The organism is Algibacter sp. AS12, from assembly GCF_046736315.1.
Classification (GTDB): Bacteria; Bacteroidota; Bacteroidia; order Flavobacteriales; family Flavobacteriaceae; genus Algibacter_B; species Algibacter_B amylolyticus.
This window is the reverse complement of the sequence record NZ_CP151841.1, coordinates 3,013,059-3,474,431: the sequence shown is the minus strand read 5'-3', so window position 1 is coordinate 3,474,431 and position 461,373 is coordinate 3,013,059. Positions and strand designations below refer to the sequence as shown.

General features: G+C 32.8%; 323 protein-coding genes, 4 tRNA genes, 1 other RNA gene, 2 pseudogenes and 1 riboswitch (2 of these 331 running past the window's edge). Of the genes and pseudogenes, 117 read left to right on the top strand and 213 right to left on the bottom strand.

Annotation, left to right across the window (positions count from 1 at the left end; genetic code table 11):
• A protein-coding gene (ribB, locus tag AAFN75_RS14190; protein ID WP_411806951.1) for a 3,4-dihydroxy-2-butanone-4-phosphate synthase crosses the window boundary here: on the top strand, window positions 1-1,018 show its 3' portion. It extends 128 nt beyond the left edge of the window; 1,018 of the gene's 1,146 nt are visible here — the last part of the coding sequence; its start codon lies beyond the left edge, outside the window; the stop codon is at window positions 1,016-1,018.
• A gap of 82 nt (window positions 1,019-1,100) precedes the next feature.
• On the opposite strand, the gene AAFN75_RS14185 is transcribed toward ribB, so the two are convergent.
• The 8 genes from AAFN75_RS14185 to AAFN75_RS14150 form a co-directional block, all read right to left on the bottom strand.
• Window positions 1,101-1,619, bottom strand: a complete 519-nt coding sequence (locus AAFN75_RS14185) for a hypothetical protein (protein WP_411806950.1) — start codon at window positions 1,617-1,619, stop codon at window positions 1,101-1,103.
• Window positions 1,620-1,688: 69 nt separating this feature from the next.
• Window positions 1,689-2,150, bottom strand: a complete 462-nt coding sequence (locus tag AAFN75_RS14180) for a T9SS type A sorting domain-containing protein (protein ID WP_411806949.1) — start codon at window positions 2,148-2,150, stop codon at window positions 1,689-1,691.
• Between the two features lie 30 nt (window positions 2,151-2,180).
• Window positions 2,181-2,999 (bottom strand): hypothetical protein, encoded by an 819-nt coding sequence (locus tag AAFN75_RS14175; protein WP_411806948.1) that lies wholly within the window; start codon window positions 2,997-2,999, stop codon window positions 2,181-2,183.
• A 17-nt stretch (window positions 3,000-3,016) separates the two neighbouring features.
• Window positions 3,017-3,622, bottom strand: coding sequence for a hypothetical protein (locus AAFN75_RS14170; protein WP_144117328.1), 606 nt, complete (start codon window positions 3,620-3,622; stop codon window positions 3,017-3,019).
• 91 nt (window positions 3,623-3,713) lie between these two features.
• Window positions 3,714-4,610 carry a hypothetical protein gene (locus AAFN75_RS14165; RefSeq protein WP_144117326.1) on the bottom strand — a complete coding sequence of 299 codons (897 nt, stop codon included), beginning with the start codon at window positions 4,608-4,610 and terminating at the stop codon, window positions 3,714-3,716.
• Window positions 4,611-4,626: 16 nt separating this feature from the next.
• Complete coding sequence (locus AAFN75_RS14160) at window positions 4,627-5,868, bottom strand: T9SS type A sorting domain-containing protein (protein WP_411806947.1); 1,242 nt, start codon at window positions 5,866-5,868, stop codon at window positions 4,627-4,629.
• Between the two features lie 531 nt (window positions 5,869-6,399).
• Window positions 6,400-7,593 (bottom strand): DegT/DnrJ/EryC1/StrS family aminotransferase, encoded by a 1,194-nt coding sequence (locus AAFN75_RS14155; RefSeq protein ID WP_411806946.1) that lies wholly within the window; start codon window positions 7,591-7,593, stop codon window positions 6,400-6,402.
• A 135-nt stretch (window positions 7,594-7,728) separates the two neighbouring features.
• On the bottom strand, window positions 7,729-8,358 hold the full coding sequence (locus tag AAFN75_RS14150; protein ID WP_411806945.1) for an NAD(P)H-dependent oxidoreductase: 630 nt from the start codon (window positions 8,356-8,358) through the stop codon (window positions 7,729-7,731).
• A 188-nt stretch (window positions 8,359-8,546) separates the two neighbouring features.
• Here AAFN75_RS14150 and AAFN75_RS14145 point away from each other — a divergent pair.
• Together AAFN75_RS14145 and AAFN75_RS14140 are read left to right on the top strand one after the other, a co-directional pair.
• A tRNA-Ser gene (locus tag AAFN75_RS14145) sits at window positions 8,547-8,631 on the top strand.
• Between the two features lie 237 nt (window positions 8,632-8,868).
• The gene (locus tag AAFN75_RS14140) at window positions 8,869-10,116 is read left to right on the top strand and encodes a site-specific integrase (RefSeq protein WP_411806944.1); all 1,248 of its coding nucleotides are present in this window, start codon (window positions 8,869-8,871) and stop codon (window positions 10,114-10,116) included.
• Window positions 10,117-10,138: 22 nt separating this feature from the next.
• Here the strand turns inward: AAFN75_RS14140 and AAFN75_RS14135 are convergent, their stop codons facing one another.
• The 46 genes from AAFN75_RS14135 to AAFN75_RS13910 form a co-directional block, all read right to left on the bottom strand.
• Complete coding sequence (locus AAFN75_RS14135) at window positions 10,139-10,924, bottom strand: HlyD family secretion protein (protein ID WP_411806943.1); 786 nt, start codon at window positions 10,922-10,924, stop codon at window positions 10,139-10,141.
• A gap of 103 nt (window positions 10,925-11,027) precedes the next feature.
• Window positions 11,028-12,593 carry a sulfatase family protein gene (locus AAFN75_RS14130; protein WP_411806942.1) on the bottom strand — a complete coding sequence of 522 codons (1,566 nt, stop codon included), beginning with the start codon at window positions 12,591-12,593 and terminating at the stop codon, window positions 11,028-11,030.
• Window positions 12,594-12,687: 94 nt separating this feature from the next.
• Window positions 12,688-14,361 (bottom strand): SwmB domain-containing protein, encoded by a 1,674-nt coding sequence (locus AAFN75_RS14125; RefSeq protein ID WP_411806941.1) that lies wholly within the window; start codon window positions 14,359-14,361, stop codon window positions 12,688-12,690.
• A gap of 15 nt (window positions 14,362-14,376) precedes the next feature.
• Window positions 14,377-16,128: a RagB/SusD family nutrient uptake outer membrane protein gene (locus AAFN75_RS14120; protein WP_411806940.1), complete on the bottom strand. Its 1,752-nt coding sequence runs from the start codon at window positions 16,126-16,128 to the stop codon at window positions 14,377-14,379.
• A gap of 11 nt (window positions 16,129-16,139) precedes the next feature.
• Entirely contained in the window at window positions 16,140-19,262 is a 3,123-nt protein-coding gene (locus AAFN75_RS14115; RefSeq protein WP_411806939.1) for a SusC/RagA family TonB-linked outer membrane protein, read from the bottom strand.
• A 95-nt stretch (window positions 19,263-19,357) separates the two neighbouring features.
• Window positions 19,358-21,268 carry a right-handed parallel beta-helix repeat-containing protein gene (locus tag AAFN75_RS14110; protein WP_411806938.1) on the bottom strand — a complete coding sequence of 637 codons (1,911 nt, stop codon included), beginning with the start codon at window positions 21,266-21,268 and terminating at the stop codon, window positions 19,358-19,360.
• 385 nt (window positions 21,269-21,653) lie between these two features.
• On the bottom strand, window positions 21,654-23,165 hold the full coding sequence (locus AAFN75_RS14105; RefSeq protein ID WP_411806937.1) for a sulfatase: 1,512 nt from the start codon (window positions 23,163-23,165) through the stop codon (window positions 21,654-21,656).
• Between the two features lie 7 nt (window positions 23,166-23,172).
• Entirely contained in the window at window positions 23,173-24,561 is a 1,389-nt protein-coding gene (locus AAFN75_RS14100) for an arylsulfatase (protein ID WP_411806936.1), read from the bottom strand.
• Window positions 24,562-24,599: 38 nt separating this feature from the next.
• The gene (locus AAFN75_RS14095) at window positions 24,600-25,847 is read right to left on the bottom strand and encodes a hypothetical protein (RefSeq protein ID WP_411806935.1); all 1,248 of its coding nucleotides are present in this window, start codon (window positions 25,845-25,847) and stop codon (window positions 24,600-24,602) included.
• Between the two features lie 10 nt (window positions 25,848-25,857).
• Window positions 25,858-27,237, bottom strand: a complete 1,380-nt coding sequence (locus AAFN75_RS14090) for a sulfatase (RefSeq protein ID WP_411806934.1) — start codon at window positions 27,235-27,237, stop codon at window positions 25,858-25,860.
• Window positions 27,238-27,667: 430 nt separating this feature from the next.
• Window positions 27,668-29,119: a sulfatase gene (locus tag AAFN75_RS14085; protein ID WP_411806933.1), complete on the bottom strand. Its 1,452-nt coding sequence runs from the start codon at window positions 29,117-29,119 to the stop codon at window positions 27,668-27,670.
• A gap of 121 nt (window positions 29,120-29,240) precedes the next feature.
• Window positions 29,241-30,860: a T9SS type A sorting domain-containing protein gene (locus AAFN75_RS14080; RefSeq protein WP_411806932.1), complete on the bottom strand. Its 1,620-nt coding sequence runs from the start codon at window positions 30,858-30,860 to the stop codon at window positions 29,241-29,243.
• Window positions 30,861-30,917: 57 nt separating this feature from the next.
• Complete coding sequence (locus AAFN75_RS14075) at window positions 30,918-32,918, bottom strand: glycoside hydrolase family 127 protein (protein ID WP_411806931.1); 2,001 nt, start codon at window positions 32,916-32,918, stop codon at window positions 30,918-30,920.
• A gap of 4 nt (window positions 32,919-32,922) precedes the next feature.
• Window positions 32,923-36,168 (bottom strand): glycoside hydrolase family 2 TIM barrel-domain containing protein, encoded by a 3,246-nt coding sequence (locus AAFN75_RS14070; RefSeq protein ID WP_411806930.1) that lies wholly within the window; start codon window positions 36,166-36,168, stop codon window positions 32,923-32,925.
• A 647-nt stretch (window positions 36,169-36,815) separates the two neighbouring features.
• Window positions 36,816-39,458, bottom strand: coding sequence for a hypothetical protein (locus tag AAFN75_RS14065; RefSeq protein ID WP_411806929.1), 2,643 nt, complete (start codon window positions 39,456-39,458; stop codon window positions 36,816-36,818).
• A gap of 52 nt (window positions 39,459-39,510) precedes the next feature.
• Window positions 39,511-41,046 carry a sulfatase gene (locus AAFN75_RS14060; protein WP_411806928.1) on the bottom strand — a complete coding sequence of 512 codons (1,536 nt, stop codon included), beginning with the start codon at window positions 41,044-41,046 and terminating at the stop codon, window positions 39,511-39,513.
• A gap of 176 nt (window positions 41,047-41,222) precedes the next feature.
• Window positions 41,223-43,505: an alpha-amylase family protein gene (locus AAFN75_RS14055; protein WP_411806927.1), complete on the bottom strand. Its 2,283-nt coding sequence runs from the start codon at window positions 43,503-43,505 to the stop codon at window positions 41,223-41,225.
• 25 nt (window positions 43,506-43,530) lie between these two features.
• Complete coding sequence (locus tag AAFN75_RS14050; protein ID WP_411806926.1) at window positions 43,531-44,973, bottom strand: sulfatase; 1,443 nt, start codon at window positions 44,971-44,973, stop codon at window positions 43,531-43,533.
• Window positions 44,974-45,170: 197 nt separating this feature from the next.
• Window positions 45,171-46,139 carry a hypothetical protein gene (locus tag AAFN75_RS14045; protein ID WP_411806925.1) on the bottom strand — a complete coding sequence of 323 codons (969 nt, stop codon included), beginning with the start codon at window positions 46,137-46,139 and terminating at the stop codon, window positions 45,171-45,173.
• Window positions 46,140-46,303: 164 nt separating this feature from the next.
• Window positions 46,304-48,232: an FAD-dependent oxidoreductase gene (locus tag AAFN75_RS14040; protein WP_411806924.1), complete on the bottom strand. Its 1,929-nt coding sequence runs from the start codon at window positions 48,230-48,232 to the stop codon at window positions 46,304-46,306.
• 57 nt (window positions 48,233-48,289) lie between these two features.
• Window positions 48,290-49,849 (bottom strand): sulfatase family protein, encoded by a 1,560-nt coding sequence (locus AAFN75_RS14035; RefSeq protein WP_411806923.1) that lies wholly within the window; start codon window positions 49,847-49,849, stop codon window positions 48,290-48,292.
• 73 nt (window positions 49,850-49,922) lie between these two features.
• Window positions 49,923-52,364, bottom strand: coding sequence for a glycoside hydrolase family 2 TIM barrel-domain containing protein (locus AAFN75_RS14030; protein WP_411806922.1), 2,442 nt, complete (start codon window positions 52,362-52,364; stop codon window positions 49,923-49,925).
• Window positions 52,365-52,396: 32 nt separating this feature from the next.
• Window positions 52,397-53,860 (bottom strand): arylsulfatase, encoded by a 1,464-nt coding sequence (locus AAFN75_RS14025; protein WP_411806921.1) that lies wholly within the window; start codon window positions 53,858-53,860, stop codon window positions 52,397-52,399.
• A 29-nt stretch (window positions 53,861-53,889) separates the two neighbouring features.
• Window positions 53,890-55,263 (bottom strand): sialate O-acetylesterase, encoded by a 1,374-nt coding sequence (locus AAFN75_RS14020; RefSeq protein WP_411806920.1) that lies wholly within the window; start codon window positions 55,261-55,263, stop codon window positions 53,890-53,892.
• A 1-nt stretch (window position 55,264) separates the two neighbouring features.
• On the bottom strand, window positions 55,265-56,155 hold the full coding sequence (locus AAFN75_RS14015; RefSeq protein ID WP_411806919.1) for a sialate O-acetylesterase: 891 nt from the start codon (window positions 56,153-56,155) through the stop codon (window positions 55,265-55,267).
• 2 nt (window positions 56,156-56,157) lie between these two features.
• Window positions 56,158-57,987 carry a right-handed parallel beta-helix repeat-containing protein gene (locus AAFN75_RS14010; RefSeq protein ID WP_411806918.1) on the bottom strand — a complete coding sequence of 610 codons (1,830 nt, stop codon included), beginning with the start codon at window positions 57,985-57,987 and terminating at the stop codon, window positions 56,158-56,160.
• Between the two features lie 12 nt (window positions 57,988-57,999).
• On the bottom strand, window positions 58,000-59,454 hold the full coding sequence (locus AAFN75_RS14005) for a sulfatase (protein WP_411806917.1): 1,455 nt from the start codon (window positions 59,452-59,454) through the stop codon (window positions 58,000-58,002).
• A gap of 195 nt (window positions 59,455-59,649) precedes the next feature.
• A complete protein-coding gene (locus AAFN75_RS14000; protein WP_411806916.1) occupies window positions 59,650-62,514 on the bottom strand; it encodes a hypothetical protein in 2,865 nt (954 codons plus the stop codon).
• 195 nt (window positions 62,515-62,709) lie between these two features.
• Window positions 62,710-64,020, bottom strand: coding sequence for a T9SS type A sorting domain-containing protein (locus AAFN75_RS13995; RefSeq protein ID WP_411806915.1), 1,311 nt, complete (start codon window positions 64,018-64,020; stop codon window positions 62,710-62,712).
• Between the two features lie 284 nt (window positions 64,021-64,304).
• Window positions 64,305-68,459: an ATP-binding protein gene (locus tag AAFN75_RS13990; RefSeq protein ID WP_411806914.1), complete on the bottom strand. Its 4,155-nt coding sequence runs from the start codon at window positions 68,457-68,459 to the stop codon at window positions 64,305-64,307.
• A 336-nt stretch (window positions 68,460-68,795) separates the two neighbouring features.
• Window positions 68,796-69,830, bottom strand: a complete 1,035-nt coding sequence (locus AAFN75_RS13985; RefSeq protein ID WP_411806913.1) for an XdhC family protein — start codon at window positions 69,828-69,830, stop codon at window positions 68,796-68,798.
• A gap of 25 nt (window positions 69,831-69,855) precedes the next feature.
• Complete coding sequence (locus tag AAFN75_RS13980; RefSeq protein WP_411806912.1) at window positions 69,856-71,349, bottom strand: sulfatase; 1,494 nt, start codon at window positions 71,347-71,349, stop codon at window positions 69,856-69,858.
• Between the two features lie 223 nt (window positions 71,350-71,572).
• Complete coding sequence (locus AAFN75_RS13975; RefSeq protein WP_411806911.1) at window positions 71,573-73,495, bottom strand: FAD-dependent oxidoreductase; 1,923 nt, start codon at window positions 73,493-73,495, stop codon at window positions 71,573-71,575.
• Between the two features lie 14 nt (window positions 73,496-73,509).
• Window positions 73,510-75,150: a sulfatase gene (locus AAFN75_RS13970; protein ID WP_411806910.1), complete on the bottom strand. Its 1,641-nt coding sequence runs from the start codon at window positions 75,148-75,150 to the stop codon at window positions 73,510-73,512.
• Window positions 75,151-75,202: 52 nt separating this feature from the next.
• Window positions 75,203-76,120, bottom strand: coding sequence for a family 16 glycosylhydrolase (locus tag AAFN75_RS13965; protein ID WP_411806909.1), 918 nt, complete (start codon window positions 76,118-76,120; stop codon window positions 75,203-75,205).
• A gap of 11 nt (window positions 76,121-76,131) precedes the next feature.
• The gene (locus AAFN75_RS13960) at window positions 76,132-78,516 is read right to left on the bottom strand and encodes a beta-galactosidase (RefSeq protein WP_411806907.1); all 2,385 of its coding nucleotides are present in this window, start codon (window positions 78,514-78,516) and stop codon (window positions 76,132-76,134) included.
• A gap of 26 nt (window positions 78,517-78,542) precedes the next feature.
• On the bottom strand, window positions 78,543-80,420 hold the full coding sequence (locus tag AAFN75_RS13955) for a CRTAC1 family protein (protein ID WP_411806906.1): 1,878 nt from the start codon (window positions 80,418-80,420) through the stop codon (window positions 78,543-78,545).
• A gap of 26 nt (window positions 80,421-80,446) precedes the next feature.
• On the bottom strand, window positions 80,447-82,102 hold the full coding sequence (locus AAFN75_RS13950; protein ID WP_411806905.1) for a sulfatase: 1,656 nt from the start codon (window positions 82,100-82,102) through the stop codon (window positions 80,447-80,449).
• A 156-nt stretch (window positions 82,103-82,258) separates the two neighbouring features.
• The gene (locus tag AAFN75_RS13945; protein WP_411806904.1) at window positions 82,259-84,820 is read right to left on the bottom strand and encodes a beta-galactosidase; all 2,562 of its coding nucleotides are present in this window, start codon (window positions 84,818-84,820) and stop codon (window positions 82,259-82,261) included.
• 38 nt (window positions 84,821-84,858) lie between these two features.
• Complete coding sequence (locus AAFN75_RS13940) at window positions 84,859-86,628, bottom strand: arylsulfatase (RefSeq protein WP_411806903.1); 1,770 nt, start codon at window positions 86,626-86,628, stop codon at window positions 84,859-84,861.
• A 19-nt stretch (window positions 86,629-86,647) separates the two neighbouring features.
• Window positions 86,648-87,808: a mandelate racemase/muconate lactonizing enzyme family protein gene (locus AAFN75_RS13935; RefSeq protein ID WP_411806902.1), complete on the bottom strand. Its 1,161-nt coding sequence runs from the start codon at window positions 87,806-87,808 to the stop codon at window positions 86,648-86,650.
• On the bottom strand, window positions 87,805-89,127 hold the full coding sequence (locus AAFN75_RS13930) for an MFS transporter (protein ID WP_411806901.1): 1,323 nt from the start codon (window positions 89,125-89,127) through the stop codon (window positions 87,805-87,807). Before AAFN75_RS13930 ends, AAFN75_RS13935 begins: the two co-directional genes overlap by 4 nt.
• Before the next feature lie 36 nt (window positions 89,128-89,163).
• Window positions 89,164-91,026: a CRTAC1 family protein gene (locus AAFN75_RS13925; RefSeq protein WP_411806900.1), complete on the bottom strand. Its 1,863-nt coding sequence runs from the start codon at window positions 91,024-91,026 to the stop codon at window positions 89,164-89,166.
• 154 nt (window positions 91,027-91,180) lie between these two features.
• Window positions 91,181-91,351 carry a hypothetical protein gene (locus AAFN75_RS13920; RefSeq protein WP_411806899.1) on the bottom strand — a complete coding sequence of 57 codons (171 nt, stop codon included), beginning with the start codon at window positions 91,349-91,351 and terminating at the stop codon, window positions 91,181-91,183.
• A gap of 147 nt (window positions 91,352-91,498) precedes the next feature.
• On the bottom strand, window positions 91,499-93,070 hold the full coding sequence (locus AAFN75_RS13915) for an alpha-L-fucosidase (protein WP_411806898.1): 1,572 nt from the start codon (window positions 93,068-93,070) through the stop codon (window positions 91,499-91,501).
• Between the two features lie 72 nt (window positions 93,071-93,142).
• Window positions 93,143-94,978: a metallophosphoesterase family protein gene (locus AAFN75_RS13910; protein ID WP_411806897.1), complete on the bottom strand. Its 1,836-nt coding sequence runs from the start codon at window positions 94,976-94,978 to the stop codon at window positions 93,143-93,145.
• Between the two features lie 306 nt (window positions 94,979-95,284).
• On the opposite strand from AAFN75_RS13910, the gene AAFN75_RS13905 reads away from it, so the two are divergent.
• Window positions 95,285-95,743, top strand: coding sequence for a (2Fe-2S)-binding protein (locus AAFN75_RS13905; protein WP_411806896.1), 459 nt, complete (start codon window positions 95,285-95,287; stop codon window positions 95,741-95,743).
• A 2-nt stretch (window positions 95,744-95,745) separates the two neighbouring features.
• The gene (locus AAFN75_RS13900; protein WP_411806895.1) at window positions 95,746-97,932 is read left to right on the top strand and encodes a molybdopterin cofactor-binding domain-containing protein; all 2,187 of its coding nucleotides are present in this window, start codon (window positions 95,746-95,748) and stop codon (window positions 97,930-97,932) included.
• Window positions 97,933-98,043: 111 nt separating this feature from the next.
• Here the strand turns inward: AAFN75_RS13900 and AAFN75_RS13895 are convergent, their stop codons facing one another.
• The 17 genes from AAFN75_RS13895 to AAFN75_RS13815 all read right to left on the bottom strand — a co-directional run bounded on the left by AAFN75_RS13895 (window position 98,044) and on the right by AAFN75_RS13815 (window position 122,120).
• Complete coding sequence (locus AAFN75_RS13895) at window positions 98,044-98,442, bottom strand: c-type cytochrome (protein ID WP_411806894.1); 399 nt, start codon at window positions 98,440-98,442, stop codon at window positions 98,044-98,046.
• Window positions 98,443-98,507: 65 nt separating this feature from the next.
• Window positions 98,508-100,484, bottom strand: a complete 1,977-nt coding sequence (locus tag AAFN75_RS13890) for a glycoside hydrolase family 127 protein (protein WP_411806893.1) — start codon at window positions 100,482-100,484, stop codon at window positions 98,508-98,510.
• Between the two features lie 49 nt (window positions 100,485-100,533).
• The gene (locus AAFN75_RS13885) at window positions 100,534-102,021 is read right to left on the bottom strand and encodes a family 16 glycosylhydrolase (RefSeq protein WP_411806892.1); all 1,488 of its coding nucleotides are present in this window, start codon (window positions 102,019-102,021) and stop codon (window positions 100,534-100,536) included.
• 24 nt (window positions 102,022-102,045) lie between these two features.
• Complete coding sequence (locus AAFN75_RS13880; protein ID WP_411806891.1) at window positions 102,046-103,530, bottom strand: family 16 glycosylhydrolase; 1,485 nt, start codon at window positions 103,528-103,530, stop codon at window positions 102,046-102,048.
• Window positions 103,531-103,534: 4 nt separating this feature from the next.
• The gene (locus AAFN75_RS13875; protein ID WP_411806890.1) at window positions 103,535-104,989 is read right to left on the bottom strand and encodes a sulfatase-like hydrolase/transferase; all 1,455 of its coding nucleotides are present in this window, start codon (window positions 104,987-104,989) and stop codon (window positions 103,535-103,537) included.
• Window positions 104,990-105,217: 228 nt separating this feature from the next.
• Window positions 105,218-106,783 (bottom strand): MFS transporter, encoded by a 1,566-nt coding sequence (locus AAFN75_RS13870; protein ID WP_411806889.1) that lies wholly within the window; start codon window positions 106,781-106,783, stop codon window positions 105,218-105,220.
• 49 nt (window positions 106,784-106,832) lie between these two features.
• Complete coding sequence (locus AAFN75_RS13865; RefSeq protein WP_411806888.1) at window positions 106,833-107,597, bottom strand: HpcH/HpaI aldolase family protein; 765 nt, start codon at window positions 107,595-107,597, stop codon at window positions 106,833-106,835.
• A gap of 2 nt (window positions 107,598-107,599) precedes the next feature.
• Entirely contained in the window at window positions 107,600-109,054 is a 1,455-nt protein-coding gene (locus AAFN75_RS13860) for an NAD-dependent succinate-semialdehyde dehydrogenase (protein ID WP_411806887.1), read from the bottom strand.
• Window positions 109,055-109,155: 101 nt separating this feature from the next.
• Window positions 109,156-110,322, bottom strand: coding sequence for a mandelate racemase/muconate lactonizing enzyme family protein (locus AAFN75_RS13855; protein ID WP_411806886.1), 1,167 nt, complete (start codon window positions 110,320-110,322; stop codon window positions 109,156-109,158).
• 307 nt (window positions 110,323-110,629) lie between these two features.
• The gene (locus tag AAFN75_RS13850) at window positions 110,630-112,384 is read right to left on the bottom strand and encodes a RagB/SusD family nutrient uptake outer membrane protein (protein WP_411806885.1); all 1,755 of its coding nucleotides are present in this window, start codon (window positions 112,382-112,384) and stop codon (window positions 110,630-110,632) included.
• 36 nt (window positions 112,385-112,420) lie between these two features.
• Window positions 112,421-115,633 (bottom strand): SusC/RagA family TonB-linked outer membrane protein, encoded by a 3,213-nt coding sequence (locus tag AAFN75_RS13845; protein WP_411806884.1) that lies wholly within the window; start codon window positions 115,631-115,633, stop codon window positions 112,421-112,423.
• Between the two features lie 674 nt (window positions 115,634-116,307).
• Window positions 116,308-116,658 (bottom strand): hypothetical protein, encoded by a 351-nt coding sequence (locus AAFN75_RS13840; protein WP_411806883.1) that lies wholly within the window; start codon window positions 116,656-116,658, stop codon window positions 116,308-116,310.
• Window positions 116,659-116,724: 66 nt separating this feature from the next.
• Entirely contained in the window at window positions 116,725-117,738 is a 1,014-nt protein-coding gene (locus tag AAFN75_RS13835; RefSeq protein WP_411806882.1) for a family 16 glycosylhydrolase, read from the bottom strand.
• Window positions 117,739-117,771: 33 nt separating this feature from the next.
• Window positions 117,772-118,758, bottom strand: a complete 987-nt coding sequence (locus tag AAFN75_RS13830; protein ID WP_411806881.1) for a family 16 glycosylhydrolase — start codon at window positions 118,756-118,758, stop codon at window positions 117,772-117,774.
• 14 nt (window positions 118,759-118,772) lie between these two features.
• Window positions 118,773-119,861, bottom strand: coding sequence for a sugar kinase (locus tag AAFN75_RS13825; RefSeq protein WP_411806880.1), 1,089 nt, complete (start codon window positions 119,859-119,861; stop codon window positions 118,773-118,775).
• A gap of 4 nt (window positions 119,862-119,865) precedes the next feature.
• A complete protein-coding gene (locus AAFN75_RS13820) occupies window positions 119,866-120,543 on the bottom strand; it encodes a bifunctional 4-hydroxy-2-oxoglutarate aldolase/2-dehydro-3-deoxy-phosphogluconate aldolase (RefSeq protein ID WP_411806879.1) in 678 nt (225 codons plus the stop codon).
• A gap of 713 nt (window positions 120,544-121,256) precedes the next feature.
• A complete protein-coding gene (locus AAFN75_RS13815; RefSeq protein ID WP_411806878.1) occupies window positions 121,257-122,120 on the bottom strand; it encodes an AraC family transcriptional regulator in 864 nt (287 codons plus the stop codon).
• 596 nt (window positions 122,121-122,716) lie between these two features.
• Between AAFN75_RS13815 and AAFN75_RS13810 the strand changes: the two genes are divergently transcribed.
• Entirely contained in the window at window positions 122,717-123,757 is a 1,041-nt protein-coding gene (locus AAFN75_RS13810; RefSeq protein ID WP_411806877.1) for a T9SS type A sorting domain-containing protein, read from the top strand.
• A 278-nt stretch (window positions 123,758-124,035) separates the two neighbouring features.
• On the opposite strand, the gene AAFN75_RS13805 is transcribed toward AAFN75_RS13810, so the two are convergent.
• The 29 genes from AAFN75_RS13805 to AAFN75_RS13665 all read right to left on the bottom strand — a co-directional run bounded on the left by AAFN75_RS13805 (window position 124,036) and on the right by AAFN75_RS13665 (window position 187,487).
• Complete coding sequence (locus AAFN75_RS13805; RefSeq protein ID WP_411809285.1) at window positions 124,036-124,278, bottom strand: T9SS type B sorting domain-containing protein; 243 nt, start codon at window positions 124,276-124,278, stop codon at window positions 124,036-124,038.
• A gap of 328 nt (window positions 124,279-124,606) precedes the next feature.
• Window positions 124,607-126,337, bottom strand: a complete 1,731-nt coding sequence (locus AAFN75_RS13800) for a PKD domain-containing protein (RefSeq protein ID WP_411806876.1) — start codon at window positions 126,335-126,337, stop codon at window positions 124,607-124,609.
• Between the two features lie 11 nt (window positions 126,338-126,348).
• Window positions 126,349-128,232 (bottom strand): RagB/SusD family nutrient uptake outer membrane protein, encoded by a 1,884-nt coding sequence (locus AAFN75_RS13795; RefSeq protein WP_411806875.1) that lies wholly within the window; start codon window positions 128,230-128,232, stop codon window positions 126,349-126,351.
• 11 nt (window positions 128,233-128,243) lie between these two features.
• Complete coding sequence (locus tag AAFN75_RS13790; protein ID WP_411806874.1) at window positions 128,244-131,375, bottom strand: SusC/RagA family TonB-linked outer membrane protein; 3,132 nt, start codon at window positions 131,373-131,375, stop codon at window positions 128,244-128,246.
• 168 nt (window positions 131,376-131,543) lie between these two features.
• Window positions 131,544-134,612, bottom strand: a complete 3,069-nt coding sequence (locus AAFN75_RS13785) for a sulfatase-like hydrolase/transferase (protein ID WP_411806873.1) — start codon at window positions 134,610-134,612, stop codon at window positions 131,544-131,546.
• 10 nt (window positions 134,613-134,622) lie between these two features.
• Window positions 134,623-136,833 (bottom strand): T9SS type A sorting domain-containing protein, encoded by a 2,211-nt coding sequence (locus tag AAFN75_RS13780; protein ID WP_411806872.1) that lies wholly within the window; start codon window positions 136,831-136,833, stop codon window positions 134,623-134,625.
• A 359-nt stretch (window positions 136,834-137,192) separates the two neighbouring features.
• Window positions 137,193-138,395 (bottom strand): tyrosine-type recombinase/integrase, encoded by a 1,203-nt coding sequence (locus AAFN75_RS13775; protein ID WP_411806871.1) that lies wholly within the window; start codon window positions 138,393-138,395, stop codon window positions 137,193-137,195.
• A 998-nt stretch (window positions 138,396-139,393) separates the two neighbouring features.
• The gene (locus AAFN75_RS13770) at window positions 139,394-141,532 is read right to left on the bottom strand and encodes a beta-glucosidase family protein (RefSeq protein WP_411806870.1); all 2,139 of its coding nucleotides are present in this window, start codon (window positions 141,530-141,532) and stop codon (window positions 139,394-139,396) included.
• A 53-nt stretch (window positions 141,533-141,585) separates the two neighbouring features.
• Entirely contained in the window at window positions 141,586-142,818 is a 1,233-nt protein-coding gene (locus tag AAFN75_RS13765; protein WP_411806869.1) for a hypothetical protein, read from the bottom strand.
• 106 nt (window positions 142,819-142,924) lie between these two features.
• Window positions 142,925-145,189, bottom strand: a complete 2,265-nt coding sequence (locus AAFN75_RS13760; RefSeq protein WP_411806868.1) for a WD40/YVTN/BNR-like repeat-containing protein — start codon at window positions 145,187-145,189, stop codon at window positions 142,925-142,927.
• A 279-nt stretch (window positions 145,190-145,468) separates the two neighbouring features.
• Window positions 145,469-147,724: a hypothetical protein gene (locus AAFN75_RS13755; protein ID WP_411806867.1), complete on the bottom strand. Its 2,256-nt coding sequence runs from the start codon at window positions 147,722-147,724 to the stop codon at window positions 145,469-145,471.
• Window positions 147,725-147,769: 45 nt separating this feature from the next.
• A complete protein-coding gene (locus tag AAFN75_RS13750; protein WP_411806866.1) occupies window positions 147,770-149,299 on the bottom strand; it encodes a sulfatase-like hydrolase/transferase in 1,530 nt (509 codons plus the stop codon).
• Window positions 149,300-149,511: 212 nt separating this feature from the next.
• Window positions 149,512-150,393 (bottom strand): hypothetical protein, encoded by an 882-nt coding sequence (locus AAFN75_RS13745; protein ID WP_411806865.1) that lies wholly within the window; start codon window positions 150,391-150,393, stop codon window positions 149,512-149,514.
• An 11-nt stretch (window positions 150,394-150,404) separates the two neighbouring features.
• Window positions 150,405-152,294: a RagB/SusD family nutrient uptake outer membrane protein gene (locus tag AAFN75_RS13740; protein ID WP_411806864.1), complete on the bottom strand. Its 1,890-nt coding sequence runs from the start codon at window positions 152,292-152,294 to the stop codon at window positions 150,405-150,407.
• A 43-nt stretch (window positions 152,295-152,337) separates the two neighbouring features.
• Window positions 152,338-155,532: a SusC/RagA family TonB-linked outer membrane protein gene (locus tag AAFN75_RS13735; protein ID WP_411806863.1), complete on the bottom strand. Its 3,195-nt coding sequence runs from the start codon at window positions 155,530-155,532 to the stop codon at window positions 152,338-152,340.
• A gap of 462 nt (window positions 155,533-155,994) precedes the next feature.
• On the bottom strand, window positions 155,995-157,077 hold the full coding sequence (locus tag AAFN75_RS13730; RefSeq protein WP_411806862.1) for a T9SS type A sorting domain-containing protein: 1,083 nt from the start codon (window positions 157,075-157,077) through the stop codon (window positions 155,995-155,997).
• A 510-nt stretch (window positions 157,078-157,587) separates the two neighbouring features.
• Window positions 157,588-159,048, bottom strand: coding sequence for a sulfatase (locus AAFN75_RS13725; RefSeq protein ID WP_411806861.1), 1,461 nt, complete (start codon window positions 159,046-159,048; stop codon window positions 157,588-157,590).
• 298 nt (window positions 159,049-159,346) lie between these two features.
• Entirely contained in the window at window positions 159,347-163,351 is a 4,005-nt protein-coding gene (locus AAFN75_RS13720; protein ID WP_411806860.1) for a response regulator, read from the bottom strand.
• 151 nt (window positions 163,352-163,502) lie between these two features.
• Window positions 163,503-165,344: a prenyltransferase/squalene oxidase repeat-containing protein gene (locus AAFN75_RS13715; RefSeq protein ID WP_411806859.1), complete on the bottom strand. Its 1,842-nt coding sequence runs from the start codon at window positions 165,342-165,344 to the stop codon at window positions 163,503-163,505.
• A 19-nt stretch (window positions 165,345-165,363) separates the two neighbouring features.
• On the bottom strand, window positions 165,364-166,785 hold the full coding sequence (locus AAFN75_RS13710) for an arylsulfatase (RefSeq protein WP_144116342.1): 1,422 nt from the start codon (window positions 166,783-166,785) through the stop codon (window positions 165,364-165,366).
• 53 nt (window positions 166,786-166,838) lie between these two features.
• Window positions 166,839-168,314 (bottom strand): sulfatase, encoded by a 1,476-nt coding sequence (locus AAFN75_RS13705; protein ID WP_411806858.1) that lies wholly within the window; start codon window positions 168,312-168,314, stop codon window positions 166,839-166,841.
• Between the two features lie 27 nt (window positions 168,315-168,341).
• A complete protein-coding gene (locus tag AAFN75_RS13700) occupies window positions 168,342-171,491 on the bottom strand; it encodes a glycoside hydrolase family 2 TIM barrel-domain containing protein (protein ID WP_411806857.1) in 3,150 nt (1,049 codons plus the stop codon).
• A 124-nt stretch (window positions 171,492-171,615) separates the two neighbouring features.
• A complete protein-coding gene (locus AAFN75_RS13695; RefSeq protein ID WP_411806856.1) occupies window positions 171,616-172,917 on the bottom strand; it encodes a T9SS type A sorting domain-containing protein in 1,302 nt (433 codons plus the stop codon).
• 523 nt (window positions 172,918-173,440) lie between these two features.
• Entirely contained in the window at window positions 173,441-174,997 is a 1,557-nt protein-coding gene (locus AAFN75_RS13690) for a sulfatase family protein (protein ID WP_411806855.1), read from the bottom strand.
• 18 nt (window positions 174,998-175,015) lie between these two features.
• Window positions 175,016-176,773, bottom strand: coding sequence for a DUF4955 domain-containing protein (locus AAFN75_RS13685; protein WP_411806854.1), 1,758 nt, complete (start codon window positions 176,771-176,773; stop codon window positions 175,016-175,018).
• Between the two features lie 30 nt (window positions 176,774-176,803).
• Window positions 176,804-181,741, bottom strand: coding sequence for a DNRLRE domain-containing protein (locus AAFN75_RS13680; protein ID WP_411806853.1), 4,938 nt, complete (start codon window positions 181,739-181,741; stop codon window positions 176,804-176,806).
• 89 nt (window positions 181,742-181,830) lie between these two features.
• Window positions 181,831-183,345, bottom strand: a complete 1,515-nt coding sequence (locus AAFN75_RS13675; protein ID WP_411806852.1) for a RagB/SusD family nutrient uptake outer membrane protein — start codon at window positions 183,343-183,345, stop codon at window positions 181,831-181,833.
• Between the two features lie 18 nt (window positions 183,346-183,363).
• Complete coding sequence (locus AAFN75_RS13670) at window positions 183,364-186,363, bottom strand: SusC/RagA family TonB-linked outer membrane protein (RefSeq protein WP_411806851.1); 3,000 nt, start codon at window positions 186,361-186,363, stop codon at window positions 183,364-183,366.
• Window positions 186,364-186,401: 38 nt separating this feature from the next.
• Entirely contained in the window at window positions 186,402-187,487 is a 1,086-nt protein-coding gene (locus AAFN75_RS13665; RefSeq protein WP_411806850.1) for a glycoside hydrolase family 105 protein, read from the bottom strand.
• A gap of 313 nt (window positions 187,488-187,800) precedes the next feature.
• Here AAFN75_RS13665 and AAFN75_RS13660 point away from each other — a divergent pair, with 313 nt between their 5' ends.
• From AAFN75_RS13660 to AAFN75_RS13650, 3 genes are all read left to right on the top strand, one after another.
• Complete coding sequence (locus AAFN75_RS13660) at window positions 187,801-191,838, top strand: two-component regulator propeller domain-containing protein (RefSeq protein ID WP_411806849.1); 4,038 nt, start codon at window positions 187,801-187,803, stop codon at window positions 191,836-191,838.
• 870 nt (window positions 191,839-192,708) lie between these two features.
• Window positions 192,709-198,783, top strand: coding sequence for a leucine-rich repeat domain-containing protein (locus tag AAFN75_RS13655; protein WP_411806848.1), 6,075 nt, complete (start codon window positions 192,709-192,711; stop codon window positions 198,781-198,783).
• Between the two features lie 12 nt (window positions 198,784-198,795).
• Complete coding sequence (locus tag AAFN75_RS13650; RefSeq protein WP_411806847.1) at window positions 198,796-207,129, top strand: CARDB domain-containing protein; 8,334 nt, start codon at window positions 198,796-198,798, stop codon at window positions 207,127-207,129.
• A gap of 351 nt (window positions 207,130-207,480) precedes the next feature.
• Here AAFN75_RS13650 and AAFN75_RS13645 read toward each other — a convergent pair whose 3' ends face one another.
• From AAFN75_RS13645 to AAFN75_RS13610, 8 genes are all read right to left on the bottom strand, one after another.
• Complete coding sequence (locus AAFN75_RS13645) at window positions 207,481-208,995, bottom strand: hypothetical protein (protein WP_411806846.1); 1,515 nt, start codon at window positions 208,993-208,995, stop codon at window positions 207,481-207,483.
• Window positions 208,996-209,018: 23 nt separating this feature from the next.
• Window positions 209,019-211,241 (bottom strand): alpha-L-rhamnosidase C-terminal domain-containing protein, encoded by a 2,223-nt coding sequence (locus AAFN75_RS13640; RefSeq protein WP_411806845.1) that lies wholly within the window; start codon window positions 211,239-211,241, stop codon window positions 209,019-209,021.
• Window positions 211,242-211,291: 50 nt separating this feature from the next.
• Entirely contained in the window at window positions 211,292-212,635 is a 1,344-nt protein-coding gene (locus tag AAFN75_RS13635; protein WP_411806844.1) for a Gfo/Idh/MocA family oxidoreductase, read from the bottom strand.
• Between the two features lie 10 nt (window positions 212,636-212,645).
• A complete protein-coding gene (locus AAFN75_RS13630; RefSeq protein WP_411806843.1) occupies window positions 212,646-214,016 on the bottom strand; it encodes a DUF1080 domain-containing protein in 1,371 nt (456 codons plus the stop codon).
• 285 nt (window positions 214,017-214,301) lie between these two features.
• Window positions 214,302-216,254 (bottom strand): serine/threonine protein kinase related protein, encoded by a 1,953-nt coding sequence (locus AAFN75_RS13625; RefSeq protein WP_411806842.1) that lies wholly within the window; start codon window positions 216,252-216,254, stop codon window positions 214,302-214,304.
• Complete coding sequence (gene fucP, locus AAFN75_RS13620; RefSeq protein WP_411806841.1) at window positions 216,247-217,572, bottom strand: L-fucose:H+ symporter permease; 1,326 nt, start codon at window positions 217,570-217,572, stop codon at window positions 216,247-216,249. Before fucP ends, AAFN75_RS13625 begins: the two co-directional genes overlap by 8 nt.
• Before the next feature lie 23 nt (window positions 217,573-217,595).
• On the bottom strand, window positions 217,596-218,939 hold the full coding sequence (locus AAFN75_RS13615; RefSeq protein ID WP_411806840.1) for a DUF1552 domain-containing protein: 1,344 nt from the start codon (window positions 218,937-218,939) through the stop codon (window positions 217,596-217,598).
• Entirely contained in the window at window positions 218,936-222,565 is a 3,630-nt protein-coding gene (locus AAFN75_RS13610) for a DUF1592 domain-containing protein (protein ID WP_411806839.1), read from the bottom strand. The genes AAFN75_RS13615 and AAFN75_RS13610 overlap by 4 nt, the downstream gene beginning before the upstream one ends.
• A 534-nt stretch (window positions 222,566-223,099) precedes the next feature.
• Here AAFN75_RS13610 and AAFN75_RS13605 point away from each other — a divergent pair.
• From AAFN75_RS13605 to AAFN75_RS13585, 5 genes and pseudogenes are all read left to right on the top strand, one after another.
• Window positions 223,100-224,593, top strand: coding sequence for an ankyrin repeat domain-containing protein (locus tag AAFN75_RS13605; protein WP_411806838.1), 1,494 nt, complete (start codon window positions 223,100-223,102; stop codon window positions 224,591-224,593).
• Between the two features lie 6 nt (window positions 224,594-224,599).
• Window positions 224,600-225,094 carry a DUF2271 domain-containing protein gene (locus AAFN75_RS13600; protein WP_411806837.1) on the top strand — a complete coding sequence of 165 codons (495 nt, stop codon included), beginning with the start codon at window positions 224,600-224,602 and terminating at the stop codon, window positions 225,092-225,094.
• A gap of 127 nt (window positions 225,095-225,221) precedes the next feature.
• On the top strand, window positions 225,222-227,408 hold the full coding sequence (locus tag AAFN75_RS13595) for a PepSY domain-containing protein (protein WP_411806836.1): 2,187 nt from the start codon (window positions 225,222-225,224) through the stop codon (window positions 227,406-227,408).
• An 11-nt stretch (window positions 227,409-227,419) separates the two neighbouring features.
• Window positions 227,420-227,776: pseudogene (locus AAFN75_RS13590) on the top strand (DUF6686 family protein).
• A 2-nt stretch (window positions 227,777-227,778) separates the two neighbouring features.
• Window positions 227,779-228,153 (top strand): hypothetical protein, encoded by a 375-nt coding sequence (locus tag AAFN75_RS13585; RefSeq protein WP_411806835.1) that lies wholly within the window; start codon window positions 227,779-227,781, stop codon window positions 228,151-228,153.
• Between the two features lie 109 nt (window positions 228,154-228,262).
• Here AAFN75_RS13585 and AAFN75_RS13580 read toward each other — a convergent pair whose 3' ends face one another.
• Complete coding sequence (locus AAFN75_RS13580) at window positions 228,263-229,828, bottom strand: solute:sodium symporter family transporter (protein WP_411806834.1); 1,566 nt, start codon at window positions 229,826-229,828, stop codon at window positions 228,263-228,265.
• A gap of 362 nt (window positions 229,829-230,190) precedes the next feature.
• Here AAFN75_RS13580 and AAFN75_RS13575 point away from each other — a divergent pair, with 362 nt between their 5' ends.
• Window positions 230,191-230,901, top strand: a complete 711-nt coding sequence (locus AAFN75_RS13575; RefSeq protein WP_411806833.1) for an alpha/beta hydrolase — start codon at window positions 230,191-230,193, stop codon at window positions 230,899-230,901.
• A 703-nt stretch (window positions 230,902-231,604) separates the two neighbouring features.
• Here AAFN75_RS13575 and AAFN75_RS13570 read toward each other — a convergent pair.
• Both AAFN75_RS13570 and AAFN75_RS13565 read right to left on the bottom strand, forming a co-directional pair.
• A complete protein-coding gene (locus tag AAFN75_RS13570) occupies window positions 231,605-232,165 on the bottom strand; it encodes a BfmA/BtgA family mobilization protein (protein ID WP_411806832.1) in 561 nt (186 codons plus the stop codon).
• Window positions 232,166-232,861: 696 nt separating this feature from the next.
• Entirely contained in the window at window positions 232,862-233,725 is an 864-nt protein-coding gene (locus AAFN75_RS13565; protein ID WP_411809284.1) for an AraC family transcriptional regulator, read from the bottom strand.
• Between the two features lie 260 nt (window positions 233,726-233,985).
• On the opposite strand from AAFN75_RS13565, the gene nqrF reads away from it, so the two are divergent.
• Genes nqrF through AAFN75_RS13550 form a run of 3 tightly spaced genes read left to right on the top strand, consistent with a single transcriptional unit; the run spans window position 233,986 to window position 238,010 of the window.
• Window positions 233,986-236,307 (top strand): NADH:ubiquinone reductase (Na(+)-transporting) subunit F, encoded by a 2,322-nt coding sequence (gene nqrF, locus AAFN75_RS13560; protein ID WP_411806831.1) that lies wholly within the window; start codon window positions 233,986-233,988, stop codon window positions 236,305-236,307.
• A gap of 12 nt (window positions 236,308-236,319) precedes the next feature.
• Window positions 236,320-237,051: a creatininase family protein gene (locus AAFN75_RS13555; protein ID WP_411806830.1), complete on the top strand. Its 732-nt coding sequence runs from the start codon at window positions 236,320-236,322 to the stop codon at window positions 237,049-237,051.
• On the top strand, window positions 237,048-238,010 hold the full coding sequence (locus AAFN75_RS13550) for an aldo/keto reductase (protein ID WP_411806829.1): 963 nt from the start codon (window positions 237,048-237,050) through the stop codon (window positions 238,008-238,010). The genes AAFN75_RS13555 and AAFN75_RS13550 overlap by 4 nt, the downstream gene beginning before the upstream one ends.
• A 112-nt stretch (window positions 238,011-238,122) precedes the next feature.
• On the opposite strand, the gene AAFN75_RS13545 is transcribed toward AAFN75_RS13550, so the two are convergent.
• The 22 genes from AAFN75_RS13545 to AAFN75_RS13440 form a co-directional block, all read right to left on the bottom strand.
• Complete coding sequence (locus AAFN75_RS13545; RefSeq protein ID WP_411806828.1) at window positions 238,123-239,850, bottom strand: hypothetical protein; 1,728 nt, start codon at window positions 239,848-239,850, stop codon at window positions 238,123-238,125.
• A 15-nt stretch (window positions 239,851-239,865) separates the two neighbouring features.
• On the bottom strand, window positions 239,866-241,536 hold the full coding sequence (locus AAFN75_RS13540; protein WP_411806827.1) for a SusD/RagB family nutrient-binding outer membrane lipoprotein: 1,671 nt from the start codon (window positions 241,534-241,536) through the stop codon (window positions 239,866-239,868).
• Window positions 241,537-241,539: 3 nt separating this feature from the next.
• Window positions 241,540-244,725 carry a SusC/RagA family TonB-linked outer membrane protein gene (locus tag AAFN75_RS13535; protein ID WP_411806826.1) on the bottom strand — a complete coding sequence of 1,062 codons (3,186 nt, stop codon included), beginning with the start codon at window positions 244,723-244,725 and terminating at the stop codon, window positions 241,540-241,542.
• A gap of 419 nt (window positions 244,726-245,144) precedes the next feature.
• Window positions 245,145-246,371 carry a glycoside hydrolase family 88 protein gene (locus AAFN75_RS13530; protein WP_411806825.1) on the bottom strand — a complete coding sequence of 409 codons (1,227 nt, stop codon included), beginning with the start codon at window positions 246,369-246,371 and terminating at the stop codon, window positions 245,145-245,147.
• A 26-nt stretch (window positions 246,372-246,397) separates the two neighbouring features.
• Window positions 246,398-248,050: an MFS transporter gene (locus tag AAFN75_RS13525; RefSeq protein ID WP_411806824.1), complete on the bottom strand. Its 1,653-nt coding sequence runs from the start codon at window positions 248,048-248,050 to the stop codon at window positions 246,398-246,400.
• A 5-nt stretch (window positions 248,051-248,055) separates the two neighbouring features.
• Window positions 248,056-250,356, bottom strand: coding sequence for a GH36-type glycosyl hydrolase domain-containing protein (locus AAFN75_RS13520; protein WP_411806823.1), 2,301 nt, complete (start codon window positions 250,354-250,356; stop codon window positions 248,056-248,058).
• A gap of 18 nt (window positions 250,357-250,374) precedes the next feature.
• Window positions 250,375-252,759 carry an alpha-L-rhamnosidase N-terminal domain-containing protein gene (locus AAFN75_RS13515; RefSeq protein WP_411806822.1) on the bottom strand — a complete coding sequence of 795 codons (2,385 nt, stop codon included), beginning with the start codon at window positions 252,757-252,759 and terminating at the stop codon, window positions 250,375-250,377.
• 19 nt (window positions 252,760-252,778) lie between these two features.
• Window positions 252,779-254,281 carry a sialate O-acetylesterase gene (locus AAFN75_RS13510; RefSeq protein WP_411806821.1) on the bottom strand — a complete coding sequence of 501 codons (1,503 nt, stop codon included), beginning with the start codon at window positions 254,279-254,281 and terminating at the stop codon, window positions 252,779-252,781.
• Between the two features lie 20 nt (window positions 254,282-254,301).
• Entirely contained in the window at window positions 254,302-255,138 is an 837-nt protein-coding gene (locus AAFN75_RS13505) for a polysaccharide lyase (protein ID WP_411806820.1), read from the bottom strand.
• Between the two features lie 6 nt (window positions 255,139-255,144).
• On the bottom strand, window positions 255,145-256,212 hold the full coding sequence (locus tag AAFN75_RS13500; RefSeq protein ID WP_411806819.1) for an alpha/beta hydrolase: 1,068 nt from the start codon (window positions 256,210-256,212) through the stop codon (window positions 255,145-255,147).
• Entirely contained in the window at window positions 256,209-262,103 is a 5,895-nt protein-coding gene (locus AAFN75_RS13495) for an Ig-like domain-containing protein (protein ID WP_411806818.1), read from the bottom strand. Before AAFN75_RS13495 ends, AAFN75_RS13500 begins: the two co-directional genes overlap by 4 nt.
• 386 nt (window positions 262,104-262,489) lie before the next feature.
• Complete coding sequence (locus AAFN75_RS13490) at window positions 262,490-264,775, bottom strand: T9SS type A sorting domain-containing protein (protein WP_411806817.1); 2,286 nt, start codon at window positions 264,773-264,775, stop codon at window positions 262,490-262,492.
• A gap of 72 nt (window positions 264,776-264,847) precedes the next feature.
• Window positions 264,848-266,470 carry a T9SS type A sorting domain-containing protein gene (locus AAFN75_RS13485; protein ID WP_411806816.1) on the bottom strand — a complete coding sequence of 541 codons (1,623 nt, stop codon included), beginning with the start codon at window positions 266,468-266,470 and terminating at the stop codon, window positions 264,848-264,850.
• Between the two features lie 35 nt (window positions 266,471-266,505).
• A complete protein-coding gene (locus tag AAFN75_RS13480; protein WP_411806815.1) occupies window positions 266,506-268,791 on the bottom strand; it encodes a T9SS type A sorting domain-containing protein in 2,286 nt (761 codons plus the stop codon).
• Between the two features lie 363 nt (window positions 268,792-269,154).
• Complete coding sequence (locus AAFN75_RS13475) at window positions 269,155-271,299, bottom strand: hypothetical protein (protein ID WP_411806814.1); 2,145 nt, start codon at window positions 271,297-271,299, stop codon at window positions 269,155-269,157.
• Window positions 271,289-272,680, bottom strand: coding sequence for an FGGY-family carbohydrate kinase (locus AAFN75_RS13470; protein WP_411806813.1), 1,392 nt, complete (start codon window positions 272,678-272,680; stop codon window positions 271,289-271,291). The genes AAFN75_RS13475 and AAFN75_RS13470 overlap by 11 nt, the downstream gene beginning before the upstream one ends.
• A gap of 3 nt (window positions 272,681-272,683) precedes the next feature.
• Window positions 272,684-273,955, bottom strand: coding sequence for a TIM barrel protein (locus tag AAFN75_RS13465; protein WP_411806812.1), 1,272 nt, complete (start codon window positions 273,953-273,955; stop codon window positions 272,684-272,686).
• A gap of 22 nt (window positions 273,956-273,977) precedes the next feature.
• Entirely contained in the window at window positions 273,978-276,077 is a 2,100-nt protein-coding gene (locus AAFN75_RS13460) for a bifunctional aldolase/short-chain dehydrogenase (protein WP_411806811.1), read from the bottom strand.
• Between the two features lie 699 nt (window positions 276,078-276,776).
• Window positions 276,777-278,036 (bottom strand): site-specific integrase, encoded by a 1,260-nt coding sequence (locus AAFN75_RS13455; RefSeq protein WP_411806810.1) that lies wholly within the window; start codon window positions 278,034-278,036, stop codon window positions 276,777-276,779.
• Between the two features lie 250 nt (window positions 278,037-278,286).
• Window positions 278,287-278,361, bottom strand: a tRNA-Pro gene (locus tag AAFN75_RS13450).
• Between the two features lie 33 nt (window positions 278,362-278,394).
• Window positions 278,395-278,482 (bottom strand) — tRNA-Ser (locus AAFN75_RS13445).
• A 100-nt stretch (window positions 278,483-278,582) separates the two neighbouring features.
• Window positions 278,583-280,637 (bottom strand): HD family phosphohydrolase, encoded by a 2,055-nt coding sequence (locus tag AAFN75_RS13440; protein WP_411806809.1) that lies wholly within the window; start codon window positions 280,635-280,637, stop codon window positions 278,583-278,585.
• Between the two features lie 368 nt (window positions 280,638-281,005).
• Between AAFN75_RS13440 and AAFN75_RS13435 the strand changes: the two genes are divergently transcribed.
• The gene (locus AAFN75_RS13435) at window positions 281,006-282,184 is read left to right on the top strand and encodes an acetyl-CoA C-acyltransferase (RefSeq protein WP_411806808.1); all 1,179 of its coding nucleotides are present in this window, start codon (window positions 281,006-281,008) and stop codon (window positions 282,182-282,184) included.
• A gap of 92 nt (window positions 282,185-282,276) precedes the next feature.
• Window positions 282,277-283,026, top strand: coding sequence for an NlpC/P60 family protein (locus AAFN75_RS13430; protein ID WP_411806807.1), 750 nt, complete (start codon window positions 282,277-282,279; stop codon window positions 283,024-283,026).
• 53 nt (window positions 283,027-283,079) lie between these two features.
• Here the strand turns inward: AAFN75_RS13430 and AAFN75_RS13425 are convergent, their stop codons facing one another.
• Both AAFN75_RS13425 and gyrA read right to left on the bottom strand, forming a co-directional pair.
• A complete protein-coding gene (locus AAFN75_RS13425; RefSeq protein ID WP_411806806.1) occupies window positions 283,080-284,330 on the bottom strand; it encodes a tetratricopeptide repeat protein in 1,251 nt (416 codons plus the stop codon).
• A 17-nt stretch (window positions 284,331-284,347) separates the two neighbouring features.
• A complete protein-coding gene (gene gyrA / locus AAFN75_RS13420; RefSeq protein WP_411806804.1) occupies window positions 284,348-286,912 on the bottom strand; it encodes a DNA gyrase subunit A in 2,565 nt (854 codons plus the stop codon).
• Between the two features lie 422 nt (window positions 286,913-287,334).
• Between gyrA and AAFN75_RS13415 the strand changes: the two genes are divergently transcribed.
• Complete coding sequence (locus tag AAFN75_RS13415; protein WP_411806802.1) at window positions 287,335-289,881, top strand: ATP-dependent Clp protease ATP-binding subunit; 2,547 nt, start codon at window positions 287,335-287,337, stop codon at window positions 289,879-289,881.
• 154 nt (window positions 289,882-290,035) lie between these two features.
• On the opposite strand, the gene AAFN75_RS13410 is transcribed toward AAFN75_RS13415, so the two are convergent.
• The 3 genes from AAFN75_RS13410 to AAFN75_RS13400 form a co-directional block, all read right to left on the bottom strand.
• Window positions 290,036-290,929 (bottom strand): YihY/virulence factor BrkB family protein, encoded by an 894-nt coding sequence (locus AAFN75_RS13410; RefSeq protein WP_411806801.1) that lies wholly within the window; start codon window positions 290,927-290,929, stop codon window positions 290,036-290,038.
• A 10-nt stretch (window positions 290,930-290,939) separates the two neighbouring features.
• Window positions 290,940-292,295: an MFS transporter gene (locus AAFN75_RS13405; RefSeq protein WP_411806799.1), complete on the bottom strand. Its 1,356-nt coding sequence runs from the start codon at window positions 292,293-292,295 to the stop codon at window positions 290,940-290,942.
• Window positions 292,296-292,362: 67 nt separating this feature from the next.
• A complete protein-coding gene (locus AAFN75_RS13400; RefSeq protein ID WP_411806798.1) occupies window positions 292,363-293,181 on the bottom strand; it encodes a M48 family metallopeptidase in 819 nt (272 codons plus the stop codon).
• 164 nt (window positions 293,182-293,345) lie between these two features.
• On the opposite strand from AAFN75_RS13400, the gene msrB reads away from it, so the two are divergent.
• Both msrB and AAFN75_RS13390 read left to right on the top strand, forming a co-directional pair.
• The gene (gene msrB, locus AAFN75_RS13395; protein WP_411806797.1) at window positions 293,346-293,828 is read left to right on the top strand and encodes a peptide-methionine (R)-S-oxide reductase MsrB; all 483 of its coding nucleotides are present in this window, start codon (window positions 293,346-293,348) and stop codon (window positions 293,826-293,828) included.
• 89 nt (window positions 293,829-293,917) lie between these two features.
• A complete protein-coding gene (locus tag AAFN75_RS13390) occupies window positions 293,918-294,469 on the top strand; it encodes a DUF1572 family protein (RefSeq protein WP_411806796.1) in 552 nt (183 codons plus the stop codon).
• Window positions 294,470-294,883: 414 nt separating this feature from the next.
• Here AAFN75_RS13390 and AAFN75_RS13385 read toward each other — a convergent pair whose 3' ends face one another.
• Window positions 294,884-296,167: an NAD(P)/FAD-dependent oxidoreductase gene (locus tag AAFN75_RS13385; RefSeq protein ID WP_411806795.1), complete on the bottom strand. Its 1,284-nt coding sequence runs from the start codon at window positions 296,165-296,167 to the stop codon at window positions 294,884-294,886.
• Between the two features lie 178 nt (window positions 296,168-296,345).
• Between AAFN75_RS13385 and lpdA the strand changes: the two genes are divergently transcribed.
• The gene (gene lpdA / locus AAFN75_RS13380) at window positions 296,346-297,722 is read left to right on the top strand and encodes a dihydrolipoyl dehydrogenase (protein ID WP_411806794.1); all 1,377 of its coding nucleotides are present in this window, start codon (window positions 296,346-296,348) and stop codon (window positions 297,720-297,722) included.
• Window positions 297,723-297,779: 57 nt separating this feature from the next.
• On the opposite strand, the gene AAFN75_RS13375 is transcribed toward lpdA, so the two are convergent.
• The 4 genes from AAFN75_RS13375 to AAFN75_RS13360 all read right to left on the bottom strand — a co-directional run bounded on the left by AAFN75_RS13375 (window position 297,780) and on the right by AAFN75_RS13360 (window position 300,306).
• On the bottom strand, window positions 297,780-298,277 hold the full coding sequence (locus AAFN75_RS13375) for a hypothetical protein (RefSeq protein WP_411806793.1): 498 nt from the start codon (window positions 298,275-298,277) through the stop codon (window positions 297,780-297,782).
• 164 nt (window positions 298,278-298,441) lie between these two features.
• Window positions 298,442-298,855: a type II 3-dehydroquinate dehydratase gene (aroQ, locus tag AAFN75_RS13370; protein ID WP_144117133.1), complete on the bottom strand. Its 414-nt coding sequence runs from the start codon at window positions 298,853-298,855 to the stop codon at window positions 298,442-298,444.
• An 82-nt stretch (window positions 298,856-298,937) separates the two neighbouring features.
• A complete protein-coding gene (locus tag AAFN75_RS13365) occupies window positions 298,938-299,558 on the bottom strand; it encodes an outer membrane beta-barrel protein (RefSeq protein WP_411806792.1) in 621 nt (206 codons plus the stop codon).
• A gap of 241 nt (window positions 299,559-299,799) precedes the next feature.
• Window positions 299,800-300,306, bottom strand: a complete 507-nt coding sequence (locus tag AAFN75_RS13360) for a porin family protein (RefSeq protein WP_144117131.1) — start codon at window positions 300,304-300,306, stop codon at window positions 299,800-299,802.
• Window positions 300,307-300,526: 220 nt separating this feature from the next.
• Here AAFN75_RS13360 and xerD point away from each other — a divergent pair, with 220 nt between their 5' ends.
• Window positions 300,527-301,423, top strand: a complete 897-nt coding sequence (xerD, locus tag AAFN75_RS13355) for a site-specific tyrosine recombinase XerD (protein ID WP_411806791.1) — start codon at window positions 300,527-300,529, stop codon at window positions 301,421-301,423.
• Between the two features lie 123 nt (window positions 301,424-301,546).
• Window positions 301,547-302,719 carry a sensor histidine kinase gene (locus tag AAFN75_RS13350; protein WP_411806790.1) on the top strand — a complete coding sequence of 391 codons (1,173 nt, stop codon included), beginning with the start codon at window positions 301,547-301,549 and terminating at the stop codon, window positions 302,717-302,719.
• Window positions 302,720-302,760: 41 nt separating this feature from the next.
• On the opposite strand, the gene rny is transcribed toward AAFN75_RS13350, so the two are convergent.
• From rny to AAFN75_RS13330, 4 genes are all read right to left on the bottom strand, one after another.
• Window positions 302,761-304,335 carry a ribonuclease Y gene (gene rny / locus AAFN75_RS13345; protein WP_411806789.1) on the bottom strand — a complete coding sequence of 525 codons (1,575 nt, stop codon included), beginning with the start codon at window positions 304,333-304,335 and terminating at the stop codon, window positions 302,761-302,763.
• Window positions 304,336-304,437: 102 nt separating this feature from the next.
• Window positions 304,438-304,568: non-coding RNA, 6S RNA (gene ssrS / locus AAFN75_RS13340), on the bottom strand.
• A 64-nt stretch (window positions 304,569-304,632) separates the two neighbouring features.
• Entirely contained in the window at window positions 304,633-304,920 is a 288-nt protein-coding gene (locus AAFN75_RS13335) for a cell division protein ZapA (protein ID WP_411806788.1), read from the bottom strand.
• A gap of 15 nt (window positions 304,921-304,935) precedes the next feature.
• Window positions 304,936-305,226, bottom strand: a complete 291-nt coding sequence (locus AAFN75_RS13330) for a hypothetical protein (RefSeq protein WP_411806787.1) — start codon at window positions 305,224-305,226, stop codon at window positions 304,936-304,938.
• A gap of 177 nt (window positions 305,227-305,403) precedes the next feature.
• On the opposite strand from AAFN75_RS13330, the gene AAFN75_RS13325 reads away from it, so the two are divergent.
• Together AAFN75_RS13325 and AAFN75_RS13320 are read left to right on the top strand one after the other, a co-directional pair.
• Window positions 305,404-307,089 carry a M23 family metallopeptidase gene (locus AAFN75_RS13325; RefSeq protein WP_411806786.1) on the top strand — a complete coding sequence of 562 codons (1,686 nt, stop codon included), beginning with the start codon at window positions 305,404-305,406 and terminating at the stop codon, window positions 307,087-307,089.
• Between the two features lie 11 nt (window positions 307,090-307,100).
• Window positions 307,101-309,560, top strand: a complete 2,460-nt coding sequence (locus AAFN75_RS13320) for a carboxypeptidase-like regulatory domain-containing protein (protein WP_411806785.1) — start codon at window positions 307,101-307,103, stop codon at window positions 309,558-309,560.
• A gap of 4 nt (window positions 309,561-309,564) precedes the next feature.
• Here the strand turns inward: AAFN75_RS13320 and AAFN75_RS13315 are convergent, their stop codons facing one another.
• Window positions 309,565-310,995, bottom strand: coding sequence for a cell wall anchor protein (locus AAFN75_RS13315; protein WP_411806784.1), 1,431 nt, complete (start codon window positions 310,993-310,995; stop codon window positions 309,565-309,567).
• Window positions 310,996-311,121: 126 nt separating this feature from the next.
• Entirely contained in the window at window positions 311,122-312,267 is a 1,146-nt protein-coding gene (locus tag AAFN75_RS13310; RefSeq protein WP_411806783.1) for a cysteine desulfurase family protein, read from the bottom strand.
• A gap of 264 nt (window positions 312,268-312,531) precedes the next feature.
• On the opposite strand from AAFN75_RS13310, the gene AAFN75_RS13305 reads away from it, so the two are divergent.
• A complete protein-coding gene (locus AAFN75_RS13305) occupies window positions 312,532-313,449 on the top strand; it encodes a hypothetical protein (protein WP_411806782.1) in 918 nt (305 codons plus the stop codon).
• Here AAFN75_RS13305 and AAFN75_RS13300 read toward each other — a convergent pair whose 3' ends face one another.
• Both AAFN75_RS13300 and AAFN75_RS13295 read right to left on the bottom strand, forming a co-directional pair.
• Window positions 313,450-314,010 carry a Smr/MutS family protein gene (locus AAFN75_RS13300; protein ID WP_411806781.1) on the bottom strand — a complete coding sequence of 187 codons (561 nt, stop codon included), beginning with the start codon at window positions 314,008-314,010 and terminating at the stop codon, window positions 313,450-313,452.
• 2 nt (window positions 314,011-314,012) lie between these two features.
• A complete protein-coding gene (locus AAFN75_RS13295) occupies window positions 314,013-314,201 on the bottom strand; it encodes a hypothetical protein (RefSeq protein WP_411806780.1) in 189 nt (62 codons plus the stop codon).
• A 165-nt stretch (window positions 314,202-314,366) separates the two neighbouring features.
• Between AAFN75_RS13295 and AAFN75_RS13290 the strand changes: the two genes are divergently transcribed.
• The 3 genes from AAFN75_RS13290 (at window position 314,367) to AAFN75_RS13280 (ending at window position 316,915) form a co-directional block, all read left to right on the top strand.
• Window positions 314,367-316,241, top strand: a complete 1,875-nt coding sequence (locus AAFN75_RS13290; RefSeq protein WP_411806779.1) for a T9SS type A sorting domain-containing protein — start codon at window positions 314,367-314,369, stop codon at window positions 316,239-316,241.
• A 62-nt stretch (window positions 316,242-316,303) separates the two neighbouring features.
• On the top strand, window positions 316,304-316,579 hold the full coding sequence (locus tag AAFN75_RS13285) for a DUF2752 domain-containing protein (protein WP_144117118.1): 276 nt from the start codon (window positions 316,304-316,306) through the stop codon (window positions 316,577-316,579).
• Between the two features lie 9 nt (window positions 316,580-316,588).
• On the top strand, window positions 316,589-316,915 hold the full coding sequence (locus AAFN75_RS13280) for a CCC motif membrane protein (RefSeq protein WP_411806778.1): 327 nt from the start codon (window positions 316,589-316,591) through the stop codon (window positions 316,913-316,915).
• Window positions 316,916-316,989: 74 nt separating this feature from the next.
• Here the strand turns inward: AAFN75_RS13280 and AAFN75_RS13275 are convergent, their stop codons facing one another.
• The 5 genes from AAFN75_RS13275 to AAFN75_RS13255 all read right to left on the bottom strand — a co-directional run bounded on the left by AAFN75_RS13275 (window position 316,990) and on the right by AAFN75_RS13255 (window position 320,536).
• On the bottom strand, window positions 316,990-317,439 hold the full coding sequence (locus AAFN75_RS13275; RefSeq protein ID WP_411806777.1) for a DUF5362 family protein: 450 nt from the start codon (window positions 317,437-317,439) through the stop codon (window positions 316,990-316,992).
• A gap of 10 nt (window positions 317,440-317,449) precedes the next feature.
• The gene (gene rocD, locus AAFN75_RS13270; RefSeq protein WP_411806776.1) at window positions 317,450-318,730 is read right to left on the bottom strand and encodes an ornithine--oxo-acid transaminase; all 1,281 of its coding nucleotides are present in this window, start codon (window positions 318,728-318,730) and stop codon (window positions 317,450-317,452) included.
• 419 nt (window positions 318,731-319,149) lie between these two features.
• On the bottom strand, window positions 319,150-319,536 hold the full coding sequence (locus AAFN75_RS13265; protein ID WP_411806775.1) for a DUF6768 family protein: 387 nt from the start codon (window positions 319,534-319,536) through the stop codon (window positions 319,150-319,152).
• Between the two features lie 5 nt (window positions 319,537-319,541).
• Window positions 319,542-320,078 carry an RNA polymerase sigma factor gene (locus AAFN75_RS13260; RefSeq protein WP_411806774.1) on the bottom strand — a complete coding sequence of 179 codons (537 nt, stop codon included), beginning with the start codon at window positions 320,076-320,078 and terminating at the stop codon, window positions 319,542-319,544.
• Window positions 320,075-320,536: a hypothetical protein gene (locus AAFN75_RS13255; protein ID WP_411806773.1), complete on the bottom strand. Its 462-nt coding sequence runs from the start codon at window positions 320,534-320,536 to the stop codon at window positions 320,075-320,077. Before AAFN75_RS13255 ends, AAFN75_RS13260 begins: the two co-directional genes overlap by 4 nt.
• A 150-nt stretch (window positions 320,537-320,686) precedes the next feature.
• Here AAFN75_RS13255 and rlmD point away from each other — a divergent pair, with 150 nt between their 5' ends.
• Genes rlmD through AAFN75_RS13240 form a run of 3 tightly spaced genes read left to right on the top strand, consistent with a single transcriptional unit; the run spans window position 320,687 to window position 323,423 of the window.
• A complete protein-coding gene (gene rlmD / locus AAFN75_RS13250; protein WP_411806772.1) occupies window positions 320,687-322,102 on the top strand; it encodes a 23S rRNA (uracil(1939)-C(5))-methyltransferase RlmD in 1,416 nt (471 codons plus the stop codon).
• Window positions 322,103-322,108: 6 nt separating this feature from the next.
• Complete coding sequence (locus AAFN75_RS13245) at window positions 322,109-322,657, top strand: DUF6452 family protein (RefSeq protein WP_144117113.1); 549 nt, start codon at window positions 322,109-322,111, stop codon at window positions 322,655-322,657.
• Window positions 322,623-323,423 carry a DUF6048 family protein gene (locus AAFN75_RS13240; RefSeq protein ID WP_411806771.1) on the top strand — a complete coding sequence of 267 codons (801 nt, stop codon included), beginning with the start codon at window positions 322,623-322,625 and terminating at the stop codon, window positions 323,421-323,423. Before AAFN75_RS13245 ends, AAFN75_RS13240 begins: the two co-directional genes overlap by 35 nt.
• Before the next feature lie 7 nt (window positions 323,424-323,430).
• On the opposite strand, the pseudogene AAFN75_RS13235 reads toward AAFN75_RS13240, so the two are convergent.
• Window positions 323,431-323,757: pseudogene (locus AAFN75_RS13235) on the bottom strand (OsmC family protein); the annotation flags it as partial.
• Between the two features lie 334 nt (window positions 323,758-324,091).
• Between AAFN75_RS13235 and AAFN75_RS13230 the strand changes: the two are divergent.
• On the top strand, window positions 324,092-324,388 hold the full coding sequence (locus tag AAFN75_RS13230; protein ID WP_411806770.1) for a Bor family protein: 297 nt from the start codon (window positions 324,092-324,094) through the stop codon (window positions 324,386-324,388).
• Window positions 324,389-324,646: 258 nt separating this feature from the next.
• Here AAFN75_RS13230 and AAFN75_RS13225 read toward each other — a convergent pair whose 3' ends face one another.
• Both AAFN75_RS13225 and AAFN75_RS13220 read right to left on the bottom strand, forming a co-directional pair.
• Window positions 324,647-325,126, bottom strand: a complete 480-nt coding sequence (locus AAFN75_RS13225) for an OsmC family protein (RefSeq protein ID WP_411806769.1) — start codon at window positions 325,124-325,126, stop codon at window positions 324,647-324,649.
• A gap of 31 nt (window positions 325,127-325,157) precedes the next feature.
• Window positions 325,158-325,433: a winged helix-turn-helix transcriptional regulator gene (locus AAFN75_RS13220; protein WP_144117383.1), complete on the bottom strand. Its 276-nt coding sequence runs from the start codon at window positions 325,431-325,433 to the stop codon at window positions 325,158-325,160.
• Between the two features lie 158 nt (window positions 325,434-325,591).
• Between AAFN75_RS13220 and AAFN75_RS13215 the strand changes: the two genes are divergently transcribed.
• The gene (locus AAFN75_RS13215) at window positions 325,592-326,104 is read left to right on the top strand and encodes a VOC family protein (RefSeq protein ID WP_411806768.1); all 513 of its coding nucleotides are present in this window, start codon (window positions 325,592-325,594) and stop codon (window positions 326,102-326,104) included.
• 156 nt (window positions 326,105-326,260) lie between these two features.
• On the opposite strand, the gene AAFN75_RS13210 is transcribed toward AAFN75_RS13215, so the two are convergent.
• Complete coding sequence (locus AAFN75_RS13210) at window positions 326,261-327,424, bottom strand: THUMP domain-containing class I SAM-dependent RNA methyltransferase (protein ID WP_411806767.1); 1,164 nt, start codon at window positions 327,422-327,424, stop codon at window positions 326,261-326,263.
• A 335-nt stretch (window positions 327,425-327,759) separates the two neighbouring features.
• On the opposite strand from AAFN75_RS13210, the gene AAFN75_RS13205 reads away from it, so the two are divergent.
• The 3 genes from AAFN75_RS13205 to AAFN75_RS13195 all read left to right on the top strand — a co-directional run bounded on the left by AAFN75_RS13205 (window position 327,760) and on the right by AAFN75_RS13195 (window position 329,811).
• A complete protein-coding gene (locus AAFN75_RS13205; protein WP_411806766.1) occupies window positions 327,760-328,491 on the top strand; it encodes a class I SAM-dependent methyltransferase in 732 nt (243 codons plus the stop codon).
• Between the two features lie 85 nt (window positions 328,492-328,576).
• Complete coding sequence (locus AAFN75_RS13200) at window positions 328,577-329,251, top strand: ZIP family metal transporter (protein ID WP_411806765.1); 675 nt, start codon at window positions 328,577-328,579, stop codon at window positions 329,249-329,251.
• Window positions 329,252-329,382: 131 nt separating this feature from the next.
• The gene (locus AAFN75_RS13195; RefSeq protein WP_411806764.1) at window positions 329,383-329,811 is read left to right on the top strand and encodes a DUF4268 domain-containing protein; all 429 of its coding nucleotides are present in this window, start codon (window positions 329,383-329,385) and stop codon (window positions 329,809-329,811) included.
• 94 nt (window positions 329,812-329,905) lie between these two features.
• Here the strand turns inward: AAFN75_RS13195 and AAFN75_RS13190 are convergent, their stop codons facing one another.
• From AAFN75_RS13190 to AAFN75_RS13180, 3 genes are read right to left on the bottom strand one after another with little or no spacing between them, the layout of a single operon-like run.
• Entirely contained in the window at window positions 329,906-330,415 is a 510-nt protein-coding gene (locus AAFN75_RS13190; protein ID WP_411806763.1) for a GNAT family N-acetyltransferase, read from the bottom strand.
• Window positions 330,405-331,031, bottom strand: a complete 627-nt coding sequence (gene trhA, locus AAFN75_RS13185; protein ID WP_411806762.1) for a PAQR family membrane homeostasis protein TrhA — start codon at window positions 331,029-331,031, stop codon at window positions 330,405-330,407. The genes AAFN75_RS13190 and trhA overlap by 11 nt, the downstream gene beginning before the upstream one ends.
• The gene (locus AAFN75_RS13180) at window positions 331,032-331,709 is read right to left on the bottom strand and encodes a DUF4294 domain-containing protein (RefSeq protein ID WP_411806760.1); all 678 of its coding nucleotides are present in this window, start codon (window positions 331,707-331,709) and stop codon (window positions 331,032-331,034) included.
• Window positions 331,710-331,886: 177 nt separating this feature from the next.
• Between AAFN75_RS13180 and AAFN75_RS13175 the strand changes: the two genes are divergently transcribed.
• The 5 genes from AAFN75_RS13175 (at window position 331,887) to AAFN75_RS13155 (ending at window position 337,244) form a co-directional block, all read left to right on the top strand.
• Window positions 331,887-332,975: a polysaccharide lyase family 7 protein gene (locus AAFN75_RS13175; protein ID WP_411806758.1), complete on the top strand. Its 1,089-nt coding sequence runs from the start codon at window positions 331,887-331,889 to the stop codon at window positions 332,973-332,975.
• 116 nt (window positions 332,976-333,091) lie between these two features.
• On the top strand, window positions 333,092-334,693 hold the full coding sequence (locus tag AAFN75_RS13170; protein WP_411806757.1) for a T9SS type A sorting domain-containing protein: 1,602 nt from the start codon (window positions 333,092-333,094) through the stop codon (window positions 334,691-334,693).
• A gap of 200 nt (window positions 334,694-334,893) precedes the next feature.
• A complete protein-coding gene (locus AAFN75_RS13165; protein ID WP_411806756.1) occupies window positions 334,894-335,982 on the top strand; it encodes a M42 family metallopeptidase in 1,089 nt (362 codons plus the stop codon).
• A 36-nt stretch (window positions 335,983-336,018) separates the two neighbouring features.
• A complete protein-coding gene (locus AAFN75_RS13160) occupies window positions 336,019-336,573 on the top strand; it encodes an NUDIX hydrolase (RefSeq protein WP_411806755.1) in 555 nt (184 codons plus the stop codon).
• Window positions 336,570-337,244 carry a PrsW family intramembrane metalloprotease gene (locus tag AAFN75_RS13155; protein ID WP_411806754.1) on the top strand — a complete coding sequence of 225 codons (675 nt, stop codon included), beginning with the start codon at window positions 336,570-336,572 and terminating at the stop codon, window positions 337,242-337,244. The genes AAFN75_RS13160 and AAFN75_RS13155 overlap by 4 nt, the downstream gene beginning before the upstream one ends.
• A 6-nt stretch (window positions 337,245-337,250) precedes the next feature.
• On the opposite strand, the gene AAFN75_RS13150 is transcribed toward AAFN75_RS13155, so the two are convergent.
• A complete protein-coding gene (locus AAFN75_RS13150; protein WP_411806753.1) occupies window positions 337,251-338,726 on the bottom strand; it encodes a T9SS type A sorting domain-containing protein in 1,476 nt (491 codons plus the stop codon).
• A 180-nt stretch (window positions 338,727-338,906) separates the two neighbouring features.
• On the opposite strand from AAFN75_RS13150, the gene AAFN75_RS13145 reads away from it, so the two are divergent.
• The 3 genes from AAFN75_RS13145 to AAFN75_RS13135 all read left to right on the top strand — a co-directional run bounded on the left by AAFN75_RS13145 (window position 338,907) and on the right by AAFN75_RS13135 (window position 342,565).
• Window positions 338,907-339,395 carry an acetyl-CoA carboxylase biotin carboxyl carrier protein subunit gene (locus AAFN75_RS13145; protein WP_411806752.1) on the top strand — a complete coding sequence of 163 codons (489 nt, stop codon included), beginning with the start codon at window positions 338,907-338,909 and terminating at the stop codon, window positions 339,393-339,395.
• Between the two features lie 115 nt (window positions 339,396-339,510).
• Window positions 339,511-340,953: an acetyl-CoA carboxylase biotin carboxylase subunit gene (accC, locus tag AAFN75_RS13140; RefSeq protein ID WP_411806751.1), complete on the top strand. Its 1,443-nt coding sequence runs from the start codon at window positions 339,511-339,513 to the stop codon at window positions 340,951-340,953.
• Window positions 340,954-341,014: 61 nt separating this feature from the next.
• Complete coding sequence (locus AAFN75_RS13135) at window positions 341,015-342,565, top strand: acyl-CoA carboxylase subunit beta (RefSeq protein ID WP_411806750.1); 1,551 nt, start codon at window positions 341,015-341,017, stop codon at window positions 342,563-342,565.
• A gap of 273 nt (window positions 342,566-342,838) precedes the next feature.
• Here the strand turns inward: AAFN75_RS13135 and AAFN75_RS13130 are convergent, their stop codons facing one another.
• The 3 genes from AAFN75_RS13130 to AAFN75_RS13120 all read right to left on the bottom strand — a co-directional run bounded on the left by AAFN75_RS13130 (window position 342,839) and on the right by AAFN75_RS13120 (window position 345,802).
• On the bottom strand, window positions 342,839-344,452 hold the full coding sequence (locus tag AAFN75_RS13130; protein WP_411806749.1) for a helix-turn-helix transcriptional regulator: 1,614 nt from the start codon (window positions 344,450-344,452) through the stop codon (window positions 342,839-342,841).
• An 89-nt stretch (window positions 344,453-344,541) separates the two neighbouring features.
• Window positions 344,542-345,180: an acyloxyacyl hydrolase gene (locus AAFN75_RS13125; RefSeq protein WP_411806748.1), complete on the bottom strand. Its 639-nt coding sequence runs from the start codon at window positions 345,178-345,180 to the stop codon at window positions 344,542-344,544.
• A 7-nt stretch (window positions 345,181-345,187) separates the two neighbouring features.
• Window positions 345,188-345,802: a DEAD/DEAH box helicase gene (locus AAFN75_RS13120; protein ID WP_411806747.1), complete on the bottom strand. Its 615-nt coding sequence runs from the start codon at window positions 345,800-345,802 to the stop codon at window positions 345,188-345,190.
• A 186-nt stretch (window positions 345,803-345,988) separates the two neighbouring features.
• On the opposite strand from AAFN75_RS13120, the gene AAFN75_RS13115 reads away from it, so the two are divergent.
• Complete coding sequence (locus tag AAFN75_RS13115) at window positions 345,989-347,194, top strand: multidrug effflux MFS transporter (protein WP_411806746.1); 1,206 nt, start codon at window positions 345,989-345,991, stop codon at window positions 347,192-347,194.
• Here AAFN75_RS13115 and AAFN75_RS13110 read toward each other — a convergent pair.
• Window positions 347,191-347,718 carry a DinB family protein gene (locus AAFN75_RS13110; RefSeq protein WP_411806745.1) on the bottom strand — a complete coding sequence of 176 codons (528 nt, stop codon included), beginning with the start codon at window positions 347,716-347,718 and terminating at the stop codon, window positions 347,191-347,193. The two genes, AAFN75_RS13115 and AAFN75_RS13110, sit on opposite strands and share 4 nt — an antisense overlap.
• A gap of 5 nt (window positions 347,719-347,723) precedes the next feature.
• Window positions 347,724-349,496, bottom strand: coding sequence for an ABC transporter ATP-binding protein (locus AAFN75_RS13105; protein WP_411806744.1), 1,773 nt, complete (start codon window positions 349,494-349,496; stop codon window positions 347,724-347,726).
• A gap of 423 nt (window positions 349,497-349,919) precedes the next feature.
• Between AAFN75_RS13105 and AAFN75_RS13100 the strand changes: the two genes are divergently transcribed.
• The 3 genes from AAFN75_RS13100 to AAFN75_RS13090 are packed head-to-tail and all read left to right on the top strand — an operon-like array spanning window position 349,920 to window position 353,120.
• Window positions 349,920-350,534 (top strand): fumarylacetoacetate hydrolase family protein, encoded by a 615-nt coding sequence (locus tag AAFN75_RS13100; protein WP_411806743.1) that lies wholly within the window; start codon window positions 349,920-349,922, stop codon window positions 350,532-350,534.
• A gap of 10 nt (window positions 350,535-350,544) precedes the next feature.
• Window positions 350,545-352,461, top strand: coding sequence for a DUF294 nucleotidyltransferase-like domain-containing protein (locus tag AAFN75_RS13095; protein ID WP_411806742.1), 1,917 nt, complete (start codon window positions 350,545-350,547; stop codon window positions 352,459-352,461).
• On the top strand, window positions 352,458-353,120 hold the full coding sequence (locus tag AAFN75_RS13090; RefSeq protein WP_411806741.1) for a PolC-type DNA polymerase III: 663 nt from the start codon (window positions 352,458-352,460) through the stop codon (window positions 353,118-353,120). Before AAFN75_RS13095 ends, AAFN75_RS13090 begins: the two co-directional genes overlap by 4 nt.
• A gap of 85 nt (window positions 353,121-353,205) precedes the next feature.
• Here AAFN75_RS13090 and acs read toward each other — a convergent pair whose 3' ends face one another.
• From acs to AAFN75_RS13070, 4 genes are all read right to left on the bottom strand, one after another.
• On the bottom strand, window positions 353,206-355,113 hold the full coding sequence (acs, locus tag AAFN75_RS13085; RefSeq protein ID WP_411806740.1) for an acetate--CoA ligase: 1,908 nt from the start codon (window positions 355,111-355,113) through the stop codon (window positions 353,206-353,208).
• 238 nt (window positions 355,114-355,351) lie between these two features.
• Window positions 355,352-357,070 carry a sodium:solute symporter family protein gene (locus AAFN75_RS13080; protein WP_411806739.1) on the bottom strand — a complete coding sequence of 573 codons (1,719 nt, stop codon included), beginning with the start codon at window positions 357,068-357,070 and terminating at the stop codon, window positions 355,352-355,354.
• Window positions 357,060-357,317 (bottom strand): DUF4212 domain-containing protein, encoded by a 258-nt coding sequence (locus AAFN75_RS13075; protein WP_144117078.1) that lies wholly within the window; start codon window positions 357,315-357,317, stop codon window positions 357,060-357,062. Before AAFN75_RS13075 ends, AAFN75_RS13080 begins: the two co-directional genes overlap by 11 nt.
• Before the next feature lie 111 nt (window positions 357,318-357,428).
• Entirely contained in the window at window positions 357,429-358,784 is a 1,356-nt protein-coding gene (locus AAFN75_RS13070) for an alanine/glycine:cation symporter family protein (protein WP_411806737.1), read from the bottom strand.
• Between the two features lie 87 nt (window positions 358,785-358,871).
• Between AAFN75_RS13070 and AAFN75_RS13065 the strand changes: the two genes are divergently transcribed.
• The 11 genes from AAFN75_RS13065 (at window position 358,872) to arsB (ending at window position 369,718) form a co-directional block, all read left to right on the top strand.
• Entirely contained in the window at window positions 358,872-359,981 is a 1,110-nt protein-coding gene (locus tag AAFN75_RS13065) for a heparan-alpha-glucosaminide N-acetyltransferase domain-containing protein (RefSeq protein WP_411806736.1), read from the top strand.
• The gene (locus tag AAFN75_RS13060; protein ID WP_411806735.1) at window positions 359,968-360,342 is read left to right on the top strand and encodes a TfoX/Sxy family protein; all 375 of its coding nucleotides are present in this window, start codon (window positions 359,968-359,970) and stop codon (window positions 360,340-360,342) included. The genes AAFN75_RS13065 and AAFN75_RS13060 overlap by 14 nt, the downstream gene beginning before the upstream one ends.
• A gap of 85 nt (window positions 360,343-360,427) precedes the next feature.
• The gene (locus tag AAFN75_RS13055) at window positions 360,428-362,302 is read left to right on the top strand and encodes a M1 family metallopeptidase (protein WP_411806733.1); all 1,875 of its coding nucleotides are present in this window, start codon (window positions 360,428-360,430) and stop codon (window positions 362,300-362,302) included.
• A 62-nt stretch (window positions 362,303-362,364) separates the two neighbouring features.
• Window positions 362,365-364,722 (top strand): TonB-dependent receptor domain-containing protein, encoded by a 2,358-nt coding sequence (locus AAFN75_RS13050; protein WP_411806732.1) that lies wholly within the window; start codon window positions 362,365-362,367, stop codon window positions 364,720-364,722.
• A 164-nt stretch (window positions 364,723-364,886) separates the two neighbouring features.
• A complete protein-coding gene (locus AAFN75_RS13045; protein ID WP_411809283.1) occupies window positions 364,887-365,636 on the top strand; it encodes a carbonic anhydrase in 750 nt (249 codons plus the stop codon).
• A gap of 12 nt (window positions 365,637-365,648) precedes the next feature.
• Window positions 365,649-366,296: an HAD family hydrolase gene (locus AAFN75_RS13040; RefSeq protein ID WP_411806731.1), complete on the top strand. Its 648-nt coding sequence runs from the start codon at window positions 365,649-365,651 to the stop codon at window positions 366,294-366,296.
• A gap of 125 nt (window positions 366,297-366,421) precedes the next feature.
• A complete protein-coding gene (locus tag AAFN75_RS13035) occupies window positions 366,422-367,075 on the top strand; it encodes a hypothetical protein (RefSeq protein WP_411806730.1) in 654 nt (217 codons plus the stop codon).
• Between the two features lie 83 nt (window positions 367,076-367,158).
• Complete coding sequence (locus tag AAFN75_RS13030; protein ID WP_411806729.1) at window positions 367,159-367,488, top strand: ArsR/SmtB family transcription factor; 330 nt, start codon at window positions 367,159-367,161, stop codon at window positions 367,486-367,488.
• A 48-nt stretch (window positions 367,489-367,536) separates the two neighbouring features.
• On the top strand, window positions 367,537-368,004 hold the full coding sequence (locus AAFN75_RS13025; protein WP_411806728.1) for a DUF6428 family protein: 468 nt from the start codon (window positions 367,537-367,539) through the stop codon (window positions 368,002-368,004).
• A 30-nt stretch (window positions 368,005-368,034) separates the two neighbouring features.
• Window positions 368,035-368,667 carry a low molecular weight phosphatase family protein gene (locus tag AAFN75_RS13020; protein WP_411806727.1) on the top strand — a complete coding sequence of 211 codons (633 nt, stop codon included), beginning with the start codon at window positions 368,035-368,037 and terminating at the stop codon, window positions 368,665-368,667.
• A gap of 4 nt (window positions 368,668-368,671) precedes the next feature.
• On the top strand, window positions 368,672-369,718 hold the full coding sequence (gene arsB / locus AAFN75_RS13015; RefSeq protein WP_411806726.1) for an ACR3 family arsenite efflux transporter: 1,047 nt from the start codon (window positions 368,672-368,674) through the stop codon (window positions 369,716-369,718).
• A gap of 116 nt (window positions 369,719-369,834) precedes the next feature.
• Here arsB and AAFN75_RS13010 read toward each other — a convergent pair whose 3' ends face one another.
• The 3 genes from AAFN75_RS13010 to AAFN75_RS13000 all read right to left on the bottom strand — a co-directional run bounded on the left by AAFN75_RS13010 (window position 369,835) and on the right by AAFN75_RS13000 (window position 372,745).
• Window positions 369,835-370,779, bottom strand: a complete 945-nt coding sequence (locus AAFN75_RS13010) for a phosphoribosylaminoimidazolesuccinocarboxamide synthase (RefSeq protein ID WP_411806725.1) — start codon at window positions 370,777-370,779, stop codon at window positions 369,835-369,837.
• 126 nt (window positions 370,780-370,905) lie between these two features.
• Window positions 370,906-371,418, bottom strand: a complete 513-nt coding sequence (locus tag AAFN75_RS13005) for a hypothetical protein (RefSeq protein WP_411806724.1) — start codon at window positions 371,416-371,418, stop codon at window positions 370,906-370,908.
• Between the two features lie 373 nt (window positions 371,419-371,791).
• Window positions 371,792-372,745, bottom strand: coding sequence for a PhoH family protein (locus tag AAFN75_RS13000; protein ID WP_411806723.1), 954 nt, complete (start codon window positions 372,743-372,745; stop codon window positions 371,792-371,794).
• Window positions 372,746-372,990: 245 nt separating this feature from the next.
• Between AAFN75_RS13000 and AAFN75_RS12995 the strand changes: the two genes are divergently transcribed.
• From AAFN75_RS12995 to dnaN, 6 genes are all read left to right on the top strand, one after another.
• The gene (locus tag AAFN75_RS12995; RefSeq protein WP_411806722.1) at window positions 372,991-373,881 is read left to right on the top strand and encodes an S-adenosyl-l-methionine hydroxide adenosyltransferase family protein; all 891 of its coding nucleotides are present in this window, start codon (window positions 372,991-372,993) and stop codon (window positions 373,879-373,881) included.
• A gap of 15 nt (window positions 373,882-373,896) precedes the next feature.
• Complete coding sequence (locus AAFN75_RS12990) at window positions 373,897-374,193, top strand: putative quinol monooxygenase (RefSeq protein WP_411806721.1); 297 nt, start codon at window positions 373,897-373,899, stop codon at window positions 374,191-374,193.
• Window positions 374,194-374,219: 26 nt separating this feature from the next.
• Window positions 374,220-374,936 (top strand): gliding motility-associated ABC transporter permease subunit GldF, encoded by a 717-nt coding sequence (gene gldF, locus AAFN75_RS12985; protein WP_411806720.1) that lies wholly within the window; start codon window positions 374,220-374,222, stop codon window positions 374,934-374,936.
• Complete coding sequence (locus AAFN75_RS12980) at window positions 374,937-375,422, top strand: hypothetical protein (RefSeq protein ID WP_411806719.1); 486 nt, start codon at window positions 374,937-374,939, stop codon at window positions 375,420-375,422.
• Complete coding sequence (gldG, locus tag AAFN75_RS12975) at window positions 375,415-377,082, top strand: gliding motility-associated ABC transporter substrate-binding protein GldG (RefSeq protein WP_411806718.1); 1,668 nt, start codon at window positions 375,415-375,417, stop codon at window positions 377,080-377,082. The genes AAFN75_RS12980 and gldG overlap by 8 nt, the downstream gene beginning before the upstream one ends.
• 172 nt (window positions 377,083-377,254) lie before the next feature.
• Complete coding sequence (gene dnaN / locus AAFN75_RS12970) at window positions 377,255-378,373, top strand: DNA polymerase III subunit beta (protein WP_144117058.1); 1,119 nt, start codon at window positions 377,255-377,257, stop codon at window positions 378,371-378,373.
• Window positions 378,374-378,672: 299 nt separating this feature from the next.
• Here dnaN and AAFN75_RS12965 read toward each other — a convergent pair whose 3' ends face one another.
• Window positions 378,673-379,011, bottom strand: a complete 339-nt coding sequence (locus AAFN75_RS12965; protein ID WP_411806717.1) for a DUF4870 domain-containing protein — start codon at window positions 379,009-379,011, stop codon at window positions 378,673-378,675.
• A gap of 99 nt (window positions 379,012-379,110) precedes the next feature.
• The gene (locus AAFN75_RS12960; protein WP_411806716.1) at window positions 379,111-379,953 is read right to left on the bottom strand and encodes a universal stress protein; all 843 of its coding nucleotides are present in this window, start codon (window positions 379,951-379,953) and stop codon (window positions 379,111-379,113) included.
• Between the two features lie 167 nt (window positions 379,954-380,120).
• Here AAFN75_RS12960 and AAFN75_RS12955 point away from each other — a divergent pair, with 167 nt between their 5' ends.
• The 4 genes from AAFN75_RS12955 to AAFN75_RS12940 all read left to right on the top strand — a co-directional run bounded on the left by AAFN75_RS12955 (window position 380,121) and on the right by AAFN75_RS12940 (window position 383,508).
• Window positions 380,121-380,876, top strand: coding sequence for a DUF3108 domain-containing protein (locus tag AAFN75_RS12955; RefSeq protein ID WP_411806715.1), 756 nt, complete (start codon window positions 380,121-380,123; stop codon window positions 380,874-380,876).
• Window positions 380,877-380,886: 10 nt separating this feature from the next.
• Window positions 380,887-381,249, top strand: a complete 363-nt coding sequence (locus AAFN75_RS12950) for a DUF3810 domain-containing protein (protein ID WP_144117052.1) — start codon at window positions 380,887-380,889, stop codon at window positions 381,247-381,249.
• Between the two features lie 129 nt (window positions 381,250-381,378).
• Window positions 381,379-382,431: a M28 family peptidase gene (locus AAFN75_RS12945; protein ID WP_411806714.1), complete on the top strand. Its 1,053-nt coding sequence runs from the start codon at window positions 381,379-381,381 to the stop codon at window positions 382,429-382,431.
• A gap of 63 nt (window positions 382,432-382,494) precedes the next feature.
• The gene (locus AAFN75_RS12940; RefSeq protein ID WP_411806713.1) at window positions 382,495-383,508 is read left to right on the top strand and encodes a M28 family metallopeptidase; all 1,014 of its coding nucleotides are present in this window, start codon (window positions 382,495-382,497) and stop codon (window positions 383,506-383,508) included.
• A gap of 58 nt (window positions 383,509-383,566) precedes the next feature.
• Here AAFN75_RS12940 and AAFN75_RS12935 read toward each other — a convergent pair.
• Window positions 383,567-383,642 (bottom strand) — tRNA-His (locus AAFN75_RS12935).
• Between the two features lie 186 nt (window positions 383,643-383,828).
• The gene (gene bshB1 / locus AAFN75_RS12930) at window positions 383,829-384,545 is read right to left on the bottom strand and encodes a bacillithiol biosynthesis deacetylase BshB1 (RefSeq protein ID WP_411806712.1); all 717 of its coding nucleotides are present in this window, start codon (window positions 384,543-384,545) and stop codon (window positions 383,829-383,831) included.
• 371 nt (window positions 384,546-384,916) lie between these two features.
• Between bshB1 and AAFN75_RS12925 the strand changes: the two genes are divergently transcribed.
• From AAFN75_RS12925 to AAFN75_RS12915, 3 genes are all read left to right on the top strand, one after another.
• Complete coding sequence (locus AAFN75_RS12925) at window positions 384,917-386,746, top strand: SLC13 family permease (RefSeq protein ID WP_411806711.1); 1,830 nt, start codon at window positions 384,917-384,919, stop codon at window positions 386,744-386,746.
• Between the two features lie 35 nt (window positions 386,747-386,781).
• Window positions 386,782-388,407, top strand: coding sequence for a phosphoenolpyruvate carboxykinase (ATP) (gene pckA, locus AAFN75_RS12920; RefSeq protein ID WP_144117047.1), 1,626 nt, complete (start codon window positions 386,782-386,784; stop codon window positions 388,405-388,407).
• Window positions 388,408-388,503: 96 nt separating this feature from the next.
• Window positions 388,504-389,178, top strand: a complete 675-nt coding sequence (locus AAFN75_RS12915; protein ID WP_411806710.1) for a DUF2490 domain-containing protein — start codon at window positions 388,504-388,506, stop codon at window positions 389,176-389,178.
• Between the two features lie 47 nt (window positions 389,179-389,225).
• On the opposite strand, the gene rlmF is transcribed toward AAFN75_RS12915, so the two are convergent.
• The 4 genes from rlmF to AAFN75_RS12895 all read right to left on the bottom strand — a co-directional run bounded on the left by rlmF (window position 389,226) and on the right by AAFN75_RS12895 (window position 392,926).
• Window positions 389,226-390,152 carry a 23S rRNA (adenine(1618)-N(6))-methyltransferase RlmF gene (gene rlmF / locus AAFN75_RS12910; RefSeq protein WP_411806709.1) on the bottom strand — a complete coding sequence of 309 codons (927 nt, stop codon included), beginning with the start codon at window positions 390,150-390,152 and terminating at the stop codon, window positions 389,226-389,228.
• A 61-nt stretch (window positions 390,153-390,213) separates the two neighbouring features.
• On the bottom strand, window positions 390,214-392,010 hold the full coding sequence (locus tag AAFN75_RS12905; RefSeq protein ID WP_411806708.1) for a YfiR/HmsC family protein: 1,797 nt from the start codon (window positions 392,008-392,010) through the stop codon (window positions 390,214-390,216).
• A gap of 113 nt (window positions 392,011-392,123) precedes the next feature.
• Window positions 392,124-392,498, bottom strand: coding sequence for a response regulator (locus AAFN75_RS12900; RefSeq protein ID WP_411806707.1), 375 nt, complete (start codon window positions 392,496-392,498; stop codon window positions 392,124-392,126).
• Between the two features lie 23 nt (window positions 392,499-392,521).
• On the bottom strand, window positions 392,522-392,926 hold the full coding sequence (locus AAFN75_RS12895; protein WP_411806706.1) for a response regulator: 405 nt from the start codon (window positions 392,924-392,926) through the stop codon (window positions 392,522-392,524).
• Window positions 392,927-393,121: 195 nt separating this feature from the next.
• On the opposite strand from AAFN75_RS12895, the gene AAFN75_RS12890 reads away from it, so the two are divergent.
• Complete coding sequence (locus tag AAFN75_RS12890; RefSeq protein WP_411806705.1) at window positions 393,122-393,781, top strand: HAD family hydrolase; 660 nt, start codon at window positions 393,122-393,124, stop codon at window positions 393,779-393,781.
• 51 nt (window positions 393,782-393,832) lie between these two features.
• On the opposite strand, the gene AAFN75_RS12885 is transcribed toward AAFN75_RS12890, so the two are convergent.
• From AAFN75_RS12885 to mscL, 3 genes are read right to left on the bottom strand one after another with little or no spacing between them, the layout of a single operon-like run.
• A complete protein-coding gene (locus tag AAFN75_RS12885; RefSeq protein WP_411806704.1) occupies window positions 393,833-394,726 on the bottom strand; it encodes a DUF2167 domain-containing protein in 894 nt (297 codons plus the stop codon).
• Window positions 394,727-394,768: 42 nt separating this feature from the next.
• Window positions 394,769-394,930: a hypothetical protein gene (locus tag AAFN75_RS12880; protein WP_411806703.1), complete on the bottom strand. Its 162-nt coding sequence runs from the start codon at window positions 394,928-394,930 to the stop codon at window positions 394,769-394,771.
• Between the two features lie 46 nt (window positions 394,931-394,976).
• Window positions 394,977-395,429, bottom strand: coding sequence for a large conductance mechanosensitive channel protein MscL (mscL, locus tag AAFN75_RS12875; protein WP_411806702.1), 453 nt, complete (start codon window positions 395,427-395,429; stop codon window positions 394,977-394,979).
• Between the two features lie 283 nt (window positions 395,430-395,712).
• Here mscL and AAFN75_RS12870 point away from each other — a divergent pair, with 283 nt between their 5' ends.
• Window positions 395,713-396,315 carry a SatD family protein gene (locus AAFN75_RS12870; RefSeq protein ID WP_411806701.1) on the top strand — a complete coding sequence of 201 codons (603 nt, stop codon included), beginning with the start codon at window positions 395,713-395,715 and terminating at the stop codon, window positions 396,313-396,315.
• Window positions 396,309-397,031 carry a DUF3307 domain-containing protein gene (locus AAFN75_RS12865; protein ID WP_411806700.1) on the top strand — a complete coding sequence of 241 codons (723 nt, stop codon included), beginning with the start codon at window positions 396,309-396,311 and terminating at the stop codon, window positions 397,029-397,031. Before AAFN75_RS12870 ends, AAFN75_RS12865 begins: the two co-directional genes overlap by 7 nt.
• Before the next feature lie 198 nt (window positions 397,032-397,229).
• Here the strand turns inward: AAFN75_RS12865 and ccsA are convergent, their stop codons facing one another.
• Both ccsA and AAFN75_RS12855 read right to left on the bottom strand, forming a co-directional pair.
• Complete coding sequence (ccsA, locus tag AAFN75_RS12860) at window positions 397,230-400,499, bottom strand: cytochrome c biogenesis protein CcsA (protein ID WP_411806699.1); 3,270 nt, start codon at window positions 400,497-400,499, stop codon at window positions 397,230-397,232.
• A gap of 265 nt (window positions 400,500-400,764) precedes the next feature.
• Entirely contained in the window at window positions 400,765-401,163 is a 399-nt protein-coding gene (locus AAFN75_RS12855; RefSeq protein ID WP_411806698.1) for a group III truncated hemoglobin, read from the bottom strand.
• A 258-nt stretch (window positions 401,164-401,421) separates the two neighbouring features.
• Between AAFN75_RS12855 and AAFN75_RS12850 the strand changes: the two genes are divergently transcribed.
• The 16 genes from AAFN75_RS12850 to AAFN75_RS12775 all read left to right on the top strand — a co-directional run bounded on the left by AAFN75_RS12850 (window position 401,422) and on the right by AAFN75_RS12775 (window position 416,325).
• Window positions 401,422-402,189 (top strand): Rossmann-like and DUF2520 domain-containing protein, encoded by a 768-nt coding sequence (locus AAFN75_RS12850; protein WP_411806697.1) that lies wholly within the window; start codon window positions 401,422-401,424, stop codon window positions 402,187-402,189.
• Entirely contained in the window at window positions 402,170-402,700 is a 531-nt protein-coding gene (locus AAFN75_RS12845; RefSeq protein WP_411806696.1) for a KdsC family phosphatase, read from the top strand. The genes AAFN75_RS12850 and AAFN75_RS12845 overlap by 20 nt, the downstream gene beginning before the upstream one ends.
• An 8-nt stretch (window positions 402,701-402,708) precedes the next feature.
• Window positions 402,709-403,026, top strand: coding sequence for a hypothetical protein (locus tag AAFN75_RS12840; RefSeq protein WP_411806695.1), 318 nt, complete (start codon window positions 402,709-402,711; stop codon window positions 403,024-403,026).
• Between the two features lie 3 nt (window positions 403,027-403,029).
• Entirely contained in the window at window positions 403,030-403,941 is a 912-nt protein-coding gene (locus AAFN75_RS12835; protein WP_411806694.1) for a geranylgeranylglycerol-phosphate geranylgeranyltransferase, read from the top strand.
• A 151-nt stretch (window positions 403,942-404,092) separates the two neighbouring features.
• On the top strand, window positions 404,093-404,686 hold the full coding sequence (locus tag AAFN75_RS12830) for a Maf-like protein (RefSeq protein ID WP_411806693.1): 594 nt from the start codon (window positions 404,093-404,095) through the stop codon (window positions 404,684-404,686).
• An 18-nt stretch (window positions 404,687-404,704) separates the two neighbouring features.
• Window positions 404,705-405,664: a septum formation inhibitor Maf gene (locus tag AAFN75_RS12825; protein WP_411806692.1), complete on the top strand. Its 960-nt coding sequence runs from the start codon at window positions 404,705-404,707 to the stop codon at window positions 405,662-405,664.
• Between the two features lie 97 nt (window positions 405,665-405,761).
• On the top strand, window positions 405,762-406,310 hold the full coding sequence (locus AAFN75_RS12820) for a mechanosensitive ion channel domain-containing protein (RefSeq protein WP_411806691.1): 549 nt from the start codon (window positions 405,762-405,764) through the stop codon (window positions 406,308-406,310).
• Window positions 406,311-406,327: 17 nt separating this feature from the next.
• On the top strand, window positions 406,328-407,407 hold the full coding sequence (gene corA / locus AAFN75_RS12815) for a magnesium/cobalt transporter CorA (RefSeq protein ID WP_411806690.1): 1,080 nt from the start codon (window positions 406,328-406,330) through the stop codon (window positions 407,405-407,407).
• A 135-nt stretch (window positions 407,408-407,542) separates the two neighbouring features.
• Window positions 407,543-408,124, top strand: a complete 582-nt coding sequence (locus AAFN75_RS12810) for a Crp/Fnr family transcriptional regulator (protein WP_411806689.1) — start codon at window positions 407,543-407,545, stop codon at window positions 408,122-408,124.
• Between the two features lie 82 nt (window positions 408,125-408,206).
• The gene (locus AAFN75_RS12805) at window positions 408,207-408,827 is read left to right on the top strand and encodes a hypothetical protein (RefSeq protein WP_411806688.1); all 621 of its coding nucleotides are present in this window, start codon (window positions 408,207-408,209) and stop codon (window positions 408,825-408,827) included.
• A 3-nt stretch (window positions 408,828-408,830) separates the two neighbouring features.
• Window positions 408,831-409,250 carry a DUF6326 family protein gene (locus AAFN75_RS12800; RefSeq protein WP_411806687.1) on the top strand — a complete coding sequence of 140 codons (420 nt, stop codon included), beginning with the start codon at window positions 408,831-408,833 and terminating at the stop codon, window positions 409,248-409,250.
• 96 nt (window positions 409,251-409,346) lie between these two features.
• Window positions 409,347-410,444: a serine hydrolase domain-containing protein gene (locus AAFN75_RS12795; protein WP_411806686.1), complete on the top strand. Its 1,098-nt coding sequence runs from the start codon at window positions 409,347-409,349 to the stop codon at window positions 410,442-410,444.
• Between the two features lie 421 nt (window positions 410,445-410,865).
• Window positions 410,866-412,500 carry a serine hydrolase domain-containing protein gene (locus tag AAFN75_RS12790; protein ID WP_411806685.1) on the top strand — a complete coding sequence of 545 codons (1,635 nt, stop codon included), beginning with the start codon at window positions 410,866-410,868 and terminating at the stop codon, window positions 412,498-412,500.
• Window positions 412,501-412,650: 150 nt separating this feature from the next.
• Window positions 412,651-413,016 carry a hypothetical protein gene (locus AAFN75_RS12785; RefSeq protein ID WP_411806684.1) on the top strand — a complete coding sequence of 122 codons (366 nt, stop codon included), beginning with the start codon at window positions 412,651-412,653 and terminating at the stop codon, window positions 413,014-413,016.
• A gap of 543 nt (window positions 413,017-413,559) precedes the next feature.
• Window positions 413,560-415,392 (top strand): DEAD/DEAH box helicase, encoded by a 1,833-nt coding sequence (locus AAFN75_RS12780; RefSeq protein ID WP_411806683.1) that lies wholly within the window; start codon window positions 413,560-413,562, stop codon window positions 415,390-415,392.
• Window positions 415,393-415,548: 156 nt separating this feature from the next.
• Window positions 415,549-416,325, top strand: a complete 777-nt coding sequence (locus AAFN75_RS12775; RefSeq protein ID WP_411806682.1) for a carboxypeptidase-like regulatory domain-containing protein — start codon at window positions 415,549-415,551, stop codon at window positions 416,323-416,325.
• Between the two features lie 122 nt (window positions 416,326-416,447).
• On the opposite strand, the gene AAFN75_RS12770 is transcribed toward AAFN75_RS12775, so the two are convergent.
• Together AAFN75_RS12770 and AAFN75_RS12765 are read right to left on the bottom strand one after the other, a co-directional pair.
• Window positions 416,448-416,822, bottom strand: coding sequence for a VOC family protein (locus AAFN75_RS12770; RefSeq protein WP_411806681.1), 375 nt, complete (start codon window positions 416,820-416,822; stop codon window positions 416,448-416,450).
• 38 nt (window positions 416,823-416,860) lie between these two features.
• Window positions 416,861-417,520 (bottom strand): TrmH family RNA methyltransferase, encoded by a 660-nt coding sequence (locus AAFN75_RS12765; protein WP_411806680.1) that lies wholly within the window; start codon window positions 417,518-417,520, stop codon window positions 416,861-416,863.
• A 99-nt stretch (window positions 417,521-417,619) separates the two neighbouring features.
• Between AAFN75_RS12765 and AAFN75_RS12760 the strand changes: the two genes are divergently transcribed.
• The 3 genes from AAFN75_RS12760 to AAFN75_RS12750 all read left to right on the top strand — a co-directional run bounded on the left by AAFN75_RS12760 (window position 417,620) and on the right by AAFN75_RS12750 (window position 419,809).
• A complete protein-coding gene (locus AAFN75_RS12760; RefSeq protein WP_411806679.1) occupies window positions 417,620-418,303 on the top strand; it encodes an SIR2 family NAD-dependent protein deacylase in 684 nt (227 codons plus the stop codon).
• 142 nt (window positions 418,304-418,445) lie between these two features.
• Complete coding sequence (locus AAFN75_RS12755; protein ID WP_411806678.1) at window positions 418,446-419,234, top strand: transglutaminase family protein; 789 nt, start codon at window positions 418,446-418,448, stop codon at window positions 419,232-419,234.
• Window positions 419,235-419,362: 128 nt separating this feature from the next.
• A complete protein-coding gene (locus AAFN75_RS12750) occupies window positions 419,363-419,809 on the top strand; it encodes a KTSC domain-containing protein (RefSeq protein WP_411806677.1) in 447 nt (148 codons plus the stop codon).
• Here AAFN75_RS12750 and AAFN75_RS12745 read toward each other — a convergent pair.
• Window positions 419,806-421,041 (bottom strand): glycosyltransferase, encoded by a 1,236-nt coding sequence (locus tag AAFN75_RS12745; RefSeq protein ID WP_411806676.1) that lies wholly within the window; start codon window positions 421,039-421,041, stop codon window positions 419,806-419,808. The two genes, AAFN75_RS12750 and AAFN75_RS12745, sit on opposite strands and share 4 nt — an antisense overlap.
• A 94-nt stretch (window positions 421,042-421,135) precedes the next feature.
• Window positions 421,136-421,609: a heme-binding domain-containing protein gene (locus tag AAFN75_RS12740; RefSeq protein WP_411806675.1), complete on the bottom strand. Its 474-nt coding sequence runs from the start codon at window positions 421,607-421,609 to the stop codon at window positions 421,136-421,138.
• 37 nt (window positions 421,610-421,646) lie between these two features.
• On the opposite strand from AAFN75_RS12740, the gene AAFN75_RS12735 reads away from it, so the two are divergent.
• From AAFN75_RS12735 to AAFN75_RS12725, 3 genes are all read left to right on the top strand, one after another.
• Window positions 421,647-422,219, top strand: coding sequence for an adenylosuccinate lyase (locus AAFN75_RS12735; RefSeq protein WP_411806674.1), 573 nt, complete (start codon window positions 421,647-421,649; stop codon window positions 422,217-422,219).
• A 256-nt stretch (window positions 422,220-422,475) separates the two neighbouring features.
• A complete protein-coding gene (purB, locus tag AAFN75_RS12730) occupies window positions 422,476-423,819 on the top strand; it encodes an adenylosuccinate lyase (protein ID WP_411806673.1) in 1,344 nt (447 codons plus the stop codon).
• Between the two features lie 10 nt (window positions 423,820-423,829).
• Window positions 423,830-424,006: a hypothetical protein gene (locus AAFN75_RS12725; protein ID WP_411806672.1), complete on the top strand. Its 177-nt coding sequence runs from the start codon at window positions 423,830-423,832 to the stop codon at window positions 424,004-424,006.
• Between the two features lie 81 nt (window positions 424,007-424,087).
• Here AAFN75_RS12725 and AAFN75_RS12720 read toward each other — a convergent pair whose 3' ends face one another.
• Genes AAFN75_RS12720 through AAFN75_RS12705 form a run of 4 tightly spaced genes read right to left on the bottom strand, consistent with a single transcriptional unit; the run spans window position 424,088 to window position 426,216 of the window.
• Window positions 424,088-424,630, bottom strand: coding sequence for a DUF4252 domain-containing protein (locus tag AAFN75_RS12720; RefSeq protein WP_411806671.1), 543 nt, complete (start codon window positions 424,628-424,630; stop codon window positions 424,088-424,090).
• 18 nt (window positions 424,631-424,648) lie between these two features.
• Window positions 424,649-425,209, bottom strand: a complete 561-nt coding sequence (locus AAFN75_RS12715) for a DUF4252 domain-containing protein (protein ID WP_411806670.1) — start codon at window positions 425,207-425,209, stop codon at window positions 424,649-424,651.
• Between the two features lie 34 nt (window positions 425,210-425,243).
• Window positions 425,244-425,720, bottom strand: coding sequence for a hypothetical protein (locus AAFN75_RS12710; RefSeq protein WP_411806669.1), 477 nt, complete (start codon window positions 425,718-425,720; stop codon window positions 425,244-425,246).
• Window positions 425,707-426,216 carry an RNA polymerase sigma factor gene (locus tag AAFN75_RS12705; protein ID WP_411806668.1) on the bottom strand — a complete coding sequence of 170 codons (510 nt, stop codon included), beginning with the start codon at window positions 426,214-426,216 and terminating at the stop codon, window positions 425,707-425,709. The genes AAFN75_RS12710 and AAFN75_RS12705 overlap by 14 nt, the downstream gene beginning before the upstream one ends.
• 406 nt (window positions 426,217-426,622) lie before the next feature.
• Between AAFN75_RS12705 and AAFN75_RS12700 the strand changes: the two genes are divergently transcribed.
• Together AAFN75_RS12700 and AAFN75_RS12695 are read left to right on the top strand one after the other, a co-directional pair.
• Window positions 426,623-428,056, top strand: coding sequence for a S41 family peptidase (locus AAFN75_RS12700; protein ID WP_411806667.1), 1,434 nt, complete (start codon window positions 426,623-426,625; stop codon window positions 428,054-428,056).
• 11 nt (window positions 428,057-428,067) lie between these two features.
• Window positions 428,068-428,784, top strand: coding sequence for a diphthine--ammonia ligase (locus tag AAFN75_RS12695; protein WP_411806666.1), 717 nt, complete (start codon window positions 428,068-428,070; stop codon window positions 428,782-428,784).
• Window positions 428,785-428,797: 13 nt separating this feature from the next.
• On the opposite strand, the gene AAFN75_RS12690 is transcribed toward AAFN75_RS12695, so the two are convergent.
• The 4 genes from AAFN75_RS12690 to AAFN75_RS12675 form a co-directional block, all read right to left on the bottom strand.
• Window positions 428,798-428,956, bottom strand: a complete 159-nt coding sequence (locus tag AAFN75_RS12690; protein ID WP_411806665.1) for a hypothetical protein — start codon at window positions 428,954-428,956, stop codon at window positions 428,798-428,800.
• A gap of 325 nt (window positions 428,957-429,281) precedes the next feature.
• Window positions 429,282-430,247, bottom strand: coding sequence for a T9SS type A sorting domain-containing protein (locus AAFN75_RS12685; protein WP_411806664.1), 966 nt, complete (start codon window positions 430,245-430,247; stop codon window positions 429,282-429,284).
• Between the two features lie 144 nt (window positions 430,248-430,391).
• Window positions 430,392-431,462, bottom strand: a complete 1,071-nt coding sequence (locus tag AAFN75_RS12680) for a YncE family protein (RefSeq protein ID WP_411806663.1) — start codon at window positions 431,460-431,462, stop codon at window positions 430,392-430,394.
• A 2-nt stretch (window positions 431,463-431,464) separates the two neighbouring features.
• Window positions 431,465-433,291 (bottom strand): TonB-dependent receptor plug domain-containing protein, encoded by a 1,827-nt coding sequence (locus AAFN75_RS12675; RefSeq protein ID WP_411806662.1) that lies wholly within the window; start codon window positions 433,289-433,291, stop codon window positions 431,465-431,467.
• Window positions 433,292-433,320: 29 nt separating this feature from the next.
• A riboswitch (cobalamin riboswitch) is annotated at window positions 433,321-433,551 on the bottom strand.
• 209 nt (window positions 433,552-433,760) lie between these two features.
• Between AAFN75_RS12675 and AAFN75_RS12670 the strand changes: the two genes are divergently transcribed.
• From AAFN75_RS12670 to AAFN75_RS12620, 11 genes are all read left to right on the top strand, one after another.
• Window positions 433,761-434,906 (top strand): ABC transporter substrate-binding protein, encoded by a 1,146-nt coding sequence (locus tag AAFN75_RS12670; RefSeq protein ID WP_411806661.1) that lies wholly within the window; start codon window positions 433,761-433,763, stop codon window positions 434,904-434,906.
• 50 nt (window positions 434,907-434,956) lie between these two features.
• Entirely contained in the window at window positions 434,957-435,982 is a 1,026-nt protein-coding gene (locus AAFN75_RS12665) for a FecCD family ABC transporter permease (protein ID WP_411806660.1), read from the top strand.
• Between the two features lies 1 nt (window position 435,983).
• Window positions 435,984-436,775: an ABC transporter ATP-binding protein gene (locus tag AAFN75_RS12660; RefSeq protein ID WP_411806659.1), complete on the top strand. Its 792-nt coding sequence runs from the start codon at window positions 435,984-435,986 to the stop codon at window positions 436,773-436,775.
• 13 nt (window positions 436,776-436,788) lie between these two features.
• Window positions 436,789-437,433, top strand: a complete 645-nt coding sequence (locus AAFN75_RS12655; protein ID WP_411806658.1) for a glycosyltransferase family 2 protein — start codon at window positions 436,789-436,791, stop codon at window positions 437,431-437,433.
• Between the two features lie 74 nt (window positions 437,434-437,507).
• Entirely contained in the window at window positions 437,508-437,885 is a 378-nt protein-coding gene (locus tag AAFN75_RS12650) for a hypothetical protein (protein WP_411806657.1), read from the top strand.
• Window positions 437,882-439,231, top strand: a complete 1,350-nt coding sequence (locus tag AAFN75_RS12645) for a hypothetical protein (protein ID WP_411806656.1) — start codon at window positions 437,882-437,884, stop codon at window positions 439,229-439,231. Before AAFN75_RS12650 ends, AAFN75_RS12645 begins: the two co-directional genes overlap by 4 nt.
• A gap of 359 nt (window positions 439,232-439,590) precedes the next feature.
• Window positions 439,591-439,908, top strand: a complete 318-nt coding sequence (locus tag AAFN75_RS12640; protein ID WP_411806655.1) for an SCO family protein — start codon at window positions 439,591-439,593, stop codon at window positions 439,906-439,908.
• A 39-nt stretch (window positions 439,909-439,947) separates the two neighbouring features.
• Entirely contained in the window at window positions 439,948-441,003 is a 1,056-nt protein-coding gene (locus tag AAFN75_RS12635) for a class I SAM-dependent methyltransferase (protein ID WP_411806654.1), read from the top strand.
• 130 nt (window positions 441,004-441,133) lie between these two features.
• A complete protein-coding gene (locus tag AAFN75_RS12630) occupies window positions 441,134-442,525 on the top strand; it encodes a DNA recombination protein RmuC (protein WP_411806653.1) in 1,392 nt (463 codons plus the stop codon).
• 9 nt (window positions 442,526-442,534) lie between these two features.
• Entirely contained in the window at window positions 442,535-442,882 is a 348-nt protein-coding gene (locus tag AAFN75_RS12625; RefSeq protein ID WP_411806652.1) for a 6-phosphogluconate dehydrogenase, read from the top strand.
• Window positions 442,883-442,896: 14 nt separating this feature from the next.
• On the top strand, window positions 442,897-443,442 hold the full coding sequence (locus AAFN75_RS12620; RefSeq protein ID WP_144117000.1) for an acyl-CoA thioesterase: 546 nt from the start codon (window positions 442,897-442,899) through the stop codon (window positions 443,440-443,442).
• A 270-nt stretch (window positions 443,443-443,712) separates the two neighbouring features.
• On the opposite strand, the gene carB is transcribed toward AAFN75_RS12620, so the two are convergent.
• Window positions 443,713-446,565, bottom strand: a complete 2,853-nt coding sequence (gene carB / locus AAFN75_RS12615; RefSeq protein WP_411806651.1) for a carbamoyl-phosphate synthase large subunit — start codon at window positions 446,563-446,565, stop codon at window positions 443,713-443,715.
• 113 nt (window positions 446,566-446,678) lie between these two features.
• Window positions 446,679-446,840, bottom strand: coding sequence for a 50S ribosomal protein L34 (rpmH, locus tag AAFN75_RS12610; RefSeq protein ID WP_034059443.1), 162 nt, complete (start codon window positions 446,838-446,840; stop codon window positions 446,679-446,681).
• A 294-nt stretch (window positions 446,841-447,134) separates the two neighbouring features.
• Here rpmH and AAFN75_RS12605 point away from each other — a divergent pair, with 294 nt between their 5' ends.
• The gene (locus tag AAFN75_RS12605; RefSeq protein ID WP_144116998.1) at window positions 447,135-447,713 is read left to right on the top strand and encodes a DUF2892 domain-containing protein; all 579 of its coding nucleotides are present in this window, start codon (window positions 447,135-447,137) and stop codon (window positions 447,711-447,713) included.
• A gap of 8 nt (window positions 447,714-447,721) precedes the next feature.
• Here AAFN75_RS12605 and cls read toward each other — a convergent pair whose 3' ends face one another.
• Genes cls through AAFN75_RS12590 form a run of 3 tightly spaced genes read right to left on the bottom strand, consistent with a single transcriptional unit; the run spans window position 447,722 to window position 450,801 of the window.
• On the bottom strand, window positions 447,722-449,173 hold the full coding sequence (cls, locus tag AAFN75_RS12600) for a cardiolipin synthase (protein ID WP_411806650.1): 1,452 nt from the start codon (window positions 449,171-449,173) through the stop codon (window positions 447,722-447,724).
• Window positions 449,174-449,179: 6 nt separating this feature from the next.
• A complete protein-coding gene (locus tag AAFN75_RS12595) occupies window positions 449,180-450,100 on the bottom strand; it encodes a lytic transglycosylase domain-containing protein (protein ID WP_411806649.1) in 921 nt (306 codons plus the stop codon).
• A gap of 35 nt (window positions 450,101-450,135) precedes the next feature.
• Complete coding sequence (locus AAFN75_RS12590) at window positions 450,136-450,801, bottom strand: alpha/beta hydrolase (protein ID WP_411806648.1); 666 nt, start codon at window positions 450,799-450,801, stop codon at window positions 450,136-450,138.
• Between the two features lie 115 nt (window positions 450,802-450,916).
• Here AAFN75_RS12590 and AAFN75_RS12585 point away from each other — a divergent pair, with 115 nt between their 5' ends.
• A complete protein-coding gene (locus AAFN75_RS12585; RefSeq protein ID WP_092852019.1) occupies window positions 450,917-451,213 on the top strand; it encodes an N-acetyltransferase in 297 nt (98 codons plus the stop codon).
• Window positions 451,214-451,267: 54 nt separating this feature from the next.
• Here AAFN75_RS12585 and AAFN75_RS12580 read toward each other — a convergent pair whose 3' ends face one another.
• Window positions 451,268-451,657 (bottom strand): hypothetical protein, encoded by a 390-nt coding sequence (locus tag AAFN75_RS12580; RefSeq protein ID WP_411806647.1) that lies wholly within the window; start codon window positions 451,655-451,657, stop codon window positions 451,268-451,270.
• Between the two features lie 113 nt (window positions 451,658-451,770).
• Window positions 451,771-453,102, bottom strand: a complete 1,332-nt coding sequence (mtaB, locus tag AAFN75_RS12575) for a tRNA (N(6)-L-threonylcarbamoyladenosine(37)-C(2))-methylthiotransferase MtaB (protein WP_411806646.1) — start codon at window positions 453,100-453,102, stop codon at window positions 451,771-451,773.
• An 88-nt stretch (window positions 453,103-453,190) separates the two neighbouring features.
• On the opposite strand from mtaB, the gene AAFN75_RS12570 reads away from it, so the two are divergent.
• Window positions 453,191-454,810, top strand: a complete 1,620-nt coding sequence (locus tag AAFN75_RS12570; RefSeq protein WP_411806645.1) for an ABC transporter substrate-binding protein — start codon at window positions 453,191-453,193, stop codon at window positions 454,808-454,810.
• On the opposite strand, the gene AAFN75_RS12565 is transcribed toward AAFN75_RS12570, so the two are convergent.
• The 5 genes from AAFN75_RS12565 to AAFN75_RS12545 form a co-directional block, all read right to left on the bottom strand.
• Complete coding sequence (locus AAFN75_RS12565) at window positions 454,807-455,142, bottom strand: hypothetical protein (protein ID WP_411806644.1); 336 nt, start codon at window positions 455,140-455,142, stop codon at window positions 454,807-454,809. The two genes, AAFN75_RS12570 and AAFN75_RS12565, sit on opposite strands and share 4 nt — an antisense overlap.
• Window positions 455,143-455,251: 109 nt before the next feature.
• On the bottom strand, window positions 455,252-458,029 hold the full coding sequence (locus AAFN75_RS12560; protein WP_411809282.1) for a bifunctional aconitate hydratase 2/2-methylisocitrate dehydratase: 2,778 nt from the start codon (window positions 458,027-458,029) through the stop codon (window positions 455,252-455,254).
• A gap of 234 nt (window positions 458,030-458,263) precedes the next feature.
• A complete protein-coding gene (locus tag AAFN75_RS12555; RefSeq protein ID WP_411806643.1) occupies window positions 458,264-459,403 on the bottom strand; it encodes an acyltransferase family protein in 1,140 nt (379 codons plus the stop codon).
• A 24-nt stretch (window positions 459,404-459,427) separates the two neighbouring features.
• A complete protein-coding gene (locus AAFN75_RS12550) occupies window positions 459,428-460,381 on the bottom strand; it encodes an AAA family ATPase (RefSeq protein WP_411806642.1) in 954 nt (317 codons plus the stop codon).
• 6 nt (window positions 460,382-460,387) lie between these two features.
• Window positions 460,388-461,373: the 3' portion of a peptidylprolyl isomerase gene (locus AAFN75_RS12545; protein ID WP_411806641.1), read on the bottom strand. 469 nt of this gene lie beyond the right edge of the window; the window shows 986 of its 1,455 coding nt (coding positions 470-1,455); the start codon falls outside the window, past its right edge; it ends in the stop codon at window positions 460,388-460,390.

Below are 461,373 nucleotides of genomic sequence, written 5' to 3'. Positions count from 1 at the left end.
TGCTGCCGATAAAGTAACACCGGAAATGATAAACTTTATGGCCACTCATGGTAGAGGTCTTATTTGTGCACCTTTAACCGAAAACAGGTGTAAAGAGCTTGAACTAGGCATGATGGTTCGTAACAATACGGATCCTATGGAAACTGCTTTTACAGTATCGGTAGATTTAAGAGGAAATGGTGTTACAACTGGTATATCTGCTAGCGATCGTGCAAAAACCGTACAAGCCTTAATTAACGATGATACTAAACCTTTTGAATTGGCTAGACCAGGTCATATTTTTCCTTTAGTAGCTAAAGAAGGTGGTGTTTTAAGACGTACAGGACATACCGAAGCTGCGATAGATTTTGCTAGACTAGCGGGTTTAAATCCAGCAGGTGTAATTGTAGAAATCATGAATGATGATGGTTCTATGGCTCGTTTACCAGAACTATTTAAAGTTGCTAAAAAGTTAGATTTAAAAATAGTTTCTATTGAAGATTTAGTAGCTTATAGAATGCAACATGATTCTTTAATTGATAAAAAAGAAGACTTTCAAATTGAAACTCGCTTTGGAAGTTTTAGATTAAGAGCATACAAGCAAACTACTAATAATCAAGTTCATATAGCTTTAACAAAAGGCCAATGGAGGGATAATGAAGAGGTGCTTACTAGAATTAACTCCACCTTATTTAATAATGATATTTTAGGCACATTAACCAACAATGCCGACCAGCAGTTGGACGATATGTTTAAGGTTATTAATGATGCAGGTAAAGGCGCTATACTGTTTATTAATCAAGAAATTCAATCGATGAATATATTGAGTCGATTATCCTTTTTAAAGGAACATCAAACACCAAATGAGGTAGCTAGAGCTCCAAAAATTAATATGGACAATAGAGATTTTGGTATTGGTGCCCAAATACTGCACGACTTAAACATACATAAACTTAAATTAATCTCGAACACCAAACAAACTAAACGTGTTGGTTTAATTGGTTATGGTTTGGAGATTGTGGATTATGTAAATTACTAGACCCTATAAGGTTTTAACTTAGACTTAAAATAAAAAGGAGCATAAAGTTAAATACTTTGTGCTCCTTTTACTTTTTTTAAACTTATTGTAAATCATAAACAAATCTAATACCTTCGTAATATTCAATAGAATCCCCGGAGTCATCTGAATACACGGGTAATTCAGAATTATAAATTAGTTGAGAACCTGAAATAGTTCCAACAATACTTTCTCCATTTATTAATAATGTTCTATTACTTTCTGTTTCTGACCATGTGAGATCTGCATTAAAACTTTCTCCTTGAATACAAGCAGCTTCAACCGTATTTCCATCTGCTCCAACATAAAGTGCTAAAGTACTTGCCGCTGAAAAAAGCCCAGTTTTATCACTTTTAAATGTCAGGGTTTGATTAAATGTACAATCCAATTCCGAAAACAAATCATTCGATTCAGTTCCGTCTTTGTTAAAATCATAAACATTTTCTGTAGTTATTGAAGTCACTTTCCACACCTCAACGGTAGTTACTTTCTCATCTTCATCATCACTGCAATTAAACGCTAGTAATGCGAGAAAAATTATAGTTAAACTTCTTAATTTGATGTTGATTGTTTTTGTTTTCATAATACTGATTATTTTAAATTTATTTAAGACTACTTTTAATTTTTATTCTATTTTACATTCAGATTTATATTATTTTATAATAACTTTTTCTGTAATCATCGCATTGTTATATTGTACATTTATCAAATAGATACCTACAGGTAAACCATCTAGCGCTACCCTATTTGTATTATTAACAGAGAGCACTTTTTTTCCTAATAAGTTATACATATTAATTTTATCTATTGGGTGCGAGGATTCTATATTAATAACATCTGATGTAGGGTTTGGGTATATTTTAAAACCCGATTCAAACTCTAAATTATTTGAAGATAAAGTGATTTGCTCCATATCACCATTAATAAAACCTTCGGAAAGAAGCATACTATTAACACGCAATTCTTGCACATTAACTTCACCAATTGTGTAAACCATTTGGATGCCATCAGCACTTGCTAATCCTCCTCCAGAATCTATACTATATTTGTCTATGGCTTGAGAATTTCCCAAATAGGAAATTAATAGACTTAATATTATAATTTTTGTTTTCATGATTTTATTTTTTTAGTCTGTTTTTAATTATTAATACGTGTATACAATTTTTACACCTTTAATTTTCTTTGCCCCAAAAGCGTCCCAATTTCTACAATATACTCGAACAAAATACCCGCCATTATTGTTATCTACAACATGATCGAGTGCTACCGTTTCTTCGATAATATCAGTCGAATTTCCAGTCGTTTCAATAATATCTGAAACTAAAGCAAAACCAGGTTCAAAACTTTCTTTAATTAATTGTATTGCTAGTTGAGCCTCCGAATTATCAATGTAATACACTGTAAAAGTATCTATATGTGCGCCATGAGGCAATTGTACTGAAGCCTGTAATACGCATACTGATGTAGACCCATTGGTATTAGTTATTTCTGCTCCACCCGGACCTATTGAATTGAAAAAAGAACACACCTCATTATTGGGATAAAACACAGCTGCTGGAACACTTAGTACATGCTGCTTTTTAGCAACATTTAAAGCATAAGGCACAGCCTTAAACTCAGTTGTTCCCATATCAACTAAACCATCTCCTTTATCAATTAAAACATTTAGAAAATGAGTGTCTATGCCCCACTCTATACTTGTAAAATCTGGACTTCCAGTATTTAATGTTCCTTCTCCAATATTGATAACTATAATGCCTTTATCATCGGTAGTTGGTTCGTGAATTTCAGAATACACATTGGTTTGCGCAGCACTTTTTAATATATTAAACTGCACCTCTATTTTTGTGTTGGCTATTAAATTACCACTTCCGTCTGTTATAATAGCCTTATAATTAATACCTTTTTGAGCAAAAGCCATGGTTGTTAAAAACATGATGAATAGCGTCATTTTTGTTTTCATAATTAAATCGTTTTAAATTATTTAGTTTGAAATAGTTTTTCTGCATCTGAGTAACCTACACCACTAAAACTAATTGGTGTAAAGGACAGTGTTCCCATGGCTTCATCTGCTAATTTATCTTCTTCAAAACGAATTTTCATGTGTGATACCTCCGCAGTTCCTGAAGCATTTAGGTTCGATAAATCTAAGGTGCCGCTAATTTTACTTTCTGGAACACGCTTGCCTCCTTTTACTTTAAGTTGATACATGGCACTCATAGTTCCGCCACCTTTTTTTGGTGTTTTAAGAATGGCTGTAGCTTCTTCTAATAAATCAGTATCGCCATCATAAAAAAGCTGCACACTTTCCTTACCTTTTTCTAATTGTTTTGTGAACGTAATAATAGCTGTGCGCTTTTGCGTTTTTTTATGCCGGCTTACAATACCCGAGGCTTTGGTATAATTCCAAGCTTCACCGTTTATGTTACAGAGAAATGTACCTTCCTGTTTTTTAATGGTTTCACGCGGCGTTTCTTTTTTAACGACCTCTGCCTCTGGCGTTTTATTTTCAACCGTTGTTTTTGTGTCATTTTTACAAGACAAAACAAGTATGGAGAGTAGTAAAATGACTTTGAATGCTTTCATGGGTTTAGATTAAAGTTTGTATACCATTAAATTTATAACTAACTTAAATTAAGATTTTCGCAGTAATATCTATATAAATTCAAGACCGAAATTATTTATATGTACCACACATACATGGATAATTAAAATTTGGACCAATCCCATTAAACACTTTTAAATACGTTTTAAAAGGATTACTCCCGTTTTCTATAAAAGTTGAATCTTCGATACGTATTTCTCCTATTGTTCCTCGACCACTATCTCCAGCGTTAATATTGAGCCCTTGAGCATTATTTTCATGAGCACTTGGAAAATAGGTATTATTTACATTGTAGGTAATTGGTGTAATTGCCCAAAATCGTACTTGATCAATACTACTTAAATTAGCTTCATCATAGTTTCCTAAAACTATGGCTTGGGTTATTTGCTCTAAAGTAAAAGCACGTACATTAGGATCTCCAGGATAGGTTGCTTCACACATTTTTTGTGCAGCCTGCCATCCGTGTTTTCCATTATATTGAAATCTTGCATTAGAGCTTATTGAACTTCTTCCTAAAATATAAGGTTCAGGAAGTGTAATAATTCTTTCTGCAATTTGAGAATGTTTAGCATAAGGCACTGCCATAAACTCGGTGGCATCAAAATTAATAGTGCCACCGCTATAAGTAATGCTTGTTTGTAAAAAATGAGGGTATTTACCCCATTCAATAGTGCTAAAGTCACCTATACTTGGAGTGGTGTCTGTACCTATGTTTAGTATTACTAGTCCGTTAGCATCGGTGGTGTAATTATGGTCTTCTTGATATACTACAGCCCCCGATGCTGTGTTTTGATGAATGCTAAATTGTACCGTCATGTAAGTATTGCTTAGCACATTGTCATCGGCATCTTTTAAAATGGCTTTATAGTTAAAGCCTTGTTGGGCACTTACTAATTGAGTAATTGCTACAAAACATAGCATGATTAATCCTTTTACAATGGTTTTGATTTTTAGCTTAATCGTAAACATAATTTTTTCTATTTTTTTAATTAATAATTACCTTTTTTGTAATTGTATTACTCCCATATTCTATTTTAGCCAAATACAAACCTGACTCTAATTGGCTTACATCAATTTTTGTTTGGTTTTTGCTTAAAAACAGTCGTTTTCCTTGAAGATTAAAAAACGTTACATAATTTACTGGCGAAGTACTATTAATAGTTATAAAATTTGAAGTTGGATTTGGATATACCGAAATAGCATACTCCATATCTTTGGGTTTATTAGTAGTAAGTGTAACATCAAAAGCTTCAGAAGCACTCCAAAAAGAATCTATACGTGTGAAACCTTGCCAGGATTCGATATCGCTTTTCCATGATTGGTATATTAATGATGTTTCATTATTATTAGCATCGAAAGTGCGTAGTATTCTGGATGCATTTTTCCATATGCTATTAGTATTATCCCATTCTTGCCTTATAAATTCTGTTTGGTTTCCTAACTCGTAAACAAAAAGATATTGTTCTTGATTTCTATAACCTTCATTTATATGAATTTGATAAACTTGACTTTCCAATTGTTGTAAAACATTGTAGTTGAAAAATGTTTGCAACGTTGCAAAATCATTAAAAGCACCGTCTTGTTGATTGAAACCGATGTCCTCTACCTTTTCAATTTCATTAAAGTCTGTATAGGTATACTTTATTTTCCCTACATTTTGCCAAACATAAACATCGGCATAATAGATTTGTTCTATCTCCTCTTGAAGGGTGTAAGAAGTAAGTCCGTAATCGTATAAAAATCTTTTTTCTGACACCAAATCATTACCACCATTTCTATTCTCAAAGGTTTTAGAGCTTAGTGTATTGCCGTTGTAAGTACTAATTTCTCTTCTAAAAACAGTCCATACTCCATCAATTTTTATGGCATACTGGAATCGAATTTCATTGCCCATACCATCGTAAACATAGGTATCTCTTGATGCATCAACCCAAGCTCCATCTCTCCAATTTTGTTGAATACTTTCTGTAATATTATTTGATGCATCATAATCCTTATTACGCTGATAATAATTAACCCAATTACTGCCACTAGCATGTAACCGCAATACATGTGTTTCTTTATTCCCCTCGTACCCAAACGCATAAAGTTCTCGGGTTTGGTGCAACCAATCCCCATTAAACCATGAGTAAATATGTGTTGAATCTTTTCTAAATTCGGTTTGCGAATTACTGTTTAGAAAACCTAACATAAATGCCAATACAAAAAATGTGTAATATTGTTTCATAGCGTTATTTTATAGCTGTTAATTTTAATTGTAAACACCTTTTCTAAATGATTAGTATTTAGAAAACTATTTGCTTTAGGAGAGATTGATTATTACCTAGTAAAGTCTAATTTTATTAAGCACTTTTAATTTAGGTAAATAGTTACGCTATTAATTATTCCAAATGTAAAACTCCGTTATATAAAGGAATATCACATATGTAACAATTGATGCAATATATGTAACAGGCTATTGATAACAAGGAACTCAAGCGGTTTTTATTTAGTTAAATAAAGAACCCAAGACCATTTTTTGGATTTTTTGAATTTGCATTTAAGGGAAATAATATGATGTATTGAAATGCTAATTAGATACAGTTATTTTTAACCTAATTAATTGGCTTGTATTTTTTATTAAGTATTCAACACACTTACAAGCATAAAAAAACCCTATTAAAAACTTTAGTGATTAAAGTTTTTAATAGGGTTTTTACAAGTTTAAATGATTAAAGTATTTATAGATAACTTTGTTCTATAACTAATTTATAAAGCACTAAATATTTTCTTTTATTGCTTTAACCATTTTAGAAGCACGCTCCTTAACCTCTGCCTCGGTCCATGATAATTTTATTAAACACGATATATTTCTGCCAATATAATGATCGGATTTTGGGAAAGTTTTTGTTTTAAGGTAACTTAAACCTTCTTTAACCTCTTTAGAGATTGGAAATAGCGATTTTAAGTCTTTTAAATGGTTCCATTCGCGAATGTAATGCCAGTTATTATCGTAATAATTCCAACATACATCGACACCTTCTGTCTTAAAAGCTTGAATAACTTTTCTGGTGGTTTCTAGATCTGGTAAGAAGAAGTTTAAGAAGGCACAACTTTCTACGCCGCCTTCTGGTACGGTTCTAAAAGTAACTTCTGGAATTTGAGATAAAGCGTCTCTTAATATATTGAAATTCTTTTTTTGCAGTTCTAAAAATTCTGGTAAGCGTTTTACTTGAGCTAACCCTACTGCTGCATGAAGCTCTGAAATACGAAAGTTATAGCCTAAAAAGGGGTGTGTTTCGGCTCCTCTATCATTTCCTACATGATCGTGACCATGATCGCTATAATGGTCGGCATTTAAGTAATAGTCTTTATTGTTGGTTATTACGGCTCCGCCTTCGCCGCAGGTTATGGTTTTTACAAAATCGAATGAGAAACAGCCTAAATCGCCTATGCTTCCTAGTGGCTTGCCATTATAGGTTCCGCCAATGGCTTGACATGCATCTTCGACTAGTAATATATTATGTTTTTCTGCAATGGTTTGCAATGCGTCCATATTTGCCATACTACCACACATTTGTACCACCATAATGGCTTTTGTATTTGGTGTTATGGCTTGCTCTACAGCTTCTGGGTTTAATCCTAGAGTATCGTCTATATCGACCAAAACGGGTATTGCTCCAAGCATCATTATAGCCTCGAAACTGGCTACGAAGGTGAAAGTTGGCATGATTACCTCGTCTCCCGCTCCTACTCCTGCTGATGCTAAGGCTACCGATACGGCTGCTGTACCCGATGATACTAATTGTACGTGTTTGGACTGAAATGTGTTTTGAAGTTCGGTTTCTAGTTCTTTTGCTTTCCAGTGGCCATTACGCATACCATCGAAACCGTAGCGCATAAGTACGCCGTTATCTAATACATCGTTTACTTGTTTTCTTTCTAAATCTCCAAATAATTCAAATCCTGGCATATTCTATTTTGTTTTATGTTGATTGGGACCTTGCCTTTGCGTTAGGGATTGTAGCGGCATCCTTTTTTTTGCTGCCATATATGGCAAAAAAAGATATAGCGTAAAGCCCGACCCTTGTGGTAACGCCCAAATTATTTATATGTTTATTACGGCTTCTTCGATTGGTTTTCTAACTTTTTTTAGAGTTGAAAACATGTCGTCTTCTGCGCGATAACCTATGGGTAAAAGTAATACGGATTTTAGTCCTTTTTGGTTTAATTTAAGGATTTCGTCGTATTTGGCTGGTATAAATCCTTCCATGGGGCAGGAATCGATGGCTTCGATAGCACAGACGGTTAGCAGGTTGCCTAAAGCAATGTATGCTTGGTTTTTGGACCACTCTTGACGTTCTTGCTGCGATTTACCTTGCATCATGCTTACTAAACCTTCGCGGTAGGGTTTTAATATGTTTTCTGGGGTGTTACGCGTGTTTTTTATGTTTTGGTAATAGGCCGAAACATCGATTTCCTCTATATTATCTTGTATGCAGATTACCAATAAATGCGACGCATCTAACACTTGTTTTTGGTTGTATGAGTGAACTACTAATGGCTCTCTAACTGTTTTATTTTCGATTACAACCAGTTTTATGGTTTGCAAACCAAATGATGTTGCGGTTAAATTAAAGGCTTCTGTTATGATATTTAATTTGGCCTTGGTTAGTTTTTTGGTGGCGTCGAATTTTTTTGTTGCATAACGCCACTTTAGCTGTTGTATGGTATCCATTAATATGTAATCTATTTTTGCAAAAATAAGGTTTGCTTTTATATTTATTATAATATTGCCATGCAAAATATGCAGATTTTGAAGCACTTAAAATTTATTATAAAAAAAGTTTAGTTTTTATTTGAATACAAGGAAAAAGGCTCTTATATTTGCACCCGCATTCAGGGAATACCTGATGAGGCACTCAAGGAGAATTGGCAGAGTGGTCGAATGCGGCAGTCTTGAAAACTGTTGAGGGTCACACCTCCGGGGGTTCGAATCCCTCATTCTCCGCTAGGAATTAACTATATTCCATCAAAACCCTATAAACATTATGTTTATGGGGTTTTTTAATTTTATTCAATAGCAAACAAAATGATTTAATATTAAATAAAAGGTGCGGGATTCGGTGCGTAAATTTTCAATAGAAATTACGCACCGAATTTCTATTAAACACTACTAAACAACACTTTACATGTAATTCGTGTTTGAATATTTTGTATCTTAAAAGAGATTACAAGCTACGCACCGATGCAAACTACATTTTCAGTCTTATTCTATCCTAGAGGAAACGATATTGATAAAAATAATAATGTTCCGATTTACTTAAGAATTACTGTAAATGGTAAACGCAGTGAATTTAGCATAAAACGAAAAGTGCTCTTGACTAAATGGAATTCAGAAGCTGGAAAGGTTAGAGGGACTACTGCTGATGTTCGTGAACTTAATAGATATATGGATGCTATTAAAGTTAAAGTTTATAAAATCCAAGAAACTCTTTCTGAAAACAAACAATTAATTTCCTCAGAAATTATCAAAAATATCTATCTAGGAAAAAATATAAAACACAAGATGCTATTGGAAATCTTTCAAGATCATAATGATAAAATTGCGAGACTTGTGGGTAAAGAATTTGCTTCTGGTACTATCGAACGCTACAAAACTGCAAAAAAACACGTTTCGGATTACATCAACTTAGAGTATAATTTAAATGATATACCTGTTAAAGAGGTTAACCATAAATTTATTAGTGGTTTTGAATACTACCTTAAGACAAAAAGAAAATGTGCTCATAATACTGCAATAAAATACGTGACGAATTTTAAGAAAATAATAAGAATAGCATTTGCAAATGATTGGATTAGTAAAGACCCTTTTTTACATTGGAAAGGAAAATTGAAAATTGTGGACAGGGAATTTTTAACTAAAGATGAATTACAGTCAATAACGGAAAAGGAATTACATACGGAAAGATTAGATTATGTAAAGGATATTTTTATATTTTGTTGCTTTACTGGTTTGGCTTATGCGGATGTAAAAAAGCTTTCTGACAACGATATTGTTATTGGAATCGACGGAGATAAATGGATTAAAATAAAAAGAGCAAAAACTGACACACGGAGCAACATACCCCTTTTACCAACGGCCATTGCTATTTTAAAAAAATATCGAAAATATCCGAATTTATTAAAAAATGACAAATTACTTCCAGTTTTAAGCAATCAAAAAATGAATGCTTATCTAAGAGAAATTGCAGACTTGTGTGGAATCTCCAAAAACTTAACTTTTCATCTTGCTCGCCATACATTTGCAACTACTGTCACTCTTACAAACGGAGTACCTATAGAATCAGTTAGTAAGATGCTAGGACATAAATCATTAAGAACCACACAACATTATGCAAAAATATTAGATAGAAAAGTAAGTGATGATATGAAAGCTCTAAGAGATAAACTAAATGTAAATAAAAGTTTAGACAGTCCGTTGTATAATAACTAAAATCCTTTTTCTTACACCTTGATTAACGGTTATAAAGCCCCTTAAACTGATATATAAATCGTTCCAAAAGTCTCAAATCTTCAGTAATTATATCAGCCTCACCTTTCATTTCTTGTTTAAATTCAATACTATTTCCAAAGGAAGTAACCAATTCTTTTTGTACAATAACATCAATACTGTAAGTACCAGCTGCATCTGAAATTGCTGATATACTTTTTATCTTACCTCGGATTACCCCGAACTCATATTCCGGATAATCATAAAGTTTAATATTAACCTTCTGCCCCACTTGGATTTTACCTGAATTGGTCTTGGGTGTTCTTAATCTCGCTATATAGTATGGGTTGTGCATTGGGGAAATGGTAAAAACCAAATCTCCAGCAGTCACGGTTTGACCGGAATGCCAATGCTTTGAAAAAGCGACTTTGCCTTTGTCATTAGATTTTAATACATAAACCTGTTCCCATGTATTAATAGCTATTTTTAGCTGATTATATGAATGAAACACGCTTTTCAATAATTGAGTTTCTTCTCTGGTTCGTTTATAATCAATGGTTTTTGATGCTTGTTCGGTCGCTCTTAAAGCCTCTTTGAGTTGTGATATCAAAACATCCATATTTTGGTGGGTTTTTAAAAAGTTCAAATACTCTAACTGTTTGCTTTCATAATTTTGTTCTGAAATAATTCCTTTTCGAAGGAGCTGTTCGTGACGTTCCAGATCCTTCTTTTTTATATCAAGTTCGAATCGACTGGTTTTCTTCTGCTCGATAAGACTATTAAGCCTTTTTGCTAATTCTGATATCGACATGGTATTGGTCATGGCATCATTAGAGAAAGGTTGTAAAAATTATAGTCAAAAAAAAAAGTCGCTATGAAAAGGATAATCAAACGACTTTTCGAACTAAATCATACTATTTAAATTGTACTTCTTTTACGCCTTTTGTATAATCTTCCCCTCTTAAGTTTTTAAAAGTGCTTAACATTTCAGCAAGCTTTTCAGGATTGGATCTAGCTAAGTTTTTTTGTTGACCAACGTCATCCTTTAGATTGTATAATTGAAAATCGGGAGAATTACCTACTTCAATACCTACTTTCTCTCTAAAGTTTTTTCCTGCATAAGCTGGAATCATTAACCAATCTCCTTCTCGTAAAGCCGTTTTACCGGTCGCCTCAATGATTAAACTTTCTCTTCCTGTTTTTGATTTTCCTAATAAAGCATCTAATAAATCATCACTATCTGTACTTTTTTCTTTTGTACCAACTAAATTTGCTAAAGAGGCTAATATGTCCATTTGACAAACTATGGCGTCAGACGTTGCAGGTTGAATCGTTCCTTTCCAATACGTAATAAATGGTACACGGGTTCCTGCTTCAAATATGCTATACTTTCCACCTCTAAGTCCGCCTTTTGGATCATGCTTTCCTATTTTTTCAACAGCATCATCATAATAGCCGTCATTAAGAACAGGGCCATTATCACTTGAAAAAACGACTAAAGTATTTTCTAATATACCTTCGGCTTCTAAAGTTTTCATAAATTCACCTATACACCAATCGGCTTCCAAAATAACATCGCCTCTTGGTCCTAAACCAGATTTACCAACAAAACGTGGGTGTGGTGTACGTGGTACATGAGGTTGTTGCATAGCATAGTATAAAAAGAATGGTTTGTCCTTATGATCTTTTACATAAGTTTGCGCTTTTTCTAAAAAATGATCAGCCATATCTACATCGCTCCATTTAGCAGATTGACCACCTTTCATAAAGCCTATTCTTGGGATACCATTAACAATACTGTTATTATGACCATGATGCCATTTCATTGTTAATAGTTCTGGATTAGTAATTGCCGTTTTCTCACCTTCAAAATTATTTTTGTAATCTACAGAAATTGGGTCACTTTTATCTAATCCTACAACATGTCCGTTTTCAATATAAACGGTTGGAACTCTATCTTGAGTTGCAGCAAGTATATAAGACTCATCAAAGCCAACTTCATTTGGTCCTGGAGAAACACGTTCATTCCAATTTACAATTCCAGTTCCTAAACCTAAATGCCATTTACCAACAATAGCAGTTTGATAGCCTTGTTTTTTAAGCATTTTAGGCAGTGTTTGCTGCTCTGTGCTTATTAACAATGGAGCCGTACCTGGTAAAATCTTTGCATCTTTATTTCTCCAAGGATACATACCTGTAAGTAATGCATATCTACTTGGTGTACAAGTTGCTGACGAAGCATAGCCATTAGTAAACTTAATACCTCCACTAGCTAATGCATCAATATTTGGCGTTTGTAATTCTGTTGCTCCATAGGCACTTAAATCTCCGTAACCTAAATCATCTAAATAGATGGCAATAATGTTGGGTTTAGATTCCTCATTATCAATTACAGCTTTAGTTTCTTCTTTTTTTTCTGATTTACAACTATTTAAAGAAAATAGCACAATCAATAAAAGAGCTTGAAAAACATTCTTCATAAAATTCATTTTTAAAATTTTTATACTTCAAAACATATAAAGGACTAATTATTTTATTGTCCTTTATATGTTTATTTGCTATTAACTTTTTCTATTAGATTCTTGGTTCAACAATTAGCAAATCAAAAGCATCTACCCAAAGCTTTTGAACTACTGCATCGTCTTGACCTGGATTAGTTATGTTTAAATCGAATCTTCCTGTGTCTAAGTCAGGAAAAGCCATTTCTGGGAGTCGCAATTCAATCCATTTATCTTTTGGTGTATTAGAAATATCAAATACCATCGAAGGTCCAACCGTAAAATTAAACTGAATATTATTCATGGTATTTGAAGGATCCAAGTAAATCCAAACACTAGGTATATAATTACCTGCAGTTACAGGGCTTAAAGTTCTATAACCAGCACCTTGTAACCTAGCTATGTCAGGAATACCAGCATCTGTAGTTTCAAATTTCATAGAGCTGTTACCAAATTTCTTTTTAGACTCATCACGCCAATAATAAAGTGGACCATTTTCATTGTTTGCGTTGTGTTGCCCAAAATATCCTTCGGTATTTGCTTTTTTATAAAGATTACCACTACCACCCCAAATGTCCTCATAACTGGTATAGCCTTCTACATTCATAGCGCCTTCAAAAAACATATTTACATTGATATCAGTAAAATCTTCAAGAGCTCTTTCGTCAACAGACAAAATTCTTTCTGCGTCAACAGCTCCTCCAGTGTATGATAACGTAACAGCATCAGAACTATAAATTGGACTTTCTAGTTTTAAATCTATCTTTGTAGCATCACTAGCATTTACGGTTACAGAAGTAACAGCAATATCTTGATCAAAACCAATATTTGTAACGTTGACTTTAAATTTACCTAGTTGATTTATAACAGAAGCGACTTCTCCACTAACAGAAAAAGAAAGCACTTCATCAGCATCAAAAGAAGGTGTTCCTACAATTACAAAAGGCTGGCTAGATTTAATAACTTCTACATTTAATGGAATTAGTTTCGTGGCTTCTCCTGCTGGGGCTGTATCAGTATTACTTCTTACAGATTTAATAGATCCAGCTTTAAAAGTTCCAAGACCAAAATAAGGCACATTAATGGTTTGATTCCCACTAGTTTCAACTTTACCTCCATTAAAAGTCCATGTTCTCTTATCTGGCTCCCCTACGGTTGTCATATCCATATATGTTAATTGCTCTCCCGCCTCAATAGTAACTGTTTTCCACGAATTTGAGTTAGCGGCTGTTGGCAAATCGGTTTCAGAAATACTTAAAACCTCTTCTATCCCCTTCATCACTATAAATGCAGGCTTAATATCATCAAAAACCTTTATTGTAAATGTTTCTGTAATTTGCCAAACACCATCTATCAATGTCGAATTTGTTACCTCATCTTTAAATGTATTTGTAAGCGTAATTTCTTTTATACCAGGTGAGTTAAAAAGTACATTTATTTGTTCTTGACTAGTATTTAGTGGCCCTGTTGCCGTTATAAATGGAGAAAGGTCTTGAGCCGCGTTTTTAAAATCCTTACTTAACAAACTCGTTCCTTCGGGAATACTCCAAGTATGACTTAAAGGATTTTGAGAAACATCAAGTAACCCTATAAAGTCATTTAAAGGAACTACATAGTCAGTACTTAAAGCATCTACACTACTTACCCATGTAAAACTAGAGAAACCTCCGTATGGCGCTTCATATTCATCATTGTCACAACCAAAGATAGCAACAAGTATGAAAGCTGTTAATATTATTATTTTTTTCATCTTTTCTTTTTTTATTTAGTTTGAAACATTTGGATTATTAATGGTCTCACTTGCTGGGTAAGGTAAATAACCATCTGAGTAAAATTGTGCAGCACCTGAAAATTCTGGTACAATCTGAAAATCTCCAGCATTTGGACCTACACCCTCTCTAACTAAACTAGCATTTCTAGTTGCAGTTCCAGTAGCATCTTCATTTAAATAATCATAATCTGTTGCATAAAATTCTTTTTGACTTAACTCAGTGTACCTTGCTTTAGCAATACCCCATCTTCGTAAATCAATGTTTCTAGTTGAAAAGCCTTCTACACATAATTCCATAGGGTATTCGAATAATTGCAAACGGGTTCTTATTTCAGCTTTTTCATCATAATCTGAGCCTTCTAGTTGCTTAAGTCCCCAACGCTTACGTATCTCATTAATATAAAACAATGCACCATCAATATCATCATTTTCATTTAAGCATTCTGCCATCATTAAATAAACACCAGATAAACGATTTAGAATAACATTTTTACCAGATTGCCAGCTATTAACACCTATATTCTGCTCGCTGTTTGTAAAATCATGATTCGTGTATTTTTTAAAATAACCAAACTTTCCTTGAGATTGAAAATTTTGCAATATCGCTGCAGATGGTGATTGGTAGTATTCTGTATCCTCATCATTTACTACGGCTAGCATAGCAGAGTTTCTTAAAGATACTTTTCTTAGTCTTGTAACACCTGAGCGGTCGGTTACTGTATTTCTTGGGTCGTTTTCATCCAACTCATCACTAGAATATGCATGAACTAACCATGCTGCCGCAGTAAAAGTTTCTAAAACACTTGAACCTCCACCATCTCTAGGAGCAGAATATCTTGCATTTCTAGTAAGAAAATCATCTTCATTAAAATTAGTTATTTCTGGTCTATGGAGGCTATAGTTTATTTCTAAAATAGATTCTGAATTAAATTCTCCTGCTTTAGTAAACATAAGGTCCATATCTTGAACCAAAGTATAGCCATAGTCTTTATTTATATTATTAATAATATCATCAAAGTATCCTTGAGCAGTTAAAAAATCATTTTGATACAGGTACGACATACCTAAAATAGTTCCGGCGGCTCCAGCATCTGCTCTAGTTTTTGGTTCCATTTGCCCAGGTAAATTATTGTAGGCATATAATAAATCCGATCTAAAAAATTCAATAACGTCTTCAGAATTTGAAGGAGCTTTAGTTATATCTGTTATTGTTACAGGGTTTACATCTCTAATAATAATATTACCACCTTTATAGACTGAATGTAAATAAAAATGTGCTAAACCTCTAAAAAAGCGAGCTTGTCCCATTTGGATAGTCCATAAAGGTTGACTTTTTAAATCATCAGACATGCCATTTAAGCCTTGAATAACTTGATTAGCTCTAAATATAACTTGGTATAAAGCATTCCATCGTAACTGTACTTCGTTGGTGTCTTCATCTATTAAATGATTTGACCAATTTACAGCAAACTCAGCAGCTTCTTGCCCATCAGGATTTCTATCGTTAAAACGGCTCCCTGGATAACCTTCATCAGATCTCCATGACTCAACACGAGCATTTACTAAAAACTCATTAAGCATAGCTCCATAAACAGAAACTAAATTGGATTCAGACTCCTCTAAATTCGACCAATAGATATCTGCAGATATTTCATTTGGATTTGTTTCTTCCAAATAATCTTCACATGACAGTATGCTTCCAAAAAGTACTGTCAAAGTCATTGTTATAATTATATATTTTTTCATGTTCTTTTTTTTTAAAAATCAATTTTAACACCTAAAGTATATATCGCTGCTAGAGGATATCTTGAATTATCTACACCCCTTCTAGCCACATTATTCCCTCCAACTTCTGGATCATAGCCAGAATATTTTGTAAAAGTCAATGCATTTTGTGCAGAAAAAGATAATCTAAATCTATCCAAACCAATCTTTTCTGAAACATCTTTAGGTAAAGAATACCCTAATGTAATTTGCTTTAACCTTAAATAATCTCCATTTTCTAACCATTGGTCTGTTAAACCTGAATAGTTAAAATGGTCTCCAGCATCTCCTCTAAAGATAGGGGTTTGAGATATTGGATTATCTGGCGTCCACATATTTACTAAATCTAGGTGGCGTTGAAAATTAAAAGCAGCCGCTTTATTACCATTTAAAACTTCGGCTCCAACTGTTCCATACCAGTTCATGGATAAATCAAAATTACCTAGACTCCAATTTAAATTTAAACCATATTCAAAATCTGGAAGTCCACTACCCTTATAAACTCTGTCATCATTGTTTATCTTGCCGTCGTTATTTGTATCTACATAAATTAAATCCCCAAAATCTGCATTTGCACGACCATCTAAAGCTTGATATGCAGCTAATTGTTGTGCAGTTTGTATTACTCCATTTGTTTCGTAAAGAAAGAAAGCACCAGCCTCATAGCCTTCTGCAATAAAACTTACAGTAGCATTAGGCCCTTCATTTACAAGTGTTACATTAGGATTTGGTGTTTGGGTAACCCCGTCTTGCATTTTGGTAATTTCATTATCATTGGTAGTAAAAGTAGCCCCCATTCTAAGTCTACTTTTTCCTATTTTCCCTCTGTAGTTAGCAGCAAGCTCTAACCCCTTATTTTGCATATCTCCAATATTCAAGAACAAGATATCATCATAGTATGCTCCTGCTGAACCTGGAAGTGTTACTGGAAATATCATATCCCTTTTATTAGTAACATAATAATCAGCAGTCAAGGATAGTTTATTCTTTAAAAATGCAATATCTATACCTATATTGTTAGAGACCGAAGTTTCCCACTTTATATCTTCATTTGAATAAGATATTATAGAAGTACCTATCGTTTCTCCACTATCAGCCGGATCAAAAATATAATCACCTTCTGAAGCTATTGTACTTGCAAATGCATAATCTGGAAATCCATCGTAACCAATTGTACCATGACTTAATCTTAATTTGAATCTGTTTACTTTAGACTTTAATGATTGCCAAAACGGTTCATCAGAAATATTCCAAGCGGCAGAAATAGAAGGAAATGTTCCCCATCTAAAGTCCTTTCCGAATCGTGAAGATGCATCTCGTCTAACTAAACCAGATAATAAATATTTCTCTTTATAATTATATTGAACTCTACCTAACAAACCAACTCTGTGTGTCGTATAATCATTGATTGCTCCTGGCGCATTTGTACCTGCACCACTATTTACATCATCTAGAGATTCATTACCAATATCTAAAACAGTAATATTGTTATTTATAACCCCTTGAATAGATGCATCAAAAGATTTACTGTTATCCTCTTCTAAAGTGACACTTCCCGTTGCAGCTATAGAGTGGTCTCCTAGTTGCTTTTTAAAATTCAAAATAGCATCCCAGTTAAATTTAGTTTCTCTAGATGAAAGTTCTGTAACTCCACTCCTAGTTTCATCAATAATTGGTTCTTCGTTTTCTATATCGTAAAGAATAAAATTTGGTCTAAAAATACTTCGCGTCTCATTTGTAACATTGGCACCAACTCTAGTCACAAAATTAAATGATTCTGAAAGTTTTCTTGTAATACTTAAACTTGCATTAATACGATCTCTATTAGCATCATCTAATCTTCTAAGTAAACTATTTAAAGCAATAGACGGTGTTCTTACTCCTCCTACTTCACTACTCTCGCTAATTTCATTACTAGGGTCTATAACAGGAAAAAAAGGACTATAACGACCTGCTTGAACAATTAATCCTGTACTAGATCGTCTTCTATTCTCTACAGTAAAGGCTAAACTTCCATCTATTTTCCAATTATCGGTATTATATGTTGTTGAAGCTCTCCCATTGTAACGTTTAAAATTAGAATTGATTATAGAACCATCTTGATCAAATAAACTAGTCACAATATTATAGGTTAATTTATCTGTACCACCAGATACACTTAAATTATACGTTTTTACTTCTGCATTTCTATTTAATACATAATCATCAAAAGTATTATCATTGTTAATCCATTCAGGGAAACGCTCAATGAGTGATGGAAAACTAATTTGGGTATTATTATTACGTGTTATTTCGTAAAACAACTGATCTGGAGTATTCATTAATGGTGTTGCCTCACTACCTAAAGATTGAATACCATAAGTATAGTTAAAATCAATACTCATTTGTCCAGATTTACCTTGTTTTGTAGTTATTAAAATAACACCAGCGGCACCTCTTGCTCCATAAACTGCGGTAGAAGCGGCATCTTTTAGTATATCTATGGTTTCAATTTCGCTAGGCGCAAGCCCTGGGTCTCCTATTTGAGGAATACCATTAACAACAAATAATGGTGTATTTGTTCCACTTAATGAAGTTACCCCTCTAATTTGTATATTAGAAGCTTCACCAGGTTCTCCTGAAGCAGCAGTTACATTAACACCTGCTACTTGTCCTTGAAGTGCGCTTGCAACATCGGATGTTACAAATTGTTCAATAGCCTCTGCTTTTACTTGACTTACAGCACCTGTTAGTTCTTTCTTCTTAACAGCACCATAGCCTATTACGACTACTTCTTCCAAATCTTCTAAATCGGAATCCATAGTCACATTCATTTTAGCACCAGTAACAATAACGTTTTTAGTAGTCATACCTAAGTAACTAAATACTAAAACATCTTTTAAGTTGGCTTGGATGTTATATAGACCATCAAAATCGGTAACAGCCCCTATTGCTGTCCCACTTATAACAATAGCAACACCTGGTATAGGCATATTATCATCAGAACTTGTTACAATACCAGAGACAGTGATTTGTTGCGCTTGTACTGTAGTTAAACAGCCTAACGCAAAAATTAAAGTATAAAGCAAAACCTTACTCCAACTTTTCTTGGTTTTTAATTTCTTGTTTAATTTCATATAATTTAGTTTAGTTAATTGAACTTAGATTAGAGTCAAATTGATTCTTATTTTTAATTTAATTGGTTTTTAGTTATAATTATGTTGATTTATGATTATTCAAATTTTAAGTTAGGCGAAGCATTATCTGTTTTTAATATATTGTCAGGAGCTACATTACCCGTATAGTTATTTTCTTTAAAAATTATATTTTTTGACGATTTAATTTTAATAGCTGGATTATCAGGATGTAATTTTGGAAATGTACCAGAATTGGTAATGGTGTTACCAGTAAATTTTAAACCATCAGTATTAGAAATTTCAAGGATGAGATTATCAAATTGATTAAATGTATTATTTGAAATTTCTATGTTTTTAAAAGCAATATTTTCATTATCATCATCTGTAACAAATCGAATAACACCCCTGTTATGCCCACCGTATTGACAATCATTAAAAACATTATTTCGAATAATTACGTTTGCTGCATTACCAGACTCATACCAATAACCACTTTCTACAGGCACTAAAATGGCTTCCATTTCTGTACTGAACACATTGTTTTCTATAACTGTATTTGCTGGATTAGAAATCAATAAACCTCTAGCTCTATTATTACTAATAATACAATTTTGCACCAAAAGCTCTGGATAGCCATCTAAGTTTTCAATTAAATCACCTGGTTTTAAGTCTTTAGGCAATTTATTATTAAATGTTATTTTTTGATATCTACTATTTAAGTATTCCTTATTCTTTATAGTATTTTTTGCATAAGGGAAGAAAGATTCGCTAAGTCTCACAAAACCTATATTATCTTTTTCACCACCAATAACAAATCCTAATTGTTGGTGATGCATCATTCTAACACCAATAGTATAGTCATCTATAACATCTATAATTTTCTGATACGTACCATGAATATTCGAAGCATCATCTAATTGATTGTTGAATGTACAGTTTTTCAATACTACTTTCCCTCGACACCCAACAAAATGTGTAGCATCAGCAGCAGTAGAAACCATACGCCCTTTTGATGGTGTGATATTAAAATTATCTAAAATTAAATCTGAAGAGTTTTCAGCAATAATTCCCATACCTCCAGCATGGTGTACATTTACATTGGTAGCTTTAAACCCATTAGTATGCGTTACTCTAAACGCTGGAGATACTCTATTGAAACCTTGTTCGCCCTTCATGGTTAAAATCATACCAATTGGTGGCATACTTTTTTTATGCCCATGCACACGTACTAATCCAGGTTTTAATTGCTCAACCTTTATTCTAGATTCTACACCAATATCCATAAATTCTGGTGCTCGATCATCATGGTCATACTTATAATTAATTTTTCCTAAATTATGTTTTTTAGTAGTACGCGATTTTGTAGTTATACCTGTATATTCTTGAGTATTATAAGTTACAGCCTTTCTTTCAGGATCAAATAAAATAGATTGCCCAAGAGTATGCTCGTAATATTCTTTTATAAAATAGATTTCGCCATTACGTATTTCATACGGATACTCATCTGATATTTGCATATCAAACGTTTTATTTTTTTCATCATTAGCTACGATTAATCCTTCACTATGAAAGGGCTCATGCCAATCAATTGATAAATCCTTTACCGTTATGTTACTACTTTCATTTACTAAAAACGGAATGATAACACCATGAAAAATAAACGAAGAACCTTGACCATCAATAATTAAGTTTTTTAAACCTTGAATTGGAAAAGGCGTTTTTACCATTAAATCACCATGATTGGATATGTAGCAAAATTTTTCAAATCCTTTATCAGGATAAAAATGATACGTCCCTTTTTCAAATTTGATTTCTGAAATGGGTTTATCTTTAGATTGAAGTATTCTGGACACTACAGCTAACGTAGCATCTTCTTTTATATCTAAAGTGAACAATACCGATTCCCCTTCTGCATTCCTAACTTGAGAATCACAACTCAAAGTTGAAAGTAAAAGAACAAAAGCAATAGCTTTTATAAATGGTCTTGAAATAATATTGAACTTCATTAATGGTTTAGTTTAGTGTAAATATTGAAACTTTGTCACCTAATAGTGTAGGTACTAGTAAATAAATTGTATTTAATAGTAAATTAACATTCAAAAATCTGAGATAAACAAAGCCATACCTTAAGTTAAGAGCGGAGTTCTATCAAAAAATCATCATTTAATATTAAGAGGAAAAATTTATTCTTTTAAATTTTCAGAATTTACTTTTAGGCTCAATTTACCTTTATAATTTTGGCTTTTAGTATGACCAAATACTTCAGATAATTACTTATTTATTTAGATTTTTCTTCACTAAAATCAATTACAAATTGTTGTATATCAAATTAAAAATAAAAAGGTTAATATTTCGAATTGAATCATTTTTCATAATTTGAAATATCATATATTATTTTTGATTCTTCTTATGAGCTTTATAAGCTTGTCCCATTGTTTTAAAACCAATTTCTACACCGCTCTTCATATCTTGATACAACTTTGGTTCTTCAGACTTAACATAATTTAATACATCAACTGCACCCGGATGAACAGGATTATAAACTGTACTTACTGGTCGATATGCTTCATCATAAGTACGGGTTTTTTCTCGTAAATCCTTTAAAATTGATGCGTATTTTGGATTGCTTGCTAGATTAACTAATTCTTGTGGATCACTTTTTAAATTGTATAATTCTTCTGCTGGTTTAGAATCTTCAAAAAAGAATTTTTGAACATCGTTTAACTTTCCTTCATTTTTCAATCTTCGCATCACATGAACTGCAGGACGATAAAACTCTAAATAGGCTTGATGCGCATCAAATGGAATTTCTGGTTTATCGTTTCTAATGTATTTCCATTCTTCAGAGGTTATTGCTCTTGATTTTTCCTCTATTTCATCCCATAAATCGCGAGCAGCATATACATAATCACGTTTAAAATCATCAGCAAACATGGCTTTTCCTGTCATGTAATCCGGAATATCAATCCCTGCAAAATCTAATATAGAGGCTGTGATATCTGTAGCACTTACCACATCTTTTCTTACCTCACCTCCTTTAAAAGACTTTGGATAATGAATGATGTAAGGAATTTTTAACCCTGGATCGTGCAGATATCCTTTTCCGCGAAGGTTACAACGACCGTTATCTCCTATAAATATAACAATTGTATTATCTGCCATTCCTTTGGCTTCCAATTCTTTAAAAATCATACCGACTTCGTTATCCATATATTCAACTTGGTCTAAATATTTAGCCCAATCTAAACGAATGGTAGGATCGTCTGCATAATACTCTGGTAAAACCACATCATCAGGACTTACAGGATGTTCAGATAGCTCTCTAACTTCATTCCACCAATCACCACGGTGAGTCACCGCCAATTGAATTTGTGCAAAAAATGGTTCATCTACTTTTTCAAAATTATCGTATTTATCAAACAACCCAAATTTTGTTTCACCATCCCATTCACCAATAGCGTCGTGTTTAAAATTCACGTCTATTTTACGCCCTTTTTTCATTACTGCATGATTTCCTAAAATGGTTGTATAACCTACTTCTCTCAATTTTTGAGTTACTGGAGTAAACTGTTTATCCAAAGGAATATCTCTATTACTACGATGGTTATGTGTGTTTGTTTTTACCTGGTGCGTACCAATCATCATAGCTGACCGACTTGGAGAACAAATAGAATTAGTTACAAACGCATTATCAAAACGAATGCCTTCATTTGCCATTTTATCAAGGCATGGCGTTTTTACAGCTGCCATACCATAACAAGCTAAATCTACACTCATGTCTTCTGCCATTATCCAAATAATGTTTGGTTTTATAGCTTCAGGTTCTTTTTTTTTTGACTTACAACTGGATAAGCTTAAGTAAACAGTTATTAAAGCAAAAAAAACTATTGCAATTTTCTTCATAATATTTTTATTTAAAGATGCCTCCTGAATTTGGATAATGTTCAATCTTCACGCTTTCTTTTTTCAAAATGGCGTTCATTTTTTCTAATATTTCTGGGTATTTTGATGATATATCGTTGGTTTCGTTAATATCATTATCTAAATCGTACAATTCCGTTTTATAAGAATCTCCGTAACGTACGGCTTTCCATTTTCCTTTTCTTGTGGCTTGTCTAAAACCTTTTTCATTTCTGCCTTCTTGAATTTCCCAATATAAATGATTGTGCTTGGCTTGTTTTTTATTCAACAATTCTGGCAAGAAAGAAATACCATCTGTTTGCTTAGGTGCTTCAACACCTGCTATTTCAGCAAATGTTGGCATTACGTCATAAAACGTTGAAGGATGATCTGTAGTAGTTCCGGCGTTTATTTTACCTTTCCAGTAAGCAAACATAGGTTCTCGAATTCCACCTTCATATAAATCTCTTTTATGTCCTTTTAAACCTCCTGAACTTTCAAAAAATAATGGATCATGATTTTCTTTTTGAGGGCCATTATCACTTGAAAAAAGAATAATAGTATTTTCTAATTCGCCTTTAGTTTTTAATAAATTAAATAGCCTTCTTACTTGTCCATCGAACATAGTAATTCGAGCCGCATGATTTCTTTCTTCCTCTGGCCAACCCTTTTCTGCATATAAGGTGTTGTGTTTTATAAAATATTCATGAGCATGTGGTATTCTATAAGACATGTACATGAAGAATGGCTTATCATCTTCTTTTTTGTTTTCTAAATAATCTAATGCGAAATTGGTTCTAAATTCATCTAAACAAGAATACTTCGTATAATCATACAAAATAGAGTCTTGATTATTATTAACCCAATGTACTCTTTCATCTATTTCATTACCTTTTGCCGATATACCCCATTGTTCTTGTACTGCATAATCAAAACCACGCCCTTTTGCCCATGTACTCATATCTTCTGGAACACCTAAGTGCCATTTGCCAATCATAGCTGATTGATAGCCTGCTCCTTTCAACATTTCGGCAAGTGTAACTTCTGTTTTACGTAGAGGCACACGCCCCCATTTTTTTTCAAACTTTCCTTTATTACCTCTAATACTTACGTGCCCCGTGTGTATTCCTGTCATTAAAACGGCACGAGATGGAGAGCAAACTGAGGTGCCAGCATAAAAATCTGTAAATCGCATGCCTTGAGACGCTAAAGAATCTAGAAATGGTGTTTTAATTTCTTTTTGTCCGTACGAACCTAATTCACCATATCCCATATCGTCAGCAAGCAACAGTACTATATTTGGTTTTTTAATTGGTATATTTTGTTGTTGTTCTGTCTCTTTGTTTTTACATGACACAAAAAGAAAACTTAAACACAAACTATAGATAACTGTTTTCATATTTAATACTTTTAATACTTAAAATTAATACAAATTATTTACGGACAATCTGAATCTTTAATAGCGTCTTCATTTGTAACAACTACCTGATTATCTTGAAATCCTTCAGCAAGTACAACTTCTTTTTTTGAAAAATTAATTTTATAATTTGAATTATAAACAACCGCTGCAATTGAAGGCCCATTGTAACTATCTCCATGTGGGAATGGCGTAATAGGCTTTTCTGAAATCAGTTCTCTTAAATTACAAGGCATAAATTTGTAATGCTTTGGTTTTATTTGTGCTTCACTAGAAGCAAAAGTTGCTTTTACATTGCTAACAACAGATTCTGGACTAAAGTAACCAGGTTTTAAGCCTAATACTTTTTCATCTTTATTAGCAAACCCAGTTTCTATTCTTACTGCAAATCCACAACCAATTCCACTTATATCTCTAATATCTACAAGCCCATTATGGATATAGTGAGGCGATAACATGAGTGCAGAGTTTCCTTTCTCGCAACGTATACCTCTTCCAATAATATGCTCCATATTGTCTTTACCGCCAAAAGCCCTTAATATTTTTAAGTGACCTTCTAGCCGTAAAGTTGTACCGCCAATACCGCTAAGATTTTTGAACAACATATTTTTACCCGTTCTAACTTGTACTAAACCATAACCATAATCTGCGATTCCTAATCCATCAATATTTTTTATTAATGCGTTTTTAGAACTGTATAATTTATCGCCATTTTTTATTTCCAATGGAAGAAATTCTAAAGATGCAAAAAGTGTATAATTATCAATTATTTTAAAGTTTGATAATTTAAAATTATGAACATTTCTAATTGAGAAACAGCGAACTTTTTTATGTTCAGTATGTGATAAATCAATAGTAAATTGACCATTTACACCTACAACACTAGCATTTTCAATAGGTTCTTTGGTATCACTTGATAATAAAAAGATAAAATAGTTTTTATTATTAGACCTTTTAAAAGGCCTTATGACTGCATCTGAATCTATTTCTATATGAACGTTTGATTTCAAAACAATATCAGTAAATGAATAATTTCCTTTCGGTATTATTAATTTTCCTCCTCCTTTTTCTGAAATACAATCAATTGCTTTTTGTAGTTCTTTACTATCATCTGTTTCAAAAAGAGCATCAACTTTAAAATCTGTTTTTAAGTTTTTAGTCACTTTAAAACTTATAGGTTCTGTATAAAAATTAGACTCTTTATCAATTTGACCAAAGCCTAGAAAAGGAATAAATACTAATAAAAATACTATCTGTTTAATTTTCATATTATTCTTTTTAATATGCAGGCACTGCTTCTTTTTCCCAATTAGCAATGTCAGAAATTAATTTGTTTTCAATTTCTAAACCAGTTCCTATTAAATCGTCTTGTTCGCTAATATCTTTTTCAACATTAAATAATTCAAATTTTCCGCTGTGGTATTTAACCAATTTCCAATCTCCGGAAATTACTGCTGCATACTGATCTTCATAACTTCTAAAGAAATAAAGATTACGTTTTTCAATATCTCCTCCTTTAATTAAAGGCAACAAACTAACGCCTTGAATTTGTTTATCTTCAAATTTAGCTCCTGAAGCTATCTCAACTAATGTTGGATAAACGTCAACAGATTGAACTGGTATGTTGGTTTCTGTATTTGGTTTAGTTAAACCTGGATAGTTTATTAAAAATGGCACTCTTGCACCGCCTTCTCCTAAAGTATTACCCCCTTTTTTACCTCCACTTAACGGCGCATTTGTGTAAGCTCCACCTTGGTCTGATAAAACAATAACAACTGTGTTGTCTGCGATTCCTTTTTCTTCTAATGCCTTTCTAACACGACCAACGGATTCATCCATGGCTTCTACCATAGCCGCATGATGTGCATATTTCCCTTTTAATCCTGCCTGTTGGTATTTTTTCAATAAATCTTTTCTTCCTACTGATGGCCCATGCACTGAATAGTACCAAAAGGACATCATAAATGGTTGATCTTTATCATAACCTTCTATAAAATCGACTGCGCCATCCGTTAAAACATCTGTTAAGTAATCGCCTTCTTTATAATTTTTCATGAAGCCATTTGGGTCTCCACCTTTAAAGAATGGAAAATAATAACTTTTTGGGTGTCCATGATTGGTTGTACCAAATTCAGCATCAAAACCTTGATCGGTAGGGTATTTACCTTTATGCCCAAGGTGCCATTTACCAATAAACATATTGTAATAGCCATATTCTTTTAATCGTTCAGCGTAGGTTACTTCTTCTAAAGGCAAATAATTTATAGAAGGTCTTTTCATTGGGTCTTTTGGCCAAATATTATATTTCGGGCTTATAAAATGTTCTTCTTCAGGAATGTGTCTAGACATTTCTAATCTTACTGCTTCTTTTCCTGTTAACAATGACAACCTACTTGGACTGCATGTGGGTGTTGGAATATAAGCTCTTGTAAAATCTAAGCTTTCTTTTTTGAATTGATCTAAGTTTGGTGTATTGAAAGTAGGGTTACGATAGCCAATATCTGACCACCCATAATCGTCTATAAATAATAAAACGATGTTAGGTTTAGAATAAGATACTTTCTCTTGATTAGTGCTTTTGGTTTTTTTTACATCTGAATTCTTACAAGAAAAACAGATGAATAAAACAATGAGTAAATTGATTAGTTTGAAATTCATTTAATGATTTAAAAAAGTTAGAATTTATATATATTAATTACACTCTCCTCGTCCAGGAGATGTAACATTTGGGCAACCTGCAATTGCACTTTTGGGTCATCCTCTTGAAAATCATCATTATTAGATTCTGAAGAACATGCAACGAGAAGCAAAATAGTTAAAACTAAGGAACTGTTTTTGATAACACCAATCATAAAATTTAATTTTATATTTACAAATATTGAATGATACTGCTAAATATTTGTTCTCTTTAGTTTAGAAAATGTATTTGAGAGTAAAAAATTTATCATATCTACTGATTTTGTCAGCTCAATATTATTCGCACGTCTTTACATCTTCAGACCTCACAACAATCTAATAATCTCTAAATCTTTTTTAAGAAGTAACATCACTATCGTCAAATGGAATCTTCAAGCATTCTTTCCCAAACTTACATCCGTTTCTTTCTCCTCTTTTCTTCGGCTTTTATTGGATCATAATTAGAATTTTTATCCATCATTTGAGCTCCTACATTAGCTCTCCAATTTTTCAACTCTGAAAGTAATTCTTCACCTAATACAAGATTGGCTTTAATAATATTTTGAGTTTCATTTGGATCTATTGACAAATCATATAATTCTAATGCGCCGTCTTCAAAAAACTCAATCAGTTTAAAATCACCTTTTCGAATAGCTCCATAAGGTTTTGTTCTGTGATAATGTGGATAATGCCAATAGACCGCATCGCGTTCTAAACTTTCTGAAGTTCCATTCAGTAATGACACTATGCTTAACCCATCTAAATGTTCATCAGGTTTTAAAGGCAAATTTGCCATTTCTAGGATTGTTGGATAGAAATCTGTCCCGATAACGACTTCATCGCTTTTAGCTCCTGCTTTAGTGATTCCTGGCCATTTTACAATGAAAGGTTCTCTAACGCCACCTTCGTGCGAAAATCCTTTATAGCCTTTAAGTCCTCCAGTAGTTTTATCAAAATTCCCTCCGTTATCTGCCGTTAAAATAATAATTGTATTATCTGATATTCCAAGTTCATCTAATTTTTCGATAATTCTTCCAACACTTGTATCCAAAGATTCAACCATGCCTGCTCTTTTTGGATTGAGATACTCGTTCTTTAAATTTTCAAATCCAAAAGCTTTTTTTTTATATTTTTCTTCCAAATCCTTTGGAGACATAATTGGGCCATGCAATGTATAATAGGAAAAGTATAATAAAAATGGTTTTTCTTTACTTATAGTATCTAAGTGTGTTATTGCCGCGTCTGTTAACTTGTCTGTTAGGAAATCTCCAGGATTACCATCATCAAGGTTAGGCATTTCAAAAGGAGAGAAATATTTCCCCTTTCCTTTTGGCATTCCCCATTGATTGCCGCCAATATTAATATCAAAACCGTGGTCTGTGGGGTAATGTTGTTCAAAATCATCTTGATTTTCTGGCATTAAATGCCATTTTCCGAAGAAAGAGGTATTGTAACCTCCTGCTTTTAAAGCTTCAGGAAATGTAGTTCGGTTATGTTCAATTCTCATATTCCATTTAGGAACAGAAAGCTTTGCGTTCGGAAAATCATGACCAGAAATCCAATCTGTTAAATGTGTTCTAGCAGGATATCTTCCGGTTAACAAAGCAGCTCTCGAAGGCGAACAAACCGTACTACACGCATAAGCATTACTAAACAGCATGCCTTGACTAGCCAATTTATCAATATTTGGTGTTTCATTAAATTTTGCGCCATAACATCCAAAATCTCCCCAACCCAAATCATCTACAAGTAAAAAAACAATATTTGGCTTTTTAGTATCTGAATCACTTTTAGTTTTTAATCCTGAACAAGACACTAAAAGCAAAACTAAAAGTAAATATGATTTGTTGATGAATTTGAACATTGAATAGCACATTAGCTTTTTGAGTTGATTTTTGCTCTTGAATTTATTTATGTTACGCACAATTTATGGTAAAAGGTAATGCGAGAACGAAATAGAAAACTATTTTTTTAGACATCTAATTTTAATAATTGAGAACTATTTTTTTAGAAATATTTGCGTTTTCAGATTTATAATTAATTATATATAAGCTGGTTGGCAAAAAAGAAACATCTATAACTGTTGTTTTTTCTTGAATATTGAACGACTTGATAAGCATTCCTAAAGCATTATATATTTTTATTTCAGCAGATGTATTAGAGATTACCATCAAGTTCTTTGAAATAATATTTTGGAATATTTTAAGCTCTAAAGCTACTTCATACTCTTCAGAACCCAAAGGTACTGCTGTAGTAGAAGTTTGTAATGGGTTTGGCGTATTTCTATCTTCTGCTTTAATAAAAATTGGAGATCCATCAATATCACAACCTTCAAAATCATTTTCTCCTCCATCAGTAATTAAACCATCTGATCTTACTTCTGAAGAAAAACCTGTGTGATTAACATTATCTAAAACTATTTGATAACGCCCTTCTGGATTACCTAATGAAACGTAATCTTCTAAAGCCAAATAATATACAGGTGCTAAAGATGGCGCTTCATAAGATTCTTCATCTAAGTTTTTTGTCATGCTTATATACCCTCTTAAAGCACAAGGGATGTGTCTTAAACGTGCCCCTCTAACTTGTGCTTCTGTACCAAAAGCGGCTATAACATTAGCAATAACAGAATCTTCAGAAAAAGTGCCTGGACTATGACCATTTATTGCATTTCCATTTGAATCTGATTGCCCTTTACTTTCTGATAAAAATCCAAAACCAATAGAAACCACAGCTTCACAACTAACGCCTGAAACATCTCTTACATCTACTGTTCCTTGAGTAATTGTGTGAGGAGATAACATAACTGCATGAGCACCGTTTGAACAAGAGATATTTCGTGCGTATATATTATTAAGAATTGGTGTTTGATCTGTTAGATATAAATCGGCTAACCCTTGAAATCCAGATTCCAAACGTAAAGTAACACCTCCTTCTCCAGATAAGTTTCTGAATAAAATATCTTGAGCAACCTGGTTTTGAGTTAAACCATAACCATAATGTGCTTTTTTTATATCAAGATTTTCAATAATTCCAAATGTTGGAAATTTTGAAGGGGAACTACCTACTGCTCCTGAAGAAACTGCGTTGAACTTTGTATAATTATCTAGAACCAAAAAATCTGCCAATTTAAAATTGGTTGTGTTTCCTAATTGAAAAGCTCTAATATCTTTAGTAGGTTGTAGGTCTGAAAAATCGAAAGTAAATTTTTCTCCATTTGTACTTTGAAAACTCCAATTGCTTACATTTTCAAAATTATTATCATAACCTGCTCTAAATAATGCGTTTCTTGGAATAGACTTAAAAACAACATCTGGATGAATACGAATATGCACACCCGTTTTCATATGTATTTGTTCTAATATATAGATCCCAGCATTAATTGTTAAAACACCACCACCAGAACTTGATAAATTATCAATTAACGTTTGTAATGCTGATGTTGAACTAGAACCACTCGGGAAAGTTGCTTGATTTACTGTGTTTATTGTTGGATTATAAAAATAATCATCAGCAGGTAAAACTCTATCTATTGGATTTTGACCAAGGCAAACACATGTTACTAAAAAAAATATGGCTTTTGAAATTAAAATTGACTTTTTCATATTACTTAATTATTCTTTTTAACTCGGTTCTAAACATTTTTAAAACTTCTTTGTGTTTTATTTCCAAAGTACTGGCATAAAAACCGTCATTTCGCTAACACCTCTATTACTCCAAGCATAATAAGGTATAAAAGTAGCATCAAAAGTTTTCCAAGTTGGTTTTTCCAATGTTTTATACATTTTATCTCCTCTATCTTCAGTTAACATTACTGTTCCTTTTAAGGTTGATAAACCTCCTAAAAAGTTAACTTCTTTTTGTGGAGTCAATTCAATATCAGAAGGAATATATACATCTAAAATATTGGTGTTTTTAGGTAAATCTGGTGTTTCTATACAATATACAACTGGACCTCTTTTAATAGCTGCTTGATTTCTTACTTCTTCAATGTTTCTATGTCCAACCACTAATTCTGGTTTCATAGGCATATGTAAAGAAATTATATCCCCTTTTTTCCACTTTCTATTCATTGTAAAATAAGTTCCTGCTGTTGCTTTTTCCTCTTTTCCGTTTACAGAAACTGTACTTCCTTTTGCCCATTCTGGAATGCGTAGCATAATATCAAAAGCTTCTTTTTTACTTTCTGATACTTCAATAGAAACTGCTCCATCCCAAGGATAATCTGTTTTTTGAACTAATTTAATTTTGGATTCATCCAACAAATTTGTTTCCAATTTATTTCCTCCATATAAATTAACTGCAATTCCATTTTTTGTTAAACTATATGCCCAAGCTGAAAGTTTTGCAATAGTTCGTACTAAGTTTGGCGGACAACAAAAACAAGGAATATACGGCACTCTGTTTGGATAATCTGTTCCTCCCATTTTATGGTCAAAACCTCTTCTTAAAGGATTTGTATAGAAAAAATTTGTTCCTCCAATATCAATTCCAGATAATGCACTATTGTACATTACTGTTTCTATTACGTCTGCATATTTTGCTTCGCCTTTAACACCTAACATTCTATAATTAAACATGGCATTACAAAGGTTTGCACAGGTTTCATTATAAGAATGTGCGTTGTGCATTTCATAATCTACCGTAAACGCTTCGTGTACAAAATCTCTTTGAGAAGAACCACCATCGTGTTTTTGCCCACAAGCTCCTGTGATAAACATTTTCTTGTCTACAATATTTCCCCAAATTCTATCTAATGCATCAATCAAAGCTTGTTCACCAGTTTCTGCATAAATATCAGAAGCACCAGCATAATAATACAATGCTAAAACAGCGTGACCAACTGCTTCATCTTCATCTCTTAAAGCTGTTCTTTCTTGCGTCATATCACCAATATTTCTAAATCTTACTGAATCATCTGAGGTTACTTTAGACTTACCACGCATATTCACAAAAATTTCTGCGAGCTCTAAATATTTTTTATCTTTTGTAGTTCTATACAATTCTACCAAGCCCATAATTTGAACCTGATTAAAGCCAAAACGCGCTAATTCTTTTGGTTGGGGTTGAAAAACACTATATAAATTGTTTGCGTGTTTAATGGCGATGTCTAAAAAGTTACGTTTACCTGTTATTCTATGATGAATAATGGCGCTTATGTATAAATGACCAGCATTATACATTTCATGATGCTTTCTTTCTGAAAAAGGTTTTTTACCCGGAATAGAAACTTGTGTTTGCAAATACCCATTTTCTAATTGAGCTTTGCCAATAATCTCGATATATTCATCGATTTCTTTTACAATTTTAGAATCTTTATTTATTGCATAAATATATAATGCAGCTTCCATCCATTTATAGAAATCTCCATCGTGCCAGAACATGCCTTGGTGCTTCCCTTCTTTAAGGCCTGCGGCAATTTTAAAATTATTTAAAGCATGTCCTGTATCACTTGCCAACAATTTACCCATAGATGGCATCATAGAGTTTTCAGCAATTTCGAACTTATCTGCCCAAAATCCATCTGTCCAGACGCAATCGCCTATATCAACACTTTTAAACTTTACAAATTTGCTATCTGCATTATTGATAACTCCCTTTTCTTGTGAATTTAAACTCCCAAGATATAAGACTGTAAAAAGTATAATTCCAAATTTTTTCATTGTTCTAATTTTGTGCATTTAGTATAAATTCGAAGCTGTATTTCCCTGAAGGAATTACATACTTGGGTAAGGTTTCAGATAAAGTTCCATTTACACTCATTTGAATTAAATGTAAATTCAAGGTATAAAAACCTTGTTTTTCTAAATCGAAAGGATGTTTTGCAGTTTGAATATTTTCCGCTGTATATGGCCAGATTGAAAAACCAAAAGTTGGCGAACCTTCAATTTTAAAACTACTTTTTTCGGTTCCCGATAGTTGTAACCATCTTACGTCTGAGCGATTTCCGTTTTCTTGTGGAAACACATAATTGGTAAATAAGTCATCAGTTTTAAAGGTAAATTCATCTACTTCTGTTCCTCTTTTTCTATCAATATAATTTTCCCAAGGACCTTTCCCATAAAATGTTGTGTTTTGATGTGCTTTTGAAACGCCTAATGTCATTCCGAATTTCACCAAACTTGGTAAATTTTCTTTGGCATCCATTTCCATTTTAACAACAATACTTCCATCACTTAAAACTGTGTATAGAATATTTAATTTCACTTCGTCTTTGTGAAATTTTTCAACTAAAATAATCGCTTCATTTTTCTTTTTTGAAATTACCTTTACAGATTTTATTTCTAATTTCTCATTTAATAACTCCCAATAATCTCTTGATTTTCTAAAATCACGACTGCTTGCTCCTCTTAAATCGTTATCGATTGGTGGTCTAAAAAAATTAGGCTTTAACGGTGATAAAATGTGCTCTTTCCCTTTTGTAGATAATGAAGTTAAGTTTCCGTTTTCTTTAGATATTTTTATGGTAACACCATTTCTTGTAATAGTAATTTTATTATCAACTTCAACAATTAAAGCCTCTGAATCGCTATTCTTTTTAAAATTATTTAATTCAGTTTTCTCTTTTAATAAAATCTGATCTTTTGCAATTTCAAAACCTTTTTCTGCCCAAAATGTTTCTTGTTTTTCGTGAACAGAAATTTTTAACCAATATTCGTTTTCATCTTTAAAACGAACCTTTTTATATGGAATATTTATTTCTGATGATGATTTTGCTTTTACATCAACATTTTCTAAAACGCCAGATTGAATTTCTTTTCCGTTTTCAGAAACAGACCATTTTACATCATAGTTATTTAAATTGGTTTCATTTAAATGATTAATTGCTAAAACTGTTCCGCTCTTCACATTCGCTTTAAAATTAAATGGTTGATGAATATATTTTACTTCCCAAGCGTGTGGATTTGGTTTTCTATCCGAAGAAAAAACGCCATTAATACAAAAATTCTTATCATTTGGGTAATCATCAAAATCGCCTCCGTATGCATAAAAATCATTCCCATTTTTATCTTTTTTGACTAAACCTTGGTCTATCATATCCCAAATAAAACCACCAATTAAATTCTTTTTAGAGTTGATTACATCCCAATACTCACCTAAACCACCAATAGAATTTCCCATTGCATGAGCATATTCACACATAATAATGGGTCTGTCTATATATTTACTTTCAGACATCGCTTCCAATTGATACATCTCTGGATACATTCTGCTTAAAACATCTACATATTTTGGGTCATCAGGATTTGCGTGTGCTTTTCCTCTAAATACTTTTTGTCCTTCTTCTCCTTCTTTGTATTCAGGATGATTTGGATTTCCTTGAGCTCCTTCATAATGAATAAAACGTGAAGCATCATAATCTTTAGCCCAACTTGCAGCTGCTGCAAAAGCGGGTCCTGTTCCTGCTTCATTACCCAAAGACCAAGAAATGATAGATGGATGATTTTTATCTCTATCAATCATTCGCATTACTCTACTTAAAATAGGGATTGCTAAACTTGGTTGCTGTGGTGCATAACTTCCTAAATGATGCGTTTCTATGTTTGCTTCATCCATTACATAAATTCCGTATTTATCACATAAATCATAGAAATAGGGATCGTTAGGATAATGTGAAGTTCTAACTGCATTAAAATTGAATTTCTTTAACAACTTTACATCGTCTTCTAAATCTTTTCTTGTCAACGCTTTTCCTCTAATTGGATGATGATCATGACGATTTACACCTTTAATTTTTACTGCTTTTCCATTGATTAACAACTCATTTTCATCTGAAAAACCAACTTGTCTAAAACCAACTTTTTGACTACGAGATTCTACAATGTTTCCTGATGCATCTTTAACATCAAAAACCAGGGTATATAAATATGGGTTTTCAACAGACCATTTTTTTGGATTTTTAATGTTCGCTTCTAAAAAAGCAAATTTTGTTATATCTCTTTGTGGCCATCTTTCAAAAAACACATCTTCAATATTGTAAGACATTGGTTTTTCTAGAACTTTTTGATTATTAGCATCGTATAAATCTGCAGTAATTTTCCAATCTTTTAGGTTGTTTTCATCTCCTTTCATCCATAAATGAGGACGAATTTCTAATTTGGCATTTTCTAACTTTTCATCAAATTTTGTTCTTATAAAAAAGTCATTTAAAGAAATTTTTGGTTGCGCCAACAGAAGAACTTCTCTGTGAATTCCGCTTAAACGCCACATATCTTGATCTTCTAAATAACTACCATCACTCCATCTAAAAACTTGAACTGCAACTTTGTTTTTTCCTTCTTGTAAATGTTCTGTAACATCAAATTCTGCAGCCAATCTACTTCCTTGACTATAGCCAACTTTTTTACCATTTACCCAAACATAAAAAGCGGAAGACACACCTCCAAAATGTAAAATTACAGATTGATTTTTCCAATTTTTTGGAATTGTAAAATCTCTATAATAGCTTCCAACAGGATTATCTCTATATTTTTCTATAAATGGAAATTGAGGTGGATGTGGCCCCATATAATTGAAATTTCTTTTTCCTCCATTTTTAATATCTGGTGTAAAAGGATAAATGATATTAGAATAAATGGGTTGCCCAAAACCTTGTAATTCCCAATTAGATGGAACCGAAATATCGCTCCAATTTTCATCACTTTTAAAATCGTTTGGAATGAAATCTTTAGGTCTGCTTTGAGATTTTTCAACATAATTAAATTTCCAAGTTCCGTTTAAAGATTGGACTCTAGAATTCTCTCTATTGCCTTCTAAAGCATCAGAATGATTTGTATAGGAATAACTTGGTACTCTTGAACGCAACTTGTTTTGCTCGAACATCAATTCGTTTTCCCAATCGTTTTGAGAGAAAGCATTTAATGTTAGCAATAAAAGGAACAACAAACTATTTTTAGAACCTATACTCTTCATAAATCTTATTTAAACTTTTTTAAATATCGGAAGAGTTTTTCTTAATATCCAAAAGTAGTTTACCTTATTCTATGCAACTTTTACCTTTTTTAAAGGAATTTTACACTTACAAATCAAAAATAATAGATGCAAATACTTAAGTTGTCTTTACTGGTTTAATAAATGTTTCTATGCGTAATTAGTTTAACAATTAAACCTCACTAATTACTTTACCATACCTGAAAGCAAAAAATATAAACTCACGTGTACATTTGACTATATTTAAAAGTAGAAATTTGAGTTATTAATTATTAAATAAAAAAGAGATGAAAATTATTAAATTAAGTATTTTACTTATTGCTTTAGGTGTTTTTACTCAAACGAATGCTCAAGATGATGCCAAGAAAGAAAAAAGAAACAATTTAGTAAAATAGATGCAGATAGTAATGGTTCTGTAAGCGCTGATGAAATGACTACTTTTTATAAAGGTAAAGAAAATAAAAAAGGAGATGCAATCGATGGTGCTAAAATCTTTAAACGTAAAGATGCTGATATAGATTGAAAAGTAACTTTTGTAGAATTTATTGCTCTTCCTAAAAAATGGAATAAGAAAAAAAAGTAACTTTTTGATTTAAAACTTACACAGTTTATGAGATACTGCCTAAAAATTAGTACGCTACATCAATAAAACGCAATGAACCTGCAGGTACTGTTAGCTTGATTGACTCGCCAGATAGAATTAGTTCCTCATTATTTAAAACATCTTTAACCCATTTTGGTTCTTTATTCTGAAAAATTATGGTTGTTTCACAATCTCTAGGATTAATATAATTAGGATCTATCAAAATAATTCTTGAATGGTTTTCATCTAATTTAATAACACTCCAAGAAGCACCTTTCACAATGATTGGCAAACTTTTTTCGCCTTCTTTAACCGTATTTTTAATGGTTTCTCCAAATCGATTGGCAGGTATTTCTTCTTCGTTTTTAATTCCTACTTTTCCGTTAGAAACAAAATATGGTTTACCTTGTTTTTTAACCATGGATTTTGATTCAATTGGAGCAACAGGAACCATTCCATGTGGCATTTCTGGCATATAGTTTAACCAACGATATTTTACACCTAATGCGGCATTCGAATAGTCGTATTCAGGAACATCAGTTCCTGCCCAATGCATTTGTCCTACAGAAAGAACAGCATGGTCATCATCCTTTTTATATTGTTTTAAATCATGATGGTTATCTACTGAATGAATTAAATGTTCGTCAACATCTTCAATTAAATGCCATGAACCAATTGAAAGTATATCTTCTTTATCAACAATAGGAAGAAGACCTGATTTCATTAATGCAAAAAGTACATTTAGTCCAGGTTCTTCAGTAAAATTGTTGTTTGCTACAATTCCGTAACGCGCACCATAAGCTGCCATAATAACACCTTGTCTTAAATAAGGAGATATTGAATTTTGTCCTCCAGGAGATAATGGTCTCCAACTTGTTGGGTTGTCATCAATTAAGCGTATAGCAAAATCATTTACATACCCTCCAGAATGCATTCCAACTCGTCCTGCTAAATTTAAATCTTGAATACGATTACTTGTATCTTCGGATGCTGGAACCAAAATATCACTATATTTCCCAGAGAAAAACATATCTTTCCATAAAGGTAAATGCGAAGTTGCAGCCCAAAACATATTTTTATATCTGAAATAGAGTTTTGCTTTATTGTTTTTTCTGATGGCTTTCGCTAATCGAGGTAAATACTCTTTTACATAGTGAATAACTCTTGGGTCTTCAACATTATCCATTTCTGCATATACAAATCCGTAGCAGGTATTTGGTGCGACTTCTAATATTTGTTCTAATGTTTCAATTTGAATATAAAATGGGTCGTTACCATGTCCAGCCCAAAAAGTAAACGGTTGACCTTGAGCTTCGTAATTTCTAGCCATTTGCACAATGTCTTCTCTAGAATCTTGATATTTACCTCGCTTATCTTTTTTTAGAGCAATATCTCCAATTTTAGCAACTATATGTGAACGATCTGTACTTTCTTTTGGCGATTTTTGAATGACGAATTTAATATCTTGTCCATTCAGTTTTTCAACCTTTGAATCGATTTTTTTCGAAGTTATCATCACCCAATCCTTATCGGATTTCTTTTGATAACTTGGAGGAGTGAAATTAAGAGTTTGCTCATACAACGTATTCAAGTTTTGTTCTACTTCAAGCATTCTACCTTGCTTTTTATGAGTTGTTTTCCACCAATTGTTTTTGCTTACATCATAAAAATATAAAGCGTTTCCACCATCAACTTCACCAGCTGCAATTAATTGATTGGATTTTGAATCATAAGCAAAATCACTATGAACCATATTTCCATATTTTGATCCTGATTTATCAATCAATTTTCCTTTTGAATCCAATACAAATAATATTCCACCATGTTGGAACATAATTTCATTTCTATTTGTTAAAAATGTTCCTTGTGAGTGTCCATAACGTTGTGCTTCTTTTTTTGTGGCGTTAAACTTGCCTAATACATTAAAATCTGAATCCAAAGCAGCCATAAAAGGTGTAAAAGAAATATCTGCAAAAAACAAAATATCGTCTTTTTTATCGTTGTTGATATCAGAAATAGTAATATCAGTAACCATTGCTTTTCTTAATTCTTTTAGCCTTTTATCATTAATAGACACATCTTTAATTACTTCTTTGCTTTCAGCATCTAGAAAACCCATAAATTCCCAACGAAATTTATCATGATTATAAGTCATTAAAAAGAGTGATTTTTTATCTGTATCAATGAAATTACCTCCTTCAATTTTTCTAACAACACCTTCAATTACAGTTTCTGAAACTAATTGTCCTTCAGCATTTAATTCGTATAATTTGTAATCATTTCCACCTGCAAAAATTTGAATTTTTTCATTATTTACAACAGCAATTTCTGAAAAACGAACCTTATGTCCTGGATTAAATTTCCAAAGAAGTTCTCCTTTATGATTCCAACAATAAATATTTCCATCCGCACTTGCGGCTAATAAATCGTCTTTTTTATCACCATTTACATCTATAGCATTTATTTCGAACATAACTGCTTTTAATGTAGACGCGTTTCTCCATAATTTTTCGCCTTCCATTGTATAGGCTGAAACACTTCCATCTAATTCTGATAAATAGAGAACAGTTTTCCCTTTTACATTGGCAGTAATACTGTTTCTAATGCCATTTCCATCTGTAGAGAAATTTTGTGATTTACTCGTAAAAGAAATTAATGCAATAAGTACGAAGCTCAAATATTTAATCATGTGCTTTTAGATTTAAAATGATAAATTCAAATAGTGTTCCAATATTATTGAATTACTCTTTTATTTTAAATTGATCATATTCTGGATTTACTTTAGCATCTCTAAAACGTGGACGATCTTTCCACATATCATATGTAGCTTTTAATTGTGCTGAATCTTCAGGATATTGCCCTTTATCGTCTGTTTCCTTTATCCAATTTTCTAAATAATTTCTATGTTCTTTAAGAATTGATGTGAACTCTGGATTTGACGCCAAATTATTCATTTGATGAGGATCTGCTTTTAAGTCATATAATTCTTCTTCAGGACGAATTCCAAACCAATGCTTGTCTTGATAAGGAGTTAACTTACCTTCTTTATGCAACCTCTTAAAATCTTTAACAATTGGTTTATTATCTCTATAACCTGCTTGAAGCATTGGTCTGTCTGGGAAAAAATTTCTAATGTATCTGTAATCTTTAGAAACAACTGTTCTAATTCTATCAATAGTGTAATCACATCTATCTCTTGCACCTACAACGTATTTTGGTTCTTCGTATGTTTTTGAAAATAAATCTTGTCCATCTAAATAATCGGGTAAATTAACACCACCTAATGCCAATGTTGAGGCAGAAACATCTAGTAAGGATACTAAATCATTTCTAACTGATCCTGAATTTAAAACTGAATGATTTCCTTTTACAATGAGTGGCACTAACATACCACCTTCATAACAAAATTGTTTATGACGCAAAGACGTATTGCTTCCATGATCTGAAAAGAAAAATATGATGGTGTTTTCTAACTCACCATCAGCTTCCAGTTGCTTTAATATCTTTTCTACGGTAACATCGGATCCACGATTTGCATTATAATGATCTGTCCAAGCTTTTCGCTGCGATGGAATGTTCGGAAAATATGGAGGTAATGGTACATCGTTCGTTTCTAACTTTTCACCTTCACGAACGTATTTAGAATCTTTTTTTCCACCCATAATTTGTACTTGACCAAACCAAGGTTGATTTTTATCTTTTCTGGCATTCCATACATAATTATCTACAGTCATATAATCGATGGCAAAATTACCTTGCCAACCGTTCATACCTGCTTTATAACCCTCTTCGGTTCCAACATCGTAAAGTGCTCTTCTGTCGTAATGAAAATTATAATCGTCTTTTCCACTATTAAAGGTAAAATAACCTGCTTCTTTCATTAATTCAGGTATGGTTTTTACATCTTCTGGAAATGAAATTCTTAATGCTTCAGGCACAATTTCATCATTTGTAAATCTATTTGATCTGTGATTATGAGTTCCAGTAGTGGTTTGCATAATGCCAGATATTAGTGCTGAACGACTTGCAGAACAAACTGGAGCAGTTGCATAGGCTCTTGTGAAAAGCACGCCATTTGAGGCTAATTTATCTATTACTGGTGTGTGTCCCTGATTGATAGAATCGCCATAACACCCCATGAAAGGCGAAAGATCTTCGGCAATAACCCAAAGAATATTAGGCTTTTTAGTCTGCGATTTGCTGTTGCATGAGGCAGAGAAACAAGCTAGAATTAATACTATAAAGATTTTCGAAAAGAGATTGTTTATTTTAATCATTATGACTGTTTATTATTGATAAAATTAGTGTTGACTGGTTAAGAAATTGTAGCTACAAGTAAAAACAATGTACTTGATAGTTATTAATTGCTAGATACACCTCTTAACCATAACACATAAAAATATGAATATCTTCAATTGAAAACATGATTATGTGCAAAAAAATCGAAATGATATTATTCTGATTTTGTTACTTCTACAAAGAAAACTTCGTTGGGTTTTAATGTTGGATTTTTATCTACAAAAATTCCTTTTAGTAAATCTTTACACTTAATATTCGAGCTTCCCCTTAAAGTAATATGTAACGAAGCATCAGATTTACCAACATTAACTACAGATAGTACATGATTCCCATATTCATTTTTAACCACTTTCCAAATACACCCTTTCTTACCTATGCTATTGGTTTCTTCAACTTTAATGTCTGGCAGTAAATTTTCATTCTTTAAAATGGTTAATGCCTTGTTTTTCATATCTAAAATTGAAGCAGCTTGAATTAACATTCCTCCATCACTATTTAATTTCGGTAAAACCCCGTTATATTCATTTTTTAGTAAACTATTAGCATCAACAATAACAGTTCCACCCTTGTTTATATACGATTGAATAGCTTGCAGTTCCACATCTGTAACAAAAGGTGTATCATGAATTAAAACAACATCCCAATTCGTATTCTCTTGCTTATTTATAATATCTTTTGTAACAAAACCAAGAGGTGTGCCTTCAAAATGTAATGCTTCATACAGTTTAAAAAGATCATCCATATGCCGATCTTTATTTATAGCAGACGTTTTTGAATAAAAAACACGTAATGGTTTTCTTTGTCTTTGCATTGCCATGATTTCCTCTGAATAGGTATTTAGATCAATCAATGTGGTTGCTACCGTATTAGTCACGCGAGGTTGCTGGTTGTTTGAGCCCGCATAACCTTTATCATTTTTTGCTTTCTTTGATACTGAACCGTCTGCATTTCGAGGCCAATACCATATTTGACTTGCCGTCATTCCATAACTATGAGCCAACCAAAATGTAGCTTTAGCATAATTGGGATCTAAATACAAATCTCTTGACCGAACTGTAGATAAATAATGCAATTCTGAATTGAAATTTATTTTTTCAGGACTAACCGATTTCATGAAATCAAATCCCATACATAATTCGCGCCATTCAAAAGCATAATTTTTTTCCCAGCTATGAGGTTTTCCCCAAATACGTTTATGAGCTGCTCCTGAGTCGTTACCAACAATATCACTCATGCTAGTTAGCGCCTCCAAATCTATACCATGATTTCGTTTATTATCTGTCCATAAATTTGGCATAATTTTGAGGTGTACTTTAGCTTCAGTATCATGTTTTTTAATTTCAGATTTTAAAAAAGTATACCAGTCTGTAACTCTATCCATGTTGAAAGATGCCCAATCAAACCATTTAGGAGTACCTTTTAAGCTAATATCAATGGGGATTTCAATGGAAACTTCGCTGAAATTTTTAAAATTTGAATTCCATAAACCATTTAGAGTTGCAATGTTTTTATGCTTTTTTTCTAACCAATCTTTGAATTTTGTAATGGTAAATTGAGAAACGGAACCAGATGCCCAAGGTAATTTTTTCTTTCTGCTATCATAATAAGTGTAAAAATGAGGTTCGTTACATAACATATAACCAAGCTTTGAATAATTTTTTCCTGCTACTTTAGGCACAACATAACTCAATAATTTCTTTTGAAGTTCTCTTGCTCCAGGATTATCAATATCATAAGCCGTATAAGTATCTTCACGCATTTTAAAATTTGGACCATAATTTTCCTCAGCCCAATTCGGTACGTTTTTATGATTCATAAAAATGAATCCTAAAGAACCATCAGGCTTGTCGTTTAACTCACTTACTACTCTTGGGTTAATACTACCATCTTCTTTTGTAACCTGTGTAGGTGTTAGAAAAAACCCATCTAGATTACCGTGAAATTCATTATACGCTTTGGTATTTGGCTTCCAAGTATAATCTGCCAAAAATACAGGGCGATTATTAAATGTTAATTGATCGTCTTCTACTTTAACTTTTGTCCAATCTACATTTGGACTGGTTTTTCTGAATGTTTTACCATCAATGAGTGATTTTAAATCAGCTATGGCTTCATCAAGCATAAGAATAACATCTTTTCTTTCGAAATTAGCCAATTCCTCAGCCATTTTTGAGGCTTCCTGTTCATAAGAATCAACTAACTTAAACGACACGGTGTTTTCTTCAATATGCTTTTCATCCCATTTGGCAAATTTTAAAAAAAGTTCAGCTGTTCGAATGGTTGTTTTTTCTTTTAAAACATCAATACTTTTTTTTTCAGCCTTCTTTATCAATTTACCAAGAGAAGTTATTTTGGTTTCAGCTACATCTTCTAGTGTTTGAGCACCAATTAACGTTGAAAATACTATTGTAACGAAAAGATATAAGGTATTTTTCATAAGTGTTTTTTTTATATTATTAGCTCTATTGAGTTACGTAAGGTTTTTTATTTTTTAATCCAGGCTCATCATACTTTACAAGCTGTCTAAATAATTCCGTTTGAAGCATTTTCGCTATAGCTTTGTAATCTTCATCATAATAGAAATTAATCAACTCATCTGGATCTTTTTTTAGGTCGAATAAATAAGGTTTCTCACTTTTATCTATAACAAGTTTGTATCTATTATTTACTGCAGAAACCCACCAACCGCCAGATTTGGCGAAATACGTAATTCTATCTGAAGTTAATTCTTTGGTTTTGTTCACAAAATCTTTTGAAGTATCTAAACCATGAAATTTGGCATTTGTATTAACATCCATAATACTTAAAATAGTTGGAGCAAAATCTACATTAGTGTAAGCTGTATTTATGATTTTTCCTTGTTTTATTTTATTAGGATAGCGAATTACAAATGGTATTCTTGATGAGGCTTCATAAGGCACGCCTTTGTTTCTTCTGTTATGCTCAAAGAACATATCACCATGATCTGAAGTGAAGATTATAATTGTATTATCAGTTAAATTATTATCATCTAAAAAAGTTAAAATACGTCCAACGCTGTCATCAATATGTTTTACTTGTCCGAAGTATTGTTTTAAAGCTACTTTATCAAATCCTTTCCCTTCATTTTTATCTTTTGGACCTCCTTTTGCCCATGATGGTTTGATGGCTGTATATTCTGCTGCCATGGTTTTAGGAGCTTGAACTTCCATATCATCATACATTGTTCTGTAAGGTGGTCGTGCATAATCTGGCGTATGAGGATCTGGAATAGACAACATTAAAGCAAATGGTTTATTCTTATCACGCTCTAAAATATCAAGTGTTTTATCCGTAAAATAATCTGTTTGGGTAATGACTTCTTCTTTTGGTAGTTTAGCGGCTGCTTTATCTCCAAGACCATCAACTACTTTACCGTCTTTAATATGAAAATAGGGTGCATGACCACCGCGCATCATATATCTATTATCATCAAATCCAGCTTTATATTTAATTCCGAACGTATATTTTTCATGACCAGCTAAATGCCATTTACCTACATAAGACGTGGCATAACCTTGATCTCTTAAAATGGTAGCAAATGTTGGAATATCTTCACTAATGTGCAATCCGTTTTTTGGAGCGCCAGTAGCTTGTGGATATAAACCAGTAACTAAAGATGCTCTTGATGGTGTACAAACTGGAGAGGAAGCGTAGTAACTTGTGCAAATTGCACCTTCATTGGCTATTTTATCGATGTTTGGGGTGTTAACATTGTTTCCTTTACCCCAGATAAAAGCTTGATCTTCGGATAATAAATTTTGATAACAACTTAAAGTTCTAAAGTTGTGTTCATCAGTATGAATTATTATTAAATTAGGTTTTTTTTGAGCTAAACAACTAAACGTTAATAGCAAACTTGTTATTATACTTATCGATTTTATCATACTGTTTTAAATTAAGTGTTATATAATATTTGGACTAATAAATTGGCTTTTGGTTTAAATAAATATATTGCTGGCATTTCAGGGTTTTTATCTGCGCCAAACCTTCTTTCTATATAATTTCCATAAACAAAATAACTAACTACTAGAATCGCAATAGAAATTAAAAAAATAATCATAATTAATACTTGTTAAGTTGGTTACAGTCTATTTTTGTTGTTCTTATAGAACTTTTTCACAAGACGTTCTTGTTTTTTATCGAGTTTTTGATCTTTTAAAAACCAATAGATACGTCTTGCAATTAAAAACTCATTGTTAAGCATTGGCAATGCGTGTTTTATGACTTCTTGAGAATCTGGATTCTTATTTTCCATGAGTCTCAAAAGCAAGGAGACTTCTTGGTATGAATTTGATTTAGGTAAATATTTACTTAAATCATCTAAGTACGCTTTTGTAATAGTCTTTTTGGTATTTAGTAATGAACTTAGGCTGGCTATTTTTTGATTTTGGCTTCCTGAATAAAAGAGTTCTTTTAAGGCATTAGCATACGCTTTTTCAGAAGCACCTTCAATATATTCAATAGCTGGTCTTAATAAAACGTTATTATCAGTTGTTTGAGTCACTACTGATGAAAGCAAGGTGTCACTATATATTTGCTTTGATAATAAAGTCTCTAAACTAAATAACTTATAGTCATCATTACCATCATCTAAAAATGTATTTAACTTTTTTAACTTGCAAGAAGCTTTCGTTTTTTCACGAATAATTGATATAATGTCGCCATTGGCATAATGCCATAAGGTGTAACAACATAAGGCAGCACCAGGTACGGTATCTTTTTCATCTAATTGAATTGCTGTTGCTCCCGAAACCGCATCTACATCATTATCAGATCCGTCTAAAATTGTTATAATCTCGTTAGGTTCAACATCTTTGAATGGCGATTTTGAATTGGCTAAAATAGACTGTAATTTAATATAGTCTTTAGTATCAAATACATCGGCTTCATATTTTTCTAAAGTAACACCATCCTCTAATTCATACTTTTGAAATTGACCAATACTATTCCAAAAAAGTTTAACGGATACAATTTTACATACCTGTTCATAACAAATTACAGATTCCACATTCATATAATATACTTCAGGAAACCCGTTTTTATTTCGCATTTCTACGAGTATTTGTGGCTCAAGATTTTCTTCTCCTTTGCTTGGATGATATAAATTAATTTCATGCTTTATTTCAGTATAATTTGAAACCTGCCCATCCTTTGTGTTATAACACAAAAGAAAATAGACAGACAGAAAAAAAACTTTATAGAGGTTCATACTTATTAATAACAACGAATCTCAAACATTTTTACATTTGGCTCACCATAAGTATCATTTAACTTAACACGAACCGCAGTTGTTTTAATTTCATCAAATTTAACTTTTACTAATCGAGAAAGGTTATTCTGTATATCCCCAATTTTCACCCAATTACCCTTTACTCTGGCTTCAACACTAAAATTCTTAATCAACTCTTTTGGAATTTCCATCGGTTGTGTTAAATGCTTTTTAGGTTGTTTATGCATGTTGATTTTACGTTGAAGATTGGTATCAAACTTTATTTCAACACTTGTTAAATTTTGCGTTTTCTCCCATTCCAATTGCAACTCAGCATTCAAACCATCAGATTGCCAATGGTGTATTTTATCTACCTCATCACGAGACACACCGTCTACAAGGTTTTTTACATCGCCAGATAATGTTGAAGAGGCGAATATTAAACTTGCTTTTTTAGCTTTATCATTCGGATCATTAGCTGGACGATTAGGAAAATAAGAATCGTCTCTTAATAATTGTTCCTGTAATTCATTGATATGATTTTTATATAAACCTCTTGGATTCACCCCTTTTTGTGAACACATAGCTGCAGCTGTTCCTACCGCTTGCCCCATCATAGCACAAGTGCCTATAATTCTTGTTGAAGATAATGCCATATGCGATACGCTTACGTTACGTCCTGCAAACAATAAATTGGAAACATCTTTAGAATAAAGACAACGGAATGGCACTTCGTATATATTATCAAATCTAGAATGGAAAAAGCTTGCTGGTTGACTTAAATCTTCAATTCCTCCAGGATTATGTTCATCTAAACTCCAACCACCAAATGCTACGGCATCATCAAAATGACGAAGCCCCAGCATATCATTTTGAGTTAAAATAAAATCACCCATAAAACGACGAGATTCTCTTCTTCCAGGAATAGAGCCAATCCAATCTAAAACCACATTATCCGCCTCTGGATGATGACCCGAATTTTTTACATAATCCCAAACACCATAGAGATATGCCATTAACTTATGCCTAATAGCATCGCGTTCTCCAATGATATCAACATTGCTTCCAATTTCCACCCACCAAAAGCCATCTTTTACTTGTTTTATTTTTCTATGCCCCGTTCTTTCTGCTTCTTTTCCATCAAAAGGAATAGCATATTCTGGAGGATAAAACGGCACAGGTTTATCCATTTTTTTGGTTGTCAACATAATGCAATCTCCCATTACCCAACCATCAGGTTCATCGGGTGCAAACGATTCATCAAACTCAGATTTTCCTTCACGACCCATTCTAAATTCTGCACCTGCAGTTGCAGCTACCAAACCATCTCCAGAACAATCACAAAACATATTAGCTTGTAAAGTAAATTCAGTTTCTGTAGTTAATTGCCAACACACTACAGATTTTATGGTATTGCCATCCATGTTTACATCCATAGCAGCTGTATTCATTAAAAGGGTTATGTTTTTTTCTCTAACCACATAATTATACAGCACATGATCCCAAACATGATAAGATGCTTGCGGATTATAATGCCAATTTTCTATTAGTAATTCTTCTATAATACCAGTTTCTCGTTCTATTTTATGCTTGTTCTTTAAACTTTGAACACCATTAACGGTTACACGCATTTCACTAGAGGCATTACCTCCTAAAACTGGTCTATCTTGAACTAAAACAACTTTAGAGCCATTTCTAGCAGCCGAAACAGCGGCCGAAATACCTGCCATACCTGCACCAGTAACAGCAACATCAAAACTCAACGTTTTTCTTCTTTTGGGATCTGTTTTTTTTGAACCTTTTGGATCATTGAAATGAATTAATTTACTTTCACCAGTTTCTAAATTTTGGGCAGCTATACTACCCGATAATGGCAATAAACTTGCTGCCAAGGCGCCTTTTGCTCCTGTTTTGAAAAAGTTTCTACGTTTCATTTCTTTGATTTAATCTGATGCTACATTATAAAATTCGTTTACTTTATCCTTCTTAATTTATGATTTCAAAATCTGTTGAAGTTGCAGATCTAGAGATTTAGCCTTTTCTGGATTTTCATCAATAATATTATCTTGCTCACTTGGGTCTTTGCTCAAATTATAAAGCTGTGGCTTTCCAGTTGAGTTTTTCTCTTTTCTGTTTTTACCAATAATATATTTCCACTCTCCAACTCTAATAGCTCTTTGATGTCTGGTTTCTTCCAACATATAAGGCAAACCTTTTGCATCTTCTCCTAATAATGCTTTCAAGTTATTCTGACTATCTGGAGCTTCATTCTCAGAAATATTAACATCTAGTAATTCACCAAAAGATGCTATTAAATCTATTTGATTTACCAAAGCATCAGATATTCCAGGTTTGATTTTTTTAGGCCATCTAACAATAAAAGGAACTCGTGTACCACCTTCAAAAATTTGATATTTTCCACCTGTATAGATACCAGAAGCATCGTGACCTCTGTCAACTTCTCCATAAGATTGTTCAATAGTTGTGCCATCATCATAGCCATCATCATATACTGGTCCATTATCACTTGAAAAAATAACGATTGTATTTTCTGTTAATCCATGTTCTTCAAGTGTTTTCATTATTTCTCCGGTAGCCCAATCAAACTGAACCATAGCATCACCTCTATACCCTAATTCTGTTGCGCCTTTAAAACGAGGATGCGGTCTTCGTGGTACATGAATATCTTGTGCTGCATAATATAAAAAGAATGGTTTTTCTTTATTATTAGCTATAAAATCTTTGGTTTGTTCTACAAAAACATCTGTAATGGTTTCATCATCCCAAAGCGCTTTTTTTCCTCCAGACATGTAACCAATTCGACCAATACCACCGATAACACTATTATCATGTCCGTGTGTACTTTTATAAACGGTCATAGCCTCTGGATTCGTTTTAGCATCAGGATATTGCGTGTTATTTTTTCCTTGCACATTTACTAACTTTCTACTGACGTATATGGGGTCATTAGGATCTAAGTTAACCACTTTGTGATTATCTAAATACACACAAGGCACTCTATCGTTTGTTGATGGCAATAAAAAAGAACTATCAAAACCTATTTCTAAAGGTCCTGGTTTTACATCTCCATTCCAATTTACATCCACACCTTTCTCTCCAATACCTAAATGCCATTTACCTATAACTCCTGTGGCATATCCTGCTTTTTTCAACATTTTTGGAAGCGTTAAAATATCCGTAGGAATTGCTAATGGTGCGTTGGGTGGTAAAATATTTACGCCATTTCTAAAACCATAAATACCTGTAAGCATTGAATATCTTGATGGCGTACAGGTTGAAGCTGAACAGTGTCCATCTGTAAAACGCAATCCTTGAGATGCTAATTTATCAATATTTGGTGTAGGTATCATTTTAGAACCATAAGCACCTACATCTCCATAACCCACATCATCTCCATAAATGATTACAATATTTGGTTGAGTTGGATTTTCTTCTTCTGAAATGTTTTCGGTTAGTTTTTTATTTTCTTTACAACCAACAAATACAACTAATGTTAAAAAGACAAGTTTTACTAATTTTTGATAATTCATGAATGTTTTTTTAATATTTAGTTTGATTAATGAAGTACTGGGTTTGATGATTCTAGAGCTTTAATCACTATTTCTATTCCACCACGTCAATTTCAATTTCAGAACTTTTTAATCCTTCGGAAGACGCTTTTACAACAATCTTTCCTGGTTTTCCTGTGGAACGAATAATAGCCAAACATTTACCGTTGAACGCTTTTCTTTGATTACTTTGAAATGATGTTATATCTGTTGAGTTTCCATTTCCTGAAGCTTCAAATACACCCTCACCTTCAACTGTGAACGTTATATTTGAATCTGCTAAAGGACAAAAATTACCATCTTTATCAATAATATCTACTTCAACAAAGGTTAAGCTTTCTCCATCTGCTTTAATTTCAGAATAGTTATTAGTAAGTTTTATATTAAAAGGTTCCAAAGCTGTTTTTATACTATTCTCCATGGCTGGTTTTCCGTTGGCATTTAAAGCAATAACTTTTACTTCTCCAGCTTCATAAGGCACATCATTCCAAACTAAACGATAACGCTCATATACTTCTTTAGGGTTTTTAGTTCTTATCCCTTGGCTTTTTCCGTTTACAAATAATTCCGCAGAATCAAAATTGGTAAACACATGTACTGGCAACGTTTTAACTTCGTTTGCATCCCAATTCCAATGTGGTAAAATATGAAGCACATCTTCATCCGTCCAACGAGCTTTGTACATATAATACATGCTTTTAGGAAATCCTGCTAAATCTACAATACCGAAATATGAATTTTTGGTTGGCCATTCTATATTATAAGGAGATGGTTCTCCTAAATAATCAAAACCTGTCCATACAAACTCTCCTGCAACATGCGGGTTATCATCTAACATGGCAAAACCAACATCGGGTGTGTTGGACCAATTGCAATAATCTAATGCATAATCTGAACATTGCATATTGTCTCTTCTATAATGTTTTGTTGGCTTAGTATCTAAATCGAAATACCCTCGACTTGCGACTGTAGATTGAGTTTCACTTGCAATAAATTTCCAGTCTGGATGTTTTTCTTTTAACCATGGATATAAATGCGTGTGATAGTTCCAACCTTTTACATCAAATTGTGCAGCAAAATTATTTTCTGCTGGCGCCTCTTTATTCATCCCTATAGTAACAGGTCTTGTACTATCCTCTCGATGTGCGATATCAACCAAGAATTTAGCCTTTTCCCAACCTTCATCTGTAAATTGTTCTAGAATTTCGTTACCAACACTCCACATAAAAATGGAAGGATGATTGCGATCTCTGTGAATTAAAGACACTAAATCTTTTTCAGCCCACTCATCCCAAAGGTGCATGTAGCCATTTTTGTTTTTCCCTTTTTTCCATTCATCAAAAGCTTCATCCATAACAATGAAACCCATTTCATCACACAATTTTAAAAGTTCTGGTGCTGGCGAGTTATGTGATGTTCTAATGGCATTACAACCCATGCCTTTTAAAATATCTAGTTGTCTTTTTAATGCAGAAACATTTATTGCTGTACCTAGAGGACCTAAATCGTGATGCATACAAACCCCTTGAATTTGAACGCGTTTTCCATTTAAATGAAAACCATCTTCAATAGTAAATTCAAAATTTCTAATACCGAAAGTAGATTTGTAAACATCTACCTCTTTTTCATTTTTTATAACTTTTGAAAGCACTTTGTAGTTTAATGGTGTTTCAATAGACCACATGTCTGGATTGTCAATTTTGAATGTTTGGGCTATTTCTGATTCACCTGAAACAATTTGAGTCATCTTATGTTTCGTTATTAATTCATTTTTAGAATTATAAATTTCAGTTAGCAGCGTTAAATCTCCTTGTCCTAAAACGGAAGTTTTAATATGTACCTCTGCATTTGCGTTAGTAACTTTTGGTGTTGTAATGTATGTTCCCCAATGTTTTACATGTGCTTTATCTGTATATACCAAACGTACATTTCTATAGATTCCAGCACCAGGATACCAGCGCGAACTTTGTTCTTTGTTTTCTAACCGAACTGCCAAAGTGTTTTCGCCTTTGGTTATAAACCTGGAAATATCAAAATGAAATGAGGAATATCCGTAAGGCCACTCTCCAACAAATTCGCCATTAACGTATACTTGAGCATGACTCATAGCACCATCAAACTCCACAAAAAGTTTTTTATCTTTTATGTTATCTGGAGTTTTAAAGGTTTTGCGGTACCAGCCAATACCAATGTGTGGCAAACCTGCCGTTCTACCTAATCTTAGTTTTTTCTTTTTTTCACCATCGGCATGTACTTTAACGCCTTGTGCATCATTTTTTTTATCAAAAGGGCCATAAATTGCCCAATCGTGCGGTACTCGCACGGTTTCCCAATTGGCATCATCAAAGTTTAATGTTTCAGCTTTTTCAACATCGCCCTTCGTAAATTTCCAATCTGTTTTTAACGTTTCCACTAAACGTCCTTCAATACTTTGAGACTTAGAACAGCTCGTTAAAAAAATGATACTTAATATTAAATATACGTGATACTTTTTCATGTTCTTTTGATTTCCTGTTGAAAAATAAATTCTTAAATACTTCTTCTAGCTTCTTCTAAATAGGGAGTAAACTCTTTCACTAAATCTGAATATTCGCTAACTATGTTATTGGTTTCAGACACATCTGTATCCAAATTATATAACTCGTAATAGGATGCTTTGTTTTTATCTAAAGGTGTAATTTTATAAAATTTCCAGTTTTGAACTCTTAAAGCTTCAAAGTGTGGTTGCTTTCTTGTTTGCCATTCCCAATACAAATATTTATGTGCTTTTTGTTCGTTGCTATTCCCTAAAATAGTTGGCATCAAGCTAATTCCATCTGTATTCTCAGGTGTATTTACACCTGCCAAATCACATACGGTTGGCAAAAAATCCCAGAAAGCACTTGGTAAGTCAGATTCCACTCCTTCTTTAACGACGCCTTTCCATTTTACTATAAAAGGAACTCTTATGCCTCCTTCATAAACATCTCTCTTTTTACCCCTTAAGTCTTTTGCACTTTCAAAAAACGAGATGCTTTGACCGCCTTCATCTGAAGGTCCATTGTCACTAGCAAACATAACTATGGTATTTTCTGCAATATGTAATGTTTCCAATAAGTTCATGATACGACCTATATTTTCGTCCATTTTGGTAATCATAGCCGCATAAGTAATATTGGGTTCGTCTTGTGCGCAATAACCATTTACATATTGACTACCATACCCTTGATCTTTTCCATTTATTTTTAATTTCTTTGGTGTTTCTGGCCAATTCAAACCTCTATATTGGGCTTTTGCTTCTTCTTGAATTGTTAATTCAGCATGTGGGATTGTAAAAGGCAAATACAAGAAAAATGGTTCTGATTTATTATCATTAATAAACTGTAATGCTTCTTTGGCAAATTCATCATGACTATAAGTTCCTTTACCTTTTATATATCGCCCTTCGCTATCGCGAATATTTAAATTCTCTGGATATTCTACTTTTGTATGGTTACGCCATAGATATTCAGGATAATAAAAATGTGCAAATCCTTGATTTTCAAATCCAAAATAATGATCAAAACCTTGTTGATTTGGGCTATTTGGAGATGTTGCCCCAACTGAAAGCCCCCATTTTCCAATAATTCCTGTTTTATAACCTGCGGTTTTTAATAACTCTGCAACCGTTACATCATCTGGATTTATAAGTTGGCCATTACGAGTAACTGATGCATTTCCCATATGCATACCCGTCATTAATGCACATCTAGAAGGAGAACAAACTGTTTGACCTGAATAATGATTGGTAAATTTTATACCATCAATAGCCATTTTATCTATATTTGGCGTTTTAATTTTCGTTTGTCCATATGCACCAACATCCCCATAACCCATATCATCCGCTAGGATGTAAATGATATTTGGTTTTGTTTGCGATTTATCCTGAATCTTAGTTTCTGATTTTTTTTGTGTGCAACTTACTACTCCAAAAAAGACAACTAAAAGGATTGTAATTATTAATTTAAACTTCATTTTATTGATTAAATTTTTATTTATTATTCTTACCAATCATCTGTTCTAAATGATGATGCTGGTAATTTTGAAGTATTAAACAACGCCCCATCAACCCAAGCTTCCCAACCGTATCTTACAGCTACTGGTTCCTGAACCTTATCACTCCAAACTTCTAGTTTTCCATTTGCTATTTTTGCTTCAGCTTTATGAAATACTTTATCGGCTCCTGCCACTTTAAAACTATTCATTTCCTTACCAAAATTAAACACGCCTGAAGGTGCATAATCAAATTGTAGCGTCACTACATTTTCTTTAGTAGTCATAGATTTATATACTGGACCACTATATTGAATATCTTCGAATCCATAATTTTTTGCTAAAGCCCAAAGCGCTAACCGTTCTCCTACTTTTTGCTTTTCGGCAGGATGAATACATTCTTTTTCACCAATATCCAAGGTTACTGCCATTCCTGTGTTTGGAACTGAAAGCATCGTGTTTAGTTGAGCTTCTCTCAGGTTAGCTTGATTATTCCCCCAACCTAAAGGTGCAATTTGAACAAAATAAAACGGAAAATCTCCCTGGTCCCATTCTGTTCTCCAGCTTTTTATCATAGATGAAAATAATTGGGTATAATTCTGGTAATAGTTTTTGTTAGCTTCTCCTTGATACCAAATAACACCTTTAAAAGTAAATGGTTTTAGTGGATGAATCATGCCGTTATATAATACTGAAGGATGCTTTTGTGGTTTTGAACTGTCGTTATTAAAACCTTTCAAACCTTTAAATTCTGAATCAATTATATTTTTGGGAGTCCAAGACTCAGCTGGTGTTCCGCCCCAACTGCTTGTAATGAGTCCAATAGGAACCTTTAATTTTTCTTGAAGCATTTTTCCGAAGAAATAAGCAGTTGCACTAAAATTCTTAACCGTTGAAGGTTGCGCTAATTTCCATGTACCTTCACATGAATCCAAAGGCGTTTGAGCCGTAACTTTTCCAACTTTAAATAAACGTATTTGAGAATTTTCACTATTTAAAATTGCTAAATTACTTCCGTTAATGGGTTGCCCTATATTGCCTTTTATCGGCATTTCCATATTGGATTGTCCTGAACATAGCCAAACTTCACCAACAAGCACATCGGATAAAACAATAGTATTCTTCCCTTTTATTATTAAATCAAAAGGTCCTCCAGCTTCAGATTCATCTAAAAATAATTTCCAATATCCGTCTTTAACTTTTGTAGCATATGTTTTCCCTTTAAACGTAACTTCAATACTTTTCTCAGAATCTGCATTTCCAAACACCGCTATTGGTTGATTTCGTTGTAAAACCATATGATTTTGAAACAATGTATTTGGCGTTACTTCTGCAGAAACAAATTGAAGTGCCAAAAGTGATATTAAAAAAAACAGATTTTTCATTTTAATTTTCAATTAAGTTCATCAACTTTTTTCCAAACGCTATACCGAAACGTTTTTGACCTTCAGCATTATAATGCACATTATCACTATGCTTTGGGAAATCGTTCCAAGTGGTATCAGTTGTTGTTTTAATAATATCAACATGCTCAACAGATTTAGCGACTTTTTCCATAGCTTTTCTAACTATTGCTGCACCTCCTTTTATTCCATATCTAGAATTGGTTTGTCCGATTACAAAAGGCATTTTAGGGATATTAAACTCACTTCTGTAAGCATTGATTAATTTGGTTAAATTTTCGTCATAACTATCAGCCGCCACTTTTTTTACAGCATCGTTTTCACCTTGAAACCAAGCCATTCCAATAATTTTACAACTTTTTCCTTTTTTTTCTAACAGCTCCAAGTTTTCTTTAATATCAGCGATATGCATACTGTAAAGCTTTATTTTTTGTTTATGCACTTTCTCAACTTCTTTAGCTTTTTCTTCCGTCCACTCAGGATTCCATGCTCCATAAAGAGCAGTTCCACCTTGCGATCTTTTGATTAATAAATAGTGTTTATTTGGGTTTGCTTCTGCTAACTCTAAACCTATAAAAATCTCCGGTCCAAAACGTTTTAAAAAATGATACTTTTCGGATGGTTTATTCTTATAATACGACAGTGGTTTAGCAGGTTTACCATTAAAACTTAACGATACTCTAGCTGATATTTTTTCAATTCTTTTGATTTCAGAATCCTCTAATTCATCAAAATCTCCAGCTCCAGCCATATTAGATTGACCAGCTAAAAGCACCACTTGAATTGAGGACTCTTCTATTTGTTGTGCCTTACAAGATGTGGTAAACAACATTAATACACTAAAAAAAACAAGTAATAAATTTGATTTTATCACGACTATAAATTTTTGAAACCTGTATTCTTTTTAACATCTAAAGTTGCTTTAGAAGCCTCATCTGCTTTTAATGTTTTTTCACAATTTCCATCGTAAGTGTTGTTTGTAATTTCTACATCTTTACAATTAATCAAATCAAACATATAAGCATCTGGATATTGTTGTTTTTCGGTTGTTGTTTGCTTAATGGTATTGCCTTTTATAATTAATCCATCAACTCGATCTGCCCACACAATTCTGTTATCAAAAGTTTCGATTGTGTTATTTATAAATTGAATATTTCTATCGTAAGTCATCGTATCATCAAAAGTTTTTGCAAGTCTTGGAGATACTTTTAAAACAGCATGTTCTGCACCTCCGTAAGCACAATGCACAAAGCGATTGTTACGAATTATAACATCTTCTACATTGCCAGATTCAAACCAATAAAAAGTTTCACCTCGTAACATGATAGAAGACATCATAGATGATAAATCGTTATCTTCAATGATTATCTTTTTAGGTGTTTTTATAATAATATTTCTTGCTCTGTGGTCACGAATGATGTTCCCTCGCATTGTAAAATTAGGGTTCCATGTTTTGTTTTCAAGAATATCGCCTTCTTTTAAATCTGAAGGTAGCTCATTTTCAAATGTCAATTCAGTATAAATGTCATTAATAACCATTACAGAAGACACTTTATTTTCTTCAGCACGTTGTGGATTAGGGTTTTTAATAAACCAAATCGCATCACCAACACCTGCAAATTCAAAGCCCATTTGTTGATCATGTCTAAGTGCAACTCGTAGCTTTTTATTGTCTAAAATCTTATCAACCTGAACATATGTTCCGTGCACATTTGTACCATCGTCATACATCCCTTCAAGACGGCAGTTTTCGATTAAAATATCTCCTTTACAATTTGCAAAATGTGTGGCATCAGCAATGATAGAAATCACTCTATCTGAACCTTCGCGAACGTAAATTCCGCTATTTAGAATATTTATATCCTCAGAGCGTTCAAATAAAAACCCCATTCCTAAAGCATGATGAATTACTACTTTATCAAATACAATGTTTTTAGAATTTCTAACTAAAAACGCAGGTGCATAGCGATTGTTGATCTTATCCCCTTTTGACTGTAAAACGCTTCCAACTCTTGGATATTTTTTAATATTCTTATCATGAAAACGCAAATTTCCGTTAGGTAATTTTTCAATATAATTTGGATTTAAAGACATGTCCCACGCACCATAGTCTATGGCTTTAGTTTCTTTATTATGAGATAATGTGCTTCCTAGAGCCGTAAAATTAAAATGATTGATACCTGGAAATTCAATTTGACCTTTTCTAAGTTTCCAAGAGAATCCTTTGGTGTAAGGTTTTAAATCAAAATAATCTTCTTCTTCATTTACAGCTATAACATCACCTTGAAAAGAAAAAGGAATATCCCAATCTAAAGTTAGATTACGCACATTGATTTTGTTACATCCTTTAAAAATAAAAGGTGCTGCTTGACCTCTGAAAATAAACTCTGAACCATTCCCTTCAATTTCTACCGAATTAAAGCCTTCAAAATTAAAAATGATTTTTTTAAATCCATTGCCATGATTCGTAACATACAAATATTTTCCGATGGCATAATCTGTATGAAACGTATAATTTCCTTTTTCAAAAACGAGTTTAATATCTTTTGATTTTGAAGTTTCAATGGCATTACGAACAACAGATGTCATATCGCCTTCGGCATACTTTATTTCAATGATTTCGGTAGTCGCTTTTGTGCTGCATGAAGCTAATAAAGTTAAACTTAAAATAAATCCTAAAATGGTACTCTTTAATTTCTTGGTCATCTATATCTTGATTTATAAGTTAACACCACTTCCTTGTAATGAAGCATCATGGCTCCACATGATATTCCAAGGATCAGATGTTTTTGTTTGAAATGATTTCATTTTTGTTTTCATTGATTCTAAAACCAATTCAAACGTTTTATGGTTTGCTAAGTTGTTTAATTCATTTGGATCTTTTGACAAATCATAAAGTTCAAATTCTGGTCTGAATAAGTAATCTTGAACCTTTTTAGGCCCGAAATATTCCTCTTTTTGCCTATAAACACCTTGCCAAGTTGAAGCCGCCCAAAGATCAGATGCAAATGGATATTCTAATTGATAGGCTATGTTCCAAATCAATTTATAATTATCACTTCTTACGACACGCATTGGGTAATACATGGTAATTTCATGAAACGTATGAGATGCATAAATTTCATTCCACCCCTCTGGATTTGTTTCATTTACAATATTTTTAAATGATTTTCCATGAAATGCCCCAGCTTCAAAATCAACTTTAGCCATATCTAAAATGGTTGGGGTTAAATCTACCCAAGAAATCAAAGCATTACTTGTTATTCCTTTAGAATTATTTGTTGGATCCTTTATAATACATGGCAATTTAATTCCAGGCTCATGAACTGTTGTTTTTGCACCTGGGAATGCCATTCCGTTATCAGAAATATAGAAAACAATGGTGTTTTCTGCTTTACCAGTTTCTTGTAACATATTCATAAGTTTACCGAAACCTTGATCGATTCGCGAAATACTTTCATAATATTGAGCAATTTCCTCACGACTTTGTTTTGTGTCTGGCAAAAAATTTGGAACTAAAACATCTTCTGGGTTATAAGTGACTGTTTCAACATCTTTATAACCTTCCTTTTTGTTGCCAAAACTATTTGGTGCATCCCAAGGATCGGGAGTAAAAGGTTGACCTCTATGCGGATCGTCTGTACAGAAATACAAGAAAAATGGTTTTTCGGATTTCAAAACAGCATCGCATTTTTTAGCCATTTCTACTGTATTTCTTGGGTCTGCTTCTAAAACGGTATTAAAATGATACACTTTTTCTGGTGCTACATGGTACTTACCAATTCTTGCAGTTTCATAGCCTGCATTCTCCAATAAAACAGGTAACGTTTTTACATCATCATAAGTACTAAAATGATGGTAATCGTGTACATGACCGTAAGATCCAGTAGCATGTCCAAATTGACCAGAAAGAATAACAGATCTACTTGCAGCACAACTAGCACTTGTACAATATGCGTTATTAAACTTGGTGCCTTCAGCAGCTAATTTATCAAGATTTGGTGTTTTTATAATTGAATTACCATACGCTCCTAAGGCATCTATTCCATGATCGTCGGAAACAAATAAAATAATATTTGGCTTATCACTTTGAGCAGTTATAACTTCTTTTTTCTTGTTGGAGCAACTGAATGAAGTCAAAGCTAAAATAATAAGCAATGTTTTGAAACTCATGTTTTTCATTTATCTCTTTCGATTTATTTGTAGTGACTTAAAAGTATTAAGCTATAAAATTATTTAACCCCCCCTCAAAAACTGTCTTTATAAATACATAAAATGTATCTGTGAATATTTTAAAGCTAGTTTAAGGTATTTGCATTACTCCAAAAACTATAAAACAGAACGTTAATAGTGATTATATTTTTATATTTATAATTTTTCTTTCAATTCAATATCTATAAATCTGAACCCACCTAAAGGAATTTGTATGTCGAACGATGAATCTTCGTCAACTTTAAATTCTTCATTATTTAATAAATCAGATATTTTAAGCGGTTTAATGGCGTTTAATTTTACACGAGCTGTTGCTTCATTTGGATTTATATAACCATTTTCGACCAATGTTAATCGTAAATGCGTTGGAGATGTTTGGGCAACAACCCAACCTACATTTCCTGATACAGTTATAGGTAATAATGAAGCGCTCTTTTCAATATCAGCTTTAATAACTTTACAATATTCACTTGCTTTGTAGGTTTCTTTACCATCTGCCGACATATAGCTTTTTCCATCGGTATGGTACTCTTTCATAATGTTTTTGTACCAAGGGTGGATGTTATCTACTAATGGCTTTCTAACGGCATCTTTATCAACAAATGCTCCGTTTTGAGGTGGTGTTATCAAAACCATTCCGTTGCTATACTTTGGTATAAAATTTAGACGTCTTTCTTCTGCACCTGCTGCATATCTTGAAAAATCCCATTCTGTTAATGGTGCCCCTGGCCACGTTCCATTTAATCTACTAAATGCAAACTCGTCAAGATTGTCTTCATCTTTCCTAAAAAAGGTTAACCATTTTACGTTACTAGAAGTTTTTAAATAATCTTCATTTGGGTTATTAATACTTAAATGCACAGGGGAAAAACTTAAAATATCTGAACGCTTAGGCACATATAAAACACCCTCTGCTATTAACTCCCATAACAAACTCATATAGTCTTGATCTACTGAGAAGTTATTAATGTATTGTGCGCCACTAGAAATACTGTAAACCATTGTTCTTAAAAAATGGTTAGGTAATGTTTGGTTAGAATGTTGGCGCAGACGATCAAAACTAGGATTGTCTCTTGCACAACGTGCTCCCCAACTATCTACAGAACCACTTGCCCAAAGTCCTAGTCTAGATGTAAAGCTCAGTTCCATTGATTTGTCTGTAGTTTCTTCCATAGATGGTACAAATACATTAGCAAAACGTCCTGAAACCAATGGTTGCCACATATCCGTATAAACATCGGCTTGCCAAAATAAATGCTTATTACGCATAAATAAGTTACCGTTTTTATCTTTAGCATAATTTGCTAATGGTAATAATAAATCATTCATTACAAATTTGAATTCGTCTGAACTATCTACAACCTCTGGATAGACCAGTACTGTTTTTTTGCCATTAGCAATATCCATACCCTTCATTGTGGTTGAAACTTGATACATGTATGGATCATTACCATGTCCTCCCCAATATGAAATTCCTTTTCCGAAAGACTGATTGTGTTGTTTTGTTATTTTTTCTAAAACCTCTTCTTGAGTTAAGACATATTTCATGCGTCCATCACGCTTTTTCTTATAGATTTCGCTAGTCATTGCAGAGCGATCCCAATTTTCCTTATCAAAATTGCCTCCATTTAAGAAAATTGGATTATCGTATTTGGCTTCAATACTATTAATTACAGTTGCAGCCGATTCATCTTTTCTGCTCTCTGTCATAAAATAGACTGGAGCAGATTTATATTGATCGGATGGTTTTTTGAAGTTTTTAAGATTCTTCCTTATCTCTTTTGTATTTGTTATGATAGCTTGAATTTTTCCTGGTGGATCTAACTTTTCAAACTCTTTTTTCCACGAATTTTTATTAAAATCTATAATATGAATTGCACTACCTCCACTTTGAGCACTCGCTAGAATAACGGTATTAGAATATGAATCTTTGAACATATCGTTAAAAGAAAATCGTGTAGCAGCTACATCTGCATCTGCTATATCAGAATCTACATCTGAAATGATAATGTTACTACCTAACAATATCATGTAGGCAGGTTTGCCATTATTACTAATAACTTCAGGTTGCATTACTCTATACATACCTCTGTTAAGCCCTTTATGTTTTACTTTTTTAGTATCTAAATAGCCCTGTTCTGAAGTTTTGGCATCAATTATAATAACGCCATTTCCTTTAGCTCTTGCTCCAACACGACCTAGAAGAACTTCACTATTTCCATCGGCATCTATATCTACAACTCTAACATCTCCATAAGGCCCTTTTTTATTAACTTTTATAGTTTCGAAAGGCATGATTTCTAAAGGATTGAAAAAATACACGGATCCATTTCCATTCATACTATTTTGCACACCATGCACTACTAGGATATCTTTTCCGTCTTTTTTAGCTGGTCTTATAAAGTTAGTTACATGTAGCCCATTAGGCGGCAATACTTTATGTGTGGCTTTACCAAATGGTTTTTCTATAGAGTAAGTTTTTGAAGCCACTTCACTAACCAACTTCCCTTCATTAGACACATAGTAAAAACTATTGTCGTATCCCCCACAAACCACATAGGCTTTGTTGTTTTTTTTAACAACAGTTACTGAATACATGGGTGCATTATTCTGCTTAAATTGCCAAAGTAATTTACCATTGTTGCTTAAACAATACACACTTCCATCTGCATTCGCTGCAAAAACTTCATCTACACCATCGTTATTAATATCGCCTGCCCAGATATCATGATTCATAAAACCAGAGAGTTTATTTTTCCATAAAATTGAACCATCGTATGAAACTCCTAAAACAGTTCCTTCATAACTACTAGCAACTATATATACTTCTTTATTATTTTTTGCAGTTCGAACTTTAGAAATTGTATAACCAGTTTCTATGCTATACACGCCAGCATCATTATCTTTTTTAAATGTTACAGAAGATGAATTATTTAAATTTTGCTGTGCACATGATTGTTGTAACCCAAACATTATCAAAAGGACTACAAGTTGCATTGAAGGAAACAATAGTTTTTTCATTAGAGTGTATTTAATTTAATACCAAAATAACAACCTATATTAAAAAAAAATGTTCCCAAAGGTATATTTAGTGTATGCTGCAGTAAATAAACTATTAATTATAGCGCTTTACCTGTGTTTTAAAAGATGTTTATAAAAAGAAAAGGGTTCCATATAAAAATATGGAACCCTTTTACTAAAAAACTAAAACTAAACTTAATTTTTTATAATCTTATTTTGGAAAACTTTTCCGTCGTTTATAACCTTTACAAAATATAAACCACTTTTTAAATTTGAAACTGATACTTTTTGTAAAGCATTTGCTTTATTAATGGTTTTAACTGTCGCTCCTAAAACATTGTAAATTGAAATATCACTTCCAGCAGGACTGTTAATACTTAGAGTCTCTTTTACTGGGTTAGGGTATACACTTACACCTTGTAAAGTATTTTGTTTTATACTTAATGTTGGTGCTCCTATTGAAGCTGACATATTATCAAAATAGAATGTATCTCCATTTTTTGGGTCATTTGGATCCGTACCGTCTACCACATTAACTGCAAACCAAAAGTTAATTTGCTCAACATCAATAGTTGGAAGAATAGTAAATGTTAATTCTTGCCATGTGTTATTACCAATAAGAGATTGAGTGTCGTCAATAAGTTCTTCATTACCTCCGATACCCGGCGCTCCATCATCATTATTTTTTAACCTTACTATGATATCAGCATCGTGTGCTGACTTCACCCATACTTTTACTGTAAACTGTGTATCATCAGCCACAAGATTTGGCGTATATGTTTTAGCAAAATTACTAAATGTAAATTGTGTTGATGTTGGGTCTGTATTAAACGTTAATTGCATATTACGATCACCATTTTGAGAATCAGTTTCTATTATGCTTCTATCATAATTAGCACCTCCAGACATGTGACCAAGACCTGTTATATCTTCAAAATTAGGATTTGCAATAAACTCTGAAAACTCAGCAGGAGGTAAAGGAGTTACATTTACTAATTCAATTGAACTAACAAATATATCGCCTTCAGCACCAAGACTACCAGGATTACCTCTGATAGCAATCCAGAAATTTGATAAAGTTCCATTCCAGAAAGCTGCTCCTGACATAGGAAGGTCATATGTTACATATACAGATGAATTTGCAGCAAGTACACCATTAATGTTTATATTACCTGCTGTAGCATCTCCTCCTGTAGCACCTACTCTAAAACTATTAGCATCTGATCCATTTTTAATTTTGATTCTAACAGTGTTAAATGCATCAGCATCAATACCACCTCCTTTATTAGGTACATTAGGACCAAAATTAGCGTTACCAGTTATTCTTGTCATTTTTAAGGCTCCTTCACCACCATCAGCGTCCCAAACAATTGTTTGACCAGTACCAAAATTTGCAGCAAAGTTTTCTAGGTCAGCATCAAATGTCCATGGACCTTGAGCAGATAAAGTTGCAACTGCAAAAAGTGCAAATGCAAAAGTTAATTTTTTAAGTAATTGTGTTTTCATAATAAATATTAGTTTTTATTAGTTCATGAATTAATCGTTTTGCTAAACTATCTTGTTAATACATTTTTACTGTACGTATCAGTAAATTATTTGTATCTGAGAGTAATACTTTAATTTTCACATAGATAAAGCAAAAACCTTGATGTAAAACTAATAATAGAAACACTCATAGCGTAAAATAATATTACCCCATAATATTACTAAATTACCTTTTTAGTGTTTTTAAATGTCTTTTATATTAAATGGGAAGGTTGATTTTAACTAAGGTTTCTAAGTTAAAAAAACTATTCTGAAGTATATTTTTTTCTAGTTTCAGCTGCATATTTACCTGGAGTAATATTATAGCGCTCCTTAAAAAGTTTGCTAAAATGTGTTCTACTCTTAAACCCCGTCATAGCATAAACCTCATTTACGGACACTCTTTTATGCACTAAAAACTCTGCTGCTTTTTTAAGTCTATAATCTTTTAAAACTTCAAACGGTGTTAAATTGGTAAGTGCTTTTACCTTTTGATAAAAATGAGTACGGTTTAAATACAACTCTTTAGTAAAACTGTTTAAATCTAAATTTTGATTATCTAGATTTTCTTCAATTAAATTGTATAATTTCTCTAGAAAGGCATTATCATTTCGGTTGTTTAAGTTGTTCTCTTTAGTTAAAGGAATTCCAATTTGAAAACGCTCTCGCAACTGCTGTCTGTTTCTTAATAAAGATTCTGTTCTAGTAATAAGGTGTTGTACATTAAATGGCTTTTGAATATATGCATCGGCACCATCACGTATACCTTGAATTTTATCCTCAACATTTGTAAGCGCAGTTAGTAAAATAACAGGGATGTGACTTGTTTTAATATCAGATTTTATGGCTCTGCACAAATCTAAACCGTTAAGTTGAGGCATATGTACATCACTAATTACTAAATCTGGCCACTCATCTTCCATAGCATCTAAACACTCTTGACCATCACTAAAAGTCTTTAATTTAAAAAACTTAGTAAGCGAATTAGAGACAAACATTCTCATGTCTAAATTATCTTCAACATAAAAGATTAAAGCTTCAGAAAAACTTCCATCTGCTATAATCTCTTTAGGATTATTACTTGCAATTAATTGGCTACTAAATTTAAATCCAGCCTCGGCAGATAGAATATCCTTTTCTACCTTTTCTTGATCTTTTGCTGTTTCCTTTTTTACAATAGGTAAACGAATGTTTATTGTGGTTCCTTTACCAAGTTCGCTTTCTGCATTAATATAACCATAATGCATTTCTACCAATAATTTTGTAAACGACAAACCAATACCAGAACCGCTGGAGTGGATATCTTGATGGTTATGAGATTGATAAAAACGCTCAAAAACATGCGCTAAATCAGCTTTATCAATACCTTTTCCTGTATCGGTTATAGAGACTATTAAGTCTTTCTCTTCGCTTTCAAAATCAACTTTTATAGTATCGTTTGGCTTTGTGTACTTAAACGAATTACTAAGAATATTATAAAAAACTTTTTCTAATTTATCTCTGTCTGCTGACACAATTATATTTGCATCACTATCCTCAAACACTAACTTTTTTTGATCGTTTTCAGCCATAAACGAAAAATCTGTTATAAGTTCTTTAATAAAAGCATTAAATGAAAACCTTGAATAGTTCATCTTTAAGGCATTTGCTTCTGCCTTTTGAAAATCATGAACCTGGTTGACTAAATGTGATATTTTGTTCGATTGACGCTCAACAATCTGAAGTTTTCCTTTTATTTCTTCATTATTTTTAAATTGATTGAATAACGCATTTATTGGCCCACTAATTAAAGTAAGAGGTGTTTTCAATTCGTGTGATATATTTGAAAAGAACCTAAGTTTAGCCTGATTAATTTCCTTGACCTTATCTTTTTCTAATTGTTCAATTTCTAAATTATGATTTAGTTTTTGTATTCTTAATACAATCTTAACTCCCAAATAAATAATTAAAACGCTCAATAAAGCGTACAATAAATATGCTTTCATCGTTCTCCAAAATGGAGGCGTTATTGTTATTTTTAGCTTTTGGGGTGCAGTCCAATCGTCTAATGCGTTTGAAGCCATGACTTCTAAATTGTATTCTCCAGGTTGAAGTCCATTATAGTATATGGTTTGTTGGCTTGATGGGATTTCAACCCAATCTTCACTTACTGGCAATAACCTATATTTCAAATTATGATTATCTGGGTTAGAAAAGTGCAGAGAGGTTAACTTGATGGAAAAAACATTCTCATCATAATTTAAAATCAGTTCATCCTGATTTTTTAATCGCCTATTGAATAATACTCGGTTTCCTAACTTATCTCCCGGTAGAATAGATTTATTAAACACTTTTAAATCATCAAACTCTAACCTTGGAAGATCTTCAGAACTTTGTAAAGCTTTTGGATTGAAATAACAAAAGCCATCTAATCCTGAAAACAAAAAATAACCATTATCTAGTTTTTCTGAAGAAAACCAAAAATCTTCAAATGGTAAACCATCAGAAACACCAAACCTTCTGAACCTTTGTTCTATGGTGTTAAATTTATTTAATCCTACGTTTGTTGCCACCCACAAGTTATTCTCATCATCATACATTATGCTTTTTACAACATTATTAGACAAACCATGTTTTTCAGAAAATGAAATAAATTCAGGTTCTGTATCACTCTTAACCACCTTACAAATCCCACCTCCCTCTGTACCTATCCATAATTCATCATTTGGCAATCTTATAACAGAAGTAACAAAATTACTTGAAATAGAACGCTTATTATTTTTGTCGTTAACAAACTGATTAACTTTGTAATCTTTAACAGACCCTTTATTTTTAATATCTACACGAAATAGTCCATCAGAATCGGCTCCTAACCAAATAAAATCATAGATTGGATCTTTATATACGTATCTAACAAGAGATAAATTATTAGTCTTAAAAAAAGGATTACTATTTAAATTCTCTATATAATCAACCTCATTATTTCTGTCAATTGTGATTTTATAAATATCATCTAAACAACCAATCCAAATATTTCCATCATTATCTTCTGTGAATGATCTTGGTTTGATTTTATCAAAATCTGATATTTTATTGTTGGTTATTTTTTCAAGATTTTTTAACCCTTCTCGAACTCTAAAAAGGCCTTTGTTTTCAATTTTAATCCAAACATTTTTTCTTGAATCTGCATAAACAGCACCAACATTTTCTACATCTAGATTTGAAATATTAAAAGGTAGTTTTTCGAAAGATTTAGTTTTGGTATTAAATAGATCTAAACCACCATTATTAGATCCAAAAATACGGTTGGCTAAATAAACTTTGTCACTATCTATAGCTGAGATATAGCCGATATGATTGGTTTGAAGCCCAAAATCATTCTCCATCTCAACACCATAGCTATTAAAGGGGTTTTCTTTAATATCAAACTTAAAAACACCTTCGTTGAAGGTGCCATACCAACAGCTACCATTAGTCGCAATACTAAAACAACTAGATCTTAATATACCAGTATTAGGTTTATAACTTAAAATTTTTAAAGGGTTTTTGAAATCCTGAGTTTTTATATTTTCTAAATGTATTAAACCATCGTTCAAGGTCCCTAACCATAAATTGCCTAAATCATCAATTAATGACGTATTAAACTGATAAGATTTTAGAGTTTCACGAGTTAAATTAAACGCATAAACACCATTTTTTTTAGTAAAATCACAAATAGCTATACCATTAGTTAATGTTACAAGTAACTTGCTCCCATCAATTTTTAAAATGGAAGTACTTTCTGAAACACGTGAATCTAAAACAGAGTTAAATTGCCCTGTTCGAACATTAAAAATTAAGATTCCGACAGATGAAGAAAAAATGTAAAAATCATTATCTAATTGAACCGATTTATAAAACAAGACATCTTTTCCGAATTCGTTTGGATTTGGTATATACTGACCTAAAAGTGTTTGATCACTTTTAAAAACTAAAACCCCTTCACTTTCCGTACTACAAACAATAAGGCCAGAGCCTTTGTTCAAATTTATATCTCTAACAACTGGTCCTCTTTCTCCTTTGTTATTATTTTTATTTGTGTAGACATTATGGTATTCCTCTTTTAAATAATTGTAAGTCGAAATCCCTTCGTCTGTGCCTATCCAAATATTATTTTTATCATCTTCTATTAAATTCCTGATTCTATTACTTACTAAAATATCTTTATCTAATGTGTTTTTATATGTTTTAAGTTCATAACCATCATACCTATTCAATCCATCATAGGTACCTATCCATAAAAACCCATTAGAATCTTCTAAAATTGTAGTTACTCCATTATGCGCTAACCCATCAGAAATAGTCAAGTTTTGCTTTGGCTCTAAAGTTTTTGATTGAGAAGACATCTCAAAACTCAAAAAAGAAAGCATTAAAGCAATTATATAGATTATTTTTTTAGACATAAATACTACAGAAGATTTTTTAATACCAACTCATAATTTGATTGTTAAAATTACAAAATTAAATAAATCTCTAAGTTTATTGAGAACTATATTTTAACATCTTATCATGATAAGAAAGCCAATTTACAATTTATTCATCTAATTAGTTTACTATAATCCTCTAGTATATCAATATCTAATAAATTATTTGCATTCTTTGACGCAAGTGTCATAGTATCAACCTCTTTACTATTTAAAAATACTTTAGCACCTTAATCGCCTTATAAGTTTGAGAAGTTCCTGATTATAATGTTGAAGAAAAATTGCGGGTACACCTTTTATATTATTATGGCTATTTTACTCAGATTTTACATGTATTTTCCCTGTGATGGTGTTTAAAGAATAAGGCTCCTTGTTTCTATTTATGACTAAAATTTCAGAAAGAATAGACAATGCAATTTCTTCAGGTGTTATTGCCCCAATATTTAACCCGGCAGGACTATGTATCTTATCTAAAAAATCATCTTCCAAATCAGAAGTATATTCAAATAAATCATTATAAAGTTGTTCTCGTCTTCTAGCGGAACCTAAAACACCAATATAAGTTAGTTTGCTATTTTTTAACCTTAATAAATATCTAAGATCTTGCGCATAATTATGAGTCATCAATACTACAGCGCATTCAGAATCTAAACCATCAACAAGAAACGTTTCTGGACTATATGAAACTACTGTTTTTGCACCAGGAAAATCTTGAAGTTGTTTTGGGTCTTTCATTGAAGTCACCACATCAACTTCCCAACCTAAAAGGCTTCCTATTTTACAAAGTTTCACAGCATCATGCTCGCCACCAATGATAAGTAATTTAAAACAGGGTGAAAGGGTTTGAGAATATGTTTTTAAATCTTCTTTTAATAGCCTGTCTAAATTATCATCTTTTGAAAAAGTAATTCTTCTATGGTTATCAAAGGTCACTTCAGAATAAAATGCACCAACACATTCATCTTCTTTCTTATAGTAAGATTTAACAGTAAGCTGTTTTCTTAACTCTAAATTCTGAAAGAAAAACGATTTAAATTCATCTGAAACATAAAAAGACTCTAACAAAATATACAAAACGCCTTCACAACCTAATCTGTATCGTCCATCATAAGTTATGATTTTAGATTTACCGTTTTGAAAAACAGACTGAGCACGTCTTAAAACTTCCTTTTCTACACAACCACCACTGACAGCACCTACCATAGAACCATCATCAGAAAGTAACATGCGAACACCTGGTTGCCTATAGGATGAACCATCCAAATGAACTACGGTAGCAAGTACATTCTTGATACCTGAGTTTTGATTAAGAATAGCTGTCTCTACAATTTGTTTTACTTCATGTATCATGCAACCAAATTAGAAAATCTTTATATTAATTGATGATAAAAGTATCTTTGAATTCACCCATTTTCTGTTCGTCCCATATTTCACTCAGGTTTTCCGGATCAAACCAACGCGGTTTTGTATGGGTTTTACTCCATATTTCTGCTGCTTCAACAAGTAATTTAAGTTTTTCTGGATTCTGACTACCCAAGTCTTTTTCTTCTCCAATATCATTAGTAATATTATAAAGTTTCCAACCACCTTTGTATGCTTTAGTTGCTTTCCAATCATCTTGTCTCACTGAAACATCTGAAAATCCATTACGATGACGCATAGAAAAAATCATTTCGCCTTTTCTTGCTGTTGTTCCAGAAGAAAAATCGTTCCAAATGTTTTTACCATCTAGTTTATTACCTGCCGGTAGCGTCGCTCCTGCTAAATCTGCGAATGTTGGGTAAAAATCTAAAGCCGAAACTGGATGATCATAATGATTTCCAGCAGCTACGTGATTTGGCCAATGAAAAAACATAGGCACTCTAAATCCACCTTCCCACGTATCACCTTTTCTTCCTCTTAATGGAGCATTATCCGCTCCTTTATCTGGTCTACCACCATTATCACTTAAGAAAACAATGAGTGTGTTTTCATATTGATTTGTAGCTTTTAAAGCTTCTACTAATTTACCAACACCACGATCTACCGCGTATACCATACCTGCATAAGTACGTCTATCTTTATCCTTAATGTTCTCAAAAACCTTCATATCTTCTTCTTTTGCTTCTAAAGGCGTATGAGGCGCATTATAAGATAAATACAGAAAGAAAGGTTTATCTTCTTTTGAAGCATCATTTACAAAACGTACCGCTTCACGAGATAAAGCATCTGTAATATATTCGGTTTCGGTAACTTCCTTCCCATTGTGCTCTAATGGAGTAAGGTAATCCCAAATATTTTTCACACCAGCTGCCTTTTGTTTTTCATATTTAGGTATAAACTCCCTAGGAAAATACTCATGCCCGCCACCAAGGAAACCATAAAAATCATCAAAACCTCTATCATTAGGATGATAACCTGGAACTGCACCTAAGTGCCATTTTCCCATAGCTCCTGTATGATAACCAGATTCTTGAAGCATTTTAGACATAAACTTTTCACTTAAAGGAATCCCTTCCCCAACACTTACCTCACTATTTTTTGGTAAATTAAACTGAGATCCAAACGTGTGCGGGTACCGTCCTGTAAGTAAGCCAGCTCTACTAGGTCCGCAAAATGGATGTGTAACATAAGCTGAAGTTAAAATGGTACCGCCATTAGCTAACTTATCAAGCTCTGGAGTTAATATATCTTTTGAACCATTAAAACCAACATCTGCATAACCCAAATCGTCACAAAGCACAAATAAAATATTTGGTTTTGAAGCTTTTGCTGAAGCAACTGAAGTTGGAACATTTCCTTTTAAGGATTTATCTTTAACTCCCGAGCATGCTACAAGAATCATTAATATTGAAAAAACAAATAAACTTTTAATGTTATTTTTAATCATTTTTCTAATTATTTAGAGTTATTTTTAATGAAGAAGCTAATCTAGTTAACGCCCCAAATCTTTAATGATAAAATTAATGGTAAATGAAGGTAAACCACAGTATTAATTTATCTTATATAAATTCAAAATTACCCTTTTAAAAAACACATATTGTTATGAAGGTTTAGCTAAGAGAGGCTATAAACAAAAAAAATCTTAATGTTTTTATAATATGAATCTTGTATTAAGCATAACAGCGTACTTCAAACAACTTTACATTTTTTGCTCCATAGGTTTCGGTCATATTAATTTTGACAGCTGAAACTTTAATGGATTTAAAATTAAATTTAATCAAACGGGTTCTATTCTCTTCAACTTTACCTAAATCAACCCATTGTCCGTTTACACGTCCTTGTAAAGTTAATGCTTTCAACATTTCCTTAGGTATAGCATTTCCGTATAAATCATCGTTTCTACTATCCTTTCGCATCATAATGTTGCGTTTTACATTGGTGTCACATTTTAATTCAATTTTAGATAATGAAACAGGAGATTCCCATTCTAGCTGAATAGCAGCAGATAATCCATCTGATTGCCAATGATTAATTTCACCATCAATATCTCTTGACATACCATTAATGAGATTTTTAGCATCCCCTGATGACGTTGTAGATCCAAAAATTAAATTGGCTTTTTTTGCTAAATCATTTGAATCGTTTGCTGGCCTTTTCGGAATGAAAACATCATCTCTTAATAATTGCTCTTGCAACTCATTAATATGTGTTTTACCAACTTCTCTTGGAAGTATATTTCTTTTATTACATATGCTTGCTGCTGTTCCAACAGCTTGCCCTTGTAACGCACAAGTTGCCATAATTCTACTAGATGATAATGCAATGTGTGTTTGACTCACATTTCTGCCAGCAAACATTAAATTAGAAACGTTTTTAGAATACAAACTTCTAAACGGAAATTGATACACTTCTTTAAAATGATAATGGAAAAAGCTTGGGCGTTCTTTAATATCTAATATACCTCCAGGGTTGTGTTCATCTAAAGACCAACCACCAAAAGCTACAGCGTCATAAAAATGTTTGTGCTCCGTCATATCTTTTTCAGAAACAATATAATCGCCTATAAAACGACGCGACTCTCTTCGTCCTGGTAAAGACCCTACCCAATCCAAAGCTAGGTTTTCTGCTTCAGGGAATTTTCCAGAGTTTTTAATATAATCCCATACACCATGCAAATAGGCCATTAATACATGTCTATTCTTTTCTGCATCACCAATAATATCATCATCACTACCAATCTCTATCCACCAAATTCCATCTTGAAAACCTGCAAATTTTCGTCTTTCATGACCACCTTCATGTGTATATTTTATTGCATAAGAAGGTGGATTATATGTCATAGGTTTCCCCATATCTTTTGAGGACATTAAAAGCGTTGCTCCCATTTGCCAACCATCTGGTTCATCGGGTGCATAAGTTTCATCAAACTCAGCTTTTCCTTCTCGACCCGTTCTATATTCTGCTCCCGAAGTTGCTGCTAGTAAGCCATCGCCCGAACAATCAATAAATATTGGTGCGTTAATAGTATATAGCATTTCTGTAGTGGCCTGCCAACACAAAGCTGATTTTATTTTACCCCCATCCATAACAGCTTCAATAGCTTGTGTATTTAGCATGAGTTCTAAATTAGGTTCTCTGACCACAAAATCATATAAAACATGGTCAAAAACAGGAAAAGACTCTTGCTCATTTTCAAAGCGATTGTGCAACAAAATCTCTTCAATAATACCAGTTTCGCGTTCTGCTTTACCATTAATATTATTTACACCATTCAAATGAACACGGATTTCGCTTGACGCATTTCCTCCCAATACTGGTCTGTCTTGAATTAAAACTGTTTTAGATCCGTTTCTTGCAGCAGAAACTGCAGCGCAAATACCAGCAGCTCCACCACCAATAACTGCAACATCATAATTAATAGTTTTTTTTCTATTTGGTGTTCCAGATTTCCCTGTTCCTAAGTGATACCATTTGTCTTCTATTTTATCATAAACCATGTCTTTGGATCCTGCACATGATGCAGTAACCATTGGAATAACACCTGTAGCAACTGCGGCTATTGTTCCTTTTTTGAAAAACGCTCTTCTTTTCATGTCTTGATATTAATTTAGTGTTTTGATAAATTCCCTTTCCATCCTTTATTAAATTGAATCAAAAGCTCAGTAACTAATTCTGGGCTTTTATCAGCAATATTCATGGTTTCTAAAGGATCTGTTTTATGATCGTATAGCTCAATAAATATAGGTTTACTTTCTCGTTGTGTCTTGTCTTTCCAAACAATCAAACGATAATCTTGAGTTCGCATCGCATAGCCCATTAAGTTATTTTCAAAAAGCTTTCTATCCCATTTATCGCCTTGTTGTTTTATGATGCGTTCTTCAACTTCTGCTAGTAGTGGTCCAAAATAAGTTTCTCGCATTGCAGGTCTTATTGGGAAAGCTCCCCATTCTCTTAAAGCTGGCGAAGGAAACTGACTAAATGCAGCAGTTTTCCAATCGGCTTTCGGGTTTTCTAATAAAGGTTTAAAACTAGTTCCTTCAACATGATTTGGTATTCCCAACCCTGCTAAATCAGCCAATGTTGGATATATGTCTACCAATTCAACTAAGGCCTCTGTGGTTTTACCTTGACTTCCTTTTGGCATATCGGGTGTCCAAATCATCATGGGTACTCTTGTCGCAATTTCATAATTGGTTGCTTTTCCCCAAATACCCATATCGCCTAAGTGCCATCCGTGGTCACTCCAAACAATAATGATGGTATTGTCTCTAACTCCTGCCTCTTCTAAGGCAGTTATCATTTTACCTATTTGAGCATCTACGTAGCTTACACAAGCTAAATATGCATGTTTTAAAGTGATAGCTAATTCATCATCAATAGCTCCTTTTTTTGGAATCCCGCTTCTTACTCGTAATTCAAATGAAGGGTGTAATCCCATTTCTGCCCCGTTTTCTGGAATCGTATCTTGAGAAGTTATTTTTATCTTGTCTCTATCATATAAATCCCAATATTTTTTTGGCGCCACCCAATTAAGATGTGGTTTATTGAATCCTAAGCCTAAGAAAAAAGGTTTGTCTTTTTTAGCAAGCATTTCTTTCATGGTCGCTATAGCCAGTTCGGTGTTGTAGCCATCGCTATAAGTATTGTCTGAAACATCTGCAGATTCATAGGCCATACCAGATGCTAATCCGTATTTAGCAATGTCGCCATATTTTTCAACCATTTCTTTTCTAGTTTCAGCGCGCTCCTTGTTATTTTTTTCTAAAGCAAAACCAACTGGGTTTTTAATGCCTTTTGAAGACATACTGTCAAGTGCTGGTAATCTGCTCCATGATTTTTCTTCATCTAAATCGCCATGATGAAATATTTTTCCTGTATAAACGGTTTCATAACCATTATTTTTAAAATGCTGAGGAAGTGTTATGACATCAGGATTAGCTTCTCTAAATTTTATATAATTATGAAAAACACCACTAATTTCTGGTCTAATCCCTGTGAGTAAACTAGCTCTTGAAGGCCCACAAATAGCTTGTTGACAATAGGCATTATTAAAAAGTAATCCTTGACTTGCTAGCTTATCTAGGTTTGGACTTATGGCGATATCTGAACCATAACAACCTAATTCTGGGCGTAAATCATCAATACCAATAAATAGGATGTTTGGTTTTTTATTGGTAATTATTTTTGCCTCTTTTTTGTCACATCCAAGAATAATAAGTAAAAGATATATTAAGCTAAAAAACTTCATAATAATTTCAAAATTAAGTTGTCATCTCAAAAAAACAACATTATTTTTAATACTACCGCTTTTCCCAAACACGAATATAGTCAACATACATAGTAGTTGGCATTCCTTTAAGTTGCTCTTTAGCTTCAGAGTTAATTAAAGGATCAACAGCACGATTGGCATTATTTGAAAATTGAACAAAAGGTCTGCGTAAGCCTAAAGAGACCGTTACATTCATTGGTCTATACCAATCAGTATTTGGTTTCCGAGCAATTTCTACACCATCAACATACCAAATAATTTCTTCTTCATTAACCTCACAACCGTAAACATGATAATTTCGACTAGGATCATCAGGGATTCTATATTTATTCATTTGAGTTTCTATATGTTGTTTTGGACGAAACCAAACACCCTTACCATTTATCTTTTTTACCAAATGTAAATTATGATCTGAATCTTGAATATCATCTTGATGTCCTTTAAACCAGTCAAACTGTTGTAATTCTACAACATCGATTTCACAGTAGATTGTCTTACCATCTTCAGCTTCTCTATCAAAATCGCTATACAACCAAAATGAAGGACAAACACCCCAACCATTTTTAGTTCCAGGAACATCAATAACAGCACCTTTTATCCTAGCTTCAACATAACCTGTCGTAAAAGTTTCTTTAGATTTCAGTATTCCAGATTTAAAAAAAGTACCATCATCTGGAAAATTATCAGTATTATGTTGCATGGTTAATTCTGCTACACCATTAGCAATTTTAACATTGGCATCATTATTCCATTTCCAGCCTGTTGTATTTGGCAACTCCGCTTTTCTGTACCATTTTTTCCAATCTACCTCAGAGTCATCAAATTCATCGGATAAGCTTTTAACCAACTTCCATGAACTCAGAGAATCCGAAGTTTTGGTAGGAGTTTGTGCAATAACCTGCTTAAAGGTAAAAAGCACTAACAACGAAAAAAGACCAATTTGTTTCATTTAAAACTCTATTATTTAGTAATCTCTAATAACAATACTTCTTCTGATGCTAAATCAAATTCAGAATCAACAGGGTTAGACGTCATCAAATCTTTAATTTTTATTGGAGCACCAGATTTTAAGGATAATTTAATCTTTGTAGTATCATGACCTACGTTAAGTAAATTAAGCAAGTATGAACCATTATCTTGCTTCACCACTCTTGAAATTGTTGTTTTAAAGTCTTTACCATTATCTGATTCTACAACAACATCTGGCATATGGTCTGCAATTTCTGCTAATGCTTTACTCTTAATGTTAGAAATATCAGTGTCATTTAATATAATCAGGTTTCCTTTACTAGCAGATAACTTCTTATTTCGTTTCTGTCCATATTCATTCATTGATAAACTTTCTGAAGAATCAAGAATTACCGTACCACCATTATTCAAATAAGATTGCAACGCATTAAATTCAGCATCGGTTACATATTTTGTATTATAAACTACTACTGTGTTCCAAGTGCTATTATCTTGTTTCTCAATGATATTTTTAGTGACGAAACCTAACGGCAAGCCTTCAAAAAACATGGACTTATATAACTTTCCGTTTTTCGTCATATAATTTGATGTATTAATGGCAGATGTTTCAGAATAGAATAATCGTAACGGACGAGGTTGTTCTCGAAGCTTTACTATTTCTTCAGAAAAGGTATTTAAATCGTACATAACCTGTGTTACCTCATTAGCTATATGAGGTTGCATGTTGTTGGAGCCGGCATAAGCACCACCTAAGCCTGGATCAAAAAAGTTAAGTTCTCCTTCTAATCTATCTTCTGGAGAACCATCAGGATCTCTTGCCCAAAACCATCCCATATTGGCATCCATACCCATTAAGGTTGATAGCCAATATACATTACGAACGTAACTTGTACGTGCTTCCATATCTCTCCACATACCCGATGAAAGAAAATGAGATTCAGAATTTACATTTATTTTATTTGGGGCAACAGACTCAAGAAAATCATGTAAAATAGCCATCCCATCCCACTTATAGGCATATTGCTCTACCCAATCAGAATTTATGTGCGCCCTAATACTTGGACTTCCGAGTGCTTTGGCATCATGACCAATCATTGTGGTTAATTCAGTAAGCGCTTCAAAATCCATTCCATGTGAACGTGAATCTTCATAAAATGTTCTAGGGAATAATTTAATATGGGTATCTGCATCTGGATTAACGGCATGCAATTCATCTTGATTAAATTTGAACCAGTCTGTAACTCTATCCATATTATAACGATTCCAATCAAACCATATTGGTTTCCCAGTTAATGCTTTATCAATTGGAATTTCTATTTCAACATTTTTGAAACTAGCAAACGATGTTTCCCAGTTTGTATTTAGTGTTTTAATATTACCATTATATTTATTTTTTAACCAAGACCTGAAATTATTTAGAGTATATGATGATATATCGTTCATCTCCTTATAATTAGACGTCCAATGATTTTTTTCTGAAAACCAGTGTGGTTCGTTTGCGAAAATATATCCTAACTCGGTTACTTTTTTTCCTTTAGTCAATTCTCCAGTATGACGAATAATTTTCCCCCATACATCTCTAGCTAAAGGGTTATCTATATCAAAACCAGTAAATAAAGAGCGTCCTTTTCTAATTTCAGGTTCTTTTGCTTCTACCCATTCTGGAATACCCATAGACCAATAAATCAAGAATCCGATATTGGTATCTGGAATACTTGTAAGTTCCTTCATAAGTTCATCATCAAAAGTTCCATCTTCCTTTACTAAGAAAGAATTAATCGCACGATCATGATCTACAGGATAAAGATTTTCTCCACCGTGATAAATCGCACCTAAGTGGTCGTTATAAACCTGATCATTAGTTAGTGGCTGACCAACGGTTTTTGAAAAGTAATCATATGGGAAAGATGGTTTACCATTACTTACAAACATATTGTCTCCAGCTTTGGTGTTTTGCCAATCCACTTTATTCACAGGACGACGCGTGATTTCTCCACTGATGGCTTTATTTAAATCATCAATACCTTTATCTAATATTTGAACCACTTTTTTGCGTTCAAAATCTGGTAAATCTAATGCAAGTTGTGCTTTGTTCTCAGCATAATAACGCTCATAACCAAATAGCTTTTCAACGGCATCTTTATTGGTCTCATCCCAATCGGCAAATTTTAAAAACTCTTTCGAGAACCATAAGACGGTTTCTTCCCTAGTAACATCAATTGATTTTGAACGGGCTTCATTCATTAGAGATTCAAGAACCTCAACTTTTTCAAAAGCTTGCTCTTCTAGTGTTAATTCCTTTTTTACTCCATTACAACCTACAACCAGAAGTAGTAGAACTAGAAGTGAAAAATATTTTGCAATAAATGATTTCATGATATGTATTTATTTAGTTAGAAATTCTATTTCCCAATAGAATAAGTTGTGTTTAATGTTTTAATATTTAATTGTTGTTTTTCGCCGTTGCTCCATACAACCTCTGCTTTATCGACTTTATTACTAGTGCCCAAACCAATATGTAAATAGGTATCTAAACCTTGAGAATATGAGGATGAAGTTGCTCCAACCACACGCTTGTATGTTTGCCCATTTGCAGTAAGCGTTAATACAGCCCCTACTGGAGACGCTTTACCTGATGGCGAATACCCAACATTAACTTTTACAAAATTATTTGGAGTTTGGCTATTGTTGGTAAATAAATGCCATTGACCGCGTTCGTTACAGTAGATGATATCTAAATCACCATCATTATCATAATCAAATACATCCGCACCCATGCCAGTTGCACCGAGCTCTTTTCTTATAATGCCATGACTTTTAACTTTTATGAATTTTTCACCTTTTTGATTGAGGTATAAAAATTGTTCAATTTGTGAAGCAGAATTTCCGTAGCGTACCACAAAAATATCTGAATACCCATCATTATTGAAATCCCCAATAGCAGAACTGGTAGTTTGTTCAGTAATATCGATACCGTATTTTGAAGTAACATCAACAAACTTACCCCCTACGTTTTCTAATAACTTGGCAGGTAACTCTTTTAACCTTATAGTTTCAGGTTTTTCAATCACATTATGAATTACTCCTGATGTTGGCGAATTGGTTTCTCCAGCAAAACGCCATAGATTATCACCTAAATAACCAATATATAATCCTTTTTTTGAAGTGTCTTTTGGCCAACCTTTTGCTTCTTTTTGAGTGATTGTTAAATCATGATGTCCATGTTCATCATCTTTTCGTTCGAATAGATTTTTTTCACTTCCAATAAATACATCAAAATGAGGAAACGCCATTTGTAAATTCTCCAATTTTAAATCGCCTTCAATTTTTACTTCATGATGAAATGCTTTTCTTCTATCAAAAAAAAAATAAGTTTTTGTAGTTTCATCATAGTCACTTTCAGAATCAAAAGGATGTTTTGATCGTGTTAAGAATAAGTCAAAATCACCATCATTATCAAAATCTATTTCAGAAATGCTATTAACTAAATTGGTGTTTTTTAAATCACCTAAAACATCCTTAGAAACATCTTTAAAACCAAGTCCATCTTCACCTTGTACAGCTATAACTTTACTGCCTCCATAAAACAAAAAATCTTTGATATTATCATTATTGAAATCTGTTATCGTGGTGCGCATATTAAAACGATCGGCATGAGGCAATAAATCCATAAACGAAAACTCCTGATCTTTGTCACTATTATATAAGAAATGCGCTCGCTCAATTTTTTTGTTTGGAGGAAATGCAGATAAAATTAAATCGAGTTCACTATTATTATCAGCATCAAAAAACTTAACCGCTCTACCTCTACTCGCTTCAAAATGTTTGAACTCATTTTCTTTTGAAACGGATCTATCTTTCCCTATGGTATAAGCTCTCAACTTTCTTGGGTTTTTACCATCACCACCTCCTGGTTGTACTAAAACATCAATTAGTCCATCGTTATTATAATCGGCAACTGAAATGCCGTGTGTATCTCCAAATATAAAGGGTTCTCCTTGTGAAAAGACACCTTTATTATTCCAAAATAATTCTACTCTTCTGGAATGTTCAGTCAACAATAAATCTAAATAACCATCCTGATCTAGATCTGCAATAACAGCGTTATCAAATTTACGTCGATTTCGATTTTCTAATGGAATTATTTCTGAATCCTCAAAAAAAGTAGGTTCTGAACTCGATATTAAATTTGATTGTGCTCCACAGCTAGTTATTAAAAGGCAAAAAAAAAGAATTGCTCCTGTAAACACAGCTGTCTTTGATATTATTTTATTAATCATTACGGGAATTTATTAACTAATTAAACTTACTGTTTTGCAAGATTACCTTTCCAACCTTTGTTAAATTGAGCAATTAACGCTTTAACAACTTCAGGGTTTTTATCAGCTATATTTTTAGTTTCTTTAGGATCGTTTATATGGTCATACAATTCTACAAAAAGAGGCTCATTTTCTGGTTTTTTATAATCCTTCCAAATAATAATTCTGTATTTAGCAGTTCGCATCGCATAACCCATTACATTATTTTCAAATAAATCTCTGTTCCATTTATCCCCCATTTGTGCTTTTATACGCTTTTCTTGTATTTCAATTAAAGGCCCGAAATACGTTTCGCGCATCCCTTGCGATAATGGATTTGCTGCCCACTCTCTTAATGCTGGATTTGGAAATTGGCTAAATGCAGCCTTTTTCCATGGTTTGTTTGGGTTACTTAATAAAGGGACAAAACTTTGCCCCTCTAAATGACTTGGTTTATCAAGACCTGCTAACTCACAAAGCGTAGGATACATATCTACCAATTCAACAAGCGCATCAGATTTTGCACCACGTGTTGAATTTGGCATATTCGGTGTTGAGATTATTAATGGTACGCGTGTTGCTATTTCGTAGTTTGTTGCTTTTCCCCAAATCCCCATATCTCCTAAGTGCCAACCGTGATCACTCCAAAGAATAATAACGGTATTCTCACGAACTCCAGCTTCATCTAAAGCATCAATCATTCTACCAATTTGCGCATCAACATAACTTACACAAGCTAAGTAAGCGTGTTTTAAAGTTCTAGCCATCTCATCATCAATAGATCCTTTTTTAGGAATCCCATATCTTGCTCGTAATTCAAATGAAGGATGTAATCCCATTGCTGCTCCACCATCTGGACCTTCAGTTTGTGTTGCTAATTTTATTTTAGTAGGATCATATAAATCCCAGTATTTTTTTGGTGCTAACCAATCTAAATGTGGCTTTTTCATTCCCATACCTAAAAAGAAAGGTTTGTCGGGATTTTTTTCTAACATGTCCTTTAATGTTACAATAGCTAGTTCTGCATTGTAACCATCATCATAAAACGTATCTGGAACATCCGCATTTTCATAAGCAGGACCTTTTCCTAAACCATTTCTAGGGGCATCCTTGCCATATTTTGCGATCATATCAGCCTGATTCTTCTTGAACATTTCTTGACTTTCTGGATTAGCAAATCCACCTGGTGTCTTGCTTTTTTCTACGGTCATTTTATCATAAGCTGGCTCTCTACTCCAAGATAATTCTGCATCGCCAAATCTGGTATTATGATAAATCTTTCCAGTACTGGTAGTTTCATAACCATTAGCCCTAAAGTGTTGCGGTAATGTTAATATGTCTGGATTAGCATCTCTAAAATACGTGAAGTTTTCTATAACATTTATAGTTTCAGGTCTTGCTCCTGTCATTAAACTTGCTCTAGATGGACTACAAATTGGTTCTTGACAATAAGCTCTGTTAAATAATAAACCATTAGCAGCCAATTTATCCATATTAGGAGTTATGGCAATATCTGAGCCGTAAGCACCAATTTCTGGACGCAAATCGTCAATGGCAAGAAATAAAACATTAAGCTTTTTCTTTGGTTCTTCTACTCTTTGTTCTGTTTTAGATTTACAACTGACTACAATTGCTAATAGAAAAATAATTTTTAGTAATCTCATTACTTTTTTAGTTTAATTAGTTATCAAATAAATAAATAAAAATTAAATTTTTCTATTACTAACTTACCCCATGATTGCAATATTTTAACATGTTTTGACTTTATGATACCGTTCCTGTTTTTAAAAGTGAAGTAATCTTATAAAGTTACTTGTTTATTATGCCTTAATAAGCTTAAAGTTTTTACTTAAACCTTCACTAGAAACCTTAATAATATAAATACCTGAAGAAGCAAAACCTAAGTCTAAATTTAATTGTTTAGTATTACTGTGTTTTGAATTATAAATATTTTTACCATCTAAACTAATAACCTCAATCTTAATTGAGCCCATAATTTTTTTAAAATGTAAACTGACCAAGCCCAAAGATGGATTGGGAAATAAACGAATATCGTTTTCAATATTTAAATCATTTAAACCAAGATTATTATCTTCATCTCTGAGTTCCACAAAAAGTAATTCGTAAGGTTTCAAAGTTTTAATGTTAGTAATATCAACTCCTTTTAAAAGATCTTTTACTGTAGTTCCATTAACAGGATTCTTTAAGTTTATTTCGATTTGCGCGTCTACTTTTCCTGTATTTATAATGGACATGATTTGATTACCTGAGCTATTTTCAACAGATTTCCATAAGCAAATTGGATGACCAGCACTACTCGTTTCTGTTAATTCTACATTTGGAGTATTTCCAAAACCATCAACAATAGATAGCGCTGCATTTTTAATGTTTTCCGCACCAGAAGTATACGTTATACTTCCTGTTAAGCTACTGGTATTTCTATTATATTCGTCCTTTTTAAAACTAACATTATCCATGATCACTTTACCTCCAGCATTAATGTAAGCCTGTAATGCATCTTTATCTTCTTGGGTAACAAACTGCGTTTTATGAACTAGTACAACATCCCAATCACTAGGACTTTCGTTTAATAAAATATCTTTAGTAACAAAGCCAAGTGGTACACCTTCAAATGAAAGTGATTCATATAACTCCAAAACATCATCCATGTGTTTAGGCTTATTTACTGAAGATGCTTTTGTATAAAAAATCCTGATTGGTTTTCGTTGCTTTTGAAATGCTGCAATATCCTCGGAATGTGCATTTAAATCCATTAAAGTGGCATGCAACTCATTGACTACTCTTGGTTGATGATTATTTGAACCTGCATAACCTGGGTCGTTTTCATTCCTTGGGCTACCATCTTCTCGTCTAGACCAAAACCATGTCTGGCTTGCATTTAAACCTTGTGTATGTGCTAACCAATAAGTAGCTCTTGAATGTAACGGATTCAAATATAAATTAATGGATGCTTTTGTAGATAAGAAATGAGATTCTGTATTAATCATCATTTTATTTGGGCTAATAGATTTAAAGAAATCATGTGCCATAGACATTTCACTCCATTCAAAAATATAATCAGCCTCCCAAGGTTCGGTATTCCAAGGTGCACTTCTATGAACTGCTCCTGTATCATTTCCAATAAAACCAGACATGCGTGTAAGCGCTTCGACATCTATGCCTCTGGTTCTTTCATTATTAGTCCAAAATTTTGGAATTATTTTTAGATGCACTTTAGCGTTTGGGTCAGCAGCAATAATTTCATCTTTCATAAATTGATACCAATTGGTTACCCTGTCCATATTAAAAGACATCCAATCGTACCATTTTGCTGTACCTTGAAGCGTTACCGATATTGGAATAGTAATGGTTACTGCATCAAAATCTGCAAAGCTAGTTCCCCAAAGTGTATTAAGATTAGCAATGGTTGTATGCTTATTTTGTAACCAAACTTTAAATGCTTCAATAGTATAATTTGAAACACCACTACTCGCCCAACTCAAATTTCCGTTGGCTTCTACAGTATTAATAAAATGCGGTTCATTACACATCATATAGCCTAATTTGCTATAATTTTTTCCAGACATTTGTGGTATCATCCCTTGGATTAAAAAACCCATCATTTCTTTTGCTCCAGGGTGGTCTATATCATACTCTGTGTACCTAACATTCTTTTCATCTTTTATAACAAAATCGGCACCATACTTATCAATTGCCCATTGTGGCACATTTCTATTGTTGATGAAAATGAAACCTGCTTTACCTGAAGGTTTACTGTTTATTTCATTAAGCTTGTTAACTCTTATAGTTCCTGTATCATCAGTAATATAATTTGGTGTCATAAAATATCCGTCTAATTGACCGTGATACTCCTGAAAAAGACTTGTTTCTGGTTTCCATGTCCAATCTGCTAAAAAAACTGGTTTCCCTTCGTGTAATAATTTATTACCGCTAATAGTAATATTTGCCCAATCTACATTAGGTGTTGGCTTTCTAATAATATCATCATTTATGATTTTATTCAACTCTACTAATGATGAATCCAACATGGTTATGATATCTTGTCTTTCAAAATCCGGAAGTAAATTTGCCATTTGAGAAGCATTGTCTTTATAATGCCAAGTCACTCCAAAATAGTCTGTATTTTTAGTAATATTTGCTTCATCCCAATTGGCATAATCTAAAAAAACCTCAGCTGTTCTTACCGTTAGTTTTTCCCTTAAAGCTTCTTTTCCTGAAGTTTCAGCTGTTACAATAAGTGCATTGAGTTCATTAATTTTCTGTAGTGCAGTTGCTTCTAACGTTTGTGCGAGAACATTGTAAGAGTTAAAAACTATGGCAAACAATAATAAAACGACTATCTTATTTGAGAAAATTTTCATATTAATGGCTTTATTATTAAAATTCATAATATTAAATACTAATTCAATTTTATAACATCCACAAAAACTGGCCCTATAGGCAATCTATCCATTTTTATATAAGCATGGAAGTTCCCTTCTCCAGCCTGTAATTTAACGGTCTCAAAATTAACTTGTTTTTGTCCAGCTAGAATGGGCTTAGATATATGCAAATTATTGTACTTTAAATGTGCGATACCATCTGATTCTATTTCAGGCAAATCAAAAGATACTTTATAAGTTCCTGCTTCAGTTTTCACACCCCAAAAACCTAATTGATTATCTTCAATAACACGTGGCCCACCGTAATCAAATCGAGAAATTACACGAGGTCCCCCCCAATCAAATCGAGATAAAGTAACATGTGGTTGTGCCTTAGTGCCTAAATGAATTTTTTCAATGCCTTTTGCATCTCGTTCTTCTGTAACCTCATCAAACCAATTTTCGTAACGCGATAACATCTCGTCTACAATTTCCGGATGATTTTTTGCGATATTGATACGTTCACTTGGATCATTTTCAACATCATAAAGCTCCAAATTTTTCAATACATTTTTTAATTCAAAATCTGTTGGCTGATGCACTATTCCATGAGGAAAATTATGTGGACTTACCAATTTGTATTTTGGTGTTCTCAATGAAAAATGCATGTATTTAAATGGTGTTGGTCCATAATGCATCTGTACAACAAAATCTCGATTTTTTAGGTTATCAGATTTATTTTTTGTCCAAAGTGGCAATAGAGATTCGCCATCTATATGAATATTTTTTGGTGCGTTTACTTTAGCAACTTCCAATAAGGTTGGAAATATATCTATAATGGCTCCCATATCCGAAGTTTGCCTTTCAGGATTTATTTTCCCAGGCCACTTTACATAAAAAGGCACACGAATACCAGCATCATAAACACTTGTTTTGGTGCCTCTTAAATTAGCAACCCACCTTCCTGGGTAACTATCATTTTTTGTTCTTCTGTGACGAGGACCATTATCTGAAAGAAAAATAACTATCGTATTATCTTCAATACCTAAGGCTTTTAATTTATCAAGAACTCTTCCCACGTTGTAATCAATATTATCAATCATTCCGTAGGTAAGTGCATTGTCTTCATGTAAACCCATTTTTCTAAAAGGCTCTGCTCGACTCTCTGGAACTTGTAAAGGAAAATGTGGTAAGTTAGTTGCTAAATAGGTAAAAAATGGTTTTCCGTCTTTTTGACTCATAAAATCTAATGCAGCTTCGGTAAAGATATCATCGCAATAGCCTTCATACTTTTTTTGTTTGCCATTATGTTCCAAAACGGGATCAAAATATGTGTTTCCAGCAGGTCCTGCTGCTTGCCCAATACCGCCTCCTCTATGTACTAAAGTTTCTTGAAAACCTTGATCTATAGGACGCATTGGTGTATTATCTCCTAAATGCCATTTTCCAAATATGCCTGTTCTGTAACCGTTATCTCTAAGAACTTCCGCAATAGTAACTTCGGAAGTATTCATGAAATGATCGACCTGAGTAACCGCAGTTACACCTGTTCTGTAAGGATATCTTCCTGTTAATAATGCAGCTCTTGAAGCTGAACAATTTGGGTAACTAAAAAAGTGAGTCATTTCAATACCTTCTTCTCCAATAGATTCCATGTGAGGTGTTTTTAAATATGGATTTCCATGTGCACCAATATCTCCATAACCTTGATCGTCTGTCATCATAATGATGATGTTAGGTCTTTCTTGAGCTTGGACATAAATGACACTAAATGCGAAAGTAAAAAGTATTGAAAAAAATAATTTCATTGTATTTTTATTTATTGATTTACCAGTTCGTAAAAGAACCATCTTTTCTTTTTAAACGTGGCGTTTCAACAGGTTTGAAACCTTCTTTAAGCGCTAACTCTTCATTAAACTCAATCCCTAAACCTGGAGCGTCTGTAACTTTATAACGATTTCCCTCTAATTTGGGTTGCACAGGATAATAATTAATATCATCTAATCCTGGATTTTCCACTGGTGTGTTCATTTCTTCTAACCAAGTAAAGTTTGGACAAGCAGCAGCTAAATGAATTGTTGCAGCCGTACAGATGGGTCCAATAGGATTATGTGGCAATAAATCTATATAATGCGCCTCAGCCATGTTTGCCACTTTTATAGCTTCTGTAATACCTCCAACATTACAAACATCTATTCTTGCAAATTGTGTAATATTCTTTTCTATATATGGTAAAAACTGCCATTTACTTGCAAATTCTTCGCCAATAGCAAAAGGAACATTTATCATTTTTCTTAATTCTTGATAAACCTCTGGGGACTCATCTCTTATAGGTTCTTCAATAAAATCAAGAGTTCCAACAGGCATTTTTTGAATAAATGACACGGTTTCTGGAACTGATAATCTGTGATGATAATCTATACCGATAGTTACTTTATTACCTACTTCTTTTCTTAATGCAGAAACCCAATCGGCAATAATTGCGATAGAATCTCTAGGTTCAAATTCTGAAGCATATTTTCCTTCTTCATATTCAGCTGGAGCTAATCGTAGCATCCGCCAACCTTCTTTAATTAAAACTTTAGCACGTTCAATTAATTCTTCTTTACTACTAAATCGTAATGAAGCAAAACACTCAACATAATCGCGTTGTTTTCCTCCTAAAAGTTCATAAACTGGAACACCTAAGGCTTTTCCTTTTAAATCATGAAGTGCTATATCTATTGCTGAAATTGCAGCAGTTAATACACGTCCACCTTCAAAATATTGTCCGCGATATAAATCTTGCCAAATGGCACCAATTTGTCTTGGATCTCTACCAACTAATAATGGTCTGTAATGATTTATCGCTCCAATAACTGCTAACTCTCTTCCTGTTATTCCAGAAGCGCCCCAACCATAAATACCTTGATTGGTTTCTACTTTTACATTAAGTTGGCTTCTACCTGCAATATTTACAGGGAATACTTTTATATCTGTTATTTTCATAATCCTATATCTTCAATTTCATCATCAGCATCTTTCAACTCTATGCGCTTAACTTTTCCAACGACCAATAAAATTGATAGAAAACCAATGACTGTTATTGCTCCAATGAAAAATAATGCAGGACTAAAATCTCCATCCTGAACTAGTACTCCAATAACAAAAGGTACAACAACCGCAGACAAACCACCTATTAAATTAAACACACCACCTACCAGTCCGATAATTCGTTTTGGTGCTATTAAAGAAACAAATACCCACATGATTGATGCTAACCCATTTCCAAAAAAAGCAATCGTTAAAAATAAAATAATTAAGAATGTACTATCGGTAAAGTTTGCACCAATAATTAATGTTGATAAAGATAAACCTATCAATACAGGCATTTTTCTTGCAAATTCTGGTGTTTTTCCTTTTTTCACTAAATAATCTGATGAAAAACCAGCTAAAAGCACACCACAGAATGCAGCTAAAAAAGGAATAGATGCTAAAAATCCTGATTTTATAAAATCAAGTCCACGATATTCCACTAGATATGTTGGAAACCATGTTAAGAAAAATATTGACATAGAGCCCATACAGAATTGACCTAAGTAAACGCCCCACAACTTTCTGTGTTTAAAAGCTTCAAAGAAATCGTCCCAATTAAACTTTTCCTTTTTTTCTGAAGCCGTTCTTATTTTTTTTGAAAATCCTCCACCCTCTTTTATCAATTTTAATTCTTCTTCACTTACTGATTTGTGCTGATCCGGATCACGATAAAAAGCATACCAAACACCGGCCCAAAGAATCCCAATTATACCAGAAATTATTAATAAACCTCTCCAGCCCACTTTATCTTGAATTAAAGTTAGTGCAGGAAATAAAAAGGCTAAACCAATAAATTGACCAGATGTATAAATGGCTATTGCCGAAGCGCGTTCCGTTTCTGGAAACCATTTAGTTACTATGGCATTATTTGCTGGATAAGATGGTGCTTCAAATACACCAATACTTGCTCTAAGCCCTAGTAAAAGTTTAAATGAACTCACAAAACCTTGAAATAGTGTTGCTATAGACCATAGAAGAAGCATAAACGCATATAAAAATCGTAAACGTACTTTATCAACTATAATACCTCCTGGGATTTGTAATGCAGCATAAGCGATACCAAATATTGAGAAAAGCGATCCCATTTGAACGGTAGTTAAATCTAAAGATTCACTTATTGCAGATGCTGCTACAGAAATATTAGTTCTGTCTAAATAGTTGATGACTACTGTACCAAAAATAAGCGCTAAAATATTATAACGCTTTTTAGTGATTTTAGATTTTATTCCCAAAATAAATGATATTAGAAATAGTTAGTTGATATTCTTTTATTTACCAATAAAGGTAGTTGTGTTAAAACTGGTAATCGTTTTTTCTAATGTTTCCCCATTAGTCCAAGTAACTTTAACTTTCACAGGTTGATTACTAGAACCTAAACCAAAATGAACAAGATCATTAAAACTTAAGGAATACTGTGCTCCTGTAGAACCTACTCGCCTTTGTTGAATGTTTTTACCAGACTTAACTGTAACTATTGCGCCTAAAGCTGTTGCCTTTTTTGAAGGAGAATTTCCAACCTCAACAACAATAAAGTTATTCTTTTTAGCAATATTAAATTCATTTTTAAACAAATGCCATTTACCACGTTCGTTACCTAAAACAACATCTACATTACCATCGTTATTATAATCTAAACTCTCAACAGCCATTCCTATAGCTCCTAATTCTGTAGATATCATGTTATGACCTTTCAGTCTTTCAAACTGATAGCCACCTTTATTTAAAAATAAGATAGTTTGATTTTCGTTAACTAAGTTTCCTCTTGGAACAACTAAAATGTCACTAAAACCATTGTTATCAAAATCAGCAATTGTAGTAGCACAAGAATGTTCTTTAAATAAAAGATTCGTTTTGTTTGTAGCATCTTGAAACTTCTTTCCTTTGTTTTCTAATAAAACATCTTCAAGACCTTCAGGGTTCTCATACTTTGGATAATCTTTCACACCATGAACAATACCTGTAGCAGGCGCAAAAAGAAATCCAGCAATTCTCCATTTTTGATTACCTACATAACCTATGTACCAACCCTTTTTTTCTTTATAATTGGCATTGTCTGGAAAACCAAGTGCATCACTCATTACTAATTTTATGTTTTTCCCTGAATGTGTTTCTCCAGAGAATTCATAATCATAAGATGCTTCACCAATAAAATAAGTATCATTATTTGGCCATTGCGATTGGAAATTTTCCATTTGTAGAATGTCTCCTGTTTCTAAATCATCAAATTGAAATTCACCTCTTTTAGTGTAAAACCCAAAGGTTTCAGTTTCCTTATCAAAAAAAGTTTCACCAATTTTAAATTCTAGACCTCTAGAAAAGTATAAATCAAAATCGCCATCATTATCAAAGTCGATTTCAGAAACCCCATTTACTTCATCTATATCATTTGGTAATACTTTTTTTGTAACATCTTCAAAAGTAAAACCTTCTCCACCTTGGTACATAATAACATTTTTATTACCATACATTACAATATCAAAAATATTGTCGCCATTAAAATCTGTAACCAATACTTTTTGACCATCAAATTTACTAGCTGGTAAAGTGGAATTAAGAATTAGTTCTCCATTTCCATTATTTTCATAAATATAGTTCTCCGTTTCCCCTTTTTTAGCTCCATCTGGGAATGCTAAATTTAACAAATCTAAGTGTCCATCATTATTAATATCAATAAAATCAACGGTTCTACCACGCATCATAACTAATGGTTCTTTAAAATCTTTTAAAGGCACAAATTCTCTACCTATAACACGATACATTTTTGAGTTTCTGGCATTACTTCCAGACCCTCCTCCACGAGACATAATCACTTCTAAATTCCCATCAAAATCTATGTCTCCAACGGAAACACCATGTAAATCGCCCATTATAATATCATAAGGTTTAGCAAATTTACCTTTGTTATTCCAGCATACTTGAATACCATAACCATGATCGTTTATTAATAAATCCAAATAACCATCTTGATCTAAATCTACAACTACTGGAGCATCCCATTTTCTTAGATTTTTTTCTTGTCTTGGAAATTCTTTAAAAACTTCTTTAAAAGCTACTTGAGCGTTTATAGCAGCCGGTGTAGAGAAAAATATAAAACAAATTAAAAGGATAAAAGTGAATTTATTGTTTGTCATAAAGATGTATTTTATTGTTATTTTTTATTTGATATATTAAGTTTCTAACTTAAAACAAGACTTAACTCTGCAAAGAAAAAAATAATAAAGAATTGTTTTTATACAAATCTTAACTGATACTTCCTTTATCTTACCTTTAAAAAAGTTTAGAATCCTAAAAAACTAAAACCACAAATAAAATGACACCAATCATTGCAAATGTGGCAACTATTAAGTTAATCATAAAAAGTCTGCCCATTTCTACGCCCAATAAAGATGCTACGGCTAAAGGCCCTGGAGTTTGTGGTATTATTGTGTGTGTGTGTGTTAATCCTTCTAAAAACAACAGAAACAGTATTTTTACCTCCTAATATTAAAGTGACATCTCATGCAATTGCTGTTAAAATTAATGCTATAAATGGATGAATTTTCCATTTAGAAATACACAATATTAGTATTAATAAAAAAGTAAGTATTACTAATAAATCAAAAATCATCTTTCATTTTTATGAAGAATTCTATTTAATTTTCCTTTTATGTTAATCTTAAAAACCAAAGCCACATCATTAGGCAAATCACTTGGTAATGTAATTTCTAAATTTTCTTCTGTTCTTTTAAATTCTAATTCTCCATTGCCAATTAAAGATATACTTTCTATACTTTTTATAGATTTAGGTGTTTTATTTAAACCTAAAGATTTTATAGTGGTAATTCCATTTTCAGGAATAGCCAACTGAATAGCATATAGTGTATCACCTTTGGTGGTAAAACGAATATCTGTTTCGTCAAAAATAGACACATCAGGTTTTGCCCATCTTGTCATATTTCTATTCCATTGAAATCGTAACTCTTCTTCTCCTAAATGTCCTTCGCCTTGAATTTCCCAAGGTCTCGACCCATGAATTGATTCTTCATTTTGTTTTAACCACTTGCCAATATCCTTTAGCATTTCTATCATTTCTGGATCAAAAGAACCATCTGGTCTAGGATTCAGAGATAACAACAATCCTCCATTATGAGAGACTAAATGAATTAATCTTAAAATTAAATCGCTAGACTTTTTATAAGTTATTCCATGCCACCAAGCCCAACTACCACTATTAGAAGCTGTCGTATCATCTTCCCATGGCCAAGGAATAAACTCTGGTCTTTTATATCCTCTTTCAAAAGAATATAATCCAATTTTTTTACCAAATTGACTATCTTTATTATGTACAGAAACTTCTTTATTTGCATCTATACCCATATTAAAAAAGGTTGCTAAAGTTTGTTCTTGCGTTTCTTTTACACCTCCCGAATCGAACCAAATACAATCTGGTTTATATTTTTGAACAAACTCTTTTGTAATATCAAAGCGTTTTTTAGAAAAGGTTTTTTTGTCCAAAAACCAATAATACTCTTCATTTTCTTTTTGTAATAAATCTACATTTTTATATGCTGGATTTTTTCTTAAAGTTGGTATCCATTTATTGTACATTTCCAAACTTCTGGCATGATGAAACGTTGCCATTGTTTTAATATTCCTCTTTTTAAATTCTGCAAATAATTCTTCAGTAACATCTCTTTTTGGCCCCATGTTACCAGCATTAAAAGGTGTTTCTTTACTGTCCCACATTAAAAATCCATCATGATGTACTACTGCTAAACCTGCATATTTTGCTCCAGATTCTTGCACTAAATCTGCCCATGCAACAGGATCAAATTTACTGGCTGTAAAATTTTCAGCTAAAGTTTTATAACCAAAACCATCTTTAACAGCACCATATCGTTTTTCGAAAGCAACTCTTCTTGGATCTATTTTTTTTCCTAATTGATACAAACCTCTGTAACCTACTGTGTGATAATTCCCGGATTTTGGGTAAGTTGGGTCATCTGGCCAATCTCCAGTCATTGTATAAGGTCCCCAATGAGCATAAATTCCGAATTTTGCATCTAAAGCCCAATCTGGAATTTCATGAGTATTTAGCGACTCGTAATTTGGACTGTAATATTCTTTTTTTTCTTGAGCACAACCAGTTAAGGCATAACAGGCTATTAATGAGAAAATTTTTAATTTTTTTATCATTTTTTAATCTTTTAATCTAAAAAAAATCAATTATTTATTATATCAAATAGAAATTAGCATACATTTTGAAATTTAGATTTTTATCTCTAATTTTTTCTTGTTTTCTAATTTTCCTTCAACATTAAAAATTTTAAATGGTGTATTTCCTTCTCCAATTTCAATAGTGTAAGAGCCTAATGCTAAAACTTTAGGTTGATATTTAAACCCTTTTATTCTAACTGAAGAAACCACTTCTCTTGTACTACTTTTAAGTACAGTTACTACTTGGTTTTCTTTTGATAACTGTAATGTTGGAAGTTCGAAATATTCTCTTGGGCTGTAATTATCGAATTGCGAAATGGTAATTGGCCAACCTTTGTATTGTTTTTGATTTGGGTCTGTAATATCTACATTTCTTTCCCAACATTCAAAAGTGATGGTTCTTTTTGGTTTGTTGTATTTAATAACTCCAAAACCTGCAACTCTGGTAGATAATTTTCCGCCTTCTTTTATTTGTTCTGCGGATGGATTTCCAACAGCCTCAACAGTTATTTTATTTTGAAAACCGTCTAAAAAATCGCCTGTATAATAGGGTGCATTCTTTGCTCTATTTGCTCCTGGTTTTTTAGGGTCCCACCAACGCATCCAATAATTTGCAATTGCTGGAGTTACAAAAGAATAACCTGCATCTCCAAAATTATCTACTCCGTGTTTTACAAAGGTTGCTAGATGTTGGTCTCCACCAATCATAAGAGAAAAACTTTTTCTTATAACTGCTAAAGCTTTGTTTCTTCCTGTTTGCGGCCATCCATTTGTGTCAAAATCTGCAATAATTTCTCTGTCGTGTTTGCCTGTATAATTATTTACCATTGCAAAAACAGTTTGTGTTAATACTGTTTTCATTTCTGCATTTTCCCAATCTGTTGTCCAATCTTCTAAAAACTTTAATTGTCTATCTCCTAATAATTTTGCATTCGGAATGTCTAATTTTCTGGTGTCAACAGTTGCATCAAAAATGGCATCTTTTGTTCCATTAGGAAAAATATCTGGTGCATATTTAGGTAAATCTAATAATCCCGATTTAAACTTTCTATCTTCTAAAATGGCAAAACTAATGCCTCCCCACTTTAAATCTGTATAATACACACCGATACCTTGTTCTATTGGAGTAGGATCGTACGGGTCTGGTAAATGGCTTGTCTGTGCTCTTTCTACTTCTTTTACATAATCTACTGGCATATAATAACCTCCCGAAATGCCACTTCTTGTTTCGGTTTGCTTACCATCTGCACCCCAAATATTACCTTGTCCCACATCATGATCATCTACAATACAAATGGTAGGCGTGTTTCTAATTATCGCTTCAAAATCTTTACCAAACTTTAACCAATACAGATAGTGTTGACTATGATCGTATACCTGATCTCCAGAGAAAAACAATAAATCTGGTTGTATTTTTTTAAGATTTTCTACAATATCCGTTCTTGGGATATCACCACCATGTTGGGGATAAATTGAATTACAGGTTAATGCCGCTAAAACAAAATTATCTTTATGAGTTGGGTTTTTACGAATAATGCCTTCATAAAAAGCTTTATTGTTATGAACCACTCTGTATTTTACTTCTTTAGTGTCATCCCAATTTTCAATTCTAAAAAGTGACGTATAGCCTGGGTATTGAATTCTTGCATCTGCTCTTTTTACCCATTTTCCGTTTTCCTGAATTTCAAGAGAAGCTTCAAAAGGTTCAAAGTTTTTAATTGGGTAAAATTGGGCATTTAGTTTTACCGTTTTTTCATGCACGGTGTACATTGCAAAACATATTCTATCCTCAGGTGCTATATTTGGAGGTAATGAAATTAAATTTTGTGCTCTAATTGCGGTAGTTAAGAATATGAAAAGTAAAAATACTAATAACTTTATTTTCATTTTATTAAATATTAATTAACCAAAATCGCAGATATAAATACCGTCATTTTAAGTTTAATAATGCGCTATTTATAGCTTCCAAGAACGGAATAGTTTTTTAATAACACATACTTTATAATACCTCATCATATAACAATATTATCTTAATTATAAAATCATAATGCTTCATACAAAAATTAAGGTAATTTTTGACTAATTAAGGGTAACTAGAGCTAATCAATTTAAAGGAAAATAGATACATTTATAATCTATCTATAACATGCTATATCAATTACTTATTAAAACATATAATACAACGAATTAATTATGATAACACTAAAAATTAATGGAAAAGAACATACCGTAGATGCGGATGCTACCATGCCACTACTATGGGTAATACGAGACATTATTGGTTTTACAGGCACAAAATTTGGATGCGGAAAAGGTTTATGTGGTGCTTGTATGGTGTTAATGGATGGTAACGCTATAAATTCTTGCCTAATGCCAGTTTCTGCAATGCAAGGAAAAGAAATAATTACTATTGAAGGAGAAACAAAAAACCTTCAAGATCTTCAAAAATCTTGGGCAGAATTAAATGTACCTCAGTGCGGATTTTGTCAATCGGGTCAATTAATTACAGCCACCGCCATGTTAAACAATAACCCAAACCCTACTGAAGCAGAGATAAACGGTAATATGGCTCGTAATATTTGTCGATGCGGAACTTATCCTAGAATTAAAGGTGCTATTAATCATTGTGTTGAACAAAAAAACAAAAATTAATTATGGAGCCAATTAAAAATATAAGCAGAAGAGGGTTTATCAAAGGTATTGGTTTAGCTTCAGGAGGGCTAGTTTTAGCTTCAACAGTTTATTCATTTACTGGTTTAGATTCTGAAACAGCTGAATTTTCGGAGTTCAATCCAAATTTATTTGTTCAACTAAATACTGACGGAAGTTTAATTTTAGTTGCATCTCGCTCAGAAATGGGACAAGGCGTAAGAACATCAATGACTTCTATTATTGCAGATGAAATGGATGCTGATTGGAACAGAGTTATTGTAAAACAAGCTACTGGAGATTCAAAATATGGCAACCAAAACACAGATGGTTCTAGAAGTATAAGAACACTTTTTGAAAAAATGCGTCAAATGGGAGCTACTGTAAAATCCGTTCTTATTTCAGCCGCAGCTAATACATGGAATGTTCCTGAATCTGAATGTAGGGCAGAAAATCATTTCATTATTCATTCTAGTGGCAAAAAAATTGGTTATGGAGATTTAGTTGAAACTGCTAAAACACTTGAAATACCCAAAAAAGTAAAATTAAAGGATCCAAAAGATTTTAAATATATAGGTAAAACATTACCAAGTATAGATGTTGAAAATTTATCAAATGGTAGTGCCGTATTCGGATTAGATAAACGTTTACCAAATATGAAATTTGCAGCGGTAAAACGCTGTCCTGTTGCATTTGGAACTGTAAAATCTTTGGATAAAACTGAAGCTTTAAAGATAAAGGGCGTGTTAGATGTTGTAGAAATACCACTAATAAGAAAACCTTTTGGTTCATTAGGTGGTATTGCCGTAATTGCTACAAATACTTGGGCTGCTTTTAAAGGGAGAGACGCTCTAAATGTAGAATGGAATAACGGCGATAATGCAAATTATGATTCTGAAACTTTTATGAACAGTATGACTGCAAATATTCAAAAAGCAGGACATGTTGAAAAAAGTGTTGGTAGTATTGCGGATGCATTCAAAACATCTTCAAAAGTGATTGAAAGCACATATCAACTCCCTCACTTGGTACACGCTCCTATGGAAGTCCCTAATGCGGTTGTTTGGGTAAAAGATAACTCATGTGAAGTTTGGGCACCTATACAAGCACCGCAAGCCGCACGTAAAGAAGTTGCTAATTTCTTGGATACTGATGAAGCTAATGTGACTATTAACGTAACGTTTTTAGGAGGTGGTTTTGGTAGAAAATCTAAACCAGATTTTATAGTTGAAGCCACTGCAATTTCTAAAGCTGTAAACGGTCCAATTCAAGTGGTTTGGTCTCGTGAAGATGATATTCAACATAGTTATTATCATACTGTTTCATCTCAATATTTAAAAGGCGCATTAGACTCTAAAGGTAATGTAACGGGTTGGTTACATAGATTTGCATTACCAACTATAGCTTCAACATTTTCGCCTGGAAAAAATTCACCTCAGCCCTGGGAATCAAGTAGTGCTACAGAATTACCTTATGATATTCCTAATATACAAGTAGAAACGGGAAAGGCCGATGCTCATGTTAGAATTGGATGGTTACGTTCTGTAATAAATATTCCTCATGGTTTCGCTATAAATGTTTTTGCAGATGAATTAGCACATGAAGCTGGTATAGACCCCCTAGAATTTAGATTAAATTTGATTGGTAAAGACCGGATTCAAGACACTAAAGACCAGTATAAATATGATACAGCCAAATTAAAAAACGTTTTAAAAACAGCTGCTAAAAATGCTGGATATGGTAAATCTTTACCTGAAGGACATGCTATTGGGTTAGCAGTTCACTATAGTTTTTATTCTTATGTGGCAGCGGCTGTAGAAGTTTCAGTTGAAAATGACAGATTGAAAGTTCATCAAGTGACTTTAGCAGTAGATTGTGGTATGGCTATTAACAAAGACACCATTAAGGCTCAAATGGAAGGTGCTGCAGTCTTCGGAATGTCTTTAGCTTTCTATGGAAAAATTACTGCTAAAAATGGCGCTATAGAGCAAAGTAATTTTCATGATTACCAAATGCTAAGAATGCCTGATGTTCCAAAAATACACGTGGATATTATTGAGAGTAACGATAAACCAACAGGTGTTGGAGAACCTGGTGTTCCAGTTATTGCTCCCGCTATAATAAATGCCATTTTTAAAGCAACAGGTAAACGATACAAAAGTTTACCGCTTTCCGATCATGGTTTAGTTTAAATTAATATTACTCTTTTGGTAAAGCCTTAAAGAAGTATATTGAATAAAAAAAGAGGTGGATTATAATAATCCGACCTCTTTTTTTATTCTAAAATGACTAATTAAATATTCTTAATTTCTAACTTTTTTCACCTTTTCTGCATCAACAATCTCCGCTTCATTACCCCAACTATTCTGAATATAATTCATTACATCTGCAACTTGTTGATCGGTTAACATGCTATACCCAACCATGGCTCCGTAATAACTTTTACCATTTACTTTCATTTCGCCGCTGGCACCATTTAAAATGACTTCGATAGTTTTTTCTGTATCCTCTAAATAATCTGACTTAGCAAGTGGTGGAAAAGCTCCTGTCATTCCTTCTCCATTCGCCATGTGACAAGACACACAATTAGATAAATATATTCTTTTACCTTTATTCTTGCTTTGTTCAAGACTACTCTGTCCAAAAGCACAAACCGAAAATGTAATAATGGTTAATAAAGTAAATATATTTCGGTATTTCATTCTGATCATAATTTAATTTTTAAAATAGATTTTTTTGTGAATTAATTAAACAACAATCATACCAACTATTGCCAAACAACTGGCATAAATACCGTCATTTCAGCTTGTCCTCTATTACTCCATGCGTAATATGGTACTAGTTGTGTTTCATATGGTTTAAAAACAGACTTGGTAATAGGTTGATACATATCGTCTGTTTTACCTTCTCTTAATAAAAGCTCGGTATTTATAACGGTAACACCACCTAAGAAATCTGGTTTATGAACCGCTTCTAATTTAGATTCTTCTTTTAAATACACATCTAAAATAGCAGTACCATTTGGAATGTCTGGAGTTTCTATACAATATACAATTGGTCCTCTTTTAACTGCCAATTGGTTTCTAACTTCTTCAATTCTGTTGTGACCTTCTATGAATGTAGGCTCCATTGGCATATCCAAAACAATGGTATCTCCAACTTTCCAAGTTCTATTAATCGTTGCAAAATTGCCCGGATTAACTTCAACGCCGGCGTCTTGGTTGTTTACTTTCAATGTACTGCCTAATGCCCATTTTGGAATTCTAACTTGAATATCAAAAGCTGAATCTTTACATGCATCAACTGTAATTTTAACAAGGCCTTTCCAAGGGTATTCTGTGTCTTGAGACAATTTTAAAGAAGAACCGTCTAACATTGTAGTATCTAAATTATTCCCTCCGAATAAAACAACAGCCACACCATTTTCGGATAAATTATATGCCCATCCTGAACTTTTACAAATTGTTCTAACTAAGTTTGGCGGACAACAAAAACACTCTAAATAAGGCTGTCTAACAGGACTTTCAGTAACATCATCATGCAAGTCGTAATTTCTAGAATTGTTTACCATTCTTAGAGGATTAGAATAGAAATAATCTTTTCCTTCTATACTAATACCAGATAATCCACTGTTGTACAATACTAATTCTATAATATCTGCATATCTAGATTCTCCGTTAATCCCCATCATTCTGCTACTAAACATAGCATTACAAAGGTTTGCACAAGTTTCATTATAGGCCGTCATATTTGGCATCATATACGCATCTATAAAACCTTCTTCAATCATATCTAAATTAGTCGAAGCACCATAATGTGCTTGTCCTACAGCACCTGTAACATACATTTTTTTTCCTGTTACGTTTTCCCATAACTTATCTAATGCATCTAATAATGCTTTTTCTCCAGTTTCAGCATATACATCTGCAGCACCGGCATAATAATATAAAGCTAACACAGCGTGACCAACAGCTTCTGTAGATTCTCGTAGTGGTGTTCTTTCTTGAACCATATCTCCAATAGGATAACCTACCGTTGTATCATCATGTTTTATTTCGTAAGTTCCTCTTCTATTGATAAACTTTTCGGCTAATTTTAAATACCGCTTATCTTTTGTAGTTCTATACAATTCTACCAAGCCCATAATTTGAGTTTGATTAAAACCAAAACGTTGGTAATGTTTGGTATCTGGCATAAAATAAGCATATAATAAATCTGCCATTTTAACAGCGATATCCAGAAAATTTGTTTGCCCTGTAATCCTATAATGAACAGATCCTGCAATGAATAAATGTCCGAAATTGTACATTTCGTGGTATTTTCTATTCTCAAATCTGTCTACACCTTTTGTAATTTGAACGTGAGTATGAATATATCCATCATCTTCTTGCGCTCTTCCAATAACAGCTATATATTCATCTAATTCTTTTAAAATAGATTCATTTTTGGTCAAACCATAAATATACATTTTAGCCTCCATAAACTTGAAGAAATCTCCATCATGCCAGTAAAAACCTTTATGCTCTCCTTCTTTTTCTCCTGCAGCAATTTTAAAATTATTTAGACCATGACCGATATCTCCACATAAAACGTCTCCCATATAAGGAAGCATTTTATCTGCTGCGTCTTTTACTTTATCCGCCCAAAAACCAGAATTCCATTTACAATCACCAAAATTGATACTTTTTAGTTTTACGTATGGACTTTCCGAAGTGTTTGTTATTGCTTTGTTATGAGTGCTCATTATATTGTATATTTAGGTTTGTTTTTGTTGTTTTTTTTAATCTGAAATTTTAGTTTTTGATAGTTATATCATCAATAAAAAACTTAGCAGCCCTGGTTTTAGGTAAATCTTCTTTTCTAATTTCAATAGAAATAGCATCATCTATTGCTGAAGCTTCTGTTCTTGTTATTTTAGATTCAATAGTGACCCATTCTCTTCTTGGTAAACTTCTAATATCATCAAAAGTTACTTCTAATTTTGGGTTTTGTAAAACGATATGAATTTTATCTGCAACAACGCCTTGATCTAGCCAAACTTTTGCTGATAATTTATAGTCTCCAGATTCTAAAGATAAAGAACCTGCTGGCGCCATAGCAACAGCTTTATCTACTTCTAAATTTTCTGTTTTACTAAAACCTGCGAATTTTAAACTGTTTACACCTTTATAGTAATCTCCATAAGCAATTGATAAATATTTTGCAGAACCTTCATCAATTGTCCAAAACTTTTGATAATCATCAGGAACTGAACTTTCTGGTAATAATGTTAAAGGTCTTCCATTTTCTTCAAATAAAATTGGGCCTTCAAAACCATAAAAAGCAGCATCACTAGCTAATAAATTATCTGATGGTTTTTGCCATACACGCATATATTCTATTTCAAAATCTACAGGTAATTCTTCAGCATGAGGTAAACCTAACCAGAAGAAAATTTCTGAATCTAACCAAATTTCCATAGGATTATTTAACACAAAAGAAGTTCCTAATTGATCTTGTGTAAAATGACGAACCATTTTTCCATCAATAAACAACTTTAAATAATCTACACCCCATTCAGCTCCATATACATGAAAATCGTCTGCGGTTCTGAAACCTAAATCTAATTCGTGATTAAAAATTTTGGTTGGTCTTTGCGCTGGTGGGCTCCAATCATGTGCAGTTGCTAAATAAGAATCTTCTCTAATATTTCCTTTTTTATTCTTAGGGTTCCCCATCAACTCATAAACATCTAATTCTTGTTCATGGCCAATAGCCCAAAAAGCACCAGTAATTGCGGCATTACCAACTTTAGATTTCACTTCCATGTAACCATACAAGAAACGTTTGTGAGTTAACACACCTGCAGTAGTCACTGGCATTGGAGATCCATCTTTGTAAATACCATATTGAGAAGTACCCATATTACCATCTCCATAGGTTTCTTTTACAAACCCATAGTCTGGCTCCCAAGCTGTTCTTAGCTTCAATTTATCATCTTCTACAATAACATTATGAGGTACAAATTGAGAAGGTGCTCTTCCTTTCCAAATGTAATATCTATCATTTAAACCTTCTACAAACCACTTTGTAGTATCTATTTCTGTGCCTTTAAACTCATCACTTAATTCTTCATTAAGTACCCAACCACCTTCATTGTTTTGGTCTGAATAAGGAAGTGGTCCTATTTGTTCTCTTGATTCTTGTTTAGCTTTTTCTATGACTTTTTGTGCACAACTAAAATTACTAAATGCAAATACTATAAGTAATATAAAAAGTGGATAATTTGTGTATCTCTTCATTTTATTCTCTCTATTAGCTTTTGTTTAGTTTTCTTTTTTAATTTCTATATCATCTATAAAAAGTTTTGCTGCCTTGGTTTCTGGCAAATCTTCTTTACGGATTTCTATAATTATCCCATCATCTTTTGCTGATGCTTCTGTTCTTGAAAACGTGGTTTCTACAATTAACCATTCAAGTCTTGGCATTTCTTTTAATCCATTAAATTGTAAATCTAATTTAGGATTCATTAACGACATATGAATGGTATCAGTAATTCGACCTTGATCTAACCAAACTTTTGCAGACAATTTATAGTTTCCAGCAGGTAAATTTAAAGATCCTACAGGTGTTTTTGCTGAAACTTTTTCTACGTTAAGTGAATCATTTTTTCCATATCCAAAAAATTGAAGTGCTTCAACACCACTTGCATAATGCCCTTCAGTAATTTTTAAGTATTTTTCTGAGCCTTCACTAAAAAGCCAAAATTTTTGATAGTCATTTGCATTTGAATCTTCAGGCACCATAGTTAAAGGTCTTTCATTTTCTTCAAACAAAATTGGGCCTTCAAAACCATAAAATGCTCTATCTTTTGCTAATAAATTATCTGATTGTTTTTGCCAAACCCTCACATACTCTGCTTCAAAAGTTGCTGGTAATTCTTCTTTATGAGGGACTCCTAACCATTTAAAAATTTCTGAATCTACCCAAATTTCCATAGGATTGTTTAAAACCCAGTCTGTACCTAATTCATCTTGTGTAAACCCGTGAATGAATTTTCCATTTCTGTAAATCTTTAAATAATCTTCTCCCCATTCAACTCCATAAACGTGAAAATCTTCAGAAGTTACATAAGGTAGCATTTCATCATAACCAAAAGCTTTTGTTGGTCTTGTAGAAGGAGGACTCCAATCATGAATGGCAGTCCTATTCATATTATTAGTTATAGAACCTTCTTTAGCTATTTTTGGAACAGCTAATTGTTCGTACATATCTAATTCTTGTTCAAAACCAATTGCCCAAAATGCGGCGGTCATTGCTGCATGTGGTGCTTTTGATTTTATTTCCATATAACCATTTAAAAATCGTTTTTTACTAACAATAGCTGCTGTTGTTACAGGTAAAGGTTTGCCCTCGTGTAAGCCATAAGTATCTTTGTGAGCACCATCCGCATAACTTTCTTTTGCAAATGCGTAATCTGGTTCCCATTGTGTTTTTAATATTAATTTACCGTCTGTAACAACAACGTTGTGAGGAGCATATTGAGAAGGTGCTCGTCCTTTCCAGATGTAATAATCGCCATTTTGCCCTTCTACAAACCATTTGGTTGTATCTATTGAAATACCTTCAAACTCATCACTAATTTCTTCATTTAATACCCAACCTTCTTTGTTTTCTAAATCTGAAGCTGGATAAAATTTTGATACAGGAACTTCTAATTTAGTACTTTCTTTCTTTTCTGAAGTTGTGTCTGCACAATTATACCCAAGGAATAAAGTAACTACAAAAAGTATTTTATATAATCTTTTCATTATGTTAATTTTTTATAGTTGTTGTATTCTGTTCACTTTTTTGATATTTTTCCATCTCTTTTTTTACCAATTCGGGAGTTCTATAACGATCCATTCTGTCGATATCATATTTCTCAAATTGTTGTTTTAACATCCAAAGTGGACGTTCTTGAGTCAATTCCCAATCAAACAATTTTTTAAACATTTCTTTAGTACGTTCAAGTTCTTGAAATGCTAAATTGTTTTGTTCTGTAATATCTTTCGATAAATCATACAATTCTGCAGGTCTATCAGCAAAACGAATTAATTTCCAATCATTATCTCTACATACTGCTCGTGCTTCTTTTTTCCAAAATAGATATTTATGAGGTCGTGCTTCGTTTGATCCATCAACAAAAGGGATTAAATTAACACCATCAACATCTTCTAAATCTTTTACATCTCCACCTCCCGCTGCATAAAATGTTGGTAATAAATCGAAAGTACTTACAGGATAATTGTAAACTGTACCTGCTTTAAATTTCTTTGGCCATTTAATTAAATATGGCACTCTTAAACCACCTTCCAAATGATTTGATTTTGTTCCACTTAACGGTAAGTTTAATGATGCATTTTTATCTGTTGGACCTCCATTATCATTAGAAAAAACAATAATCGTATTATCATCTATACCTAGTTCTTTCAACTTATCTAATACTTTACCACAAGCTCTATCAAGAGCCAATGTCATAGCTGCAACCTCTTTACGTTTTCCTATTAGATTAGGGAATTTTTCTAAATCTTCATCCAGAGCATCCATAGGTGTATGAACTGCATTAAAGGCTAAATAAATAAAGAAAGGATTATTTTTGTTTTTCTCAATAAATGATATTGCTTCATCAGCAAGAACATCTGTAGCATACCCTTTAGGTTCTTCAAAGTTCCCAAAGTTTCTTTCCATTTTGTTATCATGATGGACGCCATTGAAGTTTTTGTAAGGAAAGTAGCTTCTTGCTCCACCTCTAAAACCATAAAACTCATCAAATCCTCTTTTTAAGGGATGAAAACGATCGGCATTACCCAAATGCCATTTTCCATAAACAGCATTTTTATAGCCTAGTTTTTTTAAATAATCTGCAATTGTTTTTTGATCTAATGGCAAGCCCATATCATCTCCAAGATACTTTGAGTTTTCACTCATATAACCTGGAACATTAATTTCTTGATACCCAAAACGTTGTTGGTATTTTCCTGTTATTAAACCTGCTCTAGAAGGACCGCAGGTTGCATCGGTAACGTAACCCTGTGTAAATTTCACTCCCTCACGAGAAAGCTTGTCTAAATTAGGCGTTATCATAACCTTGCTGCCTTGAAACCCAAAATCGGCATAACCAGCATCATCACAGAATAAGAAAATAATATTTGGCTTTTGTTGTGCTACGCTAGTAGGTAGACAAGAAACTACTAGTAAAAAAACAATTAGGCATCTTAGCTTTTCCATAAATACTTAATAAAAATTTAAAATTAAACCAACTAATTAAATTAGTATAAATCATGGTAAAAATAGTAGGTTTTTAGGGTAAAGAGTAAGCTATAAATAACACATTATAAAACATATTTACCCTTCTCATAACTATTACATGTTTTATATATAAACATGTAATAGTTTAAGCTCAGTATTAAAAGATGATACTTCCATATATCTATAAATAAGTATATATAATGAAAATTATTTTTTACTAAGTTTTGCTTGGATTTCTTCGATTGTTAAATTTTTAGTTTCAGGTAGAAATTTATAAAGTATTATCAAACCTATAAAAACGATTCCTCCATAGAACAAAAATATAGTACTTGCTCCCATGTTGGCAAGTTGCCACGGAAATAAAAACTGAGTTAATGCACTAATTACACTTGAAAGTAGCGCAAAAAATGGAATGGCTATACCTCTAACAGAAATTGGAAAAATTTCAGAAAGCAACACCCACATAATTGGTCCTACAGAAAAATGAAATGCTGCAATGAAACTTAAAATACCTATCAAGATTAGTGTTGCATTTAGTACTGCAGATTTCTGTAAAAATACGCTGGAATTATCTCTAGCAGAAATATCTCCCATAACACCTTTAACGGCTTCTTTAAACTCAATATCTGTTGCAAATTGCTTACCTACTAAGGTTGTTAACTTATTAACTTCTGGAATATCTTGCATTTCTGCAATAGCCTCATTGGTTACTTCATATTTTGCAGAACCAAAACCATAAGCACAAATTCCTAGACTTAAAATTACCCAAATCAAACCAGAAATCATCATTGGACGTCTTCCTAACTTGTCTATTAACACTAATGATAATACAGTAAAAATAATACTTACTAATCCAACCCAAATGGCTTGTTGAAATGCTGCTTGTTCTCCTAAGCCTAACTGCTCCATTACTGTTGGTGCATAGGTTAAAACGGCGTTTATACCTGTAGATTGTTGTACAATAGCCATTGTAAAAGCCACAATTGTAACGATAGTCATCTTTTTACTAAAGATCTCTTTCATTTGAGTTCCAACAGATCTGTCTTGATTACTTTCTTCAACACTTAGTTGCATTTCTGAAATTTGGTCGCCAATTTCACTTTCTGGAACAACTTTCGCTAATGTACGTTTGGCTTCTTCATACTTTCCTTGATAAATCAACCAAGCTGGACTTCGAGGAACAATATATAATAATCCAAACCATATTAAAGCGGGTACAATTTCAATACCTAGCATCCATCTCCAAGTATATTCTTTTAATCCTAAAGTATTAACCCATTCCGCATCAGAATTTGTAGTTTGAAGGAGCCAATAATTAATGAAATATGCAGCTGTAAGACCAACTACAATATTAATTTGAGTCATAGACACTAACTTTCCTCGATATTCGGCAGGTGCAATTTCTCCAATATACATGGCTGCTAAGGTGATTGAACTAAATGCTAACCCACCCAAAAGGCGAGCAAAAAATAATGTTATAAAGGAAGGTGCAAAAGCAGAACCAAGGGCTGAAATTAAATACATTGCTGCAATTACTTTCAAGGTTGCTTTTCTACCATATTTATTACTCGACCAAGCTGCTAATGGCAAAGCTATTAAAACACCTATTCCTGGTCCAAACCCAAGAGATCCGACTTGCCACTCATTTAAATCAAATTCTGCAGTTATAAATTTAAAAGCCCCTGAAATTAATGCTGCGTCAAGACCAAATACAAATCCTCCTAAAGCTACTATGGTAGAATATTTGAAGGCGTTTTTTTTAAAATTGCTCATGTTAGTTTAGTTAGTTGTTAGTATAGTTTATCATGAAAAAACAAACCAATTAGCTATGTAATTGGTTTGTTATATCTTTAAAAGTATTCATTATTAATCCTACGTCTACTGCATAAGAAATATATTGTACGCCTATATCTTTCCACATTTTGGCGTTTTCTGGAGACTCCGTAAATGTTCCAACGTATTTACCATACTTTTTAGCAGTTTCAACTGCTCCTTTCATTGCTTTTACCACTTTAGGATCATTAACTTGTCCGGGAACACCGCATGATTGAGATAAATCATAGGGGCCTAAAAAGATAACATCAATACCATCAACCTGAACAATTTCTTCCAAGTTTTCGATACCTTCCATTCCTTCTATATGAATAATAGTAGTTATACTATCATTTGCTTTTCCAAAATGATCAGCAGGACCAATATTTGTATATTCAGCTGCACGCACATAACGACACATGCCTCTTTGCCCTTTTGGATAAAACTTTGTAGATTTCACCAATCTATCAGCATCTGCTTTAGTACATATTTGAGGTACTTGAATGCATTTAGCTCCAATATCTAAAGTTCTTAAAATTAAAGTTTCTGAATTTTCAGTAACTCGGACTACAGGAGTTATTCCTCTTGCTTCAGCAGCTCTAATCATATTTTGAGCAGATTCGATGCTATAAGAACCGTGTTCCATATCAATAATTACGAAATCGAAACCACTTAAAGCTGCTATTTCAACAATTGCTGGGTCTTGTACTTTACTAAAAGGACCGTAAAGTGTTTTTCCTTCTTTAAGACTGTCCTGTAATTTATTTTCAACCATAATCATAGTGCCGTTGACACTCGTTTTTTAACTAAATAATCATCGAGTGCTAAATGAGAACAATCATGCCCAATACCGCTATTTTTAAAACCTCCATGAGGTAAATAAATCGCATATTTTACACCATTAATTTGAATTTCTCCAAACTCTAAGTCTTCTGTAAATCGCTCTATTCTTTTATGATTATTTGTAAAAATATAAGACGCCAATCCGAACTCCGTATCATTTGCTAATTCTAAAACTTCATCATCTGTTTCAAAAGGCATAACACCAGCAACTGGTCCGAAAGTTTCTTCTCTAAATAATTTCATATCTGGTGTTGTACCAGAAACAATTGTTGGTTGCATCCAGTGTCCACCTTCCGGAAATCCTTCAGGAATCTTTCCACCATATTCTAATTTAGCACCTTTGCTTACAGCATCTTCTACTAATTCGAACATCCTATCTCTTGATCCTCTAGAAGCTAATGGGCCCATAAAAACATCTGGATTTTCTTTAGTTCCAAATCCGATTTTTAGTTCTGAAGCTCTTTTCACATAAGCTTTTAAGAATTTATCATAAATATTTTTATGAACAAAAATTCTATTAGCAGCGACACAAATTTGACCTGTATTACCAAATTTTAATCCAATGGCTAAATCTAAAGCTGTATCAAAATCTGCATCTTCAAAAACAATAAATGGTGCGTTTCCACCTAGTTCCATTCCTAGTTTTTTAATAGATGTAGTACTATCTGCAATTATTTTTTGACCAGTTTGTGTAGAACCTATCATGGTTATTACAGCTGGTATTTTACTTGTAGTCATTGGCGTTGCAACATCTCTACTAGAACCTGCTAAAATATTAACAACACCAGAAGGGAAATTGATGCTTTGTAAAATTTCACCAACCATATATGTAGATAATGGCGATAATGTTGATGGTTTAATAATTAAAGAACAACCCGAAGCTAATGCCGGTCCAATTTTATAACCGACGTTTAACAAAGGAAAATTCCATGCTAAATAAGCAACTGCAACTCCTGCAGGTTGAGAAATCATTCTGTGAGTATGCGTGTTATCATGATCTGGAATTTGCTCTTCCCTTAAATTTTGCATGGCGTTTGGATACCATTCTAACGCCTCGGTAAGTCTATCGATATCTTCTTGAGAGCCTGCATAAGTTTTACCCATTTCATGAACCATAGCGGTTCTTAATTCATGAGATTTTTCTAAAATAGCATCGCGCAATTTAAGCATCCACTTTGTTCTTTCTGCCAAAGACAGTTTAGACCAATATTTAAAACCTTTTTGAGATGAAAGTAAAGCCTTTTCAGCATCTGCTTTTCCAGCTTTAGCTATTTGCGCAATTACTTCTCCTGTTGCAGGACAAATAACATCTTCTCGTTCTCCACTTTCTGCATCAACTAATTTACCGTCTATGTATAACTTTTTATATCCGAAATTTTCTGTTTTCATTTTTAATATTTTGATTTCAATAATTAGCTATAGCAGACTATTAATAATTCAATAATCTACTTGCCATTTTAAAGTCTATGATTAGGGATTTTATTTTACTTTTATAATTTCTTAATGAGATCTTTTTTTTCAATATCAGAAGAAACTGAATATTTTCTAAGAACATCTTCATCTATATCAATACCAAGACCTGGTCTATTTGGAACTTCAATCATCCCATCTTTCATTTCAATGGAAGGGTAAGATAATTTATCTCGTAGTGCATTTTCTGTTTGATCGTATTCCATTAAAAAATCCGGTTGATACATTCTTCCAGGAATAGATTCAATGTTTGATATAAAATGTAAAGCTACGTGCAAACCAATTGAAGTACCCCAAGTGTGAGGAATAAAATCTACACCATTTGCACTTGCTAAGGCAGCAATTCTTTTTGCTTCAGTTAAACCACCACTTGCACAAATGTCTGGTTGAATAATATCTACAGATTTATTTTTGATTAACTGATTAAATCCAAACCTTAAATATTCACATTCACCACCGGCAATAGGAATGGTTGTTCGCTGTCTAAGCTCACTATATTGCTCATAAAACTCAGGAGATATAGGCTCTTCGAACCATTTGATATCATACTTTTCTATTTTTTGACAAAGCTCAACTGCTTCTCTTAAAGTATATGCATGGTTTGAATCTATCATTAAATCAATATCATCACCAATGGCTTCACGAATTAGCTTAACATTCTTAACATCTTCCTTAATACCTAAACCAACTTTCATTTTCATGGCTTTGAAACCTTGAGAAACATATTTCTGAGCTTCCTCAACAAAACCGTCTGAAAAATTATTATGGTTCGTAAAATACAAACCTGTAGCATAAGGTTTTACTTTGGTTCTATGCGCTCCTCCCAATAAAGTAGATATTGGTAATCCTAAAATTTTACCTTTTAGATCCCAAATTGCAATATCAATGGCACTTAATGATGCCATTAAAACGCCTTTCCTCGCAAAATCGAGCGTTTTACGATACATTTTATTCCAAATAACCTCATTTTCTAGTGGGTTTTCTCCAATTACAATAGGCTCTATTAATTTAATCCCTGCTTCTAATACTGTTGCTGGTCCATAACCTTCTCCCCAGCCATATTCACCATTTGATGCAGTTACTTTCACAACACATATACATCTCTCTGCATATTCCCATTGAGAAAAGAAAAAACTTTGGGAAAGCTTATCTTTAAGTATAAATGTTTCAATTTTTTCAATTACCATAGTATGCATTTTAAAAAAGACTTTTGTTTAAATGTAGATATATTAATCATTTAGAGTCAATGACTATGTGTATCTAACATTTTACTAAAATAGGTTATAAATATTTTTAAGCTTGATTCTAAATTACCCTAGAGATAATCTATATTACCTTATTATATTTTTTTTTGCAACCATTAAAAAACCCAATATAAACAGGTTTTATCTTACTTACATCTTTTCAAACCCATATGGAATTTATAAATATTAAAATACCGAAGGCACAACCTTCGGTATTTAAAAAACAACTAACTACTAAATATTAAACAAATTAATTATTATATCCATCATTCTGATCCAAAGTAGGCACTATTTCTGAATCGCCTTCTGGTATAGGTAGATAGTATTGTCTATCAAACCATATTCTGCCTTGGGTAGGATCTTCGAAAAGAGAATACTCTTCAAAAGTTAAATCTCCATTTGTTTCTTTCGTCCATCTCAATCCTTTAATATCAAACCCTAAATGATCTTCATTTAACCAACGTCTCTCATCAAAAAAGTTATGTCCTTCAAAACAAAGTTCAATACGTCTTTCCCTTTTTATAGCATCTTTAAGCGCATCACCCGTTAAATTAATAACTGGTTGTTTTCCTCTAACAGATACCTTACTAAGGTAGGTGCTCGCTAAACCATCTTTACCCTGTTCAGCCAGTGCTTCTGCATAATTTAAATACATTTCAGCTACTCTATATAAAATATATGGACGATTAGCAGAGATTCCATTAGTAGCGCTTAAAGATTCATCTTGAAACTTTCTAATATTATACCCTGTTTTTGAAGAATGTAATACATTACCAAGTCCATTTGGAGAATCTAAACCATCAGGAGTCGCAGCACTAGGAGTTACAGCTAATGCATAATCAACAGGGCGTCCTCTGAATTCAGCACCTTGAAAATTAAGATTTGCATAATATCTCATTTCTCTGTTATCATTTGGGTTAGTTGGCGTAACACCTCCTGTAGAAGTACCATCGTCAAAATTAAACTCTAAAGCAAAGTTATGTGTTGGAGAGCATAATCCCCAACCACCATAACCACTAGGAGATTGCGCTTGATCTGGAAGCGAGTTTGCTGCATTAAACCCTCCTGTACCAACTTCATAAAAACCAGCTGCATAAGGTCTTGCAAATATTATATTATCATTAGGCGATAAGAACAAATCTTGATATCCTTTAGCATCTGCCACTTGAATTAAGGCATCTTCTCCTACTATGTCAATTACGGCTTTAGCAGCATTTTCAGCATCTTCCCATTTACTCGCAACGGGATAAGAATAAAGCTCGGTATTAGTTGTTTGTGGTAAAAGATTAGGATCATGTAAATCACTAGCAGCATACAATAACGTACGAGATTTTACTGCCAAAGCCGCTATTCTTGTAGCTCTACCAAATTCTGACGCTGAACGTGTTGGTGGTAATACAGCTGCTGCTGCATCTAATTCCTCTACAATAAATTTAACACAATCTTCATAACTATCTCTAGTATATTCAAAGCTATCTGAAATTTTCGCAGGCTCTGTTATTATTGGTACACCACCAAAATACTTAATTAACTTAGTGTACAGATTAGCTCTTAAAAAACGTACTTCTGCCTTCAAAACTTCTGCTTTTACTGGATCTGACGCCATAGCAGGACTCTCATCTATTTTGCTTAAAAACTCATTGGTAGATTGTACATAAGACCAGTAATTTTGCCATTTTCCAGCAAATGCTAGTCCAACATTAGATTTAGACCATCCACCAGCTCTTAATTGGTATATATTATTTAAGTCTCTAAAATTAAATTTAGCTTCAAAAGAGGCGCCTTCAATATTAATCCTTTGTCCCCAAAATTCATTTCTACTTGTAGCCCAACCTTCTGTACTATTGTACATTGGGTAAACTAAGGCCTCTACCTGCTCAATATCGGCATAAACAGCTAATTCTGTAACCCTATCTTGAGGCTCTACATCTATTACATCTTCACAACCAAAGATTGTAAAAAAAGCAATTAGAAAAGTTATTGATACAATTTTTATATTTTTCATTTGTTGTCTTTTTAAATTATCTACTATCATAACTAATTAAAAATTTATATTTAATCCGAGAGTATAACTCTTTAATGACGGGTATGTACTATTTCTAAAGTTGTTATAACCTGTTGCTTCTGGATCTAAACCTAAATCATATATATCGGAGAACATGGTAAGTACATTAAACCCTCTAAGCGATATTTTAATATCAGCAAATTTTGTAACATCTTTTGTAAGTGTATAACCAATTTCAATTTCTTTCAGCCTTAAAAAAGAAGCATCTTTTAAATATAAATCTGCACCTTCAAAACCACTATTAACCGCCGAAGCTGCTATTTGGTTTTGCACGCCACTATAGGTATCTCCTTGAGCAAATGCTCTTGGATAAGATGCATCACGGTTATTAGGAGTCCATCTATCATTAAAGACAAAATCTGGTTTAGCTCCCGATTGGTCAAAAAACACTAACACATCTGCTTGTGCCTGACCTTGAAAAAGAAAATTAAAATTCCAATTGTTATAATTCATTCCACCATAAATACCATATTGTATTTCTGGAATAGCCGACGTATCAACTCTTATTCTATCATCAGCACTTATCACACCATCTTCGTTAGTATCAAGATAAATAGGCTCTCCTTCTACGGTGCCATCTTTTTTTACTGCCGTAGCATCTACTTGTGCTTGATCTCTAAAAATACCCGCTGTAGGGAAAACTATATAAGAGTTTACAGATTTACCTTCTCTTTTTCTATAATCAGGAACATTATCTGATTCTCCAAGAGTTACTACCTCATTTTGAGCATTAGTAAAATTAAAACCAAGATTGTAATCTACTTCTCCAATTTTATCTTTCCAACCTAATTCAAATTCCCATCCAAAATTATTCACTTCACCTATATTTTCATCTGGTAAAGCACTTCCTGTTAACCCCGAAATATCCGGAACACCGCTACTTCCAACTAATATATCTGTTCTCTTTTGGTAGAAATAATTAAAATCTCCTGATAACCTGCTATCAAATAAAGAAAAACTCAATCCAACATTCATCATGTCTGCTGTTTCCCAAGTCACTTGTTCATTTGGAACTACACTTCTACCAAAACCACCTAAAGCTACTCCAGGCGTACCAAATACATAGCCATTAGGTTGATACCATCCATTACCCTGAGCATTTGTAGGATAACCTAGGGCATAACTATTTAAATATTGAAATTGGTCAATTCTATCATTACCCATTCTTGAAAAGGATGATCTTATTTTTAGAGCATTAATCCAGTCTACATTTTCCATGAATGATTCTTTATCTATTGCCCATGATAGTGCTACACCAGGGAAAGTACCAAACTTGTTTCCAGGAGCAAACCTACTAGAACCATCACGACGGACTGTTAAATCAATAAAATACTTTTTCTGAAAATCATAGGATAATGAACCAAAATAACTAACAAATCCAAAATCTTGAGAAGTCCCCCCATTTGTTTGATTATCACCAGACCCAAGATCTAACTCTGCAATTGATTCTACGTTAAAACCAGTTCTTTGAGCAAAAAAAGAACGGTTTTTAGTTGAAGAATTCTCATATCCAACAAAGGCGCTTAAATTATGATCTTCACCTAAGGTTTTTGAGTAATGAATAGTAGTGTTCAATAACGTTTGGTTACTTTTATTAAAAGTATCTTGTAGCACTCTATCTGGACTAACTTGATATCCTTGAGATTCTTCATATTCACCATTAACCAGTTGATAATATGACCATGGCTTATCCCAAGATCTATTTTCATAACTAACTTGACCAAGGCCAGCAAATCCTCTTATACTTAATCCTTCAACATATTGATCTAATTTCCAATTATAAGAAATTCTAGCTCTATAATTATGAGTAATTCTATTAGTAAACCCAGATGCATTACTAGCCATTAGGTATGGGTTTTGTCCGTTTTCACCACCAAAACCAGGTAATCCATTAGGATATATGCCAACCTGTGTTGGTAAATTTGTATATATATGTTTATATATGTTTGCTCTATCAACACCAGGCTCATTTGTCTCACCTATTCTACCCGATAAATCAACACCTAATTTAAATCCTTCAAACAAATTAATATCTATATTAGAACGTAATTGGTATTGTTTAAAATTTAAATCGCCAGATCTATAAATACCTTTTTGATTAAGTGCATCTCCACTTACAAAATAACTAACGTTTTCACTTCCTCCAGATATAGACAATGAATTTCTTGTTTCTGGCGAAGTACTAGCAAATGTTAAATCTGCCCAATCCGTATTAGGGAAATTTATAGGATCACTGCCATTAGCATATGTATCAATATCTGTTTGTGAAAAAGGCAATGCTGATCCATTTCTATCTGCTATTTCGTTTTCATAAATGGCATACTGCTCCGATGTCATTTGTGATGGAAAATTAGAAAATTGAGAAACTGAATATTGGGTTGAGAAATTAAATTTAGGCTTACCAGATTTACCTCTTTTAGTAGTAATTAAAATTACTCCATTTGCCGCTCTAGTACCATAAATAGCAGCGGCGCCATCTTTTAAAACAGATAAAGACTCAATATCTTGCGGTGCCAATTGTTGAAAAGAACCTGAAGGAATACCGTCTATTAATATTAACGGAGAATTGTTTCCTAATGTTGAAACACCACGAATTAGTAAGGTTAAATCTTCACTACTTGTAGAACCGGGATAACCACCTCTATCTGCAACAATAAGACCAGAAACTTTACCGGATAAAGATTTAGCAACATCCTTATTTGCTGAATTTTGAATCTCAGCGGCATTCACAGTACTTACAGAGCCTGTAATATCTCCTCGCTTTCTTGTAGTATAACCAACTACAACTATTTCATCAAGTTTTGCTGCGTCTTCTAATAAGGTTATATTTAACGTTGTATTATTTCCTACAACAACTTCTTGAGTTGCATAACCAACATAAGAAACCACAAGTACGACACTGGCATTATCAACAGATATGCTATAATTACCATCAAAATCGGTTTGTGCACCGTTTGTGGTTCCTTTAACAAGAATGTTTACACCTGGTAATGGACCGTTTGCATCTGAAACTGTTCCTGTGACTGTAATCTGTTGAGTCGATTCAACTTCTAATTTTTCTATTTCAGAAAAGGTATTTGCATGTATTTGAAAAAGTGAACATACAATTAAACAAATTGTAATTTTCAACTTTAAATCAAACTTTAATGAATAAAGGGTATTTCCCTTTAAATTAAGGTGATTTTTCATATTTTTGTTTTTAGTTTAATGGTTTAATTAAGTTTGAATCATTTTATGTTATCGGGAAATGTTCCAGCATTTGCCGATTTTTTTTATATAAAATGAGTTTTGTTTAGTTAATTGTAGTAGAGTTTATGTCATATATTTTTGTATTGGTTTAAATATTTAACTATTCTTTTCTTAAGGCTTTAAGAAAACATCAAAATAGTTTAACTCAAAATTAACATTATAACATAGTGAAAACCTATTCTAAATTACCCTACATCATAAATAATTTACCTTGCATATAGTTTTTGTAAAATAATTCTTACATAAGTTAACTTTCATTCAAAATTTAAAGGAAGAAAAACAGTACTAAGGGAAAGCTCTAATAAAATTGAAAGACGTACAAAAAAAAACCCCAAGAATTTGACCTTGAGGATTTTTCAATTATAAATTATTTTTTAAGCTAAAGATTTTTAAGTTCCTTCCGTATTCTATTCAAAAAAGGAGCATACTCATTATACGCTTTTCCTATTATTTTGGTTAAAGTCTAATGAAAACTTTGAGCAATTTATTTTCGCATTCTTTCCAAAAATGGTTTTAATTAATTGTAAGTGTTTTTTGTATTTTTAGTTTAAAAAACAATTAAAAACCGGATATATATTAACTATATACCCGGTTTATTTATTTTAAAAAATCAATTATTTTTTAAGTGCCTCTCGCATTTTATCTAAAAAAGGCTTTAGCTCTTTATAAGATTTACCAGTTAATTTAACCATAGTACTGTTAAAAGCTTTACTAGAATTACTTGTGATTTCATTTTTCTCTTCTTTAGTTATTTTTCCAGATTTAAAGTCTTGGTTAGCACTAATATAAGTTTTAACCATATCCATTCTAGATTCACGAAGTGTTTCTTGTTGATCTTCATCTAAATTATATTCAGTTGCTGCAGCTGCAACAAACTTATCGTTTTGACCTACATGCCACTTATTCTGTCCAAAAGTTACAGAAACCGTCATAACTAATACTAGTACTAAAAGAATTTTTTTCATAATAATAAATTTAATGTTAATAATTAATGTTTGTATATAATCTACTTTATTCAATAATCGAACCATTTACTGTTTTTTTTGCCAAATGCGCACATATTCAATTTCAAAATCTACAACGCCATCATCTTTTTTTCCATCAGGGCTATTTAACTCTAAATCTTCTTTGCTATCTGGAACACCGTGCCATGGAAATGTTTCTTGATCCAACCAAATATGAATTGGACCATCCATAACCCACCCGTTAGGTAAGTTTTTTTCTTTAGCATAAGCATCTACTTGCTCTTTAGTGGCTTGTGTAAATAGTTTGCCATCAACATAAAGTTTTAGCCCGTTTTCATTCCATTCTATACCATAAACATGAAAATCATCAGCGACTCTAAACCCATAATCTAAACGCTCTGTATAAACTGTTTTACCTTTTCCTTCTTTACTCCAATCATGAATAGACCACCATAGTTCTCTGTCTTTCCATTCTTTTCCTTTTTGACGATGATCTCCGAACTGTTCAAATATATCAAGTTCTGTTTGACTTCCTGTTGCCCAAAATGCGCTAGTAATTTCTGCATCAGCAGCTTTACTTTTTATTTCCATGTAACCATATTTGAAATTCTTTCGACCAATAAAACAGGCTGTCGTTAAGTTTTCAAATTTTTCAACTTTTTTATCTGGACCCCAGGTTTGTTTATTATCATCAGCGAAAGGAAAATCTGGTTCCCACCGGGTTTCAAGAATTAATTTACCGTTTTCTAAACGATAATTTCTACCTGAAAACTGAGAAGGGGCACGTCCCTTCCAAACTCTTTTATTAGGGTAATCTGGATCTTTATAAACAGGTTTTCCGTTTTCAAATTTACCAACAATATACCATCGATCTTCATCAATTTTTGAGGCTTCAAATTCATCACTAGCTTCTGTATTTAGCACCCAATTACCCGTATTAGTTGGATCTGAAAATGGATATACTGCATTATTAACTAGTGTTGTCTTCTTTGCAGTATCTTGGCTTTTACAACCAACAAAAACAAAAGTCCCTACTAATAGAGCTATAAAATAAAAATTATTCTTCATTCTTTTTTTCATACTTACTTTGTTAATTTTTGCACTTAGTCTCATTTACTGTTTTTGCCACACTCTTAAATATTCTATTTGATATTCAGCTGGTAAATCTGCTTCCGTAGGCAACCCTAACCATGGAAAGGTTTCAGAATCAAACCATACCCAATAATTTACATCTGTGACCCATCTTTCTGGATTGGCCCCATTATTTGTAAGTTCCGATTTCAATATCGTTCCATTTGGATGCAAAATGCCATCAATATATACTTTAATATATTCTGGAGTCCAATCAAATCCATAGACGTGAAAATCATCCGCAGTATTAGTATCGGCTTGAATGTTTCTAGTATGAACTGGCCCATTAAAAACTGGCTGATAAAATGGACTGTTTGGATCCCAACTAATAATATTAAATTTCAACCTTTTTTTCCATGCCTCATTGGTTTTATGGCCTCCAAACATTTCAAACATATCTAATTCTGATGTGTTAGCCCCAGTAGTCCAAAAAGAACTGGTTAATGGTGCTTTAGCCGACTTACTTTTAATTTCCATATAACCATATTTAAACTGCTTTTTACTTATAACAGCTGCTGTAGTTATATTTTTGTATTTGTAAACGACCCCATTTACTGTTTGAGTTCTATCTTGATTAAAAGGATAAGTAGGTTCCCATTTGCTTACTATTTTTAATTTACCCGATTCTACTACAGCATTATTTACAGAAAACTCAGAAGGCGCTCTTCCTATAAAATTTGACTTATACACGCCACCTTTTCCTTGGATTTGCCATTTAGACTCATCTAAATTAGAGGTTTCAAATTCATCACTAACTTCAGAATTTAAAACCCAATTCCCTGTATTAGACTGATCTGACAATGGATAATTACTATTTGGTGTATTATCAACAGGAGGTACTATTATTATTTCTTTTTCTTCTTCCTCTTCATCAGTTGGTGAATCACTACCAGAACAGCTAGATTGTAGAGTCATTAAAGCAATGAGTCCTATGATAAAAATGCAATTGCATTTTTTTTTTGGAATCATAAACATATCATTCATTATCGTACAACCCTTCCTGAACCAGAACCACCCATTAATGTTTCTACTTCCGAACGCGTAGAAAAGTTAAAATCTCCTTTTATAGAATGTTTCAAACAAGATGCCGCCACAGCGTATTTTACCGCAGTTTGAGGTTCGGATAAATCTGCAGTTGTTAACGCAAATATTAAACCTCCAGCAAAAGAATCTCCACCACCTACTCTATCAACTATGTTTTTAATTTCATAAGATTGGTAATTCCCATTCCCATCTAATGGCGCAAAAAAGGCCTTATCTGAAGCTACATCATATAACATAGCACCCCAATTATTGTGAGATGCAGAATAGCTTTCACGTAACGTGATTGCTACCTTACTTACATTTGGAAATTGCTTGGATACTTGACGAGCCACATCTGGATAACGAGACGTATCTAATTTCCCTTTGTGAACATCTGTATCACCGGCTTTAATCCCTAATACATCATGACAGTCTTCTTCATTTCCTATAACGACATCAATGAAAGGCAAAATTTTACGCATAGTGTCTTGTGCTAATTCACGAGCAGATTTTGACGCATCCCAATCCCAAAGTTTTCCTCTAAAATTTAAATCTATTGAAACAGAAGCTCCAGCTGCTTTGGCATTTTTTGCTGCCACTAAAGTTGCTTCTGCTGCATTTTTTGACAGTGCAGGTGTAATGCCACTTAAATGCAACCAACTGGCACCATTAAAAATAGCATCCCAATTGTATGCGTCTGGAGGTGTAATAGCAATTGCAGAATCTGCACGATCATATATCACATTACTTGGTCTTTGATTTGCACCAGTTTCTAAGAAATACAAGCCTAAACGCCCTTTATTTGTTCGTAATACATATTGAGTATCTACCCCAACGGCACGAACAGAATCAATGGTTGCTTCGGCTAAAGCATGTTTAGGAAGGGCGGTAACATAACGAGCTACACCACCAAAATTACAAATGGATGCTGCTACACTAGCTTCTGCACCGGCATACGTCATATCAAATTGACGTGTTTGTCTTAATCTTAAATTATCAGGTGCAGCAATTCTACCCATGATTTCTCCAAATGTTACTACTGTATTCATAATATTATTTATTAGTTCTAATCTTTTTTATTAACGTTCTAATTTCCATGGCATTTTTTGTGATTTCTGTCCAATTTTCAGATTGAATTAATGGACGTTTAGCCACCCATGAACCACCTATTGCTGTTATTAATGAAGATTCTAAATACGAACCTGCATTTTCTAAATTACATCCTCCAAGAGGAATAAATTTTGGGTTTAAATATTGATAAGGCGCCACCATGTTTGTTAAGTGATCCATTCCTCCAGATGATTCTGCAGGGAAATATTTTAAAATCCTACACCCTTCTTCAAGTGCCATTTCAATATCTGTTGGCGTCATAATTCCAGGCGCAAAAGACAACCCTTGTTTTCTTGCTTCGGCAATAATTCTTGGATTACAACCAGGTGACACTGCGAAATCTGCTCCAACATCCACTACTGCTTTTACTTGATCGACTGTTAAAACCGTACCAAAGCCTAAACAAATTTCAGGAACTTCTTTTTTAATTAAACGAGCAGCATCAAGTGCTACGGGTGTACGAAGTGTTAACTCAATAGCATCAACGCCTCCTTTTAAAAGTGCTTTAGCTAAAGGTACCGCATGTTTTAATTCATCAACAATAAGTACTGCTATAATACCAGCTTCATCTATTTTTTTTATTATTTCAGGCGCCATTGCCTGTTGTGCTATTGGATACATTTTCTTTAATTAAAGTGATTATATTGTTTGTATTATGTTTATTCAGAAATTTCTAAAAATTCTACAGGAGATCCTAAATGTTCTATATAAGATGCACGTACTCCTTTAGCTGGAGAAAATATATCTACGAAAATTTCCACGTTCGCAATAACCATCCCATTTTTTTTCTTCTGTTGTTGATATTTCAATGTGCCTAAACTGATATTCCATTTTGATTTTAATTTAATTCTCTAATTAATTTATATTGTTATCAAGCGGTTGATTCTACAAAACAAGAAGAAAATAGTGAGCAAAAATTGATAAAACTTACCCTGTTCATATCTTATTTTACCAATATGCAACTTTTTAACACTTATAAGCAAGAATCCCAAAAAAATAAGCTAGCTTGGGGCAAGCCTACGAAGTATTAAAATTCCAAAAATCAAATACTAAATTCTAAAAAAAGGAAAACGAAGTAAGCCTCGAGGTATTAATCCCTAAACCAATTAAGACCATGAAAACATTTGAAAAGCAGAAAAACAAAAGAATAGAAAGGTTCAAAAATCTCTAATTATTATTATTTTAATAATTCAAAGATAATTTCAACTATACTTTTGAACATTTATATCAAATATTACAAATGCAAAATAATATGAAAATTAGAAATGAAGTTTATCACTAATTACCCAATAATAAAATTAAATTACCTGAAAAATGGTATTTAAAATAAATACTCACAATTTATATCTATAAGACTTGGGAGTATCGCCTATGATATTCTTAAATTGTTTGTTGAAATTAGGGATTGATTTATAACCAACCATATAGCATATTTCTGAAATAGGATAGTTTTCTTGCACAAGCATACGCGCTGCATTTCTAACACGAATTTCGTTTAAAAACTCAGTAAATGATTTGTTAGTCATTTTTTTGAAAAAGCGACAAAAAGAGTTTGTTGTCATACAAGCAATTCCAGCAACATCTCCTAAACTAATTTCACTTTTATAATTATCAGAGATATACCTTATTACGTTATCTAAACGATCAGGATTATCCTTTGAAAACTGACGCATATCTGTTGAAGACAATACCGTTTTATATTTTTCATCACATAATGATAATTTATATAAAATATGCAGAAGTTTTATGGATTGTTCGCCTTTAGATAAGTCGCTCAATTCAATAATTTCATCATGTAATTGCTTGCTTATCTTTTTATCAAAGGATACTCCAAACTTAGATTGCTCTAGTAACCTTTTTATTTTAACAAATTCAGAGTTATCAAATGTACCTTCTCCCATGAAATTGGGCAAAAACTTCATAACCATGGTTTTGACTATCAAGTCTCCATCATTTTGATAATAAGATTCATCATTCCTCCAAAGATGCGGTAAATACGATCCAACTAAAACTAAATCGCCTACAGAAAAGTGAGAAACATTATCACCTACAAATCTAATGCCGCTACTTTTTGAAATATAAAGAAGCTCATATTCAGGATGGTAATGCCATGCGGTATCTAAACAAGGGACTTCCTTCTTGTATATATTGATTCGTTTGTTAACAAAGTTTTCTGTATTTTTTAAAACTAGCTTCATGAATATTATCGTCCTAAGTTTTCTTTATAAAATTAATAATTCAAAAATTATTTGCCTGTACTTTTTATTCAAATGAAAAAATCGACAATTTCCACTTAAACACTTTCACTAATATAATGATTTTGTGACAGTATTATAATTAATTCGACAAATTAATGATAATTTCTTAGTGTTTTTAACACTCCAAATTAATATAACCTCATCTAAATAATTTATTATTTTTCCAAAAACATGCATAAGTCATTATTTATCAATTATTTATAATAAAATTCAAAAAACCTAACCTCATGAATATATTGATTTGATTCTTAATACATTTTACCTCTTAAAAGTTTAGTATTATTCTTAACGAGAGATAAATATCATAGCTATTTATTCGAAATTTCAAAAAATTGTATTTGACTTCTATTTAAAACCACATAAATAAAAAGATACTACCAAAATAGCTTTATTAAAACTATCTAGAAACCAAACATATAACAGTCAATTTAAGATAAAATAAGAGAAGTAGAGGGTAATATTTAACCATTCTACAGCCCTTATGTTTAATAACTTTATATCAAACAAATTTATTAATTGCTAAACTATTTTTAATCATGAAAAAACTTTACTCTTCTATTTTATTAATTTTTGCATTTACAATTTTCACAAGTGGACAAACTATCTTTTCATCAGATTTTACTACTACCGATTACACTACTGGTCTTCCTCAAACAAACTTGAACGATCATCCAGACTGGAAAGCTGGACATTTTGGCAATGCTAATACATGGGTAGCTTTTACAACTGCTAATCCAAAAGATGTTATTAGAACTCAAGCTGCATTTACTTATGCGATTGTAGATAGTAAGCCTATAATTGCTGTCAATACAGATGTTATAACTATAAAAATCTCTGTAGATTTAGGTTTTAATGGTCAAACTTATGGTACAACTGCTGGAGAAAACTTATGTTTCTTAGGGTTACTTAATCAAAATAACCCAACGGCGGGTAGTGAAGCCAATGTAAGAGATGGTGTTATGATAGCTAATCAAGCTGCTGCTGGTAAGCTTGCCTTAACAAATAATAATCAGGGCAATGGTAGTGCTTTTGATGTAGCTTCAGGAATTTTAAACAATGAATTAAATGCCAGAACTTATGAAGTGATTATTGAGTATACTATTGGCTCTGATGCGGCTTCATCTTCTAAAAAAGCTAAAATAGAGAGCCTTTTAGGAACAGAAGGTTCATCAACAACAACAGTTTCAACAGCAATGAATCCAGCTGTTTATACTGCATTAACTGGGACTGGTGCTTATTTTATGGATTGGGCCTTGAATTTTGCCAGGGATGACAGTGCAATAAACACGATGCAAATTAATAATCTTGAAATTACTAAAAACTCACCATTGTTATCCACAAGAGATCTTAATGCTTTTGAATTTAACATGTATCCAAACCCTGTTAAAAATCTATTACATATTAACACTTTAGAGCCTTTACAAAAAATTGAAATATTTGATTTATTAGGTAAATCTGTATTAACAACTACGAATGTTAGATCAAGTATTGATGTTTCAAGCCTCAATAGATCTCTTTATATTATTAAATTGACTTCTGACAATGGAGTTGCAACAAAAAAATTCATTAAAAAATAGTTTAGTTTAGTTTTTATTTAGTTTAGACGTCTCTTTAATTATAAAGAGACGTTTTTTATATAAACTAACCGTCGTAAGGCACACACTAAATTGGATATTACCAATTGTTAATTTAAGTATATTGGTACGTGTTTGTATTTTTTACCTGTAGTAAACTTATTTTATCAAATTAACTTCAGTTGATTATAGAAAGTATAACAAGAATCTAGCTTTTGCGTAACTAATAGCCAAGTATTATTAGTTTAAATTTGGTATATATATTCACCAAAATTACCTTTTTAATGCGACATGCCCAGTAAATATCTGATTATCAATAATAATAATAACATACCAATAGTCGTCGGTAAGTAATTCAAAACCATTAAAGGTACCATCCATGAAAATGCTTTATTTACAGCGTGTTTTAAAAGTTTTCCGTAACGATTAAAAATAGAAACTTGAGAACTCCCAAAATATTCAAGACCGCCCAAATCAAAAGTATCATTGTTACCATCATTATTAAGTGTAAAATACTTAGGAATATAAAAATGTAAATGTTGCTCAGTTTTGGTATCATTACAATTTTGCCCTTTTATGTAAACCGTATATAAGCCACCTTTTACATGATAAAAAATATTACTAGATTGAAATATATTTCCAACTAATGAGTATAAAAAATCTCCTGTATTAAAGGTTTTTATTATTATTATTATTATTATTATTATATCATTTCCATCCGACTCAACGGTGTCTTTATTTGGGGATTCAATTTGTTCTATGATATAAGTCTTCTTAACAATTATACTTACAAGAAAAAGAGACTGCCTTTTCAGACAGCCTCACTCTTATTATTTTTAATAGTTAAGGAATTTAAGGTCTTTTCTCTACACCTATAATTTGTAAATTATCTAGATAAAAAACCTGTCTCCCAGAAATACTAGGGTTATCTGAGTCTCTAAAGTTAAAAATTAAATTACCTCCTAATGCACTTCCAGCTGTAAATTCACGTTTTACAGTGAACCATTCATCTGTATTTGGTGCATTTATAGAAACTGTTTGCGTTCTTGGTTCTCCTTGCTGAATAACTTGAAAAATTCCTTCAAAATCTGATCCATTTTCTATATACATATCAAATGTTAGCATATAATCTCCAGCAGGAATATTAGAGTTTGACAATAGCGTATTTGATAGACTTAAAAAGCCTATACCGTTATCAAAAGGCATATTTGCATTAAATTTTAAAGAAGCATTACCGTCGCTAGAACGTTCGGTACTCCTATCTATAAATAAACTACCATCAGTATTTTTGGCATTATCTAAATTATTACCACCACCAACAAACAAACCATAGCCAAGTGTGTTTGCATTTCTCTCGTTAGCAACAGACGTTTCCATGCTTGGATTAGCAACATCTGTTAGAAAATTTGTAAACAAATTATCTACAGACACATTTGTAAATGCCTCTAGTGTTCTTTGATCAATAGACTCTATAGACGTACCGTTATAACTTATAGTTACAGTATCAGAATTATATATTGGCTCAGAAAGCACCAATTCAACAACAGATCCATTACTTGAACTTATACGAACAGCACTAGGACTACTAGAAGTAGTAAAGGAACCATTAGTAATATCTACAGTAAAATTGGCACTACTATTGCCAACAGTCTCAACTATACCATTTACAGGAAAAGACAAAATATTAGTCCCAAGTGTTGGATTATTATCGTCTACAGCCATTCCGTTATTACTAATAACAAATGGTTGTGTAGAAGGTATAATTTTAACTATTACAGGTAACGTTTTTGTTTGTTCAGCAAAAAACAACCCTTTTCCTTTTTTATTTCTATTTACTGTAATGGTGGCGGAATATTCTCCAGGTCTGTTATACAAAACATCAATCTCTTGGTCTTCACTGGTTTCTGGAGTTCCGCTTTCAAAATTCCAAACTCGACCATCAGGTCTGCCTATGGTAGACAAATCTTTAAAATTTAAAGTTGTACCAGCTTCTAATGTTAAAGTTGTGAAACCACTTGTATCAGTAGCACTTGGATTTTGTCCAGCTGTTAATAAAACTTCTTCACTAGTTGTTGTGTTAGTAATTGAAGCTTCAGCATTTAATCTAGCGTATACATCGTAAGTAAGTGAATTGGACAATCTCCATAAATCTTCAACTTGCACGGCATCTTTACCCAAATAACTTACAGGTTGTGGGAAAAAACTATTTAAAGTCACTATTTTTTCACCTGGCTCTTGAAATAACACATGAACGGTTGGCCTCCAGTTAGAAGAATTTAATTCAGGATCTATAAATGCTTCTAAATTTAAAGAGTCCTTTCTTTGGAAAGTATCTTTTAAAAACCGGGTACCTGGGCTAATTGACCAAGACCTAGAAACCACTCCTTGAGATAAATCTGCTAGAGAACTAAAATCGTTTACAGAAATAGGTATTATATTATTAATTGTTGTCTCATCAACTCTATTCAAGCTTGGTGTAAATAAATCCGCAACAACTAAATCTGAAAGCGGTTCAAAATCGTCTTTAGGCCCACAATTAAATAAGGCTAAAAAAGCTATTAAAATGATATTATATTTTTTCATAATGTTATTTTTTAAAGTTCTTCATTAAAGTTAGTCTCTTCTGTTGGAATAGGTAAATATCCATTCTTTCCAACTGAGACATCACTATAATCATGAACATAATTAGTTGCCGCATTTTCAAATTCTTTAAAAACATTGTTTCCTGTACCATCAATAACCTCTATAACATCACCTAAAAGATTGGTGCCAACATTTGCGCCTCTTGCCAAATCTGGTGTAATAGGAGGGTCTGAACTATGCTTAGCATTTGGAAAAGTAACACCTTGGTAATACTGTGAACTTAAACTTGTAAAGCGTTCTTTTGCTACTCCCCAACGTCTTAAATCTATAACGCGTATGGCGTGTCCTTCTGCAGCAAGCTCTAAAGGTTTTTCAAAATACATAAGACGATCCATAAGTGAAGCGTCGTCATATGCCATACTTGGATCATCTACACGAGCTGCTAAATCTAAGGGTTCTAACGCCCAACGATTTCTTATTTCGTTTATAGAACTTATGGCATCACCCAATCTTCCCATATAAATATAACATTCTGCTAAATTTAAATACACTTCAGATAATCGGTTAATTATGACATTTTTACCCGATAAAAATGCATTACCATCTACTCCCGCATCTTCTTCAGTCTTTACACCCATATCATGATTTGTATATTTCTTAAAAGCCGTAAATATTAAACTATTACTTCTTAAACCAATAGGATTATCTCCATTTCCAAATGAGGATTGTAATACGTTTGGCACATTGTAAACTGGCGTATCTAAATCATTATTCATGAAAAGCATATTAGAGGCTCTTAAAGACTCTCTTCTAAAACCAGGCGTATTATTACCTCGCTCTACTATATTCATCGCATTTGCAGGATTTATAACTTCATTTTCATAGGCTATAAATAACCATGATGCTGGTTGTAAAAAATCATTTCCAAAGAAATTAAAATGAGCCGTTTCTTTAGCTAATCTACTATGTGGACTTTTTTCATTGTATTGATCTAACTCAAGCCCAAATTCATTAGTATAAGGGATTTCAAAAATTGATTCTTTATTAAATTCACCATTATGAGTAAACATGTAAGAACCTTCTAGTGTTCTAGTATCAACTCGTGTTTCTAATGCGTAGCCGTAATCATTTATTAAATCTTCATAAAGATCTTTAGCTTTTTCTATAAGTGCCATATCAGGGTTTAGTAATGGTTTACCTTCTGTGGCTTCATATAAATATGAATTAGCCAAAATCATGGTTGCCGCACCTTTTGTAACCCTACCTAAATCTGATGCTCCCCAAGATTCTGGTAAAAACTCAATGGCATCTGCTAAGTCTTTTCTGAAAAACGCAATAACATCTGCTGATGAAGAAACATCTTTATTTCTTTTTGCTAAATCAGTTTCATATTTATCACGAATAATAATCTTACCATTATTAAAAACAGAATGCGCATAAGAATGATATAAGCCTCTAAAAAAAAGCGCTTGAGATCTTTGTATATTCCATTCTTCAAGTTCTCCGGCGCTTAAATTCCCTTTAACTTTATCGAGAACTGCAAGCACTTGATTAGAAACAAAAATACCACGATACAACGCACTCCAGCGTTGAGCAATTCTGGCCGTTTGTCCATTTACATCTTGAGCATAGAAATCTGTATGTCCTTGAGCGTTTGTAGAAAGTTCAATACGTCTTTTTAGAGCTCCAATATCAGACCAAACGTTATCTTCCTGAATACTCATTACATATTGATTAAATAAAGTATTATAAAGACCATTAAGAACTCTATCTGAATCTTCCAATGAATTGGCATTATCCAGTAAATCTGGAGCATTGGGATTGGGTTCGTTTAAATACTCTTCGCAAGAAGAGAACATCATAAAACCAATTAAAATTATAATTATATTTTTCATTTTTATGTTTTTTAGAAGTTTAATCTTAATCCTAGGTTAACACTAGCACTTACTGGTATAAGGCCTCTATCAACTCCTTTAAATTCAATACTATTACCTCCTACTTCTGGGTCTAGCCCTGTGTAATCTGTTATCGTTAAAACATTCTGTGCATTGGCAAAAATATTTAATCTAGAAAAACCGATTTTTTCAGATACTTCTTTTGGCAAAGTATAAGCAATAACCACATTACGAAGTCTTAAAAACGAACCATCTTCAATAAAAACGTCTGATAAACTAGAGAAATTAGTATTTACAGAGTTGTCAAAAGTAGAAGGAAAACTAGGAATTGAAGTATTTTCATTAACACCTTCAATATATTGGTAAAGCAAGTCCTTATGTCGACCGGACCTATATGCGAATGCTTTTGTACCATTTATCACTTCGTTTCCTAAAGAAGCATACCAGTTAGCTGCAAAATACCAATTTTTATAAGTTGCACTTAAGTTAAGACCAATCTCATAATCTGGAAGCCCACTCCCTTTATATACTCTATCTTTATCACTAAATAAAACACCATCTCCATCAGAATCAACAAATTTTCTATCTCCTAAAGACTTATTTTCACTATAAAGTGCGTTGTATGCGTCTACATCAGCTTGTTCTTTAAAGATACCATCTGTTTCATAAACTAAAAAGGCACCAGCCTCACGACCTTCTTCTAATCCAATAAGTTGCGAGTTAGGATCTGAAAACACTAGGTTGTTAGGAAAGTAAAACCTTCCAGATTCAGAATTTAACTTAGTAACCACATTTTTATTTGTAGAAAACGTTCCTAAAATATTCCAACGTACATTACCCGTTTTTGGACGATATCTAATTGAAGTTTCAAAACCTTTATTAGTCATACTCCCCACATTTACAACTGTAGTTCGAGAACCCGTTTGGTTTCTATCAAAAAGGACAGTAGCACCAAAACTAGCAGGAATTTGAATTTCAGCAAGTAAATCATTTTTATCAGTTTCATAATAATCAGCAGTAACTGTAATTTTGTTTTTCAAAAAACTCATATCTAAACCTATGTTTTTTTGAATTGTAACCTCCCACTTAACTCCTGCATTACCAAAAGAATCTTGAATAAGTCCAGGTTGTTGTGCACCACCTATATTGGCATCATATTGAGGAACAAGTTGATTAAATCTTGTGTTGGGTTCAAATCTATCATTCCCTGTAGTACCAATACTAGCTCTAAATTTTAAACTGTTAATCGTATTTATATTCCAAAATTTTTCATCAGAGATGTTCCAACCAACAGAAGCAGATGGAAAAAATGCATAAAGATTATCCGAAGAAAATTGATTAGAAGCATCAACTCGTCCACTTAAACTTAATAAATAACGCTCATCATAATTATATTGTATCCGGCCTACTGTACCTATTCTTTTGATACGATAATCTGGATTGTTAGCGTTTTGTGGAACACCACGTAAACTAAAGGTGCCTTGTGAGCCAACAGTTGGAAGAATTGAACCTGAGGATAACGTAGGTGTGCTAGGGAATAACAATCCTCTATTTACAGCTCCTATTGACGTATAATAATCCTGTTCTAAATTGAAAAGTGCTAATGCTTCGACACTATGCTTATTAAATTCTTTTGAGTAATTTAGACCAGCATTAAAATTCAATAAGACATTTCGAGATCTTGCCTCAAAAACAAAACTTTCAGAAGCTGGTCTTAAATTAGCTCCATTAGCATCAAACAATGCAAAAGGAGGTTGAACAATTTTATTGAACTCATTAGTAAAGGTTCCTGCTATTAACGTTGAAAACTCTAAATTTTTATTTATTTTAAACTTAATATTAGAATTAGCTTCAAACCTATAACGACCAGCATCATTTGTTTGTGTTAATGCTTCAAGAACACGTTGAAAAGCACTTCCTGTTTGAGAATCATCAGTATCATTACTAGCAGATTGAGTATTAGCACTAACTTGATCTAAATAAGGTGCTGCTTGTTGTCCAAAAAACAGAAGCAAAAAACTAGGTCGCTTCCTTTCATCTATTGTAAAACCAAAACCGTTATTGAATGACCATTTATTCTTTTCTAAAGCTACATTTGCTCTCATATTATAACGTTTCAAACTAGAATTCACAACAGTTGCTTCTTGGTCAAAGAAACCAGCAACAAGACTATAATTTATATCGTCTTGTCCTCCTGATATATTAAAGTTGTAACGATTAACTTCTGCTAAATCATTATTAGTGAAATCTCTTAAATCGTTGTCGTTAAGTAAACTGAAACGATCTCCAGAAGCTGGAACATTATTATTTCTTGGATTTCTAATATCGAAAAATATCTGTTCATTGGTATTCATTAAAGGTGTTTGCCTTGTGATTATTTGAAAACCGTTTGACATATCTAAACCAACCTTAGTGTTTCCTGGTTTACCTTTTTTAGTTGTAATCAAAATAACACCTCCGGCGGCCCTAGTTCCATATATTGATGCAGAAGCTGCATCCTTCAAAACATCTATGGTTTCAATTTCATTAGGGTTTAATCCAGGATCACCATTAGATTGCGGCACACCATCAACAACATATAACGGGGAATTAGAACCTGTTAATGAAGAAACCCCTCTAATAAGGATACCTGCACTTTCTCCCGGCTCTCCACTAGTTGCAGTAACATTTACACCTGCAATTTGACCTTGTAAAGCATTACTTATATCACTCGTGATAACTTGTTCTATATCTTCTGCCTTTACCTGAGCTACAGCTCCAGTAATTTCCTTTTTCTTTTGAGTACCATAACCAATTACAACAACTTCTTCTAATTCGGAAACATCTTCCTTTAATGTCACGTTTAATTGTTTATCTGAAACTTTAAGAGACACCCCTTGCATTCCAACATAACTGAATATTAATGTATCACCCATGTTTGCAATAATGGCATAATTCCCATCAAAGTCAGTTACAGCACCTCTAGTTGTGCCTTGTACTAAAACAGTAGCACCCGGAATAGGCATACCATCTTCACCGTTTACGACACCTTGTACAGTGACCTCTTGTGCTTGGGCTGTAAACCCATAACTTAATACCAAAAACAATATGAGTAACCTCTTAACCCATAAATTTTTAGCAAATAATCCTTTTTTTACTTTCATTTGTTTTAGTTTAATTAGCTATTTAATTTGTTTCATAAGTTTATAGTATGTAAAGTTAGAAACTTTAAAAAGTTACATTGTAATAATTTTTACCCCTTACATACTATATATTACCTATGTGAATTTAGTTTAGGCATTTATTGTAAAAAAAATATTTTATAGACTTATTTACTTTGAGAGCTTAATTATTTTTCGTGTTATTGAAAAATCATCAGATTTAACTCTTAAAAAGTACATACCACCAGACATACTAGACGTATCAATATTGAAATTAGATAAATTTGGGCTTAACTTTTTTATTATTTTCCCGGTGAGTGACAAAACTTCAACTTGTACTTTATCATAGTTTTTATTAAGTTTTACACTAAAGCTATCTGAAAATGGATTTGGATACACTTTTAAATCAAAATTTGATTTATCGGTACTATTTGATGATAACGTTATTTGTCCTAAAAATATGTCTCCTATATTAGAGGCAACAGTTTCAGAACTACTCCATAAAAAATAAGCATTTGATTCATCTAAGTCCCAATTTTGATAATTATTAATATTAGCTCTTATTGTAGCAATACTTCCCGTTGCTCCACCAGTATATACGCCATGGTTTACATCCCAAAGGTTTAAAGTTTCGTCACCACCTGTAACATCAATATCAAACCCTACTAGAGCAGTTGGTAACTCACAATATGCATTACCACCACCTGCGGCCCAACCTGCAGCAGATACTATACCATTAGTGTTTAATCCAGTAATCCAATTACTACTGCCATCAGCTGGGTGTGTTGAAGAATCTCCGTTATAGATTAAAACACTATCTCCTGCTGGTGAAAGATCCCAATCGCCATCAGTACCAAATGTTTGTACTGTATTACCAACTTCGGTTTCAGCTCCTGCTATAACAGTTGTTACTTTTCCATTATTTCCAAGTTTAAAAATAGTCCCGATAGCATGAGCATCAGTTGCTGTCCATGAGTAAACATCATCAATACCAAAAGGGCTACCTCCGCCACCTGTATTAAATGAGCCATCAGATTTCCATCCACGGTTTGAAAAGCTCAAATTAGTTCCAGCATTTATATCTTTAAGGATCACAAAAGCTACCTCTCCACTATTACCACTCGCAGCTTTAAAACCAGCTATAGCAACATCACCTGCCGTTAAAACAGTAGGTGTAATTGGATCAAAAAGAGTAATACTTGCAGGCGTAGTATTTACACTTCCTACACTTGTAGATTGTAATGTAATAATAACCGTTTCACTAATTTCTTCAAGAGCATCAGTACCAGCTACAATCGTAATATCAGAACTATTAGTTCCGTTCAAAATAGTTACTGTACCAGATAAAGCTGTATAATCTGTTCCTTCTGTTGCCTCTCCACTTAATGTATAGGTTACATCTATATCTTCACCAGCTAAAATGCCATCTGGTAAACTTACTGTAAAAACACCATCAATCTCTCCTTCAATAGCGTCAGTTTCACCTGTAATACTGATTTCACTAATTTCACTTTCAAGTAATAATAATTGACTTTCAAGAAGTAAATTATAACCAGGCAATGTACCATTATTCCATTCAGAACTGTGGGGATGTCCTGCGCCTCCTCCATCGTTATCAAACCAAGCTGGTTTTACATCTTTAAATTCAGCAACTAAAGCAATAGCTTGATCTAAAATATCTTGAATAATTTGTTCTGCACTAGGTTCAGACCCTCTTAAATCTGTTGTTTCTCCAGGATCGGTTAAAATATTATATAATTTCCATGTACCATTTCCTCCAGTCTTTACTATTTTCCATTGTCCCATAGCAATACCTCCATTATGAAAGCCATTATAAGGTCTCATAATTAATAAAGATTCATTTGCTCTAGCATCATTACCTGCTATTAAATCATCCATGAAATCTACACCATCAATAGTTTTACTTACAGGTACTGTTGTTCCAGCTAAACCTACTAATGTTGGATATAAATCTAAAGAACTTAATTGATGATTATAAACAGCTGGTGAAGTGATTTGAGCTGGCCAATGTACAAACATCGGTACTTTATGCCCACCTTCTTTTACACTTCCTTTTAATGCATCAAGCGGGTAATTTACAGCGCCTTTACTGTACGTATAACCTCCATTATCACTTAAAAATATGATTACAGTATTATTAAACTCAACGGTATTATTATCTAACTCATCAACAAGTCTACCTATATTAGCATCCATGTTAGAAACCATAGTAGCATAGGTAATACGATTCTGAGTAAATTCTTCAATTTTTGCTTCTCTTGCTGCTAAAATAGCATCGTCTTTTTCTTGTTGGGTCATGGCATCATAGGCTGCATCTCCAATATCATCACGAACATCATCTTCCATGTTACTATCACTTACTTGATTTGCATTATACATATACGAACTATTTCTTACCAAGTTGTAAAAATTTGGATTATCTGATAAAAATTGAGCCCTTTCAGCATCAGGTGCCTCTAAAGGTGTATGTGGTGCATTGTATGCTAAATACATGAAAAATGGATCATCAGAAGGTGCATTTGTGTTTATATAAGCTATAGCTTCATCTGTAAGCACATCTGTTAAATAATCTTCATTTGGAGCATCACTAAATTCGCTTTCAGTGACATATCCTCTTTGTCTCCATAATGGATCTTGATACTCATTAGTTACTGGATTACTTCCTCCTAATCTATTATAAAAATTATCTTCATAACCTTCTTCAAAATATCCTTTTCCTCCTCCAAGAAATCCAAAGAAATAATCGAAACCTCTATCTAATGGCTGATAAGAATTTTCCTCAAACCCTAAGTGCCATTTACCAAAAGCAGATGTATTATAACCTGAATCCTGAAGTAACGTAGAAAAATAAGTTTCGTTTGTTGGAATCCCTAAAGTTGTAGTAATATCGTTTGGCAAATTATATTGTGCTCCAATTCTATGTGGTAACATACCGGTTAGAATTGCTACTCTACTTGGCCCACAAAAGGGATGTGCCACGTGAGCATTTTTACAAATTATACCATTGTTAGCTAAAACATCTAAATTTGGTGTTGGAATCACTCCTTGATCAGCGGGAAAACTTGCATCTCGGTTAAACCCAACATCTGCATACCCCAAATCATCAGCTAAAATTACTATTACATTTGGACGCGTTTGTTGAGCTTCCAAAAAAAAGGTATTTGCTATCATGGAAATAAAAGCAATAAATACAATTTTTGTGAGCGTAAAATTTTTCATTTTTTTAAGTTTATTTAATAACAATTTTATTTGTTTCTGATTTTGTATTGAAAATTATAGAGATAAAATATACGCCGCTTTTTAAGTTTTCAATTGGCAACTTATAAGGTTCTGTGTTTTTATCAACTGATAATAATTGCGTACCCAAAATATCGTATAGTACAATTCGTTTAGCCCCAGAAGCGGAAACATTTATGTTCTGTAAAGTTGAAGCACTTATTGGATTTGGATAGATTGAAACACCTTTTGCTCTATCAAAATTTGAAATACTTAATGTGCCAGCACTTCCAATGTTGCCAAAATTAGCACCTACACTTTCGGCATAACTCCATAAATTATAAATTACATCTTCATCTGTAATCCAGTTAGCACTATTATTAATACTAGCCCTAAGAGAAGATACATTACCTAATAACTCACTGGTATAAAAACCGTTATCTTGATCTGAACCAACGGCATTGGCAGTTAATCCGTTAGCTAATATTGTTGGTAAGGCGCAAAAGGTATTTCCTCCTCCTGTTCCCCAGCCACCGTTAGTATTAATACCTGTTATCCAAGCTGATGACATTGGATCTATTGGTTCTGAAAAAGCACCATATACTTGATAAACTAATACAGAATCTCCACCACTAGAAAGGTCAAAGCTTGAATCATCATCTGATGAATCAATTTTCCCTAAAACATCATGAGTCATACTACCTACAATTGATTCAGTTCCTCCAGTAGCTCTTTTTACTAAACCGTCTGAATCTAATTTAAAAATAGTTCCAACGCTATAAGAAGTACCAGCTGTCCATGTCCAAACATCATCAACACTGTAATCTCCTGTCCATCCATCTTGTGATCCTTTCCAACTTCTGTTTGAGAATGATATTTTGGTGTTTGCTACAATATCTTTTAAAAGCATAAATGCAACGGCACCGTTGTTGCTACCTTCTGCTTTCCATCCTACAATGGCTACATCCCCAGCAGATAAAGTGGTTCCCGATAATGCTGTGTCTATAATATTAATCTCTGCAGGAGTTGTATTTATGGTTCCTACACTTGTAGATGACAAAGTAATTATTATGGTTTCGCTACCTTCTGTATCACTATCATCTATCACATTAATTGGAATTAAAGCACTGTTATTTCCGTTTAAAATTGTTACTGTTCCAGATAAGTTTGAATAATCTGTTCCTTCTGTTGCAGTTCCTCCTACCGTGTAATTCACTAAAATATCTTCACCTGCCAGAACTCCACTAGGTAAACTTACAGTAAATTCCCCATTGGAATCTGGTTCTGCTGCGTCTGTAGTTCCAGTTACTGAAACCTCATCTATAGCAGGATTTGTTTGCCAAACTCGAATATATTCAATTTCATAATCTACTGGTGTTGCTAAGTCATTTTGATCTGGTATGCCTAACCAAGGAAACGTTTCCGAATCAAACCAAATCCAATAAGATACGTCTGTTACCCATCTTTCATTATCAGCACCATTATTAGTGATTACAGATTTTAAAATTGTGCCATTAGGATGTAAAACACCGTCTATATAAACTTTTATATATTCTGAAGTCCATTCAAACCCATAAACATGAAAAGCATCAGCTGTGTTATTGTCTGCTTGAATATTACGCGTATGCGCTGGCCCATTACCATCTGGAAGATAATATGTATTGTTAGGGTCCCAACTAATCATATTAAATTTAAGTCGTTTTCTCCACGCTAAATTAACGTCCTTTGGGTCTCCAAACATTTCAAACATATCCAATTCTGACTGAAAACCTGTGGTCCAAAAAGAACTTGTAATTTCAGCTTTTGCAGCTTTAGACATTATTTCCATGTAGCCATATTGAAATTGCTGCTTACTTATAAGAGCAGCTGTCGTTATATTCTCATAAGCAACACCGTTTTGTGGCGTTGATGAAAAGGGGAAACTTGGTTCCCATTTTGTTCTTATTTTGAGTTTATCATTTTCTACTAAAACATTATTTGGATTAAATTGAGACGGTGCTCTACCAATAAAGTTAGACTTATAAATACCATCCTTTCCTTGAATTTGCCATTTCACTTCATCTAAGGCACCTCCATCAAACTCATCACTAATATCAGTATTCAAAACCCAATTACCATTATTCGAAGGATCGGAAACTGGGTAAACCTGAGCCATAACTTCTTGAAAACTGAATAGCGCAACAACAGCTATTAAAATCAAATTTTTCAAATTCAAATTAATCATAAAAGAGTTTCTTTTTAATTTAACACTCAAAATTACTTTAATCCTTAACTATGAATGCTTATAATATTACCCTAGAATTAATCTAAATTATCTAAGACGCTTAAAAAGATCTTTAAATTGAATATGAAGTAAAAGAAATGGAACCAATATTGGTTATAAAATGATTAGCTTTTTAAATCATTTGAATGATTCATTAGCAAAGCAGAAAAGTGTTCCACTTTGCAAAAACACCTTTTTTAACAAAAAAAAACCAAAGATTACTCTTCGGCTTTTATACAGGTTGGAAGACTCGAACTCCCAAATATTACTGCGGTAGACCCTAATTCTAGCGTGTCTACCAATTCCACCACGCCTGAATTTTAAAAATTAATAACTTTATCTAATGCCTCATCCGTATCTTTTTGAACAAAATTTGACTGATACATTATGGTAGTTGTCACCGAAGAATGTCTATATAATTTTTGTAACATTTGAATAGGTATTTTATCTCCAGAGATATTACCAAAACTATGACGTGCAATATGCATGCTTAATTTCTTATCTATTCCTGCTTTTTCTGCAACTATCTCTAATCGTCTATTAAAATTCCTTGTTGCTGTTTTTATCCTAGTTCTTATTAATTTTTCGTCTTTAACTTCAACACCTTCCAATTCTTTAAATAAATATATTGAGTTAACATTCCTATCAAGTTTATTTAGAATATTTAAAACTTTACTTGGAACTTTTAAAGAGACTAACTTGTTATTCTTCCCCATTGTATAATGTAGTCGATCATCTAAAAAATCCTTCCATTTCAACTTCAACACATCACTAACTCTTATACCTGCAAAATAGAAACTAATTAACCACACATCTAAAGCATACTGTTGTTCTTTTGTAAGCCCATTTATGTTTTCAAGAATTCTGATTTCATCAATATTCAACCCTATCTTTCTAGTTTCTGGAAATCTAATTTGATATTTTCCTTTTCCAAATGGATAAAACTGAGTATTAGCTACAGATTTAGTTATTGATATATTAAAAATTGTTCTAATGGTAATCATATAATTAACTGCTGTCCGCTTTGATAGATTGCGTTCGTTAAGTAGGAAATTCTCAAATTTTATGAGTAACTCAATATTTAATTCATCAAAAAAAAGTTTATCCTTATTAAGGAACTCTTTAAAAACTTCAATGCGCTTAATTTCAATATCTAACTGATGGAATTTCTTTCTGTCTTCAATTTTTTTTAGATAGACTTTTGCTACTTCAAAAAATTCATTAGTCTTCTTAGAAATTACTGATCTTTTAACATTTTTTGAAGATAAATATTTATTATTCGTTTCTGCATCCAATAATCCCCTATTGACCTTTGAAAGTTTTTTTAAAATTAATTGATTAATATTTAATGCATCAGGATGAGATTTTTTTACTTGTCCTTTATTATTATCCCACTGATTCTTCTTAATATATTGACCAGTATATAAAAAAGAAGTTTTCCTATCCTTTGTTATTCGAATTACAATGGGAAATAAGTTTTGAGAATTGGGTTTTGTCCTTATAACTGCTCTAACTGATGACATAAATGATGAAAATTAGTGTGTAAAGTAAATATACAAAACTAAGGTACAACATAGGTACAACATTTATTGATATTATTTGAAATAATACAATAACAAATAAAACTAAAACTCTGTAAATCAGTATAATTTAATATGCATTGAGTAGTTTTAATGCTAAACGGTTAGAGTTCATAACTCGGAGGTCGAAAAAAATGTTATTGATAAAGAATTAAGCCAAATCTGAAAAATATTAATGATCATTCTTATAATATACTGAATCAAAGGTTTTAAAATAGATGCAAAACATTAAAATTTGTAATTGTTCAGTCCCCATAAAAATACTATCAGTTTTATCAAAGGCTAGATTTAATTTATAGGGATAACTTGACTCCAGCTAATGACATTCGGGTTATAAACCCGATTATTTAAATGGAATGACAATTGATAAAATTAAATTTTAATTAGAACAATAGTAAAAAATGTAGGAATTTAAATTTCAGTTGACCAAATTCATCAAAAATTATCCATTTTTAATTTAGATTAACAATAAATTAGGAAGTGGTGCGTAATTCGGTGCGTAATTAATTTATCAATGCTGTTAAGCCCTATGAATTCTTAAAAAATGAAATTTTGGATAGTTCCTCATTCTCCGCTAGGAATTGTTTAAATTCCACAAAAAAATCCCATAAACATTTTGTTTATGGGATTTTTACATTTTACTTAAGATAGAAATTAACTCAAATGCCGTATATATTTTCCTGCAATAAGTCAATCAAAGGTTGAAAAATTTGATTAAAACTCAGAAAACCAGCATTTACATTGAGCAAATTTAAAATAGAATTCTTCTTTTTATCTAATAAGATTTTTCTTATCTATTTACAAGTAAAAAAAATACACCTATATCATATTGAAAACCATTGTTTTTAATATTTCTGCTACTATTACCAACAGAACAAATACCAGTAAATAGCTGAAATTTGAAATACAATTTCAGTTATTTACTAGCGTAACAGATAAGATTAGTCTAATCTTATAATTTCTTGATTAGTTATTTGGCGTGAAGATGTTCCAACAGATATTATAAACTTTCCTTCCTCAAGTTTCCAATCATGAGTTTGTACATCCCAAAAGGCAAACGCTTCTTTTGTTAAATTAAAAGAAAAAGTTTCGCTTTCATTAGGCGCAAGCTTAATTTTATCGAAAGCTTTCAACTCTTTAGTAGGTCTATTTACAGAGCTTTGAGGATCTCCTACATACACTTGAATAACCTCACTTCCTGCAACAGAACCTGTATTGGTAATTGTTCCTTTAATATGAACTTCTGGCTCTTCGTTATTTGTATTGGTCACTTCAATTTCAAAATCTGACATTTTAAATGTTGTATAACTTAATCCAAATCCAAACTCATAAGCTGGCTTAATGCCTTTTGTATCGAACCATCTATATCCTAAAAGAACGCCTTCTTTATATTCCATATCGTAACCATGTACTGCAGAACGTTCTTCTGGTATAAAAGAAGCTTTAAGCGGTGCTGGATCTATAACTGCTTTTGGCGGCCAAGTCCCTAACGCATGTGGCGCATAATCGTTTAATTTTTTAGCCATTGTAAAACTTAGTTTCCCTCCAGGGTTTGTTTGTCCGCTTAAAATACTTGCTATAGCATCGCCTGTAGATTGGCCAGCATACCAAGCGCTTAAAATGGCCTTTGTATTGTTTTCCCATGAACTTGTTTCAAAAGCACTAGCAGATTGTACAATTACCGCAGTTGAAAATTTATTACTCCATTTATTAATAGTCTCACTTTGATTACCACGTAATGCTAAAGTTGTCATATCGTGACCTTCACCTCCTTGTTGCCCTTCGGCAAAGTATAAAACTGGATATTTTGAATTTACATATTGTTTTAACTTAGCATCGTCAATATCGTTAATGTCTTTTATTTCTATTAATTTATCTTTTCCATAAACATTAATTAAACCTGCCAATGGTGTTGTAGAAAACTCAGAGTCTACTTTACTTGATCCTCTTCCTGATGCTACATAATTTAAAGCTGGTCCAGTAACAATAATTTTACTAATATCATTTGCTTTTAATGGCAAAAATGTATTGTTGTTTTTTAATAAAACCATGCCTTCTGCCGCTGTTTCTAATGCTATTTTTTTATGTTCTGGTGTATTGACTTTAAATGCACTCTTGGTCTTTTCCTTATCTAAAAGTCCTGTGCGTTGGTAGAGTTTTAAAATACGGTAAACGCGATCGTTCAAGTCTTTGTCTTTTATTGTTCCATTTTTTACAAGCTCTAATAAATCTCCATTTCCGTAAACATAAGCACAGAATCCCATACTCATATCTAAACCTCCTGTAAAACTTGCTAGTGGTGTATAGGCTGCTCTCCAATCACTAACAACAACACCGTCGTAATTTAATTCGTCTCTTAAAATAGAGTTAAGTATATTTTTGTTTTCTGCAACATGAACACCATTTACAAGATTATTACCAGCCATTATTGTCCAAACATTAGCATCTTTTACAACGTTTTCAAAAGGTAAAAGGTGTAACTCTCTTAATGTTCTTTCATCTACTTTAGAACTAATAAAATGGCGTAAACCATCAATATCATTAGCCACAATGTGTTTTGCACAACCAGCAATATTATGTTTCTGTAACTCCTCTATATAAATATTTGCAAGTGTTCCTGTTAAATAAGGATCTTCGCCCATATACTCAAAATTTCTTCCAGCTAAAGGTGAGCGCATTAAATTAATTCCAGGCCCAAACAATACTTGTTTATCAAATGAAACCATTTCGTTAGCTAACACATTTGCATATTTTCTAACTGCTGTTGAATCCCAAGAACAGGATAAAGAAAGTGTAGATGACAACGCTGTAGAAGGTTGATCGCTGTCAAAATCACGTAAACCTACTGGTCCATCTAGCATTTTTATTGGAGAAATATTTAATCTTGGAATACCACCACTTTCAAATCGTTTTGGAATACTATCGGAAATAAATCCATGAAGCAGACTTACTTTTTCTTCTACAGTTAATTGACTAATAATACTATTTAAATCGTCGCTACCTTTTACAGTAGTTTGATTCGAACACGAATTCATTAACACGAATAATATTAAAGTAAAAGTAATTTTATGAATAGTCATTTTATATTTTTTTAAAAGATTTTGTATGGATTGATCCTGTAGTTTATTGTTATTTATTTTAAAATCCATATTGGTGCAAGCCAAGCTACGGGTTTTGAAATCTCTACTTTTTTAGTTTTTGTATTATCCCAAACTTGAACAAAGAAATAGGTATCTATATCTTTATTTTCTATAGACACATTAAAGTAGTTTTCGTGCTTCAAGCTTTTAGGCTCAATAGATTTAATGATTTTACCTTCTCGAGTTATAATATCTATTTTGGATATCTTATCGGTCTTATCATCAATATCAGGGTCATTAATATATAATTGTAGATTATAGGTTTCTGATTTAGGGATACTACTTCCCATAATAGAATCATTAACCGAATAACGACACTCTAAATTCTTATCATAAGTAGCATACGTTCTTCTTTTACGCATAGCGTTTAAAATAGCTTTTGGCGAATTATTTTCTGCTAAAACAAAAGTTCTTGATTCTGCTTTTGAAATTTCTGTGTAATTATGGTTATCAATACCTGCTACTGGAGAAACCTTCCAGCCTTTATCTAAAGCATTTACAAAACCTTCATATTTAGACTTTTTGCTATTAATTATTTCTAACAAGGTTATTATTTCGGTAATTTCATCATCACGATACGCCCAGTTATTAAATTGTTTTTTATCGGGGTGATTAAACGTTACCACTACCGGATTTCCTGTTTTTAAATTTTTTGGATTTTCTTTAAGCCAATTATAGAAATATGGAATATCTATTCCTGGACGAATGGCATTAATGTATGTAGAAGACCCAATTACATTAAAATGTCCCCTTCCATTATTGCTATCATTCTCTGAGTGTTCTACACCCATAAAAGCTGTGAAATCACTATTTGAAGCCATTTCTGCTTGTTTTTGGGCAACTGCCCACGCTGTATTGTTTTTACTATCTGGAAAAAAAGCTTCTTCTTGTGAATGGTCTGTAACGCAGTAAAAATTAAAATTGGCATTTTTAGCTTCTTCATAATGTTTTTCTGGTAAACCTTGAAACAAGTCCCAATTTTCCTTAAGTTCTTTATTTTTTGGCCTGCTAACAAAGAGAGAATCTGTAAACATAACCTTATCTCCTTTAATAAAATTTGCACTTTTTTTTAAATGACTACCATGAGAATAGGAAAATATAGAATGCGCATGAGTATTACCATTTAAAATTTTTAGATTTTGAAAAGGGACTTCATACGTTTGAGCAAAACTGCCAAAACCTAATAAAGCTATAAAAATATAGATTAAAAATTTTGATTTTTTCATAATAAATCTATTCTGATTTTTTTTAAATATAAACTTAAAAAACTTATAATGATAGACGGCGAAAAGAATTACACCGTCTAATATATTTATTGTATTAAATTAGTTTTTAATCATTTGAAGAAATGAGCAAGCCTTTACCATCTGTTATTAAAACAATGTAATCATCAGATGCGCTCATATCAATTGCTGTTGCCGCTACTTCTCTCAATGTATCATCGGCTTTATCAATCCAACCACTTTGAGTGTTATGAGGATTGTTAAGTCTGTATAAAAAACAATCGGGACTGCTTGCATTTTTAGGCCTTGCATATACTAATAAACGGCCACTAGGATCTAAAGACATTGCTCCCGGGTTATCAGTTAGATAGTTTAAATCAACCTTAGAAGGAGAAGAACCAACTGAAGCATTATCAATTCGAAATACATCCTCATCAGTTGAAACATACAATATATCTTTTAAGCTATCATAAGCTAAATAGCCTTCATCTTTTCCAACTGGTTCAGTTAGAATTTTAGTCCATGATACACCGTAATCTGTCGTTCTCCAAACACCAGTTAGCCTATCAAACTTAAATGTAGTTGTATTACCATTAGTTACCACTGAACATCTAAGCCCATTGTTAGACTGAAGCCCCCTAAAAGCTGGAGTACTACGTGAAACCCAATTAGTTGAAAAATTATTACTATTTGAAGGTCTATCCGAAGTTATAATCTCTCCATTATCTACTGCAGCAATTATACGCTCCGTTCCACCAGGAAACTCAACCCAAGAACAACCTATAATTCTCTTAGGAGAAGGAGTATTTGTAACTTCGTCAACTACTGGAGAAGATGTGGAAAGCGAAGAAACGATTCCAAACTTACCTTCTTCATTATTATTATCCCGTTCATTAGCTGCAAGTGCCAACTCAGATCCATCAGGCGAAAAAGTAATTCCATGACCCGTAGTTACACCGTTAAGCCCTGCAGAATACCAATTAGAACCTCCATCACTAGATACCACTAAATCATGATCTGTATTCCCAACTGCTATTACACCAGTTTGATTATTTATATCCACATCTCGATAGGTTAAAATCTGGAATCCATTGGCTGGCCTCCAAGTAGCTCCTGAATCATGAGTAGTCCAAATAGCTGAAGTAGAACAAACAACCCATTTTCTATTATCATGCGGTGATACCTGAATTGACGCAACGTCACAATTGGATTTACCTAAAGCCCAATTTCCATGCTTTTGAAATACAAGTAAATCTTGAGTGCCATTCCAAGGCGTGTTAGATACTCCAGAAGCTGTTGTATTGGCCCAAGTTGTTCCACTATCCTCAGATAGCCAAATATCTCCATCACCAGCAGCGGTACCAACAACAATTCTATCTGTATTCCAATTTCTTTTATACCCACTTATAGCAGTTGACATAACTGATGTACCTATGCTACCAGTAATATCAGATAAATTGCCGTTAGATGGCACATATCTTCTTACCCCAAATCTGCCACAAGCTAGATAAAGTCGATTTCCTAAAAGCACAATAGATTCCACTACATCTGGTATATTTGAAATTTTCGTACCTGAAGGCGACGAAGTATCCAAATCGCTTATGAGCCACAATCCTTTATTCGGAATGGATGAATCATCTCCCCATAATCCCACATAAACTGAATTAGAGTCAGTAGGATGTTTGGCCATAGCACGAACGTGAACAGCACCGCTATTAAACACGCCATTTATCTTAGTCCAATTTGAACGGTTATCAGTTGATATCCATACACCATCCTTATAAGTGCCAGCCACCCATGTATTACCATATAGCCATTGAATTAAACTTGCATCTGTAGATCGTGGTCTACCCGTTGGTAAAGGTGCATTACTATTTTGAGCAGAAAAAGAAATATCGGAAGAGTCCACATTCCAAGATTCTCCATCGTCTGTAGAAGATATTACTTCACCACCAACACCTTTAAACCCTGTTCCTCCAACAATTACTGTACTCCCGTTAACATCAATGGCATTAAGAGTTGCTATTTTTTGGTGAGAATCTTGATACCCCAACCCTTTACATTTCGTTTTAAAACTTTTACCATAATCAGTTGAAACACCAGTCCCACCGATATCCGATCCAAAGTAAACTTTATCAGCATCATTAGGATCCCATGTTACAACATTCGGGTAACCACCTCCTACTGGTCCACTTTGCTCAAATTTTATCGTTCCTATTGTAAGATCGGACGAAGCAGTAAATGATAAATCTGCTTCAGATTTTTCTTCTGTATAAAACTCTTTCTCTTGACATGCCGTAAAAAAGTAAGACACAATTAAAATAATGTAAATTACTAATCTTGGCTTTTTAAAATTTGCTCTGTTAATCTTCATGTCTGGTTGTATTTAGTTGTTATTGTTTAGTCTTTGCCTTTAATAATTTTAAAGCTATAATTGTAATAATTATGATAGCGTTAGTTGCTTAGCAAATTTTATTTTTCATTTACATCCTAATTTTTAAATATATTTTACAATCCTTTTTGTTTTATAAAACTTCTTTAATTCTTATTAGTCTTTGGTCATTAATTACAGATTAAATATACATCTGTTAATATTTTAAAAACCTAGAATACACAAAGAGCTTTTTGCATACCTAGTCTCTATAGTATTCTTTTAATTAGGATAACTTTTAGAAACTAGCAGCCCTTTGCCTGAAGTTGTTAAAACAATTGTATTATCTAAAATATCTATATCGGTAACTGGCGGCGCTACTCTTTTAAATGTTTCATCTGCAACGTCATTCCAAGCATTTTGATCAGTTCCTGGGTTACTATTACAATACAACGCACAATCTAAAGTGCCAGAACTCAAAGCTTTTGCAAAAACTAATAAACGACCAACTGAATCTAAAGCTAGTGCCCCAGGTTTATTAGTTGGAAACAATAAATTATCGGTTGAAAACTCACTAGAGGCATCTTTAATTCTAATTATCTCATTTGAAGTAGAAACATATAATTTGTCGTTAGAGCTATCATATGCTAAATAGCCTTCATCACTTCCAGCTGGCGCTGTTAAAACCTGAGTCCAAGTCTCACCATAATCTGTTGTTCTCCAGACACCAGATTTTCTGTCATAAATAAATGTAATTGAAGCTCCATTTGTCACTACCGAACACCTAATTCCATTATTAGATTGCAATCCCATAAAAGAAGTAGTTCGTGTAATCCAACTTGACCAATTGCCATTAACGCGATCGACTGTTCTGACTCCTCCATCATCTATAGCAACAATAAGGCGTTCTGTTCCGTCAGGAAGTTTAACCCAAGAAGAGCCTACTATTCTCTTTGGAGAAGCCGAATTATTAATTTCATTCACTTCTGGTAATAAGGGCGTGTTAGGACTAGAAGCTACCCCAAATTTACCTGCTGTAGTGTTATTGTCTCGTTCATTAACGGCAAACGCTAATTCTTCTCCATTTGGTGAAAAAGCAAGTCCATTTCCAGTTGTTACCTCTCCAAATCCTATTGCGGTCCATTTATCACCTTGATCATTAGATAACAGTATGTCATGATCTGTATTTGCAACTGCGATTACTCCATTTTGGCTTATCTCCACATCTCTGTATGTTAAAATCTGAAAGCCATTAGCTGGTTGCCATGTAGCCCCTGCATTATCTGTAGTCCAAATTGCTGAAGTAGAACAAACAACCCAAGCATCTGGATTATGAGGAGATACTTGAATTGCAGCTACATCACATTTCACACCACCTAAAGCCCAATTACCATGTTCCTCAAATACAATTAAATTTTCATCACTTCCCCAAGGATTAAATGACACCCCTGAATTAGTGGTATTAGTCCAGGTTGTTCCACTATCTTCAGAAACCCAGATATTACCATTCCCATTGGCTGTACCAACAACAACTCTATCTGTATTCCAGGCTCTTTCCACACCATGTATGGTAGTAGACATAACTGTGGTTCCTATACTGTTAGTAATATCGGAAAGGTTATTATTTGACGGAACGTATCTTCTTACCCCAAATCTTCCACAAGCTAAATAAAGACGATTTCCTAAAACGGTAATAGACTCCACCACATCTGGTATTCCTGAAACTTTTATTGCTTCGGGTGTCGTATCTAAATTACTTATGCGCCATAACCCTTTATTTTCAATTGATGAATTATCTCCCCACAAACCTACATAAATGGTATTTGAATCATCTGGTGACATGGCCATTGCACGTATAAATACATCATCACTAAAAACATTTAATCTACTCCAACTTTTACGGTTGTTAGTTGAGATCCAAACTCCATCTTTATAGGTACCAGCAACCCAAGTAGAACCACTTACCCATTGAATTAAACTTGGATCTGTAGAGCGGGGTCTTCTGGTTGGTAAAGGGGTATTGCTATTTTGTGCGGAAAAGGATATATCTGACGAGTCGTGACTCCAGGTATCTCCACCGTTTGAAGAGGAAATAACTTCACCGCCTGTTCCTTTAAACCCAGTTCCGCCAACAATAATAGTACTCCCATCTACATTAATTGCATTAAGGGTTGCTATTTTTTGATGGGAATCTTCATATCCCAATCCTCGCGCTACAGATTCGAAATTTTTTCCATAATTAGTTGATCTACCAGTACCACCAATATCAGATCCAAAATAAATTTTTCCAGATTCATTAGGATCCCATGTTACAACATTTGGGTAACCTCCACCTACTGGTCCTGTTTGCTCGAATTCTAGTGAACCTATTACAAGGTCCGGAATAAGGGTTTCTTCCTCAGGAATTTCTTCGGTAGGAATTCCCTCTTCTTTTTCTTCAACAAAACCATCTTTATCTTGACAAGCAGAAAGCATACAAGAACTAACTAACAAGAATGAAAGTGTTAATTTTTTAAAATTTATTTTATTAATTTTCATGTTTTTTTTAAATTAAATTTTTAAATTAAATTTTTAAAATCATTGTTAATCATTACCTTTTATACTCTTGAATGATTCTATCATCTCATTAAGTTTAGCAGTATTTTTTTTAGCCAAATTTGTTTGTTCATTTATATCATCAACAAGGTTATAAAGTTGATACTCATCAGAACTACCAGTTTTAATATTCTGTTTTTTCATAACCTTTGGTCCTTTATAAGGCGGAATCATAACCCAATCGCCTTTTCTTAAAGCTGTTCTAGACATAGCTTCAATTACAAGTTCCGATCTTCCTTGAGAGGTTTCTCCTAGAAACGTACTTAACAAGTTTTGACTATCAGTTTGTGGTATTTCTTCTTTTACTAAATCAGATAGAGAAGCCAAAAGGTCTAATTGAGAAACTATAGCTTTGGAAGTTCCTGGTTTTATTTTTCCTTTCCAATATGTTACAAAAGGTACATGTGTTCCTGCTTGAAGCAGACTATATTTACCTCCGCTAAAAGGCCCCCATGGTTTATGGCTACCATTTTTCTCTACAGCTTCATCATAATAACCATCATTTAAAACAGGTCCGTTATCACTTGTAAATACTATTAATGTATTTTCTAGTAAGTTTTCATTTTCCAAAGTTTTCATTAGTTGTCCTAAAGTCCAATCTGCCTCTACAATAACATCGCCACGAGGCCCTTTTCCAGATTTCCCAACAAACTTTGGATTAGGAGTTCTTGGAACATGGGGTTGCTGTAATGCATAATATAAAAAGAAAGGTTTACTCTTGTTATCCATTACAAAACGCTGTGCTTCTTTTAAAAACGTTTTAGACATGGTGGTATCTACCCATTTAGCACTATTTCCTCCCTTCATGAAACCAATTCTTGAAATACCATTTACTATACTGTTATTATGAGTATGATGCCATTTCATCCTGAGCATTTCTGGGTGATCTAATGCTGTAGGTTCTCCAGGGAAATTTTCTTTATAACTAACTTCTATCGGGTCAGCAGGATCTAAATCAATTACTTTTCCATCTTTTATATATACAGTTGGAACTCTATCTTGAGTGGCAGCCATAATATAAGATTCATCAAACCCTACATCATTAGGACCCGGTGAAATATGTGTATTCCAATTAATATTACCATCTCCCAGTCCTAAATGCCATTTTCCTACTATACTAGTAACATAACCAGACTCCTTCATAAGTTTAGGAATAGTTACTTGAGACGTATCAATAAGAAGCGGAGCAGATCCTGTAAGTATTTTTGCGTCTTTTTTACGCCAAGGGTATATACCTGTTAAAAGTGCATACCTACTTGGTGTACAAGTTGCAGAAGTGGCATATCCGTTTTCAAAAACCAATCCTTGAGCTGCTAGTTTATCCATATTAGGAGTCGCAATTTCACCACCATTAAATCCAACATCTCCATAGCCAAGATCATCCATATATACTATAATGATATTTGGTTTTTTATCGATTATTTGTTGAACTTTATTTTCTTTTTTACAGGATACCACTAAAAACAGTAGTAACAGAAAGGAAAATTTATTAAGGTAATAACATATTTGCTTTTCCATATTTGATTTCTTATTCTTTAATTTTTATTAAAATGTAATTTTAAATGTTGTATTATAATTTTTAAATTTCCCGCTAATTATATAATTTACTATTAACCTATAAGTTATAGACTTAAGCGCATAACGTCGTTAAGCAAAAAACTTGCTTCAAAATAATCATGTAAACTATGCGTATTTAAAAATTAAAACAATGTATTGGTAATACCTTTAGTTTAAGGTACTACACTAAAAACTGTAGGTATTATAAAAGTATCTACACTAGCATTTAATGTTTCCGTACGTTCTCTTCTAGCTAATAATTCTATTTTAAAATCGCCAACTGAATTAAATGGAATCGTATCAATAATTCTTTTTTCAAAATCGCTCCCTCTTTCAAGTGTGCTACTAAAAATTGTTACGCGATCATCTTCATCTTCTACATTAGTTACAATACGCCACGTTGTTAATTCTGGTCTCGCATTATTGTTCTCAATAAAATTACTAAGGTCTTCAACAATTAATTGATCGCCTAAATTTAAGGTTACAGCAGAATTGCTTTCATAATCAATAATGGTTTCATTTAAATATCTAATTTCTGGTTTTGCAACAACCGTATCGTAAACATCTAATGAAAATTCATGTTCAGCAACCCATACGCCATTTACGTTTACGGTTGCTATAGTATCTTCAATTGACGTATTGGTTTCGGTATCGAAAATATTATACCTGTAAGATGTAGAATCTGCAAATTCACCATAATATTTTATTCTAGTATCTGAATTACCTTTTTTAAATAGAATACTAACAGTTTTTTCGTTTGAAACGTTAGTTATAGGTTCTTTTATATAATTATCATGATTAGGTAAGTTGTTCGGAATTGGTCCTTCTAGAAAGAATGAGTTTTCTGGAATAGTCCATTCGGTTACCAGAGCTCCTGCCGAAATATCACTAAAGGAGAAAAATTGATTAACCTCTGAATCTCTTACCTCATTTGCACCAGAACTCATGGTAATAAAAAGGTCTGTGAAAGATGGTGGTGTTTCGTAATCATCTTCATTACAACTAGTAATAAGTATAATAGGCAGTAAAAACAAAATTTTTAATACGTTTTTCATAATTATAAAAATTAATTTGAGTTTAAATTAGAGTTAATCTCATCTTGAGGTATTGGGAAATAAGAGTGTAAGCTTTCATTAAAATTTTGAGATCCTAATAAGTGATCTTTTAAATGAGCTTCTTCAGTTCTTCTATTTGTATTGGTTTCAATATTATCAGGGTTTCTAAGTGTTTCAAGAGGAGGCACTTCACCTGTAGGAACTAGAAAACATCTAAACCTTATTGGATTGGCTCCGTTAATATTTTGCCTGTAACTAAAAGCATCATATTCCGGCAAAGCAATGGCTTGTAATTGTTGTTTCCAAACGCCCCAACGTCTTAAATCTATATACCTTACACCTTCTAAAGCTAATTCTAATGGCTTTTCTGTAAACCTTAAGTGTTCTTTTAAATTATCAATATTTACAGATTGTTCTCCATTATCAGGATCCATATCAATATCATTCATGTAGGTAGAATTTCCAGAAAATTCGCCAATACCTTCGTTACCTAATAAAATAAGATGCGATCTTTTTCTAATTCTATTTATATACCTTAAAGCTTCGGTTAAATCGCCTTTTTCAATCATACATTCTGCATATAATAAATAAATTTCGGCTAAACGAATCACAGGGATATTTATACCCGATCTACCATCAACACTTGGGTCTTGATCTTCTCCATCTCCACCATTTTCAGTATTCCAACCTGTAAATTTTTTCCAAAAATTAGGAGAAGCTTTAGCATGAGATCTAGCATTTCTACTTATACCATATTCGCCAGTTGTAACACCGTACATCGGAGAATCTACATCATCTACCGAAGAAATAGAATTACCCATTCGGAAACTATACTTTCTCAAAACATTCTCGTCTACACCAATAAGGTCTCCATTACTTCTATCATAAAGATTTCTATTTAGATAATTTGCATCATCCAATGGGTCTGGTTTTTCTGCTCTATACTTTAGTGTTATCCAAGATGAAGGTTGAATAACTCTATTTATATTTAGTATTGATGAAATTCTTTGAGATACATTTTTCTCGTCTGTACCTAACTCAACGCCAATTTGTTTATAATTAATTTCAAAAATAGACTCGTTATTAAACTCATCAATTCCAGTAAAACATTTTTCTAGATTATCTGCTAAATTATAGTTGTAATTATTAATTACATTTAAAAGTATTGGTTCTGCAGTTGTAAAATCATTTTCATTCATATAACTTTTAGCAATTAAGGCTTCGCAGAAACCTGCTGTTACTCGTCCTAAGTTACCCGAACCTACATCGCCCCAATCATTATATGTTTTTGGTAAATTTTCTAAACCATATTGCAAATCTTCTCTATAAAAGTCTTTAATATCATCAGATGAAGAGAATGATTTTTGAAACTCATCAAACGTTGCAGGAACCGTGGCAAATAATGGTAAAGAACCATTGTTATAAGAATTATGAAGCACATAATAATAATATCCTCTAAGTGCTCTTGCTTGAGCAACAATTCTTATTCCTGCATCTTGCGAACTTTCATCTCCAAAACTAGATTTTAAATCTTCATAAGCATCAATAACTTGGTTCGCTCTAAAGACTCCGGTAAAACAAGCATCCCATTTATCTTGAACTTCGTCTGTGGTTAAATCAAATGTTTGATCGTATATAGGGTTCCCTGAAGTAAAATTTCTTTGTGTTCCTGGTACCGCTACATCTGTTCGATAAGGCTCAAACAAAGTACCTATAATATTTTCATCTCTTAACGACGCATAAACAGCATTTAAGCCCGCATTTAAATCACCTGTATTCTGCCAAAAACTTTCGTTTGTAAGTGCATTTGGATTTACCTGATCTAACTCTTCTGTACATGAATGCAATGTAATTACAAAAAGCATAAGAGGAATTATTCCATTCTTTAATGTATTTTTCATCTTTAATTTTATTTTTTTGTCTTTATTTTCCATCGGTATTTTATTAAAATTGAAGTTGAACACCTAATCTATATTGTGAAGTTAGCGGATATCTTCCTTGATCTATTCCTCGGGTGCTTAACCCATTACCTCCTACTTCCGGATCAAAACCAGTATAATCTGTTATGGTAAGTAGGTTTTGACCTTGTATATAAAATCTACATTTACTAAAACCTAAGTTATTAAGTACCTTTTTAGGTAAATTGTAGCCTAAGGATACATTTCTTAATCTTATGAAGTCTCCATCTTCTAAAAAATATCCAGAGGCACCTCTATAAGATGATGATTGACCACCATCATACCATGGAATATCTGATGTTGGATTTTGTTCTGTCCAAGCATAAAAAAGATCTCTATGTGTTCCTACTTGATACGCATAAGCCTTACCTCCATTCATGATTTCTGCTCCAAAGGCTCCATACCATTGCATGGTGAAATCGAAACCTTTATAGTTTGCTGAAATATTTAGGCCAGCTTCCCAATCTGGAGTTCCACTACCGGAGTATACTCTATCATCATCATCAATAGTTCCATCCCCTGCATCTGCAACACCATCGCCATCAGTATCTACTGTTAATTGATCGATATATCTAAACTCTCCTATTTGTGCACCCGGGTCAATAGTTTTATATTCTTCAAGCTCTTCTTGTGTTTTTATAACACCATCCGTTTCTCTTAAGAAAAAAGCAGCAGCTTCATAACCTTCGGTAATAACACTTACCAACTCTTGGGTACCAGCATCGGAAACATAACTTCCATCTAAATAAATAATTGGGTTGTTTAAACTTGTTTTTGTAACCACATTACTATTACTAGTATACGTTGCAGCCACGTTCCAATCAAAACCAGATTTTCTACCCTTATGTTTGTATTTTAAACCGTATTCCACACCCGTATTTTGCATGTTACCTACATTGAAGATAGTGGTTCCGTTATTACCATTTACACCTGTAGAAGGTGGATTAATTACTTGATAAAGTAAGTCTTCCTTTTCATTCTTATAAACATCTGTAGTAAAGGTTAATTTGTTTTTAAAAAACCCTAAATCGAAACCTAAATTTGTTTCAACATTAGTTTCCCATTTTAAATCTGCGTTAGCATAATCAACTTGTGTTGTTCCAAGTACAACTTCTCCAGAATTAGGATTATTAATGTCTCCAGAAGCATTATCACTTCCAAAAACATAATCACTACCAACTTGAACAACGGTTTGATTACTATAAGCACTAAATCTATCATTACCAGTAGTTCCATACCCCATTCTCATTTTAACCGAGTTTACTGTCTTTTTTAAAGGCTTCCAAAATGGTTCGTCTGAAATATTCCAACCCACTGATACAGATGGAAAAAAGCCCCATCTATTATCTTTACTAAATTGAGAAGAGCCATCATATCTACCACTCGCACTTAATAGGTATTTACCATCAAAATTATATTGGATTCTTGCAATGTTCCCAATTAGCGTTCTTGTATAATCCTGACCTCCAGACTCTACTGTTCCAATATCTGAAAAATTATCCAATACGGTAATTGCAGGGTTTATGTTCGATCTTTTTTCTACACGGTAACGTTCATTTTCTGACTTTTCAAAAGATGTACCTAGCAATAGGTTGAAGTTATGTTTTCCTAATTGTTTTTTATAATTAACAAACTGCTCTGATGTGATTTTAGAATATGTAATATCTGTTAGTCTAATTGACGTTATGTTATCTGGATCGGAGATTAAATTACCATCAGTATCAAAAACATCAAATCTTGGTACTTGTCTTTCTTGTTTTTGATCGGAATAAGTTGCTCCAAATCGCGCAGTAAACTTTAATTCTTTAATGGGATCAAACTCTATTTGAATATTACCCGTATGCGTATTTATAAATCTTTCATCTGTTGTTTTGAAAGATCGTGCTTGACTAGCAATACGTCTAGCATCATTTAGAAAGTAATCCTGATTAGGATTGCCTATAGGTGCCGCAGCATTTTCTAAAGAGTTAGTATCTAAGTCTATTTGAGTTGTAAAAGGTCTTAAACGATAAATTCTATTTGTTAAGCCACTTAAAGGCACCAGCTTTTCATCTCTTCTAAGATTTAAGCCTGTTATAACCTTCCATTTATCTTTTTTAAACTCCACATTGGATCTGATGTTATATCTTTTAAAATCTGAATTATAAAAAATACCTTCTTGACCAAAATAATTACCATTAAAACTATATGTTAAACCCTCTTTTCCGCCAGATATATTAATAGAGTGATTTTGAATAGGTGCCATATCATTTAGCAATAAATCATCTAAGGTGCTATTGTTTGTGAAATTATTTGGATTTCTATGGATATCTCCATCTACATTACCCTTAGTTTTAACTTGGTTGATACTTGTGCTTGTTAGCTGCACATAGGTATACTGCTCCTTAGTCATAAGATCGAACGTTGGGTTGATATCTTGAAATCCATATTCTGAATTTACACGGATACTCATTTGGCCAACTTTACCTTTTTTGGTTGTAATTAATATAACACCACCAGCAGCACGTGTACCATAAATTGAAGCCGATGCTGCATCTTTTAATACATCTATAGATTCAATTTCACTAATACTTAAACCAGGGTCCGAATCAAAAGGAATACCATCTACTACATATAGCGGTCCGTTTTGTCCATCTATTAATGAACTAAAACCACGAATTAAAATATTTGCTTCTTCTCCAGGAGCACCAGATGAAGATGATACATTAACACCTGCTATTTGACCTTGTAAAGCTGTACCAATATCAGAAGTTGTTACTTTTTCTAATTCTTCTGCTTTTACTTGTCCAACGGCACCAGTAACTTCTTTTTTAAGTTGTGTTCCATAACCGACAATAACAACCTCATCTAGAGTAGAAAGATCTTCTTCCATTACTACATTAATAATAGTTTGATCTTTTATTAAAATTTCTTCATTGATAAAGCCTATATAGGAAAAAACCAATGTTTGTCCTGCTGCTATGTTAATAGAATAATTACCATCAAAATCGGTAACTACACCTTTATTTGTTCCCTTAACTATTATACTGGCTCCTGCTAATGGTAAACCTGACCCGGTGACGACACCTTTTATCTCTTGTGCATGTAACGCGTTTACACTTAGTGATAACAAAAAGGTAATTAAATAAACCTTGATTTGCTTTTTTAAAAATAGTTTTCTTTTAAGTATCTCTATGTTCATATTTACTAAATTTAGTTTTTGTTATATTGGTTTTAATGGTTGTTAAAAATCACAGATAAAAATTATTTTTTTCAAAGTCTTTTATTACTAAAACTTAATAGGTCAAATATAGAATACAACTGTTGTTTTTATTAGGTCAAATGATTCAATTCTTAGGGGGAATAAATCAAATTTAGTCTTTAACCCTAGTAAAACAGACGATTTATAAAAATTCATGCTTATTCTTGATATATTTCTTTTTATTCTTTATAATCTTTTTTTTGCATTATAAAACAATGCACTATACTCAACTTTTTCTAATAAAAATTAGTTAAAATAAAAGGAGATTCCCTACTAAACAAAAACTAACAAAAGCAATTATAATAAGACACAAACTTAGCTACTTAAATGCCAACACATTTTAACTAATTGTTATATCTTATTTTGAGTGTATCGTTTATATTTTGACGATAAATAAGTAATCTATTTAATAATTAACTTTATACTCTTTACTTGACCTTCAAAATACACTTTAATAAAATATAATCCATTACTTAATTTAGCTGTTTGATGGTAAGTTTGCACATTGGCTGTAATATTAAAATTATCTATTACTTTTCCTTGGATATCAAAAATTTTGCATTCTGCAGTTTGTAAACCATTTGGTAACTTGATTGTTAAGCCATCTCCTTGGTTTAATGGATTTTTAATTACTAATTTATCTTCTTGGTTTATCGGATTTACACTTAAAGAGCAACTTGGATATTGCTCTACGTCTGATGGAGGTGATACTTGTCCATTAACAGCCGGTGGCATTCCAGGAACTCTGTGCCATCTTCGAAACGGAAGTGCATGTAGAATTTTAAAATCTGGTTCCTTAATCTTAATTGCATATTTAGGGGTTGATGTGTTCTTATCTTCTCGCGTTAAGGTTGCTGTTTCAAAGCCTACAGTTTTAATCAAATCAAACGCTTTTTGCATTTTTTCTAAAGCAATGTCACCTCTATCATCTATTATTCTACCTCCTCGAAAACCTTCGGTATATACAACACCCATCATCCAAGATAAAACCTTACTTCTAGTATTAACTACCTCAGCTGGAGCTGGAATAATAGGAGATGTACTTCGAGCATGGGTTGGATCAAAGTCTTTAAAAGGACCGTCTGGATGCACCCAAAAAATGATATTATTTAATCTTTTTTCTATTGCAGTTTTTTCTGCAGATGTTGGTGGAGGCGTTGTATTTAATTCTTTTTTAATATTTTCGTATCGTTCTAGATCCCAGTAGATTCCCTCTATCCCATATCCATCACCAAAAGCTTCAACCACCTCATCTCTATACTCCTTTATGGCCCAAATTTTACCTCCATGATAGGTAATCCCATCTATTATTTTACTGTTTTCAAATTTGGCTTCTCCATCTCCAAACCATAGGCCTGTAAACAATGCTGTTTTGTTATAATCAAAGCATTCTTCTTGATTTTGGGCTAGAATATTATTACTAAATAATAATTGAAAAGTGAAGAACACATAGATTAATTGCGGTAATAAAGTACTTTTTTCCATAATTTACTTTGTTTAATTTTGGTTTTAGTGGTTGTTAAAATCATAAATAAAAACTATTAGTTATAAGCTATCTATTATAGAATCTTAATAGGTCAAATTTAAATTAGAATTGAAGTTTTAATTAGGTCAAATAATTCGATTTTTAGGGAGAATAAATCAAAATTGCCTTTAAAACCGAATAAAAACAAAGGATTCTTATAACTTCATTTTTTTACAGTGCTTTTTTCAGTTGTAAAAAATCTATTTTGTTAATTATAAAAAACAAATAGCTTTAAAGCACTTCAGCTAATTAATACATTGAATTTTAAGATACCACATAACAAACCTGAGACACTTAACACAAGTATTTTATAAAAACGTAAATAGCCACTACACCGCTAAAACTTTTTAATAAATTTTTATATCTTGGTTTGAGTTTGCAACTTAATTTTTGATTTGTATTTGGAAGGAAGACATCCAAATTGCTTTGTAAAGGAGACTTTTAACGCTTTATGTATTAAACTACCTATTTTATCGGTCAGCATCATAAAAAATCATTGGTCCAGCATTCATATCATTCAATGGTGCTTCGTATTTTGGAAGCCACTTTATCATATGCTTTTTTTGAGCTTGATATGTATCAATATTAGCCAAATTTTTAATTTCAAGTTTATCCACAGCATTATGATATAATTCTTCGCTACCATCATGATATCTAATATATCGCCAATCTTTTGTTCTAATGGCATAGTTTCCTCTCCCCATAGTAGTAATTGCAGGAATATCACGTTTTAATTGTGGGTTTTTAAGCCATGGAGTCAAATCAATGCCATCAAGATAAGTTGGAGATTTAATACCTGTTAGTGCCATGATGGTGGGGTAAATATCGACAAGAGATGTACTTTCATTACACACCCTTCCTTTTTGTATATCCGTACTCAAATCCCAGATTATGAGTGGAACACGGGTTGCTCCCTCCCAAAGCGTAAATTTTCCTAATTTTGATTTACTACCGTAATGATTACCATGGTCTGACCACAATATTACAATAGTATTCTTGTAATTTTCACTATTTTTCAAAGCCGTTATTATTCTACCAACTTGATTATCTATAAATGAAAGCGTTGCTAAATAAGACTGAATAACCAATTTCCATTTGTCGGCCTGTTTAATCTTCTTATCATCATTACCATTATGTATGAATTCAATGCCTACAGGTGGAATATCATCCAAATCTTCTAAATAAGTAGGAGTGATTTCTAATTCATTATATAAGTCAAAATATTTTTTAGGAATCATATTAGGTAAATGTCCTTCATATAAACCTAATGCAAGAAAAAAAGGAGTTTCATGTTTTTTTTCAAGTATTTCAATTCCGTAATTAACCACATCATACGACTGGTAGTCTGAGTCATCATTCAGGGTAGGATAAAATTTCCGAGATTTACTAAACGTATAACCTAAATCTTCAATAGGCTTCATCTCCTTTTGTTTTGGAGTGTAGTGTCCTGTCCATTCATTTTTACCATGCATGTGGGTATATGTCCAATTGTAGCAATGAATTTCTCCAGATGCAAATGTATTGTATCCATTTTCTTTAAGTAATTGTGGTAAAGAAATAAATTCTGGAGTTTTTTTTCGTATTTCAACCTGCACCTCTTGCATATCCTTATTATAACGATATAAACCTGAATTAAAGGCATGCTGTCCAAATAAGATAGCATTTCTGCTAGGGCCACAGGAAGGCGTTGTGCAGTGAGCATTTGCAAAATTAACTCCCAAATCGGCAACTTTGTCCATATTTGGTGTGATAGCTTTGTATCTACCATCTAAAAAGCCTACAAAATCATTGACATCATTTATACTAAGAAATAAGATATTTGGTTTCCTATTGTTTTGTTTAAGTTTGGTTTCTTTACTACAGGATACAACTATAAAAAATAGTAACAAAAAAGAGCGTTTATAAATGTAATAACGTATTGGCTTACCCATGTTTAGTTTCTTATTCTTTAGATTATTAGTTATTTAATTCTAAAATTAAAATGCTTATTACTAATACATTCCTTAATTCGGAATATTAAAAACAATTGGGATAGTAAAAACGTCACTACTTTCCGTTAATGTTTCTGCGCGAACACCTATTTATTAAAAATTATTTGGGATATAATAATTTATGAAACAAAATTATATAAGTACAGCTGCTCTAATAGAGACAAATGATTCAATTGATAGGGTGAATAAATCAAAATCACCTATTATAATCTATTAATAACATGCTTTTTGCATAAATTCAACCATTATTTACTTGCAACTTAATTTTTGATTTATACTTGGACGGAAGACATCCAAATTGCTTTGTAAAGGAGACTTTAAAGTATTTATAATCGTTAAACCCTACCTGCATAGCAACATCGGCCATTTTCATATTTTCAGTAAGAATTAACTCGGCAGATTTTTTTAATCTAATCGAACGAATAAACCCTGTAAGAGAAAGCCCTGTAAGCGATTTAATTTTTCGGTATAACGTAGATTGACTCATATGGCAAATATCAATCAAACTATTAATTCCAAATTCCTCGTTAGTAAGATTTTCTTCTACAGCAGTAATTACTTTATTTATAAATTCAAGTTCAAAATTACCTGTTTCAACTTTTGAAACCGTTGGTTCAAAGCGTACTTTATTTAAAAAATACTCTCTGGTTTTAGATCGATTTTCTAGAAGTGAAGCAATTCTTGCTTTTACAATCTGAGGATCAAAAGGTTTTGTTATAAAATCATCTGCTCCTGTTTTTAAACCTTTAATTTCATACATGTTAGATGATCGTGCGGTGAGCAAAATTACTGGAATATGGGACGTACTTATATTGGATTTTAAACTTTTGCAAGCTGTTAAGCCATCCATTACTGGCATCATTATGTCACATAGTATTAAATCGCAATTTTCTTTTGATGCTATTTTTATACATTGCTTTCCATTTTTAGCCACCAATATATTGTAATGCGGTGATAAAAACTGACGGATATACTTTCTAATGTCCTTATTATCGTCTACTATTAATATTGTATTGTCCTTTTGTTCTATATCTAAATTTTTAATATTTAAATCATCAAGATCAAGTTTTTCATATATTTCAATCTTATCAGTATTTCTAGTATCTAAATCAATATCTTTAACGCTATAATTAATAGATAAAGGAAATTTAATTATAAATTCAGTTCCCTTATTTATTGCACTATTAACTTCTATTTTACCATGATGTAATTCAACAATTTTCTTGGTAAAACTTAAACCTATACCACTACCAATAAAATCGAAGGTATTTGTTGTTTGTATTTGAAAAAAGCGATTAAAAATTTTATCTTGAAATTCCTGGCTCATTCCAGCTCCGTTATCTTGAAGCTTTAATACACAAAAATTATCTTCTTCACTTACAGATAGTTTTATAGTTCCACCTTCTTTAGTAAACTTAAAAGCATTGGAAATTATATTACATAATACAATTTCTATCTTATTTCTATCAAAAGGAAAATCAATGGAGTCATTAGATTTACTAAACTCATAATTATAGTTTTTTTCCGCAGCTTGTTCTTTAAAATAAAGAAACACTTCTTCTGTAAATCGAGCAAAATTCCCATCACTTACATTTAGTTTTAATAGTCCATGGCCTGCTTTTCTAAAATCAAGTAATTGATTAATAAGGTTAAGTAAACGTGTTGCATTTTTATCTACAGTAATTAGTTTTTCGGTTACCTCTGTTTTTAAATCCGTCATTGAAATAAGCTCTTTAACAGGCCCCGTAATTAACGTAAGTGGTGTTCTAAATTCGTGAGAAATATTAGTGAAAAATGTAAATTTAGCTTCACTTAATTCTTGTTCCTTTTTTAATGTATTTCGCAGTTTGGAATGCCTTAATAGCATATAATAAAAACTGGTAATTACTAAAGTAAATACTACGAAATATAATAAAAAAGCCCATGGACTAAGCCAAGGTGCATAATTAATCTTTATATTAAGCGGCTTTGGTTTAGACCATTGTTGTAAATCTTTTGACGAGCTTATTAGTAGCTTGTAATTACCTGGTGGCAATCCAACAAAATGAACCTCGTTTTGTGACTTTAAATTTACCCAATTGTCCTGATAGCCTTCTAACTTATATCTATAATTATTGACTTTGTTTGCAAAATTGGAACTTGCAAAACCTATTGCAAACGACTTTTCTTTATGAGTAAATTCAATATCCTCAACATAACTAAAATCTTTATTAAGATTGACAAATTCATATTTAGGATTGCTAGGTGTTACCACCTCATTATTAACATATAAATGTGTTAATGTAATATCGGTATTTTCTACTATTTCTTTTTTTATATTATCAGGCTGAAAATATGTTAAATTTCCTAAACCACCTGTATATATCCACGAAGCATCATCCTTATAAAAACTTCTTATATAGAATTGCGATGTGTAAACACCATCATTTCTTCCATATTCTACGAAAGACTTATCCTTGATATTTAAGCGAACTAAATTGGTGGTAGTGGTTAACCAAAGTATATTGTCATGACTCGTAATTCCGCAAATAAAATCATTGTAAAGTCCATCTGCTTTTGAAAATTTATCTATTAACTTTAATGTATTATTTATATATTTTAATTTAAACAAACCTTCGGGAGTTCCTAACCATATAAAACCATTATCTACAAATGCAACATTAATGATAGCCGGTAAAGATTCATCGAAAAACTCAGCATGATGAACAAATTCCTTATTCCTATAGTCATACATATACATACCGTTGTAGGTTCCTATCCACATGTTGTTATCACTATCTCGAACTACAGAAGTAATTCGGGTGCTTCCTAATGATTTTTTTTCAGTATTGTAAGTAAACTGATCTCCAATAACCGGATTTTTAGGATTAGAGACATCTAATAAAATAACCCCGTCTTGTTGCGTACCTACCCAAATCAATCCTTCCTTTTCTGCTAAGTAAGCTGTAGCTAAAGGAATTTTAATAGAACTTATTTTTTCGCCAGAAGCATTTAATAAAAAACATTCATCGGGAGTTCCAACATAGAAAATAGAATTATCCTCATAAATAGATAGTACTTTTTTATTTCCGATTTCTCTAACTTGGTTGAGGTTTGCAAGAGAGTCTCCAATAAATAGACCATTGCGTAAAGTTCCAAGCCAAAATTTTTCTTTTTTAAGTATTGAAAGTATAACAAGATTTTCCTTTAAAACTGAATTTTGAACAAGGGCATCTAAGTTTTTAAAACCTTTTCCTTCTGTTAATTTTACTATGCCTCCTAATCCTGTTGCAATCCACAACACATTATCTTTATCGTTATGGATATTTATTACAATATCATAATTAACCGTGTTTTTTTCATTTGGAGGATATACCAAGTTTATTTTTTCAAACTCTTGTAAACCCTCATTATACCTATACAGCCCATTTCCCCATGTACCAATCCATAGGCTGTCTGTATTATCCAAATGAAGTGTTGGAAAATAATCTGTTTCAATTCCAGTACTAAATTTTTTAATACTTAATTTTGTGAAATCTAGTTGAAAAATTTTTTTATTTTCTTGAACTCCATCAGACAATGTGCTTATCCACAAACAATTACGTTTAGCATCCTCTACTACATCTGTTATAGTAGAAAGTTCTTCATCTAGTACAAATGAAAAAACTCGTTCTTCTGAAGGATCATACTTTTTTAAAGTATTTTTAGAGCCAAACCACATATTACCATAATCATCTTTTATGATACTAAGAACCTGTTTAAAAGGATAATGTTCCAACAATTCATTATAAGTATTATTAATAACAAAAAGACCATTTTCGCTAGTTCCAACCCATATATTTCCATTGGAATCCTCATTAATTGCCCGAACTCTTAATGCTGCTCTTTCGTTACCTGTTAGCACAGTATTAAAATTATCTAACTCACCAGTTTCTAGTGTTATTCTAGACAAACCACCACTCTTAGTTCCAATCCAAAGATTGTTTTTACTGTCTATAAAAAGAGTTTCTATATTTTCATTATGAAGTCCTGGATAATCTGGTCCTGGTTTTATAGTTGTATAACTATTGCCATCATATTTAATAAGTCCATTTTCTGATGCAATCCATTTAAAATTTAAAGAATCGCTTACGACCTGAGACACATAATTATGAGAAAGTCCTTGATCTGTTGAAATATAATCGATTAAATAATCCTGATTAAATTCTTGAGTATATCCTAAATAGGAATAAAAAAATAAAAATGTCAAGAACAACTTATGCATGTATATAATTATTTTAATTTAGTGTGATAAATTACACCAAGTTTTATTTTATATATTATTTCTTTTGAAATTATATGATATATAACGATTAGTAAAATATTAATTTAATTAATAATTAAACTAAAACTACCTTGTTATTTAAATTTTCTTTTTATTCATCTTCCCACCATTGCCATACTTTCCTGTGTTTTTTTAAGTAGGCAATAGCCGCCATTCCGCCATAATACCTAACGGAACCGGAGGGCATATGAATAACACAAACAGATCTATCGTTTAATGAAGCATCTATATAGTCCTTATAATTATAGTCTTTAGCTATAAATACATTTCTAAATTGCAACAAATTTTTTCGCCATTTTACTACATTGCCATGAGCATCTCCATCTGCAATAATAGGTAAAACACCTTCCCAACGTTCTTTATAAGGAAAATGTCTAACCCAATCTATATTTCCAAAATGCGCACCAGGTACGGCATTATAACCATTGCCACTACCCAAACCATCGTCATAAACCTTATACGCGTTTAGCATGGTATAATCCAATTCTGGGTAAAAAAGTGTGCTGCTTTTTAATTTTTTCATTGGGCGTATAACTTCACTTTTAAAACGTTTCCAAGTAAGTCCTGTTTGTCCAGCAAAATAAGCTATTTTATATATCTGCGCTTCTGATTCTGATAAGTTTGGTGGAATTATAAAATTAGAAACATGATCTGCTTTTTGTCTATTAGGCCATAACAACTTATGACTGTAATTTTCAGGTAATTCTAAAACCTCTAATGGATATCCTTTTTGTTTTGCATACCTCCTATTATTCTCTACTTGGGAGCTTATACCTTTATTTAAATCAATCGTCTTTATATTTGATTTTACCCCAATCAAATTTATTTTCATATTAACTATAGAATCAATCATGCCTTCTCCTCCAGAAGGACTTTTTTGGTAGGATTGAAAAATGGAGTACTTGTTTTCTGGTATAATCTTTGTTTTTTGTTTTCGACTTTTAGAAGTAATAGCCGTTGTAGCATTTAATGTGAGTGCATTTAATGAAGAAACCGCGTAGTACGTACTATATAGTCTAGATTTCCATTTTGGTCTATCTCCAAAACCTCCATCGTAATTTTGAAGTGAATTTAACCAGGTAATACATTTTTTAGTGTTTTTAGGTTTAACTCCCAATGCATTTAAAGCTTGTATTGCAGACCAAGTATACCAAACATCTGCTTTATTACTAGTTTCTTTACTATCTGGACTATATTTAAACCCGCCTTCCTTTGTTTGACACGATTGAAGCCAAGCAATACATTTCTCTGTATTAGGGATTTCCTTGCCTAAACGCTTTAATGTTAAGATTGCATAACTAGTAATTATTAAATTTGTTTCAGCATTTTCAGCGGTAGGCGAATCTGTAACATCATCCACAAAAGCACCATTCTCTGCCTGTCGCTTTATTAAATAGTTTTCTACATACTTTTTATTTGAAACATTACCATCTAACAAATACAATGCTCCCAACATATGCCACAGTGATGGTATATCAAAAAAATGCCCCTTAGTATATCCTCTTACCTCTAAGTAATTTTCTCTTGGCTTAAATTTAATGTCCCAGTTCTGGTTTCGTTTTACTCCAATTTCAAAATCTACATGAGTGCTATTAAAAAGTTTGTACAAATGAGCTTTTTGAAAAAAGGACCAATACCAAGGTCCATTTTTTCTAGAATTTATCTCAATCCAAGATTTATTACCATTTTCAAAAGCTTCTTTTTCTCTTGGTATTTCTGCTCCAAGAATTTTAAGCGTATGCAAGGCTGGATAATTCCAAGCTAAATCTGTATATTCTTTATTATGTGGGCCAAAGGCACCGTTCTCTTTTTGATGATCTATTAAATAAGATACAACCGAAGAAGCATCAATATTTTTTTTCTGTGCAAAATTTACAAGAGAAATAAAGCATATAGAAAGAACGACTACATGTTTTGCAAACTTATTAATCATATATAGTTCTATTTAAAAATTACTGCTTGCTAAAAAACTCTACATCATAACGTGTGTTTTCAATTAACTGCTCTATTTTTTCAACAACATCTGGGTGCTTACTTGCTATATCATTAGTTTCTCCTATATCTGTGCTTAAATCGTAAAGTTCTAGTTTTGCATTTGGATTCTTTGCTATACCACTTCTAACAGCTTTCCAATTATCCATTCTTACAGCTTGACTTTCAAATGAATTTCTTTTCTTAGGGTCGCCACCTTCTTTCCATCCATAATGGTACTTATAAAATTCCCAATATAGAAAATCATGTTCCTTTTGTTCTTTACCATGTAATTCTGGAAGAAAAGAAATTCCATCTATATTTTTAGGAGGTTCTATTCCCGCAATTTCACAAGCGGATGGTAAGAAATCTGAAAAATCAGATATTAAATCACTTGTTGTACCTGCTTTAATTTTACCTGGCCAACGCACAATCATTGGAGCTCTTACGCCGCCCTCGTAAAGGTCTCTTTTAAATCCTCGTGACGGACCATTACAATCGTAATACTTATTTACATCGCGCGTTGGTCCATTATCACTTGAGAATATTACAATGGTATTTTCATCAATATTTAAACTTTTAAGCAACTCAATTATTTTTCCAATATCGCCATCCATGCGAGTAATCATTGCCGCATAATTTTTAATTGGCTGTGGCATATCTAAATCTGAATAAGGTGCATCGTCAGGCACTTGATACTTACTATGCGGAATCGTATAAGGCAGATATAGAAAGAAAGGTTCTTCTTTATTTTGCTTAACAAAATCCAATGCCTTATTAGTGAAAAGATCATGACTATATTGTATCTCTTGCTTATTTACATTTTTTTCTAACGCATATTTCTCTTCATTTTCCCATAGGTATTCTGGATAATATTCGTGAGCATTACGCTGATCGAGATAACAAAAAGAATAATCAAAACCTTGGTTGTTTGGACCACCTACAGATTTTGGACCTCCTAATCCCCATTTCCCTATAACCCCAGTTTTATAACCGTCATTTTTCAGGATTTCAGCAACTGTTACTGTACTATCTGGAATTGGTAAATTTCCTTCCTCTTTTATTGAAAAATTACCTCTTATGTAAGCATGAGCTGTATTTAACCCGGTCATAAGTACGCCTCTCGAAGGTGCACAAACCGTACTTCCTGAGTAATGTTGTGTAAATCGCATACCTTCATTAGCCATTCTATCAAGTACAGGAGTTTTAATTATTTTTTGTCCATAACTTCCCAAATCTCCATAACCCATATCATCAGCAAGAATATATATAATGTTTGGTTTTACTGATGGTGCCTCTTGAGGTTGCGTATCAGATTTCTCCTTACACGACTGACCCAAAATAACTATAAGCCCCATAATTATTAATAGGTATTGACTTTTACAAATTTTATTAATTATCATTTCTTTATATTTTGTATTAATTGTTATAGGGTGTATTTATTGGTATTATATTTTTATTTTCTATCCTTACTTAATAAAGTTTTTTCCCAATAATTTAAGTATGCTTCATCAGAAATATCTGGAGAGAGTCCTTTTGCTTCCATCTTCTGCTTAAATTTACCTTGCATTAATTGATTTGCAAAGTCTATTTCTTTTTGGTCCTCTGGATAAGTTCCTAAATCTGTATCTTTTAACCATTTGTCTAGCGCATTTTTATGTTTAATTTTTTCAGAATTGTGTGCTTCGGAATCAGCCAAATTATGTAATTCAAAAGGATCGGCGCTCAAATCATAAAATTCTTCCGAAGGTCTAAATTTACTAAAGAATGGTGCTTGATCTGCATTAAGCTCTCCTTTCTTATACATTACTTGCATTAAGGTTAACACCGGGTAAAAATTCTTCTTATAGGCATTAAACTGAGTGTAAGGCCTATCTGTATAATAATTTCGAATGTATTTATATTTTTTACTTCTTACCATACGTATTCTGTCTACCGTCTCATCTCTACGATCTCTCATTGCATAAACATAGTCTCGTTGAGAATCACTTTGAAGAAAGTCTTTACTCTGAATGTATTCTGGAACCGTTGCATTTGCGATTTTCAAACTTGTAGTTGCTAGGTCTAAATTATTTATGAGTTGATCATTTACAGTTCCTGGTTTTATTTTTCCTGGCCAACGCATTATAAAAGGTGTTTGGATGCCCGCATCATATAAAAACTGTTTTGATCTTGCCATAGGTCTTCCTTGATCTCCTATAAACATAACTACAGTGTTTTCAGAAAGGCCTTCTTTGTCCAATTTATTAAGTATTTCTCCAACCTCTTTGTCTACTTGTTGAACAGTTTCCAAATACATAGCCCAATCTTTTCTAGCAAGGGGATGATTAACATAATAAGGCGGAAGCTTTACATCGTTTGGATTTATTGGATGTACCGTATCCTTAACAAAAGGTCTATGTGGATACTTTATTTGAATCTGCGAAAAGAAAGGTTGTCCTGATTTTCGATTTTCCCATTGCTTACCATCAAAAAGATCTTCTTGTGTGTGGATAAAATTATAATCCGTTTTACCCTTATTCGTCACATAATAGCCTGCATTCTTAAAGTATTCGGTAATAGGTTTAACATGATTAGGTAGTGAATCTTTAAATTGTGTTCTATGTTGATGACAATTAATACTTGTAGGGTACATACCAGTAATCATAGACGATCTACTCACAGAACAAACAGCCGAAACTGTAAACATATTAGTATAACGCGCTCCTTGACTAGCGAGTTTGTCAAGATTAGGTGTGTAAATTAAATCATTTCCATAACACCCTAAATCTACACCTAAATCATCTGCTATAATCCATAAAATATTGGGTTTTTTCTCTGATAAGGCTTTATTATCATTTATAGCCTTACTATTTTTATCAGAACTTGAATTCAGACATGACGTCATTACAAGTAAAATTCCAATATTTAAATATTTAATTATTTTAAGCATATTGCGTGGTGTTTAGTTTATTCGGATTTAATTCTTTTTGCTTATTTCGGGTTTAATTTCAAAACTATAGGCATAACGCTTGTTTTTCAAACGGTAAGGTTCATGTGGTTTTGATCTCATAGTCCAAGTATCATCGCCACCAAGTCCCATTTGCTTATAATCTATATTTAAGGTAATAAAATCTCGTTTTGGAAGCTCTACAATATGTTTAAATGTTTCTAAATCGAGCATAGAATATGGCCATGCACTAACACTTAAAGGTTGTAAACCTCTTACATGCCAGCCTATGTTTTCGTTATCTAATAAATTAAACCATTTAACTTGAGTACGATTGCTGCTTTCTTGAGGTTTAACATAATTCACAAAATCTTTAGTAACCTGTGCGCTATAATCTCCAAATGCAGCTCCTTTATTTCTATCTGAATAATTTTCATGAGGTCCTTTACCAAACCATTGCATATTTTCTAAGTTTTTAGAAACTTCCATTTGAACGCCAAAGCGCGGAAGTTCTGGTAGGTCCTCTGATCCAGGCATATAAACACAGGTAACTTTTATATAACCATTTGGTTGAATTTGATAAGACATTTTATACTTAGAATCCATGTTTTTCATGCTATAACTTGCTTCTATCTCAACAAGTTTTGCTTCACTATTAATTTTAAAATCATCTAATATTAAATTGTCAGCTGCGGTTTTCCACACAGCTTGATGTTTACCAACCTTTGAACCTCTCTCATCATTATCTGTAATTGGGCGCCAAAAATTAGGTTTCATTTCTGAAAATAAAATGTCCTTATCATTAATTTTATATGAACTTAAGAAACCAGTTTTTTTATTAAACGATATTCTAGTATGATCACTTTTAAGTTGTAGTGTGTTTTTATCATTTAATATCTCAATTTCAGAAGATGTAGAATTGTAAGTGGTACTAGAATAGCTTTCATCATAAGGAATTTCAAACTGATCCCAACCTACAACATCGCCTTTTTGTGCCCAAAGCGTGTTTTCTTTTAATTTAAAACTCACAGTAATATAATATGATTTACCAGGAGTAAAATTTGGAAGTTTATAAGGTAATTTTACCTCAACGGTTTCTTTTGGCTTTATATTTAAATCATTAATTATTCCAGTTTGTACTACTTTTCCATCTTCTTCAAGTTTCCATTCTAACTCATACTGACTTAAGTTTAGAAAATTGTGTCTATTTTCCACGTTAATAAGGCCCTTATCAATGGATACAATACTTGCCGTCATTGGCTGAAATATTTTTTTACATTCCCAAGCTGCCGGTTGTGGTGTTTGATCTGGGAAAATGACTCCGTTAATATTGAAATTCTCAGAATTAATAGTATCTCCAAAATCGCCACCATAAGCCCAAAATTCTTGACCGTTTTTATCTTTTTTAATAAGGCCTTGATCTGTCCAATCCCATATAAAACCACCAATCATTCTTTTGTTTTCACGAATAGCGTCCCAAAACTCTGCTAGATTTCCTGTGGAATTACCCATAGAGTGTGCATACTCGCACCACATTACTGGTCGGTCATCTCTAACATCATTTGCAATTTCAACAACTTCTGGAATTGAAGTATACATACGGCTTACCACATCTACATATCCAGGATCTAACGTACTATCTTCATATTGCGCACCCTCATAATGAATAAATCGAGTTGGATCATATGATTTTATCCACCCTGCCATAGAAGCATGATTAGGTCCCATTCCAGATTCATTTCCTAATGACCAGCCTATTATTGAAGGATGATTTTTATCGCGCTCTACCATACCAATAGCACGCTGTAAAAATGCTGAATTCCAATTAGGATTATTTGTTAATTTACCACCTACACCATGAGTTTCAAGGTTAGCTTCATCTAAAACATAGATTCCATATTCATCACACAGCTCGTACCATCTAGGATCGTTAGGATAATGTGACGTTCGAACGGCGTTAAAATTAAATTGTTTCATTAATTCGATATCCTTAAGCATTGTTTTCTCATCTACAACCTTACCTGTTCTTTCATTATGATCATGACGATTTACTCCATATAATAATATTGCTTTACCATTTACCCATAATTGGCCATCCTTAGTTTCTACTTTTCTAAATCCAATTTTAGAACTTCGTGCCTCTATTATATTGTTATTTTCATCTTTTAGTTTTATAACCAGATTATAAAGGTTTGGCGTTTCTGCAGACCATTTCTTAGGATTTTCAACGTTTTCTTTTAATAATGCAAATTCTGTAGCTCCACTATAAGGGTATTTTTCATTTATAATGTCATTTACATCTTTTGCAAGTGGATTTTTTAAAACTGAATGCCCTTTATCATCATATAGCGCTACTTCAATATTCCATCCATTTAATGTTTTATTAGTTTCATTAACAATTTTTGGTCTTATTTCTAAAACAGCATCTTGATAGCTACTATCTAAATTTGTACGAACAAAAAAGTCTTGAATATAAGTGTGAGGTGTGGCCTCTAAATATACTTCTCTATGAATACCGCTTAAGCGCCAATGGTCTTGATCTTCAAGATAACTTCCATCACTCCATCTAAAAACTTTTATAGCCAATTTGTTTGTTCCCTTAGTTAAGTATTTTGTTATATCAAACTCAGCAGGTAAACAACTATCTTCGCTATACCCTACTTTTTTTCCATTAACCCACACATAAAATGCAGAACTTACACCTCCAAAATGTAAAACCACTCTTTCGTTTTTCCAATTAGCAGGAATTTTAAATTCTTTAACGTAACAACCTGTAGGGTTATCATTAGTTGGAACGTAAGGTGGGTTTACTGGAACAAATGGATATATTGTGTTTGTGTAAATTGCAGTACCATAGCCTTCTAATTCCCAGTTGGCAGGTACTTTTATATCATCCCACTTAGAGGTATTAAACTTATTTTCATAAAAATCCTGTGATGATTCCGCTATCGTTTCTGACCATTTAAATTTCCAATTACCGTTAAGAGAATGGTATCTATCAGAATTAATTTTATTTCCAATAATCGCATTTTTTTCACTTTCATATGAAATAGAAGTTGATCGAGCTGGTAGTTTATTAATACCAAATACTGCAGGATTTTCCCAATCATTATTTTGTGAAAGAATTAAATTTGAAGAAAAAGTGATACATATAATTGATAAAATTCTTAATATTTTCATTGAATTTAAGTAAGTAGCATCTCTAAAAAATGCTGTTAATAAAACTTGATAGCGGTATTGGAAATACAAATTAATTATAATACTATTATTTAAAATTTAAATTAAAAGATGGAATATATTTCCCCTATTTATTTACAACCAGTTTTTTAATACTATCTCCATTACTATCTCCCTTTATTCTAACAACATAAACACCATTATTTAAGTTTGAGATATTAATCTTGCTATCTATAATTTCATTTGATTGTAAAACTAGTTTACCAGTAATGTTATAAATACTAACAGAAGACGCTAATTGATTTAAGCTATTAACATAAAGCACATCTCCTTTAGTTGGGTTTGGATACATTTTAAAAGCTTTGTCATTTGTTACTCCATCTTCAATATTTAAAGTTACATAGCTAAATTCAGATGCAACATTATCAATAGTTACTGTATCCCCAGCTTCTGCATCTCCTCGAAATCTAAGTCTAAAAAGAATCTTATTAAATGGTTGAGAAACTGCTTTACTAATTTCTATGGTTTCCCATGTATTTATAGCATCTATACCTATTGATCCTGAGTTTATGGTTTCAACAGTATTATCTGCCGCATCAAAAGTCCTTATAGAGACTTGAAATTGTGCACCAGCATTTGTAGCCATAGCATCTAATTGAGCCGTAACTTCTGATGGATTTACAGTTTGTCCAAAATCAAAAACCACATTATCTATACTATTACCCTGAGAGGTTATAGGTCCATCAAAAGCAATTTGAATTGCATTTGCACTTCCATTTCCTGCAACAGCAGTTGGACTGCTCATAGATACATCTGAACCGTTTAAAGTCCAATCATGCAAAGGGCCTGTTTCAAAACCTGGATTACTAACGTATGCACTTTCTGATGTTATTGTTATTAATGTTATTGTTATGCTCTCAATTTTAAGCGTTCCAGTAACACCTGTAGCTGCATTTTTATTTGCTCTTAATGAGAACCTTTCAATTCCGCCATCCGTATTATCTGTGTTTCTAGGCACATCAAATTCAAAAGTAGACGTTCCGCTACCAGCAGTAACTATAGGCATTGTAAATGCTGTAGACTCTGCAGCTGTAAAACTAATACTCCCTTCATCTAAATTTACAAATTGCCATTTATCGTTATCTGTAGCATTTTCTGCAACTATGGTAACTCTAATTGTTTGATTAGCAGCAACTGCTAATAATGGAGCAAAAAATTCGCTTCTTATTTGAGGAAACCCAGTGCCCACTCCTTTGCCCTCAGCAAATAAGAAACCACCCGATGGGTTTGGTGATGCTACGGCTATATCTAATCCTCCATCTGTCCATCCCTCAGTATCATTATCTACATCAAAAGTGTAATCTTTTAATTGTCCTATTGCTAAAAAAGGTAATACCATTAAAATGCATAAAATTGTAATTTTTTTCATAATCTGTTTTAGTTTTTAATTAATAATTTGTTCTTAGTTAATAACCTATTTAAATAGATTAATTGTAAAAGATAAAATCCTTAACTAAATGCTTAATTTCAAAAACTCATAAAAACAACGACTGTTTTCTTTTAGCGCGAAACATTAAAAATTTAAACTTTCTTAATAATTTATTTTAAAATAAATCAAGATTATCGCTTAGATTTTATAACAAGTAAATAATTGAGGTATTTTAGATATTCAAATATAAATTGCACCTGCCAATTTTATTAGGTCAAATGATGCAATCAATAGGGCGTATTAACCAAAAGACTCCTTATTCCCTTTAAAATCTATATATTCTTAAATTCAAATCATTTTAAATTCATATAAAATAGGCTTAGTCTAAGCCTGCTATTATAAAATAATGAATCAAACATTTTATATAAATACATCTCTCAACTATATGCTTTTTTTGGAATATTTTAAAGCTTAATTAACGTGGAAAAATTACTATTTCGCTATCTCTGTAATGCTAATATTTTTATTTCAATTCTAATGCTTCAACATTTTTATAATCTGTCCCCCTTATACTTTCAAAATTAGCAACCATGTCTTTTACTTTTTCTTTGTTCGATTTTGCTAAATTATTTTGTTGGCTTACATCATCTTTTAAATTGTAAAGCTGATAATCTTTAGAGTTACCAACCTCAATATTTACCAATTCATTTATTGCTTTACCTTTATACGGTGGAATCATTACCCAGTCTCCTTCTCTATAAGCTGTTCTTGTTGTTGCTTCAATAACCACATTCCCTCTACCCTTTTCAGATTTCCCTAAAAGCGTGCTTAATAAATTTTGACTATCTGTAGTATTAACTTCAATATTTGTTAATTCAGCTATAGATGCTAAAACATCTAATTGAGACACTAAGGCATCAGAAACAGTAGGTTCAATTTTTCCTTTCCAATATGTAATAAAAGGTACTCGTGTTCCTGCTTCTAGCAAACTATACTTACCACCTCTTAAACCTCCTTTTGGGTCATGTTCCCCTAATTTTTCGACAGCATCGTCAAAATAGCCATCATTTAAAACCGGGCCATTATCACTAGATAAAATAATTAATGTGTTTTCTAAAATACCCTTTTCTTCAAGTGTTTTTATAAATTCTCCAACAGCCCAATCTGCTTCTACAATAACATCTCCTCGGGGTCCTAAACCAGAAGCTCCTACAAATCTTGGATTTGGTGTGCGTGGAACGTGCGGTTGTTGCATGGCATAGTATAAGAAAAATGGTTCTTCTTTATGTGCTTCAACATATTCCTGAGCTTTAACTAAAAAATGATCTGCCATATCCTCATCAATCCATTTTGCAGACTCGCCACCTTTCATATAACCAATTCTAGGAATACCATTAACAATACTACTGTTGTGCCCATGGTGCCATTTCATTCGTAATAATTCAGGGTTTTCTTTTCCTGTTGGTTCTCCTTCAAAATTCTTATCATAATTAACTTTAATAGGGTCTTTTGGGTCTAAATTGGCAACAAAACCATTATCTATATAAACCGTTGGCACTCTATCTTGAGTAGCCGCCATGATATAGGAATAATCAAACCCTACCTCGTTTGGTCCAGGAGTTACTTTTTTGTTCCAATCAACTAATCCTGTACCTAAACCAAGGTGCCATTTACCAACAACGCCTGTATAATATCCATTTTCTTTAAGTATTTTAGGAATTGTTATTTGTGCTGTATCAATAATTAATGGCGCTGTTCCTGGTAAGATTTTAGCATCTTTATTACGCCAAGGGTAAACACCTGTAAGCAAGCCATATCTGCTTGGTGTACATGTTGCAGAGGTAGCATAACCGTTTGTAAATTTTACACCTTCATTAGCCAACTTGTCTATGTTTGGTGTTTTTATACCTTTTGCTCCGTAAACGCCTAAATCTCCATAACCCAAATCGTCAAGATAAATAATAACAATATTTGGTTGCTTATTTATGGTTGCTTCGTTTGTGGCAGCTGTAGTTGTTTTGTTATCACTTTTACATGCTACAAAAACTATCGCAAAAAGAATTATTGCTAATTTTTTCATAATAAAATTTGATGTTTTTTAATTAGAAAGATTACGAGACTGTGCTGTAAGTCTATTATTTAACTGCGCTTGGTATAATGAAACCGGTAAGACACTTTTATTAATGTCTCTAAAATACAGGAAATCAGATTGTCTGTCTTTTATATCTGAGTTAACCTGTATATTTTCATAATTAGAGATAGCTCCTGCTACAATTGTACCTGGAAAATAGATATAATCATCTGTTTCATTGCTAGTCCCAAATTTCTTGTTTTCGTATACCCAATATCTAAAAAGATCATCGTCTTTTTCTAAGCCATCAAATGTCACGTTCCAAAATGTGTTTCCTTTAGCTGTATGAGGTAAATTAAATGTTGCACCTCCTCCAGTAATATTGTTAAAACCTGTAATTAATTCAAAGAGATTATCCGCTGGTGGTGCAAAAGTTTTATCTCCAAACCCATGGAAATCAAAATTTGCTTTCAGCTCATTTTTCTTTAAGTCATAATGAATATTTCTAAAAACATTACCATAGCTATTACCTTCTGCACTTAACATGTGGGTGAAATTGGCTTCAAAATTTACATTCTGAATTAAATTATCATTAGCATGAGAATATACTTTTATGCCGTAATGACCATTGTAGCCAGAAATATTAATATCTTCTACGGTAACATTCTTACTATCTAATAGGCTAATGCTACAATTATAATTTTTAATAGTTACATTTTTTATCCAACTATGAGACGTACGTACAAATTGAATAGCATTCCAACCATAGTCCATAATTAAACTTTCGGCCTTATTGGACGATTTACAACCATGATGACAGTAATCGCCTTTCCATTTGCTAGCAAAAGTGATATTTTCTACTCCAATACCACTTAACATTGGCGCTGCTGCTACTATAGGATTAAATTCTGTTTTAATATCAACTCGACAAGGTTGCTTTAAATATATGTCTTGTTTTGAAACACGATCTACTTCTACTAACCATTGGTAGGATGCTGCCTTATTTTTACCAGCTTCAATAGCGTTTTTCATATAAGGTTTAAACGTATGCCACGGATTCATAATTTCATGAATTAAATTACCGCTATCCGTGGTATTATACATCGCTATTAATATAAAATCTCCAGGACTAATTCCAACTGTAGATTCTACGCTTAATACTTTACTTCCTTTATTAGAATTTTTTAATACTTTGGTAAGCTCTTTTGCAGGATAAATATTTCCCGATACACCAACGCCAGTAGCTCCTACAAATACGTCTTTACTTTCTACTCCAGCAGGTACTCCCCAAAACTTATCTGTGCCTTGTAATGTATTCCCAACTCTTAGAATTGCTGGAGATAGCCACGGACTTTTTTCTAATTGAATTAAGGTTTGACAATCCATAAAAACCGTATTTTTATCTCCTCTTAATACAACATTAGAATAGTCTATAGTTAGAAAATTCTCTTCCGCTTCAATACTATTAAGGTTATACTCTCCTGATGGGAAAAACAAAACGCCGCCGCCTAACCGACCAATACTGTCTATTAGCTTTTGAACGTTTGTAGTTTGATCTAATTTAGAATTTGCCAATACACCATACTTCGTTACATCTATAAGAACTGGTTTTGCAGGTATTTTTTTTTCCCCATATTTATAACCAGCATATGAAAAATTAGGAAGTAAAGATGTGTCTGGATTCTCAATAGAAGCCGTATATATAATTGACTCTTCTTTAGTTTTACAGCCTATAATTATTATAGATAATAGAATAGTGCATAAATAAATACTATATTTTTTCATGTTTTAATTCAATTTATTGTAAGCAGCAAGCTAGTGTTTAATCAATTTTTTAATTATAGAATTATTATTGTTATCGGTAATTCTTGCGATGTACATAGCATTAGTAAAGTTGTCCATATTTACTTCCATTTTACTACTTTGATTATAATTGCTAATACTTTTAACAAGCTTACCATCAATACCTATAATTTCAATTTTTGTAATATTATCTGAATGATTTATATAAAACCTACTTGTAACTGGGTTTGGGTAAATTATTGGATTAAAATTGATTTCTTTTTCATTTTCAGCAATATCTAAAGTTTCTTTAGTAGCAGAAGCTTTAGCTGTGTTATTGTTAGCACCATATTCTAAAACCAAAACAGGTCTATGAGAGGCAACAGCCTCTTTCGAATAAAATTTTATTAAGGAACTTGAATTAGTTGATACATTTATTGATGCCTTTTTGTTATTTTCTATTTGATTAATAATGTACGCGGTAACATCCCATTCTGCAGTTTCATCAGATGTTGTTGCCGTTTCAAGTATACTATCTATTATACTACTACCTGAATCATCTTGAAGTAAATCGTTCCATATAACAACATCTTCATCCCAATTATCTTTTGCAATCGATTTCAGGTTTATAATATCTGTATCTGCTCCAGAACTAATAGATTTTGCTGTCATTATCAATTTTGCAGAGGTTATGGTTTCTGTTGCAGACGATAGATCAAACCTTAAAAAAGACTCACGCTGAAACCCTGTGTTACCTTGCTTATTTACCAATTCATCATCATTACCAAAATTAGTCGCTGCTTGACCACCATCGCGAACATAGGTATCTGCAACAGCCTCAAAGGATGCTTCATTATCTACTATAGTATAGGTATGAACGGTGTTAATTCCCATAGTAACATTAGCAGGGTTTGATAAAGTAATAATTACAGTCTCATCATTTTCTATATTAGTATCATCTATAATATTTGAAATTACAATATTAGAACTAGATTGCCCTGCAGATATGGTTAAAGTACCATTTGCAAGTGTATAATCTTTTCCGCTACCTGTATTTGTTGCTGTACCTGTTACTGTATAATCCACAGTTACATTAGAGCCACTAACAGAAGAGAGAATTACCGGTATATCAAAACTACTAACAGACTCTAAACCACTTGAAATTACATTTTCAAACTCAATTTTAGGTTGGGCAATTTCTAGAACCAAAACTGGTCTTAGAGCTGCGTTAGAACTTTCTTGAGAATGAAATTTAATATTCGATTGTGTTACATCTGATGATAGATGTATGGATACTTCTTTTTGTGGGTCTTCATCCAACTCCGATTGTATATATTTAGTGAGGTCCCATTTTGCGGTTTCGCCAGATGCAAATCCTATTATTTCAGTAATTGCAACTTCTTTATTATTTTCATCAGGCTTGTTATTCCAAGTAATTGTGCCTTCATCCCAATCATCATCATTATCATCTATTGATTTAATAATTATATTAGAAGTGTCTTCATTAGTACCAACAGCGCTTAATGTCATTCTCAATTTAGCAGAGATTACTGTACCATTAACAGAAGATAAGTCAAACTTTAAAAAAGATTCTCGCAAAAAGTCTGTACCGCCTTGTTTAATAATTAATTCTGATTGATTTCCATAGTTATCATTAGCATAAGAACCGTCCCTAACATAAGAATCCTCTGAAGAATTATAAGATGTTTCATCGTTATCTACAATAATATACGTGTGCAAAACATTATTAACTAAGTTAGCATTATCAGGGTTTAATAATGTAATAATAATGGTCTCATCTTCTTCGATATCCGAATCATCCACAATATTTGTTATTGAAATATTAGCGCTCAGTTGATTTACTGGTATAGTTAAGGTACCGTTTGCAAGTGTATAATCTTTTCCTGGACCTGTTCCTTTTGCCGTGCCTACTACCGTATAATCTACCTCAACAACAGAGCTGCTAGCTGAAGAAAGACTTACTGGTATATTTACACTACTATTGGACTCTATTCCATTTGAAATTGAACTATCGAATTGTAGTGTAGGTGCAGCAAACTCTAAAACCAAAACAGGTCTTTGTGATGCATTTGTATGATCTTTAGAATAAAATGATATACTAGAAGTCGTTTCCTTTGTAGAAACATGTAGTGAGGTTTGTTGTTTATTTAATTCTAATTCTGATTGGATATAACTAGAGATATCCCATTCAGCTGTTTGACCAGATAATGTTGCTGTTTCATCAATTTTATCTACTACACTAATATTTTCTTGTGGCTTATTTACCCATTCAATACCACTTTCTGTCCAAGCGTCATTACTTACCGATTTAATAGTAATATTATCTCCTGTGTTTGTAGAACCACCAACCGTACTTGTTGTCATTCTTAATTTTGCCGAAACCACCGTTCCACTAACAGACGACAAATCAAATTTCAAAAAAGACTCACGCTTAAAATCATCATTAGTAACTTGCTTATTAACTAATAAAGTATCATTACCAAAATTATCATCGTCATATGTACCACCACGAACATAGGCATCTGCTAATGGCTCAAACTCTACAGTTGAACTTTGAAATTTAGTGGTATTATTATCAACAATATAATGTACAGATGAACCTCTATAGTCCTTTGTTGGCATAATACAGTTTAAACTTCTAGTGTCATTAATTCCAGGTAAATTTACCAACACATCTATTGAAGTTTGAATTTGTTTTGGATCTGAAATATATAAATCTACTGCGCTGCTGTTGAAATTTTTAATCATTAACACACAAGGCTTATCAACAGTAATACGAATACCGTTTCCATTATCGTACGTTGTAGCCTCATGAAAAACTATTTGCAATATTTCATTTCCAGAAACATTTTGTATTACGGCTTGTATTGAAGCTGTATTTTCTAAAATTTCTACTGGTAATTGACCAAAATCTACCATGTCGTTTGCAGTATCTGCAGCAGGAGCAACAATATAGCTATAGCTTTGGTTTTGTATATCATCATTTTCTCCATGATCTACCCATAGTTGAAATGTATTGTCACTTTGAGTATTAGTATTTGAGTTAAGATCACTAACATCCGACCATTTTCCTGTTTTTAAAGTATTATTAACTGATAATTTATTACCTGCTGGAAAATAATATCCAATATTATCATGATGTATCCATGTATTAGAATTTTGATCGGTATAAGTCTCATTAGTATCATTAGCCAATACTTGCTGAGCTCCTGATCCTACTTTTACTGTAACATCTCCATCTAAAAGCACTTGATTTACAGACGTTGTTAATTTCCCTGTTGTGTTAGCACTAATGCCAGCACCAAGACAAACAATATAATTATCTAGAAAAAACCAAGATTTTTTAGCTATTACTCCTGTTCTAGAATCATAATAATCTTGTACAGCAGCACCATGTATACTATCAGAAACACCACCAACAAAATCGGTTTCTCCCAAAGTACACATCCAGTTTTGCCCGCTTCCAAATACTGAGCAATCATATAATAAAGGATCGTCGGAAACAGCTGTAATGCCTGGTATTTTTGTCCAATCCATTAAAGGTAGAAGATCTTTAATATATTCATCACCATCAACCATAAAGTAAGTAGCCCCACTAGAAAGATGCCAACCTAATCTATTCTGACCTTTAGAATTTTCTGTACCTATTACCCTTGTAGATTTAGAACGAACCGATGCATAATAGCCTTCATTAGAAGAAGTTGCCGCATCAAACTTAACGCGTTGTGTCATATAATCTGAACGAAAATATTGAGTATTTCCAAATTTTAAACCATCACCTTCAAATGGTGTTTTTGTTTCATCTTGACGCTCTAGAAAATCTGAATAGTTCGAAGCATTATTAACATCAAAAATGGCCATTTTTTCAAGAGGCCCCTTATTTGGCTTTAAACTTTTTACACTTGGTTTTTTATTAGTTGATCCAGAACCGCTTGAACCTCCACCAGTAGAAATGTGTCTACCACCAACACTCCAATCCACATTTGGACCAACAAAACCGTTAGCATAGCCATTGTGAATAAATGAACTTAAAATTTCTAATTTTGAAGGATCTACCGGTATACCACTATTTAAAAAGAAGAAAATCTCTGTAGCAGATATTATAAATGATTCCCCGTAGGTTGTGGTTTGCATTTGTGCGTCGTGTTGCTGAAAAGACCAATCTGACTTAATACCATCACTAAAATTTGGCGAAGCAGATTCAGTTGTACCATTCGCTAATCGTACTATAAAATAGGTCTCCTCAATTGTTGCTGCACCTAATGACTGATTATTAGTAAGGGCTGCTCTGTTTAAATGATGCGCTAAAACATCTAGAGAATTGGCACCATTATCTTCGCGTTGCTTTATCTCAGCCATTTTATCGATATAAGAATTAATTAACAATCTTGGCAACTGAATTTCTCCATCTTCCATGAGTATTAATATTTTTCCATATTCAGTAGGTAACCCTATTTGGTTCGCGAAAAAATTATTGAATTCGAAATTAAAAAATTCATCTTTCCAATACTGAAGTGCAAGTACAATTTTATTATATAGATTAACATCTTGATAGTGTATACTTTCATCGCTAATATATCCTGCTACCATGGTAAATATTCTTGTCATGTGCTTTTTAACAAAAGCCGATTGTAGATTTCGGTTTTCGTTTAAATAATAATTAATATCATCACTATTAAAGGTAACACCGTTGACTACATATGTCCCTTTCATATCCAGAAACTGCCCATTAGCATCAACTAAACCCATATGATCGGTTATAAACGGATCATAAGTATCTTTAGTTTGGCTAGTGAATTTATAATCATCAATCAACGTGGTTTTATAAATATCAAAATCAATATTTTGGGCACTAACACTAGTGTTTAAAATAATAAAGAATAAAAAAAGTAAAACTAGCTTACTATAAAAGGATAAAAATCTTGCCTGCATTAAGTTATTAGTTTCCATGGTTTAGTTTCGTTTAAATTATTACTATTTTTTTGAATAATGGCTATTTACAAATATCTTATAGAGTTATAAATAGTTTTTTTTTAAGCTTATTGAATTCTGAACCCTTCTGGATTTTGAAGCAATTCACTTAAATTAATGGGACTAATAGGTATAGGAACTATATATTGAGCATCTGTTGGAATTCTAACTAAATCGACCGCTTCAGAAGGATCTCTTTTATTAGCCATTTCTGCTACGCGTTCTGTTCTAACCAAATCAAACCATCGTTTATACTCCGCGGCCAGTTCCCAACCCTTTTCGTCTACAATTTCATTTGCAGTTGCGGTAGCAACATCTACAGATCCATCTGGACTTAAATAAGGTAGGCCCGCAGCTCTTCTTTTTACTTGATTTAATGCTTCAATAGAAGTTGCATTCTCACCAATTTGCGCTTGAGATTCAGCATAAATTAATAGAACTTCTGCATATCGATATAAGTCAATTGCTCTGAAACTTTCGGGTCTATTACTAATGGTTAAATCTTCTGAAAGCACATATTTTTTATACATTGGGTGCCCTCTATCAGAATCTGGCCAAGGGATAGTTGCTGGATCTCTAGAAGTTATTACACCACCTGGAGCAAACCTATTAGGAATGTCTGTAATAAACGTAGCGTCTTTTCTAGGTCCTTCAGGGAAATCATTAAAAAATTGTAATTCTGGAAAACAATCTGAAAAACCTCTTCCTTGATGAAATGTGAATGCTGTGGCCTGATTTCCACTAATACTTTGATCATCTGAATATCTTAATGAAAAAATGGTCTCTCCACTAACTGCGCCTTCAGTTGTCCATAAATCCTCAATTGGAAGTAATTCATAATAATTAAAATCTATCACTTCTTTTGATTTAGTTGCTGCAAGTTGATATTTGCTAGCATCTTTAACTGGCCATCCAGCCCACGTTAAATATAAATCGGCAAGTACTGTTTTTGCAAACCCTGCAGATGCACGTCCGGTATCTTCTGTCCCTGGTGTTGGTAGTATAGCTTCGGCAATTAGTAAATCACTTTCTATTAATTGGTAATTCTCTAAAACAGTAGCACGTCTTTCGTTACCAGTTGGCAATACACCATCTAATATTGACGGCATATTACCATAAACTTTTACTAGATTAAGATAAGCAAGAGCTCTAAATACTCTGGCTTCAGCATCAGCTAATTCCAAAAGATTTTGAGAAGCATTAGAAGATTTTAAACCATCTATTAATGTATTACAGTAGTAAATGGTTTGCCAATAGGCATTCCATGGTTCATCCAACCAATTAATATCTGAATTTTCTCCACTTCCATAATCAAACCTATCAAATACTCGCAACGGAGCTTTATTACCCGCGGCCCATGTAGTGATATCGTCTCCACCGTATGTGCCAATTCTTGCACGATGAGGAGCTGCGTGTAATTCTAGAAGTCGTCTATAAATAGGTGCGATATTGGCTTGAATATCTGATTCTGTTTCAATTTTACCTATGGTTAGTAAACTACTAGTATCTTCTTCTAAATCTGAGCATGAGTTGCCTAAAAAAACAACTAATACAATTAATAAAATTTTATTTAAATTTTTCATGTTATTTAGTTTATATTTTTAAAATGAAAGATTAACTCCAAACGTTAAAGTTCTATTAAGCGGAAAAGTATTAAAGTCTATCCCCACAACAGCGTCTTGGTTACTTACGGACGCAGACGCTTCTGGATCAAAACCTGTATAATTTGTTATTACGAATAAATTTTCGACACTTGCATAGACACGTGCATTAGAACATCCTATTTTTTTCAAAAATTCGGCATCTATATTATAGCTTAATGCAATGTTTTTCATACTTGCATAAGACCCGTCTTCTAAAAATTGTGTAGATATGGTCTGAGTTCCATCGGTTCCTGATGGAATATTACTTGGGTTGGTTGGTGTCCACCTATTTCTATAATCACCATGCACCGCATGAAATTGTTGAGCACCTAAGCCCATTAATCGAGCTCTTGCGAAGTTATAAATATCGTTACCTTGAGAACCTGTAATTAAAAAGTTTAAATTCCAGTTTTTATAACTTACATCCCAATTCCACCCCCAAACAAAATCTGGATTACCATCACCAACTTTAGTGATATCATCCGTTGTTATGGCATCATCTCCATTTATGTCTCTGTATTTTGCATCACCAGGAACTCTATTAAATAAAGCCGCTTCTGCTTCTTCTCCTATTTGGTAAACACCTTCGAAAATATAGCCTCTAAATGTGCTAATAGGTAAACCAACTTCAACTCTTGTTGGGCTTATTGGAGAATCTACATTTGAGCCTATTTCTATAAATTCAACATCATCGTTAAGACTTAGTACTTTATTTTTATTACTTGAAAGATTTAATGTTGAGTTTATACTCCAATTATCTTTTCTTAATATTCTGGTTCCTAAAGTAATTTCAAAACCTTTATTCTCTACTTCACCTGCATTAACAAACTTTCTTGTTGGTCCAACAAATTCTGGTAATTGGGTATCAAGTAATAAATCGCTTGTGTTTTTTTTGTAATAATCTAATGATAATGTGATAGCCGAATTGAACAACCCAAGATCTGCACCAACATTTATTTGCTCTGTAGTTTCCCATGTTAAATCTGGATTAGACACTCTATTAGATGGTGCAACTCCTGTGGTTATTGAACCGTCGAACGGATAATTAATATCTGCTCCTAGTACAGCTCTTGCCCTTGTACCAAACGGATTAATACCTTGATTACCCACTTTACCATAACTTACTCTAAATTTAAGATTATTTATGGTTTCTATATTTTTAATAAAATTTTCTTCAGAAACTTTCCATGCTAGAGATGCAGATGGAAAATAGCCCCATTTATTTTTCTGAAAAACACTCGTACCATCAGCTCTTAAAGAAGCAGTAAGTAGATATTTATCCATTAATGAGTAATTAATACGCCCCAGAAAAGATTCTAAATCTCTATTACTTTCCGAATTTTCTACAACTTGAATATTGGCTGCAGACAAATCTTTAAACGTTACAACATCTGTAAAGAAATTACTTGCGGTAATATCTGTACTGTTACTTTTGTTTACAACCAACTCATGTACAGCATCTATTTTTAAACTATTATTTTCATTAATATCTATAGAATAGGTTAGTCTATTTGTATTAAACAAATTAGATATAGATGTGTTTTCTAGAAAAGCAACACCAATTGAACTAGAAATCAATGGATCATAAGCATTATTGTCTCTTTCAGTTCTTACAAGTCCTAAAGAGGAATTTAATACTAAATTCTTAGCGACATCCCAATTAAAATATCCATTTACACTTAAACGATCTGTCGTGTTTTCCCTAATATTATTTTGCGCACCAACTAAAGGGTTTGTATTAGATGTGGCAACATTTTTAATAGAATTAAAATTATAATCACCATCTTCATTAAAAGCAGGTGTGGTTGGATCCCATGCTAAACCTCTACCTATATCTGCTTTAAAACCATTTGTTTCTTCTTGTCCTAAATTGAAATTAAGACCAACTTTTATTTTATCTGAAAGTTTGGCATTAAAATTACTTCTTAAATTAAGTCTTTTAAAGTCCTGATTAATTACTGTAGATTCTGCATCATAATAATTTCCAGAAATATAATAGTCCATCTTTTCACTTCCGCCACTAGCTGAAATTTGAAAGTTATTAGTATATCCTGTTTTTAGTAGACGTTCTTGCCAATCTTGTCCTCCAGAAGCACGCAAAGCGTCAATTTCTTCTGTAGTGTAAAAAGGATTTGGTTGATTTGGATCTACGCCTTCAACAAAATTAACACCTTCTGCAAATTCGGCAGCGCTCATTAAATCTAGTCTTTGAGTGACGCTAGATATTCCAGTAAACATATCCACACTTATTTTTGCCTTACCAGGTTTACCTTTTTTTGTAGTTATCAAAATCACACCATTGGCTCCTCTTGTTCCGTAAATAGCAGTAGCCGAAGCATCTTTAAGCACTTCCATAGATTGAATATCATTGACATTAACCGTTGAAATAGAAACAAACTGCCCATCAACTACATACAATGGATCATTACCACCCGTAATAGAGTTTGCTCCTCTAATACGTATTTTAAAATCACCTCCTGGAGCTCCGCTTGTTTGAGAAACTTGAACACCGGCAGCTCTACCTTGTAAAGCCTGACTTACGTCACTTAAAGGTTGCTTGTCAAAATCTTTTGATGAAACAGATGTTAATGCTCCGGTTAAATCACTACGCTTAGCAGTACCATAACCTACTACCACGACGGCATCTAATTGAGCGGCATCTTCCTCCAATATTATATCGATTGTTGTATTATTACCAACAACTTGTTTTGTTGTTTGGTAACCTAAAAAACTGAAGACAAGTATATCTTTTGATGATGCATTAATAGTGTAATTACCATCAAAATCTGTAGCTGTTCCACTATTAGTGCCTTCTAAAATAACATTAACACCTGGTAACACTATTCCGTTTGTATCTTTAACGACTCCTGTAATTGTGCTCGAATTTTGAGCTGATGCCAATATACTAGCAAAACATATTACGAGTAAAATACATTTTTTTAAAATACGTTCATTCATAATTATTTAATTTTAGTTTAGTTCGTTTTTAGGTATAATTAGTTTTTAGGTAATTTCAATATTTCAGTTCCTAATAATACATAGGCACCAGCTCCATAAGCCATGGTTGTATTTTTATCGGTATCTCCAGGTGCTGCTCCAATAGGTTGTACCCATCCTATCATACCAGTTTCTTCATTTATACATTTTGATAAACTCACCCACGCCTTTTCAACTACAGGTCTATAGCTTTCTTCATCTAACAAACCATTATTAATTCCCCAGGCTAAAGCAAATGCATTAAAAGCTGTACTAGATGCTTCTTTTTTAGGAACATCATTAGGATCTAGTAGGTTACTTCTCCACATACCATCTTCTTGTTGTAAACTAGATATTTTTTTAGCCATCTCCTTAAATAGTTTTATGTAAGGTTGTTTCATTTTTTCATCTTTTATATAAGGAATCTGTCTAGCTAAACCAGCAATTACCCAACCATTACCACGTCCCCAAAACACCTTTTCGCCATTAGGGCTTTTTTTATTAAAAAATCGAGCATCTCGGTAAAACAAATGCTCATCTTTATCATATAAGTAATCATATACATCCCAAAACATATTATCCGCATAATCATAATACTTCTGGTCATTTAAAATTTCGCCAGACATCATATAAACTGGTGGCGCCATAAATAATGCATCGCACCAAGACCAATCTTCTCTTCCTGGAATTGCAGTTGCTACAAGCGAGTCCATACGTTGTTGCAATTTTTCAATATATACTGATTCCTTTTTATGTCTATACAAGTCTAAAAACACCTGTCCACATGCCAAATCGTCTGCATGCCTTAACCTTGGAGCACAATTCCAATCAAATGAGCTACCCCAATCCTCAACAGCGCTTAAATATTTTTCATTGTTTGTAGCTTCATATAAAGGAATAAGCGAGACATAAAAGGTTGAAGGAACCCAACCATTTTCATGATTATTATTTTTCTTTATATTATCTCTTGAAGGATGTTCTAATTCATAATTAGCAACTCTCTCCATATTTGAAATAACAACCTCCTTTTTCAAATAATCTTTATCACAACTACTAGAAATTAGAAATAAAATTGATGTGAGTATTAAAATTGAAATGTATTTCATAATTAAAAATGTTTATTATTATTTGATTGTTACAAATTTTAATAATTCTATCAAAAGTTGTGTTTAGAGAAATTTCAAATATTTGATATTTGTTTCAAAAAAAGATATATCACTTAAAATCTGTTCAAATATTAGGTCATTTGTTGCACATTTCCTCCTTGATTTTTTAAACAACACGATTTAAAATACTAAAAAACAGATGGTTACACTTATTCCAAACTACTAAATTGCTACAATTCGGTTATTTGATGAATTATGCATTTCATTCTTCTTTTCTTTTTAACTAAATTTGAGTACCCAAGTAAATTATATTATGGCCAAGCTTCTTATCAGGTTTTTATTGTTGCTTATTATATCTGCAACATATAATTTACATGCTCAAATTCGTTTTGAAAACCTGAACACTAAAACAGGTTTATCGCAAAACTCAGTTCTGGCTGTATGTCAAGATAGTTTAGGTTTTATGTGGTTTGGAACTGTAAAAAATGGTCTAAACAAATATGACGGTAAGACATTTACATATTTTAAGAATAAAGAAAACGATTTAAATAGCCTATCCTCAAATGATATTACAAAACTTCTAGCTGGTAATAAAGGCTCTATTTGGATAGGAACAGATAATGGACTAGACTATTACAACGCTTTTAATGCAACTATAACTAGAGCAACCTATAAAACCGAGAGCGGTATAATTAATCGTTTAGAAAATTTAGTGGTAAAGTCTTTAAAAAAAGAGAAAGATGGCACCATTTGGGCAGTTACTTCAAAAGGTTTATTCGTAAAAAGTCCAAAAACTAATGCTTTTAAAAAGCAAATAACGCCATTATCTTCTTCAATTTTAGACATAGAACCACTTGAAAATGGTATGTATTTAATATCTTCAGGTAAGTTTATTTACGAATACGATAAAGCAAAAAATACGCTTCACAAAGCTGATTTTATAGATTCTAATAAAATTTCTTATATAAATACTATTTATAAAGATACTTCTGGCAATATTTATTTTGGCAGTAACTGGAATGGGTTTGCCGTATTACTAAAAAATGAAGAAAAGACCAAGTACTATTTAATGGGAGAAACTCCTGCTTTAAAAAATGGTATTATTAGGTCGTTTTGTGAAGGTAAAAATGGTAAGATTTACATCGGGACTTTTAATGGTTTATATGTTTTAAATTTAAAAAAACATAAATTAAAAGGCTATTTCTCTGATCAAAAAAATAATATAGGTCTAACTCATAACTCCATACACGGCATAATTAAAGATGTTTCAGATAACATATGGTTTGGCACCTATAGCGGCGGTGTACATATTAAATACGCTACAAACTATGCATTTAAAACTTATAGCCATTCTGCGAGTTTAAAAAACACTATAGCCTCAAATATTATCAATACTTTTTTTGAAGATAATTACGGAATGTGGATTGGTACAGATGGCCATGGTATTTCTTTACTACAAAAAGATAATTTTACAAATTTTGAAAGTTCAAATATATCTAGTCATATTAAGGCTATTTGTAAAAAAGATAAAAACCATCTTTGGATTGGTAGTCATGATTTAGGAAAAAATGATTTTGGACTCGAGTTGTTTAATGAAGAATCTGGACGAGTTGAAAAAAGATTGTTTCAAGATTTTTCTATATACGGCATTCAGAAGGACAAGAATAGTACCTTATGGCTGGCATCAAACACTAAAGGCTTATTGTTTGTTAATGAAAACACCTTGCAATTAGAAGAAAGGTTGCTGCCTAATTCATTAAAAAACAAAACTAAAGTCATTTCTTATTGGAAAGAAAAGGATGTTATGTTTATCTGCTCATCCAATACTATTTTTATTTACAACTTTAATTTGAATCAATTTATTGAAATTTCCAATAATCCATTAAAGGATTCCATATATGAAATAAATGATTTGTTTCTTGATTCTACCAATAATATTTGGGTAGGCACATCAAATGGTTTATTAAAAATAACGGACTTAAACATTAAAAACGGTAATTGTACTATCGAAAAGTTCGAGGGTTTTAGCATGAATGTAAAATCCATAAACGAAGGTATTGATAATTCAATATGGGTTAGCTCTTTTGAAGGCTTATCTCGTATTTCTAAAGATTTTTCTAACATTCAAACTTACGATCAACAATATAGAATTCAAGGTAATGAGTTTATAAACAAATCGAGCTATAAATCTAAAAACCAAACATTGTGGTTTGGTGGTAATGAAGGCTTTACAAAGTTTCAACCTTCAAAACTAGAAAAGAATTTATATGTACCTCCAATAGTATTTACAAAAATTGAAATTGATAATGAAGATTATCTCCCTAAAGACAGCACAGGTTTAGGTACAGAAACAATTACGTTTAAAAAAAGAATAGATTTAAAATATTATCAAAAAAACATAACGATAAATGTTGCAGCCTTAAACTATGTTATACCCAATAAAAATAAATACGCATGGTCTTTGTTAAAAAATGATGAATCAATTATTAAAGGCAATAGCCCCGTTATACATATTAATAACCTAAACTCAGGTAAGTATACTTTATCTGTTAATGCGTCTAACAACGATGGTGTTTGGGTTAATTCACCCATAGAATTAGAATTAAATATCTCGCCGCCTTGGTGGAAATCTAATTTAGCCTATATACTTTATTTTATTCTAGCTGCAATCATAGCTATGCTTTTAACAAAGAAATACAAAGAAAGAAAAAAGATTTTACATGAATTAGAGTTAGAAAAAATAGAAAAACTAAAAGACAAGGAACTCCAAGAAGAAAAGCTTACGTTTTTTACAAACGTTTCTCACGAAATTAGAACGCCATTAACACTTATCTCTGGACCTATACACCATGCTTTATCTATTTCTAGCAACAATGAAATTACAGAAAACCTATTAATTGCAGAGAAAAACACTAATTATTTAAAAGAGCTAGTCAATCAAATTTTAGATTTTAGAAAAGTTGAAAAAAACGCTAAAACATTAAAACTATTTAGAACAGACATAAATGCTTTTATAAAAAATATTTGCAACTCATTTAATAATCCATCTGCAAAAAGCAAAACGCTTATAAATTTTGAAAGTTCGTTTGAAAATAGAGTATTTATTGATAGAGATGTTATAAATAAAATTGTCCGTAATTTAATTTCAAATGCAATTAAATACAATAAAGATGAATATTCTATAATAGTCCATCTAAGTGAAAAACCTATAAAACAAAACTCAAAGTTTCCACATGTTTATTCTGTAGGCAAGGTTAATAAAAAAGTAGAACAAGTAACTATTACTGTTGAAGACAAAGGTATTGGTATTTCAAAAGATTTACTTCCAAAAATATTTAATCGATTTTTCCAGGTAGATGACTCAAGCAATAAACACCTTGGCTCGGGTATAGGATTATCGTTAGTAAAAAGTCTTGTGCTTTTACACAAAGGAAGCATAAAAGTTGAAAGTGAGCATAATGAAGGTACAAGGTTTACAGTCACTTTACCCGTAAACAAAGAGTTTTACAACTCAAACGATTTTGTTCTTAATGTTGAAAAAACTGCAACTAACTCAACCGAACACATAGAAAGTAAAATTAAAGAAACTGAATTTGACACAGACAAGAATAAAACTACTGTTCTACTGGTTGATGATAACGAAGAACTTCTAAACTGGATGGTTTCATTCCTATCAAAAGAGTTTAATTGTTTAACCGCAGAAAACGGAAAGAAAGGCATTAGCGTTGCAAAAAAAATGAATCCAGACATTATTGTATCAGATGTTATGATGCCTAAAATGAATGGTTTCGAAATGTGCGAGACCTTAAAAAATGAAATTAACACAAGCCATATTCCAATAATCCTACTTACCGCTAAAACATTTGAAAACGATGTTAGAGAAGGCTTTGGTTCTGGCGCAAATGCATACATTAATAAACCCTTTAATCCAGAAATATTAATTAAAACTATTAGGAACTTTATAGAATTAAAGAAAACCATTGTTGAAAAATACAATGCCAATTATAGAGATTCTTCTTTAATTGAAAAACTATCTGCATACGACAGGAAAATTATTGATAAGGCTAACACTTACATTGAAAACAATATATCTGATACCAATATGAGTGTTGAAAAAATGGCGAGTGCACTAGCCATGAGTCGATCTAGTTTATTTAGAAAAATTAAAGCCATAACAAATACATCTCCACTTGATTATATAAAAAACTACCGTTTAACCATAGCTATGGAATTAATAAAAGAAAAAGAAATCTCCATAAGTGAAATATCTGAAAAAGTAGGGTTTAATGACTTTTATTATTTCAGAAAATGTTTTATTCAAAAATTTGGTATAAAACCTGAACATGTCTAATTTACTTAAAATCATTTTTCGTTTCCACAAGAAATAGTATTTGAGCAGCTAATTTATTATTGCTAAACATATATAATGGTTAATTCTATAAAGCGATATTAAATCTTAATAAACTATTAAAAAATAAAATTATTTTACTAACCAATGAACACTAAACTCAACAGATTTTTGAACACAATTTTGAAAACCAGTATTCGGGAAGAAATACAAACAAGCTCATTGTAATATTCATTCAAATAATACCACATAAAAATTGCCTGATTATGTGCTTAAATTTTAATATAAAGCTACACCATATACCAAGAAATAACAATTAGATACCTAAACCTTATACTTCATTTGCCATTATTCAAAACTAATTTAATTACCCTCTTTTAACGAAATATTAGACACAATATTTAAAATTAAAAAAAATAAACAAGTACTGCTTATAAACTGATAATATTGACTTTAATCGGAAATAAAACAGATTAATTCAAAAATCTTTTAAATTAGTGCTCCTCCATATTATTAATAGCAATTTACTAATAGGTTGATAATTAACTTTTGCCGAAAAATTGGCAATAGATTAATTGATATAAGTTGCTAATCATGATAACAAATTACTTCATATTAATTGTTCCAATAATTATTTTGATACTCTCAAATAATGTATTTGGTAAAAAATTTTATTCTAAGAATTTTCATTTCTCTACAAATTCTAAAATATTTTTTTTCAAGTCCCTTTTATATTGGTGTACTCTATTCCTATTCAGTCTTTCGAATGCAAATAATAAATCAAGAGAACATCAAGAAATAGGTTACCATGTATTTTAAAATCTATGGAATTGGAAAACATCAAAAATTATCTAACAACTAAAATTAAAAAAAATGAAGAAAAAGTACTTTTTACTAAAAATTATTCTTTTAGTATTTTCGACTCCTTTATTTGCACAAAATGATCCTGTACCAACCGTAGAATATCAAGCTTTAGTAGATTTCTACAATTTAATGGGAGGAGACGATTGGCGAACCAAATGGGATATTAGTAGTAATAATTTACATACTGCAACATGGTATGGAGTTGTTGTTGAAAATGAACATATTGTTGAAATTAGTTTACCAAACAATAAAGTTAGAGGTGCTATACCTGCTTCATTCAGCAATCTAAAATTTCTTAGAAAACTTGATTTAAGTGCAACCACAACCTCAAGTTCTTATAGCCATGATTTGAGCTCCTCAAATCTTGAAAACCTTTCTGGATTAGAAAGTTTACAAGATTTAAACCTTAGGTATTGCAATATTTCAGGTAGCCTTCCTACGTCGTGGAGTCAATTAACAGAGTTAAAATCTCTAATAGTAAGCAATAACGAACTTGCAGATACTATTTTTAACGAGATAGGTAATTTAATAGCATTGGAATCTATAGATTTTTCTAATAATAATTTATCAGCTATTCCTGCATCAATAAGCAATTTAACAAACTTAAAAACTATCAATTTAAGATATAATGAGATTACCATCTTACCACAAGAATTGGAAGACCTTACTAATTTAACTCATGTATATTTAGAGTATAATAAGATTACTGATATAGAAGGATTTTTAAATACCAATATTTATTTAGGTATTAATTCGCAAACAGTAGTATTGGACGAGTTTGTTTACAATGGGGTCGATGTGGTTTTAACCAATTTACCTAACATTATGCGTTACAAACGATCCAGTAACGATTTTTCTGAATTAAATAACTTTTATTTACAAATAGATGGAAGCAATGTAGCTACAAACATTAGGATGGAAGCTGATGGTAGCCTTGTGCTAGCAAAATCATTTTTAAATACTTTAACTTCTGAAAAACAAGTAAGACTATACCAACAGTCAGGATCGGCAGGAGGCACTTATATTAATTTTACAACCACCACTGTAGATTTACCAGCAATTCCTAATGATGAATATCAAGCATTAGTCGATTTTTATAATGCTACCCAAGGCGATAGCTCTTGGATAACCACATGGGACGTGAGCGTTAATAACCTAGATTTAGGTGCATGGCATGGCTTAGCTATTGAAGATGGACATATTGTTGAAATAAACTTATCTAACAATAGAATTAAAGGTGCTATTCCAGCTTCTTTTAGTAATTTAAAATTTCTTAGAAAACTTGATATAAGTTCCACAACAACGTCCAGTTATTATGCCCACGATTTAAGTTCCACCAATCTGGATAATCTATCTGGATTAGAAAGCCTAGAAGAACTGAATTTGAGGTATTGCAATATATCCGGAAGTCTACCAGCTTCATGGTCGCAACTTACCAATTTAAAATCGATAACATTAAATAATAACGCGCTTTCAGGAACTGTATTTAGTGAGATTGATGATTTAACAGCATTGGAGGAAGTCAATTTTTCGTATAATAATATAACAACTATCTCGACCTCTATAGCCAATTTAACAAGCTTAAAAACAATTAATTTAAGTAATAACGCTATTACCGTTTTACCTCAAGAATTAGAAGATCTTACTAATTTAACCACATTAAATGTTCATTACAATCAGATTACGGATACCGAGGCTTTTTTAACTTCCAGCGTTAATTTAAGTATATATTATCAAACCATTACCTTAAATGAGTTTGTGTATAACGGAGATGATGTGGTATTAACCAACCTGCCAGATATTACCCGTTATAATAGATCTAACAATGATTTTTCGGAATTAAACAGTTTTTATTTAAGAATAAACAATAGCAATGTGGCAACCAATCTTGTTATGGAAGCCGACGGAAGTCTAATAATTCCAAAAGAACACCTAAGCTCTTTAACTCCAGAGCAACAAGTGTCCATTTTCCAACAAAATGGAACTTCTTATGGCACAACTATAAACTTTACTAACACTACCTTAGATTTAGCAGAAATTCCGGACGAAGAATATCAAGCATTAGTCGATTTTTATAATGCTACCCAAGGCGATAGCTCTTGGATAACAACATGGGACGTAAGTGTTAATAACCTACACTTAGGTGCATGGTATGGTTTAGCTATTGAAGATGGACATATTGCTGAAATAAGCTTACCAAACAATAGAATAATAGGTGCAATACCTGCCTCATTTAGTAATTTAAAATTTCTTAGGAAACTTGATTTAAGTTCCACGACAACGTCTAGTTATTATGCCCACGATTTTAGTTCCACCAATCTTGATAATCTATCTGGATTGGAAAGCCTAGAAGAACTGAATTTGAGATATTGTAATATTTCTGGTCCACTACCCGCTTCATGGTCGCAACTTACCAATTTAAAATCGCTAACATTAAATAATAATGCGCTTTCAGGAACTGTATTTAGCGAGATTGATGCCTTAACAGCATTGGAAGAAGTCAATTTTTCGTATAATAACATAACAACTATCTCGACCTCTATAGCCAATTTAACAAGCTTAAAAACAATTAATTTAAGTAATAACGCCATTACCGTTTTACCTCAAGAATTAGAAGACCTTACTAATTTAACCACATTAAATGTTCATTACAATCAGATTACGGATACTGAGGCTTTTTTAAATTCCAGCGTTAATTTAAGTATATATTATCAAACCATAACCTTAGATGAGTTTGTGTATAATGGAGATGATGTGGTATTAACCAACCTGCCAGATATTACCCGCTACAATAGGTCTAACAATGATTTTTCGGAATTAAACAGTTTTTATTTAAGAATAAACAATAGCAATGTGGCAACCAATCTTGTTATGGAAGCCGACGGAAGTCTTATAATTCCAAAAGAACACCTAAGCTCTTTAACTTCAGAGCAGCAAGTGTCCATTTTCCAACAAAATGGAACTTCATATGGCACAACTATAAACTTTACTAACACCACTTTAGATTTGGCAGAAATTCCAGACGAAGAATATCAAGCACTTGTAGATTTTTACAATGCCACACAAGGCGATAGTAATTGGATAAATCAATGGGATGTTAGCACAAACAATCTAAACTTGGGAGCATGGTATGGTTTAGGTATTGAAGATGGACATATTGTTGAAATAAGCTTACCAAACAATAGAATTGTAGGTGCAATACCTGCCTCATTCAGTAATTTAAAATTTCTTAGGAAACTTGATTTAAGTTCCACGACAACGTCTAGTTATTATACACATGATTTTAGTTCTACAGATCTCGATAACCTTTCTGGACTGGAAAGCTTAGAAGAATTAAATCTAAGATATTGCAATATTTCTGGTCCACTACCAGCTTCATGGGGTCAATTAACAAATTTAAAATCGTTAATCATTAGGAATAATACCATAAACACAATACCCATAGAATTAGATAATTTAACAAACCTAGAAGAATTGGATGTCAGTTATAATTCTTTAGAAAATTTAGATGCTAGCTTTTCTAATTTAGAATTAAACAACCTTAACCTGAGATACCAAACTATTAATATTGAAAATATCGAAATTGAATCTAACGAGATTAATATTGATTTACCTACCGCGTTATTAATTGCCTTTAATAATGGAGAAGTAAATACTAATGCCAGCAACGAATTTCAATTATTTGTAAATAATGTGTATCAAAAAACTAGCTTTTCAAACGATGGAAAATTAATATTTTCTAATATCAATTTACTAAACTTAGAAGTAACTGATAACATTAGAATCTATCAAACCACAGGTGCAGCGCAATACTCCAATATTTACTATAACACTTTAAGTTTTGGTTTACCTCTTGTAGATGAAGAATTCGAAATTTTAAAAACATTATACAACGCAACAAACGGCGATTCCTGGACAAACTCATGGGATATTAGTGTAAATAATGTAAATACAACCAGTTGGTTTGGTGTTAGTATTAAAGGAGGGCACGTGGTTTCTATTAATTTATTTAATAATAATCTATCTGGGGTTATTCCTGCGGATATTACGGGCTTAAGTAAGTTACAAATACTAGCTTTAAATAATAACGATTTACAAGGTAGCATACCTACAAATATTAGTTTATTAACAGATTTAGAAACATTGGACTTAAGTTCTAACGCGTTATCTGGTAATGTACCTAATACTATTTCTGATTTACAATACTTGAAAAAATTTGCCATTGGTAATAATAATTTTACCGGTACGGTTCCATCTGTATTATCAGATTTTGTAGCCCTAGAGCATTTAGATATTTCTAGTAATGGTTTCGATAATGTTGAAAAGAAACTGTACTACGATTTTACTAACACCTATATAGATTTACGAAACCAAGTTATTAATTTTAATACGGTATTAAATTTAGAAGGCAGTGAACTAACCGTCGAACTAGGAAACGTTACAAAATACGATTTAGAAAACAATAATTTTGATGCCAAAAACACGTTTGTTTTACTAGTTAACGATGTTACCCACACCTCTACTATTACCAATGATGCAGGCGAAATTATATTCAATGATGTTAGAATTGGCGAAATTCCTTCCAATGCTAAAATTTCAATTAGGCAAACTACAGGTACCTTTAGAAATACAGAGTTTAATTATGAAGGTATTGAAGACAAATCCAATATTCCTGTTGTAGAACAAGAATACCTTGCATTAGTTAGTTTATACAACAGTTTAGATGGCGATGAGTGGACTAATAGTTGGAATGTTTCAACCAATAACCTACACACTAACAAATGGTATGGAGTAAGCACTTACGATGGGCATATTGTAGCTATAGACCTAAGTGCAAACAATGTATCAAACAGTGTTCCTAATATATTTGGTGATTTGCCTTTTTTAAACACATTAAACTTATCATCAAACAAATTAACTAGCATTGATACCGCTTTACCAGGAACCATAGATTTTGTGTATGATAGACAAACTATTGAAGCTGGAGATATTAACCTAAATAGCGAGACTACTGTAAAAGATTTTAGTATTAATACCTACGAACATTCTAAAAGCAGCTTTAATAACCAAACCTATAATTTACGAATTGGGAGTTTCTCTAGAAATATTAACCTATCAGAAACTGGTATTAAATTAATCGATTTAATTAAAACTTGGAAAGTCCCCAATAATCAAAAAGTAGAACTAAGGCAAATTTCTGGTGATGCTAAAAACAGTATCATAAATTATTATTTACAATATGAATCTGGAGATTCCAATCTAGATAGTCAATTAAATGTCTTGGATATACAAACTTCAATTAATCATATAATTAATAACTATGTTCCTTATTTTAATTTTAATGCAGCCGATGTGGACAGTAGTAATAGCATCAATATTCTAGATGTTATTGGGCAAGTTAATATTATACAAAATCAAGAGAAGGAAGTCACCACCAAAAGTGCCTTAGCCAAAGAAAAAACACATAGTGCCGCGACTTCAAAAATTAGTATAGAAAATGGATATTTATACTTAGACACTAATGGACATGATGTAACTAGTTTCGAAATTTTAATTAATGACACCACTAAAGAAACAATAGAAGAATTAATTTCTCCGCTTGGTTTTTCAGTAAACATGGCTAATAAAAACAATAGTGTTAATCTTATTGCCTACTCTTTTATTGCGAGTTTAAATGGAAAAATAGCACTAGCTAAAATGGCCAACACGAGCGCTTCTGTTCAATCCGTTCTTTTAGCAGGTATAGATGCCAATGAGATTCCTTCAGAAATTTTAGGAAACGCACTAAGCACTAATGAATTTGATATCGGAAATACATCTCACACATACAATTTCCCAAACCCTTTTAAAGATGAAACTACAATCGATTTCTATTTAGATAACAATAGAGCAAACACAACCTTATCAATTTACGATGTACGCGGCAGAAAAGTAGAAGAAATAGTTATAAAAACTCTATTAAAAGGGAATAACCAATACCTGTTTAAACGTAAAAAATTGCCATCTGGAATTTATTTCTATTTAATAAACACTAAGGGTTACAACGCTACATTAAAAGGTAAAATGATAATAAAAGATAATTAATAATAAAAAATTATGAGAGCTATAAAATTCACTTTATTACTGTTGTCATTTATTACAACAGCATACGGACAAAACAGCCTAATTATAGAAGACTTGGAGGCTGCTCCTGGAGATGATGCAAAAATAGTAATTGCACTAAATAATACTGAAAGTATTGCGGGTTTTCAATTTAAAATAAAAGTCCCAAACAACTTAATAGTTAAAGAAAAAGAGGTCAGTTTTACTGGTAGAAATGCAGACCACCTTATTTACCCAAAAAGGATGGGTAATGGCGAATATTTATTTTTATGTTTCTCTGGAAGCAATGCAAATTTTACAGGACAAACAGGTAGCCTTATTGAAATTCCTATAGAAATACCATTAACCTATAGTACTGGTGAGACATATGATATGTCATTTACAGAAACCATAGTAAGTTCTAGTGCAGGAGTCGATATTGGGAGCAACCACCAAAACGGAGAATTAACCATTATTGAAGGTGAAAATCCAGATTTACAAGTTGGAGCAATATCCGTACTGCAAAATGATATTTTACCTAATGCGCCATACAGCATTAGTTGGGAAGTTGAAAACATTGGCTTATCTGCTGCAATTGGAGGCTGGAGAGAACAAATAGCAATAGTATCTCAAACCAATGGAAAAAAATATATTATCGGAAATGCAAATTATTCCAATCCGCTTACAGAGAATGAAACTATAACACGAGATATAGACGTTATTATCCCTAGAATTATTGGTTTTGATGGCCAAGTAAAAATTGAAGTTACTCTAGTTACAAATGCCGAAGTTAGAGAACCTGCAAATGCTAAAGAAAATAATACAGCCATTTCAAATGATACCCAAAATTTATTAAAAAGATTAATTTTCACACTTTCTAAAAATGAAGTTTTTGAAAACTCAGATGATGTATTAAGACTTAAACTTGTAAGAAGTGGTGATACAAGTATAGAGGAAGATTTTACAGTTTCTTCTGATGCTGTAGGTGCTTTCAATTTGCCTAGTACGGTTACAATTGGCGAAAATGAATCATCAAAATTTCTTTATTTAAACACGATTGATAATGAAACTTACGAAGGCGATAGAACCGTTAATATTATCGCCCAAAGCGAGGCTTATAGCGATGAAAGTGTGAGTTTAACATTGCTAGATGATGAAGATGTTGTACTTAGCTTAGAATATCCAGAGATATTTGAATCTGCAATAGGCAGTAACATACCCTTTACTTTAAATGCTAATTTTTCTGTAGATGAAGATAGAACTATTACACTGTCTACAGATTTGCCACAAAGATTACAATTACCTAGTCAAGTTACATTATTAGCCAATTCTACAACAGTAACCTTTAATGGCACAATATTAGATTCTCAAATCATAGAAAAAGCAGAAACAGCTAATATTATTGCAAAGGCAGATGGTTATACTACTGCTGTTAAGGAAATTAAATTAGGAGCTATAAATCTTCCCAATTTCACTATAAGCATAAACCCTGCTCAAATTTCTGAAGGCGATGGCATCAAAGCTTCTTATGCAACCTTAAAAAGAACAGATCAATTAGATAAACCTGTTACAGTAAAAATTAGCGCAAATACCGCTAATCAATTAATATTACCCTCCGAAATTACATTCCAAATAGGAGAATCTGAGAAAATATTCAATATTGGCGCTGTAAATAATTCCGAGGTTGAAGGTGAGCGCACAGTTATCATAACTTCAAAAATTAAGTTTGATAGTTGCTCATGTGTTGATGATACAGAACTAAGTACCTCTGTAAATGGAAATATTACAATTTTAGATAATGATGGGCTAGCATTAAATATAAAAATAACGCCATCAACAATTAAAGCAGGTGCGGATAATAACACGCTTGTTATTTCAAGAAACACTGACGATCCAAACATTCTTCAAAACCCAGTAATTGTAAACCTATCTAGCGATTTAGCAAACATTATCGAGCTGCCAGATACAGTTACAATTCCTGCCAACCAAAAGGAGGTTGAAGTTACCTTCAATACAACTATAGATCCTAATCAAGATGGCGATGAAACCGCCAGAATTCAAGTGGATGCCACGGGCTATAGTTCTGGATTTGGCTGGATACTAATTTCAAATCAAAATAAACCCGATGCTTCTATTTCAGAAATCTCAACAAACACAAGTGTAGAAGCAGGAACGAAAATAGATGTAACTAGCTTTATAAAAAATCAAGGAAATATTGATTATCCAACAAAAAGTAAAATCGATTATTATTTATCTAAAACACCTAATATTGGTAGTACAAAACCTTTTGTGTCTTCCATAATAAATAAGGTTATTGCGGTAGACGAAAATTTTGAATATATTGAAAATATTCAGCTTCCAAATTTTTCTGGAGATTACTACCTTACAGTTAAAGTAAACGCTGATTATTCTATAAATGAATTAGATTATGAAAATAATGAGAACCAAATACTAATAAAACTCCTTCCATCCTATTCTGTAGATTTAACGCTAGATAAAGAAATATATGAAACTAACGAAATTGTTGAAGTTAATGGAATTGCTAAAAATGCATCAGATGAAAATGTGCCAAATGCAGATATTGCTTTAAAAATAAAAAATGCAGATTTTGTAAAAGATTATACAGTAAAAACTGATGCTAATGGAGCTTTTGTTTTTGAATATGTTCCCTTCGAAAACGAAAACGGTTCTTACACCGTAGCTGCAAGCTTTCCAGGAGAAGATGTTATTCCTCAAGAAAGTTTTGAATTATTGGGTTTAGATATGATTAATAAACCACAATACATTAAATGGGAAACAGTTGTTAACGAGCCTTTAGGCAAAGAGTTTATTCTTAAAAACAAAACCAATACAAGGTTAACGGGTGTTAACATTCAGCTTCCTATTGATGCTGAGTTTTCTATAGAACAAACACCCATGGATATAGAACCCGGAGAAACAATAAACTTTCCCTACACTCTAGTATCTACAGTAGCGAGTTCAGAATTAAAATATACCGAGTTTAAAATAGTAATCCAATCAAACGAAGGTGCTACATATACCGAGCAAGGTTATTATTACAGCAAAGATCAAGAGGCTAAATTAATGGCAACTCCTATTTCTATTAATACAACTATGGTTAAGGATCAAGCAAGACTTTATGAAGTTGCAATTAAAAATGTAGGAGCAATAGACGCCGAAAATGTAGAAATATTATTACCAGAATTAGGATGGTTAAGATTAAATTCTCAAAAAGTAATTGAAAGAATTAAACCTAACGAAGAGGTTAAAATCATTTTAGAATTTAAACCTACAGTAAAAGAACAGGTTAACGTACCTATTAATGGAAACTTTGTTGTAAAACAACGAAAGGGAAAATCTATTTCCATTCCTTTTAGGTTAGAAACGGTATCAGAATCTACGGGAAATCTAATTGTTGATGCTACCGATGAATACACGTATAATACAGCAAGTGCACCACATTTAAAAGATGCTAAAGTAATTGTTAAACATCCGTTTACGGGAGTTGTAATAGCCGAAGGACTTACCAATGAATTAGGTTTATTTGAAGTTCCTAATATTAATGAAGGTTGGTATGTTATAAATATTTCGGCAGAAAAACATAATCCTTACCAAAACAATATATTGGTAGATCCTGGTAAAGACACAAAAGTTACAGCGTTTTTACCTTACCAAGCGGTTACCTATTCTTGGGATGTAGAACGCATAGAAATTTTAGATGAATATGATATTACCTTACAAGTAGATTTTGAAACTAATGTGCCCTTGCCTGTTGTTGTAATGGAAATAGATAATCCTAAATTAGATTTAAACCCAGGAGAATCTAGGATGACTTATATAACAGTTACTAATCACGGTTTAATTGCTGCTAGAAAAGTTAGTATTAATACGGGAGAAGCAGATGGGTATTCCATTCAACCCCTTATCACCTCATTAGATGAATTAAATGCAAAATCTGCAGTAACCATACCTGTTTTAGTTAAAAACACAAGCGATGGCAGTAAAACTGCTGGATCACATAAAAGTGAGGCAGCACAAGCCGGTGGTGGTAGTTGTAATGTTCCTGTAACTTTAAGGGCTGTTTATATTTGCGATACAGAAAAAGAATTATTTTCATACACAGCCTATGTTAACACATGCGCATCAACGGGTGGTGCAGGACCAGTAATTACCGGTGGTTGCTCGGGTTGCGGCCCAGGAGGCATTGGAGGTGGTGGTTCAGGAACCGGTTATGGTTATACACCGGGTTCAGGCACAAGCACATTAACATCATTTCCAGATTTTTGCGATCCTTGCACAAAAAGTATTACATCAACAATATTAAGTTGTAATCCATATACCTCCTCCCTTAGTTGTGCATTCGGTCTTTTAACATCAACAAGTCTAACAGATTTGGGATTAGGAGCTGCTGGCTGCATCAGTTCTCCTTTTGGCTGTATATGGTCTATAATAACATTAAAAGATTGTTTTCCTTCCGGTGGCGGTAGCAGTGGATCTGCAAAAACAAATTATAGTAAATCAGCTTTAGATGAACTTGGAGGGAATTTCGACTATATTTTTGAAGACTTTGAGAAAATTACAGAAGCCGAAACTGCACACCTTAACATGTTATCAGAATATTTTCAAAATCCCGACTTAGAGGGAGACAATGATAATTTGTCCCTTTTCTTAAGCATTACCGGCAATGCCATGGATTCGGAAACTGTATTAACTCCAGAAGACGTAATTGCTCTTAAAAATGCCATGGCAGAAACAACAGTAACCACAGCTTATATTGATAGCTTTGTTACCCGATGGAATACTACTATCGAGGCTTGGGATTTAGATATTTTATCACCAGGCACCTCATATCCAGATATTATAGATAAAGTACAAATTGACGAGTATAAGAAAATTAAAACAGATTTATTAACTCATGCATTTACAAGAGGTTTTGTTTCTGTTGCAGACATGTATAATTCTGACTTAGAGTCGATAGAAGAGTTTGTTGAAGAAAAAAGTAAAGACGCAGCAAGCGTTTGTGCATCGGTAACTATAGAGTTTCCTCAAAGGTTAACAATGACGCGTGAAGCTTTTGAAGGTACTTTAAAAATAAACAATTCTAGCGCAAAAGCAATAACTGAAATTAATTTAGAATTAGTTGTTAAAGATGAATTTGGCGAAAACAAATCGCATTTATTTCAAATTAACAAAGAAGCATTCTTGAATGGTGAGGGCATTGTAGACTCCGATTCAAACGGACAAGGTTTAGTTACATTTATTCCAACTAAAGAAGCTGCTCCACAGGTAGTGAAATCTTATGCGTTTGGCGGAATACTCTCTTATTTCGATCCAGAAGTTGGCGAAACAGTAAGCATAACACTTAATCCGGTAACCTTAGAAGTTAATCCTAGTCCAGATTTAATACTTCATTATTTTATGCAACGTGATATTTTAGGTGACGATGCCCTTACTAAAGATATTGTAGAGCCTTCTATTCCAGCAGAATTATCACTAATGATTACAAACGATGGTTATGGATTAGCTACAAATGTTAATGTAGAATCTATGCAACCAGAAATTGTGGAAAATGAAAAAGGGCTATTAATAGATTTTAATATGATAGGTTCTAATTTTAATAACGAGCCAACGCAACTCGGATTATTAAATGTTGACTTTGGAGACATTCAACCCAAAACATCGGCTGTAGGACAATGGTTTTTTACAAGTTCCTTAATTGGTCATTTTGTTGAATTTGATGTTAAAGTAAATCATAAAAGTAGTTTCGGAAATGCAAATTTAAGTTTAATCAAAGGGGCGTTTATACATGAGTTGGTTAGAAGTGTTAAATCCTATGGCACCGATAGTGATGATATATCAGATTTCTTGGTTAATGATGTATCTGATGTTTATGATACACCTGATATGATTTATTTATCAGATGGAACTTCCGAAGATGTATCAGAAGTCGACGCTATAGAAATAACAGCAGCTGTTACTCCGGCAACTTTAACTTCTAAAATAAGAATAAACCCAAGTACAACAGGATGGAACTATGGTAATATTTTAAACCCTGCTGCTAAAAATTATACCTTAGCACGAGTGGTTAGAGATAGTGATAGTTTTGAAATTCCATTACAGAACTTTTGGCAAACCCATGTAACACTAAAGGATGGTTTAAATCCTAAATATGAAAATAAATTACATGTTTTAGATAAGATTTCAAATATAGAAACCTACACCTTGTACTTTACACCAATAGATGGAGATATCCCTCAAGTTATAGCATTTATTGATCCTCCCGAGGAATACAATACAACATCGGTAGATTTTATTACAGTCGAATTTAATAAAGAAATTGATTTTAACACGTTTACATTCGAGGATGTCGAAGTCATTCATCAAGGTGCTTCGGTGCCAACAGATGATGTTTTGATTGGTAAAATTGATGCCACTACATTTTCAATAAATATTGAAGCGCTTACTACACAATCTGGATTTTATGAATTGACGGTAAATACCATAGGAATAAAAGACTTAGCAGGAAATGATGGTAGAAACGGTAAAAAATTAGATTGGTTACAGTTTGTTAATGAGTTAGGAATTCTCAAATTCGAGTCCGATCAATTAAAGAAAAACCCATTAAATAGTATCGATATTATTTTCAACAAACCTATTCGTACAGAAGAATTTACCGAAGATAAAATTACAATTAATGATGCTACTGTTAGTGGACTTACCATTCTAAAAGTTGACGATTACAACTATACCATTTCTGGAATTAATCCATTAAATGAAGATAATGGCGACTATACAATCGCTATAGATGTTACAAATATTAAAGCAACAGATGGTGTTTCCGGGTTAGCAGTACAAACCTTTAATTGGATAGTAGACACTAACTTACCAAAAATTTTAGATATACAAACTGTTAGTCAAGGTGCTACAAACACTCAAAACATTACCCAATTAGAGATAGAATTAAATAGGGCTCTCATTTCAGAGTTAGAACCTTCTGCTTTTCAATTTACTAAAAATGGGCAGGATTTAGACATTCCAATAATTATTCAAAAAACGGATGATTTACATTATACTATTTACGGCTTAGAAAGCTTTACAGCCGATAATGGCACGTATCGTGTAACAATAGATCAATCTACTTTTATAGACGAAAATGATAATTTTGGAGAGGGCATTGCAGAAACTTCCTGGACGGTAAGATTAGATACTTTAAACGCTATTGCAAACTTAAAGTTAACACCAGACAGAGGTCTTTCTAGTACAGATAATATCACCTCTGGAAGCGATGTTCAATTAATTTACGAGACCTTAATAGATAATATAACTGTTGAAGTTTATGAACTTTTAGGAACAAGTGAAGTTTTAATAAACAAAAAACTTACCGAAACTAGCGGTGAATACGGCGTTCCTGTAAGTAACTATGTTGGTGCTAAGAGGTTTAAGGTCGTTGCATACGATGATTTAGGTAACAGAAGTAATGCTGAGGTTTTATCTGCCTATATAGATTTTACCGATATAATAACTGATATTCAACCTGTAGATGATGTAAGTAATGACTGTTCAGATTTTAATTATATTAATGTAACTTTTTCAGATGAAATTAATGAAAGCTCGTTTACTATTGATGCCATTACATTAAAATCTTCGGGTGTTGAAATTCCGAAAAATGACGTCACTATAAGAAAAATAACTGATAAAGCATTTGTTATAGAAAACATACAAAACGATAATGATGGTTCTATTACTTTAGAAATTGATAAAACTAAAATAACCAAACAAATAAGTGGTTTAAATGGTTTTATAACAGAAACTAAAGAACTAGGAAGTTCTGCTACTTACCCAGTAACTATTATTGGTGAAGAAAACCCTAACATAGACGGTTTATATGAATACACAGCCGATGCTAACATGAATAAGTATGATTGGATAATAATAAACGGAGAAATTGTATCTAAAGAAGATAATAAGGTAACCGTAAAATGGAATAAATTAAACTCACAATCATTAATACTTAGATATAAGACTCCACTTAATTGTGAGTTAACGGTTTCTAAAGAAGTCATTGTGAAAAATGAATCCTTAGATATAGAAGACAATCAAAACGATGAAAGAAAAAGCTTTATTGCTCCTATTCCGAATAATGGAAAATTTACTGTTCATACAAGTATGATTATAGATAATTGTACTCTCGATATTTATGACAGTACAGGAAAACAAATATATCAAGAAAAAAATATTGATTTAAGCAGCAAAATGAAGGATATCGATATTAATCTAAATGCAGGTATGTATATATTGATTCTTCATAATTCAGAGGAAAAGCTCAATTTTAAATTTATTATAAATTAAATAATTTATAAATAGATCGAGGTTTCCTAAACAGAGATACCATTTTAAAAACAGAAAACCACTCAAGATAACTTGAGTGGTTTTTTTATATAATCTTAAAGTACTTTAAAAAAAAATCAAACAACATGTTGGGAAACATTGCTAATCAATATCTAATAAAAAAGGCTTCTTATAAACATTTATAAGAAGCCTTTAAAATATCTGCTATATCACAATCTATTTATCTAGTCTATTCCGTTTTTTAAAAAGCCTTATAAACCGTCTATATTGTTCACGTTATAGCAAAACTAAGTTGAGGTTACAAATAGCTGTAAAAAACAATAACTTATTACAAACGTAAAAAAATTGATGCTATTTATCCGTTCTAAAAGGATAAGCTGGCAGGTTATTCTTATTAACCAAATTAACATCTGGCTTACCCGCAAATGCATAGCGAATGTAGAGTGGCTTAGCAATTTCTGGGTGGCTCAACGCTACATTTTCTCCTATAATTTTAGCTTCTGCCTTTTGCCATTTTAAAGAGCTGTCTGCTATCCAAAAACCTGTTGGAGCCTTTCTATTTGTAGTTTTTAAGCCCTTGCTATTTTTAAAATGAACAACAAGTGTGTTAGCATTTACCTCAACATTTTTAAGCATCGGGCCTTCTGCCACGACACTCTTATTTAACGTATACTTTGCAGCTAAAAGTGCTAAACGTTGACCAATAGGAAACTTATCTGTAGGATGAATATTTTTTTCGTCGCCAAGATCAATAGTATTAGCTACACTTGTATTAGGCAACTGTAAAACTTTTAATTGCGATTCTCGCAACCATGCAAAGGACTCTTCGGTTGGACTTTTTGAGTCTATATTTGGGTTTGCAATGGTACCTTTTCCGTAACCTGGTAACATTACAATTGAAAAATGCATATTAGTATTATCCCATTCTTTTCTGTAGCGCTGCACCCATAATTTTAAAACATCGCCATATTCCTTCATACCTATTACTCTATGAAAAAAATTAGCTTTAGTTACTTCGGGTACACCAGTTAAGTAACGAGCATTCCGTTCTCCCTGATAAAAAACTAGACCTTTACAAGCGTAAGGTGCTAATGGTTTTATCATGGAATTAAATAAAATATTAGGTTGCCGTCTTAAAAAAACATCCTCTTTTCTTGTCCAACCTTCTTTTTTATTAAGTGCCATTTGAATCTTGCTATGTGTTTCTGTATCGGCATCAAAATCATCCATTATGGCCTTAAAATAAGGTAATTGGTTTGCCATATCTCTAGGCATCCAAGCTTCAATGGAAGAGCTTCCCCATGATGCATGAATAATTCCAACCGGAACATCGCCTATGGCCTCCAAAAAATAAGCAAAGCCAAATGCTACTGCACTTTCAGGGTGGTTTGTTGTCCATGTTCCAGAAACCCCATCTGCTTCCTTAAAAGAAACGGTACGTTTAACTTCAAAACTTCTTATATTTTTAGCAAATGGTATTAAGGATTCTATCTCTTTTACATTTTTAACTCCAAATTGCATATTAGATTGACCAGAACAAACCCACACTTCGCCCACCAAAATATTGTTTAGCTTAAGCGATGTCTTTCCTTTTATAAGCATCTCGCGACCTACCTTAGAAATCTCTAAAGGCTCTAAAACAACCTTCCATTTTCCATGTTTTCCCGCCTTTGTAGCCTTGGTTTGATTTGCAAACTTAACCGTTATTTCCTCGTAAGGTTTTGAAGTTCCCCAAACCGGAACCTCAACACCTTGCTGCAACACCATATTATCACTAAATATCGCTGCTGTTTTTAACTGTTGAGAAAACCCATTGTAACATTGAAAAATTAAAATAAAGATTAAAAATAAAGTATGTCGTTTCATTTGTAATTTTAAATATATATATATTAAAATTTTGCGGTAATAGTACTTATTCCGGAATGTAAGATTAAAATTGAATTTTTATTTACTTTTTGATTATTTAAATAAACATCGTTTACATAATTTGGTAAAACAAATTCTGCCGTCATACCTCCCGGAACATCAATATTAAAAATAATTTCTGAGTTCTCCTTAACATTAAAATTAGCACTAATGCTTCCCATTACGGTTGGTACTTTAATTTTTGAAAACGTTAAATCGCCCCATTGTGGCTGAATTTTAGCCACTTTAAAACCAGGTGTTTTAGGCTGAATACCCCATAAACTGCGAGGAATAATATTTGCAGGTGTAGCACCCCAAGCATGATTCCAATCGGAGTTTGGTTTATACTTCATATCCCAAGCTTCTAACGTTATGGTAGATCCTATTCTAATCATATTATACCAACTTCTATTCTCGGTAGAACGCATCAAATCTAAAGCATAATCACTTTTATTGGCATTGTACAAGGCTTCTAATAAATATTGAGACCCATATACACTACAAGACATTCCTCTAGACTTAATAAAATTGGCTACCGATGGAATATGTTTTTCAGGAACTATATTAAACGCTAATGCCATCATATTGGAATGCAAAGCTGCGTGATTTGTACCTTCGCCATCTCTATAATAGCCCTTGTTTTCATCTAATAAAATAGTATTTATTGCTAACTTTACTTCGGCTGCCAAATCTCTATATCCTTTGGCTTCTCCTTGTTTATTTAATAGTTGAGCAAATTCTGCTAAAATTTCAAGATTTCTATAATACAAACAATTTACTACCGTGTTTATAGGTTTAAATACGAAGCCATCACGTTCGCCTTCTTCTGTGGCTAATTTCCAACCTGTGTCTTTTTGAGCCGGAGGCCAATCGACAATATCTTTTAATTTAGCATTAGGGTTTTTAAAGCCTAATTTTATCATGAATTCTGGAGTTGCGTTGGATGAACTTATTAATCCATCTTCACGTTGCAATTCCATTAAGGTTTTATGCTTTAAATCTTCATAATATTTTTTAATAAGCTCTGTGTTTCCTGTGTACATATAATCGGCATGAAACATTAATGCCACGTGCAATTGCCACTCGGTTGGCCATGTAGGATGTTCCATAAAGTACTCTATAGTTTGGCGCGCCATAGCATACTCTCTATCGGTGTTGTAATGACTTAATTGATTTAAATAGGCATCTGCTTCATACGGAATACGCTCCCTATCTCCATCAACATACACACCTGCAAATGTGGTAACTTTAATTGAATATTTACACAAATCCCAAACTTGGTTTAGTATAGTATCTGAGCTTTCAAAATAGCTTTCATCATCTTCCCAATAACTATGATATGCCAATTGGGTAAAATTATCGGCACTAAAACTTTGTTTATAATTTTCTATTTCGGCATATCTAAAAGGCATTAATACAGGAAAAGAGTCTGGTAATATAATAGCTCCTTTCTTGGTATTTCTTTTATCCGATTTTATAGGTAAAATATACGCGTGCTTTCGCGGATTTACGGGCACTTTAATTTCTTGATAACGTATAGTGCCTTGTGGTTTTCTATTAATTAAACCATCTAATAATTGTTCACCTATACGAATAATTAAGGTGTCATTTTCTTTTGTTTCATATTGAAAAAGTAAGTTAGCAAAGGCATCTTTTCCAAAATCGATTAAGTAAGCATCGTTAGCGGTTTTATATGTTTTTACAGGCTTAATAGAATCTACTTGAAAACTATTGGAGGTGGTAATGGTCGTATTGCTTTTACCTAACTTAAATGATTGACTATCTGAAAATGCGGTTTCGGTATGGCTATCACCCCAAACTTTAACCTTCCAAAAATAAGTTTGACCTACTTTTAATGGCGTTCCTTGATATTCAACAGTTATAGAATTACTGCTCAAAACCTTTTCAGAATTCCACATATCTCCGGAGTTTTTTTCTAATATACTCTTGGATGAAGCTATAAGAATCTGATATGCTACCTGCGTTTTAATTCTGCTTGGCAACACCCAACCAAACTCTGGCTTAGCATCTATTATAGATATGGTATTCGTGTTTCTAATATTTTCTATAACTAGGCCGCTAGGTTTTAATATACCATCTGTTTTATTGGTAATTCGCGATTTACAACTAAAACCAAACACCAATAAACTAAAACAAATTAAGCGTGTTTTATCACTAAATAAAACACGCTGAAAAAACCAATTCATATTTCAATCTAAATATTATTACTAAGCGACTTAATACTATTGTTTTAAAATTACACAGGCTTAATTTCCCAACCTGGTTCGTAAGTCCTAGACCATAGCTTCATGGCTTCTCTATTAAAAATGCGTCCTGTTGTTTCATCTACTTCGAAAGCATCATCAATTCTTGAAGCAATATTTGCATAGTGCGTAAGCATCTGGCTAATAACGCCTTGTTCTATTGGAGACGTTAATGGGGCCTTTCCTCTTATGGCTTCAAAAAAGTTTAATGTATGGTTTGTTGAAAGTTGACCACCGCCACCAAGCGAATTTCCAGATTCAATACCTTTTATAATGTTTTCTTTTAAAACTTTATTCTTTTGGTCGTATAATTTATATCCATCACGATCTATAAATACACAGCCTTTTGATCCATAAATAATAGTACCACGACCTGCACCAAATTTTTGGTAACCATTTCTACTTTGTCCGTCCCACATGATTCTTCTTTTTCCAGAAAACTCAAAATTAGCTTGCATGGTATCGTACATTTCCCAACCATCATCTTTATAATGAAACTTACCAGCATATACATCCACACGCTCTGGGTAATTAACCTGTAAAGCCCAACGTGCAATATCTAGTTCATGGGTAGCATTATTGCCCATTTCGGCAGTACCATAATCCCAACCGTACCAATGCCAATTGTAATCCCATGTGTTATCGGTATAATCTCTTCGTGGTGCTGGCCCTTGAAAAAGGTCCCAATCTAAGCCTTCTGGTGGAGCTGCCTTTGTTTGGTGTGGTACCGAGCCTCTTCTACTAGTGTAAAAAGCTGTAGCCTCAAAAACATCTCCAATTATTCCGTTATGGATATCGTTTATAATTTCTTGAGATTGTAATGAAGAACGCTGCTGATTACCCATTTGCACCATTCTATTATATTTTTGTTGATAGGCTACCAATAACTCACCTTCTTGCGGGTTATGGCTGCATGGTTTTTCTAAATAAACATGTTTACCAGCTTGCATTGCCATACACGCTCCTGGGGCATGCCAATGGTCTGGTGTTGCCATAAAAATAGCATCTACCCTTTTATCGTTAATTACGTTACGAATATCGTTTTCTAACGTTGGTTTAATGTTTAAAGCTTTCAATACCACTTGGGCAGCCTTGTCTCTCTGGCTTTTCATAACATCGCATAAATACACTAATTCTACATTACTGTCTTTAGCTGCAATGGCGCCTAAATATGCTTGATAACGACGTCCAAGACCTTGAATTGCCACATGAATACGATCGTTAGATCCTAAAATTTTTGAGTAACTTTTTGCAGACATGGCATTTGCTGTGCTTCCTAATGCAATTCCAGCCGTTCCTGCTGCGGCTTTTTTTATAAAATTTCTTCTACTGCTCATATTTTATAGTTTATAACGATTTTACTTTAATGTTTTTAAAAGATACTCTATCACCATGATCTTGCAATAAGATTTGCCCTTTATCTAACTCACCAAATTTTGGCCATTTTACATACTTACTTTCCGATACAAGTTTTAAATAATCTTTGCTTTTTCTTTCGTATTCTAAAACTTTCATACCATTTAACCAGTGTTCTACATGGTTGTTTTTTGATTTGATATGTGCTGTATTCCATTCGCCAATCGGGTTCATGTGCTTGTTAGGATCTGCTTGTATTAAATCGTATAATGAACCAACAGTTCTACTACCTTCATGATTTCCTAACTTAGCGTCTGGATGAAGAGCATCGTCTAATATTTGAAATTCTAATCCTATTGAAGATCCTGGACCTTTATTAATTTCGGTATCTACATAATATTTAATCCCGCTATTGGCACCCGGTGTTATTTTAAAATCTACTTTAAATTCAAAATTACTAAACAACTCTTGGGTTACAATATCGCCACCAGCTCTAGATTCGGCTCCACCAGAAGATAGAACCGTTAATTCGCCATTTTCAATTACCCAACCTTCTTTTGGAAACTCATTTAATTTAGCACCTTTCCAACCTGTTGTTGTTTTCCCATCCCAAAGTAGTTTCCATCCTTTTTTTTGTTCATCAATGGTTAAAGCATTTTTAGTTACAATAGGCTTTAAGGATGTTTTTTTAGAATATTTATCTAAATTCTCGGTTAGAATATTGATATTTTTCCAAATAATTTCTGTGCCTTCTTTTTGAGAATCTTTAATACTGTGCACTTGTAATCCAATAAATCCTTTTGCCGTTTTATCATCTATTAAATGCGAAGCTTCTACGCCATTTATCCATGTTTTAAGGGTATCGCCAATAGCTTCAATACGATAATGATTCCATTCGTTTTGTTTGAACGCTTTTTGAGCAGTAGGATTATCGGTTAATGGGTTTAGCCAACCTCTACGGCTTTCATCAAAAATACCTGCGCTCCATGCACGATCTGATGGATCTATTTCTATTTGATAACCATGCACTCTTCCATTTCTATAATATGGAAAACTATTTGATCTAATTTGAATACCAGAATTCATAGAAGGATCTACTTTATAATCCAACTCTAAAATAAAATCACCATAAAGCTTATCTGACCTTAAAAAAGTATTTGGTGTGTTTTTAACCGTGGTTCCAACTATGGCACCATCTTGAACTTTATACGTTGCCTTTCCTCCTATTACGGACCAGCCATTTAGTGTTTTACCATCGAACAAACTTTCCCAAGGTGTTGTGTCTTTTTTAGTGTTACTACATCCTAGAAACCCTAGAATAACCATTAATAAAATTAGTTTTACTGACTGTCTTTTTTTCATAATAAATTTATAGAAATGATTAGTAATTAATTTTTTTTAAAAATATACGATTTATCATTCACTGATACGGATTTTTCAATCAAAAATATGGGTAATAAGATCAAGAATTCATTTGCTTTATTTTATTTCACATTCGCAATATACACTATATGAATTAGGCCTTTTTTCATATTTAAAAAGAAACTTGGTCGAATACAAATACATCCGATGGTGTTCTAGCTTCTTTTAAAATACGCTCCATGTCTTTAACAACTTTCGGGTATTTAATGGCCCGCATTTAATCACCTAATAACCGATACATATTATTTCTTTTAACGTTCTATGATAAATATGACCATTGGCAAAACTTAACGAATTAACGGTCCACGTTTCTCCTTTTTTACCTAAATCATTTACTGCTACTAAGGCCGTACTATCAAATTTTTCAGCGTTAGCATCAATAACATAAACCATCCCTAAGGCATTCGTGAAATAAATATAATTATTAATCATTACCGGCGACCCTAAAAATATCCTTTGAAAACCGTCTCCCAAAACCCGTTTATCGTTACTATGTAATTGTCCTCTAGAGTTTAGCCCATCGTTCTTTTGAGGTGTTTTCCAAACAAAACTACCATCAGGATTAATTTCTCTTGGCAGCTCCAAATGTTCATTTTTCCCTGTTTCAATATTATGACGTGCAAAAAATGGCTGATGCATAACCATATAAAAAGTATATTTACTTGTAGCCATATTACAATGGAATTCGTTTTCAGAGTTTTTCAATTTAACTCCTTCCTTTAGTATATATTTTTGTTCTTGCTCATCATAAATATATTGATCTACAACATTTAATGGTTTTTGGTCTATGAGCTTACCCGTTTGGGAATCTACAGTTAAATTTTTTTCACATTTATAAATCCAAGAAACCTTATTTTTATCCCAATGCTGGGTGTTTAATGCGCCGTAGCCCGAAATTTTATTTGGAGCTTCTGGTTCCCAATTCCATAACGCGTCGCCTACATTTTTTTCATCTAAACTTATTAAACTTAAACCCACGGGGCGTTCGGGAACTTTATGTGGTCCACCTCTACCAATCATTATAGCCGGTTTTCCTTCTGCTGTTTCTCCTAAAACTGGGGTGTTATAATGCGTAATAGCGGCTTTGGTAACCCACAATCGTTCTCCTGTAAACTTATTAAAACCATGTAAATAATTCCAAACCTTTACTCTAGTTATATCATTTTCTTCTGAAGGTTCCACGTTTAAAATCCAATCTTTATAAAGAACAGAATCGAATTGCTTATTAAACGGACCTCCAACTGTTGGCATCCACGTTCTATCCCATATTAAATCGCCTACCATAGAAAAACACGCCATACCTCCACTCGCGTTTATAACCCAAACATGCTGTCCGTCTGTTATTGGACATGGTGTTGTAGAATCGCTAAAACCATAATTATAATCGCTTGGTAGACTTCCTTTTACTGGGCGTGTCCATAAGATATCTCCTGTATCTGCATTCAGGCAGTAAAGCTCAATATCTGCGCTTAATCCTTTGGTATTAATAAGAGCCAAAGCATCATTTTGTTTTTTAAAACTAGATATGGCATCCTTAGACGATACATTTACAAAGGCAACTAAGTCTTCCGAAGCCTCAGTAAATGCCTTACCCTTTTCATTCTGCTTTAATAATCTATTATAAGCCGTATTTTTTTTCTTCCCAGAAAGCTGTGCATAGTTTTTATTACTAGCCAAAAACACTTCCCAAATCTTTAAAGCGTTTTCTTTAGCCAACAAAACTTTACTAAAGGCCAATGTTTTATTTTTTAATAGGGTATTAAAAGTGACATTATAAATGCTATCATATTCTTGCTTAGCATATTCATAATTTGCCTTTAATTCAGCATAAGGAGGTGTATCTAATGGAGGATTAATAGTGAAAAATATTTTTTTATCCCAAACGGCTATACCACTTTGTCCGCCCTCTGGTAAAGCCTTTTTCCATTTTATATTTTGATTATTACGCACAGACCATTTTGTAGGTACTTGCAAAGCTGTGTTTAATTTCCAACTACCATCTGGACCACCAGACATGGGCCATTGATTGTCACTGTTTTTCACCTTAACTCCGTTGTCGTCTTGATTACACGATATACAAACAAAGCATAAGGCTAAAGCAATAAATAATATGAATCTATTTTTACTAAAAAAAAAAGTCCCTTTTTTTATAACCTGAATATTTAGGAACTTATTCAACTTTCATTCTTTTTAAAGAACTAAAACCATAATACCCTACAAAAGCCAAACATAAAGCCGGTAAAATAAAGGACATATTAACTTCTGGTATATAACCTAGTAGATTTAAATCGTTAAATCCGTCGCCACCTAAATCTAAAATTGCAGCTTGTATTATAGGCATAAACGCGCCTCCAACAATAGCCATTACTAATCCTGCTGAACCTATTTTAGCCTCATCACCCATATCTTTTAAGGCTATGCCGTAAATAGTAGGAAACATAATGGACATAAATATTGAAATTGCTACTAAAGATAATAAGCCCATCATGCCCGGTAACACAATGGCTCCAATGCTAGCTATGGCGCCTCCCATTCCAAAAATACCTAAAACTTTTGGTGGGTTTACCTTTTTCATTAAAGCGGTACCAATCCATCGTCCTGATAAAAACAAAATCATAGCCGCCACATTGTAATTTGTTGCTGTAAGGTTCCAACCCGTGCTAGCATTTAAATTATCAACGTATTGAAAAATATAGGTCCAACACATAATTTGAGAACCTACACAAGCCGCTTGTGCTAAAACGCCCATTAAGTAGCTTTTGTTTTGAAATAATTTTGAAAATGAATCCGACAAACTCATTTTATCTTCTACCGGTGTTTTTGGTATTTTAGTAAAAAATATAACCACCATTATTATTAACACCAATACACCTAAACTTAAATAAGGAATACTAATAACCCCTAAATCGTTTTCTCGTACGGTAGCTAATTCGGTTGATGATAAAGCTGTATAAGCTTCTGCTGTATAATCGTCTGAGCGCAGTGCACCTAGCACAAATACTTGAGCTATAATCATTCCTGTTAATGATCCCACAGGATTAAACGCTTGAGCTAAATTTAAACGTTGTGTAGCTGTTCGTTTGTCACCAAGAGCTAGTACCAAAGGATTTGCAGTGGTTTCTAAGAAAGCCAAACCACAGGTTATTACCCATAAGGAAACTAAAAAGTAATTATACTCCTCATATTTAGCAGCGGGATAAAACAAAAATGCGCCAATGGCATAAAGCGACAAACCCAATAAAATCCCTGATTTATAGCTAAACTTTCTAATAAATAAAGCTGCCGGTAAAGCCATAAAAAAATAGCCAAAATAAAAAGCAAATTGCACTAATGATGCTTGAATATTGGACAATTCGGGCATTACTTTTTTAAATGCCGATACCATAGGATTTGTTAAATCGTTAGCAATACCCCATAAAGCAAATAATGAAGTTATAATAATAAAAGGAAACAATAAATCTTTGCTAACTATAGGAATCTTAGTCTTGTTAGTCATTTAGTTGGTTTTAATTGGAATTTTTATAAAATTGAAGGTAATTTTCCGGTACTATCTGAAAATTTATCAGTAGGCACATCTATTTTATTTAACATGCTTACAAATAGGTTAGACATTGGTACTTCCTTTTCATTGAATTTGGTGTAGGTACCATGATCCACTCCTAAATTTGAACCACCAGCCAAAACCAATGGACAATTTCTAGCATTATGGGTTGAACTACAAGCACTACCGTAAAGAATTAAGGTATTATCTAAAAGGGAACCGTTCTCGTCTTTTGTGTTTTTCATTTTATCAATAAAATATGCAAACTGCTTTGCGTACCACTGGTCTAAACGCCCCCAATCTTCCCAATGTCCTTTTGTTTTATCATGCGAAATACTGTGATGCCCTTTTAGTTTTAAGGCTATTTTGGGGAAATTATCGCCAAATCCCATGCCGTCTTCTCTTGCCATCATATAAGTCATAACCCGAGTAGCATCCGTTTGAAAACCTAGTACCATTAAATCAATCATGGAACGCACATAATCTTGTGGTGCATCAGTAGGATCGACATCCATATTAATTAAACTGGCATCAAATTCTTTCATAGGTACATTCAACCATTTTTCGTTTCGCTTAACCTGTTCTTCAACTTGATTTAAAGACGTTAAATACTCATCCAATTTCATGGTATCGTTAGCCCCTAAACGCTTTTGAAGGCTTTTACTATCTTCTAAAACCAAGTCTACTATTTTCTTTCCTTGATGAATACTCTTTCTTCTTTCGTTTGTAGAACCTCCTCCATTTGGAGAAAAATAACGTTCAAAAATTTCGCGTTGACGATGCTCGGAAGGAATTGGTCGTCCCGATGAATTAAAAGATAAAGTTGATACTCTCGATTTGTAACCTACGCCACCATCGGTAGATAATGATAATGATGGAAAACGTGTATATCTACTAAGTTTTTCGGCTGCAACCTGATCGACTGAAATACTATTTTTGTACTCCCCACGTAAATCACCACCAGTTAACCACGTATCGCCAGCAATATGACCTAATACTTTACGACTGTATGGATGACTTAACCCTCCCATAATGGAGATATCGTTTCTATGTGATTGTAAAGGTGATAAGGAATTAGTTAGTTTATAATTTGAACCTTCTCCCTCCGGAAACCAGTTCCAACTTTTATGAAATGCACTTTCTCTAGGTGGCAAGCCAACACCATTAGGAAAGTATAAAAAACACAGTCGTTTAGGTTTAACCGGTTCTAGAAACTTAGAAACTCCACTCAAGGCCATACTTTCAAAGTAAGGCAGCATACATGCTACTCCTAATCCTTTGATAAACGTACGACGATCTAAATGCCAAGGTTTTTTACTCATGATCCAAAAATTTTATTAAACCAATTCTGTTCTTTCTTGTAAAATGAAGAACTTAAAACAATTTGTTCTATTACGGTTTGAAAACGGAAATCATCTTCTATAACTTCTTCAACTATTTTATTTATTTCTTTTTGATCGGCAAAACTTACATCGCGTCCTAAGGCGTAAGCGTAAAGATGCTCGACTAAGGATTTTGTAAAATCTTCCTTTTTCATTCTAATGATATAATCCTTTATCCCTTGCACGCCTTCAACTTCAGTCCCATCTGGTAATTCAGATTTTGTATCGATAGGTTTACCTTTTGAAGTTAATTGATACCTACCAACGGCGTCGTAATTTTCAAAAACAACACCATAAGGATCTATTTTTCTATGACAATCTAAACACGCTGCCTTATTTCGGTGTAAAAACAGTTGTTCTTTTAATGTCATATCTTCAAAACCTGGAGTATCAGGATCCAATTCTGGTACATTAGGTGGTGGCGGTGGTGGCGTATCGCCCAATATTTTTTCTTTTAACCAAACGGCTCGCTTAATTGGATGTGCCTGAACACCATCAGAATGTCCATTTAAAAATGCCCCTTGAGAAAGCAAACCTCCTCTATTTAAGTCTTTTGGCAATTCTACAGGTCGAAATTGATGACCTTTAACCCCATCAACCCCATAAAACTCTGCTAGATTTTGATTCAGCATAGCAAAATCTGAATCTATAAAATTCATAATACTCATGTTATTTTTAAGCACATAACTAATAAACTCATATGTTTCATTAGCCATGTCTTCTTTAACAAACCTGGTGTAATCTTTATATTCATTTACATCGGTATCCATGGTTTTATGTCTATCTAATCGCAACCATTCATAAGTAAAGGAATGAATCATTCGCGCTATTTTAGAGTCGTTTACCATACGTTCAATTTGCTCTGGTAATTCATCATGCAAATCGCCTTCGGCAGCCAAGGTTGTTAAGGTTTCATCTGGTGGCGAATTCCATAAAAAATAAGCCAATTGTGAGGCTAGGAAGAATTCATCTTCAGACTTTTTAGCGTCTGGCAAATTAGAATCCTCAGGTTCAAACAAGTAAATAAAATTAGGTGAACATAAAACAGCAACTAAAACCTCTTTAACACCATCCTCATAACGATCGAAATCGTTTTTTATACTCTTCCAAAAATCGACATACCTATTCAATTCTTCTGCGGTAACAGATCTTCTAAAAGCTTTTGTCATGAAGCTATTTAAAACTTCTTTTGTATAAACTTCTTTATCTGATTTGTTAGGCGAATCGAAAAAGATATCAGTATGACTATTTGGAGGCCAAACAGGATGATAAGGCGCTTCAAACTCCACCGATTTAATAAGTAATGGAGGACCTGTAAGACTATTTTCTTTAACCAAATGATTATTCCAAAGTCCCACGGTTAACATGTTTGCAAGGTCTCCACTTACTTGATTTCCTGCCAAAGGGATGGGTAAATTTTCTAATCGTCCTTTAAACTCGTAGGTTTTTAATTCACCAAAAGGCACATCAACTTCCACACATTCATCAAAGGTTTTATAATCCATACCATCGTCTGTTCTTGTGCCCGAAAACACCTGAATGGATGGATTAACACCGGCATATTGCTGACTATTTAATTTAGCTTCTTCCTCTAATATTTGCGGTAAAGGATCGTTTTCTGCTAGTGGTGTTAGTACAATATGGCTAAAGCCAACAAAAAATTTGCCACCAATATATCCTTTATGTGTTCCTTTAGATAAGTAAGCTAAAGTAACAGGAGTAACTACTTGATCTACGTTTTCTAAGCTTTTATCCATGTATAAACGCTCACTTACGCGCCCTTCTTTACTACCACCAAAAAGACTAATTTGGTACGACGGCATAGCATCTTCAGAGATATAAGGATGTACCAAATCTACCTGATAGATTCCCGATTTAGGAACCTTATACACAAATTTGGTTTTTACATTATTTGCAACATTATCTGGCATTAACCAGCGTTTATCTTTTAAAACGAAGCCTTTAGGATTTTTAATATCCTTAGCAACAACTTTAATAGCATTAGGTGTTTTTCTTGCAGGTTCTTTTTTTCTTAAATCGATTAGACGCTCAACCGAAGTAGATAGATAACCTTTTGATGCCTGGACTCTAAAAACAAAGTCTCCAGTTCTTGGAAAATCTTCTTTAACCAATAATTTTAAATTTGGTGAAGGCCCTTGCCACGACTTTGGCGCCACTTCTTTAGCTGGTAATGCAGAATATAATAACATACCCTCCTTTTCTACGCTATACCTGTTACTTGCCGAACCGCGCATGCCTAGGCCTATTTTATTCTTCAAGGCCAAAAGTGTATCTTTTTCTGTAGTAGATGCACCAGAAATAGGCGTGCCGTTTTCGTTTAAAATATCGATAATAAAATCCTTATTATTAATGGCTGCCGTTTGGTAACCACCATACTGCGCACCCGTTTTACCATCGCCTGTATTAGTACCTATAGTAACTTTATATTTTTTAGATTCTGGCTTATCTCCAAATACAATAGCCTTATCTAATGCCTCTCGGGCTATTTTTTGATAGTAATCAATATGTAACACAGATGTTTGTAGTACACTACCATTGTTACTAAATCCCATTTTAGATTTACCATCGTCTGGTAAAACATCGCCAAAGTTAACGTTAACACCAAGTAACTCGTTTAAACTATTGGTGTATTGCCTTTTGGTTAATCTGCGCATCACACCTTTATTACTAGCTTGTTTTGCAGCAGCCGCTTTTTCTAAGTTAGTTGTCATCCAATCTACAACATCACGTCGTTCTTGATCACTTAATTGAGGCTCTTCCTTTGGAGGCATTTCTCCAGAATTAATCATATCTAAAGCGGAATGCCAACCTTCGGCATCTGAGCCGTTTATCATATCCCAATTCAAAACATCTAAACGTACACCGCCCTTTTCTTTTTCAGGGCCATGGCAATCGTAACAATGTTTTTGCATTACAGGTTTAATATTATTTTTAAAATACAAAGCAGCCTCTGATGTAGAATCATTTGGATTCATTGCTAGGTAAGAATCTTGATTTGAAACGCCCAGAACTGTTTTCATATTAGACGGCATATATTTAGTTAAATACGTAGACCCATGTGTTAGCGAGCCACCATAATGCCCTGCTAAAGACAATAAAACCACATTTACTAAAAGAAACACCTTATACCCTTTACCCACTTTGTTTGGAGCTTCAGCAGATTTTTTATTACGTAAAACCAAAAGCCACACACAAATTATTGCAGTGAACCATCCTAACCATTGGTGAGTATTTAACAAATCTTCATTATAATGTCCGCTTGACGCCAGAAAAAAGCCTAAAACTACTGTTGGTAGAATACTAACTACAGAAAACCATAGTAAAATATTACATGCTGAATCTAAATGTAATTCAGGTCGTTTTGCATCAATAATTTCTAGCACAAACAAAATAACTAAAGCGCCAATGGGTAGATGCAAAATTATGGGATGAAATCTACCAAGAAAAAAGATAAAAGTATTTTCTGAATCGCCATTAAAAGGTATTAAAAGCAGTCCCAAAAGAACTAATGTGAATACAAAAGCAAGTATCAGTTTGTTTTTCATAAAATAATAAGCCGTTTATTTTGTTATACTATTTTTATAGTTTTTAACAAATAGCATTCTTCAATTTTAGCTTCGTCTGTCGTTTTTTAATTCATTGTTAGCTATCTGACAGATATTAAAGCGCATCAAAAAAAACTTTAAAGAGTAAATATATAAAGTCGGTTATCTTTTTTGTATAAATTATATCTCATCTATTATAACATATGGCTCAATTGGGGTTTTATTAGCCATTTAGCTGCCTACTAGTTATAAATGCATTCCGGTTTTATACCGTTTTAGTTAGAAAGTATAGCCTTAAGTTATTTACAAATATCGAGTTGCAAAACATTACAGCAACTTCTAAAAATTTCTTTTCTTTAAGAACCTACTAATACCTCTACTCTCTTTCAATAAAAAATATCGTGTTTAAAAAAAAGTAAAAATAAAAGCGTGATTTTTTTTATTTAGAATGATTCTTGATTAAATTTGTCAAAAATTATCAAATTATTTTTATTAAGTCTAAATAAAACCACAAACCCTTTTATATTATAAAACATGAATAAATTAGTGAAAATTGTACTGCTTTTAGTTTGTAGTCTAAATGCCATAGCGCAAGACAGCAACCTATTAAGAGATAGAAAATTTTGGGCTAAGAAGCCAAGTTTAGAAACAGTTAAACAAACCGTTAAAGCCGGACACAGTCCAACTCAACTTACGTCCTCTGGTTTTGATGCTGTTACAAATAGTATTTTTGCAAAGGCAGATTTAAACATTGTAAAATACCTGTTAAGTTTTAAAGAAAACGACACTAATAAATTAACGCACGATGGCAGAACCTATATTTTTTGGGCGGCTTACTCTGGTAATTTAGAGTTAGCAAACCACTTATTAGAATCTGGTGCGCGTGTGGATATTATTGATGACAAAGGAAGTTCTCCATTAATTTTCACAGCCGCAGCGGGCGTTACGGATACAAAAATTTATGATGCGCTTATAGCACACGGTGCCAATGTAAAAACCGAAACTAGTAAAGATGGTGCTAATGCCCTTTTATTATTAATTCCTAAATTATCGGATTTTGAGATTGTAGATTACTTTGAAACTAAAGGTATTAGCTTAAAGAGTAAAGATAACTATGGTAATGGGGTATTTAATTACACCGCCAAAACTGGTAATATTACTATGCTAAAGCAGCTTGTAGCTAAAGGTATTGAGTACAATACTATAAACAAAGAAGGTGGTAACGCTTTTATTTTTGCTAGTCAAGGTGGTCGCGGACACTCTAACGGTATGGAAGTTTACAGCTATTTAGAAAGCCTAGGTATTAATCCAAACATAACAACAACCAATGGTGCAAACCCGCTTTTAAATGTAGCTGGAAGCACTAAAGAGACTGATGTAATTGACTATTTTATTAGCATAGGATTAAATCCTAATGCTACCGATAAAGACGGTAACACACCATTTATTAAAGCTGCTCAGGCTAATAGTTTAGAGGTTGTAAAACATTTGCTTAACCTAACTAAAAATATAAATTTAGTTAATAAAGATGGGCAATCTGCTTTAACACTTGCCGTAAATCGTAATAAACCAGAAGTAGTAGCTTATTTACTTGAACAAAACGCAAATACTGAACTTGTAGATCATAGCGGTAATAATTTAGCTTATTATTTAGTGAACGCTTACAGCCCACGAAATAAAGCCGATTTTTATGAAAAAGCAAAGCTACTACAAGACAAAAATGTAGATTTTACGGCAACTCAATCAGGTAATAACACGCTTTACCAAATTGCTATTGAAAAATTAGATTTAGAGCTACTTAAATTTTTAGAGCCATCAAAAATTGATATCAATGCGGCCAATAACGAAGGGCTATCTGCACTACATATTGCAGCCATGAAATCTAAAGACGATTCAATTTTAAAATATCTAATTGCCAAAGGCGCCAATAAAAGTGCTTTAACAGAATTTGAAGAATCTGTTTATGATTTAGCACAAGAAAACGAGCTTCTTAAAGCCAACGCCATTGATATTAATTTCTTAAAATAATTTAGTATGACAACCTTATTAAAACAGACCAAATATATGGCGTTTCTTGCCATTTTAGTAGTGACTTTATTTGCCTTTTCTCCTAAGCCAAACACCTTTAAATGTATGGTGCAAATGATTAATTATTCGGGTGAAGGCGCTTATGTTGTTATCTCGCTTATAAATCCGGAAGGCGGCTATGAACAAACACTTTATGTACAAGGTGATGATGATGAATGGTACCACGATATAGCCGAATGGTGGCGTTTTTACGGAAAAACAAAAACGGATATTGATGCCATTACTGGCGCTACCATTGGTGGTGGCGAGCGTGCCATTAATGTTATTGAAATAGACCAGGATAAAATTGATGCTGGTTATAGCCTTCGTTTTGAAACCGCTGTTGAAGACAAAGAATATTATATTAAAGATGTAGAGTTTCCTTTAACTACTGAAAACATAAAGCTAAAACATGAAGGTAAAGGGTACATAAGATACGTTCGAATGATGCCTCAAAAGTAACAAATAAGCACTTTAATGTCTTGTCTTACCCAAATTCAGTTAAGACAAGACATTATAAATTTTATAGCAACAATCAAATAAAGCGCTTTAACGAAACCTCGTTAAATGCGCTACAAATTTTGCACCAATGACCATTTCTATATGGAGACTTAGCCATCTTATTTTGGCTATTTCTTCTTCCTTATTTATAATTCTAGCCGCTTTAACTGGTACTATTTTAGCTTTCGAACCTATATCGAATCAGCTAAAACCCTATGCTGTAAAAGATGCTCAATCCCTTAGTCTTTCTGAAACATTAGAAAGTCTAAAAACGGAATACGATGAGGTCATTTATTTAAACATTGATGAAAATGATTTTATTACCGCTTCGGTAGTTACCAAACAAGGCGAAAGCGAAACCTTTTATATCAATCCGTTTACCGCAAAAAAAACGGGAGATATTATTGAAAAAGCCCCCATATTTAATTTTGCAACTAATTTACACAGGTCTTTATTTTTAAAATCTACAGGGCGTGCCATTGTTGGCATTGTATCCTTTTTGCTGTTTTTAATGGCGGTTACAGGTATTATTTTAATAGTAAAACGTCAAGGTAGTATTAAGGCTTTTTTTGCCAAAACTATTAAAGAAGATTTTAACCAATACTACCATGTAATACTAGGTAAATACACCTTAATACCAATAATTATAATTACCATTACGGGCGTGTTTTTGTCGTTGGAAAGGTTTTCGCTATTACCAGAAACAAAAAATAATCACATTCCAACAGAAACTACAACTCCTACCCTATCTAAAATTACGGATTCTAATATTTTTAACAATTTAACTCTAGGTGATATAAAACGTATTGAGTTTCCTTTTTCTGATGATATTGAAGATTACTATATTTTAAAATTACATGATAAAGAGCTCCATGTAAACCAGTATAACGGAAAAATAGTAAGTGAAAAATCGGATGGTTTTATAGCTCTTGCTACGAGTTGGAGTTTATTTTTACATACGGGCCAAGGCTCCATCTTGTGGTCTGTTGTTTTACTATTAACAAGTATTAGTATTTTGTTTTTTGTTATCTCTGGGTTTTCTATGACCTTAAATCGAAAACGTAGTGCTGTAAAAATTAAAAACACGTATAATAAAGATTCTGCCGAATACATTATACTTGTTGGCTCGGAAACAGGTAGTACTTTTGGCTTTGCTAAATTATTACTAAACGCTTTAATTGCCGAAGGTAAATCGGTTTACATCTCAGAATTAAACCAATATACTACCTATAACAAAGCAACTCACCTTGTTGTCCTTACCTCTACTTACGGCGAAGGAGACCCTCCTGTTAACGCCAAGTATTTTGAAAAACTAGTACAAACCACTCGGCAACAAAACAACTTAAAATATGCGGTTGTTGGGTTTGGCTCGTTGGCCTATAAAGGCTTCTGTAAATACGCCATTTTCGTAGATTCTATGCTACAAAAACATCAAAAATACATGCCTTGTATGGCGCTTCATAAAATTAACAATCAGTCGTTTACCGAGTTTAAAAACTGGATAGACTCTTGGGGCAAAACTAAAAATTTAACACTTCAAGTTAATGAGCCGCCAACAAATCATAGCAAAAATAAGCTAACCTCTTTTAAAGTAGTAAAACGCACTACCATAAATAGCGATAATTCATTTTTACTAGAATTACAACCCATTAAAAAAAGAGCTTTTCGGTCTGGTGATTTACTTTCTATTATACCCAAAGAAAACGAAATACCAAGGCAATATTCTATTGGTACAATAGGTAAAAATATTCTTTTAAGTATAAAAAAACATGAGTTTGGAATATGCTCAAATTATTTGAACGATTTACAATTAAACGATATGATAGCTGCCAATATAGAACAGAATAAAGCCTTTCATTTTCCAAAATCGGCAAAAGAAGTTATTATGATTTCCAATGGTACCGGAATTGCTCCTTTTTTAGGCATGAATAGCGATGATAACCTAAAACATTCTAAAAACTACCTGTTTTGGGGCGGACGCACAAATGAGTCGTACAAAATGTACTCAAAACATATTGACGATGCCTTTTATAATAAAAGATTATCTGGTGTTTATTTAAGTTTCTCGCAAGGCGAAAGTCAGAAAAAATATGTTCAAAATGCATTAATGGAAAAAGAAGAGTTAATATCTAGAGTTTTAAAAAACAAGGGCACGATAATGATTTGCGGCTCTGTTGCTATGCAAAAAGGTGTTTTAAAAACTTTAGAAAACATATCCAAAAACAAGCTTAAAGCCCCATTAAACATGAATTTAATAAAAACGGACTGCTACTAAAATTTAAGACCATGTGTACCAAAATAAAAGTACTTTCTAAAGTAAAAAGCGGCGAATTATACTTGTGTTGCCAATGTGAAATTTATCATTTAGAATTTAATAATATATACCTAGAGCTTAACAAAAAAGAGTTTAAACAATTTAAATCTTATATACTAGATCTAGAAATTGAATACTGACAAATTAAATATGCATCGGCTAGAGTAAAACGTAAAATTCCTATTCCGTCCATGCAGCACAATCTAGTTTTAATGTTTAATAGCCAAGAAATTTTAGAACTAAAACACCTTTTTTCCACTACTTCAAACCATGTTTTCACTAAGAACTTAACAACAAAAGATATTGATTATACGCTAATTTTAAATTAAACATGGACGATATTACAGTAATATATAAAAATGATTTTGGTTTAGTTTTTTGGTGGAAGCGCTATGCCGTAGAGGATTACAAAAAAATAAATTTAGTTTTTAATAATACTGCATTGCATTTTACAGCCTTAGAATTACTCACTTTTTTACAACATATTGAAACCTCTATAAATAAACTAATTACTACTTGTAATAGCAACAATCAAGAACAGCTCATGCTTTTGGAAACTCCAGCACCTCAAGTTAGTTTTGTTTGTAATTATGAAGAATTAATTTGTATTCAAAACTTGGTTGAAGGCACATTGTATAACCTAGAATTAAGTCCTAGTTTAGAGCACTATCGGAATCAAAATACCAGTAGAAAAAACAAATTTTAACCTTTCTTAGATATCCTGTTACCAGAACACTTACTTCGTTTTTCTAAAAAAAAGGTGCTACTTTTAATTAAGTAGCACCTTTTTTAATAATATCAAAAAATCTATTTTTTTAGGATAGGTACACGTAAAGTAATATTACTAGAGTACAGACTGTATAACCAACAGGCTTTAAGTATTTCCATGGCGTAATATCCACCTGTTTAGTATATTCTTCCTCAAATGCTGTTTCTCTTGGTTTAAAATGACTAATAATAAACATAAGAGCAATTGTTAACACGAAAAGAAGCCCCATAAGGTGTAAGAAGTGAATATCCGGCTTAATAACATATAATATAATTAAATAGGTTATTGCACTAAATAAAATGGCAATATTAGCCGATTTACCCGTAACACGCTTTGAAAATATTCCAACAATAATTATAGCTAAAATAGGCACACTATGTGTTCCATTTAGTTGCTGTAAATAGGTGAAAACACCACCTTGAACACCATATAACATGGGTGCAATAGCCATAGAAAAAACGGCTAATACAACACCAAAAATTTTACCTGCTTTTACAACCTTCATTTCTGAGGCATCCTTATTAATATATTCCTTATAAAAATCTAGACCAAACAAGGTAACAGAGCTATTTAGCGCACTATTAAATGAGCTTAAAATAGCACCAAACAATACTGCAGCAAAGAAACCAATAAAGGCTGCTGGCAGTACTTTTTTAACAAGCATTGGGTAGGCCTCATCTGCATTAGGAATATCGCCATTAAAAATATAAAAAGCTATAATACCAGGTAATACCACAATAATAGGTCCTAATATTTTAATAAATGCAGCTAATAAAAGTCCTTTCTGTCCTTCCTTTAAATTTTTAGCACCTAACGCTCTTTGAATAATAGCTTGATTTGTTCCCCAGTAATAAAAATTTACTATTATCATACCAGTAAATAATGTCCAAAACGGCACATCAGAATCTGGACCACCTATAATATCAAACTTTTCAGGTAAACTAGTTGTTAGAATATTTAATCCGTCAAACATATTTCCATCACCAATATACATTAAACCAAAAACGGGAATTAATGATCCTCCAATAATTAAACCAACAGCGTTAATTGAATCTGAAACGGCAACGGCTTTTAGCCCACCAAAAATAGCATAAATACTACCTATAATTCCAATAGACCAAACAGTTACCCAAAGTGCAGCTACAGGCTCCATTCCTAACATTTCAGGAATATCAAACATACTATTAATAGCCAATGCCCCAGAATATAAAACTGTTGGTAACATTGAAATAGCATAACCCAATAAGAACAATAAAGAAACAATAGTTTTTGTTGTTTTACCATAACGCTTTTCAAGAAATTGCGGAATGGTTGCTATACCTACTGTAAGGTACTTTGGTAATAAAACAAAGGCAGTAAAAACCATAGCAATAGCTGCTATAACTTCATAAGCCATTATAGGAAGTCCATCTCTAAATGATACACCATTCATACCTACAATTTGTTCGGTAGATAAATTTGTAAGCAACAACGAACCGGCAATTACTGGACCTGTTAAACTTCTTCCCCCTAAAAAATAGCCATCGGAGGTATTCTCATTGGTTTTTCTAGTGGACCACCACGCAATAATTGCAACAAGTAAAGTAAAGCCAACAAACGATATTATTCCCATAATTTAAAATTTTTATCTATTTAGTTTTTAGTTTAATAATCGTAAATATACAGATTTATTTGAGAGAACATCTAAACGAAAATTAATATGTGTTATATTTACAGTTATTTTAAAGAAATAGAGAAAGTCTTAATAATTTTTCACATAAAATCAATTGATTATAAAATTTTTAAAACACGACTCTACTAAAACGTTTAATACTACTATTAAATAGTTTTTCAAAACCATTAACCCTATCATTTTTAAATAAAAACTGTGTTATGTACCACTTCAAAAAAAAACTAATTAGCCTCCTAATTGGGATATTATGTATAAGTTCTGTAAACTCACAAATTGATACTCTTTTGGTTTAGAGTAAAACCATGCAGAAAAACATTCCGAACTTAATTATTACTCCAGATAATTCTTCGGGTTACAAAAAGCCTGTATTATACCTACTTCATGGCGCTAATGGAAACTATACAGAATGGTTAAAACATGTACCTGCATTACAAGAATATGCCAAAAAATTCGACATAATTATAGTATGTCCTGATGGAGGAATTACTAGTTGGTATTTTGATAGCCCTATTGATACAAAAATGCAATACGAAACTTATATCTCTAAAGAGCTAATTGAAGCCATTGATAGCAAATACAACACAATTACAGAAAAAAAAGGACGTGCTATAACGGGACTAAGTATGGGAGGACATGGTGCATTATATCTTGCCTTTAAACATCAAGATATTTGGGGAGCAACAGGCAGTATGAGTGGCGGTGTAGACATTAGACCTTTTCCTAATAATTGGGATATTTCTAAACGTTTAGGAACATACCCTAAAAATAAAGATGCTTGGGAAGAAAACACGATAATAAACTTAGTGTATTTACTAGATGGCAACTTAAAAATAATTTTCGATTGCGGTACTAATGATTTCTTTTACCAAGTTAATAAAAACTTACACAAAAAATTATTGGAAAGAAATATAGCCCACGATTATATTGAACGTCCAGGAGGTCATGATTGGAATTACTGGTCTAATGTTATAAAGTATCAGTTAACTTATTTTAATGATTATTTCAAAAAATAAAAACTCTTCTTACTTCAGTTTTAAATACCTTTTATTAAATATTAATGCATTGCCTTATAATTTAATATAAGCTTTTCATGTGCATAACTTATAGCTATAATTACACTATTGTGGGATAAGAATAAAAGTCAAATTATTTATTGAAGTGCACCTATTAGCTGAGAAAAGTGTACACCTAATTGCACACCTTTTATTTAATTTTAAATGACACCAAACTAAACCATATAAAACAAAAAACACCGTTAATCATGGATTAACGGTGTTTTAAATAATACCTATCTCTAGGTTAGTCGGGGTGGCAGGAAGCCATTCATATCCTACAAACCACTATATATCAATCATTTAAAAATTTTAAAAACAAGCTGTTAGCCGATTTGTTGACAAAACTATAAATGACCTCAAAATAAATTACTTTACTTACTGGTATTATAAATATATAGCTTATTAAGAACCAAAACAAGATAAATGTCTGTAAATTTTATAAAAAACAAACAATGCTTTCATACAACAGCAGAGTAAGTAAAATTATCTGAACAGATTATAAAAGAATATAGTTTATACTCACAAAAATTAGCTCGATAAAAATGGTACGAAAGTAATATGGTAAATTACATTGGGTAGGGAAAAATAAAGTCGTTAGTCATCATCAAAATTTAGCTTTTATATATTCCAACCTACATATTTTAGAATGGATCTTTCTCATTTAAGAATTACTTATATTTCTTCTAACTTTCTCAAGTTCACCCTCTGTAAGCTCCAATTTTAAATAGTCTTTACCGAATCTGCTTTTTACAACCTTAACCTTATCCAATACATAAACAAAATCTTTTTTAACAGATTTCATATTCTGTTCTAAACGCTCATATCGTATTTTAGGTACGGTGATCTCTTTAAATTCTTTATCAGTTTGCACCTTCTTCTCCTTGACCTCTTTCTCCAAAATGAGCTTTTCCTGTTTAGGTTCAAACTCCATAAATAATGATTGCAACATCGCAGTTGTTGGTTTGTCATGATGCTTTTCGATATCCTTTATGATAGCAATTACTGCATTGATACGCTTCTTGATTTCACTCTCTAAAGTTTGCATATTTGGACCTAAAGTTTCGTTTGGCGAAATGCCATTTTCTTCGAAAAAATCAATCATTAATAACAATGTCATCGATTGTGATTTTGACATTTTTTTACAAAATTTTCGAAATCTATCTGCTACAGAAACCTTAATTCCTAGCTTCTCAAACCGCTCTTTTTCATATCCTTTATCCATTTTTTCTGAAAAAATTTGTTGTTTTTATTGGGTTGCGGGGATTTTTTCTGAAAAAACAATGTTTAAAATTCTAAAATCAAAACAATCAATCGCCGAAAGTTGTTGATTTCACTAGGGTTTTTAAAAAACTAAAAATCGAAACATCGCGCTAGCGTGTTACCCTCTTGCTATACATTTTTTTCCGATAAATTTTCAAAAAACCTATACCTCTACTTAAGATAGTTTACTACTCAAATCAAACACTAAAATTATCAGAATTTAAGAAGCTATAATTGTAACTCTTGAATTATATTAACTTAATTCAGCATATGATTACATTATCGATAAAACCATTTACTTATTATATCTTGAGCGTTTTCCTTTTCTTTTTCTTATTTAGCAGAATTTTCAATAGAAAAATAACTACTAGAAAACAGCATATAGATTTCCTAATTCATCTACTTCCCATAGAGCCACCGCTGTTACCTTTTCCGAATTACCAATCCTGAAATTTGAGGCTCATAAAGATTTATAAAAAGAGCGAGGTACGAGCCTGATTATGCAATCTATTGAGAATCGAATTTTATCGCTTTTGTTGGAAAAGTGATTAAGGAAGCAAACAAGATGGTATTCACCAATTTTATATTAAAACGGAATGTTTATTTATAACTACAAACTAGATAAAACACCTAATTACTATTATTTAATTCATAAATATTATTTTCGTCTAATTTGACCAGGCGAGTACCCCATTTTATTTTTAAATACTTTCGAAAAATAAAATAAAGAATTAAAACCAGTCTTTGCTGAAATTTCTTTAAGCGAAAGCTCTGTATTAACCATAAGTCGCTTAGCATGTTCTAGTCTTTCGTGAATAAGGTACTGCTGTAAGGAGACTCCTGTATTATTTTTAAATACTGTTCTAAATCTATTATAACTTAGATGGTGTTCACTTGCCAGTTTTTTGAAATCGACTTCCGTATTCAGGTTTTCTCTTATAAAATCTATTACCTTTTTACAAAGCTGCTCTTCCCGACTCCCCAACTCTTCTTTTTCAAATGAAATTACATGGGCGACTAATTGAATAACGATACCTGCTAAAATTTTTCTAAACCCCGAACTATTTCTTTTCACCAACTTTAAAGATTGATTAAAAATGAATATCAGTTCCTCTTGATACCCCATTTGTTTTACATATGAGGTGTTCTCAGGAAATAGATCTTTTAGAATTCTGTTTGATAAAACTTCGCCTCTAATTCCTATCCAATACTCTTCCCAACCGGTTTCTTTAGATGGTTTATAATTATGCCATTCGCCTGGATAAAGCACCATTATATCTCCAGGGTTTACTTCCCATTTTCCAGATTTAGTTTCAAGTGAACCTCGTCCTGTTGGAACATAAACAAGATAACACCCAGGTAGTGACCTTCCAATTTCCTGTTCAAAATTATGGGTTTCTGGATGACCTTCCAAAGGGTAAGCTTCACTAGGATAAATGTGCTGATAACCACATGTAGGTACATAGATACCCCAATCCTCCGCTTCTGAGTCTTCCGCTAAATAATGAAAAAAATTATCCATACTTCTCAAATGTAGACATTTTGAACAACACAACCAACAAAACGTCTATTGCCTGATGCTATTGTTTAATCTAAGTTTGTAAAACAAGTAACTATAAACCAACTATGATTACTCAATCACCTAACAAACAATTAATTAACCCACAAAACACAATAATTACAGGCTTATTATTTCTAATATAAAGAATACTAGCTTTTGAATATCATTAATTCATAAAAATCAAAAATTAAATAAAATTTCTGTTTAATAATAAAATTTGAATGATTGACACAGAACCAACAATTTACCAAACCAAGGAAACTACAATTAGTGAAACCGCTAGCTTAGGCTCCAATCATGCACTCGACTATACGCTTACTGGAAAAAACGCAAAACGCGCCATAGAACTGGGACTTGCTGAAGCTGATTGGTATCAAAGCCCAGTTCCAAGGTCGGTTATGCGCGATTTATTAACAAGAAAAGATAGTCCTGCAATACTAGATACATTATTATTACTATTTATACTTCTTAGTACAGCATATGCCACAATACTACTATGGGGATCGTGGTTAGTGATTATACCTTATTTTATTTACGCTGTATTTTATGGTACAAGTTCCGATTCTAGGTGGCATGAATGTAGCCATGGAACAGCTTTTAAAACAGATTGGTTAAACAATGTGGTATACGAAGTAGCGTCTTTTATGGTTATGCGAGAATCAATTGTTTGGCGTTGGAGCCATACGCGCCACCATAGCGATACTATAATTGTTGGACGAGATCCTGAAATTCAGATACCGCGTCCACCAAACATAAAAGGTTTACTCCTTTCTCTTGTAAATTTTGGCACTTATAAATCATATTATCCAAGTATAATACGCCATGCGTTTGGCAAGGTTTCTGAAGCAGAAAAAACTTATATACCAGAAACAGAATTTAAAAAAATAGTACGCAATGCACGTATTTATATAGGCCTATATACTTTAATTATACTCTCTGCTATTATTCTACATTCGTGGATACCAATATTCCTTTTTATATTACCACAGTTTTTTGGCACTTGGTTAATGATAATACACAATACAACGCAACACGCTGGACTTGCAGAGAATGTATTAGACCATCGTTTAAATTGCCGGACGGTGTATATGAATCGGATAAGTAGGTTTATATACTGGAACATGAATTACCATGTAGAACACCATATGTTTCCTCTGGTTCCTTATCATGCGCTCCCTAAATTACACCAATTAATTAAAGATGACTGCCCTCCTGTTTACACATCAATCTACATGGCTTGGAACGAAATTATTCCAACTATAAAAAGACAAATAATAGACCCTTCCTACTATGTTAAACGAAAATTACCTGAAGCAAAAAAAAGAACTACTGAAGGTTTATTTAAATCAAATCTAAAACCAGATATTGATGGTTGGCTTGAAATATGCTCAAACTCAGAACTTGGTAAAGATGATATTATTAGGTTTGACCATATAAAAAACACTTTTGCTCTTTATCGGGATAACAAAGGTTGCCTTTATGCAACAGATGGTATTTGCACACATGGAAATACACATTTAAGTGAAGGCTTAATTAAAGGAAAAATAATTGAATGCCCAAAGCACAATGGCCGTTTTAATATAAAAGATGGTTCTCCTGCACGCGCGCCAGTTTGCCAAGGACTAGCAACGTATCCAATAGAAAACCGTAACAACAAAATATGGTTAAACATAACAACTCCAGGAGGAATTGGTGCACGTAAAAAAACAAGTTACAATTTGGAAGTTGTAAGTAATAAAAATGTTTCAACTTTTATAAAGGAGCTTGTGTTAAAGCCTATAAATACAAATGAAAAAATAGAGGTTATGCCGGGAGATTATATGAAAATTAAAATCCCCACATATCAACAAATATTATTCGATAATTTTGATATTCCAGAACCTTTTGCTTCAGTATGGAATCATCAAAAACTTTTTGATTTAGTAAGTAGCAACAAAGAGGTAGAACGCTCCAATAACTACTCATTAGCGAACAACGGGCAAAAAGAACATACTCTAAAGTTTAATATTAGAATAGCAACACCACCTATAGGTCAAGATTGCCCGCCAGGAATTGGATCTAGCTATATTTTTAATTTAAAACCTAACGATAAAGTAGAGGCTATTGGTAGTTTTGGTGATTTTCACATAAAACCTACTCAAAAAGAAATGGTTTACATTGGTGGCGGTGCAGGAATGGCTCCTATACGCTCGCACATAGCGCATCTTTTTGAAAACGAATTAACGCACCGTAAGGTTAGTTATTGGTATGGAGCGCGTTCTAAACAAGACATTTTTTATGATGATTATTTTAAAAATATTGAAAATAATCACTCTAATTTTAATTTTGAATTAGCACTTTCTGAACCATTAGAAGCAGATCGTTGGACTGGATTTAAAGGATTTATACACCAGGTTGTTTTTGATAATTACTTGAAGAACCATCCCAACCCTAAAGCTATTGAATTTTATTTATGTGGCCCACCAATAATGATTAAAGCATGTTCTAAAATGCTTACTCAGTTGGGCGTTACTAGTAATCAAATTGCTTTTGACGAATTTTAATTTTCTCCTAAAATGGATAATAAAAATAAAATAGAACACAAAAAAGAGATTTGGGGATTTTACGACCAAATGCGGCCAGTTCAAATTGAAGCTATACAAGAGCAAACCCCGATTGCATACTTACCTTGGGGTGCCATTGAATATCATGGAAACCATAACCCAACAGGACTTGATAGTATAAAGGCCTATAACTTGTGTCTGGATTTAGCAAAGAAAAAAGGAGGACTTGTGTTTCCCACTATTAATTTAGCAGCCAACTTAATAAAATCTTATCCTGGTGTCGATTTTCCCAAGCATTCTATTGAATTTTCTGAAAATCTAATAAGACTTATTTGCGAAGAATACTTAGAACAACTTGTTCAACAAGGATTTAAAATTATTGTAATATTATCTGGCCACGCTGGAGAACCTCATCTAACTATATTAAAAAAAGTAGCAGAAGAATTCAATATAAAATATCCTAAAATACATGTTTGGTCCTTTGCAGAATTTGATATTTTACCAGACAACTTATTAGTAGCAAATCATTCTGCCCTTGGAGAAACCTCTTTACAATTACACTATGCTCCAGAAACTGTCTGTTTAAATTGTTTACCAAAAGATAGACCAATAAGTCTAGAACTAGATGCTGTTTCAGGTAAAGACCCAAGATTAGCAACGAAAGATATAGGTGAAAAAACAGCAAAAGTATATTTAAAAAATGCATCTATAATTATGGAAGAATTAATACAAAAGTATTTATGAAATATAGAAAACTAGGAAGAACAGGTTTAGATATTAGCGAAATTAGTTTGGGCACTTGGGCTTTTGGAAATAAAGTTTACGGAGGTGTCGAAGAAAAAGATGGCATTAACACCATACATGCTGGTATTGATATGGGAGTTAACATTTTTGATACAGCTCCACAATACGGTACCCAAAAACAAGATGGCGTAGCTGAAATTGTTTTAGGAAAAGCTCTAAAAAACAAACGAGACAAAGTACATATTTCCACAAAGTTTGGAAGAAACCCAACACTAAAAAAGGGAGCTTCACAATTCTATAAATCTCGTGTAATTGATTCTGTTGAAGAAAGTTTAAAACGTTTACAGACCGATTATATTGATGTGTTATTTCTTCACTCCCCCTTTTCTCCCGATGAAATTAATGAAAATGTTTGGGAGGGCTTAGAACAAGTTAAAAAGCAAGGGAAAGTTCGTTTTGTAGGTCATTCAATTTCAATGTTTCAACAAACAGAAAATATGGCCCGAATTTGGGCTAAAGAAAAAAAGATTGATGTTATTCAGGTCGTTTTAAGTTTAATGAATAGAGAGTCTCAACAATTAATAGAAGCTTTAGAAAAATATCCTATTGGAGTTTTTGGTCGAGAGTGTTTAGCTAACGGGTTTTTATCTGGAGCCATAAAAAAGGACACCATATTTCCAGAAGGCACACTAAACTCTCGATACTCAAGAGAAGATATTATTGAAAGAGTTAATCAAGTAGATGCGTTTAAGTTTTTACTTAAAGACGATATTGATAATATGCCACAAGCTGCCTTACGTTGGGTCTTAGATCAAAAAGGAGTATCAACAGTATTATCTGGTGCTAAAAATATAAATGAGCTTAAAGGCGCTATTTCTGCTTCAAATGCCAAACCTTTTACTGCTTCAGAACTCGAATTAGCTAGAAAACTTTTAACGAAAGACTTTGAAGCGGCTTAACAGATATTACGATAAGCTATTATCACTAAAAACCCCAGTACAGCTTAAAAAATTGTACTGGGGTTTATTATTATTTGATATTGCTATAATTTAATTTATCACTTAAAGAAATCTATTCGTTTTCTAAAACAACAGTTAAAACAGGTACCAAAGTACCTTGCCCACTTTGAAAATTCAATTGTGCCCACGTTGGCATATCAATTCTATTTGGGTTAATTCTTATAAAAACAAACTCCCCAGCGCTTGCTCCATTTACATATTGGCTATTCATAAACGAAGCCAATTCTATTCCTGAAACGTTATCCATTTCAACATCATTTCCAACTACTGTGGTATGCGTCAAAAATGCTTTCTGGATTGCTGTTGCCGATGGATCTGTATCATAAGGACCTGCAAAGAAATCTGATGCTAAGATATCAGGCGTGGTTCTAGAAGATATACCGTAAATATCATATTCCACAGGAAACCAAACAGAATTATGGGTTATGTTTAATTTCAAAATAGCAGATTTTATCTTTTTACCTGTAGGCACCTCTGGCAAAGCGAAAGGCAGAACCCCCGCAACATGACCATCTCCTCCTTCTCCTGCACCTGTATGTCCAAGGACAACTTCATGATAACCGGGATCAAAATTTCCGTTATCCCACAGTGTAGCATCTGCCAAATCAACCAGAATATCAAATCCTGCATTAGGATCTAATACCTCGAGTGTAAAATTTAATTTAGATAATTCAACACTATTAGCCCCCGTAATCTCGATATCATAGAGTCCTACATCACAACCACCACAATTATTATAAGGACTAAATGTTATCGTACCTTTACCAAAACCTCTATCTATAAAAGTGGCAAAACGAGGTAGATTAGAAGCTTCTAAAACAATATTCTCTCCTAAAGGATCAACAGCCTCAATATCTATATTAAGGGTAACGCCTTCTGCTAAAACAACATCATCTACAGGAATAAAAATAGGAGCTTGATTTTCTGTAAGCGTAGTAATTTGCATGTTTAAAACCCTATGTGTCCCTGGATCACTCAAATTAAAATCTCCGGCAACCATAGACCAATAGTCCAAATGCGTGATTTTTCGTCTGAATTTAAAATCCTTTCCAATTTCTACAATTTCACCTCCTTGTTGATTAGCGTATATATCATAACTCATGTTAACAGCATCGATATCCATTTTAACATGATACGTTAAACCTGCATGATATTCCAACTCATTACTAAAAGCATAACCAGTGTCATTGTAAGCATCTATTTTCCCAGATGGATTTAATCTAACAATACATGAATTGTTTGAATACGTCGTTGCCACGCCGTCTAAAACACCAACAATACCATCCATATTATCTTTACTAGGAATCATATCAAACTCAACACTAAATGTTCCTGTTTGTGTTCCTTGCGGGATTAATACAGATTGCCACTCGTTTATTTTACTAGTAAACCCATCAAGATTACCTCTAAAATTAAAGACTACTTTTTTCTCATAACCAGAAAGTCGTGTAGCTATAAAATTAACGCGTCTTGATTCTTCTTGTGTTGGCGCATAAGTGAATTTAAGATTCTCGCTTAAAACCTCTCCAGTTTCATCATCAACCCATTTTACACTTGTATCCTCCTTAGGAGAAACTTGTAATTTTAAGTCTAATGTTTCACCTATTAAAACATCATAACCTTCCCAAGCAATGCCCGTAACATTATCTCCTTCACCCCAGAAATAAACTTTTAAATCTGCGTCTGATAACTCAGGGTTATTTATGCTCTCATCATTACAGGATAATGCCATAAAAAATAACACTCCCAAAATTCCAATTATATATTTTTTAATTTTCATATTAAATAATTTTAATTAGTCTGATAAATCTACTCCTCTAGTTTTACTATTATCCCACCAAACAGGTGTGCCCCAAAAGTTAACACCATTATCTAAATGAGCTTCTAAATTTTCCCTATTAAAATTCATTTCAGAATTTGGATAAGGCAATTTTCTTGGAATTAATCCATTTAAGGTTTGATCTGTATAAGCGTTATCCGTTGTTGGTTTAAGATTAGGAAATCCTGATCTTCTCCAATTTGCAAACCCTTCAATACCATTATAAAAATTATTAACATAATGTTGCATATTTATGGCCTCCATTTTATCGATTGTATTATTCCATAAGCTTTCAGCATAAACATCTGTATTCAAATTTAAATTAGGCTCTGCTCCCAATATTTGAATTAATTCATCAACATTTGCGAAAATCGCTTTTTTATAATGCGTTTTTGCATCTCCAGTAGCACTACTCCAACTTCTTTGCGCAGCTTCTGCAAGCCAAAGCTCTACTTCAGAATAGGATTGATAAATGGACGGCATATCAACACGAGTTAAGTGTCTTCGAACTTGTAAAGATTTAAAATATTTATCAATTTGTACTGTCTTACCATTCTTTTCTACAAAACGTGGAGACCAAATATCTGCGGGAGATCCCTCTGGGGCTTCCCACAAAAAGTACCCCGGAGCATACCCTTCTAATACCCCATATTTAGCAAGATATTCCTGCGTGATTTCCACACTAGTTTCAGTTGAGGATTTTGAATTATATCGAGATGTAGCATCTTCTTGATTTGCGGCATACATACCAAACATCATTAAAAGTCTTGGGTCGTCATTCTCTCTTAAATAAGACACATAAGTATCACAAGCTACCATGATTTCTTCAGAAAAATTTTGAACTTGCGAAAATCCGTTTCCTCTAATCTCTTCTGCCCCACTTGTACTTACATTATAATCGCCATGCTCTACAGCTGCGGCATCATCAACATTTTCCATAACGCCGTCCGCAATAGCTAATTTAGCTTCTTGTTCAGCTTTTGGCTCGTTAACATTTACCAATCTCATAGCATATCTTAACCTTAAAGAGTTAGCGAATTTTCGCCATTTATCAACATCTCCATTATATATTAAATCACCCTCTAAAACCATAGAGCTATCTAGTTGGTCTGCCGCTTCTTTTAATTCCTTAAAAAAGTCATTATATATATCTTCCTGGTTGTCATAAGCTGGATGTAAATTATCTGATTCTGCTTGCGCTCCCGCTTCAAAATATGGCAAATCGCCATAAGTATCTGTAAGTTGAGCAAAAATCATAACTTTTAAAATTCTAGCTACGGCTTGGTAATTTACTTGTTCAGGATTTTTTTCTGCTTCTTGAATTGCCAAAACTAAATCGTTAATTTCGCGATAAGAACTCTTCCACATATATTCCATATAGCTTATATCTAGCTTATACGCTTGCCCATGTGATATTGTCCACCCATCTGAAACCATTTGAGTTATGGACATATGATAAGCCGCTAGAGACCGCCATTGCGTTTCTCTATTTCCTGAATAACTAATTTGCACCTTAGAAATTAAGGTTTTCGGATTTGCTTTAGTTGATGTTGTTGGATCTACATTTAAGTCTCCAAAATCTTCACAACTTGTTGTAAGTGTTATAAAAAACACAAACAACATCAAAATGTTTATTATTTTCTTCATTTTTTAAAATTTTGCTGTTAAGTTAAACCCATAACTTTGTCGTTGTGGTAATGAACCATATTCATAACCTTGACCATTACTTATACTATAAGTTGACTCTGGATCAATATTAGGTACATTTGAATGAATTAACCATAAATTCCGTCCAATAATAGATACTGTTAACCCCTTAACAAATTTAAACTTCTTTAAAGCTTCCCCATCTAAGGTGTAAGACAATGACAGCTCTCTTAGCTTAACATAAGAGGCATCATAAACAAAAGGCTTAGTAATATGTGCGTTAGCCACGTTACCCCAATAATCTCTAGGATCTACATAAACATCATTTGGTTTATAGACTGTATTACCTTCTCCATCAACTCCATCTTCAATAACACCATTAGCTAAATATCCTCCTGTTGCAACCCAATTGCTAGAAAGTGCACCTGCATCTTCTCGTTCCGATTCAGATTGAGCCCATTCGTCTCTTCCCTCAATGGTTCCAATATGAGCACCTTGTTGATAAAGCTTTTGATTTGTCATAGACAAGATATCGGCACCAGATTTAACTTGTACCAAAGCTCTAATTTTAAATCCTTTATATTGAAAGGTATTAGTAACACCTCCAGTAAATTTATACTGCCCATTACCTAAGGTAACCTGCTCGTCAGATCTAAAAGGAAGTCCGTTTGGTCCTATTATTGGAACACCATCACTTGTACGCTTAAAATCATAACCAACAATATCACCATAAGACCCGCCTTCTTCGGCTGTAATTAAAGAGCTTATCCAATCTGCTGTTGCAATAGTCTGTCTTTTAGCATCTTCATGCAACCTAACAATTTTATTTTCGTTATTAGCAAAATTGAATGTTAAATCCCAACGCGCATTATCTGTTTTAATTGGCACGATATTCATCATAACCTCCCATCCTTTGTTATTGATTTCACCTGCATTAATACTAGCAGATTCAAAACCATTTGAATTTGAGATAGGAATGTTCATAATTTCATCAAAAGTAGTTTGATTATAATAAGTAACATCTAAGCCTACTCTCCAATTAAATAATTTAGCATCTAATCCAAATTCATAACCTTTTGTTCTTGATGGATTTATATTGGTAAAATACGTATTATCATTAACTGTCGAAAAATTTATTCCGTTTGATGAATATGGATAATCGAAATAGGTATTGTTGGCATAAGGACTTGTATCCCCTCCTACTTCTGCATATGATGCTCTTAACTTAGCGTAGGGCAACGTTTTACTCTTAATTTTCTCAATTGCTTTTGTAAGAACAAAAGCTCCTGCTACTGAGGGATAAAAATACCCGTTATTTCCTTTTTTAAGGGTGGACGACCAATCTTGTCTACCTGTTACATCAACAAACAAATAATCTTTAAACCCTAAATTAGCAAACGCGTAAAGCGATCTCACTTCTTTTCTAGGATTAGCTTTATCTATTACAAATTCATTATAATTATTAATTGATATAACTCCTTCTGCCCCTTGGTTTTTACCTAGTATTGTTGTTGTTTCATTTTCAAAACTCATTAAATTACCTCCAACACTTCCACCAATACTCCAATTTTTATTTAGCTCTTTATTTGCAGTTAATAAAAACTCTGTATTAGACTCTGTCGTTTTAGAGTCTATCCGTCTCATTTCTCCCCATTCCGCTAAAGGCGTTGTTAAAGGAGAAAAGTTATAATAATCATAGGTAAAAGTATCAACACCCGATTTGAATTTAAAATCAATCCAATCATTAATTTCATATGTTAAAGATGCATACCCTAACAATCTATTCTTTTTAGATTCATTCTTCATATTATATAATGAAAAATAAGGATTAATAATACGTGTTGCAGAATTCCAAAACACATAATCTCCATTACTATCCACAGCACTATCTTTTAACCATTGTTGATCAAAATTCCCAGGCAATCCCAAAAGAGCCAAGGCTGTATTTGCACCAGAAAACCCTAAATATGGTCTATTATCAACATCTTCTATCGAATAATTTACTTTAGCGTCTAAACTTAATTTATCCCACATTTTCATAACACCACGAATGGTAAAGTTGTTTCTATGTAAACCACTATTAGGAACTATATCATCAGTATTGACATCGGATGCTGAGAACCTGAAATTTGCTGCTTCGTTACCACCTGATAATGCTACAGTATTCTGCGCTGTATAACCTGTTCTGAAAAAAGATTTAATATGCTCTTTTTTAAGTCCGTAATCTCTAACAACACCATCAAAGGAAATGAATTGCAGATTAGGATCTATTTTACCTCCCCAACTCCACATACCTGTAGCGTCTCCAATATCCTTAGGCGGCGTTTTTATACCTTGTCCATATATGTGTTGTACATCATCATATTCCCCTACCACCTGATCGAATGTAAGGTTTGATGAAAAATCAATATTGAATTTCGATTTTGTATTATCCTTAAATGATTTTGTTGTAATTAATATAACTCCATTACCACCTCTTGAGCCATACAGTGCAGATGCTGCAGGTCCTTTTAAAACAGACATGGTTTCAATATCATCTGGGTTTATTGACGAAATTCCATCTCCCAAATCCTGGCCACCATATTGTCCAGCTTGCCCCATAGAATTATTATCCATTGGTACGCCGTCTATTACATATAATGGTTGATTTGAGCCATTAAACTTAGTGTTACCTCTAATAATAACCTTTGACGAACCTCCTGCACCTGTGTTTGGCTGTGCTATATCTACCCCTGCAACTTTACCGGATAATGAATTAACGGCATTAATACTTTTAATTTCCGCTAGGCCTTCACCATCTACGTTAGAAATTGCATAGCCTAAAGATTGCTCTTCTCGAGAAATGCCAAGAGCTGTTACGACTATCTCATTTAGCGTTTCAACAGATTCTACTAATTGAATATTAATTACATTACTACCTCCAACGGTTCTTTTTTGGCCTGTAAAACCAATATAGCTATACATAAGAACATCTCCCTGGTTTGCTATTATCGAATACTCCCCATCAAAATCTGTGGTTGTTCCTTTATTAGTTCCTTCAATTAAAATGGCTACCCCTGGAATTGGCTGTTCATCTTCAGAAGATGTAATACTACCAGTAATTTGAATTTCTTGAGCTTGTAAATCAAAAACTCCCGTAACCATAAAAACACAGAGAAACACAATTAATCTAAAATGTTTTATTCCCATAAAAAATGAATTTAAAATTTATACACCCGATTGCAGAATTCTTAAAAAAGACGACATTAAAATATCTTTTAAATATAATCGAGAGTAAAAATATAGTTAATTAGTAAAAAGTTTAATTATAATGATATCCTCAAATATATATAAAATAGGGTCTGTTTTTATATCACTATCCCTTTCATATTGAAGAAAAGACAAAACTTACAAAGGTTCAAGCAGTTAGTACAAACTCTTGTTTTGCAGTAATAATTGTCATAAAAAACTTGAGCTTATGTTTAATTAAATCAGAATTCTCTTTTAACAAAACTTAACTTACCCCTGACCTAAAAGCTGTAACCAACTGATTTTATAACTATTGCAAACACAAACAGCAATAGATTTATTTTAACCTCTATTGAAAATCTAAAATAAATAAAGGCTACTTAAATGTTATTCCATCGTATTAACGCTTCTAAATAATAATAATCAGCATAGTTTAAAGGCGCGTCAGTCTCATTGTTTTCATGAAAATTACCGACAGAATGTTTTAGAAGAAAACCTCCATTTTCACCTTCGCTAGCCAAATATTTTTTTGATGAAAGTGTTTTTAATATACTTTCAGAATAATCTAGATATTCTTTTTTATTTTCTAAATCAAACATTTGTAATTCGAGTAATGCAGATGCCACAATAGCAGCAGCTGAGGCATCTCGGGGGACCTCATTTGTGCTTTCCGCATCATAGTCCCAATAAGGAATTAAATCATCAGGAATTTTTTTATTCATCATTATAAATTTAGCTATATGCTTAGCGTGTTCTAAAAATTCTTTTTTACCAGATTCTTTATAAGCTTCAGTGTACCCATATACCCCCCAAGCTTGACCGCGAGCCCATGAAGAGTCATCAGCATAACCTTGAAAATTTACTTTTTTTCGCACTTCGCCTGTAATATGATCATAATCAATGATATGAAAACAACTATAATCTTTTCTATATTGGTTTTTAATAGTTGTTAAAGCATGAGAATTTGCAATATTTAAAAATATAGAATCTGAAGTATGCTTGGATGCTTGATATAACAAATTTAAATTCATCATATTATCAATAATTATTGGCATGTCTAAGTTTTTTCCTTTAATCCAAGGAGCATCTGTATCCCACGATTGAATGACTCTTGCAGTTGGACGAAATCGGGTACTCAATGATTTCGCTGCATCAACCACCGCTTGTTTATAAATTTCATTACCTGTAAGACGGTAACCATGTCCAAAAGAGTTTTGAATCATGAAGCCAACATCATGGTTCCATTTTACAAATTGAGCAGAATCTAACGCTTTAGTGAATTTTTCTGCCTCTAATAACCATCTTCGATCCTTTGTTTGTTCATATAGATACCAAAGAGAACCAGGAAAAAAACCGCTAGTCCAATCTTCCTTATATGCCATTCTTAAAGTACCATCTTTATTTAAACTTCTTGGTTGCAATAGTGGTGTTATGGTATCTATTTTATCTATTAAAAATTGATATTGATTTTCTGCCACCGAAAAAACTCGTGCTATCAACTCTTCCTTACTTTCTACTTTTTTTTCGACAGCTTTCACATCATTTTTACAAGATGAAAATATTAAAAATGAAAGACAAATTATTAAATTTCTTAGTATAGTTGCCATATCTGTTTATTTTATTACAACATTTATTATTCTGATAACTCTCTTCTAGATTTTAATTCTATTTCTATCTCGTCCATAGTTTTATTATCTAGTTTATAAAAACTCATTACACCAGCAACTAAAAAACTACCAACTGCAGGAATTAAACTAACCATTAAAAGGATGCCGTAACCTGCTTCTTCGGTTTGAATAGAATTTGCTTTAAACCCATATGCTGCTAACAACCAACCTGCAATAGCAACTCCAACAGTTAAACCAAATTTCTGTGCCATTGTAGATGCCGACATAATTAAGCCTGTTGCACGTCTTTTATTTTTCCATTCTGAATAACTAGCACAATCAGTATACATTGCAAATAAGATTGGTGCTGGTGGGCCTGAAGCTAAACTAACAATTATGTTAAGAGCGAATATCATAGTTATATTAGTCTTATCCACAAAGAAAAACAAAGCTGTAAAAAAACCAGTAATTAATTGAGATACAATAAAAACCTTCTTTTTTCCAAACTTTTTAGACAGTTTACCTGTAAACGAAATGGCTATTATAGTAACTATTGTTCCTGAAACTAAGAAAGAACTAGCTAAGGATTCATCTCCTATATAATATTTAAAGTAGTACATAACTGAACCATAGCGAATAGCAACATAGGCCAAACTAATAATCCCTATACCCAATAATAATAACCAAGGCCCATTGCCTATTAAATCTTTAAAATCATTTTTGATATTGTTTTTTTGCTCCTTTGGAGGAGAAACCCGCTCTTTTGTTGAGTAAAATGTTATCAAGAACATTATAATAGCCAAAATACCAAATACAACCATTGTACCTTGAAAACCTTTGGATTCATTAATAACACTTACAGATAAAATTGCTGAAGAGATATCCTCATCATAATAAGGTTTAGTATTTAACTTATAAGTTCCAAAACCTTCTTCCAAAAACAAAATATCAGTTGTTGTATCAATTTCACTCTTTAACTCTTCTCTATAAACTATTACCGTTAATTTTTTAGTTATAGGATCTTCTTCTCCTAAATCAGCGTTAACAATTAACTTAGTTGCACCTATACCATTTTCGACAATTACAATTTGATTATTTTCTAGTTTAGCAGAAAACACATCGGTATTGTCTGCGCCAATAGAATTTACAAGTGGCAATGTTAAGGCCTGAACTAATAACCCTCCTGAGAAAGCCAACATAAACCTATATTGAGAAAAACTAGCTCTCTCGTTAGGACTCGCAGACACCACTCCCATTAATGAAGAATACGGTATATTTATAGCTGTATACACCATCATCATTATGGTATACGTTATATAAGCATATATAATTTTACCTGACATACTTAAATCAGGGGTTGTAAAAGTTAATACACCTGCCAAAGCAAACGGTAAAGCTAGCCACAAAATATACGGGCGAAACTTACCCCATTTTGTATTGGTTCGATCTGCAATAATCCCCATAATAGGATCATTTATTGAATCCCAAATTTTTGTTATTAAAAACATGGTTCCGGCAACAGCTGGCGATATACCAAAAATATCTGTATAGAAATACAGCTGAAATATCATTAGTACTTGCCAAACTAGATTTGAAGCCGTATCCCCTAAGCCAAAGCCTATTTTCTCTTTGATAGAAATTTTTTCTTCAATAACTATATTTTGTTTTTCTGAACTCATATATTCTAGTTTTTACTTCCTAATTGAAAATCTATTATTACTTCTTTTTTAGCCAAACCAATACTTGGTACTTCAATAAAAGCATCTGATTGTTTTACTCCATCAACTAAAATATTTTGTGTTTTACCTCTGCTAATGTTAATTTTAAATAAAACCCCTCTAAAAAATCTTTTGAACGATAATTTATCCCAATGCGAAGGTATTTGAGGATTAATTGAAAAGCCTTTAAAATCTCTTTTAAAGCCCAGAAGATTATCAAAGCAGTTTAAAACATTCCATGCTACGGTTCCAGTTCTCCAAGGATCATCGGAAACATTTCTTTCTTTACGCAAAGCTGAAGGCCCTACGTAGCTATTTGCCTGAGCATAAGGCTCTGATTTTTCTTCAGACGGCAGGATGTCTATAAATGTATTAAATGCTTTATCATTTCTACCCGCGGTATAATCTGCTGCTATTTTAAAAGATGCGGCATGACAATACACATTACCATTAGTAAAGTTACCTTGAGGTATTCCTGTAATTGAACCAATATCTTTATTATATTTCGTGAAAGGTGGCCAATTATGAACAGGTCCAACAGGTGTATTAACCATTGGCTCTACTTTTTCCATGATAGTTTCGTACTTATCAATGTCAATAATTCCAGCAAGCATAGCCCATGATTGCGGATTAATAAAAACCTGACCTTCGCTTGAAGCACTATCCCCTACCTTATTACCTGCATCTGTAAAGGCATAAATAAAGTGATCGTCATCCCAACCATGTTTTAATATATTCGCTTTAATTTCTTGATATCTAATTTCACATTGAATTACCCTTTCTATATCACCTTTCCATTCTGCTATTTCTCCAATAAGCTTAAGTGCTCTAGCCAAAGCAATACTCATCCACACTCCTTCTCCCTTTCCCTCTGCTCCAACTTTATCCATTAAATCGTTCCAATCGCCATGTCTTATAAGCGATAAACCTCGATCTCCCCTATCCTCCCAAAGAAAATCTATTGCTTGTAGGTTATGCTCCCAAACCGTACCTGCTCCTTTATCCGAATAATGAACAACTTTATCTAAAATAGAAATATCTCCAGTTTCATTAAGAATAGAATACGTTGCATGGCTTATCCAACTTGGTGAGTCTGAATAATGTTTATCTGCAGCAGCGACATCCATAGACGGCACTCTAAATGCTCTTGGACAAAAGCCATCACTTCTTTGGTTTTCAAGCGCTTTTTTTAACATAGCTATAGCTCTTTCTGGATTTAAAATTGCCATACCAGCAGCATCTTGAAGCGTATCGCGATACCCTTTAAAATAGAATCTAGCCCAATCTGCCATAAGATACAATTGGTGCCTTATCCAAATATTAAAAAGATTATTAAAATCGGCTATAGGGGTATCAACAAAATTAAACCCAAGTCTTTCAATATTTTGTTTCTTTATTTTTTCAAGCTCAGCATCAATAAGCGAACTGTTAGCATAAAGTGCAGTAACCTTATCCGCTTCTTTTTCATCAAAAACAATTCCCAATACAAAATTAATACGTTGTTCTTTTCCAACGTTAAGATTCAAATTATGCTGTAATGCAGATACCATATATTCTGTAGATGCATCACTATCATTTAATTGCCCATCTAGAATACATTCTGGGTTAGAGTAGCTTTGACTTTTACCTAAAAAGACATCTTTACTTATATCAAAATGATCATAAAGCACATCTGTATAAGTAAATGCACGGTACTTCTCAGTCATTACGCTAACGGATCTATTTCTAAAATATAAACGTTGTTTTTCTTTATCATGATAACCATCTACTGCAGAGTTATAGCCATAGGTTAAACTCTTTCCATCTAGAACGACTGGAGCTACAGTAAACACAGATAAATCTCTATTTCCACCTGACTCATTTACCACGGATACAGACCATATTTCGGCTGCTTCTTTTCTAGGAACAAATATCTGAAACGATACTCTAATCCCATTCTTTTTACTTTCAAGAATAGAATACCCTAAACCATGAGAGCAAGTGTAATTATCGAGTTCTACATGAGTAGGTCTTAAAGCGACAGACCAAACTTCGGTTGTTTTATTGTCGCGCACATAAATATTTCTTGGAGCACTTCGGTCATCTTGTTTTCCAAAAAGATTTGTAACAACACCTTCTTCATTTTGATACAATGAAAAACCATTCATATTTTGCCCTACACTGGCTAAGTAAGTTGGGTTCCAGAGCATATTAAACCAATCTCTTGGTGGTTGAGGATTTGTTATTTTGTATTCCGTTCCTCCTTTTTCAAAATTACCGTACTTCATAATTCTTTTTTATGTTTTTTATCTTAATGAAATATTTTGTTTTCCTCCAACAAGTTTTACCGATTTACCTTTCCATTTAAATTCTCCGTTCACTCTGTATGGTAACAAAACTTGAGCCTCAATTTTATCTTTTGCTTTTACATATAACACTTTAATCATTCCTTGTGGATGAGGAAACTCAACTTCAAGTTTATCCAACTTACCTAAGTTTGGCTCAATTATAACAGATTTATACGAATGTTCTGCTGGATAAATACCAGCAACCAAGTGTATAAAATCGAAATTAGGACTTGCACTCCATGCATGACATTCTGAACGGGGATTAATATCTGTTTCGCCGTAAGTAGTCATACCATTATCGATCATCCCTCTCCATGAACCTAATAAATCTAAGTACTTATAACCCATGCCTGATTTCTGTAAGGCTCGAAATAAATAAAACTTAAAATAAATTGTTGCCTGAAAAAGCGTTTTATCTTCTAAAACTTTTTTCATTATAACAGCTTGTTCAGAATCCTCAAAAGTATTCGTTAATACACCTAGGATATTAGTATGCTGAGAAAAAGCTTCTTTATCTGGAGTTTCAGAAATAAGTCCTTTGTTACTATCAAAACACTTTTCTAAAACTGCTTTTTTAATTCTATTTGATAGTGTTTGGTATGTTTTTACTTCATGGTTTAAATTAAAATAACTTAATACAGCTATTGCATTTTCTAGTGTTTTAACAAATTGCAATGAAATATTTGCCGAATAACCATCGTCTGCACCTTGTGGTATTCCACTAGGAAAATCTATAGTCCAGTCTGTAAAATTCCACCACTTTAAATTGGTTACCATTCCGGTTTCGTCAACCCTTATAGAAAACCAGTCTATTACAGATTTTATACCCGGAATAAATTGTCGTAAAAACTCAGGATCGTTTCGATACATGAAAAAATCATAAATCATATCCACCCAAATTAAAGAAAACGGGGGTATAATTTGAACGATATTTGAAGGGTAGCGACTTTGTGTTAAGCCTTCTGAAGTCCTTGAATCATCAAATTGTTGGATTGCTTTTCGCATTAATCTATCATCTCCAGAGACATAAACTGAAATAAGAGATGCTATTTTTGTATCGCCAATGTATTGTAAATTCTCATAATATGAATCATAATACATCTCATCGGCGGAGTTACGCAATGTTCTCCACGACGCCTTCCATATTTTTTCTAAAGAAGTATCAGTAGTCTTAAATTTTGCTTTCTCTATAAAAGGGTAACCTGTAAAAACGCCATGATAATTATTTAGAATTAAAGCTTCGCTCTTGGTCTCAATCTCAAGCTCTACAAATCGGTATGTTCTTCTTGATAGCGGTTTAAAAAATCTGTTTTCTCCTCCGTCAGGTAAAAGAATATCATAATAGCCCAAAATTGATTTTCCTTCAATATTATTTCGATTACCTTTTAAATCTACATGTATTAAATTACCATCGGAAACACTCTCATTACTACTAACATCTTTAAATAAGGCTTCCGCATAAGTTATTTTTAATTCACTTCCTTTTCCTTTACTATAAATTAACTCTGGAAAACCTGTAGTGTGATACGTTTGATCAATAAGTATTTTTACTTTTGAATTGGCAGGAATTATTGTTGAGCCGCAATTATTTATAAAAGCTTCGTCTTTTTCCATACCACTAACCCTTGCAACGTTATTAAACTGCTCAATCTTTTCTTCCATAAAAGGAATAGTTCGTGGTATAAGATGCCAAGCGCCACCATAAATAAAACCGCGACCTACAGCAAACTCAGTTGTGGCACTTTTAGGTGAAAGCCAATTTTTATCATTAAACGATATTGTATTCCAACCCCACGGATATGCTGATGCATCAACTTTATCACACGGACCAGCAGCATAATAACCATTCATCATGTCGCTTGTTATATTTAATGGAGAAAAAGCTTTATTCTTTACCACTTTCCAATCTGCAGTTCCGGTATTAATATCAAAATTAAGGGTTCTATCTGCTTGTAATATAAATGCTGTTTGATGTGTAACTTGCGAAACACTTCTATATTCACCAAAATTAACTACCTCGGCAGCAATGACATTTTCACCTACTTTTAACTTATCTGCAACATCAATTGTTTCATAGCGTTGGTGGCCCAGGTCGCCAATAGAAGGCCCATAACAAACACTTTCCCCGTTAACATAAAGTCTATAACGATTATCTGCAGAAACAAATAGATTAAAGGTCTCTACTAAACTTTCGAGATTGAATACATGACGGAAAAGAAAAACGCCATAATCAAGCGTTGACTCTGTAGGATGCGTAATCCATTGTGCTTTCCATGTATATTTAAGCAAATCAATGTCTTTACCTGATCCATTGATGGTTACTGTTGATTCTGGTGTAATCATATTATTATTAAAAACTTAATTATCGTTCAATTTTAATTCGAAACGTTGAAGCAGGTAAGCCACTTTCGGATACCAAATTAGCATCTGTATAAGGCTTCCATGCATAGCGAATATATAATGGGGTAACATAATGCTTAGGTGCTTTAAAATTTATTGATTTTTTTAGAATAATTGGTTCTAATTTTTCAAAGTTGATATTATCATCACTTATCTCAAACCCAATAACTTCTTTTGATGGCTTAGCTTTTAAAGCTTTAAATTCCCCTTTAAAATGAATGGAATATGTGTTTTTAGAAAACGTAACTTTATCAAATATTGGGCTTTCAAATCCCTTTACGCTCTTATATGCATTACCCAGAGCTAAAAGTGCTAATCTCTCTCCCACTGGCTTTTTATTTTTAGCGTGTGTATCCTGCCTATCTCCAACATCGGTAATAACAGCCATTTTACAACTAGGTACTTCATATAACAATTCTCTTTGCGCATTCCTAAACTCGGACCACGCACTTCTATCTTCTCTACTTGTTAGTTGAACGTAATAAAAAGGGAAATCTGCACTAAAGTCTGAGCGCCATAAAGCAACCATTTTTTTAAACATTTTTTTATACAAAACAGGATGCTCTGCATTTGATTCTCCTTGATACCAAATAATACCTTTAATAGGGATCTTAATTAATGGCAACACTCCATTGTTATAGTTATAACTAGCCATCCACGGATGCTTTTGATTTTTATTCTCGCTTAAAGATATTTGCTTTTTAGCAACTGAAATCATCCCGTCTTTTTCTTCTTCTTTATCTGCCCAACGTTGTTTAACCAATTCTGAAATTTCAACATCTTCATCAATAATTTTTTTAGACAACCAAGATTCAATAGGAGAGCCGGGAACTGCATTATGAATAATACCAACAGGAACATTTAACTCCTTTTGTAGCTTTTCTGCAAAATAGTAAGCCACTGCCGAAAAATATAATACATTTTCTGTTGTTGCTTTTACCCAACCTTGGGTATTAAAATAATTATTATTCTGAATTTTATTTAATTCTTCAATTGTATGAACACCTTCCTCTCCGGTTGGAAAAGTTGGTTTCATATTATAAATTCTAATATTACTATTCTTTACTTTTTTAGCAACCGCTTCGCCATTTAACGTTCTTTTTAGATCTAGGTGCATGTTTGATTGCCCTGAAGCTAACCAGACTTCGCCTATTAAAATATCGTTGAATTTGATAGTATCCTTTTCTGAAGAAACACTTAATTGAAACGGACCTCCTGCTTTTTGTTTTTTAAAATAAACGTTCCAATTTCCTTGGGCATTAGATGTTGTTATAATTGTTTTTCCTTTAAAAACTACTTGTACTTCTGTATTTGGTTTTACTACTCCCCAAACGGGAATTTTATGGTTTCTCTGTAAAACCATGTAATTAGAAAAAACGGCATCAACCTTTAAACTTTTTTGCGCATAAGCGAAAACACAAGAAAAAAGAAAAAAAACAAGAGCACCGAAACCTCGAACTTTCATAAAACTATAGCATTATGTTATTAAAATTCAGGCTTTATTTTTGTTACTTTAATAGCATCAAACAAAGCGAAAGAATCATTTTGCGGAGACCAATCTTCAGTCGCTCCACCATGAAAAGTTGAAAAATAGAATGAATCTATATTTCCTTTCCCCCATAATCGATAACGAACGTTTATATTATTTATAACTTCTTTGCCGTTAACCCATACTTGCATAATTCCGTTTGCTAGATTGTCTTCATTTAATTTAATTCTTTGTGTTAAACGATACCAAATTCCAGTTTCAAAATTAATTCCAGTGGTTACTGAATCTCCATATTTAGATTTCATATCTACATAATAAAAATATACAATTGCTTGCCCTTTTTTAACCCACATATAACGAGCACTCCAACCCTCTCCATTATCAGGATGATTACCTCCTGTATAAGTTGAACCTCCACTTGTTAGCCCTGGTAATTTGCCACCTTGCCTAAAATCAAAACCATCTTCAAAAAAAACATAATAATCTAAATAATATTCATTTGACGCTGGCAAAGTTTTTATAAACTGTACACCATTCGTTTCCGGCCCTACAGTTCCTTTAGGGTAATCTACCATTAATACATTCCCTTTCTGCCCTTTTGGATCTGCAACAATATTAGCTCTATCACCCAAAAGAGCCCAACGGATATCTCCGCCTTCGCTTATTAAACTTTGCTTTGTATACTTACCTTGATTTATAGCATCAAAGTTTAATTCAAAAAATTCAGTTTTATTTTCAACAACGGGAGTTTCTTCCTCATGGATATTACTTTGAGCACATGAGTTTAACATAAAACCGTTAACTATTAAAATAAATAAAATTACTTTTTTCATAAATTTCTATATTTCTTGACCTAGGTGTTTAAAAATAAAATTCTTAGTGTTCTTTATTGCCATTTTAGATTCTGGAAGTGGATAATGTCCTTGCCAAACATGCCACATACCCTCATAAACATCTAACTCAACTTCTTTATTGTTTTCTTTAAGTTGACGAAACATTCTTATGGAATTGCTTAAAAAGATTTCTTTACTTCCAACTTGAATTAAGGTAGGTGGAAAATCTTTAGAAAAATCACCATAAACAGGGGAAACATAGGGGTTTTTCCACTCCGTTCTTGGAGCATAAGCTTCAGCACAATTTTCTAAAAAATTAGCGTAGACTAAATTTGGATCTGTTTTTTTTAACGTGAAGTACGTATCTCCTATTTCATCTAAATCTAACCAAGCAGACCAAAGTACTACTGAGCTTGGTAGGTTTATTTTTAAATCTCTCATTTTTAAAATAGCACCTGCAGTAATGGATCCTCCTGCAGAATCCCCATAAATGGCAATATTCTCTGCTTTATATTCTTTTAAAAGCTCCTTGTATGCCTGAATAACTTCATCTAAAATTTGATTGAATTTTGCTTGAGGAGAAAGTGTATAATCAATAGTTATAATTCTTAATCCACTAGCATCGGCCAAAGGAATACTAGATAATAAAGTTACATCTGCAGGATAAAAAACAAATGCGCCTCCATGTACATAAATAATAACCTTATTTGATTTTTTATAGTTTTTTGGCTTTACATCAATGGCTCTAATAGTTCCTAAAAAAACAGTATCAATAGTTGGCTTATATATCTCTACTATTTTAGGAAGCGATTTAGCTGCTGCATTTTTAGCTTCATCTTGTTTTTTTTTCCATACTTCTAAAGGAGCATTAGCTTTTGGTAATTGAGCACCAGCATTTCTACCTTCAATGGTCCAATTACTTAACATATCCCTAGCTTCTATTGAAATAGTTGCAGGCAGATGAATGCCGTTGTATGGTTCTACAACAGCATTCTCTTCCTTATTTTCACAAGAAATAAAAACCAAAACAATAAAACTAAACAGCATATGCTTCATTTTGAATTTTATTTTCAATTAACAATTAATTTTTGAGCAATAGAACTAAACTCATTAGATAATTTTAAAATATATAGACCTGTGCTTAAATTAAACATCATTTCCAATTGATTGGAATTATTTGATAAAACCTCCTGTTTATAAACAAGTCTTCCTAATATTGAATAAATTTCAATATTTGCTTTTTTAGTTAACAGACTACTCTTAATAGTCAATTTACCGTTACTTACTGGGTTAGGATAAATATTGAAACTAGAATTATCTATATCAACTATTTTCTCCTTATTACTTTTAGATACACTTCTAGATGCATTTTCTGCTGTATCAAAATTTAAAACAGGCCTATAACTTGATGATGTATGATCTTGTGATGCTATATCCCAATAATTGTAATTTCCTGACCCATTAAAGTCTAAACTAAATCTAAAAAATATAAAATCTCCTGTAACAGCTCCGCTATCTAATTGGTCATTTACGAAATCTATAATAGACTGAGAAGATGAACTTTGAATATTCCCCGTTACAGAATTTAAATCTAGGATATCATTTTCCAATGGCGTTGCACTTTGATCTGTATTATATGCTCCTGCAAAAAAATCTGAACTCAAAATAGTACTGCTACTTCTAAAAGGTAATCCATAAAGGTCAACTTTGTGTACTAATCCTCCTCCACTTTGTAATAAATAAAAATTCAATGTAGCCGATGTCAATCTTTCTCCTTGTTGTAGTGCTGGGATCTGGAAAGGAATTACCGCCGAAGTTTTATTATTTGATCCTATCCTATGAGTATGATATCCTACCCATTGCATGTTTCCGTTGTAGTAAACAGATTGATCATCCATACTCGCCAATACAGAGTAGTTATTGCCTTGAGGTATAGCGTTAACTTGTATATTTAAAACCTCACTATCATTTAATTCTCCATCACTAACCGTAACCGTTATATCAATACTTCCCGCATCACCAGCAATTGGAGTTAGTGATAATAGCGCTGTTCCGTCTCCATTATCTGTAAAAGTTGCAAAACTTGGAAGATTAGCTGCTGAGACCGTTAATGTATCTCCATCTGCATCTGTTGCAGAAACATTTATATTTAACGTTTCTCCTTCTAATAAAGTCTGATTGCCAATAGGCGCTAATACAGGTGTTAAATTGGTTGGCGGTGTATATCCAGATGTATGAATCACAATTTCAGAATAATTATTCCATCCATTCACATTACTTCCTGATCCTAGTATTCTAACATACTTTGCTGAAACATCAGTAAAGTCAAAGTTTTCTGAAGATGTTGTAGTTCCTGAACTAGTGGCAGAATGTACTTGAGTATAATTACGTCCGTCTGTTGAAACCTCAACTACAAAACTATAAGCTCTCTCATCACCTAGACCAAAAGTTATATCAACAGATTCTACAGTCGTTATTTGACAAAAACCCTTTTGTACCCATTGATTACCTTCTGCAGCCCATTTGGTCTGTAAATCATTATCAAAAGCATTTGATGAAGGATAATAACCCCACTGATCATCCTGAAAAGAACTTGCCCAATCCGTATCACACTCATAAACAAATATTGCAGAAGAGTTAGAAGACGCATTTCCTGCATAGTCATTTACATTATTAGCTGTAATTGTATAGTTAGTGTTTCCAATTAAAGCAGAACATTTAAGTGTAACTGTTTTATTATCCGCAGATAAAATTGCTGAATTTACAGTTGCACCACCACTTAAAGTATAATTCCCTATCAACTCTGAAGAAACACTAGTAACACTTTCACTAAACACTATAACAAATTCATCATTAAAATATGAATTATTAGCAGTAACAATAACAGGAGAAGTTACATCTGCACTTGCTTGAAGTTCAAAAGCTCCACAATCAACAGCAGAACCAACAGACCTTGGATTACCATCAATATCTAAAGTTGTTAACCCTGTATTTATTCCTACGTCTATTGCTGGACTTCCAGCTTTAAGATTGAAATCAAAATTATTATAATTAACATAAAAATTTGAAGCATCACTAGCTAATGCTACAATATTATTCTCTTCTGTATTGTTTGCAGCATCATAAGTCCAAGGCGTAAACATCGTCGCAATATTATTTCTTATAATGTTACCTGTACTACCATTACCTTGTTTATCATTTTTAACCTGAATCCAAGGTGTTGCATCTGTAGTAGGATTAAACGAAGTAGGTGTTTTAGAAACGGTATTGTTTTGAATTTTACAATTTATAGCTCCAGTTAGAGTTATTCCGTGATAATGATCTGAAACTACTAAGTTATTTTCAACAGATACATTTTCAGTATGTCCATCTGTAATAATAATTCCTTGCATAGAATAACCTACTAAATTATCATTAATCATTGCTGGAGTTATAGGGTCTGCAAAGCTGAATATTTTATTATTTCTGATTATAACATCATCAATTATTCCCGCAGCTACATTATCCTTGTCGTACATTTGAATTCCATCATCATGATTTATACTGTAATCCTCTATATAAGCATCTCTAATAATATTGTTTTCATAGATTGCATGCGAACCCAAAGCCCTAACAGCATCTGCACCAAAATTATCTATTAAATTGTTTTTAACTTCAGCATAATCCCCTTCAATTTGCAATGCAAAATATACATTTTTGATTGTGTTATTATTAAAAATAATGTTATCACCACGAATAATAACCGCATCTTCTGCATTTGCGTACCAATCACTTTTTGACCAAGTTGAAGAATCATCTGTAGAGGAAAATGTACAGTTTTCGATTTTTAAATAAGTGGCATTGTTTTTTGTTAAGAACATATAATCTCTTGTAAAAGCCCCTCCAGAGCCATTTGTTGAAAAGGTTAAACCGTCGAAGGCCCAATATGAACCGTTTTCAACTTGAACAGAAGCTAAAACTGGATTTTCTCCACTTAAAGGTTTTAAGGTTACATAATCTGAATGTGTACCTGTCATATAGGGACTACCGTGAGCCCCAGACAATAGATAAATAACATCGCCAGAATTAAAAGTTTTTTGAGCTGAAAATACATCTTGTAAACTTTTCCAAGGACTAGCTTGTGTACCTGAATTGGCCATAGATCCATTTATTGGATCACAATAATAAGCTGTTCCAACGACTACAGATAATTCTGAAACACTTAAAACAAAATTGATAGTTGTGGTATCAATAGCATCTGTTGCCTCAACATTAATAGTATAAGTTCCAGCGTCATTATTTAGAGGTTTAAATTCGAATAAAGCTGTACCATCTCCATTGTCTACAAAAGTTGCAAAGCTTGGTAAATTTGTTGTAGTTAATATTATTGTGTCATTATCACTATCAGTTGCTGATATATTTACATTAAGTATACCATCTTCTTCTACAGATTGATTAGTTACATTTGTAATAACAGGCGAATTATTTGCAGGCGATGTTCCATCTTCGTTAACAGTTACTAAAATAATTTCTTGGTCTGTATCAGTTCCATCAGTAACTGTTATAGTAACGTTATAAGAATTAGCATCGCCTTCTATAGGCGTAAAAGATAATGATGCTGTTCCATTTCCATTGTCTGTAAAAGTTGCAAAACTTGGAAGATTCCCTACTGAGACAGTCAATGTATCGTTATCGCTATCAGTTGCTGATATACCAATAGTAACAGTTTCGAGTTCATTTAAAGTTATATTTCCTATTGAAGCCAAAACAGGTACGCTGTTAACTGGTGGGGTTACTGATCCTGTAAACTCATAAGCTCCAGCATCAACACTTACTCCCATCGATCTAGGGTTACCTTCTATATCCGATGAATATAAATCTGTATTTACACCATAATCTATTGATGGGCTCGTGGCTTTTTGATGAAAATCTCCATTTAAATAATTAGCAAAATAAGTATCATAATTAGCTACATTACTTTGATCGATATCTAAATTATTTTCATCTGTTGTATTTGAACCATAGGTCCATGTAGTATATCTACCTGCAATATTATTACGAATTATATTGTCCTTGTTCACTCTTCCTCCTGATTTACTTTGATTCTGTATACTAATCCAAGGCACATCATTTAGCACTGTAACATGAGGTGTTTGTATAATTGTGTTGTTTTGAATTCTACAATTTTGCGCTCCATAAAGTGTTATTCCATGCGACTGACTACTAGAAACCAAATTATTTTCTACCACCCAACCTTCAGCGTTACCATCAGTAATAATAATTCCTTGCATTAAGGTTCCTATCAAATTATTATTAATCACAAATTGTGATGGATTTTCGAAAAGAATAATCTTATTGTTTCGGAAAGTAACATTAGATATAATACCGCTATTTGGAAGAATATATGCTTGAAAACCATCATCGTGTTGAATGGCATAATCATCAATATAACAATTCTTAACGATATTATCTTCGTATGTACTATCGCTTCCTAAACCACGTATTGCATCACCGGCAAAATTCTCAATTAGGTTATTATGTACTTCAGTAAACCCTCCTCTTACCTCTAAAGCATGATACGTGTTTTTTATTACATTATTTTCCAAATAAGCATAGTCGCTTCTAATCTGAATACCACTAGTAACATTGTTATACCAATCTGTTTTAGTCCATGTTTCTATGTTTTCTGCAGATGATATTGTTGAATTAACTATTTTTGTATGATGAGAATTTATATCTGCAGAAAATAATACTTGTTCTTTGGTTTTGTTATTACCTGTACCATCTACTTTAATCCCTTCAAAAGCCCAATACGAAGAATTAACCAGTTGAATTGACTTAATTATTGGCGCATTTCCACTTAAAGCTTTTACAGTAACATAGTTTGTAAAAGACATGTTATTGATATAAGGATCTCCATGATCGCCAGACATTAAGTAAACAATATCTCCTGGATTAAGGGCTTTATTTGTATAAACAACTGCAGATAATGTACTCCAAGGATTTGCTTGAGAACCATCATTATTGATATTTCCATTTATAGGATCACAATAATAAACTCCTGCCATAGGTGTTTGATATACTGAAACTACAATAGAAATAGCTTCAGTAACTGTTTCAGTACCATCACTAACACTAATTGTTGCAGAATAAGTTGATGCATCTCCAGATTGAGGAGATAAAGAAATAACAGCTGTACCATCACCATTATCAGTCAAGGTTGCAAAATTTGGTAGACTGCTAGAAGTTATAGTAAGTGTATCTCCATCAATATCACTTGCAAAAATATTTACATTTAAAGTTGATTGCTCTTCAACAGTTTGGTTTCCAATAACATTAATTACCGGAGCTGTATTAATAGGCGTAGAATTCGTTATAGTAATATTTAATGAGGGTCTAATACTGCTATTACCATTGTCTTGTGAAGCAAGATTCCATGTTTCAGAACTATTGGCATCAGCATTAAAACGTATAAAAATAAAATCGCCTCCGACGGCTCCCAAACCGTATTGCGCATTAATATAGGTTACTAAATTTTGTTGAGAGTTTACATCTAAATTTACAGAACCCGCTATATCGTTTTCAAAGATATTATCTTTAATCATTGTTGCCGAATTATCAGATGCTCCCATAAAATAATCACTATTCAAATTTACTGCCGAAGTTGTTCTGAATGGCAAACCGTATAAATCAATATTTACGCTACTTGGTTGGTTACTATAAGAAATCACTTCTATTGATAAATCTGCAGATGTTATAGATTCACCACTTTGTAATACAGGTAGTTGAAATGGTATAACGAAAGCTTGCCCGTTATTATGACCCAATCTTGCGGTTGTTTGACCAACCCAACCCCAAGGTGTGTTGCTGCCTGTAATTGTAATATCGTCTGAATGTGCTTGAATTGTTTGAGAATTTTGTGCATTTATAGACAAAGCCCCAATAAAGATCATAATAATTACATACTGAAATTTTAACATATTCATTTTAAACTATATTTAAATTAGACAATTGATTGAAAAAATTTAATAACTTTTACCATCCTTTTGAAATAGAATTAGGCTTATCCTAATCCTGTTTTTCTGTATTTTTATAAATACTTCAACCGTAATAAAAAATGTTTTGAAAAAAAATAAGAGTAAAAGAATTTCTTCATTCAACTTTAAAATAATTAACTCTATTTAATAACTTCATATCTAACAAAACAGTTATATGTATTGATTTTCCTACTTTGTAAATTTGGCTTACTTCATCAATAGTTTGATTAAATTTTGCTTGAGATTATAATATATTAGATATAGTAATACTCCTTTATCTGTTGGTATTCGCTAATAAAATACAAGCTGATAGAGTTACATCTTTAATATTTATTTTAATAATTAATTACTAGTTTTTGAGAAATAGAACCCGACTCGTTATAAAGTTTCACTATATACATACCTGTTTTTAAATCTAATGTTCTTTCTATGTAATTAATATTACTGGATAAATTTTCCTTAAAAACTAAGGCCCCTGCTAACGAATAAACTTCAATATTAGATTTTTTGTTTAACAGGTTACTTTTTATTGTTATGCTACCGTTGTTAGTAGGGTTAGGATAAATAAACAATTCATTTTTATCATATACTTTTTCTTTTATAGATAAAGAAGATGAAATTTGAAGCCTGAGTAATGGTGCATTTAAACCCGTAGATTCATCGCTAATACCATAATAATTTGCCCCAGCCGTTGGCAACGAGCTTGGTGAACTTTGATTAATTGGAGCATCAATATTCATTCGTAAAAAAATATAATCGCCTGCTACAGCTCCTGCATCATATTGAGCATTGATATAATCAATTAAGCTGTTATTTCCTGTTTCAGAAGTAATCACTTTTCTATCAGGCGTAACGGCAGAACCTACAGGTTCTATTCTTGTAATATAATCATTTTGAATAGCCACATCTGTTCCACGCGAGTTTGTATAAACTTCATCATAATGATCATAATAATTAAGCGAATTACTACTATTGAATGGTAAGCCATATAAATCAATATTCGAGGTAATCCAATTTCTTACGTAATGGACATTTACTTCTAAACTTGCCGAAACAACTACATTTCCTGAAGGTATAGCTGGCAACTGAAAAGGTAAAATAGCACTAGAAGTAATTCCATCACCATTTGCTGCACTTCCTCCAATTTTCAAGGTCAATTCAGACGGATCTCCCGAGCTATTACCAGTAAGCCACGGGTTTGTTCCTGTATAATCATTAACATCAGAAATTATGCCGTCTCCAGATGGATTTATTGCATAAGTTCCTCCTGGAACAATAACCGGATTTCCCTGAAATTCAAAACACCCAGCATCTACAATCTCATTATTAAATACTCTATCATTATTATCAATATCTACCAAAGTAAGGTCTTCATTGATTCCAAAATTTACAGCAGGACTAGTTTCTTTTAACTGAAAATCGCCATTTGGATAATCTAAAAAGTAATTTGAATAATTAGCATAGTCATTTTGATTTATATCTATATTATTCTCTACTAATGTTGTTGTATCATATGTCCAAGGTGTATACTGAGCGCAGATATTATTTCGAACAATATTATTCTTGTTGGCTCTAGTTTGTCCTGATTTGTCTTGGTCATCAATATAAATCCTTGGAATCTGATCTGTATCATTAAAAAGCGGGCTTTGAATAACTGTATTATTCTGTATCCTACAGTTTTGAGCACCAAACAATGATATACCATGATATTGATCGTTAACAACTAAATTATTTTCAATAATCCAGCTATCTGCAGAACCATCTGTAATAATCACACCTTGCATCGAAGTTCCAATCAGGTTATTATCAATAACAAATTGAGAAGGGTTTTCAAAAATAATAATTTTATTGAATCTAAAAACCAAATTGGTTACAACAAAATCTCCAGACAATTTATAAACTTGAAACGCATCATCATGATTTACTGCATAATCTTCTATAAAGCAATTTTTAATAATATTATTCTCATAAGTACTAAATGAACCAAGACCTCTAATAGCATCTCCAGCAAAATTTTTAATAAGATTTTTTTGCATCAATGTGTTATCTCCTCGCAACTCTACTGCATGGTATAAATTGAGAAACGTATTATTGATTAATGTAATATTACCTCCTCTAAACTGAATCCCACTAACAGAATTAGAATACCAATCTGATTGTGTCCATGTAGATGAATCAATTGCTGACTGAATTAAACAATTCTTCAAGGTAATATAGCTGGTATTAGCATCGCCTATAACAATCGCATCATCTTTTGAAAAAACCCCTGTACTAGCATCAAATTGAACATCTTCAAAAGTAATATGATTACTATTGTTTATCTGGATTTTAGTTAATATAGCTTGTTGAGGATTCACTGATTTAATTAGCAAATTTGTTAAAAACTGCTGATTTCCTAAATAGCCATTTCCATGTTGGCCATCTAATAAATAAATAATATCATTATTTTTTAACCCAACGGAAGCCCAATTAACACTTCCAAAAGCTAAAAAAGGATTTAACTGAGAGCCATCATTTGAATTTTTTCCATTAACAGGGTCGCAATAATAGATGGTTTGCGCATGTGCTATATATCCAACACACACAAATAAAACAACTATATAAAACAACTTTGAATTCATGATTACCCCTTAAATTTTTGAATAAAAAACGAGAAGACACAACTCCTCTCGTTTTTTTATTTATTTATATCACTACTCTACGATTAACTTTTTAGTTTTCGTCTTACTACCATCTTCAAGTTTAACAATATATAATCCTGATTTTAAATTCAATATTGTACTATAACTACTTCTTGAATTAACTTCAACTTTCTCAGAATAAACCTTTTGCCCCGTTAAAGAATAAATATTTAATCTAGCATCGTTAATAAAACCATCTAAAGAAACATTTAACCTTCCATTTTTAACTGGGTTTGGATAAAGATCTAGTGCTAATTTTTCAAAATTATTCGCACTTAACGAAACACCCGAAAATCCAACTTCTAATTTAGCAGGGTTTGCAGAATCACCGCCATCAATATTAAAATATTGTGAACCTGTCATTGATGTATTATCTATGCTCAACCTTAAAAACACCCAATCATTTTCAACAGCACCAGCATCATACTGTGCATTTAAATAAGCTATAAGATTTGCTTCTGCAGTAGTTTCTTCCCATCTCGGAGTATCTAAAGTTCCTAAGGCAACATTTTTAGTAAAATAATCATCCTCTATAGCAGTAACCTCAGCTGTACCATCTGGATAAACACCAGCAAAATGGTCTACATTAAAAATTTCACTTCCTGTACCTCCGTTTGCAATAGCCTTTTTAAATGGTAAACCATATAAATCTACATTTGCGTTAAGCCACTGCCTTCCAAAGCTTACATAAACATTTAAATTTGCAAAATCAACGATTTCTCCAGTAGGTCTTGCTGGTAATAAAAATGGTATTATAACACTTGTTAAATTACCTGAACCATCTACGGCACTAGAACCTAATTTTGAAGCACCTACTAGATACGGATTATTAGCAGTAATTACAGCCGGATCAGATACATATCCATCTTCTGCAGGTGTTTCAATAGTGTAATCTACTGAGGATACTGGACCTGTACCTTCATCTTCCACTTCTATTGTTAATGTTGGTGCTTTAGCAGTCGATCCATCATCAACTCCAAAATAATGAGCACCTGTAGTTGCAGGGTCATCTACATTTAATCTTAAAAAAACATAATCACCTTCAACAGCACCCGCATCATATTGTGCATTTAAATATGCTACCAAAGCTACATCTCCTGACAAGCTTGTTTCTTCGAAACGGGGTGTATCTAAAGATCCTGGAGCAACATTCTTTGCAAAATAATCGTCCTGGATTGCTGTAACACCAGCAGTTCCATCTGGATAAGCGTCATCATAATGATTTGCAGGATAAATTGTACTAGCCGCATTATAACCTAACCCATACAAATCCACATTTGAACTAATCCATTCTCGACCATAATTAACATGTACTTTTAAGTTTGCGGAAACTACAAGTTTTCCTGATGGGCGAGCTGGTAATTTGAACGGAATTATAGCACTGGTTGTAAATGCTGCCCCCGTAGATGCACTAGCCCCTATTTTTAATGATTGTATACCTCCAACATTATTACCATTTAGGTAAGGATTATTGGTTGGTACATCTGAAATATTAGATATAATACCATCGTTGAAATATGTTTGAGTTGGCACAACTTCTGGATTTACATTATAAACTATTGTTTGTCCTTGTGTCACAAACGGCACTGCCAATAACGCAACTCCTAATATTGAATTAAGTAATTTTGATTTCATAATTTTTAGATTTAAAAGATTAGTTTAACTTTAGTTTACTGTATTATTAGTTTTTCTGTTTTTGATTTTACCCCATCTGCTACTTTTACAATGTATAAACCAGGACTTAAATCTAAATAGGTTTCAAAATTTGAATTTGGAGCGCCTATAACAACCTCATTATGAACTAAACTTCCATTTAGGGAGTAAACTTTCATTATTGTGTTATTAAGCTCAAAACCGTTTAATAATATTGACACTTTACCACCTACTGCTGGGTTTGGATAAAGTTTAAAACTTGATGTATCAAAAGATTTAACACTTAATACATTTTCTATCTCTAAGGTTAAGGTAGGTGCTTGAGCTGTGGACTCATCACTTATACCATAATAATGAGCTCCAACAGAACCCGCCGTAGCATCTACACTTAAGCGTAAAAAGACATAATCTCCAGCAACTGCTCCAGCATCATATTGCGCATTAATATAAGCCGCTAAAGAATTAGCTCCAGAAGCATCAGAGTTTACTTCTCTATCTGTAAAAATCTCAGTTCCCAATGGTTCTGCCCCACTAACATCTCTAACAACAAATGCATCTTGAATTTCCGTTACTGTAGACGCAGGGTCTGCAAAATTTCCGTCATAAAAATCCTTTGGAGAAATGGTATTAGAAGTACTATAAGGCAACCCATATAAATCGATATCAGAGGCAACCCAATGTCTTATATAAGCTATATTAACTTTCAAATTTGCTGCAACAACGGTTTTACCTGTTGGACGCACGGGCAATTGAAAAGGCATGATTGCGTTAGTTGTAGCGCTAGCTCCTGTGGAAGCACTTTGTCCTAATTTTAAAACTTTAGTGCCATCAATATCATTCCCATTTAACCAAGGATTTGTACCTCCTTCTGGTAAATTAGCTACATCTGAAATAATACCGTCTCCTGTTGGAGTAATCATGTATTCCGTTGTTGGATTTCCACCAGAATCTGGACTTACAGTTAAATTGAACGATTGAGACGTAAAGCTTCTTCCATTATCAGCAATTACCGTAATATTTTGATAATCACCAGCATCTGAAACTTCAGGCGAAAAAACAATATGTCCTGTGTTGTTTTCATTATCTGTAAACACCGCAAAATTTGGAATATTAGAAACGGTAAAAGAAATAGCATCACTATCTGTTGTGGAAGCAGAAAAATCTACCTGTAGCGTACCTCCTTCAATCATTGATTGATTTCCTATAATTGGGTTTATTACTGCGGGGGCTGCATCTACAACACCCGTTAACGTAACCTGCCCCGCATCTGGAACTGCATTTACTAACGCATATTTATTACCATTATTTGTTATGATTTTTAGATCTATTGATGAACCATTTTGACTTGCTGAAACACTAGCCCAAGAATTATCAATTCGTATTTTAACTGATAGAGGAAAATAAAAAGCCGAATCTAACATATCATCTGTAAGAGTGAACTTTATTTCACTACCCGACACATTATCTATTATTAAATTATGCGTTGCAAAAGACTGAGAATATTGCGTTACTTCTGTAAACCCAGCTACCCATAAATCTGACTTATCTGCTAAGTATTGTAAAAACTCATCAGTAGCAGTTTTTCCTGCAGTATCTAAACCATGAAAATGTGTGCTACCCCAACCTCTATAATAATTAGTTCCATAAAGTTTCTTTACATTATCCAAAAGTGGTAAAACATACTTATCTCTATCCGTATTATTACCATATATATGAACATTAGAAACGCTGTTTACATCGAGATAATTTACAGTGTTTGGTTGATTTAAAACACCTTGCGTTCCTCTAACACCTATAAACGTTTTTCTCGCTTCAGTTTCATTCCCTTCCCCATATGGGTAGGCATAGGTTAAACAATCATTACCAGAAGTTACATTTGTATTAATAGCCGTAACGGTTGCTTGTAATCTTGCCAAGTAATCTGCATCTGTTGGGTTTGCTTCTCCTCCTGTTGGGTTGTTATACCAATTTCTATCATCATGTCCGTTTATTTGGCTTCCCATAACTGCAAGGTCATTATACAAATTCCAGTTCTGCACATTGTATTGCGAATCGGCTTCCGTAATAACAAACCATGTAAAATGAAAGCCATATTTGGTAATCATAGATTTCCAAAACGGAATGTTTTGCTCATTATTATCATCAATAGTGATCGTAAAAGCAGCCAATTTATCGTCACTCCACATACACACATTACCTTCGCCAATATGTATTGGCCAAACCTTATCTGTTTTAGTGAATCTTGATCCAGTAGTCGCGTCTAAATTGAAGGCGTTTTGTCCATTTAATTGGATAACCGACATAATTAATAGCAAAAGAATTGTAGTTGTTTTATGCATAAGATTTATATTGAGAATCATTATTCCTTAAATAAGCAGCCTAATTATAACCGCAAAAACAGGAATGGTTATTCTCAAATATAAACACAATTACAGGACTAAACCTAGCGTTTAAAGCCTATAAAACCTAGAAAAGACAAATCTAACAAACAATTAAACAGATAGTACAAACCGCTATTACCTTTTTAGAGAATGATTCCTACAATACTCTAATTACTAATAGAATAATTAAATTATTAACAGTTTTATTTATAAATTAACTACTAATTATTCTACTTAATTATAATTACACAAAAGAAGCGTAATAGAGGTTATTTAATGAAGTAATTACCAAACAAATAAAATTTGTTTTTTTGTTTCTGTGCCAATTAAGTATTCAAGGAAATACTTTCCTGTAGAAAGATCTAAATTATCAGTACGGTAAACATTGTCAGATAAATTTGATAATTTTAAGGTCTGTGTAAAAACTTGTTCGCCTTTAGAATTCAGGAGTTTTAAATCTACGTTTTCATTTGGATCAATGCCGAAAAAGTAAAAAGCAACATCTCCATTATTAATTGGGCTTGAAGCTGTAACAATAGTATTTTTTATAGCTTCTTTTTTATTCACATTCCCCTGATTCAATTCAGGATATCCTACCGTAAGTTCTAGCTCTGGTTGTTTATCTTTTTGGTCGTTATTTGCGCTAACAAAGTTCCATCTACTAAAATCTGTTACATTTTTAGAATTAGGATTCATTCTTAAAAAAACAAAATCGCCAGACTTACTACCTGCTTCAACAACAGTATTTAAATAGTTACCCAGCTCGGTCTGTCCTGAACTACTCATTTTAGGTACTCCTGAATACATATCCGAATCAATAAAATTATTCTGGATTGGTCTAGCCGAAACATCTTGACCATACGTACCTTGATAATACATATCTTCTGTTACCCAATAATTAGCCTTTGGAGGTAATCCATACAGATCAATTCCGCCTTGAGGTTGGTTATCTATTTTAGTTAAATACACTTTAAAATTTGCTTTCAATATTTTTTTCCCTACTGGGATTGAAGGGATTTTAAATGGAAATACTCCAGCTCCATCTAAATCTTCTCCCACGCCTCCAATTCGAATTTCAGCTTGACCATCCCAATCACCTTTTCCTTTAGAATGTATCTGTCTATCTGAAATTTGAGAAGTAATTTTAAAAACCTCATTCCCTTCATTAATTTTGGTATACTCAAATGCACCTATATTAACAAAATTACCTAAAGCACGTTTATTCAAACTGACATCTAGTGTTGGCGCCATATCAGAAGCACCCATATTCAATGCCTTAGAATCACTACCTAACGAAAAATCAAATAAAGCCCAATTTTTAAAGCACATGTCGAAATCATGAACAGAAACAGGAATTGTAAGGTTATGGTCGGCAACCCCCTTAATATTCTCAAATAATACATCATTACACAAGTTATTTCCTATTATAATATTTGATGAGTTGTCTAATCCCAAAACTTTTATTTTAAGAGGGGAATTGATTATCGTATTTCCTTCAAAATCTAAACCAAAATAAGGGTTAACCACAGTATTATTAACTATTTTTAAGTTGCTCAATTCTCCTTGTACTGAAATACCGTTTTCACCGTTGCTAACAATCACATTATTTTCGAAAACACTTTCAGAAACATTTAGATTTTTGCCATAAATTCCGTTACACAACCCAATATTATCGCGATTAAATGTAATAAAGTTGATGATTGTATTACCTCTAAAAATTGTTCCTTTTATATTTAAATCATTTAGATAAATACCATTATTTATATCTGAATCTGTTACTACACTTTCCTTAATTAAATTATATTCTAATAAATTATATTCTCCAGAAACCTCAATTGCATTATTGTTAAAAAAAGCTATTCTATTATTTCTAATTTGATTCTTATTACCAGAAATTTTAATTCCATTTTTAAAATTAGAAATAACATTACTTTCAATTTTACATTGCGTACCCTTAATTGTAATTGCAGTATTCATGCTATTTACAGAAATAAACTGATTTTCAATCAATCTAATTCTAGTACTGTTTTCATGAATAAAAACAATGCTAGAAGCGCTTCCTTTAAAATTAACATTACTAATAACCCATCTAGATGCAGGAATTTCTTCCGTTCCAAAAACAATGGAATTTACTATTGGTGTTTCTCCTTCAACCGCTTTAATGTTTATATATTTTTCATTTACACCGGTAATTTTCACATCACCATGATTTCCAGAAAGTAAAAAAACAACATCACCATCATTTAACTTTGCGCCTTTTTCAAAAACACTTGCTAATGTTTTCCATGGACTAGTTTTAGTTCCAATATTACTCTCTTTTCCATTTACTGGATCGCAATAATAATCGGTTGCAAAAATCATTTGAATTGATAAAAAGCAAAGTATAAGGCAGCTATAATTTTTCATATTGTCTAAATATTTATGATTCATTCAAAATTTTTAATGAACTCAATTTTCGCATAACATATCTCTTTTTTAGAAATTTTTTATTCGATTCTTTTTTAGAAATTACCATAGCAGCACCTATAGCGGAACCCAAAGGTGATTTTGTGGTTCGCACTTTATAGTTTTGAAAACAATGCCCCATTAGCTTTATAAAAATATCGTTATCTGTAAAACCTCCATCAATATATATTTTATTAATTTTCGTATCTCCAATAGCATTTTTTATAGTTATTTCTTGAATACGCATAAGATCAATCATTAATTGATGATAGGCCTCGTTATACGATTTAAATTGAGCAAGATCTGTTATTTCAACAGTATTTTCCCCAACACTGATTTGTTCAAAACTAAACTTGAAATGTCTATCATTTTTGAGCTTTAAATAGAGTTTTGAATCAAAATTAATTGTTTTATGAAAGCCTAAGTTCTGATTAAAAAAAGCACTTAGTTTTTTAACCTGCAAACTATACTCATTACCCATAAAAAAACGTGTTGCCTTTACTCTACCACCATCTACCTTCATATAATTTAGGCAATTATTCTGAATATCTTTTTTTGATAATTTTTCAGTATTAAAAGGATTTAAAGAAATACTCCAAGTACCTGTAGAAACTAGTAAAAAAGGTTGTTTTTCACTATAAATAAAAGGAAGCAATGCTGCTGAGCTATCATGGATCCCAACACCTATTCTAATTTTTTTTTCCTGATATACCGTATTTAAACTAGTTTGCGCAGAAACAATTGGAGGTAATTTCATATTAATATCCTCCTTATAAACCCAACTATGGTAATCTTGTTTGTTATAGTCCCAAAGCCCAGTATGACAACCTAAACTTGTATACTCACTTAATGGAATACCTGTAAACAAATAAGAAATATATTGAGGGAAATGAAGTGAATATTTAATCTTTTTAAAAACTTCTGGCTGGCATTTTTTTAACCAATATAATTGCATTCCAGAATTTAACATACCTGATTCTGGTGTTCCGGTCTCTGCCGAAACATCTCCATAGTTTTTTTTAAACTCATCAATTATTTTTGACGGAATTGGCTTTAAATAGTTATACAACGGCGTTAAAATTTCTCCGTTCTCATCTAAATGAATGAAACTTGCGCCATAGGTTGAAAAATTAACTGATTTTATATCAAATAAATCAGAAAGCACAATCTTATTAAAAACCGATTTTATCCAATCTTGAAGTGCAAAAATATCTTCTGTTGGAAATCCATCCTCATCAACAATTTCCCTTATTGATGTATACTCTTTATAAACTGTTCTATACTTAGTATCGAAAAGAAAAAACTTTTTATTTGTTTTTCCTACATCAAAAACCGCTGTAACTTTTTGTTTTACTTGAGCCCCCATCTTTTATAATCCTGATGCTGTTGATTTGATACCTCTTTCTTTAATTAACTCATTTCTAACTTCTAACTTTCTATAAGCAAAAATTGGATCTATAGCACCACCATTTCTTAATCTTGCTTCTACCAGAATTGACTTTACATCAGTATTAAAAGCCTCTTGTAAAATACGTTGAGCAGTCACTACATCGTTATTTAATTGCGCCTTTTCTAATGCTTTCTGATCGATTAATAATGCTTTAGCATATGCGTTTTCAATGGCTTCAATAGACTGAATTAGGTCCTCCAAGGGGTCTTTTAAATTATGACTTGCATCAATCATCCAAGCAGGAATTGGATTTTTAGAACTGTTATTCTCCATTCCATAAACCAATTCATTAAAGATTAAAAAAAGCTGATATGGTTTCATTACGCCAACACTTAAATCATCATCACCATATTTACTATCGTTAAAATGAAAACCACCCAACATACCTCTTGTCATTAATGTTGCCACAATGTGCTCAATATTTGTGTTTGGTAAATGATGCCCTAAATCGACTAAAGTATATGCTTTTTCGCCCAAATCTTTGGCCAACATATGAGATGTTCCCCAATCTTGAATTACCATTGAATAGAAGTTTGGCTCATACGGTTTATACTCTATAAACAGCTTCCAACCTGAAGGTAAATGTGCATAAATTTCTTTTAAACTTGCCAACGTATTTTCAAAAGCCCTACGGAAATTAATTTGCCCAGGAAAATTAGAACCATCTGCCAACCAAACAGTTAAAGATTTAGAACCTAGAGCTACTCCATAATCAATTACTTCTTTATTATGCGCAACAGCTTGATCTCTAACTTTTTTATCGGTATGACATAAAGACCCATATTTATAACTATACTCTTGGTTGTCTTGGTCTTGAAATGTATTAGAATTCATGGCATCAAAATGAATTCCTAAACTTTTCGCTTTGTATTTGATGGCATTTGCATCTTTAGGAATATCCCAAGGAATATGTAACGAAACAGCATTAGCAGACTTTGTTAACATGTTAATGACTCCAATATCTTCAATTTTTTGTTCTAAACTATTTGGTTCTCCACCAAAACCAAATCTACCAAAACGTGTTCCTCCAGCACCTAATGCCCAACTTGGAATTGCAATATTGTAGTTAGAAATAGTTTCTATAACTTGCTCCAAATCTTGATATTTATCAGCTAAATCTGCCAAACTTTTTTTATGGTCGACTAATAAATCTTTATTTAAAACTGCTATTTGTTCTTTAGATATTTGCATAATTTAAATTTTTAAAAGTCGATTATCTTACAAAAGCATTTGCCATTCCTCCATCAACATTAATAATATTTCCTGTACTTTTATTTAAAATAGCTACTAAAGAAAACACTCCATTAGCAATATCTACTGGGTAAATAATTTCATTTAATAAGTTTCTTTTTGCATAATGTGCAGGTAACTCGTCAACGGTAATTCCATATGCTTCAGCTCTTCCTTCTGCCCATTCCCCTTCCCAAATTTTACTACCTACAATAACACCATCAGGATTTACAACATTCACTCTTATTTTATCTGCACCAAGTTCTGCTGCCAACAATCTAGACATATGTTGTTGTGCGGCTTTGGCTGTACCGTATCCAACATTATTTGGACCCGAAACCAAACCATTTTTACTTGCAATGTTTATAATATCTCCACCTAAATTTTGTTTTCTTAAAATAGAGACTGCTTGTTTTGCCATTTCAAACTGACCTTTAACTAATACATTTTGTAAAATATCCCAATCCTTATCGGTAGTTTCTAAAATTGATTTTGATATTGCTAACCCTGCACTATGTACAACAATGTCTACACCTCCAAAAGCCAAACATGCCTGTTTATATGTTTCTGATATAGAACTTTTATCTGTTACATCGCCTTGAACATAAATTGCAGTATCACTTTTATAGGTTGCAGCAGCTTCGCTTAACCTTTCTTTAGATAAATCTGCAAGTACAACATTTGCACCTTCTGATGCTAACTTATCTGCAATTGCTTTACCAATACCTCCACCAGCACCTGTAATTAATGCCACTTTTCTAGACAAGGGTTGTTCCTTTGGCATACGCTGTAATTTAGCTTCTTCTAATAACCAATATTCAATATCAAAAGCTTCTTGACGAGGTAAAGAAGTGTATGCGGAAATAGCCTCGGCACCTCGCATTACATTTATTGCATTAATATAAAATTCACTTGCAACTCGAGCCGTTTGCTTATTTTTTGCAAAACTGAACATTCCAACTCCTGGATATAAAATAATTACAGGATTTGAATCTCTTATTGCGGGGCTTGTTTCATTTTTACAAGTATTGTAATATGCCTCATATTCTTTTCTGTAATTATTAAAAGCTGGTTTTAATTTTTCAAGAATTAATTCGGTATTATTTACATTTTCTGTAGGACTTAAATCTAATACTAATGGTTGAATTTTAGTCCTTAAAAAATGATCTGGACATGAAGTTCCCATTGGGGCCAAACGTTTTAAATCTTTACTATTAATAAATTCCAAAACTTTTTCATCATCTGTAAAATGACCAATCATTCTATTTTCTGAAGAACACAATCCCCTTAAAAGTGGCGCTAAAGTTGCCGCTTTTTCCAATCTGTTATCTTTTGAAATACTTTCTAATATCTGGCCTCCAAAGACAACCTTATTTTCAGCAATTCTATTTTCAATATAGGCAGAAGCTTGCTCTATAACCTCTAAACTATTTAAGTAACATTCATAAGAAGTGTCGCCCCAAGTAAATAAACCATGACTTCCTAAAACAATACCCCTAATTCCAGGATTATCGGCTAAACATTTTTCAAGCATTAAACCGAGTTCAAATCCAGGTTTTTTCCAAGGCACCCAACCCATTGTGTCTCCCCAAATTTCTTTGGTAACTTTTTCGCTATCCTTTGCAGCTGCAACCGCTATTAAAGCATCTGGATGTAAATGATCTATATGCTTAAAAGGCAGCAAACCGTGTAAAGGCGTATCTATTGATGGCGCTTTGCTGTCTAAATCATAAATACAATGATTAAAAAGTGCCACCATTTCATCTTCATAGTCAACACCTTTATATACTTTTTTTAAATCTCTTAGACGTTCTGTATACAAACCTGCAATCCCACTTCTCGTTAAAGTTCCTATGTCTCCACCAGAACCTTTTACCCACATTACTTCTACGTCTTTATTTGTTAATGGATCTTTCTCAATAGTTTTACAACTGGTATTTCCCCCGCCATAATTAGTAATTCTAAGATCACTACCTAAGATATTTGATCTGTATAAAAACAGTGCTACTTCATCATTTTTTATCTTTTCCTCTTTGGTTTTATCCCATAAATAATCTACATAATGATAATTTTTTATTGACATTTACTAGTTGTTTTTTGAGTTATTATAATTGAAAATTAAAAAGGCATCTCATTGAATATATACTTATTAGAACTAATATGTATACACAACTCCTAGGTATTAGATGCTTGTTTTTAAGTATTTTTTTTGCCTAAAAAATCAGTACAAACGCATGTAAAATTAGCCTTCATTATTCTCAAAAATACACAAATAGTCCAGCAATAGCATTAAAAACAAGGCTTTAAACTATAGAAAAGACAAAACTAACAAGCAATTAAGCAGATAGTATAAAATTCATTATTTGATAAAAAAAAGAATCAATTATTTAATATTTCTATTAAAATCATTGCAGCAAGTTCATGTCCAAAAAAACGTTATAACTTGGTTCAAATCTGAAAAGTTTTAATCTATTTTGACGACTTAAACACTATTGATATATCAAAGTTTGTTAAATCGAGACCAATTCGGTAACCTTTAAAAACAGCACCTTTTATAGGCCTTATAAACACTAGAAAGTTAAATATATGGTCGTTGTTTCCGAAACTCCCATATCTTGCGGCACCAGCCCCTAAGTCTAGCGTGACTAACAATTCCTCCACATATCAATAAAATTATAAGTTAAGCGAACTTGAGCCTAAAATACACATTTCTCATTTTAGGTTTATGTTCAAGACTTTTTTAATGAAACGCTTTTACCAAAATGTATTAGAAAAATAAGGTCTATAAACTTTGACACACCTTCTCTGAATCGTTTTTTGCCTTCAAAAACTGTTCTCTTAATTTTTTCATATCATCACTCACTTTTCGCTCAATAACCTTGGCATAAATTTGAGTAGTTGATATTCTAGAATGTCCTAATAATTTTGAGACTGTTTCTATAGGCATACCATTACTTAATGTTACCGTGGTAGCAAAGGTGTGTCTAGCAATATGGAATGTTAAATTCTTTTTGATACCACATAAATCAGCTATCTCCTTTAGGTAGGCATTCAATTTTTGGTTTGAGATTTTTGGAAACAAACTTTCTTGAATCTTTGACTTATTTTTTCTTTTATACTTTTCTATGATTTCCAATGCCTGTGGCAATAACGGGATTCTTATAAACTTGGTTGTTTTCTCTCGTTTATAGTAAATCCATAATTCGCCGTCAATTCCTATACTAATATTACCTTCCGTTAAATTAATGACATCTATATAACTTAAACTTGTATAGCAACTGAACACGAACAGGTCTTTGACCAATTGCAACCGCTCAATTGCAAATTGCTTCTCTTCTACTGCTCTCAATTCTTGCAAACTCAAAAAGCCTCGCTCTGTTTTTATAAATTGAGCTTTGAAATTTATAAAGGGGTCTTTGTCAATCCATTCCAGCTTAAATGCTAAATTTATCAATTTTCTGAAACGCTCTATATGTTTCATCACCGTATTATTACCCATAGGTTTTTGGTGGTCCTTAGGAGTATGTCCTTTTAAATATTTTTCAAACTTAATTATGAAGTTGTAGTCAAGTTCTTTCAAATAGATGTCAGTGGTCTTATACGTTTCTAATAGAAATTTTGACACATACTTTTGGGTGGTATAGTAATTTTTTTGAGTGCCCCATTTTAATTTATCCTGCATATCTTCATTATGATACTTAATAATATCAATAACGGAGTGATTTTGCTCATCTTCTCCTAAATACCTTGCTTTTATAACCTGGGATGTTATAAGCTTATGTTCTAGCTTTAATTCTTGATAGCATTTAAAAATACTACTGTTTACTACTTCTAAATAGGTGTTAAGTATTCTGGCGTTCTGGTTAGTGCCTCTAGATCTTCCCTTGTGGGCATCCCAATCGGTTACGGAAACTTTTCGTTTTAAACTGATTGTTGCACGTTTGCCATTTACTGTAATCCTTACATAAACGGAAGCTTGGTTTGCTTTTGCTCTGGAAAAATCTGCCCAGAATAAAATACTGAAAGTTGCTGTTGTTCTCATGATTTCGTCTTTTTGTTAATACTTATTTAGTACCAGACGAAAGTCAAATCACTTTAAAGATACATTTATTCTATCAACTAATCATTGAATTTTAACAATTCGGTCAACACTTTTACTAAAATCAATTTGTTATCCGATTTGTTGACTTTTTTAACTGCATTATTTACATTCATATGACACCCTTAAAAACACAAAAACCTGTAAATCATAAGATTAACAGGTTTTTGATAAAGATTGATATACTATTTTGTCGGGGTGGCAGGATTCGAACCTGCGACCTCCGCGTCCCAAACGCGGCGCGATAACCGGGCTACGCTACACCCCGAATTGGTTATCTAAATTTCAATAAAGAAACTTGCGGAGAGACGGGGATTCGAACCCCGGGTACCCTTTTGGGGTACGACGATTTAGCAAACCGTTCCTTTCGGCCACTCAGGCACCTCTCCAGTAATTTATTAAATGAACTACGCATTTGTTTTTAAATGCGGATGCAAATTTAGTTTTTATCTTAAAGAACGCAAACATTTTTCAAGTTTTTTTTACTTTTTATTCAGGATATTCAATTCTTAAATGATAAATGTTTGCAAGCTTGTGCTTTAGCACTTTTTTTATCGATTGAATTTCTTTAAAAGTTATGTTCGCATTTAAAAATTGACCTTCTTCAATCTGTTTATTTATAATTTTTTCTACAAAGGCTTCAATTTTGGTTGAGGTTGGCTCCTTCAAGCTTTTAGATGCCGCTTCAATACTATCGCACATCATTAATATAGCCGTTTCTTTACTAAATGGTTTAGGTCCAGGATAGCTAAAATCTAATTTATCGATTTCCATATCTGGATAATCCTTTTTTTCTTGCATATAAAAGTAATATACAACACTAGTACCATGATGCGTTCTTATAAAATCAATAACTCTATCTGGTAAATTATTTTTTCTCGCGATTTCTATACCATCAATAACATGATCGGTAATTATTTTAGCACTTTCTTTTGAAGATAACTCATCGTGCGGATTGATACCTGTAGATTGATTTTCGGTGTAATACGTAGGGTTTTTCATTTTACCAATATCATGATACAGTGCTCCTACCCTAACTAACATCGCATTCGCTCCAATTTCATTAGCCGACGATTCTGCTAAATTAGCTACGTTTAATGAATGATGAAATGTGCCTGGTGCTTTATTTGAAAGCTCTTTAAGTAATTTACTATTGGTATCAGAAAGTTCTAGAAGTGACACATCTGAAACTAACCCAAAAAGCTTTTCATAAGCGTATATTAAAGGCTGTACAAACAAGGTCGCTAGTCCACATAAAATAAACCATATAAATGTTTCCCACTTTAAGGTTTCAACACTTCCTTCGTGAATTACAAAAAAAGCAAAATAAGCTATAATGTAAATAAGTGTTATCTGCCCTACCGAAATAAACAAATTAGCCCGTTTATAAAGCTCAGATACCGTTAAAATAGTTACAATTCCTGCTATAATTTGCAAAAACAAATACTCGTAACTATTGGGCACTATAAACCCTAATAAAAGTACTGTTAATACATGTGCAAATAAACCAAGGCGAGCATCAAAAAAGGCTTTAAACACTAATGGTAAAATACATATTGGAACAATATATATATATTTAGAATCGTATTTAACCACCAAAGTGGTAATAAAAACCATTAAAAGAATATTGAAAAATATAAAGGTAACTTTGGTGTTATTCTCAAAAACGGCTATTCTATATTTTCTTAAAAAAAGAAGTAACATTAATAGTGCTAAAGCCACAAGTAGCGTATAAGCGAACAAAACCCAATTATAATTAGATTCGTTCCAAACCTGAGACTCGTATTCTGACTGTAACGATTTTAAAATTTGATATTTATCGCCTTCAATAACTTCACCCTTAGAAATAATTAAAGTTTCTTTGGCAACACTTCCTCTTGTATGCGATATTCGGCTTAATTCATCATTAATAGCCTTATCCGTAAAGGTTTTATTATAGGTAATATTAGGTTCAATTAAATCGAAACAAAACGCTAAAAACTGAGTTTTAAAACTAGACAAATTACTTTTTGCTAATACGCTTTCTATAACACGGGTTACGTCGTTTTGCTTAACAAGATTAGAATAGAAACCATCTTGTTTTTTTTCTCTTCCATCCAATATAACAATGGATCTATCCTTATCAAAATCGTAGTTTTCACTTAAAACGCCATAAGCATACAATTCTGAAACCACTTGCTTACCTGCATCAAACAATTTAATTGAAATACTCCTAGATAAAGAATCGGGAAATGAAGCTGCAAACTGCTCGTTATAAGAATCATTAACCTTTTTCTGTACAGTATTATCTAAATCGAAATACAGCGTTGCATGCTCTGTAATACTGTTTTTTTCTGAAGCAATTTCAGCATCTGTTTTTTTAATTGCAAAATCAAACGGTGCTTGTAAACTTTCAGATTGCCAAGGTTTGCCTTTTTCAAAACTATATTTAAACTTCCCGCTTTTAGGAAACAAATAGACAATTAAAAATGTGGTACATATAAACAACAAGACTTTATATATTAAAGCATGGTTTTTATATAGTTTATTTATTAAGTCTTTCATGTATTTGTATTCAATCCTTCTAAATGAATGGTGCGCAATTTAGCATCAACTAGTTAAATAGCTGCCCTAAATCATTCAGCTAGATATCATTAAATTCGTCTAAAAATCAAATGTAATAAATTTATTGCCTTATAATGGGTTTTACACGCAAGTCCTCTTAACATTTTTTACTCCTTAACCAAAATATTCAATTAGTTAAACTTTTTAAATTTTACCTAAATATAAACTTTAAAAAACGCTAAAAATATGAGGTTAAACGGCTACTTTTAAGAGAAACAAAAAGCAAGGTGATTAGTTCTATTCTAATCTTTCAAATTTCTACCAAAAAATCGTTATTTTCGCAAGTACTACACTAAAACCTTAAATTGATGAATAAAGAAGTCGTAATTGTTTCTGCAGCAAGAACTCCTATTGGAAGTTTTATGGGTGCTTTATCAACTATACCAGCTCCTAAGTTAGGAGCCATTGCTATTAAAGGCGCTTTAGAAAAAATAAATTTAAGTCCAGAACTAGTTGACGAAGTTCTAATGGGTAACGTGGTACAGGCTGGAACTGGTCAAGCCCCAGCAAGACAAGCCGCTATTTTTGCTGGTATACCAAATACGGTGCCTTGTACAACAATAAACAAAGTGTGTGCTTCGGGTATGAAAACCGTAATGCAGGCCGCACAAGCTATAGCATTAGGCGACGCAAATATTGTGGTTGCTGGTGGTATGGAAAACATGAGTCTTATACCACACTATTTATACGCCAGAAACGCGACAAAATTTGGACCTACTACCTTGGTAGATGGTATGCAGAAAGATGGATTAGTTGATGTTTACGATCAAAATGCAATGGGTGTTTGTGCCGATGCATGTGCCACCAAATATGAGTTTTCTAGAGAAGATCAAGATGCGTACGCTATACAATCCTATAGCAGATCGGCAGCGGCTTGGGATAACGGTAAATTTAATAATGAAATAGTACCTGTTGAAGTTCCTCAACGTCGTGGAGAACCCATAATAGTAGTTAAAGATGAAGAATACAGCAACGTAAGAATGGATAAAATTCCGCAATTACGACCAGCTTTTTCTAAGGATGGTACAGTAACTGCTGCAAACGCTTCGACGATAAATGATGGTGCAGGCGCCATGGTTTTAATGAGTAAGGAAAAAGCACAAGAATTAGGGCTAAAAATTTTAGCAACCATAAAAAGTTATGCTGATGCTGCTCACGAACCAAAGTGGTTTACAACAGCGCCATCTAAGGCTTTACCTAAAGCTTTAAGCAAAGCAGGAATTTCTTTAAATGATGTTGACTTTTTTGAATTTAACGAAGCTTTTTCTGTTGTAGGTTTAGCTAATATTAAAATATTAGGCCTTACAGATAAAAATGTAAATGTTAATGGTGGTGCGGTTTCATTAGGCCATCCACTTGGATGTTCTGGAGTTAGAATTTTAATTACTCTATTGAATGTTTTAGAACAAAATAACGCAAAAATTGGTGCTGCAGCTATTTGTAATGGTGGTGGTGGTGCTTCTGCTGTAATTATTGAACGTCCTTAACAAATAAAATGACAAACGGTCAAAACAGTATTTACCCCAATGAACCACAGAGCTATTTTTCTTTTTAGATATTTTATAACACTATTTTTTTAATGCAATACGGTATTTGTAATTTAAGCATTGTTCCGCTTCGAAATGAACCAGCAGATGCTAGTGAATTAATTTCGCAAGTTATATATGGCGACTTTTTTAAAATTTTAGAACAACGTAAGCAATGGACTAAAATTAGACTAGCTTTTGATAAATATGAAGGTTGGGTGGACAATAAACAGTATGCCGAAATTACGGAAGAACAATATAAAGACCTACATAACAAAAACCCAATATTATCAACCGATTTAGTTGAGTTTATTGAAGATAAAAACAATCAGCTATTCCCCATAACCATTGGCTCTAGTTTAAACGGACTATCCTTAGTAAATCATAATTACGAAGGCAACTCCATTAATCAAAAACTAGATAAATCTAATATTATCCAAACGGCATTTACTTATTTAAATGCGCCGTATTTGTGGGGTGGAAAAACACCTTTTGGTATTGATTGCTCTGGATTTACACAAATGGTTTACAAGCTTAATGGTTATAAATTATTGCGTGATGCCTCGCAACAAGCAACTCAAGGAGAAGCTTTGAGTTTTATAGAAGAAAGCGAACCAGGTGATTTAGCCTTTTTTGATAACAACGAAGGTATTATAACGCACGTTGGTATTATCATGGAGGACAACTACATTATACACGCCCACGGTAAAGTTAGAATTGACCGCTTAGACCATTCTGGTATTTATAATGTTGACAAAAAAATGCACACACATAAACTCCGCGTTATAAAAAAGATAATATAAAAAAAGCCGCTAAATAGCGGCTTTCTTATATAAATTTATGAAAACAGATTGCCTTATTGACCAGACATTGCTGCAATTTTATCGCTCATTTCATTTGCTTTGGCTGTTTCACCTAAAGCTAAATAAATGTTTTTTAACTGCGTATAAATATCAGATTTAGTATCTGGATTCTTACTTATAAAATCAAGTAGAATATCAGCTCCGTTTTGAAATAACTGATTCTTTTCAACTTTAAATTTTTCGTATTTAGCGTCATCAGCTTTACTCATACCAAGTTTCCCCATAGCTTCAATTACCACGTTTCCTTTTTCAATATAATAATTTGAAAGGTTTAATGCAGCATCAGAATAACTAGGCTCTAAACTTAATACTTTCTCAAAAGATTTTTTAGCAGCTTCTGTATCACCTTTATTCATATTAACAACACCAACATTATAATGTAATGATGCGTTATCGGGTTGCTTAACTAAAGCTTGTTCTATAAGATCTTTAAATTTATCTTCATCCTTTAACTGTAAATAAATATTAGCTTCGTTAATAATTAAATCTACATTGTCTGGATTTTGTGCTCTAGCGTCTTTAATTGCTGTTAGCGCTTTTTCGTTATCTCCATTAGAAATATAAATAAGTGCTATATTTTTAACAATCTCAGGCTTTTTCGATTCCGTTGTGCGCTCACCTGGCTTGATAAAAGTTCCAGATTTTACGTATAAATCTCGAGTTTCTTTGGTTAAGATTTCTTCTTCACCAGTCTCCTTATTTGTAGCAAAATATTCTTTTGAAACTCCAGTGTAGCCTAAATCTTTAAGCTCTTCATAAAGACTTAAAGCTCTATCGTATTCCTTTTCGTTTACAGCAGTTGCCGCCGCATAGTAAAGAAACATAGTATCTTGAGTTTTTACTCTGTACGCTTTTTCAAAATACTTTGAAGCCTTAGAATAATCCTGGCCTTCATAAGCTTTATTACCAGTAGTAATTAAGTTGTTAGAAATGGTTTGCTTCATCTCTTTAATTTCAGAGCCATAAGCACCTTCTACCTTCTCTAAATTTTCAAGAGCCGCACTAATATCATTAATGCTTCCTTTTCCGTTAGCGTATAAAGCTTGCCCTTTTAGGAAGTATAACTTAGCTTTCAATTTATCGTCCATACCAGACAATAAGCCTTCCGCTTGAGTAATAGCTGCTTTAGCTTCAGCGAAATTGTTACTTTTAATAGCTTTCTCTGCAAGTTTCAATTCTTTTTTCTGTGCAAATGTAAATGCACTTATTGAAAATGCTAAAGCGATGATTAATTGTTTTTTCATTTTAAATAATATTAAATTTAAGATTCCGTGTTATTATCTTCTATATCAGTATCAAGAGTTGTGCCATCATCAGAAGCTTCAATGTTTTCGCTATCTTCAGCGATTATTACATTTCCATCTTCGTCTAATTCAACTTCATCTTCATCATGCATCACTTTTGCAACAGCGGCTATTGAGTCTTTACCTTTAAGGTTAATTAATTTAACACCTTGAGTAGCACGTCCCATAACTCTTAAATCTTTTACAGCCATTCTAATAGCTATACCAGATTTATTGATAATCATTAAATCATCGTCGTCTGTCACATTTTTAATAGACACTAAGTTACCTGTTTTTTCTGTAATAGAAATGGTTTTTACACCTTTTCCACCACGATTGGTAATTCTGTAGTCCTCTAAGCTAGAACGCTTACCATAACCGTTCTCTGATACAACAAGTACGTTACTCGCCATATCATCGACAGCAATCATACCAATAACTTCGTCTGTTTTTTCATCTTGTAAACGAATACCTCTTACTCCTGAAGCACCACGTCCCATAGGTCGAGTTTTAGCCTCTTCGAAACGAATAGCTTTACCAGATTTTAATGCTAACATAACTTGACTTTCTCCTGTAGTTAATTTAGCTTCTAATAAAACATCGTCATCTTTAATAGTAATGGCGTTAATTCCGTTTGTTCTAGGACGAGAATACTGCTCTAATGAGGTCTTTTTAACTTGACCTTTTTTAGTTGCCATAATTACATAATGACTGTTAATATACTCCTCATCTTTTAAATCTTGAGTACAAATAAATGCCATTACCTTATCGTCTTGCTCAATATTTATAAGGTTTTGAATAGCTCTACCTTTAGATGTTTTACTACCTTCTGGTATTTCGTAAACCCGCATCCAAAAACATTTTCCTTTTTGAGTAAAGAATAACATGTATTGGTGATTTGTACCAACAAATAAATGCTCTAGGAAATCTTCATTTCTTGTGGTAGATGCTTTTTGCCCTACACCACCTCTATTTTGAGTTTTATATTCATTTAAAGATGTACGTTTAATATAACCTGCATGAGAAATAGTGATTACCACTTTTTCGTTAGGAATCATATCTTCAATACTTAAATCTCCACCAGCGTATTCAATTACAGAACGACGCTCATCACCATACTTTTCTCTAACTACTTCTAACTCTTCTTTTATGATGTTCATTCTACGATCTTTTTTCTCTAAGATGTCCTTAAGATCGATAATAGTCTTCATAATTTCTTCGTACTCTCCACGTAACTTATCTTGCTCTAAACCAGTAAGCTGACGCAATCTCATCTCTACAATTGCTTTAGCTTGAATTTCAGAGAGTTTAAAACGTTCAATTAAGTTAGCTCTTGCTTCATCTGCATTCGATGATGCTCTAATTATTTTAATAACTTCATCAATATTATCTGAAGCAATAATTAAACCTTCCAAGATATGAGCTCTCTCCTCTGCTTTACGCAATTCATAAGTAGTACGTCTTACTACTACCTCATGTCTGTGTTCTACAAAATAATGAATTAATTCTTTTAAGTTTAACATCTGCGGACGCCCGTTAACTAATGCAATGTTATTCACACTAAATGAGGACTGTAACGCTGTATATTTGAATAACTTATTCAATACGATATTCGGGATAGCATCACGTTTTAAAACGTAAACAATTCGCATTCCGTTTCTATCAGATTCATCTCGAATAAGCGAAATACCTTCTAGCTTTTTATCGTTAACTAAGTCGGCAGTTTTCTTAATCATATCCGCCTTATTCACTTGGTATGGAATCTCGTCAACAATAATACATTCACGACCGTTTACCTCTTCAATATTGGTTTTAGCACGCATTACAATACGACCTCTACCTGTATGAAAAGCTTCCTTTACACCATCGTAGCCATAAATTGTTCCTCCTGTTGGAAAATCTGGCGCTTTTATATGTGTAATTAGTTCATCAATTTCAATATCATTATTTTCAATGTATGCTATTGTACCATTAACAACTTCGGTTAAATTGTGAGGTGGCATATTTGTAGCCATACCTACTGCAATACCAGAAGCTCCGTTAACCAATAATCCTGGAATACGAGTTGGTAAAACTGTTGGTTCCTGTAAGGTATCATCAAAATTTAATTTATGATCTACAGTTTCCTTATCAATATCTGCCAACATGTCCTCAGAAATTTTACGCATACGCGCTTCTGTATAACGCATTGCTGCGGGACTATCACCATCAATTGATCCAAAGTTACCTTGACCATCTACAAGCATATAACGCAAACTCCATTCTTGAGCCATACGCACCATAGCATCGTATACTGATGTATCACCGTGTGGGTGATACTTACCTAAAACTTCTCCAACTATTCTTGCGGACTTTTTATGTGCTGTATTAGCTCTAACTCCCAGTTCGTGCATACCGTAAAGTACACGTCTATGAACCGGTTTTAAACCATCTCTTACATCTGGTAAAGCACGTGACACAATGACTGACATTGAATAATCAATGTAAGCCGATTTCATCTCATCCTCAATATTAATAGGGATCAATTTTTCTCCTTCTGCCATATATAAATTAATTTAGTTTTATGTAAATTTCTTAACACGCTAATATAAGAATTCCAACAGTCACAGTACGACTATGAGCACTCCTTTTTCATGTAATTTATTAACAATTTACACGACTTAATTCGTTAATAAGTATGAGCATTAAAATTTTGATTTAATAAAGTTTTTTTCGTCAATTAGCGCTAAGTACTCAAAACATTTAGTTTTTCGGCTTTTTCACTTATTCTTTTTCCTTTTTTTAGTGCTAAAGCTTAATCCAAAGCACAGGATATTATTGTTTTTTTCTGCTTTGGCATAACATAATTTTAAGACTTAAAATCTTGTTAAAACCTAAATGTTTTTAGTATTAACACATTTTTAGGTATAGTTTTTGACTTTAGTTAAAATGTTTTACTATTTTTAAAGCAGAAAGGACACGATTTATGGATGATAATTTTTCCCCAAGAGTAAAAAATGTAATTGCGTACAGCAAAGAAGAAGCATTGCGTTTAGGTCATGATTTTATTGGCACCGAACACCTTATGCTTGGTCTTTTGCGCGATGGCGACGGAAAAGCAATAAATATTTTAAATGCTTTAGATATAGATTTAAATCATTTAAGACGAAAAGTTGAAATATTAAGTCCTGCGAACCCTAATATCATAATAGCTTCTAATCAAAAAAAGAATCTACATCTTACAAGGCAAGCAGAACGAGCGCTAAAAACTACGTTTTTAGAAGCTAAATTATTTCAAAGCACCTCTATTAATACGGCGCATTTATTACTTTGTATTTTAAGAAACGAAAACGACCCCACTACCAAGCTTTTAAACAAGCTAAAAGTAGATTACGATAATGTTAAAGAACAATTTAAACTTATGATTACAAACGACAACGACTATATAGAGCCTAAGTCTGAATTTCAAGATGACGACAATGCACCAGAAGAAGAATCTACCAAGGATAACATTTTTAATGCTCCAACAGGTAAGACGAATAAAAAGTCAAAAACTCCTGTTTTAGATAATTTTGGACGTGATTTAACAGCGATGGCTGAAGAAGGCAAACTTGACCCTGTTGTAGGTAGAGAAAAGGAAATACAACGTGTGTCTCAAGTTTTAAGTAGAAGAAAGAAAAATAACCCACTTTTAATTGGTGAACCGGGAGTTGGTAAATCTGCCATAGCAGAAGGTTTAGCACTTAGAATTGTTAAGCGTAAAGTATCGCGTATATTATTTAATAAACGTGTTGTAACTCTAGATTTGGCAAGTTTAGTTGCTGGAACAAAATACAGAGGACAATTTGAAGAGCGCATGAAAGCCGTAATGAACGAGCTTGAAAAAAATGATGATGTTATTTTGTTTATTGACGAAATACACACCATTGTTGGTGCTGGAGGAGCCACTGGGAGTTTAGATGCTTCAAACATGTTTAAGCCAGCTTTAGCAAGAGGCGAAATACAATGTATTGGTGCTACAACTTTAGATGAGTACAGACAATATATCGAGAAAGATGGTGCTTTAGAGCGTCGTTTCCAAAAGGTTATTGTAGAACCAACTACGGTTGAAGAAACTATCGAGATTCTTAACAACATTAAAGGCAAATACGAAGAACATCATAATGTAGATTATACACCTGAAGCTATTGAAGCTTGTGTAAAATTAACAAATAGGTATATGACTGAACGCTTTTTACCAGACAAAGCTATTGATGCTTTAGATGAAGCGGGGTCGCGCGTACACATAACAAACATTGAAGTTCCTAAGCAAATTATTGAGTTTGAAAAACAACTTGAAGATATCAAGGAATTAAAAAATGCTGTTGTTAGAAAACAAAAATACGAAGAGGCGGCAAAACTTAGAGATGATGAAAAACGCATTGAAAAAGATTTAGCAATCGCTCAAGAAAAATGGGAAGAAGACACCAAACAGCATAGAGAAGTTGTTACAGAAGACAATGTAGCCGATGTAGTTTCTATGATGACAGGTGTACCTGTTAACAGAATTGCGCAAACCGAAATTAACAAATTAGCAGAACTACCTAACCTTATAAAAGGAAAAGTAATTGGTCAAGATGATGCGGTTGCCAAGGTCGTTAAGGCTATTCAACGTAACAGAGCTGGACTTAAAGACCCTAACAAGCCAATTGGTTCGTTTATATTTTTAGGACAAACAGGCGTTGGAAAAACCCAATTAGCAAAAGTACTATCTCGCGAATTATTTGATAGTGAAGATTCTCTAGTTAGAATTGACATGAGTGAATACATGGAAAAATTCGCTATTTCTAGATTAATTGGAGCACCTCCAGGATACGTAGGCTATGAAGAAGGCGGACAATTAACTGAGAAAGTTAGAAGAAAACCTTACGCGGTTATTCTTTTAGATGAAATAGAAAAAGCACACCCAGATGTATTTAACATGTTGCTTCAAGTGCTTGACGATGGCTATTTAACAGATAGTTTAGGCAGAAAAATTGATTTTAGAAACACTATCATCATTATGACGTCTAACATTGGTGCTCGTAAATTAAAAGACTTTGGTACCGGAATTGGTTTTGGTACAGCGTCTCAAAAAGCACAAGAAGACGCCAATGCTAGAAGCGTAATTGAAAATGCCCTTAAAAAATCGTTTGCACCAGAATTCTTAAATAGAATTGACGATGTTGTTGTATTTAATGCTTTAGAAAAAGAAGATATTAATAAAATTATTGATATTGAACTTGAAAAATTATTATTCAGAATTAAAGGATTGGGCTACCTACTAACCCTTACTGAAGCCGCTAAAGATTACATAGCAGAAAAAGGTTTCGATAAGCAATATGGCGCTAGACCGCTTAAAAGAGCGATTCAAAAATATGTTGAAGATGCGTTAGCTGAAGAAATTGTAGCATCAAATCTACAAGATGGCGATAATATTAAGATTGATTTAAACAACGATTCTGACGAACTTGTAATATCAATTGAAAAAGCTGAAAAACCAGCTGAATCATAATATTAAAAACAAACATTAAAAAAGCTCGAATGGATAAATCCGGGCTTTTTTTATACTTTATAAATAGAATTAATATTCGTAAAAACTATAATCTTATAATTATATATTGAACCGAGAAGCCCTAAAAGCCGCTATGTAGCAAATCTATTTAATGTTAAGGAATAATTTGCTCTGGCTCTTCTTGTAAATACTTTTCTGAATAAATTTTAGTAAAATGAGCCCCGTAAAACAAAATTAAACTAGAATACGACACCCACAACATAATCAAAATAATTGCTCCCGCTGCCCCATAAGTAGACCCAGGTTCCATTTCGCTAAAATACAGAGCTAAAAGATATTTCCCTAAAACGAACAAAACTGATGTTAATGCTGCTCCAATACGAACAGCTCGCCAAGGTATTCTAGCATTCGGAAGTATTTTAAACATAGTTGCAAAAAGCACGTAAATCATGATTAAGGACAGAATCACATCCAGATAATAAACATAGTCAACAAAATCTAGAGATATATAATGTTTTAAATTTTCACCAAAAGCACTTAAAGTAGACGTTAGTACAAAACTAATTAAAAGCAAAAAGCCAATAACAAGAATAAAACCAAAGCTTTTAATCCTACCAAAAACGGTCTCAATTAATCCATTTTTAAACCTTGGTTTCGCTTTCCATATTTTATCTAAAACATTCTGAATTTGAAAAAACACACCCGTGGAACCATAAATTAAAGTTCCAACCCCAATTAAAGTAGTAAAAATAGATGTTGACGTTTCTCCTCTATCAACCATCATAAGCCTTATTGATTCAGCAGTCTGAGCTCCTAATGCTTTGGAAATTTGAGACAATAATTCTCCTTGAACTATCTCCTTACCCCAAATAGCACCTACTAGATTTACTATAATTACCATTAATGCGGGTAAAGATAAAATGGCGTAATATGCTACCACAGCACTTCTCTCAAAAGGACCACTATTAAACCAAGATTTACTTGCCCTAACTATAAGCTTTGGCAAATCAAAAATTTTAAATTTATTTTTTACTTCTTGGGTTTTCATTTTAAAATGTTTATTTAAAACGCTCGTTAGGTACTCTAAAAAGTAAAATAATGCCAGCTAAAAAGAAAACGAATAGAAACAAAATCCCGTTTCGCATGCTTCCTGTTATTTGATCTATAAATGCAAAAATCACCATACCTATCACAATCCCTATTTTTTCGGCAACATCATAAAAACTAAAATATGAAGTGGTATCTTCCGTTTCTGGTAAAAACTTAGAATAGGTTGAACGCGCTAAAGCTTGTATCCCGCCCATTACTAAACCTACCAAGCTAGCAGCAATATAAAACTCCGTTGGCGTATGCATGGTATAAGCATAAAAACACAATCCCATCCATGTAATATTAACTACAATTAGCGTTTTAATATTCCCGAATTTTGATGAAGCAAGAGAAGTTAAAAACGCCCCTAAAATGGCAACAAGCTGTATAATTAAAATACTACCTATTAATCCAAATGTTTTAGCATCATCATCTCCCCATAAAATTTCTTCTTCTCCAAAATAAACAGCTACCAACATAATGGTTTGTACAGCCATACTAAACACGAAAAAGGCATGCAAATAGCGTTTTAATCTTAAATTTTCATTTAAATCTTTCCACACTAAACGCAATTCTTTAAAGCCATTAAATATAATAGCTCCAGTGACTTTATGTCCGCTAGAAGTTCCTTTTGGCAACCAGTAAAAACTATATTGACTAAAACCAAGCCACCATAAGCCAACAAGCACAAATGAATAACGCATACCTACTTGAGCTGCGGATTCAATTATTTCTCCGTTTTCTGAAATTTTATCGGCAATAAAAAAAGAAGATGGGAACATAACCATGGCTAAATTTAAAACAAGCAACAGTACACTACCTAAATATCCTAACGAAAATCCTTTGGCACTAATACTATCTTGTTGCTCTGGAAATGCTATATCTGGCAAATACGAATTATAAAACACTAAGCTTCCCCAATATCCTATTAACCCCATAAAATAAAACAGCAAACTTAAATGAATCTTATCTTGAGTAATATCAAACCAATATAAACCAATGCAACCAATACTACCTACATAACAGAAAAATTTCAAAAAATTCTTTTTATTTCCAACATAATCAGCAATACCAGATAGAATTGGTGAAGTAAAAGCAACAACCAAAAAAGTAAATGCGGTAACAAAAGTTATTAGAGCTGTACTTTTAAACTCGAAACCAAAAGCCAATACCGTTTTAACTTCCGAAGTACTTTTAACAAACAATGCCGAGTAAAAAATAGGAAAAATGGACGAAGCAATTGTTAATGTATACACAGAATTTGCCCAATCGTAAAAGGCCCATGCATTTAATAACTTTTTACTTCCTTTCTCTAAAAATGCCATAATAAAAAAGCTGCCCTTTTATGAGCAGCTTCGAAAATAAGCAAATATTTTATTTATATCATAAATACTAATTTCTAAATGTAGTAACACCAAATTTCTTTGCCTCGGCTTTTGCGTTTGGTGCCCATTTAGTAAGATTAGCAATTCTTGTATCGTTGGATGGGTGCGTACTCATAAACTCTGCAGGCGCTTCTCCTCCGCTATTAGCTTTCATACGTTTCCATAATTCGGCAGCTTCATCTGGGTTATAACCTGCAATAGCCATTAAATAAATTCCGATTTGATCAGATTCTGTTTCATGACTTCTACTAAAAGGTAACATAACACCTAATTGCGATCCAATACCATAATATTGATTAAAAGCATTTCTTGCATTCTCATCTTTAATTGCAATATTTCCCGCAACAGCAATACCTTGTTGTAAATACCCAGCACTCATTCGTTGTTGTCCGTGGTTAGCTAAAGCGTGAGCTACCTCATGCCCCATAATAGCCGCTACACCAGCTTCATTTTCTGCTATTGGTAATATTCCAGTATAAAACACAATTTTACCACCTGGCATACACCATGCATTTACAGTAGCATCGTCTACTAAATTATACTCCCATTTATAATCATTTAAATACCCTTCATTACCATTTGCATTCAACCAACGTTCAGCAGCAACTGCTATACGTTGCCCTACTCTTGTAATCATTTCGGAATCTTTAGTTCCAGTAATTACATTGTTTTCATTCAAAAATTGACCATATTGAGCAAAAGCAGTTGGAAATAACTGAGAGTTAGGCACTAATGCCATAGTTTTCTTTCCTGTAAAGGGATTCGTAGCACAAGAATATACTAAAGCCGATAAGGCTATTAAGTAAAGGGTGTATTTCATTTTCATAATTCGATGGTTTAATTTCAAGTCTTAAAAATACATAAAAAATGCATGGTTATTTTAATTGGACACTTAAATTATAATTTTGTCACATATTAAAAAAACGTAAATTTAATTCTGTTATGTTTTGAAAAATATTTCGACTTAAACATTATAAAAAAATTGAATATATGAACAAGTTAATAATTGCTTTTGCCTTAGTTTTATTTTTTAATTGCAACTCTGCAGCACAAAAAAAAACAAATACCACAGAAGAGACTTATAAAATAACCAAAACAGAAACTGAGTGGAAAGCGCAATTAAGCGCTAAAGAATTTCATGTATTACGACAAGCAAGAACGGAACGTGCTTTTTCAAGTCCGTTAAACAAAAACGAAGTTGATGGTGTTTATGTTTGTAAAGGATGCGACACACCTTTATTTAAGAGTGCCGATAAATTTGATTCTGGTACAGGTTGGCCAAGTTTTGATAGAGAAATAAAAGGTAATGTTAGTTTTTCTACAGATTACGATTTGGGTTATGCCAGAACCGAAGAGCATTGTGCCACATGTGGCGGTCATTTAGGACATGTTTTTAATGATGGACCAAAGCGCACCACAGGTATGCGTCATTGTATAAATGGCGTGTCGCTAAAGTTTATTCCTAATAACTAAAAGGAAATAAATTGCTATCTAATTTTCAAAAAATTATTGAAGTGTATTAAAAGCTTGCTATTTAAAAATTGACGCTTTACCTTTATTATATGGAAAGTTATTTAGAAAGTGTAATTAAACAGTTTGAATATTATAAAAGTTTAGGCGATAAAACGTTTAAACAGCTAAGTTTTGATGACATGCTTTGGCAAAGTGATGAAGATGCCAACAGTATTGCAATACTTGCTAAACATATGGCTGGCAACATGCGAAGCAGATGGACCAATTTTTTAACTGAAGACGGCGAAAAAAGCTGGCGAAACAGGGATGATGAATTTGTTAGTGACTTCATTTCGGAAGAAGCTGTAATAGCTGCTTGGGAAAGCGGATGGTTTTGTTTATTTAAAGTTATTAAAGATTTAAAACCCGAAGATTTAGAACGTATTATTTACATTAGAAACGGAGGTCACACTGTTACCGAGGCCATTAATAGACAACTAGCCCATTATGCTTACCACGTAGGACAAATTGTTTTTTTAGGCAAACTTTTAAAAGGAAAGGAATGGAAATCGTTATCTATTCCAAAAAGTGATTCTGCAGAGTATAATAAGGACAAGTTTAATAATGATAAGGAACGCAGACATTTTACTGATGATCTTTAAATAAGTCGCAGTATGCAGTTTGTTTCGTTATGGTTATAAGCTTTAATTCATAAAAAAAAGATGCAAGTATTTTGTCTTGTGAAGATCTGGAGTCTTAGCATTATTTAAGAAGTTTACCTGACCTGCGAGGTTTTAAAAACCTTGTAGGTCTTTTTTCTTTTGATAAAACTCATCTGTAAAAAGGCGTGAAAAACTAAATCTTTAAACCATTATTTACTAAGTATGCCCCCAATAAGAATTGAGGCCATTACTGAAGCTCTTTTTGTGTTGTTACACCCCTGTCTGCCTACATGCAGATATGCAACACAAAAAAGCGACTGCTTAAATATTTATAGTCACGATTTCATATAATAAAAATATAAACCGATGAGTAAAGCTTGACCCGATTTTTCTTCGGGAATCGGCCAAAGGTTATTATACTTTATGTTTGTTTTTAAAGGGACGAATTATTAATCGGGCTTCCCTATCGAAACGGACATAATTATACACCCAGTTTACAAACACCACCATTCGGTTTCTGAACCCTATTAGGAAAAACAGGTGCACGAACATCCAAACATACCAAGCGAAAACACCTTGAAATTTCCATCGTTTTAAATCGACTACGGCTTTATTTCGGCCAATGGTTGCCATAGCACCTTTGTCGGTATAGCTAAAGGGCTCCATAGGTTGGTTTTCAATAAGTTTTAAAATATTATCGCCTAATTGGTCGCCTTGTTGTATGGCAGGTTGCGCCATCATAGGGAAACCATGCGGAAACTCGTCACTTACCAAGCAGGCAATATCTCCAATAGCAAATATGTGGTTATAGCCTTTTACTTGGTTAAACTCGTTTACCAAAAGCCTGTTGCCACGGCTAACAAGATCTTGTGCATCTAAACCTTTTATGGTGGCTCCTTTTACGCCTGCCGCCCAAACTAGAGTGGCGGTTTCGAAGGTTAAATCGGTATTTGTGGTAACCGTTTTACCATCGTAATTGGTTACTCTAACGTTTTTCCATACATTAACACCTAGTTTTTCTAAAAATTCCTCTGCTTGTTCCGAGGCCTGCGCACTCATACCTTTTAATATACAATTACTAGATTGTATAATATGAATTTGTGCTAAACGCGTATCTAGGTCTGGGTAGTCTTTTGGTAGGATGCCTTTTTTAATTTCGGCCAATGCACCAGCTAGCTCTACGCCTGTTGGTCCGCCACCTACAATTACAAAATTCATTAAAGCGTTACGCTCGTTTAAATCTGAGGTTAAAAGAGCATCTTCAAAATTTTCGAGAATTAAACTTCTTAAATCTAAAGACTGCGGTATGGTTTTCATGGCCATACTGTGTTTTTCAATTTCGGTATTACCAAAAAAGTTTGTTGTAGAGCCCGAAGCCACGACTAAATAATCGAACTTTAAGTTACCTATATTGGTTTTTACCTTGCTTTTTTGAGTATCTATCTCCTCTACAATAGCCAAACGGAAATAGAAATTTGGAAAGTCTTTTAAAATTTTACGAATAGGGTAAGCAATAGAGTCTGGCTCTAAACCACCTGTAGATACTTGATATAGTAGAGGCTGAAAGGTGTGATAGTTATTTTTATCTAAAAGTACAACTTGCACTTCTTGTTTGGATAATTTTTTTGCTAAGGCAACGCCTGCAAAACCGCCGCCAATAATTACAATGCGAGGAAAACTCGTTCTAGGTATGTTCATAAATAAAAACTTGCAACGCAAAGGTAATAAAACAAGCACAGATTCTATTCCTTATTATGAGGTTACAAAACAACAGTTACATAATGGATATTACTTAATATTTTTTTAGGATTTAATAAGCTGTCTATTCTTTTTTAAAAATCGATTTCGTAAATTCGCATTCTAAACTTTTTAACAAATGAGTAAATACGATATTATTGTTCTTGGAAGTGGTCCTGGTGGTTATGTAACAGCTATTAGAGCATCACAATTAGGTTTTAAAACCGCTATTGTTGAAAAAGAAAATCTTGGTGGCGTATGCTTAAACTGGGGTTGTATTCCAACAAAAGCTTTATTAAAATCGGCTCAGGTTTTTGAATACCTAAAGCATGCTGAGGACTATGGTTTAAAAGTAAAAGATGCAGAACATGATTTTGATGCTGTTGTAAAACGTAGCCGTGGGGTTGCAGATGGTATGAGCAAAGGTGTTCAGTTTTTAATGAAGAAGAATAAAATTGATGTTATTGAAGGTTACGGTACACTAAAACCAGCTAAAAAAGTTGAAGTTGATGGTACAGAATATAGCGCCGATAACATAATAATTGCAACTGGTGCACGTTCTCGTGAGTTACCTAGTTTACCACAAGATGGCGAAAAGGTAATTGGTTACAGACAAGCCATGACTTTAAAGAAACAACCAAAGAAAATGATTGTGGTTGGATCTGGTGCTATTGGTGTTGAGTTTGCATATTTTTATAACTCTATTGGTACAGAAGTTACTATAGTTGAATATTTACCAAAAATTGTTCCTGTTGAGGATGATGATGTGTCTAAGCAATTAGAGCGTTCGTTTACAAAATCTGGAATAAATATAATGACATCGGCCGAAGTAACATCCGTTGATACTTCTGGAAAAGGTGTTAAAGCTACTGTAAAAACAAGTAAAGGTGAAGAAGTACTTGAAGCAGATATTATTTTAAGTGCCGTTGGTATTAAATCTAATATTGAAAACATTGGTTTAGAAGATGTAGGTATTGTTGTTGATAGAGATAAAATTATTGTTAACGATTTTTACCAAACTAACATTCCTGGTTATTATGCTATTGGAGATGTTACTCCTGGTCAAGCTTTAGCTCATGTCGCTTCCGCGGAAGGGATACTATGTGTGGAAAAACTTGCAGGAATGCATGTTGAAGCTATAGACTACGGAAACATACCAGGTTGTACATATTGTTCTCCTGAAATTGCATCGGTTGGATTAACCGAAAAGCAAGCAAAGGATAAGGGTTTAGATATTAAAGTTGGTAAATTCCCATTCTCTGCTTCTGGTAAAGCAAGTGCTGGTGGAAATAAAGAAGGCTTTGTAAAAGTTATTTTTGATGCCAAATATGGCGAATGGTTAGGTTGCCACATGATTGGTGCTGGTGTTACCGATATGATTGCTGAAGCTGTTTTAGGACGTAAACTTGAAACTACAGGTCACGAGGTATTAAAAACTATTCACCCTCACCCTACAATGAGTGAAGCGGTAATGGAAGCTGTTGCAGCTGCTTATGACGAAGTAATACATTTATAAGACTATAAACGTTTAAACGATATAAAAAATGCGATTCAAAACTGAATCGCATTTTTTTTAGAATTTATATTTAGCACCCAACTTTAAAATCGAATTAGTAGTTGGCAGACTGGTTTTAAAAGAATTCTCACTTTCTAAGTTATAATTAAACCTCGCCTCCATTAAAAACGATTCGTTAAACTCGTATTGTACACCTAAGGTTCCCGACGAGCTTACCTCTTCTAACGTTCCGTTTACGAGTAATAAATTTAATGTTGGCCCAAACAAAACATGAAACTTATTACTAATGCTATATTTTGCCAGTAAAGGAAAATCTTTTACCATATAATTTATACTAAAACCACCAAAGTTAGTTTGCACGTTTTCAGCTCTTAAAATCCAGTTTTTACTTATATTATATTCTGAAAAGTAGGTAGCGAAGGGTAAGACTTCGTTATTAATATTAACCTCATTACTAATGTTAAACGACGCTTCCTTTATAGTATCACTTTCCTGCCCATTAACATTGCAAAAACAAGGACAGATTATCCATAAAATAATTAAGATTCCTCTCATAGCACAGAATTGTAAATTTAATACTACACAAACCTAAACTATATTATTTAAATTTATCTTAAAAATTTTATAATAAAAAATGCGATTCAAAACTGAATCGCATTTTTTATATGGTTTTTATTTAGCGTTTCTCACCTTTCAAGGAAGCTAATTACATCCTTATTCTAAAAGCTCTGAATAGCCAACTCGTAACTTTGTAAGCCAAAGCCAAGAATAACACCCTTAGCATTAGGCGAAATAAAAGATTGATGCCTAAACTCCTCGCGATTAAACGTATTTGAAATATGCACTTCTACAACGGGCGTTTCAATAGCTTTAATAGCATCGCCAATACCAATAGAAGTATGTGTATAAGCCGCTGCGTTTAAAATAATACCATCAAAATTAAAACCGACTTCATGCAATTTATCTATTAATTCGCCCTCTATATTCGATTGAAAATAATCAATAGAGACGTCCGGGTATTTACCTTTCACTTCTTCTAAAAACTCTGTAAAAGACAAACTTCCGTAAATATTAGGTTCTCTCTTACCTAATAAATTTAAATTAGGACCGTTTATTATGATTAGTTTTTTCATGTAGTAAAGATATTTAAAAAATGAGCATAAAAAAACCGAAGCTATTAACTTCGGTTTTTTTTACTATTATTTGATTTATTTATTATAATTTGAATAGTAAACCAAAAGAAGTATTACCTCCAAATGGATTAGCAACATCTCCAAAACCTAAGTTAAAATTAGAATCTGCTTTTGCACCATCAGCATCTACCTTTGTAGATGTGAAACCTAATACGTTTCTTAAACCAAAAGTTAAAGCAATTTTTTCTGTTACAAAATAGTTAATACCTAAGTCTAAACTAGCACCAATAGCGTTAACTTTAAAGTCGCTAATTTTATTATCACTAGTAGCATAAGTAATACCAAACTCAGTAAATGTTTTAAAACGTTGTCCTAAATCTAAAAAGTAGTAACGAGCAAACACTCCAGCACCAAATGTAGAGTTATCAACAGTATCAGTTCCTGAAACTTCTTCTTTAAATGAATTAAAAGTTAATTGACCTCCAATAGCTAAATCTTCATTTAAAAAGAAACCAACTTTAGGAGCAATTGTAAAACTGTTTGTTTTTTCATCAAAGTTTTTGTCATTAGTACTACTAAATCCGATGTTACCTTCTAAAAAGACATCACCTTCATTAAATCCATAAGCTTTTGCATCATCTTGAGCATTTACATTTGATAATCCGAATACTGCAACCGCAGCAATAATTAATAATTTTTTCATAATTGTTTAAGTTTGATTGTTTGAATAATTTCGGTGGCAAATCTAATTTTTAGAACTGTAGTAGAAGTCTATAAAATGTTAAAATATAATGCATTTCATCGATTAAACAAGCGCTTTTAAGGATGTTTTTACTAAAAACCAAGTACTATTTATTTTATCTTTTAAGTGCTTTTATTTCAGTTTATTGCATAAAAAAAAAGGGAAGCTATTAACTTCCCTTTTTTTTATTAAATACTTAAATTTATAGCTTATAACCTACGCCAACGAAAAATCCACTTAATTTAGAAGAATACCCACTTGGAGCATCTTCAATTAAGTTAGCTAAACCTAAACTATATCTAGCTTCAACAAAAAACTGCTCAGAAATGTCGTAGGCAGCTCCAGCTTCAACACCAAAATTTAACGACTTTACACCTTCTCCTGTATCAAGCAAAATCCCTAAACTAGGACCAGCTAAAACACTAAACTCCTCCGAAACAGGAATTTTAGCCATAAGAGGAATAGCGATTTGATCTAATTCATCAATAGAAACATACATAACACTAGGTTGAAATACAAATGATTCTGAAACATCAATATCAGCAAAAGCACCAATATAAAAGCCAGTTTCTGAAGTGGAAACACTTGCTCCTTCAGCTTTAAACTTCATAGAAGCAAAATCAGCACCTGCTTTTAAACCAAAGTTTTGAGCACTAACGCTTGTTAATCCGAATACTGCAATAGCAGCGCATAAAAATAATTTTTTCATAATTTAAAATGTTTTTAGTTTGATTACAGCAAATTAAAGCTAAATTTTTGAAAAATACTACAAATACATCAATGTTATTAACAATTTTGTCAACAATATTTAGTAAAACACTGTATTTAAGGGTTTTAAAATTCAACTTATTAACAATTCTAGCTAATAATTTAACCGCATTGCATAAAAAAACTACACATTGTACCTATAAATAGTTACTTTTACAACTATGAAATGGAAACATGCTTTAAACGATTACCAACTATATTTAAAGATAGAACGCGGGTTATCGCAAAATTCTATCGATAATTATGCCTTGGACGTTACGAAGCTAATAAACTTTGTAGAAGCTAATAATATAAACCATACGCCTGTTAATATTACCGTAGAGCTTATTCAACAATTTATTTATGAGATTGCTAAAATTGTTAATGCTAGATCGCAATCTAGAATAATATCTGGCCTGCGCAGTTTTTTTAATTATTTAGTATTTGAAGATTACCGAAAAGACAATCCGTTAGAATTAATTGAATCTCCCAAAATAGGAAGGAAACTACCAGACACCCTATCGGAAGCCGAAATAGATACAATAATAAAAGCTATTGATTTAAGTAAGCCTGAAGGCGAACGTAATAGAGCCATGTTAGAAACCTTATATGGTTGTGGCTTACGCGTTAGCGAGTTAATAAACCTAAAAATATCAGACCTATTTTTTGATGAAGGCTTTATAAAAGTTACCGGTAAAGGAGACAAGCAGCGTTTTGTCCCTATTATAGATGTTACCAAAAAATATATAAATATTTATAGGACTAGTATTCGGGTTCATTTAAACATTAAACCGGGGCACGAGGATACCTTATTTTTAAACAGACGAGGTAAACAGTTAACGCGCGCTATGATTTTTACCATAATTAAACAATTAGCGGTGAAAATTGGGTTAGAAAAAAATATTTCGCCACATACTTTTAGACATTCTTTTGCCACACATCTATTACAAAACAATGCCGATTTACGCTCTATTCAGCTTATGCTAGGACACGAAAGTATTACTACCACTGAAATCTATGTGCATTTAGATAAAAGTCATTTAAGCGAGGTGGTTGAGAAATACCACCCTAGAAACTAATAGAAAGTAAAAAAAAGAGAACTCTACTACATCTATTTCTTTTATTTCCAGCTAATTATTTGTAAATTTATAAAAACCAATCCCCTAGATCTTATTAAACTAACATAATAACAACTTTTATATATGCCAATATTTAACAAAGTTAGAGGATTATTGAAGTTGGATAAGACTGATATTCCCCTTAACAATGTTGGACAAGAAAATTCAAAATGGGAATTAGCGGTAGACATTACCAATATTGGTGTTTGGGAGTTTGATGCCACCATTAATAAAGTATACTTCTCTGAATCTTCTAAAAGAATTATTGGTTTTGAGAATGACACTACCTTTGGATCCAATGTTAATGATTGGAATAAACGCGTTCACCCCGACGACAGAGATAAATATTATAAAGACTACCAAGACCATTTAGAAGGCCTAAAACCTATTTACATTAATGAACACCGCGTAAAATGTAAAGACGGTACTTACAAATGGATATTAGACAAAGGCAAAATTATAAAATGGGATGATAACGGTACACCTATTCGTTTTTTAGGTACACATATAGATATTACCAACCTTATTGAAAATGAAATTAAAATATCGAACACGTTAAACCTTGTTAGTAAACAAAATAATAGACTTAAAAACTTTGCGCATATTGTTACTCATAATTTAAAACAACATGCTAGTAATTTTGAGAGTTTATTAAAATTTCATGAAGAATCTAAGTCTGAAAAGGAAAAAGAAGACCTATTACAATATCTTAAAAGCTTATCTGCTTCGCTTACTAAAACCATTAGTAACTTGCATGAAATTGTATCGATACAAAACCATAAACCTACGGCATTTAAAAAACTCTATTTAGCCGAAGAGACAGATAAAATACTAAACATGTTAAACCTTGTTATTACAGAAAACAAGGCTACTATTAACAACAATATAAACCCTAAGCTATTTATTTATTATAATGCGATATACTTAGAGAGCATTATACAAAACCTACTTACTAATGCTATAAAATACAAACATCCAGATAGAGATCCCGTAGCTACTGTTAGCACGATTATTAAAGACGAAAAACTCCAAGTTATTGTTTCTGATAACGGTATTGGAATTGATTTAGAAAAATATGGCGATTCTATTTTTGGCTTGTACAAAACATTTCATAACAATAAAGATTCGGAAGGTGTTGGTTTATACTTGATAAAAAACCAAATAGAGACTTATGGCGGCAAAATAACCGTTGAAAGCACTCTTAATGTAGGCACTACGTTTACGGTAACTATACCAAACAAAAAAAGTCCAGTTTAAAACTGGACTTTTTTATATATTAAATAATCTTAATTTTCTTTTTACTTAGCAATATTAACTGCTCTTGTTTCTCTAATGACAGTTACTTTAACTTGACCTGGATACGTCATATCAGTTTGTACTTTTTGAGAAATACTAAATGATAAATCTGCCGCTTTTTGATCGTCTACTTTTTCGCTTTCAACAATAACACGTAGTTCTCTACCCGCCTGAATTGCGTAAGCTTTTTTAACACCATTAAATCCAAAAGCAATATCTTCTAAATCTTTTAAACGCTGTATATAACTATCTAAAACTTGACGTCTTGCTCCTGGTCTTGCTCCCGAAATAGCATCACAAACTTGAACAATAGGTGCTAATAACGATTTCATTTCTATTTCGTCGTGGTGTGCTCCAATAGCATTACAAACATCTGGTTTTTCACCAAACTTCTCAGCCCATTGCATACCTAAAATAGCGTGTGGAGTTTCCATATCTGCTTCTGCATCTGGCACTTTTCCTATATCATGTAATAAACCTGCTCTTTTAGCCATTTTAGGATTTAAACCTAATTCTGCTGCCATTACCCCACAAAGCTTAGCCACTTCACGCGAGTGTTGCAACAAGTTTTGGCCGTAAGACGAACGGTATTTCATTCTACCAACCATTTTAATTAACTCAGGATTTAAATTATGAATACCTAAGTCTATAACAGTACGCTTACCAACTTCTATAATTTCCTGCTCGATTTGCTTTTGAGTTTTCTTAACAATCTCTTCAATTCTAGCAGGGTGAATTCTACCATCGGTAACTAATTTGTGTAATGATAAACGTGCTACTTCTCTTCGTACAGAATCAAAACATGATAAAATGATTGCTTCAGGAGTATCATCTACAATAATCTCAACACCTGTTGCTGCTTCAATAGCTCTAATATTACGACCTTCTCGACCAATAATACGTCCTTTAACATCATCAGATTCAATATTAAAAACAGACACACAGTTATCTACCGCTTCTTCTGTTCCAATACGCTGTATGGTGTTTATTATAATTTTCTTAGCATCTTGTTCTGCTGTAAGTTTAGCTTCTTCTAAAGAGCTTTGTATAAAAGCCATAGCATCATTTTTAGCTTCACCTTTTAAAGATTCTACTAATTGCTCTTTAGCTTCTTCTGCAGAAAGGCTTGATATAACCTCTAATTGCTGTACTTGGCTTTTATGTAACCTATCTACCTCTTCCTGCTTTTTATCTAAAACATCAAGCCTATGGTTGTAGTCATTAATTTTACTTTCAAGACTTTCGTTATGCTTTTTACTTTTAGCTAATTCGCTAGACGCTTGCGACTCTTTATCGCGTGTTCTTTTTTCAGATTCAGCCATTTTTTTATCGCGTGCTAAAATGACCTTTTCATGCTCAGATTTTAGTTCGATAAATTTTTCTTTAGCCTGAAGAATTTTATCTTTTTTAAGGCTTTCACCTTCGCTGTTTGCTTCTTTGAGTATTAAAGCCGCATTTTTTTTCGCTTCTTTTACAAGTTTTGAAGCATTATTTTTTTCTAGTGTTTTTGCTATTACAAAGCCAATTATTAGCCCTAATATAACACCACCTACTGCAAATATAATTGAGTTATCCATCGTTAATTTAGTTGATTATAATATAAAATGCCCTTTTGACTATTTAATCATTTCAGTCAAATTGGTATATAAAAAAGCCTACACCAGTATAAAGTTTTGTATAAACTCCTTAAAAACAAGTTTAGGGCTAACAAGCTGATCAAGGATCTGCTCGAGTAACCAAAAATAAATTTGGTACTAGCAGCTTGCTTTTACAACTTAAACTCACCCTTTTTAAAGAATTAACGTTGAGTTTATCAAAAAAAATAACCAATGTAGGCAGTAACTTTTAGTTTATTTTAAAGAACGTATTAGAGACTATATTTGCGATTGTAATAAATCGTTTAAAGCATTTAGTTTTTCTTCTACATGCTCACTTACAGTTGCTTTATCTATAGACTTCTGCTCTACTTGAGATGCAAATTGTAAGGCACACATAGCCAAAACATCTTGTTTATCTCGAACAGAATAACTTTGCTCAAATTGTTTTATCATCACTTCAATGTTCTTAGCCGCTTTTCGCAATCCTTCCTCTTGACTTGCATCAATCGTTAAAGGATATACTCGGTTAGCTATAGACAGCTTTATTTTAAGCTTTTCGGACATTGAATGTAATTAACTTTAATCAGCGAGTTGAGCAATACAATGATCAATATCTCTAATTAATGCGTTTATTTTAAGCTTAGTTTCTCTTTTATTTTCGTCACTACCAAGTATTGTATTTGCCATTTTAAGCGCTTCGTACTTTTCTTCCCAACTAGCAATATGCTTTTGTTGTGTTAAATTTTCTTGCTTTGAAATCTCTAATTCTTCATTTAATTTCAAATTAGCACGTTGTAAAAGCTCAAGTTTGTGTAATATTTTACTAATCTTGTTTTCTAAAGAATCTACAATATCTTCAATATTACTCATTTACAAATTTCAATACTTACCTTACAAAGTTAACATTCTTAGCCATAAATTACAATTGTTTTGTCATAAAATTTCAGTTTCATAATTTATCATGGTATCAAAAAACACATGGCTTGATTATTGTATTATTTTTTGCACTTTCATATCAAATTAATATTTTAGCCATAATACTCATATATGCGAATTATACTGTCCCTCATTTTAGTTTTTTCATTATTCAGTAATGCTCAAAACAATTACCCACAAGATTATTTTAGTTCACCACTAGAAATTCCATTAGTTTTGGCTGGCACGTTTGCCGAATTACGTTCTAATCATTTTCACTCGGGTGTCGATATAAAAACTCAGCAACGCGTAGGTTTAAAAGTTAAGGCTGTAGCTAGTGGTTTTGTTAGCAGAATAAAAGTATCGCATTATGGTTACGGCAAAGCCTTATACATAACCCATCCAAATGGTTATACCTCGGTGTATGCGCATCTTCAAAAATTCTCGCCAGATATTGAAGCCTTCATCAAAAAGCAACAGTACGAGCAAGAATCTTATGAAATTGAATTATTCCCTAAAGCCGAAGATTTACCACTTTTAAAGGACAGCCTAGTTGCTTACAGCGGAAACACAGGAAGTTCTGGCGGTCCACATTTACATTTCGAAATTAGAGATAAAGAAGAACGCCCAATTAACCCAATGCTTTTTGGGATGGATATAAAAGACACCACCTATCCAACGGTGAAATCGATTTACGCTTATCCTTTAGATGACCATTCGTTTATTAATAAATCGAATACCAAACAAAAATTACGATTAACAGCGCTTAAAAATGGTGATTACACTACAGAAAACATTGAAGCCTTTGGTAATATTGGTTTTGCGGTAAACACTATAGACAGGCAAGATTTGGCAGCAAACTCTAATGGTGTATATAACATTCAAACCTTTATAAATGGAAATAGAAATTTTGAAATAGACTTTGGACGCTTCTCTTTTGATGAAACCAAACATATTAATCAGTTAATAGACTATGAACATTTTACAACCGAAAAGCAACGGATTCAAAAATTATTCAAGAAAAACAATCCGCTAAGTCTATATAAATCGGTGTTAAATGATGGTGTAATTAAAGTAGAAGACAGCACCTATTCAATATATAAAATAAGAGTAGCCGATTTTAAAAACAATGAATCTTGGATAACTGTGCATATTAAAGGCAGCAAACAAAGCATTACTAAGCCTAAAGAAAAACGTATTACACCATACTACATTAAGGCTAACCAAGCTACAAACTTAAAAGCAGGTAATGTAACAGTCGATTTTTATAAAGACACTTTTTACGAAGATTTCTATTTAGATTTTGAAGTGAAAAATGACACACTTAAACTTCATAAAGACATTAAGCCTACTAAAAAGAATTTTAATATTACCTACGATGTAAGTAGGTTTACAAACGAAGACAAAAACAAACTATATATAGCCAAATTAATAGGATACAAAAATTATCCAGCCTACACGTCAACAAAAAGAAAAGGCGATTTACTTACGGCAAGCACAAAAAAACTAGGCACATTTGCTTTAACCATGGACACAATAAGTCCTAAAATTTCGGCTGTAAATTTTAAAGACAAACAGTGGTTAAGTAAGTATCGTTATTTAAAAATTAAAATTACAGATGAAGGCTCCGGGATATCTAATTTTAGAGCATCTATAAACGGGAAATGGATTTTAATGGAGTATGAATACAAGAAGAATATGCTAACTTACGATTTTAATGATAGCATAATTACAGACACCAAAAACAATTTAAAAGTAATTGTTACTGATAATGTTGGAAATAATTCTACTTTTGAAACGTTCTTTTATAGAAAATAAATTTTACACACTTGAAGGCAAAACAACTACTAACCACTACCCTGTTTTATTTAACCATAACATTTAGTTTTGCTCAAAGCGCAACGCTTCGAGGTGTTATTTTAGATGAAAAAAATCAGCCCATTGAAAATGTTAATATTAAAACTGAAACTTCTGGTGCGCAAACAAATGCTAATGGTTTTTACACCTTAACAATTCCGGCAAGTAAAGATGTTAAGGTAGCCTTTACTCATATTTCACATAAAAAAATAGTAAGTACATTCAATTTAAAAAATGGTGAAAACTTAGAGTTTAACCCTGTAATGAGTACAACTATTGAGCAAATTGCAACCGTTATTGTAAATAGTAATAGGCGTAAAGAAGTAGAAGGCATAATAACTATAAAGCCAGATGTAATTAGAAAAATTCCTGGGGCGAATGCTGGTGTGGAAAATTTATTGCTAACCTTACCAGGAGTTAGTAATAACAACGAACTAAGTACACAATATTCTGTTCGTGGTGGAAATTATGATGAAAACTTAGTTTATGTAAATGGTATTGAAGTATATCGTCCGTTTTTAGTACGTTCAGGACAACAAGAAGGACTTAGTTTTGTAAACACAAATTTGGTACAAAACGTAGATTTTTCTGCCGGTGGTTTTCAAGCAAAGTATGGCGATAAATTATCTTCGGTATTAGATATCACCTATAAAAACCCGTATCAATTTGAAGTAAATGCCGATTTAAGTCTTTTAGGTGGCGGTCTTTCAGTTGAAAACATAAGTAAAAACTCAAAATTTACTAGTATCATTGGAGTGCGTTACCGAGATAATAGTTTGCTTGTAAATGCAAAAGAAACCGAAACCAATTTCAAACCCACTTTTGCAGATGCACAAGGATATTTCACTTATAAATTTTCGAATAAATTTCATTTAAGTTTTTTAGGTAGTGCATCTATAAATAAATATGACTTTGAACCGCAAACCCGCCAAACTAACTTCGGAACCTTAAGCGAACCTGTAGCATTATTAGTGTTTTATGATGGTCAAGAAAAAGACAGGTACCAAACCCTTTTTGGTGCTTTTAAAGGATCTTACTTTGTAAATGACGATTTAACGCTAAAATTAATAGCGTCTACCTACCATACTACTGAGGAAGAGTACTTCGACATTTTAGCGCAATATCGTTTAGGCGATGTAAATAGTAATATTGGTGATGAAAATTTAGGTGAAGTTGAGTTTAGCCAAGGTATTGGTAGCCAATTAAACCATGGTAGAAACGACCTAGATGCCTTAATAACGACTATTGAACACAAAGGAGATTTTAAAGTAAATGATAATCGTTTTGAATGGTCTGTAAAATACACTAATGAAGATATTAGAGACCGTTTGGTAGAATGGGAAACTATAGACTCTGCTGGATTTTCATTAAGACCTCCAAAAACAACTACTAACGAGCAACCTTACGCGCCTTTTACGGGTCCGTTAGTTCCTTTTCAAAATGTAAGAGCAACAAACAACACTCAAATAAACCGAATACAAGCTTATGGCCAATGGAGCAAACGTAGCACAATAGGCCGTAGTGATGTTTGGTATAACGCTGGTATTCGTGCTCATAACTGGTCTGTTAGTGGCGATGGTATTTCAACATCAAATCAAGTGGTTTTTAGTCCGCGTGCGCAATTTGCCATAAAACCAGATTGGGAAAAAGACATGCTATTTAGAGTAGCAGGAGGTTTATATTACCAACCCCCTTTTTACAGAGAACTTCGCGATGCTAATGGCGTTGTCCAACCAGATGTGAAGGCGCAAAAATCTTTTCACTTAGTTTTAGGAAACGATTATAGTTTTAAAATGTGGGATCGCCCTTTTAAATTAACCTCCGAAGCTTATTATAAAAACCTTAGTGATGTTAATCCGTATACCCTAGAAAATGTACGTATTCGTTATGCTGCCAATAATAACGCTAAAGCCTATGCTTATGGTTTAGACTTGCGTTTAAATGGAGAATTTGTTCCTGGAACAGAATCATGGCTTAGTTTTGGGTATTTAAGTACCGAAGAAAACATTGATGATAGAGGTTACATTTCAAGACCAACAGACCAGCGTTTAAAATTCGCTGCTCTATTTCAAGATTATGTGCCCAATATGCCAAATTTAAAAATGTACTTAAATATGGTATTTAACACCGGATTACCTGGAGGTTCGCCTAGTTATGCAGACCCGTATTTATATCAAAGTAGATTGCCATCATACAAACGTGCAGATTTTGGACTTCAATATGTATTGGTTGATGCTAACAAGCGTTTTGATCAAGGCTGGAAAAAACCATTTAAAGACTTGTCATTTGGTTTCGAAATATTCAACCTTTTTGATGTTCAAAACTCTATAACAAACACTTGGGTAAGAGATGTAAGTAGTAAATCGCAAATTGCTATTCCTAATTACTTAACACCACGTGTTTTTAATGTAAGAACAACTATGAAGTTTTAATTAATTATTTAATACTTAAATTTTCAGAAAATACAATAAGGCTATCTGTTCCAGAACCGGTTAATCTTTGAGTAAAAACCTCAATAAATTCTCCATTAGCTAAATCGACATTAGCATTAATAGAAACATTTTGAATTTGAGTGTCATTATCAATATACACAATAGAATTAGACTCGGTAACTATAGTTCCATTTTTCGCAATAACAAAAGCATAAAAATTACCAACAGCACCTGTTACACGTATAGATAGCGATGCATTTATTTGGAACTCTCTAGGCTTTGACCCATCATAAACCAACCTGTTATTATCTCCTAAACCTACAACAAACCTAAACAAACTGTTAGCTTCAAAACTACCGTTACCCTGTATCTCTACAGCAGTACCATTTGTTATACTTTGAGTAAAACCTGTGGTTAAATTACCATTGTAGTAAAAGTTACCAGATGCTACGCCATCGGTTTCTACTGCTATTCCCGGGGTATTAACATCCCAATCGTTAGTAAAATCATATCCTGCATATGGAGAGGTTCCATTTATATAGTTACCTCCTCCTAAAAACGAAACATTCCGTATGGAGGCTCCTCCCGTTACAGAGGTTACAGCTGAAACATCCATTCCTGCTAAAGCGGTAGTAACTTCACTAAAACCGCCTTGTCTAGATATCACATCAAAATCTCCTGTAAACGTTTCATAAACCCCTCCATTACTACTATCCCATCCACTTGAATTTATTAAAACTTCATTAATATCGGTATACGTTATTCCATCCGCATTATTTACAAACTGAACGATACTAAAAAAGATAAGATTAAATGATGACAACGTACCAACTGACGCCGAATTTGCTATAACACAATCCCTTACAATAAGCGTTTCGGCAAAGCTTCCAGTGATATCAAATACTGAGCCTCCAGTAACTGATATGGTTAGCCCTCTAATAGACCCTCCTGAAACACCTTGAAATAGTGTTCCTCCCGCTTTTAACAAAATATCTTCATTAGTATCTTCCCCTATTACGTAAGCACCATTTAAGTTTATAGGAGCAGTTAAAGTAATGGTTCCATTTATTTCATAAAGAAAATTTTCATCTAACAAATATTCTAAGCCGCCTCCTGCTGCAAGTTCATCAGCTAAGTCTGCCTCAGATTTAACTAATTTGTAATTATCTCTGGTAACGGAGCCCTCTAGTTTTACCCATACAGAACTATCAAAATAGAAAAAAGCATCTTCTTCAGTATCAAAAACCAATAGTCCTTCGGCCGGATTGCTTATAGCGATTCGATCTGCAGTTATCATTCTTGGGGCTAGAAATCCTTGAGAATCTGAGGTTATATCTAAAGCAGAAGATTCATGAGGGTCTGTGGTTCCAATACCAACTTGAGCAGAAGCCGTTGTTTGTATGGTTATAATAAAGATAAAAGTAAAAAATCTCATAACGATCCATGTTGGTTAAAGCGTGAGAGACTTTCAGTGCAAAAATATACAAAAAGAACTACATATAAAGCTTTTTATCCAATAAAAATGAATTTTAACAGATTTTACCTAAAAAAAATATAGCTGTTATTGGGCAAAAGCTTTTAAAACATCAACAACATAGTCCACTTCCTCTTTAGTATTAAAAATGCTGAAAGAGAAACGGATAGAAGGTTTTTCTAAATCCTCATTACTTAAAATTTCAGATAATACATGCGATTTTTGCGAGCTTCCGCTTTGGCAAGCACTTCCTTTAGAGCAAGCAATTCCTTTTAAATCTAATTGAAACAACAACATAGCTGCCTTTTTAGGATCAATTGGCAAACACACATTTACTAAAGTGTAAGTACTTCTATCAAAATCATTAGAACTTCCGTTAAAAGTCACGTTAGGAATTGCTGCTTTCATCGTATCAATAAAGTAGCTCTTTAACTCTTTTATATATTGTGCTTCTTTTTCTAAATTATCATTGGCCATTAGTAATGCTTTTTCCATGCCAACAATATTATGTACACTCTCTGTTCCTGCACGAAGTCCGCGCTCCTGCTCACCTCCAACAATTAAAGGCTTTAATAACCCAGAATTTTTTCTAATAAATGCAAAACCAACACCTTTAGGGCCGTGGAATTTATGTGCTGCAGCTGCTACAAAATCGACCTTAATCTCTTGTAAGTCCATGTTATAATGTCCAATAGATTGCACAGCATCCGAATGAAATAAGGCGTTATTCAATTTACACATATTGGCAACTTGCTTAATATCCAAAACAGAACCAATCTCGTTATTAATGTGCATTAAACTCACTAAGGCTTTAGCGTTTTTTTGTAATAAACGCTCTAAATGACTGTAATCTATGTGGCCACTTGGTTTAATATCCACATAACTAATAATTATACCGTACTCCTTTTGTAATTTTTGAATGGTATGTAAAACAGCATGGTGTTCAATTTTTGTGGTAATAATATGTGTTACACCCAAATCTTTTACTGCACTATTTAAAACCAAATTATCTGCTTCGGTACCACCAGAAGTAAATATAATTTCGCCTGCCGAGACATTTAAACTCTGTGCAATGGCTTTTCTTGATTTTTCAACTAATGATTTTGAAGACCTACCAAAACTATGAGAAGATGATGGGTTACCAAAATTAGTTCTCATAACTTCCGAAATAGCATGAATAACTTCTTCACGCAAAGGTGTAGTGGCTGCATTATCAAAATAAACTGACTTCATAAGGCTGTAAATTAAAGTTCAAAAATACTTGAAATAAAACGATTAGCAATCATAGCTTTTAAAGATTACATTTTAGGATAAAAAAAGTAAGGTATTTTTTATTAGTAAATTAGCTAAAACACAAGTATATTCTAATTTCCCATCGCTTTATCTAACAAAATACAAACGACAAAATAACAAAATTTACAGATTGCTTTGAACTTTATTTAGGATTACTACGTTATGAGTATCAATTCTATTATTTTTGCCTAAAACCTAGAAACAATGCGTAAGTTATTTTTTGTTTTACTCGCTTCAAGCTTACTAACCTTTAATGGTTGTGATGATGGAGATATTATAACAGTTGAATTAGATTTTGATGACACTTTTCAAGTATGTGAAGGTGGCGACGATTTGGTTTTTTACAAAACTAAAGATGATCCGTCTGAATCTTTATCTTTAAAATTAACCAATGTTAGTATTGGAAATATTCTAGATGTAGATGAAACTGGTGTATATGAAAAAACATACACCATAAGTACTACAAACCCTTTCAATTACAGAACTTATGGTAACGCATCGTTACCAAGCGATTTATTTTGTGAGGTCATACCAAGCTCTGAAGTAAATATAACTCAAGACATAGAAAGTACTAGCGGAAGCGCCTATTTAAAAACGGTTTTAACGGAAGATGACAATGATGGAATTCCTGCCGAATTAGAAGACTTGAATGGTAATGGGGATTATGAGGATGACGATACCGATGGAGATGGCATACCAAACTATATTGATGCCGATGATGATGGCGATAATATTTTAACTAAAAATGAAAATCCAGACCCAGATGGCGATGAAGATTTAAGTGATGCACAAGACACTGACGGCGATGGAACTCCGGATTATCTAGATACCGATGATGATGGAGATGGTGTTGATACAAGAGATGAAGAAAATGATAGTCAAGATCAAAATCCAGCAAACGATTTTTCCACAAGCGAAATAGCCGATTACTTGAATAAAGACATAGATACTTCTGTTTCAGCGACTGCTTACAGAGAGCATACTATTAGTCAAGAATACTTGGTAACGTTACAAATATCAAATTTTGATTTAGAGTTAATCTCATTAGATGTTTTTGATTTTGGCGCCCTAGACGATAGTGATACGACAGACACTAGAACGGTAACTCCAGATTTTCCTTAATTAATTAGCCACATTTTGGTATATATAAACCTCGGTTGCACCAAAACCATATTTTTGATAATTGGCATCGTAATACTTTACGTTGTTATAGCGGCCAAATAAATATTCGAGCTCCATTTTTAAAACACCCTCGCCCACACCATGTATAAAAACCACTTTTTGCATACGGTTTTTAATAGCATACTCTAGTTTATGTTTTGCTGTATCTAATTGAAGCGTTAGCATATCGTGATTAGACATACCGCGATAAGATTTCACCAATTGATGAATGTGCAAATCCACTTCCATTGTGGGCTGAAACCTTTCCTTTGCTTTTACCTTAGGTTGATTTTTTCGTTTAGGTATTTCTTTTTCTGAAACAACAGTTGCAATATTCGAATTTGAAAATATTTGATTAGCTATAGATTCTTTCTTATCCTTTATAACCAATTCATGGGTTTCAAAATCTAGTAAAAAACCATCTTCAGTTTCAATAGAAATGGTGGTTCCTTTTATATGTGTAATAACACCAGATAAATCTTCATCTAAAACCAAAACAAAATTACCTACCTTAAAACTCATAGTTATTGTTCTTCAGAATTATTTATATCATCATTATTTCTGCTTGGTATTGTTTTTGACACTCTGTAAATACCTATCATTAATAAAACAATACCACCAATTAATATGTATTGATTTTGATTGGCATCAACTTTAGCATACATCGCTACAAAGGCACCAATAATAATTAAAACATAATTTAAATATTTCATTCAATAGTATTTTAACCACGAAATTACATTAAAAATAACAATCCTATCAAATTGCGAAGCACTATTTTATTCCCTAAAAACAACACAACAGCGTTAAAAAGAGAGACATATATATAATACAATATAAAAATACTATCTTTACTGCTTAATTAACCCCATTTAATTATGACCTATAAATTTACTTTACTACTACTCCTTGCTGCTAATTTTATATTTAGCCAAGATCCAGATTTATATGTAGATGACAGTAGCTTTTTATATGCTAAGGATATTGTAGTGTTTGTAAATAATGATATTAGACTAGAAACTCCAACATCCAACCTATATTTTAGAGGTGATGCACAGCTTGTTCAAAACAATGACATTAAGAATTCTGATGCTGGAGCATTATCGATTTTTCAGAACCAAACATCGGGTGTTTATGAATACAATTATTTCTGTTCGCCAGTAGGTGTGCCTGTTGATGGTGCATTAAAAGCAAATGTTCCTTTTAATGGCTCTACAATATACGATCCAGCCGATGAAACAGATATAGAAAATGTAACTTCAACGCCTTATGGTTTTATTCCGGCTTACGAGGGGACAGCAACTGCATTATCTAGCCATTGGATGTACACCATACGCGATGGCGAAGGTTACTGGAATTGGAAACAAATTTTAAACACAGGAGATGCCGAAACAGGTTATGGTTTTTCATTAAAAGGAAGCCCTAACCCTAATAATATGTTAGATTTTAGAGGTAGACCAAACAATGGTACAATTACAGTAAGTTGTTCTTTTGATGGCACTGACGACCAACCATCTGGAACACCTAACAAAGTTGTAACCTTAACAGGAAACCCCTATCCTTCTGCACTAGATTTAAAATTATTTTTTGTAAACTCTGGTAGCAATCAAGCCAATTTAGATGGTGAACTATTTTTTTGGGAACAAGTTGTTAAAAGCTCGCATTTCTTAACAGATTACGAAGGTGGATATGCAACATATGCTCCAGGTGATTTAACCGACGATGCGGATAACGGTACTTATGTAGCAGCAGCTTTTAAAACTTACAATGATAGTGATGGTAGCGATAATACCTCCACTACAACGAGCACCGTAGATTACACCTTAAATAACTCTAGGCGCTATGCTGCAGTAGGTCAAGGATTTGTAATACAGAGCGATGTAAACGGAGGATATGCTACTTTTGATAATTCTATGCGCATTTATTATCCTGAAGATGCTACAGATGGATCCATTTTTACCAAAACTTCAAACAAAAAGAATAAAAGAACTTCTCAAGTAATTCCTATATCCCATAATGGTGTAGATTATAAATCTATTTTTGAAAACCCTACCATTATTCCTGAAATAAAATTGCATTCGCATATTAACAAAACGTTTTACAAGGAAAATGTAATAGCTTTTAGAGAAGGCACACCAAATAACGACGTTTTTAATAAGTTTTTTGATGCACAAAATATAAATGATTTAGCAGATGATGTTTATCTATTTTCAAGTGAAAAAGAGTTAGTACTTAAATCGATTAAATATAACGAAAACACAAGATTACCTTTAGGCATAAAAACTGCAACGAGTAATACCGTTATAAACATTACTATCCACGAATTAAAAGATATGCCTAATGGTGTAAATGTCTATATTTATGACAATGAAACAGATACGTATACCGATATTATAAACAACACGTTTAATGTTACTTTAGACAAAGGTGTATATAATAATCGTTTTGAGGTCACTTTTACTAAAACCGACACGAGTTTAAGTACTACAGAAAATACTCTTGACGATTTCATGGTATTTCAAAACAACACCATTTCTGAAATAAGTATTTTAAATCCAAACAGTTTAGACATCAAGTCTTTTACCCTTTATGATGTTGCTGGAAAACAAGTTATGCAACATGTTATTTCATCTAACTCTGCTAAACTTAGCTATTCTACCAAAGCACTTAGCGATGGTGTTTATGTTGCTAAAATCGATTTAAAAGACAATCAGGTTTTTAACAAAAAAATTATAGTAAACAATAAAAATTAAAATAAGCCAACACGTTTTCTTAAATCACTTTTAGTAATTTAGCCATATTATATTTATAATTTATGGAAGAATACATGTTGCCATGCATAAATAAAAAACTCTTTGGAGTAGATTGTATGGGTTGTGGTATGCAACGTGCAATGGCTCTGTTATTTAGAGGTGAATTTCTTGACGCTTTTCAAATGTACCCTGCTATTTATAGTTTAATTACTTTATTTTTATTCATTGGAATAAATATTTTCTTTAAATTTAAACATTCGAATAAAATAATTGGAACTCTAGCTATTTTAACTGTAGTAACAATTATAATAAGTTACATTATTAAAATAACTAATTAAAATTTACACATGGAACAACAAAAACTCAATCCAACACTTGTTTACGTATTAGCAATTTTAGGACTTTTATGCTGCTGTATGGGCGGTTTAGGATTTATTTTAGCAGGTATCGCCTTCTTTATTGCAACTAGCAAATTAAAAGCTGTAAAGCTTAACCCTGAAAATTTTGACATGGCAAGTGTAAAAGCTATGAATACCGCAAAAACAGTAGCTTTGGTTATATTAATAATAAATATTTTATACTTTGTTTATTATATTTACTTAATATCTACGGTTGGATTGGATGAAATCATGAGACAATCCCAAGAGATGATGGATCAATATCAAAACCAATAATTAAGCATAAAATTACAAATAAAAAAAGCGACCAAATGGTCGCTTTTTATATGCCTTAATGTTTACATATTTAACTAGAACAATGCCGCTCCGGTTGCTACTCCTATAATCACTAAAATATAAAGCGAAAAAATAACAATCGTAAAAATGCCCATATACTTATAATGCGATTTTAAATTTAAAAATGCCATTTTAAAAGCTTCATTATTTTTCAATTTTAAAGCTTGCTTCATTTTGTTCGAAAATTTAAACAAATACAAAACCGGAAATAAATAAACGAGTGCTAAAATAATATAAACTATTCCAACACCAGCAGAGTATCCTAATCCATAAGCATCGGTACCTCCTACTTGATTCATACCCGTGTAAAGACTAACACCAATGCCACCTAGAACCATAAATCCAATTCCAATAAAACCAAGAATTGACAAAAAATAAGTCCATTTAGCAGTTTCGTTTAAATACCCTATAATATCTTCACTTACTTCCAATTCAAAGCTTTCAAAAGCCGATTTTTGTTCCATATATATTTAATTAATTTTCAAATTGTTTTAACGTTTTCTTTATAATACTAACGCAATCCAATAGCTGAGCTTCCGTCATAACTAAAGGTGGTGCAAAACGAATAATATTACCATGTGTTGGTTTTGCAAGTAAACCATTATCACGTAGCGCTAAGCATATATTCCAAGCGGTATCACTCTCCTCATCATCATTAATAAGAATGGCATTTAGCAAACCTTTGCCACGCACTAAGTTAACAATGTTACTGGTTTTTATGTAATCATTTAATTCGCTTCTAAATAAATTACCAAGCTTATACGCGTTTTCTGCAAGATTTTCATCTCTAACAACCTCTAAAGCCGCCATAGCTACTGCTGCAGCTACCGGGTTTCCACCAAAAGTACTGCCATGGTTTCCTGGTTTAATTACATCCATTACATTATTATTAGCCAAAACTGCCGACACTGGATATACACCGCCACTAATGGCTTTTCCCAGAATTAAAACATCGGGTTTTACATCTGGTGATTTTTCACAATTTTTAGTTTCACAACTACAGTTACCACAAGTAGCTAATAAACGCCCCGTTCTAGCAATACCAGTTTGCACTTCATCGGCAATAAACAAAACATTATATTTTTCGCAAAGTGCTTTTGCCTTTGTTAAGTAATCATCGTTGGGTACATATACACCTGCTTCACCCTGTATAGGTTCTACTAAAAAACCTGCCACATTACTATTGGCTTTTAAAGTAGCCTCTAAAGCTTCAATATTATTATATTCAATTTTAATAAAACCATTGGTGTAAGGACCAAAATTTTTACGTGCCACAGGATCGTTAGAAAACGAAATTATAGTCGTAGTGCGTCCATGAAAATTATTTTCGCAAACAATAATTTCGGCTTTATTTTCATCAATCCCTTTTACCTCGTAAGCCCATTTTCTACAAAGTTTTAAAGCCGTCTCCACAGCTTCAGCTCCTGTATTCATAGGTAAAAGCTTATCAAATTCAAAAAACTCGCAAGCAAATTTTTCGTATTTACCAAGCATATCATTATGAAACGCTCTAGATGTTAAAGCTAAGGTTTGCGCTTGCTTCACCATAGCATTCACTATTTTTGGGTGAGAATGCCCTTGATTTACCGCAGAGTATGCCGATAAAAAATCGTAATACTTCTTGCCTTCAACATCCCAAACATACACACCTTCTCCCCTGTTTAATACTACAGGTAACGGATGGTAATTGTGTGCACCATACTTGTTTTCTAAATCTATCGCTTGTTGCGAAGTTAATTGGTCTAAAATTGCCATTTTAAAAAAATTTAAATATTAAAAATATGCAATTCCTTCTGCACCTTTATCCTTTCGAAAAGTCTCGAAAATTCAGCGTGGGAGAGAAATCATCCCTAGGAGGTGCGAAATTAATTAAAAAAAAACAAAAATATGTGACGTTTCAAATGTTTATGTGTCTTATTAGTAATTAGAAATAGTTAAAATAATATAAAACACGTATTACGTTTAAAAATATATAAATACTTAACCTCTATTAAAAATGGTAAGCTGCTTGGTATCCCAACTAATGCAGCTTTTCTTTTGCCCTTAATTTGGGCGTTACCACAAGAGTCGGGCTTTACATTACAAGTCCTCGCACTTCCTACGTCAGGCTGTGGGCTATCCATTTCAATCCCTAACGCAAATAGCTAATCGTACATTAATACGCTAAAATAACTTTAATCGGTAATCCGTCCAGATAATGAGGATACTTGTAGCTCTAATCGTTTAACCTCCCTAATAATGGCATTTTTATCCATTTGCATCCAAACGAATACTTTTAACATGCTAACTCCTATTAAAAAAACAAGACTTCCTAAACCCCATTTTAATAATTCCTTTGTGGTTTCTACATTAAAAAACTGAACTAAACAATAAATAAATAATCCGAAGAAAATTACCGTTACCAAGTTCATAAAGATTAAAATCCATTTATTTTTCCCTTGAAATAAACCAAAAATCATTTCTAGAACATTTTGCTCATGCAAATCTTCGTAGAATTTTGCTTCCTCCTCGGTTAATGTTTCTTTAATTAATGCGTCAATACTTTCTTTATCACTTTTCATAAATTCTAAGCTTTTAAAATTTGTTTTAATTTTTCTCTAGCATGAAATAGTCTAGATTTTACGGTTCCTTCAGAGACATTTAATAGCTCACTAATTTCCCTTAACGAGTATTCCTGTAAGTAAAACAACCTAATAACCACCTGTTGTCGCTCCGGAAGTTTTTGTATTATTTTAAGTAATTCGACTTTAACAGCCTCTTTTGTATCGCTTTCTTCAACAAAAGCAACTTGTTTCACCATTGACTCTTCAGTAATGGGGATTAAACGTTTATTGGTCTTAATCCAATTTAAAGACTTTGTATATACAATACGTAATGCCCAACCACCAAAGCTATCTGGAGTTTTTAATTGGTCTATTTTAGCAATAATAACGTTCCATGTTTCTTGGGCTATATCTTTAGCAACATCGGCATCTTTAACCAACCAATAGGCCTTTTCGCAAAACGTTTTGTGCCATCGTTTTACCAATTTTGTTAATGCCATATTATTTCCCAATTGAAATTGTTGCACCAACACACCGTCATTAGTCTTTTTCTTTTTCACCTTATCTTACTAAATATAAAGCGCCAAATACGCACCCATAAATTCCATTTAGTATGCTTCTTTTTGTCTAAAGCATTGTTTTCAATAGTATCAAAAGCATTTTCAATTAATGCATCATGAAGCCAGCGTATTACTAAAGCCCATTTTAATGTGGCTACTATACCTTCGGTTATCATAATAATACTATGTTTTACTTCAGTAGTATTATCGCCCAAATCTTTAATTTCAAATTTGTGAATCCCATTAAACCCATGTGGTTTTAAAAACCTAAACACTATTTCATCTCCCGGAATATTACCCTCTATTTCATATTGAATAATACCATGACCGCCTTTTGCACCTACGTTTAAGCCATCTTTAAACCGTATTGCCGGCCAATTAGTTTTTGGCCACACTTTGTCATCTTTACTAGATAAAGTTTCAAGTAAAAGGCCAACTTCATCTTTCGATAAATTCACATGCCGCCTATGTATATTTTCAACCTTCATACTGTTCTAAAGACCTTAAAAAACTAAAAAGGTTCATTTTATTTTTAAAGAATTATTATTTCCTTTAAAGTTAACCCAAATAAATCCGTTTTTATTACTGGCTATTATTATTTTTGCAGCATGTCAAGAAGAAGTAAACAAAGAAAACAAGTTTTTGAAAGCGTAGAAGTTATTGATGCTGGCGCTAAAGGAAAAACAATTGCAAAAGCACCAGACGGAAAAGTAATTTTTCTTCCTAACGCCGTGCCTGGTGATGTGGTAGATGTACAAACTTTTAAAAAACGTAAGGCTTATTACGAAGGTAAAGCCACGGTGTTTCATAAACTTTCAGATAAAAGAACCGAACCAGAATGTTCTCATTTTGGAACTTGCGGTGGTTGTAAATGGCAAAATATGGCCTACGAGCATCAGTTGTTTTACAAACAAAAAGAGGTAACTAATAACTTAACACGTATTGGACATATTGAGTTGCCCGAGATTACACCTATTTTAGGTTCGGCAGAACAGTATTTTTACAGAAATAAAATGGAGTTTTCGTTTAGTGATAGCCGTTGGTTAACACTAGAGGAAATTCAGTCGGATGAAGATTTAGGAGATAGAAACGCTCTAGGTTTTCATATTCCAGGTATGTGGGATAAAATTCTAGATGTTAAAAAATGCCATTTACAAGCCGATCCTTCAAACGCTATTAGGAACGCAGTAAAAACATTTGCTATTGATAACGACCTTGAATTCTTTAACACAAGAAACCAAACCGGATTATTAAGAACCATGATGATTAGAACCTCTACCACTGGTGACATTATGGTTATGATTCAGTTTTTTAAGGAAGACAAAGCTAAGCGCGAATTAATCTTGGACTTTTTAGCAGAAACCTTTCCACAGATTACGTCTTTACAATATGTAATTAACGGAAAAGCAAACGACACTATTTACGATCAAGAGGTGATTTGCTACAAAGGTACCGATCATATTTTTGAAGAAATGGAGGGCTTAAAGTTTAAAATTAACGCCAAATCGTTCTACCAAACCAACTCTAACCAAGCATTCGAACTATATAAAATCACAAGAGATTTTGCAGGTTTAACAGGAAACGAATTGGTTTACGATTTATATACTGGTACTGGAACCATTGCTCAATTTGTTGCTAAACAAGCTAGTAAGGTTGTTGGTGTAGAATCTGTACCCGATGCTATAACTGCTGCAAAAGAAAATGCACAATTAAATAACATAAATAACGTTGAGTTCTTTGTTGGCGATATGAAACAGGTTTTTAATACCCAGTTTATTGAAACCCACGGACAACCAGATGTTATTATTACAGATCCGCCAAGAGATGGTATGCACAAAGATGTGGTACAACAAATATTAAACATTGCACCAAAACGTGTGGTTTATGTAAGTTGTAATAGCGCTACACAAGCTAGAGATTTAGCTTTAATGGATGCCCAATACAAAGTGATTAAAACCCAAGCTGTAGATATGTTTCCACAAACTTTTCACGTGGAAAATGTTGTACTTTTGGAAAGAAGATAAATTTTGATGAAAAAAATAAGCCTCCTTTTTATAATTCTAATTATCGTTGGAAATTACAGTTGCGAACGCGATGATATTTGTCCGGACTCCACACCAACAACACCGCGATTAATTATAGATTTTATAGATGCTACGGATTCTGATATCTTTTTAAATGTTTCTGACTTAGTCGTTATTGGCGTTGAGAACGACGAATTTTTAGATGAGTATTTAGAAGATTATGTGTTTACGAATACTGATAATGTTATTTTGCCGCTTAAAACGACAGACAACACCACCGAATACATACTTGTTAGCGATGCCGAGGTAAATGATAATGATACACCCGATGATGATACAGATGATTTTATTGACGGTAATTATGATAAAATCATTATAAACTATAGCCGAGAAGAAGTTTACGTATCGCGTGCCTGCGGCTATAAAACTATTTTTAAAAATGTAACCCTAACCATAGTTGAGGACGACGATAACTGGATGATTTCTAGACAACCTTTAACCGATAATCAATCTGTAGAAGATGAAACAACAACACATTTTAATATTTCGCATTAGTACACTAATATGCCTTTTGTTATTTTGTGTGTCTGGACATTCACAAAACGATAGCATTGTTAGTACTGCAAACGATTCAACTAAAATAAAGCTAAAATACGGACTGCGTTTAGGTGGAGACATAGGTAAATTGGCACGTTCTTTTTTTGATGATGATTACAGTGGTTTTGAAATTATGGCCGATTATCGCTTAAAAGAAAAAATGTATCTCGCTGCCGAATTAGGTTTTGAAGAAAAAAACACCATAAACGATTATTTAGATGTTACAACCACCGGAAGCTATATAAAAGGTGGTGTAGATTTTAATATGTATGAAAACTGGCTAGACATGGATAACATGATCTATACTGGTTTTCGTGTGGGCGCAAGTACTTTTAGTCACGATTTAAATAAATTTACAGTTTACAGTATCGATCAATATTGGGCACCACAATATACCTCCGAAGAGAATCAAGAATTTAAAGGTTTAACCGCGATTTGGGCAGAAATTATTTTAGGAATGAAAGCCGAATTATTCAACAACTTTTATATTGGCTTAAATTTACAATTAAAAGCTTTAGTTACCGAAACGGTTCCTGATAATTTTGAAAACGTATACATCCCAGGGTTTGGAAAAACCTATGATAGTAGTAGAATTGGCACAAGTTACAGTTACTTTTTAGCGTATAGAATCCCGCTATTCAAAAAAGTAAAACAATCTAAAACCACCGAATTTACGAAGCCAGAAAAAGACTCTAGACCGCCACCACCAAGAGACAGACCTTAAAAAGCATCTACTTAATTATTATTTGCGCTTGATGCGTAATTGGAAAATTACAAGAGTTAGCGATAAAACATAAGCTATTAGCTTTGTCATGCAACGCTTTAGCGAGTTCCAATTGCGAAGCATCATTAATGGTTACCACGGGTTTTAAAGTTACTTTACTAAAATGCCCACTACCCGATGGCTCAACATCTAATATAGCCTCGGCAGTATCGGTATAACTTACAACCTCAATGTTATTTTGCGAACACACATATAAATAAGAAATCATGTGGCACGATGCTAAGGCGGATAACAATAAATCTTCGGGGTTATAACGCGTGTCGTCCCCACGAAAGGGTTAATTATATTGCTGATAATTTTGCAAACCTAAATTACTCGCGATTTTTAAAATGTTAGACAGCAATTGAATTTGGTGTCAGTTAAACTACTTTTTAGTTTGTAGAATTTCACTTTTTAAGAAGGTAATAAGTTTTTTTTAGCTCTAATACTTTGTTGATAAGAGGGTTAGTTTTTTTTAACAAATATTATTAAATCTTCCCTTATTTCATTTGCTTTTTCTTACATGTTTAAGTTAAATTAGCTTCTTAATTTACTGTTAATTGTTTTAATAATAAACATCTAAGAGTAAACAATTTAACAAATTATTTAATTTTAAAAATCAAACAAAAATGATTAAAAAAACAATGAGATTATTTACAATTGCTTTTACAGCATCAATTTTTTTAACTTCTTGTTACTCTTATACCAGCGTTGTTGGTGAAGGGGCAAAAGGCAATACAGAAATAACTAAATGGAATCACTATGTGATTTACGGACTAGCTCCAGTTGGTGTTTCTGACACTAAGGAAATGGCAAATGGTTCTGAAGATTACACTATTTTCACAAGACATTCTTTTGTTAATGGGCTTGTAAACGCTATAACTTTCGGTATTTATGCACCAACAACTACCACTGTAAAATATTAAATAATATTTAAACAAGAATGAGCGGTATTAGTACCGCTCATTTTTTATTTTTATGAAAAAAGCAATTCATTATATAGCCATTATAGCATCATTAGTATTCTTATATAATATTATTCAAATTCTATCTTTAGGTTTATCCAAACTGAGTGAATTTGGTTATGGCGCTTTGGTAGGTAAAACAATTTTATTTATAATATCTCTTATAATTGTTTTAATTACCAGGACAAAAAAGCAATAAACCTTTTACACCAAATTATCTTATTCCTTAGTTACTAAAACCTCCGCATAATGTTCTATTGGAAAATTACAAGAGTTAGCGATAAAACATAAGCTATTAGCTTTGTCATGCAACACTTTAGCGAGTTCCAATTGCGAAGCATCATTAATGGTTACCACGGGTTTTAAAGTTACTTTACTAAAATGCCCACTACCCGATGGCTCAACATCTAATATAGCCTCGGCAGTATCGGTATAACTTACAACCTCAATGTTATTTTGCGAACACACATATAAATAAGACATCATGTGGCACGATGCTAAGGCCGATAACAATAAATCTTCGGGATTATAACGCGTATCGTCCCCACGAAAGGGTTTAGCGGCCGAAACTTCTAAAGGTGTGTTTTTATTAGCAATTGTTACCTCGTGGTTTCTACTAAAACCTCTTGGGTTGGCTGTGGTTTCATTGTCGCCAATTTGCCAATTTACCTCGGCTTTAAATGTGTGTTTAAAAGACATAACTAGTTTTCTTAATATTACAGCTAATTAATTAGCGTTTACAATCTTCCATTCCCCAAGCATCTAAGCTTCTTAAAATAGGCTCTAAAGATGTTCCTCTTTCCGTTAAACTATACTCCACTTTAGGCGGAACAACCGGAAATACTTTTCGGTTAATTAGGCCGTCTTTTTCCAATTGCCGTAAGGTTTGGGTAAACATTTTATTAGAAATGCCAGGTATCTTTTTTTGTAATATGCCCGAACGTAAACCACCTTCTAGTAAATGGAATAAAACCAATGGTTTCCATTTTGTACCTATTAAATTCATGGTGTAATTTAAAGGACAATTAATTTCTTTTTTCAAAATTTACACATTTAATTATCTATAAATCAGCAATTAACTCTTTTAGTTAGGTATATTACATTTGGGTAAGTTATTGCCAATTAAACAAATATAGAATATTTTTGCAATCTAAATTATGTATTATGACAACAAATAAAGATTATCCTAAGTCCTTTTCTCATATTGGACTTACTGTACCAAATATAAACGAAGCTGTAAAATTTTATTCGGAAGTTATGGGATGGTATGTTATTATGGAGCCTTCAAAAATTAAAAAAGAAAAAGAAACCGCCATTGGCCAAATGTGTATTGATGTTTTTGGTGACGAGTGGACCGAGTTTGAAATTGCCCATTTAGCAACTTCCGATGGTATTGGGGTTGAGTTATTTTCGTTTCCGCATGGCGTAAAAGAGGCTCCGGAATTTAATCCATTTAACACTGGGCTTTTCCATTTTTGCATACAAGACCCAAATATTGAGGACTTCATTGAAAAAATTATAGCTTACGGTGGTAAACAACGTATGCCTATTAGGGAATACTACCCGGAAGACAAACCTTTTAAAATGTGCTATGTTGAAGACCCTTTTGGGATTGTTTTTGAAATCTATACGCATAGTTATGAGTTAACGTATTCTTCAGGTGCTTATACTAAATAGGAGTTGCTATTTTTAGAAAATAAATTTGTTATAAATAAAAAAATCCTGCAATTGCAGGATTTTTATTTTTACATAGCTATCTACGCTATCTCTACTATCTTAAACTAGTAAATTGAGCACGTCAAAAAATTAACAGATTCCTGCTTTCGCAGGAATTTAGTCTTTGTTCATGTATTTACCTTTCTTACTACCTTCATACATAACATACTTTACTAAACGCGATTCTAGTTTGGCGTTGAATAAATGTATTTTTCTTGAAGGACGTAAGCCTACATGTTTTAAAGCATCTAGGTTTGAGGTAATAAACCACGCATCGGTACCTGGATAATTTTGTTTTAACGTATCTCCAATGTTGGCATAAAACTCTTCCATATCGATATTTAAACGCTCGCCGTAAGGAGGGTTAAATACCATATGTAGTTTGTTTTCGCCCGCTTTTTGTGTTTTAAAGAAATCTTCGTGGCGCACCTCGATAAAATCTTCTAATTGAGCGTTTTTTACATTATCTATAGCTTTTGAAACCGCACTAGGAGCTTTATCATACCCTGTAATTTTATGATGAAAATCGCGAGTTTTACCTAGCAAGGATTCTTCAATTTTTTCGAAAAGCTCGACATCCCAATCTGGCCAGCGCTCGAAAGCAAATTCTTTTCTCATAAGGTTTGGCGGAATATTACACGCTATCATAGCGGCTTCAACGAGCATGGTTCCGGAACCACACATAGGGTCCATAAAATCGGATTGACCATCCCAACCGGATAACATAATTAAACCTGCTGCCAATACTTCGTTTATTGGTGCAATATTGGTTGCTGTTTTGTAACCACGTTTGTGCAGAGAATCTCCCGACGAATCTAACGAGATTGTACAACGACGCCTATCGATATGTACATTAATTTTTACATCTGGAAATTTAAGATCTACGTTTGGGCGTTGACCATCGGTTTCTCTAAATTTATCTACAATGGCATCTTTTGTTTTTTGTGCTATGTAAAGCGAGTGCGTAAATAAATCGGAATGAATAGTAGCATCGATAGCTAAAGACCCTGTAGGTTTTAGATATTGGGTCCAATCCATTGCATAAATTTTATCGTATAAATCTTGCTCGCTATTTACATTAAACGAATGTATGGGTTTTAATATTTTAACTGCTGTACGCAATGCTAGGTTACATTTGTACATGAAGCCCTTATCGCCAGAAAAAGCAACGTTACGCACGCCCTTTTTTACATGCATTGCACCTAATTGTGTAAGCTCGTTGGCCAATAAATCTTCAAAGCCAAATAAGGTTTTGGCAACCATATTGAAATTTTCTCCCATTTTTTTCGTCTTTATACGTAAAGCAACTTAAATTTTAAATTCTCTGCTTTTTCTTTTTGCTTTTAACTTGTTTAAATTTTTAAACCGTAACTCAGGCTATGCTTAAAAATTCTGCCTTGTTATAAACAAAAATAAATGTCGCTAAATTACCTAAAAACCCAATTACATTAGGTATTACATTGCAAAAATAACGTAATTTTGCGGCAAACATAACGTTTATTGATAAATCCGGGTTAAGGATTGAAGTGGAAAGCCCACAGCACCTTTTTTGGTGCGAGGACTTGTAACGAAAAGCCTGACCGCGCTTTTGGGCGTGGTAACCCCCAAACAACACTATGACTAACAACACAACGACTTGGTTTTCTTCTTGGTTTGACACGCCATATTATCACATTTTATACAAGGACAGGGACGACACAGAGGCGCAAGCTTTTATGGAAACCTTAACGGATTATTTGAATATTCCGGAGGGCGGCACTATACTTGATTTGGCTTGTGGCAAGGGCAGGCATGCGTTATACCTTAATAAAATTGGCTACGATGTTACGGGTGTAGATTTAAGCGAAAACAGCATAAAGTTTGCTAAACAGTTTGAAAACCACCGCCTTAAATTTGATGTGCACAACATGTGTAAACCATACCATAAGGAGTTTGATGCGGTTTTTAATTTGTTTACTAGTTTTGGCTATTTTGAGGATGATGCCGATAATTTAAAAACCATAAAATCTATTAAAGCGGAGTTAAATGAATTTGGTTTTGGGGTTATAGATTTTATGAATAGTGAGTTTGTTATTGATAATTTGGTGCCCGAGGAAATTAAAACTGTTGATGGCATCGATTTTCATTTAAAACGCTTTGTTGAAGATGGATATATTATAAAAGATATTACTTTTACGGCCGATGATAAGTTGTATAATTTCCAGGAGCGCGTTCGTGGTTTTACTTTAGCGGATTTTGAATTGCTTTTTGAACAGGCTGGTGTGTATTTATTAGAGGTTTTTGGTGACTATAAATTGAGAAAATTTAGCGCTAAAACATCGGAACGCTTAGTGATGATTTTTAAATAAGTCGAACTGTATGTGACACCAAATTATTTTGACTGTTATAGATTATTTTAGATTGAGTTTTAAATTTGAATAGTATTTTTTTTGAATGGATAAGTTTCTTTTACCTTTATTGGCGGTAGTTTTAGGTTTTATTTTAGCGCTTATAACTAAAAAGCAAAAATCGTGGAACACCAAGCTATTACTTTCTTTTAGTGGTGCTTTTTTATTGGCATTAACGCTTTTTGAATTGCTTCCGGAAGTGTACGACCATTTAGACACAAAACTTACTGGGCTTTTTATAATGTGCGGTATTATGCTGCAAATCGTATTGGAATTATTCTCGAAAGGCGCCGAACATGGGCATGTACACATCCATAAAAATGAAACTGTTTTCCCTTGGTTATTATTTGTTAGTTTGTGTATACATAGCTTTTTAGAAGGCTTTTCTATACACGACCATAATGATATGGTTTATGGCGTTCTAGTGCATAAAATACCTATTGCGACTTTAATTACCATGTTTTTATTACAATCCAACTACACGAAATTACAAATTGGTGGCTTTTTAGTGGCTTTTGCTTTTATGACTCCTTTAGGTACTTGGATTTCGCATAACTCAACCTTTCTTGCCGATTATGCACACATGATAAACGCTGTAGTTATTGGTATATTTTTCCATATTTCGACTACCATTTTGTTTGAAAGTGGCGACGGACATAAGTTTAATTTCTCGAAGTTTATTTCGATTATATTAGGTGTTGCGGTGGCTTACTTAATATAGTTATAAGGTGATGGTTATTTGTTATTGGTTTATTAATACCAAATAACTGTTAACTAGCAAGCACAACCCAATAACCAAAAGCAATTAACCAAAAGCAATTAACCAACATCAAGTAACCAATAACCAATTAAATGTTTAGCAAAGAAGAATCAAGACGTTTAAGAGAAGAATTTTGGACCAGCTTTGGAAAATCGTTTCCACGGAAATGGGTATTGTACGATACCAAACTGAAAGGCTTTAGTTTTAAATTTCATTTTGATAATAGAACGGCTTTAGTAGCTCTAGATCTTGAGGACGATTTAGAACACCGCATTAAATATTGGGAAAAACTAGTGGCTTTAAAATCGATTCTGTTGGACGATTATCTTCCTGAAGCTACTTACGACGAAGAATATTTTTTAGAAAACAAAAAAGAGATTTCTAGAATTTACGTGCGTTTAGAGCAAAAAGTATCGATACATAACAAAAACTCCTGGCAAGATGTTATGGTGTTTTTTAATTTACACATGAGCTTGTTTGAGGCTTTTTTCGAGGAATATAAAGAGGTAATTGAGGGCTGATATTCCTGCCAACGCAGGAATCTGATACATGGAAAACGCTTTTACAATACTTACTTAAAAAACTTAATTCTTGGTGTATAGATGAGGTTCCTGCCTACGCAGGTATTTGTTTAACCATCTCATAATCGTCCATAATAAAACCATTTCCAATATCGGCAACAATAGGTCCGATATTTTTAAACCCTAGTTTTTCATAGGCTTTAATTGAATTTGTATTATGAATATTTACAGTTAATCTTATTTTATTAAGCTGGTACTGTTTAGCTTTATCCTCAACAAAAGCCATGGCCGTCTTGCCTATTTTTTTTCCTCTATAAGTGCTCAACACATAAATTTTACTTAAAAACAAAGCATCGGTTTCCTTCTTTATGGAGATATAGCCAACGGAAACTCCTTCGAATTTTAAAATATAATATGCATAGCCATTTTCAACTTGCTCTGTAATAGGTTTTACCGATTGAAATTTTTCTAGCATGTAATCTATTTGTGGCTTACCAACAATAGGAATATAATGCTCGCGCCAAATAACACCTGCTAAGGTTTCTATTTGAAGGTAATCTTTAGTGGTGTTAGCTTCTACAATTTTTATTTTATCAAATAACATAATTAAAAATCATTAAAAAGTGAAAAACGGCTCCCGCCAAAACAAACAAGTGCCAAATAACATGATTGTACGGTATTTTATCAATGGCGTAAAACACAATACCAACGGTATAAGCCATACCTCCTGCAAATAGCCAAAAAATGCCTTGTTCGCCTATTTGGTTGGAGAGGTTTGGAAAATCGAAAACAATTAGCCAACCCATTACCAAATACAATAAGGTAGAAAAAAGCTCGAACCTTCCTGTAAAGAACAATTTTAAAATAACGCCAAAAGCTGCTATACCCCAAACTATAAAAAAAAGAACCCAACCTAAGGACTCATCTAACGAAATTAAACATACCGGTGTGTATGTACCTGCTATTAAGAAGTAAATACTAATATGATCTGCAATCCTAAAATAGTGCTTATCCCGCTCCTGTTTTACAGCATGATAAAATGTAGAGGCTAAAAACAAAATAACAATAGAAAGCCCGTAAAGTATAACACTAAACAAACTCCAATCTGTTTTATTGGTATTGTGTGTTAAAAGTAATACCAAGGCAACAACACCAAATAAGGCACCCAAAGCATGGGTTATACTGTTTAGTTTCTCTTCGAATGGCGATTGAATACGCATTTATTCAGGAGATTTTTGATGCACCCATTTATTGGTTAAATCGTAAAAATCAAATTCGATTGCCGATTTTTGACGTTCCAAGCGTCCGCTTTGAAAATTTCGTTGTAAAATATCTTCAATTAAATAATCTTCTTTTTCGTTTTCTGGGTCGTACTCGCGTTTTAAAGAAATATCGAACATACTTGCTGTTGTATTATACCAAAAGGCTCGCCAACCGTTGCGCAGGTCTTTAACAAGCTCGAAAGCCGTTACACCGGTTTGCCTGTGAATGAGCTTTACCAAAATCTGTCCTTCGGTACGGGTCATTTTTTTTAATTCTTCAGAAAACTCACCTTCAATATACTTTTGTACGCGCTTGGTGTAGCGTTTTTTATCTCGGTTTTTAGTAAGTGTCATCATGCGCGAGTTCATAGAATCTAATCGTTCGGCAGCCATTTTAGCATACGGATATACTTTAATGGTTTTTCGGCGTAGAATTAAATATCTAATTCTGTCCTTTTTACTATTAAACTCCAATCTATGTAATAGCATGACTTCATCTAAATCTATAGATGTTCTAGGTACCGAATCGCCTTTAATAATAAGGTACTTTTCAGACACAGAATCCTGCTTAATTTCTTCTATTTGAGCGAAGAGTAAGACAGGGAAAAATATAAGTATGTATTTTAAGTATTTCATGCAATAAACAATGGGACATTTATTATGCCAAAAATACTCATTTTATCATAATTGAGACCGTTGAAAATTGAAATAATCAAGATACTTGGCTGTCCAAGAGAAAAAAACGATAACTTTGTTACTATCTACAAACTTCAATAAAACAACATTTTAACTAACATAATATCCATAGCAAAAATGAATAAAAAATTTATAGTACCTCTATCCACATGGTTAGTTTTTAGTACATTCTTAATATTAAGTAGCTGTAACAACGGTGCTAAAAAAACTGAAACATTAGAAACAGAAAAAAGTATTTATGCTAGCGACGTTATTTCGTTTTTTAACGATTGGAAATTGATTTTAGGTGATGGCTCTAACGTTGGAAAAGCTATAAATTTTGAGCATAAAGATTTTTTCTATACTGAAAATGATGGCGAAAATAATTGGGTAGTTTTTAAGGCTCCTAATGCGGGCGATACACACGGAACATCGAACAATATTAGAACAGAATTAGCACAGGTAAAAAAGTTTTATCCTAAAACAGCTAACGATAAATTAACGGCAACACTTAAGGTTATGAATGTTTCTACTACTGGTGATGCGCGTGTAGCAGCTACACATGCTGTGGTAGTTGGACAAATTCATAGTGCCGATAAACACGAAAACGAACCGCTTAAAATATTTTACAAAAAATTCCCAGGCCATACAAAAGGATCGGTATTTTGGCATTATGAAATTAATACCGCTGGCGATGATAATTCTGGACGATGGGATTATTCTTCGGCTGTTTGGGGTAACGATTTTTCTGTTGTTGGAACCGAGGCTAATGCGTATCCAGAAGAACCAAAAGATGGTATTGCTTTAGGTGAAGAATTTAGTTATGAAATAGAAGTCGTAAACGGTATTATGACGCTAACCTTCTCGAGCAAAGGGCACGACACAAAAACATTTACAAAAAACTTAATAGAATCTGAATACACCGCAACTGCCGACATACCAGAACAAACCCAAAAATTATTTGTTCCTCTGGGGCAAGATGGTGTGGAACGCCAAGAAGCATACACAGGCGAAGGTTTATTTTTTAAATTAGGCTGTTACAACCAAACCAATGGAAAATCTCCTGAAATAAACAAAAACTGGTGTTCTGGAGCCGAAACCCATGGTGGCAATCTTGAAAAACAATATGCCGATGGTAATTATGCCGAGGTATGGTTTAAAACTGCAAGTTTAAGAATTAGTGATGCCTCGGTATCTAACCAAGAGTATTTTGATAAAAATGATTAATTCTCATTAGTTCTTAAAAAAACATATCTATTTATAACAACTTAAATTTTGGTTTAAGCCAAAAATGCTTCGCTTAATCTTAACTAAATACTATTTAAAAACTAATTATTTTACCAATGATAAAACTAAACACTCCTATTTTATTCTTATTATTAACCTATTTAGGATTCGCCCAAAACACTTACACAGGCAATCTTACACTAACCACGCAAGCAGAAATTGATGCCTTTAATTATACTGAAGTTACTGGGGACTTAACTGTCGATGAAGCTACAGCTGGTAATATTTTAAATCTTAATGGATTAGCGACACTTGCTCAAGTTGGTGGGCAATTAAGAATTTTTAGAAATGAGCAGCTTACATCATTAAACGGCTTGGAAGCTCTTGTTTCTGTTGGCGGCATTTTACGCATAGATTCAAATAACTTAATTACTTCGTTAAGTGGCTTAGAAAACCTTGCTTCCGTAGGTTCTAATTTACATGTTACTAGTAATTGGGCGCTTACCACATTAAATGGCTTGGATGCTCTTGCATCAGTAGATGGCGAGTTAGATATGGACAGAAATTATAGCCTTACTAATCTTTGTGCTATTTCAGGATTATTTGGAGATGGAGCAGGACAAATTTCAGAAGAAGAATATGTTTTAATTGGAAATGGTTACAACCCCACTTATACAGAAATACAAAATATGACCGATTGCAGTATTACATCTACGGCTACCGTTTATGCTGGAAGTATTATACTAACTAGTCAAGCTGAAGTTGATGCGTTTTCTATTACTCAACCAAATATAACAGGAAGCTTAGTAATTACGGAAGCCACACCAAATAATATTACTAACCTAAACACTTTAACTAGTATTAATACCATTGGTGGTGAAGTATTTATACAAAGTAACGATGCACTAACTTCTTTAAGTGGTTTAGATAATTTAACAACTGTTGGAGGTAATTTTTTTATTGATGATAACTTTAGTCTTACGTCTTTAAATGGCTTAGATGCGCTTTCTACTGTTCGCGATTATTTTTATGTGTATAGAAACGAATCTATTATCACTTTAAGTGGCTTAGATGCACTTACTACTGTTGGTCGATTTTTTAGAGTTAGAGACAATCAATCTCTTACTGCTTTTAATAGCTTAAATGCACTGACTACCGTAGCTACAAGTTTTTGGGTTTGGGATAATAATGAACTTGTTTCTTTTAACGGGTTAACTAATTTAACGACCATAGGCGAAAATGTTCAAATTTTTCAAAATGATGCTCTTACCTCATTAAACGGTTTGGACAATCTTACGTCCGTTGCTGGAAACTTAAATATAAATACTAATATTGAACTTGAAGAATACTGTGCCATTGGCTCTTTAATTGGTGATACGGATCCGGGGCAAATATCGGAAGCTGAATATTCTGTTTTCGATAATGGGTATAACCCAACTTACACAGAAATTCAAGGAACTACTACGTGTAGCACACTTTCAGTTAATGCTGAAGTTAAAAGCACATCTATTCGTGTTTTTCCTAATCCATCTAATAACTATATACAAATCTCTGGAATTTCAGAAAAGCTTAGTTATAGCCTATATGATACTTTAGGGAAAGCAGTAAAACAGGGATCTATTTCTAACAACGAAAAAATTAATATTATTAGCCTACCTAAGGGCTTATATTATTTAAATATTGGTAATACTATTTATAAAAAAGTTATTACCAAATAGTATAACATTAATACTAACTCTATGTCAATAATTTAGAATAAGCTTGCGTTAGGGATTGCAAAGGAAAGCCCGCAGCCTGACGAAGGAAGTGCGAGGACTTGTATTGGAAAGCCCGACCCTTTATGGGTAACGCCCAAAAACTTTAAATTAAGAAACAATTATAGATAATATATTATTATTTTAGTACAAAATTTATATAAATGGCAAAGAAGAGCATATTGAACAAAAAGTCTATGGACTTTTTAGAAAAATATTTAAATAACGCGGCACCAACAGGATATGAGTGGGACGGACAAAAGCTGTGGATGGATTATTTAAAACCGTATGTTGATGAATTTATTACAGATACTTATGGTACTGCGGTTGGGGTTATAAACCCAAAGGCAAAATATAAAGTGGTTATTGAGGGGCATGCCGATGAGATTTCGTGGTATGTTAATTACATATCGGATAACGGTTTAATTTACGTGATTAGAAATGGTGGTAGCGACCACCAAATTGCACCTAGTAAAATAGTTAACATCCATACTAAAAATGGTATTGTAAAAGGTGTTTTTGGGTGGCCTGCAATACATACGCGTAATAAGGCTAAAGAACAGGCGCCTAAGCCAGATAACATTACTATTGATGTTGGTGCAAAGGACAAAGACGAGGTTGAAAAAATGGGAGTTCATGTGGGTTGCGTAATTACGTATCCGGATGAGTTTCATATTTTAAATGGTGATAAATTTGTTTGTCGTGCATTAGATAACCGTATGGGTGGTTTTATGATTGCGGAAGTGGCACGTTTACTTAAAGAAAACAAAAAAACGTTACCTTTTGGTCTTTACATTACCAATTCGGTTCAAGAAGAAATAGGTTTACGTGGCGCAGAAATGATTACGCACACTATTAAACCAGATGTAGCTATTGTTACCGATGTTACTCACGATACTACTACGCCAATGATTGAACCTAAAACGGCTGGATTTCTAGAAATTGGTAAAGGCCCTGTTGTGGCTTATGCTCCGGCAGTACAACAAAAATTAAGAGATTTAATTACAGATACGGCTGAGGCTAAGAAAATTCCTTTTCAACGTTCGGCTTTATCGCGTGCTACAGGAACCGATACCGATGCTTTTGCATACAGCAATGGTGGTGTTGCTTCGGCATTAATTTCGTTACCATTACGCTACATGCATACTACCGTAGAAATGGTACATAGAGATGATGTTGAAAATGTTATTAAATTAATTTACGAAACATTACTAAAAATAGAAGACGGAGAAACGTTTAGCTATTTCAAATAAAATTTAAGCCTCTTAACCGAGGCTTTTTTTAGGTTTATGGACGAATATTTAGATATTGTTGATGCCCAAGGACATCCTACAGGAAAATCGGAGTTAAAATCGATTATCCATACCAAGGGCTATTACCACCACACGGCGCATATTTGGTTTTATACTAGCGATGGTAACATATTACTGTCGCAACGATCGGCAAAAAAAGCTATTTGCCCTTTGCTATGGGATGTTTCTGTAGCAGGACATATTGATGCTGGCGAAACTATAGAATCTGGATCCATTAGAGAGATTGAAGAAGAAATTGGACTATCTATTTCAGAAAAAGCACTACACAAAATTGGTGTTTTTGAATGTTTACAGTCTTATGATAATGGTATTATTGATAATGAATTTCATAATACGTTTATTGCCGAATTAAATGTGCCACTGGAAAAATTAATAAAACAAGAGGAAGAGGTTGAAGCTTTAAAACTAGTATCTTTTGAAGACTTTAAAGCACTTATTAGATCTATTGGTAACAATAACAACCATTTTGTACCTTCCAATAAAGCTTATTACGAGTTTGTTTTACAAGCTATAACTAAACATATAAAATGAGTTTATTACTTGTAGCCATTGCTCCTGTTTTCATAATTATACTTTACATTTATTTAAAAGATAAGTACGAGAAAGAACCTAGACGACTGCTTCTTTATAATTTTCTGCTTGGTGCCGTTGTTAGCATTATTATCACTTCTATTTTGTATTACGTTTTCGACATAGTTTTACCGCTAACCAACAAAACAAGCATATTTGAGCAATTTATAAAAGCATTTTTTGTTGTTGGCTTAATTGAAGAGTTTAGCAAATACATTATTATAAGATATTTTGCACAATCTAACAAAGCGTATAACGAGCCTTTTGATGGTATTGTTTACGCCGTAATGGTATCGATGGGTTTTGCTGCCACCGAAAACATTTTTTATGTTGCATATGGTGGTTTCCATACTGCCCTTGCCCGGGCTTTTACTGCTGTTCCAGCTCATGCTACTTTTGGCATTATTATGGGCTATTATATGGGTAAAGCTAAATTTTCGAACAACAAAGTAGCGTTAAACCTAATTGGATTATTTTCGGCCATACTATTTCATGGCGCTTACGATTTTTTCTTGTTTATAGACTTTGTTCCCGGTATTTGGGTTGGTGCTTTTTTGTCTTTATTTATTGGTATAATGCTATCTAGAAAAGCTATTAAAACGCATCAAAACAGATCGCAATTCAAAATTTAAACAGCCTTACTTTTTAATAAACTTTACTGTTTTAATAGTATTTCCGGTAGTAAACGTGGCGAAATATAAGCCGTTTGCTATAAAACTAATATCCACTTGCTTGTCGTTTAAGAAACGGATTTTATAAATCATTTTACCAGAAACATCCTTAATACTAAAGTCTATATCTTGATTTAAAGATGATGCTAAATGCAATGTATTACCTGCTGGATTTGGATATAAACTTATGTTTTCATTTTCAACTGAAATGCTAGTACTAGATAACGTATAACTAGCTAATTCGGCAACATAGGTGTCTACCGAGGCGCCATCAATAGAGCCACTCCAATCGCTTGCAAATAATAATCGTGTTCCTGTTGGGCTAATAGTTACATGAGGTTCTCCAGCATAACTAAAAGGAGATTCATCACTTCTATGATGCGCTACTCTAAAAACATCGGCATCCGTTTCGTTAACCTTAGCCACAAATAGTTCTTGATCTAAAAGTTTAACGCCATCACGTTCAAAACCTAAACAAGAAACTGCAACCCACCCATCTTCTAAATTTTTATGTGCCAATGCCGAAATGTGAGTTCCCGACTTAGGATAATCATAATCGGTATAACTAGTTACAGCAAAACAATTACCAGTAGTGGCATTGTGCGCCACTAAAGTACCTTGGCAACCGCCATATCTTCCTTCCTCAAAATTAACATTGTAATAAGCATCATCTCCATTGCCTAATTTACCCAAGCATGAATGCTGAATACCATTAACATTTAAATCTCTAACAAATTGACCACTAACGTCGTAAACCGCACCTCTATGAAAAAATAAGTTGCCACTAGGAAACGGCATTGGCGCTGTATATTCAATATTCGAAATATTAAATTGCGTTAAACTTTGGGTAGAAATCCTGTAATAATACGCAGCATCATTACCACATCTAAAAGCAAATACATCATTATCCCACGACATCATTTGTATATCATTACCGCCTGTTAATCCATTTGCAGGAGGACAACCACTTAACGTTCTAATATTTACAAGTATCGTTTTTACTTGTGTTTGCACGTTATAGCTAATTAAATCGTCATTATTCCCATCCATATAAAAGAACACATTAGGGTCTGTAAACGACCAGAAAATGGTTTCAATATCATCGGGAAATACTTCAGTTAAATTTCTAATAAATGTATAATCGGTACCATTTAAAAGTTGATGCACACCGCCTCCATAAACAATTAACAAACTCTCATCGGCATTCCAAGCCTGTATAGTGCTATACATAGGTTTTACGTAATTCCCTACAGTGGCTTGAGTAATGCGTCGTATTTGAGTGCTAGTAAAAGACGGATCGGTTACAGCTTCCAAATAGTCTGGTTTGTCCAACTCTTGCATGGGGTGTTGCGCCAAATCATTGGCTATATAGCCTTGTCCTAAATTTTGAGAAAAGCCTTGAAATACAGTAAAACAAAGTAGTAAAAGCGTAATTTTTTTCACGGAGACACCTCTTGTAGTTATTTAATATTTACGGTTTAAGTTGAAATTTAGATTGTTTTACTTTCTTTTTTTTAAGAAAGCTAAATCAGATTCCAAAAACCAAAGACTTTTTCTTACTTAAATATTTTCTATTTTATACTTATATTTACTAGAATTAATATCAGTTCTTATTACAAACGCATGGATAAAAGTTATAAAGTAAAAGTTAATAACACATTTGATTTCAATATTTCTGATGATGAACTTTCTAATCTAGACGTGCATCAAACTTCAGAAAACAGCTATCATATTTTACAAAATAATAAATCTGTTAAGGCAGTAATAACAGAAGCCGATTTTAGTAATAAAACCTACCAAGTAAGCATAAGAAATCATAGTTATAAGGTTAGCATTTCTAATAAATTAGATATGTTAATAAAAGATATGGGGCTTTCTGCTAAAACAGCAAAACAAATAGATTTTATTAAAGCTCCTATGCCTGGTTTAATATTAGAACTGCATGTTGAAGCTGGACAAGAAGTTAAAGAAAATGACACCCTATTTATACTTGAAGCTATGAAAATGGAAAATAGTATTAGCTCACCTAGATCGGGGATTATAAAATCTATTTCTGTTAAAAATGGTGATGCTGTTGAAAAAAATCAACATTTAATTGAATTCGAAAATTAAAAAACATCGCGATTACAAGGATTTTAGAATGCATATATAAAGTTCTTATAATTTATTATTTGTGATAAAAAAATAAGATTTCTTCCCCCGAGGGAATGACAAAAAATATTTATTAATGAAAAAAATACTAGTTGCAAACCGTGGTGAAATAGCCATAAGAGTAATGAAAACGGCTCAGAAAATGGGTATAAAAACGGTTGCTGTATTTTCTACTGCCGACCGTAATGCACCCCATGTAAAATTTGCCGATGAGGCTGTTTGTATTGGCCAACCGCCTTCTAATCAATCGTATTTAAAAGGGGATAAAATTATTGAAGTAGCCAAACAATTAGATGTCGATGCTATACATCCTGGATATGGTTTTTTGAGTGAAAATGCCGCTTTCGCTGAATTGTGCGAAACTAATAACATCATTTTTATTGGTCCGAAATCAAAAGCCATAAAAATAATGGGAAGTAAACTTGCTGCTAAAGATGCAGTAAAGGCATACAATATTCCTATGGTTCCGGGTATTGATAAAGCAATTACCGATGTAAAAAAAGCAAAAAATATAGCAAAAACTATTGGCTTTCCTATTTTAATAAAAGCATCAGCTGGTGGTGGTGGAAAAGGTATGCGCGTAGTTGAAAAAGAAAGCGAATTAGAATCGCAAATGAAACGTGCCATAAGTGAAGCCACTTCTGCCTTTGGTGATGGCTCTGTGTTTCTTGAAAAATATGTTAGTTCGCCAAGGCATATCGAAATTCAAGTTATGGCAGATAGCCACGGTAACGTCTTACATTTTTTTGAGCGTGAGTGCAGTATCCAGCGTCGCCATCAAAAAGTAGTAGAAGAAGCGCCTTCTTGTGTTTTATCGTCTCAATTACGAGACAAAATGGGAGAAGCAGCTATAAAAGTTGCTAAAGCTTGCGATTATTTAGGTGCTGGAACGGTAGAATTCTTATTGGACTCCGACCATAATTTCTACTTTTTAGAAATGAATACACGTTTGCAAGTAGAACATCCAGTTACCGAGTTAATTACTGGTGTTGATCTGGTTGAGTTACAAATTAAAGTAGCCCGTGGCGAAGCGCTTAAAATAAAACAAAACGACTTAAAAATTAATGGACACGCCTTAGAATTGCGTGTTTATGCTGAAGATTCTCTTAATAATTTTTTACCAAGCGTTGGACATTTGGATGTTTATAAAATACCAGAAGGCAAAGGTATTCGTGTAGATAACGGTTTTGAAGAAGGTATGGATATTCCTATTTACTATGATCCTATGCTTGCTAAATTAATCACCTTTTCTAAAACGCGTGAAGAAGCCATTCAACTCATGATTAAAGCCATTGAAAATTATCACGTTAAAGGTATAGAAACTACCCTACCCTTTGGTAAATATGTATGTGAACATGAGGCGTTTCGTTCTGGAAATTTCGACACCCATTTTGTAAAAAACTACTATTCACCTGAAGCTTTAAAAGCTGAAACAGAAAATGAAGCTAAAATAGCAGCTTTAATAGCTGTTAAACAATATATTGAAGATCAGAAGTTATTGCGATTACCTATAAAGTAAGTAGTAAGCAAAAACATAAAACCCATTTAACTTTGCGCCTTTGCGCCTTTGCTAAAAAAATATGGATTCGAGACAAGACAAAATAGACAACCTCAATAAACATAAAGCACTCTCAGAATTAGGAGGTGGAAAAAAGCGTATAGATAAACAGCACGCTAATAAAAAACTAACGGCTAGAGAACGTATTAATTTTTTATTAGACGAAGGTTCTTTTGAAGAAATTGGCGCTTTAGTAACACATAGAACTACCGATTTTGGCATGCAAAACCAAATATATTATGGCGATGGTGTGATTACTGGCTACGGCACTATAAATGGCAGATTGGTGTATACTTATGCGCAAGATTTTACGGTTTTTGGCGGTTCTCTTTCTGAAACTCATGCCGAAAAAATATGCAAAATTATGGATATGGCCGTAAAGGTGGGCGCACCAATTATAGGTCTTAACGATTCTGGAGGCGCGCGTATTCAAGAAGGTGTGCGATCGCTTGGTGGATATGCCGATATATTTTTTAGAAACGTACAGGCATCCGGTGTTATTCCGCAAATATCGGCAATTATGGGACCTTGTGCTGGCGGAGCAGTTTACTCACCTGCAATAACCGATTTTACCATTATGGTAGAAAACACAAGCTATATGTTTGTAACCGGACCAAATGTTGTAAAAACAGTAACAAATGAAGAAGTTACCAGCGAGGAGCTTGGTGGTGCTGAAACACACGCTACAAAATCGGGAGTAGCACATAAAACTTCAGAAAATGATATTGCCTGTCTTGAAGATGTAAAACAATTACTAAGCTATTTACCTCAAAACAATACAGAAACTGCTAATAAGCTAGATTTTAAACTAGAGGATGAAATTCGAGATGTTTTATCTGATATAGTCCCTGAAAGTTCCAACAAACCGTATGATATGCGAGAGGTGATTTCTGGAATTATAGATAAAGATTCATTTTACGAAATTCATAAAAATTACGCCGAAAGTATTATTGTCGGATTTGCACGATTAGGCGGTCGTAGTATTGGTATTATCGCTAATCAACCTATGGCCTACGCAGGCGTTTTAGGTGTTAATAGCTCAAGAAAAGCGGCTCGTTTTACACGTACTTGCGATTGTTTTAACATACCATTACTCGTTTTAGTTGATGTTCCAGGTTTTTTACCTGGAACCGACCAAGAATGGAATGGCATCATAATTCATGGCGCAAAACTTTTATATGCGCTTAGTGAAGCAACAGTGCCAAGAGTAACCGTTATTACCAGAAAAGCTTATGGTGGTGCTTATGATGTTATGAACTCTAAACACATTGGTGCAGATTATAACTACGCATGGCCCGGAGCAGAAATTGCTGTAATGGGTGCAAAAGGTGCAAGTGAAATTATTTTTAGAAAAGAAATCGCAGCAGCAGAGAGCCCTGAAGAAAAATTAGCCGAAAAAGAAGCTGAGTATGCCGAAACATTTGCTAATCCTTATAAAGCAGCGCAACGTGGTTTTATTGACGAAATTATACTGCCAAAAAATACAAGACGTAAACTATTAAAAACTTTTGCTATGCTAGAAGATAAAAAAGTTGAGATACCTAAACGTAAGCATGGTAATATTCCTTTATAAAAAAAGAAGCCTAATAAATTAGGCTCCTTTGTTTCACTTCAATATTAAGATCTACAATTAAAATCTTAATAAATCTCAATTTTTATTCTTGTCTAATAATTAAAACTATTTTGAAACACAACCAACCCAGTATTTCAAACTAAATCTTTAATTAACAATTAAACAAGAAATTGAATTAATAATAGCAATCCAAATATCTTAAATTTCTATAAAATGGAGCAATAAATAACTACTCAATTATTACTCATTTTCACAAAAAACAAGTAAAAACACTTAATTTGTAGTATTTAAACTTAATGTATCAGAAAATGTGCGCTCCAGAAACTCAAGTAAAGTTTCTTCCTCATTATTAAATTCTATTTTTTTAGAAACTCTATAACGTCTACTTTCAACAGATCTAATTGTTGTATTAAAAAAAACAGCAATCTCTTTATTAGAAAATCCCATTAGTAAATAATAACAAATTATTGTTTCCGTTTTTTTAAGCTGTGGATAGTCGGTTTCAATTTTTTTAAAAAACTCAATGTTGAATTCATTAACCAATTCCAAATGGTTACCCGTTTTATCTAATAAAGTGGAAGAGTTAATATGCAAATTTCTATATAATTCTTTTATTTTATCTTTTTGAAACTCTACACCTTCCGTAATCGAAATTTGTTTTATCTCTTGTTTTAAATTTTTAATATAAGTCTCTAATCCATAAACCTTTGTGGTAAGCTGATCATTATTAGACTTTAAATAAGATAAATTATTATTGGCATCTAAATTATTAACAAGTAATTTCTTTTTCTGCTTTTTGTAAATTACAAAGCAAAAAATACTAAAAGCTAGTAATACAGCTACAGAGACTCCGCCTAAAACACTGCTTACTATTTCATTTGAATCTCCCTTTTCTACTACATCCGAATCTTCTAATAAAAAGGAATCATTTATTTCTATACTACCCTCAATAGTTTTTTTATATAAATGGCTTTGAAATGAAAGCAAGGAATCGGTATAAACTAAAGAGATCTCAACTTCACCTAGATGTTTATAAAATTCTGAAGAAAGCCTGTAGTAATCCTTTAAAACATCTACGGCTAAATAATCTGTCACTTTGGATGTTTCCTCTAAATAAAAACGCGTGGAATCTAATTGTTTATCCTTGAAAAAATTATCAGCAAAACTACTATTTATAGCGCCTTTAAAAGCATAGTAATTTAACTTAATAACCTTTGGTTTTCCTTCTAGCGCTTTAAATTCCTTGAAATATTTGTGAGCGTGATTGAAATCCTCCATCCAAATATAATTTGAAGTAATCATGTACAAGGCAAACATCTGGTAGTAGGGATCCTCGCTAACTGCTTTATATGTATCTAATTTAGATAGTAAAAAGCGATTACTTTCCTCATGTTCCCCATCAAGATACTTTGCATAGGCCTCTACCTGTTCAACCTCAAATATACCATACTTCTTATCGCAATTTTTGTAAAAATCTCGTGCTTTATCCAAGTAAGGATAAGCCATAGAATGCTTATCCATAAAATATAAGTTAGAAAACATACTCACGCAAACCTCGCCAGCAATACAGTACTCCTTCTCTATTTCTCCAAATTTAATAGCCAAATTAACGCATTGGTAGTACTCTGCAAACTCATTAAAATCGTCATGAATAATCGCCTTTAATGAATAATATTCGGCCACTCTACCAGAAATATAATTTTCTACAGGTTTAGGGATATCTTCGAGAAAGCTAAGTGCTTTTTCTGTATTATCATCAAGATAAAAGTCGGCAGAATCAACTAAACGATAAAACCCTTTTTCTGACTGACCATAACTAAATAAAGCGTTCGCAAAAACAATAAGGCTAATGCTTAATAATTTGAGAGAGAGACTAGTTTTTGGCATGTATATAACTACAGTTTTATATAAATATAAAAAAAGATATGTAAAAATACACAAATTGTAATAAATCGGTAAAATATTACAAAATAATCTTAAAAATTATACAAAATAGACACTTCAGAATTGGTCGTATTATGTCCGCCATTGGGCTGTTTCATTTCTAGGTTTGATGTATGCCTAACCGAGTATTTAAAATCAAATCTTAACTTATCAATATCGTAAGACATCCCTAAACCAAAAATATCAGAAAATGCAAAACCTTTTGCTAAGCGTTCGGTCGCTTTATCGGCTACCATTGGCCCTAAACTACCAATTGCATAGGTACTTACACCACTATATATTTTATATCTAGCTATAATACCGCAGTTTAAAACATATTCTCTTATAGTTCTTTTTTGAGCATACAGCTCCCTTAATTCCTGATAATTATCAGCATCATTTGGCTTTATATACTGTTTATTTAAAAGTTGGTGTTCTACAACATTAAAACTAGGTTCTAAATTAATTTCGAAAGCCCATTTTTTCTTGTCTTTAAACCTGTAATTAATCTGAATTTTATAAAAATCTACGTCATGGGTATAATCGTCGGCATTAAAAGGATATTTATTTTGAGACCCTGTACCGTATGTAAATCCAAACATTACATCCTCTTTTTTAATTTGGGTAAATCCTAAAAAAGAACACAGCATGAACAGAGCCATAAGACCATGTATCTTATTTTTTTGCTTCATTGAAATTTTATTTAGAAATAATAACTTGTGCGTTATACATAAATGAATCTTGCCAACGCTCGAATCGCGTATCAAATTTAGTTGAAAACACTAAGTATTGACATTTACCAATACTTTCTGGTGTTCGTGCAATTTCTCCTAAATTGTTGTTTTGAAACAAAAATTCGGCATCTTCAATAATAAACATTTGTATTTTATTCAAGTTTATTCCGTTTAGATAATACAGTTTATTTAAACGTTTAGGAGTTGCAATAACAATGTCTACACCATCATAAATTTCGTTACGCTGATCGTCAATGTTTTTTTGATCGTAAGCACAATAAACCCTCAAATCTGTTCCTCTTAAATATCCATTAAATTCTAATTCTAAATTTAAAGCTGCTTGTTTGTCTTTTACAAAAATTAAAGCTCTAGGTGCATCTTCAAACGCTTCTCCTTTTAATTTCTGAATAACACTAAGCACGATACTTGTTGTTTTTCCTGAGCCTAGTGGTGCAATGCAAAACAAGCTTGCCCCTCCTTTAATTTTCGGTAAAATAGATTTTTGAAAAGGTAAAGGACTATTAAAACCCTTAGTTTCTAAGGCTTCTTTTAAAGGTTGAATAAGTTTTTTAAAGGACATATAAGGCATAAATAAAATAGAAATGCAAATATAGTGCTAATTAACTCCTCCCAAAACCGTTTGAAAAAATAACATCTTTGAAAACCTGTTTAAATCAATTTAACATCTCTTTTTTAACAATGTTAATTTTGTATTAATAGAAGCGTTTAGACTATTAAAAGGTTAAAATTCTACTATTTTTGCAAAATGAAGAAACCCCAAAATTTCAAGTTTGAATTTGTTGCGTTAATGGCGTCATTAATGTCTATTGTAGCACTAGCCATAGATGCATTGCTGCCCGCAATACCGCAAATTGGAGCTGCTTTAGGCGTTACCAACCCTGAAGACAACCAACTGCTAATTACCATGATATTTTTGGGAATAGGTTTTGGTCAATTAATATTGGGACCACTATCTGATAGCTTTGGAAGAAAACCTCTGGTTTATGTTGGTTTCGTAATATTTTTTATTGCGAGTTTTATATGTGTTTCAACTAAAGATTTTGAATGGATGATTATAGGAAGAACCTTGCAAGGTTTTGGGCTATCTACTGCACGAACTATAAGTATTTCTATGGTTCGAGACGAATTTCAAGGGGATTATATGGCAAAAATCATTTCAATAATTGTTATGTTTTTTCTTTTAGTTCCCGTAATAGCACCAACTTTAGGACAACTTTTAATTCATTTTTTTAACTGGGAGTCCATCTTTTATTTTAATTTAATTTTCGGCCTACTTATAGTCATTTGGTTTTGGATAAGGCAACCAGAAACCCTTGCTAAAGAGAAGCGTATCAAGTTTTCATCAAACTTATACGTTAACGGAACAAAAGAGTTTTTTAAAAATAAAGAAGCCATTGCTTTTACATTAATTTCAGGGTTTATTACTGGGTCGTTTATGGTGTATTTAAGCACGTCTCAGCAAATATTTCAAGAGCAATACAACCTAGCAGAAATGTTTCCTTATATTTTTGCGAGTTTGGCCATTTCTATTGGTGTTTCTACGTTTTTAAATAGTCAGTTAGTTGTAAAATATGGCATGACTAGGCTTGCTTATTATGCATGTATAGCGTACACATTAATTTCGGTGTTGTACGTTATTTTATTTTGGTCTGGAATTAACCCTAGTATTTATATTTTATTAAGCTTTTTTGCTATGCAGTTTTTTGCTGTAGGTTTCCTTTTTGGAAATTTAAGAGCTTTAGCTATGCAACCTTTAGGACATATTGCTGGTATTGGTGCTGCTATTAATGGTTTTTTGTCTACTGTTTTAGCTGTACCCATAGCCAATTATATAGGTAGCTTTGTAGAGACTTCGGTGCTGCCTTTATTTATTGGGTTTTCGGTTTTCGGATTGCTTTCTTTAACCGTTTTTCTTGTGATTAAAAGCAAATTGAACTTTGTTAACGCCTAAGCGCTTTTAAAATAACGTTCCTTTATAATATTAATATGATGGATTTCATGACCTAGTGTTATGAACGCTGCAGCTCTAGCAGACATGGCACTCCCACTCGCCGTACCTATTACTTCTAAATCTTGCGAACTTAAACTTTTAACGAGCACTATAAAGTTTTGTCGCACCACTTGATATTCCTCAATTAAACTTGCTATCGATTTTTTATTGGCTCCAGATGGTAAAATGTAATCGTTCTGCTCGTAGCCTGCCAACGGAGTTTTATCATGCCTTGCCATCCTAAAACAGCGATACATAAAAACACGTTCGTTATCTATTATATGCTGAAAAACCTCTTTAATACTCCATTTATCTTTGGCATAACGATACTCTAATTTATCATGAGGAATAGATTTGAAGAAATTCTCAACCTGAGTTTTTGCCTCAATAAAGCCTTCTAGCAAGGTGATATCATCTGAAACTTTCGCTATATAAGTTTCATAAAACGGATTATACTCGTTAGTTGTTAAATCTGTTACTTTCATCTGTTTTATATTTTTGCTTGATAGGTATACAAATCGAAATACCTGCCATTAAGTTTTATCAATTCGTCATGCGTTCCTCTTTCCACAATACGACCGGCTTCGATAACTAAAATTTGGTCTGCTTTTCTAATAGTGCTTAAGCGGTGAGCAATAACAATTGTAGTTCTATCTTTAACCAATTCATTTAAACTTTTCTGAATTAAAGCTTCACTTTCAGTATCTAAATTTGAAGTCGCTTCATCTAAAATAACAATCTTAGGGTTTGCTAAAATTGCTCTTGCTATAGCTAAACGCTGACGCTGTCCTCCAGAAAGTTTAACACCTCTTTCTCCAATTAAGGTTTCTAATCCATCTTCAAAACGATCTGTAAATTCATTTACATAGGCTGCTTTTACTGCATTTTGTAATTCTTCTTCGGTAGCACTTGGTCTAGGAAACATAATATTTTGCCTAATTGTACCTTCAAATAAAAATTCATCTTGCAATACCACACCTAAATATTTACGGTAGCTATTCAGTTTTACCTTCGATAAATCCTGATTATCAATAGTGACTTGCCCCGAGTTTGGATTTAAGAATGTAGCCGATAACCCTGCAATAGTAGATTTCCCTGAGCCTGAACTCCCTACCAATGCCGTAACGGAACCTGCAGGAGCTTTAAAACTAATATTATGAAGCACTTCTTTATCTGCTTCATAAGCAAAAGACACATCGTTAAACTCAACATCGCCTTTTAAAGCTTCAAGCTGGATGGTTCTATTTACATTATCTTCTTCAGCAGTCATATTCATTAGCTCTTCCGTTCTATCTAATCCTGCTAAAGCCTCTGTTAACTGACTTCCTATATTACTCATTTGGACAATAGGTGCAATCATAAAACCAAGTATTAATGTGAAGAATAAAAATTCACCTGTAGTCATTTCTCCTAGAATCATATAATAACCACCAATACCCATAATTCCTGTGGTAGCAACACCAATTAAAAAGGTTGAAGAACTCGTCATAAAAGCCGTAGCCGTTAAACTCTTTTTTACATTTTGATATAATTTATCTACACCTTTTTCAAATACAATATTTTCTTGCTCTTCCGCATTAAATGCTTTTATAACTCGCACTCCTGCTAAAGTTTCGGTAAGTCTACCTTTTACTTCGGCATTTATTTTACCACGCTTTCTAAAAATAGGACGAATATATTTAAAAGCTTTTAGTGCAATAAAACCAAAAATAGAAAGCGGAACAAACACAAAAAGTGTCATCCAAGGGTTTAATCTAATTAAAATAATTAATGAGATTATAGCTGTAAACGAACCACCAACTAATTGTACCAAACCAGTTCCTATTAAATTACGAACACCTTCAACATCACTCATAATACGCGATACCAAAGCTCCAGACTTTGTATTATCGAAAAAACTAATGGGTAATGACAATACCTTTTTCTGTACTTGAGCACGAAGTTCGCTTATTAAATATTGGGCTTGTACACTTAATATTCTTGTTAATGCGAACGATGTTGTAGCTTGAACCGTTATGGCAGTTAAAACAATTCCAATTAAGGTATAAATTTGAGACACATCCTTACTTGGCACAACTTCATCAAGTAACACTTTACTTTGCCAAGGCAATATCAAACCCGCTAAACTTCGTATTACAATTAAAATTAAACCTATAAAAACCAACTTTCGCCTTGGCCAAATAATCGTTTTAAAGGCTTGCGCCATGGTTACTTTAGGTTTGGATTTATCTTGATTTTTTGAAGATTCTTTAAGGTGTTGCATAACTATTTTAAAATAATATAGATTACAAAATTACGCATTAAAGATTGATAATATAAAAGATCTTAAAATTAAAAAACCACTCGGAATGAGTGGCTTTTTAATACATTATAATTAGGATAATTAACTATGTTCTACTTGACTTTTTTACAAGTTTAGCTGCTTTTTTTTCTTTAGCCGTTAAAACTGCTTCTTTTTTAACATTCTTTTTTGCATCTTTAGATTTCGCCATAATATTATATTTTTTTATAAAGCTACGTTTTAGAAACTAATATCTACCTTATTTTATTCATTTTAAATTACTTAAATCATTTTAGTTTCGCAAAACATATTGCAGCAAGGCTATTTGCATGCTAAAATGAACTTTATATAAATTATAATAGACTAATTATTACATTTACAATAAAATTATAAAACAACTAGACAATGAAAATAATTGGCATTGGTAAAAACTACGTAAACGATAAGAGTGAAATTGCTGCCCCTAAAACAGGCGATCAAGTTATTTTTTTAAAAGCAGAAAGCACTTTAGTTACAGACAATAAAAACATTCCTTTTCCTAAAATTACTAACCAACTAAATTATGAAGTGGAATTAGTTGCTAAAATTGGGAAATCTGGTAAAGATATTGCAGAAAGTGATGCGGCATCTTATATAAACGAGATTGGTATTGGAATTGATTATACGGCCAAAGATGTTCTAAATGCAACTAGAACTAACAAAGGCCCATGGGCATTAGCCAAAGGATTTGATGGAGCATCTCCTGTTAATGGTTTTAAATTAATTTCCAATTTTTCAGATATTAACGACATTAACTTTAGTTTAATGATTAACGGAAAGGAAGTACAGGCAGGAAACACGAGTAATATGATTTATAATTTTGCTGAAATTATAGCGTTTGTTTCTAAATACATGACTTTAGAACCTGGCGATTTAATTTTTACAGGAACACCGGCAAGTGGTGCTGGACAAAACTTTGTAGGCGACCATCTACAAGCTTCTATAGAAGGTGAATTGCTTCTAGATTTTAAACTAATTTAGAATTAGTTTTATGAAAAACTCAATTGCAGAACGGGTTGGTGAATTTTTAAAACGCTATCCTCCATTTAATTTGATTAATACGGCCAGCCTATTGCTAATAGCAGAACAGGTTAATATTATTTATTTGGAAAAAGGAGATACTATTTTTAAAAATGGAGATATTAACCACGATTGCTTTTATGTAGTTAGAGATGGTGCCATAAGTTTATATTATAAAAATGGAGACGTAAATGAAATTACAAACATCCATGATACGGGCGATTTATTTGGTTTACGAGCTTTAATTGCAAAAACGCCATACCACCTTAACGCCACTGCAAACGAAGAATCTATAATTTATGCCATTCCAATTTCTATTTTTCAGTCGGTAACAGATAAAAGTGTTAATATTCAAAAGTATTTAATTACCGCTTTTGCTTCAAATGATTACACACCTTACACCTCTGAACAAGCAGGTAAAATATTTGTAGATTATATTCCCAGCAACTCTCAAGATGTTGTAAGTTTTCAAACCGCAAATTACACTAAAGCGCCCATTACTTGCAGTACATCGTCCACCTTAAAAAGTGCAGCAAAAAAAATGTGTACGCATAAAATAGGTTGTATAATTGTTATTGATTCTAATAAAAAGCCAGTTGGTATTATTACCAATAGCGATATAAAAAACAAAATTGCAACAGGCCTTTTCCCTATTGAAACTAAAGTAACTCAAATAATGAGTTCTCCTGTAATTACAGCAAAAAAAGACTTAACAGTAGCCGACGGTCAATTACAAATGATAAAAAATAGTATAGGGCATTTATGTATTACCAAAGATGGCACTGTAAACTCTAAATTAATAGGTGTATTAACGCACCACGATGTTTTAACCACTTTGGGTAACAACCCTACTGTAATTTTAAAGGATATAAAAAGAGCCAAACGGACTAAAAAACTTCGTGCTGCTAGACATAAAGCCAATGGTTTATTAAAAAGCTATTTAGATCAAAACATTCCCTTATCACATATTATTAAATTGATTTCTCAAATTAATGATGCGGTAACTATAAGAGCCATTGAATTGGCTGTTTTAAAAATGGCTACACCTCCACCAGTTTCTTTTACATGGTTAACCTTAGGAAGTCAAGGTAGGCGGGAACAATTACTATTTACAGATCAAGACAATGCCTTGATTTTTGAAAATGTTTCTAAAAAAGACTATTCTGAAACTAAAGATTATTTTTTAGAACTTTCAAAGCTCGTTAATAAAACACTCAATAAAGTCGGTTTTGAGTATTGCGAAGCTGATATGATGGCTAGTAACCCAGAGTGGTGCAAATCGCTTTCAGAATGGCAAGACCAATTTCAAACTTGGATTTTAAATCCAGATGAAAAGGCCATATTACTATCGTCTGTGTTTTTTGATTACAATGCTGTATATGGCAATAGCAATCTCACAGATAAGGTTACAGACACCATCTTTAAAACCTTAAATAAGGCCTCACTGTTTTATAAATTTCTAGGTAGAGATGCTGTAAAAAGTCCATCACCTCTTGGTTTTTTTAAACAATTTTTAATCGAGCAAAACGGTGAACAAAAAGAGCTTTTCAATATAAAAAGCAGAGCCATTATGCCTTTAGTTGATGCGGCTAGACTACTCATTTTAAACAAGCAAATAAAAGGTGTTAACAACACCTACGAGCGTTTTGAAAAGTTAGCAGAATTAGAACCTGAAAACTCAGAGTTATACGAATCTTGCTCGTATGCTTTTAAGGCGCTTTCTAAATTTAAAACCAAACAAGGATTATTAAATGGTAATTCCGGAAAATTTATAAACCTTAAAACTTTAACTAAAGAGGAAAAATTAAAACTAAGACGATGCTTTAAGCCTATACACGAAATTCAAGAAGTATTAATAAATAGATTTGATTTAAAAAACTTTATATGATTAGTTGGTTTAAAAAGCATAAAAAAGATTATCCAGATTTTTGGTTGGCTTATCTTGATCGTTTTAAAAACGAGAAGAAAACACCAATTGGCGAAACACGTTTTGTTGCTTTTGATACGGAAACTACTGGATTCGACAGGAAAAAAGACAGAATACTATCAATTGGAGCTGTTGCTTTTGTAAATAAAACAATTCCGGTAAATCAAAGTCTTGAATTATATTTAGAACAAGACATTTTTAACCCAGACACGGTTAAAATTCATGAAATCATGAAATCTAGTGATTTTGAGAAAATAACGGAATTAGAAGCCATAAAAGTGTTTTTAGATTATATAAAAAATGCCATTTTAGTAGCGCACCATGCGAATTTTGATAAAACCATGATGAATGAAATGCTCTCTAGACATGGCTTAGGAAAATTAAAAAATAAATTTATTGATACCGGCGTATTATTTAACAAATCGAAACACAAAATATATCAAGAAAGCTTAAAAAAACATTACTTTTTGGATGATTTGTGTGAAGAATTAAATGTACCTAAAGTAGATAGACACACGGCTAATGGTGATGCCCTTATTACAGCAATTGTGTTTTTGAAAATCTTATCGCGTTTGGATAAGCGCAAAAATTTAAAATGGGGCTATTTATTGGGTAAATAGACTTGAATATTGACTTTTAATAAAACTAAACTTAATTTTCATGTTAAGATGAAAACCAAGTTTAGTATAGTTTTATTTATAGAAATTAAAGCACATTATCTATAATTTCCTGAACAATTTCTGGATTTAATAATGTACTAGTATCCCCTAAATTACCGGTATCTTTCTGCGCAATTTTACGTAAAATACGTCTCATAATTTTACCAGATCGGGTTTTTGGCAATCCACTAGTAAATTGAATTTTATCTAGTTTAGCTATTGGACCTATACTTTCCGTTATAATTTGATTTATTTCCTTTCTTAAATTATTTTGATCTCGACTTTCGCCTGTATCTTTCAGAGTTACATAACCGTATAAAGCACTTCCTTTAACATCGTGCGGAAAGCCAACAATGGCAGATTCTGCTACGGCTGGATGCTCGTTTACGGCATCTTCAATTGGTGCAGTGCCTAAATTATGTCCTGAAACAATAATAACATCATCTACTCTACCCGTAATTCTGTAATATCCTACTTCATCGCGAAGTGCACCATCGCCAGTAAAATACTTGTTTTCATAGGCTGAAAAATAGGTCTCTTTATAACGTTGATGATTTCCCCAAATGGTTCTAGCCATGGATGGCCAAGGGAACTTAATACATAATCGACCATCTACTTGATTGCCTTTAAGTTCATCGCCGTTTTCGTCCATTAAAGCTGGCTGAATACCTATAAACGGTAACGTAGCATAAGTTGGTTTAGTAGGTGTTGAATACGGAATTGGAGAAATCATAATACCTCCTGTTTCGGTTTGCCACCAAGTATCTACAATAGGGCTATTTCTTTTACCAACATTATCGTTATACCAATGCCATGCCTCTTCATTTATTGGTTCGCCCACCGAACCTAAAACTTTAAGAGATGATAAATCGTATTTTTCAACTAACTCTGCCCCTTGTTTTGCTAAGGCGCGAATTGCTGTTGGTGCGGTGTAAAACTGATTGACTTTATGCTTTTGAATAATATCCCAAAAACGACCAAAATCAGGATAACTTGGTACGCCTTCAAACATTACTGAAGTGGCTCCATTTACTAACGGGCCATATACAATATAACTGTGTCCGGTAATCCAACCAATATCGGCAGTACACCAATACACATCGTTTTCGCGGTATTGAAATACGTTTTTAAAGGTATATGCGGTGTAAACCATATATCCAGCGGTGGTATGCACCATGCCTTTTGGTTTACCTGTTGATCCCGATGTGTATAAAATAAACAAAGGATCTTCGGCATTCATAATTTCTGCTTCGCAATGCTCGGATGTACTATCTAAAAGTGGTTGCAACCATTGGTCGCGACCAGAAACCATATTTATATCTGAGTTAATTCGTTTTGCAACTAAAACGTTTTTAACTCCTGGACAGCTCTCCAAAGCTTCGTCTACTATACCTTTTAAATCGATTGTTTTTGCACCTCGGTAAGACCCATCGCTGGTTAATACCATTTTACAATCGCTATCATTTATACGAGTTGATAATGCTGTGGAAGAAAACCCTGCAAAAACGACCGAGTGTATGGCTCCTATTCTTGCACATGCTAAAACGGATACGGCTAATTCGGGAATCATAGGTAAATAGATGCACACACGATCGCCTTTTTTGATGCCTTGCGCTTTTAAAACATTAGCAAATTTATTGACACGTTTATGTAATTCGTTATAAGTGATATGTTGCGCTGCTTCCTTTGGATCGTTAGGTTCAAATAAAATAGCTGTTTTTTCGCCTCTAGTGGCCAAATGCCTATCTAAACAGTTTTCTGTAATATTTAATTGAGCGCCTTCAAACCATTTTACTTCTGGCTTGGAAAAATCCCAACTTAATACATTATCCCATTTTTTTCGCCATAGAAAATGTTCTTCTGCTATTTCCTCCCAAAAACCTTCTGGGTTTCTCACCGATTTTCTATAAACTTGATAATACTCTTCTAAATGTTTTATGTGATAATTACTCATGAATTTTAGTTTAGATATTTGATGAAAAATATGTGTCTTCTAAATTAATAAATTAATGGAGATTAGGACTGTTTTGTTGAGGCGGATTATTATAAAATATTGTTAAGAAACTTACCATAGCAAACTAGCCCGCGTTAGGGATTGCAGTGGAAAGCCCACAGTTTTTGAGCCTTAGCACAAAAACGAGGACTTGTAACGGAAAGCCCGACCCTTGGGTAACGCCCAAATTATTTATATATTAATGTGTAGCCTCTCCTGCTCCGCTGGGTATTCTGATGTTTTCTACAATTTCTTGAACGTCTAGTGGAGGTTCTGGCGTAAATTTCATGATAACTACGGACACGATGAAATTGATAATCATAGCGACTGTACCGAAACCTTCGGGCGAGATGCCGAACCACCAATCGGCTTTTGTACCGCCGCCAAACCAGCCAAACTTAAATTTAGTCATGTAAAAAAGCATGGATAAAATACCGACTACCATACCGGCAATAGCGCCTTCCTTATTCATTTTTTTATAAAATATACCCAATATGATAGCCGGGAAAAAGGATGCTGCTGCCAACCCGAAGGCTAATGCCACGGTGGCTGCTACGAATCCTGGTGGATTAATTCCGAAATATCCTGCTACGCAAACCGCCACTACTGCTGCTAAACGTGCTGCGATTAATTCGCCATTTTCTGAGATGTTTGGATTGATCATTTTCTTGATTAAATCATGAGAAACTGATGCTGAAATAACTAATAATAATCCTGCCGCTGTTGATAATGCTGCTGCTAATGCTCCTGCTGCTACCAAAGCAATTACCCAGTCTGGTAATTGTGCTATTTCTGGATTGGCGAGTACCATAATGTCTTTATCGACAACTAATTCATTTTTAGCTTCGTCGGCTACATAATTAATTAAGCCGTCGTTATTTTTATCGTTAAAGACTATTAAACCTGTTGTTTCCCATTTTTTAAACCATTCTGGCATATTGGCGTAAGGTTGATTTGAAACGGTTTCTATCATATTGGTTCTTGCAAAAACAGATACTGCTGGTGCTGCGGTGTATAAAATAACGATGAGTAATAATGCTAATCCTGCCGATTTACGTGCATCTTTGACTTTTTTAACGGTAAAGAAACGTACAATTACGTGCGGTAATCCTGCTGTACCAACCATTAATGCTAAGGTTATCGCAAAAATATCTATGGTAGATTTTGAGCCTTCGGTATATTCGTTAAAGCCTAAATCTGTGCTTAAACCATCTAATTTATCTAATAAATAAGTTCCTGAACCATCGGCTAATTGACTCCCAAAACCTAATTGTGGTATAGGATTGCCCGTCATTTGAATAGAGATAAAAATGGCTGGTACCATAAATGCGAAAATAAGCACGCAATATTGGGCTACTTGTGTGTATGTGATGCCCTTCATACCACCTAAAACGGCATAAAACAACACGATAATCATACCTATTATAACTCCTGTATTGATATCGACTTCTAAAAAACGAGAAAATACTAGACCTACACCTCGCATTTGTCCTGCAACATAAGTAAATGATACAATTAATGCACAAATTACGCCTACTAGACGTGCGGTGTTGGAATAATAACGGTCGCCAATAAAATCGGGAACTGTAAATTTTCCAAATTTCCTTAAATATGGTGCTAATAATAGAGCTAATAGCACGTATCCACCGGTCCAACCCATAAGGTAAACGGCTCCGTCGTACCCATCAAAAGAAATAATTCCTGCCATGGAAATGAATGAGGCCGCACTCATCCAATCGGCCGCAGTTGCCATACCATTTGCTAATGGGGAAACGCCTCCACCTGCAACATAAAACTCTTTTGTTGATCCTGCGCGAGCCCAAATAGCAATACCTATATATATGGTAAATGTAATTCCTACTAAAACATACGTCCAATTTTGGACTCCGAATCCTTCAACTAATAAACTATGCATCATAACCGTATTTTTTATCTAGTTTATTCATTAAACGAACGTATACAAATATTAAAACAACAAAAACATACATAGAACCCTGTTGTGCAAACCAGAAACCGAGTTTAAAACCGCCAATCCTGATGGTGTTTAATTCGTCTTTAAATAGAATTCCTGCTGCGAAGGATACTAAAAACCATATGGCTAATAGTATTAAAACGTACCGGATGTTTTCTTTCCAATAGGCTTTTGCGTTGTCTTTTTCTGTCATATTATTTTGGTTTAGTTAATAATCAAATTTATAAATAGGTATAGAAAAGCATTAGTAATTATTAGGCAAACCGTATAAACTATAACCCAAATAGGCTTATAGCAATACTGTTTACAAGGTTTTAAAATATTTTTTTGCTTCTACTATTACCTTAGGCGCTAAGGTTATTGTAGCTAACATAGTTGGTATTGCCATAAGGGCGAAAACACCATCAATTAAGTTTAGCATCACACTAAAAGGGGTGGTTGCAGCAAGAACTATACTTAATATATACATGTAATTGTAGTAGTGTTTTTTATCTGCTCCAATTAAAAAGCCTAAACATTTACTACCATAATAAGCGTAAGAAAATAATGAAGAGATACTAAATATCAATACACAAACCATTAGTAAATACTTTCCATAAACCGGCATTACATGATTAAATGCCGAAGCTGTTAAACTTACGCCGTTATTTGAAGTTGTTTCCCAAACACCCGTAACTAAAATAGCCAATGCTGTTAATGTACACACTATTAAAGTATCTATTGCTGGTCCTAACATAGCCACTAACCCTTCGCGAATTGGCTCGTCGGTTTTTGCTGCTCCATGAGCCATGGGCGCTGTACCTATACCTGCTTCGTTTGAAAACGCACCACGACGAATTCCTAACAATATTAAAGCACCCAAAACACCGCCCATAAAAGCATCACCTTTATAAAAATCGGCAGAAAAAGCATCTGTAAACATCAATATGAAATATTTAGGGACGACGTTATAATTTGAAATTAAAATATAAAGCACGAGAACAAAATAAAGTAGTACCATGGAAGGCACCATTTTAGACGCTGCATTACTAATACGTTTTAAACCACCAAGTATGATAACGGAAGTTAAACCAACAAGTATAGCTGCTAAAATAAGATTCGATTTTAGTCCTACTTCTACTCCATTTGGTATTAAAATAATATCGTTTATGGCCTGAGTTAATTGATTAACGTTCACTACGGGTAACGCGCCAATCATTCCAAAAAGGCTAAACATAACAGCTAAAGGTTTCCAAGATTTGCCTAAACCTTCTTGAATAAAATACATAGGTCCGCCTTGTAACTCGCCAGCACTATCTTTACCGCGATACATAATGGCCAACGATGATGTAAAAAATTTAGTAGACATGCCCACAATAGCACTTACCCACATCCAAAACATGGCTCCTGGACCACCCATTGAAATAGCGACTGCAACTCCGGCAATATTCCCCATACCAATTGTAGAAGATAATGCTGTTGTTAAGGCTTTAAAATGTGAAATTTCTCCAGGATCATTTGGGTCGTCGTACTTACCTCTTAACACTTGAATAGCATGCCCAAAATACCTAAAAGGTAAAAATCTAGATAGTACTAAAAGATACAAACCACCGCCAATAAGTAAGATAACTAAAGGCAACCCCCAAGCGTAATCAGAAAATGTTTTTATGAGTTGTTCCATAATTATTTTTATGATTTCATAAATATATAACTTTACAAACTTTCATTTCAAATATTTAAAAGTATATTTATAAAAGTAAACCCATTTATGGCGCAAACCAACCGCTTATACTTTATTGATGCTGTTAGAGCATTTGCTATATTAATGATGCTCCAGGGCCATTTTATAGATACTTTGTTGGCTCCCGCTTATAGGGACGAATCCAATGCCATTTATAATATCTGGTCGTATTTTAGAGGTATAACAGCGCCTACTTTTTTCACTATATCTGGATTGGTGTTCGCGTACTTATTACTGCGGTCATATGCCAAAGGAAATGATAAAGCTAGAATAAAAAAAGGATTGTTTAGAGGGTTACTTTTAATTTTAATAGGTTATAGTTTAAGAATTAATATTTTTAATTGGCTGTATGGCGATTTTAACACCTATATTCTTGTTATTGATGTTTTACAATGCATAGGATTGTCTTTAATTCTTTTGGTTGCACTGCATAGCGTTTTTAAAAAATACAGCTATTTATATTCGATAGTACTTTTTGCTATTGGGTGCATTTGTTTTGTAACCGAGCCACTTTATAGAGATATCATTTTAGACAACGTTCCTAAAGTTTTTGCTAACTATATAACAAAAACCAACGGCTCTATATTTACAATTTTACCATGGTTTGGGTATTCGGCATTTGGCGCCTTTATTTCTACAGTATTTTTTAGGCATGTACACCGAGAAAAATTTAAAATAAGTACGGTAATCTCCTTTTTTGTAACAGGCGTTTTTCTTATTTACTTTTCATCATTATTTCTTACAAAACTAAGCCGTGTAACGTCCATCCCGCTTTTTAAAATGAGTGCCGATTACAACTATTTGTTTACAAGAATGGGTAATGTACTTATATTGTTTGGTGTTTTTTACGCCTTCGAAAAATACTTAAAACAATCTATTATTGCGCGTATAGGAGAAAAAACGCTATCTATCTATGTTATACATTTCGTACTACTATATGGTAGTTACACTGGATATGGTTTAAAACGATTTCTAAACAAATCTTTAGAACCCGAAACAGCCATTTTTGGTGCTATATTATTTATGGTTGTTGTCTGTTTTATGTCTTTTCATTACGGAAAAACAAATACGTTTGTTTATAATTTAATTCGGAAAATATATAATAAACTAAAAATATATTACCATGGCATACGATGAATTGTTGGCAGATAGAATCAGACAACACTTAAAAGACAAACACACCCATTTTACTGAGCTTAAAATGATGGGCGGCTTGTGTTTTAAAGTGGATGATAAAATGCTATGCGGCTTACATATCGACAAAAAGTACGGCGATAGTTTATTGATGGCGCGAATTGGTGTAGATACTTATGAAAAAGAATTAAAAAAGCCAGAATGTTTACCCATGGATTTTACTGGAAGACCTATGAAAGGTTATATTTTTATAACGCCAGAAGGTATTGATAATGACGATAATTTGGCGTATTGGTTAGATTTATGTTTGGATTTTAATCCTTTGGCTAATACAAGTAAGCCGAAAAAGAATAAAAATCAATAATTTTTATTTAAAATTTTAAAAGCTAAATTGACCAATCCCATTGATTCGAAGAGAAAAACCTATAAGTTAAAACTACCTTTTTAATATGAAAAAATATCAACTTCTTTTAATCGTATTCATTTCTCTAAATCTTTATTCACAAAAAAATTTATACACACCTATTGAATTTCAAAAGGCCTATAAATCAAACACTAGAAGCGTAGCTGGCAAACCAGGAAATCATTATTGGCAAAACTTTAGTTCTTATACAATAAAAGCAGCCATAGAACCAGGGACATGGAAAATAAAAGGCAGCGAGGTTATTGAGTACGCTAATAATAGTCCAGATACATTAATAGCTATTTATATAAAATTATACCCTAATCATTATAAAAAAGGGGTGCCTAGAGCAAATTTAGTTCCTGTTGAAGATCTTACTGATGGTGTACACATTACCAATTTAAAAATTAACAATACCGCTTTCAACGATAATAAAAGTAGTCAAATTACGGTTTTAGGGACTTATATAATTGTACATCTAGAAAATGGGATACTTCCTAAAAGCAAAGCCCTTATATCTATGGATTGGACAACTGAAATGCCTCCAATACATGTGGATCGAATTGGAGCATACGATAGTTCAAGCGCTTTTGTAGGATATTGGTATCCGCAAATAGCGAGATACGACGACATAGACGGATGGGATATGATGGAATTTATGGGAAGTCAAGAAACCAATAATGATTTCTCCGATTTCAATGTAACTATTGAAGTTCCTGACACTTATACTATTTGGGCTACAGGTATTTTACAAAATCCAGAAGCCGTTTTTACGCCTGAGGTGTTGCAACGCTTCAACACAGCCAAAACAACAGAAGAACCAATTACCATTCTAACTGGAGGCACTCCAATTAATTCAGCTAAGGGCACAAAAAACGAGTGGCATTTCAAAGCAGAATATGTACCCGATTTTGCTTTTGGTGTGAGTAATACCTTTAGGTGGATTGGCAATACGGTAACCATTGAAAATAATAGAATAGCATCAAATTTAGTGTTTGATCCCTCAAAGGCGGATGCTGTAAGCTATTTAATCAATGCGCAAAAAAAATCGTTCGAATATTTATGTATGGTTTATCCTAAAGAGATGTATCCATATCCACAATTTACAACCTTTATTGGTGTACCGGGTTTTAACGGGATGGAGTTCCCTATGATGGCAAATAATGGGGTTAGCGATAAAGACTTTGAAAATACAGATGTTACTTTTCATGAATTGGCACATTCCTATTTTCCATTTCTTATGGGCATTAATGAAGTAAAATACTCGTGGATGGAAGAAGGTTGGGCTACCTTTTTCACAATAAAATTTATACAAGAGTATTATAAAAACACACCAAAGGAAGATGCCGAACTCAATAGAAATTTAAATAGTTATAATGCTAATGCAGGAAATATTTGGGATGTTCCACTTATAACACCCTCATATTTATTAACATTTAGCTCCGCTCATAGTCAATTATCCTATCGAAAGCCGGCATTCATGTACTTTACTTTGGAGCATTTACTAGGAGAAGAAATCTTTAAAAGTTGTTTAAAAACATACATTGAGCGTTGGAAAGGAAAACACCCAACTCCTTATGATTTCATGTTTACCTTCAATGATGTGAGCAATACTAATTTAAATTGGTTTTGGAACAAATGGGTATTTGAAAATGGTTATGGTGATTTAGGAATAGTCAAGTTTGAAAACTCAAAGGTGTATATTCAAAACTTTGGTGGCTTACCATTACCAGTGTTTTTGAAACTTACTTATAAAAACGGGAAACAAGTATCTATTGAAAAAAAAGTAAGTATTTGGATGAATAATGACGAAAATATAGCTGAAATTGAGATTTTAGATATTGATAATTTAATCGAAATAAAATTAATTGATACTAATTATCCGGATGCTGTCAAGAAAAACAATTTGTTTAAATTATAAAAGCAGGCGTTTTTATAGTTAAATTTTATATTTGTATTACAATTCTGAATTGCCATCCAATTATGCTAAAAAATATTACATTCGTTTTATTCACCCTTTTTAGTTTAAACTTAGCTTCAGCTCAAGTTATAATTACTGGAAAAGTTTTAGAAAGCAATGCTAATTTGCCTATAGAATATGCCACTATCTCGGTTATAGACACTAATTCAAAAACACCTTTAACGGGAACGATAACGGCTGAAGATGGGACTTTCTCCTTAAAAACAAACGAAACCAACTTTTATATTGAGGTGAGTTTTATGGGGTTTGAAACGAAAACTATTAAACAATTTAATATTGTAAAAAACACCATAGACTTAAAAACAATAACCCTAGAGGAAGATAATCAAGCTTTAGATGAAGTTGTGGTTCGTGCTGAAAAATCCTCGACTGAATTTAAGCTGGATAAGCGCGTTTTTAATGTTGGCGCAGATTTAAGTTCAACAGGTGCTAGTTCACTTGAAGTTTTAAACAATATACCATCGGTTAATGTAAATATAGAAGGCGAAATTAGTTTACGAGGCAGCCAAGGTGTTCAAATTCTAATTAATGGTAAACCTTCTGTTTTAGCTAGTGCAGATGGTAATGCTTTAGGAAGTATTACTGCCGATATGATTGAAAAAATTGAAGTTATTACTAATCCTTCAGCTAAATATGATGCCGAAGGTACATCTGGAATTATTAACATCATTATTAAAAAATCTGAAAAACGAGGTATTAATGGGTCTGCCACTTTAAACTTTGGTGTTCCTAACAGCAATAGTTTTGGCCTAAGCGTGAATAAACGTACCGAAAAATTTAATCTGTTTAGCCAATTCGGGTTTGGTATTCGTACCTATCCTAATAAAACAGAATCTATAAACCGAGATTTAGTAAATAACATAACCGTTAGTAGCACCGGCGATGGCGATTTTAATGAAAAATTTGGAAATATATTAATTGGAACCGACTACCATATAAACGATTATAACGTTATAACCCTTTCTGGGTCGTATGCTTACGAGATTGAAGATCAAGACTCTAAAACCTACTACAATCAAACAGACGCGAGCAATACCATAACAGACAGCTGGTTACGAAATGAGTTAACCGAAGCCGACAATCCAAAACTGCGTTACGAACTACAATATAAAAAGAGCTTTAAACGGCATGCCGACCAAAGTTTACTTTTTAGTGCTTTAGGAAATTCTTTTAGAAAAGATCAATTTTCAGATTTTGAAAACACCTATACTCTAGGCGACAACGACGATTTTAAACAAAAAACGCGTACTGACTACACCTTGGCAGATTATACCTTTAAACTAGATTATACACATCCATTTTTAGAAAAATTCACTTTAGAAACAGGATCGCAATATGTAATAAATAGCGTTTCTAACGATTTTGCTGTTAGCGATTTAGAAGATGGTACTTATGTAAACAATCCCGACTTAACCAATGTATTTGATTTTGATCAAAATGTTTTAGGCTTTTACACCACCGCAGCTTACGAAGGCGATGTTTGGGGACTTAAACTTGGTTTTAGGTTAGAGCATACTAACCTTAGCACTTTGTTACAAACCACCAACGAAAGTAATGGAAACGACTACACCAATTTATTTCCTAGTATACATACCTCCTATAAAATAAGTGACGATTTTTCTATACAAGCAGGATACTCTAAACGTATAAGAAGACCAGGATTAAGAGATCTAAATCCTTTTTCTAACATTAAAAATAACTTTAGCATATTTACTGGTAACCCAGATTTACAACCAGAATTCACTGATTCTTATGAGATTACAAGTATAAACAAATTAGGTAAAGCCTCATTAAATTTTAGTTTATACAACAGATACACGGTTGATGTTGTTGAGCGTATTTCAACTTTCGAAGATAATGTAAGCACGTCAACACCCGAAAATATAGGTACCAATACTACCACAGGTTTTGAAGCTAACGGAAAATACGCGCCAACAAATTGGTTTTCATTTAATGGCGATTTTAACATCAATTACTTTATTAGAAATGGGGTTTTTGAAGACACAGATTTTGATTTTAAAGGCAACCAATGGTCCGCTAGTTTAACCACTAAGTTTAAACTTCCAGCAGATTTCGATTTAGAGTTATCCGGCGATTATCAATCCAAATTTAAAACCGTGCAAAGCGAAATTGCAGATAACCTTTTTGCAGATCTTGGTTTAAGAAAAAAGATACTTAAAGGTAAAGTTATTTTAAACCTAAGTATTCGTGATGCTTTTGCGTCTAGAATAAACAAAACAACCACCTCGCAATCGGACTTCTATTTATTTAATAGCAGACAACGTGGGCGTTTTGTAACCTTTGGTGTTAGCTATGGCTTTGGAAAAGGCGAGGCTATGCAATTTTCAGGACAACGATAATAGTATAAATTTAATGAGATAAACTAATTGGCTAACCAAGTTCCCTAAAAAGATTAAAACATGATAAAAGTAAGGTTTTAAAATACCTGAATTAATTAATTTTGATCAATAAAAATCAACCTGATTTAAAGTTATGAAAATCAAATTTAGTCTGTTTTTTTTATATAGTCCTAATAACTATACTATCATGTAAAGACTCAAAAAAAACAGATCATACAGCAGCAAACGAACATCATTGGAGTTATGCTGGAGAAACCTCTCCTGAACATTGGATAGAAATTGAAAAAAATTCCGATTGCGACGGAACATCGCAGTCCCCAATAAACATTATACATAGAGATATTGATTCTATAAAAAAGAATCATGAGCTAAAAATTCAATATACACCTAGCACTTTAATAAGTGAAGTTAAAAACAATGGGCACTCCATCCAATTTGATTTTGAACCTGGCGACTCTATAAATTATAAAAATGAGACCTTCTTTTTAAAACAAATCCATTTTCATGAACCGTCAGAACATAAAATAAACGGTATTATATACCCTATTGAAATGCACCTGGTACATGTTAGTAAAGCTGGAGAAATTACTGTGTTAGGTATTTTAGGCGAAGAAGGAAATGAAAGCCAATTATTTGAATTCTTTGAAAGTTTTTTACCCATAAAAGAAGGTGCTTTTAAAGATATTCACCAGAAAATTGATTTATCAAATTTATTTTTAGAGGATAAAAAGTACTACACATATAACGGTTCTTTAACGACACCTCCGTGCACAGAAAGTGTTAATTGGATTGTTTTTAAAGACCCTATTATATTGTCTGTTGAAGAAGTCTTAAAACTTAAAAGTAACATGCCAATTAACAATTACCGAAACGAACAACCATTAAATGGGCGTGTTGTTAAGTTTAATTATTAAACAAGAAAAAACATGAGCTATAAGGCAGTTATTTTCGATTTAGACGGCACACTAGTAAATTCCATTGAAGACATTGCAGATGCTATGAATTCAGTTCTAAAAAGCGCTAACTATCCAACCCATAGTTATCAAGATTATAATAATTTTGTAGGCAGCGGTATAAAAAGTCTCGTTACTAGGGCATTACCTAATAACAGTTGTAATGCGCAACAAACAGAAATAGGTTTTACTGCCATGATGGATATATACACTAATAATTGCATCAACAAAACAAAACCTTATGATGGTATTATAGCATTACTTGCGGCCCTAAAGGCACGTAAATTAAAGCTTTCTATTTTATCAAATAAAGATGACACACTCACCAAAAAAGTAGCCTTAGCGTTATTACCAGGTTATTTTGAATCTGTTGATGGATTAACTACCGAGGCTCATAAAAAGCCAAACCCAATTAAGGCTCTTAAAATAAGTAAAAGTTTAGGCATAAAACCAGAAGACATTATTTTCGTTGGTGATTCTGATGTTGATATACAAACCGCAAACAATGCCAATATGTTTGCTGTTGGGGTATCTTGGGGCTTTAGGAAAAAAGAAGAATTGATTGCTAATGGTGCTAAATTGATAATAGACCATCCTTTAGAATTAATTGAAGTTTTATAACTCAAAGGTTAAATAGACCACCAATTAACCCAACTCATCCTTTTAAAAACACATTTGAGCTTTTTAAACTTTGAGAACTAAAACCATTATCTTTAATTTGAAGTACTAACCGTAATCAAATCATAATGGAACAAACAATAACACTATTAATTTACATTCATGCCTTCTTTGGCGGATTAGGATTAATAACAGGAATTGGAAGTATTATTGTAAAAAAGGGAGGGAAACTACATAAAACTTTGGGGAAACTTTTCTCTATTGGCATGCTAACAAGTTCACTTATTTCCATTCCTATATCCTGGATGCCCAACCATGAAAATATATTGTTATTTTTAATTGGGATATTTACTATTTATCTCGTTTTATCGGGGCAACAAGCTTTAACATTTAAAACTAAAACCAATGCCAATTGGGTTGATCGCACTATTTCTGGTGTTATGCTCTTACTCTCAATTATCATGATTGTTTATGGTATTTACGCACTTGTAAACAACAATTTTAATGGTATTATCCTACTTGTTTTTGGTGGTTTTGGACTGTTGTTTTCTGTAAAAGATTTTATATTTTACAAAAAAGCTAAGAAGCCTAAAACTTCATGGCTAATTTTACACCTAGGAAAAATGAATGGTGCATTAATAGCCTCAATTACCGCCTTTTTTGTTGCTGGTATGGGATTTAAAAATTTAGTAGCTTGGATATTACCTTCCGTTTTAGGTACCATTTATATTTTGTACTGGAAACAAAAAGTAAAACCAAAGAAGATCAGGAAAACAACCTAGCTCCTTTTCTGTTAAATTTATCTTATAAATTTTGAAAACAGAATGCTTAATCGTAATATTGCAATAAACAAATAAATAAAGGCATGGGATTAGCTAAAACAGAAATGTTTACCGACGAGCAAAATGAAATAGCTCTATTTGCAAAAGTCTTCGGACATCCTGCCAGAGTGTCTATATTACAACATTTATTTAACATAAATGCTTGCGTTTGTGGCGATTTGGTAAACGAAATAGGTTTAGCACAACCTACAATATCTCAGCATTTAAAAGAACTTAAACATTTAGGCTTAATAAAAGGTAATGTTGAAGGCACTAGCGTTTGCTACTGCATTGACACCGATAATTGGGTAAAAATGAAAGGTGTTATGCTTCAGTTTTTAGATCAAGATGTATCTAAAAAAGATTGTTGCTAAAAAAATTTTTAAACATTAATCGTATAATTGCAATAAACAAATACAGTTATGAAACTATCAGAAGTAAAATCAGTATTAGGAAGATTGGAAACTATAGGTTTTCAATTACCAAACGGCGAATTAGTACCAAACCACTTTCATGTAACCGAAGTTGGTAAAATAACAAAACACTTTATAGATTGTGGTGGTACAGAAAGAAAGGAAGACGTTGTTAACTTTCAACTATGGAATGCTAATGATTATGACCATAGATTACATCCAGAAAAACTTTTAAATATTATTGAGCTTTCTGAAAAAGTATTAGGTATTGAAGATTTAGATATTGAAGTTGAATACCAAGCCGAAACCATCGGGAAATTTGGATTAGAATTTAATGGAAAAAACTTCCTATTAACCTCTAAACAAACAGATTGCTTAGCCAAGGATAAATGTGGAATTCCTGTTGAAAAACCAAAATTAAAATTTTCAGATTTAAACGATGAACCTTGTTGCACGCCAGATGGAAACTGCTGCTAAATCAAAATTTAAACTATAACGTTATACCAAATGACAACGACACAATCCACCTTATTTACAGAAATAGATAATTTAATAAAACGTTTAAAACCAGAAACTATTTCGGCAGAGCGCAAAACAGTTTTACAACCGCTAATTGATTTTATTCAGCTTAAAGTAAGTAATAAAGAAGCTATTAGAATCAATTTTATTTGCACACACAACTCGCGTCGAAGTCATTTATCGCAAGTTTGGGCACAAACCATGGCGCACTATTTTAATATCAAAAATGTGTTTTGTTATTCGGGAGGAACGGAAGCTACAGCACTTTTCCCAATGGCAGCTAAAACCTTAGAAAACTCGGGGTTTACAATTAAAACGCTTTCTGAAGGTAAAAATCCAGTGTACAGCATTAAATATGCAGATAATGCACATCCCATAATTGGATTTTCTAAAACATTAGACGATGATTTTAACCCTAAATCTGAATTCGCAGCCATTATGACCTGCTCTCAAGCAGATGGTGGGTGCCCTTTTATAGCTGGTGCAGAAAAAAGAATCCCTATTACTTTTGAAGATCCTAAAGCTTTTGACAACACACCCCAACAAGCAGAAAAATACAACGAGCGCAGTTTGCAAATTGCAACTGAATTGTTTTATGTTTTTTCGCAAGTAAATTTATAAAAACATGGCTCAAAAAAAATTAAGTTTTCTTGATAGAAACCTAACGTTGTGGATTTTTGTGGCTATGGCCATAGGTGTTGGTATTGGGTATTTTGTCCCTACATTTCCAGACCTTATAAATTCCTTTAGTAGCGGTACTACAAATATTCCCATTGCTATTGGGCTAATTTTAATGATGTATCCGCCACTTGCAAAAGTGGATTATTCACTATTACCCAAAGTATTTAAAAACACCAAAATACTATCCATTTCACTTATACTGAACTGGGTTATTGGTCCGGTACTTATGTTTTTTCTTGCCATTACATTTTTACGGGATTACCCAGAGTACATGGTGGGTCTTATTTTAATAGGATTAGCACGTTGTATTGCAATGGTTTTAGTGTGGAATGATCTTGCTGAAGGCAGCAGTGAATACGGTGCTGGTTTAGTAGCTTTAAACAGTATTTTTCAAGTATTTGCATATAGCTTTTATGCTTGGATTTTTATTACTGTACTTCCGCCCTATTTTGGTTTTGAAGGTGCTATAGTTGATATTTCGATAGCAACTATTGCTGAAAGTGTTGCCATTTATTTAGGGATTCCTTTTGTAATGGGTATTTTAAGCCGATTAATTTTGGTAAAACTTAAAGGCGAACATTGGTATACAAATACATTTATTCCTGCTATTTCGCCATTAACTTTAATAGCCTTATTATTTACCATTGTGGTAATGTTTTCGCTAAAAGGCGAATTAATTGTTGAAATACCAATGGATGTTTTAATAATTGCAGTGCCTTTACTTATCTATTTTAGTTTAATGTTTATTATAGGCTTTTTCTTTACAAAAGCTATGGGAGCAGATTATACTAAAACGGCTGCCGTTGCATTTACAGCAGCTGGAAATAATTTTGAATTAGCTATTGCAGTTGCTATTGCAGTTTTTGGTTTAAATTCTGGACAAGCTTTTGCAGGTGTTATTGGCCCATTGGTAGAAGTCCCTGCTCTTATTTTATTAGTTAGGGTATCCTTTTGGTTACGGAAAAAGTATTTTAAAAAAATATACGCATAAGTCTGCACGTAAAAGGGAGAAGAGAGACTTTACTTTACAAAATGTGTATATAAAAAACGACCTTGTTATAATTAACAAGGTCGTTGTATTTTAAAGAAATAATACTTTTTAAAATACTATTTTAAATAGGCTAAAACATTAGCTTCTATTCTATCTTGGATATTAGAAACATCTGCTTTTACAAAGGTTTCGCCTGTAATGTTTTCGTAAAGTTCGATATAACGATCTGAAACGCTTTGTATGTACTCATCGCTCATAAAAGGTACTGTTTGCCCTTCTAAACCTTGAAAATTATTGGCAATTAACCATTGGCGCACAAATTCTTTTGATAGTTGCTTTTGAGCTTCTCCTTTATCTTGACGCTCTTGATACCCATCTGCATAAAAATAACGTGAAGAATCTGGTGTATGAATCTCGTCGATTAAAACAATTTGTCCGCCTTTAGTTTTTCCAAATTCGTACTTAGTATCTACTAAAATTAATCCTCTCGAGGCTGCAATTTCTGATCCTCGCTTAAATAATTTACGTGTATAATCTTCAAGTACAAGATAATCAGCTTCTGAGACTATACCTTTTGCTATAATATCTTCTCGCGAAATATCTTCGTCATGATCGCCCATTTCTGCTTTTGTAGCAGGTGTTATAATAGGCTCTGGAAACGCATCGTTTTCCTTCATTCCTTCTGGCATAGGAACACCACAAAGCCTACGTTTACCCGCTTTATACTCGCGTGCTGCATGCCCAGACATGTAACCACGTATTACCATTTCTACTTTAAAAGGCTCGCATAAATGCCCAACAGCCACATTAGGGTCTGGTGTTGCGGTTAACCAATTTGGAACTAAATCCTCGGTAGCTGCCATCATTTTGGTTGCTATTTGGTTAAGTATTTGCCCTTTGTAAGGTATTCCTTTTGGCATAACAACATCGAAGGCCGAAAGTCTATCGGTGGCTACCATGACTAACTCTTCGTCATTTATGTTATATACGGCTCTTACTTTTCCTTTGTAAAGGCTTTTTTGACCTGGAAATTTGAAATTGGTATCTATTATGGTATTCATAAAAAAAATAGTGTGCTAGTTGTTTTGCAAATGTAATTTGTTTAACAATGCTAAACAACTGAAAATAAAAAAGGGAGAAATAAATATTTCTCCCTTTTAATGCTTTATAATGTATTAGATACTAATTTATTTAAACCTAATGTTATAGGTAAGACCTATACCTACGTTTTGCACATCAATATCGTTTTCTGCAAACGTGTTTTGGTAAAAAGCGTAAATATTCCAATCTCGGTTATGGTAACCAATATGTGGGTTTACGTATAATCCACCATCATTATCATCGATATTAGATAAAAAACCATATCCTACATCCGAGCCTAAAAATAGCCCATTAGGTGTAAAATAATAGCGAATAAAACCTGCTGCTGGAATAACTCCAAAATCTTCAACTTCATCTTTACCAAAATAATGGCTATATCCAGAAGCTAAACCAATTCCTAAATTAGGGTTAACTAAGTACTGTCCTCTTAAATCTAGACCAAGGTTTAATGACGATGCATCACCTGCATCTCCAACAGGAACTCCTGCCGTTATTCCTGCTTTTAACCAAGAGTTATCTGATGTGATATCGATTTCTTCATCTTGTGCATAGGTTGAACCAAAAACTAATAATCCTGCAATTAAAAATAACTTTTTCATATTATATTTTTTTAAGTTTATGACACAAATAAAGAAAAAGGGAAGACGTAAGACTTATAATGTTTTCATAAAAGAATCCTAAAGTTTTACTAACGAATTGTAAGTTTTTACACCTAAATATACGATAAAAACCTAAACATAAATCTTTTAAGCCTTTGTTAAAACTGTTAACTTTTAGTGAATGAATATGTAAGAAAAAACACTCTAATTAAGCATGAACAGAAAAAAAACACCTAAAACCAGGCAAAAATGTTCTAGCAAGTTATAAATAATGTTAATAACTAAAATGCCCTAGCCCCGATTGTAACGGCATCCTTTTTGCCATTAAAAGCAAAAAGATATAGTGGAAAGCGGGAAATAGCTACTAAAAAAATTAATCTCTGTTTTCGATTTCTTTATAGGCAGCAATTACTTTTTTAACGAGTTTATGACGAATAACGTCTTTGTCGTCTAGGAAAATCATGCCTACACCTTCTACATTTTTTAAAATTAATAAGGCTTCTTTTAGACCAGAAATGGTACGACGCGGTAAATCGATTTGACCCGGATCGCCGGTTAACAGGAATTTAGCGTGCTTACCCATACGTGTTAAAAACATTTTCATTTGAGCATGTGTAGTGTTTTGTCCTTCGTCTAGAATCACAAAAGCATTATCCAGAGTTCGACCACGCATAAAGGCTAATGGCGCTATTTGTATGGTACCATTCTCGATATAATGTGCTAATTTTTCGGGCGCAATCATGTCGCGTAAAGCGTCGTAAAGGGGTTGCATGTAAGGATCTAGTTTTTCTTTTAAATCGCCCGGTAAAAACCCAAGGTTTTCGCCTGCCTCGACCGCCGGTCGTGTCAAAATAATACGCTTAACTTCCTTATTTTTAAGCGCTTGTACCGCCAATGCCACACCTGTGTAGGTTTTACCTGTTCCTGCTGGACCAATGGCAAAAACCATATCGTTTTTGCGCATAAGCTCGACCATTTTACGTTGGTTGGCCGTTTGTGCTTTTATAATTTTACCGCCTACGCCATGTACAATGGCTTCTCCGCTTTGGTTAGAGGTTGTGTAATCGTCGCTACTTTGGCTTGTTAAAACACGCTCTATGGTGTTTTCATCTAGCTTATTATATTTACCAAAATGCTTAAGAAGCATTGAGATACGCCTATCGAACTCATCTAACAACTCTTCATCTCCAAAGGCCTTTATTTTGTTTCCGCGGGCTACAATTTTTAATTTCGGGAAGTACTTTTTAAGTAGTACTATATTTGCATTTTGTGCTCCAAAAAACTCTTTTGGAGATATTTCTTCAAGTTCAATAATAATTTCGTTCAAAAGCGTTTATTTATTATAAGTTGAGTAAAAACATTTTTTAAAGTGTTTACTTAGATGAAATGATTTATTAGATTTATTAAGTATTTCCTATTTTACTGACATATGACTTTATGAACCTACAATTTTAATTTAAAAAACAAAAACTAAAACGAAAATTTATGTAGGTTTGTATCACATACAAGTATAACTCAAAAATACATAATTTTGAGTAAGGTTACATTAAAAACATATCAACAATTTTGCCCATGGCAATTATAACATTAACAACTGATTTTGGTGAAAAAGATTACTTTAGTGGCGCTACAAAAGGCGCTATCTATAGTGAGCTACCCGATGTTAGGATTGTTGATATCTCGCATTCTGTGTCGCCATTTAATATTCCTGAGGCGGCTTACATTATTCAAAATGCGTATAATAGTTTCCCAAAAGGCACCATACATATTATTGGTATTGACTCTGAAATTAACCCAGACAATAAGCATATAGCCTTAAAACTAGACGACCACTATTTTATTTGTGCCAATAATGGTATAATGAGTATGATTTGCTCTGAAATTGCACCCGAAAAAATAGTTGAAATTAACATACACGATAAAATACAAAGTAGTTTTCCTGTTTTGGATGTATTTGTAAAAGTAGCTTGCCATATTGCTCGTGGTGGTACCTTGGAGGTTATTGGTAAACCAATTACAGAAATTAAGCCTATTAAAAATATAACGCCGTATATAAATGAAGACAAGACCCAAATTATTGGTAGTGTTATTTATATAGACAATTATGGCAACGTGGTAACAAACATTAAGCGCAGCTTTTTTGAAACCATTCAAAAAGGGCGCGAATTTGAAATTTCGGCACGCCACTATACCTTTAAAAAAATACATAATAAATACAGTGATATTGTAAATTTTGAAATCCCTGAAAATAAAAGAAATGACGAAGGGCGTAAATTGGTTGTATTTAACTCTGGCGATTTTTTAGAAATTGCCGTTTATAAAAGTAATAGTGCTACCGTTGGTAGTGCCTCTACCCTTTTAGGTTTGGGTATTATGGATGCCGTAAGCATTAGGTTTGAACCTAAACCCGTTATTCCTAAAGGCTCAGAAATTCCGGTTAATATTAAAGCAGCCAATTTTTAATTTAAATGATATATTATGCTGGTTAGAATAGTTAAAATGGGGTTTTACAAACAAAATATTGAGGTTTTTACTGAAAATTTCGAAGCAACTAAAACCAAAATAAGAGCGTTTGAAGGTTGTAGTTATTTAGAGCTTTATAGAGACAAAAAAGACCCAAGTATATATTTTACGTATAGTTATTGGGAATCTGAAGAAGCTTTGGAAAACTATAGAAAATCCGAGTTATTTAACTCTATTTGGAGAAAAATTAAACCCCTATTTAGCATTAGGCCAGAAGCTTGGAGTGTGGATAAAATTGAAACGCTAAACTAAAAAGTTAGAATTAACAGAAAAAACAAATGCTAGCTATACTTAAAAAAGAAATAAACTCGTTTTTTGCATCGCCAATAGGGTATTTAGTTATAGCCCTTTTTCTTGTTTTAAATGGATTATTCCTTTGGCTATTTAAAGGAGAATTTAATGTTTTAGACTATGGCTTTGCCGATTTATCATCCTTCTTTTTATTGGCTCCTTGGATATTAATTTTCTTAATTCCTGCAGTAACCATGCGCAGTTTTTCCGATGAAAAAAAACAAGGTACTTTAGAGCTTTTACTCACTAAACCTATTTCGCATTTTAATATCGTTTTAGGTAAATATTTTGGAGCGCTGGTGTTAATTTTAATAGCGCTTTTACCCACATTACTCTATGTTTACACGGTGTATCAATTAGGAAACCCTGTTGGTAATTTAGATTTAGGAAGCACCTTAGGCTCCTACTTTGGCTTACTATTTTTAGTGACAGCTTATACAGCTATTGGCGTTTTTGCATCTACCTTATCAGACAATCAAATTGTGGCTTTTATAACTGCTGTATTTATCTGTTTTATATTTTATATTGGTTTTGAAGGCTTTGCCGAATTTACTTCTAGTAATTTTATAGAACAATTAGGCATGAGCTCGCATTACAAAAGTATGAGCCGTGGTGTTTTAGATACCCGAGATATTGTTTACTTTTTAAGTATTACGTTTTTATTTTTAGCCATTACAAAACTTAATATTAACAAAGCAAAGTAAATGATAGTAACGCCTCTTTTTGTAATTTTTATGGTGCTTGTGTTTATTGCTGTTTGGCTATTTGTAAACACCATAGATAAGCGTAAATGGCTCACATTTATAGTTAGTTTAGTGTTAGCTCCCGTTGTTTACTTTTACTTGTTTTACCCAATGTTGAACATTTTTAGTAGCTACCACCATGAGAAACATTTTAATGCCGAGGCTTGGGAAGACCAACCAGAATTACGTTATGAAATGGCTACTCAAATTATAAATGATAGTCTTTTAATAGGAAAACAAAAAAGTGAAATTACTGCGCTTTTAGGAAAACCAGAATGGTTAGGTTGGGATACCACATTAAAGGCAAATTCTGAAAATAAATGGAACTATAATTTAGGGTTTAAACCCGGAGCTTTTAACAACCAACAAGAATGTTTAGAGCTTAATTTTGTAAATAATATTGTAGAATCTATACGTCCGTATCAATTAGAAAAAAAGTTTGAATAATAATTTAAAACACATATTAATACTTTGTATTGCTTTAATTGCTGTAAACGTTATAAGCAATATGTTTTATAAGCGTTTCGATTTAACTACCGATAAACACTATACGCTTAGTACATCGGCCATAGATATTATTAAAGATGTTAACTCACCAATAGTAATTGATGTATTTTTAGAAGGCGAAGATTTTCCTTCGGAATTTAGACGTCTTCAAAACGAAACCAAACAACTATTAGAAGAGTTTACTGCTACCAATAAAAACATCGTGTTTAACTTTATAAACCCTTTAGAAGATGAAAGCACACGAGAGCGCAACATGCAACAACTAACACAACGTGGCTTGACACCTATGCAACTTAGTGTTCAAGAAAGCGGAAAATCATCGCAGGCTGTTATTTTTCCATGGGCATTAGCAAGTTATAATGGGCAAACGGTAACCATTCCGTTGGTTAAAAATAAAATTGGAGCTACTCAGCAAGAATTAGTTACTAACTCGGTACAGCATTTAGAATACGCCTTTGCCGATGGCTTTAGCAAACTTACTAAACCTAAACGTCGTAAAATTGCCATTTTAAAAGGCAACCAGCAATTAGAAGATAAATACATTGCCGATTTTGTAAAAAAACTTGGCGAGTATTATTACATAGCACCTTTTACTTTAGATAGTGTAGCATCGAACCCGCAAAACACGTTAAAAGCTATTAATGCGTTCGATTTAATAATATCTGCAAAACCTACCGAAGCCTTTACCGAAGCGGAAAAACTTGTGTTAGACCAATACACCATGAATGGCGGAAAAAGTTTATGGCTAGTTGATGCTGTAGCCATGGAAAAAGATAGCCTTTACAACGCAAAAGGTACTAATTATGCTATTTCTAGAGACTTAAATTTAACCGATTTCTTTTTTAAATATGGCGTTCGTATTAACCCGTATATGGTTAGCACGTTATACTCTGCGCCTATTACATTGGCTATGGGCGAAGGCAGCCAATCGCAATTTCAGCATCTTAAATGGCCTTATTCGCCATTGGCAGGATCGAGCAGTAAGCATCCCATTATAAATAATTTAAATTTAGTCCGTTTTGATTTTGCCAACCAAATAGACACCTTAAAAAACAGCATTAAAAAGACCATACTTTTAGAAACCGCACCATTAACCAAGCTAGAAGGCACACCAAGAGAAGTAAGTTTAGAGTTGGTAACTAAAGAGCAAGACCCCAAGGCATTTAACAAAGGGAACCAAACCCTTGCTGTGTTGTTGGAAGGGGAATTTAATTCGGTTTACAGCAACCGCGTAAAGCCTTTTAAGCTTACCCAAGACAAGACAATTAGCCAACCTACAAAAATGATAGTTATTGCCGATGGCGATGTTATTAAAAATGAAATGGCTCAAAATAAACCGCTAGAATTAGGTTTCGATAGATGGACCGGACAAACCTATGGCAACAAAGAATTTTTACTAAATGCGGTTAATTATTTATTGGACGATAACGGACTTATAAACATTCGTACCAAAGAAATCGCCATTGCCTTTTTAAATCAACAAAAAATAGCGGCCCAAAAAACCAAGTGGCAACTTATAAACATCTTGCTACCATTACTTTTACTAGCGGTGTTTGGTTTTGTCTTTAACTACCTAAGAAAGAAAAGATACGCTTCTTAAATGTTAATAAGTTTGTTTCCAAATATAGACTGTTTGGAATATATTTGTAAGTAGTATAATTACAATAAAAACTAAGCTTTTAAATGAAGCATTTATAAGGGTTTTAGCGTTTTAGTTTCAACCTTTCAAATAAATGCCACATGCGATCTTTTAAAAAAATATATTCCAACACATGAAATTTATAGTATCAAGTACCTATTTATTAAAACAATTACAAGTTTTAGGTGGCGTTATTAATAGCTCGAATACCTTACCTATTTTAGATAATTTTTTATTTGAATTAGATAGTAACCAATTAACTGTTTCGGCAAGCGATTTAGAAACCACTATGGCTTCTACTTTAGAGGTTGAAAGCGACAGTAAAGGCAGTGTGGCTATTCCTGCGCGTTTATTATTAGATACTTTAAAAACGTTTCCAGAGCAACCCTTAACTTTTGTTGTAGAAGATAATAACACAGTTGAAATTAGCTCTAACCACGGTAAATATGCTTTAGCTTATGCCGATGGAAACGAATTTCCAAAAGCCGTAGCGTTAGAAGATCCAAGTAAAACCGTTATAACTGGGGATGTTTTGGCAACCGCCATTAGCAAAACTATTTTTGCTGCTGGAAATGACGATTTACGCCCAGTAATGAGTGGTGTATTTTTTCAGTTTTCAACCGAGGGTTTAACATTTGTTGCTACCGATGCGCATAAATTAGTAAAATACACACGTGGCGATATTAAAGCCAACCAAGTAGCAGAATTTATAATGCCTAAAAAACCTTTAAATCTTTTAAAAGGAATTTTAGCAGCTAGCGAGGATGATGTAACTATAGAGTACAACGAGAGTAATGCAAAATTCACTTTTGAAAACTCCGAGTTAATTTGTCGTTTAATTGACGGAAAATACCCGAATTACGAAGCGGTAATCCCAAAAGAAAATCCAAATAAGTTAGTAATAGACAGAAACCAGTTTTTAAACTCTGTGCGTCGTGTTAGTATATTCTCTAACAAAACCACACACCAAATACGTTTAAAAATTGCTGGAGCAGAATTAAATATATCTGCCGAAGATATTGACTACAGCAACAAAGCTGAAGAGCGTTTAACATGCGATTACCAAGGCGACGATATGCAAATAGGTTTTAACTCGCGTTTTTTAACCGAGATGTTAAACAACCTAAATGCAGATAATGTACAACTAGAAATGAGTATGCCAAATCGCGCAGGTATTTTAACACCTGTTGATGGATTGGATGAAGGTGAACACATAACCATGCTAGTTATGCCAGTTATGCTAAATAGCTAAATGCTTACAAACGCAGGAATCTCATAATACAAAGCAGCAATCTTAATTAGGTTGCTGCTTTTTTTTCGGCCTAAACCACAACAAACCATTACCCACTCCCAAACCCCAAACCCTAGCAAGCACACCCGCGTTAAGGATTGCAGTGAAAAGCCCACAGCTTTTGCGCCAGAGCGCAGAAGCGAGGACTTGTAGCGGAAAGCCTGCCCCTTGTGGTAACGCCAAAATAATTATTAAACTAAAAAACGCCCACTAAAAAGTGAGCGTTTTACTTATCTCGTTCAAAATACTAACTAATAAAATTAAGAGATAAAAGTAAATGTTAATGGATAGTATGTTGCTTCGCCTCTACTTGCTCTTAAAGCGTTTACTATTGGGAAAATTATAGATACAATGCCTAAAACTGCAAAGCCTAACAGACCTAAACCGAATAATAAAATTAGCGGTACGCAGATTATGCACCAAACTATTAAACTTAATTGAAAGTTTAGAATGTTTTTGCCATGTGTATCCATTTGATACACTTTGCCTTTTTGTGTAAGCCACAGCACTAATGGTAATAGTAAACTACCAAAACCGGTTACTAAGGTTATTAATTGACTTAAATGTGTAATGACTAAAAGTTGATTGTCTTGCTTCATGATGATTAATTATTGATTGATACTTATATGACGAAGAAAACCAAAAATTGTTACAGCATGAAGGCATAAAACGGAAAAACAGCCTATTTATAGAGCTACTTAATCCTTATGTTGCAGTACTAAAAGGGGAATATCTATTTTAAAGGCGAGCCACTCTACGGTATGTGTGGTAAATAAACGTTGTAAAAAGGAGTGTTTTTTATTAATTATAGCAAGAATATCTATATTATCTTCTTTTACATAAGCACTTACATCGTTAAACAGATTACTACTTGTTGTATTTATGTAATCGTGTTTTAAATCGTTGAAATTACGGGTAAAAAAATCTAAGTTATCTTGAGCGCTATACAATAAATTATTTTCGTCGGAAAGATGAAGTACTCCCAACGCAGCATTATGATTGTTTACAAATTGCGTTAAAATATCTAACTCTCCAGTTTTAAACTTTTTTGAATTTGTGGTTATAAATGCCAAACGATCTATTGAGCTATAGGTGTAACCATCTGGAATAGCTAACACAGGAACCGAACAACGTTGCATAACGCGTACCGTATTACTGCCAAAAAGCACTTTTTCTAGTCCTGAAGCCCCTTTGGTTCCCATAACAATTAAATCGATACTATGCTTCTCGCTTACCTGGTTTATAGAGTCTATAAAATTATCGTAATCGACAATAGAATGAAATTGATGATTTTTGTTATTATTTGAATTTTTAATGGTTGTTAAAATATTAGATATTGATTTTTTAGCAGCATCTATCAAAGTTTTATAAATAGTTGTAGATGAATTTACTGCCATCATATTATCGGAAATAAAAGAGGATGCCTTCTGAATGTTTAAAATATAAAATTGACAGTCTTCATTTTCGAATAACTTTAAAGCGTAATTAATGGCATTTATAGAGTTTTTAGAGAAATCTGTGGGTAATAAAATATTTTTCATGACGCATACATTTAAATTTAAAATTACCACAATTAGCCCTTAAAAACTATGACAAAAATCAGTAAACGGAAACCATTAAAAAATAATAAATTAGCATAATAATTATTAGCATTGTATTTTCGGCACAATAAATGATTAATAGGTCGTTATAACCAAAACTATATTTTATGATTCGTATATCTTTATTGTTATTATTTTTTGTTTCGATAACAATTAATGCACAGAATAGCGCTATTGGCACCAATGAAAAACTAGCCTACACAGCATCTTACAACATGTCTGGAGTTTTAACGGATTTGGCCGAAGTTACTATGGAAACCAGCACCGTTAAAACATCGAAAGCTACACTTTTACGTTTAAAATGTAGAGCTTTTACTTATAGTAAATGGGATAGCTTTTTTAAAATTAGAGATTTATACGAAACTTATGTAAGCCCAAAAACCTTAACACCATACTTACATAACCGCGAAATTAATGAAGGTAGCTATTTTAAAAACATGAAATACACCTTTAGCCATAAAACCAATACCGTTAAAACTGTACAAACCAAGAAAAACAATTGGGTACAGAAAAAGACTGTAACAATTGGTGCTGATACTAAAGATATTATCTCGACTTTGTATAGTATAAGAACATTCGATTTAACAAACCTAAGTCCAGGAACAAGTAAAATATTTACTATACTATTTGATCGTGAAGAGGTAAAAGCTAAAGTAACTTATTTAGGAAAAGAAACCATATCAACAAAATTAGGTAAAAAGGCTTGTTATAAGTTATCTATGGGTTCTGCTAGTAATAATAAAGTAAACGGAACTATATGGCTATCTGCCGATGAAAACAAGATTCCTGTTTATGTGCAATTTAAAATTCCTGTTGGCACAGGCGAGTTAAAACTTAAATCTGCTTCTGGCTTAAAAAACTAAACATATAAAAATGAAAAAAGCATTTACAATTTTAGCATTAATAGCGTCGATATTCGCAGTTATTTTTTCTGTTTTACCTATTTCTAACCTAGCTATATTTCCTGCAATAGCAGCTTTAATATTTGGAATAATTGCCTTTTACTTATCTAAAAAAGAAGGTCAAGTAAAAAAAATAATTAAATTTACATTTCTATTAACTATTGTTGCTTTGGCACTTACAACGTACAAAGCCGTTTTTACAACTACTGAAATTGCGGACACCGAAGCCATTGAAGCTAAGGAAGTTAAACTTGAAGAAGAATCTTTAGAAGAATTAGAGGATTTGGATATTGAAATAGATGAATCTGAATTAGAAGACATTTCGTTTGAGTAGTAAGTAATTTCATCCCAAAATATATATATTTGCGTTAGTTTTTATGAAACTAACAAGCTATTAATTCCCCGCCCCTAACGAAATAATTTGATTGTGTAGTTACATGTTATTAATAATGACTTATTATACATGAAATTTATTGGAATACTCTCTTTATTTACATTGGTTGGCACGTGCTCTACGCCCAAATACATTGTGAAATTACAAAACCTTAAGGACGCTATTGTTTTATCAGACAGCACTATAGTAATGCAATACGCCAATAGCATTACTCAAAACGAGCTTAAAACGCATTTATATAAATTTACTTCCGATGATTTTGAGGGCAGAAAAGTTGGCGAACCCGGACAAAAACTAGCAGCCAATTATTTAAAATCATACTACATAGACGAGCAAATAAAATCGCCTTTAAGAAGCACTAATTACTACCAAACCATCCCAGAAAGCTTCTTTTCAAACCAATATAAAAGTTCTGAAAACGTGTTTGCCTATATTGAAAGCATAGAAAACCCTGAAGATATTATTATTATTTCTGCTCATTTAGACCATTTAGGTGTTAATGAAAATGGTAAAATAAATTCTGGTGCCGATGATGATGGCTCTGGAACTGTGGCTCTCCTAGAAATGGCGCAAGCCTTTAACTTGGCAAAGTTAGATGGTTACGGACCTAAACGCAGTATTTTATTTCTGCACTTAACAGCAGAAGAAATAGGAAAAAGAGGCTCTGAATATTATACCAACCACCCAGTTTTCCCTCTTGAAAATACAATAGCCAACTTAAATATAGATATGATTGGTCGTGTGGACGACTTACATAAAAACAAAAAAGACTATATATACTTAATAGGTGACGATAGGTTGAGTCAGGAACTTCATTTTATTTCTGAGGAAACAAATAACACCTTTTTTAATATAGACTTAGATTATAGGTATAATGCATTAAACGATACCAATAATTACTACTCCAGATCTGATCATTATAATTTTGCATTACACGACATACCTGTTATTTTTTATTTTAATGGCGAACATGCCGACTACCATAAAGAAACAGATACACCAGATAAAATTAATTATCAGTTACTAGAAAAACGAACCAAACTTATATTTGCTACCGCATGGCAAATCGCTAATCAAGACCACAGACTTGCTATTGATGCCGAAAATGAATTGTTAAAATAGACTGAAAACCTGCATGTCTATAAATACAATTTTGTAATATCGTAATATAAAAAATGATTTAACATGAAAACATTAGCCCTTTTAATTTGTGCTAGCCTACAAATAGCCTCTTGTAGCTCATCGCAAAATAAAAACAAAACAGAAAAAGAAACTACGCCTGAAACCTACGCGAACACAATAACTGCTAGCGAGCTTAAAACGATGCTTTACACCTATGCTTCTGATGATTTTGAAGGTAGAAAAACAGGAGAACCGGGACAGAAAAAAGCCATTGAGTTTATAAAAAGTAATTACCAATCCAATAACATTCCTTCCCCAATTGCAGAGGACGATTATTTTCAAGAAATTCCGGGAAGTTATTTTGGCAATAAAGTTAAAGATTCTGAAAATGTAATTGCTTATATAAAAGGAAGTGAAAAACCAGATGAAGTTATTATTATTTCGGCACATTTAGATCATATTGGTATATCTGGAAATGGCGATATTAATAATGGCGCAGATGATGATGGATCTGGAACCGTAGCCATTTTAGAAATTGCTGAAGCTTTTAAAGCCGCCGAAAAAGAAGGTAATGGTCCAAAACGTACCATTGTATTTTTACATGTTACAGGCGAAGAAATTGGACTTTACGGATCGCGCTATTACTCTGATGAAGACCCTATTTTCCCTTTAAAAAACACAGTAGCCAATTTAAATATAGACATGATAGGTCGTGTGGACCCAAAGCATGAAGCTAGTGGAGAAAACTACTTATACCTTATTGGTGCTGATAAATTAAGTAAAGAGTTGCATACTATATCTGAAGACGTTAATAAGAAATATTTCAATTTAGAATTCGATTATACATATAATGATGATAACGATCCTAATCGATTCTATTACCGATCGGACCATTACAACTTTGCTAAAAACAACATTCCTGTAATTTTTTACTTTAATGGTACACACGCCGATTACCACAAACCATCGGACACGCCAGATAAAATAAACTATGAATTTTTAGAAACCCGTGCTAAACTTATTTTCCATACGGCTTGGGAGCTAGCTAATAGAGAAGAACGCATTAAGCTTGACTAATAGTTAAATTAATTCCACAAAAAAAGCCTTTCAATTTCTTGAAAGGCTTTTACTTTTTGGGTGGAAGACCGGATTCGAACCGGCGACCCTTGGTACCACAAACCAATGCTCTAACCAACTGAGCTACAACCACCATGTGTTTTTTATCAAACTTTAAAAAAGTTTTTCAAAAAGGATTGCCCTAACTATCGAGTTAAAACCCTCCTTGCAAGTACATTTCTGTAATGCGTGTGCAAATGTAATTGATTTCATTCTTTATAACAAAGACTTTTTTTAAAATTTTTAGTTAAAAATGAAAATAATTTGCTCTAGAATTCTAACTACTTTAAATCGAACAAACTATCAACGGCTGCATAACGCTCTACCGTAAATCCTTCGGCATGCTCTACTCCTATTAATCGCCCTAAATCTCTAGACCTATAAATTATGCTATCTGTAAAGTTCTTACTCGATATAGGTGTTTGTGGTTCTTTACTATTCGCATCAAAAAACTGAGTTTTATATGCCAGTACAGCATCCATTTTTTTATCTATATACCCTGTAACATCAACAGATACATCAGGTTCTATATGTTTCCATTGTATATAATGATATACTTGCTTTGGTCGCCATGGTTTTTGTATTACGCCATCATCTTTAGTTTCAATTTTAATTAAACCACTTAAAAAACAAGCATCACTTACTAATTTACTGCCTTTACCATGGTCTATATGCCTATCATCAACAGCATTACATAATATAAGTTCTGGTCTATATTTTCTAATCATTTTAATAATAGCCAATTGGTGTTGTTTATCATTAACAAAAAAACCATCAGCAAATTCTAAGTTAGCACGCATGCTAACGCCTAATATTTTTGCAGCATTAAAAGCTTCTTCATCTCTAGTTTCTGCAGTACCTCGTGTACCTAACTCTCCTCTAGTTAAATCTATAATGCCTACTTTTTTACCTTTACTAACTTCTTTTGCTAGTGTTGCACCACAACCCAGTTCTACATCATCAGGATGTGCTCCAAATGCTAAAACATCTAATTTCATGTGTATATATTTATTGTTTTTTAATTGTTACCTAATAGTATCTATATGATCATCTTCTAAATATCGAACTATTAATAAGGATATTTAATGTATCTATTTAATTTTTTAATCCCATTTACGGATTCTATAAATCATTTAATTCATCTAAAACATAGAATATCGCAAAACTCTGTATAACGAAAACGTATTCGTTAACATTTTCTTTAATCATTTGATTATAAATATACCAAATACTTAAAAATAACGCCTTTACCTAAAGCATGACATTCGTCATAATTCTTACAGGATAATCACAGTAATTTTACTCTATAATTATTACGAACCCTATAGCAGTCAAAGCTAATAAAGAATTACAAGATATGATCTATTTAATGCTAACCATTTTAATTATTACTATTGGTCTCTTTGTTTGGGGAAAGTTTACACCAGATATTGTTGCATTAATTTCTATGTTAAGTTTATTCTTAACAGGAATATTAGATACTAAAGAAACCTTAAGTGGTTTTAGTAATCCTACTGTTATCATGATTGCTGCCTTGTTTATAATAGGAGAAGGTATTGCACAAACAGGCTGGACGGCTCTAGCGGGTAAAAAGTTTGTAGAATGGGCAGGAAAAAGTGTACCAAAGCTATTAGTAATCATTACACTTGGCGCAGGTGTTTTATCTGGTTTTGTTAGTAATACGGGTACAGTTGCTACCTTAATGCCACTTACCATTTCATCTGCTTGGAGCATCGGTACTTTACCTTCTAAAATGCTAATGCCTGTAGCCTTTGGATCTAATACAGGCGGTTTACTAACTTTAACAGGAACACCTCCAAATATTATAGCTAGTAATGCTTTAGTTGAAGCTGGTTTTGATGGGTTTTCATTTTTTGAATTCGCTCTTATAGGTTTACCATTACTTATTGTAGCCTTATTCTATTTTAGATATATAGGCTTTAAACTATTACCGGAAAACAAAACCAATAATAAACCTGTAAATATCGAGTCTACACTTCATAATTGGATTGAAGCTTATAAAGTACATAATGGATACTACAGATTACGTGTAAGATCAATATCACCTTTACTAAACACTAAAATAGATACTTGGGATCTTGAAAAAAACTTTAACATTTCTATTATTAGAATAAAAAGAAGACACCCTAGTGTATTAAAAAAAGTACCACAGTTTATAGAATTTCCAGATACTAATACAGAATTTCTATATCATGATATTATAACTGTAAAAGGAGAAACGGAAGATATAAACCGATTAATGATTACGTTTAGATTAGGACTTTTACCTCTTGAGCCGATTACAGACGAGCTTAAAAATAACTTAATTAATCAGGAGGTTGGTATGACCGAAGTTATTGTAAACCCGAACTCTATGTTAGTGGGTCGAAAATATAACTTAAGCTCTTATTTTAATCGTTTTAATCTGCAATTACTAGCTATTTCTAGAAATAGACAACCCATTTTAGACAAAGAGATTACGGTAAAATCTGGCGATGCGTTTTTAATTAGAGGTACTTGGGAACATATTGAAGACTTAAAAAAACAACATGAAAACTTAGTCATTATTGGAAGTCCAGAAGGCATGGCTAAAAACGTAGAAAACCTTAACTACAAATCATTTATTGCCTTAGGTGCTTTAATTCTCATGATAATATTCATGGTTTTTAAAATCGTACCAGGATCTATAGCAGCACTGCTATCTGCTGGTATAGTATTGCTAACAGGTTGTGTACCTATTTCTAAAGCCTATAAAGGCATTAGTTGGACTAGTGTAGTTATGATTGCAGCTATGATACCTATGGGTATTGCGCTTCAAAAAACAGGAACAGCTCAATTAATAGCAAGCGGACTTGTAGAGTATTTAGGCGCTATACACCCTATACTTTTATTAGGCGGTGTGTTTTTACTAACTACAACGTTTAGTCAGGTTATAAACAACTCTGCAACGGCAGTATTAATGGCACCAATAGCCATACTAGCAGCAAGCTCATTAAACCTATCACCAGAACCCTTTATGATTGTTGTAGCTATAAGCGCATCAACAGCCTTTTTAACGCCTATAGGAACAACCACTAATGCTATGGTAATGACGGCAGGCGGATACAAATTCATGAACTATTTAAAAGTGGGAGCACCATTGCTATTCATTTTTTTCATAATCACTTTAATACTAGTGCCAATTATATGGCCATTTTAAATAATAATTAATAGGAACCTTTAAAATCAATAAAAATGGAAACAACAGTAACAAAAAATCCAAGCTTAGAGCAATATGGACTAAAAGATGTGACGGTTAACTGGAATTTATCACCAGAGGAATTACAAAAAATCACAGTTGATAAAGGTATGGGGAAAGAAACAGCTAATGGCACCCTAGCAGTAAATACTGGAAAATTTACAGGACGTTCACCTCAAGATCGTTTTATTGTAAAGGATGATTATACAGCAGATAAAGTATGGTGGGGTAAAACAAACAAACCTGTTTCTACTGAAAACTTTAATAAATTAAAAGACGAAGTCACTAAATACCTTTCTGGAAAAGAAATTTATGCTAGAGATGGTTATGTATGTGCAGACCCAGAATACAGAACTAATATTAGAACTGTAACCGAATTACCGTGGTCTAACATGTTTGTATACAATATGTTTTTGAGGCCTAGCGAAAAAGAGCTGGAGAATTTTAAAGAGGATTGGCTAATTCTTTGTGCTCCTGGATATGTATGTCCAAACCCAAAAGATTTTGGTATTCGTCAAGGTAATTTTTCAATACTAAACTTTACCCAAAAAATAGCATTAATTGGAGGATCTGCTTATACAGGAGAAATGAAAAAAGGTATTTTCTCTGCATTAAATTTAATTTTACCAACAGAACGTAATGTATTACCAATGCACTGTTCTGCTAATGTAGGTAAGTTTGGAGATACTGCAATTTTCTTCGGATTATCAGGAACAGGAAAAACAACTTTATCGGCTGATCCAGAGCGTAAGTTAATTGGAGATGACGAACACGGTTGGACAGCAGACAATAATATTTTTAATTTTGAAGGTGGTTGCTACGCCAAAGTAATAGACTTATCTGAAGAAAAAGAACCAGATATATTTAGAGCGGTTAAACCTGGAGCTATTCTTGAAAACGTGGTTTTTAAAGACAATGGAGAACCAGATTATCTTGATAGTAGCATTACTCAAAATACACGTGTAAGCTACCCTATTCATCATATTGATAATATTCAAGAAACGCTTTATGCTAACAACCCAAAGAATATTTTCTTTTTAACTTGTGATGCTTTTGGTGTTTTACCTCCTGTATCTAAATTAACTCCGGGACAAGCTGCTTATCATTTTATCTCTGGATATACTGCTAAAGTAGCTGGAACAGAAGCTGGAATTACCGAGCCTGTACCATCATTCTCTGCATGTTTTGGCGAACCTTTTATGCCATTACACCCAACAGTTTACGGCGAAATGCTTAGTAAAAAAATGACTGAAGCTGGAGTAAACGTTTGGCTAATTAATACAGGATGGAGCGCAGGACCTTACGGTGTTGGATCTCGTATAAAATTAAAATATACCAGAGCAATGATTACTGCTATTCTTAATGGTGAATTAGACAATGTAGATTACGAACAAAACTTTATTTTCGGTTTATACATGCCTAAATATTGTCCTGGTGTACCTTCTGAAATTTTAGACCCTATGAACACTTGGTTGCAAAAGGGAGCCTATGTTGGGAAAGCTATTCATTTAGCACACTCATTCCACTTAAACTTTGAGAAATTTGCTCAACATGCATCTGATCAAATTATTGAAGGTGGACCGCTAATTGATGAACACCATCACTTAAACGAACACTTTTAATAGGTTCTTATTTAGTTGTAAAAGGAGCTCTTTCATTTTGAGCTCCTTTTATTTTTTATCCTATTTCAAATTCTAGTTGTTATAAAAGCATATATTATGAAGTATTTACTAATTGTGATACTATTAAGTATTTCTGTTTGTAATGGTTACTCACAATCTAACCAAGAGGAAAAAACAGGTTCATGGTTTACTTATGCAGGCACACATCGTGTATCCGATAAATTAAGTGTAAGTACACTCTCGCAAGTTTGGATGTTCGAATTAGCAGAAAATTTTAATTTCATTCTACTTTATGGTGGTATAAATTATAAGGTATCTCCAAACCTAACCACATCGTTAGCGTATGGATATGGAGATATTGATGGTGGTTTTTATACCGATAAACCACATACTTACGAGAATAGAATATTTGAACAGGTAACTTTTAAGCATAAAGTGTCAACCCTTCCTTTCGATCATCGATTTAGAGTAGAACAGCGCTTTTTTCATAAATATGATTTTAAAAGTACATCTCACCGATTTCGATACAGATTAGGAACTAAATTAACTTTAAATAAAAGTTTATTCATAAGGTTGAATAATGAGTTTTTAGTCACCCTTGAAAGTGATATTCTTACAGAAAACAGGCTATACACCGCATTAGGAATTAACATCTCAAAATCTTGCAATGTCCAACTAGGCTATTTAAACAGAAAAATAAACGGTTTAAACCTGCATAGATTGCAAGCTGGACTCTATATTAAAACAGACCATAGAAAGAAAAAACAATAAGCTAAATCGGATTAAAACGTAGTATGCAGTAAGATTACTTTACAAGCTTATTTAAAAGTCCACGCCACCATGCGGGATATTTTATTGCCTTGTCCCATATTTATGGTTTTAATATTGGTAGCTCCTAATTTTTTTAACGAGGCGTACATGCCTTTTACTAAATCCTTTTTAGAAATTAAAGTCGTAAACCATTCGCACTGGTCTTTAAACAAAGAACTTTCATATAAATACGTATGTAAAAAAGCTTTTTCGCCACCTTTATACCACAACTCGTTTTGAGTTCCAGAAAAGTTTCTTACCGGTTTTAATGCATCCATATTTAAACCTTTAAGTTTTCTAGCATTAGCCTCTAAAGCTTCGGCTTCCGATTTATAAAACGGCGGGTTACAAATAGATACTGAAAACTTATCGGTATCTTTTAAAACACCTTGAAATATTTGAGAGGCATCACTTTGATATCTCAGGCTGACAACATTATCAAGCTTGTTATTAGCAATAATATTTTGAGCATGTTTTAAGGCTCCTTTATCAATATCTGTAGCTACAAAACTCCAATGATATTCGGCTTGTCCTATAAGTGGATAAATACAACTCGCTCCCGTTCCAATATCCAAAACTTTAATATTACCCATAATATTTGATGCTTTTAATACATCGGAAATATGATGAATATAATCTGCTCGCCCAGGAATTGGAGGACATAAATTAGTTTCTGGAAAGTCCCAAAATACTATATTATAATGCTTATAAAGTAAAGCCGTATTAAGTGCTTTTACTGCTTTAGGATTTGAGAAATCTATAGTTTTTGTTTCATATTTATTTGTAAAAACAAAAGGTGCTAACCCCGGAAATGATTCACTTAAAGCATCTAAATTGTATCCTGACTTATGTTTGTTATTTGGGTGTATTTGGGCTGAATTCTTGATAGCTGTAGTTTTAAAAAAAGGGTTAATGCATACTATTTGATGCTGCACAAAGTTATGAATAACATACTACATCTCCATACTTTTAATGAATTGGAAATAAACCATAATTCTACGATTCCTTAGGAATTGAAAAACTAAACGTGGTTCCTTCACCTTTTTCTGATGTAAACCATATTTTACCTGAATGAGCTTCAACAATTTTTTTACAATGTGCTAAACCAATACCAGAGCCCTCGTACTCTAAACGGGAGTGCAAACGTTGGAAAATATCAAACACACGATCTTGATATTCCTTAGCTATACCAATACCATTATCGGTAACAGAAAATACCCAGTATTTTTGATCTTTCATTAAAACGCTATCTGTTTCATGAATCTCATTACATGTTATGTCTATAATAGGTTTGGCACCTGGATTTCTAAACTTTATACCATTAGTTATCAAGTTTTGAAACAACAATCGTAATTCCACCTCATTACCTTTTACAGTCGGTAAAGCAGCATAATTAATCTCGGCATTAGAGTTTTTGATGGTGTTTTGAAGGTCGTGTGTTAACACATCTAAAAGCGGCATACAGTTAACATCTTCATACTCTTTAGAGCGTCCCAATCTGGAATATTGTAAAAGTTCGTCAATTAACTTTTTCATTCTTACACTACCCTCTTTAATAAACCCAAGCATCTGCACGCCATCCTCATCAAATTTACTTTCATATTCCTCATTAATAATATCTATAAAGCTAGATATAGTATTTAAAGGCTCTTGTAAATCATGACTTGTTATATAGGCAAATTGCTCTAATTCTTTATTTTTCAAAGATAATTGTCTAGACTGCTCATTTATCTCAATATGCTGTGCATTTAAACGAATATTTAATTTCTTATTTTTAATGTAAGCCACCAATAAAGACATACTTAATATAAGAAGTAAAGTAGACAGGATTGATAGTACAATATTTTGCTTTCTTTGTGTATCAATTATAATGTTCTTTTCTTGTAAAATGGCTGTTTTTTCTTGAATATCACTACTTTGATCGTTCAATATTTTTTGTTGATATTGAATTCGAGTATTTATAGAATCTATTTTATTTTTCTGAAAGTTTAACCGCGCTATCTGCTCATTAATCTTGCGTTCATTTTCGCGTTCTATCGTTATAATTTCCTCTAATTTCTTATTCTTTAATTCGCCTTCAAGAAATAAAGAGTTTATAGAATTATCCTTTTCGGCAAGTGCTTCTTCCTTCTTATTCAAACTATCTATATGGCTTCCAATGGTTTTAATCTGCTCTTTAATAATTTCTTTTTGCTGATCGTTTTCCCTACTAACCACATACAATTTTTGTTCTGCTTTTTTATAAAGTTTCTCTTTAAGCTCTGTAGAAGTCACAGCATAACTAGCCAAGGTAGAAACCATTTTAAGGTTAGCCTCTCTAAAATACATTCTATTAATATCGTAACTGTAAGTTTCACCTACTTGAACCATATTAATCATGGAAGAATTGGTTGGATAGCCCTCAGTAATAATTAAAATTTTATTACCAATTGTGGCCTCAAGAATATCTTTTAATAAATACTCGTATGCTGTATTAACGTAGATAACATTAAAGTTTTGAATTTCTCCAATACCCATAACCCTTTTTACATCAATAAGCTTATCAAAAAGGCGTTTGTTCTCTGCAACTTTATTAAGATTATTATAAATAGACTCGGTTCCAAGAATACCAATTTTAAAAGTTTCAATATTATCTAAATTAGGCCATCTTACCTGCTCCGATAAGTTTAAAATCATAAAGGAACGTTGATCTTCAATAGGTATATCTTCTGAAGATTTAGTGTCTTGAGCGAAAGAAACAAAAGTGCTAAACACCACAAATAAAATTGAAGCATTTAATTTTGAAATTTTCAAATTAAAATAAGGTATTTTATTTAAAAATAGCGCTATTAAACTTGTAAAAATTTTAATTACAACTTTCATTAAATCGATAATTGGGGAATTATTTATAAAAGTTTTTTTGACTTCTAGTTTTTTAAAATTTTATTAATCTCTGTTTTTGTTAACACTTTGCTATTTATTACTTTAACATAATTATAATGCGCTAATTTTTTAAGCTTATCATCGGATAAAACGACGCTCATCATGACATAGATTTTAGTGTTATTTGTTTCACCTTCTAGCCAACTTTCGTATGCCTCTAAAAACTGAAAACCATCCATGACAGGCATATTAATATCTAAAAAAATAAAATCTGGCTGACTATTGTTTCGGATATACTCTATGGCCTTCAAGCCATTTTCCATAACTTTAATATCATGATCAACCTTATTTCTTTTTAAAATAATTTGATTGTAAAAATTAGTTGCCCTATCATCGTCTACTAGAAGTATTTTGCCCATATATATAACATTCTAAATAAACTTTAAACTTTTTGTAGGACAGAATCTAACGCTTTTACATTTAATGGTTTTCTTAAAAAATCTAGTAGTTTACCATTATTTTCAAATCTTTTTAAATCTCCTGGATCGTCAGATGAGGAAAGAATAATCACCTTAATTTGATTTACTAAATTTTCATCTAGGGTATAAAACTCTTCTAAAAACTCCCAACCATTCATAGCTGGCATGTTAATATCTAAAAAAATTAAATTCGGAATATTTTCGGTTTCAGTACAGCAACCTTCAAGAAACTCCATAGCTTCAAAACCACTGTGTTTCAAATAAATAGACTCAATGTTTTCACGTCCTTTAGCTAAATGTTTATTTAAAAAATTAGTAGCCTTATCATCATCAATAAATAGAATTTTTATTTTTTTTTGGTCACTCATTTAATTATAAAAATAGATAATAGTTTATAGATGTTTTCTGTCATTTACGGAAGGCAATTTAGTATTTTTTTTCGACATAATACATTTTTTTACGTCAAAACACCATTTTTTAAAAAACAAAGGTGTATTTAACACTTCTTTCTTGGTCATTAGGCATTTAAATTACAATCTAATATCTTCGTGAAAAAATTTTCTATGCTTAAAGCTGTTATTTTTGATATGGACGGAGTTATTATTGATAGCGAACCCATGCACAACAAAGCCTATCATGATATGTTTAATGAAGTTGGCATTAATGTTTCAACAGAACTTTACGAATCATTCACAGGACAATCTACAATTAATATTTGTAAACGGTTATGCGACCACTTTAATTTAGAGCAGGCCCCAGAAACCTTAGTTGCTTTAAAACGTAAGTATTATAAGCACTTTTTTTATAGTAATTCTGATTTAGGCCTTATTGATGGCGTTTTAGATTTAATTAAGGATTACCATAAAAACGGACTGACTTTAGTTTTAGCATCGTCTGCAGCTATGACCAGTATTAATCAAATTTTTGATCGTTTTGATTTAAGCCAGTATTTTATCGATAAATTAAGTGGTGGCGATTTAAAACAATCGAAACCACATCCCGAAATTTTTATAAAAGCTGCAGCAGCCTCTGGTTTTAATAAAGAAGAGTGTATGGTTATAGAAGACTCTACAAACGGAATTACAGCGGCAAAAGCAGCAGGTATTTATTGTGTTGGATTTGATAGTTTCCACTCTAAAAACCAAGACTACTCTAAGGCCGATATGGTTATTAAAGATTTTAAGGATATTCGTTATAACAAAATATCAAATGTATTTAACTAAAAAAAGAAGCGCCATAGTGCTTCTTTTTTTATATGTATTACTAAATTGGTTTTAAGCATCTTCTTTTCCTGCTCCAAATAATTTCTTTCTAAAACCGCTAAATAAGGCTACGGCTCCAATAGCTATAAATTTCCAGAATTTTAATATTACAGCAAAAAATCCTGCTTTGGCTAAAATCTTACCTGCTATTAATCCGCCTATACCGTAAGCAGCAACTTTATCAATATCTGGGTTAAAATCGCTATATCTATTTCCTGCTGTAAATTCTACACTATGTATAATATTATCTCTATCGGCGTTAAAGGCATCTAACATATCAATATCTCCAATAGCATTTAAGTTTAAAAAACCATTTCTACCAAGAACACGAATGTTATAATTAAGCGTATTAACATCGTAATCTTCAAACTTTAATTCTTTTGCCCAATGTAATTTTTTATTGTCTTGATCATAATAAGGTGGCGATGCCCAACCTACTAATTCCATGGTTGGATATCCTTGTGCTGTACGTTGCGGATTATCAACCTTAATGTCTTCTTGCATTTCTTCCAGCAAATCGTCATAATCTAAATCTTCGGCATCTTCATCTTCTATATAACCTTCATCAGAATACTCAATTTCTACGGCATAAGTAAACTCATCGTGCATGGGTGTCATAGCTTCCGGAAAGAGCAACCCAAGTGGTTCGCTAGGTGGGTTTCCCCATAAATCGGTTAATACACGCTTGCTTTGTTCGCCATCTAAAAATTTAAAACCTTTTGGTACATTTAGTATAGCCATACCATCATTTAGTATAACTTCGCCATATTGGTAGGTAAAGCTATTATTAATACTGTCTAAGGTTTTCTGGTAACTTTCGGCATCAAAAGTTGTTGTTTCTGTCTCTTCTTGTGCATTAATTTGAATAACAAAAAAACACAAAAACGCTGTAATAAGTTTGTTCATAATTTTGGGTGATTAGTTAATTTTAAGCGTCAAAAATAGCTTTTATTCTTTATCACTCGAATTTTCTTTCATCTTTTTAATGATGTTTTTAAGCTTTTCTTTCCTTAATTGCGCTTCAGTTTTCTTTTTATTTTTTTTCTGAGCCATTAATTTAGAATGCTTCGCTTTGTTTTTCGTATTCTTTTCTCGTCCTGTTTTTGCCATGATATTACATCGTGTTTTTTAGAGCCTATAAAAACTCTAAAGGTTATTAATTGGCACTATTATTTTGCTTTAATATAGCATTTTGTTCTTGCATTAACTCGTTAAGGTTCGATAACAACTCAATATCCTTTGGTGTCACTACAGTTTTATCTTTGGCATCATGCGATTTGTTTTTAAGCCTATTCATAAATTTAACCACAATAAAAACAGTAAAACCAATAATTAAAAAGTCCAAAAACGCTTCGCTTAATGCGCCATAACCAATAGCAACCTCTTCGGTTACAATAGTGCCACTAGCATCTGTTACAGCTTCTCGCAAGATAAAACGTTTGTTAGCCATATTAACACCATCGGTTAATAAAGATAATGGCGGTAAAAATACTTTTTTAACCATCACATCTATTACCTTATTAAAAGACGCTCCAATTATTATACCTATAGCCATGTCCATCATATTACCTTTAACAGCAAACTCCTTAAATTCTTTAAATAACTTCATATATATTTTTTTATGTTCTGCGACAAAGATATTAGATTGTACTTTTCTTTATTACTTCTTTTAATATAAAAAATACTCTAAATGCTTTAAGCTAATAGCCTTATTAAAATGGTGATTTTAGACTATTATGGGTTTTACTAATAATTTAACATATAATCAAAAAAGCTAATAATTTAAAATATTAACTAATTAACTAATATTAAGAATTATTAGCTTTAAAGATAATAATTTTGCAATTTCAAATAATAAGTAATACATTTGAGTATAATATGTTACAAATTTTATGACCAGCATAATAACAGGCGATATAATAAACTCTAAAAAGAGCGATCCTAAAAAATGGCTACAAGCACTTAAATCTATTTTAAGCAGTTTTGGTAAAACACCATTACATTGGGATATTTACAGAGGCGATAGTTTTCAATTAGAAATAAAACCCGAACAAGCCCTACACGCCTGTATACTAATTAAAGCCACTATAAAACAATTTGATAATATAGATGTTAGGCTTGCTATTGGCATAGGCGATAAAACCTATAATTCTCCAAACATAACCGAATCTAACGGAACTGCCTTTGTAAACTCTGGCGAGTGTTTCGAGCAGTTAAAAAAAACAACACTAGCCATTAAATCGCCATTCCTGTCTTTGGATGCTGCCATAAATATTATGTTAGAGTTGGCACAATTAACTATAAACAATTGGTCTAGCACCTCAGCAACACTAATAAAAACAACTTTAGAAAACCCGAACCTCAACCAAAACCGAATAGCCGAAATTTTAAACAAAACTCAAGGCAATATTAGCCAAGGCTTAAAACGCGCTGGTTACGACGAAATTTCAAAACTATTACACTACTACACCACCCAAATACAAAGTCTATGTTAGCATTAGCCATAAAATTTATACTTGCACACGTAATTGGCGATTTCCTATTTCAGCCCTATAAATGGGTACAACACAAAGAAACCCACAAACATAAATCCAAATATTTATACTGGCATATCATAGTACATATGTTAGCGTTACTCGTTGTGCTTCAGTTCAATTTTAAATATTGGCTAGCCTTACTAATTATACCAATTTCGCATTATATAATCGATATAATAAAACTTCATCTTAAAACAAAAACAAACCACCGCATACTGTTTGGGCTAGACCAATTAGCGCACCTTATAGTACTAGCGCTCGTAATAAAAATATACCAACCCTACCCCATCCAAATCGACAGTCTATTTACACCAAAAATCCTATTATTTATAACTAGTTTACTGTGCATCACTAAAGTATCGTCCATTATAATGAAAACCATAATTTCAAAATGGGATTTATCAGAATATAATAAAGAAGCCTCTCTAGCCGATGCCGGTGCCTATATAGGCATTCTTGAACGCCTATTCGTATTCATGTTTATCATAACAAACCACTGGGAAGGAGTAGGTTTTTTAATAGCCGCCAAATCCGTATTCCGTTTCGGCGATTTATCAAAAGCCAAAGACCGCAAACTCACCGAGTACATTCTAATAGGCACACTCTTAAGTTTCGGGTTAGCTATAGCCTTCGGAATAAGCTACGAGTACGTTTTAACTTTAATAGAAAAATAAATTAGGGCGTTACCACACCCTTCGTCTGCGCTCAGAGCAAGCGGACGGGCTTTACGCTGTATCTTTTTTTGCCATTTATGGCAGCAAAAAAAGGATGCCGCTGCAATCCCTAACGCGGGTTACAATTTGCCATAGGCAGTCACCCATATACAGATAACCAACCTATTTAAAATAAATACATATAGAAAAATAAGCGGATTACTTCTTATAATACTTAGCATAGCCACGGTAGGCAAAAACCCCTAATACAGCCACTAAACCACAAGCAAAACTAATAAATTTAACACTTACAATTTGGTCGCCACTAGCATAACTGTGTAAACCAGCTAAGTAGAAATTCACACCAAAATACGTCATTAAAATACTAGCAAAGGCCACAATAGACATCAGGTTAAAAAACCAACGTCCGCGTAGTCCCGGAACCAAACGCATGTGAATTACAAAAGCATAAATCATAATACTAATAAGCGCCCAAGTTTCTTTTGGATCCCAACCCCAATAACGTCCCCAACTTTCGTTAGCCCACATACCACCTAAAAAATTTCCAATGGTAAGCATTACTAAACCAACCGTTAAGGCCATTTCGTTTATAATGGTTAACTCCTTAATATTTAAATCCATTTTGGCCTTGTTAGCCTTATTAGTAAAAATCATAAGTATTAACGAAACCACACCTAAAATCATACCTAAAGTAAACGGACCATAACTTGCCACAATTACCGCAACATGTATCATTAACCAATAGCTATTTAAAACAGGCTGTAAGTTTGCAATAGCAGGATCCATCCAATTCCAGTGCGCAATCATTAAAATCATTGCAGTAACAAAAGCCGATGCCGCAATGGTAAGATTAGAAGATTTCATTTTAAAAAACCCAGCTACTTTTGATGGAAATGTTGTTGATTTTTGATTAGAATCTTTTTTATGAATTTTACTAATACCTGTAATTAACCCAAACAACATGGTAGACCAAGCTACATAAATCATAGACTCGTAAGCATCACTCCAAGGTGCATGTCCAGAAATATACCAACGTGTTATTAAACCTGCCGTGTGCAAAACAAACAAGCCAATTATTACAAATTTTAATACAGAAACTGAAACATTTACAAACTTCCTTTTATCGTTAAATATTTGTACAATCAACAAGACAAACAACAAACTACCCGCATACATATACCAACTAAAAAGCTTCTTAAAAATGTCGTACTTATTGTAAAGCACCTCGGTATATACCTTATCATCACTAAGCATAACATCGCCACCATAACGGTGTTGTGTTTTACTAAATGCTTCCAGTAGTTTATTAGCTTCGGTAAAATCACCAGTACGTATTGCTTGGTTTAAAGTATATAAATAGGCTCTAAACCCATTGTTTACAAAGTTAGAATACAAAGAGTCTTTAATTACAGACGTATCCTTTTTATAATCGAAATTCGAAATCCATTTATTGTTATCATCATTAGGAATAGGAAAAATCTTTAAAGACATCCCTTCTATGGTGTTGTACAATAAATTAACACGTTGGTCGGTTTCTTTAAATTCCTTTTGAAAACCATTAGGTACTTGTGCCTTATAAGCTTCATCTAAAAACGGTGCTAATTTATATTCTCCTCTATCCGAAAAGAAATCTGCCAAAGGCACATAACTAACATCTTTATTAGCCCCCAAAAGACGCCTAATAGAATCACCCTTTTTAGGTTTTAAATAAATAATAGGTACATTATACCAAAGCATAGGGCTTTCTTGTATAGACAAAAATACTTGGTTAGCATCAAAATCGCCATAGGTATCATGTTTGCTTAATTTTCTAAGCATTTCCGATGCATACGTATTAACAGGCATCATACGTCCGCTTAAATCCTGAATCACTAAATGACCAAATTTATCGGCGTGCGCTTTAGGCGCAATATTAGCTTTAAGAATAGAATCTATTTGTGCTTTTGTAGGTTGCGAATGGTCATGACCATCGCCTTCATGATGCTCATGTGCTTGCGCCATAGCATTTAAGCTAAAACACAATACCAAAATGGTAAGCAGTTTTTCCTTTTTTGCTTTTACTTTTTCTAACTGGCGCTTAATTTCTCCAAATCGAGAATGCTTAGAAAACAAAATAGCCATTAATCCAAAATATAACATATAATACCCTAAATAGGTAATTAAAGAACCCCAATAATCATGATTTACAGAAAGGATTGTTCCTTTTTCGTCTGGATCAAATCCCGATTGAAAAAATCGATAGCCGTCGTGATCCAAAATATTATTCATAAATATTTTATAGTCGAAATTTTCGCTTCTATCATCTATAACCGTTACTTCGCTTGAATAAGCCGAATAACCACGCTCAGTACCCGGATAACGTTCCGCTTCAAAATCGTTAAGCTTTATCGAGAATGGTAGGTCTAAAACTTTAGAACCATATTTAAAAGCAAAATCTAAACCACCAACTTGTATTTGTTTAAAGCTACTGTTAGTGCCTTTTCCTCCTAATAAGCCAACGCGTTTTGTTTCGCCATTAGTAGTCACTTTTAAAACTAAACCATCTTCGTCGTTTTTAAGAAATTGTGCTTTTTGAACCACATCGAAAACACCTTTAACAACAGGTTTCGGAAACACCATTTGCATATCGCCAATTTTATAAAGCGATCTTAAAACTAAAGGTTGTAAACTATCTTTTACCAAAAGGCCTTCTGCTCTTGTGGCCATGGTCATGTAAGAGCCTTCAAACGGCGATTCTATGGTTAAACCACTATCGCTATAATTTATATTAATAGCGCCTTTAGCTGGATTGTTTAAAGTAAAAATAACATTATGAATACTAGCTTGCTCACCTAGTTTTAAAAAGTGATTATGCGCACCGTTACCGCCTGCTTCTACAATTTTTAAATATTCCTCTCCATTTTCGTCTGAAATAACATCTTCTTCGGCGCTTACTATAAACTTTTCTAACTCGATAGTTACAGGTTGTTCTCCGTATTGGGTATCGACTCTATAATGATTTTCTAAACGTGCAGAAAAATCGACCTCGCTCTCAATAGGCAAACGTTGTGGTACACCGTCAATTTTATAATCGCCATCTATGTATGTGGTAATGTATGTTTTTTGCGAAAGAAATGTATTTTCGGTGGCGCCTTCTCTTATGGCCATCATACCCTCAAAACTAGCATAGCGAGTAATAAATGCTCCTATTAGAATAAAAATAAAAGACCCATGTAAAATAAACGTTGCCCATTTTTCTTTTTTATAAAGCTTGTATCTAAATACATTACCTATAAAATTTATAACAAAAAATACCATAATAGCCTCGAACCACCAGGCATTATAAATTAAGTTTCTGGTGTATGGTGTTGGAGATGTTTCTTGTCCTGCATCTAAAATTGTTCCGGTTGCCATGGCAACAGCAAAAGCAATAAATAAAACAGCAGTAAGTTTTGTAGAAAATAAAATATTGGCTAGCTTTTTTTGCATAATCAGAGCCCTTTTTTAAGGTTGTGCAAATTTAAGGATTAATGTTTATTTGGAAGTGTTAAATTCTTCTAAAAGTTTGAGGAATTGATAATAACAGAAGAAGTTAGATATTAGACTAAAAACCACTAAAATTTTACAGAGATACTCTCTATTAAAGCTAATGAAAAAGTAATAAAACAATCTTACAACTTAATCTTATTTTTTTTGACGTGTAAAAGCTATAAAATTAACTTAATGAATACCGAGACTGGTTAATAACCTTAGCCTACTTTGATCTTGCTTCGAAAATTTTTAAATATAAAAAAGATCCCATTTTGCGCGTACGACGTTTAGCGTTTTCGGTAACTTCGCCTTCAAAGAGTTCTTCTAAGGTTTCGAACCATAGGTTTAGCCATAGCCCAAAGTGTAATTCTGTAATACTATTGTTATTGTCTTTATCTACTTTTACATGGGCTTGTAGTGGATCGCCTTGGTATTTATGCTCTAGCTTACGTGTCATGAACAGGCTGGTTTCCCAAAAGGTGGTTAGTCTTTCTAAATGGGCGTCCCAATCCTTTATTACATCGTTGAAAAAAGGGCCTAAAACATTATGCCCTCTAACTTTTTTATAAAATGAAGTGACTAATAAAGCGACGTCTTCTCGGGTTTGTATATCGGTTTTCATAGTATTGTAAAATTAAGCTATTTTTTTAGGTAGAGTTGATAAAGCTTTAAAATGTCTGATGGATTTATTAACATGAAAAAGCCTTTGAAACTATAAACTACTCTGGCAAACAAGCGCGCAAGGGATAGTAAAGGAAAGCCCACAGCCCGACGTAGGAGGTGCGAGGACTTGTATTGGATAGCCCGACCCTTTTGGGATGCGCCCAAAAATAAATAATTTGGTTGTCTGTTTTTGAGAATTCATTAGTACTTTTGCAACATGATTTCAGTAGTAATTTTAGGTGCTGGCAATGTAGCCACACATTTATTTAAGGGGTTTGAAAAAACCAACGATGTTTCTGTTGTGCAATGGTATAACCGAAATGCGTCTAGTTTACAACCGTATAGCCATTTGGTTGATGTTACCGATAATTTAGAGGCTTTAAAGGACGTCGATGTATACATTATTGCGGTTAGTGACGATGCTATTTCTGAGCTTTCTAGCAGTTTACCTTTTGAGGATAAATTGGTGGTTCATACTTCGGGGAGCGTTAGTGTTTACGATTTGGATATGAAACTAAAACGCGGTGTTTTATACCCATTACAAAGCTTTAGTAAGGCGGCTAAATTAGATTTTGCTAATGTGCCAATTTGCATTGAAACGATTGATAAAAAAAGCTATCCTCTACTTAAAAAGGTAGCTGTAAGTCTAGGCAGCCCTACAAAGCGAATTAATAGCGACCAAAGGCGTGTACTGCATTTAGCGGCTGTTTTTGTAAATAATTTTACAAACCAACTGTACCGCATAGGGCATGAAATTACCGAAAGCGAGGGTGCCGAATTCGATTTACTAAAACCGTTAATTAAGGAAACGGCAAGTAAAATTGAGGATATGTCGCCGTTTAAAGCACAAACAGGTCCTGCTAAACGCAACGATAAAAAGACTATTAAAAAGCATTTAAAACAATTAGATAACGAGCACCATAAAGCGGTTTACGAATTGCTTACCGACTCTATAAAACGTACTCATGGAAGAAAAAAGTTATAAGGAATATTTAAAGCACATTAGCACATTTATTTTTGATGTTGATGGCGTACTTACAGACGGAACGGTTACCGTAACCTCTACCGGCGAATTGCTAAGAACCATGAACATTAAAGATGGTTTCGCCTTAAAAACGGCTATAGACCAAGGGTTTAATGTGTGTATTATTTCGGGAGGATCTAACGAAGGTGTACGTATTAGGTTGAGTGGTTTAGGTATTACCGATATTTATTTAGGCGCCCACAATAAAATTGAACAGCTTAATGACTATTTTAGTAAAAAGAATATTAAGGCTGAAAACGTGTTGTATATGGGTGATGATATTCCGGATTATCCTGTAATGGAACTTATTGGTTTACCGTGTTGCCCGCAGGACGCTGTGCCAGAAATTAAAGGCATTTCTAAATACATTTCTCATAAAAAGGGTGGTAAAGGAGCTGTTAGAGATGTTATTGAACAAGTGCTTAAAGTACAAAGCAAATGGAATGGTAATTTTAATGCTAAATATGATTAGTTACAATTTTGGCAAGACAACAAAGAAGACATAGCACTAGTTTTGGTTACATTGGTTTTGGCAACAACCAAAGTGTTTTTAACCAATCTACCACAAAAGCATTTTCGAGCTTAAAGGAAAAGCTAGATAGTGAAACTTTTTTACATCATAACGTTCATTTTCTTCATAAAAAACTTACTAAAGCCGAAAAAGAAGCCATAAAAGCACGCATAAGAAAACAAGAAAAAATTAGAACAAAAAAAACCATAGCACTATTTATTATTCTTGCTATTCCTATTTTCTTTTTCGTGAAATTCTTTTTTGATAAACTCGCATCAAACCTTTAATTTTTGAATGTTTTAAACCTTATCCGCTGGAAAAATTTATTGATGATTGCCTTGGTGCAACTCCTCATTAAATATGCGTTTTTGGAACCTTTTGGTGTTGAAACCACTTTAGATAGTTTTGGTATTACTCTTTTAATTATAGCAACTACTTGCATTGCCGCTGCAGGAAATATTATTAACGATATTTACGATGTGGAAACCGATTTGGTAAACAAACCAAACCGCGTTATTATTAACAAACACATTTCTGAAAAAACAGCCTATACCCTATTTATAATTTTTAATGTAATTGGTGTTAGTATTGGCTTTTATTTATCGCATGTTGTAGGTCGCGCTCCGTTTTTTACCATATTCGTACTTATTTCCATATTGCTTTATGTGTATGCTACCTATTTAAAAGGCACACCTTTGTTTGGCAATATTGTTATTTCCTTTTTGGTAGCGTTGAGTATTATTATTGTAGGCGTTTTTGAATTAATTCCAGTAATGACCGCCTCCAACCAAGACATTCAAACAGTTTTTTTTAAAGTGATTTTAGACTACGCTATTTTTGCATTTTCAATAAATTTATTACGCGAAATAGCCAAAGATATTGAAGATATAGATGGCGACCACAACGCCGGACTAAATACCTTACCCATTGCTATTGGTAGAGTGCGAGCTAAAAACGTTTTAACCGGATTAAGTTTTATTCCTTTAGTAGCTGTTATTTTTTATGTGGTTTTCGATTTGTATAAACAACCTATTGCTGTTGGCTATTTTTTACTTTGCATTGTGGGACCGTTAATGTACACATCTATTAAAACCTTTAGTGCAAAAAATAAAAAGGACATGCATCATATTAGCCAAATGTATAAAATTATTATGCTTTTAGGAGTGTTGTCTTTATTGCTTTATTTGTTTACCTTAAGCTAGTTATTTGGGCTTAGTGAGGTGCTAATAATTATCAAATTAGGATTTACTAAGTACACTTAAACCTAACTTTTGTCGCACAAAGCTCTATATGACGCACTAAAAACTGAGATTTAGACTGCGAATGTAAACGTGACTATAAACCCAAAAAAATATGTTGAAAGAAAAATTAAAAAATCATAGACTAATTTTAGCCTCTGGATCTCCTAGGCGTCAAGAGTTTTTTAAAAATTTAGGTCTCGATTTTGAAATTCAGTTAAAACCTGTAAAAGAAGAATATCCGCCAAGATTAACGCATTTTGAAATAAGCAATTACTTAGCACAATTAAAGGCATTAGCTTTTAAAGACGAATTACAACCTAAAGATATTTTAATAACTAGCGACACCATTGTCTGGCACAACAATACAGCACTTGGAAAACCTCGCGATAACCAAAAAGCTTTTAACATACTAAAATCGTTAAGCAATGCTACACACGAGGTTATAACATCCGTTTGTTTTACAACCATAACCTACACAAAAACACTGTATAGTATTACTAAAGTTACCTTTAAAGAATTAAGTGATGATGAAATAAATTATTACATAAAAAACTACCAACCATTCGATAAAGCTGGTGCTTATGGCATACAAGAATGGATAGGACAAATTGGTGTTACAAAAATTGAAGGCTCGTATTTTAATGTTATGGGCCTACCTGTGCATCTTGTTTACAAAACGTTAAATGCCATTGCTGAAACGACTTAGCATTGTAAATTTACTATTATGAAAAACCTAGAAACATTTAAAACCATTTTAAAAGTTAGAGCTTTAGTTTTAGTTACATTATGCTTATTCGTTTTATCAAGCTGTAAAAACAACACAACTAAAAACAACGAGGTTGCGCAATCAAGTAACGAGGCTGTTGCTCATACGCCTAAACAAGAGGCTGCTAAATTATCTCAAGAATTTAATAATTATTGGTACGCTGGCGAAGCCGAAATTTCATCATATAAATTGGAACAAGCGCGTTATGGCGAGTTACGCCAAGGAACAGCCGTATTAGTTTTTGTTACCGAAGATTTTCTTCCGGATACGCAAGTAAAAGCAGATAATACTAACCCGAATAACATTCCTGTGTTAAAACTAAATAGCACCAAAAACTTTGTTACCGGAATTTACCCGTATTCTATAATGCAAAGTTCCTTTTATCCCGTTGCAAATAATGCCCATGCCATCAAGGTTTCTATATCTATGCAAGAATGGTGCGGACATGTATATATGCAACTTAACAACCGTTCTAGTTTTGAAATTACTTCGCACTCTTATTTTGATGGCGAAGCGGACCAAAACTTTAAAACCAATAAAGCCATTTTAGAAAACGAACTATGGACTAAACTACGTGTTAATCCTAAATCTTTACCCGTTGGCGATTTACAGATTATTCCGTCGTTTGAATATTTAAAATTATACCATACCGAGGTAAAACCTTTTGTTGCCAAAGCTACATTAACAGCAAATAGCTATACTATTACTTACCCAGAATTAAATAGAACCCTAGCCATAACCTTTAATCCAGATTTTCCTTTTGATATTTTAATTTGGGAAGAAACACAAAAAAGTGGTTATGGTCAAAACGCTAAGACCCTAACTACCAAAGCAACAAAGCTAAACACTATTAAATCGGCTTACTGGAACAAGAAAAGCATAACCGACGAAGCTTTAAGAACCACTTTAAAACTATAATAGCTTAGCTTAAAATGTTTTAATTATTTTGAATGATTAATAGGGTTTATATTTTTATTTCGAACGTATCTTTGTCCAGAATTTCAACATATAAATTATGTTTATGCAAACTTATCAAAACCAACTTATAATATCAGGCATTGTATTTCTTTCGCTATTATTGGTACGCTATATTACACATTATACCGTTACTAAAGTGGCAAAAAAGAATGGTATTAACGATGCTAGAATAAAATTGATGCGTCGTTATATTACAGTAACGCTTTTAGTTGTTGTATTGTTAATTGAAGCCTTTGTTTTTGGTGCAAAGTTTGAAGATTTAGCCGTTGTATTTTCGTCTGTATTTGCTATTATAGGCATTGCCCTATTTGCAATTTGGTCTATATTAAGTAATATCACTTCGGGTATTATCATGTTTTTTAATTTTCCGTATAAAGTAGGCGATAAAATAGAAATTCATGATAAGGATTTCCCTATTAGAGCTATTATTGAAGACATTAGAGCCTTTCAACTTCACTTAAGACTCGAAAATGGCGATTTAGTAACCTACCCAAACAACCTCATGTTACAAAAAGCAGTAACCCTTATAGAGAAAGATGCTATTGAAGATTTTTCGGTAGATAACGAAGGTTCTAGTGCTGTATAAATTTATATCTTTATAAGATGATGAAAAAAGTGGCTAAAAAAATAAGAAGTCAAGTGTCTAAGAAAAAAGTTGGGCAAATTCCAGGAAGTGTTATTTATACAGGCGAAAAATCAGATCAAAAATTATTTATTGAGGCTTTCGATTATAATAAAACCAAATGCGAAGTAAAAGAGCTTCAAAATATTGAAGAATGTTTTTCTTACGAAGAAGGCACTATCACTTGGATAAACATTAATGGTTTAAACCATGTAAATGCCATAGAGCAAATTGGAGAGCACTACGAACTACACCCTTTGGTGCTTGAAGATATTGTAAACATCTCACAACGCCCAAAAATAGACGACTACGACGATTATATTTTTCTAGTATTAAAAATGCTGTATTACGATAAGGACGAAAAAATTGTATCAGAGCAAGTTAGTTTTATACTAGGTAAAGACTACGTATTAACCTTTCAAGAATCGGAAGGTGATGTTTTCGACGAAGTTCGCGAACGCATAACACAGGCCAAAGGACGGGTGCGCAGTATGCCTGCCGACTATTTGTTGTATGTACTTATGGATGCTGTAGTCGATCATTATTTTAGTGTTATAGAAGTTCTAGGGAATAAAATAGAAGATTTTGAAACTCAAATATTTTCGGGAAATGTAAAGGATGATGTGAGTCAAGATATTCAAAACCTTAAACGTGAAATACTAAGAGTACGTCGTGCCATTTTTCCGCTTCGCGAAATTATAAATCGCATTGAAAAAACCGACAGCTCACTTATTAATCATAAAACAATCACCTATTTTAGAGATGTTTACGACCACCTAATTCAAGTTTCAGAAAACATCGATATATACCGCGAAATGATTTGGAGTTTAATGGATATGTACATGACAACCATTAGCAACAAGATGAACGAAGTTATGAAGGTGCTTACCATTATGGCATCTATATTTATCCCGTTAACCTTTATTGCTGGTATTTATGGGATGAATTTTGAATATATACCAGAACTAAAATACAAGTACTCTTATTTTATTCTTTGGGGTGTTATGATTGTTCTGTTTATAGGCATGCTTATTTATTTTAAACGTAAAAAGTGGCTATAATTACAATCTAGAACTAGGTACATATTTAGTGAGTTTAGCTCAAAAAGATTTTCAAAAAACTAAATTAATGTACAATACAGTATAAGATTACCTTTATATTTTACACATAAAACACCAAATATTGTATATTTAAATATGCAAAACTTATTATTTGATTACATATCAAAATATATTCATTTAGATGATAATGAAAAGGAAGCCATTTCTTCATTAAACATTTTTCATACTGTAAAAAAAGGACACGCATTACTAAAGCAAGGCGAATTATCTAACCAAGGTTACTTTGTACTAAAAGGCTGTGTTCGTACTTTCTACATTATTGAAGGCGAAGAAAAAACCACAGCATTTTATACCGAAAACGAAGGCATAACACCACAATCTGTAATAGATAAAAAACCATCTGAATATTATTTAAGTTGTGTTGAAGATTCAATCCTACTAATTTCAAATCCTGAAATGGAAGCTGAAATATTTGAGAAGTTCCCTAAGTTTGAGTCGTTATGCAGAATTCTTTCCGAAAAGATTGTTTCTAAACAGCAAATTGATTTTGATAATTTTAAAATATCAACTCCTGAAGCACGGTACCTTAACTTAATTAAAAAAAGACCTGACTTAATACAACGTGTCCCTCAACATCAAATAGCAAGTTTTTTGGGTATTAAACCACAATCTTTAAGCCGAATAAAGGCAAGAATTTTAGAAAAAGAAAAGAGATAACTATTTTCTTCACTTAAGTGAACGTTTTAAGATTTATCACCTGTTTATTTTTGCATTGTAAATAACTATTAAAACTTCTACAATGCTTAATAAAACCTCAATTTTAATTATTATACTGTTTGCAATCTCCATAAAAGTGAGTGCGCAATATACTCAAGAAGAAATTCTTAACAAACCTTGTTTTGTAGGAAGTACGGGGTTTATGCTTATGAACATCATCCCTGACGATGAGTCCCCTAATTTTATTCAACTTAATTTAGGCTATAGAATCAGCCCTAAAGATGCCATTTCATTAGAGCAAAAAAAATGGAGATATTTTGAACCTCTTGGAATACCTTACGGAAATTTAAAAACTGACCCTAACGAGAATTTCCCTGGCTTTATACAAGAAAAAGGGTTTGCTATAGTTTATCAAAGATTCTTATGGAAAGGATTGTATAGCAGTATTCATGTTATGAATGCGTGGCAAGATTTTATAAATGAAAACGGACAAAAAATTGATGACGGTTTCCAGATATTTAATACCTATAGAATTGGTTATCATATAAAATTATTTAAAAAAGCGTTTTTTATAGAGCCATCATTAGCTATTACACATCGTCCTTATCACACCAAAATGCCGGATGAATTTAGAAATATGGATGAAAAATGGTCTAAGTTCTTTTTTGGAGAACCTGGTTTACATTTTGGTTTTAATTTTTAAAAAATGAAGACAACTGAAAACCTTTTATCTAAACTATGGATATTCTTAACCGTAAATTACATTTTCTGCGACGTATTTTCATTGTATCATTCTAAATTTTTAAACGACCTTTTAGTTGGTAATGTAGACGGAATAGAATTTACAGAACCATTTCTACTAAGCTTTGCTATTATTATGGAAATACCCATGCTTATGATTATGCTTTCTATGATTTTAAAGAATAAATTGAATCGAATTATTAATATGATTGTTGGTGTTTTAATGATAGTTATACAAATAGGAAGTTTTGCAACAGGCACAAATAGTTTACACTATATATTTTTCAGTAGTATTGAAATAGGCACATTATTATTAATTCTTTATATAGCTTGGAAATGGGCTGCGCAAAGAACATTTAACAATAACTCAATTGAAGGCATTTAAACTATAAGCTCAAAAAATATAGTACTAATACCAATTATCACTCAAAACAAATCATATATAACAATTGGTATAAGTTCAAATTAATTAAAAAACAAAATGAAAAAATTAAAATACATTCCAATTATTATTACTGTATTTAGCATCTGTCTTAGTTGCAGAACACATAATCCTCGGTATGAAGGCACTCCTTTTGAAAACAATAATTCTTTGGTAGGAACAGGATTTTTACAACAAAAATTAGATTCGTTAACCAACTTTTTAAAAAACAATCTTGAAACTACTGGAATGCTAGTTTTAAAAGATGGAAAAATTCTTTTTGAATATGGAGATACTAAGGAGATTAGCTATATAGCTTCTTGCAGGAAAAGTGTTTTAAGTATTTTATATGGTAAGTATGTTGAAAATGGAGTTATTAACCTAAACCAAACTATAGGAGAAATTGGCATTGATGAATACAATGGCCTTTTGGACATTGAAAAAAGTGCCACCATTAACCATATAATTAGCGCGCGTTCTGGAGTTTTTTATGAGCCTGCCAATGGCGGATATGATGAAAAAAACATATTAGAAAGAGGGTCGGTAATACCAGGAGAATATTTTGTTTATAATAATTGGGATTTTAATGTAGCTGGCTCCATATTAGAAATAAAATCGGGAAATAGTGTGTATCAAGAAATTGAAGAACAGCTAGCCATTCCGTTAGGCTTTCAAGATTGGAATATTAAAAACCAAAAAAGGAAATACAACAAAAGAAAATCCAAATATCCTGCTCATCATATATACCTTTCAACAAGAGATATGGCAAAAATAGGGCAACTGATGCTTAATAAAGGACAATGGAATGGAAAGCAATTGATTTCAAAAAATTGGATTGACAAAATTACAACTACAGTAACACCAACCGAAATTGTAAATGAACGCTATGGACTAAATGAATCTAGCCCTTTCCAGTTTTCCTATGGTTATATGTGGTGGCTAGTTGATAACTTTAAAAATCATCCAGATTTTGAAAGCGCATATACCGCACACGGTTGGGGCGGACAATTTATTACCGTTATTCCTAAACTAAATATTGTAGTTGCACATAAATACAAAGTGCCTACTTTAGTCAATTGGGGTCTAAAACAAGGAGGCGTTGCAAATGAAACCTTTTGGGAATTATTATATCATTTTATTAAAACTGAAAATAATTAAATTAGTTTGAGCATCTTAGCATCACATCCTGCTTATGTATTTATGTATTATTCGCATCCTACGCTTTTGGAACGTATTGGTAATTTGCAGAAGTTAAATTGAATCTCTTTGCCTTTTCAGTGTTTGGAGAAACCTCATAATTTATGTCCCGAAAAGGCACTAAGACAAAGAGTTTGTCTTATGTTATTCTCACTTAAATAACAAATACTACTTAAAAAGTGTATTAAAAAAACATCTTATTTGTGTAAGAAAAATTAATTATATTTATAGGATATCGGTAACAAATAAGTTACTATATCCTAACTTATTTGCGGGATATGATTAATAAAAGTTACCATATTACGAGTTAGCCATAATAAAACCTCCCTCAACTGTAACAACAAAAATTTAATTTAGCCTTTAGAGCAAGAAAACTATGTCTATGAATAAAAAACACTTTGGAATACTAATAATATTCTCTCTCCTAATTCCAATATTTGGAACATCGCAAAATATAGTATCAAAAATAGACACCCTCTACCAAGTAGATAACGACCAACCTGGGTTTTCAATTGCGGTATTCAAAGATGATAAAATCGTACTTGAAAAACAATTTGGAAGTGCAAACCTTGACTATAATATCTCCATAACATCCGAAACAGTATTTGATATTGGTTCAATAGCAAAACAATTTACGGCAGCGGCGATTTTGTTGTTAGAAAATGAAGGTAAATTATCCATCAAAGAACCTGCATATAAATACATCGATAATCTTCCTCGCTATAAAAAAGGCGACCCAACCATTGAACAACTCTTAAATCAAACCAGTGGAATAAAAGAGGTTGACCCTTATTTTTACTTAACAAATTTATCCTTTAATGATTTACTTACGCAATCTCGAGTTATTAACATCATAGTAAACATAGATGAACTTAATTTTAAACCGGGAGAGTATTTTGAATATACTAATGCAAACTATATTTTACTTGCCAATATTATTGAAAAAGCATCGGGAGAAGCTTTCGCAAAATATCTACAAAGTCACATTTTCTCACCACTCAAAATGGAAAGTACTATTAAAAAAACCAGTACATACTCCATTATAAAAAATAGAGCCATTGGATATATTAAAGAAGATGGAAAATACTATAAAAGCCATTTACATTCAACCATCTACAACGGAGATGGTCAGATTATGACAACGCCAAGAGATATGTTTAAATGGCATCAAGGACTGAAAAATGCTACTATTGGAACTCCTAAAATATGGCAAACAATGCATACAAAAGCCAAACTAAATGACGGAACAACAATAAACTACGGTTTAGGTGTAGAATTTGAAACACACAATGGTTATAAAGCTATGGGGTTTGACGGTATGATAATGGGAGGATTTGTTTCTAAATACCTTTATTTCCCTGATTTGGATATAGCATTTTTTACTACTCAAAATACTTTCGATGATGATTTTGAAGAAAAATTCTTTCAACTCGTAGATTTATACGTTCAAAAAAAAGAATCCCTAAGAAAAAAAGAAGGCAAACAAAAAAGAGTCAAATTAACCAATTCTGAACTTAAAAAATATGAAGGAGATTATCTCTTTTTGGGTAATGAATACGAAGATATAAGGTTCAACACATTACGAGTAAAAGGGAAAAAGTTGGTTTTAATGGTAACAGATGGTGATAAAATCGGCGAATTAGAACCCATTGGAAATCATAAATTCTTAATGAGCAATATCGTCTTTGAATTTGATGACAACAAGCAATTTAAAGTTTATGCAAACGAGAATGAAAAGCCTTGGCTATTCAAAAAATATGAACCTTATCAATATTCAAAAACAGATTTAAAAAAGTTTGAAGGTATTTATTTGAACAAAGGTTTGCAAGTAGTAAAAGAAGTAAAAGTAGAAAACGGCAAACTATTACTACGCTATGGAAAAGGTTCTTCCAAGAGTGAAATCCAGTCATTATCCAAAGACCTTTTTAGTATACCGAACTACACCCTACAATTCATAAGAAATGACAAAGAACAGGTAATTAAACTAAAAATTATGGGATTAATATTTGAAAAATAATAATTACTATGGCTCACACCGTATAAATTTAATTACGGTTTAATCGCTAAAACGAAAATAAGTAAATATAAAAAAGGCCTGTATTTAACGGAAAAGTTAGTGAATGCAAATCCGCTACTATTCTTATAATAAACGGTTGGCAATAATTAGATGAACTACTCACTATACATAATCCTTACTTTTGTTTTCCTTGGTTGTGTCTCAAACGAGTATAACAATAAACTGATTGGAGATTGGAAATACATTGACAAAAGCGACTATCATTATGGTCTGACTTTTACCAAAGATTCACTTATTATTAAATCAATTTTTACAACAAAGCAAAATTGGACATCGGGCGAATCAAATATATATCTTAAAAATATTACGGATTTAAACATGAATATATTGGACGAAAAAGATTTTAGAAATCATTTCTTTTATACATTAAGCGGAAATGGAAATAAAGACACACTTGTACGGAGAGCAAAAACGGACACCACTAATACTCATTATAAGTTTATTAGAATTAAATAAAAACTATTGCCAACATGCATATATAACTAATAAAAAGTTATAAATCCTGACAGATATTCAGCAATTAACATAAAATAATAACCTACTTTAAATCTACCTTATCTAGTAAGTAAAGCGAATTATTATATCAATTAGAAATATAAATGGTAACATGAACTGCGTTAACGATTGCAACGGCATCCTTTTTAAAACTTAATAAGAATACAACTTACTTAAACCTAAAACTAAGCAGATAGTAAAGTAGCCCAAACCAAGCTATAAGGTTTTAAAAAGATACAGTGGAAAGCGTGTTAAAACGCCCAAATAGAACAGCTATCACTTATGTTTTAAAGAGTTCGCTTTTAGTAAGACTACGTGTTTAAAATAAAAAAATCCCTTCTAGAGTGTTATGCCAATAAATTATCTATCTTTGCATCTTGAAAATTCCGATGTATCGGAACTATAAATTCCTCAGAGTGAGGATGTGTTACTGGAAGTTTAAGTTAAGTATGTCGATTCGCTTCTTTATGTAACACCACATAACAAATCGCATACATAACAAAAATGAGCACATTCCAAGATTTAGGTCTTAATGACGACCTATTACAAGCAATTACCGATTTAGGATTCGAAAAACCTAGTGAAGTACAAGCAAAAGCAATTCCAATTTTATTAGAATCTGAAACCGATTTAGTGGCACTAGCCCAAACCGGAACAGGAAAAACGGCTGCCTTTGGTTTCCCAATGTTAGAAAAAATTGATGTTTCTAGCCGCACCACGCAGGGTTTAATTTTATCGCCAACTAGAGAGCTTTGTTTACAAATTACCAACGAAATGAAATTGTATGGTAAATATTGTAAAGGCCTTAATGTAGTTGCCGTTTACGGTGGGTCTAGTATTACAGACCAAGCTAGAGAAATTAAACGTGGCGCACAAATTATTGTGGCTACGCCTGGTAGAATGAAAGATATGATAAACCGTCGTTTGGTTGATATTTCTAAAATCCAATATTCGGTTTTAGATGAGGCAGACGAGATGTTAAACATGGGGTTTAAAGAAGATATTACAGATATTTTATCGCATACTCCAGAAGATAAAAACACATGGTTATTTTCTGCAACTATGCCTCGCGAGGTGGCAACAATTGCAAAAAAATTCATGAATAACCCACAGGAAATTACTGTTGGTAATAAAAATGAAAGTACAAGTAACGTATCGCACGAATACTATTTAGTAAACGCAAGAGACCGTTACCAAGCTTTAAAACGCTTAAGTGATGCCAATCCAGATATATTTTCGGTAATTTTTTGTAGAACAAAACGTGATACTCAAAAAGTAGCCGAAAACTTAATTGAAGATGGTTATAGCGCTGGCGCCTTACATGGCGATTTAAGCCAGAACCAAAGAGATTTGGTAATGAAATCGTTTAGAAACCAACAAATACAAATGCTTGTAGCAACCGATGTTGCTGCGCGTGGTATTGATGTTGATGATATTACACACGTAATAAACTACCAATTACCGGACGAAATTGAAACGTACACACACCGTTCTGGTAGAACAGGTCGTGCCGGAAAAACTGGAGTTTCAATGGTTATTGTTTCTAAAAGTGAGGTTCGTAAAATTAAAAGTATTGAGCGTATTATAAACCAAAAGTTCGATAAAAAGGAAATTCCTGATGGGGCCGATATTTGCGAAGTACAATTAATGTCGCTTGCAAATAAAATTCACAACACAGAAATTAACCACGAAATAGATAAGCACTTAACAAGTATTAACGAATTATTTGCTGATACGGATAAAGATGAATTAATTAAAAAATTCTTCTCTGTAGAGTTTACACGTTTCTATAATTACTACAACAAATCTAAAAACTTAAATATTGCCGAAGGCTCTTTTGATAGTGGACGTGATGGCGGACGCGATTTTAGAGGTGGTAAAAACGACTCTACACGTTACTTTATTAATGTAGGCTCTAAAGATGGTTTCGATTGGATGTCTTTAAAAGATTTCTTAAAAGAGCAGTTAGGACTAGGTAGAGATGATGTTTTTAAAGTGGAAACTAAAGAATCTTTTTCTTTCTTTAATACAGAAAATGAAGCCAAAGAGAAAGTATTAGCACATTTTACCGACTTTAAACACGAAGGACGTTTTGTAAATGTTGAAGTTTCTGAAAACCGCGGTGGCGGAAGAGGCGGCGACAGACGCGGTGGCGGAAGACGCGACGGTGGAAAACGAAGAGACGACAGACGTGGTGGCGGAAGACGTGACGACAGAAAAGGCGCTTCTTCTGGAAGCCGAAGTGATAGACGCAGAAGCGAAGGTGGCGATTCAAAACCACGTCGTTCAGACTCTAGCGAATTCGGAAGTTCAAGACCAAGACGTTCTAGACGATAATAAAAAAACGCTTGATACTAAGTGTTAAGCTTACCATAAATATGTTAATCCTAGAAAATTAGGAATTAAACTTTTTTGTTAATTTTAAGTCAAAATAAAACAAAACGGCAATTTATTGCCGTTTTGTTTATTACTTTTGGTAAGCAATTTAGGCCTATGAAAAATTATATCTTACTTTTTACCTTTCTTATAACTTCTGCTATTAGTATAGCACAAGAGCTAGGGAAAGTGTCAGGTGTAATTATTAATTCGGCCGACGATTCTGTTCTAGAAAGCGTTAATATTGTTAACCTAAACCAAGTTATTGGTACCACTACAAATAAAGAAGGTGAATTTGCAATTACTGCAAAAGCTAACGACACCTTACACCTATCCTATTTAGGTTTTAAATCTATAAAAGTTCGTGTAACTAACGATTGGATAAAGTTTGGAAGCTCTAAAATAGCACTTACCGAGTTGGCTTTAGCACTAGAAGAAGTGGTTGTAAACCAACTAAGTCTTACCGGTTATTTAGAAGTCGATATTAACCAAGTACCAGACATTAACACCAATTACCGCTACAGTATTTCTGGGCTACAAGGCTCTGGTTACGAGGCCAGCAAAAAGTCTGGGCTAACCAAAGTTATTGGGTCTATATTTAACCCTGCCGATTTTTTACACCGTATGTTTGGTAAAAAAGAAACCGAACTACGTAAGCTTAAAAAAATGAAGCAAGACGACGAAATCAGGAACCTTTTGGCCTCTCGTTTCGATCGCGAAATGCTAACCGTTTTACTACAAGTAGAACGTGTCGATCTAGACGAAATTGTTAGCCAGTGTAACTACTCTAAAGGCTTTATACAAACTGCTAACGATCTTCAAATACTAGATGCCATTAGCGAATGTTACGAAGAGTATAAGCTGCTAAGTCGTGGCCGTAGCAGAAAAATTTAAACTATTTATTTGGGCGTTACCACAAGGGTCGGGCTTTTCAATACAAGTCCTCGCACCTCCTGCGTCGGGCTGCGGGCTTTCCTTTTCAATCCCTAACGTGGGTAAACCTGCATAAGGCAGTGCTAAACCATCGAATGTAAAGCTACTCTATTACCCTCCGAGTCTTCAAAAATGGCCATATTACCATGTTCTGGAGAAATCTCGGTTTTAGCTTGCAATATTTTACCGCCAGCACCTTCTACTCTATCCAATTCTGTTTGCACATCATCACTCATAAAATAAACCAATGTACCTTCATGACTTGGCGTATAAGAGTCTTGCTTAACTAAAGTACCTGCAGCACCTTCGGTTCCTTCGGTAAAAGGAAACCATCCCATTACCATTTCGCCATAATCCTGAATATCTATTTTTACTTGAAATACAATTTCGTAAAACGCCTTAGCTCGATCCATATCTGTCACAGGAATTTCAAACCAGCCTACCATATTTTTTTTCATAATTTCCGCTTTTATAAAGTTGATTCCTATAAAGATAACTATTTTTTCAATTCGTAAAACCGCTCCACGATCTCGTCATGGCTTTTAATTGTTTTTTTACACCAATCTAAACGTTTTTCAAGTATTTCATGTGCGGTAAGTTGCCAATTAATAGTTGTCTTTTTAAGCTTACTTGTTACATGTTGTAAAATAATAGCAGCCGAAACAGAAATATTTAAACTCTCCGTAAAGCCAACCATAGGTATTTTTAAATAACAATCGGCTTCATCCAACACTTCTTTCGATAAGCCTTCGGTTTCCCGTCCAAAGAAAAAACAAGACTTTTTAGTAACATCAAAATCATAGAGTTCGCAATCGTCCGTATGTGGTGTAGTAGCCACAATTTGGTAGCCATTTTGTTTTAAGTCCTTAATACAATGCTTAACGCTACCGTATCGATTTAAATCTACCCATTTTTGAGCACCCATAGCAATTTCTCGGTCTATGCTTTTACTGTTTACTTCTTCAACAATATTTACCTCTTGTATGCCAAATACATCGCAGGTTCGCATTACTGCACTCGTGTTATGCAGTTGGTAAACATCTTCCGTAGCTACAGTAAAATGTTTAGTCCGTTCTTGTAAAACATCGTGAAAACGACTTTTACGGTGTTCGGTTAAATAGGTTTCTAAGTGTTCAAGGAGTTTTAGGTCAGTCATAACGCAAAACTAATAAACTTTCTAGCATTACTAAAAATGAATACTTAGTATCTTTGATTCTATTCCATTAAATACAAGAATTACAAAAAAGCACAATTAATGAAACATATAGTAGTACTTACAGGCGCGGGTATGAGTGCCGAAAGTGGCATAAAAACCTTTAGAGATGCCAATGGTTTATGGGAAGGACACGATGTTATGGAAGTAGCAACTCCCGAAGGTTTTGCAGCCAACCCAGAATTGGTTTTAAATTTTTATAACCAACGTCGTCGCCAATTGTTTGAAGTAACACCCAACCAAGCACATATAGATTTGGCTAATCTAGAGCAGGGTTATAAAGTAACTATTATTACTCAAAATGTAGACGATTTGCATGAACGTGCTGGAAGTACAAATGTGATTCATTTACATGGCGAATTACTAAAAGTACGAAGCACTAAAAACCATAAAACAATTCAAGAATGGAAAACAGATTTGGTTTTAGGAGATGTTTGCGAAAACGGACACCAACTGCGACCACACATCGTTTGGTTTGGTGAAGATGTCCCAATGATAGAAAAAGCCGTTAGGATATGCGAAACAGCCGATATTTTAGTTATTATTGGTACATCTATGCAAGTGTATCCTGCAGCAAGTTTAATGCATTATGTTCCAGAAAACACACCAACGTATTTTATAGATCCAAAACCGAGTATAGCGAGCCATAGCAATTTAACTGTCATTAAAAACACAGCTACGGTTGGTGTACGCAAAATGATAGAACTACTAAATACCGCACAATAATCATTTTAAACAGGCATTTTTACTAGTATAATAGTTTTTCGTCCTTTTAATATATAATAACCACCGGCTTTAAAACTTAAATCCACTACATTTGGAATACTTCCAATTATGGCATAAAATCAGTTTTTAAAACATTTTAATTATGTGGTTACGAGTAAGTTGTAATTTGGTTTTCGAAATAGAAATTCCAACCCCATTTATCTTAATGTTACGTCCGCGTAGTGGCGCACAACAATGGATTGAGCACGATGAATTTAAAATAACGCCAAATACACCCATTACGGAATTTACAGACGATTACGGAAACCTGTGCCAACGCATACTAGCACCAGCTGGACAACTTTCAATTTACACCACTGCCGATGTAGAAACCTCGGAAGTTTCAGATCTAGATTTTGGAGCTCCTTTTGTTGAAATACAAAATTTACCTAACGATTTACTTTGCTATTTATTACCTAGTAGATATTGCGAATCCGACCGTTTTAACGATTTAGCAACAAGTATTACTGCAAACTACTTACCGGGTTTTAATCAAGTTTCCGCTATTGAAGATTGGTTGCGTAATACTATAAGTTTTATTCCTGGCAGTACTGCCTACCCTATTTCGGCAACCGAGGTTTACAACAAACAATGCGGTGTTTGCAGAGATCTGGCACATTTAGGAATCGCGTTATGCAGAAGTTTAAGTATTCCGGCGCGTATGGTAGTTGGGTATTTACACGAATTAAAACCCATGGATATGCACGCTTGGTTCGAAGCCTATGTTGGTGGTCGTTGGTATACTTTTGATGCTACACAAAATGGCCCTAAAGGTGGTTATGTAGCTATTGGTTATGGTTTGGATGCTGCCGATGTTGCCGTATTTAATCAATTTGGACCAGCAGTTTACCCAATTCACCAAGAATTTAAAGTGGAACGTATTAAATGCTAAACTGTAACATATTGGTTACTCACGGGTTATAGCTGTTAAAATATTTATATTGTGTAAAATAAATTAGGCTAACTGTAAACTATAAAGACTATCTTCGCGCACTATTTAAAAAAATACCGAAGTAACAGATGAAGCGCATTAACGAATACAAGAAATTGTTTGAAGTAGAACAAGACATGAGTTTAAAATTTCTTAAATCTAAATACAGAAATTTAGTTAAGGAATGGCACCCAGACAAATTTCAAGCAGGTGATCCTAAAGCTGTTGAGGCCGAATTAAAAAGCCGACAAATTATTGATGGTTATCACTTTTTAGTTAGTATCGCTCCAGAAACTAAAGCTGCAAATTTAGAAGACTTTAATACGACTATTTCTACTGCTATAATGGACTGGCAACATAAAGGGTTACTTTTAGAAGTTACTTTTTTAGATGGCAATACTTACGAGTTTTTTGGTGTAAACAAAGCGTTGTACATTAAATTTTCGCAATCGGATAAGCAAACACGTTTTGGTAAGCGAAACATTTTTAACTCCTTTACTTACAGAAAAATTAAAAAGAGTGAGGTAACTGCTTAGGCTTTATTCTTCTCTTCAATCCATCGACTCATAAATTTGGTGCTTTGCATGCTATGATGATGCAGCATTTGTCCCGTAAAATTATGTTGACGATGTATATCTAAATTATTAATAATCGATTCAATTCGCGATACTAACATATTTTTATGTTTTTGCTCATTGAATCGATTGTTTATTACAGCAAATCCATTGGTTTGCTTCTCGGTCCAAAACCATTCGTTGTCATACAATTGAATAGCCTTATTTGCAAAGCAATTAGCATCGTCTTCAATAAAGCCGTTAGGTTCATAATCGCCAAACATCCCTTCTGCACCAACGGTAGTGGTTACTATAGGCGTACCGTTTTGCATAGCATCTACTAGTTTTCCTTTTAAACCCGCTCCAAACCTAATTGGCGCTAAACATACTTTGGCGTTTTGCATAACCGTGTTAACATCTGGAGCAAAACCTTTTACAATAAAGCCTTGCTTTTTATTATTTAGCTGGGTCACTTTTTGAGATACATAAGCACCATAAATATGTAATTCGGCTTGCGGTAATTCTTTTCGTATTAGCGGCCAAATAGTCTCTTTTAAATATAATACGGCATTGTAATTAGGCTCATGCAAAAAATTACCAATGCTTATAAAGTTTGCTCTAGCTTCAAACTTAGGAAAGGTATTTATATCATGATTAGAAACTTGTTCTAGCATAAATGGTAAATACAGCAATAATGCCTCGTCCATTTTAAAATCATTTTTTAAAATGTCCATTTCGGCTTGCGAAATAATTAAGGTTATGTCGCAACGATATATACTTGCTATTTCGCGCTTTGCAGTATCGCTAAATAAGTAGGTTTTATTAAACGGTTTATTATCCTTATAAGCTTGGTGTCTGCCTTTACGTAGGCAGTGTAAATCTTCGGTATCTAAAATTTTTAAGGCATTCGGGCAGTATTCGGTAACGCGCCATCCAAATTGCTCTTCCATCATAAACCTATCGAAAAGCACAACATTTGGGTTTAAGTCTTTTATAAAATCATCGAAAGAAGTGTTATTTAAAGCAATGGAAACTTGTGTAACTCCAATACTATTTAAGTTAAAAGCATTGTCACTTTTGGCACAAGGGCTTGCAAAGGTTATGGTATAGTTTTCCGACTGAAAAACATCAATAAGTTGCATCATTCTGCTTCCTGCCGCAGAACTTTTAGGTTCGGGCCATACGTAGCCTATAATAAGTAAATTTTTCTTCATGAAAATTTCCAAATCTCAAAATATAAAAAACCAAATTCCAACGCAGAACCATATCTCCTTGGAATTTGGTTTTTACCTTTTTAGAATTTTATATTTATTCTGGCTTAGGTTCTAAACCATACTTTACGCGAACTAATTTTGCCCAATCAATAACCGATTTTATTTGAGCTTCGCTAAGTTTAGCTTCGCTATGCGTCCAAGTATAAGAGTTTAAAGGCATCTCGCCTTCTTCAACCATTTCTATAAGTTCTTCGAACTTATGATCTTTTCGTTTTATTGAATTCCCTTCCCAATTAGACATGTTAAAATGTTTTTTGCCATCTTCAACATGGTGGTTTAGCCAATAATTTACAGGTGTTATATTATTGTACCAAGGATATTTGGTAACATTGCTATGGCAATCAATACAGGCATCTTTTAAAATAATTGCTACATCTTCTGGCGGATTAGTTTCTGCCATAAAAGCATCCATAGAGGCTAAATCACCTTGGTTTTTTTCCGGCCCAAAAAACTGAGCTATTACAAATACAATTAAAAGTAGAATAAGTATTTTTTTTGTTATTTTCATTTTGCCTAATTTTAGAATTTAAAAATAAGAAAACCTTTTGACTACAGAGCAACTTTACAAGGAATTAAATTACGTAAACCACTCGCGGGAAAAGCGCTTATTTTACGCAAACTTAATGCAAGATAATCCGGAATTGGTTCCTAGGCTATTGGATATCCTTTTTAGAGTTGATGATAAAATTTCGCCACGTGCTGCTTGGGTTTTCGAGTTTATGTGCAACCATAATATTGAAACCATTGTACCGTATTTAGATGTTTTTACGGAGAAGATGCACAAGGTAAAAATAGAATCGGCAGTGCGACCTGTAGCTAAAATTTGCGAATTTTTGGCTGCGGCTTATAACGCAAAAACGGATAATCTTATTAAAACAAATTTAACCCAAACCCATATAGAACGTATTATAGAAACCTGTTTTGACTATATGATTAACGATGTAAAAGTGGCTCCCAAAGCTTATAGCATGACTACACTTTTTATGTTTGGAAATAGTATGGATTGGGTACACCCCGAACTTGCACGTATTTTGCAGGACGATTTCTCGAAACAAAGTGCGGCCTATAAAGCTAGAGCACGCCATATATTGAAAAAAATTAAGCGCAAACAAATGTAACCGGAGCGCCTATTAGCTTGAGTTATAGTATAGCTTTAGCAGATATACCCGCGTGAGGGATTGAAGCGGTATCCTTTTTTTGCTGCCATAAATGGCAAAAAAAGATTTAGCGGAAAGCCCGACCCTTGGGGCACGCCCAAATAATTAGTTGATAGAACCGAGATTACTATGAATTTGCTTTAATCTTAGCGTTTGTAACTTCGTACTTCTAACTTTCTTTTCTATCTTTGCAACTTCTTAAAACCAAACAAAAATTATGTCATTATCAGCATTAAATGCCATCTCGCCAATTGATGGTCGTTACAGAAGTAAAGTAAGTGAATTAGCGCCATATTTCTCTGAAGAAGCCTTAATAAAGTACCGTGTTTTGGTAGAAATTGAATACTTTATTGCGCTTTGTGAAATTCCGTTACCTCAACTTAAAGCTGTTGATACTGGTATTTTTGAGAGTTTAAGAGCGATTTATAATAATTTCTCATCGGAAGATGCGTTGGCTATCAAGAAAATTGAAAGCGTTACTAATCATGATGTAAAAGCTGTTGAATATTTTATAAAAGAGAAATTTGATGCTTTAGGATTATCTGAATTTAAGGAATTTATCCACTTTGGTTTAACATCGCAAGACATTAATAATACGGCTATTCCTTTAAGTATTAAGGAGGCGATGAATAATGTTTATGTGCCTGAATATTTAATAATTTTAGAAAAACTAAAAGACTTATCTAAAGACTGGGCTAACATACCAATGTTGGCTAGAACGCATGGGCAACCGGCATCTCCTACCCGTTTAGGAAAGGAAATTGAAGTTTTTGTAGTGCGTTTAGAAGAGCAATTTAACTTATTAAACGATATACCAAGTGCTGCTAAATTTGGTGGTGCGACTGGTAATTTTAATGCGCACCATGTGGCTTACCCAAACATTGATTGGAAAGCTTTTGGCGGACAGTTTGTACAAGAAAAATTAGGTTTACAACACTCCTTCCCTACCACTCAAATTGAGCATTACGACCATATGGCTGCTTTGTTTGATACTTTAAAACGTATTAATACCATTGTTTTAGATTTAGATAGAGATATCTGGACCTACGTATCGATGGATTATTTTAAACAAAAAATTAAAGCTGGTGAGGTTGGAAGCTCTGCAATGCCACACAAAGTAAACCCTATAGATTTTGAAAACTCTGAAGGAAACTTAGGAATTGCAAACGCTATTTTCGAGCACCTTTCCGCTAAATTACCTGTATCTAGATTACAACGTGATTTAACAGATAGTACGGTTTTAAGAAACGTTGGTGTTCCTTTTGGACATACATTAATTGGTTTTAAATCCACTTTAAAAGGTTTAAACAAATTACTTTTAAACGAAGGTAAATTTGCTGAGGATTTAGAAAATAATTGGGCGGTAGTTGCCGAGGCTATTCAAACTATTTTGCGTCGCGAAGGTTACCCTAACCCTTACGAAGCTTTAAAAGGCTTAACGAGAACCAACTCTAAAATAAACCAAGATTCTATATCAAATTTTATTGATACCTTAGAGGTCTCTAATGCTATAAAAGACGAATTAAAACAAATTACACCTAGTAATTACACAGGTATTTAATATTTAAACTATGATAAACGACAAACAAGCTTTAATACTAACAGGACTTATGATTGCTGGTATTTTTGTGTTTGGGGTTCTTAAAACCCTTGACAATTTTGTTGTTTTAACGGTACTTACTATTATCTTTTTTACTATTGTTTTAAGTATACTTTCTAAGAAGCGAAAACAGAACAATCAAGAATAAAATAGAATACCTATATATAACAAAAAAAGCTTCCTAAATCAGGAAGCTTTTTTTGTTATATAATGTTTTAAAATTAATGATCTATTTAAAAAAATTCATAATATTATCTAATTGCGCCTTATCTAGGTCTGCTTGTTTCATGGTCTCCATTAAAGTTATCATTTTTTCAGGATTCATATCGTCTCCTAATACTCTAACAATACCAAAACCCATTTCTGTATGGCTACCAAAAACAATAAACTCGTCGGTATTCTCATCATCTCCTAAATATTTAACTGCTATTTTATTTCCCCTATCGCTAAACTCCATAAGGTCATTATACTTACTATTACTTAAAATAGCTTTTACTCTTGCTACTTCGGTATTAAATGTTTCAAGATCTGTACTATCAGATTTGTATCCTAAAAAATTTAATTTATCTACAGAATTATAAGCCTCTTCTTGTGCTTCGGTAAAATTAGATTTATCAATCTCTATCATAGATAAAGGAAAATCTTGCGAAATAAAGTTTTTAGTCTCTTGGTGGTCTACAAAATAGCGTTGCAAACTCACATCATTACCACAGCTAGTAAAACTAACAACGGTAATTAATGCGATTGCTAAAAGTTTGATTGTTCGTTTCATGATCGATTAATTGATGGTTTATTTATTTTTTTCAAGATGTTGTCCACCTGGAATATTCATTTTATCGGTAAGTTTCGAGATTTGATTAAGATCAATATCTCCAGTAAGCGATACCACTACAGTTTCAATTTTACGTTCCTTACCGTTAATTTCAATTTTCTCTTCCATTTTACTATCAATGCCGTTTACAAAAATTAATAGCTCTTTTACATGGTCTACATCTTTACCTTCTTTTACGTAAAACTTAACCTCGCTGCCATCATCCTTAACTTCCATTAATTCCTCTAAGCCACCAGAACGCGATGTAACCCATTTAGAAATTTCAGCTGCAATAGTTTTATTATCGGTAACAATAGTTTTAAAACTAGTAATACTCTGTACCATATCCATATAAGCTCTAGCCTCGGCATCGTCAATATTAATACCCATTTTAGCTATCATTTGAAACATTTTAGGCTTTATCGATACATAAGTAACATCGGAGTTGTCACTATATTTTTCAAAAATATCTTTCTGTGCCATACCTACTAAGGGTACTAACATCAGGGCCATTACGAATACTATTAATTTATTTCTCATTGTTCTTGTTTTTAATTTATTTGTGATCATTTCTTTAATACGTTTTAAAAATTATACTTGTTGTATTTTCAACCTCGTTAAGATATCCTAACGTCGAAGTTCCTTTACTCACCTCATTAAGATAGCTAACCGTTGCTGCGCCTTTATTAAATTTAGACGAAATCATTTCCATAGATTTCGTAAACTCATTAAACGCTAATTCGGGATCTTCATACGTACCTAAATCACCTTGACCTAAAGTAGTACCAAAATAAAACCCTAGCATAAGCACTGCTACTGCTGCGACAGAAATCCATTTGTAATTAAAATTACGGGTTGTTTTTAAAGGAACGTCTTTAGTAAATTGCTCTTGCTTGTTTACCAAAAAATACGCGAACATAGGCTTGTACACTTCTAAATGTGGCGCTACAGTTTCTTGCGAAAAATAGTTTTTTAACTGCTGCTCTTCTTTAAGCGATGTCTCACCGTTTTCATACTTTTCTAGTAATTTTTCTATATTATTTAACACCATAACTATGTGTATTTGTTAATTTTTCTCTTATTGTTTTTCTTGCTCTCGATAAGGCTACACGTACCGCTGTATTATTCATTTCCAGCATTTTTGCAATCTCATCCAAATCATAATCCTCAATATCTCGTAATTGGATTATCATTTTTTGTTGTTCTGGTAAATCGGCTATAATTTTCCCTACCCAATTCACACTATCATTTAATTCTACTTGCTTTTGTAAAGGCGTATTTTTCTCTTCATAATTACTATGCACCAATTTTAAATTTTGTGCTTGTTTAGATTTTAATTTATCAAAACAGTAATTCTTGGTCATCGTCATGGAAAAAGCCTCAACATTTTTATACTCGGTTATTTTCACCTTATTATTCCACAATTTCAATAACACTTCTTGCGTGGCATCTTCTGCCTCTTCTGTCGATACTAATAAGCGTTTCGCTAATCGAAATACTTTATCCTTAAAAGGCATTACAATATTTAAAAACTCCTTTTGAGTCATTTTGGTTTGGTTTAAATAAAACAGCTTGGTTACGGCTATTTCTATTACGACGACACAGTATTTAATTTGTTACACAGCAATTAAAAAAAAAATTTTTTGGGGCGTAACCCTGTCGGGTCGGGCTTTCACAAGTCGCTCTCAAAGAGGAGCTCCAACAATTGCTCAATCCCTTACGCGGGTGTATCCGCCAAATTACAGCAAAACCGCCAACTAATATCTATATTTTTAAACAAGAATAATACGTATACCTAATACACTTCAAAATAACTGATTAAACTCGTTTGTATTTTCTTTAGCTAAACTATAATTCAACTTTATTATCAATCATTTTTAAAATTAATTCGGTATTACGCAATAATGTAAGTATTTTTAAAGTTTTACCGACTACCTATATAAATTGTAAAATATGAACAAGTTAAATGCCCTAATACTAATATTTGCAGCCCTTCTATTTACCAATTGCTTTGAAGATAACGATGATATTGCTGCTACAGACAACGATATAAACGATTTTATATATAGCGGCATGAATATTTTTTATTTATATAAAGATAACATCCCTAATTTGGCAGATAACCGATTTTCTAATAACGCCGAATACTCTGCGTTCCTAAATAATTTTGAATCGCCATTTGATTTATTTAATAGCTTTTTATACCAACCAGACACTGTAGATCGGTTTAGTTGGATTGTAGACGATTACCTTGCCTTAGAGCAACAATTTCAAGGTAACACCATAACAAATGGTATGGAATACGCCTTATTTGCAGCACCAAATAGTGCAACCGAAGGTTTTGGTGTTATACGCTTAGTACTGCCTAATAGTCCTGCAGATAATGCGGGTTTAAAACGTGGCGATATATTTTATGCTATAGATGGTCAAAGACTTACTAACAATAATTTAAGAACGCTACTTGGTCAAGACTCCTATACGCTTAACCTAGGGTTTTATAATGATAAAAATACTGCAGAAACTACAGACGATAGCATAGACTCATTAAATGAAGATATACCAGTTGGAAAAGTGCAATATACCGAAGATCCTATTTACGACACTCAAATTATAAATGTAGGTGGCGAAAATGTGGGTTACCTAATGTACAATGGATTTACATCTGGTTCAGAAAATGAATTAAATACAGTTTTTGCAGATTTCAAATCTAATAACGTGCAACATTTAGTGGTCGATTTAAGATACAACCCAGGCGGTTCGGTAAGTACAACGGCATATTTGGCTAGTATGATTACCGGTCAATACACTGGCGAAGTCTTCGAAAAATTAATATACAATAGTACTTTACAAAACAATAATACCGATTTTAATTTTGCTAGTAAGTTAGACGATGGTACTACAATAAACAGTTTAGGTTTAAACAAAATATACGTTTTAGCCACAGGAAGTTCTGCCTCGGCAAGCGAAGGATTAATAAATGGTTTAGAACCTTATTTAGAGAATGTGGTTAAAATAGGCAGCAATACGGTTGGTAAAACACAGGCCTCAAGAACACTGTACGATTCTCCAGATTTTGCCAGACAAGGTGCAAATCCAAGTCACACCTACGCTATGCAACCTTTAATAGCCAATGGAGTTAATAAAAACAATGAAACTGTTCCGGGTGATGGTTTACCGCCTTCAATAGGTTTTGAGTACGACGAAAACCCACTTAATTATGGCGTTTTAGGCGATGTAAATGAACCCATGCTAGCACTTGCTCTTGCAGATATCGAAGACTCAATGGCTAAATTTCAAGCCATTAAATCGAAATCAGCACAATCCTTTAAATTATTAATGGAGAGTAATGAATTAAACCCACTTGAAGGTGGCATGATTATCGACTAAAACCTATTTTATTGAAAACACTAAAAACCTACTTCAACTGGAGCTCTGGTAAAGATTCTGCTTTAGCGCTACACTACCTATTACAAGACGAACGTTTTACTATAAACGAGTTAATTACAACCGTAAACAGCCATTACAATCGCGTTTCTATGCACGGTTTAAGAAAGGAGTTACTTATAGCCCAAACAAAAGCTATTGGTATTCCTGCTAGTTTAATAGAACTACCGGAAATGCCAAGTATGGCCGTTTACGAACAAAAGATGCTTGAAACTACTTCAAGACTAAAAAAAGAAGGCTTTACGCATACCGCTTTTGGCGATATATTTCTAGAAGACTTAAGAGCTTACAGAGAACAGCAATTGGAAAAACAAGGAATTACTGCTGTGTTTCCGCTTTGGAAAAAGGACACCAAAGCACTATTAAACGACTTTTTAGATTTAGGTTTTAAAACTATTGTGGTTTGTGCTAATTCAAAATATTTTGGAGAAGATTTTGTTGGTACTATAATCGACAAACATTTTATAGACAATTTACCCGAAGGTGTAGATCCTTGCGGCGAAAACGGCGAGTTTCACACCTTTTGTTTTGATGGCCCTATTTTCAAGAAGCCTATAAACTTTACAATAGGAGAAAAAGTATACCGAGAATATAATGCGCCAAAAACCGACAAGGATTCGGTTTGCACTACAGATAATTATGGTATTTGGTACTGCGATTTAATGCCTTAAATAAAATAAGATTTTATTTAGCTCCTTGGCTTTTATTTCTATTATTTATGCGCCTTTCAACATCTTTAAAATAACGCTTTTCTTTATATTTTCTTATAACAAACACTGTTATAGCTATTAAGCCTAGAAGCATCATGCCACCTTGACCTGTTAAGTATTCAATTAATTTCATTACTTGTAATTATGGGTATTGTAAGTCGGTGATAAAGATAAAACTTTCATAATAAAGTTTATTTTTTAGAATTAAATAGTTATCCTTCAAATATATTATAATACTTGTTTTAGGTTATAGGTATTGTAAGTTTTTAAAAACCTTGTAAATATAGAATACAAAAAAAAAGTAAACCTACAAGGTCTTGGAGACCTCGCAGGTTAGTAAAACTCTTTTCTAAACCAGTAATTTTGTTGAATTTTTATCATCTTATAAATAAATGACAACATAAAAAAGACTGCCCAAAATAGGCAGCCTTCTCTCAAACAACATAAAATAAGTAAAGTTATTTCTTTATTAATCTTTGAGTATACACACCTGTTTTATTCGATAATTTCACGATATAAACACCCGCTGTTAGTTGGTTAATAGCCACCGGAACTTCAGTATTACTTACAATTTGTTTGTGTACCAGACGTCCAGAAACAGAGTATATAGATACGGTTCCCGATTTAGCAACAGAAAAATGACTTGAAGCCGGATTAGGATATAAAGCAAGCGTACTTTTATTGGTATTATTCAGACTTAAGGTTGCCGCATTAATAACCCCAACAGCATCTAAATCGAATCCAGACGAACCAAACGGCGTTGCATACGGGTCGTTTACAATATTGCCATAACTATCATAAGTTGCATAAGTGGGATCGATAGTTCCAATTACATCAATAAGTTTTATGTGAGTTATAGCATTTTTATTTAACAGTGCATGATCTGGAATATCATCTAAATTGAAAGGTGTACCATAACTCGCTCTATATTTTCCTGCAAAATTATAAATGTATGTTGGGTCAACACTACCAAAACCACCAACTTGTGTATTCGTTTGCGTTTGGCTGTGCGAAGGGAACCTAAAGTAGTTTACACCATCTGAGCTTACTTCAACAAAAGCCAATTCTAAAAAGGTATCGCTAAAACTATTTTCAAAAACAGCAAAATCAAAACCAGAATTATTGCTTATCGCATTCGCGAAGGTTAAAATTGCGGTACCACCATCGCCAAGACTTACAATTTGTCCATTCGATTTATTGGTGGCGTTTTCTGGCGTTCCAAAGTTTGCTGCATCTCCTGTTGGGTTTGTAATATTTTGAGGTCCTCGAACTACCATAACTCCTGTTGCCCAAGCAATAAAATCTTCAGAATCGCGATGAATAGCTGTGGTGCCTTCTGCTCCTACTTTTGGGGCGTAAGATTGTGCTATTACAGATAAATTAAACAGTAAAAAAAGTACTAAATTGAGGGAATTTTTCTTCATAATTTTTAAAATTTGATGTAAAAAAAACAGTTACAAAAATGCAACTGTTCTTATATGTTGTTATTTACTTTCTAATATTAACCCCTTAAAATCATAGTTATAGCATAACTTTAGTGATTAAATTTTCTTTATAATTAATTATTTTTAGTTAAAATAAATTTTAGCCGCTCCAATTGATAACTCAATGGTTTCCATAAGAGATGCGCTATCTAAATCGTAAATAAGTAAATCGCTTTCTTCTGTAAAATTAGAGTTGGCTACGTATAACGTATCATCATCCACAGAAATTCCATAGGCGCTAATTGATGTTACATCTAAAATAGCTGATGTTGGCAAAGCATCACTACTATCATCTAATTCGTATACTTCACCATTCAAAATATAAAACAACTCATCATCATCATGAGCCATTATACTTGGGTGCTCTCCACTAGCAAATTCCATGACATCCAAAATAGCAGCAGTACTGGTGCTTATACGAGTAATTGAAGCCAAAGTTTCTACTGCTGGAGTTAACCAATATTGATTAGCACCACTACATAAAACGACTAAGTTCCCATTGGAATCTAAAGCCATTGCTCCCGGAGCGTCATTAACTTCTAAAGTTCCAACATTATTGTCTGATGTGTCAATTACAGAAATAATATTGTTTACTCCCCAACCTCCTTTATGTGAGACGTATAACATATACCCTTTTTCTAAAATATATTCAGGCCCTTCACCTACATGAATGGTATTTGAAACGGTATTTGTTGCTAAATTAATTATAGCCACAAAATCATCAGTAGAATCACCGCCGTCTCCCCAGTTTGTAACATAGCCTTTTCCGTTTGAAATAGTCATATATCTTGGATTGACTAAGCCTGAATTAATAGTAGCAACAGACTCAAATGTGTAACGGTTTACAACTTCTATTTTATTAGAAACATTTAAAACAATATAAGCTAAATCATCACTAAAGGTTACGCTTTGTGCTGTATCCCCTAATGGCAAGCCATTTACGTTACTAAAAACATTATTTTCGACTGTTAAAAAATCATCTGACACAAATGATACAGAGGCATTTCCTTGCCCAAAATTACCTTCGTGAGAAATTAATAATCCATTTTCATAATGGCCTTTTGGCACCACTGGATTGTCATCGTTATCTTCACTACAAGAGGTAATAAAAATATTTGTTAATAAGGCTAATACTAGTAATTTGTTGATTTTCATTTTTAAAATTTAATTGTTGTTTGTATTTTAAAGTTTCTATTTGGCATGGGCCTTAAGGCCACATTTTCGTAATATGTATTGTATAAATTGTTAAGTTTAAAATCTATAGTATAATTCACTTTTTTCTTTTGATTGAAGACATAACTTAACCCAATGTTACCAAAATCATAACTAGATAATGAGTTTCCTATAATAGAAACTTTGCCATTAAAAAGATGTTGATAAAACATTGAAAAACGATTATAACCATAAGCCACATTTAAATTACCTTTATGAAAAGGCACATAAATAAGCTGCTTATTCGTTTCTAAATCTTCTGAAACAGTATACGAGTAATGACCCGAAAAATGAAGTTGATGCTTATTAATGGTGTAATGCGATTTCACCTCTAATTCGGCTCCATAACTCGCAACCTCTCCAATATTTACTGGCGACCATATACTTGTATTATTCGGTACCCACTGAATCATGTCTTTGGTATTAATATAATAGCCATTTAGCTTTACATTAAAATTAGGGTAATTAAAATTTTGTCCTAAATCTATTTGGTAAGACGATTCTGGAACCAAATTTAAATTACCTCCTGGTTGCCAATACAAATCGTTAAATGTAGGAATACGGTAGTTTTTAGAACCGTTTATTTGAATATGATAATGTTCAAATAAATCAAAACCAGCATCAACAGAAAATACAAAGGGTCTCTCACCTCCTGTTATAAAATCTTGTCTAAGGTTAATGCCGTAACGAATTACGTTATTGAGTTTGTGATTAATTAACGCTGTTGTAGAAAATGCGTTTCTTACCGGTTCCTTAAAACTATCTCCTTTTCCCTTTGTGCTTGAATATTCTAATATGGTTTTAAACTGTAGTTTATCGCTAAAACGTATATTAAAATTATGATTAACCAAAAGTGTATTTACACTACCTAAACTAAAATTAGTTTTGTCTTTGTTTTCAAAATATTTAAACAATTCGTGTAAATGCACTGCTTTTACTTTCGAGCTAAATTTTCCGGAAGTTCTAGCCCACTCTAACATGGTTCTAAAATTTTCGTCCTCGTATTTACTTCTAGAAGGAGCGACTAGCGTTCCGGAAAAGTTTCGATTTCCAAAATAACTTTGATGGTATAGTTTGATAATATCCTTGTTAGAAACATAAAACCCTAAATTGGCGTTTAAATTGAGATTATTAAACGCACCATTTCCATTTATTTGGTCTGTACCTAAGTATTTATAATCGTTATCGGAATCTACATAAGTTACAGCAACATTACCGGTATATAATTTAGTACCAAAAGCCGTATTAAAACCTAAGTTTTTAGAGTTAAAACTTCCGTATTCTGTTCTTAAAACCGTTTCAAAATGCTCGGTAAAACTTAAATTATTATTTAAATGAATACTTCCACCAATAGTACCACTTCCATATTGTACACTTCCTCCACCGCTTCTAATAGCTATGGAATTATAGTTGGATGTATTAATAGTATTAAAATCTGTTTGACCGTTAAGTTGCGAGTTTATATTTATGCCATTCCAGACTACTGCTGTTTGCGATGCATTGGTTCCCCTAAATGAGGGCGACGACACCATACCAAAACCGTTTTCTTTAAAATATAGATTGGAATTAAAAGCCAGTAAACCGGTTAAAGACGTCGCATTACTATTAATAATAGAATCTGAAAGTATTTCTATTTTTATACCATTTGCGTAATCTATTAGCTTGGTATCGCTAATTACAACTTCGTCTAACTTTTGCACAGCATCAATCTGAGCTTTTGCTACAGTAGAAAAGCCAAATACAAATGGTAGTAATATGTATATATTTTTCATAAATCTTTAAAACTCTTTACCCGAGAGTTATTTTAGATGATGAAAATGGCAGGTCTCCTGACTTATCTAATGTTGCTTTTCCTTCCCAGCGAAACGCCAGTGGTTGTAGTACACAACACCCTCTTTATGAGGCGCTAAAACATGTTTAGCATAAACTTACAGTTGCGGGAACAGTTCTGGAATTAATTATAAAATTGCACCAGATTCCCTTTTAATTCGTTTTGCATTTACAAAACAAAACCAAAATTCATTGCAAAAGTAAAGGATTTATATAAAGTAAACAGATAAAACTTTACTTTTTCTTATTCATTTTATAGAGTAGATAAATAAAGCCTGCAAGAAAATGAACTATAATAACTACAGCTACTATATATATTGTTAAATTTGACCCGTTTCGCATAGGTTTAATATTTTCCATAAAATTAATTATCTAATAAAACATAGCGCGTTACTAATGTTACATGAGTGTATGAAGTCTAAACTATTTTTATTATTACTACTTGTTATTTGCTTCAATTGTAAAAATGAACCAAAAGAACACATTGAAGAACTTGAAACAAGCCAAGACTTACTTGTAAAATATGCCGAAGGCTTTTCGATTAAAAATTACAAAAACTATAAAGTTTTAACCATTGAAAAACCTTGGCCTAATGCCGATAAAAGATTTAAACATGTTTTAATCAGTAAAGAGAATGCTGCCAAAACTAGCTTTATGACGGGTGAATATGATGGTATTATTATCAATCCTATTCAGAAAATAGTGGTAACATCTACTACACATATTCCGGCATTAGAGCTTTTAGATGTTGAACAAACGTTAATAGGATTTCCTGGAACCGATTATATTTCATCTGAAAAAATAAGAGCACAAATAAACAACGGAAACATAAGAGAATTAGGGAAAAATGAAGGTTTAAACACCGAAATCCTTTTAGAATTAAACCCAGATTTAGTTGTCGGTTTTGGAATAGATGGCAAAAACCGCTCATTAGAAACCATAAAAAAAGCAGGAATACCGGTTATTTTTAATGGCGATTGGGTAGAACGTTCTCCCCTAGCTAAAGCCGAATGGATTAAGTTTTTTGGTGCCCTTTACAATAAAGAAAACAAAGCTGATTCTATATTTAATTCCATAGAAAAAGATTATTTAGAAGCTAAACACCTAGCAAAAAACATAAAAGATAATCCAACAGTTTTAAGCGGCGCCATGCATAGCGATATTTGGTATTTACCTAATGGCACAAGTACCGAAGCACAACTTTTTAAAGACGCTAATGTTAACTATTTGTGGCACGACACCAATGGCGTTGGTAGTTTAAAATTGAATTTTGAATCGGTTTTTGTGAAAGCTAAAAGTGCCGATATTTGGCTAAGTCCTTCAAATTATTCTAGCCTAGAAGCTTTAGAAAACGGAAATAACAACCATACGCTTTTTGATGCATTTAACACCAAAAACATCTATACATTTACCAATACAACAGGCGCTTCCGGAGGTGTTTTGTATTACGAATTAGGTATGACCAGACCTGATATTGTCTTAAAAGACCTTATTAAAATTTGCCATCCAGAATTATTAGAAAATTACAAACCTTACTTTTTTAAAAAATTAAAATAATTAAGCATCAAACCTGTCAGGTATAAAAATAAAATCACTAAACTCGTAAAATGCCAAAAAACTACACATATTCATTTATTTCACTAAGCATCATTTTAATAGTGTGCTTTTTTATGAATATTAGTCTTGGCTCTGTATCTATTCCTTTAGAAGCAGTTTTTAATGGTTTATTGGGTAAAACCACAACGCAGGAAACATGGCAATTTATTATACAAAACTATAGATTGCCAAAAGCCTTAACTGCTATAATTGTAGGTTCGGGTTTGGGTATTTCGGGACTTATTATGCAAACCCTATTTAGAAACCCTTTAGCTGGCCCTTTTGTGTTAGGCATTAGCTCTGGTGCTAGTTTAGGCGTTGCTTTAGTTATTTTAGGCTCTAGCGCTTTTGGTGGTGTTTTCGCTACTTTATTTGTTTCTAAATGGGGTATTGTAATAGCTGCTAGTTTAGGAAGCTTTCTAGTTTTATTGGCTGTTTTAATGGTGTCATTAAAAGTAAGAGATACCATGGCTATTTTAATAATTGGCCTCATGTTTGCGAGTATCACAGCGGCAATAGTTAGTGTCCTCTCCTATTTTGGCTCAGCCGAACAATTACAGCAATATGTATTTTGGGGGTTTGGTAGTTTAGGGAATTTATCTTGGACAGATCTTACCATTCTGTTTATAATATACAGTATCGGTTTAATTCTAGCCATATTTTCAATTAAAGCATTAAACACATTACTTTTAGGCGAAAACTACGCTAAAAGCTTGGGGTTAAACATTAAAAGAAGCCGTTTAATTATTATCATTTCCACAAGTTTATTAGCAGGAACTATAACAGCTTTTACTGGCCCCATAGCGTTTATTGGTTTAGCCATACCGCACCTTACAAGACAAGTATTTAACACTTCAAATCATAAAATTCTTTTACCAGCGGTATTTTTATTTGGTGCTATTGTCATGTTACTTTGCGATAGTATTGCTCAATTACCTCATAGCGAACTAACGTTACCTATTAATGCTATAACCGCTTTAATAGGTGCACCTGTAGTAATTTGGTTATTAGTTAGAAAACGAAAAATGGTATTTTAATATGAATAATAAGGAGCCAATTATCATTTTAAAAACCAAAAATTTATCTATTGGTTATGTTTCTAAAAAGAAACAGACGTCTATTGCTTCAAATATAAATATCGAATTAAAAAGAGGGGAACTTGTTGGCTTAATTGGTGCAAACGGCATAGGAAAATCGACATTATTACGAACCTTAACACAAGTTCAAAATCCTCTAGAAGGCACTATTGAAATTGACGGTAAAAACGTATCGGATTTTGCGCCGTTAGAATTAGCCAAAGTGATGAGTTTGGTGCTTACCGAACAAATCACATCCAAAAACCTCTCCGTTTTTGAGTTGGTTGCTTTAGGCAGACAACCGTATACCAACTGGATAGGTACCATGTCAAAACAAGATACCATAGCTATAAATAATGCTCTAGAACAAACTAATATTATAGAATTAAAACATAAAAAGTGTTTTGAGCTTAGTGATGGGCAATTACAAAAAGTCATGATAGCACGTGCTTTGGCTCAAGATACAGACTTAATTATTCTAGACGAGCCAACAACACATTTAGATATGTATCATAAAGCATACATTTTAAAATTGCTTCAGAGGCTAGCTAAAGACACCAATAAAACGATTCTGTTTTCGTCTCATGAAATAGATTTGGCTATTCAGTTGTGTGATACAATGATTGTGTTTTCAGCAGAAAGAGTAACATCGAACACACCACAAAACTTAATTAAAAATGGTATTTTTGACTCTTTGTTTCCAAAAGATTTAATAACTTTTGATTACAACACTAAAACCTTTATTATTAAATAACTTTAAGTCACTCATGAACTTCAAAACATTATCTATAATTATTCCTGTGTATAATGAGGAAAACACAATTACTTCAATTTTAGATAAAGTAAAGGCAGTTAAACTTATAAATAATATTGCTAAAGAAATTATATTAGTTAATTATTATTCTACTGATAACTCAGAACTTATAATTTCAAATTACATAGAAATAAATAGTGGTCTTGATGTTAAATACTTTAAGCAAGATAAAAATTATGGAAAAGGAGCTGCTATTAAAAAAGGAATCGCAATTGCTACCGGTGAATTTTTAATTATTCAAGATGCCGATTTAGAGTACAATCCAAACGAATACAACATTTTAATACAACCTGTAATAGATGGTTTTGCAGATGTGGTTTATGGCTCTAGGTTTATGGGAAGTAAACCACACCGTATTTTATTCTTTTGGCACACTATTGGCAACAAATTTTTAACATTTTTAAGCAATATGCTAACTAATCTAAATCTTACAGATATGGAAACATATTATAAGCTTTTTAATAGCAAAATGATTAAAAGTTTGAATCTGAAAGAAAACAGATTTGGTTTTGAACCCGAAGTAACAGCTAAAATTTCTAGATTTCCTGATGTTCGTAAATACGAGGTTGGAATTTCTTACTATGGTAGAACTTATTAGGAAGGTAAAAAGATTAATTGGAAAGACGGTCTTAGAGCAATTTATTGCATATTAAAGTACAATATCTTAAATAGATGAAAAAAATAAGTTTTATAATATTCTTTGTATTAATACTATTTGTGTTTAACTATAAATTACAATCTTTTAAAACGCTTAATCAATTAGACAATTTAGAATTAGTAACAAAAGATTTAAAGCCACTTTTAAATATTAATAAAATCACTTTTTATGATTCTAATTCAAGTTCTTTCGCTCAATTTTTTAAAACTAAATTTGGAGTAGCTCCATATCGTTTAAAAAAAATGGAATCTTATACTACAAAAGAAGATATGGTTCTAATCATAGATAGTATTTCAGTTAAACAAACTCCTTATAATATAAATTTATTTGACTTAGTATATTCAAAAAAAGAGAAAGGTTATCATATTAAGCTTATTAAAAAAATTAAATGATTTCATTATTAACTTTATTATCACTATCGATAACCATATTTATGGTCATGGAAAACAAGACTATAGTAAATAACAGTATAATACATGCTATTTTATCGTGTATTGTTGGGGCAATACTCCTTTCTTATAGCTACACGGTTTCTTTATTTTGTCATGTAAACCCTAAAATCATTCAATTTATATTAATACTAACTTGTTGGCTTTATACAAGTTTGAATATTAAAATATTAAAAAAAACATTACAAACTCAATTCTGTTTCACTGTAAAAACTTCCTCATGGGTTATAGGCCTATTAAGCCTTCTTATTTTTACTGTTTTTTTCTTGTTTTTTTCTGAAAAATGGGGAGCTTGGGATGCTTGGGCTATCTGGAGTCTTCATGCAAAATTTTTAACTTTTCAGGATAATTATATATATTTATTCAAATTTACGTCCATCTATTCTCACACAGACTATCCGCTTATGCTTCCTAGCTTCATTGCAAGTATTTGGAGCTCTTTTAATAATATAAGCGCAATAGTGCCTTTATTAACTGCCTTCTTTTCTTCGGTTTCCTTAATCCTATTATCTAGTGCTTCACTCATTGGTAAAAGCCAAACCAAGTATTGGATCTTAAGTTTAGTATTTTTATGTGTTTCACCAATAGTTTACAGGACTGGCAGTTATCAATATGCAGACACTTTACTTGCTTTATTCTTCTTAATACCATTTATAATTCTTAATAATACAAGCAAACTCAATAAATATACTTTACTTTTTTTAGGCTTTTTTGTAGCATCCGCTGCTTTTGTTAAGAACGAAGGCATTGTTTTCTTTTTAATATTCTCAGTTCTATTTTTTTTTAATAGAAAGAAAATGAATACTTGGTACATTTTAGGTGCTTTTGGGCCTTTGTTAATTATTACATACTTCAAGATTAAAATAGCGCCGACTAATGATTTAATTGCTGAACAAGACATAGGTTTTCTAAGTAAATTATTTGAAATAAAGCGTTACGGAACCATTCTACTACACGCAGTTAAAAACTTGATTAACATACACTTGCCTGTTACATTATTAATAATTTCACTTTTAATATTGAATTTTAAGCGCCTTAAAGAGTTTGGCTATAATGTTATTTTTATAATGTTATTTTCATATTTTATGGTATACGTGTTAACACCTAAAAATTTAGAATGGCATTTAACAACATCATTTGGGAGATTAATACATCACGTTACACCCGCCTTATTTTATTTATTAATTTTAAGTACAATTCAAAATAAAACTTTGAATCTAAAAATAAATCATTTAATTCACGTTTTTAAATTAGATAACATATTAAAACAAGCTGATAAGGATTTTTAATCCCTATACACTTATCCCTAAAATAGGCTCTAATTTACCCACTCCATTAACTGCAACCACTTAATACTTTTAAGTTTTTGGAAATAACCTCCTCCTTTTTTTTCCAAAAAGATTTAATAGCTTTTGATGATAAAATAGGAAATTTCAGAATCAACAAATAGATTTTATCACTAAATTTAACTATATTTATATAATTGAAAATCAAAACATTAACACTCTCCCCTTTTGAATTGTTTTTAGTATTTTATTAAAAGATACTCAAATGAAAAATTTAAAATCAATATCACTTTTATGGGCTACTTGTATATGCCCTATTGTTTCTAGTTGTAAAAACAAAACCACAAAACAAAACCCGGCACTTGCATCAATCGATTTCGGTAACACCAGAAATTGACAATATTTCTGTTTTTAAAACCTATGCCACAAAAAAAGGTGTGATAGACAAAAAAAGGAACGTTACCACAGACAATAAAAAACACATTTATAATTTAGCTCGAAAAAGCTATTTCGCCTTTGTACAACAAGGAGATGGAGGTTTACAAGATTTTATTCATACTCCTAACTTTATACTAATAGACAAGAAAAAACAAATACGTGGTATTTATAATGGCATAGAAGATAAAGAGATAGAACGTATAATTGAAGATATATATGCATTAAAAGCATTCCCTAATTAATAGCTAAGTACAGATTATTAACAATCTAAATTTATAATTATGGAATTAAATGAAACAAAATTAAACGACTTACTAGGCAAAGTAGTTACAGAAATGGGAGCCGCTGCCAATGGCCCTTTGGTCACTATTGGAGATAAATTAGGCCTGTACAAAACACTCTCAGAGTCTGGGGCAATGTCTTCAAAACAATTAGCAGATGCTACTCATACTGCCGAGAGATATATTCGAGAATGGGCTTCTGCACAAGCCGCTTCTGGTTATATTAATTATGATGATAACACCAATACCTTTTCCATGTCTCCGGAACAAACCATGGTATTTGGAAATGCCAAAAGCCCTGTATTTATGACCGGTGCATTTTATGCCATTTCATCCTTATATTTTGATGAACCAAAACTTGAAAAAGCTTTTAAAACTGGCGATGGTGTTTCATGGGGAGACCATAATACCTGTTTGTTTTGTGGTACTGAAAAGTTTTTCAGTCCATCCTATGAAGGAAATTTAATTGATAACTGGTTACCTTCTTTAGATGGTGTGGTTGAAAAATTAAAACAAGGAGCAAAAGTCGCAGATATTGGTTGTGGTCATGCCGCATCTACTATCATTATGGCTAAAGCATTTCCAAACTCCAGTTTTGTTGGTTATGATTATCATGAAAAATCTATAGAACAAGCAAAAGAAAGAGCTAAAGATGCAGGCGTTACCAATACATCATTCGCCGTTGCAAAAGCAAAAGATTTTCCAGGAAAAGACTATGACTTTATAACCTTTTTTGATTGCTTACATGATATGGGTGATCCTGTTGGAGCCTGTAATTATGTAAAAAAAGCTTTAAAACCAGATGGCACGCTAATGGTTGTGGAGCCTTTTGCAAACGACTCATTACAAGAAAACTTAAATCCTGTAGGGCGCGCTTTTTATGCCTTTTCAACGCTACTTTGCGTGCCATGTTCTTTAAATCAAGAAGTTGGTAAAGCCTTAGGCGCACAATCTGGCGAAAAACGGTTAAAACAAACCATTACTTCGGGTGGTTTTTCTAGATTTAAGAGAGCTACTGAAACACCTTTTAACCTAATTTTAGAAGCCAGACCTTAAATTCGCTTAGAATATTAAAACCTATATTTTAATAAAAACTATATTCAGTGAAGAATCTTCTTTAATCTAGGTTCTTCACTTCCCTTTGAATAGCAAAATACCTATCTTTGAGGAAATTTCAATCCTCTTAATGAACAACAGTCTTATTCTCATTATCGCAATACTAATTTCCGCAGGAATAGGTGGTTATTTAGGTATGCTTTTTACAAAACTTAAAAGTAAAAGCGAACAAAGCACGCTTGAAGAACGTAATACAAACCTGCAACTACAAATTGATGATTTAAAAGCACATCATCAAACCGAAAACGAAAAGCAAAACCAACATTTTTCAAATCAAATTGAAGAACTGCGTCAAATTATATCTAAAACAGAATTGGAGCGTGAAGAAATTAGACGTGAAAAGGATTTTTTAAACACGGAATTGGCTAGGAAAAATTCAGAATTTGAAAATCTTCAAGAATTAAACTTAAAACGCGATAAAGAATTAGAGCTACGCCAAGAACAACTTCGCAAAGATTTTGAACTTTTAGCTACCAAAATACTGGATGAAAAATCGGAAAAATTCACCCTTCAGAATAAAGAAAACATTAAAAATATTTTAAATCCGCTTCAAGAAAAGATTAAAACTTTTGAAGAAAAGGTAGATTTAACCCAAAAGGAAAGCATTAGTATGCATTCGGCTTTAAAGGAGCAGTTGTTAGGCTTAAAAGATTTAAACCAGCAAATGACAAAAGAAGCCACAAACCTTACAAGAGCTTTAAAAGGCGATAGTAAAATGCAAGGAAATTGGGGTGAACTGGTTTTAGAGCGCGTGCTAGAAAAATCTGGTTTAGAGAAAGATAGAGAATATTTTGTACAGCAAAATTTTACTCGGGAAGATGGTACACGTGTATTACCAGATGTTGTTTTAAACCTTCCTGACGGGAAAAAAATGATTATTGATAGTAAAGTATCTTTAACCGATTACGAACGTTTGGTAAATGCAGATGATGATGATAAACCTATGCATTTAAAGGCGCATGTAAATTCTATTAGAAGGCATGTAGATCAACTTTCGGAAAAAAATTACCAAGATTTATACGATATAGAATCGCCAGATTTTGTGTTGTTATTTATACCTATAGAACCTGCTTTTGCAGTTGTTGTAAATGAAGACAACTCTATTTATAACAAAGCTTTTGAAAAGAATATTGTTATTGTAACACCTTCTACGTTATTGGCTACATTGCGAACTATTGATAGCATGTGGAATAACGAAAAACAACAACGTAACGCCATTGAAATAGCCAAACAAGCTGGAAATTTATATGATAAGTTTGAAGGCTTAATGAAAGATTTAATAGGTGTTGGTAAAAAAATTGATGCATCGAAGGTGGACTATAATTCTGCTATGAACAAGTTGTTTGAAGGCAGAGGTAATTTAATTACCAGTGTTGAAAAACTTAAGAAAATGGGTGCAAAAGCTAAAAAAGCACTTCCAGAAGCTATAATTAAACGTGCGCAAGACGACGACGATATTTAAACTTATTTTATGAAATTTCTATTTAAAACATTTATAATCTTCCTTTTAATAATTGCTGGTTATTTCAGCTTTATATACTTTGTACATTATAGCGAAGGTGTACGCGCAGGGAAACTCGTTAAGTTTAGTAGCAGAGGTATGCTTTTTAAAACCTGGGAAGGCGAAATAAGCCAAGGCGTATCAGAATCGCAAATATTTATTTTTTCGGTGGAAGACAACCAAAAAGAAGTTATTGAAGACCTAACTAAGTATCAAGGTAAATTTGTAAAACTCCATTATTTTGAGCGTTACAAAACTTTATTTTGGCTAGGCGATACCAAATATTTTATTACACAAGTAGTAGAAGAAAAAAACTAAAACCAACACATAATATGTTTAAACACGCTAAAGATTCTCAAGTATCAATTACAGAACTTATGTTACCGGCGCACTCTAATTTTAGTGGTAAAATTCATGGTGGGCATATTTTAAATTTAATGGATCAAATTGCATTTGCTTGTGCATCAAAACACTCTAGACATTATTGTGTTACAGCATCGGTAAACAAGGTTGATTTTTTAAACCCTATTGAAGTTGGCGAATTAGTTACCCTTAAAGCATCGGTAAATTATACAGGTAGAACCTCTATGGTTATTGGACTTCGTGTTGAATCTCAAAACATTCAAACGGGAGAAATTAAGCATTGTAACTCGTCTTATTTTACTATGGTTGCCAAAGATGAAAACGGTAAAAACGTTAAGGTGCCTGGTTTAATTTTAGATAGTAAACAAAGTATTAGACGTTTTGCCAGAAGTATTGCTAGACAGGAACAAACAAGAACACGATCTTCTAGGTTTAATTCATCTGAATTTAAAATGGAAGAGCATTTGGACTTAATTAAAACACAAAATGCAACTATCGAGCTGTTTGAGTCTTAGTTGTTGTATTCCATAATTTATAAAAGCAAACATTAACCATTAGTGTTTAGATAAACTTTAGCGGATAGTTGCGTTAGGGATTGAAGCGGCATCCTTTTTTTTAACTAATAAGCAAAACCTTTTTATAAACTATAGGCTTATAAATTGCCGCAATGCCTAATCCTAACAATGCCTTAAAAAAAAAGATATAGCGGAAAGCCCGACCCTTGTGGTAACGCAAAAAAAAAATCCCGTATAAAACGGGATTTTTAAGTTTATATTATAATCTGTTTATTTACTTAAATACATTTTACGTCTTGAGTATAAATCGTAAAACGCATCATCTTTTAAGCTGTCTATAAATAAGATGCTTTCTCCAGTACTTTTCATTTCTGGTCCTAGTTTCTTATTTACATTATGGAATTTATTAAACGAGAATACTGGTTGTTTAATAGCATAACCATTTAACTTTGGTTTGAAATCGAAATCTGTTACCTTCTTCTCTCCTAACATTACTTTTGTTGCATAGTTTACATAAGGCTCTCCATATGCTTTCGCTATAAAAGGAACCGTTCTTGATGCTCTAGGATTCGCTTCAATTATGTAAACTGTGTCGTCTTTAATTGCAAACTGAATGTTTATTAAACCTACTGTATTAAGCGCTAATGCGATTTTTTTAGTATGGTCTACAATTTGTTGCATAACTAAGTCGCCTAAGTTAAATGGAGGTAATAATGAGTTACTATCTCCTGAGTGGACACCACATGGCTCGATGTGTTCCATGATACCTATAATGTACACATTTTCACCATCGCAAATGGCATCGGCTTCTGCCTCAATAGCACCATCTAAATAATGATCTAATAGTAATTGATTCCCTGGCATTCTGCTTAATAAATCGACTACGTGTTTTTCAAGCTCTTCTTTGTTTATTACAATTTTCATCCCTTGACCTCCTAATACATAAGAAGGACGCACTAATATTGGAAAATCTAAAACATCGGCAATTGCAGCAGCTTCATCGGCTGTTGTAGCAATATCAAACTCTGGGTAAGGAATGTTGTTTTCTTTTAATAATCTTGAGAAATGTCCTCTATCTTCAGCTAAATCTAAAGATTCGAAGCTAGTTCCTAGTATTTTAATACCGTATTTTGTTAGTTTTTCGGCTAGTTTTAAGGCTGTTTGCCCACCAAGCTGAACGATAACACCTTCTGGTTTTTCGTGCTTAATAATATCGTAGATGTGTTCCCAGAATACAGGCTCGAAGTATAATTTATCGGCTGTATCAAAATCGGTTGAAACCGTTTCTGGATTACAGTTAATCATGATGGTTTCGTAACCACATTCTGCAGCGGCTAGTACACCGTGAACACAACAGTAATCGAACTCAATTCCTTGACCAATTCTATTTGGACCAGAACCTAAAACAATCACTTTTTTCTTGTCTGACACTACACTCTCGTTATCTGCATAACGGTTACCATCGGCAGTTTCCATATCACTCTCGAAAGTAGAATAGTAGTATGGTGTTTTTGCTTGAAATTCGGCAGCACAAGTATCAACTAATTTATAAACTCTATTTACTCCTAACTCTTCTCTCTTACTATATACTTGACTCTCTAAACAGCCTAACATGTGTGCTATTTGCCTGTCGCCGTAGCCTTTTTGTTTTGCTTCTAATAGCAAATCCTTTTGTATAGTATCAATAGTGAAGGTTGAAATTTCGTTATTTAAGAAATGTAAATCTTCGTATTGCTTTAAGAACCACATATCGATTTTAGTAATCTCGTGGATTCTACTTAATGGGATTCCCATTCTAATAGCATCATAAATTATAAAAACTCTATCCCATGAAGCATACGTAAGTTTTTCTATAATTTCATCATAGTTTTTATTCTCTTTTCCATCGGCACCTAAACCATTACGCTTAATTTCAAGCGATTGTGTTGCTTTATGAAGTGCTTCTTGAAATGAGCGCCCAATACCCATAACTTCACCTACAGATTTCATTTGAAGCCCTAAGGTACGGTCTGATCCTTCAAACTTATCGAAGTTCCAACGTGGTATTTTTACAATTACATAATCTAAAGTAGGCTCAAATAAAGCTGAAGTCGATTTTGTAATTTGGTTATTCAATTCATCTAAATGATATCCTAAAGCTAATTTAGCAGCAATTTTTGCAATAGGATAACCTGTTGCTTTACTCGCTAATGCTGAAGAACGCGAAACACGTGGGTTAATTTCAATAGCAATAATATCCTCTTTTTCATCTGGACTTACTGCAAATTGCACGTTACAACCACCTGCAAAATCACCAATATTACGCATCATGTGGATAGCCATATCACGCATTTTTTGATACGTTTTATCGCTTAAAGTCATTGCTGGAGCTACAGTTATAGAATCTCCTGTATGAATACCTATTGGATCCATATTCTCGATAGAACAAATAATTACAACATTATCGTTTGAATCTCTAAGTAACTCTAACTCATATTCTTTCCAGCCTATTAAAGCCTTATCAATCATTACTTCGTGAATTGGAGAAATCTCTAATCCGCGAGTTAATAATTCATCAAAATCTTCTTCTTTATAAACAAAGGATGCTCCTGCACCACCTAGAGTAAACGAGGCTCTAATAATTAAAGGGAAACCAAACTCTTGTGCAATTTCTTTACCTTTTAAATAAGAAGTTGCTGTTGCTTGAGGAGCCATTGGAATGCCTATTTTAAGCATTAACTCTCTAAACTTCTCTCTATCTTCAGTAATATTAATTGCATCAATATTAACACCAATAATTTCTACATCAAAATCTTTCCAAATGCCTTTTTCATCAGCTTCAATACATAAATTTAAAGCAGTTTGACCACCCATTGTTGGTAAAACGGCATCAATTTGTGGATGTTCTTTTAAGATTTGAATAATCGATTTTGTATTTAAAGGCAGTAGGTAAACATGATCGGCCATAGCTGGATCGGTCATGATTGTTGCAGGATTAGAATTGATTAGAATGGTTTCAATTCCATCTTCTCTAAGCGAACGTAAAGCTTGAGTTCCAGAATAATCAAATTCACATGCTTGACCAATTACAATAGGACCTGAGCCAATAATTAATATCGATTTTAGTTTAGGATTTTTCGGCATTTTTACTCGTTATTATGTTGTACTTTAATGTGTTGCAAAAATAGTAATCACTAGATATAAAAAAAGGCATTACCGTTAAGTAATACCTTTTAATTATCAACAATTGTTAATCATTATTTTTTATGTCTAGTTTCTGTTGAAACAGATAATTTTTTTCTTCCCTTAGCTCTTCTACGAGCTAATACCTTTCTACCATTAGCAGAAGCCATTCTTTCTCTGAAACCATGTTTGTTTCTTCTTTTTCTTTTTGACGGCTGAAACGTTCTTTTTGGCATAACTTATTTTTTTAAATCTGTATAGTATTTTATGTATGAATGGCTGTGTTAAAACCGAGGGCAAATATACAAAGCCTTTATTACTTTGCAAATCATTTTTAAAAAAATTTAATAAATATTTTTAAGAACGCAAAAACACATGCTAGACCTTTATTTATTTGGGGTAACCCTATACTTTGTCAATTATCTATATGCATATTTTAATAAAAATTTAGTTTCTTTGCACTCTTAAAACCTCAAAGCTGTTTATTTTAATAATTAAAAACCGCTTTTTTCTATTATAAATATAAAATTATGTACAATAAAATTATAAAACTAATCATTGCAGCAGGAATCATTGCTTTTGCTATTTATCAATTTACAGAAGGTGAAATTGGAAACGGTATTGCCCTTATATTTTTATCGCTAATATTTATATTTCTATATTTTAAAAATGAGTTTATTTTACTTGCCTTTTTAAGATTAAGAAAACAAGATTTTGAAGGTGCTAAAAAATGGCTAAACAAAATTAAAAATCCTGAGGCTGCATTAGTAACAAAGCAACAAGGTTACTTTAATTATTTACATGGTATAATGGTTTCTCAAGATAATATGAATGAAGCCGAGAAATACTTTAAAAAATCGCTTTCATTAGGTTTATCTATGGATCATGATATTGCCATGGCTAAATTAAATTTAGCAGGTATTGCTTTTTCTAAACGCAGAAAACAAGAGGCTCAAAAATTACTATCTGAAGCACAGAAGCTGGACAAACAAGGCATGCTTACAGAACAGATTAAAATGATGAAACAAAACATGAAGCAAGCCGCTGGTCCTACCCAACATTATGGTGGAGGCGCTTCAGTAAGATCTCAAAAAAGAAGAGGTAGATAAACTCAAAATTAAATTAAGGGCGACCACAGCCTGCAATACGATTCTTTTACTTTTTCGAATTTAGATCGTTCTGACCATTGGGTTGGATCCACTTTTTCGCATACCTCAAGATCATCTAAAAAATGCTGTTTTAATACTTTACTCGTATCAATATCATATATAAAGGCATTGACTTCAAAATTAATATTGAAGCTCCTGTAGTCCATGTTTGATGTTCCTACAGTTGAAAAAATATCATCAACCACGATAGTTTTCGAATGAATAAAGCCTTTATTATAGCGGTACACTTGAATATCAGCATCGAATAAACGCTCTAAATAAGAATTGGTAGCATGCTTAACAACCCACGAATCGGATTTTTTAGGGATTATAAGTTTTATATCTACTCCACTTTTAGATGCCACTTGTAACGCTGTAATAATTTGATCGTTTGGCACAAAGTAAGGCGTTGTTATATACACATAATCTTCGGCAGTTGTTATGGCCGTAAAAATGGCTTCCATAATATTTGCCCAATCTGTATCTGGCCCACTAGCCGCTATTTGAACGGCTACACTATTTTTACAAGTTACCTCTGGAAAATAGGATTTATCTATTTTAAGATTTGTATTAGATACAAAATGCCATGTGGTAAAAAAATTGACTTGCAATGATTTTACCGCTTCTCCAACAAGCCTTAAATGGGTATCTCTCCAAAAATTATCGTTATACTCGTTAACATATTCATCGGCAACATTAATACCTCCAACATAAGCCGTCTTACCATCAATAACCGCTATTTTACGATGATTTCTATAATTCATCTTTCCTGTGAATTTAGAAAAAACAACAGGCATAAATGGGTAATGCTCTACTCCACTCGCTTGTAACTGCCGCTTCATTTTATTTGAAAGCTTGCTCCCAACATCATCATAAGTTAACCTTACCTGAACGCCTTCATTAGCTTTTTTACAAATAATATCTAAAAGTTGGGTACCAATTTTACCATCTTCAACAATATAGTATTCTAAATGAATGTGATGTTTTGCCTGTTTTAAATCTTCAAGTAAATCTTTAAATTTTTCATCCCCATTTTTAAAAAGTTTTAACTCATTACAAAGGGTTAAAGGTGAATTCTTATTATTATAAAGAAGCTTTACTAATTTAACTTTGTTATTAAGATAATCATCAACTTTTCTAATAGACTTACCATCTAACTCTAACTCCTCATGTATCATTTTTACGGTAGATTGGTTAAGAACTTGTTTCCTGTTAAAAATTTTATTTTTCCGATATTCTTGTCCAAAAAGGTAATAAATTAGAATGCCAAGAAATGGAAAAAATACTAAAACAATAATATAAGATAGCGTTTTAGTGGGATTTAAGTTTTTAAGAATCACAGTTATAACTGCCGTAATAGCAACTACATAATTGATAATTAAAAGAACAGTCCACAGATCACTATTTAGAAAGCTAGACATAACATATTAGTTATAATAGCCTTCCTGAGGAATTTCTAGATAGTATTGTTTTCTTGATTTATTATTAAGATGCGGCTCGCGTAACCAAGGGTTATGAAGTTTTAAAACTTTATAATTAATACCAAAACGTTGTGCAAACTTAGTAAAATCTGTTACCGCAGTATCCACTTCTATTTTATAAGTTGGTACGTTGGTGTACAAATCTTTTTCTCTAAAGTTGAATCCATAATTTTTAGGATTCGATAAGATTTCTTTTAACGCAACAATTCTGAATAAATAACGCCCTGTTTCTTCGCCTAAAAGCAAATCATAATATCCAGTAACATCTTGCTCGCGTAAACGTCTAGACACACCCGCATTTCCTGCGTTGTAAGCAGCCGCAGCTAATGTCCATGAACCTAATTGCTCCTTAGCCCTAATAAGATACTTACAAGCAACTTCGGTAGCTTTCTCTAAATTATAACGTTCATCGACATTTTTATTAACTTCCAAGCCATTTTCTCTTCCTGTTGCTGGCATAATTTGCCATACACCTCTTGCTCCTGCTGGAGAGACTGCATTTGTTAAACCACTTTCTATAACAGCTAAATATTTAAAATCGTCTGGGACACCATGTTTAGCTAGAATAGGCTCTATAATTGGGAAATATTTTTTAGCACGTTTAAACATTAGTAATCCGTTTGATTGCCAATACGTATTAACTAACAACTCTCTATCCATACGTTCTAAAATATCTGGATTTTCAAGCGGCATAGGTTCTCCTGCAAAATTTAAATTATCTGGCACCTGTAAGGCATAAACATTATAATCGTTTATTAATTTAGTTTCAAAATTCTCGTCTGTTGGTGCGTCTTGTAACGCAAAAATAAATAAGCCACATAAACTTAATAGTCCTACAAACGCTAATGCTTTCTGTATAATCTTCATTTTAAAAAGTTTTTTTATAAAATTACAAAAATAGTTTAGCTACCTATAATTAGTTTAGGTAAATTTTCGTTAAACCATCTATATTTATTTATGATTGCAATATGAGTGCCGTTTTTAATAACAATGCAATTTTTAATATTTTTTATGGGAAAGACCGAATCATTATCACCATGAATGTGAATAATATCTGGATGACATGTTTCTTGATTCCAGCATACCATTTCCTTAATAGCCCAACTTAAATACTTATTATCATTAACCGATAAATATTTCTTATAAAGTTCAATTCTTTTGGTAATGGTATCGCCAAAAGCGTACCTCTCAAAAACATCTAGTTTACTAGCCAATTGCGTAGGCACTAAAGCATATGCTTTAGTTGCTTTTGCAATAAGCATCTTTTTAGGTAGTTCATGCATGGACTTAACACTAGATACAATAATGAGTTTTTTAACCGAAATAAATTTACTCATTTCTTGAACGATTACACCGCCAAAAGACACCCCTAATAACACTACGTTTTCATGTTTTATGTTACTACATAAACGACGCGAATAGTCGGTTATAGATTCATTATCAATTGGAATTAGCCATTCTAGTAAATGAATTTCAAATTGATTTTCGGGCAATTTAATATATTCAAATATTTTGGGGCTTGCCGCCATTCCTGGCATAAGGTAAACATGTATTAACTCTTGAGACATAAGGCATTAAGCGTTAATTAACTTTATTCTGTCAAAAATTTTTCGTACTTTTGCACAAAGTTATTGAAATAGTACTCACTATTTTAACTTTCCTAAGAATTAAAACAAAATTAACATGGTTGAAGCTGCAGAATTAATTGACAACGATTTTCTACGTCAATTTGAAATTAAAGTAGACAATGATTTAGCAATAATTGAATACTCATTACAAGAAAGAAAAATATTTTTAACCAAACTAATTATCCCGGAAAACATTAAAGATGAAGATTTTAAAAAGGAATTTTTATCGCTTGTTTTTGAGGAAATAGGATCGCGTAACTTAAGTGTTATGCCTACTTGCCCAGAAATTGCAAAATTTGTAAGAAGCAACAGAAAATACAAACGCATGCTTCCTGTAGGCGTAAGAATTTAAGTTTCAAAGAACACAAAATAAAAAAAAAGCTAAAGTAAAACTTTAGCTTTTTTTTTATTCCTTTCCGTAATATTTGGAATAATCATTAGAAATTTTACTCAATACCACATCTTCAGCGTCATCTAAAACCAATTCATTATTCAAATTAAATTGATAGGTATCTTTTGTTGTTCCATTAACCTCAATAGTATCATTTTCTATTTTCCATGAAAATGGAGATGCTGAAGATGTTATTTCTCCAGTACCAAATTCAACTTTATTGATTTCAAAACCCGTATTTTTTTTCCCAAAAACCAACTGTAAAGTATTCGTTTGATCATCAACTACTTTCACCTGTTCCCAAATACCGCGTAAATTATTTTCTGCTCCATTTGTATCCTTAGTACAAGATGTAACAACAAGTAATAATAGTACAATTACTACAGATTTTAAGACACGTTTCATTGAGAGTTTTTTAGAATGAACCAAATGTAATATCATGACAAAATCTAAGACAATTAAATCGATAAAAAGCAACAAAGAGAGCTGAACAACTTAAAAACTCGATAAATTACTTGTTAATTAGCTTTTATTAAAGCCTCAATAAACTTTAATCGTACAAGGCCATCAGCATCTATTTCAGTTAACTCTACTTGGTGCAATGTATTTACTAATGCTGGATTCCATGGTGCTTTAACTTTTACATAGTTTTCGGTAAACCCATGAATATAACCTGCTTTATTTTCACTTTCAAATAATACAGTACGTGTAGACTTTAATTGACTCTCGTAAAAGGCACGACGCTTTTTAACCGATAAACCACGTAACATCTTACTACGTTTACTTCTAACATTATTTGGCACGACATTATCCATAGTAGCTGCCTCAGTATTATCGCGTTCCGAATACGTAAAAACATGTAAATACGAAATATCTAAATCTGTTAAAAAACTATAGGTTTCTAAAAAATGCTCATTTGTTTCTCCCGGAAAACCAACAATAACATCTACTCCAATACAAGCATGAGGCATAACCTCTTTTATTTTAGCAACTCGATCTACATATAACTCACGCATATAACGGCGTTTCATTTTTTTAAGAATGTCGTTACTTCCAGATTGCAACGGAATATGAAAATGAGGCACAAAAGCTCTAGATTTCGAAACCAAATCTATAGTATCATTTTTAAGTAAATTGGGTTCAATGGAAGAAATACGTAAACGCTCGATACCTTCTACCTTATCTAACTCGGTTACTAAATCTAAAAAAGTATGCTCGTGTTTTTTATTACCAAACTCACCTTTACCATAATCGCCAATATTAACACCCGTTAAAACAATTTCTTTTATGTTTTTAGCCGATATTTCTCTAGCATTTTCTAAAACATTTGCCATGGTATCACTACGTGAAATACCACGAGCCAAAGGAATAGTACAGTAGGTACATTTATAATCGCAACCATCTTGAACCTTTAAAAATGCGCGTGTCCTGTCGCCTATAGAGTAACTACCTACGTAAAAATCGGCTTCTTCAATCTCGCAAGAATGCACTTCGCCAAAATCGTTTTTAGAGAGGTCGTTAATATAGTCCGTAATCTTAAATTTTTCGGTTGCTCCAAGTACTAAATCCACACCATTAACATCGGCTAATTCCTGTGGTTTCAATTGGGCATAACACCCTACAGCTGCCACAAAAGCATTTGGATTAGCTTTTTGAGCTTGCTTTACAATCGTTTTAAAGCGCTTATCGGCATTTTCTGTTACAGAACATGTGTTTATAACATAAATATCTGCTTTTTCAGCAAAATCGACCCTATCAAACCCTTCATCGTTAAAATTTCTAGCAATGGTAGAGGTTTCTGAAAAATTTAGCTTGCAACCTAAAGTATAAAATGCGACTTTTTTATTCATTATAATTTGTTAATCCGAACTTGTTTCAAGGTAATTTAAAATTTATCTTTACCCTTAAAAGATTGCAAATTTACAATTTATAACTTACATGAAAAAAACTATTAAAACACAAATAATCAACTTCTTATCAGTTAGTTGTATCATGTTTTTTCTTTTTTCATGCCATAATGATGCTTCTAAAAAAAATGATCATCTCGTATTTCGTTATAATGAATATGCTAATATTAACACTTTAGACCCCGCATTTTCGAGAACACTTCAAGATAATTCGGTGTGTAATCAATTATATAATGGCTTACTGCAGTTGGATAACAACCTAAATCTTTTACCATCTATAGCTAAAAGTTGGAATGTATCTGAAAATGGTTTAATCTACACTTTTAATTTACGAAACGATGTTTACTTCCATAAACACGAATTGTTTGGTAAAGACTCTACTAGAACCGTTGTTGCTAAAGATTTCACCTATAGTTTAAACCGCTTAAGAGACGAAAAAATTGCTGCTCCTGGTAGTTGGGTTTTAAACAAGGTTGATGACTTTAAAGCTATTAACGATACTATTTTCCAAATTAACTTAAAACAACCTTTCCCCGCTTTTATAGGGCTTTTAGCCATGAAGTATTGCTCTGTTTTGCCTCAAGAAATTGTAGAACATTACGGTGCCGATTTTCGTGCTAACCCTATAGGAACAGGACCTTTTAAATTTAAACGTTGGGAAGAAAACATAAAACTTGTTTTTAGAAAGAATGAAAATTATTTTGAAACAGACAGCGTAGGTAATAAGCTTCCATATTTAGAAGCTATAGCACTTACCTTTTTACCCGATAAGCAAAGTGAATTTTTACAATTTGCTCAAGGTAATATTGATTATTTATCAGGTTTAGATGCGTCCTACAAAGATGAACTGTTAACGGCCGATGGCAAACTCAGAGACAAATACAACCAAAGCGTTGATATGATTCGAGGGCCATATTTAAACTCTGAATATCTTGGGTTTTATTTAGATTCTAAATCGCCAGAAATACAGTCGGAGCTTATTAGAAAAGCCATTAATTATGGTTTTGACAGAAAAAAAATGATGCTGTATTTACGTAATGGTATTGGAAACCCTGCTAACGGTGGCTTTATTCCCAAAGGTTTACCAGGACATGACACGTCTATAGGTTTTAGCTATAAACCGCAACTAGCAAAGCAACTAGTTGAACAATTTAAAGCTGAAAGTGGTATTAGCAATCCGGAAATCACTTTAAATACCACTAGTAATTATTTAAGTTTCTGTGAATTTATACAACGTGAACTTGAAAAAACAGGTTTACAAATTAATGTGGATGTGTTACCAGAAGCAACCTTAAGATCTGCCCGATCTAACGGAAAAGTAGATATGTTTAGAAGTTCTTGGATTGCCGATTACTTAGATGCCGAAAATTACTTATCTATTTTTTACAGCAAAAACTTTGCTCCTGGTGGCTCTAATTACTTTCATTATAAAAACGAAATGTTTGATAGTCTTTACAATAAAGCCTTTACCATAACCGATATTGAAAAACGTAAACATTTGTATACCAAAATGGATTCCTTAGCCATGGATAAGGCGCTAATGGTACCGTTATTTTACGATGAAGTTGTTCGTTTTACTAGAAAAAATGTAAAAGGATTAGGCATTAACCCTATAAACATGTTGGATTTACGGTATGTTAGTAAAGATTAAATATCTTCTATATTTTTACCAATATCTTCAATTTCATTTTTAACAACTATTACCGATTTTTTCCATTTACTTTCCAAAAACATGTAAAAGCCCCATAATGCCAATATTGCTACCGGTAAGCCATTAAAATTAGCACCAAAATTATTATCCCAATCAATTCCCCAATCGAACACATATATATCCAACAAGGCTATAAGCATTCCGAAAACAAAACTGGATACATAATATAAAACCACACCTAAAATAGCGTAAAGCCATTTGTTTTGGTTGTATTCCTCTGATAAGTCGTAAAATCGCTTTCCTATAAAGTATATTAATAAAATGCCTAACATAATTATGTATTAAATTTTAAAGTGAGCAAGATAACTAATTGTATTGAAAACAAAATCCCGAGTCTAGACAGACTCGGGATTTATAAATAATTACTATATAACCTATAAATTAGCTTACTAATTGCTTTGTAGAAGGTTTAAACTTAGTTAATACAATACCATCAACAGCAGCTTCATACTCTGCCATAGTTGGTGTTCTACCTAAAATTGTAGATAGTACTACAACAGGTGTAGATGATAATAAAGATTCACCTTTTTTCTCGCCAGTATCTTTTACAACACGACCTTGAAATAAACGTGTAGATGTTGCCATTACCGTATCTCCTGGTTCTGCTTTTTCTTGGTTACCCATACAAAGGTTACAACCTGGACGCTCTAAATACAACATGTTTTCGTACTTAGTACGTGCTAAACCTTTTGGTGCGCTATCGTTAAACTCAAATCCTGAGTATTTAACTAAAACCTCCCAATCGCCTTCAGCTTTCAACTCATCAACAATATTATATGTTGGAGGTGCCACAACTAAAGGTGCTTTAAATTCAACTTTACCGTGTTGTGCTTCAATGTTTTTCAACATTTGAGCTAATATTTTCATATCCCCTTTGTGTACCATACAAGACCCTACGAAACCTAAATCTACTTTTTTAGTTCCTCCGTAGAAAGATAATGGACGAATAGTATCGTGTGTATAACGTTTAGATACATCATCATTATTTACATCTGGATCGGCAATCATTGGTTCAGCAATTTCATCTAAATCAATAACAACATCAGCATAATAATTAGCATCAGCATCTGGTTTTAAAGCGGGTTTAATACCTGTCTTTAATTCTTGAATTCTAGCATTTGCTTTATCAACTAAACCTTGAAGTACTTTATTATCATTATCCATACCCTTATCAATCATGATTTGGATACGACCTTTTGAAATCTCTAATGATTCAATTAATGTTTCTTCTTCTGAGATACAAATAGAAGCCTTAGCTTTCATCTCTGCAGTCCAATCTGTAAATGTAAAGGCTTGATCGGCAGTAAGCGTACCAATATGAACCTCAATGATTCTTCCTTGGAATACGTTTTCTCCACCAAACTGCTTTAACATTTGTTGTTGTGTAGCGTGTACCACATCACGGAAATCCATGAAGCTTCTCATTTCACCTTTAAAAGTAACCTTTACAGATTCTGGAATTGGCATAGTAGCCTCACCTGTAGCTAATGCTAAGGCAACAGTTCCTGAATCGGCTCCAAAAGCAACACCTTTAGACATACGTGTGTGAGAATCTCCACCAATAATAATATCCCAATCATCAACAGTAATATCATTTAATACTTTATGAATTACATCAGTCATGGCGTGATATTGTCCTTTAGGATCACGTGCTGTAATTAAACCAAAATCGTTCATAAAACTCATTAATCTAGGAATGTTAGCCTTAGATCTATCATCCCAAACAGAAGCTGTATGACAACCCGATTGGTAACCCGCATCTACAATTGGAGAAATAATAGTCGCTGCCATCATCTCTAATTCTTGTGATGTCATTAAACCTGTAGTATCTTGAGATCCTACAATATTTACTTCAACACGCACATTAGAACCTGCATGTAATGTTTTGCCTGGAGTATTTCCAACAGCGTTCTTATTGAATATTTTTTCAACAGCTGTTAAACCTTGTCCTTCAACAGATACTTCTTTAGAAGGTGCGTATACTTGAGGAATATCTATTCCTAATATTTTACAAGCTAAAGTTTGTAATTTTTTACCGAAAACAACAGCGTAAGATCCTCCTGCTTTTATAAACTCCATTTTTGGTGGCGTTAATGCAGCTGAGATATCTTTTAACTCTTTATCTCCGTTATATAATTTTTTTGTTTTTGTATTAATCGTTAATACCGTCCCTGTAGCTACAGAATACACTTCTTTTAAAATTGGCTCTCCATCTGCATCTACAACAGTATTACCATCTGCATCTTTTTGTTGTACCCAGTTTTTTAAATCGATACCAATACCTCCAGTTACTCCAACAGTTGTTAAGAAAATGGGTGCAATACCATTTGTACCAGCAATTACTGGAGCAAAATTGATAAATGGAACATAAGGACTAAAAGGAACACCGGTCCATAACGCTACGTTATTTACACCAGACATTCTAGAAGATCCAACTCCCATAGTACCTTTTTCTGCAATTAACATAACACGTTTATCTGGGTGTTGCTCCTTTAAAGCTAACAATTCGTTTTGCATATCTTTGTTATGCTCAAACATACACTGACCGTGTAATTCACGATCTGATCTTGAGTGTGCATCAGCTCCTGGAGATAATAAATCGGTAGAGATATCACCAACTCCAGCGATGTAAGTTACTACTTCTATTTCTTCTTCAACCTCTGGTAATTTAGTAAAGAATTCTGCTTGCGAGTAGCTTTCTAATAACTCTTTAGCAATAGGGTTTCCTCCTTTAAAAGCATTCTCTAAAAGCTCCATATCCGCCTCGTATAAAAACACTTGTGTTTTTAATACTTTAGCAGCCTGAGCAGCAACATTAGCATCGTCACCTAGAGCTAAAGCTAATAGAACTTCAATAGAAGGTCCACCTTTCATATGAGACAATTGCTCGAAAGCAAAAGCAGGAGTGATTTCAGCAACTATAGACTCTCCTAAAATAATTTCTTTTAAAAACTTAGCTTTTACACTAGCAGCACTCGTAGTACCAGGCAATACGTTATAAATAAAAAAGTTAAGAGAATCTTCTCTATACTCATTATCTACATCTTTAATTTGAGCAATAATTTCACTCAATAATTCCGCTCCATCAATAGGTTGTGGATGAAGCCCCTGGCCTTTTCGCTCTTCGATCTGCTTAAGATAGTCTTTATACGTGTTCATAAAAGAATTTGTTTTCAATGTTAAAATGACATGAATACTTACATTCCATGCCATGTAATATTATTTTAGAGTTGTTTTTTTAGTCCTTGCAAACTTAAAGAATTTAAAGCAAAGTTTTAAAAAGAAACTATGGAATACAACAAGTAATTATAGTTATTTATTATAGTAGTATTATTTATTTATTTGATTGTCTATTTTTTATCATTTCATTAAATAAACTAACAATTTTTCAAGCTAATCGTAAATAAACCGTTTAATATATCTTGAATCTCTTAAATTAGTTATAGGATTTTCAAAAAACTTATATAATAAATAAGCCAGTAAAAATGAAATAAGCCAATAGGCGACCAGAATTATTAATTTTACAATACTTGATTGCAAGTTAATATCTACAAAATGCTGAATTGTGAGTAACACTATAGAGTAATTAACCAAGTATAACCCATAAGACCATATACTAATGGAAGTGATTTGTGAGTTAAAAAACCTTTTAGGCTTCCACTCTAGAAAAAAAGGAAACAATAATAGTAAACTTATGGACAATAATGGTAGGTAGAACATATTAAAAAAGAGTGTTGCGGTTTCTGGTTGTACGCCAAAACTAAAAATTAAAACATGTATGCCTAAAAACAGAACAAGACCTAAACCGAAAAGCAAGTTTTTATGCTTTACAATAAACTTATTAAAATTATAAATTACAAAAGCCACCAAAAACCCATAATAGATGCTATCGATTCTGTAAATGACAACTTTTCGAATATGTTGACTCCAATCATGCATTGAAGTAATACTATTATTAACGTGAAAATTAATCCGGAAACAGATTACCGCAATTATTACAGAAAAAACGGTTAACAAAAATAGATTATTATAACTTGTTTTCTTGAAGCAACATAATAGAACAAACAAAATTAATGGCCCGATCATATATGCATATTCTTCAATTGATAAACTCCAAGCTTCGGTAAAAAAATCTGGATGTGGACTGTTGAAATTTTGAATAAACCCAAAATAGCCGCCTATACCATTTATAACTTTTCCTTTTAAAGCCCATAATAAGGCTATGTTTATAAGTAAGATTAAAAAATAATTTGGTAAGGTTCTAAACCAACGCCTCACCCAGAAATAACCAAAGTCTTTAAACTTGGCTTCCCCCTTTTGTAATTGTTTTAAAAGGATAGTTCCTATTAAAAAACCACTTAAAACAAAAAATAAATCGACTCCAACTGTACCAAAAAATTGAATTACAGTTATTAAAATATGTTGTTGATTAGGAAAAAGTAATAACGTAGAGTGAGAAAACAACACCAATAAAATGGCTATTGCTCTAAGAACATCTAGTCCGAAGATTCTATTTTTAAGGTTTATATACATCGAAGTTTATTCAATGCAAAGCTATTAAAATAAACTTTTAATAATTTGTTCTTCTGAAACACCTTCGGCTTCAGCCTTATAATTTTTAATAATTCTATGTCGTAAGATACTTTGAGAAACCGCTTGTATATTTTCGATATCTGGTGAAAACTTACCTTGTATAGCGGCATGTGTTTTTGCTGCTAAAACTAAGTTTTGAGACGCTCTTGGTCCTGCACCCCAATCCACATAGTTTTTTATAAGTTCCGGTGCCGCATCGCTATTTGGCCTTGTTTTACCAACCATAGAGACGGCATAATCAATAACATTATCGGCTATAGGAATACGACGAATTAGACTTTGAAATTCAACTATTTCTTTAGCCGTAAACAAAGCGTTTACTTTTACTTTAACATCAGACGTTGTTGCTTTTACAACCTGTACTTCTTCTTGGTATGTTGGGTAATCTAAATTAATAGCAAACATAAAACGGTCCAACTGCGCTTCGGGTAACGGATATGTTCCTTCTTGCTCTATTGGGTTTTGTGTTGCTAAAACAAAATATGGTAAATCTAAATTATAACGATGACCAGCCACTGTAACCGAGCGTTCTTGCATAGCCTCTAATAAAGCTGCTTGAGTTTTAGGTGGTGTTCTATTAATTTCGTCGGCTAAAATAATATTTGCGAAAATAGGCCCTTTTATAAATTTAAAATGGCGGTCTTCATCTAAAATTTCACTACCTAAAATATCACTAGGCATTAAATCTGGTGTAAACTGAATACGTTTAAAATCTAATCCTAAAGCCTGCGCAATAGTATTAACCATTAATGTTTTTGCTAAACCAGGAACACCAATTAATAGTGAATGTCCGCCAGAAAAAATTGAAATAAGTATTTGGGTAACAACTTCGTCCTGTCCAATAATAACTTTGGAAATTTCAGTTTTTAAAGCTTTAAACTTTTTTACAAATCCTTCAATAGCAGCAACGTCCGACATACTTTTTTATTTTTTTAACCAGTTACCAGAAAACTCACAAGATCTATGCTCTTTACTTATTTTAACGTAAGTATCAAGTATTTTTTCATCTTGCCATTTTTCAATAGCTCTAATTTTCTTTTCTTCTAAAGCTAAATCTTTAATTTTTAAATAATCGCGAGCGTAATCTGCCGTGTGCTCATCGATTCTATCTGTAACCATTAAAAGTTTAAACTTCTGTCCTCCTGTTCTATCTTCTTCTCTTAAAACTAAACTAACTTCGTTGTCTTTTAAGTTTTGAATTTGAGCGTATAATTCTGGGTCCATTCTGGTTAACTCAAAATTATAATCTTGTGTTGTTGGGTTAATTAATTGACCTCCATCACCTCGAGTTTCTTTCTCGTCACTTATTTCTCTTGCGGCATCAGCAAACGTAATATCGCCAGCTACGATACGCTCTCTTACTTTTTCTAAGCGCTCTTTAGCTTCTGTAACAGCCTCACTAGATACTTTAGGCGTTAATAAAATATGAGCCACATCGTACTCTTGACCTCTAATTTTTTCTAAAGTTATAATATGATAACCAAAATCTGTTTTAAAAGGCTCTGACACTTCTCCTTCTTGCAAACCAAAGGCTACTTGTCTAAACTCTTTAACCATTCTTGGTTGCTTCTTGTTAAGTGTGTATTTACCTCCTTTACTCGCCGACCCTGGATCTTGAGAATACAATACAGCTTTAGAACGGAAACTTGCACCACGCTCTATTATATCTGCTTTAAATTGCTTTAAACGGTTAATAACACGTTCGCGTTCTTCTTCTGAAACTTTAGGTTCTGCAACAATTTGCGCTACTTTAAGTTCTGTACCAAACGTTGGTCTTTGATCTTCAGGAATTTTATTAAAAAAATCTCTTACTTCCTCTGGAGTAATTTCAATTTCTTCAACAATACGCGCTTGCATTCTTTGTGCTAATAAGTTTGATTTGTTTATTTCAAACATTTCATCTCTAAATG

What these genes read in the sequence shown, in the direction of transcription:
- AAFN75_RS13525 (WP_411806824.1), bottom strand. Translation starts at nt 248,050, where the DNA reads ATGAGTTCAGAAAAACAAAATATAGTTATTGAAGAAAAAATTTCTATC.
- AAFN75_RS13325 (WP_411806786.1), top strand. Translation starts at nt 305,404, where the DNA reads ATGCGAATTATACTGTCCCTCATTTTAGTTTTTTCATTATTCAGTAAT.
- AAFN75_RS14100 (WP_411806936.1), bottom strand. Translation starts at nt 24,561, where the DNA reads ATGAAAACAGTTATCTATAGTTTGTGTTTAAGTTTTCTTTTTGTGTCA.
- AAFN75_RS12880 (WP_411806703.1), bottom strand. Translation starts at nt 394,930, where the DNA reads ATGGCAAAAACAGGACGAGAAAAGAATACGAAAAACAAAGCGAAGCAT.
- AAFN75_RS13510 (WP_411806821.1), bottom strand. Translation starts at nt 254,281, where the DNA reads ATGAAAGTTCGAGGTTTCGGTGCTCTTGTTTTTTTTCTTTTTTCTTGT.
- AAFN75_RS13730 (WP_411806862.1), bottom strand. Translation starts at nt 157,077, where the DNA reads ATGGAAAAAAGTACTTTATTACCGCAATTAATCTATGTGTTCTTCACT.
- AAFN75_RS13295 (WP_411806780.1), bottom strand. Translation starts at nt 314,201, where the DNA reads ATGAAATATTTAAATTATGTTTTAATTATTATTGGTGCCTTTGTAGCG.
- AAFN75_RS13070 (WP_411806737.1), bottom strand. Translation starts at nt 358,784, where the DNA reads ATGGAACAACTCATAAAAACATTTTCTGATTACGCTTGGGGGTTGCCT.
- AAFN75_RS13300 (WP_411806781.1), bottom strand. Translation starts at nt 314,010, where the DNA reads ATGAGTTTTAAGGTAGGTAATTTTGTTTTGGTTTTAGATGAAGATTTA.
- gldF (WP_411806720.1), top strand. Translation starts at nt 374,220, where the DNA reads ATGCTAGCTATACTTAAAAAAGAAATAAACTCGTTTTTTGCATCGCCA.
- AAFN75_RS13430 (WP_411806807.1), top strand. Translation starts at nt 282,277, where the DNA reads ATGCAATACGGTATTTGTAATTTAAGCATTGTTCCGCTTCGAAATGAA.
- carB (WP_411806651.1), bottom strand. Translation starts at nt 446,565, where the DNA reads ATGCCGAAAAATCCTAAACTAAAATCGATATTAATTATTGGCTCAGGT.
- arsB (WP_411806726.1), top strand. Translation starts at nt 368,672, where the DNA reads ATGGCTCAAAAAAAATTAAGTTTTCTTGATAGAAACCTAACGTTGTGG.
- AAFN75_RS13870 (WP_411806889.1), bottom strand. Translation starts at nt 106,783, where the DNA reads ATGAGCAATTTTAAAAAAAACGCCTTCAAATATTCTACCATAGTAGCT.
- AAFN75_RS12745 (WP_411806676.1), bottom strand. Translation starts at nt 421,041, where the DNA reads ATGAAGAAAAATTTACTTATTATAGGCTACGTATGGCCCGAACCTAAA.
- AAFN75_RS12800 (WP_411806687.1), top strand. Translation starts at nt 408,831, where the DNA reads ATGAAGACAACTGAAAACCTTTTATCTAAACTATGGATATTCTTAACC.
- AAFN75_RS13475 (WP_411806814.1), bottom strand. Translation starts at nt 271,299, where the DNA reads ATGAATCATAAATATTTAGACAATATGAAAAATTATAGCTGCCTTATA.
- AAFN75_RS13520 (WP_411806823.1), bottom strand. Translation starts at nt 250,356, where the DNA reads ATGAAGTACGGTAATTTTGAAAAAGGAGGAACGGAATACAAAATAACA.
- AAFN75_RS14050 (WP_411806926.1), bottom strand. Translation starts at nt 44,973, where the DNA reads ATGATAAAATCGATAAGTATAATAACAAGTTTGCTATTAACGTTTAGT.
- AAFN75_RS12620 (WP_144117000.1), top strand. Translation starts at nt 442,897, where the DNA reads ATGTTTAAACACGCTAAAGATTCTCAAGTATCAATTACAGAACTTATG.
- AAFN75_RS12955 (WP_411806715.1), top strand. Translation starts at nt 380,121, where the DNA reads ATGATTCGTATATCTTTATTGTTATTATTTTTTGTTTCGATAACAATT.
- AAFN75_RS13775 (WP_411806871.1), bottom strand. Translation starts at nt 138,395, where the DNA reads ATGTCATCAGTTAGAGCAGTTATAAGGACAAAACCCAATTCTCAAAAC.
- AAFN75_RS13495 (WP_411806818.1), bottom strand. Translation starts at nt 262,103, where the DNA reads ATGAATATGTTAAAATTTCAGTATGTAATTATTATGATCTTTATTGGG.
- AAFN75_RS13615 (WP_411806840.1), bottom strand. Translation starts at nt 218,939, where the DNA reads ATGAGTAAAAAACCTTGGCATTTAGATCGTCGTACGTTTATCAAAGGA.
- AAFN75_RS12960 (WP_411806716.1), bottom strand. Translation starts at nt 379,953, where the DNA reads ATGAAAAATATTTTATTACCCACAGATTTCTCTAAAAACTCTATAAAT.
- AAFN75_RS14155 (WP_411806946.1), bottom strand. Translation starts at nt 7,593, where the DNA reads ATGCCAGGATTTGAATTATTTGGAGATTTAGAAAGAAAACAAGTAAAC.
- AAFN75_RS12895 (WP_411806706.1), bottom strand. Translation starts at nt 392,926, where the DNA reads ATGAGTGACCAAAAAAAAATAAAAATTCTATTTATTGATGATGATAAG.
- AAFN75_RS13220 (WP_144117383.1), bottom strand. Translation starts at nt 325,433, where the DNA reads ATGAATTTAATAGGTACAAAATGGAAACCATTGGTTTTATTCCATTTA.
- AAFN75_RS13400 (WP_411806798.1), bottom strand. Translation starts at nt 293,181, where the DNA reads ATGAAAATGAAATACACCCTTTACTTAATAGCCTTATCGGCTTTAGTA.
- AAFN75_RS13350 (WP_411806790.1), top strand. Translation starts at nt 301,547, where the DNA reads ATGCCAATATTTAACAAAGTTAGAGGATTATTGAAGTTGGATAAGACT.
- rpmH (WP_034059443.1), bottom strand. Translation starts at nt 446,840, where the DNA reads ATGCCAAAAAGAACGTTTCAGCCGTCAAAAAGAAAAAGAAGAAACAAA.
- AAFN75_RS13740 (WP_411806864.1), bottom strand. Translation starts at nt 152,294, where the DNA reads ATGAAAAATACATTAAAGAATGGAATAATTCCTCTTATGCTTTTTGTA.
- AAFN75_RS13655 (WP_411806848.1), top strand. Translation starts at nt 192,709, where the DNA reads ATGAAGAAAAAGTACTTTTTACTAAAAATTATTCTTTTAGTATTTTCG.
- AAFN75_RS13990 (WP_411806914.1), bottom strand. Translation starts at nt 68,459, where the DNA reads ATGTCTAAAAAAATAATCTATATAATTGCTTTAATGCTTTCTTTTTTG.
- mscL (WP_411806702.1), bottom strand. Translation starts at nt 395,429, where the DNA reads ATGAAGTTATTTAAAGAATTTAAGGAGTTTGCTGTTAAAGGTAATATG.
- AAFN75_RS12825 (WP_411806692.1), top strand. Translation starts at nt 404,705, where the DNA reads ATGAAAAACCTAGAAACATTTAAAACCATTTTAAAAGTTAGAGCTTTA.
- AAFN75_RS13125 (WP_411806748.1), bottom strand. Translation starts at nt 345,180, where the DNA reads ATGAAGCAAAAAAATAAGATACATGGTCTTATGGCTCTGTTCATGCTG.
- AAFN75_RS13290 (WP_411806779.1), top strand. Translation starts at nt 314,367, where the DNA reads ATGACCTATAAATTTACTTTACTACTACTCCTTGCTGCTAATTTTATA.
- AAFN75_RS14110 (WP_411806938.1), bottom strand. Translation starts at nt 21,268, where the DNA reads ATGAAGTTCAATATTATTTCAAGACCATTTATAAAAGCTATTGCTTTT.
- AAFN75_RS14080 (WP_411806932.1), bottom strand. Translation starts at nt 30,860, where the DNA reads ATGAAAAAGTCAATTTTAATTTCAAAAGCCATATTTTTTTTAGTAACA.
- AAFN75_RS13605 (WP_411806838.1), top strand. Translation starts at nt 223,100, where the DNA reads ATGAATAAATTAGTGAAAATTGTACTGCTTTTAGTTTGTAGTCTAAAT.
- AAFN75_RS12750 (WP_411806677.1), top strand. Translation starts at nt 419,363, where the DNA reads ATGAAGCGCATTAACGAATACAAGAAATTGTTTGAAGTAGAACAAGAC.
- AAFN75_RS14170 (WP_144117328.1), bottom strand. Translation starts at nt 3,622, where the DNA reads ATGAAAGCATTCAAAGTCATTTTACTACTCTCCATACTTGTTTTGTCT.
- AAFN75_RS13580 (WP_411806834.1), bottom strand. Translation starts at nt 229,828, where the DNA reads ATGGGAATAATATCGTTTGTTGGCTTTACTTTACTTGTTGCAATTATT.
- AAFN75_RS13855 (WP_411806886.1), bottom strand. Translation starts at nt 110,322, where the DNA reads ATGGTAATTGAAAAAATTGAAACATTTATACTTAAAGATAAGCTTTCC.
- AAFN75_RS13465 (WP_411806812.1), bottom strand. Translation starts at nt 273,955, where the DNA reads ATGCAAATATCTAAAGAACAAATAGCAGTTTTAAATAAAGATTTATTA.
- AAFN75_RS13460 (WP_411806811.1), bottom strand. Translation starts at nt 276,077, where the DNA reads ATGTCAATAAAAAATTATCATTATGTAGATTATTTATGGGATAAAACC.
- AAFN75_RS13065 (WP_411806736.1), top strand. Translation starts at nt 358,872, where the DNA reads ATGGCGCAAACCAACCGCTTATACTTTATTGATGCTGTTAGAGCATTT.
- AAFN75_RS13815 (WP_411806878.1), bottom strand. Translation starts at nt 122,120, where the DNA reads ATGAAGCTAGTTTTAAAAAATACAGAAAACTTTGTTAACAAACGAATC.
- AAFN75_RS12900 (WP_411806707.1), bottom strand. Translation starts at nt 392,498, where the DNA reads ATGGGCAAAATACTTCTAGTAGACGATGATAGGGCAACTAATTTTTAC.
- AAFN75_RS13770 (WP_411806870.1), bottom strand. Translation starts at nt 141,532, where the DNA reads ATGACTATTCATAAAATTACTTTTACTTTAATATTATTCGTGTTAATG.
- AAFN75_RS13975 (WP_411806911.1), bottom strand. Translation starts at nt 73,495, where the DNA reads ATGAAAAGAAGAGCGTTTTTCAAAAAAGGAACAATAGCCGCAGTTGCT.
- AAFN75_RS13575 (WP_411806833.1), top strand. Translation starts at nt 230,191, where the DNA reads ATGCAGAAAAACATTCCGAACTTAATTATTACTCCAGATAATTCTTCG.
- AAFN75_RS13630 (WP_411806843.1), bottom strand. Translation starts at nt 214,016, where the DNA reads ATGAAAAAAAGACAGTCAGTAAAACTAATTTTATTAATGGTTATTCTA.
- xerD (WP_411806791.1), top strand. Translation starts at nt 300,527, where the DNA reads ATGAAATGGAAACATGCTTTAAACGATTACCAACTATATTTAAAGATA.
- AAFN75_RS14175 (WP_411806948.1), bottom strand. Translation starts at nt 2,999, where the DNA reads ATGAAAACAAAAATGACGCTATTCATCATGTTTTTAACAACCATGGCT.
- lpdA (WP_411806794.1), top strand. Translation starts at nt 296,346, where the DNA reads ATGAGTAAATACGATATTATTGTTCTTGGAAGTGGTCCTGGTGGTTAT.
- AAFN75_RS13635 (WP_411806844.1), bottom strand. Translation starts at nt 212,635, where the DNA reads ATGAGCAGTAGAAGAAATTTTATAAAAAAAGCCGCAGCAGGAACGGCT.
- AAFN75_RS12595 (WP_411806649.1), bottom strand. Translation starts at nt 450,100, where the DNA reads ATGAAGATTATACAGAAAGCATTAGCGTTTGTAGGACTATTAAGTTTA.
- AAFN75_RS13245 (WP_144117113.1), top strand. Translation starts at nt 322,109, where the DNA reads ATGAAAAAAATAAGCCTCCTTTTTATAATTCTAATTATCGTTGGAAAT.
- AAFN75_RS13595 (WP_411806836.1), top strand. Translation starts at nt 225,222, where the DNA reads ATGACCATTTCTATATGGAGACTTAGCCATCTTATTTTGGCTATTTCT.
- AAFN75_RS12650 (WP_411806657.1), top strand. Translation starts at nt 437,508, where the DNA reads ATGAAAAAAATAAGTTTTATAATATTCTTTGTATTAATACTATTTGTG.
- AAFN75_RS13820 (WP_411806879.1), bottom strand. Translation starts at nt 120,543, where the DNA reads ATGTATCCAATAGCACAACAGGCAATGGCGCCTGAAATAATAAAAAAA.
- AAFN75_RS14045 (WP_411806925.1), bottom strand. Translation starts at nt 46,139, where the DNA reads ATGCGAAATAAAAACGGGTTTCCTGAAGTATATTATATGAATGTGGAA.
- AAFN75_RS14005 (WP_411806917.1), bottom strand. Translation starts at nt 59,454, where the DNA reads ATGAGTTTCAAAACATTGCTTATTATTTTAGCTTTGACTTCATTCAGT.
- AAFN75_RS12830 (WP_411806693.1), top strand. Translation starts at nt 404,093, where the DNA reads ATGTTGAAAGAAAAATTAAAAAATCATAGACTAATTTTAGCCTCTGGA.
- AAFN75_RS13565 (WP_411809284.1), bottom strand. Translation starts at nt 233,725, where the DNA reads ATGGATAATTTTTTTCATTATTTAGCGGAAGACTCAGAAGCGGAGGAT.
- AAFN75_RS13945 (WP_411806904.1), bottom strand. Translation starts at nt 84,820, where the DNA reads ATGAAAATTTTCTCAAATAAGATAGTCGTTTTATTATTGTTTGCCATA.
- AAFN75_RS13725 (WP_411806861.1), bottom strand. Translation starts at nt 159,048, where the DNA reads ATGGGTAAGCCAATACGTTATTACATTTATAAACGCTCTTTTTTGTTA.
- AAFN75_RS13710 (WP_144116342.1), bottom strand. Translation starts at nt 166,785, where the DNA reads ATGATAATTAATAAAATTTGTAAAAGTCAATACCTATTAATAATTATG.
- AAFN75_RS13960 (WP_411806907.1), bottom strand. Translation starts at nt 78,516, where the DNA reads ATGAAATCATTTATTGCAAAATATTTTTCACTTCTAGTTCTACTACTT.
- AAFN75_RS14120 (WP_411806940.1), bottom strand. Translation starts at nt 16,128, where the DNA reads ATGAAAAAATATATAATTATAACAATGACTTTGACAGTACTTTTTGGA.
- AAFN75_RS13490 (WP_411806817.1), bottom strand. Translation starts at nt 264,775, where the DNA reads ATGAATTCAAAGTTGTTTTATATAGTTGTTTTATTTGTGTGTGTTGGA.
- AAFN75_RS12995 (WP_411806722.1), top strand. Translation starts at nt 372,991, where the DNA reads ATGGCAATTATAACATTAACAACTGATTTTGGTGAAAAAGATTACTTT.
- AAFN75_RS13845 (WP_411806884.1), bottom strand. Translation starts at nt 115,633, where the DNA reads ATGAAAAATCACCTTAATTTAAAGGGAAATACCCTTTATTCATTAAAG.
- AAFN75_RS13835 (WP_411806882.1), bottom strand. Translation starts at nt 117,738, where the DNA reads ATGAAAAAAAGAATGAAGAATAATTTTTATTTTATAGCTCTATTAGTA.
- AAFN75_RS13410 (WP_411806801.1), bottom strand. Translation starts at nt 290,929, where the DNA reads ATGAAAACCCAAGAAGTAAAAAATAAATTTAAAATTTTTGATTTGCCA.
- AAFN75_RS13055 (WP_411806733.1), top strand. Translation starts at nt 360,428, where the DNA reads ATGAAAAAATATCAACTTCTTTTAATCGTATTCATTTCTCTAAATCTT.
- cls (WP_411806650.1), bottom strand. Translation starts at nt 449,173, where the DNA reads ATGTCTAGCTTTCTAAATAGTGATCTGTGGACTGTTCTTTTAATTATC.
- AAFN75_RS13200 (WP_411806765.1), top strand. Translation starts at nt 328,577, where the DNA reads ATGGATAAGTTTCTTTTACCTTTATTGGCGGTAGTTTTAGGTTTTATT.
- AAFN75_RS13690 (WP_411806855.1), bottom strand. Translation starts at nt 174,997, where the DNA reads ATGAAAAAATTAGCAATAATTCTTTTTGCGATAGTTTTTGTAGCATGT.
- AAFN75_RS13190 (WP_411806763.1), bottom strand. Translation starts at nt 330,415, where the DNA reads ATGTTATTTGATAAAATAAAAATTGTAGAAGCTAACACCACTAAAGAT.
- AAFN75_RS14060 (WP_411806928.1), bottom strand. Translation starts at nt 41,046, where the DNA reads ATGATTAAAATAAACAATCTCTTTTCGAAAATCTTTATAGTATTAATT.
- AAFN75_RS13585 (WP_411806835.1), top strand. Translation starts at nt 227,779, where the DNA reads ATGGACGATATTACAGTAATATATAAAAATGATTTTGGTTTAGTTTTT.
- AAFN75_RS13850 (WP_411806885.1), bottom strand. Translation starts at nt 112,384, where the DNA reads ATGAAAAATATAAAAATTGTATCAATAACTTTTCTAATTGCTTTTTTT.
- AAFN75_RS12720 (WP_411806671.1), bottom strand. Translation starts at nt 424,630, where the DNA reads ATGAAACGAACAATCAAACTTTTAGCAATCGCATTAATTACCGTTGTT.
- AAFN75_RS12795 (WP_411806686.1), top strand. Translation starts at nt 409,347, where the DNA reads ATGAAAAAATTAAAATACATTCCAATTATTATTACTGTATTTAGCATC.
- AAFN75_RS12670 (WP_411806661.1), top strand. Translation starts at nt 433,761, where the DNA reads ATGAAGTCTAAACTATTTTTATTATTACTACTTGTTATTTGCTTCAAT.
- AAFN75_RS13915 (WP_411806898.1), bottom strand. Translation starts at nt 93,070, where the DNA reads ATGATAAAAAAATTAAAAATTTTCTCATTAATAGCCTGTTATGCCTTA.
- AAFN75_RS13765 (WP_411806869.1), bottom strand. Translation starts at nt 142,818, where the DNA reads ATGAAAAAATCAAAATTTTTAATCTATATTTTTATAGCTTTATTAGGT.
- AAFN75_RS14020 (WP_411806920.1), bottom strand. Translation starts at nt 55,263, where the DNA reads ATGAAAAATCTGTTTTTTTTAATATCACTTTTGGCACTTCAATTTGTT.
- AAFN75_RS12585 (WP_092852019.1), top strand. Translation starts at nt 450,917, where the DNA reads ATGGTTGAAGCTGCAGAATTAATTGACAACGATTTTCTACGTCAATTT.
- AAFN75_RS12755 (WP_411806678.1), top strand. Translation starts at nt 418,446, where the DNA reads ATGTGGTTACGAGTAAGTTGTAATTTGGTTTTCGAAATAGAAATTCCA.
- AAFN75_RS12820 (WP_411806691.1), top strand. Translation starts at nt 405,762, where the DNA reads ATGTTTATGCAAACTTATCAAAACCAACTTATAATATCAGGCATTGTA.
- AAFN75_RS13810 (WP_411806877.1), top strand. Translation starts at nt 122,717, where the DNA reads ATGAAAAAACTTTACTCTTCTATTTTATTAATTTTTGCATTTACAATT.
- AAFN75_RS12885 (WP_411806704.1), bottom strand. Translation starts at nt 394,726, where the DNA reads ATGAACAAACTTATTACAGCGTTTTTGTGTTTTTTTGTTATTCAAATT.
- AAFN75_RS13865 (WP_411806888.1), bottom strand. Translation starts at nt 107,597, where the DNA reads ATGGTTGAAAATAAATTACAGGACAGTCTTAAAGAAGGAAAAACACTT.
- AAFN75_RS12710 (WP_411806669.1), bottom strand. Translation starts at nt 425,720, where the DNA reads ATGGTGTTAAATAATATAGAAAAATTACTAGAAAAGTATGAAAACGGT.
- AAFN75_RS13425 (WP_411806806.1), bottom strand. Translation starts at nt 284,330, where the DNA reads ATGAAAAAACAATTAATCATCGCTTTAGCATTTTCAATAAGTGCATTT.
- AAFN75_RS13885 (WP_411806892.1), bottom strand. Translation starts at nt 102,021, where the DNA reads ATGAAGAGATACACAAATTATCCACTTTTTATATTACTTATAGTATTT.
- AAFN75_RS13880 (WP_411806891.1), bottom strand. Translation starts at nt 103,530, where the DNA reads ATGAAAAGATTATATAAAATACTTTTTGTAGTTACTTTATTCCTTGGG.
- AAFN75_RS13925 (WP_411806900.1), bottom strand. Translation starts at nt 91,026, where the DNA reads ATGACAAACAATAAATTCACTTTTATCCTTTTAATTTGTTTTATATTT.
- AAFN75_RS13660 (WP_411806849.1), top strand. Translation starts at nt 187,801, where the DNA reads ATGGCCAAGCTTCTTATCAGGTTTTTATTGTTGCTTATTATATCTGCA.
- AAFN75_RS12785 (WP_411806684.1), top strand. Translation starts at nt 412,651, where the DNA reads ATGAACTACTCACTATACATAATCCTTACTTTTGTTTTCCTTGGTTGT.
- AAFN75_RS12770 (WP_411806681.1), bottom strand. Translation starts at nt 416,822, where the DNA reads ATGAAAAAAAATATGGTAGGCTGGTTTGAAATTCCTGTGACAGATATG.
- AAFN75_RS13435 (WP_411806808.1), top strand. Translation starts at nt 281,006, where the DNA reads ATGAATAAAGAAGTCGTAATTGTTTCTGCAGCAAGAACTCCTATTGGA.
- AAFN75_RS14025 (WP_411806921.1), bottom strand. Translation starts at nt 53,860, where the DNA reads ATGAAGTTTAAATTAATAATTACAATCCTTTTAGTTGTCTTTTTTGGA.
- AAFN75_RS13210 (WP_411806767.1), bottom strand. Translation starts at nt 327,424, where the DNA reads ATGGGAGAAAATTTCAATATGGTTGCCAAAACCTTATTTGGCTTTGAA.
- AAFN75_RS14135 (WP_411806943.1), bottom strand. Translation starts at nt 10,924, where the DNA reads ATGTCGATATCAGAATTAGCAAAAAGGCTTAATAGTCTTATCGAGCAG.
- ccsA (WP_411806699.1), bottom strand. Translation starts at nt 400,499, where the DNA reads ATGCAAAAAAAGCTAGCCAATATTTTATTTTCTACAAAACTTACTGCT.
- corA (WP_411806690.1), top strand. Translation starts at nt 406,328, where the DNA reads ATGATGAAAAAAGTGGCTAAAAAAATAAGAAGTCAAGTGTCTAAGAAA.
- AAFN75_RS13700 (WP_411806857.1), bottom strand. Translation starts at nt 171,491, where the DNA reads ATGAAAATATTAAGAATTTTATCAATTATATGTATCACTTTTTCTTCA.
- AAFN75_RS13895 (WP_411806894.1), bottom strand. Translation starts at nt 98,442, where the DNA reads ATGAAATACCGAAATATATTTACTTTATTAACCATTATTACATTTTCG.
- AAFN75_RS13025 (WP_411806728.1), top strand. Translation starts at nt 367,537, where the DNA reads ATGAAACTATCAGAAGTAAAATCAGTATTAGGAAGATTGGAAACTATA.
- AAFN75_RS14070 (WP_411806930.1), bottom strand. Translation starts at nt 36,168, where the DNA reads ATGAAGAGTATAGGTTCTAAAAATAGTTTGTTGTTCCTTTTATTGCTA.
- AAFN75_RS13310 (WP_411806783.1), bottom strand. Translation starts at nt 312,267, where the DNA reads ATGAAGTCAGTTTATTTTGATAATGCAGCCACTACACCTTTGCGTGAA.
- AAFN75_RS13050 (WP_411806732.1), top strand. Translation starts at nt 362,365, where the DNA reads ATGCTAAAAAATATTACATTCGTTTTATTCACCCTTTTTAGTTTAAAC.
- AAFN75_RS13020 (WP_411806727.1), top strand. Translation starts at nt 368,035, where the DNA reads ATGACAACGACACAATCCACCTTATTTACAGAAATAGATAATTTAATA.
- AAFN75_RS13670 (WP_411806851.1), bottom strand. Translation starts at nt 186,363, where the DNA reads ATGAATGAACGTATTTTAAAAAAATGTATTTTACTCGTAATATGTTTT.
- AAFN75_RS13790 (WP_411806874.1), bottom strand. Translation starts at nt 131,375, where the DNA reads ATGAAAGTAAAAAAAGGATTATTTGCTAAAAATTTATGGGTTAAGAGG.
- AAFN75_RS13115 (WP_411806746.1), top strand. Translation starts at nt 345,989, where the DNA reads ATGAAGAAACCCCAAAATTTCAAGTTTGAATTTGTTGCGTTAATGGCG.
- AAFN75_RS12565 (WP_411806644.1), bottom strand. Translation starts at nt 455,142, where the DNA reads ATGTTAGGCATTTTATTAATATACTTTATAGGAAAGCGATTTTACGAC.
- AAFN75_RS13075 (WP_144117078.1), bottom strand. Translation starts at nt 357,317, where the DNA reads ATGACAGAAAAAGACAACGCAAAAGCCTATTGGAAAGAAAACATCCGG.
- trhA (WP_411806762.1), bottom strand. Translation starts at nt 331,031, where the DNA reads ATGCGTATTCAATCGCCATTCGAAGAGAAACTAAACAGTATAACCCAT.
- AAFN75_RS13600 (WP_411806837.1), top strand. Translation starts at nt 224,600, where the DNA reads ATGACAACCTTATTAAAACAGACCAAATATATGGCGTTTCTTGCCATT.
- AAFN75_RS14090 (WP_411806934.1), bottom strand. Translation starts at nt 27,237, where the DNA reads ATGAATTTCAAACTAATCAATTTACTCATTGTTTTATTCATCTGTTTT.
- fucP (WP_411806841.1), bottom strand. Translation starts at nt 217,572, where the DNA reads ATGACTAACAAGACTAAGATTCCTATAGTTAGCAAAGATTTATTGTTT.
- AAFN75_RS12740 (WP_411806675.1), bottom strand. Translation starts at nt 421,609, where the DNA reads ATGAAAATAACAAAAAAAATACTTATTCTACTTTTAATTGTATTTGTA.
- AAFN75_RS14095 (WP_411806935.1), bottom strand. Translation starts at nt 25,847, where the DNA reads ATGAAAATTAAACAGATAGTATTTTTATTAGTATTTATTCCTTTTCTA.
- AAFN75_RS12655 (WP_411806658.1), top strand. Translation starts at nt 436,789, where the DNA reads ATGAACTTCAAAACATTATCTATAATTATTCCTGTGTATAATGAGGAA.
- AAFN75_RS13330 (WP_411806787.1), bottom strand. Translation starts at nt 305,226, where the DNA reads ATGAGTAATATTGAAGATATTGTAGATTCTTTAGAAAACAAGATTAGT.
- AAFN75_RS12790 (WP_411806685.1), top strand. Translation starts at nt 410,866, where the DNA reads ATGAATAAAAAACACTTTGGAATACTAATAATATTCTCTCTCCTAATT.
- AAFN75_RS13110 (WP_411806745.1), bottom strand. Translation starts at nt 347,718, where the DNA reads ATGAAAGTAACAGATTTAACAACTAACGAGTATAATCCGTTTTATGAA.
- AAFN75_RS13155 (WP_411806754.1), top strand. Translation starts at nt 336,570, where the DNA reads ATGAGTTTATTACTTGTAGCCATTGCTCCTGTTTTCATAATTATACTT.
- AAFN75_RS14075 (WP_411806931.1), bottom strand. Translation starts at nt 32,918, where the DNA reads ATGAAAAAATTTGGAATTATACTTTTTACAGTCTTATATCTTGGGAGT.
- AAFN75_RS13980 (WP_411806912.1), bottom strand. Translation starts at nt 71,349, where the DNA reads ATGATTAAAAATAACATTAAAAGTTTATTTGTTTTTTCAATATTAATG.
- bshB1 (WP_411806712.1), bottom strand. Translation starts at nt 384,545, where the DNA reads ATGAAATTAGATGTTTTAGCATTTGGAGCACATCCTGATGATGTAGAA.
- AAFN75_RS13685 (WP_411806854.1), bottom strand. Translation starts at nt 176,773, where the DNA reads ATGAAAAAATATAGTATTTATTTATGCACTATTCTATTATCTATAATA.
- AAFN75_RS13540 (WP_411806827.1), bottom strand. Translation starts at nt 241,536, where the DNA reads ATGAAGAAAATAATAAACATTTTGATGTTGTTTGTGTTTTTTATAACA.
- AAFN75_RS13750 (WP_411806866.1), bottom strand. Translation starts at nt 149,299, where the DNA reads ATGGAAAAGCAAATATGTTATTACCTTAATAAATTTTCCTTTCTGTTA.
- AAFN75_RS13375 (WP_411806793.1), bottom strand. Translation starts at nt 298,277, where the DNA reads ATGAGAGGAATCTTAATTATTTTATGGATAATCTGTCCTTGTTTTTGC.
- AAFN75_RS13890 (WP_411806893.1), bottom strand. Translation starts at nt 100,484, where the DNA reads ATGAGCACTCATAACAAAGCAATAACAAACACTTCGGAAAGTCCATAC.
- AAFN75_RS13005 (WP_411806724.1), bottom strand. Translation starts at nt 371,418, where the DNA reads ATGAAAAAGTTATTTTTAATTGCAGGATTATTAGTTTTTGGTTCAACC.
- AAFN75_RS13305 (WP_411806782.1), top strand. Translation starts at nt 312,532, where the DNA reads ATGCGTAAGTTATTTTTTGTTTTACTCGCTTCAAGCTTACTAACCTTT.
- AAFN75_RS12760 (WP_411806679.1), top strand. Translation starts at nt 417,620, where the DNA reads ATGAAACATATAGTAGTACTTACAGGCGCGGGTATGAGTGCCGAAAGT.
- AAFN75_RS12950 (WP_144117052.1), top strand. Translation starts at nt 380,887, where the DNA reads ATGAAAAAAGCATTTACAATTTTAGCATTAATAGCGTCGATATTCGCA.
- AAFN75_RS14125 (WP_411806941.1), bottom strand. Translation starts at nt 14,361, where the DNA reads ATGAAAAAAATAATAATATTAACAGCTTTCATACTTGTTGCTATCTTT.
- AAFN75_RS13315 (WP_411806784.1), bottom strand. Translation starts at nt 310,995, where the DNA reads ATGAGATTTTTTACTTTTATCTTTATTATAACCATACAAACAACGGCT.
- AAFN75_RS12625 (WP_411806652.1), top strand. Translation starts at nt 442,535, where the DNA reads ATGAAATTTCTATTTAAAACATTTATAATCTTCCTTTTAATAATTGCT.
- AAFN75_RS13695 (WP_411806856.1), bottom strand. Translation starts at nt 172,917, where the DNA reads ATGAAAAAAATTACAATTTTATGCATTTTAATGGTATTACCTTTTTTA.
- AAFN75_RS13100 (WP_411806743.1), top strand. Translation starts at nt 349,920, where the DNA reads ATGAAAATAATTGGCATTGGTAAAAACTACGTAAACGATAAGAGTGAA.
- AAFN75_RS13705 (WP_411806858.1), bottom strand. Translation starts at nt 168,314, where the DNA reads ATGCTTAAAATAATTAAATATTTAAATATTGGAATTTTACTTGTAATG.
- AAFN75_RS12590 (WP_411806648.1), bottom strand. Translation starts at nt 450,801, where the DNA reads ATGTCTCAAGAGTTAATACATGTTTACCTTATGCCAGGAATGGCGGCA.
- AAFN75_RS14185 (WP_411806950.1), bottom strand. Translation starts at nt 1,619, where the DNA reads ATGAAAACAAAAACAATCAACATCAAATTAAGAAGTTTAACTATAATT.
- AAFN75_RS13145 (WP_411806752.1), top strand. Translation starts at nt 338,907, where the DNA reads ATGGATAAAAGTTATAAAGTAAAAGTTAATAACACATTTGATTTCAAT.
- AAFN75_RS14000 (WP_411806916.1), bottom strand. Translation starts at nt 62,514, where the DNA reads ATGAAAAAACTATTGTTTCCTTCAATGCAACTTGTAGTCCTTTTGATA.
- AAFN75_RS12890 (WP_411806705.1), top strand. Translation starts at nt 393,122, where the DNA reads ATGCTTAAAGCTGTTATTTTTGATATGGACGGAGTTATTATTGATAGC.
- AAFN75_RS13120 (WP_411806747.1), bottom strand. Translation starts at nt 345,802, where the DNA reads ATGTCCTTTAAAAAACTTATTCAACCTTTAAAAGAAGCCTTAGAAACT.
- AAFN75_RS13180 (WP_411806760.1), bottom strand. Translation starts at nt 331,709, where the DNA reads ATGAAATACTTAAAATACATACTTATATTTTTCCCTGTCTTACTCTTC.
- AAFN75_RS12635 (WP_411806654.1), top strand. Translation starts at nt 439,948, where the DNA reads ATGGAATTAAATGAAACAAAATTAAACGACTTACTAGGCAAAGTAGTT.
- aroQ (WP_144117133.1), bottom strand. Translation starts at nt 298,855, where the DNA reads ATGAAAAAACTAATCATAATAAACGGTCCTAATTTAAATTTATTAGGT.
- AAFN75_RS13030 (WP_411806729.1), top strand. Translation starts at nt 367,159, where the DNA reads ATGGGATTAGCTAAAACAGAAATGTTTACCGACGAGCAAAATGAAATA.
- AAFN75_RS13755 (WP_411806867.1), bottom strand. Translation starts at nt 147,724, where the DNA reads ATGAAAATTAATAAAATAAATTTTAAAAAATTAACACTTTCATTCTTG.
- AAFN75_RS12645 (WP_411806656.1), top strand. Translation starts at nt 437,882, where the DNA reads ATGATTTCATTATTAACTTTATTATCACTATCGATAACCATATTTATG.
- AAFN75_RS12685 (WP_411806664.1), bottom strand. Translation starts at nt 430,247, where the DNA reads ATGAAGAAAAATTCCCTCAATTTAGTACTTTTTTTACTGTTTAATTTA.
- AAFN75_RS12805 (WP_411806688.1), top strand. Translation starts at nt 408,207, where the DNA reads ATGCTTAATAAAACCTCAATTTTAATTATTATACTGTTTGCAATCTCC.
- AAFN75_RS13060 (WP_411806735.1), top strand. Translation starts at nt 359,968, where the DNA reads ATGGCATACGATGAATTGTTGGCAGATAGAATCAGACAACACTTAAAA.
- AAFN75_RS13365 (WP_411806792.1), bottom strand. Translation starts at nt 299,558, where the DNA reads ATGAAAAAATTATTAATTATTGCTGCGGTTGCAGTATTCGGATTATCA.
- AAFN75_RS12555 (WP_411806643.1), bottom strand. Translation starts at nt 459,403, where the DNA reads ATGTATATAAACCTTAAAAATAGAATCTTCGGACTAGATGTTCTTAGA.
- AAFN75_RS13675 (WP_411806852.1), bottom strand. Translation starts at nt 183,345, where the DNA reads ATGAAAAATTTAAATAAAATTTTATTAATTGTATTAGTTGTTTTTTTA.
- AAFN75_RS13985 (WP_411806913.1), bottom strand. Translation starts at nt 69,830, where the DNA reads ATGATACATGAAGTAAAACAAATTGTAGAGACAGCTATTCTTAATCAA.
- AAFN75_RS13040 (WP_411806731.1), top strand. Translation starts at nt 365,649, where the DNA reads ATGAGCTATAAGGCAGTTATTTTCGATTTAGACGGCACACTAGTAAAT.
- AAFN75_RS12980 (WP_411806719.1), top strand. Translation starts at nt 374,937, where the DNA reads ATGATAGTAACGCCTCTTTTTGTAATTTTTATGGTGCTTGTGTTTATT.
- AAFN75_RS12705 (WP_411806668.1), bottom strand. Translation starts at nt 426,216, where the DNA reads ATGACTCAAAAGGAGTTTTTAAATATTGTAATGCCTTTTAAGGATAAA.
- AAFN75_RS12925 (WP_411806711.1), top strand. Translation starts at nt 384,917, where the DNA reads ATGCTAACCATTTTAATTATTACTATTGGTCTCTTTGTTTGGGGAAAG.
- AAFN75_RS14055 (WP_411806927.1), bottom strand. Translation starts at nt 43,505, where the DNA reads ATGAAAAATACCTTATATCTTTTCGTTACAATAGTATTTTCAACGTTA.
- AAFN75_RS13010 (WP_411806725.1), bottom strand. Translation starts at nt 370,779, where the DNA reads ATGAATACCATAATAGATACCAATTTCAAATTTCCAGGTCAAAAAAGC.
- pckA (WP_144117047.1), top strand. Translation starts at nt 386,782, where the DNA reads ATGGAAACAACAGTAACAAAAAATCCAAGCTTAGAGCAATATGGACTA.
- AAFN75_RS14040 (WP_411806924.1), bottom strand. Translation starts at nt 48,232, where the DNA reads ATGAAACGTAGAAACTTTTTCAAAACAGGAGCAAAAGGCGCCTTGGCA.
- AAFN75_RS13800 (WP_411806876.1), bottom strand. Translation starts at nt 126,337, where the DNA reads ATGAAAAAATATAATATCATTTTAATAGCTTTTTTAGCCTTATTTAAT.
- AAFN75_RS13485 (WP_411806816.1), bottom strand. Translation starts at nt 266,470, where the DNA reads ATGAAATCAAAATTACTTAATTCAATATTAGGAGTTGCGTTATTGGCA.
- AAFN75_RS13480 (WP_411806815.1), bottom strand. Translation starts at nt 268,791, where the DNA reads ATGTCGGTTATCCAATTAAATGGACAAAACGCCTTCAATTTAGACGCG.
- AAFN75_RS13735 (WP_411806863.1), bottom strand. Translation starts at nt 155,532, where the DNA reads ATGAACATAGAGATACTTAAAAGAAAACTATTTTTAAAAAAGCAAATC.
- AAFN75_RS14150 (WP_411806945.1), bottom strand. Translation starts at nt 8,358, where the DNA reads ATGGATACCATACAACAGCTAAAGTGGCGTTATGCAACAAAAAAATTC.
- AAFN75_RS14180 (WP_411806949.1), bottom strand. Translation starts at nt 2,150, where the DNA reads ATGAAAACAAAAATTATAATATTAAGTCTATTAATTTCCTATTTGGGA.
- AAFN75_RS13555 (WP_411806830.1), top strand. Translation starts at nt 236,320, where the DNA reads ATGGATAATAAAAATAAAATAGAACACAAAAAAGAGATTTGGGGATTT.
- AAFN75_RS12940 (WP_411806713.1), top strand. Translation starts at nt 382,495, where the DNA reads ATGAAAACATTAGCCCTTTTAATTTGTGCTAGCCTACAAATAGCCTCT.
- AAFN75_RS13745 (WP_411806865.1), bottom strand. Translation starts at nt 150,393, where the DNA reads ATGAAAAACGTATTAAAAATTTTGTTTTTACTGCCTATTATACTTATT.
- nqrF (WP_411806831.1), top strand. Translation starts at nt 233,986, where the DNA reads ATGATTGACACAGAACCAACAATTTACCAAACCAAGGAAACTACAATT.
- AAFN75_RS13470 (WP_411806813.1), bottom strand. Translation starts at nt 272,680, where the DNA reads ATGGGGGCTCAAGTAAAACAAAAAGTTACAGCGGTTTTTGATGTAGGA.
- AAFN75_RS12865 (WP_411806700.1), top strand. Translation starts at nt 396,309, where the DNA reads ATGTTAGCATTAGCCATAAAATTTATACTTGCACACGTAATTGGCGAT.
- rocD (WP_411806776.1), bottom strand. Translation starts at nt 318,730, where the DNA reads ATGGCAATTTTAGACCAATTAACTTCGCAACAAGCGATAGATTTAGAA.
- AAFN75_RS13530 (WP_411806825.1), bottom strand. Translation starts at nt 246,371, where the DNA reads ATGGCAACTATACTAAGAAATTTAATAATTTGTCTTTCATTTTTAATA.
- AAFN75_RS12630 (WP_411806653.1), top strand. Translation starts at nt 441,134, where the DNA reads ATGAACAACAGTCTTATTCTCATTATCGCAATACTAATTTCCGCAGGA.
- AAFN75_RS12675 (WP_411806662.1), bottom strand. Translation starts at nt 433,291, where the DNA reads ATGAAAAATATATACATATTACTACCATTTGTATTTGGCTTTTCTACT.
- msrB (WP_411806797.1), top strand. Translation starts at nt 293,346, where the DNA reads ATGAACAAGTTAATAATTGCTTTTGCCTTAGTTTTATTTTTTAATTGC.
- AAFN75_RS13505 (WP_411806820.1), bottom strand. Translation starts at nt 255,138, where the DNA reads ATGAAAAAAGTAATTTTATTTATTTTAATAGTTAACGGTTTTATGTTA.
- AAFN75_RS13715 (WP_411806859.1), bottom strand. Translation starts at nt 165,344, where the DNA reads ATGATTAATAAGTTTGCAAAACATGTAGTCGTTCTTTCTATATGCTTT.
- AAFN75_RS14130 (WP_411806942.1), bottom strand. Translation starts at nt 12,593, where the DNA reads ATGAAGAATGTTTTTCAAGCTCTTTTATTGATTGTGCTATTTTCTTTA.
- AAFN75_RS13640 (WP_411806845.1), bottom strand. Translation starts at nt 211,241, where the DNA reads ATGAATTGGTTTTTTCAGCGTGTTTTATTTAGTGATAAAACACGCTTA.
- AAFN75_RS12780 (WP_411806683.1), top strand. Translation starts at nt 413,560, where the DNA reads ATGAGCACATTCCAAGATTTAGGTCTTAATGACGACCTATTACAAGCA.
- AAFN75_RS13650 (WP_411806847.1), top strand. Translation starts at nt 198,796, where the DNA reads ATGAGAGCTATAAAATTCACTTTATTACTGTTGTCATTTATTACAACA.
- AAFN75_RS14035 (WP_411806923.1), bottom strand. Translation starts at nt 49,849, where the DNA reads ATGAATTATCAAAAATTAGTAAAACTTGTCTTTTTAACATTAGTTGTA.
- AAFN75_RS14065 (WP_411806929.1), bottom strand. Translation starts at nt 39,458, where the DNA reads ATGATTAAATATTTGAGCTTCGTACTTATTGCATTAATTTCTTTTACG.
- accC (WP_411806751.1), top strand. Translation starts at nt 339,511, where the DNA reads ATGAAAAAAATACTAGTTGCAAACCGTGGTGAAATAGCCATAAGAGTA.
- AAFN75_RS13955 (WP_411806906.1), bottom strand. Translation starts at nt 80,420, where the DNA reads ATGATTAATAAAATAATATCAAAGACAGCTGTGTTTACAGGAGCAATT.
- AAFN75_RS12915 (WP_411806710.1), top strand. Translation starts at nt 388,504, where the DNA reads ATGAAGTATTTACTAATTGTGATACTATTAAGTATTTCTGTTTGTAAT.
- AAFN75_RS14010 (WP_411806918.1), bottom strand. Translation starts at nt 57,987, where the DNA reads ATGACCAAGAAATTAAAGAGTACCATTTTAGGATTTATTTTAAGTTTA.
- AAFN75_RS13455 (WP_411806810.1), bottom strand. Translation starts at nt 278,036, where the DNA reads ATGAGAACAACAGCAACTTTCAGTATTTTATTCTGGGCAGATTTTTCC.
- AAFN75_RS12990 (WP_411806721.1), top strand. Translation starts at nt 373,897, where the DNA reads ATGCTGGTTAGAATAGTTAAAATGGGGTTTTACAAACAAAATATTGAG.
- AAFN75_RS12850 (WP_411806697.1), top strand. Translation starts at nt 401,422, where the DNA reads ATGATTTCAGTAGTAATTTTAGGTGCTGGCAATGTAGCCACACATTTA.
- AAFN75_RS13175 (WP_411806758.1), top strand. Translation starts at nt 331,887, where the DNA reads ATGAATAAAAAATTTATAGTACCTCTATCCACATGGTTAGTTTTTAGT.
- AAFN75_RS13860 (WP_411806887.1), bottom strand. Translation starts at nt 109,054, where the DNA reads ATGAAAACAGAAAATTTCGGATATAAAAAGTTATACATAGACGGTAAA.
- AAFN75_RS12700 (WP_411806667.1), top strand. Translation starts at nt 426,623, where the DNA reads ATGAACAAGTTAAATGCCCTAATACTAATATTTGCAGCCCTTCTATTT.
- AAFN75_RS13135 (WP_411806750.1), top strand. Translation starts at nt 341,015, where the DNA reads ATGGATTCGAGACAAGACAAAATAGACAACCTCAATAAACATAAAGCA.
- AAFN75_RS12945 (WP_411806714.1), top strand. Translation starts at nt 381,379, where the DNA reads ATGAAATTTATTGGAATACTCTCTTTATTTACATTGGTTGGCACGTGC.
- AAFN75_RS13415 (WP_411806802.1), top strand. Translation starts at nt 287,335, where the DNA reads ATGGATGATAATTTTTCCCCAAGAGTAAAAAATGTAATTGCGTACAGC.
- AAFN75_RS14085 (WP_411806933.1), bottom strand. Translation starts at nt 29,119, where the DNA reads ATGTTCAAATTCATCAACAAATCATATTTACTTTTAGTTTTGCTTTTA.
- AAFN75_RS14115 (WP_411806939.1), bottom strand. Translation starts at nt 19,262, where the DNA reads ATGAAATTAAACAAGAAATTAAAAACCAAGAAAAGTTGGAGTAAGGTT.
- AAFN75_RS12965 (WP_411806717.1), bottom strand. Translation starts at nt 379,011, where the DNA reads ATGAAGCAAGACAATCAACTTTTAGTCATTACACATTTAAGTCAATTA.
- AAFN75_RS12580 (WP_411806647.1), bottom strand. Translation starts at nt 451,657, where the DNA reads ATGAAACGTGTCTTAAAATCTGTAGTAATTGTACTATTATTACTTGTT.
- AAFN75_RS13905 (WP_411806896.1), top strand. Translation starts at nt 95,285, where the DNA reads ATGATAACACTAAAAATTAATGGAAAAGAACATACCGTAGATGCGGAT.
- AAFN75_RS13825 (WP_411806880.1), bottom strand. Translation starts at nt 119,861, where the DNA reads ATGAATACAGTAGTAACATTTGGAGAAATCATGGGTAGAATTGCTGCA.
- AAFN75_RS13130 (WP_411806749.1), bottom strand. Translation starts at nt 344,452, where the DNA reads ATGCCAAAAACTAGTCTCTCTCTCAAATTATTAAGCATTAGCCTTATT.
- AAFN75_RS14030 (WP_411806922.1), bottom strand. Translation starts at nt 52,364, where the DNA reads ATGAAAAAGTATCACGTATATTTAATATTAAGTATCATTTTTTTAACG.
- mtaB (WP_411806646.1), bottom strand. Translation starts at nt 453,102, where the DNA reads ATGAATAAAAAAGTCGCATTTTATACTTTAGGTTGCAAGCTAAATTTT.
- AAFN75_RS13950 (WP_411806905.1), bottom strand. Translation starts at nt 82,102, where the DNA reads ATGAGATTACTAAAAATTATTTTTCTATTAGCAATTGTAGTCAGTTGT.
- AAFN75_RS13335 (WP_411806788.1), bottom strand. Translation starts at nt 304,920, where the DNA reads ATGTCCGAAAAGCTTAAAATAAAGCTGTCTATAGCTAACCGAGTATAT.
- AAFN75_RS13285 (WP_144117118.1), top strand. Translation starts at nt 316,304, where the DNA reads ATGGAAGAATACATGTTGCCATGCATAAATAAAAAACTCTTTGGAGTA.
- AAFN75_RS12560 (WP_411809282.1), bottom strand. Translation starts at nt 458,029, where the DNA reads ATGAACACGTATAAAGACTATCTTAAGCAGATCGAAGAGCGAAAAGGC.
- AAFN75_RS13035 (WP_411806730.1), top strand. Translation starts at nt 366,422, where the DNA reads ATGGAACAAACAATAACACTATTAATTTACATTCATGCCTTCTTTGGC.
- AAFN75_RS13830 (WP_411806881.1), bottom strand. Translation starts at nt 118,758, where the DNA reads ATGATTCCAAAAAAAAAATGCAATTGCATTTTTATCATAGGACTCATT.
- AAFN75_RS13265 (WP_411806775.1), bottom strand. Translation starts at nt 319,536, where the DNA reads ATGAAAAGTGATAAAGAAAGTATTGACGCATTAATTAAAGAAACATTA.
- AAFN75_RS13440 (WP_411806809.1), bottom strand. Translation starts at nt 280,637, where the DNA reads ATGAAAGACTTAATAAATAAACTATATAAAAACCATGCTTTAATATAT.
- AAFN75_RS13080 (WP_411806739.1), bottom strand. Translation starts at nt 357,070, where the DNA reads ATGATGCATAGTTTATTAGTTGAAGGATTCGGAGTCCAAAATTGGACG.
- AAFN75_RS13545 (WP_411806828.1), bottom strand. Translation starts at nt 239,850, where the DNA reads ATGAAAATTAAAAAATATATAATTGGAATTTTGGGAGTGTTATTTTTT.
- AAFN75_RS13225 (WP_411806769.1), bottom strand. Translation starts at nt 325,126, where the DNA reads ATGTCTTTTAAACACACATTTAAAGCCGAGGTAAATTGGCAAATTGGC.
- AAFN75_RS12690 (WP_411806665.1), bottom strand. Translation starts at nt 428,956, where the DNA reads ATGAAATTAATTGAATACTTAACAGGTCAAGGTGGCATGATGCTTCTA.
- AAFN75_RS14160 (WP_411806947.1), bottom strand. Translation starts at nt 5,868, where the DNA reads ATGAAACAATATTACACATTTTTTGTATTGGCATTTATGTTAGGTTTT.
- AAFN75_RS13360 (WP_144117131.1), bottom strand. Translation starts at nt 300,306, where the DNA reads ATGAAAAAATTATTTTTATGCGCTGCTATTGCAGTATTCGGATTAACA.
- AAFN75_RS13665 (WP_411806850.1), bottom strand. Translation starts at nt 187,487, where the DNA reads ATGAAATACATTTCAATTTTAATACTCACATCAATTTTATTTCTAATT.
- AAFN75_RS13105 (WP_411806744.1), bottom strand. Translation starts at nt 349,496, where the DNA reads ATGCAACACCTTAAAGAATCTTCAAAAAATCAAGATAAATCCAAACCT.
- AAFN75_RS13385 (WP_411806795.1), bottom strand. Translation starts at nt 296,167, where the DNA reads ATGAACATACCTAGAACGAGTTTTCCTCGCATTGTAATTATTGGCGGC.
- AAFN75_RS13280 (WP_411806778.1), top strand. Translation starts at nt 316,589, where the DNA reads ATGGAACAACAAAAACTCAATCCAACACTTGTTTACGTATTAGCAATT.
- AAFN75_RS12775 (WP_411806682.1), top strand. Translation starts at nt 415,549, where the DNA reads ATGAAAAATTATATCTTACTTTTTACCTTTCTTATAACTTCTGCTATT.
- AAFN75_RS13570 (WP_411806832.1), bottom strand. Translation starts at nt 232,165, where the DNA reads ATGGATAAAGGATATGAAAAAGAGCGGTTTGAGAAGCTAGGAATTAAG.
- AAFN75_RS13875 (WP_411806890.1), bottom strand. Translation starts at nt 104,989, where the DNA reads ATGGAAAAGCTAAGATGCCTAATTGTTTTTTTACTAGTAGTTTCTTGT.
- AAFN75_RS13970 (WP_411806910.1), bottom strand. Translation starts at nt 75,150, where the DNA reads ATGAAGTTTTTTAGCTTAATATATCTTTTACTTATTATTCTTGGATGT.
- AAFN75_RS13205 (WP_411806766.1), top strand. Translation starts at nt 327,760, where the DNA reads ATGACTAACAACACAACGACTTGGTTTTCTTCTTGGTTTGACACGCCA.
- AAFN75_RS13550 (WP_411806829.1), top strand. Translation starts at nt 237,048, where the DNA reads ATGAAATATAGAAAACTAGGAAGAACAGGTTTAGATATTAGCGAAATT.
- AAFN75_RS12680 (WP_411806663.1), bottom strand. Translation starts at nt 431,462, where the DNA reads ATGAAAATCAACAAATTACTAGTATTAGCCTTATTAACAAATATTTTT.
- AAFN75_RS14105 (WP_411806937.1), bottom strand. Translation starts at nt 23,165, where the DNA reads ATGAAGAAAATTGCAATAGTTTTTTTTGCTTTAATAACTGTTTACTTA.
- AAFN75_RS12870 (WP_411806701.1), top strand. Translation starts at nt 395,713, where the DNA reads ATGACCAGCATAATAACAGGCGATATAATAAACTCTAAAAAGAGCGAT.
- AAFN75_RS12810 (WP_411806689.1), top strand. Translation starts at nt 407,543, where the DNA reads ATGCAAAACTTATTATTTGATTACATATCAAAATATATTCATTTAGAT.
- AAFN75_RS13405 (WP_411806799.1), bottom strand. Translation starts at nt 292,295, where the DNA reads ATGGCATTTTTAGAGAAAGGAAGTAAAAAGTTATTAAATGCATGGGCC.
- AAFN75_RS13610 (WP_411806839.1), bottom strand. Translation starts at nt 222,565, where the DNA reads ATGAAAAACAAACTGATACTTGCTTTTGTATTCACATTAGTTCTTTTG.
- AAFN75_RS13720 (WP_411806860.1), bottom strand. Translation starts at nt 163,351, where the DNA reads ATGCATAAGTTGTTCTTGACATTTTTATTTTTTTATTCCTATTTAGGA.
- AAFN75_RS13785 (WP_411806873.1), bottom strand. Translation starts at nt 134,612, where the DNA reads ATGAAAAATTTTACGCTCACAAAAATTGTATTTATTGCTTTTATTTCC.
- AAFN75_RS13165 (WP_411806756.1), top strand. Translation starts at nt 334,894, where the DNA reads ATGGCAAAGAAGAGCATATTGAACAAAAAGTCTATGGACTTTTTAGAA.
- AAFN75_RS12660 (WP_411806659.1), top strand. Translation starts at nt 435,984, where the DNA reads ATGAATAATAAGGAGCCAATTATCATTTTAAAAACCAAAAATTTATCT.
- AAFN75_RS12550 (WP_411806642.1), bottom strand. Translation starts at nt 460,381, where the DNA reads ATGTCGGACGTTGCTGCTATTGAAGGATTTGTAAAAAAGTTTAAAGCT.
- AAFN75_RS12765 (WP_411806680.1), bottom strand. Translation starts at nt 417,520, where the DNA reads ATGACTGACCTAAAACTCCTTGAACACTTAGAAACCTATTTAACCGAA.
- AAFN75_RS13390 (WP_411806796.1), top strand. Translation starts at nt 293,918, where the DNA reads ATGGAAAGTTATTTAGAAAGTGTAATTAAACAGTTTGAATATTATAAA.
- AAFN75_RS13195 (WP_411806764.1), top strand. Translation starts at nt 329,383, where the DNA reads ATGTTTAGCAAAGAAGAATCAAGACGTTTAAGAGAAGAATTTTGGACC.
- AAFN75_RS13090 (WP_411806741.1), top strand. Translation starts at nt 352,458, where the DNA reads ATGATTAGTTGGTTTAAAAAGCATAAAAAAGATTATCCAGATTTTTGG.
- AAFN75_RS13965 (WP_411806909.1), bottom strand. Translation starts at nt 76,120, where the DNA reads ATGAAACAAATTGGTCTTTTTTCGTTGTTAGTGCTTTTTACCTTTAAG.
- AAFN75_RS13095 (WP_411806742.1), top strand. Translation starts at nt 350,545, where the DNA reads ATGAAAAACTCAATTGCAGAACGGGTTGGTGAATTTTTAAAACGCTAT.
- AAFN75_RS12605 (WP_144116998.1), top strand. Translation starts at nt 447,135, where the DNA reads ATGTACAATAAAATTATAAAACTAATCATTGCAGCAGGAATCATTGCT.
- AAFN75_RS13170 (WP_411806757.1), top strand. Translation starts at nt 333,092, where the DNA reads ATGATAAAACTAAACACTCCTATTTTATTCTTATTATTAACCTATTTA.
- AAFN75_RS13160 (WP_411806755.1), top strand. Translation starts at nt 336,019, where the DNA reads ATGGACGAATATTTAGATATTGTTGATGCCCAAGGACATCCTACAGGA.
- AAFN75_RS13760 (WP_411806868.1), bottom strand. Translation starts at nt 145,189, where the DNA reads ATGAAGATTAACAGAGCAAATTTTAAAAAGCCAAGATTAGTAATTTAC.
- AAFN75_RS13535 (WP_411806826.1), bottom strand. Translation starts at nt 244,725, where the DNA reads ATGGGAATAAAACATTTTAGATTAATTGTGTTTCTCTGTGTTTTTATG.
- AAFN75_RS13840 (WP_411806883.1), bottom strand. Translation starts at nt 116,658, where the DNA reads ATGAAAAAAATTCTTTTAGTACTAGTATTAGTTATGACGGTTTCTGTA.
- AAFN75_RS13515 (WP_411806822.1), bottom strand. Translation starts at nt 252,759, where the DNA reads ATGATTACACCAGAATCAACAGTAACCATCAATGGATCAGGTAAAGAC.
- AAFN75_RS12715 (WP_411806670.1), bottom strand. Translation starts at nt 425,209, where the DNA reads ATGAGAAATAAATTAATAGTATTCGTAATGGCCCTGATGTTAGTACCC.
- acs (WP_411806740.1), bottom strand. Translation starts at nt 355,113, where the DNA reads ATGAGTAATTATCACATAAAACATTTAGAAGAGTATTATCAAGTTTAT.
- AAFN75_RS13780 (WP_411806872.1), bottom strand. Translation starts at nt 136,833, where the DNA reads ATGATTAATTTGAATTTGAAAAATTTGATTTTAATAGCTGTTGTTGCG.
- AAFN75_RS13995 (WP_411806915.1), bottom strand. Translation starts at nt 64,020, where the DNA reads ATGAAAACACAATTACTTAAAAAATTAACTTTTGCATTTGCACTTTTT.
- AAFN75_RS12845 (WP_411806696.1), top strand. Translation starts at nt 402,170, where the DNA reads ATGGAAGAAAAAAGTTATAAGGAATATTTAAAGCACATTAGCACATTT.
- AAFN75_RS13900 (WP_411806895.1), top strand. Translation starts at nt 95,746, where the DNA reads ATGGAGCCAATTAAAAATATAAGCAGAAGAGGGTTTATCAAAGGTATT.
- AAFN75_RS14140 (WP_411806944.1), top strand. Translation starts at nt 8,869, where the DNA reads ATGCAAACTACATTTTCAGTCTTATTCTATCCTAGAGGAAACGATATT.
- AAFN75_RS13645 (WP_411806846.1), bottom strand. Translation starts at nt 208,995, where the DNA reads ATGAAACGACATACTTTATTTTTAATCTTTATTTTAATTTTTCAATGT.
- AAFN75_RS13935 (WP_411806902.1), bottom strand. Translation starts at nt 87,808, where the DNA reads ATGAAAATAACAGATATAAAAGTATTCCCTGTAAATATTGCAGGTAGA.
- AAFN75_RS12725 (WP_411806672.1), top strand. Translation starts at nt 423,830, where the DNA reads ATGATAAACGACAAACAAGCTTTAATACTAACAGGACTTATGATTGCT.
- AAFN75_RS13215 (WP_411806768.1), top strand. Translation starts at nt 325,592, where the DNA reads ATGACAACAAATAAAGATTATCCTAAGTCCTTTTCTCATATTGGACTT.
- AAFN75_RS12570 (WP_411806645.1), top strand. Translation starts at nt 453,191, where the DNA reads ATGAAAAAAACTATTAAAACACAAATAATCAACTTCTTATCAGTTAGT.
- AAFN75_RS13910 (WP_411806897.1), bottom strand. Translation starts at nt 94,978, where the DNA reads ATGAAAATAAAGTTATTAGTATTTTTACTTTTCATATTCTTAACTACC.
- AAFN75_RS13275 (WP_411806777.1), bottom strand. Translation starts at nt 317,439, where the DNA reads ATGGAACAAAAATCGGCTTTTGAAAGCTTTGAATTGGAAGTAAGTGAA.
- AAFN75_RS13230 (WP_411806770.1), top strand. Translation starts at nt 324,092, where the DNA reads ATGATTAAAAAAACAATGAGATTATTTACAATTGCTTTTACAGCATCA.
- AAFN75_RS14165 (WP_144117326.1), bottom strand. Translation starts at nt 4,610, where the DNA reads ATGTTTACGATTAAGCTAAAAATCAAAACCATTGTAAAAGGATTAATC.
- AAFN75_RS13795 (WP_411806875.1), bottom strand. Translation starts at nt 128,232, where the DNA reads ATGAAAAATATAATTATAATTTTAATTGGTTTTATGATGTTCTCTTCT.
- rny (WP_411806789.1), bottom strand. Translation starts at nt 304,335, where the DNA reads ATGGATAACTCAATTATATTTGCAGTAGGTGGTGTTATATTAGGGCTA.
- dnaN (WP_144117058.1), top strand. Translation starts at nt 377,255, where the DNA reads ATGAAATTTATAGTATCAAGTACCTATTTATTAAAACAATTACAAGTT.
- gyrA (WP_411806804.1), bottom strand. Translation starts at nt 286,912, where the DNA reads ATGGCAGAAGGAGAAAAATTGATCCCTATTAATATTGAGGATGAGATG.
- purB (WP_411806673.1), top strand. Translation starts at nt 422,476, where the DNA reads ATGTCATTATCAGCATTAAATGCCATCTCGCCAATTGATGGTCGTTAC.
- AAFN75_RS13240 (WP_411806771.1), top strand. Translation starts at nt 322,623, where the DNA reads ATGAAACAACAACACATTTTAATATTTCGCATTAGTACACTAATATGC.
- AAFN75_RS12665 (WP_411806660.1), top strand. Translation starts at nt 434,957, where the DNA reads ATGCCAAAAAACTACACATATTCATTTATTTCACTAAGCATCATTTTA.
- AAFN75_RS12855 (WP_411806698.1), bottom strand. Translation starts at nt 401,163, where the DNA reads ATGAAAACCGATATACAAACCCGAGAAGACGTCGCTTTATTAGTCACT.
- AAFN75_RS13680 (WP_411806853.1), bottom strand. Translation starts at nt 181,741, where the DNA reads ATGGAAACTAATAACTTAATGCAGGCAAGATTTTTATCCTTTTATAGT.
- AAFN75_RS13940 (WP_411806903.1), bottom strand. Translation starts at nt 86,628, where the DNA reads ATGAAATTATTTTTTTCAATACTTTTTACTTTCGCATTTAGTGTCATT.
- rlmD (WP_411806772.1), top strand. Translation starts at nt 320,687, where the DNA reads ATGTCAAGAAGAAGTAAACAAAGAAAACAAGTTTTTGAAAGCGTAGAA.